We start from the raw sequence: 376,236 nt of genomic DNA, 5'->3' as shown, positions 1-376,236 counted from the left end.
TTTTCCTCTGACGTGACAACCCGATATCCCATGATGCTTCCTTAAATCGCCGCTCCTACATCATGGTCTAAAAAAATTCGACCACAACAGGCTCACTCCTACAATTGGAATGCGTACATCTGTAGGAGTGAGCCTGCTCGCGATGAGGCCGAAGGCCTCGCTTTAGCGCTTAACGGCAGTCGGGCGATGTTGCTCAGCCCGCTTGCTCAGCAACTCAAACACCGCCGGATACGCCGGCCGTTCGATGTACCGCCCGGCCCCACGCTCGGCGCGCAGGTCGCCGTCGGCCCAGACCACTTTGCCCTGGCTGACGGTATGGCTCGGCACGCCGCGCACGGTCTTGCCTTCGAAGATGTTGAAGTCCACCTGCTGATGGTGGGTCTTGGCGGAGATGGTGCGGGTGCCTTGCGGGTCCCACAGCACCAGGTCGGCATCGGCGCCGACGCGGATCGCGCCTTTGCGCGGGTAGAGGTTGAAGATTTTTGCGGTGTGGGTGGAGGTGAGGGCGACGAAGTCCTGCATCGACAAACGTCCGCTGTTGACCCCTTCATCCCACAGCACCGCCATGCGGTCTTCGATGCCGGCGGTGCCGTTGGGGATCTTGCTGAAGTCGTCGCGTCCGGCGGCTTTTTGCTCGGCGCAGAAGCAGCAGTGGTCAGTGGCGGTGGTGTGCAGATTGCCGTTTTGCAGACCGTGCCACAGCGCTTCCTGATGCCCGCGCGGGCGGAACGGCGGGCTCATCACGTAACCGGCGGCGGTCTGCCAGTCCGGGTGCTGGTAGACGCTGTCGTCGAGCAGCAGATGCCCGGCCAGCACCTCGCCGTACACCGGTTGACCCTTGCTGCGGGCGTAGGTGATTTCGTCCAGCGCTTCCTTGGTGGAAACGTGCACCAGATACAACGGCGTGCCGATGGTCTCGGCAATACGGATCGCCCGGCTCGCCGCTTCGCCTTCCACCTGCGATGGCCGCGACAGTGGATGCGCTTCCGGTCCGGTGATGCCCTGGGCCATCAACTTGCGTTGCAGGTGATAGACCAGCTCACCGTTTTCCGCATGCACGGTCGGCACGGCGCCGAGTTCCAGGCAGCGTTCAAAACTTGCCACCAGCGTGTCGTCGGCGGCCATGATCGCATTCTTGTATGCCATGAAATGTTTGAAGCTGTTGATCCCGTGATGGCTGACCAGCTCGGCCATTTCCTCACGCACTTGCTCGCTCCACCAGGTGATCGCGACGTGGAAGCCGTAGTCCGATGCCGACTTCTCGGCCCAGCCGCGCCACTGATGAAACGCTTCCATCAACGACTGCTGCGGATTGGGAATCACGAAGTCGATGATCGACGTGGTGCCGCCGGCCAGACCTGCAGCGGTGCCGCTGTAAAAGTCTTCACTGGCCACGGTGCCCATGAAAGGCAGTTGCATGTGAGTGTGTGGGTCGATGCCGCCGGGCATCAGGTATTGGCCGCTGCCGTCGAGCACTTCGGCGCCGGCGGGAACATCCAGGTTCTGACCAATGGCTTTGATCACGCCGTCGGCGCAATAGACGTCGGCGCGATAACTTTCATCATGGGTAACAACGGTGGCGCCACGGATCAACAGAGACATTCCGAGTTCCTCGCAGGCATGACCGACTTGTGCCGGTTCTAAATGTTTTATTGATGTACAACGCTGATCGGCGTATTCCTGTCAGCGCTGTCAGGAATAGAAGCTAGTCGCAGTTTTGCAATTGATCAAGATTATTTTTTATAAGCTTATGACTGTTTTAACTATATGAAAAATAACGATAAAAAACCTAAATCACCAAAATGGTGAGGCTGTTCACCATTTTGACGCACTTGACAGGATGGAAATATGAGCAAGATTTCCTATGTGAAATCAGCCGCTTGAAGTTGAGCTGCGGCTGATTGTCCGTGATGAAAAAAAGTGCAGTGCACCAGATTGAGTCCTGACAGTTCGAACAACTTGGCAAACGTTTGGCCTGAGCGTGCAGACAAGTTTTCGCGGACTCTTTCGGTTAATAGTTAAAACCGAGCAATATCAGAAAGTTGCAATGTATTTGAACCACCGCCTAGGCGTCAGATGGAGTACCCGGCACGTTTATTGATGCCGCCGCTGACACCATGGCCGGTACACGAAAGTTGTCAGTTCCTCCGGCCATCGTCCGGCTCGCACCCCGTGTGCAGCCGCCTGATGAGCAAAAAAATAATCAGAAGAACAGTGGAGCGGCCATGCAACAGAACAGATCGCAAGTGACCGAGCGCGACGGCTTGTTTGAACTCGAAGCCGGCAGTGACGTCCTCGACAGTCCCCGTTACAACCACGACATGGCACCGACCAAGGTGCGCGAACGAACCTGGAATAAATGGCACATCACCGCGCTGTGGGTCGGCATGTCGGTATGCGTGCCGACTTACACCCTCGGCGGCGTACTTACCGCGTATTTCGGCCTGACCGTCGGCGAAGCGCTGATGGCGATTCTGCTGGCCAACGTCATCGTGCTGATCCCGTTGACCCTCAATGCTTTCCCCGGCACCAAGTACGGCATTCCATTCCCGGTGCTGCTGCGCTCGTCGTTCGGCGTGCTTGGTTCCAACGTGCCGTGCCTTATTCGTGCACTGGTGGCGTGCGGCTGGTTCGGCATTCAGACCATGTTCGGCGGACTGGCGATTCACCTGTTTCTCGGCTCGATCTTCGACGGCTGGAAATCCCTCGGTGGCACGGGCGAGGTGATCGGCTTCATGATCTTCTGGTCGCTGAATCTGTGGGTGGTGATCCGCGGCGCCGAGTCGATCAAGTGGCTTGAAACCCTGTCCGCGCCGTTGCTGGTGGCGGTCGGCATCGGCCTGCTGATGTGGGCGATGCCCAATGTGTCGATGACCGAGCTGCTGGCGATTCCACCGAAACGCCCGGAGGGCGCCAGTGTGGTCAGTTACTTCGCCGCCGGGCTGACGGCGATGGTCGGCTTCTGGGCCACGTTGTCGCTGAACATTCCTGACTTCAGCCGCTACGCCAAGAGCCAGAAGGACCAGATTCTCGGGCAGATTTTCGGTCTGCCGCTGACCATGTTCCTGTTCGCTTCGCTGGGTGTGGTGATGACCGCTGCGTCGGTGAAACTGGTCGGCGTGACGGTGTCCGACCCGGTGAGCCTGATCGGCCATATCCAGAGCCCGCTGTGGGTGGCGGTGGCCATGGCACTGATCATCATCGCCACGCTGTCGACCAATACCGCAGCGAACATTGTCTCGCCGACCAACGACTTCCAGAACATCGCGCCCAAGGTGATCAACCGCACCAAAGCGGTGTTGCTCACTGGTTTCGTCGGGCTGGCGTTAATGGCCCATGAGCTGCTGAAAAAGCTGGGCCTGATCGTTTCCGATGTCAGCCTGGAAACCGTGTATTCCAACTGGCTGCTGGGCTATTCGAGCCTGCTCGGGCCGATCGCCGGGATCATGGTGGTGGACTATTTCCTGATCAAGAAACAGCAGCTGGACCTGGCCGGGCTTTATCGCGACGACGTCTATCCGGCGTGGAACTGGGCCGGGTTCACCGCGTTTGGCGTGCCGGTGGTGCTGACTTTGCTGTCGCTCGGTAGCGATGCGTTCAGCTGGTTTTACAGCTACGGCTGGTTTACCGGTTCGGCGTTGGGTGGGGTGATTTATTACGGGTTGTGTTCGATGCNGACGTCTATCCGGCGTGGAACTGGGCCGGGTTCACCGCGTTTGGCGTGCCGGTGGTGCTGACTTTGCTGTCGCTCGGTAGCGATGCGTTCAGCTGGTTTTACAGCTACGGCTGGTTTACCGGTTCGGCGTTGGGTGGGGTGATTTATTACGGGTTGTGTTCGATGCGAAGCAGCCCCTCTGTTGTGAAATCTTCGGTGTGAGGAATGGCCCCTTCGCGAGCAAGCCCGCTCCCACAGGGTGAACGCATTCCAAATGTGGGAGCGGGCTTGCTCGCGAAGACGGCCTCAAATACACACAAGAACTGCCTGAAGAAACTCATAAAAAAACTGCCTGAGGAGATCAACATGAACGCAGCCGTAGACGTTCTGCAATCCACCCATCAGCACATCAACCGCGACCGCCTCTGGGCCTCGCTCATGGAACTGGCCAAGCTCGGCGCGACGGTCAAGGGCGGGGTCTGTCGTCTGGCCCTGACCGACCTCGACCGTCAGGCCCGTGACCTGTTCGTGCAGTGGTGCAAGGACGCCGGGTGCAGCGTCACGGTGGATGAAGTCGGTAATATCTTCGCCCGTCGCCCGGGGCGCAATCCGAACCTGCCGCCGGTGATGACCGGCAGCCACATCGACACCCAGCCGACCGGCGGCAAGTTCGACGGCTGCTTCGGTGTCCTCGCCGGCGTCGAAGTGCTGCGCACCCTCAATGACCTCGGTGTGGAAACCGAAGCGCCGCTGGAAGTGGTGGTCTGGACCAACGAAGAAGGTTCGCGCTTCGCCCCGTGCATGATGGGTTCCGGAGTGTTCGCGGAAAAATTCACCCTCGAAGAAACCCTGGCCAAGGTCGATGCCGATGGCGTCACCGTCGGCGAAGCCCTGAATGCCATTGGTTACGCCGGATCACGCAAAGTCAGCGGGCATCAAGTCGGCGCCTACTTCGAAGCACATATCGAACAAGGCCCGATCCTCGAAGACGAGCAGAAAACCATCGGCGTGGTGCTCGGCGCCCTCGGGCAGAAGTGGTTCGACCTGAAACTGCGCGGCGTCGAAGCCCACGCCGGGCCAACGCCGATGCACTTGCGCAAGGACGCGCTGGTCGGCGCCTCGGTGATCGTCGGTGCAGTCAACCGCGCCGCCCTCGGCCATCAACCCCACGCCTGCGGCACGGTCGGTTGCCTGCAAGCCTACCCCGGCTCGCGCAACGTCATCCCCGGCGAGGTGCGCATGACCCTCGACTTCCGCCATCTGCAACCGGAGCGGCTGGATTCGATGATCAGCGAGGTGAAACAAGTCATTGAGGCGACCTGCGAAGAACACGGCCTGACCTATGAACTGACCCCGACGGCCGACTTTCCGCCGCTGTACTTCGAGAAGGGTTGCGTCGAAGCCGTGCGCGGTGCGGCGCAAGGCCTGGGCCTGTCACACATGGACATCGTCAGTGGCGCGGGGCATGACGCCATCTTCCTTGCCGAACTCGGTCCGGCCGGGATGATCTTCGTGCCGTGCGAAGGCGGGATCAGCCACAACGAAATCGAGAATGCCGCGCCGGACGATCTGGCGGCCGGGTGTGCGGTGTTGTTGCGGGCGATGCTGGCGGCTTCGGCGATGGTGGCGGAGGGGCAGCGCGCGGCCTGAAAACGCGGCGTGACCTGTGGGAGCAGTTCCCACAGGTTTTTTTAAGTGATCAGCCGGGACGCTCGTTTTTGTTCGCGCCCCCTTGGCGGCGATCACTTCCATTTGGATTGCCGATATCCAGCAACCGTCGTTCTACCAGCACATTCTCCAGCGCCTGACGCTCGACCGGCGCCATTTGGTGTTCGCGCTTTTTCAGTTCCAGCAGAATCGGGCTGGACCAGGTGCGATAAGTCTGTTCGATGTTGCGACGCGACGTCATCAGTCTCTCCTTGATCAAGAGCCCGGTGTAGCTGGCAGGGGCTCAATCCGATGAGGGAGTAACCTTAGTCGACAAACCCCGAATCCGCGAATGCGCCGTTGTTCCCTGTAGGAGTGAGCCTGCTCGCGATAGCGGTGCGTCAGTAGCGCAAATGTCAGCTGACACATCGCTTTCGCGAGCAGGCTCGCTCCCACAGGTTTTCGTATCGCCTGCAAGTCAATCGTCGATATTCATCATCGCCTGCACACCTTCCCACGCTTCGGCGCGCATCCGTTCGATATCCAGCCCCGGAATCACGCCGTTATCGACCACGATCCGGCCGCCCACCAGGCTGTACTTCACCGTGATCGGTTCTCCCGCGACCACCGGTGCAACCGCACTGTCGTGGAAACCGAAGAAGCGTGGGTGATCAAGGCTGTAGATCACCAGATCCGCCGCTTGTCCGATTTCCAGCGTACCGACCGCGGCCAGTCCCAATACCTGCGCACCGCCCGCCGTGCCCCAGTGGATCACGTCTTCGACGGTGGTCGCCGAGGCGCCTTGTGCGGCGCGGTGGATCAGCCATGCGGTGTTGGCTTCGCCGACCATGCTTCCGGATTCGTTGGACGCGACGCCGTCGACGCCGAGGGAGATCGGTACGCCGGCCTCGTACATTTGCGGCACGGGCGCGACGCCGCTGCCCAGGCGCGCGTTGCTTACCGGGCAGTGTGAGATGCCGCTGCCGGTCTGGGCGAGCATGCGGATTTCGCCGGGTTGCAGGTGCACGGCGTGGGCGAACCAGACGTCGGGGCCGAGCCATTCGTGTTCGGCGACGAACTCCACCGGCAGGCAGTTATATTTCTCGCGGCAGAAATTCACGTAGTTCTGCGTTTCCGACAGGTGCGTGTGCAGACGCAAACCGAGGCCGCGCGCGGTGTGCGCCAGTTCGCGCAGCAGGGTCGGCGGCAGCGAAAAGGTTGGCGTGGTGGGTGCGACGACCACCCGGCGCAGGGCGTCCGGGGTGTCCTGGTGATACAGCGATTTCAGCCGTTCGATGTCGCCGACCATTTGTTCGAGGCTTTCCGGTTGCAGCGCGGTTTTCGAGAAGCCCGGGTGGGCGCTGGCGGACTCCAGTGCGCCACCGCGACACAGCACAAAGCGCAGGCCGAACTCATCGGCCAGATCGAACAGCAGATCCCCGGTCTCGGTTGTGCCGTGGGCGTGATAGAGATAGTGATGATCGGCGCAGGTCGTCACCCCGGACAGCAGCAACTCGACCATGCCCAGCCGAGCGGCGATCCGCGCCAGTTGCGGGGTAAAGCGGTTCAACCTTGGGTAGGGCACGCTCGCCAGCCAGCCTTGCAGATCCTGATTCAAACCTTCGGGCACGGCTTTGAGCAGGTTCTGGAACAGGTGATGGTGGGTGTTGATCCAGCCCGGATAGACCACGCAGTTGCGTGCATCGAGCACTCGCTCGCCCGGTTGCGGCTCCAGGTCGGCGGCCATTTCGGCGATGCGGCCGTTGACCACGCGAATGTCCACCGCACCGGCCCGGGCACGCGGGCCGCGCAGGCCGGTCATCACCGCCAGCGGGTTTTTGATCAGGATGTTTTGAAGTCGAGTCATGGGCAGGCTCCAGTCAGAGAATGTGCGAGGCGGATTTGCCGGGTGTGGTTTCTGGCACGCTGACGCCGTTGAGCGCCGCGTTGAGCAGCACCGACACCAGGCAGGCGATGACCACGCTGCTGTGCAGGAACGGCTGTGACCACTCGGGCATTTGTTTGAACAGGGTGGGCGCGAGCACCGGTACCAGCGCGGCGGCGATGGTGAAACCGACGATCAATACGTTGTAGCGATTGCGCTCGTAATCGACCTTGGCCAGGGTCTGAATGCCCGCCGCCGCGACCACGCCGAACATGGCAATGCCGGCACCGCCCAGCGCCGCGGTCGGCATCGACGCGATGATCGCCCCAGCCTTGGGTACCAGCGCAATCGAACACATCAACAGGCCACTGACGGCGACCACCCAACGGCTGCGCACGCCGGTCAGGATCACCAGACCGACGTTTTCCATGAAGGCAATGAACGGAAACGCGGCGAACATCCCGGCGATGGTGCTGGCCAGGCCGTTGGCGCGCAGGCCGTTGATCACCTGCTTGTCTTCCACCGGTTTGTCGACGATGTCGCCGATGGCCACGAACAGCCCCATCGACTCGACCATCTGCACGATCATCACCACCACCATGGTCGCGATGGGGATCAGGCTGAACGTCGGCAGGCCGAAGTAGAACGGGTAGGGCACGGTCAGCCACGGCGCCTCTTCGACGCTGTGGAAATTGCCCATGCCCAGACCGTAAGCCAGACCGGATCCGACCAGCATGCCCACCAGCACCGCCATGTTGCGCAGCAGCGGACTGCCAAAGCGATTGACCAGCAGAATGGTCAGCAGCACCACCACCGCCACCGCGAGAAATGCCGGGGCGCCGAAGTTGCTCGCGTTGCGCCCACCACCGACCCATTCATAGGCGATCGGGAACAGCTGCAAACCGATCACCGTGACGATGCAACCGGTGACTACCGGCGGGAAAAACCGCCGTAATCGGCCCACGAACGGCGCCATCAGCAGGGTGAAAATCCCGGCGCCGATCACCGCGCCGCAGACTCCGGCGAAGCCCACTTCGGGGTTGCTGCCGATGGCGATCACCGGGCCGACGCTGCTGAACGCCACGCCTTGCAGAATCGGCAGACGCACGCCGAATTTCCAGAAACCGACGGTTTGCAAAAGGGTGGCGATGCCGGAGCAGAACAGCGTGGTGCTGATCAGCACCACGGTATCGGCGTGGGACATCTTCAGGGCACTGGCGACGATCAACGGCACGGCGATGGCGCCGATGTACGAGACGGCCATGTGTTGCAGGCCGAGGGTGAGCATCTGTCGCACCGGCAGAACGCGGTCGACGGGGTGCACGGTGGAGGAAGGAGTGGCTGACGACATGGAATCACCTCTGGCTGTTTTTATGCGGTAGAGAGGGGTATTCGTCTGATGCCGCGTAGCGCCAGAACACGGTGTAACCCTGTGGGAGCGGGCTTGCTCGCGAAAGCGTTGTGTCAGTCGACATCACTGTGCAATGACCCACCGCATTCGCGAGCAAGCCCGCTCCCACAGGTTTTTTGTTGTGCAAAAAATCTGGCATCAGTCATTCGTGCTGCGAAGCCGCCATCCACCGGCTCCGATGCCTTGTTCAGCCTGCCAGGCAGGCGGCAAAGCCCTGGTTCAACGCCGCGCGGTCCAGGTCGCGGCCGATGAACACGATCTTGCTCGAACGAGGCTCCGTGCCCCATGCGGTCGAGGCGCGAAACTCCACCAGGCTGTGCACGCCTTGCAGCACGTAGCGCTGGTCTTCGTCGGCCACGGCGAGCACGCCTTTCATGCGATAGAGGTTGTCGGCCTGGGACGAGCGTAGTTCGCTGATCCAGCGGTGGAACGCCATCAGATTGACCGCGCCGTCGACGGCGATGCCCACCGATGACACGCTCGGATCGTGTTCGTGGTCTTCTGATTCATGGTGGTGGTCATGGTCGTGATGCTCAGGTTCCGCGCCGATTTCCATAAGCTTCTGCGTGCACTCGAACGCACCGATGCCGAGGATTTTCGTCAGGTCGATCTGCGCGTGGGTGGAGGTCACCAGATCTGCGGTGGCGTTCAAACCCCGGATCTTGCCGCGCAGAATGTCCACCTCGTCGCTGCTGACCAGATCGACCTTGTTGATGACGATGCGGTCGGCACAGACGATCTGATCCACCGCCTGATTGTCGACGCCATCCAGTTGCAGATCTTCCAGGTGCTGGGCGATGTGCCTGGCGTCGACCATGGTCACAATCGCATCGAGTTCGACTTCCTCGGCAATCGGGTCATTGATGAAAAAGCTCTGCGCCACCGGGTACGGATCGGCCAGCCCGCTGGTCTCGATCAAGATGTGATCGAGGCGCACCGGGCGCGCCACCAGCTCGCGGACGATGCGCACCAGATCCTCACGAACCTCGGCGGTACAGCACACGCAGCCGTTGACCATTTCGTAGATCTCTTCGGTCTCGGAGCTGAGCACCAGATCGCCGTCGATGCCGACCTCGCCGAACTCGTTTTCGATCACGGCAATCTTGCGCCCGTGGCTTTCCTTGAGGATGTAGTTGAGCAGGGTGGTTTTGCCGGCACCGAGGAAGCCGGTGAGGATGGTCACGGGGATTTTGGTGTTGGGGGTTGGGGCGTTGAAAGGGATGTTCATATGCAGCTCCTTGATGGACGCGGATTTGCTCTGGGTGGGAGCGGGCTTGCTCGCGAATGCGGTGGGTCAGCCACCATCATTGTTGAATGACCCACCGCATTCGCGAGCAAGCCCGCTCCCACAGGGTTCTCGGTGTTCTCTCCAGCGGGTGGCAACGCCGGCATCGAGGCCGAACAGGTCGAGCACTCTGCCGAGGCTGTGATCGACCATCTGCGCCAGGCTTTCGGGCCGGGCATAGAACGCCGGCACCGGTGGGGCGATGATCCCGCCCATCTCGGTCACGGCAGTCATGTTGCGCAGGTGGGCGAGAGTCAGCGGGGTTTCGCGGGCCATCAGCACCAGGGTGCGGCGTTCCTTGAGGGTGACGTCGGCGGCGCGGCCGATCAGCCCGGAAGACGTGCCGGTGGCGATCTCCGCCAGGGTGCGCATCGAACACGGCGCGACCACCATGCCCAGGCAGCGAAAGGAACCGCTGGCAATCCCGGCGGCGACGTCATCGGCGCGGTGGTAGTGGCTGGCGAGCGCAGTGACCTCGGCCAGTTTGTAGTCGGTCTCGTGGGCCATGGTCAGCAGTGCGGCGCGGCTGATGATCAGGTGGCTTTCGATCTCCAGTTCGGCGAGCAATTGCAAAAGACGCACGCCGTAGATGAAGCCGGACGCGCCGCTGATGCCGACCACCATCCGCTGACGGTTCACGAGGCCAGGCCTTTGAGCAGTTGCCGCGCACGTTCGAGCACGTCCTGATCGAGCTGCGCCTTGATCCCGTCGAAGCCCGAGCCTCGGGTAGCGTCCAGGCCCATGCGCGAAGTGGTGCCGTTGACCGAGGACGACGGATCCAGCGGGCTGCCGGGCAAGCCATCGATCACGAAAATATCCAGATGCGGCTGGAAATGCGTGGCCAGCGCCCACAACACCTGGCTGTCGTCAGTGATGTCGATATCGCTGTCCACCGCGATCACGTTTTTCAGATACGGATCCCAGCCGAGCAGGGCGAGCATGATCTGCCGCGCCTCGCCGTCGCGGCTCTGATCCAGCGCTACATAGCAATGAAAGTGCGTGCCGGAATTCGGGTAATGCACGGCGGTGACGGCAGGGAAGCGCGCCTTGAGTTTTTCGCTCATTTCCGCTTCGCGCGGTAGCCGCGCCAGTGTCAGGTGTTCGGCGTAGCGGCCGCCCATCACGTCCACCAGCCAGGCGTCCTTGCGCCGCAGCAGGGTGTCGACGCGCAGCACGTTGTTGGTCGAGCGATCCGAGGAGTAACCGCTGAACTCGCCGAACGGGCCTTCCTCGGCGTAGGCCGTCGGATCGATGGCGCCTTCGAGGACGAACTCGGCATAGGCTGGCACGCCGATGCCGTAACGCGGGGTCTTGACCAGCTCCAGCGGCGCGCCGAACAACCCGCCGGCAACGGCGCGCTCATCGGCGCCATACGTCAAACGTGCAGCGGCGGCGAGCATGAACAGCGGATGCGCGCCGACCACCATCGCCACGCGCAATTCTTCGCCGCGCTCACGGGCGGTCTGCAACATCCGCCACAGGTGTCCACGCGAGTGCAGGCTGGTCGCCAGGGACTGGCGGGCGTGGCGCATCGAACGGTGATAGCTCATGTTGGCAATGCCGGTCAGCGGGTCCTCGGCGATGATGATCGCGTTGGTGATGTACGGGCCGCGATCACTGTCGAAATGCTTGAGCATCGGCAGCAGCGCCAGATCCACGGCTTCGCCTTCGAACACTTCATCGAGCACCGGGCCGCTTTCCACGTAGCGCGGGGCGATGGGCTGGTTGGCGCGGCGCTGGAAGGTTTCGTGCAGTTGTGCCGGGGTGACATCGAACAACCGGGCAATGCGGGTGCGGGAGGCGAACAGATTGGTCGCCACCGTTACCTTGAGGCCGCCGACGTTTTCGCAGATCAGTAGCGGATCGCGACCCTGTGCGGCGAGGGCATCGACCAGGGCGGTGATGTCCTGATCGGCAGAAACGGGTTGGGTGATGGTCAGCACATCGTCCGGGTACTCACGGCGATAGGCGTCGATGAACACGTGAAAATCCTGAGAGTCGCCGAGCGTCGAACGGGTCATGGTTTCACCTCGTAAAAAGCAGGCACGCAGGGGTGAGAGCGCGTTCGATCGAGCAGCCGTTGGCCTGCCGGTCGAGGGAACGCCGGGTCATCTTCGTGCCTGTAAAGTCGCTGTGTAACTGTCGTAACACGGCCCCAATGTGGGAGCGGGCTTGCTCGCGAATGCGGTGGATCAGCCACCTTCATTGTTGAATGACGCACCGCTTTCGCGAGCAAGCCCGCTCCCACATGGATTGTGTGTGGCTACAAGTACGTCGTGGTCAGGCGAATATCCGCCTCAACCAGATCCTTCGGCGGTGGCGTCGGCTCGATCCCGCACAACCGGGCGATGTTGTTGCCCAGGTAGTCCTCCAGATGATCCTCATCGATGCCCAAGCCCTGCGGTGCCGGCGAGCACAACACCTCCAGTTCGCGCAGCCACATGCCCGGTTCGTTCGGCGGCGAGTCGGTGCCGAACACGATCTTGTTGCGCGGCAGCTCCTTGGCGAATTCGACGATCCGCGACTGGAAGCACCAACCGGATTCGCAGTACACGTTCGGCGTGTCCATCGCCATCCAGAACGCCTCGAACGAGTAGTTGCCGCCGGTCTGGATGCCGAAGTGGCCGATGATGAAATTGACCATCGGGAACTCGCGGATGATCGGGTAGAACATTGTCGGAATGGTGTACGGGCCGTCGCCGGTATGGATCAGCACCACGATGTTGTACTTGGCGCAGACTTTCATTGCCGGGCGCAACCAGTCCAGCGCCCGGTCCGGGCGATAGCCGTGCATGTTGGCGTGCAGCTTGAGCATCTTGAAGCCGTATTCCTTGATGTGGAATTCCAGCTCCGCCGCACCGTTTTCCGGTCCCCAGCGCGGGTTGAAGTTGAAGTTGCCGATGAAGCGATCCGGGTACTTCACACAGAGTTCGGCGACGTACGACATGTAGTCACGCACGCCCTCGCGGCCACGGCGGTTACCGTCGCGATAACCGGTGTTGCCCGGTGGCGGCTGGATGAAACCCATGTCGATACGGCGCGGTTTGCCGTTGATCATGTACGGGCCGTCCATCAGTTTGAGCATGCGCTCGCCGGTGAACGGTTCGCCGGTGTGGCGCCAGGCTTCGTCGACCAGATTGGTGGGGTGCAGATGGGTGTCGATGATCATCGGTTCAGCTCCTGGCCAGTTGCGTGGTGACGGGGCGCTTGAGTTGCGCCTCTGCTTCGGAAACGGAACGCGGCGGCGGGGTCGGTTCGAGGCCGATCATCCGCGCGGTATTGTTGCCCAGATATTCTTCGAGGGTGTCCTCGTCGAGGTTCAGGCCCTGAGGCGGCTCGTGGCACAGCACTTCGAGCAGGCGCAGCCACATGCCCGGTTCGTTCGGCGGGGTGTCGGTGCCGAACAGGATCTTGTGCGTCGGCAAGACCTTGGCGAACTCGACGATCCGCGATTGCAGGCACCAGCCGGATTCGCAATAGACGTTGGGCAGTTCCATCGCCCATTGCATCGGTTCGAATACGTAGACCCCGCCGGTCTGCACGCCGAAGTGGGCCATGATGAAATTCACGTTGGGGAATTCCTTGATCATCGGCACCCATTCCGAGGGGATGCTGTACGGCCCGTCGCCAGTGTGCAGCTTGACCGGGATGCCCAGTTCGGCGCATTTCTCGAAGCACGGGCGCACCCAGTCCAGTGCACGATCAGGCCGGTAGGCGTGCATATTGGCCTGCATCTGCACCATCTTGAAACCGTGCTCCTTGACGTAGCGCTCGATCGCCTCGACGCCGTTTTCCACACCGCAGCGCGGGTTGTAGACGAAGCAGCCGATGAAACGATCCGGGTAGGTCTGCACCATTTTCAGGGTGTAGGCCATGTAGGCGTCGATGGATTCACGGCCCGAGAGTTCGCCGTCGGTCCAGGTGTAAATGGTGTTGCCCTGCGGCGGCTGGATGAAGGCTTTGTCGATCCGGCGAGGTTTGCCGTTGACCATGTACGGGCCATCCATCATCTCCAGCAAACGCTCGCCGGTGAACGGGTCACCGTCATGCCTCCAGGCGAGGTCCACGAGATCCGTGGGATAGCAGCTGATATCGATGATCATTGAAGTCGATCTCCTGATAGCGGGGAAGGGAGCCTTGCGGCTCTCGGCATCCACGCCCCGGGCTATCGGCCATTTCTATGCGCAGCACTCGCGCATTCCCTCGCCTGTTCACATCCGGCCCGGGTGGGTGGTTGCTGAGGGCGAGTATTGGAAAGGGCGGAGGGGTTCGTACAATATTAATTGGGCGCGGTGGTGATACTTGGGCGATATGGTTTTGGTTTTACATTTGTGGAGACTGTGCCGGCGCTATCGCGAGCAGGCTCACTCCTACAGGGAACGCATTCCAATTGTAGGAGCGAGCCTGCTCGCGAAGGCGTCAGTGTTGCGTACGCAAAGCCAACTGCCGGATCACCTCAACCACCGGCGCCACCCGCTCGGCCTGCCCATGCGGCCAAACCGCATACAGGTTGTAATGCGCAGCAATCTGCGCCTCGTTCAACGCCACCAGCCGCCCATTGCGCAATGCATCGGCGGCGAGCAAACCGCGTACCAGCCCGGCACCAACCCCGGCTTCGGCAGCCGCAATCAGGTTCGCCGCATTATCGAAAATCACCCGCGCCGCTGGCTCTACCGGGGGCATTCCGGCCGCATCCAGCCACGGTATCCACGAGCGCCGCGTATAGCCCAACAGCGGCAATTCAAGAATCTGCGCCGGGCTCAACGGCACCTGCAAACCATAGCGCTCAAGCAGCGCCGGTGAAGCCACCGCCAGCACCCGGTCGCCGCAGATCTGCGTCATCTCGCAGTCATCCCAATCGCCATAGCCGTAACGCAACGCCAGATCGACCCGCTCAAACGTGCTGCGATCACTGCGCGGCATCGACAGCAGCGTCACCTCGTAATCCGGCAGTCCGTCGAGCAACTCCGGCAGGCGCGGATTGAGCCAGCTCTGCGCCAGTTCACTGTCGACGTCCAGGGTCAGGCGCTGCGCCACGCTGCGGTTTTTCACCGAGGACAGGGCCCGGTCGATCTGCGCCAGCCCGTCCGCCAGCACGCTGGCAAACAACTGCCCGGCATCGGTGAGGTTGCTGCCGCCGCCCTCACGTACGAACAACGGCTGACCGATGAAATCTTCCAGTGCGCGAATCTGCTGGCTGATCGCGCTGTGCGTCAGGTCGAGCTTGCGCGCGGCACTGGAGAAACTGCCGCTGCGCGCCGCGTGGATGAACGCGCTCATGGACTGCACCGACGGGTATCGCTTGTACATGTTGTTAGTCCTGCTTACACCGGTTGGCAGAAATCGTCGCTGGCCGCGTGTTGCGTGGGCTTCCAATAATCGGTCACCAGGCCCGCACAAAGACGGGCCGCTCTTTTGGAGCCTGACAATGATCGCATTCACAGTTAACGGCGAACGACGCGAGCTGGATGAGGCGTCCCCCTCCATGCCCTTGTTATGGGTACTGCGTGATCAACTGAAACTCACCGGCACCAAATTCGGCTGCGGCATGGGCCTGTGCGGTGCCTGCACCGTGCATCTGGACGGTGTCGCGGTGCGTTCCTGCCAGTTGCCGCTGGCCGCCGTCGCGGGCCACAGCATCACCACCATCGAAGGTCTGTCGCCGAACGAAAGCCATCCGCTGCAACTGGCCTGGGTCGCCGAAGATGTGCCGCAATGCGGCTACTGTCAATCCGGGCAGATCATGTCCGCCGCCGCGCTGCTCAACACCGGCGCGGCGGTAACCGACGATTCGATCCGCAATGCGATGACCGGCAATATCTGCCGTTGCGGTACTTACGCGCGGATCAACAAAGCGATCAAGCGCGCGGCGAACGCGCCGAAGGAGGCGTGATGAGCCTGCGCGACGACACCTTGCTCGAACCGTCACGCCGGGTCTTTCTCAAGCAAGCGGCGACGGTGGCTTCTGGCCTGGCGATTGCCTTGTATCTGCCCTCCGGCAGCGCCGCCAGCGACCCGAAAGCTCCGGCGCCGGCCACCGAATTCGAGCCCAACGCCTGGGTGCGGATCTTCCCCGACGGCACAGTGAAACTGGTGGTGCACAAACACGATTCTGGCACCGGCACGCAAACCGCACTGGCTGCGTGTGTGGCCGAGGAGCTGGATGTGGACCCGATGACCGTGCAGGTCATCACCCCGGAAGATCCGTTCTTCGAGACCTACATTCACCCGGTCTGGAAAGTCTTCTCCACCGGCGGCAGCACCAGTGTGTCGCTGGAATACGAGCGCTTGCGCATGGCCGGGGCCACGGCGCGGGCGCTGTTGATCACGGCGGCAGCGCAGCAATGGAAAGTCAGCCCCGACAGCTGCAGCACCGAAGAAGGTCGGGTGGTTCATCTGCCCAGCAAACGCAGCCTCGGCTACGGCGAACTGGTCGGGGTGGCGGCGCATTTGCCGGCGCCGGCCAGTGTCACGCTGAAGGATCCGACGCAGTTCAAATACATCGGCAAACTGCGGCACAAGCGCGATGCCACGGCCAAGGTCTGCGGGCGCTTCAAGTACAGCATCGACGTGCAGTTGCCGGGGATGCTGGTGGCAGTGATTCAGCGCGCGCCGGTGGTCGGGGCGAAAGTCGTCAGCGTGAATTCGGCGGCGGCATTACAGGTGCCGGGCGTGCGCCAGGTGCTTGCAATCCCCGGGCGCCCGGACGTGCTCGGCGGCAATCTGGAAGGCGTCGCGGTGTTGGCCGAGACTTTCTGGGCGGCGCAGCAGGGGCGCAAAGTGCTGGAGATCAAATGGAGCGATTCGCCGCTGGCCGGGTTCGACAGCGCGGAACTGGGCATGGCCCAGGCGGCCGCTATTTCCGGCCCGAACAGCCAAACCATCAAAGCCATGACGCATGGCGATGTCGGCGCGCAATGGCCGCACGCGGCGCAACTGATCGAAGCCGATTACCGCATGCCGTACAAGGTGCAGAACCCGCTCGAGCCAATCTGCATCACCGCGCACGTGCAGGACAGGGCGATCACTTATTGGGGCGGCGTGCAGGTGCCGTCTTCGGCGCTGGAAGCGGCGCAAACCGTATGCGGCATCGCCAAGGACAAGGTCACCATCAATGAGCTGGTGTCCGGCGGCAGCTTCGGCGCGCGGGAGGCCAAATACTGGTTGTTCGAGGTGGCGTATCTGGCGCAACACACCGGCGTGCCGGTGAAGTTGCTCAACAGCCGCGAAGACGAGATGCACGCACTGTTCAATCACCCGGCGACGCTGCACCGGGTCAGAGGCGCGCTGGATGCCCAAGGCAAACTCAACGCACTGCAACTGCACGCGGTGTCACCGGCCTCGCCGGAGCAGTGGGAGCCGGGCTATTTCGAACGCCCGGATCACATGGATTACAGCACCACCGAAGCGATCACCGCGTGGGACTTCGCCTACCGTCCGCCGCATCTGGAGCTGAACTGGGTCAAGCACGAAAGCCATGTGCCCAGCGGCTGGTATCGCTCGGTGAGCTTTATTCCCAATGTGTTTGCCGTCGAGAGTTTCATGGACGAACTGGCCCATGCGGCAGGCGCGGATCCGCTGGCGTTCCGTCTGGCCAACATGCAGGAGCGGCCACGGCATGTGGCGGTGCTGAAACAGGCTGCCGAACGCGCCGGATGGGGCCAGCCGTTACCGCCGGGCACTGCGCTGGGGATTGCGACCCATCAGGGTTACAGCAGTTTTATTGCGGTGGTGGCGCGGGTCGCGATGGTCGATGGCAAGCCGAAAGTGGAGAAGCTGACCTGCGTGGTCGATTGCGGTCTGGCGGTTTCGCCCGGCGGGGTCGAGGAGCAGATCTACGGCGGCCTGATGTGGGGCTTGGGCCATGCGTTGTTTGATCGCCTCGACATTCAACAGGGCAGGGTGGTGCAGAGCAATTTCCACGACTACCGCGTGACCCGCATGTCGGACATGCCGGCCACCGATATCGTGGTGCTGGATGGCGAGCCCGGAAAACCCGGTGGCGTTGGTGAGTTGGGCAGTCCGTCGGTGGCACCCGCGATTGCCAACGCCTTGTTTGCGCTGACCGGCGTGCGCCAGCGTTCGACACCGCTGAGTCTGGGGTAAGCCGCCATGGACCTGCGTCTGCTGCGGTACTTCATGGCCCTGGCCGATGAGCTGCATTTCGGCCGGGCCGCCGAGCGCCTGCACATCTGCCAGCCGCCGCTGAGCCAGCAGATTCGCCTGCTGGAGGAGGAGCTGGGCACGCCGTTGTTCGAGCGCAGTCACCACCGGGTCGAACTGACAGCGGCGGGGCAGATGCTCAAGGAGCAGGCGCCGCTGGTGTTCGAACAACTGGAACGGGTGCTGGATCTGACGCGCCAGACCGGGCGCGGGCAGCTTGGCGAGCTGGAAATCGGCATGATCAGCTCGGTGATGGTCGGCGTGCTGCCCAGAGCCCTGCACCTGTTTCGCGAGCGCTATCCGCAGGTGAACTGGCGGCTGCATGAAATGACCCCGGCGGCGCAGGTCAAGGCGTTGAAGGAAAAGCGTATCGACGCCTGCGTGTTCCGCGTGGGTTATGACGATCCGTTGCTGCGCAACGAGTTGTTGATCTACGAGCCGATTCATGTGGTGATGCCGGCTGATCATCCGCTGGCCAGGCGCGAAGTGCTGGCGCCAGCGGATCTGGCGCAGGAGCCGTTTGTCGCGCTGGAACTGAAGCAGTCGCGGTTCGCCAACTTCCTTTATCAGTGCTGCATTCAGGCCGGATTCACCCCGCAGATTCGCCAGCAGGTGATCGAGGTGCAGACCTTGCTCAGTCTGGTGCGCGCCGGTTTCGGGGTGGCGCTGCTGCCTGCTTCTATCGAGCAGTTGGCCCCGGCGGGGTTGGTGTTTCGCAAGCTGACACCGGCGCTGCCGGAGGTGCCGTTGTATGCGACTTACCGGGCGGATGATGCCTCGCCGGTGCTCAAGCTGTTTCTCGATACGTTGCGGGAGTTGGTGGAATCTTCAGATCACCATTGATCCCCTGTAGGAGTGAGCCTGCTCGCGATAGCAGTGTGTCAGTCAGCGTTGATGTGGCTGACAGACCGCTATCGCGAGCAGGCTCACTCCTACAGGGATTTGTGGTGTTGTTGAAGTGTTCGGCACGATCACGAACGCCTGCGGTCGTAATCTTCACACGCGAATTCCCTGTGGAGATCCAATGAGCCAGGAAGTCCTGACCACTGAAACCAACCGTCGCCAGCTGCAGCAGATCATCGCCGGGCTGTCCGACGGGGTGATTCTGCTGGAGCTCGATCAGAGCATCCTCTGGGCCAATGAGGCGGCGCTGGCGATGCACGGTGTCAGCCGGATCGGTGAGCTGGGCACTAATGCCGATGAGTATGCCAAGCGCTTCACTCTGCGGTATCGCAACAATCATCTGTTGCCGCCCGAGAACTATCCGATCAGCCGCGTCGCGCGCTGTGAAGTGTTCAGCGACCTACTGATCGAGATGCATGCCGTGGATGACCCGGAACGGGTCTGGGTGCACAGTGTGCGCAGCATGGTGCTGACCGACCGCGAAGGGCAGCCGGAGTCACTGGTGCTGATCATGAGCGACGTCACCGATTGGGCCAACGCCGAGCAGCGCTTCGAAAAGACCTTCAATGCCAACCCGGCGCCGGCGGTGATCTGCCGCCTCAGCGATTTGCGCTACATCAAGGTCAATCCGGGGTTTCTGGAGATGACCGGTTACACCCGCGAGCAGGTGATCGGCACCTCGGCCTATGAAATCGACATCTTCGAACAGGCCGAAAAAAAGGATCTGGCGATCCAGCGCCTGCGCGATGTGGCGACCATTCCGCAGATGCAGGCTCAACTGCGCCTGCCCGATGGCGGCAGCAAGCAAGTGATCGTCGCCGGGCAGCCTCTAGTGCTCAATGATGAGGATTGCATGCTGTTTTCCTTCGTCGACATGGAGCTGCGCCACAAGGCCGAAGTCGCGCTGCGTCAGAGTGAAGAGCGCTTTGCCAAGGCGTTCCGCCTGACTCCGGTGCCGATTCTGATCTGTACCGCCGACGAACAGCAGGTGATCGATGTCAATCAGGCGTTCCTCGACACCCTGGCGTACGAGAGTGACGACGTCGTCGGCAAAACCGTGACGCAGCTGAATTTCATTGACGACGATGGTGCGCGGACCCGACTGCTGACCGCCTTGGCGAAAAGCGGACGAGTGGATCGGGTCGATGTGCGGGTGCGCAAGAAGGACGCGGATCTGCTGGAGTGCGCGGTGTCTGCCGACACCGTGAATATTCAGGACACGCCGTGCTATCTGCTGGTGCTGATGGACATCACCGAACGCAAGCGCACCGAGCTGGAGCTGGTGGCGGCGATTGAAGAGGTGATGAAAGACGCTTCGTGGTTCAGCCGGACACTGATCGAAAAACTGGCCAATGTGAAGAAGGTCAACTCGCCGCAACTGCCGAGCGTGTCGTTCACTGACCTGACGGCGCGTGAGCGCGACGTGCTGGCGCTGATCTGCGAAGGCCTGGCTGACAAGGAGATTGCCGCACGCCTGAAACTGGCGCCGAACACCGTGCGCAATCATGTGGCGACCGTGTATTCCAAGCTTGATGTACACAGCCGCAGCGAGGCGATTGTCTGGGCGCGGGAACGTGGTCTGTTTTCTGGCGAGCGCGGCGCGAAGGGTCAGCGGTAGGTGCAAATGCACTAGCTGATGCGGTGCAAATGCAGGTTCTGGTGAGATAGGGCAGTTCTTAGTCTGTTGGGGTGCGATACGAGCCTGTTTGGCTTGGGATCGTCTCCCTTCGAAACAGCTAAAGGAACAGGCTCCATGATGAATCTTGCGCAGTTGCGCGCCAGCCTCGAACAGAGTTTTTCGCCATTGGCGTGCGAGTGTTCAGTGGATGGGGATCATTCGCTGACGGTGAAGTTGTATCACCCGGATTCGGGGCAGGTGGATCTGGTGATCAGTGGGTTGAAGCTCAATGCGTTGCGTACGCCTGAGTCGGTGGCGGCGCTGGTGGATGAGTTGCGGTATGAGTTGGAGAGCAATTCTTTGCGGGCTGCTCGGGATCCGGATATGGCCTAGGGTTTTGGTGTTGGTTTGTTTTGGGTGTATATCCGTTGCTGCGGTAACGGCCACTTAGGGTTCCGCCCTGACGGCGGGTCACTTTGGCAAACGCCCCAAAGTAACCAAAGGGCTTTACCCTGACGTTCGGCCCTCGCTTAGGCTCGGGTTCCTTCGCTGCGGGATTCATCCGGGGGCAGCGCCTACGGTTTGCTTCGCTGCACCTCCTCTCGCTGTGTTTGGCTGCGCCAAACGGTCGCTGCGCTCCCCCCCCCGGACAAATCCCTCCACTCAGCCTGCCGACGGGCCCTCAGATCAAAAGCTTTCGGCGAGCTGACACTCGGCCAGTGTAGGAGCTGCCGCAGGCTGCGATCTTTTGATCTGGGGCTTCTGGGAGCCAGCCTGCTGGCGATGGCGGCCTGACAGCCGACCCATTTACAACTGAACACACCCATTCCAACTGTGGGAGCGGGCTTGCTCGCGAAGGCGGCCTGACAGCTGACCCATTTCAGTCAGGAATACTCAACCCCTGTGGGAGCTGGCTTGCCAGCGATGGCGGCCTTCCAGTCAAAAAATTCTTGTTGATGTACCCGTCCCACACAGAGTTACTCCCCGCAAAATCGACAGCCAATTCTCTTATCCCCCTCCATTTCACTGGCGCTTACAGGGTGGTCGGCTATAAAGAATGAGTGGTCAGGTCTTCCGTCATCCGCGATATTCGTGCGCGATTGCGGAAGTGGCTCTTCCATTCATCGCGGGTCGTCCTATGAATAATCCTGGGAAACGCGTGTATCTGCCGTTGTCGCTGGCTTTCTCTGTCGCGCTATTGAGCGGCTGCGCCAGTCCTCCGCCACCGCCTCCTGCTGCACCGCCACCACCGCCGGTGCGTACCTGTCAGACCCTGGAAAACACTCAGGTGTCGGGCGATATGTATGTTGACGAGCAGGTCACCCGGCATATCACTACCACCCGGTGTGTCACGCAGTAGTGCTGTGGGGGTGCTTGCCGGTGCACTTTGTCAGGCCATTACCCAAAGTCACTGTCTTACGGATAACCCCTGTGGGAGCGGGCTTGCTCGCGAATGCGGTGTGTCATTCAAGGCAATGCTGCCTGACACTCCGACTTCGCGAGCAAGCCCGCTCCCACAGGGTTGTCAGAGAGATCAGGACAGGAACCCACCATCCACATTCAGCGAAACCCCGGTGGTGTAGCTCGATGCATCACTTGCCAGATACAGCACCGCCCCGGCCATTTCACTCGGATCGGCCACGCGCTTGAGCGGGATCTGCGTCAGCGCCTGCTTGAGGATCGCGTCATTCTTCACCAAGGCCGAAGCGAATTTGGTGTCGGTCAGGCCCGGCAGCAAGGCGTTGCAGCGGATGCCGAATTGCGCGCATTCCTTGGCGAAGACCTTGGTCATGTTGATCACGGCGGCCTTGGTCACCGAGTAGATGCCCTGGAACACGCCCGGTGAAATCCCGTTGATCGAGGCGACGTTGATGATGCTGCCGCCACCGTTTTCGCGCATCAGCTTGCCGGCTTCCACCGACATGAAGAAGTAGCCACGGATGTTCACGTCGACGGTCTTCTGGAATGCGCCCAGATCGGTGTCCAGCACGTTGCAGAACTGCGGGTTGGTCGCCGCGTTGTTCACCAGAATATCGAGGCGACCGAACTGTTCCTTGATCCCGGCGAAGACCTGGCTGATCTGTTCCATTTCACCAATGTGGCAGGCCACGGCGGTGGCCTTGCCGCCGGCGGCGATGATCGCGTCGGCGACGTGCTGGCAGCCTTCGAGCTTGCGGCTCGAGACGATCACGTGGGCGCCTTGCTGGGCCAGCAGTTTGGCGATGGCTTCACCGATGCCACGGCTGGCGCCGGAGACGAATGCGATTTTGCCGTCGAGGTCGAACAACTGAGTCTTGGACATAAGGGTTCCTTGGTGTGGGCCGTCAGAGGCTCGATTTCGCAATGACCTGCAGGCTCATGTGCTCCAGCAGTTTGTTCATGTGAATGAACTGCGCGAAGCGTTTGTCCTGGGTCTGGCCGTGGTAGAAGCGGTAGTAGATCTGCTGCACGATGCCGGCCAGACGGAACAGGCCGTAGGTGTAGTAGAAGTCGAAATTGTCGATCCGGATGCCCGAGCGTTCGGCGTAGTAATCGACGAATTCGCGTCGAGTCAGCATGCCCGGGGCGTGGCTCGGCTGGCGGCGCATCAGTTGCACCGGTGCCGGATCATCGGCCTGAATCCAGTAGGCGAGGGTGTTGCCCAGATCCATCAGCGGATCGCCGAGGGTGGTCAGTTCCCAGTCGAGCACGCCGATGATCTGCATCGGGTTGTTCGGGTCGAGGATCACGTTGTCGAAGCGATAGTCGTTGTGGACGATGCTCGAGGTCGGATGGTCGGCCGGCATCTTGTCGTTGAGCCAGGCTTTGACTTTCTCCCAGTGCGGCGCATCCGGGGTCAGGGCTTTTTCGTAGCGCTCGCTCCAGCCCTTGATCTGGCGGGCGACGTAGCCTTCCGGCTTGCCCAGATCGCCGAGGCCGCAGGCGTTGTAGTCAACCCGGTGCAGTTCGACGAAACGGTCGATGAAGCTCTTGCACAGCGCTTCGGTTTTCGCTGCATCGAGGCCCAGTTCTGGCGGCAGGTCGGAGCGCAGGATGATGCCCTTGACCCGTTCCATCACATAGAACTCGGCGCCGATCACTGACTCGTCGGTGCAGTGCACGTAGGCTTTCGGGCAGTAGGGGAAACCGTCGCGCAGTTGATTGAGGATGCGGAATTCGCGGCCCATGTCGTGGGCGGATTTGGCCTTGTGGCCGAACGGCGGCCGGCGCAGCACGAACTCCTGCTGCGGGTATTCCAGAAGGTAAGTCAGGTTCGACGCACCGCCGGGGAACTGGCTGATCTGCGGCGTGCCGGTCAGCCCCGGAATGTGCTTCTTCAAGTACGGATCGATCAGGCTGGCATCGAGTTCTTCGCCAGAGCGGATACGGGTGGACTGGTCAGTAAGCGCCATGCTTATCCCTTCTGCTTATTTTGGAGGCCAGACATCATTGGCTAATCTAATGGCGCACTCGGGCGGCCACAAGCGCGCAGCGGTCTTATAGGTTAGCGTGTTGCAGGATAATCAGCGTTTCGAATAGGTACGGCAGCAGGGCGCTGCCGGCTTTTTTCAATGCACGCGCTGGTTGTTGAGCCTTGGAGGCAGGGCGATGGGCGTCAGCACCGGTTGCCCTGAGAAGAACGCCACGAGGTTTTTTCCCACCAGTTCCACCGTGCCTTGGGTGGCCTCGGGTGACAGGCCGGCGACGTGTGGCGTGAGAATCACATTACTCAGGGTTTTCAGCGCATCCGGCACCTGCGGTTCGTGATCGAACACGTCCAGTGCGGCGCCGGCAATCCGCCGTTGCTCAAGGGCGCTGATCAGCTCAGCGGTGGCGATCACACTGGCCCGCGCGATGTTGACGATGAAACCGTTCGGCCCGAGGGCGTCGAGCACCGGGCGAGTCACCAGATGCTGGGTGCCAATCCCGCCCGGCGTGGCGACGATCAGAAAGTCCGAGGCGCGCGCCAGTTCGGTCGGCGTCGAGCAGAACGTATAGGGCACATCACTGCGCAACTGACGGTTGTGATAACTGATCTGCATGTCGAAACCGAGGTGAGCACGCCTGGCAATCGCCATGCCCACCGCGCCCAGGCCGAGAATGCCCAGGCGTTTATTGGCCAGCGACGGGCGCATGATCTTCGGCCATTCACCCCGGCGCACCGCCGCGTCGCAGCGCGGAATGTCGCGCACCAGCGCCAACAGCATCGCCATCGCATGATCAGCCACCGACGAGGCGTTGACCCCGGCACCATTGGTCACGGTGATCCCGCGATCGCTGGCAGCCTGCAGGTCAACGTGTTCATAACCGGCGCCGATCACGGTGATGATTTTCAGCGCCGGCAGGGCGGCGATTTCCTCAGCGGTCAGTCCCAGCGGGCCACGGGTCAGCACCGCGTCGATCCGTGCGCCGTGGCTGGCGATGGCTTGCGCACGTTCGGCAGGGGTTGGTGCGAGGATCAGGTGAAAACCCTGATGCTCGAGAATCGGCAGATAGTCATTGATGGTTTCAACCAGTACCAGAACGGTGGCGGGCATTGCGCGGCTCCTGTGATCTATGACGGTGTGGTCGCGAAAGTCGTGTCAGAGTGCTGATTCCAGAGCGGTTTGGCAATGGTGGCCGCAGCCCCGCTTCAGCCAGTGTAGGAGCTGAAACGGGGAGCGCGCGGGCGCTTCGTCAGAAGCTCACGTCGGCGCTGTTGATCAACCGTGCAAATGCTCCGCCGAGGGTGGCGTTATGGTGCTCGATGATGACGTGGGCGGGTAATGCCGGGGTGTCCATGCAAGTGTGGGCGTCGGCCACCAGCAACGGTTTGAAGCCCTGATCGGCAGCGGCGCGGCAGGTGGCGTCGATGCAGAACTGGGTCTTCATGCCGACCAGGTAAAGGTCGTCGATCTGCGCAGCGTTGAGCTGCTGCGCCAGATTCGTGCCGTGGAATGCGTTGGGTCTGGATTTGTCGAACACATGGTCGGACTTGGCATTCAGATCGAGTTCCGGCAGCAATTGCCAGAAGGGGCTGCCGGCGGCAATCGGCGAACCTGTCGGGCCGGTGTGGCGCACGGCGTAGATCGGCACGTGTTGCTGGCGTGCCTGGCGGATCAACTGCTGGATGTTGGCGAGCACACGTTCGCCGTCGTGGGGTTTTTCCGGGCCATGGAACAGACCGACCTGCATATCGATGATCAACAATGCTGCGGACATGATGTTTCTCCTTGAGGGCTGCAAAAGCCGCACGGACGGGAGAAACAACAAGGCCCCGTCCATTGCTGGCGGGGCCTTGGGTTCACTGCGCTGGATTCATCTCAGGCAGCAACACCACGACCCGCCGGTGGCGGTCGTGGTGGTACGGGTGAGGTACAGCGGGCGAACGTTCATGCCGCCGATCATGCTGGCGGCGGCGAAGGGCTGTCAACTGGCGTATTGAGCGATGCCGTTGCCGAACGACCAATTCTCCTTTTTGACTTCCACCAGATTGATGAACACGTCTTCCATGCGAATGCCCAGTTGGGTGTTCAGGCTGTGCGCGATGGTCTGGTACAGGGCTTTTTTCTGCTCCAGCGTCCGCCCTTCATTGAGGGTGATCTGGATGATCACCAACTGATCGCTGCGCTGGATGCCCAGGTACTGCGGATCGAATATGAAATGTTCGCCGTCGTGCTCGTTGAGAATCTGGAAGTTGTCGTGCTCCGGCACGTTGATGGTGCTGCGCATGGCGGCGTAGATCTGCTCGCCGATGCGTTTGGCGAAGGTGGGGTCAGAGTGTTTTTTGATTTCGACGCGGACGAGGGGCATGGGCAAAGACTCCGTGGGGCAGGGACTCCTCTCACGCTAGAACATGTCGGCCAGATTGAAAGTGTGGGGTGATGAGCTCGCCGCTGTTTTTGTACGAGGCTACCTACGTTTTTCGCGGATTTTGCCTACGAATCTGGCGGATGCGTCTGCTATGCGGCTGCCGATGAACAAGAAATGATGAGGCATACAGTAGCTCGGGCGGTGACTGCCAACAGCCAAGGAAGGCAAATGCTCAAGAACGATCTTGAAAATCTGGAACTCGACAGGCTGGAGAATGAGTCAAGAAAGCTTGTGGCCGAGAGGAAAAAGCTATTGGCGGAGGAAAAAGCTTAAGAGAGAGACAAATTTATATCCGCTCGCAGTTATAGCTGGGGTGGTGACAGCAATCACCGCAGCAGCAGGTGTTTTCTTCAAGTTTTGATTGTTCGTTTCACAACCGTCCGACCCATGATCCAAAGGAAAATCCACATGAGTACCTATGATCGCAAAGCCAGAATGGAACAACTGGAACGTGAGCACGATGAGTGGGAAGAAAGAATGCGCATCAAAAACAAGGGCGATATGTACCCAATCTGGGGAATGCTGGCGTTCGGCCTGTTTTGCATGTCACTCGGATTCATGCTGGCTCGATCAATCTGATCAAGTCTTCCCGCTCGTATTCCATTGAAACTTGCCGGAAAACGACATCTCACGTATCCGGAGCCGACAGCCATTTTCCCGAAAACGACAACCCGCTGATCTGCTCCGTACAACCATTCCTCAGCTAAGTCTTTGCTTCTGCTCATTTATCGCGGAGAATCGCGCCCCTGTTTCGGCCGGAGCATGTCTGTCGGTTTTTTCCGACGCGTCCTGACCGAGTGGCAAGTGACCGGAATGCGGAGATCCGACCGGATGAATGATCAGGCCAATAGCGTCGACGCACGCTATGAAGCGGCAGCACCAGCTGAACTGTCGAGCTGGAATCGCCATGACACCACGTGGATGTTGGGACTGTTCGGGACGGCCATTGGCGCCGGTACCCTGTTTTTGCCGATCAACGCGGGTCTGGGTGGCTTCTGGCCGCTGGTGATCCTCGCGCTGCTGGCCTTCCCGATGACATTCTTCGCTCACCGCGGCCTGACCCGCTTCGTGCTCTCCGGTCGCGAAGGCGCCGACATCACCGAGGTGGTCGAGCAGCATTTCGGCATCAAGGCCGGCGCGCTGATCACCCTGCTGTACTTCTTCGCCATCTTCCCGATCCTGCTGATCTACAGCGTCGGCCTGACCAACACGGTCGCCAGCTTCCTCGAACACCAACTGCACATCACGCCGCCACCGCGCGCGCTGCTGTCGTTCGTGCTGATCCTCGGCCTGCTGGCCGTGGTGCGTTGCGGCGAGCAGGCGATCGTCAAGGCGATGAGCCTGATGGTGTATCCGTTCATCGTCGCGTTGCTGTTCCTCGCGGTGTACCTGATTCCGCACTGGAATGGCGGCATTCTCACCACCGCTTCGCAAGTGCCGGCACCGTCGGCACTGCTGCACACACTGTGGCTGGCGATTCCGGTGATGGTGTTCTCGTTCAACCACTCGCCGATCATCTCGGCCTTCGCGGTGGACCAGAAGCGTCGTTACGGTGCCAATGCGGAGCAGCGCAGCTCGCAGATCCTCTGCCGCGCCCACCTGCTGATGGTGGTGATGGTGCTGTTCTTCGTCTTCAGTTGCGTGCTGACCCTGTCGCCGGAACAACTGGCCGAAGCCAAGGCGCAGAATCTGTCGATCCTGTCGTACCTGGCCAACCACTTCAGCAACCCGGCCATCGCCTTTGCGGCGCCGTTGATTGCCTTTGTGGCGATTTCCAAGTCGTTCCTCGGCCACTACATCGGTGCCAGCGAAGGCCTCAAGGGCCTGATCGTCAAGAGCGGCAAGCGTCCGGGCGCCAAAGCGCTGGATCGCATCGTCGCGGCGTTCATGCTGGTGGTGTGCTGGATCGTTGCAACCCTGAACCCGAGCATTCTCGGGATGATCGAGGCCGTCGGCGGTCCGGTGATTGCGGCGATCCTGTTCCTGATGCCGATGTACGCGATTCGTAAAGTACCGGCGATGGCGCGCTATCGCGGTCAGGCGTCGAACGTATTCGTTACCCTGGTCGGTCTGGTGGCCATTTCGGCGGTGATTTATTCGCTGACGGCGTAAGCCAAAGCGCCAGAAACTCAGCTACAGTGGCCGCTGTGCGTGATACGCACAGCGGCTTTTTTTCGTCTGGAGACAGTGGATTGTCGAGCTCGCCCCAATCAGTAGAGCCACCCAATCGCTGGCAGGACATCCTCGCCGGTCTATCGATTGCCGGCCTGCTATTACCCGAAGCGGTCGCCTATTCGACCATCGCCGCACTGGCGCCCCAGGCCGGGGTGATTGCGCTGTTTGCCGGGTTGCTGTGTTATGGGCTGTTTGGCACCAGCCGTTTTGCCATTGTTTCCGCTACGTCATCCTCGGCAGCGGTGCTGGCGGCGGCCACGGCGACCATGGCCAATGGCGACCCGCAGTTGCGCGCGACGCTGGCGGTCGGGTTGGTGCTGGTCACTGGTGGGCTGTTCTGGCTGGCGGGGATCTTTCGTTTTGGCAGCGTCACTGCGTTTATCGCCAAACCGGTACTGCGCGGCTTCGCTTTCGGCCTCGCGCTGACCATCATCCTCAAGCAGGTCGCCAGCGTGGTCGGCGTGCACCTGACCGATGCCAATCTGGTGCGCTTCGCCCCGCAACTGCTCGAACAACTGCCGCAGTGGAACTGGCCGGCGGCGGCCGTCGCAGCGGTGGCGTTGCTGCTGTTGGGACTGTTCTCGCGCTTTCCACGGGTGCCTGGCGGTTTGCTGGTGGTGGTGATCGGCATTGTGGTCGGGCAATGGCTGAACCTGCCGGCTCATGGCGTGAGCATGATCGGTTTGATCGACCTGAGCCTGGAGGTGCCAAGCCTGCCGGTGCTGCCGTTTGCCGACTGGCTGCGGCTGGGGGAGGTGGGGTTTGCGCTGGTGATGATTCTGTACGCCGAGTCGTACGGCTCGATCAGTTCGTTCGCCCTCAAGCACGGTGATCGTGTGACCTCCAACCGCGATCTGCTGGCGCTCGGCGCAGCGAACTTGTTGTCCGGATTGTTCCATGGCATGCTGGCGGGGGCCGGGTATTCGGCAACGTCGGCGAACGAGGCCGCTGGCGCGACTTCTCGCTGGGCCGGTGGGGTGGCGGCGCTGGTGGTGCTGGTGATCGTGCTGACGGTGCTGCCGTGGATCGCCCTGACACCGGAGCCGATTCTGGCGGCCATCGTGGTTCATGCGCTGGCGCGGGGCTTGAGTCTGCAGCCGCTGGGGCGCTATTTCGTCTGGCGCCGGGATCGGCTGCTGGTGCTGTGCGCGGTGGGGGCGGTGTTGGTGCTGGGCATTCTCGACGGCTTGCTGGTGTCGGTGGCGATCAGCGTGTTGCTGATGCTCAAACAGATGTCGGCGGCGGACATTCAGGTGCTCGGTCGGATCGACGGCGGGCATGATTTTGTCGATCTGCAGCGTCACCCAACGGCGGTGACTGAGTCGGGAGTGCTGATTGTGCGGCCCAGTGAGGCGTTGTTCTTTGCTAACGTCGAGCGAGTTCTTGGTGCAGCTTTGCACTTGATTCGTCATTCGGACGTGGCGCTGCACACGGTGATTCTCAGTCTGGAGGAAACCCCGGATCTGGACGGCACCAGCATTGAGGCGATCCAGGAGTTCTTCCTGCGGGTGCATCAGGAGGGCAAGCGCCTGATTCTGGCGCGACTCAAGCATGAGGCGCTGGCCGTGTTGGAGGCGTTGCCGGAGGTAACGGCCAACGGGGTGATACTCAGCGGGCTGAGCGTCGATGGTGCGGTGCAGCAGGCCAGCAAGCCCGCTCCCACAGGTCCCCAGACATAAAAAAACGCCGCGCATCTCACGATGGGCGGCGTTTTCTATTGCTTTGTAACGTTAGGCTTGAACGACTGGAATCTTGGCGTTCGCAGCAGCTTCACGGAACTCGGCGATCTGGTCGAAGGACAGGTAGCGGTAGACATCGGCCGCCATGCTGTCGATCTTGCCAGCGTATTCCATGTACTCCTCGACGGTCGGCAGGCGACCCAGGATCGAAGCCACGGACGCCAGCTCGGCCGAAGCCAGGTAGACGTTCGCGCCGTCGCCCAGACGGTTCGGGAAGTTACGGGTCGACGTCGAGACCACGGTGCTGTTCGGCTCAACGCGTGCCTGGTTACCCATGCACAGCGAGCAGCCTGGCATTTCCATGCGTGCGCCGGCCTTGCCGTAGATGCCGTAGTAGCCTTCTTCGGTCAGTTGGTGAGCGTCCATCTTGGTCGGCGGCGACAGCCACAGACGGGTAGGCAGCTGACCCTTGACCTGATCCAGCAGTTTACCGGCAGCGCGGAAGTGACCGATGTTGGTCATGCACGAACCGATGAACACTTCGTCGATCTTCTCGCCAGCCACGCTGGACAGCAGACGGGCGTCGTCCGGATCGTTCGGCGCGCACAGTACCGGCTCGTTGATGTCGGCCAGATCGATTTCGATGACTTCGGCGTATTCGGCGTCGGCATCGGCTTCCATCAGCTCAGGGTTGGCGATCCAGGCTTCCATCGCTTGCGCGCGACGTTCCAGGGTACGCGCATCGCCGTAGCCTTCGCCGATCATCCAGCGCAGCAGGGTGATGTTGGACTGCAGGTACTCGGTGATCGACTCTTTCGACAGCTTGATGGTGCAACCGGCAGCCGAACGTTCGGCCGAGGCGTCGGACAGTTCGAACGCCTGTTCCAGGGTCAGACCTTCCAGGCCTTCGATCTCCAGGATGCGGCCGGAGAAGGCGTTTTTCTTGCCTTTCTTCTCGACGGTCAGCAGACCGTTCTGGATGGCGAAGTAAGGAATGGCATGAACCAGGTCACGCAGGGTGATGCCAGGTTTCATTTTGCCTTTGAAGCGCACCAGGATCGATTCCGGCATGTCCAGCGGCATGACGCCGGTGGCAGCGGCGAACGCGACCAGACCGGAACCGGCCGGGAACGAGATGCCCATCGGGAAGCGGGTGTGCGAGTCACCACCGGTACCTACGGTGTCCGGCAGCAGCATGCGGTTCAGCCACGAGTGGATGATGCCATCGCCCGGACGCAGGGAAACGCCGCCGCGGGTCATGATGAAGTCAGGCAGGGTGTGGTGGGTGGTCACGTCGATCGGCTTCGGATACGCCGCGGTGTGGCAGAAGGACTGCATCACCAGGTCAGCGGAGAAGCCCAGGCACGCCAGGTCTTTCAGTTCGTCACGGGTCATCGGACCGGTGGTGTCCTGAGAGCCGACGGTGGTCATTTTCGGTTCGCAGTAGGTGCCAGGACGAACGCCTTTGCCTTCCGCCAGACCGCACGCCTTGCCGACCATTTTCTGCGCCAGGGTGAAGCCCTTGGTGCTTTCAGCCGGTGCTTCAGGCTTCTTGAACAGATCGAATGCCGGCAGACCCAGTTCGGCGCGAGCCTTCTCGGTCAGGCCACGGCCGATGATCAGCGGAATACGACCGCCGGCACGGACTTCGTCCAGCAGCACAGGGGTCTTCATTTCGAAGGTGGTGATGACTTCGTCGGTACCGTGCTTGCAGACTTTGCCAGCGTGCGGGTAAAGGTCGATCACGTCGCCCATGTTCATGTTCGACACGTCGAACTCGATTGGCAGTGCGCCGGCATCTTCCATGGTGTTGTAGAAGATCGGAGCGATTTTGCTGCCGAAGCAGAAACCGCCAGCGCGCTTGTTCGGCACGTAAGGGATGTCGTCGCCGAAGAACCACAGCACCGAGTTGGTCGCCGATTTACGCGAGGAACCGGTACCAACCACGTCACCGACGTAGGCGATCGGGAAGCCTTGACCGCGCATTTCTTCGATCTGCTTCATCGGGCCGGTCTTGCCTTGCTCGTCCGGAACGATGCCGTCACGGGCCATTTTCAACATGGCCAGGGCGTGCAGCGGGATGTCAGGACGCGACCAGGCGTCTGGTGCAGGCGACAGGTCGTCGGTGTTGGTTTCGCCGGTGACCTTGAATACGCGCAGGCTGATCTTGTCGGCCAGGACAGGACGCTTCTTGAACCACTCGCCGTCAGCCCAGGATTGCAGCACGGCCTTGGCGTGAACGTTGCCGTTCTTGGCTTTTTCAGCCACGTCGTGGAAGGCATCGAACATCAGCAGAGTGTGCTTGAGTTCTTCGGCAGCCACTGGCGCCAGCTCGGCGTTGTCCAGCAGTTCAACCAGAGTCACGATGTTGTAGCCGCCCTGCATGGTGCCGAGCAGTTCTACAGCGCGCTTCTTGTCCAGCAGAGGGGAGGTGACTTCGCCTTTGGCCAGGGCCGACAGGAAACCGGCTTTGACGTAAGCGGCTTCGTCCACTCCTGGTGGTACGCGATTGGTGATCAGGTCAACGAGGAAGGCTTCTTCGCCAGCCGGAGGATTCTTCAGCAGCTCGACCAGGCCTGCAGTTTGTTCGGCGTTAAGCGGCTGGGGAACGATACCCAGGGCTGCACGCTCTTCGATATGTTTGCGGTAGGCTTCAAGCACAGTTATTACCCTCATCAGTGGTCCCAAATGGGTGTCCGGGACGCTCATCCCGAAATTGCCGTACTCATGCACCGCACGACGTTGTGGGTCGTTTGGCCAGAATTACCGGCAATTCCTTACAGAAGCTGCTTTCAAAGTTTTACGCCTGCAGAACGGGGAGCTGATGAGGGTTGGCGTTGGGCTTTTCCCCGCTGGAAAAACCCTTCGCCAACACCGCTCTGAAGGAACGACTGTGCTCGTGACGCTTTGAAAACAGCTTCTAACGGACATTGGCGCCTTAAAAGGCTGGCTGATTCTACGGCAAAAAAAATTTAAAGGTAAGTCGCGCTCTATTGGACTTTGGTGGCGTTGTGCGCGGGCGAGGCAAACCGCGAGCCAGCGCTTGCCCCTGACGTTTGAGGGGTGATCAATGCCCGACAAAGGGCTAACATGCCGGCCTGTTCCGCGTTTCAGTGTTTTGCCAATTTATGCCCAATCAGACCATCAAGACCCCCTGCGTCGGCCTCTGCTCCACTGTTTACGGAGATCTGGTGTGCCGTGGCTGCAAGCGTTTCCACCACGAAGTGATCCACTGGAATGGTTACGGCGAGGAGGAAAAGCGTGCGGTGTGGTTGCGTCTGGAGCAATTGCTGTCACAAGTGATGGCGAGCAAGGTCGAGATCTTCGATCCGGCGCGCCTGCGCCAACAGCTGGAGCAGCGCAAGATCCGCTTCGTGCCGCATCAGTCGGAATATTGCTGGGCCTATCAGCTGATTGCACGCGGGGCGCGGGTGATCATTAATCTGGAAGCCTACGGGATGGTGTTGCTGCCGGAGTTCCGCGACTGGAACCTGCCAGAGTTGCGCGATGCCATTGATCGGGAATTCTTCCTGCTGTCGGAAGCGCATTATCAGCGCTACATCGCCCCCGGCTTCCTGAAAGACGCCTTCGGCGCCTGAAGATCAAAAGCTTCGCGAGCAAGCCCGCTCCCACAGGAGATTGCATTCCAAATGTGGGAGCGGGCTTGCTCGCGAAGACTGACTTTCAAACGCCGCAGTCCTTAATGCTTCACCGCCAACTCCACCAGATGATCCTCAACCTCCTGCGGCTTGAGCACCAGCACGTCGCTTTCCAGCGCATCCAGCACCACTTCGGCGGTATTGCCGATCAACGCGCCCGACAACCCGGTGCGCGCCACGGTGCCGATCACGGTCACCGCCGCCTGCAGCTTGTGCGCCATGAACGGAATCAGCACATCCGCCGGGCCTTCCTCGATATGCAGGTGCTCGTCATCCACATCGAACTCGGCCTGAAATGCCTTGCACTGCTCGCGGTACCTCGCTTCGATGGTTTCCTTGAGTTGAAAGGTCGGATCCGCTGCCGAGAGCATGGGTGACGGATGCGCCGTGATCACATGCAGATGCGCCTTGGCGAGGCTGGCAATGTCGTAGCCGTGATCAATGATCGTGGTGTGCAAATGCCGGTGTTCGCCATCGGCATTGCCCACGTCCACGGCCGCAAGAATCACCCGGTCTTTCCAGGAAGTGGATGTTTTTACCAATAGCACCGGGGTCGGGCAGTGGCGCAGCAGTTTCCAGTCCGCCGGCGTCAGCAGAGCCTTTTTCAGCGCACTGTCGGGATAGTGCTGCTTGATCACCAGCCCGCAGCCTTCGGCCTGCTGCACATCGATGATGGTTTCATGCAGGCTCTCGTTCCATGCCTGTTCGGTGGTCGCGCTGTAGCCATCCGCCAGCAGCGCGGCTTTGAGCACGCCGAGCATGCCGGCGTGGTCGTGCTTGCGGTCGCACACCAGCAAGTGGAGATGGGCCTGGGTCACGCCGGCGATCAGCTTGGCGCGCTTGAGCGCCAGGCTTTCCGAATGTTCGGGTTCGATGACCACCAGAATGCTGCGAATGGCTTGCATGAGCGGAGTCTCCAGCAAAGAAAAGGCACGGCGTTGCACAACTATAGTTGCTGCTCATGCGCCTGCGACTTGATACATATCAACGCCTGCGACTGGTGGTCTGCGGGCAGGCCGGTATAATCGGCGGCCTTTGCTCGTACACTTTTTACCGTGAGCCCCATGATCCTTCCCGAAATCCACGAATTCCTTGGCTGCCGCACGCCCGACGCCTGGGTCCAGGCGGCACTGGCCGATCAGGAAACCCTGCTGATCGACCACAAGAACTGCGAGTTCAAGGCCGCCAGTACCGCGTTGAGCCTGATTGCCAAGTACCATTCCCACGTCGACCTGATCAACATGATGTCGCGTCTGGCCCGGGAAGAACTGGTGCACCACGAACAAGTCATGCGCCTCATGAAACGCCGCAAGATCGAGCTGCGCCAGCTGCACGCCGGGCGTTACGCCTCGGGCCTGCGCAAAGTGGTGCGCAGCCATGAGCCGGTGAAACTGGTGGATACCCTGGTGGTCGGCGCATTTATCGAAGCGCGCAGTTGCGAGCGTTTCGAAGCGCTGGTGCCGCATCTGGACGAAGAACTCGGCAAGTTCTATTTCGGCCTGCTGAAAAGCGAGGCGCGGCACTTCCAGGGTTATCTGAAACTGGCTTACCAGTACGGCGACGCGAAGGACATCGCTCAGGTGATCGACAAGGTGCGTGCGGCCGAGCAGGAGCTGATCGAGTCGCCGGATGAAGAATTCCGCTTTCACAGTGGTGTGCCGGCCGCGGCCTGAAACACAAACTGTTAAAAACTCTTAAGAGTATGAAATATCACCGAAAACCGGCCCCTGCGGCCGGTTTTTGCTGCCCGAAACAACGCCTCTCCGACGAATCCCGCCATACTGTCGACCATTTCACACATGGGTTGGCAGACGGTCGTTATGGATAACCTGGGTTTTGGCAAAGTCCTGCTGGTCGAAGACGATGAACGTCTGGCCACGCTGATTGCGCACTTTCTCGAGCAGCATGGCTACGAGGTGCGCGCGGTGCATCGCGGTGATCTGGCAGTGGCCGCGTTTCTCGAATTCCAGCCCAAAGTGGTGGTGCTTGATCTGATGCTGCCGGGGCAGAGCGGGCTGCACGTGTGCCGGGAAATTCGCAGCGTGTCGGACACGCCGATTGTGATCCTCACCGCCAAGGAAGACGACCTCGACCACATTCTCGGCCTGGAATCCGGCGCCGACGATTACGTGATCAAGCCGATCAAGCCGCCGGTATTACTCGCCCGGCTACGCGCCTTGCAGCGTCGGCAGATGCCGGAGGTCGGCGTGGTCAGTGCGCTGGAATTCGGCCGCTTGAGCATCGACCGCAGCTGCCGCGAAGTGCGGCTGGCTGGCGAGATCATCGAAATGACCACCATGGAATTCGAGCTGCTGTGGCTGCTGGCCAGCGCCGCCGGCAAAACCCTGTCCCGCGATGACATTCTCAACCGCATGCGCGGTATCGCCTTCGACGGGCTCAACCGCAGCGTCGACGTGTACATCAGCAAGTTGCGCAACAAACTCAAGGACAACCCACGCGAACCGGTGTGCATCAAGACCGTGTGGGGCAAGGGGTATCTGTTCAATCCGTTCGCGTGGGAGCTGTAGATGCTGCGGTTATTCCTCGGGCTGTTTCTGGTGATGACGGTGGGCCTGGTCCTGGCGTTGCAGACTGTCGAGCGTACGTTCGATGCCTTGCTCGACTATCAGATGCAGGACTACAACCGCGAGGCGGTGCGTGGTCAGGCCTGGACGCTGGGGGAGTTGCTGCGCAACCTCGACGGCCCGGCCCGTGAAAAACAACTGCAGGCCCTGCGCCCGCACTATGGCTTGGGATTGACCTTGGTCGAAGCCGATCAACTGGCGCTCAGCGACGAGGAAAAAGCCGAGCTTGCTCAAGGCTTGCTGGTGATCCGCGACAAATACACCCAATACATTTCAGCCATCGACGGCGGCTCGCAACTGCTCAGCATCCGCTTGCCCGCCGAACCCAGCCTGATGCCGTTCTACATTGCCGGTGCCTATTTGATGATCGCCGTGCTGATCGGCTGCGTGCTGTTTTTCTGGGTGCGTCCGCACTGGCGCGATCTGGAAAAACTCCGTCTGGCCGCCGAGCGCTTTGGCGACAACGACCTGTCGGTGCGCATTCAACTGTCCAAGCGCTCGAACATTCGCGATCTGGCTGAACACTTCAACCTGATGGCGGCGCGCATTGAGAGTTTGATCGCCAATCAGCGTGAGCTGACCAACGCGGTGTCCCACGAACTGCGTACGCCGATTGCGCGATTGTCGTTCGAACTCGACCAGCTCAAGCAACAGCCGGACGCCAGTCAGAACCGCGAACTGATCGCCGACATGTACGCCGACCTCGGCGAGCTGGAAGAAATGGTCTCCGAGCTGCTGACCTACGCCAGCCTCGAACGCGGCGCGACGGTGATCAAGTGCGAAAACATTCAAGCCGCCAACTGGCTCGACAGCGTGGTCGGCAGTGTGGCGCTGGAGGCGGAAGCGGCGGGGGTGCAGTTGCTGATTGGTGATTGCCTGCTCGACACCGTACGCATCGAGCCGCGCTTTATGGCGCGGGCGGTGATCAATCTGCTGCGCAACGCCATTCGTTATGCCGAGCGCCGTGTCGAAGTGACGCTGGTGCGCAGCGGCGATTACTACGAAGTGCGGGTCAACGACGACGGTCCGGGTGTGCCGGTGGAAGGTCGGGAGAAAATCTTCGAGCCGTTCTCGCGGCTGGATGCCAGTCGCGACCGGCGTACCGGCGGTTTCGGCCTGGGTCTGGCGCTGGTGCGGCGGGTGTCGCAGTCCCATGGCGGGCAGGTCGAGGTCGGGGAGTCAGTGTGGGGTGGGGCGTCGTTCCGGATGACCTGGGCGCATCTGGACTGATTTGTGTAGACAGGTTGGGCCCTATCGCGAGCAGGCTCACTCCTGCATTTGGAATGCATTCCCTTGTAGGAGTGAGCCTGCTCGCGATAGAGCCATCAATCACAACACAACCCCCTGCTTATTTGACCAACCCCAACCGCTCATGCCACTGCGCAATCGACTCCTCGGGATACACCGCAAACTGCTTGTCCTTGGGTTTCGCATCCACCTCGACCCAGGACGCCTTCGACCCCAGCATCAAATGTGTGTGCTGCGGCGGCACCGGCAGTGGCGTATCGATGGCCGAGGCGAATGGATGAATCAACTCCGGCCATTCCGGGCTGAACAGCCACAAGCCGCTGCCGCACTGTGAGCAGAAATGCCGCTCGGCGGTGCTGCGATGGGCACGTTTTTCACCTGCTTCCTTCATCTTCGCGTGGTAGATGCTGATGTGCTTGCGCCCCTGAACCTTGAGGCTGGCCGCATCGCCACCGAGGTTGATCGCGTAACCGCCACCGCCTTGAGTCTTGCGGCAGATCGAGCAGTAGCAGCGTTGATAGGGGTAGGGATGGGCGCTGGTCAGGCTGAAAGTGACGGCGCCGCAATGGCAGGAGCCTTCGAGGTGCATGTTGGGCCTCCGGTTGGCTGAAGTGGGTGCGGTTGAGCCTAGAAGATTTGTGGTGATCATGTTGACGCCTTCGCGAGCAAGCCCGCTCCCACAGGGGAACGCATTTCAAAATGTGGGAGCGGGCTTGCTCGCGAAGAACGATAACGCGGTGCCACTGGACGCCTGCTCAAGGCCCGGTCAGCATGTCCCCAAAAAAGGCACCCCAACCCATGCGAAGACTCCCCTCACTGGCGGCCCTGCGAACCTTCGAATGCGCCGCCCGCCACGCGCATTTCGGCCGGGCTGCCGCCGAGTTGTGCGTCACCGACAGCGCGGTCAGCCACCAGATCCGTCAACTCGAAGAGCAGCTCGGCGTCTCGCTGTTCATCCGCGAAGGCCGGCAGATTCGCCCGACCATCGCCGCCGGACGCCTGATGCAGAGCCTGCAACAGGCCTTCGAACTGATCGGCGAGGCCTGTGATGAACTGCGCGATCCTTCCTCGCTGGCGGTGTTGCGCCTGGCGGTCACCGCCGAGCTGGCGCAAAAGTGGCTGATGAACCGCCTCACCGATTTCTACGCGCGCTATCCGCACATCACCCTGCATCTCTACGAACAGCCGATCGACGCCAGCGCGCCGGGCGAAGACATTGACCTGGCGATCACCTACGGCACCGGCCCGGTGGACAGCAGCGCCTACTTCGTACGGCCGTTGCCGGCGCTGCAGTTCTTCCCGGTATGCAGCCCGGGGCTGTTCAATCAGGACACCCTGAAAACCCCGAAAGACCTGGCGCGCCACTGCCTGCTGCACGACGATCAGGACGGCAAGACCTGGACCGCCTGGCTGACCAGTCACGCCGGCGATCTGCGCCCGCAGCGCCAATTGTATTTCGCCCATGCCGGTCTGGCGCTGGAAGCGGCGGCACAGGGGCAGGGTGTGGCAATGGGCGACAACCTTACCGCGCAGGAGGACTTGCTCAGCGGGCGGCTGGTGCGTCCTTTCACGTCGAGCATGACCGCGCTCGGCCAATACGCGTTGGTCTGCGAGCGGCTGCGTCTGGAGCGTCCGGCGGTGGCGCAGATGCTCGAATGGTTCAACGATCAACTGGCCGATTGATGAGTTGAATTCAACTGTTCCGCAATATTCATCGTTGGCGGGCCAGCCGTCCGCGATCGTAGCCTGTGGTCATTCCCAACCCCAAGACGAGGTTTGACCATGGCACGTTTGCTCGACTCCACCCCCAAGCGCGACGGCTTCCGTCTGCCCGGCGAATTCGAAGCCAAGTCCGGCTGCTGGCTCGGCTGGCCGGAGCGCACCGACGTGTGGCGCAACGGCGCGAAACCGGCGCAGAGAGTCTGGGTGCAGATCGTCACCGCCATCTCCCACAGCGAACCGGTCACCGTCTGCGCCTCCGCCGCGCAATTCGCCACCGCCCGCCGGCAGTTGCCGCCGCAAGTGCGTGTGGTCGAGATGACCTGCAACGACACCTGGTTCCGCGACAGCGGCCCGTGCTTCGTGGTCAACGACCAGAGCGGCGAAGTGCGCGGCGTCGACTTCGAATTCAACGCCTACGGCGGCCTCGACGGCGGGCTGTACTACCCGTGGGACAAGGACGACCAGATCGCCAGCAAGATCCTCGAAATCGAACGCTTCGACCGTTACCGCGCACCGCTGATTGCCGAACTTGGCGGCATCCAGAGCGATGGTCAGGGCAGCATCCTCACCACCGAACAGTGCCTGCTCAATCGCAATCGCAACCAGCATCTGGGCAAGGACGAAGTAACCCGGCGCCTGACCGATTACCTCGGTGCCGAACAAGTGATCTGGTTGCCACGTGGCTGCAAGTTCGACGAAACCGATGGCCATGTCGATGACCTCGCGTGCTTCGTGCGCCCCGGCGAAGTGGTGCTGCAATGGACCGACAACCGCGACGACCCACAATGGGAAATCTATCAAGAGGCCTACGACATCCTGCGCAGCACCCGCGACAGCCGTGGTCGCGAGTTGATCGTGCATAAACTGCCGCAACCGGAAGTGCTGGAGTGGACCGCTGAGGAAGCCGAAGGCCTCGATCAGCAGGACAGTACCCACATCCGTCAGGCCGGCACCAGAATCTGTGCGTCGTATATCAACTACTACGCCGGCAACAGATCAATCGTGGTGCCGCTGTTCGGTGATCGCAACGATCAGCTGGCCATGGCGACTCTCGCCGAGCTGTTCCCGCAGCACAAGATCGTCGGCATCGAAAATTCCCGGGAAATCCTCCTCGGTGGCGGCAACGTCGCGTGCATCACCATGCCGCAATACGCCGGCACGTCTAATCGCAAGGGGGTGTGATGATGGGCCTGCACAAACTGACTCAAGCGTTATTGCTGGTGCTTGCACCCCTGTGTGTGCAGGCCGCCGACACCGCCAGACCGGTGGTCAATCTGTACATCTGGGGCGAGTACCTGGCCCCGGATACGCTGAAGAATTTCGAGGCGCAGACCGGCATTCAGGTGGTCGCCGATCACTTCGATTCGCTGGAAACCGTGGAGACCAAACTGCTCACCGGACGCAGCGGGTATGACCTGGTACTGACCGCCGGGCAACACCTGTCGCGAGCCATCGAGAGCGGTGCGATCCAGCCGCTGGACAAGGCTCGGGTGCCGCACTTTGCCGGGCTCGGTGACGAGTTCCGCCAGCACATGGCGGTGTTCGATCCCGGCAACCGTTATGCCGGTATTTATGCCTGGGGCACCACCGGCGTCGGCTATCAGGAGCAAGCGATCAAGCAGCGTTTACCAGAAGCGCCGACCGACAGCTGGGCGATGCTGTTCGACCCGGCGGTGGTCTCGAAATTTGCCGATTGCGGGGTGAGTCTGCTCAACGATCCGAACGAAGTGTTCGCGGCGGTCATGAAGTACCTGGGCCTGGACATCAACCGGCAGAACCTTGATGACTTGAAACTCGCCGAGCAGCAACTGGCGAAGATCCGCCCGTACATTCGCTACTTCGACAACGATCTGAACATTAGCGACCTGGCCAACGGCAACACCTGCGTGGCGATGTCGTGGAATGGCAACGTGGCGATTGCGGCGGGGCAGGCACAAGCGGCGAACAAGCCGTTCCAGCTCAGTTACCGCATCCCCAAAGAAGGCACGTTGATCTGGTTTGACGCCATGGTCATTCCCAAGGATGCGCCGCATCCGCAGGCGGGGCTGGCATTGATGGATTATCTGATGACGCCTGAGGTGATCGCGCCGATCACCGACACCATCCACTACGCCAATGCGATCACGGCGGCGGATGGTCTGGTGGATGCATCGATCCGTAATGATCCGGGGACGTATCCGTCGGAGGCGGTGCGGGCTTCGCTGTACAGCAAGAATGACAATGGCAAGGCGTTCAATCGGGCTTTGATTCGGGCGTTCAGCAAGTTGAAGTCAGGTCTTTGATTTGAGGTTGAGTCGACGGGCGCCTTCGCGAGCAAGCCCGCTCCCACATTTTGAAATGCGTTCCTCTGTGGGAGCGGGCTTGCTCGCGAAGAACGATAACGCGGTCTAGACCTTGGCAACGCGCCACAAATACCACGCCGCCACCGTCCGATACGGACTCCACGCCAGGCCAATCTCGATCATCTGCCTGCGCGTCGGCTGTACTTCCAGCGCCTTCAATCGGCGATAGCCCTCGCGCACGCCAAAATCATCCGCCGGCAGAATATCCATGCGCTCCAGGCTGTAAATCAGCAGCATCTCCACGGTCCAGCGGCCAACCCCGCGCAGGCTGACCAGGCGTTCGATCAGCGCTTCATCGTCCATCGCCAGCGCGGTGCGATAATCCGGCACCACACCGTCCAGCGTTGCCCGGGCGATGCCCTGAATGGTCGCAATCTTGCCCGCCGAAAAACCGCAGCCGCGCAGTTGATCGAAGTCACTCGCGAGAATCTGTTCCGGCCGGGGAAACGTCTGCCCCGGAAACAACGCCACCAGACGCCCGACAATTGCATCCCCAGCCTTGGCGTGCAGTTGCTGATAGGCAATCGCCCGCACCAGCGACTGATACGGATCACGCGTCGGGTGCGGTTGATGCAGGCAGGGGCCGACGGCGGCAACGTGGCGCTGCCAGTCCTCGTCGAGCGCGGCCAGAAATTCGCTGGCCGCCTGATAACGATCCGGCATGCTATTTCAGCAGTCCGTTGACTTCGCCGTAGGTCAGCGCCTTCAGGTCGTGGGTGTCGAGCTTGCCGCTGGCGAGGAAGCTTTTCACCAGCGAGCCCATCGCGCCATAGAGGAATTCGGCGATGCCAGACCCGGCGCTCAAGCGCCGAACGCCCAGGGCTTGCAGCTCTGTCGGCGACGGCAGGCAGGCGAAGCCGAGCACGTTCACCGGCAGTGACGTGCCCTTGCAGATTGCCTCGATTTCATAAGCGGCGGTCACGCCAGCGGCAAACAAGCCATCGGCCCCGGCGGCCTGGTACAACGCTGAACGGTGCAGGGTTTCGGCGACGCGATCCTCGGCCGGTACCAGGCCCTTGAGGTAGACGTCAGTGCGCGCGTTGATGAACAGCTTCACATCACGCTTCTGAGCGATCTGCCGTGCTACTTCGATCTTGCGCGCCAACAGCTCCGGGGCGCCGCTGCCGTCCTCGATATTGATCCCGACCGCACCGGCGGCAAGCACCGCGTCGATCACTTCGGCCACGCGCTCGAGGTCATCGGAATAACCCGCCTCGATGTCCACGCTCAGCGGCACCTGGATCACCCGCGCGATGGATTCCACGGTTGAAATCAGCCGTTCGAGGGGCAGGGTGTTGCCGTCTGGATAGCCATGCGCCCAAGCGACTGCCGCGCTGCTGGTGGCGACCGCTTGCCCGCCCGCATGCTCGACCAGCCGCGCACCGGTGGCGTCGGCGACGTTGGTCAGGATCAGCAGACCTTCCTGGTGTAACTGGTGGAACCGAGTGTCGAGCGCGTTCATCGAAATCCCTTCTTGTGAGTGGAGCGAAGTGTCAGAAAGCCAGAGGTTGCGTGAGCTGCACCGCAGCGTTTTCCAGCCTCAGCAGAAACGCCTTGCGCGGCTGTCCACCACCATAGCCGGTCAGCGAACCGTCCGCACCGATCACCCGATGGCACGGGACCACGATCGACAGCCGATTGTGCCCATTGGCCAAACCTACCGCGCGACTGGCGCCGGGTTTGCCCAGGCGTGAGGCGATGGCGCCGTAGGTGCTGGTCTGGCCATAAGGAATTTGCAGCAGTTGCTCCCAGACTTGCTGGTCGAACGCGCTGCCGGGCAGATGCAGCGGGACGCTGAATGCACTGCGCGTCCCGGCAAAATATTCGTTGAGTTGCTCTTCGATCTGCCGCAAAGGCGCGTTGTGTCCCGGGGCGACCACGTAGCCATGACGGGTTTGCAGCTCTTCGACTTCGCGGGTCAGCGCCGGGCGATCGAGAAACTCCAGCAACACCAGTCCGCGACGTTCGGCCATGGCGATCATCGGCCCCAGCGGCGTGGTCAGGCGGGTGAACAGCAGCGGTTCACTGTTGGCCGCGCGGCCCGGGGTGATGTGGAACGACTTCTGGAATGCATCGCGAAAACCGCTGAGCGATTCGTAGCCGGAGTCGAACGCCGCATGGTCAATCGAGGTGCCTTGTTTGATCCCGCCCAGCGCCATACCGAGCCGGCGCGTGCGCAGCCACGCATGAAAGGTCATGCCGAAATGCTGCTTGAACCAGCGCCGCAGCTTCAGCGGTTCGATGCCTTCGGCCAGCAGTTGCGCATCGCTCCAGCGCATTTCCGGGTCGGCATCGACGGCGGTGAGCAGGCGCTGCACCCAGTCGGGGGCGATGGCTGCGGCGTCCAGCGGCTTGCAGCGCAGGCAGGCGCGATAACCGGCGCTCAAGCACTCATCGGCATGGGCGAAGAATTCGACGTTCTCCGGTTTCGGCTTGCGCGCCGTGCAGCTGGGGCGGCAGAAGATCCCGGTGGTTTTCACGGCCGTGAAGAACACCCCTTCGTAGGCGGTGTCGCGTTCGAGCATGGCGCGAACCATCTCGGCGTGGGGCGGCAGCAGTGCGGTTTGTATGTTCATGGCCTGAGCTTAAATCCAGGATTTCGATGGCTCCACCGAAAAATCGACAGTGTATTTTTTCGATTCTGCACCACAATCAGCGGATCGCCGATTCGCTGGAGCCAACCATGCCACCGTTCATCATTCAACACCTCGATCACATCGTCCTGCGTGTCGCCGATCTGCAACGCAGTATCGATTTCTACCGCCGGGTCTTCGGCGCCGAGGTGGTCAGGCACAACGAACCATTGGGTCTGGTGCACCTGCGCGCCGGCACCTCGATGATCGACCTCGTCGACTTGCAAGGCGAACTTGGCAAAAAGGGTGGCGGGGCGGCCGATACCGAGCGGCGCAACGTCGATCACTTCTGCCTGCGCATCGAGCCGTTCGATGAACCGGCGCTGACCGAGCACTTGCAGGCGCACGGTCTGACTGTGGAAAAAGCCGCCAGACGCTTCGGCGCCGAGGGCTACGGCCTGTCGTTGTATTGCTTCGACCCGGACGGCAATCAGGTTGAGCTCAAAGGCCCGTCCGAGGCTTAAGCGCGTTTCGCCATCAACAACACCGAAGCCGCCGCCGACAACAGCCCTGCGCAGCAACGGTTGAAGATCCGTTTGCCGCGCGGCTCGGCGAACCAGCGGCGCATGTGCAGGCCCATCCACGCGTAGGCGCCGATGGCAATCCATTCCAGCAGCAGAAACAGCGCGCCGAGCACGGCGAATTGAGCCGGCACCGGGCGGCTCGGATCAACGAATTGCGGTAGAAACGCGGTGAACAACAGGATCGCTTTCGGGTTGCCCGCCGCCACCAGAAACTCCTGACGCGCCAGCCGCCAGAACCCCACCGACGCTCCGGCGACCTGCTGCTCGGCCTCAGGGTTGGCGCGCCAGAGTTGCCAGGCCAGGTACAGCAAGTACGCCGCGCCAATGATCTTGATCGCATGGAACAGCCATTCCGAGGTCTGCAGCACCACCGACAACCCCGCGCCGGCGAGTGCGATCATTGCGGCGAACGCGATAATCCGCCCGATGCCGGCGGCGCAGGCCCGACGATAGCCGTAGCGGGTGGCATTGCTCACCGACAGCAGGTTGTTCGGGCCGGGGGCCATGTTCAGGGCGAAACAGGCCGGGAGAAACAGCGAAAGCGTGGCGAGATCCATGGGCTTGGGCTCCGGAAACGATGACGCTTTTTTATCACAGGCAGTGGGCGCGCAGACCCGTACAGTCAAGCGATGCTGTCGCGGTACAGCTTCAGCACCCCCCTTTAAACGATTCGAACTTTTCTGATTCTTCAGAACTCTGAAAGGTCTGAAGGCGATGGTTTCGTCAGAAAAATCTGTGCGCCAAGTCAGAAAAAGGCGTTTGCCGTGTAATATCCGTCCAAAGCTGCAAACACCCTGCCGGCCCCGAAGCGGCCCCACCAAGAGCGATCTACATGCAAGCAAAGGCCCGTGAAGTTTATGTGCCACCGGTGCTGCAAGATCTGCGAGCCGGCACTGCCGAACTGCACATCGCACTGGAAAAACGTCTTCCTTTTTTCTCCGATACCCTCGATTCGAACGCTTTTGTACGGTTGATGCAGGCCTACTACGGCTTTTATCGACCGCTGGAAAGTGCACTGCTCGACAGTGGCGTGATCCCGGTTGATTTCGATCTTGCGCCACGTCTCAAGACGCAGATCCTGCTCAATGATCTGAGGGCTCTCGGCCTGATGCCCGAGACTATCGCCCATCTTCCATTGTGTCAGTCGTTGCCCATGATCGAATCCAGCGCTGCCTGTCTGGGGGTGATGTACGTGCTGGAAGGGGCAACCCTCGGCGGGCAGATCCTGCGTCGCGAAATCGCCTCGCGGTTGAGCCTGAACGCCGACAACGGTGCGGCATTCCTCGACGTTTACGGCGCTGCCACAGGCCGCCGCTGGCGCGATTTCATTGATTACCTGGGCAGTCGATCGCTGGATGCGGGCGAACGTGAAGCCGTGGTTGCGGCAGCCCAAACCACATTCAGCTGTTTCGAGCGCTGGCTCGAAAGCCGGGAGGTACTGGCATGAACCCGCAAGACCAAGAAGCCTTTGAAGAACTGCTGGCCAACTGTGCCGACGAACCGATCCGCTTTCCCGGGGCAATCCAGCCCCACGGCCTGTTGCTGACTCTGAGCGAGCCGGCGCTGGACATCATTCAGATCAGCGCCAACGTCGAGACCCTGCTGGCACGCCCGGCGCAAGAACTGATCGGCCAGCCACTGCACGAATTGCTGGGTGAGACGCACGCGGCGGCCGTGCGCGAGGCGTTGCAACAACCGGTATTTGCCGATGCCGGACCGCTGCACTTTCGCCTCAACGGCACCGCGTTCGAAGGTCTGCTGCACCGTCATCAAGGCGTGTTGATTCTGGAACTGGAAATCCACGTCGAGAACTTCCAGCCGCGCAACGTCGCCGGCAACCAGACCCATCTGGGGCGCATGCTCCAGCGACTGCAAGCGGCCACTTCGCTGCAGGCGCTGTACGACATCAGCGTCAAGGAAATCCAGGCCATGACCGGTTACGACCGGGTGCTGATCTACCGCTTCGAGGAGGAGGGCCACGGTCAGGTGATCGCCGAGGCGTCCGATCCGTCGATGGAAGTGTTCAACGGCCTGTTTTTCCCGGCCTCGGACATCCCCGAGCAGGCGCGCGAGCTGTACCGCACCAACTGGCTGCGGATCATCCCGAATGCCGATTACCAGCCGGTGCCGCTGGTGCCCAAGCTGCGCCCGGACACCCAGACCCCGCTGGATCTGAGTTTCGCCACCCTGCGCAGCGTCTCGCCGATTCATTGCCAGTACATGAAGAACATGGGCGTGCTGTCGTCGATGAGCATCTCGCTGCTCAAGGGCGACAAGCTCTGGGGCCTGATCAGCTGCGGTAACCGCCAGCCGCTGCATGTGCCGCACGAACTGCGCAGCGCCTGCCAGACCATCGGTCAGGTGCTGTCGCTGCAGATCAGCGCGATGGAAGCGCTGGAAATCAGCCGCCAGCGCGAGGAGAAAGTCGAGGCGTTGGCGCTGCTCAATCAAGCGATGATCGACTCGCCGGAAAACGTCTTCGACGGTCTGGCGCAGCAGCCGCAAGTGCTGATGGCGCTGGCCGGGGCCGGGGGCATTGCGATCATCGAAGACAAGCAGTTGCACCGTTATGGCAACTGCCCGGAGCCGGAAGACATTCGTGCCTTGCACAAGTGGTTGCAGGAAACCGGTGAGCCGGTGTTCGCCAGCCATCATCTGGCGAGCGTTTATCCGCCAGCCGCGCAGTTTCAGCAAGTGGCCAGCGGCGTGCTTGCCATGAGCCTGCCCAAGCCGGTGGACAACGGGGTGATGTGGTTCCGACCCGAGGTCAAGGAAAATATCAACTGGAGCGGCGACCCGCGCAAGCCGCTGGATCTGGAAAACTCCGACGCCGGCCTGCGTCTGCGTCCGCGTACTTCGTTCGAAATCTGGAAAGTCGAGATGGCCGGGATCTCCACCAAATGGAGTCATGGCGATCTGTTCGCGGCCAACGATTTGCGCCGTTCGGCACTGGAAAACGACCTCGCCCGTCAGGTGCGCCGTGAGCAGGAGGCGGTGCGCGCCCGTGATGAACTGGTGGCGGTGGTTTCCCACGACTTGCGCAATCCGATGACCGTGATTTCCATGCTCTGCGGCATGATGCAGAAGACCTTCAGTTCCGACGGCCCGCATACCTCGCGGCGCATCTCCATGGCTATCGACACCATGCAGCAGGCGGCCGGGCGGATGAACACGCTACTGGAAGATCTGCTCGACACCTCGAAGATCGACGCCGGGCGCTACACCATCGCCCCGCAGACCCTGGATGTCGGGCAGATGTTCGAGGAGACCCAGTCGCTGCTCGGGCCACTGGCGCTGGACAAGGACATCAGCATCTCCTTCCAGGCCGATCCCGACCTGAAAATCCACGCCGACCCGGAGCGCCTGTTTCAGGTGCTGTCGAACCTGATCGGCAACGCGATCAAGTTCACCCCGCGCAAAGGTTCGGTGGGCGTGTTGGCCAAGTCTGACGGCAAAGAGATCGTGTTTACCGTGCGCGATACCGGCGAAGGCATTCCCAAGGAAAACCTGGCGCGGGTGTTCGACCGTTACTGGACGGTGAAGGAGGGCAACCCGACCGGAACCGGACTGGGCTTGTACATCACGCAGGGGATTGTTGAAGCCCACGGCGGGCGCATCGAGGCCAGCAGTGAGCCGGGTGAGGGCACGGAGTTTCGGTTTACGGTGCCGGCGATGATCGGGAGCGAGTGATAGCCATACGGCAAGACAAGAACAGCCCGGCGGGTGAATGCCGGCCGGGCTGCTGCTACTCCTGATCAGAGATCTGACAGTGGTCCATCGACGCCATGAATTGCGTTGAACGCTTCTTTCGAAACCGGGTTGAAACGGTTGCGTCGTAGCTCGCTGATTGCGAACAAAGCACGGCCTGTGCGGCCATTGCCGTCACCGAACGCATGGAAACCCACAACCGCACCGAGCAGTTGCTTGCCGAAGTGTTCATGAGCGGGGTTCAGTAGTTTCAGGTGATCCTGCATCAACGCAAAGCCACTGATGTCGCTAACATACTTTGCCTGATTCAAGCCCACGCGAATGGTGTCGGCGGTGGCGGGCGCGATACTAAGATGTAACTGTGCAATGACCGCAGGATCGGTCAGCGACTTGTTGCTGGCCGCGTATTCGCGCAGTATCGCCACGATGCTATCGAAGTCGTTACCTTGCGAGTTCGATGCATAAACAATCCATGCACCGGCGCGCTCGGCATTATCGCTGAGGCCTCGAATGTTGTATCGCGATTCTTCCAATACCCCATTGTAGGGGGCTGCGCCCAGGTCCTGTTTCAGCAGATTCTGCTGATAAGTTTTGATGTAGTTGGCTTTGCGCACTTCGACCTCGGTGACCGTTGCCAGCAAGGTTGAATATCCATTGCCTAGCGTACGTGTAGAACTGTAGTCGAACGGATTTTTGGACATGAAGGTTTTTAGCAGCTCTTCCACAGCTGTTTTGCCAATCAGTTTCTCAAGCTCTTGAGTTGATTGCAGTTTACGTGTGGTCTCGAAAATTGAACTCTGGAAAAGGTGATCCAGCTCAAGAGCGCTGACATCCTTGGGAAGCGCAACGGTCTTGTCAGTCAGCCGGGCCAGGATCTGGCTTGTGCTCTCGATGGTGTCATCCTTGAACAACGCTCTGGCATGCGCCACCGTCGGCAACGTCATGCGAATCTCCGCTGCTGCTCCTGTCTTGCTCAGGGCCTTGACCAGGTCGTACGAGCCGCTGCTGGTACTGCTAAGCGCTCGAAGTTGTCCGGCGCCGGCCCGGGTGATGGCATAGCCGAAATGACTGAGTTTCATCACGCCTTTGCCGACCAGTCTGGCACCACCGTAAACCAGCTTCGGAACGCCATCGAGCGGATTGAACACCGACAGCGCAACGCTTGCGCCGACCTTGCTCAGGCTTAACAGTCTTGTACTGCTGCCCAGCGCCTTGCTGAACGGCCCGATGGCTCCGGCAAAGACAAAGAGGATCGCGGTAAGGTCCATGACGCAACTGAATATCGCGCCGCTGCGAAGATCCGGATCACTGGAGGACAGGCCTCTGATGCATTGGCGGAATGGAATGACGATGTCGAGAATGGTTTCGGTGACGTTGTCCCAGTCATCATGTTTCTGCTCCAGCGGGGGCTTGTCGTAACTGGTTGCATAAAACTGGTCGTAATGGGTCGGGGGATTATGTTCGGCAATGATTTCGCCGATCTTGTTGAAGCGTTCCGAGTTGAAACTGTGCAGTGGACTGCGCGTCAAGGGTAGAGCGTCGTCAGGCTCATCGAATTCGGCAAACCGTTCGAGGATGATTCCTGGTCTGTCTCGCGACTCCTCGCCCAAAGGGGGCTCGCCTTCGAAGTAGGCGCTTTTCTCGATTCGCGTGGAAAGATACGTCTGCGATTTGAAGTCGCTGTTGCCATTTGGCCATACGGTAAACCATCCGATTTCATCGAGTGTCTGGCCGCGAATGTAAACTTCAGCCAAGGCCGGATTATTTCGGCAAATGCCTTGCAGGGGGAATATTTCAAAACAGTAAAACTGCAATCCATACTTGCAAAACAGCATATTGCCAAAGCGCGCAGTTTCGCGTGGGTCAAAAGGTACATAGTTGCTGCCTATCTGGATTGGCATAGAAAAATCGCGAACGCTGAATATGGCCACCTTGCCAAATTCAAGTGCCATCCGTTCTTCCACTGGCAGTCGTGAAAGTGCCAGGCGCACTGTGGTATTGATGGCCGCCTGGTATTGCTTGAAGTGTTCCTTTACTTTTGCCTTGTAAATGTCATTGATTGGCTCGAGTGTCAGCAGATCCGGGTGCGCCTTGTAGATACTTGGGCCGGATTGCCTGTCATAGTCCTTTTTGAACAACAGGTTGCGGGTCATATAAACATCAAGTACGGAATGATAGTTGCGTTTGAATCCGTGTTCGACCGGCAACGCTATTTGTGTCGTCGGGTCGCAACCAATGTCGTTCAGCTCGGCTTTCGCCAGCTTGCGCCGGCTGACCGGCGGGGTGGCGATCGTTGTCAGCGCTGCGCTGATCGCTTCGATGTGAGCGTTGTACTGCGTTGCAGCCTGCTTGAATAGCGTCTCGGTTGGCAGGTCATGGGCATTTTCCGGCTCCAGGCCATTGAGCATCGACCAGTCCAGGATGCCTTGCAGGTTCGCCCAGTCATGCAGGGTCTGCTGTTGCGCACTGGTGGGCAAGATTGCACCCAATTCAAGCAGTTTGTCATAAGGCATCTGACTGGACAGGCCAGGCGCGATGCTCTCGGCCAGACGTACCGATTTGCGCAGAATGACCCAGCCTGGTGTGCCTATCTGCAGCGTCGCGGGTGTCCTGACCAGCAACTCCGGCGCAAGTCCGGCGAGGATCAGTTCCAGCGTCATGGGAACTGCATATTCCTTGATGCGTCGGCGTCCGAGTGCCTGTTCCAGTGCCAGATTGACCTCGTGGGAGGTAGCCTGTACGTAACCTGGGTTATAGATATTCTGCTCGATGAAGTTCTGGTTCTTGTCTTCGCGACCCAACGACAAATCGAGCATGACCGCTGCGACCAGCAGGCGACTACGCTGCTCTGTGCTCAGCACAGTCGCATTGACCATGGACGGCTCGTTCAACGCTTCGAAGCAGGACTGGGCGAAGGCTTTCGCTTCTTCGGTCTCGATCAGCAATGCCCAGGCGCGACGCGGGTATTCACGCAGGGCTGTCGGCGTCTCTTTCTTGAGCAGTGCACCCGCCAGATAATTGATCAGCGGTTCCGTGCGCGGCTCGCCCTTGTCCATCAACTTATGGATGACCTGATAGATAGTTGATTGCTGATCCTCATCGATGCACAACTCTGTTGCACCGGTTTCGTTGGATGTCCCCCGATAGTTGCCATGCGTGGGCGCCGGTGGCAACGTCAGTTCCAGCCAGGCGATCAGGTTTTCAAACTGTTCCACGGTCTTGGGCAGGTTCAGTTGCTGGAACTGTAGCCAGTTGAGCAACGGCAGACGGTCGCCTGAAGACACGATGTCACCCGTCATGACTGCACTTCTGGCCAGCAGTTGCAGGTCGGATTTAAACGAATCAATCGCGTTGACCTGCTGGGTGATATCGATGCGCTCGATAAACGTCCCGTCGGTTTTTTCGACTTCATGGACCTGAAAGATTTCGCCCTCTTTATTGACCAGTGTCCAGTTGTCATCATTGATTTTCAACGCGTCGACGATTGCAACGAATTGCGGCTGCCGTACCAGTTGGCGCAGGACGATATGTGCCGAGAAATGCGCTTGGTTGAATTGACTGCCCTCAAGAATCGATATGGACAGTTGCTCACCATCGATCAGGCTGGTTTGGTGATAATAGTTGCGACTGTCCTTGTCTTTCTCCAGCTTTTCGAGTGTTGCTCTCATTGTCTGCGCGATAGCGCGTCGTTCAAGTTGCTCACTTGATAAGGGGGCAGAGGTAAAAAGATTGGTTAAAGTTGTCATTGGATTTCAGTCCATCCATGGTTTATAGGTGGGTCAATAAACGAGAGCGGCGAAAGTCGTTTTCGCAGGACGACTATATCGGCGCAGTCAGGGCTTGTTTTGCAGTATTGGTTTCAATGTATGTTTCATGCCGGTCAATTTGAGGGCAATTTTGTTCAATACAGGAGGCCATGCCTTAGTTAGCCTGAGTCTCTTTCTCCCCACTCTGCAGCAGGTGCGTAATGAGTCTGATTGTGTCGATGGCGGCGTTTGCGCTGGTGGCGTCCATAACCCCGGGGCCGGTGAATATAGTGGCGCTGAGTTCCGGTGCGCAGTTCGGCTTTCGGGCCAGTCAGCGGCACGTGGCAGGAGCGACGCTGGGTTTTGTGCTGTTGCTGGTGCTGATGGGCCTGGGGCTGCATGAGGTCCTGAAACTGTGGCCATTTCTGACCCGGGTGGTGCAATTGGCCGGGGTGGCGTTTCTGTTGTTCATGGCCTGGAAACTGGCTGCCGATGACGGCCAGTTGCATGTCGGCGAGGCGGGGCGGGCGCCGTCGATGTTGTACGGCGCGGTGATGCAATGGCTCAACCCGAAAGCCTGGCTGGCGTGTGTGGCAGGGATGGGCGCGTTTGTCGCCGATGGCGAGGCACGGCTGGTCTGGCAGTTCGCCGCGGTGTATCTGGTGATCTGTTATCTGTCGGTCGGTTGCTGGGTCTATGCCGGGACGTTTCTGCGTGGGTATCTGGGCAATCCGAAGGGGATGCGCCTGTTCAATCGGTTGATGGCCTTGTTGCTGGCGGCGAGCGCGGGTTATCTGCTGTTGCCGTGAGCCCGGCGCCAGGATCAGCCGCGATATTGGCCGGGAGTCGCCGCCAGATGCTGTTTGAATGCGCGCTGAAAATGCGCCTGATCGGCAAAACCTGCTTCCAGCGCGACATCGGCAATCAACTGGCCGCTGCGCAGACGTTCGCGGGCGAACTGGATGCGCTGGTTGACCACAAAGGCATGCGGAGTCATGCCGTAATGCTGCTTGAACGTACGGATCAGATACGACGGTGACAACTGCGCCGCCGTGCAGATGTCCTCCAGGCTGAGCAGGTCGGTGCAGTGTTCGCGAATGAAGTCGGCGGCGCGTTCGAGCTTGAAATTCGGTTCACGCTGCGGTGGTTCAGCCGGGTTCAGGCGTAGTTGCAGATCGCTGAAAAACTCCACCGCTGCGCTGTGTTTGCGCAGTACGTCCTGCTGCTCGTCGACCAGTGTGGCGTAAAGCCCTTGCAGGTCACGAAACAGTCGCGGGTCATCCAGATGAGTAGTGGAAAACCGCCGAAACTCCAGCTCCGCACTGAACCCCAGTTGATGCTGCAAATCCGTCAGCCACGGCGTCTCGACATACAACATCAAGTACGACCACGGCTGATCATCGATCGGATTGCAGGCATGCACGTCGCCCGGATTCATCAGCACCACGGTGCCGGCGGCGACTTCGAACGTCGATTGCTCATGCACATAAATGCTCCGCCCGGCGGTGATCGCGCCAATCGAAAAATGCGCATGGGAATGGCGTGAGTAGCAGACCTCACGGCCATCGGCGATGGCCCGCGCTTCGATGAAGGGCAGGGCATCGTCGCGCCAGAAGCGAGGGGCTTTTTCAGGGTTTTTGGCGGCAGCGTGTTTCATCGTTATGGTTCCCGGCAGGCCAGAACCGGAGTGTATTAGCTCTGGCCGGCAAAGGCCCGCTCCAGTTCGGCGATGTCGAGTTTTTTCATCTTGAACATGGCCTGCATCGCCCGTTGCGACTTGCTGGTGTCGGGGTCCAGCATCATGTGCATGAACGCCACCGGCACGATCTGCCACGACACCCCGAACTTGTCCTTGAGCCAACCGCATTGCTGGGCTTCGACCGGACCACCGGCCGACAGGTTGCCCCAGAAGTGGTCGACTTCTTCCTGATTCTGGCAATTGACCTGAAACGAAATGGCCTCACTGAACTTGAACATCGGCCCGCCGTTGAGGCCGGTGAAGGTCTGGCCGTCGAGTTCGAAACTGACGGTCATCACCGCGCCTTCCGGCTTGCCGTGAAATTCCTGGCCGACCTTGCTGTAGTGGGTCAGGCCGGTGATTTTCGAATGATCGAAGATCGAGCAATAGAACTTCGCGGCGGCTTCGGCCTGATCATCGAACCACAGGCACGGTGTGAGTTTTTGAAAGCGTTGCATGGCAGTCATCCTCGGCAGGTTAGACACGCAGGTTTTACAGCGTAGTCAGTCCTTGGTCGAATGGCGCTGCCGTAGATCGACAAGTGCGTCGCTTGCCGCCAAACCCTATAGGAGTGAGCCTGCTCGCGATGGCGTAGGGTCAGGCAACGCCTATGCAAGCTGCGACGACGCCATCGCGAGCAGGCTCACTCCTACAAGGAACGCCGTTCGGCGATCATCAGCAGTGACTGCGGCACCGGGCTTTGCGGATGCTGCGGCTCCTGCAGGCTGACCAGGTGAAACCCGGCCATGTCCAGCGCGTTGCACCAGCTCGACAGCGTGCGGAAATACCACGGCATCGGCTGCCACTGGCCCTTGAACCCGGCGAAGGACTCTTCACGCCAGCCATCCTGATAATCGCCGGCCGCCACGGCCCACGGATGCAGGGTCTGAATGATCATGGCGCCGCCGGGAACCAGCAACGCCTGCATCGCGGCGAGCAATGGAATGATGTCCTGATGCAGCAGCGAGAAGTTGGCGCAGATCAAATCGTAATCACGGCCAATATCAATTTCGGCGTCGACCAATGCCGCATAACTGGCCACATGTACCTTGGCCGAACCGGCCTCGCGTGCAGCCTCGATCAACGTCGCGTCGCCATCGACGCCCGCCGTATCGATACCGCGATCCGCCAGCGCCCGCAACAACCAGCCTTCGCCGCAACCCAGATCCAGCACGCGTTCGGGTTGACGGCCCATGATCGCCAGCAGGATCGCCTGATCGGTGACTTGCTGGCGGCTTTCGATGGTACCGCTGCGGATCGCGTCGATCCAGGCGTCAGCGTTGGTGTGCCAGCTCTGTAACAAGATGGACTCGGGGGAGGGCATGGGGCTGTCTCCGGCGTAGGCAGAATGTGGGCGTTCGCTTGTACGGCTGCTATGTTCAAAGGCTGAACAGAGTCTGGCAGAGGATAGACACCATGAACTCATTAACTGGCGGTTGCCTGTGCGGCGATGTGCGTTTCGAAGCGTCGGGCCAACCTTACCGCGTCGGGATTTGCCACTGCCTCGACTGCCGCAAACACCACGGGGCGTTGTTCCATGCCTCGGCGATATTTCCCGAGAATGCGGTGACCGTCAGCGGCAAGACTGGCGAGTATCAAGGGCGGGTGTTCTGTCCGCGCTGTGGTTCGCCGGTACTGGCGCGTTCGGGGGATGAAATTGAAGTGAATGTCGGCTCGCTGGACGCGCCGAACCAGTTCAAGCCGACCTATGAACTGTGGACTGTACGGCGCGAGTCATGGTTGCCGGCGCTGCCACTGGCGCACCACTACGAACGTGATCGCGAAGGGACGGGGCGCACCGAGGCGTAGTGAACTTCAGGCCAATCAAGTTCCCTTGTAGGAGTGAGCCTGCTCGCGATAGCGTCGGAACAGATTGAACATTTGTTGCCTGATACATCGCCATCGCGAGCAGGCTCGCTCCTACAGGAGACAGGCGTGAACGCAACTCTCCTCAGCCGCGAATAAATGCCAGCAAATCGGCATTGATCGTCGCCGCCTCAGTCGTCGGCATCCCGTGCGGAAACCCCGGATACGACTTCAGCGTGCCATTTGGCAGCAGTTTCGCCGACAAAGGCCCCGAGTTCGCATACGGTACGATCTGATCGTCCTCGCCATGCATCACCAGCACCGGCACGGTGACTTTCTTCAGGTCTTCAGTGAAATCGGTCTGCGAGAACGCAACGATCCCGTCGTAATGCGCCTTCGCGCCGCCGATCATGCCCTGACGCCACCAGTTGCCGATGATCCCCTCAGACGGCTTGGCCCCGGGGCGGTTATAGCCATAAAACGGCCCGCTGGGGATATCGCGGTAGAACTGCGCACGATTGGCCGTCAGTTGCGCCTGAAAATCGTCGAACACCGATTTCGGCAAACCACCCGGATTGCTTTCGGTCTTGACCATCAACGGTGGCACCGCGCTGATCAACACGCCTTTGGCGACGTTGTCCTGACCATGACGGGCGATGTAGTGGATGACCTCGCCGCCGCCGGTGGAGTGGCCGACATGCACCACGTTCTTCACCCCCAGGTGCTGAACCACCGCCAGCGCATCGTCGGCGTAATGGTCCATGTCGTGGCCGTCCCAGACCTGGCTCGACCTTCCGTGCCCCCGGCGGTCATGGGCGATCACTCGAAAACCCTGGCCCAGGAAGAACAGCATCTGCGCATCCCAGTCATCCGAGCTGAGCGGCCAGCCGTGGTGGAAGTGGATCACCGGGGCGTCCTTCGGGCCCCAGTCCTTGTAGAAAATATCGACGCCGTCTTTGGTGGTGACAAATCCCATGTTCGCGACTCCTGACCAAGGTGATGGGTTACCGCGCTCGTCGCAGACCGGTCGTGACGGTTCGGATAAGCGCCGTTATCAGCCAGAAGATTAAAGTCGACATTTTTGCGATAGGGCATGACCGGTGGTCGCCATGTCTGGCTTCACGCGCAAATTAGGCTTTGCTGAAAGGGATAAGCCGAGGCGCGCACAGGCTTTGCTGGCCGTAGCGACGCCCCTTCAGAACACCGTGAGTCTGAGGAAAATCCCCGATGCTGACCTTGAATATCAATGGCAAGGATCAGGAACTCGATGTGCCGGCCGACATGCCGTTGCTCTGGGTCCTGCGTGACGTGGCGCACCTGACCGGTACCAAATTCGGCTGTGGCATGGCCCAGTGCGGCGCCTGCACTGTACACGTCGATGGCGCGCCGTTGCGTGCCTGTATCACGCCCGCCACCGCCGTGGCCCACGGCCAGAAAATCCTCACCATCGAAGGCCTTTCGACCGATGGCTCGCACCCGGTGCAGCAGGCCTGGGCCGAACTTGATGTGGTGCAGTGCGGCTACTGCCAGTCGGGGCAGATCATGTCGGCCGCCGCGCTGCTGGCGAAAATCCCCAAGCCCACCGACAGCGATATCGATCAGGCGCTCTCCGGGAATATTTGCCGCTGCGGTACCTATCCGCGAATCCGCGCGGCGGTCAAGCGCGCGTCCGAAATCGGCTGAGGCATGTTGGGAGAAGGTTGATGAACAGTCCTGTATCGCGTCGCGGATTTCTCAAGGGCAGTGCCGTGCTGGGGGGCGGTCTGGTGGTGGCGTTTGTCGTGCCCGGTGCCCATCGATTTGCTCTGGCAGCGGAGAATGAAGGCAAGGTCTTCGCGCCGAATGCGTTCTTGCGCATCGCTGCGGACAACAGCGTGACGGTGCTACTGGGGCATTCGGAAATGGGCCAGGGCATCTGGACCGGCCTGACCATGTTGATTGCAGAAGAGCTGGATGCCGACTGGTCGACGATCCGCGTCGAACACTCGCCGGCCTCGGCGGCCAATTACGGCATGCCGGCGTTTGGCGGGATGCAGATTACTGGCGGCTCGACCTCGACCTGGATGGAGTTCGACCGTTACCGGCTGGCCGGGGCCACGGCGCGGCAGATGCTGGTGGAAGCGGCGGCCAAGCGCTTCAACGTCGCTGCGTCGACGATTCGCACCGAGTCCGGCGTAGTGATCGCCGGCGATAAACGCGCGACGTACGGCGAACTGGCGGACGCCGCCGGACAACTGCCAGTGCCGGATCCAAAGTCGATCACCTTCAAGGAGGCCAAGGACTGGAAAGTCATCGGCAAACCGACCAAGCGTCTCGACACCCCAGAGAAAATCACCGGGCGCGCCAAGTTCGGCATGGACGTGCAATTCGAGGGCTTGATGACCGCGATGGTTGCCCGTGCACCGGTGTTCGGCGCCACGGTCAAATCCTTCGAGGGCGCCGAGGCACTGGCGGTGCCCGGTGTGCACAAAGTGGTACAGGTGCCGACCGGTGTGGCGGTGATTGCCGATCATTACTGGGCGGCGAAACTTGGTCGCGATGCGTTGAAGGTCGATTGGGATCTCGGGCCGCACGCTGACCTGAGCAGCCAGGGCCTGCTCGACAGTTTTCGCAAACTGGCAGCGACACCGGGCACTTCCGCCAGTCAGGCCGGGGATCCGCAGGGCAACTTCGACAAGGCGGCGAAGAAAATCGACGTCGAATACAGCGTGCCGTATCTGGCGCATGCACCGATGGAGCCGCTGAACTGTACGGTGAAGATCAGTGCCGAGAAATGCGAGATCTGGACCGGCACGCAATTCCAGACCCTGGACCAGATGGTCGCCGGCAAGATCACCGGACTCAAACCGGAGCAGGTGGAAATTCACACCGAATTTCTTGGCGGCGGATTCGGGCGGCGGGCCAATCCGACCTCGGACTTCGTCGCCGAAGCGGTGCAAGTGGCGAAAGCCGCCGGGCTGCCGGTGAAAACCGTGTGGTCGCGCGAGGATGACATTCGTGGCGGGTATTACCGCTCGATGTTCCTGCATCAGGCACGCATCGGCCTCGATGGGCAGGGCATGCCGCTGAGCTGGCAGCATGTGCTGGTCGGCCAGTCGATCATGGCCGGCACCATGCTCGAACAGACCATGGTCAAGAACGGCATCGACGCGACTTCGGTCGAAGGCGTGGCCGACAGCCCGTATATCAAGGGCCTGGCCCATCAACAGGTCGAGCTGCATTCGCCGCAGACCGGAATCAATGTGCTGTGGCTGCGTTCGGTGGGGCACAGCCACACCGCGTTCGTCATGGAGTCGCTGATCGATGAAATGGCCACGGCGGCGGGCAAGGACCCGGTCGAATATCGACGCACCTTGCTCAAGGACCATGCGCGGCATCTCGGGGTGCTGAATCTGGCGGTGGAGAAGGCCAACTGGACAGCGCCGTTGCCTGACGGGCATGCATTGGGCGTGGCGGTACACGAGTCGTTCGGCAGTTATGTGGCGCAGGTGGCCGAGGTTTCGCAGGATAATCTGGCGATTCGCGTGCACCGCGTGGTGTGTGCGGTGGATTGCGGGATCGCGGTCAACCCGCAGAGCATCGCGGCGCAGATGGAATCGTGCATCACCTTTGGCCTGGGCATGGCGCTGCACAGCAAACTGACGCTCAAGGATGGCGCGGTGGTGCAGTCCAATTATCACGATTACCAGGTGCTGCGGCTCAACGAGATGCCGCTGGTCGAGGTGCATATCGTGCCCAGCAGCGACAAACCCGGCGGCATCGGTGAGGCCGGGGTTCCGCCGACCGCGCCGGCGGTGGCCAATGCCGTGTATGCGCTGACCGGGCAGCGCTTGCGTGAACTGCCGCTGCAACTGTCGGGGGTGTGAGATGAAACGACATCTGCTGTTGGGCACGATGATGTTGCTGGGGCTGGGCGGCTACGCCTCGGACCTGTTCGCCGACGATCAGGAGGCGCTCAAGGCGTTCGGCACGGTGCAGAAGGTGTTCCAGAGCCCGCGCTGCCAGAACTGTCACATCCCCGGCGATTCGCCGCTGCAATTCGATGCCGGCAAACCACACGCGATGAATGTGGTGCGTGGCATGGACGGCAAGGGCGCCGCCGGTTTGCCCTGCGCCACCTGCCACGCCGAGAGCAATCCGCCGGCCAGTTATGGCCCCCACGCGCCACCGGGGGCACCACACTGGAGTCTGCCGCCGGCGGCCCACAAGATGGCCTGGATCGGCCTGCCGCCGGACAAGTTGTGCGCGATGATCAAGGACCGCTCGAGCAACGGCGACCGTGATTTCGCCGCGCTGATCAAACATGTCAGCGACGACAAACTGGTGTTGTGGGGCTGGAACCCCGGAGCAGGGCGCGCACCGGTGCCGGTGCCGCATGACATTTTTGTGGCCCAGTTCAAGCTTTGGGCCGATGCTGGCGGGCCATGTCCGGTGGCGGGCGGTTGAGTGTGTGAGTCGCTGGCGAATCAGGCTACTCTAACGGTCATTGACCCTGATGGAGTGCGTGATGCTGGCCCCGATCAAACCCGCCAATGAAGCCACCCGAATTCAAGCGCTGCACGGCTTGAAGGTTCTTGATTCGGCGCCGGAGGAGCGTTTTGACCGGCTCACGCGGCTGGCCAAACGCCTGTTCAACGTGCCGATTGCGCTGGTGACGCTGGTGGACAAGGATCGGCAATGGTTCAAGTCGTGCGTCGGCCTCGACGTCAACGAAACCCCGCGTGATGTATCGTTCTGTGGGCACGCGATTCTTCAGGACGAATTGCTGCTGGTGCCTGATGCCAAGCAGGACAAGCGCTTTCATGACAATCCGCTGGTCACCGGCGAGCCGAAGATTCGTTTCTACGCGGGCTACCCGCTGACCGTGCCCAACGGCAACAAAATGGGCACGTTGTGCCTGATCGACACCCAGCCGCGCGAACTCGACGACGAGGAGCGTGCCCTGTTGCGCGATCTCGCCGGCATGGCCGAGCAAGAGTTGATGGCGGTGCAGATGGCAAGCATGGACGAGCTGACGCTGCTGTCCAACCGCCGCGGCTTCAAGACCCTGGCCCAGCATGCGCTGGACGCCTGCAAACACCGGGATAAACCGGCGACGCTGCTGTTTTTCGATCTCAATGACTTCAAACAGATCAACGATCGTTACGGCCATGCCGAAGGCGACAGTGCGCTGAAGACCTTTGCCGATGTGCTGCGCATCGCTTTTCGCGAGAGCGACGTGGTCGGGCGCTTGGGCGGTGACGAGTTCGTGGCGCTGCTGACCGGCTCCAGTCACGTCGAAACCACAGCGATCATGGCGCGGCTCAAGGACATCCTCGACGAACGCAATGCGATGTTGCAGCGCGGCTACGACATCCGCTTCAGCGTCGGCCAGATCGAATACGATCCGCAACGGCATGACACGGTGGATCGGCTACTGGCTGATGCCGACCAGGCGATGTATGCGCACAAGCAGGCGTTGAAACGGCGCTGATTCAGGCCTCATCGCTGGCAAGCCAGCTCCCACAGATTTAGCGGCTGCCCACAAAATCCAGATACACCGCAGAACCCTGTGGGAGCGGGCTTGCTCGCGAAAGCGTCCGCTCAGGCGATATCCATGTTGAATGTGCCAGCCTCTTCGTGAGCAAGCCCACTCCCACAGGTTTATCCGCTGCCCACAAAATCCAGATACACCGCAGAACCCTGTGGGAGCGGGCTTGCTCGCGAAAGCGTCCGTCAGGCGATATCCATGTTGGATCTGCCGGTCTTTTCGTGAGCAAGCCCACTCCCACAGGTTTATCCGCTGCCCACAAAGTTCAGGCGCATCGCAGAACCCTGTGGGAGCGGGCTTGCTCGCGAAAGCGTCCGCTCAGGCGATATCCATGTCGAATGTGCCGGCCTCTTCGTGAGCAAGCCCACTCCCACAGGTTTGTCGGCTGCCCACAAAATTCAGGCACATCGTAAAAACAGTGTGGGAGCGGGCTTGCTCGCGAAAACGTCCGCTCAGGCGATATCCATGTTGAATGTGCCGGCCTCTTCGTGAGCAAGCCCACTCCCACAGGTTTATCCGCTGTTCACGAAATTCAGGCTCACTCCTACAGGGGATTTGGGTTGTTGAAGACATTGCAGGCACAAAAAAACCCGCCGATTGGCGGGTTTTTTATTGGCAGACCGAAGATTACTCTTCGATGTTGCCCATGGCGGTGGTGTTGAAGCCGCCGTCCACGTACATGATTTCACCACTGATGCCCGACGCCAGGTCGGAGCACAGGAAGGCGCCGGCGTTGCCGACTTCTTCGATGGTGACGTTGCGGCGCAGTGGGGTTTGCGCTTCGTTGGCGGCCAGCATCTTGCGGAAGTTCTTGATGCCCGAGGCTGCCAGGGTACGGATCGGGCCGGCCGATACGCAGTTGACGCGGGTGCCGTCCGGGCCCAGGGAGCCGGCCAGGTAGCGTACGCCAGCTTCCAGAGAAGCCTTGGCCATGCCCATCACGTTGTAGTTCGGCATGGTGCGCTCGGCGCCCAGGTACGACAGGGTCAGCAGGCTGCCGTTGCGGCCTTTCATCATTTCGCGGCCAGCCTTGGCCAGGGCCACGAAGCTGTAGGCGCTGATGTCGTGAGCGATGCGGAAACCTTCACGGGTGGTGGCTTCGGTGAAGTCGCCGTCCAGTTGGTCGCCCGGGGCGAAGCCGACGGAGTGCACGATGCAGTCCAGGCCGTCCCACTTCTTGCTCAACTCTTCGAAGACCTTGGCGATTTCTTCATCGCTGGCCACGTCGCACGGGAAGCACAGCTCAGGGCTCGAACCCCAGCCTTGAGCGAATTCCTCAACACGACCTTTCAGTTTGTCGTTCTGATAAGTGAAGGCAAGCTCAGCGCCCTCGCGATGCATGGCGGCAGCGATGCCGGATGCGATGGACAGCTTGCTGGCGACACCGACGATCAGTACGCGCTTACCGGCGAGAAAACCCATGTGTTGCTCCTCTTTCAGGTTATTGCGCAGTGGCTGGTGCCAAAAAAGCGGCTTCCAGCAACTGCTGTGTATACGGATGTTTGGGGGCGGCAAAAATATCTTGCGCGTCTCCCTGTTCGACCACTTGGCCATGCTTGACCACCATCAGCTGGTGGCTCAGCGCTTTGACGACAGCCAGGTCATGGCTGATGAACAAATACGTCAGGTTGTACTTGGCTTGCAGTGAACGCAACAGCTCCACCACTTGCCGCTGCACCGTGCGGTCGAGCGCGGAAGTCGGCTCGTCCAGCAGGATCAGCGCCGGTTTCAGCACCAAAGCCCGGGCAATGGCGATACGTTGCCGTTGCCCACCGGAAAATTCGTGAGGGTAGCGGTGCCGGGTTTCCGGATCCAGACCTACCTCCTTCAATGCCGCAATAATCGCCGCTTCCTGCTCGGCGGCGGTGCCCATCTTGTGAATCCGCAGGCCTTCGCCAACGATGTCGCTGACGCACATCCGCGGACTCAGGCTGCCGAACGGATCCTGAAACACCACCTGCATCTCCCGCCGCAACGGGCGAACCTCGTTCTGCGTCAGGCAGTCTAGCTGCTTACCCTCAAAGCGGATCGCGCCTTTGCTGCCGATCAGCCGCAAAATCGCCAGACCCAGCGTGGATTTGCCGGAACCGCTTTCCCCCACGATCCCCAGCGTCTGTCCCTGAGGCAGGCTGAAATTGATGCCGTCCACTGCCTTGACGTAATCCACCGTGCGCTTGAGCAGGCCTTTCTTGATCGGGAACCAGACTTTCAGGTTCTCGACTTCGAGCAGCGGCGCCCCGATTTTATTGCTCGCCGGACCTCCGCTGGGCTCCGCGCCGAGCAATTCCCGAGTGTACGGATGCTGCGGCGAACGGAACAGCTCTGCGCACGATGCCTGTTCGACGATGCAACCGCGCTGCATGACACATACGCGATGCGCAATTCTTCGCACCAGGTTCAAATCGTGACTGATCAGTAGCAGCGACATGCCCAATCGAGCCTGAAGTTCCTTGAGCAAATCGAGGATTTTCAGCTGAACGGTCACGTCCAGTGCGGTGGTCGGCTCGTCGGCGATCAGCAGTTCCGGCTCGTTGGCCAATGCCATGGCGATCATTACCCGCTGGCGCTGGCCGCCGGACAATTCGTGGGGCAGGGCCTTGAGGCGCTTGTGCGGCTCGGGAATGCCGACCATCTCCAGCAGCTCCAAAGTGCGCTTGGTCGCGACTTTGCCGCTCAGACCCTTGTGGATGCCGAGGATCTCGTTGATCTGCTTCTCGATCGAGTGCAGCGGGTTGAGCGAGGTCATCGGCTCCTGAAAGATCATCGCGATGCGGTTGCCGCGGATGTGGCGGATGGTCTTTTCGCTCAGCCCCAGCAGATTCTGCCCGGCATAGTTGATGCTGCCGGCCGGATGGCGGGCCAGCGGGTAGGGCAGCAGGCGCAGGATCGAGTGCGCCGTCACCGATTTGCCCGAGCCGGACTCGCCGACCAGGGCCAGGGTTTCGCCGCGTTTGATGTCGAAGCTCACGCCCTCGACCACCCGGTGCAGCCGCTCGTTGAAGCCGAACTCGACGGCGAGGTCGCGCACTTCGATCAGATTGTCCTGATTCATTTCACTTCCTCGGGTCGAAGGCATCGCGAGCGGACTCGCCGATAAACACCAGCAAACTCAACATCAGCGCGAGCACCGCGAACGCGCTCATGCCCAGCCATGGTGCCTGCAAGTTGGATTTGCCCTGGGCCACCAGTTCACCCAGCGACGGGCTGCCGGCCGGCAAACCGAAGCCGAGGAAATCCAGCGCAGTCAGGGTGCCGATGGCGCCGGTAAGGATGAACGGCATGAAGGTCATGGTCGAGACCATCGCGTTGGGCAGGATGTGGCGGAACATGATCGCACCGTTCTGCATGCCCAGCGCCCGTGCCGCACGCACGTACTCGAGGTTGCGGCCACGCAGGAACTCGGCGCGCACCACGTCGACCAGGCTCATCCACGAGAACAACAGCATGATCCCCAGCAGCCACCAGAAATTCGGCTGGACGAAACTGGCAAGGATGATCAGCAGGTACAGCACCGGCAATCCCGACCAGATCTCCAGAAAGCGTTGCCCGGCCAGATCGACCCAGCCGCCATAGAAACCCTGCAGCGCGCCGGCAATCACGCCGATGATCGAGCTGAGCACAGTCAGGGTCAGCGCGAACAGTACCGAAATGCGGAAGCCGTAGATCACCCGCGCGAGCACATCGCGGCCCTGATCGTCGGTACCCAGCAGGTTGTCCGCCGAGGGCGGGGCCGGGGCCGGGACTTTCAGGTCGTAGTTGATGCTCTGGTAGCTGTAGGGGATCGGCGCCCACAACACCCACGCATCCTTGGCCTTGAGCAGTTCGCGGATGTACGGGCTCTTGTAGTTGGCTTCCAGCGGGAACTCGCCGCCGAAGGTGGTTTCCGGGTAGCGCTTGATCGCCGGGAAGTACCAGTGGTTGTCGTAATGCACCACCAGCGGCTTGTCGTTGGCGATCAGCTCGGCACCGAGGCTCAGCCCGAACAGAATCAGGAACAGCCACAGCGACCACCAGCCACGCTTGTTGGCCTTGAACAGTTCGAACCGGCGGCGGTTGAGAGGGGACAGGTTCATCTCAATGCTCCCGGCTGGCGAAGTCGATGCGCGGATCGACCAGGGTGTAGGTGAGGTCGCCGATCAGTTTCACCACCAGGCCGAGCAGGGTGAAGATGAACAGAGTGCCGAACACCACTGGGTAATCGCGGTTGATCGCCGCTTCGAAACTCATCAGACCCAGACCGTCGAGGGAGAAGATCACCTCCACCAGCAACGAGCCGGTGAAGAAGATGCCGATGAACGCCGACGGGAACCCGGCAATCACCAGCAACATGGCGTTGCGGAACACGTGGCCGTAGAGCACGCGATTGCGCGTCAGGCCCTTGGCCTTGGCGGTAACCACGTACTGCTTGTTGATCTCGTCGAGGAAGCTGTTTTTGGTCAGCAGGGTCATGGTCGCGAAGTTGCCGATCACCAGCGCGGTCACCGGCAGCGCCAGGTGCCAGAAGTAGTCGAGGATCTTGCCGCCCAGGCTCAGTTCATCGAAGTTGTTCGAGGTCAGCCCGCGTAGCGGGAACCAGTCCAGATAACTGCCGCCGGCAAATACCACGATCAGCAGAATCGCAAACAGGAACGCCGGAATCGCATAGCCGATGATGATCGCCGAACTGGTCCACACGTCGAAGTGGCTGCCGTGCCGCGTGGCCTTGGCGATCCCCAGCGGGATCGACACCAGGTACATGATCAGCGTGCTCCACAGCCCGAGCGAGATCGACACCGGCATCTTTTCCTTGATCAGGTCGATGACCTTGGCGTCACGGAAAAAGCTGTCGCCGAAATCCAGCTTCGCGTAGTTCTTGACCATGATCCACAGACGTTCTGGGGCCGACTTGTCGAACCCGTACATGTGCTCGATTTCCTTGATCAGCGCCGGGTCGAGGCCTTGCGCGCCACGATACGCGGAGCCGGCCACCGAGACCTCGGCACCGCCACCGGCGATGCGGCTGGTGGCGCCTTCGAAGCCTTCGAGCTTGGCGATCATCTGCTCCACCGGGCCGCCGGGCGCGGCCTGGATGATCACGAAGTTGATCAGCAGGATGCCGAACAGGGTCGGGATGATCAGCAGCAGTCGCCGAAAGATATACGCCAGCATCTGATTACTCCGTGCCCACAGGGTCGGCTTGCAGTTTGGTTTCGACTTCTATGGCGGGCTTCGCGTCAGGCTTGACCCACCAGGTGTTAATCCCGATGTCGTATTTGGGCGAGACTTTCGGGTGACCGATGTGGTTCCAGTACGCCACGCGCCAGGTCTTGATGTGCCAGTTGGGGACCACGTAGTAACCCCATTGCAGCACCCGATCCAGCGCCCGGGCATGCGCCACCAGACTGCTGCGCGAGTCGGCGTTGATCAGGTTTTCCACCAGTTGATCGACGATCGGATCCTTCAGGCCCATGGTGTTGCGGCTGCTCGGTTTGTCGGCGGCGGCGCTCATCCAGAATTCGCGCTGCTCGTTACCCGGCGAGTTGGATTGCGGGAAGCTGCCGACCATCATGTCGAAGTCCCGCGAGCGCACGCGGTTGATGTATTGCGAAACGTCGACACGGCGGATCACCAGATCGATGCCGAGGTCGGCCAGATTGCGTTTGAACGGCAGCAGCACACGTTCGAATTCGGTCTGCGCCAGAAGGAACTCGATGACCACCGGTTTGCCGTTGGCGTCGACCATTTTGTCGTCGACGATCTTCCAGCCAGCCTCCTGCAGCAATTGATAGGCCTCACGTTGTTGGGCACGGATCATGCCGCTGGCGTCGGTCTTCGGGTTCTCGAAAGCTTCGCTGAACACCTGCGCCGGCAGTTTGCTGCGAAACGGTTCGAGGATCGCCCGTTGTTCGACGTCGGGCAGGCCGGTGGCAGCCATTTCCGAGTTCTCGAAATAGCTGCGGGTGCGGAAGTAGGCACCGTTGAACAGCTGTTTGTTGGTCCACTCGAAATCGAACAGCAGGACGAGCGCCTGACGCACCCGCACATCCTGAAACAGCGGGCGGCGAAGGTTGAAGACGAAGCCCTGCATGCCGGTCGGGTTGCTGTTGGCGATCTGTTCCTTGATCAGCCGGCCTTCGGTCACGGCCGGGATGTTGTAAGCGTTGGCCCAGTTCTTCGCGGTCATTTCCAGCCAGTAATCGAACTGGCCGGCCTTCAGCGCTTCGACGGCGACGGTGTTGTCGCGGTAGTAATCGGTGGTCATTACGTCGAAGTTGTAGAAGCCGCGATTGACCGGCAGATCCTTGCCCCAGTAGTCCTTGACCCGTTCATAGCGCACCGAGCGCCCGGCTTTCACTTCGGCGACCTTGTACGGGCCGCTGCCCAGCGGGATCTCCAGATTGCCCTTGGAAAAATCACGATTGGCCCACCAGTGTTTCGGCAGCACCGGGAGCTGACCGAGGATCAGCGGTAACTCGCGATTGTTGGTGTGCTTGAACTTGAACAGCACCTTGAGCGGGTCTTCGGCGATGGCCTCTTCGACATCGCTGTAGTAGCCGCGAAACAGCGGCGAGCCGTCCTTGGTCAGGGTCTGGAAGCTGAACACCACGTCTTCGGCGCGCACCGGATGGCCATCGTGAAAACGCGCTTCCGGGCGCAGGTAGAAACGTACCCAGCTGTTGTCCGGGGCTTTCTCGATCTTCGCGGCAATCAGGCCGTACTCGGTGAACGGCTCGTCGAGGCTGTGTTTGGTCAGGGTGTCGTAGATCTGCCCGACGTCATCGGCCGGCACGCCTTTGCTGATGAACGGGTTGAGGCTGTCGAAGCCGCCGAATCCGGCCTGGCGGAAGATCCCACCCTTGGGCGCGTCGGGGTTCACGTAATCGAACTGCTTGAAGTCCGCCGGGTATTTCGGCGGCTCGTTGTACAGGGTCACAGCGTGTTGCGGGGCGGCAATCGCCAGCCCGGCGAACAGCAGACCGCTGGCCTGCACGAGCAGGGCGCGGATGGGCGTCATTTATTGTTCTCCGAAGATTTCAGCCACCACGCGCTCAGGCCCAGGGTGTAGGGCGGCGTGGTGACGAAGGCCAACCGGTTGCGGTAGGCCAGTCGGTGATAATTGAGGTACCAGTTGGGAATGCTGTAGTGCTGCCAGAGCAGCACGCGGTCCAGCGCCTTGCCGGCGGCGACCTGTTCGTCGCGGGTTTGCGCGGCGAGCAATTGTTCGAGCAGGTGATCGACCACCGGGTTGGCAATACCGGCGTAATTCTTGCTGCCCTTGACCCCGACCTGACTGGAATGGAAGTACTGCCATTGCTCCAGACCCGGGCTGAGGGTCTGGTTGAGGGTCATCAGGATCATGTCGAAATCGAACTGGTCCAGGCGCTGTTTGTATTGAGCGCGATCCACCGTGCGCAGGCGCGCGTCGATGCCGATGCTGTTGAGGTTCTCGATATAGGGCTGGAGGATCCGCTCAAGGTTCGGATTGACCAGCAACAGTTCGAAGCTCAGCGGCTGCCCTGCGGTGTTTTGCAGGCGCTGGCCGTTGAGCTTCCAGCCGGCCTCGGCGAGCAGCGCCAGGGCCTTGCGCATGGTCTCTCGCGGGATGCCACGGCCATCGGTTTGCGGCAGGGTGAACGGCTCGGTGAACAGCTTGGCCGGAAGTTGCTCCCTGTACGGCTTGAGCATCAGCCATTCATGCCCGACCGGCAGCCCCGTCGCGGAAAACTCGCTGTTAGGGTAGTAGCTGCTGGTGCGCTGGTAGGCATCGCTGAACAGCGCGCGGTTGGTCCATTCGAAGTCGAACATCAGGCCCAGCGCTTCGCGCACCTTGACGTCGCTGAAGGTCGCGCGTCGGGTGTTCATGAACAGGCCCTGGCTCTGCGTCGGGATCTGGTGCGGAATCTGCGCCTTGATCACTTCGCCACGGCGCACCGCCGGAAAGTTGTAGCCGTTGGCCCAGTTCTTCGCCTGATGCTCGATGTAGATGTCGAATTCGCCGGCCTTGAACGCTTCGAAGGCCACGTCGCTGTCGCGGTAGAACTCGACTTCCATGCGATCGAAGTTGTACTTGCCGCGATTGACCGGCAGGTCCTTGCCCCAGTAATCCTTGACCCGCTCGAAAATCAACTGCCGCCCCGGCGTCACTGAGGTGATGCGGTACGGGCCGCTGCCCAGCGGTGGTTCGAAGGTGGTGGCCTTGAAGTCGCGATCCTTCCAGTAATGCTGCGGCAGCACCGGCAACTCGCCGAGGCGCAGGATCAGTAACGGATTGCCCGAGCGTTTCATCACGAAACGAATGCGCTGCGGGTTGAGGATGTCGACCCGCGACACTTCCTGCAGGGCGGTGCGGTACAGCGGGTGGCCGTCCTTTAGCAGTGTTCGGTAGGAGAACGCCACGTCGTAAGCGGTGATCTGGGTGCCGTCGTGAAAGCGTGCTTCCGGGCGCAGATTGAACACCACCCAGCTGCGATCTTCGCTGTACTCCACCGATTGCGCGATCAGGCCATAGCTCGATGCCGGCTCGTCACCGGACGGCGAATACTGGCCGGTGCCGACCATCAGCGGCTCGTTCAGCTCATTGATGCCGTACTGCAGGAAATTCGGTGTGGTGACCGGGCTGGTGCCCTTGAACGTGTATGGGTTGACCGTATCGAAGGTGCCGAACGCCATCACCCGCAACGTACCGCCCTTGGGCGCTTGCGGGTTGACCCAGTCGAAGTGGGTAAATCTGGCCGGGTACTTGAGCGTGCCGAACTGCGCATAACCGTGACTCTCGGTAATCGTCGCGCTTGCGGGTGAGCTCAAGGCCAGGCTGATCAGGAGCAGGAGGAGGGGACGCTTCAAGTCAGATCCGATCCAGGCGGCTTGGGCTTTGTGGGCCGTACAGTAACAGCTTGTCTGGACAGGAAAAAGATGCGGGTTAATGGGGGCTTAATCGCCTTCGATTGCGTTTGCTTTCGGTGGGAGCGGCGGTGCGACGATTCGACTTGCTCGCGAATGCGGTGTATCAGTCACCTTCATATGCGGCTAACAGACCGCATTCGCGAGCAAGCCCGCTCCCACAAAAGCAAAAAAAGCCCCTGAATTTCAGGGGCTCTTCTGTTGTCAGTGCGGCTGATAAACCGTGAGCATCTGCCCGGGCTTGAGGGCCTTGCCGGCACCCGGGTTCCAGCGCTTGAGATGCTGCATCTCGACGTTGAAACGCTTGGCCACCACATACAATGTGTCGCCACGCTTGACCTTGTACTGGGTCTGCTGCTGGCTGTCGGCCTTGCCTTTGGTCTTGCTGTTGGCAGCGATCACCGTGTTGACCCGGCCACCGCTGCGCGCCGGGGTGCGCTTGGTGTTGTCCTGCATCACCAGGGTCTGGCCGACCTTGAGGTTTTTGCCGGTCAGCTTGTTCCAGCGCTGCAGGTCCTTGACTTCGACCTTGTTGGCCTTGGCAATGGAACCGAGATTGTCGCCGCGTTTGACCCGGTAAGCGCGCTTGAGCTTCGCCACTTCAGTCGGGTCGGCACCGTCGAACACCGGCTTCAGCGAACGCGGGCTGATCAGCTCTTCAGGCCGCATGGTCTGCAGGCTGGCGGTCAGCAATTGCGCCTTGGACGTCGGCACCAGCAGATGCTGAGGACCGTCGATGGTGGTGCGCTGCTTGAAAGCCGGGTTGAGCTGGAACAGCTCGTCTTCGTCGATGTTGGCCACCGCTGCGACCTTGGACAGGTCCATGCGCTGGTTGATTTCGACGACCTGGAAATAGGGTTCGTTGGCGATCGGGTTGAGGTTCACCCCGTAGGCTTCCGGGGCCAGCACCACTTGCGACAGGGCCAGCAGCTTCGGCACGTAGGCCTGGGTTTCCGCCGGCAACGACGACAGGTTCCAGTAGTCGGTCGGCAGGCCGAGCTTCTCGTTACGCTCGATGGCACGGCTGACCGTGCCTTCACCGGCGTTATAGGCCGCCAGGGCCAGCAGCCAGTCACCGTTGAACATGTCGTGCAGACGGGTCAGGTAGTCCATCGCGGCGGTGGTCGAGGCGGTGATATCGCGACGGCCATCATAGAAGCGGGTCTGGCGCAGGTTGTAGTAACGACCGGTGGACGGGATGAATTGCCACAGGCCCGATGCGTCGGCCCGGGAATAGGCCATCGGGTTGTAGGCGCTCTCGATCACTGGCAGCAGGGCCAGTTCCAGCGGCATATTGCGCTCTTCGAGGCGTTCGACGATGTAATGAATGTAGAGGCTTCCGCGTTCGCCGGCGTTCTCCAGAAAGGACGGGTTGCTGGCAAACCACAGCCGCTGCTGCTCGATGCGCGGGTTGACGCCCAGGCCGTCCTGCAGCTGGAAACCACCGCGCATGCGCTCCCAGATGTCCTGAGGCACCTGCGGGCTGGGCTTTTCGCTGAGCCAGATCGGTTTCTGCTTGGCTCGCGCAGCAATGTTCGGCGTATGGCTCGCTTCAGGCTGCGGAGCATGGCTGGAACAGCCCGCCAACGTGGCGGACACAGCCACCGCGATGGCTTGCGCCAGGCGGGTCAGCGTGTCTGAATTGACGGACTTACGTATGGATGACGACATTGGCTGGAAGTAAGTTCCGGGCAAAAATGTCGGGCGATTCTAGAAAGCGCACCCCCTGCGGTCAACCATTCAGAATTTTTGTACCAGCTGGTGAGTCACTTAGAACTTATCTTTCCATGCCCGCAGAGCCGCAAAAACCTCACTCGGCGCCCGGTTTTGAGCGCCTGCCCGTTCGTCCACTTTTTGTGTAACTAATGTTTCAGCGGTACGCAAAAACGGATTTGTGAGCTTTTCCAGGGCCAGGGTCGAGGGCAGGGTCATCACGCCTTTTTCCCGTTGTTGGGTGACTTTTTCCAGACGGGCGGCAATGTCCGGGTTGCTCGGTTCGACTGCCGCAGCAAACTTCAGATTGCTCAGGGTGTATTCATGGGTGCAATACACCAGCGTATCCTCGGGCAAGCTGGCGAGGCGGCTGAGCGAGTGGTGCATCTGTTCTGGCGTACCTTCGAACAGACGCCCGCAACCGGCGGCGAACAGGGTGTCGCCGCAAAACAGCAGGCCGTGGTGGTAATAGGCAATGTGGCCGAGGGTGTGACCGGGCACTGCATAGACATCGAAATCCCAGCCGAGCACGCTGACCGTGTCGTTGTCCGTGAGCGCCACGTCGCGCCCCGGGATGTTTTCGCTGGCCGGGCCGTAGACTTTAGCGCCGGTTGCCGTTTTCAGGCGTTCGACGCCGCCGACGTGATCGTGATGGTGATGGGTGATCAGAATGTCGCTCAACACCCAGCCCGGGTGCGCGGCCAGCCAGGCCTGCACCGGCGCGGCATCGCCCGGGTCGACCACGGCGCAACGCTGGGTGCGGTGATCCTGTAACAACCAGATGTAGTTGTCGGTGAACGCGGGCAGGGCACTGATCTGTATCATCGTCGGAATTCGCCAAGCGGAAAACATTGGCGCATCTTAGAGCTTCTAGCGGCGTTGGAGAATGACATGACCGATAAAGCGTTCGCTCAGGCCGATCCCGACTGGCTGGCGTTGATCGGCGCGGCCCGTGAATGGCTGGCCGGCCCGCTCGGGCAATTTCTGCTGGATGAAGAACGGCGCATGCTCGAAGACGAGTTGGGGCGGTTCTTCGGCGGCTATCTGGTGCATTACGGGCCGTCGGCCCAGACTCCGCCGTCGGCGCCGCAGGTGCAGCGCAACGTGCGGCTCGGCGCGCCGTTGCCGGGTGTCGAGATCGTCTGCGAGGAACAGGCCTGGCCGTTGAGCGAGCACGCCGCCGACGTGGTGGTGTTGCAGCACGGTCTGGATTTCTGTCTGTCGCCCCACGGTTTGCTGCGCGAAGCGGCAAGCAGTGTACGCCCCGGCGGGCATCTGCTGATCATCGGCATCAACCCCTGGAGCACCTGGGGTTTGCGCCACGTATTTGCCCACGACGCCTTGCGCCAGGCACGCTGTATCTCGCCATCGCGGGTCGCCGACTGGCTCAATCTGCTGGGCTTTGCGCTGGAGAAACGCCGCTTCGGGTGCTATCGTCCGCCGCTCGCGTCGCCCAAGTGGCAGGCCCGACTGGCCGGCTGGGAACGCAAGGCCGGCGACTGGCAACTGTCGGGCGGTGGCTTCTATTTATTGGTCGCGCGCAAGATCGTGGTCGGCCTGCGTCCGGTGCGTCAGGAACGCCGCGAGCCGATGGGCAAGCTGATTCCGCTGCCGATGGCCAAGGTCAACCGCCGTCGTATCGAACCGTAAACCTTCTTTTTATAGTGGCCGGACTTGTTCCGGCCGCGGCCATCGTCGATCCGCGATTGACGGGGCCAGGCATTTTTCTGGATAGAGTGGCATGAGCGAAAGCGTCGATAGCGTAGAACTGTTCACCGACGGTGCCTGCAAGGGCAACCCCGGCCCGGGCGGCTGGGGCGCCTTGCTGGTGTGCAAGGGCGTCGAAAAGGAACTGTGGGGCGGCGAAGCCAACACCACCAACAACCGCATGGAACTGCTCGGCGCCATCCGTGGCCTCGAAGCCTTGAAGCGGCCGTGCGAAGTGCTGCTGGTGACCGACTCGCAATACGTGATGAAGGGCATCAACGAGTGGATGGCCAACTGGAAAAAACGCGGCTGGAAGACAGCGGCGAAAGAGCCGGTGAAAAACGCTGACCTTTGGAAAGAGCTGGATGAGCAGGTCAATCGCCACAAGGTCACCTGGAAGTGGGTGCGCGGGCACATTGGTCACCACGGTAACGAACGGGCTGACCAGTTGGCCAACCGTGGGGTGGATGAAGTTCGCGGGTACAAGCAGAGCTGATTCCCGCCGTTGCACCGAGTCGTGGCCTTCGCGAGCAAGCCCGCTCCCACCCTGGATTTCCTGTGTCTATCAGGATTGTGCCGACCGCGGATCCAGTGTGGGAGCGGGCTTGCTCGCGAATGGAGCGACTCGGTCTACCTGAAACACCTCTGCCGAGCGTGTTAACATCGCCGCTTTTGCACGATTGACCCCGTTGAGAATTGAACACTGATGGCCACCAGATCCGTTGTACTCGATACCGAAACCACCGGCATGCCGGTGACCGATGGTCACCGGATCATTGAAATCGGCTGTGTCGAACTGATCGGTCGGCGCCTGACGGGCCGGCACTTTCACGTCTACCTGCAACCGGATCGCGAGAGTGACGAAGGCGCGATCGGCGTTCACGGCATCACCAACGAATTCCTCGTCGGCAAACCGCGCTTCGCCGAAGTGGCCGACGAGTTCTTCGAGTTCATCAACGGCGCGCAACTGATCATCCATAACGCGGCGTTCGACGTTGGCTTCATCAACAACGAATTTGCCTTGATGGGTCAGCACGATCGCGCTGACATCACCCAGCATTGCACCATCCTCGACACCCTGATGATGGCTCGGGAACGTCACCCGGGGCAGCGCAACAGCCTCGACGCCTTGTGCAAACGTTATGGCGTCGACAACTCTGGCCGTGAACTGCACGGCGCCTTGCTCGACTCGGAGATTCTCGCCGACGTCTACCTGACCATGACCGGTGGCCAGACCAGCCTGTCGCTGGCCGGCAACGCTTCCGACGGCAATGGCACGGGCGAGGGCGCGGACAACTCCGCCACCGAAATCCGTCGTCTGCCGGCTGATCGCCAGCCTGCGCGGATCATTCGGGCGACGGAAGAGGAACTGGCGGCGCATTTGGCGCGGCTGGAGATCATTGCCAAGTCGGCGGGCGGGCCGGCGTTGTGGACGCAGATTGCCGAGGCTGATGCTCAAGCTTGATCCCCTCTGTGGCGAGGGAGCTTGCTCCCGCTTGGCTGCGAAGCAGTCATAAAACCTGAATGCACTATTGATGCTGAACGAATACTGGGGGCCGCTTCGCGCCCCAGCGGGAGCAAGCTCCCTCGCCACAAAAGCCGAGTCAGGCTGAGTGAAGCCAACTGGCCACCCTCGCCACTTTCGCTGCAACCCTCTACCCTGAGTGCATTGGCAGACTTTGATCCGCCGCCTCGGGACACTGAGCCTCATGTACAAAGATTTGAAGTTTCCGGTGTTGATCGTCCACCGCGACATCAAGGCCGACACGGTCGCCGGTGACCGTATCCGTGGCATCGCCCGGGAGTTGGAGCAGGAAGGTTTCAATATCGTTTCGGCCATCGACTACACCGAAGGGCGGTTGGTGGCCTCCACCCATCATGGTCTGGCGTGCATGCTGATCGCTGCCGAAGACGCCAGCACCAACTCGCATCTGCTGCAGAACATGGCCGAACTGATCGGTCTGGCCCGGGTGCGCGCGCCGGATCTGCCGATCTTCGCGCTGGGCGAACAGGTCACCCTGGAAAACGCCCCGGCTGATGCCATGGCCGAACTCAATCAACTGCGCGGCATTCTCTATCTGTTCGAAGACACCGTGCCGTTTCTGGCCCGGCAAGTGGCGCGGGCGGCGCGCAAATATCTGGATGGTCTGTTGCCGCCGTTCTTCAAGGCACTGGTGCAGCACACTGCCGATTCCAACTATTCCTGGCACACCCCCGGTCATGGCGGTGGCGTGGCCTATCACAAGAGCCCGGTGGGGCAGGCGTTTCATCAGTTCTTTGGCGAAAACACCCTGCGCTCGGACTTGTCGGTATCGGTGCCGGAACTCGGTTCACTGCTCGATCACACTGGGCCGCTGGCCGAAGCCGAAGAGCGCGCCGCGCGCAACTTCGGCGCCGATCACACGTTTTTCGTGATCAATGGCACCTCGACCGCCAACAAGATCGTCTGGCACTCGATGGTCGGTCGGGATGATCTGGTGCTGGTCGATCGCAACTGCCACAAGTCGGTGCTGCACGCGATCATCATGACCGGCGCGATCCCGCTGTACCTGTGCCCGGAGCGCAATGAGCTGGGGATCATCGGCCCGATTCCGCTGAGCGAATTCAGCCGCGAATCGATTCAGGCGAAGATCGACGCCAGCCCGCTGACCAAGGGCCGGGCGCCGAAAGTCAAACTGGCGGTGGTGACCAATTCGACCTACGACGGCCTGTGCTACAACGCCGAGCTGATCAAACAGAGCCTGGGCAATAGCGTTGAAGTGCTGCATTTCGATGAGGCGTGGTACGCCTACGCGGCGTTTCACGAGTTCTTCGCCGGGCGTTATGGCATGGCCACCTCGCGCACCGAGGACAGCCCGCTGGTGTTCACCACTCACTCCACGCACAAGCTGCTCGCCGCGTTCAGCCAGGCCTCGATGATTCATGTGCAGGACGGCGGCGCGCGGCAACTGGACCGTGACCGTTTCAACGAAGCGTTCATGATGCACATCTCGACTTCGCCGCAGTACAGCATCATCGCTTCGCTGGATGTGGCCTCGGCCATGATGGAAGGCCCGGCCGGGCGTTCGCTGTTGCAGGAAACCTTCGATGAGGCGCTGAGTTTTCGCCGGGCGCTGGCCAATCTGCGCCAGCACATTGCGGCGGATGACTGGTGGTTCTCGATCTGGCAGCCGCCCGGCGTCGAAGGCATCGACCGGGTGCAGACTGAAGACTGGCTGCTGCAGCCGGACGCCGACTGGCACGGCTTCGGCGAAGTCAGTGACGACTATGTGCTGCTCGACCCGATCAAAGTGACCCTGGTCATGCCCGGGTTGAATGCCGGTGGCGCGCTGAGCGAGAAGGGCATCCCGGCGGCGGTGGTCAGCAAGTTCCTCTGGGAGCGCGGGCTGGTGGTGGAGAAGACCGGGCTGTATTCGTTCCTGGTGCTGTTCTCGATGGGCATCACCAAAGGCAAGTGGAGCACGCTGCTCACCGAGTTGCTGGAGTTCAAGCGCAGTTACGACGCCAACATCAGTCTCGCGACCTGCCTGCCGTGCGTGGCGCAGCAAGACACCGCGCGCTATCGCGGCATGGGCCTGCGTGACCTGTGCGATCAACTGCACGCCTGTTACCGCAGCAACGCCACCGCCAAACATCTGAAACGCATGTACACGGTGCTGCCGGAAATCGCAATGAAGCCGGCCCATGCCTATGATCATCTGGTGCGCGGCGAAGTCGAGGCGGTGCCGATCGATGAGCTGGAAGGAAGGATCGCGGCGGTGATGCTGGTGCCGTATCCACCGGGAATTCCGTTGATCATGCCGGGGGAGCGCTTTACCGAGGCAACCCGCTCGATCATTGACTACCTGAAGTTTGCCCGCACGTTCGACAGCAGCTTCCCCGGTTTTGTCGCTGATGTGCATGGACTGCAACATGAAGACGAGGGCAATGGACGGCAGTACACCGTCGATTGCGTCAAGGAATGAGGACCTTTCCGAGTATGCAACCGGTCATGAATCCGAAATACCCAGGGCTGTCGGTGCGCGTCGCCGACGATGGTTTCGCGGCGTACATCTGGGGCAGCGACTTCAGTTTCGAGGTCGCCGCGTACGGTGCCGCCGTCATTGGCCAACCGGTCGAGCGCTGGGCGGTGACGCCGATCGTGCCGTACCGCAAGTGCTACGGCATCGACCCTGAAGAGTTCAGCAGCTATCGCGATGCTGCCGACAGCGCGATTTTCATGGCGTATCTCGATGATGAGCCGGTCGGTCATCTGGTGATCAGCACCAACTGGAACGGCTTTGCCCATATCGATGAGCTGGCGGTACACGCACCGGCGCGCCGGCATGGTGTGGCCAAGGCGTTGCTGGATGTCGCGCAGTTCTGGAGTCGCAAGAAAAAACTGCCGGGGATCATGCTCGAAACCCAGAACAACAACCTCGGCGCCTGTCGTTTGTATGAGCGTTGTGGCTACGAGATTGGCGGTATCGACCATCTACGTTATCGCGGGATTGATCCGAACACCGCGGAAATTGCGTTGTTCTGGTATCGACTGTTCGATAACCCGCTGGAACACCCGCTCAGCTCGCCAGCATCGCCTCGGCTTGTTCCGTGACGATCGTCAGCAGCTTCTGAATCGCGGCCGGCATGGCGCTGTGTCGGTAGGTCAGCGCATACAGGCTGATCGGCACCGCCGGTGACAACGGGCAGACATCCAGTCCGCTCGTCCGCGCGCCGAGGGCGGTGAATGGGTCGACGATGGCCAGGCCTTCGCCGGCCTCGACCATGCTGCGCATCATCTGATGAGTTTGCACTCGGGTCTGGATGCTCGGTGCCGGGCGCAGGGCCTGGAGTTTGTTCTCCAGCGCCGGGCTCAACGGGTCGTGGCCTTCGAGGCCGACCATTGCCTGGCCAGCGAGATCCTGCAGGGAAATGTATTTCTGCTTCGGTTGCAGCCAGCCGTGGGGCGCGAGCAGTTGCAGCTTGCCGTGGGCCAATGGCTGGCAGTGGATGTCGGGGTGTTCCGGATCGTGCAGGCTCAGGCCCAGATCGCTTTCGCGCAGCAGCAGGCTGCGGACGATGTCGCAGGTCGGAGAGCTGAGCAAGCGGCAAGGAGCGTCGGGCAAGCGTCGGCGCAGCAGCGCGATACTTTGCGGCAACAGCTGTTGCGCCAGCGGCGGGGTGCCGATGATGCGCAGGGGCGGGGCGAGGTATTGCTTGAGGCTGCTGGCCAAGCGCTGCACCGGCTCCAGCGCCTGATAGACGTGAGCGATTTCCACCTGCAACGCCCGCGCTTCAGGCGTCGATTGCAGCCGGCCGCGTACGCTGGCGAACAGCATGAACCCCAACTCGCTCTCGGCTTCGCGCAAACGCTCTTCGACCTCGGTCACCGGGAGCTGCAGCCATTCGGCGGCGGTGCCCAGGTGACCGGTCTGCAAGAGCGCCTGAATCACTTCGATATGACGTAAACGCATGCGTGAAGTCCATGTTCAGCAGGTGGGGTCAGTGGCTGAATCCTACCCCAAGTCTGCGCATATGACTTCTGCTCATAACGGCCAGTTATGACGCGACGGTTGTCTCAGGCTCACGGGTCAGGGTAATACCTGACTGAACCAGGAGAAACTCGGTGTCACTGACTTTGTTGACGCGATCGCCAATGGCCAGTTTGTAAATCGGCTCCGAGCCAGTGGAACCGTCTGCCGACGGGGTGGATTCCTGGAACTCATGCACGGAATAAACGCGGCCTTCCGCATCTCTTGCATGGAACTGACCGACGAGTACTGCTGCCATCTGCTTAGAACCTCTGGAGATAAAACGCTTGATTTGCGGCTTGGTAGACCGTCATCAAGCCCTGTAAGTTTTCCTACAGGAAAAAAATAATCAGCGCGCAGGAATTTCCCTTGCTCGCTGGTGAAACTGTCATCGAATCATCTATAACTACTGGCTCTTCCCACCGACAGTCGAGAGTCTTCCATGAGCAATGTCTACAACGTCGCTGTAGTCGTCGGCAGCCTGCGCAAAGCATCGATCAACCGCAAAGTCGCGCTGGCGCTGGCCGAACTGGCACCGGCGAACCTCAAACTGAAGATTGTCGAGATTGGCGACCTGCCACTCTATAACGAAGACATCGACGGCGATTCACCGCCGGCAGCCTACAGCACTTTCCGCCAGGAAGTCGGTTCTTCCGACGCGGTGCTGTTCGTCACCCCGGAATATAACCGCTCGGTGCCGGCGCCTTTGAAGAATGCGATTGACGTGGGTTCGCGGCCGTATGGCAAAGCCGTCTGGAGCGGCAAACCGGGTGCGGTGATCAGCGTGTCGCCGGGGGCGATTGGCGGTTTTGGCGCCAACCAGCATTTGCGCCAGTCTTTCGTGTTTCTCGATGTGCCGTGCATGCAGCAGCCGGAAGCGTATCTGGGGGGCGCGGGTTCGGCGTTTGACGAGGCGGGCAAGTTGAGCGAGTCGGTGAAACCGTTCCTGCAGAATTTCATCAATGCGTATGGGAAATTTGTGGAACAACACAAAAAATAATCTGGTCAGAGCTGCGATAAAACAGAGATCCTGTGGGAGCGGGCTTGCTCGCGAAGGCGGTGTGTCAGACACAAAGTTGTCATCTGACACACCGCTTTCGCGAGCAAGCCCGCTCCCACGTTTGGATCTCCACTCATTGAATAATTGAAGGCTGTCGCGAATGCTCGCTGCGTCACTGATCTTCCTGCTGACCATCACCCTTGTCATCTGGCAACCCAAAGGCCTCGGGGTCGGCTGGAGCGCGACGCTCGGCGCCGTGCTGGCACTGATCTTCGGCGTCGTGCACTTGAGCGATATTCCGCTGGTCTGGCAGATCATCTGGAACGCCACCGGCACGTTCGTTGCGCTGATCATCATCAGCCTGTTGCTCGACGAAGCCGGGTTCTTCGCCTGGGCCGCGCTGCACGTGGCGCGCTGGGGGCGGGGCAGTGGGCGCAAGCTGTTTGCCTTCATGGTGCTGCTCGGCGCGCTGGTGTCGGCGTTGTTCGCCAATGACGGCGCGGCGCTGATCCTCACGCCGATCGTGATTTCGATGCTGCTGGCGCTGCGCTTTTCCCCGGCGGCGACCCTGGCGTTCGTCATGGGCGCCGGCTTCATCGCCGACACCGCGAGCCTGCCGCTGGTGGTGTCGAACCTGGTCAACATCGTTTCGGCGGACTTCTTTCACATCGGCTTCAACCGCTATGCGGCGGTGATGGTGCCGGTCAACTTCGTCAGCGTGGCCGCGACGCTAGGCGTGCTGATGTGGTTTTTCCGCCGCGACATCCCCAAGGCCTACGACCCCGAACAGCTCGAACAGCCGCACACGGCGATCCACGACAAAGCCACGTTCTATGCCGGCTGGGTGGTGCTGGTGATCCTGTTGATCGGCTGCTTCTTCCTCGAACAGATGGGCATCCCGATCAGCGCGATCTCGGCGGTCTGCGCGGCGCTGCTGCTGGGGATCGCCGCCCGAGGCCACAAGATTTCCACGCGCAAGGTGCTGAAAGAAGCGCCGTGGCAGATCGTGATTTTCTCGCTGGGCATGTATCTGGTGGTGTATGGCCTGCGCAATGCCGGGCTGACCGGGTATCTCGCTGGCTGGCTGGATGTGTTCGCCGGGTACGGCGTATGGGGTGCGGCGCTGGGCACCGGGGTGCTGACGGCGTTGTTGTCATCGATCATGAACAACTTGCCGACAGTGCTGATCGGCTTGTTGTCGATCGATGCCAGTCAGGCCAGCGGTGTGGTCAAGGAAGCGATGATCTATGCCAACGTGATCGGCAGCGACCTGGGGCCAAAAATCACCCCGATCGGCAGTCTGGCGACGTTGCTCTGGCTGCATGTGCTGGCGCGCAAGAATATCCGGATTGGTTGGGGCTATTACTTCAAGGTCGGGATTGTGCTGACGGTGCCGGTGTTGTTGATTACTTTGGCGGCTTTGGCGCTGCGGTTATCCCTTTAGACCGAGTTGCCCCAATCGCGAGCAGGCTCACTCCTACCTTGGAATGCGTTCCCCTGTAGGAGTGAGCCTGCTCGCGATAGGGCCGGTTAAGGCACTACAACTCTCACACCTGCCCCGGCACATTCGGCCAAAGATCCGCCACCAGAAACAACCGCTCCGCCTCTTCCCATTCGCCCCGCGCATTCTCGGTCAGGCGCACCAGCAGTTGCGCCGGGGCCATCGGTTCCAGGTCGTCCAGCCACATCTGCAGATGTTCAGCGCTCCAGGTCTGATCCGCCGGGTAGTGTGCCGGCGCCAGCCAGGCATGGCGGGGCAGGGGTTGCCAGCGCCCGGCCGGACGTTGAGCGACGAACGCCGGCCAATCCTTCTGATGCAGCCAACTGCCACGCAGGTGCTGCGGATGCGCGCCTTTCGGTGGTTCGGCCTGACCGGGCCACGGGTACAGCAGATAACCGCCCAGCCACAACTGCGCACTGAACACCTCGATATCCAGCTTCGCCAGCACCTCACGGCTTTCCGGGCGCGCCGAGATCGGCAGTTGATGTTCGGCCAGATGCGCCAGTTTGCGGTCCAGTCGATCATGACAACCCGGCCCCAGCCATTGCGCCGGGTCGTGGCCGTCGCCTTCCTGCGGGCCGAGGTAGAGCTTGATCGCCAGTTCCAGGTGATGCACGCCGTCGCGGTCGCGCAGCAGCATGTCCAGTTCACCGAGGGTGTGGCCTTCGCGGCGGATCGGCAGGTTGGCGGCAATCAGCTCGATGCCCGGCGCATGCTCCACGGCAAACTGCCACAACCGTTCGTAATACAGGCCCAGCCGCCGCGTGCGCGCCTGCGACAGCCAGTGCAGCAAGCCATAACTGTCACGGTCGAGTTGCCGCAGCCAGTGCTCCAGACGCTGCGGATCACTGACCCAGTCGCTGCCGGCCAGCGGATGGCGCTGCGGCCACGGCGTCGCGGCCAGCATCGGCGGGGCGAGAATCACCCACGCCAGGTCACGCACTTCCGGATGGCGTAATTGGTGTGGCAACTGGAGCAGGTCGGGAAACAGGATCATCTTGCGAGCATAGCCTGAAACACGCGCGCCCCCTTGAGGCTGAAAGGATTTTGTCTATGGCGGGCTTTCGCCCATAATCGTGTTTTTCGCGTTTTCGATTGTCCGCAGAGGTCCCATGGAGCAATTTCGTAATATCGGCATCATCGGTCGCCTGGGCAGTTCCCAGGTGCTGGATACCGTCCGCCGACTGAAACGCTTTCTGCTCGATCGTCACCTGCACGTGATTCTCGAAGACACCATCGCCGAAGTCCTGCCGGGCCACGGCCTGCAAACCTCGTCGCGCAAGATGCTCGGCGAAGTCTGCGACATGGTCATCGTCGTCGGCGGTGACGGCAGCCTGCTCGGCGCCGCGCGGGCGCTGGCCAAGCACAATATTCCGGTACTCGGGATCAACCGGGGCAGCCTCGGTTTTCTCACCGACATTCGTCCCGATGAGCTGGAAGTCGAAGTGGCCAAGGTGCTCGACGGCCATTATCTGGTGGAAAACCGCTTCCTGCTGCAAGCCGAGGTGCGCCGGCATGCCGAGGCCATCGGCCAGGGCGATGCGCTGAACGATGTGGTGCTGCACCCGGGCAAATCGACGCGGATGATCGAGTTCGAGCTGTACATCGACGGCCAGTTCGTCTGCAGCCAGAAGGCCGACGGCCTGATCGTCGCCACGCCGACCGGTTCCACCGCGTACGCGCTGTCCGCTGGTGGCCCGATCATGCATCCCAAGCTCGATGCCATTGTGATCGTGCCGATGTACCCCCATATGTTGTCGAGCCGGCCAATTGTGGTCGATGGCAACAGTGAGCTGAAAATCGTCGTGTCGAAAAACATGCAGATTTACCCGCAAGTCTCCTGCGACGGGCAGAACCACTTCACCTGCGCGCCGGGCGACACCATCACCGTGAGCAAAAAAGCCCAGAAGCTGCGGCTGATTCACCCGCTCGACCACAACTACTACGAAGTCTGCCGGACCAAGCTCGGCTGGGGCAGCAAGTTGGGTGGTGGAGGCGACTGATGCTCGATCCCGCGCGCAGTTATGACTTGATTGGTGACGTGCACGGATGCGCCCTGACCCTCGAACACTTGCTTGACCGTCTCGGTTATCACAAGCAGGGCGGGGTCTGGCGGCATCCATCGCGCATGGCCGTGTTCGTCGGCGACATCATCGACCGTGGCCCGCGAATCCGCGAGGCATTGCACATCGTCCACGACATGGTCGAGGCCGGGCAGGCGCTGTGCATCATGGGCAATCACGAATTCAACGCACTGGGCTGGAGCACGCCGGCGCTGCCGGGCAGCGGCAAGCAGTTCGTCCGTGAGCACACGCCGCGCCATGCACGCCTGCTGCACGAAACCCTGACCCAGTTCGAAGACCATCCGGGCGATTGGCATGATTTTCTCAACTGGTTCTACGAACTGCCGCTGGTAGTCGATGCCGGGCGTTTCCGTGTGGTGCACGCCTGTTGGGATGCCAGCCTGATCGAACCATTGCGCGGGCTGTTTCCCGATGCGCGCATCGACGAGCATTTTCTCCAGGCCTCGGCCGTGCCCGGCAGTTTTGCCTGCACCGTGTTCGACCGCTTGCTGCGCGGCACCGACATGCGCCTGCCGGATGGCTTGACCATGACCAGCGGCGACGGTCTGGTGCGCTCGTTCTTCCGCACCAAATTCTGGGAAGACGACCCGAAAACCTACGGCGACATCGTCTTCCAGCCGGATGCATTGCCGGAGCCGGTGGCGCAGAAGCCGCTGACCTCCAGCGAAAAAAACAATCTGCTGCGCTACGGCATTGACGAGCCGTTGTTGTTCGTCGGCCACTACTGGCGCAGCGGCAAACCGGCACCGATCCGCCCGAACCTCGCGTGTCTTGATTACAGCGCGGTGCTCTACGGCAAACTGGTGGCCTATCGTCTGGATCAGGAAACACGTCTGGATCCGCATAAATTTGTCTGGGTCGATGTCGAGCGGCCGGAGGTGCTGCAATGAGTGCGGTAGCGGTATTGCGTCTGCCGTTGGCGGTGGACCTGAGCGGTTTCGTCAAGCTGCTGCAACGGATGCAGGTGCCGCATCGGGTCAGCGAAGAGGCGGGCGAGCAGGTGCTGTGGGCACCTTCGGAAATCAGCGAAGACGTACGTTCGCTGTACGAGCGCTTCCCGGCCGGTGACCCCGATCAGCAACTGGACATCCCGCTGGCGCCGACTTTCAAGCGTCCGAGCTTCGCCGAGCAACTCAAACACGCCAAGGCCACCGGGTTGATCCTGCTGCTGAGCCTGCTGGTCGGCGGCCTGACCTATCTGGGTGACAACCTCGACACCATTCGCTGGCTGACCTTCCTCGACTTCCGCGTGGTCGGCGAGTACATACAGTTCACGCCGCTGGCCGACAGTCTGGCGGCGGGGCAGTGGTGGCGCCTGTTCACGCCGATGCTGCTGCACTTCGGCATCCTGCACCTGGCCATGAACGGCATGTGGTACTGGGAGCTGGGGCGGCGCATCGAGTCACGTCAGGGCAGCATCAACCTGCTCGGTCTGACCCTGCTGTTCAGCCTGGTGTCGAACTACGCGCAGTTTGCCTGGAGCGGCCCGAGCCTGTTTGGCGGCCTGTCTGGCGTGCTCTACGGTTTGCTCGGCCATTGCTGGATTTTCCAGTTGCTGGCGCCGAACCCGGCGTATCGCCTGCCGCGAGGCGTGCTGGTGATGATGCTGGTGTGGCTGGTGATTTGCATGTCCGGACTGGTCTCGATGATCGGTTTCGGCCAGATCGCCAACGCCGCGCACGTCAGCGGGTTACTCATCGGATGCTTCACCGGTTTGTTGGGCGGTTTGTATAACCGCCGTAAACTGGCCGCCTGAAATTTTAAGTGAATAAAGAGCACGGAGACCCTGATGTCCTCTTTTAACGACATGATCAAAAACATCACCCCGGACATCTACGAGAGCCTGAAACTGGCCGTGGAAATCGGCAAGTGGTCCGACGGCGGCAAACTCACCGCCGAACAGCGCGAGCTGTCGCTGCAGGCGATGATCGCCTGGGAAATTCAGAACCTGCCTGAAGACCAGCGCACCGGTTACATGGGCCCGCAGGAATGTGCGTCGAAGTCGATCGAAGTACCGAACATCCTGTTCAAGTCGGATGCCATCCATTGATCGAGATTGGCCGCGGTGCAATCAGCAAAATGTCGGCGCGCCTGGACGGGCCGAATGTGCAATACGCGTTTCGTCTGGATGACGTCGAGGTCCCGGTCAACCCCATGATCGGCACCACGGTGCGTCTGGAGTACCTGGGGGCGATTCATTGCACCCATTGCGGGCGCAAGACCAAAACCAGTTTCAGTCAGGGTTACTGCTACCCGTGCATGACCAAACTGGCGCAGTGCGATCTGTGCATCATGAGCCCGGAGCGTTGTCACTTCGAGGCCGGTACCTGCCGGGAGCCGGAGTGGGGTCAGAAGTTCTGCATGACTGATCATGTGGTGTATCTGGCCAACTCGTCGGGGATCAAGGTCGGTATTACTCGCGCCACGCAACTGCCGACCCGTTGGCTGGATCAGGGCGCGAGTCAGGCGCTGCCGATCATGCGCGTATCGACGCGCCAGCAGTCGGGCTTCGTCGAAGACCTGTTCCGCAGCCAGGTGGCCGACAAGACCAACTGGCGCGCCTTGCTCAAGGGCGATGCGGCGGCGGTGGATCTCGCCCAGGTGCGCGACCAGCTGTTTGAAAGCTGCGCCGAGGGTTTGCAGGGCCTGCAACAGCGATTCGGCCTACAAGCAATTCAGACGATTGCCGATGTAGAACCTCTCGAAATCCGCTATCCGGTCGAGCAATACCCGGCCAAAATCGTCAGCTTCAACCTGGACAAGAACCCGATTGCCGAAGGCACGCTGCTGGGGATCAAGGGGCAGTACCTGATTTTTGACACCGGCGTGATCAACATTCGTAAATACACGGCGTATCAGCTCGCCGTGCATCAATAAGGATTCCAGCATGCGCACCGAACAACCGAAGATGATTTACCTGAAGGACTATCAGGCGCCCGAGTACCTGATCGACGAGACGCACCTGACCTTCGAGCTGTTCGAGGACCACAGCCTGGTCCACGCGCAACTGGTGATGCGCCGCAACCCGGAGCGTGGCCCGGGCCTGCCGCCGCTGGTGCTCGACGGCCAGCAGCTGGAACTGCTGTCGGTAACCCTGGCCGACCAGGAACTCAGCGCCAGTGATTACCAGCTGAGCGAAAACACCCTGACCCTGCAGCCGGCCAGCGCCAGCTTCACCGTCGACACCAGCGTCCGGATTCACCCGGAAACCAATACCGCGCTGGAAGGCCTGTACAAGTCCGGCACGATGTTCTGTACCCAGTGCGAGGCCGAAGGCTTCCGCAAGATCACCTATTACCTCGACCGCCCGGACGTGATGAGCAAGTTCACCACCACAGTGGTCGCCGAGCAGCACAGCTATCCGGTGCTGCTGTCCAACGGCAACCCGATTGCCTCCGGCCCGGGCGAAGACGGCCGACACTGGGCGACCTGGGAAGACCCGTTCATGAAGCCGGCGTACCTGTTCGCGCTGGTGGCCGGTGATTTGTGGTGTGTCGAAGACACCTTTACCACCATGACCAACCGTAATGTCGCGCTGCGCATCTACGTCGAGCCGGAAAACATCGACAAGTGCCAGCACGCGATGAACAGCCTGAAGAAGTCGATGCGCTGGGACGAAGAGGTCTACGGTCGCGAGTATGATCTGGACATCTTCATGATCGTCGCCGTCAACGACTTCAATATGGGCGCGATGGAGAACAAGGGCCTCAACATCTTCAACTCCAGCGCCGTGCTGGCCCGCGCCGAAACCGCCACCGACGCCGCGCACCAGCGGGTCGAGGCAATCGTCGCCCACGAATACTTCCACAATTGGTCAGGCAACCGCGTGACCTGCCGCGACTGGTTCCAGCTGTCGCTCAAGGAAGGCTTCACCGTGTTCCGCGACGCCGGTTTCTCCTCGGACATGAACTCGGCCACGGTCAAGCGCATCCAGGACGTGGCGTACCTGCGTACCCACCAGTTCGCCGAAGATGCCGGCCCGATGGCCCACGCGGTGCGCCCGGACAGCTTCATCGAGATTTCCAACTTCTACACCCTGACCGTGTACGAGAAAGGCTCGGAAGTGGTCGGCATGATTCACACCCTGCTGGGCGCCGAAGGCTTCCGCAAGGGCAGTGACCTGTACTTCGAACGCCATGATGGCCAGGCCGTGACCTGCGACGACTTCGTCAAGGCCATGGAAGATGCCAACGGTGTCGACCTGACCCAGTTCAAACGCTGGTACAGCCAGGCCGGGACGCCGCGTCTGGCGGTCAGCGAGTCCTACGACGCCGCGGCGAAAACCTACAGCCTGACCTTCCGCCAGAGCTGCCCGGAAACTCCGGACAAGGTGGAAAAACTGCCGTTCGTGATCCCGGTTGAACTCGGCCTGCTCGACAGCAAAGGCCACGAGATCGCGCTGCGTCTGGCCGGTGAAGCATTGGCGCAAGGCACCACCCGCGTGATCTCGGTGACCGAGGCTGAGCAGACCTTCACCTTCGTCGACATCGCTGAACAGCCGCTGCCGTCGTTGCTGCGTGGTTTCTCGGCACCGGTGAAACTGAGCTTCCCGTACAACCGCGACCAGTTGATGTTCCTGATGCAGCACGACAGCGACGGCTTCAACCGCTGGGATGCCGGTCAGCAGCTGTCGGTGCAGATCCTGCAGGAGCTGATCGCCCAGCAGCAGAAGGGCGAGAGCCTGGTGCTTGATCCGCGTCTGATCTCGGCGCTGAAAACCGTGCTGTCTGACGAGTCGCTGGATCAGGCCATGGTCGCCGAAATGCTTTCGCTGCCGAGCGAAGCGTATCTGACCGAAATCAGCGAAGTGGCGGATGTCGAGGCGATCCACACCGCTCGCGAGTTTGCCCGCAAGCAACTGGCGGACAACCTGTTCGAAGCGCTGTGGCTGCGTTATCAGGCCAACCGCGATTTGTCGAAGCAGACACCGTATGTGGCCGAGGCCGAGCACTTTGCCCGTCGCGCGCTGCAGAACATTGCGCTGTCGTACCTGATGCTCAGCGGCAAGCCCGAAGTGCTGGCCGCTACGCAGGAACAGTTCGAAAACAGCGACAACATGACCGAGCGCCTCACCGCGTTGGCGGTGCTGGTCAACTCGCCGTTCGAAGAACAGAAGGCCAAAGCGCTGGCGACTTTCGCCGAGCATTTCAAGGACAACCCGCTGGTCATGGATCAGTGGTTCAGCGTGCAGGCCGGCAGCACACTGCCGGGCGGTTTGGCGCGGGTCAAGGCCCTGATGCAGCACCCGGCGTTCAACATCAAGAACCCGAACAAGGTGCGTGCGCTGGTCGGTGCGTTTGCCGGGCAGAACCTGATCAACTTCCATGCCGCCGACGGTTCGGGCTACCGCTTCCTTGCGGATCTGGTGATCGAACTGAACGGCTTCAACCCGCAGATTGCTTCGCGGCAACTGGCGCCGCTGACTCGCTGGCGTAAATACGACAGCGCCCGTCAGGCGTTGATGAAGGCGGAGCTGGAGCGGATTCTGGCTTCCGGTCAGCTGTCCAGCGATGTATATGAAGTGGTGAGCAAAAGCCTGGCGTAACGCATAACGAAATGTGGGAGCGGGCTTGCTCGCGAACGCGGTGTGTCAGACACGGAGATGTCGACTGGTATACCGCATTCGCGAGCAAGCCCGCTCCCACAGGTTTTTGCGTTTTCCGTTATTTCAGGTCGAATCGATCCAGCTCCATCACCTTGGCCCACGCCGCCACGAAGTCTTTGACGAACTGTTCCTTCGCGTCAGAACTCGCATACACCTCGGCCAGCGCGCGCAGGATCGCGTTGGAACCAAACACCAGATCAACCCGCGTCGCCGTCCACTTCACGCTACCGGTTTTACGGTCGCGTCCTTCGAACTCGTCCGCCGCTGCCGACGTCGGTTTCCACTCCACACCCATGTCCAGCAGGTTGGTGAAGAAGTCGTTGCTCAGGGTTTCCGTGCGCGAGGTGAACACGCCATGCCGGCTTTGCCCGACGTTGGCCCCCAGCACACGCAGACCACCGACCAGCACAGTCATTTCCGGAGCGGAGAGGGTGAGCAGTTGCGCCTTGTCGATCAGCAGCGCTTCGGCCGACACGGTGTATTTGCCCTTGCTGTAGTTACGGAAACCATCGGCAATCGGTTCGAGGAAACCAAACGACTCGACGTCGGTTTGCTCCTGAGTCGCGTCGGTGCGTCCTGGATTGAACGGCACAGAAACCGAGTGCCCGGCGTTTTTCGCCGCTTGCTCGACCCCGGCGTTACCCGCCAGCACGATTAGATCCGCCAGCGAGACTTTCTTGCCGGATGAGCCGGCGTTGAACTCGTTCTGAATGCCCTCAAGGGTCTTCAGCACCTTGTCCAGTTGCTCCGGCTGGTTGGCCTGCCAGAATTTCTGCGGGGCCAGACGCAGACGTCCGCCGTTGGCGCCCCCCCGTTTGTCCGAACCACGGAATGTCGATGCCGCGGCCCAGGCGGTAGACACCAGTTGCGACACCGACAGGCCGGAAGCCAGCACTTTGCTTTTCAGCGCTGCCGCATCGTTGCTGTCGATCAGTGGGTGAGTGGCATCGGGAATCGGGTCCTGCCACAGCAGTTCTTCGTTCGGCAGTTCCGGGCCGAGGTAGCGCGACAACGGGCCCATGTCTCGGTGGATCAGTTTGTACCAGGCGCGGGCGAAGGCGTCGGCCAATTGATCAGGATTGGCCAGGAAACGACGGGCGATCGGCTCGTAGATCGGGTCGAAACGCAGCGCCAGGTCGGAAGTGAGCATGGTCGGCGAGAGCTTTTTGCTCGGATCGTGCGCATGGGGAACGGTGCCAGCCCCGGCGCCGTTTTTTGGTTTCCACTGATGCGCACCGGCCGGGCTTTTGAACAGTTCCCACTCGAAACCGAACAGGTTTTCCAGGTAATTGTTGCTCCACTGAGTCGGGGTCGTGGTCCAGGTGACTTCGAGGCCACTGGTGATGGTGTCGGCGCCTTTGCCGGTGCCGAATGCGTTGCGCCAGCCGAGGCCCTGTTCTTCCAGGCCGGCCGCTTCCGGCTCAGGTCCGACATTGTCGGCCGGGCCGGCGCCGTGGGTCTTGCCGAAGGCGTGACCGCCAGCGATCAGCGCAACGGTTTCTTCATCGTTCATGGCCATGCGGCCGAAGGTTTCGCGGATATCGCGGCCCGAAGCCACCGGATCCGGGTTGCCCTCGGGGCCTTCCGGGTTCACGTAAATCAGGCCCATCTGCACCGCTGCGAGCGGGTTTTCCAGATTGCGTTCGCCCTGATCGGTACGGCTTTGCTCTTTGCCGTGCAAGTCCGGTTCGGCCACCAGCGTGCCGTCACCGGGCTCCTGCATGGCTGACTTGTCTTTGCCGTAACGGCTGTCGCCGCCGAGCCATTCGCGTTCCGAACCCCAGTAGACGTCTTCGTCCGGTTCCCACACATCGGGACGTCCACCGGAGAAGCCGAAGGTCTTGAAGCCCATCGACTCCAGCGCGACGTTGCCGGTGAGCACAATCAGGTCGGCCCAGGAAATATTGCGGCCGTATTTCTGTTTGATTGGCCACAGCAGGCGCCGCGCTTTGTCGAGGCTGACGTTGTCCGGCCAGCTGTTGAGCGGAGCGAAACGCTGTTGCCCGGAGCCGGCGCCACCACGGCCATCGGCGGTGCGATAGGTGCCGGCGCTGTGCCAGGCCATGCGGATGAACAGCGGGCCGTAGTGGCCGAAGTCGGCTGGCCACCAGTCCTGCGAGTCGGTCATCAGCGCACGCAGGTCTTGTTTCAGGGCCTGGAAGTCCAGGCTCTGGAAGGCTTTGGCGTAGTCGAAGTCCTTGCCCAGCGGATCGGACTTGGGCGAGTGCTGGCTGAGGATCTTCAGGTTCAGTTGATTCGGCCACCAGTCACGGTTCGTCGTACCACCACCGGCGGCGTGGTTGAACGGGCATTTCGATTCGTTTGCCATGTTCGAGTCCTTATCAGGTCTTGTGCGGCCGGCTCGTGCCGGCTTCGGACTAGTAAGGCTAGACCCGACTTGGGCAGTCAGCTAATAGGCCGACTATTGGGGCTTGATAGGCGCAGTCTTTCGAGACCCTGGTAACGCGGGTCTATTCCATAGCTGCCTGATACTTTGCCGAAAACTGGTTTGATAGCGCCGTTAATGATTTTAAATATTGAACTTTTTATTTCGAATTGGGCTAGCGGCCTGTCAGATATGACTGTAGCGCTCGAAGTAATGGCGCATTAGCTTTGTCAGCGGAAGCAACGGTCTCAAGATTTTTGAGAGCCAATCATCACTATAAAACTATTTTGGAATGCATGCAGATGAGCGAATCAATTCATACAAAAGAGCAACTCGAGGCATTGTTAAAGAAGGCCAGTCAAGGTTATGACGGCGTGTTCAATGCATCTGTTGGTGGAAAAATTTCGTGTCGGCGACGGGGGATAATACGACGTTCTATGAAGCAGCGGACGACTTCTTGATTGTTGGATTTGATGACGAAAAACGAGGTCATGTTGCTTTCACCGTTCCAAAGAGCCTGGTTGGGGATGGCCCTCATAAGGTGGAATGGTATAGAGGCCAAATAAGTTGGAGCGCTGATGTCGATGGCGATTTTCAACTTGTTGAATCAGGATGGGCAGAGGTGACATTTTTGAAAAAGGTGTATGCACGAATCGGCGCTGAGGGTGACATCCATTTTCAATTGCCTGATGGACAGGAAATAGTGGGAGACTTTCAAATCAAACGTCGTTAGTAAACGTAAAGGGACGGATCCAGCCAATCCGTCCCTTCCCTGATTTCAACTCGATTGCACAGTCTCATCATCCGGCAACGCATCCAACGGATCTTCCTGCCCCGGCAATTCAGTAATCACACTGAAATCCGTGACCTCGACCGCACCCAATCCATAACCCAGCAAGTGAAACGAAAAGGCCTTGCGCTGTTGCGGGTTGTCGAAGCTGAAATCCATCTGCAGCGGCTGATCGGCCGTGGCGACCATCTCGGTCGGCAGGCCCAGTTGCACGTCCTGTTCGAACTCCTTGGCCTTGAGCTGAATGTACGCCGCCTGCTGCGGGTCCACCGAGCGCACGGTCAGGCGCACACGAGTGTGCGAACCCTTGGGCATTTCCAGGTATTGCGCACCGATCAGGTTATCGGCCCAGTCATCCTTGATCTGCGCCTGTAGCGGGATGACGTTGTTGCTGCCGAACTGGTAACGCTGATTGAGCGGGGTGCGCAGCAGCGACAGGTCCAGCGCCATGGCCCGCGCGGCAATCTGCCGGGCCTGCTGGCTGCTTTCATTGCCCTTGAAGGTGGCCCGCTCGGCAATGAACCCGGCGCTTTCGTAGTAACGGCAGCGGCGCGGCATGTCGCACTCGGAAAAGATCCCCTGGCCATTGTGGTAGCGCAGTTTGCCGTTGGTGTAGGACATGATTTCGCGTCCGCTGTCGTAGTCGCGGAACAGCGAACGGCCGCTCAGCGCCGACGGCACCGGCAGATCGAAATAGTCGAGGATCGATGCGCTCAGATCGACATGACCGTAGACCCCGGCATTCAGTCGCGGCAGTTGCTCGTGTTCCGGTGCCAGAGTCAGGTTGAAACCCCAGGACGACGCCAGACGCACGCCATCAATGCCGTGGGATTCGTCCGAGGTGATCACCACCAGCGTGTCTTTCAGTACGCCCTGGCGTTCGAGACCGCTAAGAAACTGCTCCAGCGCATCATCGAGATAACCGACGGCAGCCTGTTTCGGCGTCTCGTAGCGCGCCAGATAGTCTTCCGGTGCGGAGTAGGGCTGGTGCGTGCCGACGGTCAACAGAGTGAGCATCCACGGTTGCTTCTGCTTCTTCAGTTGGCCGACGTAATCCAGCGCGCCTTCGAAGAACGCCCTGTCATCCTTGCCCCACGGAAACTCCAGATAGTTGGCGTTGCTGAACCATTCCAGACCATGGGTCGCATCGAAACCGATGTGCGGCATGATCTTGTCTTTGGCCATGAAACGCAGACCGGCGCCTTGCAGGTAGTGAGTGCTGAAGCCGTTCTGCCGCAGTTGCGCCGGCAGGCAGGCCTGATTGCGCTCCTGCTGGGTGAGCATTTCCACGCCTTTGGGCGTGCCGTTGTTGAGCTTGTCGTAATCGCCACAGAGCATGGCGTACAGGCCACGAATGGTCTGGTGCGTATGCAGCACGTAATCCGGGGTGTTCATGCCGCGCTCGGCCCAGCGGCTGAGATTGGGCATCAGATCTTCCTGATAGCGGCTGCCGATGGCCTCGCGATTGGCGCGGATGTAAGCGCCGGGAATGCCTTCCAGGGCGATGATCAGCACATTGCGCGCCTGACCCGGTGCGGCCAGCAGCTTGTGGCCATTGAGATCCAGATCGGTCAGCCCGGCCATCTGTGGCGCGGCGGGTTCGACGTCACCGTCCAGCCATTCCTCGGCCTGCAACTGCAGCTCGGCGACTTGCGAGGCGAGCAACTGATGCGGCAGGTTGTACAGGCGCCACGGGTCTTCATCGTTCGGCCACTGGTTTTGCACGCCCCAGTGCGCGGCGAACAGCAGCGCCGGTGCGGCCCACACGGCACGGGGCAGAGCAGCAGCGGGTTGCGCGCGATTGGCGAAACGCGTCAGCAACCAGAGCAGCAGCGCCAGCAACAGGGCCACGCTCAGCGCCGGATGGGCAAAGCCGCCACCGGTGGAGTTCTCCACGAACTGCGGGTCAATCAGGTAATGCAGGTCGGATGGGTTCGGCAACCGGCCGACAGCGCTGACGAGCTCCGCCGTCGCCAGCGCCAGCAATCCCCAGAACAGCAACAACGGCAACGCCAGCCACCACGCACGACGATGCAGCACCAGCACCAGCAAACTGCCAATTGCCAGGTCGGACAAATAGCCCAGCAACGACGACCAGCCCAACGCCGCGCGCAGGCACACCGGTACAATCAGCACCAGCAGAATCAGGGAAAACAGGCGGGCATGCGGCTGCCGCAACCAACGCAATAAAACGCTCACAAACAAAGACCTTCCAGCCATCAAACCGTCATAAAAGTGTGCGCGATGATACCAAGGGTGGGCTGTCTGATCGCCCTTTTAAACTACCGGCTGATCCGCTCTCGCAGGCACGGCGCAGGGCTTGAGGCCTTGACTGGCGTCGGTGTCAGCCCAATGGCGGCTGACGCACAGCGTGTAACCGATGGCAGATTTATTGTTTCAGGCTGTTTAAATCAGCGCGCGACGCCAAACCCGAGCGTGCTATTGATATTCGATAACGGTATTTAATTTCTGTTTTTTATAGCGATAGAGTTCGGCCTTTCAGCCAATCCACCCAGCTGCGAGGTTGTCATGGCCATACCGTTCAAACGTTCTGCGCTGACTCTGTTGGCCGCATCCCTGGCAGGCAGTCTGCTGTTCAGCGCCGGCGTCCAAGCCGAAGGCAAGATCAGCATCGCCCAGCAATTCGGCATCGGTTATCTGATTCTCGATGTGGTCCGTGATCAGCAACTGATCGAAAAACATGGCAAGGCGCAGGGGCTGGAGATCAAGGTCGACTGGAACAGCATCTCCGGCGCCACTGCGATGAACGAAGCGCTGCTGACCGGCGCGCTGGACGTGGTCTCCGCCGGGGTGCCGCCAATGCTCACAGTGTGGGATCGCACGCGCGGCAAACAGAACGTCAAGGCCATAGCCTCGCTTGGTTCGATGCCCAATTACCTGCTGACCAACAACCCGAACATCAAGACCCTGAAGGATTTCAGCGACAAGGATCGCATCGCCGTGCCGGCGGCGGGCGTGGGGTTCCAGTCGCGGACCCTGCAGATCGAAACGGCCAGGGAATTCGGCAATGACCAGTACAAAAAATTTGACGACATCTCGGTCAGCCTGCCGCACCCGGACGCCACGGCGGCGCTGATTGCCGGTGGTTCGGAAATCAACTCGCACTTCTCCAGCCCGCCGTTCCAGTATCAGGCGTTGCAAAACCCCAATGTGCACAAAGTGCTGAGTTCCTACGACGTGCTCGGCGGTCAGGCCACGTTCAACGTGCTCTACACCACGGAAAAATTCCACGACGAAAATCCCAGGACCTACAAGGCGTTCTACGACGCGTTGGCCGAAGCGGAAAAAATCATCAAGGCCGACAAACCCGCCGCCGCCCAGGCGTACATCCGCGTCGAACAGTCGAAGCTGCCGCTGGCGCTGGTCGAGCAGATCGTCACCGATCCGGAAATCGACTTCACAGTGGTGCCGCAGCGCACGTTTATCTATGCCGAGAAATTGCAGGAACTGGGCGTGCTGAAGAACAAGGCCGGCAGCTGGAAGGATTACTTCTTTGAAGAGGCGCATGGCGGCGCTGGGAGCTGATAACGGCTCGCCAAAGAGTTGAAGCCTGTGGTTGTTTCTGGACAGCCTGATGGCCACTCAGTAGCATTCGAGCCCAACGGATTTTCCCTTCGCACGTCGTCCGACGTGGAGTTCTCAAGGAATCGACATGCGCGACACCCCCAATGGCGAACAACGAACGGTCGTGACCTTGGTCAACGGCGAGATTCATCACGAAACCCAGATCAGTTTCAGCTCGGTGTCGGTCGTCAATGGCGAAGTGCGGGTGCATACCGCTGAAGGCAATCAGATAAATGTCCAGGTACCGGGGGCGGACTTCTCATTGCGCTTTGATCTGGATGGAGTGCAGCAGATTCCAGTGGCGCAGCAGGCACCGGTTGAAACGGTGCCCGTCGATGACGGCCTGAAGTTGTTCACCTCGAAATCCGTGCTGATCACGCTTGGGCTGTGGTTCTTCGTCGGTTCGATTTTCGGTTGGCCGGGATTTTTCGTTGCGGCCGGTTATCTCGGTTATCGCTGGAGTCAGGTGTTGAAGCGCAAGCAGCAGTTGGCGGCGGCGCCCGTGGAGAAAACTGCGGCGGCATCGCGCTCGGGGATGTCGAGAGAAAGCGTGCGCAATGCACTGGCCCGCAAGCGCGGCTGACATGCGCGATAAAAAAGGGGCGACCTGATCATCAATCAGGCCGCCCCTTTTTATTACCGCCAAGTCAGATCAATGCATCTTGCTGTGATCGTGGCCTTCCATGTGCGTCAGCGCACGGACTTCGGCTTTGACTTCGACGGTTTCTTTCTCGCCCTTGGCGTTTTCCACGGTCAGGGTCAGCGGTACGCTTTCGCCTTCCTTGAGCTGGCCGGTCAGGCCCATCAGCATCACGTGGTAGCCGTTCGGGTCGAAGGTGACGGCTTTGCCGGCCGGCAGGTCGACCGACTTGACCGGGCCCATGCTCATCACGTCGTTCTTCATCGACATTTCGTGGATCTGCACATCCTTGGCCACTGGCGAGGCCACGCTGAGCAGTTTGCTGTCGCTGTCGGCGGTGACGGTCATGAACGCGCCGCTGGCCGATTGGGTCGGCACGGTCGCACGCACCCAGGCATCATCAACCTTGGTCTGAGCCGAGGCTTGAAACGCCAGGCCCAGCAGGGACAGGGCGAAAACGGCGCGTTTGATGTTGTTCAAAACGGGGTGCATCAGCAGACCTCCATAACGGTGAGCAAATCTTCCGTGCACTCTTGTGCCGAAAGCGATACAGACAAACCCATGCGCAACTGGCCGCGCGAGTCGTAGACGTAACTGGTGGACGTGTGGGAGATGGTGTAGGTGTCGCCGGCCGGCACCTTCTCGAAGAACACGTCGAATTCCTTGGCGGTGGCCTGGGTTTCTTCCAGCGTGCCGTACAGTGCGACGAAGCTCGGGTCGAAGGCTTTGACGTAGGCGTCGAGGATCTGCGGCGTGTCGCGTTCCGGGTCGAGGGTGATGAAGATCACCTGCAGACGGTCGCCGTCCTTGCCCATCAGCTTCTTGATTTGCGCGGCGCGGGCGAGGGTGGTCGGGCACACCGCCGGGCATTGGGTGAAGCCGAAGAAGATCATCGGCATCATCCCGCGAAAGCTCGACAGCGTCATGGTTTCGCCGTCGGTGTTCTTCAGCTTGAAGGTGCGCCCGAGGATCTTGTCACTCAGGTCCTTGCCGTACTTGTACGACAGTTGGCCACGGGTGTCGCAGCCCGCGAGCAGGCCCAGGCCCAGCACGCCCATTCCCGCAAGCACCTTGCGGCGAGTCAACAAAGCCGTCATCTAATACCGCCTTTTGCAGCCCGTCAGTCGGCAGGACTGGCGGGGGGTTAACCGTAAAAGCGGCGCATGATACCAAACTGACGGCAGACGCCGGCCACGGATCGCCGCGCGGCGCAGGATCGGGCGACAAAAGGTGTAAGAAAAAGTGACGACGGACTACTGAACATTCGCCTCATCGGCCCGCCAGCCGCCGCCCAGCGCGGTGTACAGGTTGACCTCGGCAACCAGTTGCGCGAGACGATCAGTGATCAGCCCCTGCTGTGAACTGAACAGCGAGCGCTGTGCATCAAGAAACGTCAGGCTGCTGTCGACACCGTTTTGATAGCGGTGCTGCGCCAGGTTGTAGTAGTCCTGAGTGGCCTGCACCAGATCGCGCTGTGCCTGCAATTGCTGCTGATAAGTGCTGCGCGCTGCCAGGCCGTCGGCAACTTCCTGAAACGCGGTTTGAATCGATTTCTCGTATTCGGCGACCGCGACGTCTTTCTGCAATTTCGAATAATCCAGACTCGCGCGCAGGCTGCCGGCGTTGAAAATCGGCAGGTTGATTTGCGGCTGGAACGTCCACGCCCCGGAGCCGCCGCTGAACAGTCCGGACAGATCGCGGCTGGAAGTGCCGGCGCTGGTGGTCAGGCTGACACTGGGGAAAAACGCCGCGCGCGCTGCACCGATGTTGGCGTTGGCCGCTTTCAGTTTGTACTCGGCCTGGAGAATGTCCGGGCGCCGTTGCAGCAGGTCCGACGGCAACCCGGCCGGCAATTGCTGAACCAGATCGTTGGCCAGTGGTTGCGCCGGCAGTTGCTCGGGGACTGGCGCGCCAACCAGCAGTGTCAGGCTGTTGAGATCCTGCGCCACCTGACGTTTGTATCGCGCCAGATTGGCTCGCGAACTGTCGACGCTGGTTTGCGCCTGCGCCTGTTCCAGCGCCGAAGACTTGCCGGCCTCACGGTTGCGTGTGGTCAGGCGCAGACTTTGCTGATCGGCGGCCAGGGTCTGGCGCGTCAGTTCGAGCAACTCCTGATCGGCGCGCCAGGTCAGGTAGGCATTGGCGACGTTGGCCACCAGACTCAGCTCGGCACTGCGCCGCGCCTGTTCGGTCGCCAGCCAGGTTTGCAGCGCCTGTTCGCTGAGGCTGCGCACCCGGCCGAAAAAATCCAGCTCATAGGCACTGACACCCAGATTCACCGCATAGGTCGAATTGATCATGGCTTTGCTGCGGGTCACGCTGGGCGGCATGCGCTGGCGTGACTCGCTGGCATTGGCCGACACCGCCGGCAGCAAATCGGCGCGCTGGATGCGGTATTGCGCCTGAAACGCCTCGACGTTAAGCGCCGCGACTCGCAGATCGCGATTGTTCACCAGCGCGCTTTCGATCAACTGTTGCAGCGCCGGGTCGTTGAACAGCGTGCGCCAGTCTTCAGTGCGCGCTGCGGCGGGTGTCGGTGCCGGGTAAACCGCGCCTTGCGGGTACTGCGCAGCGCTCGGTGAAGTAGGGCGCTGGTACTCGGGAATCAACGAACAACCGGCCAACAGGACGGCGAGGGACAGCAGGGAAATGCGCAGCATCGAACGCTCTCATGCAGAAAAAACACGTGCCGGGCACTGCGTCCCCACACCATCATCAAACACCGTTGAACCACGACCGCGCGGTTATGCCCCGGCCATCCAGCGCGCCAGACCGTGCCGTCCGCTGACCCCCAGTTTGGCGGTCGCCCGTTTGAGGTAGGTCTCGACCGAACTGCTCTTGACCCGCAGCTTCTCGGCCAGTTGCGGCACGGTACCGCCGGTCAGCAGACCCAGGCAGACTTCCTTTTCCCGCGCCGACAGCACGATGCCACCCAGCGCCAGACGTTCGTCGAACACCTGCTGCAACGGCGCCTGCTCCAGATCGGCCAAGGGCAGGCGCGGCTGTTTGGCGACAATCTGCCGACTGAGCTGCGCGTGCCGTTCAATCAGCGGCAGCAGGGTGTCAGACAGGCTTTTGAGAAACGACAGCTCCGGCAAGGAAAACACTCGTTGCGTATGTGGTCGGTAGAACGAGATGACACAGCGGCGATTAGAGGTGCGGGACACCAGATTGCACTGGTGCACGCTGTGCTGCGGATGTTGCGGCTGGAGCGACGCTTTGAGTTGAATCAGCAGGGAGTCATTCATCTCGATCATCTTCTGCAACAGCGGATGATCGTCCGGGCGCGGCAACGAGTCCGGCGGCGGGAAGGTCTGCGGCAGGCCAGCGCTGCCCAGCGCCTTGATCTCGACCACGCTGGCCTGGCGCTCGTCCAGCGTCCATTCGCTGAGATCGACGCGATTGACCGGCACCAGGGTGTCGACCAACTGGAACAGGTTGCTGGCGAAATGATCGTCGCCGGTGCTGGCAATCAGTTCCCCCAGTTGCCAGTAGAAATGCGGGTTTTCCATGTTGCGAATGCTGCCGGTCAGATTCATATCCTTGTCATCCCTGGTTCCGAGTCATCACCGAGTCGTCCGCTGTTTATGCAAAAGCCGCCCACGCAATCGTCTCTCCTTGAAACTGATCTGGGGCGGGATTTAAGCCTATGGATTTGTCCTACGTCTGTAGGGGAAAACAGGGACACAAAGTGCCATCATTTCTGAAAGTTGGCGCCGGGCTTCTGACGCCATTTGCGATAGGTGTTGCGCATCGCGTGACTGTTTGGTCACGGCAAGACCTTGAAAACCGGGGCAGTTGCGTTTTTTTGAGGTCACAACGCAGGTCGATGGCAGCGCTGGTGTGTGGCATTTTTCCTACAGAATTTTCAGTGTTTCCTCTCCGAACTTTTAGTGGGTTCCCACCCAATCAGGGGCTACAAGCGCTGACAGGCCAGCGCCCGGGGCGGGGTTGTCCGGGTTTTACGTGTCATGTCGGCATCGGGGCCGATGCTTGAATAGGCGCAAAATCACATGAGAAGGATCTTATGCCGCCTATTTCTGCCCCTGCGGTGGCCACGCCGTCCGCATCGCTCCAGACGTATCCGCTGACCGCTGCGCAGCTGGATATCTGGCTGGATCAGCTGAGTCGCGGGGATTCGCCGCTGTACAACATCGGCGGCTACCTGGACCTCAGCGGGCCGCTGGATCCGGCGCGGATGCAGGCTGCGCTGGAAGCACTGGTAGCCCGGCATGACGCGCTGCGCACGATTCTGCTGCCGGGCGCCGGCGCCGATGGCCTGCCTTTGCAGCAGTTCGCCCGGTCAGTAGCGGTGCCGATGCCGATCGACGATGTGTCGGCGCACAGCGACCCGGAATCGGCGGCGCGGGCATTGGTGCAGGCACGCATCGATCAACCCTTCGTGCTGGACGGCGGCTGCCTGTTGCGCTTTCTGTTGATCCGCCTCGATGAGCAGCGACACTGGCTGTCCGTGCAGGCGCATCACTTGATCGTCGATGGCTGGGGCTTCGGCGAAATGTTCAAGTCGCTGGACGAGATCTACAACGCGCTGGCACACGGCCAACCGGCACCGGTCGCGGCGCCGTCGTACATCGACTTCATCGAGGACAATGCGCGCTATCACGCGTCGCCGCGTTATGCGCAGGATCGCGCCTATTGGCTGGACAAGTACCGACAATTGCCCGAGCCGCTGTTGCTGCCACGGCATCAGCAGAGTCTGGCCGGTCAAACTGCGCAGACGCAGGTCTACGCGCAGCCCTTGCCGGCGTTGCTGCACGAGCGCATGCAGCAGGTGGCCCGAGCGTTCGGCGCGTCGGCGTTCCATGTGTTGCTGGCGGCGCTGCATGTCTACTTCAGCCGCACCGCACAACGTGACGAATGGGTGGTTGGATTGCCGATTCTCAACCGCTCCGGCGCGCGCTTCAAATCCACCCTCGGGTTGTTCGCCCAGGTCAGTGCGGTGCGTATGGGCTTCGGTCGCCACTGCACGTTCGCTGAACTGGTGAGTACGATCCGTGAGGAACTGCGCAAGGACTTTCGCCATCAGCGTTTTCCCGTGAGTGAGATGAATCGCGCCCTTGGCCTGCTGCGGGAGGAGCGCTCGCAGCTGTTCGAGGTCACGGTGTCCTACGAGCAGGGCACTCACGATTATCGCTACGGCGAGGCGTCGGGACGGATCATCAAGGCCTCGAACGTCGAAGAGGCCACACCGCTGGCGGTGCACTTGCTGAGCAATCTGGCCAATGACGACGCGCGGCTGTACCTGATCTACAGCGAGGCGTATTTCAACGCCGATGAAGTCAAGGCACTGGCCGAACGCTGGTTGCTGATTCTGGAGCAGGGACTGGAAGCGGTGAATCTGGCGGTGGCGGATTTCGATCTGAGCACGCCGGAAGAAACCGCGCGGCTGCAACAGTGGAATGCCACGCGGGTGGACTACCCGGCGCCGACGACCCTTCAGCAACGTATCGAAGCGCAGGCGACGCTGCGGCCGCAGGCGCTGGCGGCGGTTGATCAGGGGCAAAGCCTGACCTATGCCGAACTCAATCAACGCGCCAACGCGCTGGCTCATCATCTGCTCGATCTCGGGGTGCGCCCGGATGACCGGGTGGCGATCGTTGCCCGGCGCGGGCTCGACACGCTGGTCGGGCTGTTGGCGATCCTCAAGGCTGGCGCCGCTTATGTGCCGCTGGATCCGGCGCATCCGGCCGAGCGCCTGAGCTATCTGCTGGAGGACAGCGCGCCCATCGCGGTGCTGACCCAGCGTGCGCTGCGCGGGCATTTGCCGGCGTTGTCGGTGCCGGTGATCGAGCTGGATCAGCCGAGTTGGTCGGCTGGCCGGGTCGACGCGCCGAAGGTGCCGGGGCTGACCCCGGCCAACCTCGCTTATGTGATTTATACCTCCGGCTCGACCGGCCTGCCCAAGGGGGTGATGGTCGAGCACCGCACCCTGTGCAATCTGGTCGATTGGCACGCTGATGTCTTCGACCTGCATGCCGGCAGCCATACCTCAAGCCTGGCCGGTTTCGGTTTCGATGCGATGGCCTGGGAAGTCTGGCCGGCGCTGTGCGTGGGCGCGACCCTGCACCTGGCGCCGGCCAGTGAAGGTAGCGAAGACATCGATGCGCTGCTCGACTGGTGGCGTGCGCAGCCGTTGGACGTGAGTTTTTTGCCGACGCCGATCGCCGAATACGCGTTCAGCCGCCAGCTCGATCACCCGACGTTGCGCACGCTGCTGATCGGTGGCGACCGCCTGCGCCAGTTCTCGCGTCAGCCATCGTTCGAAGTGATCAACAACTACGGGCCGACCGAAGCCACCGTGGTGGCGACCTCGGGACGCATCGACGCCGGGCAGGCGCTGCACATCGGCAAACCGGTAAGCAACGCCACGGTGTATCTGCTGGATGAACAGCAGCAACCGGTGCCGCTCGGTGTGACGGGCGAGTTGTACGTCGGCGGGGTCGGGGTAGCCCGTGGTTACCTGAACCGCGCAGAGCTGAGCGCCGAGCGTTTCCTGCGCGACCCGTTCAGTGCTGAACCGGGCGCGCGCCTGTACCGCACCGGCGACCTTGCACGCTGGCGCGCCGACGGCAATCTCGAGTACCTGGGGCGCAACGATGATCAGGTGAAAATCCGTGGCATCCGGATCGAGCCGGGGGAGATCGAGAGCGCACTCGCCAGCCATTCGGCGGTGCGCGAAGCGGTGGTGCTGGTGCGCGACGGGCAATTGCTGGCGTGGTTCACCGAGCAGGCGCCGCTAGACATCAATGAGCTGCACGCGCAGCTGAAAACCCGCCTGAGCAACGCCATGCTGCCGAGCGCCTATGTGCGTCTGTCGGCGCTGCCGCTGACCGCCAACGGCAAGGTCGATCGCAAGGCACTGCCGGCGCCCGGGCCGGACGATCTGATCCGCCGCGAATACGAGGCGCCGCAGGGTGAGGTCGAAATCGCCCTGGCGCAGATCTGGGCCGAAGTCCTGCAAGTCGAGCGGGTCGGGCGTCACGATCACTTCTTCGAACTCGGCGGGCATTCGTTGCTGGCGGTGATCTTGATCGAGCGCATGCGTCAGCTCGATCTGAGCAGCGACGTGCGCGTGCTGTTCAGTCAGCCGACCCTGTCGGCGCTGGCGGCTTCGGTCGGCAGCGGTCGGGAGATCGAAGTGCCGGCCAACCGCATCACTGCCGATTGCACCCACATCGCGCCAGAGATGCTGCCGCTGGTGCAACTGCAGCAGAAGGACATCGAGCGGATCGTCGCCACGGTACCGGGCGGCGCGGCCAACGTGCAGGACATCTATCCGCTGGCACCGCTGCAGGAAGGCATTCTCTACCACCACATCACCGCTGAGCAGGGCGATCCGTACCTGCTGCAATCGCAACTGGCGTTCGACAGTCTTGAACGCGTCGAGGCTTTCGCCGCAGCGTTGCGAGAAGTCATGGCGCGGCACGACATTCTGCGCACTTCGGTGCTCTGGGAAGGCCTGAGCACCCCGGTGCAGGTGGTGTGGCGCGAAGCGATTCTGCCGTTGCAGGAGGTCGAACTGAACCCGGCCGACGGCCCGATCATCGAGCAGTTGCACCAGCGCTTCAACGCCCGGCGTTATCGCCTCGACGTCAGTCAGGCGCCGCTGATGCGCCTGGTGTATGCGCGTGATCCGGCGCTGGATCGGGTGGTGGGGATTCTGCTGTTCCATCACCTGGCCATGGATCACATCGCCCTTGAAGTGATGCGCAGCGAAATGCAGGCCAGCCTGTCGGGGCAGGTCGTGGCGCTGGCGCCGCCGGTGCCGTATCGCAATTACGTGGCGCAGACGCGGCTGGGCGTCAGTGAGCAGGAACATGAGGCGTTTTTCCGTGAGCAACTGGCCGACATCGACGAGCCGACCCTGCCGTTCGGCCTGCAGGAAGTGCAGGGCGACGGGCGCGGCATCGACGAAGCGCAGCAGGCGCTGCCGGCTGACGTCTATCAGCGTCTGCGCACCCAGGCACGACAGGCCGGAGTCAGCGTGGCGAGTCTGATTCATCTGGCGTGGGCGCGGGTGCTGGCAGCGACGTCCGGCCAGCAACGTGTGGTGTTCGGCACCGTGCTGATGGGGCGCATGCAGGGGGGCGAGGGTGCTGACCGGGCCTTGGGCGTGTTCATCAACAGCTTGCCGTTGCGCATCGATGTCGATGCCGGAGTGCTGGACGCGGTGCGCGCCACCCATGCGCGGCTGACCGCGCTGCTCGGCCATGAGCACGCGTCGCTGGCACTGGCCCAGCGCTGCAGCGGCGTCGCCTCGCCGTCACCGTTGTTCAGCGCGCTGCTCAACTACCGGCACAGTGACGAATCTGAATTGCTGGAGCCGTCCAGTCAGGCCTGGCAAGGCATCGAAACCCTGGCCAACGAGGAGCGCACCAATTACCCGCTGACCATGAGCGTGGATGATTTTGGCAACGGCTTGCGCCTCACCGGCAGGGCCGTGGCGCAAATTGGCGCGCAACGGATCTGCGGTTATATGCAAGCGGCGTTGAGCGGCCTGGTGCAGGCCTTGGAGCAGACCCCGCAACAGCCGTTGCACCGTTTGCCGATCCTGCAAGCCGAGGAGGTGCAACGCTTGCTGATCACCTTCAACGCCACCGAGGTCGATTGTCCGCTGGACCAGCCGTTGCACAGGTTGTTCGAAGCGCAGGTACAGCGCAAACCGTATGCAATCGCCGCACAGGCCGGCGAGCAAAGCCTGACCTATGAGCAACTCAATGATCGCGCCAATCGCCTGGCCCATCACCTGCGTGAACTCGGCGTGCAACCGGACTCGCGCGTAGCGATCTGCGTCGAGCGTGGGCTGGATCTGGTGGTTGGTCTACTCGGTATTCTCAAGGCAGGCGGGGCCTATGTGCCGCTGGACCCGGACTATCCGCTGGAGCGCCTGAACTACATGCTGCAGGACAGCGCGCCGGTCGCACTGCTGGTGCATGGCGCCACGCGGCAATTGCTGGGTGAACCGGGTGTGCCGTTGATCAATCTGGATCACGGCAACTGGGAGCAGCAGCCGTCAGACAATCTTCAGGTGCCGGGCTTGAGTGCTTCGAACCTCGCTTACATGATCTACACCTCGGGCTCTACCGGTCTGCCAAAAGGCGTGATGATCGAACACCGCAGCGCCTGCAACATGGTGCATTGGGGGGCGCAGCTCAGCCCGCCAACCGAGCACGGCGCGCTGCTGCAAAAAGCGCCGTTCAGCTTCGACAGCTCGGTGTGGGAGATCTTTTGGCCGCTGTGTTCCGGGATGCGTCTGGTACTGGCGCGGCCGGATGGCAACCGCGATTCGGCGTATGTGGTGCAGACCATTCGCGAGCAGCAGGTAACGGTGGTCAAGTTCGTCCCGGCGCTGTTGCAGCAGTTCATCGAACAGGACGGTGTCGAACAGTGCACCAGCCTGACCGATGTGCTCAACGGTGGTGGCGAACTCAGCGCAGCGCTGGCCCGCCAAGTGCGCGATCGCCTGCCGTGGGTGCGGTTGCACAACGTTTACGGCCCGACTGAAACCACGGTGGACAGCACGGGCTGGACGCTGGAACCGCACATGCCAGTGCCGGACAGCGTGGTGCCGATCGGCACAGCCTTGAGCAACACCCGGCTGTACGTGCTCGACGCGTACGGACAACCGGTGCCACAAGGTGTCAGCGGTGAGTTGCACATTGGCGGCGTCGGCGTGGCACGTGGTTATCACGGCTTGCCGGAGATGCAGGCCGAACGCTTCATCGACAGCCCGTTTGTGCCGGGGGATCGCCTGTACCGCACTGGCGATCTGGCGCGCTACAACAATCATGGGGAACTGGAATTCCTCGGCCGCAATGACTTCCAGATCAAGCTGCGGGGCTTGCGTCTGGAACCGGGAGAAATCGAGGCGCGGTTGATCGAGCATCCGGCAATTCGCCAAGCGGTAGTGATGGTCCGCGATGAGCGTCTGGTGGCCTGGTACAGCTTGCGCGCCGGCATCGACGCGCCATCGTTGGAAACCTTGCGCAGCCATGTGCTGGAGCGTTTGCCGGAGTACATGGTGCCGGGCGCGTTTGTGCTGCTCGACGCGTTGCCGCTGACGCCAAACGACAAGATCGACCGCAAAGCCCTGCCGGAACCGGGGGCAGATGCGGTGATCAACCGACCGTACGTGGCGCCACAGGGTGAAGTCGAAACCGCACTGGCGCAGATCTGGGGTGAAGTACTCGGCGTCGAACAGGTCGGTCGTCACGACAACTTCTTCGAACTCGGCGGGCATTCGTTGCTGGCGGTGAGTCTGGTGGCGCGTATGCGTCAGAGCGGTTTGCACACCGACGCCCGGGCACTGTTCAGCCAGCCGACGCTGGCGGCACTGGCGCTCAGCACCACACCCGAGGCGCAGCAAGTGGCCATCCCGCAAACCACCATCCCGAGCCTCACCCGCAAACGCCGGCTCTAGCCCGGAATTGATTGTGTAAACCAAACCCTGTGGGAGCGGGCTTGCTCGCGAATGCGGTGTAACAGTCACCATCAACATCGACTGACCCACCGCATTCGCGAGCAAGCCCGCTCCCACAGGGGGATTGCGGCGGCCGAGCCGGCGGCTTGTCCCCGCTTCCCATGTCAGCCCCGCAAGCCCCGATGTTTTAGTTTTTCCAGGCTGCGCACAGCAGGCACGGACTCGCGGCTGCGCGCTCCTTTTTCTCGTATTTACAGCAGGTTATCCCATGCATTTCAGCGAACTGATGGCTGTTCTTTCCACCCATGCGATCCGCCTTCAACAGGAAGATGAAGACCTGGTCATTCTGGGCAGCGACGACGCGCTGGACGATGCGTTGTGGGACAGCCTCAGCGAACACAAGGCGCAGTTGCTGGAACTGGTCGCGCAAAACGGTGGCGACTGGCTGAGCCCGGCGTTTCGCATCACCCCGGACATGCTGCCGCTGGTGACTCTGGATCAGCCGACCATCGATCGCCTGGTCGCCAAAGTACCCGGCGGCGCCGCCAACCTGCAGGACATTTACCCGCTGGCGCCGCTGCAGGAAGGCATGCTTTATCTGCACCTGTCGGCGCCCGCCGGTGACCCCTACGTGTCGCAAGCGCGATTCGCCTTCGACAGCCGCGAACGTCTGGAGGCTTTCGCCGAGGCGCTGCAATGGATGATCGAACGCCACGACATTCTGCGCACCTCGTTCGTCTGGGAACGCCTGGAGGAACCGCTGCAAGTGGTGCAGCGACACGCTCGTCTGCATTGCGAAGAAATCGCCCTCGACCCGGGTGCGGATGCTCTGACGCAATTGCTGGAGCGCCACGACCCACGGTTCTTCCGCCTCGACATCCAGCAGGCGCCGCTGCTGCGTCTGGTGTACGCCATGGATCCGGCCAACGGGCGCGTGGTCGCGCTGTTGCTGTTCCATCACCTGATCATGGACCACGTCGCCCTCGACGTGGTGCGCCGCGAAACCCGTTCGCACCTGCTCGGCCAGACCGCGCAGGTCGGGCCGCCGGTGCCATACCGCGATCACCTGGCCAAGGCCCGTCTGCGTCTGGACGAACAGACTCACGAGCAGTTTTTCCGCGAGATGCTCGCCGACATCGACGAGCCGACCTTGCCCTGTGGTTTGCAGGATGTGCAGGGCGATGGCCAAGGCATCGAAGAAGCTTTGCTGATGCTCGACACCGATTTCAGCCGGCAACTGCGCGGCCAGTCGCGTCAGCTCGGCGTCAGCGTGGCGAGCCTGATGCACCTGGCGCTGGCGCGGGTGCTCGGCCAACTGTCCGGGCGCACGGCGGTGGTGTTCGGCACCGTGCTGCTGGGGCGGATGGAGGCGGGCGAGGGCGGCGAACAGGCGCTGGGGATGTTCATCAACACCTTGCCGCTGCGGGTGGATGTCGGGCAGGACGGCGTGCGTGCCGGGGTGCTGGCCACCCATCGACGCCTGACCGCGTTGCTCGGCCATGAACAGACCTCGCTGGCCCTGGCCCAGCGTTGCAGCGCGGTGGCGGTGCCAACGCCGTTGTTCAGCGCGATCCTCAACTATCGCCACAGCAGCAGTGAAGAGATCGCCGAGGTCAGCGAACTGGCCCCCGGCGTGCAAGTGCTGGGCGCCCGCGAACGCACCAACTACCCGCTGACAATAAACATCGACGACCTCGGCGAAGACTTGCGCATCACCGCGCTGGCGGATGCGGCGCTGGGTGCCGAACGCATCGCCGCTTACCTGCACACCGCGTTGCACAGCCTGCTGCAGGCCTTGCAATCGACCCCGGATGCGCCGCTGCAACGCCTGAATATCCTGCCGGCCGCCGAACGTGAATATCTGCTGCACGGGATCAACTCGCCGTTGCCGCAGTTCCCGGAAACCCCGCTGATTCACCAGCAGTTCGAAGCCCACGCGGCGGCGCGTCCAGAGGCCACAGCGCTGCTGTTCGAGGAGCAGACGTTGAGCTACGGCGAACTCAATCGCCGCGCCAATCAACTTGCGCATCACCTGCTGGCGCGGGGGATTCGCCCGGATCAGCGCGTGGCGATTTGTGTCGAGCGTGGCCCGCAAATGCTCATCGGCCTGCTCGGTATCCTCAAGGCCGGCGCCGGTTACGTGCCGATCGACCCGGCGTATCCACTGGAGCGCATCGCCTACACCCTGGAGGACAGCGCCCCGGTGGCGGTGCTGACCCAGGCCGATACGCTGGATCGGGTTGGCGCGCTTGGCGTGCCGATCATCGATCTGGACAGCCTGCAGTTGCAGGCTGAACTCAGCAGCAATCCGCAGATTCCCGAGCTGAGCCCGAGTCATCTTGCCTACGTGATCTATACCTCCGGTTCCACCGGGCTGCCCAAAGGCGTGATGGTCGAGCACCGCAACGTGGTGCGGCTGTTTTCCGCGACCCACGACTGGTTCAACTTCAACCCGCAGGATGTGTGGGCGCTGTTCCATTCCTTCGCCTTCGACTTCTCGGTCTGGGAAATCTGGGGTGCGCTGGCGTTCGGCGGACAATTGTTGCTGGTGCCGCAGGCGGTCAGCCGCTCGCCGGACGACTGCTACGCGTTGCTGTGCCGCACTGGCGTCACCGTGCTCAATCAGACCCCGAGCGCCTTCCGTCAACTGATCGCCGCGCAGGGCCGCAGCCCGTTGCAGCACTCGTTGCGCGAAGTGATCTTCGGCGGCGAAGCCCTGGAACCGGGCCTGCTCAAACCGTGGTACGCGCGGGTCGGCAATGCCGGTACGCGGCTGGTGAACATGTACGGCATCACTGAAACCACGGTGCACGTGACCTATCGCCCACTGCAGGCAGCGGACGCGTTACTGGTCGGGCGCAGCCCGATTGGCGTGGGCATTCCCGACCTGCAACTGTACGTGCTCGACGCGCAGCGCGAACCGGTGCCGGTCGGCGTGATCGGCGAGTTGTACGTCGGTGGCGCCGGGGTTGCCCGAGGCTACCTCAATCGTGAAGCGCTGACTGCTGAACGCTTTATCGCCGACCCGTTCAGCGGCCGTGCCGAGGCGCGCCTGTACAAGACCGGCGACCTCGCGCGCTGGTCAGCGGATGGCAGCCTCGAATACCTGGGGCGCAACGACGATCAAGTGAAGATCCGTGGTTTCCGCATCGAACTCGGTGAAATCGAAGCTCGCCTCGCCGCCTGCGCCGGGGTGCGCGAAGCGCTGGTGATCGCTCGCGAAGACAGTCCCGGTGACAAGCGTCTGGTCGCCTACTGGCTGGCCGCCGAAGGCGCTGAGCCGAGCGCCGCGCAATTGCGCGACGCGTTGCTGCAATCGCTGGCCGACTACATGGTGCCGAGCGCGTTTGTGCGCCTCGACGCGTTGCCGCTGACCACCAACGGCAAACTTGATCGCAAAGCCTTGCCACAACCGGACAGCGATGCGTTCGCCCGTCGCGGTTTCGAAGCCCCGCTGGGGCCGGTGGAAACCCTGATCGCCGGTATCTGGCAGAGCCTGCTCGGTGTCGAGCAGGTTGGGCGGCACGACAATTTCTTCGAACTCGGCGGCCATTCGCTGTTGGCGGTGAAACTGATCGAACGCATGCGCCAGCACGACTTGCAGTGCGACGTGCGCGTGCTGTTCGGCCAGCCGAGCGTTGCGGCGCTGGCGGCGACCTTGAGTCACAGTCACGCCCTGCGGGTGCCAGAAAATCTGATTGCCGCCGATTGCACGCGCATCACCCCGGACATGCTGCCGCTGGCCGCGCTGGATCAGGTCGCCATCGACCGCGTTGTAGCCAGCGTGCCTGGCGGCGTCGGCAATGTGCAGGACATTTACGGCCTGGCACCGTTGCAGGCGGGGATTCTCTATCACCATCTGGCGACCAGCGCCGGTGATCCCTACGTATTGCAGGCGCAATTCGCCTTCGCCGGTCTGGCGCAGATCAAGGCCTTCGTCCGTGCGTTGAATGCGGTGATCGAGCGCCACGATATTCTGCGCACCAGCGTGTTCTGGGAAGGGCTTGAAGAGCCGGTGCAAGTGGTCTGGCGCGAGGCGCCGCTGGCGCTGGAACGGGTCGATGCCGACCTGCTTGAGGGCGATGTGCTGGAGCAGATGCAGGCGCGGTTCGATCCACGGCACTACCGCCTCGACCTGCGCCGGGCGCCGCTGATGCGTCTGGCCTACACCGAAGACCGTGAGCAGCAGCGCTGGGTCGGCATCCTGTTGCTGCACCACATCGTGCTCGACCACACCGCACTGGAAGTGTTGCTGGCGGAAATGAACGACAGCCTGTACCCGAGCGGCGCCGAGTTGCCGATGCCGGTGCAGTACCGCAACTACGTGGCGCAGGCGCAACAGCACGCCGATACTCAGGCGCACGAAGCGTTCTTCCGCGACATGCTCGGCGACATCGACGAGCCGACTGTGGCCTTCGGTGTGCACGACGTACATGGCGACGGCAGTAGCATCGTCGACAGCGAGCAGGTGCTGGACGCCGGCGTGGCCGAGCGCCTTCGCGAGCAGGCGCGCCGCCTCGGCATCAGCGCGGCCAGCCTGGTGCACCAGGCCTGGGGCCAGGTGCTGGCGCAGGTTTCGGGGCGTGAAGAGGTGGTGTTCGGCACCGTGCTGCTCGGACGCATGCAGGGTGGCGAGGGCGCCGATCGCGCACTCGGCATGTTCATCAACACCTTGCCGTTGCGGGTCAGTGTTGGCGCTACCTCGGTAGAGCAAGGCGTGCGGGCTACTCATGAGCGATTGGCGCAACTGCTGGCGCATGAGCAGGCCTCGCTGTCGCTGGCCCAGCGTTGCAGCGGTGTTGCCGCATCGCTGCCGCTGTTCAGCAGCTTGCTCAACTATCGCCACAGCGCGGCCGAACCGGCAGGCGTGACTTGGGACGGGATCGAGATTCTCAGCTCGCGCGAGCGCAGCAACTATCCGCTGGTGGTCAGCGTCGACGACCTCGGCACCGGTTTCCGCCTGAGCGTGCAGGCGGTGCCGCAAGTGGATGGCGCGCGGGTCTGCGATTACCTGCAAACCGCGCTGCACAATTTGCTGACGGCGCTGGAGCACACGCCAGCAATGCCGCTGCGGCAGATCTCGGTGCTGTCGCCGAGCGAACGCCGGCGGGTCCTGGTCGGCTTTAACATCACCGGTCGCGACTATCCGCCAGCGCAAACCGTGCAGCGTTTGTTCGAGGCCCAGGCGGCCGCGCATCCGGAGGCCTTGGCGGCGCTGCAAGGTACCTGGCAGTTGAGCTATGGCGAGCTCAATCAGCGGGCCAATCGCCTGGCGCATCACCTGATCGGCCTTGGCGTGCAGCCCGATGACCGGGTTGCCCTGTGTGCCCGGCGCAGCCCGGACATGCTGGTCGCGCTGCTGGCGATCCTCAAGGCCGGCGCCGGTTATGTGCCGGTCGATCCGGCGTATCCGGCGGAACGCATCGCCTATCTGTTGCAGGACTGCGCTCCGGTGGCGGTGGTGGCGCAAGAATCGACTCGCGATCTTCTCGGTGGCGTGCCGGTCATCGATCTGGACCGCGACCTCTGGCAGCACCTGTCGGATGCCAATCCGCAGGTGCCGGCATTAACCCCGAACCATCTGGCTTACGTGATTTACACCTCCGGCTCCACCGGCCAACCGAAAGGGGTGATGGTCGAACATGCCACCCTGGAAAACCTCGTGCACTGGCACGCTGAAGCCTTCGACTTGCAGGCCGGCAGCCAGACCGCGAGCGTCGCCGGCTTCGGTTTCGATGCGATGGCCTGGGAAGTCTGGCCGGCACTGTGTGTTGGCGCGACCTTGCACCTGCCGCCGCAGTCGGTCCGCAATGAACATCTCGACGAGTTGCTCGATTGGTGGTGCGCGCAGCCGTTGCAGGTCAGCTTCTTGCCGACGCCGGTGGCCGAATATGCGTTCAGCCGGCAATTACAGCACCCGACCTTGCGTACGCTGCTGATCGGTGGCGACCGACTGCGTCAGTTCAGTCGTGCGCAAACCTTCGACGTGATCAACAACTATGGCCCGACCGAAGCCACGGTGGTCGCTACCTCGGGGCGGGTCGAACTGGATCAGCCGCTGCATATCGGCCGCCCGATCGCCAACGCCAAAATCTATGTGCTGGACGCCGAGCAGCGCCCGGTGCCGGTGGGGGTGGCGGGCGAGCTGTATGTCGGCGGGGCGGGCGTGGCGCGCGGTTATCTGAATCGCCCCGAGCTGACCGCTGCGCAGTTCCTCTTCGATCCGTTCAGCGATGAGCCGCAGGCGCGCATGTACCGCACCGGCGATCAGGCGCGTTGGCTGGCTGACGGCAATATCGAGTACCTGGGGCGCAACGACGATCAGGTCAAACTGCGTGGCGTGCGAATCGAACTCGGTGAAATCGAAGCCGCGCTCGGCAGCCACGCTGCGCTGCAAGAGGCGGTGGTGCTGGTTCGCGATGGGCGGCTGATTGCGTGGTTCACCGAGCGCACGGCGGTCGATATTCAGCAGTTGCACACGCATTTACAGGCACGCTTGCCGGATGCGCTGCTGCCGGCGGCTTACGTGCGGCTGGACGCATTGCCGTTGACCGCCAACGGCAAGATCGACCGCAAGGCCTTGCCGGAACCGGAGCAGGGCGCGTGGCTCAGCCGCGAATATGAAGCGCCACAGGGTGCGCTGGAAACCGCGCTGGCGCAGATCTGGATCGACGTGCTGAAAGTCGAGCGGGTCGGGCGTCACGACAACTTCTTCGAATTGGGCGGGCATTCGCTGCTGGCGGTGAGCCTGATCGAGCGCATGCGCCAGATCGACCTCGCGGCCGACGTGCGCGTGCTGTTCAATCAGCCGACCCTGGCCGCATTGGCCGCCGCTGTGGGCAGCGGTCGCGAAATCGAGGTGCCGGCCAACCGCATTCCGCCGGGCTGCACGCACATCACTCCGGACATGCTCAGCCTGACTGAACTCGATCAAGCGAGCATCGAGCGCATCGTCGCCACCGTGCCGGGCGGGGCCGCCAACGTGCAGGACATCTATCCGCTGGCACCGTTGCAGGAAGGCATTCTTTACCACCACCTGAGCGCCGAACAGGGCGATCCGTACCTGCTGCAATCGCGGCTGATCTTCGACAGCGTCGAGCGCCTGCGCACCTTCAGCCAAGCCTTGCAGCAGGTCATCGCGCGTCACGACATTCTGCGCACCAGTGTGGTCTGGGAAGGGCTGGCGAGTCCGCAGCAGGTGGTCTGGCGTCAGGCGCCGCTGGTGGTGCAAGCGGTGCCGCTGGATCCGGCGCAGGGCGACATTCTTGACCAGTTGCACGCGCGCTTCGATGCCCGGCACAACCGCCTCGACCTGAGCCAGGCGCCGCTGATGCGCATCGTCTACGCCGAAGACCCGGCGCAGCAACGGGTGGTGGCGATCATCCTGTTCCAGCACTTGATTCTCGACCACACCGCCATGGAGGTGGTGGGCCAGGAAATGCGTGCTTTCATGTTCGATCAGGCCGACAGCCTCGGCACGCCGATGCCGTACCGCAACTACGTGGCGCAGGCGCGTCTGGGTGCCAGCGAGCAGGAACACGAAACGTTCTTCCGCGACATGCTCGGCGATATCGACGAACCGACCCTGCCGTTTGGTCTGCACGACGTGCAAGGCGATGGCGGCGACATCGAGGAGGCGCAGCAAGCCGTGGATGCCGGGTTGACCCTGCGCCTGCGTGAACAGGCGCGGCAGTTGGGTGTCAGCCCGGCGAGCCTGATGCACCTGGCCTGGGCGCAGGTGGTGGGGGTGCTTGCCAACCGCCGCGACGTGGTGTTCGGCACGGTGCTGTTGGGGCGTTTGCAGGGCGGTGAGGGCGCGGATCGCACCCTCGGCGTGTTCATCAACACCTTGCCGCTGCGGGTGGATGTCAGCGAAGGCGTGCGCGCTGCGGTCAAGACCACCCACGCCCGGCTGACCGCGCTGCTGGCCCATGAACATGCGCCATTGGCGCTGGCCCAGCGTTGCAGCGCTGTGTCCGGGGCGCCGCTGTTCAGCGCCTTGCTCAACTACCGGCATACCGCTGCCGAAGCGCAGCCGCGTGACGGTCAGGGTATCTGGGAAGGCGTGCAATTGCTTGGCGGCGAAGAGCGCAGCAACTATCCGCTGACCCTCAGCGTCGACGATCTCGGCGAAGACTTTTCCCTGTCCGTGCTGGCGTTGGCGCAGATCGGCGCGCAACGGATCTGCGGCTACATGCACACCGCGCTGGAGCATCTGGTGCACGCGCTGGAACAGGCGCCGCAACGTCCGCTCAACCGCTTGCCGATTCTTTCGGTCGAGGAATACGAACGCCTGGTGGTCGGTTTCAACCCGACTGCGGCTGCGTATCCGCGCGGTGCAACGATTCAGGCGCTGGTGCAAGTGCAGGCCGAGCAGCAGCCACAGGCACTGGCGGTGGTGCAGGGCACGCAGCAACTGACCTACGCGCAGCTCAATCAGCAGGCCAATCGCCTGGCCCATCACTTGCTCGGCCTCGGCGTGCAACCGGACGACCGGATTGCCGTGTGCCTGCAACGCAGCCCGCAGATGCTGGTGGCGCTGCTGGCGATTCTCAAGGCCGGCGCCGGTTATGTGCCGGTCGATCCGGCGTACCCGGCCGAACGCATTGCCTACCTGTTGCAGGACAGCGATCCGGTGGCGGTGCTGGCGCAGGGCGCGACCCGCGAGTTGCTGGGCCGGGTGCCGGTGATCGATCTGGACAACGCCCTCTGGCAACACCTGCCGGCTACCAATCCGCAACTGCCGACGCTGACCCCGGCGCATCTGGCCTACGTGATCTACACCTCGGGTTCGACCGGTCAGCCGAAAGGCGTGATGGTCGAACACGCGACCCTGGAAAACCTTGTGCACTGGCACTGCGAGGCGTTCGACCTGCGCGCCGGCAGCCACACCGCCAGCGTCGCCGGTTGCGGTTTCGACGCGATGGCCTGGGAGGTCTGGCCGGCGCTGTGTGTCGGCGCGACCCTGCACCTGCCGCCGCCGTCGATCAGCAACGAACACCTCGATGAACTGCTCGACTGGTGGCGCGCGCAGCCGTTGCAAGTGAGCTTCCTGCCGACGCCGATTGCCGAATACGCCTTCAGCCGTGAGTTGGGTCACCCGACCTTGCGCACGCTGTTGATCGGTGGCGACAAGTTGCGCCAGTTCTCGCGTGAGCAGACCTTTGCCGTCATCAACAACTACGGCCCGACCGAAGCCACGGTGGTCGCGACCTCCGGGCAAATCAATGCCGGGCAGTTGCTGCATATTGGCCGGCCGATCAGCAACGCCCGGATCTACCTGCTCGATGAACAGCAGCGTCCGGTGCCGGTTGGCGTGGCGGGTGAGTTGTACATCGGTGGCGCGGGTGTGGCCCGTGGTTATCTGAACCGTCCCGAGCTGACCGCCGAACGCTTCCTCGAAGACCCGTTCAGTGACGAACCGCAGGCGCGCATGTACCGCACTGGCGATCTCGCGCGCTGGCTGGCCGACGGCAATATCGAGTATCTGGGACGTAACGACGATCAGGTCAAACTGCGCGGCGTGCGGGTGGAACTGGGGGAAATCGACGCGGCACTGACCAGCCATCCGGCGGTGCAGGACGCGGTAGTGCTGGTGCGCGAGGCGCGCTTGATCGCCTGGTTCACTGCCCGCGCTGCGGTAGAAATCGAAGAGCTGCGCGAGCATCTGCAAGCACGTTTGCCGCAGGCACTGGTGCCCGCCGCCTACGCGCGCCTGCCGGCGCTGCCGCTGACCGCCAACGGCAAACTCGACCGCAAGGCCTTGCCCGAACCGGATCAGGACGCCTGGCTCAGCCGCGAATACGCAGCCCCGCAAGGGCCGGTGGAAACCGCGCTGGCGCAGGTCTGGGCCGAGGTGCTGCAGGTCGAACAGGTCGGACGTCACGACAACTTCTTTGAACTGGGCGGACATTCGTTGCTGGCGGTGACCCTGATCGAGCGCATGCGTCAGCTCGGCCTGAGCACCGACGTGCGCGTGCTGTTCAGCCAGCCAACCCTCGCCGCGCTGGCGGCCGCCGTCGGCAGCGGTCGCGAAGTCGCGGTGCCGGATAACCTGATTCCACTCGGTTGCACGCATATCACTCCAGACATGCTGACCCTGCTGCAACTGGATCAGGCCAGCATCGAGCGCATCGTCGCCACGGTGCCAGGCGGGGCCGCCAATGTGCAGGACATTTATCCGCTGGCGCCGTTGCAGGAAGGCATTCTTTATCACCACTTGAGCGCCGGGCAGGGTGATCCGTACCTGCTGCAATCGCGCCTGGCATTCGACAGCCTTGAACGCTTGCACGCCTTTGCCGCCGCACTGCGCCAGGTCATGACACGTCACGACATTCTGCGCAGCGGAGTGGTCTGGGAAGGGTTGTCGACGCCGGTGCAAGTGGTCTGGCGTGAAGCCGAGCTGCCGCTGCAGGAGGTTGCATTCGATCCGGCGGGCGGTGATGTTCTGGCGCAGTTATTTGAGCGTTTCGACGCGCGGCATTACCGCATCGACCTCAGTCAGGCGCCGTTGATTCGCCTGGTCTATGCACAAGACCCGGCCAATGATCGAGTGGTCGCCATGCTGCTGTTCCATCACATCGCCATGGATCACACGGCGCTGGAAGTGGTGCAGCAGGAACTGCAGGCGCTGCTCTTCGGTCACGGCGAAGCCCTGATCCCCGCCGTGCCGTATCGCAATTACGTGGCGCAGACCCGGCTGGGCGTCAGCGAGCAGGAGCATGAAGCGTTCTTCCGCACGATGCTCGGCGAGATCGATGAGCCGACGCTGCCGTTCGGTCTGCTGGATGTGCACGGTGACGGCCATGACATCGAAGAAGTCCGTCAGCGCGTGCCCGAAGCCTTGGCGCGGCGCCTGCGCAGCCAGGCGCGGCAGCTGGGCGTGAGCGTCGCGAGCCTGTTCCATCTGGCGTTTGCCCAGGTATTGGCGGCGACTTCCGGACATAAGCGCGTGGTGTTCGGCACCGTGCTGCTGGGGCGGATGCAGGGCGGTACCGGCGCTGATCGCAGTCTGGGAATGTTTATCAACACGCTGCCGCTGCGGGTGGATCTGGGTGATGTTTCGGTGCGTGCCGGGGTGCGCGCCACCCATGCGCAACTGACCGCATTGCTCGGCCATGAACATGCGTCACTGGCATTGGCCCAGCGGTGCAGCGGGGTGGCCGCGCCGTCACCGCTGTTCAGCGCGATGCTCAATTACCGGCACAGCGTCAGCGCAGAACAGTTGCAGGCCAATCGCCTGGCCTGGCAAGGCATCGAAAACCTGTCCAGCGAGGAGCGCACCAACTATCCGCTGAGCTTCAACGTCGATGACCTGGGCCAGGGCTTTGATCTCACGGCCATGACCCCTTCGCAGATTGGCGCGGCGCGGGTGTGTGGCTACATGCAGCAGGCGTTGGCGGGGCTGGTCGAAGCGCTGGAACAGACACCGCAGCAGGCGTTGAATCGCCTGTCGGTGCTGGCGGATGCCGAGCGCCAGCAGTTGCTGTTCGGCCTGAATGCTACGAAGGTCGATTACAACCTTGAGCTGACCATTCACGGCTTGTTCGAAGCGCAAGTGGCGCGCACGCCTTGGGCACCAGCGGTGGCCGCTGATGAACAGCCACTGACTTATGCCGAACTCAACGCCCGGGCCAATCAACTGGCGCGGCACCTACGTGAATTGGGCGTAGGGCCGGACTCACGGGTGGCGATCTGCGTCGAGCGCGGTCTGGACATGGTAGTCGGGCTGCTGGCGATCCTCAAGGCTGGCGGCGGTTTTGTGCCGCTGGATCCGGCGTATCCGCTGGAGCGTCTGGCCTACATGCTGGAGGACAGCGCGCCGTTGGCGGTGTTGGTGCAGGGAACCACGCGCTCGTTGCTCGGTGACGTTGGCGTGCCGGTGATCGACCTGGATCTGCCGCATTGGCAATCGCTGTCGACGGAAAACCTTCCGCTCGCTGAATTGACCCCGCAGCACACCGCCTACGTGATCTACACCTCCGGTTCCACTGGCCAACCGAAAGGCGTGATCAACGAACACAGCGGGGTAGTCAACCGCCTGCTGTGGATGCAGGACGCCTATCAACTGACCTCCAGCGACACGGTATTGCAGAAAACCCCGTTCAGCTTCGACGTGTCGGTCTGGGAGTTCTTCTGGCCGCTGATGACCGGCGCCCGACTGGTCATGGCCCGACCTGAAGGGCACAAGGATCCGGAATATCTCAGCGAAATCATCGAACGCGAACACATCACCACGTTGCACTTTGTCCCGTCGATGCTCGATGTATTTCTCGCTCATGCTGACACCGCACGCTGCAGCAGCCTGCGGCAAGTCATGTGCAGCGGCGAAGCGTTGCCGGGCAGCGTGGTGCGGCGTTTCAAACAGCAACTGCCGGGCAGCCAATTGCACAACCTCTACGGCCCGACCGAGGCCGCGGTGGACGTAACGGCGTGGAACTGCGCCGGGCCGCTGGAAAACACCCCGGACAACACGCCGATCGGCAAACCGATTGCCAACACCCGCATGTACATCCTCGATGCCCAGCAACAACCGGTGCCGCACGGTGTGGTCGGCGAGCTGTACATCGGTGGTGTGCAGGTAGCGCGCGGTTATCTGAACCGTCCGCAGCTGAACGCCGAACGCTTCCTCAACGATCCGTTCCAGTCCAATGGACGCATGTACCGCACCGGCGACATCGCCCGCTATCTGCCGGACGGCAATATCGAATACCTGGGCCGTAACGACGATCAGGTGAAGATTCGTGGCCTGCGCATCGAACTCGGCGAGATTCAGGCGCGTTTGACCCAGATCGACGGCATTCAGGAAGCCGCCGTGCTCGCCCGCGAAGATGCATCCGGCGACAAGCGTCTGGTGGCGTACTACACCGGGGCACGCCTGGAAATCGACGTGCTGCGCAGCCATCTGCTGGAAAACCTGCCGGACTACATGGTGCCCGCGCTGTTCGTGCATCTCGAAGCATTGCCGCTGAGCCCCAACGGCAAACTCGACCGCAAGGCGCTGCCGGCCCCGGATCAGGCCGCATTGCCTGTGCGCGAATACGAAGCCCCGGTGGGCGACGTCGAAATCACCCTCGCACGGCTCTGGGCCGAGTTGCTCAACGTCGAGCGGGTAGGGCGCCACGATCATTTCTTTGAACTGGGTGGTCACTCGCTGCTGGCGGTCAGTCTGATCGGCCGGCTGCGTCAGGAAGGCATGGAAGCCGATGTCAGGTCGCTGTTCGAACATCCGACCCTGGCCGGCTACGCCGCAATTACCGAACGAATGGAGATCGTCCTGTGAACGTGATCGAACTGTTGGCCACATTGAAGGCTAAAGATATCCAGCTGGCGGTCGCGGACGACCAATTGCGGGTCAATGGCAACAAGCAGGCGTTGAACGACCCGGCGTTGCTGGCGCTGTTGCGCGAGCACAAACCGGCGCTGATCGAACTGATCAAGGCCGGGCAGTACTCGGCCAGCAAGCATGGCCAGGTCGAGGTGCCGGCCAACGGGATCGTTGCGGGCACCACGCACATCACCCCGGCAATGCTGACGCTGGTCGAGCTCGATCAAACCACCATCGACCATCTCGTCGCACAAGTCCCCGGCGGCGCAGCCAATGTGCAGGACATCTACCCGCTGGCGCCGTTGCAGGAAGGCATCCTGTATCACCACGTCAGTGGCGGTGACGGCGATCCGTATGTCATGCAATCGCATTTCGCCTTTGCCAGCCGCGAGCGTTTTCAAGCGTTCGCTCAAGCGCTGCAAGCAGTGATCGATCGCCATGACATTCTGCGCACCGCTGTGCATTGGGCAGGGCTGGACGCGCCGGTGCAGGTGGTCTGGCGCCGGGCCGAACTGCCAGTGGAAGAGGTGACGTTGCCTGATGCAAATGGCGACGTGCTGGCGTATCTGCACGAGCGTTTCGACGCCCGGCACTTCCGCCTCGACGTTACCCAGGCGCCGCTGATGCGTCTGGCCCACGCCTGGGATGAAGCCGGGCAACGGGTGATCGCCACGCTGCTGTTCCATCACATGGCCCTCGACCATTCGGCCCTCGACGTGGTGCGCCACGAAATGCGCGCCTGCCTCACCGGGCAGCGTGAACGGCTCGGGCGCCCGGTGCCGTTTCGCAATTACGTGGCGCAGGCGCGTCTGGGCGTCAGCGAGGCCGAGCACGAGGCGTTTTTCCGCGAGATGCTCAGCGACATCGACGAACCGACGCTGCCTTACGGCCTGCAGGACGTGCAGGGTGACGGCAGCGAAATCGTCGAACTCAGCGTGCCGGTCGCGGCGCTGTTGGGCCAGCGTCTGCGGGCGCAGGCGCGAACCCTTGGCGTCAGTGTCGCGAGCCTGTTCCACCTCGGCTGGGCGCAGGTGCTGGCCGCGCTGACCGGCAAGCAGCAGGTGGTGTTCGGCACCGTGCTGATGGGCCGCATGCAAGGCGCCGAAGCGATTGATCGGGCGCTGGGGATTTTCATCAACACCTTGCCGTTGCGGGTGAACATCGACGGGCAGGACGTGCGCGCGGCGGTCAACGCCACCCACGCCCGGTTGACCACGCTGATGCGGCACGAACACGCACCGCTGGCCCTGGCCCAGCGCTGCAGTAATGTGGTGGCGCCGACGCCGCTGTTCAGCACGCTGCTCAATTATCGCCACAGCCACAACGTCGCCACCGCCAGTGCCGAAACCCTCGCGGCGTGGGACGGTATCTCCACGTTGCACTCCGAAGAGCGCAGCAACTATCCGTTGACGATGAGTGTCGATGACCTCGGTGATGCATTCAGCCTGACCCTGCTGGCCAGCACCCAGACCGATCCGCAGCGCATCTGCGACTACCTGCACTGCGCGCTGGAAAACCTCGTGCTCGCGCTGGAGCAGGCGCCGCAGACACCGGTCAATCAACTGCCGATCCTGCCGGCGGCGGAGCTTGCGCAGGTACTGCTCGAGTTCAATGCCACTCAAGTGGATTTCCCGGCTGCACAGACCATCCAGCAACGTTTCGAGGCACAGGTAGCCGAACGGCCGGACGCGCTGGCGGCAGTGTTTGCCGACGCGCAACTGACCTACGCCGAACTCAATCAGCAGGCCAACGCTTTGGCGCATCACCTGATCGGCCTGGGCGTGAAACCGGATGACCGCGTGGCGATCGTCGCCCGCCGTGGGCTGGACACCCTGGTCGGACTGGTGGCGATCCTCAAGGCCGGCGCCGGTTATGTGCCGATTGATCCGGCGCATCCGGCCGAGCGATTGAACTACCTGCTCGACGACAGCGCGCCAGTCGCCGTACTGACCCAAAGTCATCTGCGCGAGCGACTGCCGGCGCTAAACGTGCCGGTGCTCGACCTCGATCACTGCAACTGGCCGCTGACGGTTACGCAAAACCCGCAGGTACCGGGCCTGAGCTCCGCGAACCTGGCCTACGTGATCTACACCTCCGGCTCCACTGGTTTGCCCAAAGGCGTGATGGTCGAGCATCACACCTTGAGCAATCTGGTCGACTGGCACTGCACGGCGTTCGACCTCTGCGCCGGGCGCCACACCTCAAGCCTCGCCGGCTTTGGTTTCGATGCGATGGCCTGGGAGGTCTGGCCGGCGTTGTGTGCGGGCGCGACCCTGCATCTGGCGCCGACTCACGAGGGCGGCGAAGACATCGATGCCTTGCTCGCGTGGTGGTGCGCGCAGCCGCTGGACGTAAGCTTCCTGCCGACCCCGGTGGCCGAATACGCCTTCAGCCAGAACCTCGAACACCCGACCCTGCGCACGCTGCTGATCGGCGGCGACCGCTTGCGGCAGTTCAATCGCAACCAGCATTTCGACGTGATCAACAACTACGGCCCGACCGAGACCACAGTGGTCGCGACCTCAGGGCGGGTAGCAAGCGGCGACGCGCTGCACATCGGTAAACCGCTGAGCAATGCCACGGTTTACCTGCTCGACGAACAGCAGCGCCCGGTGCCGCTTGGCGTGGCGGGCGAGTTGTACGTTGGCGGTGCCGGGGTCGCCCGTGGCTACCTGAATCGCCCGGACATGACTGCCGAACGCTTTCTGCGTGACCCGTTCAGCCCCTTGCCGAATGCGCGGATGTACCGCACCGGCGACCTTGCACGCTGGCGCGAGGACGGCAACATCGAGTACCTCGGGCGCAACGACGATCAGGTGAAAATCCGTGGCGTGCGCATCGAGCTGGGCGAGATCGAAACCTGCCTCAACCAGTTGCCGGGGATTCAGGAAGCGGTGCTGCTGGCCCGCGAAGATCAACCCGGCCAGCCGCGCCTGGTGGCCTACTTCACCGAACAGCCGCAGGTCGAAGCGCTGCCGGTGGGCGAGTTGCGCGCGCAACTGCTCAGCCGGTTGCCGGAGTACATGGTGCCGACCGCGTTCGTCAAACTCGCCGCGCTGCCGCTGACCGCCAACGGCAAAGTCGACCGCAAGGCCTTGCCAGCGCCGGATCTGGCGGCGCTGTTCACTCGCGAGTACGCAGCGCCCGAAGGCGAGGTGGAAAACGCGCTGGCACAGATCTGGGCCGACGTGCTGCAGGTTGAACGGGTCGGGCGTCAGGATCACTTTTTCGAACTCGGCGGGCATTCGTTGCTGGCGATGCGCATGGTCTCGCAAGTGCGCCAGCGCCTAGGTGTCGAGCTGGCGCTGAGCGATCTGTTCGCCAACGCCGAGCTGGCGGCGGTCGCGTCAGTGCTGAGCGAGGCCGGACGCTGTGCGCAACCACAGATCGTGCCGGTCCCGCGTGACGGCGCGTTGCCGCTGTCGTTCGCCCAGCAACGCTTGTGGTTCCTCGCGCAAATGGAAGGCGCTAATACCGCCTACAACATTCCCGTGGCCCTGCGGCTGCGTGGCCGTCTCGACGACGCGGCGCTGCAACGCGCACTGGCGCGGATCGTCGCCCGGCACGAAACCCTGCGCAGTCGCTTTGCGCAATTCAACGACGAAGCGCAAGTGCTGATTGCCCCGGTGGATACCGGTCTGCTGCTGCGGGTCGAGGACCTGCGTCAGCACCCGCAACCCGAGGAAACCCTGCAGGCGCTGATTCAGGGCGAAGCCTCCGGGCCGTTCGACTTGCAGGACGATCCGTTGATTCGCGGGCGACTGGTACGCCTGGCCGACGATCACCATGTGCTGTTGCTGACCCTGCACCACATCATCTCTGACGGCTGGTCGATGGGTGTTTTGACCCGCGAACTGATGGCGCTGTATCAGGCGTTCAGTCATGGCCAGCCGGATCCGCTGCCGCCGCTGGCGCTGCAATACACCGACTACGCGGTGTGGCAACGGCGCTGGCTTAGCGGCGAAGTGCTGCAACGCCAGAGCGAGTACTGGCAACAGACCTTCGCTGGCGCCCCGGCGCTGTTGATGCTGCCGACCGATCGGCCGCGCCCGGCGCAGCAGGACTATGCCGGCAGCAGCGTCGCCGTCGTGCTCGACGAGCGTCTTAGCGCCGGGCTCAAAGCCTTGGGCCAGCGCCACGGCGTGACCCTGTACATGACGCTGATGAGTGCCTGGGCGATGCTGCTCAGCCGCTTGTCCGGGCAGGCTGAAGTGGTGATCGGTTCGCCGGTGGCCAACCGCACCCGCGCCGAAATCGAAGGCCTGATCGGCATGTTCGTCAACACCCTGGCGCTGCGCATCGACACCTCGGGCGAGCTGAGCGTCGAAGCACTGCTGGCGCGGGTCAAGGCGCAAACCCTGCAAGCGCAGGCGCATCAGGATCTGCCGTTCGAGCAAGTGGTGGAAATCACCCGGCCCGTGCGCAGCCTGGCGCACAGCCCGTTGTTCCAGACCTTGCTCAGTTGGGATGGCCTCGAAAGCCCGGCGCTGGCCCTCGGCGAACTGACGCTGGAAGGCGTGGCCGAGCCGAGCCACTTCGCCAAGTTCGACCTGTCGTTGAGCCTCAGTGAGTCCAACGGCATCATTCGCGGATCGCTGGAATACGCCACAGCATTGTTCGACCAGAGCACGGTCGAGCGCTTCGTCGGCTACTTCCAGCGCCTGTTGCAGGCGATGGTCACCAACGATCAGGCAGTGCTGGAACACGCGCCGCTGCTGGCGCAGGAAGAACAGCAGCGCTTGCTGGTTGAGTTCAATGACACGCAGGTCGAGTACAACCTTGAGCAGACCATTCATGGTCTGTTCGAAGCGCAAGTGGTGCGCTCGTCGCAGGCGCCAGCGGTGGTCGCTGACGAACAGCAACTGACATATGCCGAACTCAACGCCCGGGCCAATCAACTGGCACGGCACCTGCGCGAATTGGGCGTAGGGCCGGACTCACGGGTGGCGATCTGCGTCGAGCGCGGCCTGGACATGGTGGTCGGGCTGCTGGCGATCCTCAAGGCCGGCGGCGGTTATGTGCCGCTGGATCCGGCGTATCCGCTGGAGCGTCTGGCTTACATGCTCGAGGACAGCGCCCCGTTGGCTGTGTTGGTGCAGGGAACCACGCGCTCGTTGCTCGGTGACGTTGGCGTGCCGGTGATCGACCTGGATCAGCCGCATTGGCAAGCGCTGCCGACAGACAATCTTGCGATAACCGAACTGGCCCCGCAGCACACCGCTTACGTGATCTACACCTCCGGTTCCACTGGCCAACCGAAAGGCGTGATCAACGAACACAGCGGGGTAGTCAACCGCCTGCTGTGGATGCAGGACGCCTATCAACTCACCGCCAGCGACACGGTGTTGCAGAAGACCCCGTTCAGCTTCGACGTCTCGGTCTGGGAGTTCTTCTGGCCGCTGATGACCGGCGCCCGATTGGTCATGGCTCGGCCCGAGGGACACAAGGATCCGCAGTACCTCAGTGAAGTGATTGAAGGCGAACACATCACCACGCTGCACTTCGTACCGTCGATGCTCGACGTATTCCTCGCCCACGGTGACAGCGCACGTTGCAGCAGCCTGCGGCAAGTCATGTGCAGCGGCGAAGCGTTGCCGGGCAGCGTGGTGCGACGTTTCAAACAGCAACTGCCGGGCAGCGAACTGCACAACCTCTACGGCCCGACCGAGGCCGCGGTGGACGTGACGGCGTGGAACTGCGCCGGGCCGTTGGAAAACACTCCGGACAACACACCGATCGGCAAACCGATCGCCAACACCCGCATGTACATCCTTGATGCCCAGCAACAACCGGTGCCGCACGGTGTGGTCGGCGAGCTGTACATCGGTGGCGTGCAGGTGGCGCGCGGTTATTTGAACCGTCCGCAAATGAACGCCGAACGCTTCCTCACCGATCCGTTCCAGAGTAATGGGCGGATGTACCGCACCGGCGACGTCGCGCGTTATCTACCGGACGGCAACATTGAATACCTCGGCCGTAACGATGATCAGGTGAAGATCCGTGGCCTGCGCATCGAACTCGGTGAAATCCAGGCACGCCTGACCCAGATCGATGGCGTGCAGGAAGCCGCCGTACTGGCCCGCGAAGACGTTCCGGGCGACAAGCGTCTGGTCGCGTACTACACCGGCGCACCGCTGGAAGTCGAAACGCTGCGCAGCCATTTGCTGGAGCACCTGCCGGACTACATGGTGCCTGCAATGTTCGTGCATCTCGATGCATTGCCGCTCAGCCCTAACGGCAAACTTGACCGCAAGGCGCTGCCGGCCCCGGATCTGGCGGCGCAGACCGCCCGTGAATACGAAGCGCCGATCGGCGAAGTGGAAATCGCGCTCGCGCAGCTTTGGGCTGAACTGCTCAAGGTTGATCGGGTAGGGCGCCACGATCATTTCTTCGAACTCGGTGGTCACTCGCTGCTGGCGGTGAATCTGGTGGCGCGGATGCGCCGTGCCGGCCTGAACGCCGACATTCGCGTGCTGTTCAACCAGCCGACCCTCGCCGCGCTGGCCGCTGCCGTGGGCGGTGAACCGGACGCCGAAGTCCCGGCCAACCTCATCCCGGCGGACTGCACGCGCATCACTCCCGAGTTGTTGCCACTGGTGGCGCTCGACCAGCCGAGCATCGACCGCATCGTCGCCAGCATCCCCGGCGGTGTGGCCAACGTGCAGGATATTTATCCGCTGGCGCCGTTGCAGACCGGCATCCTGTTCCACCATTTGTCCGCCGCACAGGGCGATCCGTACGTGTTGCAGGCGCAGTTCGCGTTTGCCGATGAGCAACGCCTTGACGCTTTCACCCATGCCTTGCAGAACGTGATCCAGCGCCACGACATCCTGCGCACTTCGCTGTTCTGGGACGGGCTGCAAGACCCGGTGCAAGTGGTCTGGCGTAAGGCGCCGCTGGCGTGCGAAGCGCTGGAACTGAATGGCGCGGACGGCGATGTACTTGAGCAATTGCGCCGCCGCTTCGACGCCGCGCAGTACCGCATGGCCGTCAATCAGGCGCCGCTGATGCGCGTGGTGCACGCGTGGGACGCCGCCAATCAGCGGGTGGTGGCGTTGTTGCTGTTCCATCACCTGGTGATGGACCACGTGGCGCTGGAGGTGCTGCAACACGAAATGCAGGCGTTCCTCAGCGGCCAGCCGCAACGTCTGGCCGAGCCGGTGCCGTATCGCAATTATGTGGCGCACACCCTGTCCGGCTTGAGTGACCAGCAGCACGAAGATTTCTTCCGCGACATGCTGGGTGACGTCGATGAGCCTACTCTGCCTTACGGGCAAAACCCGGCGCAGGAAGGGGGGGGCGAGCAGGCACGGTTGACCCTCGACGCGACCTTGAGCCGCAAATTGCGCAGTCAGGCGCGGCGTCTGGGTGTCAGCGCGGCGAGCCTGATGCACCTGGCGTGGGCGCAGGTGCTGGGGCAGTTGTCCGGTCGAGATGACGTGGTTTTCGGTACGGTATTGCTCGGTCGCTTGCAGGGCGGCGAGGGCGCCGAACGGGCGCTCGGGGTGTTCATCAACACCTTGCCGCTGCGCGTCGATCTGCGCGCGCACAGCGTCAAGGGTGCGGCACTGGCGACGCATCAACGGTTGAGCCAGTTGCTGCAACACGAACACGCGCAACTGGCGCGCATCCAGCACTGCAGCGCGATGGCTCCGACCACGCCATTGTTCAGCACGTTGTTCAATTATCGCCACGGGGCCACGGCGGGTGGCGGTTCTGCCGAGGCCCAAACGGCTTGGCAAGGCATGCAATTGCTTGAGGCCGAGGAACACAGCAACTATCGCCTGACCCTCAGCGTCGACGATCTTGGCGAAGACTTCAGCCTGACCGCACTGGCCGGTGTCGGTATCGATGCACAGCTCATCTGCAACTATCTGCAATGCGCCTTGCACAGCTTGGCTGATGCGCTGGAACAAGCGCCGCATCAAGGTTTCGAGCGGCTGTCGATCCTGCCGGACGCGGAGCGCGAGCAGTTGTTGCACAGCTTCAACACGACCCGCGCCGATTACCCGCAGGGGTTGACGATTGCCCAGCGTTTCGAGCAGCAAGCGCTTGAGCGACCGCAGGCGCTGGCGGCGGTGTTTGCCGATGCTTCGCTGAGCTATGCCGAGTTGAACCGCCAGGCCAACAGCCTGGCGCATCATCTGCTCGCATCGGGCGTACAGCCTGACGACCGCGTGGCCATCGTCGCCCGACGCGGCCTTGATACGCTGGTCGGGCTGGTGGCGATTCTCAAGGCCGGCGCCGGTTATGTGCCGGTGGATCCGGCCCACCCGGCGGAGCGCCTGAGCTATCTGCTGCAAGACAGTGCGCCCGCCGTGGTGCTGAGCCAAAGCGATCTGCGTGAACGCCTGCCGGCATTGTCGGTGCCGCTGATCGACCTTGATCTGCACCAGTGGCCAAACGAGCCAATCGACAACCCGTCGCTGCCGGCCCTGACCCCGCAGCATCTGGCTTACGTGATCTACACTTCCGGCTCCACCGGTCTGCCGAAAGGCGTGATGGTCGAGCACCAGACGCTGAGCAACCTCGTGGACTGGCACTGCGCGGCCTTTGATCTGCACGCCGGCAGCCATACCTCAAGCCTGGCCGGGTTCGGTTTCGACGCCATGGCCTGGGAAGTCTGGCCGGCGCTTTGCGTGGGTGCGACCGTGCATTTGGCGCCAAACCATGACGGCAACGAAGACATCGACGCGTTGCTCGCCTGGTGGCGGGCGCAGCCGCTGGACGTGAGCTTCCTGCCGACCCCGGTGGCCGAATACGCCTTCAGTCAGGAGCCGGCGCATCCAACCCTGAAAACCCTGTTGATCGGCGGCGATCGACTGCGTCAGTTCAACCGCAACCAGCCGTTCCGGGTCATCAACAACTATGGCCCGACCGAGGCGACGGTGGTCGCCACCTCTGGCCTGATCGAGGCGGGCGACATCTTGCACATCGGTAAACCGGTGAGCAATGCCACGGTGTATCTGCTCGACGCACGGCAACGCCCGGTACCGCTGGGGGTGATCGGCGAGTTGTATGTCGGTGGTGCCGGCGTGGCCCGTGGTTACCTGAACCGTCCGCAGATGACCGCCGAACGCTTTCTGCGCGATCCGTTCAGCAGCGTGCCGAATGCACGTATGTACCGCACCGGTGACCTTGCGCGCTGGCGCGAGGACGGCACGCTCGAGTACCTCGGGCGCAACGACGATCAGGTGAAAATCCGCGGCGTGCGTATCGAGTTGGGCGAGATCGAAACCCGGCTCAATCAGCTCCCCGGCGTCCAGGAGGCGGTATTGCTGGCCCGTGAGGACGAACCCGGTCAGCCACGGTTGGTGGCGTATTACACCGAGCAGGGCGCATCGTTGAGCGTCGCTGATCTGCGCGCGCACCTGCTCACGCAATTGCCTGAGTACATGGTGCCGGCGGCGTTTGTCCGGCTCGACGCGTTACCCCTGACCGCCAATGGCAAGGTTGATCGCAAGGCATTGCCGAAACCTGACCTGACTGCGCTATTCACCCGCGAATACATCGAGCCGCAAGGTGAGCTGGAAACCGCGCTGGCGCAGATCTGGGCCGAGGTGCTGCAGGTCGAACGGGTCGGCCGGCATGATCACTTTTTCGAACTCGGCGGCCACTCGCTGCTGGCCATGCGCATGGTCGCGCAGGTGCGTCAGCAACTGGGACTGGAGCTGGTGCTGGCTGATCTGTTCGCCAACCCTGAACTGGCGGCGGTCGCCAAATGCCTTTGCGTAGCGCAGGTCAGTAGCCAACCGCAGATCGTAGCGGTGCCGCGTGACGGCACGCTGTCCTTCGCCCAGCAACGCCTGTGGTTCCTCGCGCAAATGGACGGCGGCAACTCGGCGTACAACATTCCACTTGGCCTGCGCCTGCGCGGGCGACTCGATGTCGAAGCCTTGCAGCGCGCGCTGACGCAGATCGTTGCGCGACACGAAACCCTGCGCAGCCGTTTTGTCAGCGTCGACGATCAGGCGCTGGTGACGATTGCACCGGTCGATAACGGCCTGCTGTTGCAGGTGGAAGACCTGCGCCAGGATCCACAGGCCGAGGCCACGGTGCAGGCACTGCTCGCGCAGGAAGCCGCGACTGTCTTCGATCTGCAGCACGATCCGCTGATTCGCGGTCGCCTGCTGCGTCTGGCTGACGATCATCATGTGCTGTTGCTGACCGTGCATCACATCGTCGCCGACGGTTGGTCGATGGGCGTGCTGACCCGTGAGCTGATGGCGCTGTACCGAGCCTTCAGTCACGGCCAGCCGGATCCATTGCCGCCGTTGACCCTGCAATACGGCGACTACGCCGTGTGGCAGCGGCGCTGGCTCAGCGGTGAAGTGCTGCAGCGGCAGAGCGATTACTGGCAGCAGACCCTCGACGGCGCGCCGGCCTTACTGACCTTGCCCACCGATCGTCCGCGTCCGGCGCAGCAGGATTTTGCCGGCAGCAGCGTCGAAGTACGCCTGGATGAGCGTCTGAGTGCCGGCCTCAAAGCCCTGAGTCAGCGGCACGGCGTGACCCTGTTCATGACCCTGATGAGTGCCTGGTCGCTGTTGCTGAGTCGTCTGTCCGGGCAGTCCGACGTGGTGATCGGCTCGCCGGTGGCCAACCGCACCCGGGCCGAGATCGAAGGCCTGATCGGCATGTTCGTCAACACCCTGGCCCTGCGCATCGACACCTCGGGCGAGCCGAGCGTGGCCACGCTGTTGGCGCGGGTCAAGGCGCGCACGCTGGAGGCGCAGGCGCATCAGGATCTGCCGTTCGAGCAAGTGGTGGAAATCGCCCGGCCGGCGCGCAGTTTGGCGCACAGCCCGTTGTTCCAGAGCACGCTGAGCTGGGACAGCAACGTAGGGCCGAACCTGGCGCTGGGCGATCTGCGCCTCGAAGGTGTGGCCGCACCGGGCCGGGTGGCCAAGTTCGACCTGACCCTGACCCTGGGTGAGGTCAACGGGGTGATTCGCGGATCGCTGGAATACGCCACGGCGTTGTTCGATCAAGCGACCGTCGAGCGTTATGTCGGCTACTTGCAGCGCCTGCTGGCGGCGATGGTCAACGATGAGCAGACAGTCCTGGAGCGGGTGCAATTGCTCGCCGAGTCTGAGCGTCAGCGCTTGCTCTACGACTTCAACGCCACTGCATGCGATTACCCGCAAACCCTGACCGTGCACGGGATTTTCCAGCAGCAGGCAGCGGCGCATCCCAAGGCGGTGGCGGCGGTGCATGGCGAGCATTCGCTGAGCTACTTTGAACTGAACGCTCAGGCCAACCGTCTGGCGCATCATTTGATCAGCCAGGGCGTGCAGCCGGGCGACCACGTGGCGATCCTGTTGCCGCGTTCGCTGGAACTGCTGGTGGCGCAACTGGCGATTGCCAAGTGCGCGGCGGCCTATGTGCCGCTGGACATCAACGCGCCGAGCGAGCGGCAGGCGTTCATGGTCGAAGACTGTCACGCGGCGGCGTTGCTGACCCTCAGCCGTGAAGTCATCGACTACGCCGCGCCACGCATCGACCTCGACCGCTTGACCCTCAGCGGCCAACCGACGCACAACCCGAACTTGGCGCAGTCCTCGGAGTCGCTGGCGTACATCATGTACACCTCCGGCTCCACCGGCACGCCGAAAGGCGTGATGGTGCCGCACCGCGCTATCGGCCGCCTGGTGCTGAATAACGGTTATGCCGATTTCAACCCGCAGGACCGCGTGGTATTCGCCTCCAACCCAGCGTTCGACGCCAGCACCATGGACATCTGGGGGCCGCTGCTCAACGGCGGGCGTGTGGTGGTGATCGATCACCAGACCTTGCTCGATCCGAGTGCGTTCGGCCATGAATTGAGCGCCTCCGGGGCGACCGTGCTGTTCGTCACCACGGCGCTGTTCAACCAGTATGTGCAGCTGATTCCGCAGGCGCTGAAAGGCTTGCGCATTCTGTTGTGTGGTGGTGAGCGTGGCGATCCGGCGGCGTTCCGTCGACTGCTGGCCGAGGCGCCGGCGCTGCGCATCGTGCATTGCTACGGCCCGACCGAAACCACCACTTACGCCACGACGTTTGAAGTGTATGAAGTGGCGGAAAACGCCGAGAGCGTGCCGATTGGCGCGCCGATCTCCAACACCCAGGTGTATGTGCTCGACGCGCATCAGCAACCGGTGCCGATGGGCGTGACCGGCGAGTTGTACATCGGCGGGCAGGGCGTGGCGCTGGGTTACCTGAACCGCGCCGATCTGACCGCCGAGAAGTTTCTGCGTGATCCGTTCAGCGAGCAGCCGGGCGCGCTGCTGTATCGCACGGGTGACCTCGCGCGCTGGCTGGCACCGGGGCAGCTCGACTGCATCGGACGCAATGACGATCAAGTGAAGATTCGCGGTTTCCGTATCGAACTGGGCGAAATCGAAAACCGCCTGCTCAACTGCCAGGGGATCAAGGAAGCGGTGGTGCTGGCGCGCCGCGATGGTCAGGACATCACGCGTCTGGTGGCGTACTACACCGCCCACGCCGGGCGCCTGGACAGCGCCGATCTACACGCGCAGTTGCTGGCGCGACTGCCGGAATACATGGTGCCGACCGCCTGGGTACAACTGGATGTACTGCCGTTGAACAACAACGGCAAGGTCGACCGCAAGGTTCTGCCGGCGCCGACCCAGGCTGCGCTGCTCAGCCGGGTGTATGTCGCGCCGATCTCGGCGCTGGAGGAACATCTGGCGCGGATCTGGGCCGGTTTGCTGCAGCTCGAACAGGTCGGTCGTCACGACAACTTCTTCGAACTGGGCGGGCACTCGTTGCTGGCGATGCGCATGCTGTCGCAAGTACGCCAGCAGATGGGCGTCGAGCTGACACTCGCCGAGCTGTTCGCCAACCCCGAGCTGGCCGCTGTCGCCGAGGTGCTGAGCCGGGCAGGGCGCAGCACCTTGCCGGAGATTCTGCCGGCGGCGCGTGATCAGCTATTGCCGCTGTCCTTCGCCCAGCAACGTCTGTGGTTCCTGGCGCAGATGGACGGCGGCCACAGCGCCTACAACATCCCGGTCGGTCTGCGCCTGCGCGGTCGGCTGGATGAAGACGCGCTGCAACGGGCACTGGCACGCATCGTCGCGCGTCACGAAACCCTGCGCAGCCGCTTCAGCCAGATCGACGATCAGCCGCAGGTGCTTATTCTGCCGGCCGAGAGCGGTCTGTTGCTGGCGGTAGAAGACCTGCGTCAGCACCCACAGGCTGACAATGCCTTGCGTGGCCTGATCGAGGAACAGGCCTGCGCCTCGTTCAATCTGCAGCACGATGCGCTGCTGCGCGGACGTCTGGTGCGTCTGGCTGATGATCATCATGTGCTGTTGCTGACGTTGCACCACATCATCGCCGATGGCTGGTCGATGGGCGTGCTGACCCGCGAGCTGGCGGCGTTGTATCAGGCCTTCAGCCGTGGCGAGGACGATCCGCTGCCGCCGCTGGCGCTGCAATACACCGACTACGCCGTGTGGCAACGGCGCTGGCTCAGTGGCGAGGTGCTGCAGCGCCAGAGCGATTACTGGCAGCAGACCCTGGCCGGCGCGCCAGCCCTGCTGACCCTGCCCACCGACCGTCCGCGTCCGCCACAGCAGGACTATTCCGGCAGCCGCGTCGACATGCTGCTCGATCAACACTTGAGCGCCGGTTTGAAAGCCTTGTGTCAGCGTCGCGCGGTGACGCCGTACATGGTGATCATAAGCGCCTGGGCGATGTTGCTCAGTCGCTTGTCCGGGCAGAGCGACGTGGTGATCGGCTCGCCGGTGGCCAACCGCACCCGGGCTGAGATCGAAGGCCTGATCGGCATGTTCGTCAACACCCTGGCGCTGCGCATCGACACCTCGGGCGAACCGAGCGGCGAGACGCTGCTGGCGCGGGTCAAGGCGCAAACCCTGAACGCTCAGGCGCATCAGGATCTGCCGTTCGAGCAAGTGGTGGATATCAGCAAGCCTGTCCGCAGTCTGTCGCACAGCGCGTTGTTCCAGACCATGCTCAGTTGGGACAACAACGACGGCCCAAGCCTGACCCTCGGCGACCTGACCCTGGAAGGGGTGGCCGGCGACAGCCACTTTGTGAAATTCGATCTGTCGCTGAGCCTCGGCGATTCCCACGACGGCATTCGCGGTTCGTTGCGCTACGCCACGGTGTTGTTCGATGAGGCGACGGTGCAGCGTTTCGTCGGCTATTTCCAGCTGCTGCTGGCCGCGCTGATCAACGATGACCAGGCCGTGCTGGCGCAAGTGCCGTTGCTGGCACCGCAGGAGGTGCAGCGCTTGCTGGTCGACTTCAATGCCAGCGAGGTCGACTGCCCGCTGGAGCAACCGTTGCACGGCTTGTTCGAAGCACAAGTGCGGCGCAAACCGGACGCTGTCGCGTTGCAATCCGAGCAGGGAAACCTGACCTACCGCGAGCTCAATCAGCGCGCCAACCGCCTCGCGCAGCACTTGCGCGAACTCGGTGTGCAGCCGGATGCGCGGGTGGCGATCTGCGTCGAGCGTGGGCTGGATCTGGTGGTCGGTCTGCTCGGCATTCTCAAGGCCGGTGGGGCCTATGTGCCGCTGGACCCGAGCTACCCGGCGGAGCGCCTGGCGTACATGCTCAAGGACAGCGCGCCGACCGCGGTGCTGGTGCAAACGGCGACTCGCGGGTTGTTCGATGACGCGGCCGCCACGGTGATCGACCTTGACCGCAGTACCTGGCAGCACCTGCCGGACCATGATTTGCAGGTGCCTGGTCTCAGCGCCTCGAACCTCGCTTACATGATCTACACCTCGGGTTCTACCGGTCTGCCGAAAGGCGTGATGATCGAACACCGCAGCGCCTGCAACATGGTGCATTGGGGTTCGCAGATTTCGCCGCCGACCGAACACGGTGCGCTGCTGCAAAAGGCGCCGTTCAGCTTCGACAGCTCGGTGTGGGAGATCTTCTGGCCGCTGTGTTCGGGGATGCGATTGGTATTGGCACGGCCGGACGGCAACCGCGATTCGGCGTATGTGGTGCAGACCATTCGTGAGCAGCAGGTGACGGTGGTCAAGTTCGTTCCGGCGCTGTTGCAGCAGTTCATCGAACAGGACGGTGTCGAGCAGTGCACCAGCCTCACCGATGTGCTCAATGGGGGTGGTGAACTCAGCGCAGCGCTGGCCCGTCAAGTGCGTGATCGGCTGCCGTGGGTGCGTTTGCATAACGTTTACGGCCCGACTGAAACCACGGTGGACAGCACCGGCTGGACGCTGGAGCCGGACATGCCGGTGCCGGACAACGTGGTGCCGATCGGCAAGGCTCTGAGCAACACGCGTTTGTACGTGCTCGATGCGTACGGTCAACCGGTGCCGCAAGGCGTCAGCGGCGAGTTGCACATTGGCGGCGTCGGCGTGGCGCGTGGTTATCACGGACTGCCGGAGATGCAGGCCGAGCGCTTCATCGACAGCCCGTTTGTGCTGGGGGATCGCCTTTACCGCACTGGCGATCTGGCGCGCTACAACAATCATGGGGAACTGGAATTCCTCGGCCGCAATGACTTCCAGATCAAGCTGCGTGGCTTGCGTCTGGAGCCGGGGGAAATCGAGGCGCGGCTGATCGAACATCCGGCGGTTCGCCAAGCGGTGGTGATGGTGCGCGATGAGCGTCTGGTGGCCTGGTACAGCTTGCGCGCCGGCATCGACGCGCCATCGTTGGATACCTTGCGCAGCCATGTGCTGGAGCGTTTGCCGGAGTACATGGTGCCGGGCGCGTTTGTGCTGCTCGACGCTTTGCCACTGACGCCAAACGACAAGATTGATCGCAAAGCCTTGCCGGAACCGGGTGCAGACGCGGTGATCAACCGCCCATACGTGGCGCCACAGGGTGAAGTCGAAACCGCGCTGGCGCAGATCTGGGGCGAGGTGCTTGGCGTCGAACAGGTCGGACGTCACGACAACTTCTTCGAACTCGGCGGGCATTCGTTGCTGGCGGTGAAGCTGGTCAATCTGCTGCAACGGGCCGGGCTGCCACTGTCGCTGGCCGAGCTGTTCCAGCATCCGAGCATTGAGTCTGCCGCCGCGCTGCTCAGTCAGGGCGAGGCGCTCAGTCAGCCTGACGGGCTGGTCGTGGTGCGTGCCGGGGCGCACGGTACGCCGCTGTTCCTGCTGCATGAATTCAGCGGCAGGGACGTGTACTTCCCGACGGTGGCCCAGCACATCGGTGGCGAGTTTCCGATTTACGGCCTGCCTGGCGTGACGCTCGGTCAACCGCAATTGCGCACGCTTGAGTGCATGGCGCAGCGAATGGTCGGGATCATCCGCGCGGTACAGCCTCACGGGCCGTATCGGCTGGCGGGCTGGTCGTTCGGCGGGGTGCTGGCGCATGAGGTCGCGCAGCAATTGCTCGGCCTCGATGAGCCGGTGGAATTCATCGGCATGCTCGACAGCTATGCGCCAAACCCGCTCGCCCAGGACAAGGCAATGTGGAGCGGCGAGGGCCTCGACAAGCGCCAGTTACTTGGCCATTGCCGAGGGCGTTCGCTGATGCTGGGTGCCGAAAGCGAGGCGGCGCTGGCGGCGGTGCAAGTGCTGGAAGCACAAGTCGAACAACTGGATTTCCCCGAGCTGTTCAAGCGCTGTCAGGCGCAGCAGCTGACCGATCCGGAACTGGCCACGGTCAGCGCGGCGGACGCCTGGCATTACTTTGATCGCGAAGCGGCGCATCGTCTGGCGCTGGCGCATTACCGGGTCAGCCCCGCGAGCCAGCCGATCCACTTGTTCCGTGCCCAAGAGTTGATGGACGGCCAGTCATTGCCGAGCCCGACGCGCGGCTGGGAAGAGCGCTTCGACATTGGCTTGCTGCGCTGCATCGACATCCCCGGTGATCACCGGACCATGATGAAGCACCCGCACATCCAAGCGCTTGGCCAGGCCATTACCCAGGCGCTGGAAACCCTGGTGACGCCGGAACCGACGCTGTATCAACCGCTGCTGACGATTCAGACCGGGCAGCCGGGGTATGCGCCGATTTTCTGCGTGCCGGGGGCGGGTGACAGTGTCACCGGGTTCATTCACCTGACCGAGGCGATCGGCCCGGAATGGCCGATCATCGGCCTGCAACCGCGCGGGCTGGACGGCGTCAGTGTGCCGCACAGTGCGGTCGAAGCCGCTGCCGCGTTCTACCTGCAAGCCATCGAGCAGATCCACCCGCAGGGGCCGCTGCACCTGATCGGCCATTCGTTCGGCGGCTGGGTCGCGCATGCCATGGCGGTGCAGTTGCAGGCGGCCGGGCGCGAGGTGGCTTCGCTGACCTTGATCGACAGCGAGGCACCGGGCGGTGACGGCACGGCGGGCAAGCCGTACACGGCCACTGCCGCGCTGCAACGGCTGATTGACACCCTGCAGTTGTCCTGTGGCAAATCGCTGGGCATCGATCCTGCGACCTTCGCCAACGCCGACGACACCACGCAACTGCGTCTGCTGCACGACGGCATGGTGCGCGCCGGGGTGTTGTCGGAGCGCGCGGCGCCGGACGCGATGCATGGCCCGGTACGCACCTTCGCCAGCGCCTTGCGCACGGTCTATCAACCGCGACTGGCCTATACCGGGCCGGTGCGGCTGGTACTGGTCGATGACCCGACGCTGGACGAGTGGGGCAATCAGCGCGAACAGGCGGCGGTGCTTGAAGGCTGGCAGCGGCAGGTCAGCGATCTGGCGGTGTGGTACGGGCCGGGCAACCACTTCACGATTCTCAAGGCGCCCAACGTCTTCAGTTTCGCCGCATGGTGGCATGACGGTCTGGCGCTGGCGGTCGGCGAAGTGCTGTCCTGAGTGTGGTTGTTCTATCAAGACCCGGCCGCTGGCCGGGTTCATCCCTGAACGGACTTGTGGTTATTTATGGAAAAGTCGAAGTTGCGCAAAGTCGGTATGGGGTTGGCATTGGCGGCGGTGGCCGGGTTGGTGCTGTACACGGTGCAGGCACCCGCCGAAGCGCCGAAATACCAGACCGCCCCGGTCGAACGCTCGGATATCGAAAACACCGTGCTCGCCACCGGATTGCTGGAAGGCGTCAAGCAGGTGGACGTCGGTGCCCAGGTGTCGGGGCAGTTGAAGTCGCTCAAGGTCAAGGTGGGCGACAAGGTGAAGAAGGGCCAGTGGCTGGCCGAGATCGATCCGCTGGTGCTGCAGAACACCCTGCGTCAGGCGCAGGTCGATGAGGAAAACCTGCAGGCGCAAAAGCGCGCCACGCAGGCCCAGCTCAAACAGACCAAAGCGATTTACCAGCGCTATCAGAACCTGCAGGAAGACGCGTCGATCTCGCGTCAGGATTTCGAAACCGCGCAATCGGACTACGAGGTGCAGCAGGCCAACCTGCTGTCGCTGGACGCGCAGATCAAAAGTGCGCACATCCAGATCGACACCGCCAAGGTCAACCTCGCGTATACGCGGATCGTCGCGCCGATCGATGGCGACGTGGTCGGCATCGTCACCCAGGAAGGCCAGACCGTGATCGCCAACCAGTTGGCGCCGATCCTGCTGAAACTGGCGGATCTGGACACCATGACCATCAAGGCCCAGGTGTCGGAGGCCGACGTGATTCATATCGCGCCGGGGCAGCAGGTGTATTTCACCATTCTCGGCGAAGACAAACGCTATTACGGCAAGCTGCGCGGCACTGAGCCGGCGCCGCAGAACTTCCTCGAAACGCCGCCGGCCGGCACCCCGAAACAAAACACTGCAGTGTTTTACAACGCGTTGTTCGAGGTGCCCAATCCCGACCATCGCTTGCGCATCTCGATGACCGCGCAGGTGCGTATCGTCCTCGATACCGCGCAATCGGTGCTGACCGTGCCGGTGGCCGCGCTCGGGCCACGCAACGCCGATGGCAGTTTTCCGGTGCGGGTGCTGGACGCCAAGGGCCAGGCGCAGTCGCGCAACGTGCAGACCGGGATCAACAACAACGTCAAAGTGCAGATCAATCAGGGCCTCAGCGAAGGCGAGCGGGTGGTGATCGGTGATCCGCTACCCGCCGTGGCGGGGGCTTGAGCATGACGCAAGCGTTGCTGCAACTGACCGGCATCACCCGCAGTTTTACCGCCGGCGACCGTGAATTTCTCGCACTGAAGAACATCAACCTGACGATCAACGCCGGAGAAATGGTGGCGATCATCGGCGCCTCCGGTTCCGGCAAATCAACCCTGATGAACATCCTCGGCTGCCTCGATTACGCCACCGCCGGCAGCTACAAGATCAACGGCCAAGAGACCCGCGACCTTGACGATCAGGCGCTGGCCGAACTGCGCCGCGATTACTTCGGTTTCATCTTCCAGCGCTATCACTTGCTGCCGCACCTGAGCGCGATGCACAACGTCGAGATGCCAGCGATCTACGCCGGCATCCCCGCGCCGCAACGCCACGCCCGCGCCCGCGAGTTGTTGGCGCGACTGGGTCTCGACGGGCACCTGACCCACCGGCCGAGCCAGCTCTCCGGCGGTCAGCAGCAGCGGGTGAGTATCGCCCGGGCCTTGATGAATGGCGGTGAAGTGATTCTCGCCGACGAACCCACCGGCGCCCTCGACACCGCCAGCGGCAAGGAAGTGATGCGCATCCTGCTGGAGCTGCACGCGGCCGGGCACACGGTGATTCTGGTGACCCACGACCCGAAAGTCGCGGCCAACGCCGAACGCATCATCGAAGTCAGCGACGGTGAAATCCTCAGCGACCGGCGCAACCAGCGCGACACCGGGCAACTGTCGGACGAAGAGGAGGTGCCGCCCAAACCACCGGCGACACGCCGTTTGGTCGCCAGCCTCGGGCTGTTCAAGGAAGCCTTCAACATGGCCTGGGTGGCGCTGATTTCGCACCGCATGCGCACCTTGCTGACCATGCTCGGGATTGTCATCGGCATCACCTCGGTGGTGTCGATTTCGGCGATCGGTGAGGGCGCGAAAAACTACGTGCTCAAGGACATTTCGGCGATCGGCAGCAATACCATCGATATCTATTCCGGCAGCAGTTTCGGCGACAAGCGCGCCGCCTCGATCGAGACACTGGTGCCGGCCGACGTCACCGCGCTGAATCAGCTGTATTACGTCGACAGCGCCACCCCGGTGGTCGGTCGCAGCATGCTTCTGCGTTATCGCAACATCGACCTCGATGCGCAGATCAACGGTGTCAGTGATCAGTATTTCCAGGTTCGCGGAATCAAACTGGAGGCAGGCATCACCTTCAGCGAGAGCGACGCGCGGCGCCAGGCGCAGGTGGTGGTGATCGACTACAACACCCGGCATCGGTTATTCGGCGAGGGCGTCGATCCGCTGGGGCAGGTGATCCTGATCGGCAACCTGCCATGCACGGTGATCGGCGTGGCCGCCGAGAACAAGAACCTGTTTGCCTCGGGCAAAACCCTCAACGTCTGGGTGCCCTACGAAACCGCCGCCGGGCGTATCCTGGGCCAACGTTTTCTCGACAGCATCAGCGTACGGATCAAGGACGGCCAGTCGAGCAAAGTGGTGGAAAATCACGTCACCCAATTGATGCTGCAACGCCACGGCATCAAGGACTTCTACACCAACAACCTCGACAGCGTGATGCAGACCGTGCAGAAAACCAGCCGTTCGCTGGCCTTGCTGCTGTCGCTGATCGCGGTGATTTCGCTGGTGGTCGGCGGCATCGGGGTGATGAACATCATGCTGGTGTCGGTCACCGAGCGTACCCGCGAGATCGGCATTCGCATGGCGGTCGGCGCACGGCAGTCGGACATCCGTCAGCAGTTTCTGGTGGAGGCGGTGATGGTCTGCCTGCTCGGCGGGGCCATCGGCATTTCCCTGTCGTACGCCATCGGCCATCTGTTTTCGCTGTTCATCAAGGAATGGGAGATGGTGTTCTCCATGGCTTCGGTGCTGACGGCGGTGATCTGCTCGACGCTGATCGGCATCGTCTTCGGCTTCGTCCCCGCGCGCAATGCATCGCGCCTGGACCCGATCGAGGCGCTGGCGCGGGACTGATTGCCGGAGCTGATTGGCCGGGCTTGTGCCTGAAGTGCAAAAATCGAAAGGGACGGGTCATGAACCCGTCCCTGTATTTCGTCCTCATTCCAACTGTGGGAGCGAGCCTGCTCGCGAAAGCGGCCTCACAGTCGACCAATCCCTGACTGAATGCACTCAGTCAAATGGTGGGAGCTGGCGTGCCAGCGATGGCGGCCTACAAGCCGACCAACCTCCCAACTGAATGCACGCATTCCAACTGTGGGAGCGAGCCTGCTCGCGAAAGCGGCCTCACAGTCGACCAGTCCCCAACTGAATACACTCGATCAAATGGTGGGAGCTGGCTTGCCAGCGATGGCGGCCTACCAGCCGACCAACCTCCCGCCTGAATGCACGCATTCCAACTGTGGGAGCGAGCCTGCTCGCGAAAGCGGCCTCACAGTCGACCAGTCCCCAACTGAATACACTCGATCAAATGGTGGGAGCTGGCTTGCCAGCGATGGCGGCCTACCAGCCGACCAACCTCCCGCCTGAATGCACGCATTCCAACTGTGGGAGCGAGCCTGCTCGCGAAAGCGGCCTCACAGTCGACCAGTCCCCAACTGAATACACTCGATCAAATGGTGGGAGCCGGCTTGCCAGCGATGACAGCCTACCAGCCGACCAACCTCCCGCCTGAATGTACGCATTCCAACTGTGGGAGCGAGCCTGCTCGCGAAAGCGGCCTCACAGTCGACCAGTCCCCAACTGAATACACTCGATCAAATGGTGGGAGCTGGCTTGCCAGCGATGACGGCCTACAAGCCGACCAACCTCCCAACTGAATGCACGCATTCCAACTGTGGGAGCGGGCTTGCTCGCGAAAGCGGCCTAACAGTCGACCAATCCCCAACTGAATACACTCGGTCAAATTGTGGGAGCTGGCTTGCCAGCGATGGCGGCCTACCAGCCGACCAACCTCCCACCTGAATGCACTCATTCCAACTGTGGGAGCGGGCTCGCTCGCGAACAGGCCAGCACATTCAACATCACAGGTGACTGAACCGACGCTTTCGCGAGCAAGCCCGCTCCCACAGGGGATGGGTGTTTCAGATGAAGACAATTTCGTAGGGCAGGCGCATCCGTTCCAGGATCACCGGCGGCAGCATCGGCGCGATGCCGATCGCCGGTTCGCCCTTGAGCTGGCTGGCATAGGCGTGGGTGGCGTGGCTTTTGCGCGCCACGGTCCAGGTGTCGAGGCGCAGTTTGCGTGCACGATCCCAGGGGATCAGGCTCTGCTCGCGCTCCGGCCAGTGCCAGGCCCAGACCGCCACATCGTGATAGGTGGCTCCGGCTTGCGCCGCCGCGTTGGCACTGGCACGTCCGACCGCTTCGTGGTCGTCGTTGCCGTCGTTGCGCCAGGTGCTGAACACCACGTCGCCGGGGCGCAGATAACGCGAAATGAAACTGCTGATTTCGGTCTCGCGTTCGAGCAGCGCGTTGTCGGTGAACCCGCCGCGCACCCATTTCAGACTGTGCATCGGCAGGCCGAGCCGACGCAGGGCTTCGACGCTCTCTTGCGGACGGAACACGCTCAGGCGTTTTTCCGACCACTGTCGCGAGCCGGGATGGCTGGCGCTGCCATCAGTGATCGACAGCAGTTGCAGCGGATGACCGAGGCTGGAGAGCAATTGCAGGAGCCCGCCACAGGTCACCACTTCATCACCCGGATGCGGGGCGACGACGACGGCGCGAGCACCGGGGGGAACGAGGCTATGGGTGTTGATGACGGGGATGTTGTCCAACTGCGGGGAACTGTTCCAGATCTGTACCGGCGGCGGGTTTTCGTTGAGGAATAACGGTTTCATGGGTGCTACGTCCTTGTCGAGTCAGGCCCTCAATCGAATCTGCACCGTAGAAAGGCAGGTGCGCTCGACCCGTGAAGGCGAATGGATTGCTGTGCGACGCTCCGAACCCTGGATTGCCGCGCAGCAGAGTATTGCTCATGAAAACCGGTTCGTCGCGTCACAGATCAATCTGATCCGCTTTTTTTATGTCTAACTGTACCAATTTTCGCAGGTAGTCCCCGAATCCGCCCCGGGCACGGCTGTCCAGACGGGCGCTGGTATGCACTTGCGGGCGATGGCTCCAGGCGATGTCGGCACCGAGCAATTCCAGTTGCCGCACCAGTTGCACGTCCTCATCGCAGGTCAAGGGGGCGAATCCCCCGGCCCAACGATAAGCATCGGCACTGACCCCAAGATTGGCGCCGTGGATATGGCGATGCCCGTCCCGCGCCTGATAGTGGCTGTGATAGCGGATTTGCGCGCTTTCGTCGAATGTCGGATCCCAATGTTCGACGGTCACCGTGCCGCACACCGCGTCCGCACCCAGCCCCAACTGTGCCACCAGCCAGTCCTCGGCCACACGGCTGTCGGCGTCGGTGCAGGAAATCCAGCGCGCGCCACGCTCCAGCAACACCTGCGCGCCAGCGGCCCGGGCCTGGCCGACGTTGCGGGCGTCGATGTGCAGGCTCAGTACCGGAAAGTTGCTGACGATCTCTGCCGAGCGATCGGTGCAGCTGTCGAGCACCACCAGCACTTCGACCGGCTCGCCGGCCAGCAGCCCGTGTTTACTGGCGCGCACGGCGGCCGTCAGGCACTGTTCCAGCAGGTCTTGCTCGTTATGCGCGGGAATCAGAATGCCGATCATCGCAGGCCCTCCAGTGCGGCCACCGAGCGCGGCTCACGGCTCCAGACTTCAAGGATGAAGTCCGCTTCCTGATGCAGCGCCAGACGCGGTAGCGGAAATTGCTCGTGAATCAGGTCATGTACCTGCCGCGCGTTGAGCGGGCAGCCATCGATGGGCGGGCGCCAGTGGCAGGCCAGCAACTGGCCGTCAGCCGTCAGGGATTCACTGATGCGGCGGATCACTTCTGTCAGATCCTGGGCATCGAGGTAGTAGCCGATTTCGCTAAATACAATCAGGTCGAATTTTTCCTCCGGCCAGTCACCGGGCAGGCGACTTTGGCGCACTTCGGCGTGGTCAAACAGGCTCAATCGGGTACGCGCCAGATTCACCGCGGCACTGGCGGTGTCGCAACACAGCAGGCGGTCGCAGCGCTCGGCGAGCTCGGCGCTGAGTTCGCCATTGGCGCAACCGGGTTCGAAGATCGCCCGATAATGCGCGCGAGGCAGGGCGGCGAGGGTGATCGCGCGTTTGCGCTGTTCGTACCAGCGCTCGCGGAAGGCCCAGGGATCATCGTTAGCGCTGAACAATCCGTCGAAGTAACGATCATCGACACTCATAGGAACACCACTTCGAACGGTTGCAGCAGACGATCCAGCACGTACGGCGCCAATACCGGTTGCAGCCCGGCTTGCGGATCGCCCTCCAACTGACTGGCGAACGCATGCACCGCGTGGCGTTTGCGCGCCACTTGCTCCGGCGACAACAGAATCTTGCGCGCGCGCTGCCACGGCACCGAAGCGTCTTCGGGGGAGGCCCAGTGCCAGGTCCATACCGGCAATTCGTGGCAGGTGGCGCCGACCCGCCTTGCGGCCTCGATACTGGCGCGCCCGGCGGCTTCGTGATCGCAGTGGCCGTCCTCGCACCAGGTGCTGAACACCACGTCGCCGGGGCGCAGGTGGCGTTCGATGAACGCGACCAGAGACGGCTCATCTGCGGCGACCTGGCTATCGCTGAAACCGCCGCGCAGCCATTTCATCCGGTGCAACGGCACGCCGAGGCGGCGCAGGGCTTCGGCCGATTCCTGCGGCCGCACTACGCTCAGCCGTTCTACCGGCCAGCGCTCGGAGCCGGGATGACTGGCGCTGCCATCGGTGACCGAAATCAGTTGCAACTGACGCCCGGCGGCGGCCAGCAACTGCAACATACCGCCGCAGCCGAGCACTTCGTCGTCCGGGTGCGGGGCGACGATCACCGCCCGCGCGCCCGGTGGCACCAGACTGAGGACATCGACGCTGTCCAGTGCCGCCAGGTGCCGCGAATGTTGCCATTGCAGCAGTGAAGTGCCCTGGTGGCCGATGATCGGATCGGGTTTATTGGCGACATTCATAGCGTCCAGGCCTCCTCGGGGTGTTCAGCCAGCGACTGGCCGAGAGCGGCCAGATCACGCTCGGCATGGCTCTGGCGCAGGAACACCGGCAGATCGGCGCTCAACCGGGCGAAGTGCCGGTCCTTGCAGAACGGCCCCGCACCCAGCGCCCGCCCGGTCTCGCGCATCACTTGCTCAGCCGATTGCTCGACCACAGCGCGGGCGCGCCGGGCCAACAGTTCGGCATCGGCTTCGGGATGCGCATCGATGTGCAGCGCACTGAAACGCAGCACATTGGCGGCTGAGTAAAGTGCTGAATCGACCACGCCGAGGTGGGCGAGGGCATGCGGTTCCTCACGTTGCGCGCAGTGTTGACGCAGCGCCTCGGCGATCTGCCGTGCCGCGCCGTACCAGCACGCGGCAATACCGATCCCGCCTTGCCAGAAACCCGGACGATTCAGGTAGTCGCCGGGTTCGCCGATGGCCTGGGCTTCGGCGCCGTCGAACAACACTTCGACGCTGCCGGTGGCTCCCATGCCGACCGCTTGCCAGCCCTGATCGGTGATGGTCACGCCCGGTTGATCAAGTGCCACTGCGACCAGTTGCTGATGGTCTTCGGCGTCCCACGCGGTGAGCAGCGCATGGCTGAGCACCGCCGCCCCCGAGCACCAGGCCTTGCGCCCGTCAAGGCGCACCATGTGCCCGGCCGGGCGCACTTGCACCCGCGCCTGCGGCGGTTCAGCCGCCCACATGCCCCAAGTGCTGCCCGGGGTGGGCGAGCCACCGAGCTGTTCGATGATCGCCAATGCGTCGGTGTGGCCTTCGTAGAGTTTGCACAAGCCCAGATCATGCCCGCCGACTTCCGCCAGACGTTGAAAGCGCTCCAGCGTGCGGCCGCTGCCCGGTAACGGCAACTGATCCAGGCCGGCCTCGACCAGCGCCCGCAGGCAATGGCCGAGTGCGGCGGTGTCGCGATAGTCCGGCGGGCGGCGCGCCAGATAACTGTGCAGGTCCATATCAGTCTTCTTCTTCGCGTTGCAGTTCGAACAGCAGCAGCGAACGCCCGGTGACTGAATACTCATGGCCGAACTCGAAGCGTTCCTGACCGCGAATCGACGGCTGATTGGTGTCGATCATGCAGGTCCAGAAACTGCCTTCCGGCACTTCAGGCAGGCTGAAGTTGACGATGTCGTGGTGGGCGTTGACCACCAGCAGCAACGTCGCATCGGCACCTTTGCGGCGGATCCCGGTTTCCTGCGCGCGACCATCAAGGAGCATGCCCAGGCAACGGTTATTCGCGTCGTGCCAGTGTTCGGTGGTCATCTCGGTGCCGTCCGGCGCCAGCCAGGTGACGTCCTTGACGCCGATGTCCTCGTTGTACTCGCCGACCAGGAAACGCCCGCGACGCAGGATCGGATAAGCCATACGCAACTTGATCAGGCGTTTGACGAATTTGAGCAGCGCCTTGCCGTCCTCGCTCAGGTCCCAGTTGACCCAGCCAATCTCGCTGTCCTGGCAATAGGCGTTGTTGTTGCCGTCCTGCGTGCGGGCGAATTCGTCGCCGGCAACGATCATCGGCGTGCCCTGCGACAGCAGCAGCGTGGCGAAGAAGTTGCGCATCTGCCGATGGCGCAGCGCATTGATCTCGGGATCGTCGGTCGGGCCTTCGACGCCGTGGTTCCACGACAGGTTGTTGTTGCTGCCGTCCTGGTTGTTCTCGTCGTTGGCTTCGTTGTGCTTGTCGTTGTACGACACCAGATCGTTGAGGGTGAAACCGTCATGCGCGGTGATGAAGTTCACCGACGAGTACGGCCGCCGCCCACGCTGGTTGAACATCTCGCCGGACGCGGTCATGCGGCTGGCGAAGTCGGCAACCTGGCCGTCGTCGCCTTTCCAGAACGCGCGCACGGTGTCGCGGAATTTGTCGTTCCACTCGACCCAGCCCGGCGGAAAATTGCCGACCTGATAGCCACCGGGGCCACAGTCCCACGGCTCGGCGATCATTTTCACCTGACGCAGCACCGGGTCCTGACGGCAGGCGACGAGGAAGCTGTGGCGCTCGTCGAAACCGTCGTGATAGCGCCCGAGAATGGTTGCCAGATCGAAGCGGAAACCGTCGACGTGCATCTCGCTGGCCCAATAACGCAGCGAGTCGGTGACCATCTGCAGCACGCACGGGTGACTGAGGTCGAGGGTGTTGCCGGTGCCGGAATCGTTGATGTAATAGCGCTTGTCGTCCGGCATCAGGCGATAGTAGGAGGCGTTATCGATGCCGCGCATCGACAGGGTCGGACCCTGTTCGTTGCCCTCGGCGGTGTGGTTGTAGACCACGTCGAGGATCACTTCCAGATTGGCCTCGTGCAGGTGCGCGACCATCTCCTTGAACTCGGCGATCTTGCCGCTGGCCAGGTAACGCGGGTCCGGGGCGAAGAAGGCGATGCTGTTGTAGCCCCAGTAGTTGGTCATGCCCTTGTGCAGCAAATGCTGGTCGTTGACGAAGGCATGGATCGGCAGCAATTCCACACTCGACACGCCGAGTTTGCGGATGTGTTCGAGCACGTCGTCGACCATCAACCCGGCAAAGGTACCGCGCACGTTCTCCGGCACCGATGGGTGACGCATGCTGATGCCGCGTACGTGGGTTTCATAGATGATGGTTTTGTCCCACGGCACGCTGACGCGGTGGTCATTGCCCCAGGTGTGCGCCGGGTCGATGACCTTGCACTTGGGCACAAACGGCGCGCTGTCGCGTTCATCGAAACTGAGGTCGGCATCGGGGTGGCCGATGGTGTAGCCGAACAGCGCCTCTGACCATTTCAACTCGCCGACCAGTTGTTTGGCGTACGGGTCGATCAGCAGTTTGTTGTGGTTGAAGCGATGGCCGTTTGCCGGGTCATACGGGCCATACACGCGGTAGCCGTAGATCAGCCCCGGATGGGCGTCGGGCAGATATCCGTGATAGATCTCGTCGGTGTACTCCGGCAGTTCGATGCGTTCGAGTTCGACTTCGCCGGCATCGTCGAAAATGCACAGTTCAACCTTGGTGGCGTTGGCGGAAAACAGTGCAAAGTTAACCCCCAGACCATCCCAGGTCGCACCGAGCGGGAAGGGCAGGCCTTCACGGATTCTCGAAGGTTCAGCGTGCGCTGCGGGCTCGGCATTCTTTGGACGGGTCATGATTGCTCCTGCAAATCGGGGAAATTCTCGGCTGATACAAAACCTTGTAGGAGTGAGCCTGCTCGCGATAGCGGTCTGACATTCAATCGCGATTTCGCCTGATACATCGCTATCGCGAGCAGGCTCACTCCTACAGGAAGGTTGTATGTTTCTTGAGGACGAGTGAGTCCTCGGTGGCGAGCGAACCCGCCACACGGTCATTCAGTTCAATAATCCGGGTGTGTCAGTTGGCCGGGGGCTTGCGTGGGGCGCGCGGCTTTTTCTCGGCGGCTTTTTCGCCCGGTGGAATCACTTTGGCGGCGCTGGAAGGCTTGGCTTTGGCGTCCGCAGGCGCCTTGGGCTTGGCCGCCGGGGTCTTGCTTTCGCTGGCTTTGCCGGTCGCAGTCTTGCCGGCAGTTTTGCTGCCCGCAGCCTTTGGCGACTTCTTCGGCGCGAGGGCCTCGGCTTCGGCCAGTTTGCGCGCCATTTCCCAATGACGCGCTTCATGACCTTCAGGTTTGCCCTCCGATTCCCAGATCTGATAGGCAAACTCGCGGATGCGTTTATCGTCGGTACTCATCGCAATGCTCCTGAACTGAACTCGTCGTTACGTAAAGAGTTGGGTAAACAGATTGACCGGGAAATCCCCCAGCGCGGCGCTGACGTTCAGCTCCCTGTTTTTTGTGACTGCGCTGCTGTGAAAAAGTCCCTTCAGGTTTGTGTCAGAGGCGGCGAACGGTAAAACCACCCGTGTATCGCCCCAGCGCAGCGCATCCACCTGTGGCACGGCACTGTTTTCCAGCAACGTCGCGCAGCGGATCGGCACGATCACGATGGCGTAGCGGCCCTCGTGCTCACGGGCGAATGCGAGCACGTTGTGCGCCTGCTCGCCCAGCACCTCCAAGGCCTGATACGTGCCCCGGCGAAACAGCTCGGCGTGTTCGGCGCGCAGGTTCAACACCTCGGCGATCAACGCTTGCTTGATGCGCCCGTCACGCCAGTTCGCCAGCAGCTCCGGGAGCGGCGCGTGTCCGTCCAGAGCTTGCGCGCGCGCGGCGTAATCCACCGTCCGGCGGTTGTCCGGATCGACCAGGCTGAAGTCCCAGAACTCGTTGCCTTGATACAGATCCGGCACCCCCGGCACGGTCATGCGCAGCAAGGTTTGCGCCAGACTGTTAAGGGCGCCGGCTGCCGCGATGCTGTTGACGGTCTTGCTCAGCGCGGCGCGCAGCAGCTCGCCTTCTGCACCGGTGAGCAAGCGTTGGGTGAACGTCTGCGCAGCGTTTTCGTAGGCCTCGTTCGGCGCGCTCCAGCTGCTTTGCAACTTGGCTTCGCGCAGGGCTTTCTGTTGCCACTGCCAGATGCGTTCGGCGTAGTCGCTGAAACCTGCCTGATCGTCATCACGCAGTTGCAGCGGCCAACTGCCGAGCAACGCCTGATAAAGGATCAGTTCATCGCCGGACGACGGCACCTGGTCATCGTCGCGCAACGGCCTGGCGAGGGCGCGCCACAACTCGACCTGTTCGGCGTACCAGTGGCTGCGTTCGCTGAGCACCGCCAGTCGTGCGCGGGTGTCTTCGCCGCGTTTGTGGTCGTGGGTCGCAGTGGCCAGCAAATTGTCGGGAAACGCATCCAGGCGTTGCTGATTGACCGCATGGAAGTCGCTGACCGGCGCGCTGAACTGCTCGGTGTTATAGCCGACGTCATTGCGCGACAGCAGCACCGCCGAGCGATACAACGCGGTGTCTTCCACGGCTTTGGCCGCTGCCGGCGACGTCAGTTGCTGGAAACGCACGCAGGCGTGCTTGAGGATCTTGCGCGAGCGCCCGCGCGGCTTTTGCCGCCAGGGCGTACCACCAAGCCAGGCCGCGACGCATTCGAGCACCGGCCAGTCGCCTTCGCCCAGCGTTTGCCGCGCACCGTCCATGGCTTGCTGGAAGAACTGTTCATCCTGCGCCGCGCGACCCAGCGCATTGATGTAAGTGCGATACACCGGGAAATGCACGATCAGCGCCTGCAACACCCGACGGATCGCGCCGAGGGTCAGGTCACGGGTCATCAGGTCATCGCGGGCCACTTGCAGCAGCGCCTGGGCGACGCTTTCGAAGTCACTGGCCAGCGAGCCGTTGAGGATCTGTTGCCGCGCCAGTTGCGCTTCTTCGATGAACGCCGCCGGACGCTCGGTGCGTCGCTGCCAGAGGTCGCCGAGGACGTGTTCGCCAGCCGGGTCGTGTTGCAGCAACGACAGCTGATTCATGAACTCGTAACCGGTGCTGCCATCCACCGCCCAATCGGTACGCAGGGTTTCGCCGGCACCGAGAATCTTCTCGACATAGATCGGCAAGTGCCGACCCGGCGCAAGCAAGTCGAGGCGCCGCCGCAGCTTGCGGCAATAGCCACGGGGGTCGGCGAGGCCGTCGATGTGGTCGATACGCAAACCGTCGACCAGGCCTTCGCTAATCAGCTGGAAGATCTTGCCGTGGGTCGCTTCGAACACCGCCGGGCGTTCGACACGCAGGCCACCGAGCTCGTTGATGTCGAAAAAGCGCCGCCAGTTGATGTCGTCTGCTGCGGTGCGCCAACTGGCCAGACGGTAGCTTTGGCGTTCGAGCAACTGATGCAGCTTGTCGAAGCCTTCTGCTGTCGTGGAGTCGTAATGCGCGAGACTTTCCTCAATCGCGGCGAGAGTCTGCGGATCGGCTGCCAGCTCTTTCAGTTCAGCCTTGAGCGGCATCGCCAGCGCATGGGCGTCGGTCTGGTAGCTGAGGGTGCTGAAACGATCGGCCAGGGATTTCAGCGCTTCGACCGGTTTGAGCAGTTCGCCGTAGTCATTCGGGCAGATCGGAAAGTGATGCTCGTAATGCTCGACATGGAAGCGACCTTGCTGCGCATCGAAATGCAGTTTCAACGTGCCTTCCTGCAGCGCGACACCGTAGTCGCTGCCGAGAAACGGCAACAGCAACTGGCCTTCCATCAACGGGTCCGGTGAGTGCCACTGGATGTCGAAGAACTCGCCGTACGGGCTCAGGCGGCCCCACTCCAGCAGATCGAGCCACCACGGGTTGTCACCGCCACCGACCGCCATGTGGTTGGAGACGATGTCGAGGATCAGGCCCATGCCGTGTTCGCGCAGGGTGCTGACCAGACGCCGCAGCGCCGGTTCGCCGCCGAGTTCCGGATTGACTTGCGTCGGGTCGACCACGTCGTAGCCGTGCATCGAACCGGCGCGGGCCGCGAGCAGCGGTGAGGCATAAATGTGGCTGATGCCGAGGCGGGCAAAGTACGGCACCAGCGGCACCGCCTGTTCCAGAGTGAAACCCTTGTGAAATTGCAGGCGCAGGGTGGCGCGCAGGGGTTGGATGAGGGTCTGGTTCATTGGTCACGCTCGGCAGCTTGCAGGCGGGCGCAGGCCAGCAGTTCCAGGCGACGCGCGGCATCGGCGCCATCGAGCAAGGCTTCGCTGTTGCCGGGCAGGCGTCGCGACCAGTTCGGATGGCTGTCGATGGTGCCCGGCAGGTTGGCCTGCTCGTCGATGCCCAGCGCATCTTCCAGCGGCAGCAACACCAGCGGTGCACGGGTGTGGCCGAGGAAACGCACGCTGGCATCGACCACTTGATCGGCTTCGTGGGACTCTTCGCGAAAATTTTGCGGGTCCTGACTCAAGGCCCCGCGCAGGCCTTCGCGCTCGCGCTGGCGATGGCGGCGCCATTCGATTTCACCGTTGGCGTCGACAAATTCCAGACGCGCATTCCAGTCGATATCGCGGCCATGCCACCAACCGTTGAGCGTCGGCAGATCGTGGGTGCTGGTGGTCGCCAGCGCGTTGTCCGGCCAGTCGAGGATCGGTTTGAAATACGTGTTGTCCTGTTCGAACAGCAGCACGCGCATGCCAAGAATCGCCCGCGCACTGAGTTTTTCCCGCAGACCGTCGGGCACGGTGCCGAGGTCTTCGCCGAGGACGATCGCCTGATGTCGATGGGACTCAAGGGTCAGCAGGCGCAGCAGATCGTCAAACGGGTAATACAGATAAGCGCCATCGGCCGGCGCCGCGCCGTTGGGGATCACCCACAGGCGTTGCAGGCCCATGACATGGTCGATGCGCAGCCCGCCAGCGTGGGCGAAGTTGGCGCGCAGCATGTCGATGAACGCACGAAAGCCGTTGCGGATCAGGCCTTCGGGGGAAAACGCGGAAATCCCCCAACCCTGACCGGAGCGATTGAGAATGTCTGGCGGCGCACCCACGGTGAGCGAGGCGAGCAGTTCGTCCTGAAAGCTCCAGGCCTGGCTGCCGGCGCCGTCGGCACCGACCGCAAGGTCAGCGATCAGGCCGATGCCCATGCCGGCGCTGCGCGCAGCCGTTTGCGCGCGCTCCAGGCAGCGGTGGATCAACCACTGGCAAAAGGCGAAGTAACTGATGCGTTCGGCGTATTCCTCGGCAAAGGCTTCGAGGGCGGCGCCGCGCGGCTCATGCCAGTGTGCCGGCCATTCGCGCCAGTCGAGGCTTTCGCCACGGGCGGCGCGCATTTCCTGAATGGCTTCGAAACGGCAGTGATTTTCCAGGGCTTCGCCACCGGCATGGCGGAAACTGGCGAAGTCCGGATGCAACGGATGCTCGCCCGCGACGAAACCGTCGTACAAGGCTTGCAGCAATTTCTGTTTGGCGTCGGCGGCCGCGGGCCAGTCGATCAGCTTCAAGTCTTCCAGTTGCCGGAATTGCTCGGCCAGACCGCTGGCGTCGATCGCATCACGCAGGGCGCGTTCGCCAAGGATGGCGCCCGGTGCGGCATACAAGGCGTTGAGAAACAGGCGGCTGGACGGCGAATAGGGGCTGTAGCGTCCGGTGTCGGCGCTGAACATCGCATGCAACGGACTGATTGCCAGCGCATCGGCACCGCGCTCGCCGGCCACCCGCGCCAGTTCTTCCAGCGCCTGTGTGTCGCCAAAGCCGCAGTCGCCGGGGCGGCGCAGACTGTACAACTGCGCGCTCAACCCCCAGACGCGAGGGATCGGGTTGTCTACCGCATCGCCGACGCTGAAGCAGCGCTCGGGGGCCACGGCCAGGGTGAAATATTGGTCGGCGATGTGCACCTGCTGATAACCGACCGGGATCAAACCGGGCAGTTTCGCTTCGGCGTCGAGTTTGAGGTTAAGCCGTGAACCGTCTTCAAGGTGGATTTCGCAAGGCGTTTCAGGCTCGAAATAGCGGGCCAGATCAACGCTGACCCCGACATCTGCGGTCAATAGCGGCGGCAGGTGGCGATCCTGTTGCACCTGTTGCAGTTGCAGCAGGCTGGCGTCGATTTCCTGTGCGGTATTGGCCGGATGACCCAGGCCGGTGAGAACATTGCGCAGCACCGCCGGGGCGACTTTCTGCGGGCGGCCGTTGGCGTCGATCCAGTCGACGGCGAGGCCGGCGCGGCTTGCGAGTATTTCCAGTTGCGCATCGCTCATAGGCGCTCTCCATCCAGAGGTTGCAAGGGGGTTGCGGCCGTGAGGCTGACAAGCGCGCAATACGCGGGCAATACGCCCGGTTCCGACAGGGCAACGGCGGGCGGCTGTTGAAACAGCCACACGGCGTCGGTCTGTGCAGGGTTGACCACTGGCGTATCGCTGAGGTTCAGGTCAATTCGCAGCTCACTGCCATCGCCCAGGCGCCAGCGTGCACTGACCGCACCGAAGCCGAGCATGTGCGCCCCGAGCGCCTGGGTGCCGGACAGATGGGGAATGATGTAGCGGTGGCGCAATTGCAGCAGTTGCCGGTACAGCGCGAGGGTTTTCTGCTGTTTTGCGCTGCCGTTGCCGACCAGGCGAGGCTGCGAGGCGTGGAAGGTCTGCTCGGCATTCGGATCGGGAATTTTTTCGCGTTTGTGCGGATCGGCGAAGGCGCTGAACCCGGCGAATTCATTGCGCCGACCTTCGCGCACCAGATCCGCCAGTTCACCGTGGTGGCTGGTGAAAAACAGGAACGGCTGCTCGGCCGCGTACTCATCGCCCATGAACATCAGCGGAATCATCGGTGACAGCAGCAACAGCACGGTGGCGGCCTGCACCGCGCGTGGATCGGCCAGGTGATGCAGACGTTCGCCGAAGGCGCGGTTGCCGATCTGGTCGTGGTTCTGCAGGAACAGGATGAAAGCGGTGGAGGGCAGGTGTTCGCTGGGCTCGCCGCGCGGTTCGCCGTGGCGGGTGATGTGGCCCTGAAACACGAAGCCCTGGCTTAGGCAGCGCACCAGTTGTTCGGTGGGTTTCAGCGCATAGTCAGCGTAGTAGGCGTCGGTTTCGCCGGTCAGCAGCACGTGCAGGGCGTTGTGGCCGTCGTCGTTCCACTGCGCGTCGTAATCCTCTTCAAGCAAGCTCGACTGGTTGAGCTCGTTTTCGACGGTCAGCCAGACGTGACGGCTCGGATCGATCTGCTGACGAATACGCTGCGCCAGTTCGGGCAGGAAGTCCGGGCTTTCGATGGCGTGCACCGCGTCCAGGCGCAGTCCGTCGAAGCGGTATTCGAGCACCCACATCAGCGCGTTTTCAATGAAGAAGTCCCGCACTTCACGGCGGCGGAAATCGATCGCCGCGCCCCATGGCGTGTGCTTGTCTTCGCGGAAAAAGCCTTTGGCGTAGCGCCCGAGGTAATTGCCGTCGGGGCCGAAGTGGTTGTAGACCACGTCGAGAATCACCGCCAGCCCATGGCCGTGGGCGCTGTCGATCAGGTGTTTGAGTTGTTCCGGAGTGCCATAGGAGGCTTGCGGTGCGAAAGGCAGCACGCCGTCATAACCCCAGTTGCGCGTGCCGGGAAACTGCGCCAGGGGCATCAGTTCGATGGCAGTGATGCCCAGCTCGACCAGACGCGCCAGATGCTGCTCGACTTCGGCAAAGCCGCCGAGCGCGCCGACGTGCAGCTCGTAGATCACCGCTTCGCTCCACGGCCGGCCGTGCCAGGTGGTGTGGCGCCAGTCATAGGCCAGCGGATCGACCACCACACTGTGGCGGTCAAGGTCGCCGTCCTGGGCGCGGGAGGCCGGGTCGGGCACCTCCAGTTCACCATCGATGTTGAAGCGGTAGCGGGTGCCCGCCGGGCACCGGGTCTTGATCACGAACCAGCCATCGGCCTGCGGTAACATCGGCAAGGACTGGCCGTCTTCAAGTTCGACACTGACGTAAAACGCATCCGGTGCCCACAGCGCAAACTGAGTGTGTTCGGCGTCCTGCATGATCGCGCCGTGGGGCCAGTTTTCTTGGGTCCGTAACGGCATGGTGAAAAGCTCCCTGAGTTATTTGTGGCCGGCTTTACCCAGCGCCTTGGCGACCAGTTGTTCGTAGAGTTCGGCGTAGGGTTCGACCGCTTTGCACCAGTTGAACGGCGCGGCCATCGCTCGGCAACGCATGGCATTGAGCAGTTCGGGAAAGGCAAAGACCTTGAATGCGCGGCTCAGCGCTTCGCGGTAGCTCTCGACAGTGGATTCGTCGAAAAGGAAACCGGTAACGCCGTTTTCGATGGTGTCGGCCAGGCCGCCGGTATTGCGTGCCACGGGCAAAGAGCCGAAGCGCTGGGCGTACATCTGGCTCAGGCCGCAAGGTTCATAACGCGACGGCATCAGCAGGAAATCGCTGCCGGCGAACATGCGCCGGGCGTCGGTTTCATTGAAGCCGATGCGTACGCCGATCTGCCCGGGGAAGCGCAGCGCCAGTTCACGCATGGCCTGTTCTTCTTCCGGCTCGCCACGGCCGATGATTGCGATCTGGCCGCCGTTCTGCACGATGTATTCGGAGACGGCTTCAGTCAGGTCCAGACCTTTCTGATACACCAGACGCGAAACCACGGCGAACAGCGGGCCGCTGGAATCGTTCAAGCCAAACAGTTCACGCACGTGGGCGGCGTTCACCGCTTTGCCTTCCCAGTCGCCGATGGCGAACGGCGCGAACAGGTGCGGATCAGTGGCCGCGTCCCAGCTCTCGTCGATGCCGTTGGGGATGCCGCTGAGCAAGCCTTGCTGGGTCTTGGCGGCGAGAAAACCGTCGAGACCGCAGCCGAAATCCGGGGTGGTGATTTCCTGCGCGTAGGTGGCGCTGACGGTGGTGATGTGGCTCGAATAGGCCATGCCGGCCTTGAGGAACGACATCTTGCCGTAGAATTCCATGCCTTCCTGTTGCAGGGCGTGGGTCGGAATACCCAGCTCGGGGCACGAGCCGAGGCTGGTCACGCCTTGGTAGGCGAGGTTGTGAATGGTGAACAGGGTCGGCGTGCGCTGCCCGCGCCAGTGCATATACGCAGGGGCCAGACCGGCGGGCCAGTCGTGGGCGTGCACCAGATCCGGGCACCAGTGAATTTGTGCGAGGTTGGCGGCGATGTCGGCAGCGGCCAGGCCCAGGCGGGCGAAACGAATATGGTTGTCCGGCCAGTCGCGACCGTTGTTGGCTCCGTACGGCGAGCCTTCACGCTCATACAGCTCGGGGCAGATCAGCACGTAGATCACCAGCCCGTCCGGCATGTCCATGCGCCCGATCTTGCACGGAGGCAATGCGGCATGCCCGCCGAGTTCGCCGATGATGTGGATCGGGTTCTCGCTGTGCATCACCTGCGGGTAACCGGGGATCAACACGCGCACATCGTGCAGGTGCGCCATGGCGCGGGGCAGGGCGGCGGAGACGTCCCCCAGACCACCGGTCTTCACCAGATCGGCGATTTCCGAGGTGACGAACAACACTTTCTTCTTGTTGGGATTCTGGCTGGCGACCGGCGTCAGCGTTTTGGTGCCCGGGACGTTGATCGACCGGCTGCCGGGAAGACTCACCGTGCTCGATTCACCAACCGCCTGCTGAGCACGCTCTCCCTGAATATCCAATGCCGCACTGATCATATGAATCTCCCGTGTCGTTGATCTGATTCTTGTATCGAACAAGCTGTGGCCAAATCCTGTGGCCGGGCGCAAACGCGCCACGCATCGGTGAGCAAACGCTACCCAACACGTGCAAGCAGAATGGGTGAAGGGGCCGTTGCAAGGATTGCACCAGTCGCGTTGACCCTGCCTTTCAGATGACCCGCCGCCATCTGCAAAAGTTTCGACAATTTTTCGGGTTTGTGACTGGCCGGTTTTAATCCGCGAAAGTCAGTCTAGGCCAGATCCTAGAGCGGGCGAGAGCAAACGGGTAAATTGTTCGACAATCGGTTTGCAGGCAGCGAAATCCGTGGTGTTCAAGCAGGAACGCACCGACGAAGGGCAGGTTTTTTTGAGGGAGAGGGCTAAAACGGTGACTGGTTGGTCACGATTTTGTGCTAGTGCAAAGGGAGGGCGCACTGTTGTGGTGCGGGCAGTTTGTTGATGTGTTGTCTATTAAGGCCCCTTCGCGAGCAAGCCCGCTCCCACAGTTGATTTGTGTACGACGCATTTCCAATGTGGGAGCGGGCTTGCTCGCGAAGGCGTCAGTCGATTCAGCGCAATCGAAATGTTGCGATCAATTCAACAGGCGCAGCGGGCTCCCGGCGGCCCACCCCTGAATATCCTCGATCATCTGCGCAAAGAACTGCGCATAGTTCTGCCGGCTGACATACCCCACATGTGGCGTGGCCAGCACATTGTCCAATGTGCGAAACGGGTGCAGTTCAGGCAGCGGCTCCTGATCGAACACATCCAGCGCCGCGCCGGCGATCTTCTGTTTCTGCAACGCCTTGATCAGCGCCGCTTCATCGACGATCGGCCCGCGGGCGGTGTTGACCAGCAGCGCGGTGGGTTTCATCCAGTCCAGCGCCTGTGCGTCCACCAGCCCGCGACTGCGTTCGCTGAGTACCAGATGCACCGAAAGCACATCGGCCTGTTCGAACAGTTGCTGCTTGCTGACCCAGGTTACGCCGGCTGCTTCAGCGCGTTCAGCGGTGAGGTTTTCGCTCCAGGCAATCACGCGCATGCCGAACGCCTGACCGAATTGCGCGACCTTCTGGCCGATGCTGCCCAGACCGAGAATGCCCAGGGTCTTGCCGTGCAAATCACCGCCCAGCCCTTGCTGCCAGCCACCGGCGCGCAGGGAGTTGGCTTCGTTCAGCAGATTGCGCGTGGCGGCCATGATCAGCGCCCAGGTCAGTTCCGGCGCCGCGTGTTTGTAGCTGTCGGTGCCGCAGACCTTGATCCCGAGCCCGGCGGCCGCCGGCATGTCCAGCGCCGCGTTACGCATGCCACCGGTGACCAGCAGCTTGAGATTGGGTAGGCGCTGCAGCAGGTCCTGATCGAAACGCGTGCGCTCGCGCATCACGCAGATCACCTGGTACTGGCCCAGACGTGCGGCCAGTGTGGCGTTGTCCGCCGGGTAGTCATGCACAAACGTCACCTCGCCGATGCTGTCGAGCACCGACCAGTCAACCACGTCCCGCGCCACGTCCTGCCAGTCATCGATCACTGCAATCTGCACCGCCATCAGCCTTACCTCATCAACGAACGGGATTGGTGTTGTTCAGCCAGCCGAGCAGGGCCTGGTGAAATTTCGCCGGTTCTTCCATCTGCGGCGCGTGGCCCATGCCAGGGAATTCCACCAGCGTCGACTGTGGAATCAGCTTGGCGACCTGCTTGCCGAGCACCTCATAGTGGCCGATTTTCGCCTTGACCTCGGGTGACGCGAGGTCCTTGCCGATGGCCGTGGTGTCGGACGTGCCGATCAACAGCAGGGTCGGCATCTTCAGGTCCTTGAACTCGTAGTACACCGGTTGGGTGAAGATCATGTCGTAGATCAGTGCCGAGTTCCACGCCACCTGGGTTTTGCCCGGGCCGTTGCTCAGGCCGGCGAGCATGTCGACCCAGCGGTCGAATTCGGGTTTCCAGCGGCCGTCATAATAGGTGTTGCGCTCGTAGTCGCGAATGCCTTGGGCGGTGACTTTGAGTTCGCGTTGATACCACTGATCAACGGTGCGGTAAGGCACGCCGAGGGCTTTCCAGTCTTCCAGGCCGATCGGGTTGACCAGCGCCAGTTGTTCGACCTGATCAGGGAACAGCAGCGCGTAGCGAGTGGCGAGCATGCCGCCGGTGGAATGGCCGAGCAGGGTGGCTTTCTGAATGCCGAGGGCCTTGAGCAGCTGTTGGGTGTTGGTCGCCAGTTGCTGGAAGCTGTACTGGTAGTGATCGGGTTTGCTGGAGGTGCAGAAGCCGATCTGATCCGGCGCGACGACCCGGTAACCGGCCTCGCTCAAGGCCTTGATCGAACTGTCCCAGGTGGCGGCGCAAAAGTTCTTGCCGTGCATCAGCACCACGGTGCGCCCGTTGGCCTTGCCGTGGGCGGCGACGTCCATGTAGCCCATCTGCAGGGATTTACCCTGGGACTGAAAGGCAAAGTGCTTGAGGGTGTAGGGGTATTGGAAACCTTGCAGCTCCGGGCCATAGGTCTGGCCATCGGCGGGTGCAGTTTCAGTGGGCGCTGCAGCGTGGGCGAACAGCGGCAGCGCAGCAGTCAGGACCAGGCCGGGCAGCCAGCGGGATAGCGTGACGGACATAAGGGCAAACTCCATGGAAATCGGCTGATGCTGGAACGCCCGGATTAGGGCGACGTTAACCACAGGCAACGCCATGGCCGGAATGTTCAACCGAGCCAGCCCAGCGTCAGCATCGCCACCACGGTGTAACGCGCAGCTTTGGCCAGCGTGACGATCAGCAGAAAGCGCCCGAGCGGCTCGCGCATGACGCCGGCGATCAGGGTCAGCGGATCACCGATCACCGGCAGCCAACTCAGTAGCAGCGACCAGTGACCATAGCGCTCGTAGTGTTTGCGCGCAGTGGCCATGTGGTTCGGGCTGACGGGAAACCAGCGTCGATCCTGAAAGCGTTCGAGGCCGCGCCCCAGCCACCAGTTGACCAGCGAACCGAGGACATTGCCCAGCGTCGCTACGCCCAGCAGGCCCCAGAGCCAGTAACGGTCGCTGGCAATCAGCCCGACCAGCAGCGCTTCGGATTGCAGCGGCAACAGCGTCGCAGCGCCGAACGCCGCCGCGAACAGCCCGACGTAACCGGCAGCCATCAATGCGCCGGGTAGTCCGCCACCACCACATCCGTGCCGTCCTTTTTCAGGCCGATCACTTGATAGGCATCGCTCATGCCGTCCATTTCCATGCCCGGTGACCCCATGGGCATGCCCGGCGCGGCGATACCCAGCAGATCGTCACGCTTGCTCAGGGCCAGCACTTGTTCCGCCGGCACATGGCCTTCAACGAACTTGCCGTTGATCAGCGCGGTATGGCACGAGCCCAGGCGCGGTGGCACGCCGTGTTGCTGCTTGAAGCTGCTCATGTCGCTTTCGACATGGTCTTCGACTTTGAAGCCGTTGGCTTCGAGGTGGCTGATCCATTTTTTGCAGCAGCCGCAATTGGCGTCGCGATGGACTTCGATCGGGATCAGCTCGGCGGCCTGGGCCAGGGAGGACAGGAGCAGGGCGCTGAGGGCGGCCAGTCGCAGGGAGGTTCGCATGGTGGGCTCTCGACAAGGATGACGGTCAAAAAGGAAAGTATTTTGACCGGATTATCCTGCCGGGCATCAACGGAGTGTTTCAAGTTGATACAAGGCAGGCTGGCAGGATGATCATGGATCAAGCCTGACAGCCTGCTGAGCGAGAGATTACAAATCTGTCAGGCGGAATGGAGATGCGCTCTGTGGCGAGGGAGCTTGCTCCCGCTCGGCTGCGCAGCAGTCGCCAATCGGTTAATTTCGGCTTCCTGTTTATTGCGCTGCCAGAGTTGGGGCCGCTTCGCGACCCAGCGGGAGCAAGCTCCCTCGCCACAATAGACTGGTAGGGGACTCACCGAACCTTGAACCGCCCCATGATCGCGCTCACCCGGTTGTTGGCTTCCAGCAGCTGGCGGGTGTTGAGTTCGCTGGCCTGGCCGCTGTGCACCAGTTCTTCGACCATGTGGCGGATCTGCACCATGCTGCGGTTGATCTCTTCGGTGACCGCACTCTGCTGTTCGGCAGCGGTAGCGATCTGCGTGCTGAGGCTGTTGATGTGGCTGACCGAACCGGCCATTTCATCCAGACCCGAGTTGACCCGCGCCGTGGCGTCAGCGGCGGACTGGCAGCTGGCCTGAGTGTTTTCCATGGCGCTGACCGACGAGCTCACGCCTTGGGTCAGGCGGGTCAACATCTCGTTGATTTCCGAGGTGCTGGCCTGGGTGCGAGCGGCGAGGGCGCGGACTTCGTCGGCGACCACGGCAAAACCGCGACCCTGTTCACCGGCCCGGGCGGCTTCGATGGCGGCGTTGAGCGCCAGCAGGTTGGTCTGCCCGGCGATTGCGCCGATCACCCCGAGAATCTCGGTGATGCGCTGCGCGTCCTGCTGCATGCTCTCGACTTTCTGGGTGGCGCTGGCCACTTCGTCGATCAAGGCCACCACGCTGTTGGTCGCTTCACCGACCACCACCCGTGAGCGATCGGCGTTTTCGTTGGCGCGCTGGGTGAACGCAGCGGTTTCAGCGGCATTCTGCGCGACGCTTTCGGCCGTCGAACTCATTTCGGTGATGGCGGTAACGGTCTGATCGGTTTCCGAAGCATGGCGCAGCAGAATCTGGCTGGTGTTGGCCGATGTACGCTGCAGGTCGTCCAGGCTCGAAGCCATGGCGCCGGTGGCTTGGGTGACTTCACCGATCATGTTCTGCAGGTAGGCAATAAAGGTGTTGACCGAGTGGCCGATGGCGCCCAGTTCGTCTTCGGCACGGATGGTGATGCGCCGGGTCAGGTCGGCATCGCCGCTGGACAGCAAGTCGATGTTGGCCTTCAGCGCTTTCATCCGCGACACCAGTTGGCGGATCGCATACACCTGCAACAACACCAGCAGGATCACCAGCGGAATCTGCAACAGGCTCAGGCTGCTGAGCACGTCGTCACGCTGGGCGGTGAGCATTTTCGTTGGCAGGGCGGTGGCGAGGAACCACGGCGTGCCTTCGATCGGGCGCATGAAGAAGGTGCTGGCTTCGCCGTTGTTGTCGAACTCGACGCGTTGCGCCTGATCGCGGTTCTGCAGGCCGGCCTTGACCTGACTGGCGAAGGTCGAACCGGCGGCCAGTTCGCTGATGTTCTTCAGCACGATCGGGCCGCTGATGCGCGAGCTGTTGTTGATGATCTTGCCGTCGGCCTCGACTATCAGCATTTCGGCGTTGAGGTCTTTTTCCTTGCGCGCCACCAGATCGTTGAAGAAGCCCAGCGTCACGTCGATGGTCGACACGCCCCACGCTGCACCGTTTTTCTGGATCGCCATGGCGCAGTTGGTGCGCGGCTCGGCACTCGCGTCATCTTTATAGGCAGCGGCCCAGGCGCACTGGCCCCGCGGGGTCTGCATGCCGCCCTTGTACCAGCTCTGGTCGTAATAGTTGGGCGCCGCGTCGCTGTTCCAGAAGGTGTTCACCGCCAGTTTGCCCGAGGTATCGCGGTGCCAGAAGGTGCTGAACTTGTTGCGCCCGGCCTCACGCTGACCCGGCAGTGGCCAGATCCCGCCGCCGAAGACTTTCAGTTCGCCGTATTGATCCACCAGGCCCGGCAACACCGTGTCGATGGCCGCGCTGTCGAGCAGCGGAATGGTCTGGGTGATGCTGCGCTGCTGCGCCTGGACTTTGTTCAGTTCGCCCTGAATCTGTTCGGCGACTTCGGCAATCCGGTTGAGCACCACCTGTTCTTCGGTATGCCGCAGCTTGGGCGCGACCAATTGGCTGATACCGACCACGGTCAGCACCGACAGCAGCAGGATGAACAGAACCAGAAATAACGTGTAGCGAGCCTGAATGGTGCGGAGTGCGGGCATGGATACCGGTCCTTGAGCTGCGATTCTTATTGTGGGGTCGAGGGAAAAACGGCGGGGTCACACCAGCGTATCGTCGGCGAACGGGGAAGCTTTAAGTACTTTGGTGCAAGAAAGTGTCGGGCTGACGGAAGGGGCGTGTCGACTCCGATACAAATGGATCGACCCTCTTGTCAGCCAGCGCAAAAAAAAGCTTCGCGAGCAATCGTCAAACTGCCATGAAACCGCGGCACCGTGAGCTTCTGGCAATTTGTATCGAGAATGTACAAAAATTGTAAGCGGCTGCACTAAAAGGGTTGGTGCCACCAGTTCGCCGGTAGATACTTCCCGGCATTCAAGTAGTCCAGCAAGGGCATTTCATGGTTATTTCACAGGGAGTCTTCTCATGACGATCGGCATTGTCGGCGGCTGGGAGAGCAAGGCAGGGGTGCTGGTTCGCAATACAGGCGCGAAGAAGGAGGTCAAGCAAAGCCTCAAGGTGCAGCAGATGCTCGCCAAGGTCGGCACCAATCCGACCGCGCTGAACACTGCCGAAATGGACAAGCAGGGCCTGCGCAAAAATATCAAGGGGTTCGATCCGGCGAACGTCTCGGTCAAGCAACTGAGCAATCTGAGTGTTTTTCTGCGTGAACGCGGGCTGATTTCCGACATCACCTCCTTTACATTGCTCAATGCCGGCGACAAGTTCGACCGTTTCGGCGTGACCAAAGACCCTGATGCAAAATTCAATGCGCTGGAGTATTTCGCCACCCAGCTCGACGCCATTCAGAACAATGGCCTCAATGGCAATGCCTACGGCAAGAACCTGATCCCTGAATACAAAAAGGCGATCTACGTGCTGCAGAACCTGAAAACCTACGGTGAAGGCAACGCGGCGAAACCGGTGGATCAAGGCGTCAAGTCCAAGGCCTGAGCCGGTCACCCACGGCCCACCCATTGATTGGGTGGGCCGTTTTCGTTTTTAGTCCTGATACCTTTCGCCGGCCTGCTGCGCCTGATCCTGCAGATTCTGCATATGTGGACAGTGCAGGCTCAGCGTGGAGGCCTGGTAGCCACGATGAAACAGGGCCAGCCAGCCGTCGCTGTGGTCATCGGGGACAATCCCGGTGAAAGCGAAACCGGCATCGGCCAGTTTGCGCAGCGCGCTGGAAAACCCTTGGGCGAGTCTGAGTCTGATCGAAATCAGCCAGTGCGCCGGCAGTTGTCCCAATTGCTCGAGCAGGTTGTCATCGAGGGCCTTGAGCAGCAGGTCGTAGCGCCCGGATACGTGATCGAAGCGGATCTTCGGGCCTTTCCATGGCACGGTATGGTCGGTGGTACCAAACACCGCCTCCAGACGCGACATCAGCTCGCGGCAATCCTGCGGCCAGGCGAGTGCCGGCAGCGGGCGCCGATAACCGTCGATGCTGCAGTGACCCACAACAATCGTCTCCCGCCCGGTTCCACCGAACGGCGAGGGCGCGTAATCGGGCAACAGACCACAGCTGTGAAACCCCAGGCCGGCGGCCATGCGCTGCGTATACGGGTGATGCGTGACCTGTTTGATCGTCACGCCTCGGCAATCCAGCGCCTGTGCATGAATCAGCAACTGCTGGCCCAACTGGGTGGCGATGTTTTGCCCGCGAGTGTCTGGGTGCACTACGGTCAGTGCCAGCTCCGCCAGTGCGCTTCGGCCAGATTGGCGAAACAACGTGGCGTGCCCGCAGATATGCTCGTTTACCACCGCTACCAGCGAGTGCCAGCGACCGTCACTGTGGTTCTGGCTGATCATCCAGGGCAGATACACGTGGGGTTGAGGATAATGAACGCCGTAGATTTCTTCGAACAGGCGGCTGACTGCCGGCGCATCGGCGACGCGATAGCGGCGGATGATTGTCGTGTCCATCACGCTTGCCCCTGCTGCGGATGGTCGTAAACCCGTCGATCCACGACCCGCTGATGTTTGCCGGAGCGTGGATGACAGGTCAGTTCATCGTTCGCACAGGCGATCACGTTCAGCTCCAGCAATTGATCGGACTGCAGCTTCTCGATCAACGGGTATTGGTCGATCAGCGCACGGTGCAGGGTTGAGCTTGCCTGGCTGATGTCAGCCGTTCGCGTGCAGGGTACCCACTTGAGGCTCAGCAGATCTTTGCTTGCTCGCTGTTCGATGAGCAGTTGCCAGTCATCGCTGGCGGCGATCTTGCGCACCAGCTCGCCGATATCACCGGTATCCAGACTCAACACGCTCACCCGCACGCGCTGGCTGTTCATGCTGCGGCCCATCAGGGCGAACTTGCGCATCGGCGTCCCCGCCGGTTCACGCCAGCAGGCGAGGTCGCCGACCGGATAGCGGATCACCGGCATCAGGCGCCGGGTGAGGTTGGTCAGGACCAGCCTGCCGTTACGGTTGCACTCTTCGATGACGTCACCGCTCACCTCATCGATGATCTCCAGCACGCTATGCCGCTCCAGCATTCGGTGTTCGCCCAGGGCGCAATCGCGGGTGCTGACGCCGATCAGTCCGGCATCGACGCTGGCGTAGCCGATAGAGGCAATGCGTGCGTTCGGGAACACCCGCTGGAGCGTTTGCAGCTGGGCGGCGAACAGGCTTTCGCCGCCGTAGAGCAGGGTTTCGACGCCCTCCAGGATCCGTGACTGGCGCTCAAGCCAGGCGGCGAATTTGAGCATTTGCGCCGGCAGACCGGCCAGCACATTGATCCGGTACGCAACGATCGACTCGGCCAGTACGGCGCTGTCGACGGCCCCGGTGAAGGGAAATTCGCTGACGGGAGTCTGGACATGTGCCAGCGCGTCGTGGAGAAAAATGAAGCTGGCATACAGGTCGCCGACGAAGAACAGATTGGCGACCCGGTCGCCGGGGTTCAGTTGCGCCGTGAGGTGGCTGCCGAAATCGCGCACCAGGGTTTGCCATTCTGCGCGGGTGAACAGCGAGAGTTTTCCTGAGCCGGTGGTGCCCCCGGTCTTGAAGACCATCGCGTCTTCCAGCGGGCCTGACAACACTGGCCATTGATGCGGATGCTGACTGTCACGCCAGTATTGTTCAGGGTCGATCAGGGGCAGTTCAGTCAAAGCGCTGATGGGTGCCGCGACATCTTTGAAGTGTTCGCGGCAATAGGCCGAATGTTGGCGGGTGTAACCGAGCAAATTGTTCAATTCAACGATCGTGTTCATGATTTTTTCTTGTATGAAGTGGCGATGGGCCGCGTGCAGATAGCTGCTGTCAGCGGCGCGTATCAATCAGTAGGGGAGTCTTGCCGCTGTGCCGGTTTCGGGCGAACTGCTCGACGGCACCCTGCTCGACGTCCAGCGTGAGCAAACCGGTCTGCACCAGCGTGATCAGCGTCGAATAATTCTGCAGTCGGCGGTGGGCCTCGGCCGGCTCCAGAGGGCAGTGCAGGCGCATGCGTTCCAGGCCGTCAGGGCCGTGGTCGAGGACCAGTTGAAACGGAACCTGAAGGTGCTGCTCCAGGATCGCCAGCGAAATGAAATCGGTGCCGATGCGCAGCAGGTTGCCGTGGCGTTGCAGCAGTTCGAAGCGCGGCGACGTCAGACCGCAGGCACACGGGCCGGGTAACCAGCGTCCGCTGTCGCCAATGTCATAGCGCTGCACGGACTGACCCTGACGCTCGCGGGAGGTCACCAGCAGACGACCGGATTCGCCGTCACCGACCGGCACGTCATGCTCGAAATCGACAATTTCCAGGTGCTGGATGTCGCTCATCAGGTGGAACACACCATCTGCCGTGGCCCGGCAGGCATGGCCCAGGGGACCGGCATCGACGCTGCCGTAAATCGCCGAGCGGATCAGGCTGACGCCGCAACTTTGCAAGAGCTCGCGGGTTTGCTCACTCAGGTGTTCGCCACCGAGAAAGACCTTGGCGACGCCACCGTAGCGCCGGAGTATTTGTTGTTCGTTGATAAACAACCGGTGCAGGGTGCCGGGCATGCCGATCAGCACGGTGATCCGTTGAGCCTCGATCATCTGCGCGATCTCGTGGTAATCGTCGTCCGCAGGGGCGCCCATCGGCCAGTGTCGGGCCTGCAGTTGTTCCAGCACTTTGGCAAAACTGGAGAAGCCGCCGTACAGTCCGCCGCTGAAAAACAGGTTCATGACCCTGTCCTGCGCCGGGTCCAGTCCGGCTGCGAGCAAACCATCGGCGGCCGCCTGCATCTGGCGCTGGAAGTCGTGGTAACTGAAGCCGGAAAGCACAGGTGCGCCACTGCTGCCGCCGGAGCGAAAGAACAGCTGCGCCGCTGAATCCGGCGGCTGGCGGACGAATTGTCCCTTGTCCATGATCGCCAGTCCGGTCAGTGGTGGTGGGGCAGGCAGCTGATCAAGCGTGGAGTGGCTGGTCAGTATGTTCGCCGGCAGACTGACCGATACGCGTCGACTCAGGCGCTGCAGCGCATAAACACCGTCGTGGGGTTCGCCGTCGTAGCCATCGTGAATAGTCTCGATCGGGGTAATGCGCGTCACACCGGCGGCAATCAGCGTTTGCGCCAGTTCGGCGATCTGCGCCTCGGGACACAGCAAGGCGCAGCTCTGCAGCACGTTGCGCCAGGGCAGCAATGTAGCGCTGAGCCGCTCGCGGGGCAGGGGTTTGAGCAACAGGCTGCGAAACAGCGCAGAAGGTTCGAGCTGGCGATCATGGCTCCAGATCACCCGCCAGCCCGACGCACTCCAGACCCGGCCGGTCTGCCCGGCAAAACTCTGGGCCAGCCGGGCCATCGCCGTGCAGGTGGTGATTTGCGAAGCCTCTTCAAGCGTCGGTGCAAGGGCCGGCCATTGGCCGGCACGGCGCTCGAACGCGGCGGCCAGTTGCTCCCCGATATCGTTCAGTACGCTCGCGTCGTCGCTGTCCACCAGCAACCACTGCGGGCTGGAGCAGGCTTGCTGATCGAGGCGGCAGACTTCATCGACAATCGCATCGAGGACGGCGGGCGATGCGGCGTCCGGGCTCAGGTAGGCGAAGCTGATGCGGTGCCCCCAGTCGATCCAGCGACAGCCTGGCGGGATCTGCTGGCGGATGGCTTGCAGCGCGGTTTCGCCGCCCCACGCCGCGACACCGTTGGCGTGCCTGCACAACTGGTCGATCTGTTCGGTGCGGGTCGGCAGCACCGCCACGTAACCATTGAGTTGTCCGCTTGTATCACATGCAACCAACGCCTGAAGCAGGCGCGCGGTGAAGCCAGCGTCACTGCTGCTGGGGCGCAGCCAGTTGACGTTGCCGCTCAGCAGACTCTCGATCACCGCACAGAACGCCAGCAGCGGCGCATTAGCCGGAGTGATATGCACCACCAGGCCCAGCGGACTCCAGCGCTCGAAGCGTGACTGTCGATAGTCGATACGGCGCAGCGATTCGGGGCGCAAGCCCAGCTCACGATCCAGCTTGGCTTGCAGGGCGGCAGGCTGGCAGAAATCGATCAGTGCTTCGCGCTGACCGGGAGCCAGTGGCAGTTCCGTTTTTTCTTGTTGCAGACGTTCGGCGAAGGCCTTGGCAGTGGCGAGCAGCGTGCTGGTTTGCAGTGGAATCTGCAGCCTTCGTGGCAACTCCCGCTGAAGTTGGTGCAAGGCGCTGTCGAGGCTGCACTCGGTGTGCAACTGACCGTTGATCAAGTACATATCAGTGCCTCCCCAGCAGTTCGGACGCGGCCATGGCACAGCTCCTCGCGGCTGTGGTACCGGCGCGGCCGTGCAACTGGAACCAGTCGCTGGCCAGACCGCAGGCACAACGGGTGCCGGGATGCAGCGTGGCCAGATCGCTCATGACCACGGCATGGGCCGGGCTTGAGGAAATGTAGGGCGAGACCAGACTCAGCAGGCCGCGCTGGCCATAGGGCAAGACCGAAAAATCCACCGGACAGCGTATGTACACTTTCGCGTAGACCGGTACGTGAAAGTGATGGTGGGCGCATTCGACGTAAGGCACCGCGTGTTCGACGGCGCCGTAACCGTCGCGACAGTCTTGGGTAGCGATGCCCAGTTGTTGCTGGATCCGTGCATACAAGGCTTGTCTGGGGACTTCTTCGGCGGCGCGGGTTTTCCAGCCGCCGCCGAAAAATGCCAGCGATCCAGCTGGCAGTTGCAGGTCCGCCACGCCGGTGGCGCGCATGCGTTGCAGGGTTTCCCAGAGAAAGGCGGGAAAGCCGAAGATGCGCACCGGCAGACCTTCTTCGGCAAAGGCCTGCAAGGCGCTGATCACGCCGAACAGATCAAACTGGTGGCCGTTACCATTGCGACGCAGGGCGTAAACCACCCGATTGGCGGGAGCAAAACCGCACAGGAATTGATCGGTGAAGGATGTGCCCAAGGTGTTTTTCTGCTCGGGCTCATAGCCGAGCAACAGGTAGTTGCACGGGGCATGCGGGGTAATCCAGCCATATTGGGCGAAAATCCGTTCGACCATGTACTGCGCGGCGCCGAGGCTGCGCGCGTCGTAGCGCATGCGGCTCTTCTGCCCGCTGGTGCCGGAGGAAGTCAGTTCCAGGGCGTCTTCGCCCGTCGGACTGAGCAGCATCTGTTGCTTGAAGAAACTGGCGAAAATCGGTGGCAATTGCGACCAGTCGTCGAGCTCGTCCAGGTCATCGACAGCGATTGCATGGGCGTTCAACCAGTGGCCATAACCGGGCGTATGGTGAGCGTGAAACCGGGTGATTTCGCTCATGGCCAGATTGAACAGCCCTTTGGGGACGGCCTCCTGGCAATAGGGCTGCGGCAATGCGCAAAGCGCATCGCTGTGGGGGAACAGAGTCATCGAATATCCTTATTGATGTGTGGTGGGCGCGGCGGATGCCGCAGAAGGCGGTAGAGCAGGGGCAGGCACAGCAGGCCGCCGAGGCCGGCGAGCAGGGAAAAGGATTGCAGGTTCGAGCCACCGCCGATGATGGCGATGAGCGAGCCGCCGCTGCCCATCACGGCAATCGACAGCATGCCGATCATGGCCGAGACCAGCCCCTTGCCCGCATCGCTGGAGAACAGCGCGAGGCGGTACAGCGCGGCGTTGCTCATACCAAGCCCCAGTGCATACACGGCCAGTGCGCAAACGGCCAATGGCAGCGCAGCCGAACTCAGGGCAGCAGCGATCAGCCCCAGCAGTCCGAGGCAAAACGGCCACAGGGCCAGACCGATCACCTGGGCGAGCGTGTGCCCGACGAGCAATCGATCGAGTAGTAAATTACCGAGGATCACCGCCGCAAACACCGGGATTTGCCACAGGCCATATTCCAGCGCAGACAGCTCAAGGCGTTGCATGAGCAGCACCGGCGCCAGTCCGATCCAGGCAATCAGCGGCAGGCTCATCAGGCCCAGTGTCAGACTGGCGCCGATGAATCGTCGGTTGCGCAGCAGCGCGAGGTAACCCAGGCCGATCTGCCTGAGCGAAAACGCCACGGGAGCCTGTCGCTGGCCGTCACGGCGCACGACGTCGATCGTTTCCGGCATCCAGGCAAGCAGAGCGAGCCAGACAAACACACTCGTTGCCGCCAGCCCCAGAAACATCTGTCGCCAGCTCAGCCATTCCAGCAGCAGGCTGCCGAGCAAGGGGCCGAGCAGCGGCGACAGTAGCGCCACGTTGCCCAGTAATGCCATGAGGCGCACGGCATCGGCCTCGCAGAACACTTCCTGCAGGGTCGGGTAGCTGACGGCGACCACAAAGCCCAGGCCCATGCCCTGGATCAGGCGCAACGCATTAAAGGCTTCAATGCGCTGCGTTATGACTGCGGCGCTGCACGCCAGGCCGAACAGCGCACAGCCGAGCAACAGCAAGCGACGCCGGCCGTAACGGTCGGAAAGGGGGCCGATCAGCCATTGCAGGCACACGCCACCAATCAGATACAGGTTGAAGGCGTTGGCTACATGCCGGGTATCGGCGTTGAACTCGCCGGTCACCGTCAACATGGCCGGCATGATCATGTCGCTGGCCATATAGGTGAGCAGTTCAAAAGCGGTAATGGCCAGGCAGAATCCGATAATCTGCACGGGCGTCATTACGATCAAGGTTCTCTGCATAAACATCCCTGTTTCAGTAAGCGAGAAAAGTTCGCAGAGACTAGAGGCAGAGTTGTCGCGGCAGCCAATCCTTTGCTGCGACATGAAATTTCAAATACTTACAGCGTATTTACTGACCCCCGCAGGCTGATCGAAAAGGCATTTGCGACGCGCAGGCGCGCCAACAAAAATGCCCGCTGGCGGGCGGGCATGGTTGGCATTGAAAAGGCTGGTGAGGTATCCCGACCGGTATTTCAGGCGCACCGGCGGGCGAACGGTCCTGTTCTATCGATGGTAATAACCGGGGCCTTCCTGATAACGATGGTGGCCATCATGCCAACCGCCGTGGGGGAAAATGATGCAGCCGCTCAAGGTCAGTACGGCAAGGAGTGGAATCAGCCAGGTGATTCGACGGAACATTTCAAAGGTCCTCATGGTTACGCCGGCATGAAGCCAAAACTCTTCATCGGCTGTAACATGAGACCGCGTTCGGCCAGGCCCATCCCCGCAACACGGTATGTGCATGGCATGCAACCGGATACAAACCGGATACATTTGAAAGTTTCAGGAACCCGCAATGACCCAGAAGCAACGTTTGAAATACTCGATCCTGATCGCCCTGTCGGTGCTGGCGATCATGCTCGGCCTGTCCTGGCTGCAAAATGCCGGGATGATCAGTCAGAAGATGTTCCAGTACATCGCCATGGGTGTGGCGGTGGTCGTGGTGGTGATCAACGGGGTGATGCGCCGCAAGGTCAAGCCCTGACGGCGATCGCGGGACGCTTCAATCGTGATTGAGCACGGCAGCAGCCTGTGGATGCAGGCTGTAACTCTTGTCCGGGTTGAAGGTGACCACACCTTCGGCGCATAGACGCTTCAACACTTCCCGCACGCTGAGAAAGGACAACGGAATATCCAGGTCCAGCAGTTGACTGTGCACGCCGCGCACGCCCAGGCGTCGCTCGCTTTGTGCGGCGACCAGCAGGGCGTCGATGACTTTCAGACGAATCAGGCTGGTGCGCAGGCCGAAGCTTTTCAGCAACAGACGAATACGCTCATTGCCCTGACGCTCGGGGCTGGGGGCGAAGCTGCTCGCGCGGGAACTCATGGAAGCTCCTTGTGACGCCTGGCTACCGTCCATTGGTAGTTGCGAGTTGTACATGGGGTTACTCCTTTTCAGAGCCCGATCAGGAAACGTTTTGACTGCTCTCAGTAAACAAGACGTTTCAGCACGACAAATCATGAAAGGAAATATGTAGAAATTTTGTCGGTTATTCGTTGTTTTCCCGTAATCAGTGAATTTCACCTTCCTCAATCGGGCTAAATTTTTTTTCTCGCATTCGTTTCCTGAACAGCCGTCTTGCGCCCAGGCGCATGAATCTATTTCAGAGTGGATCCGGCGCAAGCGCCGATCCTTGTCTTGTCGTTCAGGAGCGAGTGTGATTATTTCCCGACAGTTAACCGGACTGGCCCTCGCCGGTGCGTTTCTCGGACTCAGTCTGTCCGCCCATGCGTTCAGTCCCGCTGCACAAGCCAGTGCCGATATCCGCCGCACCTCCTTTGGTGTGCCGCACATCCGCGCGGAAAATGAACGCGGACTGGGTTTCGGCATTGGTTACGCCTACGCGCAGGACAACCTGTGCCTGCTGGCCAACGAGATCGTCACGGTCAATGGCCAGCGCTCGCGTTATTTCGGGCCGGAGCAGTTCACCGTCGAACAACGCGAGAATCGCGTCAGCGACCTGTTCTTCACCTGGCTCAATACGCCTGCAACGGTAAAGGCGTTCTGGGACGCGCAACCGGCGCAGGTGCACGACCTGGTGGAAGGTTATGCCGCGGGCTATAACCGTTATCTCGCCGAACGCCGCCAGCAGGGTCTCCCGCAACAGTGCCAGGGTGAGTGGGTGCGTGATATCAGCGCCGAAGATCTGGTCAAACTCACTCGGCGCCTGTTGGTCGAGGGCGGTGTAGGGCAGTTCGCCGAAGCCCTGGCTGGCGCGACGCCGCCGCAGGCCACGGCGCAGCTCGGCAGCGATGCCCGGGCCTATCAGTTGGCGGACGCGCGCCTGCAGCGCTTCGCTCTGGATCGCGGCAGCAATGCCGTGGCGGTCGGCAGCGAACGCTCGTTCAACGGACGCGGCATGCTGCTGGCCAACCCGCATTTTCCATGGGTTGGCGGCATGCGCTTTTACCAGATGCACCTGACCATTCCGGGCAAACTCGACGTCATGGGCGCAGCCTTGCCGGGGTTGCCGATGATCAACATCGGTTTCAACCAGCATCTGGCCTGGACCCACACGGTGGATTCATCCAAACATTTCACCCTGTATCGTCTGCAACTCGATCCGAAAGACCCGACCCGCTACCTGCTCGACGGCAAGTCGCTGCCGTTGAACAAGCAGACGGTCACTGTGCAGGTCAAACAGGCGGACGGTCAGGTGGTGCCGGTCTCGCGCGATGTCTACAGCTCGCAGTTCGGCCCGATCGTGCAATGGCCGGGCAAACTCGACTGGGATCATCAGTACGCCTACAGCCTGCGCGACGCCAACCTGGACAATGATCGCGTGCTGACGCAGTGGTACGCGATGAACCAGGCGTCGAGCCTCAAGGCTCTGCAGGATTCGGTGCACAAGCTTCAGGGCATCCCTTGGGTCAACACCCTGGCCGTGGATGACAAGGGGCAGACGCTGTACATGAACCTGTCGGTGGTGCCGAACGTCAGCGCCGACAAACTGGCCAAGTGCAGCGACCCGCGCATCGGCTTGCAGATGATCGTGCTCGACGGTTCCAACAGCGCTTGCGCCTGGGATATCGATCCGCAAGCTGCGCAGAAGGGCATCTATGCCGCCAGCCAGCTGCCGCAACTGTTGCGCAAGGACTTCGTCCAGCATTCCAACGATTCGGCGTGGCTGGCGAACCCGGCACAACCGCTGACCGGGTTCTCGCCGCTGATCAGTCAGGACGGCCAGCCGCTGGGCCTGCGATCAAGATTTGCGCTGGAGCGTCTGAGTGCTCTGGGCAAAAAAGGGCCGCTGGCGGTGAAGGATCTGCAACAGATGGTGATGGACGACAACGTCTATCTGGCGACTCAGGTGCTGCCTGATCTGCTGAAGTTTTGCGCTGCGGATCTGGGCGCGGACGCGGCCGCGTTGAAGCCGGTTTGTGCCAGTCTCAAGGGTTGGGATGGCCGGGCGAATCTGGATTCGGGCATTGGCCTGGTGCATTTCCAGAACATCATGCAGGCGCTGCAAGCGTCGCCGGATGTCTGGCGTGTGCCGTTCGATCCAAAAGACCCGCAACACACGCCACGCGGCTTGGCGATCGAGCAACCGGCCGTGAGCAAGGCACTGCGTGAAGCGCTGCTGGCGTCGGCTGCCACTGCGCAGAAAATGGGTCTCAAGCCTGAAACCCGCTGGGGCGATATTCAGGTGGTGAGCAGCGGCGCTCGACAAACCGCGATTCACGGCGGGCCGGGAACGCTGGGGATCTACAACGCGATCCAGAGCGTGCCGCGTGAAGACGGCAAACTCGAAGTGGTCAGCGGCACCAGCTACCTGCAAGTGGTGACCTTCGACGACAAAGGCCCGCACGCTCAAGGGCTGCTGGCGTTCTCGCTGTCCAGTGACCCCGAGTCGAAATACTCCCGGGATCAGACCGAGGCGTTTTCGAAAAAACAGTGGAGCGTGTTGCCGTTCACTGAGCAGCAGATCGCTGCCGATCCGCAGTATCAGCTGCAAACCGTTCGCGAGGTGGCGGGCAAGACTGCCGGGGTAGCTGCGCAGTAAGTTGTCCTGAACGAAAAAGCCGCTGCTCCTTGACAGGAACAGCGGCTTTTTTATTGCCCTGAGTCAGCCATGGCCGACGGGAACCGATTTCAGGTTTTTGGTGGCTGCCGCGGTATCGAGTTGATCACCGGATCACCCTCGGTATTACGGGTCAGGTAGACCGGCAGCACCTTGGGCAGGGTGTTAACGAGACCGCCGAGTTCTTTGATGTTGTAGACGCCGCCGACGCGGATCGCGCCGGTGTTGGCGTCGGCCAGTTTCAGTGGTTTGCTCAGGTAGCGATTGATCAGCGGCAAGGCTTCGTTGAGTGCCAGGTTGTCGAGCACCAGTTTGCCGCTGCGCCAGGCCAGGGCGTTATCGTTGGCGTAGGTCTGGCTGATCTGCGGCATGTAGTCCCCATGCCGGTACTGCGCCTGCATGGCCGGCCCCAGGCGCAGACCGTCGCCGGGCAGGGCAGCGTTGCTGGTTACCAGCACCGAGCCTTCGATCAGGTTGACCCGTACCTGATCTTCGTAGAGCCAGACATTGAAGCGGGTGCCGGTCACGCGGATCTTGCCTTCGCCGGCCCTGACCACGAACGGGTGGGAGAGGTCATGGCTGACTTCGAAAAACGCTTCACCCTTCTTCAGGGTGACCCGCCGCTCGTCCTTGTAATTACTGAAGGTCAACTCGGAATTGAGGTTGAGCTCTACCTGACTGCCATCCTTCAAGGTGACCTGACGGACATTGTCGGTGGCTGCGAAATGCTGGTAGCTGTCGGGGAGCAAGCCCAGGTTCCAGCCGCTGTAGGCCGCCAGTGGCAAGGCCAGCGCGCAGACGCTCGCGGCAATTGCGTAGCGTCGCCAGGCGGGCACCGTAGCGGTCAGCGGTACATTGAGCGTTGGGGGCAGCGGCGGACGCGGCAGATGTTCGGCAACGTCCCAGATCTCCAGCATCGCTTCGTATTCGAATGCATGCAGCGGATGCGCATCGCGCCATTGCTCGAAAGCCAGACGCTCCTCGGCGGAGCAGTCTACGGCGTGCAGACGCATGCACCAGTGCGCGGCGGCATCGGTGATCGCATCGTATTCGGCTTCCGAGAGGGATTCTTGGGTCATTGACTCGTCCTGATTTGCTGCATTCTAACCTTGCGAGCCGGGTGCCGAGAACATCCGTCATGGCAATTGCCCATCAAAGTGGAACTTATTTTTCCGGCAGACGCCCAAAAACAGGACATCAGAGGAACATCATCCACAAATGGAGTGAAAAAATGATCAAAAAAACCTTAGCCGCTGCAATCGCCACTGCCGCCTTGTTCAGCGCCGGTGCCGCCATGGCTGATCGTCCCGGTGCGGGCTGGGTCACCATTGAAAAGGCTATCGAGATCGTGAAAACCAAGGCCGGTTACGTCGAAGTCTATGAAATCGAGGCCGACAATGACGGCTACTGGAAAGGCGAGGGCCGCAAGGCCGACGGTTCGGTATATGAGTTCCGCATCGATGGCGCCTCGGGCAATGTATTGCGTGACCAGAAAGACTGAGTTCACCCGGCGATAAACCATGCGCAGGCCAACCGCCTGCGCATTTTTTTACCTCAGTTGAGCCCTCCGTGAGGTTGGGTTACCGGATCCAGCTGGCGGCCCATTTCGCAAATCAGAAAGGCGATCGAATCGGCATTGCGCAATATCGTGTCGATGCGTGGATGCGGGTTGGTCGGGCTGAGAAATGCCGTTCGCGCGTCCTCGAGATTCCTCGTCCCCGTGGTCTTGAGAACTTCCCTGCGCACATGTTCCATGCCCTCAAACTCGTCGATATCGAGCCACTCCTGAAGGTTGCCGCTCCAGCGCGAAAACAGCTCTTCACGGCGCGTGGACAGTGACAGTGCTTCGCGCTGAAATCGGGTCTGTACCTGTTTGCGGGCAGCTCCGTAACCGGTCACCGTAGCAATCAAGTCGGCAAACGGGCGCCGCGCTTCCAGGGAGGCGATGTCGACGGTCTTGCTGAACTGATGGGAAAACTCGTGGATCAGCGTCGCTGCCCGTGCATGCCCGTCAACATTGAACGGTTCGGTCAGGCCTGTGTTGTACCAATCCAGCCCTTGATTGAAGAACTTTTCGGTGAAATGGACTTTCTTGAGTAAATCGCCACCCAGTACAAAGGCTATTACACCCGAGCTGCTGTGTCTGTTCGAGCCGACCACAAAGCGACTGGTGTTCAACAGGTCTTCTGTTGGATCGACCAAGGCATCACAGATCGGCACGATGGCCTGCTTCAGCTTGTCGAGAATGTCGGCATCAATCCGTTGCACGTCAAAAAAAGACTTGAGAAAAGTATCGAGGCGGGTGCCCGGCACATAGTTTCTCAGCTGCGCAAGATTGTGCAGGCTGTTGAACGCGTAATGCCGGGCCAGATCAATTGCCTCGATCAACATGCGGGCCTTTTCCGGATGGCGGGCGCGGATTTCTTCCATGCCTTGCGCTTCGATATTCAGCATGTACCGCGCCTGGCGATGGGTGGCGTAATGGTTGAACATCGTCGACATGGCCTTGCCGAAATGCACGGTATGGCGATCCGGGTCCAGCACCAGTTGCCGGGAAGCGGTGTGTTGCAATACCGGGCCTGACTGCTCGGCGCCCTTGATCTGCCAGACGGCTCCCGGCCGCTCCACGGGATAGACTTTGCCGGCGATAGGGGCGTAAGTCGCTTTGGTTGTCAGATCCTGATACGTGCCCTCGGCAGCATCGTGAGTCAGATCCTTCAGGGCGATAGTCGGAGCTTCGAATGTCTGCAGCGAGGTGCGCAGCGGATCGGTCGGCTTTGTCTGCGCAAGGACGGGGGCGCTCAGCGTGGTTGGCTGCGGTGGTTGCGGCGCTGCCACGGCTTGAGATTCCAGACGTGACTCCAGCGCCAGTCGCCCGAGACTGATCATCTGCGCTGCGCCGGCGACAAAGGTTTCCAGCGCACGTTTCCAATGGTGATCCTGCAACGCTTCGGCCGAACCCATGAAGTCCTTGTAGCTTTGCCAGAGAAACTGCACATAGGCGAGTTTACCCGGCAGCAGGCCCCGGATCTGCTGGATGCCGGAACTGAACAGGTGCTTCGCGGCGTCCCGATCCGCCTGCGCCGATGGCAGCGAATGGCTGCTCAGCAAGTGTGGCAACAAGGCCAGATTGTCGTCGAACAACTGCAGCAGCAAGTTGCCGTTGATCGGGGTGGTGGCCAGGGTCATCTCGCTCGTCTGGCCGCTGCTCGCCTTGAACAACGCGCTGAAGATCGAACGCTGACCTTCCGGCAAGCGGCGCAGCAGCAGGTCCTGCAGTGAGCCCGGCGTATTCAGCGCGGCGATCACTGCCGCCTCGTCCTCGAACTCACTGAATGCGTGCTCTCCATGGTAGGGCGCATAAAGCACCTGAGGGCCGGATTTTTCCGCAGGGCCGATCAAGTACAGCCCCAGCGCCTTGATCGCGGATGCCCCGGCGGTCTTGATCAGCGCCAACGGCCGGACAATCGCATCGGCCCCTTGCACGGTCGCACGAGCGACGGCATCGGGCATGTCGAGCACCTGTGTAATCAAGTCGAAGGCTTTTGTCGACAAGCGTTGTTGCAGTTGTAACTGATGGGCATGTTGCAGCAGTTGCCAGGGTAGTTGCTGGATGAAACGCAGCTTGCGTTGTTCGGCGTCGACGTCATTCGCGGACAACACCGTGGTGATCTTATTGGCAAATGTTGTCGCAACGTTCAAGGACAACAGCAGGCTTCTGACCGCTTGCTGGTCGAGTCCCGTCGGCAGCGCCCGGTCGGTGCTCGAGCTGAGGGTGAATGCAGTGTCCTGGGCAATATGCGCATGGTTCAAGGCGAAATCGGTCAGGCTCATTGCAGACCCGATCAGGCTCAGCGCGGGAGTGACGGTGATTTGTTCGGGGTCGAGATCCTGCCTGTGCAAGCGGGTGCTCAGCAGCGTCTTTAGGGTCTGCCGGATGTAATCACGCAAGGTTGGCAGCGCGTGGAGATAATCCTCATCGTCGATGACGCTGTGCCGCCACTGTTCCAGCAGTTCCAGGTGCAACCGCTGATCGTCAAGCCTGGCCATTCCCAGCCAGGCAGGCAGTGAATGCTGCTTGCCGAGTGCCTGCGCCAGAGCGCTGGCGCGTTGCAGATTGGTTTCAACGACTTGCTCACTCAACGTTTTGAGAATCTGGGTTTCGCGCGGCTTTGGCCATTGGCGGTCCCGCACCTGTTCACAGCGCTGGAGGAAGTGTTCGATCGCTGATTCGGTGCGATCCTGCAGGACATTGCCGCTGATCAGCTGTAACCGTCCCAGCGTGTAGTGTTGATGGAACCTCTGGTGCAAGGGTGAAAGGTTTTCCAGCAGCACCAGGCGTTTTTGCGGATCCAGCAGCCGCTGGCTCAAAACCTGTCTGGCATGCTCGATCGAGCGGAAGACTTCCAGGCCCAGAGCCGGGGTCCACAAGATCGCGCGTCCGGAATGCTGCGTATCGAGGCCACCGCGTTCCGTGAGCAGGACGCAGTTGGCCAGCGGCAGCACTTCGCTCTCACCGGCGACCTGTAACGTCAATGACCAGGCATCCGGCCGAATCCCGTTGAGTGCCTTGCGGCGGCTGCGATCCGGGTGATCCGGATTGAACACGGTGTCGACCAGGGTTTGCGCATGACGGCTTAGCGTTCCGTCCAGGACTCTCAACCGTGCTTCGCCATTGATGCCGACAGAGAGGGCGTGCGCCAGCTTCGCTGCGATACCTTGCAGGTAGGTACGCTGCAGCGCTGTGACGGTCAACGGCTGGGCGGCGAAGTCTGCGGCGATGGTTGGCATGATGCTGGCGAACTTGCGCACTTCGGCTGCGGCGGTGTCCGCCAGCACCCTTGAAGGCAATGGGTTGCCGCTGAGCATCGGCCGGGTGCTCCAGCGCCCGCGAGCATCCAGGGTGACAAGGCGCTCGTGGAGCATCGAGCGGATGTCCAGGGCCTTATCGAACAGTGCGCAGATATCCACGACGCCGTCGCTGTGCCGGTACAACTGCAAGGCATAGTCGATGTTCTGTCGTTGCTTGGTGATGATCAATTCGAGCAGTACGCTGAACACGTCTCCGGCGATCGATTTGCCGGAAACCTGCGGCCGGTCGAAACCGAGGAAGCGCTGGCGCTCGTCGAGACTCAGCAGACCATAGAGTTCGTCTTCGTGCCCGGGGCTGGCGAACTTGCCGAGCAGCATGGATTTTAGATCTGCGTAGTCCTTGAGCACCTGCAAGCCGTGCGTCGGGGTATACAGGCAGCTTTCGGAATGGCCGATCATCAGCGCGCCGGCCAGCTCCACGAAGTTTGCCTGGTGCTCCCATAAACGCACGGTTTCCACGGCCGCGCGAGGTGCCAGACTTTCACTGAAACCCAGCGACGTCAGCAGGCTGTCGAATTGGCGCTGATCGATGATGCCCGCCTCGCGTTTGAGCAAAAAGTCCGCCAGCGCCTGCTGTCGAATGATCTGCGCCAATACGTCGCGCCGCGAGGCCCCGTCAGCACTGGGCCCATTCCAGTAGCGCTCCATTTGCTGGTACAGCAACACCAGCAGTTTGCCTGAAGCCGTGGTGATGGCTGTTTCCCAGTGTTGCTGATCACTGGCCAGGAATGTCCGACTCGGGTGCGAAAACTCATGGGTCTGGCCAACCGACCATCCGGTGTGGCGATAGTGCAACAGCAGTGCATCGCCAAGTGACAGCGCTTCAACCCCGCGCCGTGAAGCAAGGTCGGTCGATGCCGGGCCGGTGGCAGTCGTGGTCGCGTACAGGTTCACGCGCGTGCGTGTCTGGTCGACGCCGCGCATCGTCGGCGTCAGAAGTTCGTCGGTAATGGTCTGAAGCAGGCTGTCAAGTTCGGGCAGTTGCATCAATTCATCAAGCATCGCTTGCGTGTTGAGCTGCTGGCAATGCTCGATGACGGCGTGTTGATCCTCGAAGATATCGCCCTCGACAAGCTGGTAGGTCACGCTGATGCCGTGCTGTTCTGCCAGTCGTTTGCGTTGGGAAAGGGCGAGGAACGCCAGCAGCCGGTCATCCTCGCTGGCGCTGTTCAGACGCTGTTCCAGGTGCGCGGTCAGGGCGGTGAGGCTGGCATGTTTTTTCAGCCCGGCGAAAGGTGTGTACAACAGGATCCCGTGATCATCCGGGGTGGCACTGAGTATGAAACTGCCGGCTAGAGGCACCGCTGGCACACCAGCGGTATTGAGCAGGATGCGCTGGGCAAGCATGGGCGGGGTCTGCTGACTGCGCAGTGCGTGGGTCGCCAGTTGCACGTGACTCAGCCATTGGAGGTCAGCGGCGGACAAGTGATGGAGATTGCCGAGTTCGCGCCACGATCCGGGGGAGTTGAGGATGGGCTGGAACAGCAGGGGAGGAATGGGAGCAGGCATCATCGGTCTCGTTCAGGGCACCGTCCGGTGCACCGGTAAATTGAGACACGAGACTAAAGACCGGATCGATAACAGAGGTGGTACATAGTTACCGCACCAGCGGCAGCGCAATGTGCTAGCCGCGACAAGCCGGCACCACAACGGTTGACAGCACCCGTACCGGGCGTGGTTAATCGCTGGGCAAGCTGTTCGTACGCTGTTGTTCCCTCCAATAATTAGTCTGGAGCTTCAGATGTCTGCGCCACACGATTCCGTGTCTTCCCCCGTTGCGTCCACACTCTCGCTCGAAGCGCTGACGCAATTGCTTGAAAAGGTTTTCCTGCGCCACGGTACGTCGGCGTCCGTCGCCCGCACTCTGGCTGCCAACTGCGCCGGTGCCGAACGTGACGGTGCGCACAGTCATGGCGTGTTCCGTATCCCCGGATATGTTTCGACCCTCAATAGCGGTTGGGTCAATGGACAGGCTGTGCCGCAAGTCGAGGACGTAGCCTCGGGTTTCGTGCGAGTCGATGCCGGCAACGGTTTCGCCCAGCCCGCGCTGGCCGCTGCTCGTTCGTTGCTGGTGGAGAAGGCGCGCAACGCCGGGATCGCGGTGTTGGCGATTCGCAATTCCCATCACTTTGCGGCGCTGTGGCCGGACGTCGAGCCGTTTGCCGAAGAAGGGCTGGTGGCGCTCAGCGTGGTCAACAGCATGACCTGCGTGGTGCCGCATGGCGCCGATCGGCCGCTGTTCGGCACCAACCCGATTGCCTTTGCCGCGCCGCGGGCCGGTGGTGCGCCGATTGTTTTTGATCTGGCGACCAGCGCCATCGCTCACGGCGACGTGCAGATCGCGGCGCGCAAGGGCGAACGTCTGCCCGCCGGAATGGGCGTGGATGGTCTTGGGCAGGCGACGCAGGATCCGAAAGCCATTCTTGAGGGCGGCGCACTGTTGCCATTCGGCGGGCATAAAGGTTCGGCATTGTCGATGATGGTCGAGTTGCTGGCGGCGGCGTTGACGGGGGGCAATTTTTCCTTCGAGTTCGACTGGGCGAACCATCCCGGGGCCAAGACCCCGTGGACCGGACAACTGCTGATCGTCATCGACCCAAGCAAATCCGCCGGGCAAAGTTTTGCCGAGCGCAGCGAAGAACTGGTGCGGCAGATGCATGGGGTGGGATTGAAGCGCTTGCCGGGTGATCGTCGGCATTTGCAGCGCGCGCGGTCGCTGGCCGAGGGGATTGTGCTGGAGGAGCAGACGCTGGCGCAGTTGCGCGAATTGGCCGGGGAATAATTGGCATAGAACAAACGTGGCGAGGGAGCTTGCTCCCGCCGGGTCGCGAAGCGGCCCCCCGTTGTCTGCTTGAGAGCAGGGGTACTGCTGCGCAGTCCAGCGGGAGCAAGCTCCCTCGCCACAGGTTTACTGCCTGATCCCACAGAATGGGATCAGGCAAATGTCACTTAACGACGACCGAGCAGCAGGCCCACCACCAGACCGAAACCGGCGGAAATCGCTACGGTCTGCCATGGATGGCCGCCAATGTAGCTCTCGGTGGCCTCGACCGCCGGTTTGGTGCGCTCACGCACGCTCGAAACAGAATCCAGCGCCTGTTGCAGTTTCAGGGCGATTTGTCCGCGCAGGGTCTCGGCTTCTTCGCCCACCAGTGAGGCGCTGCTCTTGAGCAGTTTGTCGGACTCTTCGATCAAAGCCTGAAGTTCGCTGAATGCCTGATCCTTGATTTGGTCTTCGACGGCTTGCACGCGGGATTTGCGGGCCATTGGGTGACTCCTTGCAGATGGATGAACAGTGATCAATGGAGTGTGGCGCTGACTGAAAAGTTGCACTGATTTTAGGTGCGAAAGAAAAACCTGCGCGGGAGATTTCCCTCGAGCGTGTAAGATGTCGCCATTTTACGCAGCAGGTATTTCCCCATGAGTTTCAATCTGGCCGACAAATCCCTCGCCGAGCGCGCAGCGCTGGAAGACGAGAAATCCCGTCTGTTCGAACTCTGGCAGAACAATCTGGGCAAAGCCAAAGGCGAAGCCGCGCGGTTGTTCGGCGAACGCTCCAAGCGCAAGGGCAAATGGGCCGAGTGGGTGCGCGCCGAGCTGGATGGCATGTCCCCGCCGGAGTTCGCCAACATGGTGCGCAGTGAGGTCAATCGACTGATGGCAGCCAACAAGTAACACCCGCCTCAGTCCGCATTGAAACATCCGACAATCGCCTCACGCACCTTGATCACTACCGGATCGATCTGCGTGCTGGTGCGCCAGCCCAGTTCGATCGGGTAGCGCGGCAGCGCCAGCGGGCAGGGCAGCAATATCAGTCCGCTGAGCTCGGCAATGGCCTGAGCGGCATGGCGGGGGATGGTTGCCACCGCGCCGCTGCCCTTGAGCAGATGCGGCAGCGCGGCAAAGTGCGTGGTCGAGGCGCAGACCCGCCGGCTCAGACCCAGCGCCGCCAGCCCCTCATCGGTGATGCCGATAAAACCGCCCGAGGACACCAGAATGTGTTCGCGGGTGACAAACTCCGGCAAATCGATGCGCTGTTGGCCGGGCGCCAGACTGCCCGGATCGACCAGGCACGCATAATCCCCTTCACCCAACACCTGACGACTGAGCAGACGCTCGGCAAATCCACCGGCGGTGATCGCCAGGTCGATGCTGCGCTCCATCAGGGCGCGGGCAACGATCTGGCTGTGGGTCTGGCGGAAGATCAGCCGCAGTTTGGGCGCGCTGCGAGCAATGGCTTCGATCAGCCGCCGGCCGTAGGCAATTTCAAAATCATCCGACAGGCCAACGGTGACTGAACGGCCGTCATAGTGATGGGCCTCGGGGTCGACCATCGCCAGACTCTGCCGGCATTTGTTCAGTGCCTCGCTGACCACCGGTTTCAGTTGATTGGCCTTGAGTGTCGGCGCCAATCCGCGCCCGGTGCGTACGAACAATTGATCGCCATATACCTCACGCAATCGACGCAATGCTGCGCTGACCGCCGATTGCGTCACCCCCAGACGCAGCGCCGCACGGCTGGCGCTGGACTCCTCATGCAAGGCTTCGAAGACTTTCAGCAGGTTGAGGTCGACGGTTGCGATATTCATTTGGTTCATATCATTCAGCAGTGAGTCGGTCTTTATTCATGATCCCGCGCCGCCGCAGAATCGGCAACACTTGAACCCGATGGAGTGACCGCAATGCCCAAATCAATCGTCGCCGCCCTGCAGATCGGCGCCTTGCCCGGTGGCAAGGGTGAAACTCTGGAACAGATCCTGAGCTGGGAGGACGCGATCAGCGAGTCCGGCGCGGCACTGGTGGTGATGCCAGAAGCGTTGCTCGGTGGCTATCCGAAAGGTGAGGGCTTCGGCACGCAGTTGGGCTATCGCTTGCCCGAGGGGCGTGAGGCCTACGCCCGCTACTTCGCCAACGCCATTGACGTGCCGGGGGCAGAAACCGAGGCACTGGCCGGTTTGTCGGCGCGCACCGGGGCCAATCTGGTGATCGGCGTAATCGAGCGTGCCGGCAGCACGTTGTATTGCACGGCGCTGTATTTCGATCCGCAGGCGGGGCTGGTGGCCAAGCATCGCAAACTGATGCCGACCGGCACCGAACGGCTGATCTGGGGCAAGGGTGATGGCTCGACGCTGCCGGTGCTCGACACACAGGTCGGCAAACTTGGCGCGGTGGTGTGCTGGGAAAACATGATGCCGCTGCTGCGCACGGCGATGTACGCCAAAGGCATTGAAGTCTGGTGCGCGCCGACCGTGGACGAGCGCGAGATGTGGCAGGTCAGCATGCGTCACATCGCCCACGAGGGCCGTTGCTTTGTGGTCAGCGCCTGTCAGGTGCAGGCCTCGCCGAACGAGCTGGGCGTGGAAATTGCCAACTGGCCGGCGGATCGGCCGCTGATTGCCGGCGGCAGTGTGATTGTCGGGCCGATGGGCGATGTGTTGGCGGGGCCGTTGCGTGGCGAGGCCGGGTTGCTGACGGCTGAGATCGATACTGATGAGCTGGTGCGGGCGCGGTACGACTATGACGTGGTCGGCCACTATGCGCGGCCGGATGTGTTTGAGCTGAGTGTCGATGAGCGGGCCAAACCCGGCGTACGCTTCACCGCATAACCTCAGGACTGACACATAACCTGTAGGAGTGAGCCTGCTCGCGATGGCGTCTGATCAGCCAACCCCTTTATTGACTGACGTGACGCTATCGCGAGCAGGCTCACTCCTACAGGAGACTTGTGTGTTTAGTGGGTTACCACGTCGCAGCAGTGGCCTTCGGCAAACTCAGCTTGCCGCTGTCGACAAATCGCATGGTGCCGAACACGCCGCCCGCGAGTTTGCCGCGCAGCACGTAGGGCAGGTTGTCGAGGGTTTGTGTCTGGCTCAGGCCGAGGGTCTGGCGCAGTACCGAGAACGCGGAAACGCTGACCGGCACGCTGACCACGGTTTCCGAGAAGCGCGGGATCGAGCCGACCTGATCGCTGACGCCCGAGGCCAGTGGACGGCCATTGACCTCCAGATCCAGGGCGATGCCGTTGTAATCGATGGCAGTCTCATTGGGGTTCTGCACCCGCAACTTGATCGCGAAACGCACTTCCAGATCCTGGCTCGGCAACGGTTCGAGGCCGACCACGTTGATGTTCACCGGATCGCGGTTGGGAAACAGCGCGCAGGCGCTCAGGGACAACAGCAGCAGGGACAGGATGACGGCGTGGACGCGGCGCATAAACAGTCTCTCAACGAAAAAGGGCTGAACCGTTGCCGGCTCAGCCCTTTTTTCATGGCGCAGCGTCAGCGGTTCAACTGTGCGACCGCCGCTGCCGTTGCAGGTTCAGCTTTGGCCGGCAGATCGGGGTTTTCCATGACCTGCAGAATCGACGCTTCCGGATCGAAATCGTCTTCTTCCAGCTCAATGAATTCTTCCGGCAGGAAGATATTCAGCACGATAGCGCACAACGCACCGACGGTGATCGGCGATTCGAAGATGTTACGCAGCGCTTGCGGCAACTCGCGCAGCACTTCCGGCACGGCGGCAATGCCCAGGCCCATGCCCACCGAGATCGCCACGATTAACATGTTGCGCCGATGCAGGCCGGCCTCGGCGAGGATCTTGATCCCGGCCACGGCCACGGTGCCGAACATCACCAGTTCAGCGCCGCCGAGCACCGGTTTAGGCATCAGTTGCAGCACCGCGCCGATCATCGGGAACAGCCCCAGCAGCACCAGCAGGCCGGCGATGAAAAACGCCACGTAGCGGCTGGCCACGCCAGTCAACTGGATCACGCCGTTATTCTGCGCGAACGTGACCATCGGCATGCTGTTGAACACCGCTGCCATCGCCGAGTTGAGGCCATCGGCGAGCAGACCGGATTTGATTCGGCGGATGTACAGCGGACCCTTGACCGGTTGCCGCGAGATCATCGAGTTGGCGGTCAGGTCACCGGCCGCTTCCAGCGGCGAAACCAGGAAGATCACCGCCACCGGCACGAACGCCACCCAGTCGAAATTGAAGCCGTACTTGAACGGCACCGGCACGCTGACCAGCGGCACTTCGGGCATCGAGGCGAAATCCACCGTGCCCATCAGCCAGGCGACCACGTAGCCGAGGGTCAGGCCGATGACGATCGCGCCCAGGCGCAGAAACGGCACGTCGACGCGGTTCAGCACAACGATAGTGCCGATCACCAGCGCGGCCAGAAACACATGGCTGGCGGCGCCCAGATCGGGTGCGCCGAAGCCGCCGGCAATGTCGGTCATCGCCACTTTGATCAGCGACAGGCCCATCAGGGTGATGATGGTGCCGGTGACCACCGGAGTGATCAGCATCCGCAGTTTGCCGATGAACTGGCTCAGCACCACTTCAATGAACGCGGCGAAAAAACACACGCCGAAAATCGTCGAGAGGATTTCATCGGTGCCGCCGCCCCGGGCCTTGACCATGAACCCGGCGCTGAGAATCACGCTGATAAAGGAAAAACTGGTGCCTTGCAGGCACAACAGACCGGAACCGACCGGGCCGAAACGCTTGGCTTGGACGAATGTGCCCAGGCCGGAGACGAACAGCGCCATGCTGATCAGGTACGGAATTTCACTTTGCAGACCGAGGGCGCCGCCCATGATCAGGGTCGGGGTGATGATGCCGACGAAGCTCGCGAGCACGTGTTGCAGCGCGGCGAAGACGGTTGCAGTCAGGTGCGGACGGTCGTTGAGGCCGTAGATCAGATCGTTGTTGCGCGGGACTTTTTCAGAGGCGGTCATGGTGTTTGCGCGCCGCGAGGCGGGGCCGGGTCAGAAAATGGAGGCGCAGGATGCCGGAAGAGGGCGGCGAGGGCAACGAGCAAAAATTGCCTGAAAGGTCAGGTTTTATTGGTGTTGGCGGTAATCCGCGCACCCTGCCACACATTGTTGTGGCGAGGGAGCTTGCTCCCGTTCGGCTGCGTAGCAGTCGTAAAACACTATTGACTGGATAATGCGGAGGGCTGCTTCGCACCCCAGCGGGAGCAAGCTCCCTCGCCACAAAAGCTTAGAAGTCATGTAAACGCGCTGAGCAAATCCTCTTCAAACGCCTTCTGCGCATCCCCCGGCACCTGAGCACGATGCCGGGCCAGATGAAACGCCACTTCGAAACTCAATGCCCCAGGCCGCAGCGCGCGTAGCAAGCCCTCGTCCTCCCAGACCCGCGCGTAGTGATCGGGCAGATAATCGACATGCTTGCCGGAAAGAATGAAGGCGAGGGTGCCTTCGACCTGCTCCGAACGCGCAGAAAAGCGCTTGTCCGGGAACGGCTCGCCCGTGCGCATGAATCGATACGGATGATCCACCCGGTCGCAGGCCTGCAACGCCGCGTCATCCGGCGCATCGACGCTGAACAGCGGATGCCCCTGCGCGCAATACAAATGCTGGGTTTCCCGGAACAGTTCGCGGTAATCGAACGCGCTCTGCACCTGGGAGAAATAACCAATGGCCAAGTCCAGCCGCTGTTGCAGCAGCAGGCGCTCCATCTCGCCGGGCATCGCGCTGATCAACTCGATGCGCACCGACTCATCGCGCTCGCGAAAGCGCCTGATCGCATCCGCCACCCGCAGCAGCACCGACTGATCAACCGCCTCGGACAATCCCAGCCGCACCTCACCGATCAACCGTCCGGCAACGCCGTTGGATTGATGCCGGAACGTCTCGATGGATTGGAACAGGGCGCGAATGGCGATCAGCAGTTGCTCACCCTTGGGCGTGACGTTGAAACCGCCTTTGCCGCGGCTGCACAGGCGATAGCCGAGACGGGTTTCCAGTTTGGCCATTTGCTGGCTGATGCTGGACTGGCTCAGGCCCAGCTCACCTTGCGCCGCGCTGAAGCCGCCACATTCCACGACTCGCACAAACAGGCGCAACAACTGCAAATCGATGTCGTGAAGCTGACCGAGCATTACATTACTCCGGGATAAAGTCAGGTTAACAAACTTGATATTTCTGCAATGTATCCGACGGCGCATCCTGCCACCACTTCCTCCGGTCAGGTGTTCGTCATGGCTCCCGTGTTCAAGCTGTGTTTTCCCGCGCTGTTGTTGTCCGTGGTCATCCAGGCACAGGCCGAGGATAAAACCCTCAATCTCTACAGCTGGGCCGATTACGTGCCGGCGCAGACGCTGCAGCGTTTCGAGCAGGAAACCGGTATTCATGTGCGCTACGACACCTTCGATACTTCCGAGGTGCTGGAAACCAAACTGCTGACCGGTGGCAGCGGTTATGACGTGGTGGTGCCGTCGTCCAGCGTGCTGGCCCGGGGTTTGGCAGCGGGCGCGTTGAAGGAAATCCCGCATCAAGGCCTCAAGGGCTACGCCAACCTTGATCCCGATCTGCTGGAAAAACTCGCCGCCGTCGATCCCGGCAATCGCTACGCCGTGCCTTATACCTGGGGCACACTCGGGTTGGGGCTGAACGTCGAGGCGGTGAAAAAGCGCTTGCCGAACGTGCCGCTGAACAGCCTCGATCTGCTGTTCAAACCCGAGTACGCCAGCAAGCTCAAGGACTGCGGGATTGCCGTGCTCGACTCGCCGCAGGAAGTCATCGGTCTGGCGCTGCATTACCTCGGCAAGGATCCCTACAGCACCGACAAGCATGATCTGGCCGCTGCCGAAGCCTTGTTGCAGAAACTCCAGCCGTCGGTGCTGTATGTCGCCACCGGCCGGCAGATCAACGATCTGGCCAATGGCAGTGTCTGTCTGGCGCTGACCTACAACGGCGACGTGAGCATGGCCGCCGATCAGGCGCATAAGGCCAACAAAGCCTACGAAGTCGCCTACCGGATTCCGCGCCAAGGCACGTTGATCTGGCAGGACAACCTGGCGATTCCCAAGGACGCGCCGAACCCGCAGGCGGCGCGGGCGTTCATCGAATTCATGCTGCGCCCCGAGTCGGTGGCCGAGCTGACCAATACGCTGTTTTTCGCCACCGCCAATCAGGCTGCAACGCCGCTGGTGGATGAGGCGGTGCGCAACGATCCGGACATCTATCCGCCCGCCGAAATGCGCGAACGCCTGTACGCCGACCGCAGCATGAGCCTCAAGGACATGCGTCAGCACACGCGTCTGTGGACCACTTTCCGTAGCCATCAATAACAAAAGGAGCACACCGATGGACGTGCCGATGCTCAATGACCAAGCCATGACCCGCGACAGCCTGTACGGCACGAGTGCCGAAAGCACCTACGCCGGGATCACCAGTTTCATGCGTCGTCGCTACAGCCGTGATTTGCGCGGCGTCGACGTGGCGGTCAGCGGGGTTCCGTTCGACACCGCCACCAGCAACCGCCCGGGCGCACGCTTCGGGCCAAGGGGGATTCGCGCCGCATCCACCGGGATCGCCTGGGAACGGCACTGGCCGTGGGCGTTCGACCCGTTCGATCATCTGGCGGTGATCGACTACGGCGATTGCGACTTCGATTACGGCTCGCCGCACACCATCCCGGAAACCATCGAGGCCCACGCCGAGCGTATTCTTGATGCCGGCAGCGCGATGCTGACGTTTGGCGGCGACCACTTCATCACCTATCCGCTGCTCAAGGCCCATGCGCGCAAACACGGCGCGCTGTCGCTGATTCACTTCGATGCGCACAGCGACACCTGGCCGGACGAGGGCGGCAAGCGCGTCGATCACGGCACCATGTTCTGGCACGCGGCCAGGGAAGGGCTGGTGGATCCGGCGCGTTCGGTGCAGATCGGGTTGCGCACCACCAATGACGACCATCAGGGCTTTGCCGTGCTCGACGCCCGCCAGGTGCATCGGCGTGGCTGCGAGGCGATTGTCGAGGCGATTCGCGCACGGGTCGGCGATCACCCGGTGTACCTGACGTTTGATATCGATTGCCTGGATCCGGCCTTTGCCCCGGGCACCGGCACTCCGGTGTGTGGCGGGCTGAGCACGGCGCAGGCGCTGGAAATCCTCGGCGGTTTGCGCGGGATCAATCTGGTGGGCATGGACGTGGTGGAAGTGGCGCCGGCTTATGACCATGCGGACGTGACGTCACTGGCAGCGGCAACCCTGGCGATGGAAATGCTCTGCCTCTACGCCGCCCGACACAAAGTTGACCTTTAAAACACCGCAAAGCCAATGCGGGAGTGGGCTTGCTCACGAAAGCGGTGTGTCATTCGACGGTGATGTTGGCTGACTTGACGCCTTCGCGAGCAAGCCCGCTCCCACAGGAGGTTGTATTCCAGGCAGTTGCTGCACGCTGTTTTGAGGTCGCGAGATATACAGTCGATCTTTGCCCCCCACAAAACCCATGTGGGAGTGGGCTTGCTCACGAAAGCGGTGTGTCATTCAACGATGCTGCTGGCTGGCCTGACGCCTTCGCGAGCAAGCCCGCTCCCACAGGAGGTTGTATTCCAGGCAGTTGCTGCACGCTGTTTTGAGGTCGCGAGATATACAGTCGATCTTTGCCCCCCACAAAACCCATGTGGGAGTGGGCTTGCTCACGAAAGCGGTGTGTCATTCAACGATGCTGCTGGCTGGCCTGACGCCTTCGCGAGCAAGCCCGCTCCCACAGGAGGTTGTATTCCAGGCAGTTGCTGCACGCTGTTTTGAGGTCGCGAGATATACAGTCGATCTTTGCCCCCCACAAAGCCAATGCGGGAGTGGGCTTGCTCACGAAAGCGGTGTGTCATTCGACGGTGCTGTTGGCTGGCCTGACGCCTTCGCGAGCAAGCCCGCTCCCACAGGAGGTTGTATTCCAGGCAGTTGCTGCACGCTGTTTTGAGGTCGCGAGATATACAGTCGATCTTTGCCCCCCCCACAGAACCCGTTTGGGAGTGGGCTTGCTCACGAAAGCGGTGTGTCATACAACGATGCTGCTGGCTGGCCTGACGCCTTCGCGAGCAAGCCCGCTCCCACAAAAGGGCGCCTGTTTTTCAGGGACATCGTGGCATACTGCCGCGCATGACTTTCGACTCTCCTTTAAGCGCCTGGCAACACGCGATCGAGCACAAGGGTTTCATCCAGGATGAAGCCCAGGAGCATGCGGTCTGGGCCTTGCAAAAATGCCATGAAGCCTTGCACGCCGGTGCCCGTTCGGTCACTGGCGTGTATTTGTGGGGCCCGGTCGGGCGCGGCAAGACCTGGTTGATGGATCAGTTCTATCAGAGCCTGCGGGTGCCGGCGCGACGGCAGCACTTTCATCATTTCATGGGCTGGGTGCACCAGCGCTCGTTCCAGCTCACTGGCATCGCCGATCCGTTGCGGGCGTTGGCCAAAGAGTTGGCGGCGGAAGTACGGGTGTTGTGCTTCGACGAACTGTTCGTCAACGACATCGGCGATGCGATCATTCTCGGGCGGCTGTTTCAGGTGATGTTCGACGAAGGCGTGGTGGTGGTCTGCACCTCCAACCTGCCGCCGGATGAACTGTACGCCGACGGCTTCAACCGTGATCGTTTTGTCCCGGCGATTGCCGCGATCAAGGCGCACATGCAAGTGGTGGCGGTGAACGGTGCCGAGGATCATCGCCTGCATCCGGGCGCGGGTCAGCAGCGCTATTTTGTCGCTGCGCCGGGACAGGGCAGTGCTCTGGAGCAGGTCTTCCAGTCACTCAACGCCGGGCAGCCCGCCAGCGCCGAGCCGGTGCCCGTCGGCCATCGTGTGCTGAACGTGGTGCAAGCCAGTGCGACGGTGCTCTGGTGCCGCTATGCCGATCTCTGCGAGCAACCATTTGCCGCGATGGATTTCATCGCACTGTGCGACAACTATCGGTCTATTCTGTTGAGCGACGTGCCGAACCTCAGCGCGCAGAAACGCGAAGGGCGCATCGCTCGCGGCACCGAGGATGGCTCGGCGCAGGTGGTGGCCGGTGACCGTGAGTTGCCGCAACTGTCGGTGCACGACGACGGCGTGCGTCGCTTCATTGCCTTGGTCGACGAGTGTTACGACCGTAAGGTGCCGCTGTACATTGAGGCCCAGGTACCGATGGAGGCGCTGTACACCGAGGGTTATCTGGAATTCCCGTTCCGGCGCACCCTCAGCCGTTTGCAGGAGATGCAGTTGCAGCGTTTTGCCGAATCCTGAGCGAAGAGGGCGCGAGTATGAGCCAACCGCTGTCGCATCATTTACTGACCATGGCCTACCAGAACGCGTGGGCCAATCATCGCCTCGGCAAAGCCTGGAATCAGCTCGACGCCACTGAGCTGGCGGCGCCGCGAACGAGCTTCTTTCCGAGTATCCGCCTCACCCTCAATCACATCCTGACGTGCGACTGGTTCTACGTCGATGCACTGGAACGCGAGTTGCGTGGTGACGAACCGCATCCTGATTGCTATGTGTTTTTCAACCATGACGAGCCGTTTACCGAGGCCGCAGCGCTGCGTGAAGAGCAGGCGCACGTCGATCGTCGACTGATCGCTTATTGCGAACAACTGCGCGATGCCGATCTGGGGCGGATCGTCACCATCGCCCGGGAAACGCCGCAGCATGACAGTCGCTTGCGTATGCTGTCGCACCTGTTCGAGCACCAGATTCATCATCGTGGGCAGGTGCACGCGATGCTCAGCGCGACCACGGTGAAACCGCCGCAACTGGATGAGTTCTTCTGCGCCGGCGAGAGCGGGTTGCGTGCTCAGGATTTTGCCGAGTTGGGCTGGACCGAAGAGCTGATCTGGGGGCGCTGAAGCCTGGAAATCAAAAGATCCGGTTGTGGCCCGCAACATCCTCGCGGTAAGGTCGAACAGCCTTTCAGGTGCGCACTTTGCACGCCGGGGCCATGATCGGGGATGGAAATGGATTCCGCAGAAATTCTTGTGCTGCAAGCCAGTTACACCAATCCACTGCACGCCGAAGCCATCGGCATCGTGCTCAATCATTACGCAGAAGATCCCATGGGCGGCGGCCATTCGCTTGACCCGGAACTGTTGCGTCGCGTGCCGGAAGAACTTGCGCGCAGGCCTCATGCGTTCAGTGTGCTGGCGTTCGTCGGTGGCGAGCCGGCAGGGCTGGTGAACTGCTTTGAAGGTTTCTCGACGTTTGCCTGCAAGCCGCTGGTCAATGTCCATGACGTGGCGGTCGTGAGCAAATTTCGCGGCCTCGGCTTGAGTCAGAAAATGCTGCGCAAGGTCGAGGAAATCTGCCGTCAGCGCGGTTGCTGCAAGATCACCCTGGAAGTGCTCGAAGGCAACGAGGTGGCACAGAACTCCTACCGCAAATTCGGCTTCGCCCCCGGCATGTTCGACCCGGAACATGGCCGTATGCTGTTCTGGATCAAGGATCTGCAGGCATAAAAAAAGGCGCCCCGGACAGGGCGCCCAACTGTCGTCTCCGAGGCCAGAGCGGAGCCATCGGAGGTCCATCGGTTGCTCGGTGAATCAGTCGCGATAAGACTCGGTGACTTGCGCGGTCTGATCGTTCGGAACCTTCAGTTCCGCTGCTTTGCTATCGGTCGGCTGTTCGCTTGGCGCGTGGTGGACCGGGAAGTTGTCGTAGTAATGCCGCATGCGTTCGGCGCCGCCCTCGGCAAAGGCGCTGGCGGAACCGAGGGCGAGTAGCCCGGCAAGAATGGCGGTGGTGGTTTTCATGGTGCCTCCTACTGAAAAACGTGGGAGCCGTTCGTCCATGAAGCAGATCTCGGGGCACAGTGTCCCGGCGGGGAATTAACTCGGGGTTAACAGCGGTGGCGACGGGATTTGGTGACGCATTGCGCGTCACCTCGAGAGTGGGGCCGCTTCGCGACCCATCGGGGATGAATCCCCTCACTACATGGGCTTGTTTGAGTGCGCCGGTCAGAGCTTCCAGTCCAGGCTCAAGGTCACCGTGCGCGGATCGCCCCAGTACACGCCGTTGTAGAAGCCGACGTTGTCGTAATACTTTTTGTCGAACAGGTTATCGACGTTCAGCGACGCCGACAGATGCCTGTCGAACTCATAGCGCGACATCAGCTTGACCACGGTGTAGGCCTCCTGGTTGATCCGCGCCGGTTCGGTGATGATCCGGCCGTTGGCGCCGCGCCCGACCGGGCGGTTGGCCGCGCCATAGACGTCGCTCTGCCAGTTCACCGCGCCACCCACGGTCAATGCGTGCCAGTTGCCCGGCAGGCGATAGGCCGTGGACAGCCGCAGCATGTTCAGTGGTTGAGCGGTGTTGCTGCGCTGTTTTTCGCCGTCGACGGAGTGGGTGTAGGTGTAGCCGGCGGTCATGTTCCAGCCGCTGAGAATTTCCCCGGACACTTCGGCCTCGAAGCCATTGACCTTGTTACCCTTGCCGCCGGACTTGAAAAACTCCTCGCCGCTCACCGGGTCCGGGGGTACCGAGTTGTCACGCTCGGCGACGTTGTCCTGTTTGCTCCAGAACACTGCCGTCGCCAGGTTCAGGCGTTCGTCGAGCAGGCTGCCTTTGAGCCCGACTTCATAGTTGCTGCCGATCACCGGGTCGAGGTAATTGCGGTTGCTGTCGCGCTTACTCTGCGGTTTGAAAATGTCGGTGTAGCTGGCGTAAACCGTGTACTCCGGCGTCAGGTCGTAAAGCAGGCCGGCGTAGGGCGTCCAGATATCATTCTGGCGTTGATGGGTGGCATCGGTGCTGGTCAGTTTTTGCTGCGCATCATAGTAGTAATCGGTGCTGGATTCGTCCCAACTGCCATAGCGGCTGCCGAGTACTGCATGCAGCTCATCGGTCAGGCTCAGACGTGTCGCGAGATAACCGGCTTTCTGCCGGGTGATGCCTCGCGCGCCCGGCAGGCTGGTAACGGTGTCGGCGAATTTGCCGATGTCACCCATGTACTTCCAGTCGCGGATCTTGCCGTAGTCGGCGGCTTGGGGACTGTTGAAGGAGTAGGGCGAAGTCGAGCGGTTTTCCGCCTCGCCGTAGCCGAACATCATCTCGTGTTCGCGGCCGAACAGCTGGTACGGCCCTGACAGGTTGAAGTCGTACACGCTCATTTTCTGTGTGCCGAGCATGTGCCCCATGTAGGCCGTCATGCCGCTGCGGTCGGTTTCAGGAAAACCGGCGCCGCCGTAATAGACCTTGCCGTCGGTATCACTTTCGCGGTGGGTGTAGGCGGCCTTCAGCTTCCAGCCATTACCCAATTGCTGGTCCAGGGTAACGAACGCGGTCTTGTCCTTCAGCGGCCAGGAACTCCAGGATGTCGCCATGTTGGTCGACCGTCCGAGGCCGGCCTTGCTGCCGTCGGCGTTCCAGTACGGCACGGTGCCCCAGGAGGTGCCCTGAACCTGCTTGTCCTGATAGTCGTAACCGACGGCAAGCACCGTGGAGTCGGTCAGATCAGCTTCGAGAATGCCGTAGCCGACCTCGCGCTGCAGCGCGTATTTGTCGCGGAACGACTGGCTGTCGCGATAGGCCAGCACCGTACGCCCGCGCAGCCGACCATCGAAGGCCAGCGGCCCGCCGACATCGACATAGCTGTAGTAGTTGTCGTAGCTGCCGCCACTGACCCCGGCCAGTGCCTGCCACTGGGCAGTCGGGCGCTTGCGCACCATGTTGATGGTGGCTGAAGGATCACCGGCGCCGGTGGTCAGCCCGGTGGCGCCGCGTACCACTTCGATGCGGTCGTAGATGATGGTGTCCGAGTCCGACTTCATGCGCCCGAAGGTGTTGAGCATCCCATCAATCTGGAAATTGTTGATCGGGTAACCCCGCGCCGAATAGCTGACCCGATCCGAGTCGTTGTGCTGCACGACGATGCCGGTGGTCTGGCGCATGGCTTCGGACAATGTACCGAGCTTGAAATCATCCATTTGCTGGCGCGTGACCACGGACACCGATTGCGGGGTTTCCTTGATCGACAGGTTCAGCCGCGTCGCGGTGCTCATCGCGCCAGTGGTGTAGGACTCGGTGTTTTCGGTATTAACGCCGAGACCTTCAGCGCTGACGCTGGTGGCGTCCAGTTCCAGCGCTTGGGCGGCGGATTGTGGCGCTGCTTCAGGATCGGTTTCAGCCAGCAGATCGGGACTCAACGCCATGCTGAACAAGCCGACAGTCAGGGTCATGGAACGGGTAATGGGCGCGAACATCGCAGCCGACTCCTTGTCTTCGAGGGAAAAAATCCATTGGTTCAAAGACGAGACGCAGCACGACGATTTAGTAACAAACAAGAAATATTATTATTTGGAGATATTTCCCGACTTCGCCGAGACGGGCGAAAAGCTGCTCACGGCGCTTGCCCAATAGACGGCGGCGGGTATGCTGTTGGCCTGCCGAGGAGATAGCAATGGCCTACGATTTTGACCTTTATGTGATTGGTGCCGGTTCCGGCGGTGTACGTGCAGCGCGCTTCGCCGCCGGTTTCGGCGCAAAAGTGGCGGTAGCCGAGAGCCGTTACTTGGGCGGTACCTGCGTCAACGTCGGCTGCGTGCCGAAGAAACTGCTGGTGTACGGCGCGCATTTCGCCGAAGACTTCGAACAGTCGTCCGGTTTCGGCTGGAGTCTGGGTGAAGCAAATTTCGACTGGGCGACCCTGATCGCCAACAAGGACCGCGAGATCAATCGCCTCAACGGCATTTATCGCAACCTGCTGGTCAACAGCGGTGTGACCTTGCACGAAGCTCACGCGAAGATCGTCGGCCCGCACGAGGTCGAGGTCAACGGTGAGCGCTTCACCGCGAAAAACATCCTGATTGCCACGGGTGGCTGGCCGCAGATTCCGGAGATTCCGGGGCACGAACACACGATCAGTTCCAATCAGGCGTTCTTCCTCAAAGAGCTGCCGAAGCGGGTGCTGGTGGTCGGTGGTGGTTACATCGCGGTCGAGTTCGCCGGGATTTTCCATGGCCTCGGCGCGAACACCACGCTGCTGTATCGCGGCGATCTGTTCCTGCGTGGTTTCGATGGCTCGGTGCGCAAGCATCTGCAGGAAGAACTGACCAAGCGCGGCATGGATCTGCAATTCAACGCCGACATCGCGCGCATCGACAAGCAGCCAGACGGCAGCCTGAAGGCGACCCTCAAGGATGGCCGCGTGCTGGAGGCCGATTGCGTGTTCTACGCCACGGGCCGGCGTCCGATGCTGGACAACCTGGGGCTGGAAAACACCGATGTGCAGCTCACCGACAAGGGCTTTATCAAGGTCGACGAGCAATACCAGACCAGCGAGCCGTCGATTCTGGCGCTGGGCGATGTGATCGGGCGGGTGCAATTGACGCCAGTTGCACTGGCCGAAGGCATGGCGGTGGCGCGGCGCTTGTTCAAGCCGGAGCAATATCGTCCGGTGGATTACAAGATGATCCCCACGGCAGTGTTCAGTCTGCCGAACATCGGCACTGTCGGCTTGACCGAAGAAGAGGCGCGGGAAGCGGGTCACGAGGTGGTGATTTACGAGAGCCGCTTCCGCCCGATGAAGCTGACCCTGACCGAATGTCAGGAGAAAACCCTGATGAAACTGGTGGTCGACGGCAAGACCGACAAAGTCCTCGGTTGCCACATGGTCGGCCCGGACGCGGGGGAGATCGTCCAGGGTCTGGCGATTGCGCTGAAGGCTGGCGCGACCAAGCGAGACTTCGACGACACGATCGGGGTGCACCCGACGGCCGCCGAAGAATTCGTCACCATGCGAACGCCGGTCGGCGCTTAAGCGTCCTTGGCTTTGGCTGTGTCTGGCGCTGCCGCAACGGTAGCCGCCAGACGCAAGCTGTCTTCGAGGCTGGCCTGAGTCTTGGTCAGTTCCTTCTCCAGTGACTGATTGAGCTGCCGCTGTTCGTCGGCATCCTGTTTCAGCGTCTGACTTTCCAGCAGGGCCACGCGCAGGCGTTCCTGGAGGAGGGTGCGTTCGTTGTCGACGCGAGTGGCTTGCTCCAGCAACTGATCCTGACGCTGGTTGCTGTGCTTGAGCTGATCCTGCATCAGGCTCAGTTCGCGCTGAGTTCCACGGTTTTCCGTGAGCAGGCGTTCGTTATCGCGATGCAACTGAGTGATCTCGTCCTGACGCACCAGTGCACTTTGTTGCGCCTGGCGCAATTCCATCTGCAACTGCTGCAGCTGTCCTTCGTGACGGGCCTGCTCCTGCTCGCGCTGCTCTTTAGTGGCGTTGCGGTAGTGCTCCAGAGCATCGCGGGCGTGCAGATGTTTCTCTTCCAGCGAGCGGATCTGCTCGTCCTTGTCCTGCAGGCGCAATTCGAAATCAGCCAGCGCCTGATTGAGTCCGGCGTTGCGGGTTTGCTCGGTCTGCAGCATCGAGCGGGTTTCTTTTAGCGCTTCGGATTCCTTGGCCAGCGCCGCGCCTTGAATGTCGTGCTGTTGTTCCAGTTGCTCAAGTGCCTGGCGCACCTGCTTGAGTTCCGCTTCCAGGGTTTCGCGCTGCTCTTCGAACTGCTCGCGCGCTAGTTCGATCGGCTCTTGCGCCTGTTCTTTCAGGCGCTGGGCGAGACGCGAGACCAGTGCGGTCAGTTCGTCATTGATCGGTTCCGCGGACGCTTCGACCGGTTGGCTGCCGTCATCCAGCTCTTTCAGATAGCGATGGATCGTGGTTTTCGAACCGGTGTTGCCCAGTTCGATGCGTACTGCATCGATGCTGGGGTGTTCGCCTCGGGCCAGAATCGCTGAGCGCGCGATCTGCACCACTGCTTTGTTAACGCCACCACGGGCCATTTTAACTCCTACCATTACGTACTGTGGTACATGCCACCAAAGTACGCAGTGTACCACGCTGAAAATAAAGTTAAATGCTTGATTAATCACAGGCGGGATATACTGGTATTACCCAATGTCAGACCCCTGAATCGGTTTTTTCATCCAGCAATCAGTACGCCTGCGAGAACACTGCCCATGAGCGAGATCGATCGCTATCTGCAAGCCGCCACCCGTGACAACACCCGCCGCAGCTATCGTTCTGCGATCGAGCATTTCGAAGTGAGGTGGGGCGGCTTCCTGCCAGCGACCGCCGACAGCGTGGCGCGGTATCTGGTCGAGCATGCCGGGGTGCTGTCGATCAACACACTGAAACTGCGGCTGTCAGCGCTGGCGCAGTGGCACAACAGTCAGGGTTTTGCCGATCCGACCAAGGCGCCGGTGGTGCGCAAAGTGTTCAAAGGCATTCGCGCACTGCATCCGGCGCAGGAAAAACAGGCCGAACCGTTGCAATTGCACGATCTGCAGCAAGTGGTCGACTGGCTGGAGCAGGAAGCCAGTAGCGCCAGGCAGAATCAGGATCGTCCGCAGTTGCTCAAGGCCTATCGCGATCGGGCGCTGATTCTGCTGGGCTTCTGGAGGGGCTTCCGCAGTGACGAGTTGTGCCGTCTGCAGATCGAGCACGTGCAGGCGCACGCCGGCAGCGGCATCACCCTCTACCTGCCGCGCAGCAAGGGCGACCGCGACAACCTCGGGCAGACGTATCAGGCGCCGGCGCTGCTCAAGCTGTGCCCGGTGCAGGCTTATATCGACTGGATCACCGAGGCAGCGCTGGTACGCGGCCCGGTGTTTCGCGGCGTTGACCGCTGGGGGCATCTGAGCGAGGAGGGCTTGCACGCCAACAGCATCATTCCGCTGTTGCGTCAGGCGCTCGAGCGCGCCGGCATCCCGGCCGAGCGTTACACTAGCCATTCCCTGCGCCGCGGCTTTGCCACGTGGGCGCATCAAAGCGGCTGGGATCTGAAATCGCTCATGAGTTACGTCGGCTGGAAGGATATGAAGTCAGCCATGCGCTATGTTGAAGCCAGCCCCTTTCACGGGATGGCCCGGATTACGGATAAATCGGCTTCGTCGTAGATATGGTTTTCTTCTATTAATACAGTCCGCTAATAGCGAAAACAAATCAGCAGCATCAGGTTTGCCAATGAGCCATCCGTCGAGTGAGTGGGTAGGATTCACCCATCGAATTCACAACCCTGACGGAGAGTCATCAATGCCTATCATCAACAGCCAAGTAAAACCGTTCAAAGCTACCGCATTCAAAAACGGCGACTTCGTACAAGTCTCGGACGCTGACCTGAAAGGCAAATGGTCCGTAGTGTTCTTCTACCCAGCCGACTTCACCTTCGTGTGCCCAACCGAGCTGGAAGACCTGGCCGACAACTACGCTGCGTTCCAGAAACTGGGCGTGGAAATCTACAGCGTTTCGACCGACACCCACTTTGCTCACGCTGCCTGGCACAACACCTCGCCAGCCATCGGCAAAATCGAATACACCATGATCGGCGACCCGACCCACGTCATCTCCCGCAACTTCGACGTGCTGATCGAAGAAGCTGGCCTGGCTGACCGTGGCACCTTCGTGATCAACCCTGAAGGCCAGATCAAAATCGTTGAACTGAACGATGGCGGCGTTGGCCGTGACGCTTCCGAGCTGCTGCGCAAGATCAAGGCTGCTCAGTACGTTGCTGCTCACCCAGGCGAAGTTTGCCCAGCCAAATGGAAAGAAGGCGAGGCCACTCTGGCTCCGTCCCTGGACCTGGTCGGCAAGATCTGAGTCTGTGAGACACGCAACACAGGGCGGGATTCCGCACCTACTTCAGTAAGCTGCACCGCCCATTGAAAAAGCCCGGGCGAGATTCGCTCGGGCTTTTTTTCGCCTCGAATAAAGACACAGGAGATCGCCCGTATGTTGGACGCCAATCTTAAAGCCCAGTTGAAATCGTACCTGGAACGGGTTACCCAGCCGATCGAGATCGTTGCTTCCCTCGACGACGGTGCGAAATCCCGGGAAATGCTTGACCTGCTGAAAGACGTTGCCAGTCTTTCGAGCCAAATTACTCTGATCGACAGCGGCACCGATGCCCGCAAGCCGTCGTTCTCGATCAATCGCCCGGGTGCCGACATCAGCCTGCGTTTCGCCGGCATCCCGATGGGCCATGAATTCACCTCGCTGGTGCTGGCCCTGTTGCAAGTCGGCGGCCACCCATCGAAAGCCAGTGCCGAAGTGATCGAACAGATCCGCTCGCTCAAGGGTGAGTTCAGTTTCGAAACCTACTTCTCGCTGTCGTGCCAGAACTGCCCGGACGTGGTCCAGGCGTTGAACCTGATGGCCGTGCTGAACCCGAACATCCGTCACGTCGCCATCGACGGCGCGCTGTTCCAGGACGAAGTCAACGATCGCAAGATCATGGCGGTGCCGAGCATCTACCTCAATGGTGAAAACTTCGGTCAGGGTCGCATGGGCCTGGAAGAAATCCTCGCCAAACTCGATACCGGCGCCATCGAGCGTCAGGCCGAGAAAATCAGCGCCAAACAAGCCTTTGATGTGCTCGTAGTAGGAGGTGGCCCGGCCGGTGCGTCGGCCGCGATCTATGCCGCCCGTAAAGGCATCCGCACCGGTGTTGCGGCTGAGCGCTTCGGCGGTCAGGTGCTCGACACCATGGCCATCGAGAACTTCATTTCCGTGCAGGAAACCGAAGGCCCGAAACTGGCCACGGCGCTGGAAGAACACGTCAAGCAGTACGACGTCGACATCATGAACCTGCAACGCGCCGACAAGCTGATTCCCGGCAAGAACGGCGAGCTGCACGAAGTCCACTTTGCCAGCGGTGCAACCCTGAAAGCCAAGAGCGTGATCCTGGCGACCGGTGCGCGCTGGCGTGAAATGAACGTGCCGGGCGAGCAGGAATACCGTAACAAGGGCGTGGCGTACTGCCCGCACTGCGACGGCCCGCTGTTCAAAGGCAAGCGTGTGGCGGTGATCGGCGGCGGTAACTCCGGCGTCGAAGCTGCCATCGACCTGGCCGGTATCGTTGCTCACGTCACGCTGCTGGAGTTCGACGTGCAACTGCGTGCCGACGCGGTACTGCAACGCAAACTGCACAGCCTGCCGAACGTCACCGTGATCACCAGTGCGCAAACCACTGAAGTCACCGGTAATGGCGAGAAGGTCAACGGCTTGCGTTACAAGGATCGCAATACTGACGAACTGCGCAGCGTCGAGCTGGAAGGGATTTTCGTACAGATCGGTCTGCTGCCGAACACCGACTGGCTCAAAGGCACCATCGAGCTGTCGCCGCGTGGTGAAATCATCGTCGACAACCGTGGCGAGACCTCGATCCCGGGGATCTTCGCAGCCGGCGACGTGACCACTGTGCCGTACAAGCAGATCGTGATTGCGGTGGGCGAGGGTGCCAAGGCTTCCCTCAGCGCGTTCGATCACTTGATCCGTACTTCCGCGCCGGCGTAAAACGGCAGTCGCTGAAACGAAAAAACCCATGAGCGATCATGGGTTTTTTATGCCTGACACAATCCAATTGTAGGAGTGAGCCTGCTCGCGATGGCGGCTGCACATTCAAAACATCATGGCCTGACACACCGCTATCGCGAGCAGGCTCACTCCTACAGGAGAAATTTGCAGTCAGTTACAGCGGCGCAGGCTGAATGATTTCAACCCAGTAGCCATCCGGGTCCTTGATGAACGCCAGGCTTTTCATACGGCCATCAGTCAGGCGCTTCTGGAAATCACAGCCCAGCTCTTCAAAACGTGCGCACGCGGCAACGATGTCTGGCACCGAGATGCAGATGTGGCCGAAACCGCGTGGGTCGGTGTTGCCATTGTGATAGGCGAAGTCGGCGTCGTTTTCGGTGCCGTGGTTGTGGGTCAGTTCCAGAATGCCGGGGATCGCCTTCATCCATTCGGTGCGGGCGGCGGCGTCGGCCGGGATCTGCGCCTTGTCGACCAGCGCGAGGAAGTACAGGCTGAATTCGGCTTCCGGGAAATCACGCTTTTCAACCAGCGAGAAGCCCAATACGCGGGTGTAGAAGTCCAGCGACTTGGTGATGTCCTTCACACGCAGCATGGTGTGGTTGAAGACGAAGTTACGGGTTGCGCTGTCTGGAGTGGCGGTGACGCCGGGGAAAGTGTTCAGTTCGTGCAGGCTCATAGGGCCTCCGTAACAATGGGGCGAGTGAATGGGCGCAATGATACGCATGCGGGGCGGCATCGCCAAACCGAATGCGCGGCTTGCTCTGTGGGCGGCCGGGCCTCAGACTTTGCTGCTCAATCTGCGAGTGCCTCTGGTAATGATCCGACCGTTCAAAGCGCTGTTCGTTTGCCTTTTCTCATCGCTGCTTGCCGTTCCGGCGTTGGCGGATCAGCCCAGTATCACCTGGCCTGCAGGCTGGGAAGTAGAGGCGCTGCCTGATCAAGCCCCTCAGGTTTCGCGCCAGCGCGCGGTGAAAAACGATGCTGACGGCAATCAGGTGATGGTGATGGAGTTGACCATGAGCCAGGTTGAGGCAGGCCATCAGGTCAATGTGCAGGGTGTCCTGCTGGAAATGCGCAAATCTATTCAGAAAGACTTCTTCCAGGGTGGCTATCAAAGCGTTTGCAACAAGATACATCCGGCAAAACTCGCCGCTCTGGATGCACTGGAGACCACCTGCACGATCACCGAAAACGGCCGTCATGTGTTGTCGCAAACATTGGTTGCTGCGGTCGCGACGGATAAGGCTTATGTACTTTCTTACGCGGGTCAGGCTGAGGTTTATAAGGCGAGCGCCGAGGAAATAGTCGCAGTGAGAAACAGCTTGAAACTTTAAGCGTCTGTTTGCACCGCGACGGGTTTAGATACCCGAAGGAATTAAGCACAAAGTTTAGCAGCGGTTACGGCCGCAACATCCTGGCGCAAACTGTTTGGCCTCACGTCTTGTGGGTGTTAAAGCGAATTGATAATTAGCGCGGGGGAAATCGTTGCTTTTGTTAGATATTGTCGAAAAAAAGCCCTGCATAGAGCAGGGCTTGTTTGTTGACGCAAGATTAACCGCGTAACCAGGAATCAACGGTGGCAGCACCGTACTGTTCTTTCCAGGCTTTCAGGCCGCGGTGGTTGCCGCCCTTGGTTTCGATCAGTTCACCGGTGTGCGGGTTCTGATAGACCTTGACCACGCGAGCGCGGCGGGTTTTCGGTGCGGTAGACACTTGCAGGCCGGACTTGGACGGGTTCGGATCGAGGATGGCGATGATGTCTTTCAGGCCTTTGCCGTAGGTTTTCATCAGCCCCTGGAGCTTTTCTTCGAATTCGATTTCTTTCTTGAGCCCGGCATCGTTCTTCAGTGATTCCAACTGCTTGAGCTGTTCCTGAAGGGCCTTTTCAGCTGCACGAAATTCAGCGAGTCTGGACAATATCTTTACTCCAATAGTGTGTTTGGCTGATACCAACCGCAAACAAAGCTATAAGCCAAGAGCCTTGAAGCGACTCGGTGATAATGGCTCACCTGCCAATCTTGCACAGGCTGAAAAAATTGTAGTAGTTAATGCGCCAAGAGTAAATCCTGATCTTGTCGTCATGTAACAACAGTGGTGTTTTGTATCAATTTGGTGCGCCCGGTCGCAGCGCCGGGCTTAATTTATTTTTAGTTAATGGTGACTTAATGCATCGATGAAGTCGGCGCCAGGCATGGGTTTTCCGAACAGATAGCCCTGCAGGAAGTTGACGTGGTGTGCGGTCAGATAGTCAGCCTGAGCCTGAGTTTCTACACCTTCGGCAACAATACCCAAATCGAGCTTGGCCGACAGTTCGATAATCGTGTCCAGAATATGCCGCGACAGCGCATCAATGCCGATCATCGCGACGAAACTCTGGTCGATCTTGAGAAAATCGACATTGAATGTTCGCAGGTAGCCCAGGCTTGAATGGCCGGTACCGAAATCGTCGATGGCGATCATCACCCCCAGCGCGTGCAATTGCTCGAACAATAGGTGCGTGACATCGGTTGGCTCAATCAGCTCGCGCTCGGTCAGCTCCAGCACCAGGTTGATACTGCCGGGGGCAAAAGCAGCGAGAAACCCGCGACAGTCTTCGACCAGTTGCAGATCCTGGCAATGGCTGGCGGTGATGTTGATGCCGATGTGGAACGGTTTGTCGAACTCCGCCGACAACGGGCCGAGCAGGGCGGCTGTCTGCTGCATCAGCGAACGAGTCATGGGCACGATCAGGCCTGAATGTTCGGCAAACGGAATGAACAGATCCGGACGCACCAGACCCTCCTTGGGGTGATTCCAGCGCATCAGCACTTCAGCGCCGGACCACTTCCGGCTGTCGCCATGCACCACCGGCTGGAAGTAGGGAATGAATTCGCCAGCCTCCAGCGCGCGCAGCATCTCATGGCTGGGCGAAGTGGCGCGCCGTTGCAGGACATGGGCGATAGCGCCCGCGATCACCCCAAAAAATATCAGCAGACTGAACAGCGGCGGGTATTCGCCGGCCATGTAGCGCCACGTTTGCCCCTGCGGAAAGCCTGCACTGACACTGAAGGCATAGCGCGAAGACGCGAGCATGCTTTGCGCCACCGGCAACGGCGGCAGGGCGCCTTGATGCACCTTGCCATCGACGGACAGCCAGTTATCGCCGACCTGCAACAACAGCAGCGTCTGCCGGCCGATCAGGCGCAGGATGTTGCTCAGGTGATAACCATCGAGGGTGGTCAGCGCGCCACCGCGACCTTCGCTGAGGCGATACACCAACAGCGCGGTGTTGGGCGTGACGGGGTTGCCATTCATCAACCACAGTTTGCCCTGCGTATAGTCGCCCGGGTTCACGGCCTCCTTGAACTCCCCGAACAGCGAGCTGCAATAGAGGTTGTTGTCCCACACCAGATTGGTCGAGCGCACAAAAGGTCGACGGGTCACCTGCTCACGCAAGGCCAGTTTGACGCTGTCGCAGGGCTGACCGGCCAAGGGCAGCAGTTCGCTGGCGGCCTGGGCGGTGTTGTCGAGCATCAGTTCAAACTGGCGCAACGCCTCCTCGGCGGTATTTTGCGTGCTCTGTTGCAAGGTGCGTTCGGCTTGCAGATACAGAATCCCGCCGCCGAGCAGGACGGGCAAAACACCACAAAGCAGGCTCACAAAAATGCGTACGCTGCGTTTGCGGCGGGGTCTGACGGTCAAGGGCATAGGCGCATCCTGTTGCGATGGATTGGAACTCTCGAATGCTGGCCTGGCAACGGCGCACCGGTGAAAACAGCGGAGTCAGAAGGGATGATAGATGGCCGTTGGCGCTTGTGCTGCTCACGGCTGGTTGATCTGTCTAGCGAGTTCGATAAATGCCCGCGTGGCGGGCGACGCCTGACGCTGATCGAGGACAGCGAGGCCGATCAGACGTTGCACCGCCGGCAACAGCGGTTTCTTCACGTAACGTGGGGCAGGAGCGCCCGGCAACGAGCCTTCGGCGACGACGGTGATTGCATCGCCCCGGCTGACGACGTCCAGCGTACTGAGCAATTGCGAGCAACGATAGCGAATGTTCGGTTGCAGACGCGCGGCGGTGAACAAACGCGAAACCAGTTCCGATGAGCCGGCCTCGGTCAGCACAAATGGATCAGTGCACAGATCCTTGAGGCTCAGTGCGGCCTGTGCGGCCAATGGGTGATTGGACGGCAGCAGGGCAACCATCTGATCTTCGACCAGAGCAAAAGTGTCGAAGCGTTCCTCGGGCAACACTACAAAACCGACATCGATTCGCCGCTCTTCCAGCCACTGCAGCACCTGCCGGTCCGGCCCCTCATCAATGTGCACTTCAATGCCCGGATGCACTTCGCGATAGCGCTGCAGAATCTTCGGCAGCAACTTGATTGATGACGTCGGGCCGAATGAGCCAATACGCAACGTACCGCTTTTCATGCCCCGCGCATCGGCCGCTTCCTGGCGTAACGTGTTGGCCAGACCGAGCATGGCCCGTGCGCGTTGGAGCAGTTGCTCGCCGATATCGGTGAGTTCCACCTGCGACTGCTGCCGCCGCAACAATTCCACGCCCAACTCCTGTTCCAGCGATTTCATCGCGTGGGATATCGCCGACTGCGAAATGCCCAGACGATGGGCGGCGAGGGTAAATCCGCGCAGTTCGGCGACCAGCGAGAAGATCTCCAGTTGCGTGAGGGTCATGAGTTTTTGCTCATTTTACGATGAGAGGGCATGAGGGGAATGATACGCCATCCTTCAACTTCTTTCGTTTGGGGCATCATGCGCAACCTTGAGCAAACCCACCTAACGGCCTCCGACCGGCCGGTATACCTGACGCTGGCAGCGGTAACCATGATTTGGGGCGGGACCTTTGTCGCAGGGCGTTTTCTGACGGGCAGCCTCAGCCCGTTGTTCGCCGCCAGCCTGCGCTTCCTGCTCGCCAGCGTGGCGTTGCTCGGGTTTCTGTGGATAGCGCGTATCCCGTTGGCGCGACCGACACCCGGGCAATGGCTGCAACTGACGTTGCTCGGGTTCTTCGGCATTTTCCTCTACAACCTGTGCTTCTTTTATGGTCTGCGGTACATCAACGCTTCACGGGCTTCGTTGATTGTCGCGTTGAACCCGGCGGTGATCGGTCTGGCCTCGTGGTTGTTGTTCAAAGAGCGCCTGGGTCGGGCGAAAGTCGCCGGTATCGCGATCTGCATCACGGGCGCCGGCCTGGTGATTGTCAGCCGTGACCCGCAATTACTTGCCGTGACACCCGATGCGTGGATCGGTAATCTATTGATTTTTGGCTGCGTGTTGAGCTGGGGTGTTTACTCGCTGTTTTCCCGAGGGCTGAACCAATCCATCGGCCCGCTGCAGACCGTGACCTTTTCCGTGTTGATCGGCAGCGCGATGCTGTGGGCGCTGGCAATGTTGCGTGGCGAGGTCAGCGGAGCAGCCTTGATCAGCCTCGGAACGCCACAATGGCTGAGCCTGATTTACCTCGGCGTGTTCGGCTCGGCGCTGGCTTACATCGGCTACTACGATGGCATCCGCAAAATCGGCGCGACCCGAGCCGGCGTGTTCATTGCCCTGAATCCGCTGACCGCGGTGGTGCTCGGCGCGCTGCTGCTCGGCGAGCAACTGACGTTGAGCATGTGCCTGGGCGGCGGGTTGGTGCTGGTGGGGATTTACCTGTGCAACAAACCCCTTGCACCGATGCGAAAAAGGCGGATTTTATAGAGAGGGCAGACAACCCTATTTACGCTGTGTAGAATCGGGTTACGCATACAATAATAAACGTCTTCTGGCAGCAGAAGCCTCGCCCGCAAGAGCCTTGGGTCGACAATGAAGATATTCGGGTTTCAACTGATCTACGGTGACTTCCTCGCCCGCAGTGTGCGAGGCATCTCCTGCGCACCTCCCGCCGGTCTCAGCATTACTGACAAATAACTCTGGTTAATTGATAAGAATGATGAGGCGTCACCATGGCAGATTTATACGAAAACCCAATGGGCCTGATGGGCTTTGAGTTCATCGAGTTCGCATCGCCGACTCCTGGCACCCTGGAGCCGATCTTCGAGATCATGGGCTTCACCAAAGTCGCGACCCACCGCTCCAAGAACGTGCACCTGTACCGTCAGGGCGCGATCAACCTGATCCTCAACAACGAACCCAATAGCGTCGCTTCGTACTTCGCGGCCGAACACGGCCCGTCGGTGTGCGGCATGGCGTTCCGCGTGAAGGATTCGCAAAAGGCCTACAGCCGCGCACTGGAACTCGGTGCTCAGCCGATCCACATCGAAACCGGCCCGATGGAGCTGAACCTGCCAGCGATAAAGGGCATCGGCGGCGCGCCGCTGTACCTGATCGACCGTTTTGGTGAAGGCAGTTCGATCTATGACATCGACTTCGTGTTCATCGAGGGCGTTGATCGCAACCCGGTCGGTGCCGGTCTGAAAATCATCGACCACCTGACCCACAACGTGTACCGCGGCCGCATGGCCTACTGGGCCAACTTCTACGAGAAGCTGTTCAACTTCCGCGAGATCCGCTATTTCGACATCAAGGGCGAATACACCGGCCTGACCTCGAAAGCGATGACCGCTCCGGACGGCATGATCCGCATCCCGCTGAACGAAGAGTCGTCGAAGGGCGCCGGGCAGATCGAAGAGTTCCTGATGCAGTTCAACGGCGAGGGCATTCAGCACGTGGCGTTCCTCACCGACGACCTGATCAAGACCTGGGATCAGTTGAAGAAGATCGGCATGCGCTTCATGACCGCGCCGCCGGACACCTACTACGAAATGCTCGAAGGCCGTCTGCCGAATCACGGCGAGCCGGTTGACCAACTGCAATCGCGCGGCATCCTGCTCGACGGCTCGTCGAACCCGGACGACAAGCGCCTGCTGCTGCAAATCTTCTCGGAAACCCTGATGGGCCCGGTGTTCTTCGAATTCATCCAGCGTAAAGGCGATGATGGTTTCGGCGAGGGCAACTTCAAGGCCCTGTTCGAATCGATCGAGCGTGATCAGGTGCGTCGTGGTGTGCTCGCAACCGAGTAATCCTCCACCAGAATGAAAAAATCCCGGCTTGCAGTCATGCACAGCCGGGATTTTTTTTGCATCAGCAAAACTGTGGGAGCGGGCTTGCTCGCGAATTCGGTCTTTGGTTCAAGGTCTTTGTTGACTGAACTGACGCTTTCGCGAGCAAGCCCCCTCCCACGGTAGTTTTGTGTTGCTTTTAAGACCTGCGTTGTCGCATCAGGTGTTTGAAGCCTTCGAAGATCAGCACCACAACGGCGAGCCAGATCGGAATGTAGGTCAGCCACTCGCCGGCCTTGATGCTTTCACCGAGCAACAGCGCCACGCCGAGCAGCAACACCGGCTCGACGTAACTGAGCAAACCAAACAGGCTGAACGGCAGCAAGCGGCTGGCAATGATGTACACCACCAGCGCCGAAGCACTGATCAGACCGAGCAGCGGAATCAGCCAGAGCAAGCCCGGATACTGATCGAACACGGCGAAACCTTGCTCACCACCGCGCACGAACCAGTACGCCACCGGCAGCATCAAGGTCATGTCGACCCACAGACCGCCCAGGTTGTCGGTCTTCAGGCGTTTGCGCAGGACGAAATACAGCGGGTAACCGACCACGACCACCAGGGTCGCCCAGGAAAATCCGCCGACCCGATACAGCTCGTTCGCCACGCCGAGAACGGCAAAGAACACTGCGATTTTCTGCAGGTACGACAGGCTGTCGCCGTACACAATGCGCCCGGTCAGTACCATCGCCAGCGGCAACAGGAAATAACCCAGCGACACATCGAGGCTGTAGCCGTTGAGCGGCGCCCACATGAACAGCCACAACTGCACGCCGAGCAAACCTGACGAAACAATCAGACCGCCAATCAGCTTTGGATAGCCCGCCACCTTGCGCAGCAACTCCAGCACCCGCCGCCATTCACCCGACACCAGCATGAACACCGTCATGCACGGCACGGTGAGCAGCATCCGCCAGCCAAAGATTTCCACGCCGCTCAACGGAGTGAGCAGCGAGGTGTAGTAATACATGACGGCAAACAGCACCGAAGCTGAAACCGATAGAGCGATACCTTTAGACAAACTGTCCTCGCGGATGGGTGATCAAACAGGGCGCGCAGGATACGTGGTTTTTGTGCTGAATATTGGCCGAGTGATCAATATTTCCCACATCCTGAAGATAAGCACAAAACCTGTGGGAGCGAGCCTGCTCGCGAAAGCGGTGTGCCAGACAACGCAGATGTTGAATGTGCCGGCCTCTTCGCGAGCAGGCTCGCTCCCACAATGGATTTGTGTTGCCCTCGTAATCTGCTGACGCCGCTGATGCCCGGCTTGTGAGGCTTTCAGGCCTGACGCGGTTTACGGCCTGACACAAAATGGCTCACATCGTTAAACCCCGGCGTCGAAGCATGCCCCGGCGTCACCAGCGAGTCGATAAACGCTTCATCCTCCGCCGTGATCTGCACCGCCTGCGCCTTGGTATAAGCATCCCACTGCTGTTCGGTACGCGGCCCGACAATCGCCGAGGTCACCGCGCTGTTGTTCAGCACCCAGGCAATCGCGAATTCGACAATCCCGACGCCACGGCCCTGGGTGTACTGCTGAATCTGCTGGGCGATGCGCAGCGATTCCACGCGCCATTCGGTTTCCAGAATGCGTTTGTCCTGACGCCCGGCGCGGCTGTTGGCGTCCGGGGTTACGTCGGGTGCGTATTTGCCGCTGAGCACGCCACGGGCCAGCGGGCTGTAAGGCACCACGCCGAGGCCATAGGTTTGCGCGGCGCTGATCTGCTCGGTCTCGGCCTGACGGTTGACGATGTTGTACAGCGGCTGACTGATCACCGGGCGGTCGATACCGAGCTTGTCAGCGATGCGAATCACCTCGGCGATGCGCCAGCCGCGATAGTTCGACAGGCCCCAATAGCGAATCTTGCCCTGGCGAATCAGATCGCCAATCGCCGACACCGTGACTTCCAGAGGGGTGTTGTGGTCTTCGCGGTGCAGGTAATAGATGTCGAGATAGTCGGTGCCGAGGCGCGTCAGGCTTGCCTCCAGACCATTGAAGATGTGCTTGCGGCTCAAGCCGCTGCGGTTTGGCACGCCGTCCGCCGGGCCGAAACCGACCTTGGTTGCCAACACCCATTCGTGCCGATGGCGGGCAATCGCCTCGCCGACGATTTCTTCCGAGCGGCCGTTGGTATAGACGTCGGCAGTGTCGATGAAATTGATGCCCTGATCCCAGGCCTTGTCGATGATGCGCAGCGAATCCTCGGCGCTGGTCTGTTCGCCAAACATCATCGTGCCGAGGGTGAGGGTGGACACCTGCAATCCCGAGTGCCCCAGTGTGCGATAGCTCATGCCGAAATCCTTTTATCGGTGGGAAAACTCCAATCAAATACCAGAAGCTTCCGATGGGGCAAAGTGAATTATCGGCTGAGCGCTGCGCAACGCGTCTGCAAAAACGCCTGCAACACCCGAACGCGTTCGGACACCTGCACCCGATGCGGGCACAGCAGATTGAACGGCACGCTCTCGCCATGCCAGCCATCAAACAGTGTCAACAGGCGTCCGCCGCGTACGTCTTCGGCGACGTCCAGCCACGCCTTGTAGGCAATGCCATGCCCGGCCAGCGCCCAGCGCCGCGCGACTTCGCCGTCGTCGCTGAAATAGTCGCCGCGGACTTCCACTTCCAGCGTCTCGTCCTCGCGACTGAAGCGCCAGGTGTTGTAGGGCCGACCATTGCGCAGGTAGAGCAGGGCGCTGTGTTCGCACAGTTCGCCGGGATGTTGCGGTGTGCCATGGCGGGCGAGATAGTCCGGGCTGGCGCAGGCAACACGGCGATGCGCCGGCAGAATCGGTATCGCCACCAATGTCGAATCGCTGGGCACGCCAAAGCGCAGTGCGACGTCCACGGTTTCGCGGAACAGATCGGCGTGCCGATCGTTGAGCAGCAATTGCAGTTGAATATTCGGGTGTTCACGTTTGAAGTCGTCCAGCCACGGCAACAACACGTTGCGTCCGAAGTCCGAGGGCGCCGCCAGTTGCAGCACACCGCTGAGGCCTTCGCCGTGTTGCTTCAGTGCCTGCTCACCTTCGGCCAGGGCGGACAGGGCAATGCGTACGCTGTCGAGATAACGCCGACCTTCTTCGGTCAGGCGCATGCTGCGGGTAGAGCGCGCGAGCAGGCGGATGCCGAGGCGGGTTTCCAGACGCTTCAGCGCGATGCTTGCGGCGGCCGGCGTCAGTTCCAGCGCGCGGGCAGCGGCGGAGATGCTGCCGGAGTCGGCCACGCGTACGAAGATCTCCAGATCGAGAATCGAGCTCATTGGTAAAAATCCTTTAAAGATCTGTGCGTTTTTGCGGGATTTTTCCGTGATTGGCAAGTCGGGGCGTTGTAATCATTAAGCAAAAAAGATCGCAGCCTGCGGCAGCTCCTACAGGGAAACGCGTATTTCCATGCAGGAGCTGCCGCAGGCTGCGATCTTTTGATCTGGAAGCGTGATTACGCGCGCAGCGTCCGCGTCATGCGCAATGCCAGCAAACTGCCGCCGACAATCACACCCGCCAGCAGATACAACGCCGCATCGGTCGAACCGGTGCTGTCCTTGACCCAACCCACCAGGTACGGGCTGAGGAAACCGGCCATCTGCCCCATCGAGTTGATCAACGCCAGACCACCGGCCGCCGCGCCCGCGCTCAACAGGGCAGTCGGCACTGGCCAGAACATCGGCAGGCCGGTCAGCGCGCCCATGGTTGCAAGGGTCAGGCCGAGGATGGCGATGGCCGGGTTGGCGGCGAAGTTCACGGCGATCAGCAGACCGAGCGCGCCCATCAGCATCGGTACGACCAAGTGCCAACGCCGTTCTTTGCGCAAGTCCGCCGAACGCCCGACCAGCAACATGAAAACCGCCGCCAGCAGATAGGGGATCGCACTCAGCCAGCCGATCACCAGGTTGTCGCTGAAGCCGAGGTTCTTGATGATCGACGGCAGCCAGAAGTTGATCGCGTACACGCCGCTCTGGATGCAGAAGTAGATCAGGCCAAAGGCCCAGATCGCCGGGTTCTTGAACACCGCGAGCAGCGAGTCGGAGGTGGTTTTCGGCTTGTTCGCCAAGTCTTCGGCCTGATCCGCCTCAAGCACCGCGCGCTCGTGCGGGCTCAGCCACTTGGCATTGGCGAAGCTGTCGCTGAGCAGGAAATAGGCGAGGGCGCCGAGAATCACGGTCGGAATACCTTGCAGCAGGAACATCCACTGCCAGCCGGCCAGTCCACCTTGCCCGGCGGCGAAGTGATTGAGAATCCAGCCGGAGAACGGGCTGCCAAGCAGGCCCGAGACCGGAATTGCCGACATGAACAGCGCCATGATCCGTCCACGGCGGAACGTCGGGAACCACTGCGAGAGGTACAGCACCACACCCGGGAAGAACCCGGCTTCGGCCGCACCGGTGAACAGGCGCAGGGTGTAGAACTGGGTCGGGGTGGTGACGAACAACAGGCAGGTCGACAGCGTGCCCCAAGTGATCATCATCAGCGCGATCCAGCGGCGCGGGCCGAATCTGGTCAGCGCCAGGTTGCTCGGCACGCCGCACAGCACGTAGCCGATGAAGAAGATCCCGGCACCGAGGCCGTATACGGTTTCACTGAACTTCAATGCGTCGAGCATCTGCAGTTTGGCGAAGCCAACGTTGACCCGGTCGAGGTAGTTGAACAGGTAGCAGATGAAGATGAAGGGGATCAAACGCAGGGTGATGCGTTTGTAGACGGCGTTTTTACCGTCGTCGATGGTCTGGGTAGCTGCGGCGCTCTGCGACATAGCGGCTCTCTCTTTATTATGATTTTTTGCGATGCACAGGTTAACGTTGATCGCCCCGAGAGTCTCGGCCACCTGTGGCCGGATTGTCTTTGTGCCTGAGCACAGGGTTTGCCGCCAGACCCTGTGCGGGTGAACAACCGTCCGCCGCCGCTGCTTAAGGATTTTGCCGATCATGTTCGAACTCGATCACGACCTCGCTCAGGATATCGTCGACCGGGCCATGGCCATTTTGCCCTACAACGTCAACGTCATGGACAGCCAGGGCCTGATCCTTGGCAGCGGCGAGCCGGAGCGCATCAACACCCGTCACGAAGGTGCGCAACTGGTGCTGGCCAACGGGCGGGTGGTAGAGATCGATGCACAAACCGCCGTGCACTTGAAGGGTGTGCAGCCGGGCATCAACCTGCCGCTGATGCTTGATCAACGCCTGATCGGCGTGCTTGGCATTACCGGCGAACCGGAGCAACTGCGCACCTACGCCGAACTGGTGCGCATGACCGCCGAAATGCTCGTCGGCCAGCGCAACCAGCAGGCCGAGCAGCAATGGCGGCGCCAGCGTTGCGATGACCTGTTGGCGTTGCTGTTGAGCGACGCCGGCGACTCGCCGCGACTGATCGATGAGGCGCAGCAACTGGGGCTCAAGCCGCAGTTGACCCGGGTGCCGTATCTGTTCGAACTGGGTCTGGAGCATGGGCCGGGGCAAACCGTCGAGGCGTTGAGCGCGTGGTTGACCTCGCGCTATCCGGACAGCTGGTGCGTCAGTTCGGCCAACTCGTCGCTGCTGTGGTGCCGACCCGCAAGTCAGACGGTTGAGCATGATCGTTTGCTGGAAAAGCTTGATGGCTTCGGCTGGAACATTCTGCGCATCGCCGTCGGTGGTCAGGCGGATGGGCTGGCCGGCTTGCGCCGCTGTTATCGGCGGGTCGGCGATCTGCTCGCCTATGGCCGGGATGTGCTGCCGAATTCGCGATTGCTGACGCTCAATCGCTATCGCTTGCCGGTGATGCTCTGGCGCCATCGCAACGATGATGCGCTGGATGAGTTGCTCAAACCGTTGCGCAAGGTCATCGCCAAGGACGGCAACGGCCAGTTGCTCGCAACCCTGCGCAGCTGGTGTGAACACGACGGGCAGAGTCAGGCCTGCGCCGATGCGCTGGGCATTCATCGCAACAGCTTGCGTTACCGGATGGAGCGGATTGCTGAGTTGAGCGGGGTAGATCCGCTGAAGCTCGACGGGATGCTGGCGCTATATCTCGGGGTGCAATTGCTGCCGCAGACTGACCCGAGTTGATCGGGTGTTTTCAGAGACGCCATCGCGAGCAGGCTCACTCCTACATTTGAAATGCATTCCCCTGTAGGAGTGAGCCTGCTCGCGATAGGGCCACAACATTCATCCCCAAGGCTTTTGTATAAATGAACAACAATCGCCCACCGCGCTTGTGCAGCGGACCGGCGTCAATGCGCAGGCCGACTGGCAGCATGAGGTGCATTGGAACTGGAGAATTCGCATGAAGATCGTCATCGCCCCCGATTCGTTCAAGGACAGCCTGAGTGCCCAAGGCGTTGCCGAAGCCATTGCGCTGGGGCTGGCGCAGGTCTGGCCGCACGCAACACTGGTCAAATGCCCGATGGCCGACGGCGGCGAGGGCACGGTGGAATCGATTCTTGCCGCTTGCGAGGGCGAACTGCGCCGCACCCGAGTACGCGGGCCGCTGGGTGCGCCGGTCGACGCCGCGTGGGGCTGGTTGCCACACAATCACGCCGCGATCATCGAAATGGCCGAGGCCAGTGGTTTGCAATTGGTGCCTACGGGGCAGCGCGATGCCTGCATCACCAGCACTTTCGGCACCGGCGAACTGATTCGCGCCGCGCTGGATGCCGGCGCGCAACGGGTGATTCTGGCGATTGGCGGCAGCGCCACCAACGACGGCGGCGCCGGCGCGATGCAGGCGCTTGGGGTGAAATTGCTCGATGCGCAGGGTCAGCCATTGGTGCCGGGCGGCTTGGCACTGGCGCAACTGGCGCGACTGGACTTGAGCGAGCTCGATCCGCGTCTGGCCCAAGTGCGCTTCGACATCGCCGCCGACGTCAACAATCCGCTGTGCGGCCCGCACGGTGCCTCGGCGATTTTCGGCCCGCAAAAGGGCGCGTCACCGGCGCAGGTTCAGCAACTGGATCAGGCACTGGGACACTTCGCCGAACTCTGCGCGCAAGCATTGGGCAAGGACGTTCGCGATGAGCCGGGCAGTGGTGCGGCGGGGGGATTGGGTTTTGCGGCCAAGGCGTTTCTCGGTGCGCAATTTCAGGCCGGCGTGGAAGTGGTTGCCGAACTGGTGGGCCTGGCTGAAGCGGTCAACGGCGCCGATCTGGTGATCACGGGAGAAGGGCGGTTCGACGCGCAAACCCTGCGCGGCAAGACACCGTTCGGCGTGGCGCGGATTGCCAAGCAGCACGGCGTGCCGGTGATCGTCATCGCCGGCACCTTGGGTGAGGGTTATCAGGAACTCTACGAGCACGGCATCGACGCCGCATTCGCCGTCACCAGCGGCCCGATGACCCTGGAGCAGGCCTGTGCCGAAGCTCCACGCTTGTTGCGCGAACGCGCGACGGACATCGCCCGCGTCTGGCAGATGGCTAAACTCAATAGCTGATGCCCTGAAGATGTTGTGGCGAGGGAGCTTGCTCCCGCTCGGCTGCGCAGCAGTCGTCAATCCGGCTGATGCGGTGAGACTTATGATACGTGGTGGCAGGATATAGGGCCGCTTCGCAGCCCAGCGGGAGCAAGCTCCCTCGCCACAGAAGTAGGCCAAGCTTCACGGTGTTTCAGTGGTGAAACACCTTGAAGAATATTTTCGCTTTACACCAAATCTTCCTAAAGCCCCGCCGATACAGAGATCAGGCGCACACAGATTCCCTCGAACAGTGACGCCTGACTGGTCCCGCCCCCAAGGTCCAGTGATGACGGCAAGGACGCTCGCAGTTACCTCTATCCGAGAGTCCAACCATGTCCTTGCGTAACCTGAATATCGCGCCCCGTGCCTTCCTCGGTTTTGCCTTTATCGCCTTGCTGGTGATTGTCCTTGGTGTGTTCGCCGTCAACCGCATGTCGACCATCCGCCAGGCTTCCATCGACATGGATACCAACCAACTGCCCAGCGTCACCTACCTTGGCGTGGTCACGGAAAACGTTCTGCGCCTGCGGATTCTGTCGTTCCGGATTCTGGTCAACCGCGACCCGGCAGGTCTGCAAGAAGCGCAAACACGCATCGGCGTGCTGGTGGACAAGGTGCGCAGCGCTCAGGCCAGTTATGCCGCGTTGCCGGCAGAGAGCGAAGAGCGTGCGTTGTATCAGACGTTCGCGACCACGCTCGACAACTACCTGCAAGCGCAAAACCAGATGATGGAGCTGTCGCGTCAGGACAAGGTCGACGAGATGCGCACCTTGATCAACACGCGAATCAAGGACGGCACCGACCAGATGGGCGAGCAACTCAACAAGCTGATCGCGATCAACGCGGCGGGTGCGAAAGTCGCCTCCACCCAGGCCGGTGAGCATTACGACAGCGCCATTACCGGCATCATCGTTGTTGCCGTGGTCGCCGCGCTCGCCACGGTACTGCTGGCCCTGTTGCTGACCCGCAGCATCGTCACCCCATTGAACCGTGCGGTACAGGCTGCGCAAACCATCGCTGGCGGCAACTTGACCCAGTCGATTGAAGTCGACGGCAAAGACGAAGCCACCCAACTGCTGCAAGCCCTGTCCACGATGCAGATCAACCTGCGCAAAACCATCGAACAGATCGCCGGTTCCGCGACTCAGTTGGGCGCGGCTGCCGAAGAGCTGAGCGCGGTCACCGAAGAGGCTTCCCGTGGCCTGCAACAGCAGAACAACGAGATCGAACAAGCCGCCACCGCCGTCAACGAAATGACCGCCGCTGTGGAGGAAGTCGCACGCAACGCGGTATCGACCTCCGAAGCCTCGAACCAGTCGACCCAGGCCGCCCGTGAAGGTCGCGATCAAGTGGTGAAAACCGTCGACGCGATCCAGACCATGACCCATGACGTGCAGAGCACCGCGCAAATGATCGAAGGCCTCGCCGCGCAGGGGCGCGACATCGGCAAGGTGCTGGACGTGATCCGCGCCATCGCCGAACAGACCAACCTGCTGGCCCTCAACGCGGCGATCGAAGCAGCGCGTGCCGGTGAGGCCGGACGCGGATTTGCGGTGGTGGCGGACGAAGTACGCGCCTTGGCCCATCGCACTGCGCAATCGACTCAGGAAATCGAAAAAATGGTCGCTGGCATCCAGAACGGTACCGGCGAAGCGGTGTCGTCGATGCAGCAAAGCAACCAGCGCACCCAGACCACTCTGGAAATGGCCCGCGCTGCCGGCGTGGCGCTGGAGCAAATCACCCAGTCGATCCACCAGATCAACGAGCGCAACCTGGTGATCGCCAGCGCCTCGGAAGAACAGGCGCAGGTCTCGCGTGAGGTCGACCGCAACCTGGTCAATATTCGCGACCTGGCCACCCAATCGGCCGCCGGGGCCAACCAGACCAGCGCCGCGACCCATGAACTGTCGCGTCTGGCGGTGGATTTGAATGCGATGGTGGCGCGCTTTGTGATTTGAGAAATACGCAGTTGCCTGAAGTGGGCCGAACCAGATGAGTGTTCGGCCCACCTCGAAGAGTCAGCGCTTCAAGACAGGTTCACGTTGACTTGCTTAAACGAAGACTGTTGCCCAAGGTTTCCTGCACGATCGCGCAGCCTGTAAAACGCGAACATGGTGCCGGAGCCTATCCCACGGATAATCGCGCCATTCAGTTTGATAACGGTAGGTGAAGTTGCGTCATGCACCGTTTTAATGATGACTGGCTCCGCCGCAAGTGAGCCAAAGTGAAACTCGATGCTGTCGCAGGCTCGCTGCTGCATATAGGTGGCAATGGTTACCAGAACTTCATCATTGTTAGCGTCGAGATACCGCTGTGTGATCCCCTCACTGTCGATTTCTGGTGGAAATTGCGGAGGCTCTCCCGGATTGCCGAAGTTGGGAGCCGTTAGATCGACCGTGATCGGCGTGCTCATTGCCATCGCTGTATTCCCGCCAATATCGACGGTGTATGAAACCTCGTGCTCGCCTTCCTGTGCCAGGTAGGTCTCAGGGATGTGGGCCTCAAATGGGAAAAGCTCCGGGGCGATGGGTGTCGTAAAACGATAGTCCGCCACCGGTTTCTCTTTTAACAACAGCGTCAACAGTACGTGCACTGGCGCTGGTTCAGGAGGTGAACACTGCCAGTCTGGAATTAACACCTTTAGTGGCGATACCAATGCACTCAATGGCAACAGGTTAACCTGACTGCCAGGGAAATTGGGCAGCGCATCGGGGATTTCCGGTGCGTCCAATAAGAGGATTTTTTCATTTAGATTCGTCATCGTTTCAACGCTCCGTCGTTTCGATTAGAGGGGGCCGCAATTGTTTCCTCATGTTGATTAAGCGAGCGTTTGTGAAGTGGGTCTACTGTCAACTCTGACAGGTAGTCAGTCGACCGCTAATCGACCACAGTACGAAGTTCTTCTTTAAATTCATCCAAAGGACAAAGCGGCTGGCGCGGTTTGTGATTTGACCTAGGGTGAAGGCTGGAAACCGCGCAATCAGGAGACGTGCATGCGCTATTCAGCCTTGACCCAACGCATCGCCGGGGAGGGCGCCGCAGCCTGGCAGATTCATGACCGAGCGCTGGAGCTGCGCGCCGAGGGTGTCGATATCCTGCTGCTGAGTGTAGGGGATCCGGATTTCGACACGCCGTTGCCAATCATCCACGGCGCCATCGACAGTCTGCTGGCCGGCGATACGCATTATTCCGAAGTGCGTGGCCGCTTGGCGCTACGCAAATTGATCGCCGCCCGCCACCAGCGGCGCAGCGGTCAGGTGGTGGATGCCGAGCACGTGATCGTGCTGCCCGGCGCGCAATGCGCGGTGTATTCGGTGGCCCAATGTCTGTTGGATCCGGGTGACGAAGTGATCGTCGCCGAGCCGATGTACGTGACCTATGAGGGTGTGTTCGGCGCGTGCGGTGCGACGGTGGTGCCGGTGCCGGTTCGACCGGAAAACGGCTTTCGTGTTGATCCCGCTGATGTCGCTGCGCGGATCACGCCGAAGACCCGCGCGATGTTGCTCAACAGTCCCAACAATCCTTCCGGCGCGAGCCTGTCGCTGCTGATCTGGCAAGAGTTGGCGGCGCTGTGCGTGCGCCACGATTTGTGGCTGATCAGTGATGAGGTCTACAGCGATCTGCTCTACGAGGGCGAACACATCAGCCCGGCGAGCCTCCCGGGCATGGCCGAACGCACGGCAACCATCAACAGCCTGTCGAAATCCCATGCCATGACCGGTTGGCGCATTGGCTGGTCGATCGGGCCGAAGGTGCTGGCCGAGCATCTGGTGAACCTGTCGTTGAGCATGCTTTTCGGCCTGCCGGATTTTGTGCAGAAAGCAGCGGAGGTCGCGTTGGCAAGCGATCTGCCGGAGGTGACGCAGATGCGCGAGGAATATCGGTTGCGCCGCGATCTGGTGTGCGAGCGCTTGCGTGGTTGCCCGGGGTTGCAACCGATTCGCCCGGATGGCGGGATGTTCGTGATGGTCGATGTGCGCCAGACCGGGTTTGGCGCGCAGGCGTTTGCCGAGCGATTGCTGGAAGGTTATGGGGTCTCTGTGCTGGCTGGCGAAGCGTTCGGGCCGAGTGCGGCGGGGCATATTCGTATCGGGTTGGTGCTGGATCGGGTGCAGCTGGCGGATGCCTGTGCGCGGATTGCGTTGTGTGCGGTGCAGCTGTTGCAGGCGCGTAGTGCCTGACAGTGTTGTGTTGCCTGAACTGGCCTCTTCGCGAGCAAGCCCGCTCCCACAGTGGATGGGTGTGTACATAATGTTATCTGTACACACCGAACCCTGTGGGAGCGGGCTTGCTCGCGAATGCAATCCGCCATTCAGCGCATTTTTCAGCCCTGCCAAGCCGCCGGATTCACTAGATTCACCGGCTTCTCCCCAGCCAAAGCCGCCAGCAGATTGTCCACCGCACACCTGGCCATCGCCTCCCGCGTCTCATGCGTCGCCGAACCCATGTGCGGGGTTGCCACCACATTATTCAGTTGCAACAACGGCGAATCATGATTCAGCGGTTCACGCTCGAACACATCCAGCCCCGCTGCGCGAATCCGCTGGTGGCGCAACGCGTCGATCAGCGCCGCTTCATCCACCACTTTGCCGCGCGAGATATTGATGAAGATGCTCTCGGGGCGCATCAGCGCAAACTGCTCGGCGCCGATCAGGCCTTCGGTCTGCGCAGTCAGCGGCAGGGTCAGGCAGATGAAATCGGCCTCTTGCAGCAGCGCTTCCAGGCTGCGGTACTGCGCCGCAAAACGTTCCTCAACCGCCGGTTTGCGCGACTGGCTGTGATAAAGCACCGGCATGCCAAAACCGAAATGCCCGCGCTGCGCCAGCGCTTCGCCGATGCGGCCCATGCCGATGATGCCCAGGGTCTTGCCATGTACATCGGTGCCGAAATGCGCCGGGCCGATGTTGCGATGCCATTGGCCGCTGCGCACCATGTTCGCCAGTTCCACCACGCGCCGGGCCGTGGCGAGGATCAGCGCGAAACCGGTGTCGGCGGTGGTTTCGGTGAGCACGTCCGGGGTGTTGCTAAGGAGGATCTTGCGCCGGGTCAGGTAGTCGATGTCGTAGTTGTCGACACCCACTGAGACACTGGCGATGGCCTCAAGCTGCGGCGCCAGATCGAGCAGCGCGGCGTCGAGTTTCAGGCTGGCGCCGAGCAAACCGTGGGCGCCGGGCAGGGCGTCGCGTAGCTTCATCAGGCCGTCGGCGTCGAGGCTTTCGATCAGCGTTACTTCACACTGTTGCTGCAGACGCGTCATCAGCGCTGGCGACAGTTTCTTGTACAGCACGACTTGCTTTTTCATGGGCAAAAATCTCTTCAGGAATGCGCCGGCACGGGACGCGTGACTACGGCTTTGGCCACGACACGATCACTGGCGCCAGGCTTGAGAAAAATCGTCAGCACCACCGACAGCAGCAACGCGCCGCTCATCAGCAGGTACGAAGCACCGGGAGAACCGGTGGAACTGTTCAGATAGCCGACCAGATACGAGCCGCCGAACGAACCCAGCGCGCCCATGCTGTTGATCAGCGCCATGGCACCGCCGGCGACGTTGGCCGGCAGGATCTCCGGAACGATGGCGAAGAACGGCCCGTAAGGTGCGTACATGCAGGCACCGGCGATCACCAGCAGTGTGTATGACCACCAGAAATGTTCCGCGCCCAAGGCGTAGGAACCGTAGAACGCAATGGAGGCGATCAGCAGTGGCGGCCAGACGAAGCGTTTGCGCTTCTGCAGTTTGTCCGAGCCCCACGACACCGCGAGCATGCCGATCACCGCCGCCAGATACGGCAGCGCCGAAAGCCAGCCGGCCTCGATCATGTCCATTTGCGCGCCCGCCTTGAGGATTGACGGCAACCACAGCACGAAGCCGTAGACGCCGATGCTCCAGCAGAAAAACTGCAGCGCCAGAATGATTACTTTCGGCGAGCGGAAGGCTTCGGCGTAGTTCTTCACCGCTTTGATCCCGACCTGTTCTGCGGCCAGCGCGCTTTCCAGATCGTGCTTTTCCTGCTCGCTCAGCCACTTGGCCTGAGCCGGACGATCATCGGCCAGCTTCCACCAGATAAACGCCCAGAGCACCGCCGGCAGACCTTCGATGATGAACATCCAGCGCCAGCTGAAGTGCTGCACCAGATAGCCCGAAACCACCGACATCCACAGCATCGTTACCGGGTTGCCGAGGATCAGAAAGGTGTTGGCCCGCGAGCGTTCGGCACGGGTAAACCAGTGGCACAGGTAGACCAGCATCGCCGGCATCACCGCGGCTTCGACCACGCCGAGCATGAAGCGGATCACGATCAGCCAGTAGGCGTTGGACACGACGCCAGTCAGGGTGGCGAGGCCGCCCCAGAAAATCAGGCTGAAGAAGATCAGCTTTTTCACGCTGTGCTTTTGCGCGTAGATCGCACCCGGCACCTGGAAGAAAAAGTAGCCGAGGAAGAACAGCGCACCGAGCAATGAAGACAGGCCCGGGGTGATCATCAGGTCGGCGGCCATACCGGACGCGGCGGCGAAGCCGTAGTTGGCGCGATCCAGATACGCCAGGCTGTAGGTGATGAACACGATGGGCATGATGTACCACCAGCGGCGGGCGGCGAGGGTTGCGGTTTTCATGGTGTTGCTCCTGAGCTTGTTGTTTTTGTCGCAGCAGGTTCAATGAATCGGTTGTCTGAGCGGGCCTCATCGCGAGCAGGCTCACTCCTACAAGGGTTATGTGTTTGCCGCTGCAGCTGTGACTGGCGGAGATCCAATGTAGGAGTGAGCCTGCTCGCGATCAGCGGCCTCGAATTCAGCGATAAGCTCGGATCGGGTCGGCAAACCCTCCATGTCCCCGCGACTTTGCACCGCCCGACTGCCAATCCAGTTGGCGCGTTGCACCGCCTCGGCAAAGCTCTGATGTTCCAGCAGGGCACTGATCATGCCGACGGCAAATCCGTCGCCCGCACCCACGGTGTCGACCACGTTGGCCACCGGCACCCCGGCGACAAAACCCTGATCCAGTTGCGTGCGGTAATAAGCACCTTGCGGCCCCAACTTGATCGCCACGGCTTCGGCGCCCTGATCGAGATAAAACGCCGCGATGTCCGCCGGGTCTTCGAAACCGGTCAGCAAGCGACCTTCGCTCAAGCCCGGCAAGACCCAGTGGGCGAGGGCGGCGAGGCGATTTATCTCGCGGATCATCTCTTGCTCGGTGGCCCACAGGCTCGGGCGCAGATTGGGGTCGAACGACACGCTGCGCCCGGCATGACGCATGCGTGTCATCAGCTCGAACGACATTTCCCGGGCGCTCGCTGACAGCGCCGGTGGAATCCCGGTGGCGTGCAGGTGGCGAGCGCTTAGCAGGCTGTCAGTGATCGACAGCGATGACAGATGACTGGCCGCCGAGCCACGGCGGAAATACTCGACCTGCGGGTCGCTGCCGTCGTCGTTACGCGACTTGAACTGGAAACCGGTCGGATGCTGGTGATCGACCGCGACGTGACTGCAATCCAGACCTTCCTTGATCAAGGTCTCGACCACGAAACGTCCGAGGGAATCGGCGCCGACCCGGCTCAGCCACGCCACATTGAAACCCAGCCGCGACAGGCCGATCGCCACATTGCTGTCGGCGCCGGCAATGCGCCGGTGGAAGTGTTGGACTTCGGCCAGATCACCGGTCTGCTCGGCGACCAGCATTGCCATGGTTTCACCGAACGACAGAATATCGAGATCAGACATGGGCAGGCTCCAGGCGCGATTGACCAAGGCGGGCGAGGGCGGCGACGTGTTCCGTGGTCAGCGCCACCAGGTCATCGCCCTGCAACGGGTATTCGGCGGCGCGCATAACGCCTTGGGCCATGTGCCGCAGCAGTTGTTCCCACAAATGCAGGTCGCTGACGGCGGGCGGCACCGCCACCAATTTGCCGTCGGCGCGGCGGGCCACGGCTTTGCAGTGCACGTAGCCGACATGCCGTCCGAGCAGGCGAGCGGCGTTGGCGGCGGACTGGTCTTGCCACTGCCAGTTGCCGATGTCGAAGGTCATCTTGATCGGCAAATCATGCTGCTCCACCGCCGCGAAAAAACGCTGGAACGGCTCGATGCGGCCGCCCTGCAAGGTCTGGTCGTTTTCCACCAGCAACTGCACCGGGCTGTTGCCCAGCAGTTGTTTCAGCACTTGCAGATCACAGTTGTCGGTGAAGTAACCGAGCGAGACTTTCAACCATTTCGAGCCAAACGCTTCTGCATGTTGCAGGGCGTTGATCAGCTCGGGATTGGGCCGCGCCTGACCGGCGAGCCACAGTTCGCTCGGCGACGAATAGATGCTTTGCAGTCCCTGCGCCCGAGTGGCGGCTTGCAGTTGCTCGGGCACTTCGCGAGTCAGCAACTCTTCGCGCCACTCGATGCGATCAGCGCCGGCGGCAGCCAGCACATCGATGAAGAAGTCCTGCCCGCGTTGGCGCACAAGCTCGGCGCCGTAGCTGGACAGACTGATGGAAACGGCAGGTTTATTCATTGTTATCTACCTCTGAAACCGGTTTCATTTTTGTTCAAAAAAATCTGATTGATCTTCGTCGGGCGTTCGGGCGCCATCGCGAGCAGGCTCACTCCTACATTTGGAATGCGCTCCCCCTGTAGGAGTGAGCCTGCTCGCGATGGCGCCATAACAGTCACCGCAAAGATCCTCGGGTAGACCCGCGCTCAACCAGCACCGGCGCAAAATCCACTCTGCGCGCTACCTCGACATCCCCCCGCAAACGCTTGAGCAAACACTCAAACGCCCGCGCGCCAATCTCGGCTGTGGGCTGGGCGAGGGCGGTAATTCCGCTGCCGACCAACGGGTACCAATCCAGATCATCCAGGGCAATCAGCCCGACATCTTCAAATAGCCGACACCCGATTTCGCGCAAGGCCAGGGTGCAGGCCAGCGCCGCCACACCGTTGGCGCAGAACAGTGCTTTAGGCCCAGTCGCCGGTGTGTCCAAAAAGATTTGAAGATGAGTGGCGAGTGCGTCGCTGGTTTCCAACACGGCCCCGGTCAGCCCGGAGCGCTGGGCAATCTGCGTCTGAAAACTGCTGACCCGCTCGATCCGCGAACTGGTGCCGTCATAAGGCTCAGTCACCAGCAACACATCGCGATAGCCGCGCTGTTCCAGGTGCTTCAGCGCCATCTCAACAGCTTGCGGATTGTTCAGCCCGACCATGTCGCTGTCGAGGCCATCGACCTTGCGGTCCACCAGCACCAGGGGCATTTCCCGGTGCAACTCGTGGAGTTCGTCACGGTGATGGCCTAGGGTGTTCACGATCAGCCCCTCGATGTTGTACGAGCGCAACAGCGCCAGATGCTGGCGCTCCTGCTCGTCGTCGCGGTCGGTGTTGCACACCACCAGGCTGTAGCCGTGCGCACGGCAGGCGGTTTCCACCCCGTGCATCACGGCAATCGAATAAGGGTTGCGGATATCGGCCACCAGCATGCCGATCAGGCGCGTGCGCCCGCGTTTCAGACCACGGGCCATCTGGTTCGGGCGATAACCCAGCTCACTGATCGCCTGCTCGATACGCAAGGCGATGGCATCGGAGAGCAGGGCGCGGTCGTCGCCGATGAAGCGCGAGACGCTGGCCTTGGATACGCCGGCGCGTTCGGCAACATCAAGCATGGTCACGCGGCTGCGCTGGGCGGCGGAGAAGTCGTTCACGGTCTGAAACCTATTATTGGATTTATTCGTTTCATGCGCCGCGATGGCGCTGAAACCGGTTTCAGGAAACACCAGAAGCTGACACTCCGTCAAGTGAATGCGCGTGGTACTTCAACTTGGCGCCGACGGGCGGTGCTCAGCGTTATTGAAGTATCTGCGCAATGCTCAGCCAAACAGGCCGGCAGCAATATTGATCGAAAAGCCCAGAATCGCGGTGTTGAACACAAAGCCGATCAATGATTGCGCCAGGACGATCTTGCGAATATCGCGGGTAGCCACGCCGACATCGGCAGTCTGCACCGCCACGCCGATGGTGAAGGAGAAATACAGGAAGTCCCAATAATTGGGCGTGGTCAGACCTTCAGCGAAACGCAGGGCCGGTTCCTTGCCATCCCAAGTGTAAAACAGGCGCGCGTAGTGCACACAGAAGATCACCCCGATCACCAGCCACGAACCTACCACGGTGACGGCGGTGAACGCGTAATGCAGAAGTTTGCGATGGGTATCCAGATCCTTGGTGCCGGCCAGTTCCAGGGTGATGGCGGCCAGGCTGGCCAACGCTGCGATACACACCACGAACAGCACCAGTCCGGCGTTTTCGTCCTCGACGACGGCGATGCGTTTGACGTCCGGTGCCTTGGCTCGGGTGGCGAGCCAGAACATCAGGATCAGGTAAGTCCAGACGCCGGCGTTCCAGCCGATGAGGATTTTGCTGACGACGGAGTCGGCAGGGACCAGCAGGCCGGTGGCAAGGCCGACCAAAGCGGCGGCAGACAGGCGAGGGTGGGTGCGGGCGAGAAAGCGCATGGGGACTCGATGGGCCAGGATGTTTTTACACCTTAGCCCAGCGACGTCTCGGATGACCACTGACTTGACTGTTCGAATGACCTTGTGGGAGCGGGCTTGCTCGCGAAAGCGCTGTGTCAGCTACATGAATACTGACTGACACGACGCCTTCGCGAGCAAGCCCGCTCCCACAGGGCTCAGTGGTGTTTAGTGAGGCGTTGTACGAGCTTCATCACTACCACAAAGAACACCGGCACGAAAATCACCGGATGCACACTGCCCCGACTGCTCGATGACCTTGTGGGAGCGGGCTTGCTCGCGAAGGCGTCGTGTCAGTCAGTATTCATGTAGCTGACACATCGCTTTCGCGAGCAAGCCCGCTCCCACAGGGCTCAGTGGTGTTTAGTGAGGCGTTGTACGAGCTTCATCACTACCACAAAGAACACCGGCACGAAAATCACCGGATGCACACTGCCCCGACTGCTCGATGACCTTGTGGGAGCGGGCTTGCTCGCGAAAGCGGTGTGTCAGCTACATGAATACAGACTGACACGAAGCCTTCGCGAGCAAGCCCGCTCCCACAGGGATCAGTGGTGTTTGCTGAAGCGTTGTACGAGCTTCATTACTACTACAAAGAACAATGGCACGAAGATCACCGCCAGCGTCGCCGTGATCATGCCGCCGATCACTCCGGTGCCGATGGCCTGCTGGCTCGCCGAACTGGCGCCAGTGGCGATGGCCAGCGGCACCACGCCCAGGATGAACGCCAGCGAGGTCATGACGATCGGGCGCAGACGCAGGCGCGCGGCTTGCAACGTCGCGTCGATCAGGTCGTGACCTTCGTCGTACAGGCTCTTGGCGAACTCGATGATCAGGATCGCGTTCTTCGCCGACAGACCAATGATGGTAATCAGCCCGACCTTGAAGAACACATCGTTGGGCATGCCGCGCAAGGTCACCGCCAGTACTGCGCCGAGCACACCCAGCGGCACCACCAGCAGCACCGAAGTCGGAATCGACCAGCTCTCGTACAACGCCGCCAGGCACAGGAACACGATCAGCAACGACAGACCGAGCAGGATCGGCGCTTGGCTGCCGGACAAACGTTCCTGCAACGACAGCCCGGTCCACTCCTGACCCAGACCTTTCGGCCCCTGAGCGACCAAGCGTTCAATCTCCGCCATCGCTTCACCGGTACTGTGCCCCGGCGACGGTTCGCCGGAAATCGCAATCGCCGGGTAGCCGTTATAACGGGTCAGTTGCGCCGGGCCTTGCGTCCACTTGGCCTGAACGAACGCCGACAGCGGCACCATGTGCCCGGCGTTATTGCGCACATGCATTTTCAACAAATCATCAACCTGACTGCGCTGATCGCCTTCGGCCTGGACCACCACCCGCTGCATGCGCCCCTGATTGGGGAAGTCATTGATGTAGGAGGAACCCACGGCGGTAGACAACACGCTGCCGATGTCGGCGAACGACACGCCCAATGCATTGGCCTGTTTGCGGTCCACTTCCAGCTGTACCTGCGGTGCTTCGGCCAGCGCGCTTTCGCGCACGTTCATCAGCACCGGGCTTTTTTCTGCGGCGGCGAGCAATTCGGAGCGCGCCTGCATCAATGTCGCGTGACCGAGACCGCCGCGATCCTGCAGACGGAATTCGAAACCGCTCGACGTGCCGAGGCCGTCAACCGGCGGCGGCAACACAGCGAACGCGATGGCATCCTTGATCTGGCTCAGGGCGATATTGGCGCGATCGGCAATCGACGTAGCCGAATCGTCGCTGCCGCGCTCCGACCAGTCCTTGAGGGTGGTAAACGCCAGCGCCGCATTCTGCCCGCTGCCGGAGAAGCTGAAGCCGAGAATCACCGTGCTGTCGCCAACCCCCGGTTCACTGGCGTTGTGCGCTTCGATCTGCTCGACCACCTGCACCGTACGGTTTTTGCTCGCACCCGGCGGCAACTGAATGTCGGTGATGGTGTAACCCTGATCCTCAACCGGCAGGAACGAGGAGGGCAGGCGCGCAAAGCACAGGCCCATGCCGATCAGCAGCACGCCGTAGATCAGCAGATAACGCCCGCTGCGCCTCAGCGCGTAACCGACCCAGCCTTGATAACGATCGGTCAGTTGCTCGAAGCGGCGGTTGAACCAGCCGAAGAATCCGCTTTTCTCGTGGTGCTCGCCCTTGGCGATCGGCTTGAGCAGCGTGGCGCACAGTGCAGGCGTCAGAGTCAGGGCCAGGAACGCCGAGAACAGGATCGAGGTCGCCATCGACAGCGAGAACTGCCGGTAAATCACCCCCACCGAACCCTGCATGAACGCCATCGGGATGAACACCGCCACCAGCACCAGGGTAATGCCGATGATCGCCCCGGTGATCTGCTTCATCGCCTTGCGCGTCGCCTCTTTCGGCGACAGTCCTTCAGTGGCCATGATGCGCTCGACGTTTTCCACCACGACGATGGCGTCGTCCACCAGGATGCCGATCGCCAGCACCATGCCGAACATGGTCAGCACGTTGATCGAAAAGCCCAGTGCGAGCATGGTGGCGAAGGTGCCCATCAGGGCCACCGGCACCACCAGCGTCGGGATCAGCGTGTAGCGGATGTTCTGCAGGAACAGGAACATCACCGCAAACACCAGCAGCATCGCTTCGCCCAAGGTGTAAACCACTTTGGTGATCGAGACTTTGACGAACGGCGAGGTGTCATACGGAATCTTGTATTCGACGCCGGCCGGGAAGTAGCGCGACAGCTCGTCCATCTTCGCCCGGATCAAAGTGGCGGTCGCCAAGGCATTGGCCCCCGGGGCCAGTTGCACGCCGACGGCGGTGGACGGCTTGCCGTTCAGGCGCGTGCCGAACTGGTATTCCTGACTGCCGACTTCGACCCGTGCCACATCGCCGATGCGCACGGTGGAGCCGTCCGGATTGGCCTTGAGCACGATGTCGGCGAACTCTTCCGGCGTCGACAACTGCCCCTTGACCAGAATGGTCGCGGTGATTTCCTGCGAGGATGGGTTGGGCAAGTCGCCAATACTGCCCGCCGACACCTGGGCGTTTTGCGCGACGATGGCGGCGTTGACATCGGCCGGGGTCAGGTTGAAACCGATCAGCTTCTGCGGATCGATCCAGATCCGCATCGCCCGTTCGGCGCCATACAGCTGCGCCTTGCCGACGCCGTCGATGCGCTTGATTTCGTTCATCACGTTACGCGCCAGATAATCACTGAGCGCTACGTCATCAAGCTTGCCGTCGCTGGAGGTCAGGGTGATCAGCAGCAGGAAGCCGGCGGAGACTTTCTCCACCTGCAGGCCTTGCTGATTGACTGCCTGCGGCAGGCGCGACTCGACCACCTTGAGACGGTTCTGCACATCCACCTGAGCCAGTTCCGGGTTGGTGCCCGGCTGGAAGGTGGCCTTGATCGTAGCGCTGCCGAGGCTGCTCTGCGATTCGAAGTACAGCAGGTGATCGGCGCCGTTGAGTTCTTCTTCGATCAGGCTGACCACGCTTTCATCGACGGTCTGCGCCGAGGCGCCAGGGTACACCGCGTAGATTTCGATCTGTGGCGGCGCGACATCGGGGTACTGCGCCACCGGCAATTGCGGAATGGCCAGCGCACCGGCCAACAGGATGAACAGGGCGACAACCCAGGCGAACACCGGGCGATCGATAAAGAACTGCGGCATATGAAAGCGTCCTGCTTACTGACCAGAGGTCTGGGCAAGTGGAAGAGGGGTGTCGTCGATCTGCACTTTTTCGCCTGGACGGGCGTGTTGCAGGCCTTCGATGACAATGCGGTCGCCGGGCTTGAGGCCGCCGGTGACGATCCAGCGGTCGTTCTGCACCGCGCCCAGTTGCACCGGCTGCTGGGCGACGCGCATCTGCTCGTCGACGGTCAGCACCTGGGCGATACCCGCGCTGTCACGCTGCACCGCACGTTGCGGCACGGTGATGCCGTTCTGTACGGTGGCTTGTTGCAGACGTACACGGATGAAGCTGCCCGGCAGCAGGTCGAGATCGGGATTGGGGAACTCGCTGCGCAGAATGATCTGGCCGGTGCCCGGATCGACGCTGATGTCGCTGAACAGCAATTTGCCCGGCAGCGGATAGAGGCTGCCGTCATCCTGAATCAGGGTGGCCTTGACCTGATCCTGACCGACTGCCTGCAACTGCCCGGAACGGAACGCGCGACGCAGTTCGTTGAGTTCACGGGTCGACTGAGTAAGGTCGGCGTAGATCGGGTTGAGCTGCTGAATCAGCGCCAGCGGCGTGGTTTCGTTCTGCCCGACCAGCGCACCTTCAGTGACCAATGCACGGCCGACCCGCCCGGAAATCGGCGCGGTGACGGTGGCGTAGCCGAGGTTCAGCTTCGCGCGTTCCACTGCAGCTTTATTGGCCGCCACATCGGCGGCGGTTTGCCGGGCATTGGCGCGGGCGTTGTCGTAATCCTGAGCGCTGATGGCCTTGTCGTCGATCAACTGCGCGTAGCGTTGTTCCTGCAGCCTGGCCTGGAAGGCATTGGCCTCGGCCTTGCGCAACGCGGCTTCGGCGCTATCGAGATCAGCCTTGAACGGTGCCGGGTCGATGCGAAACAGCACGTCACCCTTTTTCACGTCGCTGCCTTCACGGAAGGTCCGTTGCAGCACCACGCCGGCCACCCGGGCGCGCACTTCGGCGATGCGTGGCGCGGCGATCCGCCCGCTCAGTTCGCTGCTGATCGACAGGGGGCGGGCCTCGATGGTCTCGATGCGCACGGTGGCTGGCGGCGCTTCTTCTTCGGCCTTCGAGGACGAATCACAGGCGCTCAGCAACAGCGCAGCGGCGATCAGGCCGAGCCCGGCCAGAAGATTTTTTGACATGTACCACCCCCAATATTGAAGCCCGCATCCTAAGGCCAGACGCCGAGGGTAGCGGTGAAGCTTTGTAGGCGCTGTGTGAAATTGTGTAAGGGTTTTACTCAGGGACGGGTGAGGGCGTATATCCTTTACGCCTTGAAATTTATTGCGACAGATAAACCGTCATCGCGAGCAGGCTCACTCCTACATTGGAACTGTGCCAGACACGAACCTTGTAGGAGTGAGCCTGCTCGCGATGAGGCCCAAACAGTCGCCACTGCACTTTCCTGGAACACCCCATGCCCAACATCCTCCTGGTCGAAGACGACACCGCCCTCGCCGAACTGATTTCCAGCTACCTGGAGCGCAACGGTTATTCCGTGAGCGTGATCGGCCGTGGCGACCACGTGCGCGAACGGGCACGGATCAATCCGCCGGACCTGGTGATTCTCGACCTGATGCTGCCGGGTCTCGACGGCCTGCAAGTCTGCCGCCTGCTGCGTGCCGATTCGGCAACCCTGCCGATCCTGATGCTGACCGCCCGCGACGACAGTCACGATCAGGTGCTGGGCCTGGAAATGGGCGCCGACGATTACGTCACCAAACCGTGCGAGCCACGGGTTCTGCTGGCCCGGGTGCGTACGTTGCTGCGGCGCAGCAGCCTTGGTGAGCCGATGACGGTCAATGACCGGATCGTCATGGGCAATCTGTGCATCGACCTGTCCGAGCGCACCGTGACCTGGCGCGAGCAACCGGTGGAACTGTCCAGCGGCGAATACAATTTGCTGGTGGTGCTGGCCCGGCATGCCGGGGAAGTGCTGAGCCGCGATCAAATCCTGCAACGCCTGCGCGGCATCGAGTTCAACGGCACCGACCGTTCGGTAGACGTGGCGATTTCCAAGCTGCGGCGCAAGTTCGACGACCACGCCGGCGAGGCGCGCAAGATCAAGACGGTATGGGGCAAGGGCTACCTGTTCAGCCGCTCCGAGTGGGAATGCTGAGCTGATGTTCAGAATCCTGTTTCGCCTGTATCTGGTGACGATCGTCTCCTACAGCGCGGCGATCTATCTGGTGCCGGATCTGGTGATCATGGCGTTCCGCGAGCGCTTCATCACCTACAACCTCGACTACTCGCGCGGCCTGCAATCGCTGATCACCCGGCAGTTTCACGCGGTGCCGCAGGATCAGTGGCCGGCACTGGCGCAGTCGATGGACAAGGACTTCCAGCCGCTGCACATCGCTCTGGCGCGCATCGACGACGCCGGTTTCACCGCCCCCGAGCAGGCGCGTTTGCGCCGTGGGGAAAACGTGGTGCGCATTGGCGATTGGGGATGGCGCACCTTGGCGGTCACGCCGCTGAACGATGACGTTGCCGTGCAGATGGTAGTGCCGCCGGATCCGCTGGACGTCAATCTGTTGTACTGGAGCATCAACGTGCTGATCGGTGCGAGCATGCTCGCCTGCCTGCTGCTGTGGATTCGCCCGCACTGGCGCGATCTGGAGCGCCTCAAGGGCGCTGCCGAACGCTTCGGCAAGGGCCACCTGAACGAGCGCACGCAAATCCCCGCCAGTTCCAACATCGGCAGCCTGGCCAACGTGTTCGACACCATGGCCGGCGATATCGAAAATCTGCTCAACCAGCAGCGCGACCTGCTGAATGCGGTGTCCCACGAATTGCGCACGCCGCTGACCCGTCTGGACTTCGGTCTGGCCCTGGCGCTGTCCGATGATTTGCCGGCGACCAGTCGCGAGCGCCTGCAAGGGCTGGTTGCGCACATTCGCGAACTGGATGAGTTGGTGCTGGAACTGCTGTCTTACAGCCGCCTGCAGAACCCGGCGCAGTTGCCGGAACAGGTCGAGGTTTCGCTGGATGAGTTCATCGACAGCATTCTGGGCAGTGTCGATGAAGAACTGGACTCGCCGGACATCGTCATCGATGTGCTGCTGCACGGTCAGCTCGAACGTTTCACGCTGGATCCGCGCCTGACCGCCCGAGCGATCCAGAACCTGCTGCGCAATGCCATGCGCTATTGCGAAAAACGCATTCAGATTGGCGTGCAGGTCAGCCCCGATGGTTGCGAGATCTGGGTCGACGACGATGGCATTGGCATTCCGGATGATGAGCGTGAGCGGATTTTCGAACCGTTTTATCGACTTGATCGCAGTCGTGATCGGGCTACCGGCGGCTTTGGTCTGGGCCTGGCCATCAGCCGTCGGGCGCTGGAGGCGCAGGGCGGGACCTTGACGGTTGAAAGTTCGCCGTTGGGTGGGGCGCGGTTCAGGTTGTGGTTGCCTGACATGACTTGACCCGAAACCCGTGGGAGCGGGCTTGCTCGCGAAGGCGGAGTGTCAGTCGACATAAATTAATCTGACACACCGCTTTCGCGAGCAAGCCCGCTCCCACAGGGGGGTTGTGTTGGTCAGATCAGTTGGTTTGACTGAATCAGGCCAACCCCGGCCGTCTGCATCCGCTCCATCGCCGCTGCCAGTGACCCATCCCTGTCAATGGCACGACAGGCATCCAGCACCACGAACGCGTTGAACCCCGCCGCCCGTGCATCCAGCGCAGAAAACATCACGCAGAAATCCAACGCCAGACCGACCATGTACACCGTGTCGATACCGCGCTCCTTCAGATAACCGGCCAGACCGGTGGTGGTGCGCCGGTCCGCTTCGAGAAACGCCGAATAGCTGTCGATGTCCGGATTACAGCCCTTGCGGATGATCAGTTGCGCGTGCGGCAGGTTCAGCTCGGGGTGAAACTCGGCGCCGGCAGTGCCTTGCACACAATGCTCCGGCCAGAGTACCTGCTCGCCGTAGGGCAACTGAATTACCTCGTAAGGCTGGTGTCCGGGGTGGCTTGAGGCAAAGGACGCGTGGCCGCTCGGGTGCCAGTCCTGGGCAATCACCACCTGTTTGAACAGGCCACCGAGGCGATTGATCAGCGGCACGATCTGATCGCCTTCGGGCACGGCCAACTGGCCGCCGGGGATGAAGTCGTTCTGCACGTCAATGACCAGCAGGGCGGTGCGGGGTGAAATCTGCATCGGGGCTTCCTCCTTGGATAATCACCCGCTCAGCATAGTGGAGCGGCACTCACGCGCCCAGCTTGTCGACCAGGTGTTTTGCCAGGTCTTCCAGCGCCGGCGCCGGGTTGTGCCCGATCAACATCCACGCATGCTCACCTTCGGTCCAGTACACCACGTTCATTTCGTGGCGCCGTTCGTGCGCCAAAGGCTGGCTGCCACTGTTGGAGCGAGTCACGCACAAGGCCAGCGGCCCGTGTTTCGCATCGAGATAGGTCAGTTGCGCAATCGGCACACCGTCGTACTCGAGCATTTGTGCACGCTTGAGTTCGGCGCCCGGCAACTTCACCAGTGCCGGCGACAGACTCAGCCCCAAGCGTGCATCTACCGCACGCAGTTGCGATCGCTGGCTGGCTTCGTCACTGGGCAGGTGATCGAGGGTTTGCGGCACATACAGTGCCATGTAGTCGCCCACCAGGGCGCGCCAGTTATGCGTTTGCTGCGTTTGCCAGGCGAGAAACAGGCGATCGGCCAACACGCCGCCCGCCAGCAGACTCGCGGCGGCCGCACCGATGAACCAGCGTCTGCTCAGGCCTGGCTGCTGAGGGGCGGGGATGGCATCGAGGCGCGCCTGCAAACGTTCCAGCGGTGCCTGTTGCGCCAGTTCGTCATAGGCATCCTTGTACGGCAGGCTGCTGCGTTCGAACCATTGCACGCGCAGGCTGAGCAACGGGTCGTCGGCAATCGCGCCGTCGAGTTGGGCGCGATACGCGGGGTCCAGCTCGTCGTCGAGGTAGGCCACCAGTTGTTCGTCGGAGGGCTTGTTCATGGGTGGTCACCTCCGGTGGTTTTCGGCACGGCTTGCAGCGGCGGGTACTCGGCCAGTTTCAGTCGCGCGGTGGCCAGACGGCTCATCACCGTGCCGATCGGCACTTGCAGGATCTCGGCGACTTCGCGGTAGGACAGGCCTTCGACATAAGCCAGATACACGGTTTCGCGCTGGGTTTCCGGCAACGCATCGACCCGGCGAATCACTTGCGCCGCCATCACATGAGTCTGCGCGGCGTATTCGCCATCGAAGGCCAGTTGCGCGTCGGCATCGACCTGACCAGCGCCCTGACGCACCCGGCGGGCGCGCACTTCGTTGAGCCAGATTGAATGCAGGATGCTCAGCAGCCAGCGATCCATGCGCGTGCCGGCCACATATTGGCCGACACGTTCCAGCGCCCGCACACACGTGGCCTGCACCAGATCCTCGGCCACGTGACGATTGCGCGACAGCAGCAGGCCGTAGCGCCACAGCCGCGCCAGATGCTGTCCGAGTTCCGCTCTGAATGCCTGATCGCTGACGATGATGGCGTTCCTTTATCTATATCAGGTTTTCGATGAATCGTTGATGGCTTCAGCCAGGTCCTGGTATTCCTCGCAGGCGGTGCCGCAAATCGATTTGATCTGCTGCAATTGCTCCTGCGCCAGGTCGACGCGGCCTTTGATCACATAGGCTTCGCCGAGGTATTCACGCACTTGCGCGTACTGCGGATCGAGTTTCACCGATTGCAGGTAATAGCCGATGCCTTCATCGGTACGCCCCAGTTTTCGCGTGGCGTAACCGCGATAGTTGAGGGCTTTGGCGGTGTTCGGTTGTTGCAGGGTGTCGAGCAGGGCCAGGGCCTCTTCGTAGCGACCGTCCTTGGCCAATCGGTAGGCATAGTCGGTGCGATCGGCATCCCGTACGGCGCTGCTGGTCTGCAGCACACATTTTTGTGATTTGCTGTCCCAGACCTGGCCTTTGGGGCAGTTGGGCTTCTGCACGGGCGCGCTTTCATCACCGTTGGCAAACGCCATCGATGCGGACAACACGGTGACCAGCAGCAACGGGGCGGCGAACATAACGGAACGGATAGTCATGGGCAAGGCTCCACAGAGGGTTATGTTTCACTTTGAACACCACAGCCCGGCATTTTATTCATTGCTTTGTCAGGCTCTGTTCAAGGTACGCGCAAATCGCGGCGTTATGCTCGGCTACGCCCGCCGTCCATCCAGCGCTTTGCCATGCCCCGGCGCTGACACACGAGGAACTGCCATGAAAGATCAGGTCCATCACTCCGCTGCTGCCGGCTACAAGACTGCCGCTGACACCTACATCAAGGGCCGCCCGGACTACCCGCCGCAGGTCAGTCAGTGGCTGACCCAGACGTTGGGTCTGGACAGTCACAAGACCGTCATCGATCTGGGCGCCGGCACCGGCAAGTTCACCGGACGGCTGGCGGCCACCGACGCGCAGGTGATCGCCGTGGAACCGGTGGCGCAGATGCTGGAAAAACTTTCCGCTGCCTGGCCGCAGGTGTTGGCGGTTAGCGGCACCGCGACCGATCTGCCATTGCCTGACGCGTCGGTGGATGCAGTGGTCTGCGCGCAGGCGTTCCATTGGTTCGCCACCCCGGAAGCCCTGACGGAAATCGCCCGCGTGCTCAAGCCTGGCGGCAAGCTTGGGTTGATCTGGAACCTGCGCGATACGCAAGTCAGCTGGGTGCCGAAACTCGACGCGATCGTGAATGCGCTGGAGGGGGACACGCCGCGTTACTACACCGGCCAATGGCGTCAGGCGTTTCCGCATCCGGCGTTCGGGCCGTTGCAGTTGCAGCAGTTTCATCATGGGCACACCGGCTCGCCCGAGGACGTGATCTTCAATCGGGTGCGCTCCACCAGTTTCATTGCGGCCTTGCCGCAGGCGCAGCGCGACAAGGTTGATGAGCAGATTCGCGCGTTGATTGCCTCGGAGCCGGCGTTGCGTGGGCGGCATGTGCTGACGGTGCCTTATGAGACGGCGGCTTATGTGGCAGTGAAGGTTAGTTAGATCGGCGGTGAGCCTATCGCGGGCAAGCCACGCTCCCACAGGTCTTGGGTGGATCACAACGTCTGTGATCAAACCTGACCCTGTGGGAGCGGGCTTGCTCGCGAAGAGGCCAGCCCTGACACCCCATTTCTCGAAGCAGTCCCGCATTTGGCCGAACCGCCATTGTCATGCCTTGTTATAGTTCGGGCCTCATTTTCTGCCCGGTAAAGGATCACTGCCATGACTCAATACACCGCCTTCAGCGTCGAACTGGCCGACAACATCGCGCATGTGCAGATCAATCGTCCGGAAAAGATCAACTCGATGAATGCTGCGTTCTGGAGCGAGATCGTCGAGATTTTCCAGTGGATCGATGACACCGATGAAGTGCGGGTGGTGGTGCTCAGCGGTAACGGTAAACATTTTTCCTCCGGCATCGACCTGATGATGCTCGCCGGCGTCGCCAACGAACTGGGCAAGGACGTCGGCCGTAACGCACGCCTGCTGCGGCGCAAGATTCTCACCCTGCAAGCCTCGTTCAACGCCGTCGACAACTGTCGCAAACCGGTACTGGCGGCGATTCAGGGCTACTGCCTCGGCGGTGCGATCGACCTGATCGCCGCGTGCGACATGCGCTACGCCGCCGAAGACGCGCAATTCTCGATCAAGGAAATCGATATCGGCATGGCCGCCGATGTTGGCACTTTGCAACGGTTGCCACGGATCATCGGGGACGGCATGCTGCGTGAACTGGCTTACACCGGCCGCACCTTCGGCGCTGAAGAAGCGCGCAGCATCGGCTTGGTCAATCGCGTGTATGGCGACAAAGAGCTGCTGCTCGACGGCGTCATGGACATTGCCCGTGACATCGCCAGCAAATCGCCAATTGCGGTCACCGGCACCAAGGAAATGATCAGCTACATGCGCGATCATCGCATCGACGACGGCCTCGAATACGTTGCCACCTGGAACGCCGCCATGTTGCAATCCACCGACTTGCGCGTGGCCATGGCCGCCCATATGAGTAAACAGAAACCCGAATTTCTGGATTGAGAAACCATGACAGCTCGCTGGACCACTGCAGTACTGGACACCGATCAACCCGGCGGCTGGGCCGTGGCGCGCAGTCCCGAAGGCTTTCTGTTCGATGACAACGGCGCACTGTTCCCGCGGGAATGGCTCAAGCGCCAGGACTTGTCGGTCCTCACTGAACACGGCATCGGCCACCTCGATGGCGAGCCGGTGTATCTGCTGGAGCTGCGCAGTTCCAGCGAGGTGCCGGGCTGCAACTGGAAAGGCCTGCGGGCGTTCATGCTCGATGGCGATCACACGATCTACAAAGTGCTGGGCTATGCCGCGCAGATCGGCACCTGGGCGCGTGAACATCGCTTTTGCGGCAACTGTGGGCAGGCGATGACGCAGGTGCCGCGCGAGCGAGCGATGTATTGCCGGCCGTGCGACTTGCGCAGTTATCCGCGCATTTCGCCGAGCATGATCGTGCTGATCACCCGCGGCGACGAGATCCTGCTGGCGCGCTCACCGCGTTTCGTCACCGGGGTCTACAGCACGCTGGCCGGGTTCGCCGAGCCGGGCGAGTCGGCGGAGGATTGCCTGATTCGCGAAGTACGCGAGGAAGTCAGCATCGAAGTGAAGAACATCCAGTACATGGGCAGCCAGTGCTGGCCGTTCCCGCATTCGATGATGCTCGGTTTCCATGCCGAATATGCCGGGGGCGAGATCATCTGCCAGGAAGACGAGATTGAAGACGCCCAATGGTTCAACGTGCACGATCTGCCGCCGTTGCCGGCGTCAAAATCGATTGCCCGTTATCTGATCGACGTCTACGTGGCCCGCCGCTTAGGCCACGCTGAACCAGTGTTGCCAGGCTAGGCGCACGGTCAAACCCAATACCACGGTGATGAACACCGGACGAATGAACTTGGCGCCGCCGCTGATCGCGGTGCGCGCCCCGAAGAACGCGCCGACCATCACCGACAGGCCCATGCTCAGGCCGATGATCCAGTCCACTTGCCCGGAAAACACGAACACCGACAGCGCCGCGATGTTGCTGACGAAGTTCATGCTGCGCGCCACACCGCTGGCCTTGACCAGGTCGATCGGGTAGAGCAGCAGGCTGCTGACCGTCCAGAACGCACCCGTGCCAGGGCCGGCCACGCCGTCGTAGAAACCGAGGCTGAAGCCTTGGGTCGATTGCCATTTCTTCTTGATCGGCGCGTCGCTGTCCAGCGGCGCTTTGGGCGTGCCGCCGAACAACAGATACAGGCCACAGGCGAAGACGATCACCGGCAGCATCTTGTTCAGCCATTCCGCCGGCAGGTAGTGCGCGACGATGGCACCGGTGAGCGCACCGACCAGGGTGCCGACGATCGCGTGCATCCACTGCCGGGGGTGGAACAGTTTGCGTCGGTAGAAGGTGAAACTGGCGGTGGCCGAGCCGAAAGTCGAACTGAGTTTGTTGGTGCCTAGCACCAGATGCGGTGGCAGGCCGGCAGTGAGCAGCGCCGGGGTGGTCAACAGACCGCCGCCGCCAGCAATGGCGTCGATGAAACCGGCAATGAAAGCGACAAGGGCCAGAACGGCCAGGGTGGTGAGGTCAACGCTGAGTTCGAAAGGCATGGAATCGGCTTATTCGGCAGGGCGCAGAAGGGCTGCGGGGAAGGGCTGACATGTTACTCATTTCCAGGTGTTGCGGCGACCCGTAAAGCTTCATCGCGAGCAGGCTCACTCCTACATTTGAAATGCGTTCCCCCTGTAGGAGTGAGCCTGCTCGCGATGGGGTCAGCCCTTTCAACTCAAAACCCAACTGTTGCCCACCCAACACCTCGACAACAAATCACCCTCCAACAATGCAACTCCATCAGCCTCAAGCCCAATAAAACCGGCCCTCTGGACGCTGGCACGCTTGCTGCTCTGTCCCATTGACCTTCCCAATGTCCCGAGGACACGCCAATGAGCAAGCAAGCCGTGAAATTCGCCTACTGGGTGCCGAACGTCAGTGGTGGCCTGGTGGTCAGCAAGATCGAGCAGCGCACCGACTGGGGCATCGACTACAACCGCAAACTGGCGCAACTCGCCGAAGCGGCGGGGTTCGAGTACGCCCTGACGCAGATCCGCTTTACCGCCGGTTACGGTGCCGAGTTCCAGCATGAGTCGGTGGCGTTCAGTCATGCGCTGCTGGCCGCTACCAGCAAACTCAAGGTGATCGCGGCGATTCTACCGGGGCCTTGGCAACCGGCGCTGGCGGCCAAGCAACTGGCGACCATCGATCAACTCACCAACGGCCGGATTGCGGTGAACATCGTCAGCGGTTGGTTCAAGGGCGAATTCCAGGCCATCGGCGAACATTGGCTGGAACACGACGAGCGCTACCGGCGTTCCGAAGAATTCATCCGCTCGCTGCGCGGGATCTGGAGCCAGGATAACTTCAGCTTTCGCGGCGATTTCTACCGCTTCGACAATTACAGCCTCAAACCGAAACCGCTGGGCCGCCCGGAAATCTTCCAGGGCGGCAGTTCCCGTGCGGCACGAGACATGGCGGCGCGAGTTTCGGACTGGTATTTCACCAACGGCAACAGTGTCGAAGGGATCAAGGCGCAGGTCGATGACATCCGGGCCAAAGCGGCGGCCAACAAGCATTCGGTGAAGATCGGCGTCAACGCCTTTGTCATCGCTCGCGACACTGAAGAAGAAGCGCGCGCGGTACTGGCGCAGATCATCGACCAGGCTGACCCGGAAGCGGTTAACGCCTTTGGTGACGCAGCGAAGCAAGCGGGCAGGGCATCACCGGAGGGTGAGGGCAACTGGGCGAAATCGACGTTCGAGGATCTGGTGCAGTACAACGACGGCTTCAAGACCAACCTGATCGGCACGCCACAGCAGATTGCCGAGCGGATTGTGGCGCTGAAAGCGGTGGGGGTGGATCTGGTGTTGGCGGGGTTTCTGCACTTTCAGGAGGAGGTGGAGTATTTCGGCAAGCGGGTGTTGCCGTTGGTGCGGGAACTGGAGGCTGAAAGGACTGCCGCAGTAGCCTGAACACCACAAAACCAATGTGGGAGCGGGCTTGCTCGCGAAGGCGTCGTGTCAGTCAATATTCATGTAACTGACAAACCGCTTTCGCGAGCAAGCCCGCTCCCACATTTTCGATCTATGTGAACTAGAGACCCAGTTCCGACAGCCCCGGATGATCATCCGGACGCCGCCCCAGCGGCCAATGGAACTTGCGCTCGCTTTCCTTGATCGGCATGTCGTTGATGCAGGCATAGCGCTGGAACATCAGGCCGTGCTCATCGAACTCCCAGTTTTCATTGCCGTAGGAACGAAACCAGTTGCCCGAATCGTCGCGCCATTCATAGGCGTAGCGCACGGCAATCCGCGTGTCCGAATACGCCCAGAGTTCCTTGATCAAACGGTAATCGAGTTCCTTGGCCCATTTGCGGGTCAGGAACGCCTTGGCTTCTTCGCGGTTGTTGGCGAACTCGGCGCGGTTGCGCCATTTTGTGTCGAGGGTGTAGGCCAGCGAAACCTTCTCGGGATCGCGGGAGTTCCAGCCATCTTCGGCCAGACGTACTTTTTCGATAGCCGATTCACGGTTGAACGGCGGTAAAGGCGGACGCACTTGGGCAGCAGTCGACATTTTCAGTCTCCCGATCTAATTAACGATTAAACAACGGTTGAGGCTTATTTAAGGCGTTACAGGTCCAATAACTTACGCGCCATGCATTGCGCATTATCAGCGGCACTGTGATCACCCATCACAAGCGCTACGGTAATGGCGCCGTCAATCAGGATCAGCAATTGTCTGGCCAGACGTTGCGGATCTTCGACGCCATGTTCGGTACACAGCTCGCACAGGTAGTCGAGCAGCTTCTGTTTGTGGTCTTTGGCGACCTGGCGCACCGGGTCTTCGGGATCACCGGTCTCGCCACTGGTATTGATGAAAGCACAGCCACGGAAGCCTTCCGAGGCGAACCAGCTTTTGAGCACGGTAAACAGGTTGAGCAGGCGGTCGGCCGGGGTTTCGGCCTGATCGACAGCACTTCTGTACCAATGCATCCAGCGCACGTCGCGGCGTTGCAGGGCGGCTACGGTCAGCTCCTCCTTGTTGGCGAAGTAGCGGTAGATGCTTTTTCTGGAGACGCCGGCGGTTTTCACCAGAAGATCCATGCCGGTGGCCGCGATGCCACTTTTGTAGATCAACTTTTCGGTGACATCCAGAATGATGTCGCGGGTCGAGGTGTCAGTGATTTCGTTCATGTGGCGAACAGTAGAACGATCGTTCTCCTTGGTCAAGCATTGATTTTCAGATTGCTTTCGCGAGCAGGCTCGCTCCCACATTTGAAATGCGATCCATTGTGGGAGCGAGCCTGCTCGCGAAGGGGGCATTACAGACAGTAACAAGACCCGAACCGGTTGATGGTGTAAGCTCTCGGGTTCTTCGGATTCGACCCATTGCGAGCCCTATGCCGTTGCTTTTCAAACGCTCTTTGCTGCCCAAACTGCGCAGCTTTCCGCTGACTGCCGAGGCCGTGACCATTCTGTCCGGCGCCGCCGAGTTCCGTCGTTGCCTGCTGGAGAAAATCGCTGAGGCGACCCGGCGCATCTACATCGTTGCGCTGTATCTGCAGCACGACGAGGCCGGTCAGGAAATCCTCGATGCCTTGCATGCCGCCAAGCTCAAGCGCCCGGAGCTGGAGATCGTCGTGGTGGTTGACTGGCTGCGCGCCCAGCGCGGGTTGATCGGTGCCGGCAAACAGCCGGGCAACTCGGCGTGGTACCAGGAAATGACCCGCACTCATCAGAGTGAAGTGCCGGTCTACGGCGTGCCGGTGCAGACCCGCGAACTGTTCGGCGTCCTGCATCTGAAAGGCTTTGTGATCGACGATTACGTGGTTTACAGCGGTGCGAGCCTGAACAACGTCTACCTGCACAAGTTCGACAAGTACCGTTTCGACCGCTACCACGTGCTGCACAGCCGCGAACTGGCGGATTCAATGCATCACCTGGTCAAGCACGGCCTGATCGAATCCAAGGCTGTGCATCGCCTCGACCTGCCGAACCTGCCGACTACCCGCAGCTTGCGCAACGACATTGGCGACCTGCGCAGCCGTCTCAAATATGCGGCGTACGACACCAGCGCCGGCAGCACCGCGCATACCGGCCTGTCGGTAAGTCCGCTGCTGGGCGTGGGCAAGAACAACCCGTTGAACCGGGTGATTGTCGAGCTGATCGCCAGTGCGCAACAGCAGCTGACCATCTGCACGCCGTACTTCAACCTGCCGCTGCCGATCATCCGCGAGGTCAACCGTGCGCTGGCCCGTGGGGTGAAGATCGACATCGTGGTCGGCGACAAGACGGCCAACGATTTCTACATTCCGCCGAGCGAGCCGTTCAAGGTGATTGCGGCGCTGCCGTATCTGTACGAAATCAGCCTGCGGCGTTTTGCCAAGCGGCATCAGCGCAACATCGACAGCGGCCAGTTGAACCTGCATCTGTGGCGTGACGGCGACAACAGCTATCACCTCAAGGGCATGTGGGTCGACCAGCGCTATACGCTGCTGACCGGCAACAACCTCAATCCACGGGCGTTCCGCCTCGACCTGGAAAACGCGCTGTTGATCGATGATCCGCAAGGCGAGTGGCTTGAGCCACGGGCGAAGGAGCAGCAAGAGATCTTCCGCAACACCACGCGGATTGCCAGCTTCCAGAACCTGGAAACCTTGCCGGAGTACCCGGCGGGGGTGGCGAAGTTTCTCAAGCGCGTGAGTCGGGTGCGGATCGAGCGGTTGCTCTACCGGATTTTGTAAACTTTCAGATTATTCGGTGCGGTTAAAACCGCTATCGCGAGCAGGCTCACTCCTACAGGGGAATGCATTCCAACTGTAGGAGTGAGCCTGCTCGCGATGGGGCACTTAAGGCCTCTACATCAATCAGTTCAGACCCAGCTTGCCACGCAACGTGGACAGGTCTTCCGCCAAGGTATTGACCGGGCCAACCAGCGCCTTGCGATCGTTGTCCTTCACCTTGTCATAAGTCTCGAAACCACCGTCCTTGGTCTTGTACTTGGCAAGGATCTTGTCCACAGTGGCGAAGTTCTTGTCGACTTTGGCAACAAACGCCTTGTCCTGTTTTTCGATCTGCGGACGGAACAGGTCGACGATTTTCTTCGCGCCGTCGATGTTGCCCTGGAAGTCATACAGGTCAGTGTGACTGTAACGGTCTTCTTCACCGGAGATCTTGGTCGCGGCAACCTCTTCCAGCAGTGCAGCCGCACCACCGACGACTTTCTCCGGCGGGAAGGTCAGGCCAGCGACGCGGGTTTGCAGGTCTTTCACATCGCTGTCGAGCTTGTCCGCCAGAGCGGTCAGGCCTTCAGTGGTTTTCTCCGAGAACAGCGAATATTCAATGCGGTGAAAACCGGTGAAGTCTTCAGCCTTCACGCCTTTTTCGTGGTCGTCGACGCGCGAGTCGATGGACGCATCGAGGTCACTGAACAGCTCGGCAATCGGCTCGATCGACTCGTAGTAGACGCGAGTCGGTGCGTAGAGTTTTTGTGCGGTGGCCAGGTCACCTTTCTTCACCGCATCGGTGAATTGTTTAGTGTGGCTGCCCAGTTCATCCAGTTGCTCGGTGACGTAGATCTTGTAGTCCGACACCGGGCCGACCAGATCCAGTGGCGCCGTCGCGGCGAACGTCGACAGCGGGGTGTTGAGCAAACCGAGGGTCAGCAGTAATGCGAGTGGCGACTTTTTCATGGAGCGGCTCCGAGGTTTTTTATGGTTAGGCAGCTGTTTTGGGTTGGGTGGCGTTGAGCAGCGAGCGACCGATGAAATCCTTGTCGCCGGTGACACCCGGAAGGGTGAAGAAGTAACCGCCGCCGACCGGTTTGAGGTATTCCTCAAGCGGCTCGCCGTTGAGCCGGGTCTGCACGGTGATGAAGCCTTTTTCCAGATCGGCCTGGTAGCAGATGAACAGCAGGCCCATGTCGAGCTGGCCGTTCTTGTTCACGCCGTTGGAGTAGTTGAACGGCCGGCGCAGGATCAGATTGGCCTGGCTCGCGGCGGTGCGCGGGTTGGCCAGGCGGATGTGCGCGTCGAGCTTGGTCAGTTTGCCTTCCGGGTCTTTGCTGTAATCCGGGACTTCGGTTTCATGGTTGGCGCCCATCGGTGCGCCCGTGGTCTTGACCCTGCCGATGATGCTTTCCTGTTCCTGCAACGGCGTACGGTCCCAGCGCTCGACGAAGTTGCGGATGATCCGCACCGCTTGATAGCTGCCGTGGGCCGCCCAGGCCGGCTCATCGCTGCCCGGTTGCACCCAGACAATCTTGTCCATGGCCTTGGCATCGTTGGAATCGGGGTTGGCCGAGCCGTCGCGGAAACCGAGAAAGTTACGCGCCGATTGCGCCGGCACACCCGGTTTCGCCGGAGCTTGCGGCGGCACGCTGCCTTCCTGTTTCCAGCGCACCAGCAGCAGGTCCGGCAGGTTCTTGACGATGTCGCGCAGGGCGTGAATGTTGGTGTCGGCGGTGTTCGAGCAGAATTGCAGGCTCAGATCGCCGTGGCAGCAATCGGCCTCCAGTGCATCGTTGGGGAAGCCGACCATGCGTTGCAGGCGCTTCGGTTTGGCGGCGGCCAGACCGAAGCGCTCGTCGAACAGCGATTCGCCTACCGAGACGGTGATGGTCAGGTTGTCCGGGGTCACCACCGGGCCGAGAATGCCGGAATCCGGCGGCGGCAGTTTCGGGTCGATCTGCGCCACCGGGCCGCCCTTCATCAGGAACGCGATGCGCTCGTTGAGGGTACGGAACAGCCGCTCCAGGTCTTCGCGATCGCTAGCCAGCACGTCGAAGGACACGAACATGCCGGACGCCGGACGCGGGGTGACGATCCCGGTCTGGTGCACGCCGTGGAAATCGTGGCGGTCTTCGGTCTTGTCGCTGCTCGGCGCTTCGGTGACTTGCGCCGGGGCCGCCGCCATGGCCGGGCAGCTCAGGGCCGAACCGGCCAGCGCAACACCGGCGACACCCATACCCATCAACAGGCGGCGACGTTGCAGATCGAGGTTTTGCAATTCTTTCATCGGTATTCGTCTTCTGCTTACAGGCCGGAGAGGCCGAGGGCGGGATCGATGCCATCCAGAGCGTCAGCCAGGGCCTGAGCCTTGTCGGCGATCTGTTTGCGTTGTTCGCCACTGACCATGTCGTAAGTGGCGTAGCCGTCCTTGACCTTGAAGCTGTTCAGTACGCTGTCGAAATCACTCAGCGCCGCGTCGATTTTCGGCAGCAGATCCGGCGCCGACTTGGTCAGCATCGGCCGCAGCAGCTCGACGACTTTGTGCGCGGTTTCCAGGTTGTTGGCGAAGCCGTTGAGGTCGGCGTGGCTGTAGCGTTCCTCTTCACCGCTGGCGGCGCGCACGTCGGCCAGGGTGTTGAGGTTGCGCACCACGATGCTCACCAGTTGCTCCGGTGGCAGCGATTGGGCCAGCAGTTGTTGCTTGAGCGTGGTGACGTCGGCCAGCAGGCGCTCGGCGACCGGGTTCAAGCCGTCGAGGCTGCGTTGCTGGAACAGTGCATATTCGACGCGGTGGAAGCCGACGAAGGCCGGATCCTGTTCGCGTTTTTCGAAGTAATCGGCGCGGGCATTGATGCTGTTGTCCAGTTCGGCCAGCCGTTGCGCGGCAGGCGCCAGACGCTGGTAAGCGGCACGCGCCGGCAGGTACAGCGCTTGTGCCTGGGCCAGGTCGCCGCTGGCAATCGCCTGATTCAGCGCGGTCACGGCTTTGATCAGCGCGCTGCCTTGCGTCGCCAGATACACGCGGAACTCCGACAGCGGCCCAACGAAGGCGACCATCGATGGCTTGGCCTTGGCGGCAGCATCGGAGGCTGCCGTCGGCGTCACGTGCAGTACGCCACGCGGATTGCTCAGCAGACCGCAAGTGATCGCGTAGTCGCCGGGTTGCAGGTTGGCGTTGATCACCTGGCTCAGGCCCGGCGCGATGTTTTCGCGCTCTTCGATCACCAGCACGCCGTCGAGGATTTCCCACTCCACCGCCCGGTCAGAACGGTTGACGATGCGGAAACTGGCGCGGCCGGCGGGAACCGTCAGCTCGTTCGGATCGCAGCTGTGCGCGTTGATGTTGACCACCACTTCATCATGGTTGTGCTGACGCTTGGCCGCGGCCATTTTCGAGGCGTAGTAGAACAGGCCTCCGGCGGCAATCATCACGACCACCGAACCGGCCACCGCCCAGCGCAAGGCGCGGGGAGGCGAGGCCTGAGGAGTATTAGGCTTTGACATGGAGGCCCTTATTGGCTGGAAACGGAAGACGATTTGCCGGCGGCGTCAGCGCTGGAGGCCGGCGCGGCGGGGTAGAAAAACATCACCAGCGCCAGCACCAGATAAATCAGGTACGCACCGAGAGTGCTGACGGTCGGCGCATCCTGATACCCGAACATGCCGGCCAGCACCGAACCCAGCGGGCCGTCCATCGGCAGCGTCGCGCTGAAGTCGAACAGCACGGTTTGCAGGTGATTCCACACGCCGGCTTCATGCAGCGCCTGCACCGAATTGGCGAGGATCCCGGCGGCGACCACCAGAATGAACAACCCGGTCCACTTGAAGAACGCCGACAGGTTCAGGCGCATGCTGCCGCTGTAGATCAGGAAGCCGACGACAATCGCCAGCACCAGGCCGAGCAGGGCACCGATCGGCGCGCCCGGGCCTTCGCTCTGCTGGAACACCGCGAGCAGAAAGAACACGGTTTCCAGGCCTTCGCGAGCCACGGCGAAGAACACCATGGCGATCAGCGCGATTACCTGATGCTTTGACGAAGTCAGAGCGTGATCCAGCGAGGCCTGCAGCGAATGCTTGATCGAACGCGCGACCTTGCGCATCCAGAACACCATCGAGCTGAGAATGCCTACCGCGACCAGACCGACAATGCCTTCAAACAACTCCTGCTGTTTCTGTGGGAATTCGGCGCTGACCAGCTCCAGACCACCGCCGACTAGCAGCGCCAGAGCGGCGGCGAGGAAGACGCCGATCCACACTGCCGGCATCCACTGGCCACGACCGGTCTGTTGCAGGTAGCTGGCGATGATGCCAACGATCAGCGCGGCTTCAATGCCTTCGCGCAGCATGATCAGAAAGGGAACGAGCATTCGGTGTCCACTAAGTCATTCGAAGAAGTTACAAGTTGTAACATAATGACAACCATTCTCACATGACAATGATTGACATAAACCTGAACGCAAGCTGAACAACCTGTTTTTTGCCACGCACAAATCCCTGTGGGAGCGGGCTTGCTCGCGAAGGCGGCGCGTCAGTCGATAAGGATGTTGCTGACACATCGCCTTCGCGAGCAAGCCCGCTCCCACAGGGGATTCGTGCTGAATTCGCATCCTGCGTTAAGATGCCACTCACTCGAAAACAACAAGGTCTGCCTCGCTCCATGTCGGAAAAAGACACCATCGCCGTTCAACTGGTGCGTGAAGCGCTGCAGCAAAGTTGTGCCCCGGGCGTGGCCACGGATGAAGTCTTGAACAAGGTCGGGATTGCTCCGGCGCTGCTGCACAGCGAGCAAGGTCGGGTGCCTGCCTCGCAATACGCCAGACTCTGGCGCTTGCTGGCCCGGCGCGGCGATGACGAGTTCTTCGGCATGGATCCGCGTCGGCTAAAGTCCGGCAGCCTTGAGTTCCTTTGCCGCAGCGCCATGGCGCAACCGACGCTGGCCGCCGGCCTGGGCATGGGCCTGAATTTCCTCTCCTTGATGCTGGAAAAAATGCCCGCGCAATTGGCGCATCAGCAGAGCCTGGCGGAAATCGTCCTGCTCGAAGACGATCCTGAGCCGCGTCGGGCGTTTACCTATTTCACCTACTGGATGATCGTCCACGGCGTGGCCTGTTGGCTGGCGGGGCGGCGGATTCCGATTCTGGCGATCGAATTGCGCTGCGCCGAGCCGGATTTCTGCGACGACTACCGGGTAATGTTCTCGGAAAACCTGCGCTTCGACCGTCCGCGCACGCGGATGATCTTTGCTGCTGACTGCCTCGACCTGCCGATCAAGCGTACGGCCGAAGAACTGAAACGCTTTCTGGCCCATGCGCCGGCGAACATTCTGGTGAAATACCGCGACCCGGAAAGCCTCGCCAGCCGGATCAAACAGGACCTGCGGCAGCTACCCGCCGAACAGTGGCCGGAGACCGAGGCGCTGGCGCAACAACTGTGCATGTCCGCCTCGACCCTGCGCCGACGTTTGTCCGAGGAGGGGCAGACCTATCAGGGGCTCAAGGACAGCGTGCGCAAGGAACTGGCAATCAGTTGGCTGGCGGAGCCGTCGATCAGCTTCGTCGAGATCGCCACGCGGCTGGGGTTTGCCGATGCGAGCTCGTTCTACAAGGCGTTTCGCAAGTGGTCGGGGTCGAACCCTGGGCATTACCGCACCCTGATCCTCAACGAAGCGGTCTGATCCGGATTGTTTGTAGCCTGATCAGGCCTCTTCGGGAGCAAGCCCCCTCCCACATTTGAAATGCATTTTTCCTGTTATTTGCAGCCTGCCTGGATTGCTCAGGTGGACTTCCATTTGAAATGCATTCCTTCTTTGATTGCAGCCTCCCTTGCTTTTGTGGCTGATCCCTCATTGTGAAATGCAATTCCCTGTGGGAGGGGGCTTGCTCCCGAAGGCGTCAGTCCAGCCTGTACATCTCTCGAACCTTGGCCAAACCAATCAGCCAGATTGACAGCTTTGACCATTGCCGCCTCAGCGCCGCAGCGCGACTATCCCTGTGTTGTTTACGGTTCCCAGCCTAATAAAAACACCGAGGGATTCTGGCAATGCGCGATTACCTGTCTGCCACCGAACAGTTCAACTATCAGCACACCGTGGACGCTGCGCTCAGCGGCACGCTGGAGGCGCTCAACGCCTGCGTCGAATGTTGCGACCGCCACGCCTTGCCGGGGCGCATTGCGTTGTTCTGGGAGGGCCGCGACGGCGCGAGTGCCACGTACACCTTCAGCGAGCTGCAAGACCAAGCCGCGCGTTTCGCCAATTTCCTTCTCGAACAAGGCGTGCAGAAGGGCGACAAGGTCGCCGGTCTGCTGCCACGCAACATCGAGTTGCTCATCACCGTGTGCGCCACCTGGCGCATTGGCGCGGTGTATCAGCCGTTGTTCACCGCATTCGGCCCCAAGGCCATCGAACATCGCCTGAACAGTTCCGGCGCCAAAGTGGTGGTCACCGACGCGGTCAACCGGCCGAAACTCGCTGAAGTCAGCGAATGCCCGACCATCGTCACCGTCGGCGGCGCCAAGGGCCAGGGCATCGTCCGTGGCGATTTCAGTTTCTGGGCCGAGCTGCCTAATCATTCCAGCGTCTGCGAACCGGTATTACTGTCGGGCGAAGACCCGTTCCTGCTGATGTTCACCTCGGGCACCACCGGCCCGTCGAAAGCACTGTCGGTGCCGCTCAAGGCCATCGTCGCGTTCCAGAGCTACACCCGCGACGCGGTGGATCTGCGTCCCGAAGATTCGTTCTGGAACGTCGCCGATCCGGGCTGGGCCTACGGCATCTATTTCGGCGTCACCGGCCCTATGTCGATGGGGCACCCGATCACTTTTTACGATGGCCCGTTCACTCTCGAAAGCACCTGCCGGGTGATCAACAAATACGCCATCACCAACCTCACCGGTTCGCCAACCGCGTATCGTCTGTTGATTGCCGGCGGCAACGAGTTCGCCAAATCGATCAAGGGCAAGCTGCGCATCGTCAGCAGCGCCGGCGAGCCGCTCAACCCGGAAGTGATCCGCTGGTTCGCCGACAATCTCGGCGTAGTCATTCACGACCATTACGGCCAGACCGAACTGGGCATGGTCCTGTGCAACCACCACGGTCTGCAGCACCCGATCCACCTCGGCGCCGCCGGTTTCGCCTCGCCGGGCCATCGCATCGTGGTGCTCGACGAGCAGTACAACGAACTCGGCGTCGGCCAGCCGGGCATCCTCGCCATCGACCGCACCCAGTCGCCGATGTGCTGGTTCGGCGGCTACGAGGGCGTGCCGACCAAAGCCTTCGTCGGCGATTACTACCTCAGCGGCGATACCGTGGAGTGGAACCCGGACGGCAGCATCAGCTTCGTCGGCCGTAGTGATGACGTGATCACCACTTCCGGCTACCGCGTCGGCCCATTCGACGTCGAGAGCGCGCTGATCGAGCACCCGGCGGTGGTCGAAGCCGCCGTGGTCGGCAAGCCGGATCCGGAGCGCACCGAACTGGTCAAGGCCTTCGTCGTGCTCAACCCGCAATACCGCGCCGAACCGGCGCTGGCCGAAGAGTTGCGGCAACACGTGCGCAAACGCTTGGCCGCGCATTCGTACCCGCGGGAAATCGAATTTGTCAGCGAATTGCCGAAAACCCCAAGCGGCAAATTGCAGCGCTTTATCTTGCGCAACCAGGAAATCGCCAAGGCTCAAGAGGCCGCGGCGCATAACGTTTCAGCTTGAATCAGGAAGTCAGTCATGCAGATCGAGAACAAGGTTTTTATCGTCACCGGCGGCGCCTCCGGCCTGGGCGCGGCCAGCGCTGAATTGCTGGTCAGTGCCGGCGCCAAAGTTATGCTGGTGGACATGAACGCCGAAGCGGTAGCCGCTCAGGCCCAGCGCCTTGGCGCGCACAGCGTGGTGGCCGACATCAGCAACGAAGCCGCTGCCGAAGCTGCGGTGCAGGCGACGGTGAAAGCCTTTGGCAGCCTCAACGGTCTGGTCAACTGCGCCGGTATCGTCCGTGGCGAAAAGATCCTCGGCAAGAACGGCCCGCATGCGCTGTCGAGTTTTGCCCAGGTGATCAACGTCAACCTGATCGGCAGCTTCAACATGTTGCGTCTGGCCGCGGCGGCCATCGCCGAGAGCGAAGCCAATGCCGATGGCGAGCGCGGGGTAATCATCAACACCGCCTCGGTCGCAGCGTTCGACGGCCAGATCGGCCAGGCCGCGTATTCCGCCTCAAAAGGCGCGATCGCCAGCCTGACCCTGCCAGCCGCCCGTGAACTGGCGCGTTTCGGCATCCGCGTGATGACCATCGCCCCGGGCATTTTCGAAACGCCGATGATGGCCGGCATGACCCCGGAAGTGCGCGAGTCGCTGGCCGCTGGCGTGCCGTTCCCGCCGCGTCTTGGCAAACCTGCCGAGTACGCCGCGCTGGTTAGGCATATCATCGAAAACAGCATGCTCAACGGTGAGGTGATCCGTCTCGACGGCGCCTTGCGCATGGCCGCCAAGTAAGGAGGATTTGTCATGACTATTGCCAACGATCCGATTGTTATCGTCAGCGCTGTCCGCACCCCGATGGGCGGTTTTCAGGGCGAACTGAAAAGCCTCACCGCGCCGCAACTCGGTGCCGCCGCGATCAAGGCGGCGGTTGAACGCGCCGGGGTTGCCAGCGATGCGGTCGATGAAGTGCTTTTCGGTTGCGTATTGCCCGCCGGCCTCGGTCAGGCGCCGGCGCGGCAGGCAGCTTTGGGCGCCGGGCTGGATAAATCGACGCGCTGCACCACCGTCAACAAGATGTGCGGCTCGGGCATGGAAACCACCATTCTCGCCCACGACATGCTGCTGGCTGGCAGCGCCGATGTGGTGATCGCCGGCGGTATGGAAAGCATGTCCAATTCGCCGTACCTGCTCGACCGTGCCCGCGCCGGTTACCGCATGGGCCATGGCCGAGTGCTCGATTCGATGTTCCTCGACGGTCTCGAAGACGCCTACGACAAGGGCCGTCTGATGGGCACCTTCGCCGAAGACTGCGCCGAAACCAACGACTTCAGCCGCGAAGCCCAGGATGCGTTTGCCATCGCTTCGACCACTCGGGCCCAACAGGCGATCAAGGACGGCAGCTTCAAGGCCGAGATCGTGCCGCTGACCGTGACCGTCGGCAAAGAGCAGGTGCTGATCAGCAACGACGAGCAGCCGCCGAAAGCCAAACTGGACAAAGTCGTCTCGCTGAAACCGGCGTTCCGCGAAGGCGGCACGGTGACGGCGGCCAACTCCAGTTCGATCTCCGACGGCGCGGCGGCGCTGGTGCTGATGCGCCAGTCGCAAGCGCAGAAACTCGGGCTTAAACCGCTGGCGGTGATTCATGGTCACGCGGCATTTGCCGACACGCCGGGCCTGTTCCCGGTGGCACCGATTGGCGCGATCAAAAAGCTGGTGAAGAAGACTGGTTGGGCGTTGAACGAGGTCGATCTGTTCGAAATCAACGAAGCGTTCGCCGTGGTGGCGATGGCCGCGATGACCCAGCTGGAAATTCCCCACGACAAGCTCAACGTGCACGGCGGCGCCTGCGCGCTGGGCCATCCGATCGGTGCTTCGGGTGCGCGGATTCTGGTGACCTTGCTCTCGGCCCTGCGCCAGAAAAACCTGAAACGCGGGATCGCGGCGATCTGTATCGGCGGCGGTGAAGCCACCGCGATGGCCGTGGAATGCGTTTATTGATTCACGCAATCCCTTTGTAGGAGTGAGCCTGCTCGCGATGGCGTCGTGTCAGTCAACACTGATTTATATGACCCACCGCTATCGCGAGCAGGCTCACTCCTACAAGGGAAAGCGGGTCGACTTGAATTTAAGGATTCACCATGATTCCCAACGAAGACCAAACCCAGATCCGCGACATGGCCCGGCAGTTCGCCGAGGAACGGCTGAAACCGTTCGCCGCCGAGTGGGATCGCGAGCATCGTTTCCCCAAGGAAGCCATTGGCGAGATGGCCGAACTGGGCTTCTTCGGCATGCTTGTGCCGGAGCAGTGGGGCGGCTGTGACACCGGCTATCTGGCGTACGCCATGGCCCTGGAAGAAATCGCCGCCGGCGACGGCGCCTGCTCGACCATCATGAGCGTGCACAACTCGGTGGGCTGCGTGCCGATCCTCAAGTTCGGCAACGACGACCAGCGCGAACGCTTCCTCAAACCGTTGGCCAGCGGCGCCATGCTCGGCGCCTTCGCCTTGACCGAACCGCAGGCCGGCTCCGACGCCAGCAGCCTGAAAACCCGCGCGCGTCTGGAAGGTGATCACTACGTACTCAACGGCTGCAAACAGTTCATCACTTCCGGGCAGAACGCCGGGATCGTGATCGTGTTTGCGGTGACCGATCCGAGTGCCGGCAAACGCGGAATCACGGCGTTCATCGTGCCCACCGATTCGCCGGGCTACAAAGTCGCGCGGGTCGAAGACAAGCTCGGCCAGCATGCGTCGGACACCTGCCAGATTCTGTTTGAAGACGTCAAAGTGCCGGTCGCCAATCGCTTGGGCGAAGAGGGCGAAGGCTACAAGATCGCCCTGGCCAACCTCGAAGGCGGGCGGGTCGGCATCGCCTCGCAAGCGGTGGGCATGGCCCGCGCTGCGTTCGAAGCGGCCCGCGACTATGCACGTGAGCGCGACACTTTCGGCAAGCCGATCATCGAGCACCAGGCCGTGGCCTTCCGTCTCGCCGATATGGCCACGCAGATCGCCGTCGCCCGGCAGATGGTGCATTACGCCGCGGCCCTGCGCGACAGCGGTCAGCCGGCGCTGGTCGAAGCATCGATGGCCAAACTGTTCGCCTCGGAAATGGCCGAGAAGGTCTGCTCGATGGCGTTGCAGACGCTGGGCGGTTACGGTTATCTCAACGATTTCCCGCTGGAACGCATCTACCGCGACGTGCGCGTCTGCCAGATTTACGAAGGCACCAGCGACATTCAGCGCATGGTTATTTCGCGCAATCTCTGACAAGGAATCTTGCCCATGACTTACGAAACGATTCTGCTGGAAAACCACGGCCGCGTCGGCCTGATCACCCTCAACCGCCCACAGGCGCTGAACGCCTTGAACGCGCAACTGGTCAGCGAAGTGAACCATGCCCTCGATGGTCTGGAAGCGGATGCGAACATCGGTTGCATCGTCATCACCGGTTCGAAGAAAGCCTTCGCCGCCGGCGCCGACATCAAGGAAATGGCCGAACTGACCTATCCGCAGATCTACATGGATGATCTGTTCAGCGACAGCGACCGTGTGGCCAACCGCCGTAAGCCAATCATTGCTGCGGTCAACGGTTTCGCCCTCGGTGGCGGCTGCGAACTGGCGCTGATGTGCGACTTCATCCTGGCCGGTGACAACGCCAAATTCGGTCAGCCGGAAATCAACCTCGGCGTGCTCCCGGGCATGGGCGGCACCCAGCGCCTGACCCGCGCCGTGGGCAAAGCCAAGGCCATGGAAATGTGCCTCAGCGGGCGGATGATCGATGCGGTGGAAGCCGAACGCTGCGGCATCGTTGCGCGGATCGTGCCGAGCGATGAACTGCTCGACGAGGCGCTGAAAGTCGCCGCAGTGATCGCCAGTAAATCGCTACCGATTGCGATGATGATCAAGGAAAGCGTCAACCGCGCCTTTGAGGTCAACCTGACTGAGGGCGTGCGCTTCGAGCGCCGGGTGTTCCATGCGGCGTTTGCCACGCAGGATCAGAAGGAAGGCATGGCGGCGTTTGTGGCCAAGCGGACGCCGGAGTTTCAGGGCAAATAATGCGCTGAGCTGACTGACGCCTTCGCGAGCAAGCCCGCTCCCACATGGGATTTGTGTACGACGCAGATCCCATGTGGGAGCGGGCTTGCTAGCGAAGCTTTTGGCGTTACAACTGGTAGTTCTTCAGCTCCCGCGCAATCACCATCCGCTGAATCTCGCTCGACCCCTCGTAGATCTGGGTAATCCGCGCATCGCGGTAGTACTTCTCGACCGGATAGTCTTCCAGATACCCATACCCGCCATGAATCTGAATCGCCGAGGAACAGACCTTTTCGGCCATTTCCGAGGCGAACAGTTTGGCCTGTGAGGCCTCCGACAGGCACGGTTTGCCCGCCGTGCGCAGGCGCGCCGCGTGCAGGATCATCAAGCGCGCCGCGTTGATTTGCATGTGCATGTCGGCCAGCAGGTTGGCGATGCTCTGGTGTTCGTTGATCGGCTTGCCGAACTGGATGCGATCGCTGGAATACACCAGCGCCGCCTCAAACGCGGCCCGGGCGATGCCCAAGGCTTGCGCAGCAATGCCGATGCGGCCGCCTTCGAGGTTGGACAGCGCAATCGCCAGGCCCTTGCCGCGCTCGCCGAGCAGATTGGCCTCGGGAATGCTGCAGTTGTTCAGGGTCACCGCGCAGGTGTCGGAGGCGCGTATGCCCATCTTGTGTTCAGTGCGATCGACGATGAAACCCGGGGTATCGGTGGGCACCAGGAACGCGGAAATGCCTTTCTTGCCCAGATCCGGATCCGTCACCGCAAACACGATTGCCAGTTTCGCCCGTTTGCCATTGCTGACGAATTGTTTGGCGCCGTTGATCACCCACTGGCCGTCGCGCAGTTCGGCGCGGGTGCGCAGGTTGTGCGCTTCGGAGCCGGCCTGCGGTTCGGTGAGGCAGAAGCAGCCAATCGTCTGGCCACTGGCGAGATCCGCCAGCCAGGTCTTTTTCTGTTCTTCGCTGCCGTAATTCAATACCGGCCCGCAGCCCACCGAGTTGTGGATGCTCATGAACGCGCCGGTCGCGCCATCGCCGGCAGAGATTTCTTCCACCGCCAGCGCATAGGCCACGTAATCGACGTAAGTGCCGCCCCATTCCTCGGGCACCACCATGCCGAGCAGACCGAGTTCGCCCATCTTCGCCACCAGTGCGTCGTCGATCCAGCCGGCCTTTTCCCAGGCTTGCGCATGCGGCGCGATTTCGCCACGGGCGAAGTCCCGGGCCATGTCGCGGATCATCACTTGTTCTTCAGTCAGTTCGAGATCGTGCATGGCTCAGCTCCCGCTCTCAGTAAAACCGTGAAAGAAACTCGCGACATGCCCGGCGTACAGCGCAGCAAGGGTCGGCGGGTTCCAGCGTGGGGTCTTGTCTTTGTCGATCAGCAGGGCGCGCACGCCCTCGATCAGGTCGCCGCGTTCGAACCACTGGCGATCCAGATGCAGTTCGAGAGCGAAGCAGTGTTCCAGGCTCAGGTGCCGGCCGCGACGGAGCATTTCCAGGGTCACGGCCATCGCCAGTGGCGAGCGGGTCTGCAGCAGGTCAGCGGTGGTGGTCGCCCACTCATGGCTGTCGGCGACGGTGACCGCGCGCAGTTGCTCGACAATGCTCGGTACGTCCGGCAGGGCGAAGAAGTGGTCGATGGCCGCGCGCAGTTTCTCCAGCGGCGCATCGGCCAGGGTTTGCACGCCGTTTTTCGCCAGCAGGCCCTGCAGATCCTTGAGCGGCGTGTCGCGCCACTCCAGGTGATCGAGTTGTTCGTCGAGGCTCGACAGTTTGCTGCTGTCGACAAACCAGTCCGCCAGCCCGCAGTACAACGCATCGGCCGCACGAATCTGCACGCCGCTGACGCCCAGATAGATCCCCAGTTCACCGGGAATCCGCGAGAGGAAATAGCTGCCGCCGACATCGGGGAAATAACCGATCGCCACTTCCGGCATCGCCAGCCGGCTCTTTTCGGTGACCACCCGCAGATCCGCGCCTTGCACCAGGCCCATGCCGCCGCCGAGGACAAAACCGTCCATCAAGGCCAGCACCGGTTTGCGGTAATGATGTAGCGTCAGGTCGAGGGCGTATTCCTCGACGAAGAAATCTTCGTGCAGCGTGTCGCCGCTTTTGAAGCTGTCGTACAGCGAACGGATATCGCCACCGGCGCAGAACGCCTTCTCACCGGCACCGCGCAGCACCACGGCGTGCACGCTGGCGTCAGTCGCCCAGGCATCGAGTTGCTGCTGCAACTGACGAACCATGTCGAGGGTGATGGCGTTGAGACCGGCGGGGCGGTTGAGGGTCAGGTGACCGATGTGATTGCGAACCTCGGCCAGCACTTCGTCTGGCGTGGCATCCATGGACGGCGTCCGCGGGGATGAAGCCTGAGCAGTCATCACTAACTCCCTGCTTTTATTGTCTTTATTCGAGAAGCTCGCGCGCGAGCGTTGACGGATCGTAACAGTGCAAATTTGCCGTGTACAACCGGGATATGTGCAGGGGGAGTTTGCGTTTTTGCAGCAGGTTGAGGATTGCCTTTGTGGCGAGGGAGCTTGCTCCCGCCGGGCTGCGAAGCGGCCCGACACGGCGAGTTTACGACTGCTGCGCAGCCGAGCGGGAGCAAGCTCCCTCGCCACAGAGATTCAGGTGCTTAACGGGTGAAAACTTCACCGATGCTGCGGCGTTTGGCGTGCAGCTCGCTGGCGTGGATCAGTTGTTCGAGGTCTTCGGGAGTGACGTCGATAAACGCTTCCATGTCGGCCAATGCCAGTTTCAAGTCCTCGGCGGTAATTGATTGGCTGTCGACGGGAGCCTGCGGCGGCGCTGGCTCGGCCGGGCGTTTCGGATAGCGGATGCGCGTCAGGTTGTTGTAGGCCAGCGCGCTGAGCAGCATGCAGGCGGCGGCGAGCATCACCGGTTCCATGGCTTTCCAGTCCATGGCGATGGTGGCCGGATCGGCCAGCACCAGCGTCAGCGCCAAGGCGCCGGCCGGTGGATGCAGGCAACGCAGCCAACACATCAGGATCAGTGCCATGCCCGCCGCCAGGCAGGCGCTGCCGAGGGTTCGGCCGAGGACGTGGGCCACCAGCAGCGCGACCACGCTGGCGCACAGGTAGCCGCCGATGATCGACCAGGGTTGCGCGAGGGCGCCCGATGAGACGGCAAACAGCAACACCGCTGAAGCGCCCAACGGCCCGATCAGGTGATACGCGACCTCAATGCCGAACACCTGACTGCACGCCCAGACGCTGAACAAGGTGCCCAGCGCCATGCCGATGGCGGCGCGGCTCCATTCGGTGGGGCGGGTGTTGATGGCGGCGGGCAACCAGCGAGCGAGCATGTGAATCGGGTCCTTGCAGTAAATTCGGGGCAAAAAAAAGGACTTGTCCGTTTCGGAAAGTCCTCGAAGCGTTCCAACTATTGGGGGAGGAACGCGCACAGTGTGCCGTGCAAAGTCGATGCTGACAAATTCATATAAATGCTGCTTCAGTGCATTATTTTTGAGTTGTCGCCACGCGGCGTCCACTGACGAAACACAAGTACCCACCCAACGCCGCCAGAGCGCTCAAGGCGTAGAACATGCTCGGCGCCGGCGTGTGCATCAGCAGGAACCCGCACATCACCGGACTTAGCGCACCGCCCAGTGCCGCGAGGTTCTGCGCACCGTAGTAACTGCCGCGCAGCTCTTCGGGCGCGAGGGTGTCGACGAAGAGGAAATCCGCCGGATAGATGATCATCTCGCCGAGGGTGAAGATGAACATCGCCACGCACCAGCCGACCAGACTGTCGGCCAGGCTGAAGCCGATCAGACCGACGATGAACAACGCGGTGCCGCCGGCAATCCAGAACCGCAGGTGCTCACGCTTGAGGAAGCGGCCGATCTGGTATTGCAGCAGGATCACCGTGATCGCGTTGCAGGCGAGCAGGGCGGCCATGGTGTCGAGGGTCTGCTCCTGCGTGTGGGTCACCAGCAGATACTGCGACAGGTACAGGGTGAAGCGCCCGTGAACCAGGGTGCTGAGCAGGCAACCGAGGGTGAACAGGATCATCGTGCGGTCGTTTTTCAGAATGATCAGCGTCTTCAGGAAGCTCTGCGGCTGGCTCGCCTGCGACAGCGGGCTGACCTCGCGAGAGACGCCCAGCAACAGGAAAACGCTGCCAGCGGCAATCAGCCCGGCGACGATAAATGGCGCTGAAGGCTGAACCCCGGCAATCACCACGCCGATCATCGGGCCGACGGCGTAGCCAATATTGGTCAGCGTGTAGTTCAGCGAAAACGCCTTGACCCGCTGGCCGACCGGCAGGTTTTCACTGAGCATCGCTTTGGAACAGATCAGGAACAGCGCCGACGCCGTTTCACTGATGATCAGCACCAGCGTGACCAGGTACAGATTCTGCGCGAAGGTCAGCAGCATCAGGCCGACACCGCTGGAAAGCATGGTCAGGATCAATAGTTGGCGCTTGTCGAGGCGATCGATGATGTAGCCGCCGTACAGCGACAACAGCGTGGCACTGAACACGGCGATGCCCAACAGCAGGCCGACGTCTTGCGGGTTGAGACCCAGTTTGTTGCTGAGGAACAGGGTCAACAGCGGGCTGATCAGGGCACGGCTGATGACGATGCTCAGCGAGGTGATCATCAGTCGGCGGATCAGGCGGGAGTAGGTGGCCACGAAGAGATCAATGTCCTTATTTCAGAATGCGCGGGTGAGCCTTGCCATCCTCACCGGGTCCCGCTCGGCGGTCAACCTGACACACCGCAATTCCTCTCTGTGGGAGCGGGCTTGCTCGCGAAGGGGCCGGCACATTCAGCATATTTATTAGCAGACACACTGCCTTCGCGAGCAAGCCCGCTCCCACAGAGGGGATTTGCAGTGTTCTCAGTCGAGGGGCAGGTGCATTGCGCAGCGTCGCTCGGCGGCAAAGCCATGCTCGATTTCTTTCTGCAGAGCATCGAGCAAATGCGCTTCGTGCTCACCGGGTTCGACTTCCACAAACCCCATCCGCTGATAAAACGGCGCATTCCACGGCACGTCGCGAAACGTGGTCAGGGTCACGGCGTGCATGTGCTGAAGGCGGGCATGTTCAATCGCGGCCAGCACCAGTTGACGGCCCGCGCCCTGGCCCTGAAACGCTTGGCTGACGGACAGTTCTTCAATGTGCAGTTGCTTAGCGATTGCCCGCGCGCGAATGAATCCTGCAAGTCGTGCCGTGGCGCTCTCTGCAATCCAGACGTACGCATTGTCGATGGCTTGGCGGTGTTGCGCGGCGCTGGCCACGTCGGTGTCGGCAAGCCAGGCGAGGGTAGGATCTGTGCGAAACAGCTCGGCGGCCGAGCGTTCGATGGCGGGGAGGGCGGCGGCATCATTCTGCCGCGCCCGGCGTACAACAAAACTCATGGTAAACAGTCCCTGTAGAAGCTGCCGCAGGCTGCGATCTTTTTCCTGAAAGCACAAAAGATCGCAGCCTCAATCAGTTCCTACAAGGGCTTCAGATACAACAGCACGTAATCGTTCTTGTCGAAACGCCCGGTCAGCACCGGTTGCAGGCTGGCCAGCGAGGTGCCTTGCAGCGATTGCAGGTCCTTGCTGTCCATCATCAACCAGGCCGGGGCTTTGAGGGCTTCGAGTTGCTGTACCGTTTCGGTGAACTGCGGTTGCAGATCCTGCTCGACATTGACCATGAACTTGATCGCTTTGGCGTCTTTGCCCATGCCGTGCAGCACCAGCGGGGCCGGGTTCTGCTGCACCTGCGCGAAGGCAGCACGACTGAACGCCTGCGTGTCGTACAGACGTCGCTCCACCGGTTCGAACACCGCGGCATACACCGTCCACAAGGCTAACACCGAGCACAGCGCCAACACTTCGGCCCGCCAGCGCGGGATCATCAGACGCGACAACGCGAGCAATTGCAGAACGCCGAGCACGACCAGCACCAGGGTGATGCCGTCGAGCTGCTCGGGAAAACGGTGCTTGGCAACCAGCAGGGCCACCATCAACAGCCCCGGTGTCACCAGCCAAATGCCTTGAATCACCCCACGCAATACGCGGAACACTCGTCCGTGCAGCACCTGAAACGGGTACGCCGCGATGATCGCCGCCATCGGCAACATCGGCAGCAGGTAACGCGCCTTCTTCGCCTGTGGAATCGACAGACCGACCATGACGATCAGCCCGGCGGCGGCGCAATATTGCACCAGACGCAACGCTGGCCCGCGCTGATGCGGTTTGCTCAGCCAGGTCGCGGCCAACGCCAGAATCGCCAGCGGATACGCCAGTGCGTAATTGCCGAAGGAGCTGGTGAAGTAATACAGCGAACCACTGACGCCCTCACTGCCGTCCATGCGCCCCATGAACTGCATACGAATCACGTCTTGCAGGAAGGCTTCGCCACCGCTGAGTTTCGCCAGCCACAACAGCAGGCTGACACACGCTGCGAGTAACACAGAAGCGATCACGCCGAACACGAAGAGGCGTTTCCACTCACGGTTGAGCAGGTAGTAACTGCAGAGCATGCCGGTCGGTACCACCAGGCCGATAGGCCCGCGAATCCCGAAGCCCAGCAACAACAGGACAAAGATCAGCGGCCAGCGCCGGCGCGAGCCGAAGTGGTCGTGTGCGTAGCCGAGGTAAAACACCGACAGCGCCACGGCGGCGAGCATCAGGTCTTGCGACACCGCGCGCACTTCGGTGACAAAGGTGCTGGTGAGCATCAGCAGCGCAATACTGATCAGCGCCCAGCGCTGCGAATGCACCGCCAGCAAGCGATACATCAACGTCACGATCACACCGCCGGCAATGGCGCTCGGCAGCCATGCCGTCAGGGTGTTGACCGCGCCAAAGGGCAACGACAACAACCAGATGAACAGCGTCGAGAGCGCCGAATAGTCGGCGTACGGTTGGCCGTAGGTGGTCGGAAAAACGGTTGGCCCGTGTCGCAACATTTCCTGGGCAAACAGTACGAACCGTGAATCGAAGCCAATGGGAGCCTGTCCGTAAACCCCGGCGATGAACAACAGCAGCGCCAGCAGCCCTGCGATCAGGGACTGCCGGCGGATGACAGGCGACAACGTGATCAAGCTACGTCCGCAGTGTTAGGCCATTGCTGCAGTGGCATCGGCAGTTTGCGCGAGTCGCCACGGCCGATCGGGAAGTACTTGAAGCCGTTGCGTGCCAGACGCTCGGCGTCGTACAGGTTGCGGCCGTCGAAGATCACCGGGGCTTTCAGGCGTTGCTCGATCAGGTCGAAGTCCGGCGCCTTGAACTGCTGCCATTCGGTGCAGATGATCAGCGCATCGGAACCCGCCAGCACCGATTCCGGGGTGCCCATCAGCATCAGTTTTTCTTCGTTCGGGTACAGATGCTGGGTTTCCTGCATGGCTTCCGGGTCGAACGCGCGCACGCTGGCGCCGGCAGCGAACAGCGAGTCGAGCAGCACGCGGCTCGGTGCGTCGCGCATGTCGTCGGTGTTTGGCTTGAACGCCAGGCCCCACAGGGCAAAGGTCTTGCCGCGCAGGTCACCCTTGTAGAACGCGTTGATACGGTCGAACAGCTTGTGCTTCTGCCGCTCGTTGATCGCCTCGACCGCTTGCAGCAGGTCACTGGAGCAGTGTGCCTGCTCGGCGCTGTGGATCAGCGCGCGCATGTCTTTCGGGAAGCACGAGCCACCATAACCGCAGCCCGGGTAGATGAAGTGGTAACCGATGCGCGTGTCGGCACCGATGCCCTGACGCACCGACTCGATGTCGGCGCCCAGGTGTTCGGCCAGTTCGGCAATCTGGTTGATGAAGCTGATCTTGGTCGCCAGCATGCAGTTGGCGGCGTATTTGGTCAGCTCGGCGCTGCGCAGGTCCATGAACATGATGCGGTCATGGTTGCGGTTGAACGGCGAGTACAGGTCGCGCATCACATCTTGCACTTCGTCACCTTCGCAGCCGATGACGATGCGGTCCGGACGACGGCAGTCGGCCACCGCCGAACCTTCCTTGAGGAATTCCGGGTTGGAGACGATATCGAACTGCAGCTCACGACCGGTCTTGTCCAGCGCGGCCTGAATGTGCGCACGCAGGGTGTCGCCGGTGCCGACCGGTACGGTGGATTTTTCCACCAGGATCAGCGGCTGCTCACGGTGGCGCGCCACGGCGTCACCTACCGACAGCACGTATTTCAAGTCAGCCGAGCCGTCTTCGCTGGACGGTGTACCGACGGCGATGAACGCGACGCGACCGTGCTGTACGGCGAGTTTTTCATCGGAAGTGAAATGCAGGCGGCCGGAGTCCAGGCCTTCGCGCACCAGGCTCGACAGGCCCGGTTCGAAGATGCTGACGTGACCCTGGCGCAGCAGTTCGACTTTCTTCTGATCGATGTCCATGCACACGACGTCGTGACCGACTTCGGCCAACACGGCGGCCTGCACCAGGCCGACATAACCGCTACCAAATACTGTGATTTTCATGGAGCACTCCTGAATTCGGGCGCACGAGACGGACGAGTGTTAATAGTGATGACCCCGAGCATGACCAGTGCCACGCCCAGCGATTTAGTGAAACTGAACGATTCGTTGAACAACGGCAGACTGGCCGCCAGCAGGTACACCAGCGCGTAGCTGATGCTCAATAGTGAATAAGCCCGGCCCAGCGGCAGATCGCGCAAGGCCGCGAGCCAGCAGAGCATCGACAGGGCGTAGGCGAAAATCGCCGCCACCACCACGGCCATTGCCGACAGATCGACACTGCCGGTGCTCAGCGCCGTCAGCCATTGTTCCGGTTGCGGCAGGCGCGTCATGCTCCAGCGCATGCCCAGTTGGGCGCCACTGACCAGCATTACGCTGCCCAGAGCAAAACCGATTCCACGCGCTTGGTTCATGACTGTTGCCCCAGCAAAACCACGCCGCCGATCACCAGCGCCACGCCCAGCCAATGCTGGCGGTCGATGGGCTCGCGAAAGACGAAGCGGGCAATCAGGGTGATCAGCACGAAGTTGAGGCTGAGCATCGGGTAAGCGATGCCCACTTCAAGACGTTGCAGCACCAGCAGCCAGACCAGCAGCCCGCTGCCGAGTGAAAACAGCGCCAGCCACAACCACGGCGAACGCAGTTTGTCGGCCCAGGACGAATCAACGCCGCGCCAGCTCTCCACGGCGAATTTCTGCGCGACTTGCCCCAGGCAGGTCAGCAGACACGCTGTCAGTAACAGCAACCAGCTCATGACGGATCCTTGGGCAGCACCATGATCACCAGATTGCCCGACTCATAACGGGTACCGTCCTTGGGCAGCAGGTCCAGCTCTTCGAGCTCGTCCTGACCCTTGACGCGCATCAGCACGCCGACCGAGCCGCTGCGGCGCGCTTCACGTACCCATTGTTGAACGTTGTCCTTGGTGAGTCGGCGTTCAGCGCCTTCCGGGTAGGACAGACCGTATTTGAGTTCGCCGACCGTGTTGTACAGCGCGACCTCCGGTTGTTTCATGCGCCAGGCCAGCGCTGCCGCCGCGCCCAGATCATTGCTCAGCAGGTGTGTGGCGCCGGACAGTTCGGTGACATGGTGGCGGATGAACTGATCCGGGGTTTTGTTGGCCACCACCGACTTGGGCAACGCCGCCGGCAGGATCCCCGCCAGCAACAGACTGCCCAGCGCCGGCGCCGCCCAGCACTGCAGCGGCAGGAACGCTTGCGCCAGGTTGGCGATGATCCAGCCGATCAGGGCGATGAACACCAGCACCAGGCTGTGCAGTTCGTGGTCGTACACCGGTTTGTTCAATTGCAGGTAAACCAGTGCGATCAGCGTGACCACACCCAGCAGCAGGTTCAGCAGACCGTTGATCCCCAGCGCCCGACCTTGTTCCAGACGCAAGCGATCAGCCAGCGCATTGCCCAGCAGCAGTGCCAACGGCAACAGGCACGGCAGAATGTAGGTCGGCAGCTTGCCGTTGCTCAGGCTGAAAAAGCCCAGCGGCAGCCACAACCACAACAACAGAAAGACCATGTTCGGCTGGGCCCGGGTTTGCCAGGCTTGCTTGAACGCGGTCGGCAACAGGCCAACCCACGGCAGACTGAATGCCACCAGCAGCGGCAGGTAGAACCACCACGGTGCATCGTGCTGCGCATCGTCACCGGCAAAGCGGCGGATGTGTTCGTGCCAGAAGAAGAACCGCCAGTAATCCGGTTCCTGTGCGTGCACCGCCAGCGCCCACGGCAAGCTGACGATGATCGCGATGGCGATCGCCACCGGACCGAACACCAGTAGTTCACGCCAGCGTTTCTGCCAGAGCATCCACGGCAACGCGATCAGTACCGGCAGCAACCAGGCGAGAAAGCCCTTGGTCATGAAGCCCATGCCGCAGGCCAGCCCCAGTAGCGCCCAGGCGCCCAGGCGGTGCCCGGTGCTTTTGCTGTCAAGCGCAAACCACAGCGCCACCAGACTCAGGTTGACCCAAAAGGTGAACTGCGGATCGAGGTTGGCGTACCCGGCCTGACCGGCGACGACGGTGAAACTCATGTAGAGCAGGGCGCAGACGAAGCTCTTGCGCGGATCGTTCCACAACCGGCGCGCGACCAGGTAGGCCAGCAGCACACTCAAAGCCGTGCTGAGGGCCGACGCGAAGCGCACGCCGAACAGGTTCTGCCCGAACAGTTCCTGGCCGATGGCGATCATCCAGTAGCCGGCAATAGGCTTCTCGAAATACCGCAGCCCCATGAAATGCGGCGACACCCAGTTGCCACTGAGCAGCATGTCCTGGCTGATCTGTGCGTAACGGGTTTCGTCGGGGATCCACAGGCCATGGGTGCTCAACGGCAACAGATAGGCCAGCAGACAAAGGCCGACCAACAGCGGCAGTGCCCAGCGTCTGGTCATGCGCCTTGCACTCCCAGCCAGCCTTCACGGCCTTCGAGCACACCGCGTTGCACGCGGCCCACGGGCAGGGTGTTGAAAAACTCGGGCAATAAGTCGCCCAAGGGTTTGAAGTCAATATTGCGCTGGCGTGCATCGGCCAGCAATTGACGAAAGTCCTGAGCCATCAGAATCCCTTCTACTTCGGCATGAATGGTGTAGACGTTGAGTGCTTGCGCCTGGAACCGGTCGAGGATGAAGGCGTTGAAGTCCTTCGCCGCCACGTGCGGGCCGACGACTTCGTCGAAGGTCGGCAGGTCCACCGGAATCTGCGGAGTTCCCAGCGAGCCGTCCGCCAGCAGCGGACGGAACAGGCTCTGCCCGCGGCAATCGCTGTTATAGCGAAAGCCGAAGGCCTGTTTGGCCTCAATCACGCGCTCGTCCGCACGCCAGCCGGCGGCGGCCGAACACTGGATCTTTTCGCCGAGGATGTCGCTCAAGGTGTCGACGCCGCGCCGGATCTGTTCGATCAGTTGCGCGTCGCTCCAGCGCCCGGCGTTGGCCTGCCAGCCATGGTGATCCCAGGCGTGCAGGCCGACTTCGTGACCGGCGTCCCGGGCCTGACGCATCAGGTGCCCGAGATCACGGCCAATCGGTTTGCCGGGCCAGGCAGTGCCGGCCAGCAAAATGTCCCAGCCGTAGAGGCCGGCAGCGTTGGAGCGCAGCATTTTCCAGAGGAACTGCGGGCGGATCAGGCGCCACAGATGCCGACCCATGTTGTCCGGGCCGACACTGAAGAAAAACGTTGCCTTGACCTGCGCCTCGTCGAGCATCTCCAACAGTCGTGGCACACCTTCACGGGTGCCACGGTAGGTGTCGACATCGATACGAAGACCTGCCTGCATTACTTCTTGTCCGCGATTTCGAGCATGGCTTCACGCAGGAAGAAGTCCAGGGTATTGCCGATGGTCTCGCGCATTTCCACGGTCGGCTCCCAGTTCAGCAGGCGCTTGGCGTTGGCGATGCTTGGCTTGCGGTGTTCCACGTCCTGGTAACCGGCACCGTAGAACGCCTTGCTTTCCACGTCGCGGAAACCGGCGAACGGAGGGAAGTTGTGACGCAGCGGGTGCGCTTCGAACTGACGCAGCAGCTCTTCGCCCAACTGACGGATGCTGGCTTCGTTGTCCGGGTTGCCGATGTTGATGATCTGGCCGTTGCAGACATCGTTGTCGTTGTCGATGATCCGCGCCAGGGCTTCAACGCCGTCAGCGATGTCAGTGAAGCAACGCTTCTGCTCGCCACCGTCGAACAGACGGATCGGCGTACCTTCCACCAGGTTGAGGATCAACTGGGTGATCGCACGGGAGCTGCCGATACGGGCCGAATCCAGACGGTCCAGACGCGGGCCCATCCAGTTGAACGGACGGAACAGGGTGAAGTTCAGGCCCTTGGCGCCGTAAGCCCAGATCACGCGGTCCAGCAGTTGTTTGGAGACCGAGTAGATCCAGCGCTGCTTGTTGATCGGGCCAACGATCAGGTTCGAGCTGTCTTCGTCGAAGTTCTTGTCCTGGCACATGCCATAGACTTCCGAAGTCGACGGGAAAATCACGCGCTTGTTGTACTTGACGCAGTAGCGAACCAGTTTCAGGTTTTCTTCGAAGTCCAGCTCGAATACGCGCAGTGGGTTGCGGGTGTATTCGATCGGGGTGGCGATGGCCACCAGCGGCAGGACCACGTCGCACTTCTTGATGTGGTACTCGATCCACTCGGAGTGAATGCTGATGTCGCCTTCGACGAAGTGGAAGTTCGGGTGGCTGCGCAGACGGTCGATGGCGTCGGAGCCGATGTCCAGACCGTAGACTTCGTAGCGGTCGTCACGCAGCAGGCGCTCGGACAGGTGGTTACCGATGAAACCGTTGACGCCCAGGATCAGTACGCGAGTACGACGTGGCGCACGACCGGATTCGGCGCCGCGCAGCAGCGAGCCATCGACCAGACCCAGTTCGTTGGCCAGTTGCGGGCCGCTGAGGTACAGGCCGTTGTCGTTGCGCTGACCGGCGTTGATCACCAGCGAGTCCTGACCGCAGGCAATGCGCAGCGGATCGACGCTGATCACGCGACCTGGCGCCTGGCCTTCGTTGCCCTTGACGACCTCGGCGCTCCAGACAATCAGTTTGTGCTCGCCCACGGCGCAGAACGCGCCCGGGTAAGGACGGGTGACGGCGCGCACCAGATTGAACAGTTCTTCAGCCGGTTTGGCCCAGACCAGTTTGCCGTCCGCCGGGGTGCGGCGACCGAACACGGTGGCTTTCGATTCGTCTTGCGGGGTTTCAGTGATCTGGCCTTGCAGCATGTTCGGCAGGGTGTCGCGCAGCAGGTCGCTGGCGGCAGTGCGCAGTTTGGCGTGCAGGGTCAGGCCGGTGTCGCTGCGCTCGATGGCAACGCGTTGCTGGGCAACGATGGCGCCGGCATCAGCGCGCTTGACCATGCGGTGCAGGGTCACGCCGGTTTCGGTTTCGCCGTTGACCAGCACCCAGTTCGCCGGAGCGCGGCCGCGATAGCGTGGCAGCAGCGAACCGTGCAGGTTGAACGCGCCTTTTTTGGCCAGGGCCAGCAGTGGTTCGCTCAGCAGATTGCGGTAGTAGAAGGAGAAAATGTACTCCGGATCCAGCTTGGCGATGCGCTCGATCCACAGCGGGTGGTTGGCGTCTTCCGGGGCGTGGACCGGGATGCCTTTGTTGGCGCACAGCTGTGCAACCGAGGCATAGAACGCGTTTTCTTTCGGATCATCGGCGTGAGTGAACACTGCTGCAATGTCATAGCCGCTGTTGAGCAGGGCTTCAATGCCGGCGCAGCCAATATCGTGGTAGGCGAAGACAACAGTTTTTGCACTCATGAGAGAACCTGATCGGAAGTGGAAGAAGTAGCGGTAGAAGAAAGACCATCAACGGTGACGGCAGGGGCCGGAGCGGCCGGCTGGCTGCGCAACACCTTTTCGATGAAGAAACGTGGACGGGCGCGCACATCGCTGTACATGCGGCCGAGGTATTCACCCAGCAGCCCCATGCCGATGAACTGACCACCGGTGAACACAAACAGCACGGCGAACAGCACGAACATGCCGTCACCGGCCCAACCGGCACCGAAGGCCAGACGCAAGACAATCAACGCAATCGCGAACAGCACGCCCAAGCCGGCCATGGCGAAGCCGACGATGCTGAGCAAGCGCAGCGGGGTGGTGGTCATGCAGGTGACCAGATCGAACATCAGGTTGATCAGGCGCATCGGGCTGTATTTCGAGTCGCCGTGTTCACGCTCGGCGTGGGCCACGACGATTTCGGTGGTGTGACGGGCGAAGCTGTTGGCCAGGATCGGGATGAACGTGCTGCGTTCGCGGCAGGCGAGCATCGCGTCGATGATGGTGCGGCGGTAGGCGCGCAGCATGCAGCCGTAGTCGCTCATGGCGACGCCGGTGGAGCGTTGCACGGCAAGGTTGATCAGCTTCGACGGATAACGGCGCAGCGCCGAATCCTGACGATTGCCGCGCACGGTGCCGACCACGTCGTAACCTTTTTCGGCCTCGGCCACCAGCCGTGGGATTTCTTCCGGCGGGTTCTGCAGATCGGCGTCGAGGGTGATCACCACGTCGCCCTTGCACTGTTCGAAACCGGCCATGATCGCGGCGTGCTGACCATAGTTGCGGTTGAGGATGACCGCCACGAACGGGCTGTTTTCACGCCCGGCGGCTTCTTCGAGCATGTTCGCCGATTCGTCGCGGCTGCCGTCGTCGACCAGCACGATTTCAAAATCGTGGTGCAACTGGCGGCAGGCCGCCTCGGTACGACGCAGCAGCTCGGGCAGGCTTTCCTGTTCGTTGTAGACCGGAATGACGATCGACACGCTACGGATTGGATAAGGTTTCACAGGCGTTTTTCCATGATTTGAGCGATGGCACCGACCACCCGGTCAAGGTCTTGACCGGTCATGTCGGGGAACAGCGGAATCGAGCACAGCCGCGCCGAGTTCCATTCGGTGTTGGGCAGGTAGAGGTCGGGGTCACGCTGGCGATACCAGGTGTGCAGGTGGGTGGCGATGAAATGGATACCGGTGCCGATGCCCTGATCCTGCAACGCCTTCATGAACGCTTCGCGGTCCATGCCGCAACGCTCGCTGTCGATGCGCAGGATGAACAGGTGCCAGGCGTGTTGCTGGGCATAGGCGGGCAGGGCCAGCGGTTGCACCGGCAGGCCTTCGAATTTTTGCAGGTAGCTGGTGGCCAGCTCGGTGCGGCGAGTGTTGATTTCGTCCAGACGTTGCAACTGCACCAGGGCAATCGCGGCGTTGATGTCGGCCAGGTTGTACTTGAAACCCGGTTCCATCACTTGCGCCTGCGGCTTGCGGCCACCGGTCAGACGGTCATAGGCGTCAACGCCCAGGCCGTGGAATTTGAGCATGCGCACGCGGCTGGCAAGGGCTTCGTCGTCGGTGACGAACATCGCGCCTTCGGCACAGGTCATGTTCTTGATCGCATGGAACGAGAAGATCGCCGTGCCTTGCGAACCGACGTGGCGCCCCTTGTAGCGGGTGCCGGCGGCGTGGGCGGCGTCTTCGATGACCGGGATGCCGTGCTTGTCGGCCAGGGCATACAGCGGATCGAGATCGAATGCAGCGCCGGCGTAGTGCACCGGAATGATTGCTTTGGTTCGCGGAGTGATGGCCGCTTCAATGCGCGCAGCGTCGGTCATCAGCGTGTCGCGGTCGACATCGACAAACACCGGTTTGGCGCCCAGCAGGGAGATCATGTTGGCGGTCGAGACCCAGGTCTGCGACGGGGTGATGACTTCGTCGCCCGGGCCGATGCCCAGGGCCAGCAGCGTGATGTGCATGCCGCCGGTGGCCGAAGACAGGGCCACCGCGTGCTTGCAACCCACATACTGCGCAAACTGCTCTTCGAGTGCCTGGTTTTTCGGCCCCGTGGTGATCCAGCCCGAGCGCAACACCTGCTCGACAGCGGCAATTTCCTCATCGCCAATACTTGGGCGGGAGAAGGGGAGAAACGCCTGACTCATGGGCACCTCATTACAAAAAAAATAAAGGATGGATTCACGCGGTTATTGGATCCAGCCTCAGCGTAGACACAGAAAAGCGCTCCTGCATCAATAACTTGGCAAAAAAAGCATGACGTCGGGGATTGATTGACTTTTCACGATTTGCCCGGCAGGTTGGGGCATAGCCACTACCGAACCTATGGGAATTAAGGTTATGCCGGTTTTTGTGAAAGGAACATGAAAAACCGGTTGGCGAATCGTTTATCTGTCACTTATACAGCCGCTGTTCAGGCTTCTGCCGTCCATCGCAGTTTTTTGTCGGACAGTGCCGCTCAAGTACCTTCTTTACTTCAAGTACATTGCATTTGTTAGTTGTTGTAGTGCTGTACATTTTTTACTCAAGGTTTAACGTTTGATTGATTTAGTTGCTGCAACCCCTGACGCTCCAAAAACCAACCCGATGAGCCTGTACATCGCGCGTTTGGCGCCTTCCAGCCAATTGACCATGCGTTACGTGCTGCAAGATGCGGCCGATCGCCTGGGCTTTGAAGACATGAATGTCGAAGAGATTCCCTGGCATGCCTTGCAACCGGAAGATGTTGTAGCGCTGGTCGCTGCATTACGCGCAGACAACTACGCGCCCAACACTTCTTCGTTGTATGTGAATGCGGTGCGCGGGGTGATGAATGAGGCCTGGCGCATGAGTCTGATCAGCCAGGAACATCTGTTGAAGATGCGTTCGGTCAAGGGCATCGCCGGCACGCGGCTGTCTCAGGGGCGCAATCTCAAGCGCACGCTGATTCACGAATTGATGGAAGTCTGCGCCGCCGACCCACGCCCGCAGGGCCTGCGTGATGCGGCAATCATCGCGTTGCTGTACGGCACCGGCATGCGCAAGTCGGAATCGGTGGACCTGGATCTGAATCAGGTTGATTTCAGCGAGCGCAGCCTGTGCGTCACCGCCAAGGGCAACAAGCAGTTGATCAAGTACGCGCCGGCATGGGCGTTCAGCAAGCTCGACGCGTGGCTCGAACTACGCCGTTCACAGCTCAAGGAAGGCGAGAGCGACGATGCCTTCCTGTTCAACCGCATTCGCCGTGGCAGCCACATCACCCGCGAGCGCATCACCAAACACGCGATCTACTACATCGCCCGTCAGCGTGGCACGCAGGTCGGGGTGAAGATCATGCCCCACGACTTTCGTCGCTCGTTCATCACTCGGGTGATCGAGGAGCACGACCTGTCGATCGCGCAGAAACTGGCGCATCACAGCAACATCCAGACCACCGCCAACTACGATGTGCGCGATGACAACGAGCGGCGGCGGGCGGTGGATCGCTTCGATCTCTGATCAGCTCAGGCCAAACACATGCGCCGCACCGAGTACCGACAGCTGCACCGCGCTGCCGGCGGGCGGCGCGTGCATGCCGGAGCTGCGCACCAGAATCGAACGGGGCGGATCCTGAGTCGCGGATGAGCTCAGTTCAACGGTCAGGGTGCAGGTGTTGCCGGCAAAATCGCGGTCGGTGACCAGCGCAGGGCAGCTTTGACCGTCAGACGCCACCTCGGCGATCTGCAATTGTTCAGGACGCAGCATGATCTGTGCAGCGCCGCTGAAGCCGTTGCTGTTCACTGCCACCGGACCCAGATCGCAATGCGCCCAACCCGCCTCGATTCGCGCGGGCAGGACCACCGCTTCGCCGAGAAAGTGCGCGGTCTGTTCATCCTCCGGATAGCGATAGAGATCCATCGGATGCCCGGACTGCACCAGCCGGCCGCTGCGCATCACCGCCAATTGATCGGCAAACGACAACGCTTCACTCTGGTCGTGGGTCACCAGAATGGTAGTGACGCCGGCGTCTTCGAGCAGGCGTGCGACCATTTTGCGCATGGCTCTGCGCAAACCGGTGTCGAGGGCGGAGAACGGCTCGTCGAGCAGCATCAGCCGTGGTTGCTGCGCCAGAGCGCGGGCCAGCGAGACCCGCTGTTGCTGGCCACCGGACAATTCGTGGGGCCAACGGTTGGCCATGTTGGCGTCGAGGGCGACGCTGTCCATCAACTCAAGGATGCGCTGGGTGCGGGCCGCACCGGTCAGGGCCAGGCCGAAACCGATGTTCGCCGCCACCGTCATGTGCGGGAACAACGCGCCGTCCTGCGGGACGTAGCCGATCTGCCGTTGATAGGCCGGCACTGCGTGGCTGCGGTCGACCAGCGTCTGGCCGTTGAGGGTGAGGCTGCCGCTGTCGGGAAACTCGAAGCCGGCGATCATCCGCAACAGCGTGGTCTTGCCGGAACCGGAGGGGCCGACGATCACCGTGCGGCTGCCGGTCGGCACGTTGAGGCTGACGTCGTCGAGCGCCTTCTGCGCGCCGAAGGTTTTACTGAGGTTGAGCAGTTCGAGAGCGTTCATCGGCCAGCGGTACGCCTGGATTGGTGATAGAGAATGGCCGTCAGCGGCAGTGAAAGCAGGATCATCAAGAACGCGTAGGGCGCGGCGGCGGCGTAATCGATTTCGCTGGTCATCGCCCAGAAACCGGTGGCGAGGGTGCGTGTGCCGTTGGGCGCGAGCAGCAGGGTTGCGGTCAGTTCATTGGTGATTGCCAGGAACACCAGTGCCGCACCTGCCGCCGCGCCGGGGGCCGCCAGGCGTACGGTGATCAGCCACAATGCGCGTATCGGCGAGCGGCCAAGGCTTTGCGCGATGTTTTCCAGCTCGACCGGGGCCTGTGCGAAACCGGCGCGCAGGCTGACCAGCGCCCGGGGCAGGAACATCAGCAGATAGGCCAAGAGCACCGTGATGGTGGTCTGGTAGATCGGCCGGGCGAAATGAATGGTCACGGTGACCAGCGCCAAAGCAACGACAATGCCGGGCAGTGAACTGGTGATGTAATTGCAGCCTTCCAGCAAGCGCTGCAGTTTGCCCGGCGAGCGGATCGACAGCCACGCGATGGGAATCGCCGCGACACTGGTCAGCAATGCGCCGGCCACTCCGTAAGACAAGGTTTGCAGCAGCGCCGGCAGCAACTCGTCACCTTGCCAGACCTGCACACCACCGGCCACCAGCCAGCGGCCCAGCGTGAGCAACGGCACACCGAGGGCCAGCAGGCAGGTCAGGGTTTGCAACAGTAACGCCAGAGTTGTCGCGCCACGCCCCAGTTGCACGCTGCGCTGGTCCCGGGCGCTGCCGGAACCGACTCGCGCATAGCGGGCGTTGCCACGGGCGGCAGATTCGGCGGTGAGCATCGCCAGACAGCACAGCGCCAGAACGCCAGCGAGCATGTTGGCCGCCGGGCCGTTAAACGTCGATTTGAACTGATCGAAGATCGCCGTGGTGAAGGTGTCGAAACGGATCATCGCGTACAAGCCGTACTCGGCCAGCAAATGCAGACCGACCAACAACGCGCCACCGCAGATTGCCAGGCGCAGTTGGGGCAACACCACCCGAAAGAACACCGCCCATGGCTTGAGTCCCAAGGATTGCGCGACGTCTTCAATCGCCGGATCGAGACGACGCAAGGTCGCGGCAATCGGCAAATACAGAAACGGGAAATAGGCGATCACCGACACCAGCACACCGGCCGGCAGACCGTGGATCGACGGAATCAGGCTGACCCACGCATAACTGTGGACGAACGCCGGCACGGCCAGCGGAGCCACCGCCAGCACTGACCACAGGCGTCGGCCGGGCAGGTTGCTGCGTTCGGTCAGCCAGGCCAGGGTGGTTCCGAGCAGGATGCACAGCGGCAGGGTGATCAGCACCAGCAGCACGGTGTTGATCAGCAATTCGCCGACCCGCGGGCGAAAGATCAGGGCTTCGATGGTTGCCCAGCCGGTGTACCACGCCACGCCGATCACGAACGCGATCGGCAGCAGGGACAACAACGACACCAGCACCGCCGAGCTCACCACCCACGAACTGCCACGCCCGGCCAGCGTGCGGGGCGGGTGAATGAGGCTGGCGGCGGCCGTCGCAACGGCCGGTGCAGGCAAGGTTTCGGGCATCACTTAGAGCAATCCGGCCTGGGTCATCAGCTCGACGGCTTTTTTGCTGTCGAGGGTCGACGCATCGACTTTCGGCGCGTCGAGGGTTTTCAGCGGAGTCAGCTTCGGATTGGACGGCGCGTCTTTACCCACGGCGTATTCGAAGGAGGTGCCGGTTTCGAGAACTTCCTGACCTTCCTTGCTGGTGATGTATTTGACGAACTTCTGCGCTTCATCCTGATGCTTGCTCGAGGCCAGCACGCCGGCGCCGGAGGTACTGACGAACGCGCCCGGATCCTGATGTTTGAAGTAGTACAGCTTGGTGTTTTTGCTGTTTTCGCCGGTCTTGGACTGATCAACGAAGCTGTAATAGTGATAGATCACGCCGCTGTCGATCTGTCCGGCGTTCACCGCTTTGAGCACCGCACTGTTGCCGCGATAGATCGTGGCGTTGGTCTTCATGCCCTTGAGCCATTCCAGCGTGGCAGCTTCACCTTTCTGTTGCAGGACGGCGGCGACGATCGCCTGGAAGTCCGCGCCAGCCGGGGAGGCGGCCCAACGGCCTTTCCAGGCCGGGGTGGCGAGGTCGAACAGGGATTTGGGCAAGTCCTTTTCAGTCAGTTTGCTTGGGTTGTAGACGAACACGGTGGAGCGGGCGGCGATGCCGACCCAATTGCCGTGGGCCGGACGGTAGGCGGAATCGACTTGCTCAAGGGTAGCGGGCGCCAGCGGGGCGAACAGTTTGGCGTTGTCCACCAGCACCATCGCCGGCGAGTTTTCGGTGAGGAATACGTCTGCCGGCGAGGCGGCGCCTTCCTGCACGAGCTGGTTGCCCATCTCGGTGTCATCGCCGTTGCGAATGGTCACCGGAATGCCGGTTTCCTCGGTGAAGCCGGCCACCCAGGCCTTGGTCAGCGTTTCATGCTGCGCGTTGTAGACCACCAGACCCACCGAATCGGCGGCAAAAGCCTGTCCGGTGCCGAGCAACGCAGTGGCCAGCAATGCGCGCTTGAAGAAGGATGGAAAGCGTGGATTCATTCGGGCAGCTCCTGTTTTCAGACGTTATGAGCAAACCCTCGCAGGAAACAATGCGAACGATTTGCAAGTGTCGAGTCGCGGCAATGTAGGGTGGCAAATGAGAAAAAAACGTCAAAGAAGCCGTTAATACTTGTCATTGCCATTCAAATTTACCGCGACTCTCTCCTTTTGTCTTAACGTCATTGCTCAGGAGTGGGGAATGTAAGCCACGCTCTGGTCTGCACGCCCGTGGAATACCTGTTCGCCACGGGTCGGGGTGGTGGTGATGACCTGATGATCAGCCTTCAGCGCATCCAGTGGCACGGCGTCACCGGAACGGTATTGCGCCACGAAAATCGTGCGTTGCGGATCCCAGTGTTCCCCGCTGGTCCTTTCCAGCCAGGCGATCAGCGTCGCTGTGTCGCCATTGTGCGGGAAGTCCTCGATCGTTTCCGGCACGTAGTAGAACGGTGCACCACCGGTTTGCAGGTACATCGGTACTTTGTTGTCGACCTCGATCATGACCATGCGCCATTGATTCAATGGTGCCTGCTGACTGGCCTGTTCGCGAACCTGCTCGCCGAAGCGGATGACACCGCCGCCGCTGTTGGTCCATGGGTAAAGCACACCCAGTACCGCAGCGAGCAACACAGTGGTGACAGCGAAGCCGAGCTTCAGCCCACGGCCTTCGCTGTTTCGGGCGGCCATGCGCCGGGTCACCCACCAGGCACCCAGCAATTGCGCGAAGGGCACCAGCGGCAAGACGTAATAGCTGCGGCGACTGCCACTGGCGGTGAAGAACAGCATCAGCAGCGCGAGCCCTTGAATCAGCCAGCGGGTATCCGGTTCGATGTGCTTCCAGTTGCGCGCGGCCACCCACAAGGCGATCAACCAGCACGGTGCCCAGGGCAGGGTGTAAACCGGCAGGTAGATCAAGTAGGTGTAAATCGGCCCGAACTGATCGAACGGCTGGAAAAACCGCACAACGTTTTCACGCAGTACCAGGCCGAGGCCGCTTTGTTCGTAGTTGGGCGCACCGTAGAGGTGGGACAACAGGAACGGCGCCATGTAAAACGCCCCGGCGATCAATAGCGCGCCGAACAGTCGCAGGTTCAGGTGGCGTTTCCAGCGGTGTTCGCTGAGCAGGTGCGGCAGCAGCACCAGCCCCGGCAGGATGAAACCGATCAGGCCTTTGAACAGCGAGGTCAGCGACAGCAAGCCGAAGAACACCACGTAGCGCCAGAAGCGGGTGTCATCCGGGCCGCGCCAGTACCACCAGACGGCCGCCAGCACGCCGCAGACGGTGAGAATGTCGGCGGTGGCGACTCGCGCCCAGAACACGAAATAGAAGGTGGTCGCGAGCATCCAGCCGGCGATCAGCCCGGTGCCTTTGCGAAACAGTTGCTCGCCAAGCAGATACACCAGCCACACGCTGAACCACGCGGAAATCACCGAAGACAGACGCAACGACCAGTGCCCCAGTCCGCCGGTGAACCACGAGGTGGCGGTGATCAGCCAGTACGACAGCAGCGGTTTGTCGTAATAAGGACTGCCTTTGAGATAGGGATCGAAATAGTCGCCGCTTTGCAGCATCTGCAAGGCGATGTTGGCCCAGCGGGTTTCCGGCCCCCACAGCTCGCGACTGCCCAGACCGAGCAATAACAGCAGGGCAGTTGCGGCCAGCAGAAGCAGCAACGCGCCCCGATCTTTTTTGTCTGCGGTCATGGTTTGCTCTGGGCAAAGATAAAGATTTCCAGGTTGCCGCGCCGGAAGTGCTGACCATCGATCGGCAGCAGCTCCAGTTGTTGCTCGTCAGAGGTGCTGTTGACGCGCATCACCACGCCCACCGAGCCTTTTTTGCGCGCCTCGGTCATCCACTCACTTACGCCGTCGAGGCTGACCTTGCGTGAGGCCATGGCCGGGTCATCGAGGCCGTATTTGAGCTCGCCAACGGTGTTGAACAGGTCGACTTGCGGGCGACGCAAACGCCAAGACAGTGCCGACGCAGCGCCCAGGTCGTTACTCAGCAACGAGCTGGTTTCGCTCAGTTCCTGCTGATGTTCGGCAATGAACTGATCCGGCATCTTGCTGTTGACGATGGTCGCCGGCATCGCGGCCGGCAGCAATGCGACGAGCAGGCCGATGCCCAACGCCGGCATTGCCCACAGCGCCAGAGGGCGCAAGGCTTGCAGCGATCCGGCAATCAGCCAGCCGAGCAGCACGATATAGCCCAGCGACAGGCTGAACATTTCGGTGTGTTGGTAAATTTCACGGGTCGCTTGCAGATAAATCAGCGCGATCAGTGCGGCGATGGCCAGCACTACGTTGACCACACCGTTGATGCGCAAGACGCGGCCGTTCTGGCGCTCAAGCCAGCCCATCAGCGTGTAGCCCATCAGCAAGGCCAACGGCAGCAGGCACGGCATGATGTAAGTCGGCAGTTTGCCGCTGCTCGCGCTGAAAAACGCCAGCGGCAGCAGGAACCACAAGGCGAGGAAGGCGATTTTCGGATCGCGCTTTTCCCGCCAGGTACGCAGCAGCGTCGAAGGCAACAGCAGTGCCCACGGCAAGGTGGAGGCAAACAGCAGTGGCAGGTAGAACCACCATGGTCGTGCGTGCTGTGCGTCTTCACCGGCGGCGAAGCGGCGGATGTGTTCGTGCCAGAAGAAGAACCGCCAGAAATCCGGTTCACGGGCATGCACGGCCAGTGCCCATGGCACGCTGACCAGCGCGGCCACCGCTACGGCAACCAGTCCATAACGCACCAGTTCACCGAAGCGCCGTCGCCAGATCATGTAGGGCAGGGCGATCAGCACCGGCAGCATCAGGGCGAGGAAACCTTTGGTCATCAGGCCCATGCCGCAGGCAAATCCCAACAAAGCCCAGCCGCCCAGCCGCGCGCGCGGGGTGTTGCTGTCGATGGCAAACCAGATCGCCCCCAGACTCAGGTTGACCCACAAGGTGAACTGCGGATCGAGGTTGGCATAGCCGGCTTGTCCTGCGATCAGGCCGAAGCTCATATAAAGGAGGGCGCACGCGGCGCTGATTCGCGGGTTGTTCCACAGGCGCCGGGCCAGCAGATAGGCCAGCCACACGCTAACTCCGGAGCTGAGTGCCGAGGCGATGCGCACGCCGAACAGGTTCTCGCCGAAAATGGCCTGACCGATAGCGATCATCCAGTAGCCGGCGATCGGTTTTTCAAAGTAGCGAATGCCCATGAAGTGCGGCGCCACCCAGTTGCCGCTCTGCAGCATTTCCTGGCTGATCTGCCCATAACGGGTTTCATCGGGAATCCACAGACCGTGAGTCATCAGCGGCAGCAGATAAAACACCACGAATGCCAGCACCAGACCGGGTATCGCAAAACGCTCGATCAGGGAGCTCTGGTGGAGGCGCGGCAAATTCAGCGCTGCATGGTGCAGCGGTTTGTTCTCAGACGTCATGACTGGACCTTGGTGCAGTACAAAGTGTGCGTTTCAGTGACGGCCCGGCAATTTCCGTTGCAGGTGCGGCACTGGGTTGAATGAATGCAGAGGCGAGCACGGCCGATGGGCGTGTCCTGCACTCAGAGAACGGGTCTGCTTCCAGCGTTAAGTTCTCCTCGAGAAGACAAGCTTTAAAATTAATTTTTTCCAGTTCGGGAAAGTAAAAAACATTTCTTATTACAAATTTCATACACGCCGATACCCTGTGCCAGAGCATTGGCCGAGCCGTTTGTTCTCGACTAAGTTTGATGATTACTTGGCCAGTCGTTGCCAGCCTTCGGGATTCATGAGGCCAATTACTTCAAGTTTTCCTTGCGCATCTATCCGGGCCAAAACAGTGCTGCCATATTCGGCGGCGACCGCGCGCGGGTAGCCGGTCTGCCGTTCGAAGTCGGCAATGCAGCCGCTGTGGGTTACCAGAATCATGTTCTGTCCCGGGGTCTTGTGCGCCACCAATTCATTGCGCATCGTCGGGCCACAGGTTTCCAGCCATTCCGCCGTCACGGCATCGTGGCCGAGCATGTAATGCGCAGTCTGCAGGGTGCGCGTCAACGGGCTGCTGAACAACTGGGTTTTTTCCAGGCCCAGTTTCGTAAAGCCACGGCCTACCTGGGCTGCAGCAATGCTGCCAGCCTGGGTGATACCGTCTGCCGGCCCCAGACAGGGATTGGTCGAGCGGTCGCAACGTTCGGTATGTCGCACCAGTGCGACGACCTCACCGGCCTGCCAGGCCTTCACCCATTCCAGGGTAGCCGACGCACTCGCATAGCGCAGGTTGGCGGGCGAACGTTGCATCCAGACGAAGCCGCAAATCAGTGTAATCAACAGCAAACCGACAGCAATGATTGCCCAGGTGCGCGGACGAGACAGATCCCATCGCCTGGACGCTGATTGTACGTGTACTAATTCAACCACGACGTTGCCCCTTGTCATTCCCGAGATCCACTCAGTACACGCACAGTGCAACGTAAGCTCCAGGAGGTTAGTTACTTTACGGTGGTCTACTTGAATGGCTGCTGAACACTACGTTCAGAGTCGTGGCGGAGCAGTGAAGAACATGTGAAAAATTTGCGAGGTCCGGCGTGTGTTAACTAAAACGGCTATTTGATAAACAAACTCAAATACCCGTTTTGTTTGTTTTAAACACTTAACAACAACGCCGGGCAAGGCGAAGCTGCGAATATTGGTCAACGTCGTCGCGCCGCCCCTTGCAGCCCTGACATCAGCACTGGAGTCATTGAACCGGATGGACCTCAAGCAAAGCCTCGCCAATCGGATTGTGATTGTGTTCGCCTTGATGAGCGCGGTGGTGGCCGGTGTCTTCGCGTTGGGCATTGTGGCCACGGTGCATGTCGTAGAGCACAAGCTGACCATGACCGCCCTCAGCGGTGGACTGCGCCGGTTGTTGGCGATGGACGACATCAACCAATGGCGTCACGAGCCGGAAAAGAGCGAACTGTTTTTTTTCGAGAACGGTCCAGGCCCAATGGCGCTGACGCCACAACTGGCAGCACTGCCCCAGGGGTTTCAGGAGATCACCTTCAACGGTGACGATTTCTACGCGATGGTCGAGGCAGTCGGCGGCCGCAAATATGTGCTGCTGCGCAATCAGGAAAGCTTCGAACAGCGCGAGCACTTGCTGTTCGTGGTGGTGATTGTCGGGTTCATCCTCAGCGTCATGCTGGCCGTCGCGCTCGGCAGGCTGCTGGCGCGGCAGGTCATGGCGCCGGTGATTCGCCTGGCGGGGCAGGTGCGACATCGTGATCAGTTGATCGCGCTGGCGCCGGCCCTGCATCCGGATTACGCCGATGATGAAGTAGGGGAGTTGGCCCTGTCTTTTGACCAGACACTCGGCCGGTTACGCGAAACCCTGAATCGGGAAAAGCTCTTCACCAGCGACGTCAGCCACGAACTGCGCACACCGTTGATGATTCTGGCCAGCTCCTGCGAGCTGTTGCTGGCCAACCCTTCGCTGGATCCGCGTTCCACTCAGCAGGTCAAACGCATTGCCCGGGCCAGCGCTGAAATGCGCCAACTGGTCGAAACCTTCTTGATGCTGGCGCGCAAGCCGGAAGAGCTTGGCACCGAATCCACTTGCACACTCAAATCGATCGCCGACGCCCAAGTGGAAATCTGGGGGCGACTGATTCGTGAAAAGGGGCTGGAATTCATCTACGAGCCGCAACTGGCGGGCAGCACGTTCTATGACCTGACGTTTCTGCAGTCGGTCATGGGCAATCTGTTGCGCAACGCCTGGCACTACACCGATCAGGGCTTTGTCCGCTTGACCCTGCTCAAGGACAGCTTTGTGGTCGAGGACAGCGGCATCGGTATTCCGGAAGAGAAACGTCATGCGATGTTCCAGCCATTCGTGCGCGGTGACGAACAGCGCGGTGAAGGCCTTGGGCTGGGGTTGTCGCTGGTGCAGCGAATCTGTAGCCATCAGCGCTGGCAGGTTCAGTTGGTGACTCGCGAACCCAACGGCTGCCGTTTCACCGTCACGCTGGTGGCGACTCAGGAGGCCGACGGGCAGACGCGAGAATTACCTGCCGCTTGATTGATCAATGCAGCCAGGCGTTTGACGTTGTTCTGTTGCGCGGCCACCAGGTCGTCGATGCTCGGGCCGGACGGAGTTTGCAAGGTTGAATGGCAGGTCAGCAGAGCATTGTCCGCCGCACCGCTGGGACGCAGGCGCCATTTGACGTCGATCAGTCCGTACTGGCCGGGGATCGAGTCGAAACGCTGCACATCGATGCGCACCGAGACGTTGCCGCGACTGCCGGTATTGCTCAGTTGATCGTTCAAGGCACTGCGCAGCTCATCCGCCAGACTCGCCCCCCACCACTGGGTTTCCAGAATCGCCAGGCCGTTGTTGCCCTGACGGATGACGATTTGCGGGCGGTCGACTTGTGGCGGCACGCTGATCCCCTCGATCGGAATCTGCGCGCCCGAGCGGGACGCCGGCAGTTGCACCGGGGTCAGGGTGTGAAAGTTGATCGGCTCGCTGCGGCAGGCGCCAAGCAGCATGAACGCAGCCAGCACGGTGATCTTCAGCGGTAAAGCCATGGGGGAGCTCCTGTGCTCAATTGCGCGGCGGTCCTTTCAGATCCAGCGGCGCCGCGTTGTCGGGACGACCGCGAATCAGCGATTCCGGATGGCGACCGAGATAATCCGACAGCTCACGCAGCGAACGCGACATGCGCCCGAGTTCGTCGAGGGTCTCGGTGAGTTTCTCGCGCTGTGGCGAATCTTCGGCCAGGGTCGAGCTGGCGGACTGCAAGGTCTTGCTGACGTCGGCCAGGGTGGTCTGCACGCTTGGCAGGGTTTTCGCGTTGAACTGGGTCAGGCCTTTGCGCAGCTCGACGAGGTTGCTGTCGAGGTTGCCGGCAATCCGTTCGACCGGCAGTTTGTTGAGCTTGTCGACCACGGCTTCGAGTTTTTCCTGCAACTGTTCGAGGCTGCCGGGCACGGTTGGCAAGACCACCGGCCGGGCCGTCGCGTCGAACGCGACTTTCTCGGCTTTCGGGAAGAAGTCCAGCGCGATGTACAACTGCCCGGTCAGCAGGTTGCCGCTGCGGGCCTGGGCGCGCAGACCATTGTCGACGAAGGTGCCGAGCAAACGAATGCCGGCGGCTTCGTCGTCGGGGTCATGCTTGAATTCGGTGAGCATTTTCTTGTAGGCCTGACCGAGGCGCTGCGGGTAAATGACGATGCCGACGTTAAGCGGGAAGCTGCGTTTTTTAGCGTCGAAATCGAGATTGATGCCGACCACCCGGCCAATTTCCATGCCGAGAAATTCCACCGGCGCATCGACCTTGAGCCCGCGCAAGGACTGCTCGAAACGCAGCACCATGTATTGCGCCTTGCCGTTGGGCGGGGCGAGGGCGGTCTGCTGATCGGCGAACAGTTCGAAATCCTTGTCGTCGGCGGCGGCAACGTCGTTGGGGCTGTAGTCCGGGGCGCGGAAGGCAATGCCGCCGACCAGCATGGTCGATAGCGATTCGGTTTTCACCGCAAAGCCGTTGGCGCCGACATTGATGTCGATGCCGCTGGCGTTCCAGAACCGGGTGTTTTCGGTGACGAACGCGTCGTTTGGCGAGTGAATGAACACTTCGATGTCCACGCCCTTGCCCTCGGGATTGAGGGTGTAGGTCACGACCTGGCCGACCGGAATCTTGCGGTAGTAAACCGGCGAACCGATGTCCAGCGAACCGAGATCCGGCGCGTGCAGCATGAAGCGCTTGCCCGGTTCGCCGTAGGTGATCGGCGGCGGATTCTCCAGGCCCTTGAAGTGTTTGGCGCGGCTGTCGGACTGGCCGATGTCGGCGCCGATGTAGTCGCCGGAGAGCAGGGTGTCGATGCCCGACACACCACCAGCGCCGATGCGCGGGCGCACGACCCAGAAGTGTGAGTCTTCGCGGGTAAAGGTTTCGGCCTGCTTGGCCAGTTTAATCGTCGCGTCGACGCTCTTCTGATCGCCGCTCAACTCGACGTCAGTCACCTGACCGATCACCACATTGCGGTATTTGACCTCGGTCTTGTTGGCGGTCAGGCCGCTGCCGGTCTTGAAGTTGACGACGATGGTCGGGCCTTCCTGCATCAGGTTGTGCACCACCAGCGAAATACCGACCAACACCGCGACGATCGGCACGATCCACACCAGTGAAATACCGAAGCGACGCGTCTTGATCGGCGCTTGGCCCGGTGCTCGTGGCTCATCGGCGGCTGACGACTTCATCCATGTCCTCCTCGGTTTTGTGGATGCTGAGCGTCAGGAACGCAAAAGCACTTCATCAATATAGAAGTGCTTGGCGATAGAGCAAATAAGCGAGGAGATGGTTACGTGGTGGATGCCTCAGCCGAGGATTTCACGCAGGCGATACCAGAACATGCCCAGTGCCAGCAGCGGCGAACGCAAGGCCGGGCCGCCGGGGAAGGTCATGTGCGGTACCGCGCTGAATACGTCCATGCCCTGACTGTGGCCGGCGTGAATCGCTTCGCCCAGCAGCTTGGCGCACCAGTGCGTGACGTTGAGGCCGTGCCCGGAGTAACCCTGAGCGTAGAACACGTTCGGCTGCTGCTTGAGCCGGCCGACCTGCGGGAAACGGTTGGCGGTGATGCCGATCTTGCCACCCCATTGATAGTCGATGTGCACGTCCGCCAGTTGCGGGAAGACCTTGAGCATCTTCGGGCGCATGTAGGCGGCGATGTCCGCCGGATCGCGCCCGGAATAATGGCAGGCGCCGCCAAATAGCAGGCGTCGATCCGCTGAAAGCCGGTAGTAATCGAGGCCGACTTTCTGGTCGCACAACGCGAGGTTGTGCGGGATCAATTGCGCGGCGCGCGCCTCGGACAGCGGCTCGGTGGCGATGATGTAACTGCCGGCGGGCAGGACCTTGCCGCTGAGTTGCTGTTCGAGTTCATCCAGATGCGCATTGCAACCGAGCACCAGACTGCCGGCGCGGACGCTGCCGCTGGCGCAGCGCACTTCAACGGTTTCGCCATGAATGATCTGCAGTACCGGGCTTTGCTCGAAGATTCGCACACCGAGGGACGCCGCCAGACGCGCTTCGCCTTGCACCAGATCCAGCGGGTGCAGATGGCCGGAGCCCATGTCGATCAGACCACCCGTGTAGATGTCGGCGTTGACCACTTGCCGACGGATCAGCTCCGGGCCGACCAGACGGGTCTGGTGTTGATAACCGAGTTCGTCGAGGCTGACCTGTTCGTCCTTGAACGCTGCGAATTGCGCCGGAGTGTTGGCCAGCTCGCAGAAGCCCCAGCGCAGGTCGCACTCGATGGCGTTCTCGGTGATGCGCTGGCGCACCAGTTCCACCGAATCGATGCCGGCGCGTTGCAGATACCGTACGCCTTCGTTGCCGACGTAACGGGCAAAGCCTTCGACCTCGTGACCGATGCCGCGAATCAACTGACCGCCGTTGCGCCCGCTGGCGCCCCAGCCGATACGCCGGGCTTCGATCAACACCACCGACAGCCCGCGCTGGGCCAGTTCGATGGCAGTGTTGACCCCGGTGAAGCCGCCGCCGATCACGCAGACATCGGCGCTGAGATCACCGTCGAGTGTCGGCCAAGGCGCGCTGGCCCGGGCCGAAGCCGCGTAATAGGAGCGGGCGTGTTCTTTGCTGTACTGATTCATTTGTTCGACTTCACTTTGCTCCAGGACCGGGTCATCAGACGCATGATCGACTGGGGCGGGGTAGAGGAGATGTAGAGCTTTTCCAGCACTGCCTGGGACGGGTAGACCTCGGGATTGTTCACCAGCGCCTGATCCATGTACTGCTTGGCGGCCGGGTTCGGGTTGGCGTAACCGACCGAAGCGCTGACCTTGGCAATCACTTGCGGATCGAGCAGGTAATTGATGAAGGCGTGGGCTTCCTTGGTGTTGCTGGCGTCGGCCGGGATCGCCAGCAGGTCGAACCACAGGTTGGCGCCTTCCTTCGGAATCGCATAAGCGATGTTCACCCCGTTCTTGGCTTCCTTGGCGCGGTTGGCCGCCTGGAACACGTCGCCGGAGTAGCCGAAGGCTACGCAGATGTCGCCATTGGCCAGATCGGAAACGTATTTCGAGGAGTGGAAATAGGTGATGTACGGGCGAATGCTCAGCAGTTTCGCTTCGGCCTTTTTATAGTCTTCCGGGTTCTCGCTGCGTGGGTCCATGCCCATGTAGTTGAGGATCGCCGGGAACACTTCGTCCGCCGAGTCCATCATCGACACGCCACACTGGGTGAGTTTCTTCAGGTTTTCCGGCTCGAACAGCACGGCCCAGGAATCGATGTGATCGATGCCGAGCACAGCCTTGACCTTGTCGACGTTGTAGCCGATGCCGTTGGTGCCCCACAGGTACGGTACCGAGTGCTGGTTGCCCGGGTCGTTCTTTTCGAGCAATTCGAGCAATTTCGGGTCGAGATTTTTCCAGTTCGGTAGCTGCTCGCGATCCAGTTTGAGGAACGCGCCGGCTTTTACCTGACGGGCGAGAAAGTGGTTGGACGGCACCACCACGTCGTAGCCGGTGCGACCGGCGAGGAGTTTGCCTTCCAGGGTCTCGTTGGAGTCGAACACGTCATAGATCACCTTGATCCCGGTCTTGGCCTGGAAGTCGGCGAGGGTGGTTTCACCGATGTAGTCGGTCCAGTTGTAGACGCTGACCTGTGGCTGGGCCAGGGCTGCGGTGCTGCACAGCAGCGCCAGTGCGGCGGGAACCATGGATTTCAATAGACGCATATCGACACCTCTTCGAATTTTTTGGATTTTTCAGGTGGTTCGCTAATTCCTGTGGGAGGGGGCTTGCTCCCGAAGAGGCCGGCACATTCAACATTTTCTGTGACTGACAGACCGCTTTCGGGAGCAAGCCCCCTCCCACAAAAGCCCATCCCATAGAGGTGAAGGGGCTTTGTGGGATGGATCAGACGCTCAGCAGCAGGAACTCGCGCTCCCAGGAGCTGATCACGCGCTTGAAGTTTTCATGCTCGGCGCGTTTGACCGCGACGTAGCCGCGCACGAATTTGTTGCCCAGGTAACGCGCAACGGTGTCGCACTCTTCCATTTGCGTCAGCGCGTCTTCGATGGTGATCGGCAGGCGCAGGTTGCGGCGTTCGTAGGCACGGCCTTCGACGGCGGCACTCGGTTCGATGCCTTCGACCATGCCGATGTAGCCACACAGCAGGCTCGCGGCGATCGCCAGATACGGGTTGGCATCGGCGCCCGGCAGGCGGTTTTCCACGCGCATGGATTCCGGCCCGGAGGTCGGCACACGCAGGCCGACGGTGCGGTTTTCTTCGCCCCACTCGACGTTGACCGGTGCCGAAGTGTCCGGCAGGAAGCGGCGGAACGAGTTCACGTTCGGCGCGAACATCGGCAGCACTTTCGGGATGTACTTCTGCAGGCCGCCGATGTGATGGCGGAACAGCTCGCTCATTGTGCCGTCGGCATTGGCGAAGATCGGCTTGCCGGTGGCGATCTCCACGACGCTCTGGTGCAGGTGCATGGCGCTGCCGGGTTCGTCACCAATCGGCTTGGCCATGAACGTGGCAGTGACGTTGTGCTTGAGCGCCGCTTCGCGCAGGGTGCGTTTGAACACGGTGATCTGGTCGGCCAGATCCAGTGCGTCGCCGTGACGGAAGTTGATTTCCATCTGCGCCGGGCCGTCTTCATGGATCAGCGTGTCCAGATCCAGGCCTTGCAGCTCGCACCAGTCGTAGACGTCTTCGAACAGCGGATCGAATTCGTTGGCGGCATCGATCGAGAACGATTGCCGACCGCTTTCGGCACGGCCCGAACGCCCCAGCGGCGCCTTGAGTGGCAGGTCCGGGTCTTCGCAGCGCTGGGTCAGGTAGAACTCCATTTCCGGCGCCACGATCGGCTTCCAGCCCTTGTCGGTGTACAGCTGCAGGACTTTTTTCAGCACGTTGCGCGGCGACAGTTCGATCGGGTTGCCGAACTTGTCGAAGGTGTCGTGGATGACGATGGCGGTCGGCTCGATCGCCCATGGAATCACATACACGGCGTCGCTCACCGGTTTGCAGACCATGTCGATGTCGGCCGGGTCGAGCAGGTCGTAGTAGATGTCGTCGTCGACAAAATCCCCGGTTACCGTTTGCAGCAGCACACTTTCCGGCAGGCGCATGCCTCGCTCATGCAGGAACTTGTTGGTCGGTGCGATCTTGCCGCGGGCGATGCCGGTCAGGTCGCTGACCACACATTCAACTTCGGTAATCTTGTGATCTTTCAGCCACGTGAACAGCTGATCGAAAGGGGCATTCATAGAGACCTCGTTATTGGTTTTATAGACGCCGGGGAGGGCGGGTTTCATCTTCCGCCCCTTCCCCTGTGGCGCGTTGGCGACTATCTTGGGCGTGCCTTGCCGTTCCATCTATCCACTTTAAGCAGCACCAAAGCGCACCAAAAGAGTGCGCAAGGTCTCCCATGACAACGTGTAATCCGCTACAGGTTCAGGCTTTCAATACCGCTGATATCAGTGAACAGATCCGCGCCACGCCGGGTTGGGTCCAGCATTACCAGCAGATGTCTCCCGGGCATTTCGCCGGGCAGATTCGCTATCTGGACCTGGAGGGTGTGCAGGTCTACGAAGAACAGATGAACACTCGCGTCGAGCAGACGTTCAGCGCGCCATCGGGGGCCTTGGCCTTCTGTTTCGATCGCAGCGACAACACGCTGTATCTGCTCAACGAAGACAGCCGCAACATCTGGATCACCCCGGAGAACTACCAGGAAATCGCCGTGGTGTTCGGCCCGGAATTCGTCCGTCAGCACGGTCTGGATGTGGCGAGACTCGAAGGATTGTTCATGGCGCCGCTTAACTGCGGGCAGAACGCCTTGTTCAGTCGCTGGTTAAGCTCAACTCTCACGAAGTTGTCGCAAGCTGTTGATCCGTTTGATAAAGACTCACTGACTCAGCAGTTACTCGAAGACTGCCTGTTCATCCTCGACAACGCACACACCCGTCTTGATCGCGGCGGATTACAGCGGCGTAGCGAAGAACGGATGATCATGAAGCGAGTAGGGGAGTGGGCGGCAGATTCGCCGGAAGACACCGTCAATCTGCTCGAACTGTCGAAGGTCGCAGGGGTGCCGTTGCGGCAATTACAGCAGGCGTTCAAGGCCTACACCGGGATGACCCCGAGTCACTGGTTGCGCCTGCGCCGGCTGAACAGTGCACACCGCGAATTGCTCAAGCGCCGGCCCACGGAAACCACCGTGGCTGAGGTGGCGATGCGCTGGTCGTTCTGGCATCTGGGGCGGTTTTCCAGCAGTTATCGTGCGCTGTTCAAAGAGCTGCCGAGCGAGACGCTGAAACGCTAGAGATTGCCGTCACGGACAAAAAGATCTTTGTGTCCCAAGCGAAGTTAAATAGAATCAGTCTCATTTGAATCTAACTTCGCGCAGGGTCTCTTGAGATGATTGAAGCCGCCACGCCATCGGAGCAGAGCCTGCACGCGCTGTACCGCGATCACCGAGGCTGGCTGGAAACCTGGCTGCGTCGACGCATGGGCAACGCGTGGGATGCGGCTGATCTGAGCCAGGACACCTTCATGCGCGTGCTGTGCAGCGCGCAACCGATTGCCGACATGCGTGAGCCCCGCGCCTATCTGCTGACCGTGGGCAAACGTCTGCTGAGCAACTTCTACACCCGCCGCAGTCTGGAAAAAGCCTACCTCGAAGCCCTCGCGCAACTGCCGGAGGAGTGCGTGCCATCGCCCGAGCAGCGTTGGCTGCTGCTGGAAACCCTGCAAGCGCTGGATGAGTTGCTTGATGGTTTGCCGCGAGCAGTGCGCCGGGCGTTTTTGTGGAGTCAGCTTGAAGGCCTCGGATACCGCGAAATCGCCGAGCGCCTGCAGGTGTCCGAGCGCACCGTCAAACGTTACATGGCACAGGCCTACGAGCATTGTCTGCTGGTGGATCTTTGATGCGCGTTGCCCCCAGCGATGAAGCCCGCGAAGTCGCCCGCGCCGCCGCGCACTGGCTGGCGTTGATTGAGTCCGGCGAAGCGGGCGCTGACGATCATGCGCAATTGCAGGTCTGGCGCAACAGCGATAGCCGGCATGAACACGCGTGGCAGAAAATCCAGCGCTTGCGCGAACGGTTTTCCGCTCTGCCTTCTGCGCTGGCCATGGCTACGCTGGATCGTCCGGACGCAGCGCGTCGGGCCGTGCTGAAACGCGCGCTTGGTATCGCGGCACTGGTGCCGGCTGCCTGGTTGATCAGTCGGCAACTGCCGCTGGATGTCTGGCGCGCGGATTTGCACACCAGCACGGGTGAACACAAGCGATTGCGGCTCGCGGATGGCAGTTCGTTGCAGCTGAATACCGACAGCGCCGTCAATGTGGATCTTGCTGCCGGTCAGTTGACACTGGTGCGGGGAGAGATGGCCCTTGATGTACCAGGCAACTCAGCGCTGATCATCAATCTGCCGTACGGGCGAATCATCGTCAGTCACAGTGAGATTTGCGTGCGTCTCAATGAGCGTGACTGCAATGTGTCGGTGGTCAGTGGCTCGGTGCAGTTGCAACCGTCAAACGGGCCGGCGCTGATCCTCGATCAGGGCCAGCAGATCAGGCTGCAGGCTTCTGGCGCGGGTGCTGTCCGGGCGTTTGATGTCTCGATGCCGAGCTGGCGCGACGGTGTACTGATGGCGCAGAACCAGCCGCTGGGGGATTTTCTGCGCGAATTGAGCCGTTACCGCCCTGGCGTGCTGCGCTGGGATCCGGAGCTGGAGGCGCTGCGCATCACCGGCAGTTTTCGCCTGGATAACACCGATCAAGTGCTCTCGCTGTTGGCGGCCAGCCTGCCGATCGACGTGCAGAAACGCACGCGCTTTTGGGTCTCTCTCGTTCCGCGAAAATTGTCCCAGTCCAAAAAAACAGTCTGAGACCTGTCCCTTTTTTTCGCCTCGCTGGTCATTCCAGGCAAGTGAACCAAATCGAGAGCTTTTTCCTATGCCTGCAGTATTTCCAGGTCGTTTGCGTCCGTTGTTGCAGTTGAGCCTTTTGTTGAGCCTGAGTGCCAGCCCCCTGTTGATCCCCAGCAGTTGGGCGGAAAGCGCCGACCGCCGCGCTTATCAGGTGCCTGCCGGCAGCCTGGGTGCGGCGCTGACCCGTTTTGCCGGACTGGCCGGAGTCAATCTGTCGGTAGATCCGGCCTTGGTCAGCGGGCGCAACAGCAATGGTCTGTCGGGTGAGTTTGGCGTGGAGGAGGGCTTTACCCGGTTGTTGCTGGGGTCCGGTCTACAGCTGCAACCGGCGGGCGTCCGCGCTTACACAGTCATTCCTGCGCCGGACGGCGGCAGTCTGGAACTGGCACCCACTTCGATTCTTGGATCGACGGGTGGCACGGATACCGAGGTTTTTGCCGGTGGCCAGGTGGCGCGCCGTGGTTCGCAAGGACTGCTGGGTTCCAGGGATTTCATGGAGACCCCGTTCAGCATGACCACCTACACCAGCGAAACGGTGAAAAACCAGCAGGCCCGCACTCTGGGCGATCTGATCGCCAACGATCCTTCGGTGCGTGCGACGAACCCGGCAGGCGGCCGTTATGAGCAATTCACCATCCGCGGTTTCAGCCTGTTCAACAGTGATGTTTCCTACAACGGGCTCTACGGGGTTCTGCCCACTTACACGATTGACATGGAAATGGCCGAGCGCGTCGACATCCTCAAGGGCCCGAGCCAACTGATCAACGGGATTTCGCCGCGGGGCAGTGTAGGAGGGGGGATCAACGTGGTGCCCAAGCGCGCCGGCGATCAGCCGAATACATCGCTGACGGCCAGTTACGCCTCGAACAATCAGCTCGGCGGCGCCGTCGACATCGGCCGTCGCTTTGGTGAGGACAACCAGTTCGGCCTGCGTTTCAACGGCGTCAAACAATCGGGTGACACTGAATGGGATCACCAGAGCGTCGATCGCGACATGGCAGTGCTGGGCCTGGATTTTCGCGGTGAGCGCCTGCGGCTTTCCACCGATATCGGTCACACCGAGCGCGATACCGATGCACCGCAAGAACGTGTGCAGGTCGGTGCAAACGCGAAAGTTCCGGATGCTGATGATGTGCGCGACAACTACGCGCAACCCTGGAGCCAGGCGCGAACCAAAGATACGTTTGGCACGCTCAATGGCGAGTTCGACGTCAGCGATTCGGTCATGTTGTATGGCGGCGTCGGCGCCCGTAACAGTAACCACGATTTCCTTCGGCATGCGGTGTCGGTGACCAACGACGCCGGCGACTTCAGCGTTCAACCGCGGGACTTCACCCGTGACGAAAATGTCCGGACTGCCACGGCGGGTGTGCGCAACTGGTTCCATACCGGTTCAGTCAGCCACGAGGTCAATCTGGCGGCCAGCTACTTCTACATGGATTTCGAAAATGGTGGCGCGCGGTATGCGGCGGGGCGCAGCAATCTGTATGACCCGGTGGAAACCGCAAAGCCGCGCACGCCAACACGCTACGACGCCAAGGTCTACACGGAAAACCGCTTCAGCGGCGTAGCACTGTCCGATACGCTGGGGTTCTTCGATGATCGCCTGCAGCTGACCCTTGGCACCCGTTGGCAGAGGGTTCAAGTCGACGACTGGAGCGATGATGTGAAGGGTGACACAGCCTATGACGAAGAAAAACTCTCGCCATCCGGCGGCATTCTGTTCAAGGCGACGGACAAGCTCTCGCTCTACGCCAACTACATGGAAGGCCTCAGCCAAGGGAAAATTGCGCCATCGACGTCGATCAACGAGGATGAAATCTTCCCGCCTTTTATCAGCCGACAAGTCGAAGTCGGGGCCAAATATGACGCGGGTTCGTATGCGCTTACAGCGTCTGTGTTCAGGATCAAACAGCCTGCTTATGAAACCAACGCCTCGACACGAGTCTTCGGCCCGAACGGCAAACGACAGAACGACGGGGTGGAGTTGAGTGTGTTCGGCGAGCCGTTCAAAGGGTTTCGATTGCTCGGCGGCGTGATGTACATCGACAGCGAACTGACCCAGACCACCAATGGAACCTTTGACGGTAACCGCGCGCCCGCGACACCCAAATACAACGTCAATCTCGGCGCAGAGTGGGATGTACCCAATATGCAGGGGCTGACGCTGACAGGCCGTGGAATCTATTCGAGTTCGCAGTATCTGGATCAGTCCAACCAGAAGGAAATCGACTCATGGGAGCGATTCGACGTGGGGACGCGCTACGCCTTTAAACTGGACGACAAGACCATCACCGTACGCGCCAATGTCGAGAACGTATTGGATAAACGCTATTGGAGTTCGGCGGGCGCATCAGATGACAGCGAACCCGGTTTGACGCTTTCGACGCCGAGGACTTATCTGCTATCAGCAACGGTGGATTTCTGATTTGCTTTGTTAAACAAGTGCGCGCTTAAAAGGAGGGTAAAATCTTCGAAATTCAGTGATCTTCTGTTAACTACACTAAATAGCCGTTTAGTAGAGCTATCGTAAAATACGCCGCCATCCACCGGAGCAGACCATGTCTCAACGCACAGTAAACGCACAGGCCTTGATTCAGGCGCTGGATCTGCAATCTCACGTGGAAGGCGGTTATTTTCGCAGAACCTATCAGGCCGATCATAGAGAGATGCTCGATACCGTCGGTGGCCCACGGTACCTGATGACATCGATTTACTACCTGTTGACCGAGCAATCACCAGTGGGCCAGTTTCATTTCAATCATTCCGACATTGTGCATTTTTTCCATCTGGGCGATCCCATCGAGTACAGCATGATCCATGCTGACGGCTCGCTGGAAACGCTGGTAATGGGCAACGACATTCTGGCGGGACAGCATCTGCAAATGCACGTGCCTGGCGGAATCTGGAAAGCTTCGCGACTGCTCGAGGGAGAACATGGATTTGGATTGATCAGCGAAGCGGTGTCGCCGGGATTTGATTTTGCGGATATGGAGATGGGTGATCGACGCAAACTGATTGCGCAATTTCCACAGCACCGGATGCTGATTGAAAAACTGACGCGGGATGCTGATTGAAGGTCGCCAATTGCAGGCAAGGCTGAGGTTTTGAAAAGAGGACTCAGGGTAAAACTCTGGATTGAAATCTGGCGTGCAACCGGGCTAACCCTGAAATATCTTGTTACGTGTAATGTATATTATGTTAAACCATGTGTCTGGATGGAACTGTTATGAAAGCCCTGCCTGAGCTCACCCCCCCCTAACGAATGCTTTGAACATCGCTGCTACCTAATTGAAGCGCAGCACGTTCCATAAGCGCTAAACGAATGCCTAGAACCTCATACATCAGATCTGACATCGTCCCACGAAGGCTAGCGGACAAATCGGACGCCACTGTTTCAGCCACTTCGTTTTCTAGCTCGTTTTGAAAACGACTGAACACACGACTGAGAGAACCTGCTACGTCGATAAGTACATCATCTGCAGAACCTTCTAACTTCGTCGCTATGCACTCCATACTGCGCCCGCATCGTTCCATCATGATGGTTACAAACTCAAGCTCTTTGGCGTTCATCTCACGCCCTGATTCTGCGCAAGCTGCCGACATAGCTCCGATGGCCTCCAAAGCCTCATCGTAGAGCCTTAAGTCTTCATCGATTATCGGAGAATACGGTACGCTATCTTTCCATTTGTCAGCGAAGGTAGCGTCGGGAAATAACGAAACTATGAAAGTCATGCCCATAGGAGCTAAGCGTCCATTGATTACCGCTCCGTAGCTAACGGTTACTTGAGGCGATAGTGCTGCTGCCACTGCGGAGAAAGACTCCTCCGTGGTTAACCAATCAAAAAGGGTCTCAACCTTCAAGAGAACAGCAAACTCAGCATCTGGCCATTGAGCACCACTGCTTTCAGGCTGACTACGCGAATACACTTCGACGTCCAACCCCTTGTCCGCCATAGCGAGCCGTATCTGTTCTCGGCGAGCGGATGTCAATGAATCAGCCCTTTGGAACGCATCTTCCGCAGCGCGACGTAGAACTGAGTGGCGACGACTCATGGTACGAAAACGGCTTGCAGACTGACCGCGTTGCTCCGGATTTATAGCAGCGTCGGCAAGTACAGCGCGTATCTGCCGAAGCGTATCGGCTATTTGAACCAACATTTCCAGCGGAGGCTCGCTAGTCATGCGCCATAACTCTGGGCGGTGTAATAACTCTGCGTCGCGCACCAGGCTAGCTGTCCGGGCAGCCATAAGGTTCGGTTTTTCCGAAACACCGTCAGTGAGCTCAGTCATCAGCCGCTGCAGACCTGTAACAAAGTCATGAAGTTTGTCACTTTCACTCAAGTTACCTACCGATAGAGGTCCAGTGAGCGATTCATTGATACTCGGAGGTTGAATGAACGTGGTGAGCCAGTCCCGAATCTGTAGAAGCATTTTCCACTTCGCTCCCGGAGTTTCCATCCGACAGTAGAAATCCCCCGCCTCCCTCAGCTTGACTCCAAGCTCATTGACAGCGACGGCTAAGTCCGTTGTTCGCTGGGTTTCGGTCGGCGCAGCAACCAAACGATTGATCGCTCGAATTTCAGCCTGATTCCAGGCAATACGTGCCGGAGCAATCACTGCATGCCGCGGCATACGTTTGGAGTTCTGAGAGTGCTCACCATATCCAACGGGACTGCCGTCGCTGAAAATCGCGTCTGCGATGAGGAGCTCGGCATCAGGTATCACAGCGCTCATGGCCGTGCAAAGGCGTACGACCTCCTCGTTCAGATCTGGCTGAACCTCTGGATGAACGAAACGGACGTACCCAGTCACACTGAGCATGCCGTCGGACTCTCCGATTTCAGGGCGAGTTACCCAAGGCCTCTCATTGTACAAACGACTAATAAGAGCGGTTGTACCCCCGGACATATCGACTACGGTCCGCGCAGCATCTAAATCTACTTCTCTTAGCGTGATGAGAAGAGTTAGAAGATCTTCCAGGGGCGCTTCAGACAAGTCACCACTTGGAAGACACCTGATAGACGGCGGTGATTTGCAACCGGCAATTGGCAACAGCGTAGCCGCGAGCTCAGCTGTCTCACTAACACTTAGTTGGGTCGGCCAAGCGTCTTTTGCCATCTCGATCAATATTTTACGAAGATCGGCGACATCAACTTTCGAGAAGGAGGCGTGCGCTATCTTCGGTTTGGCAAACATCGGTTCATCGCCGAAATCCACACTCGCAAGAGTAAACATAAAAGTGAACCCGCTTAAGCGGTCATCAATATCTGCTGAGCGAGAGATTTTCAGCCATTTTTCTGCAACTCGATCCGCACTTGCGAGACCGAGTCCATGAAGAACAGGGGGCCAGCACTGCCCTTCTTCTGACTTTAGTCGAGCAACGAGACCTCCCAACATCGCTGCTTCCTCTTCAGGCCATTGTCGCAAGACTCTGACGATGAAAGGCGCAAACGTATCGCTCGCAAGGGTCTCAGCAGCCGCTGTAACTGCCCGACTGCGAGCTTCACCAAGAAGATCTCGGATGGCTCCGTCCAGATATGTCGAACGAATCTCGTGCAACCCCGTAAGCGCTCCATCAGGCTTGGCGCGCACCGCATGCTCATCGACCAGACGCTGAAGCAGCTTTGCAAAGCGAGGTTCATCCATTCCAGAAAGCATTCGAAGTCGAACTGGATCTATCGCTGCCCCTTGAGCCGCAGCAAAAGAAATGGTCCTTAGAATCATCAGCTCATCGCCGCGGTCTTCAGCAAGACGACGACGCACCTGCTCACGAATCGTCTCCTCAAGGCGCTCCCCTGCAGTTAGCAGATGGGTGTACTCGAGAAGCAGACCATTACTTAGCTCAAAAGGCTCTTGCCAGTGACTGAACGCTACTGGGCTGGAAGCTTGCAGGGCTTTCCAGATTCCGTATGCCAGGCTCTCATCGAGCTTGGGGCGGATCGTTGGCGTGCGAGCTGCAGATGAGAGAAGAAAGATGTCCTCTTCTCTCACCGTCCCAATCGTAAGCAGACCTGCCTGAGCCTCCACTTCCCGAACGAGCGCGTCCCATCCTGCCGTCTCCTGACGGCCCACATCATCAACGACGAAACCGACGGGGCGCTCAGGGCTCGCTTCGAGTAGTTTCGCGAGCTGAACAAGTTTTGCTACATCGGAAACCTGCAGCTCCCGAATGCGGTACCAACGCACGGCATGACGTGTATGGTGAGCCGACAACCAGGCAAGTGCTGATTTTCCCGCACCAGATGGGCCCGCGACCAATGTAAATCGCTTTGCCTCAAGACCGGTCAAAATGTCCGCCATCAACTCCGGCCGAGCAAACACAAGGCCGGCCCCGACGTGCCCTGGTGCCACGTTGACACCTTGGTAGAAGGCTCCAGCCGGCATAGGTTCGCTGAAATTTGCAATCTCTGCGAGGCCATCTGTCAAAGCAACGTAGCCGATAGGATCAATTATCCCTTGAACTCCATCGATACGCGTCTGCACGTCGCTTCGGTCCAACGTCTCTGGTTTTTCGCTCGATGCTGAGTAGTTGGAGTCAGATGCTTTCCCAGCCTGTTCGCGAAGTTGTTGGAGCACCAGCCGCACACCCGCAGGCGATAGTGATGCACTGGTGAGAGCAGCGCAGCCACGATCTAACGGATTGGGTTCGATCACCAGGTGGGTGCGCGCTAGTAAAGCCTCGACCACACCGTTCTCGGGTTGCCCTAAGGCCTCTGCCAAAAACCTTCCGAATTTCGTCAGATCTTGGTCACTTTCGGCAAGCGTGACTATCCAACCCGTAGGTTGAATACCTTCAAGCGGTCGCTCTAGCACCAGCGCTAATCTCACCCGATTGGATTCAAGCCAATCGTGAGGTAGATCCTTAGCACTCTTGGCGAGATGTTTTGCCGTCTCGGCTTGGGAGAAGACACCCTGAGGATCATGCCTAGCCTTGAGCTGGGCTCTAAATTCAAGTTCAGGTCCGTGCAAGGTAAGGTCGTCGACACCTTCCGGAATGAGCCGCGTCCAAGTGGCTTCGCCACTCCACGCCACTGAGGCGAGCCAAGCGGCTACCGCGTCCTGATATCGGAAACCCCGACCGGCCCGTGCACCTGATCGGGTCGCACTCCAAAGCTCTGGATCAATTAACAATTGCCCTGTTAACCCTGGAAATTCCATTTTTTGGCGTCTCTTTCAATCATGTATCAAATTATTTGCAACAGAGCGCGGACTTAGACGTGCAACATAGCTTTTTCATTGTAGGCCACGAACTGGACTCACAAGCCTAGGAAAACCGGGCACTTGAGGCATGAACTGTAAACGCAACACCCAGCGAAACGACCTACTCTGTTAAATAATGTGTCAGGACAGAACTTCTACCAAAGGTACTTTCAAGCTACCAATCCCCCAATCCCATTTTGAGCCAACTCAATCCCCCGGCTCCGGCAATCGACGCTCGAACCGTCTGTATGGCCCATCCGGAAAGCCTCGCGATGAAAGATACCCAAATCAAAGCATCAGCCAACTACCGCTACGGCGACAAATTCCCCCTTCGATCCTGCTAACGATCTATATCTACGGCTATCGCAACCGCATCAAGGCTGGCGCAGCGAACTTCGCCTACGGCGCATCGAAGGACTCTATATATCTCAGAAACCACCTGCACCGTAGCGTCTTCGATTGTTCCCTCATTACGGCACAGAACCCAACCGTGCTCCTTGACCGCTTGCTCGAACATCTCCGTACATGCCACATGCTCTGCGTACTTCTGAATCACAGTGCCGCCCAATCCTCGCGATCTCGTTGCAGCCCTTGCCCATGAAATGTCCGGGTCGGTGACGACGCCAACATGCAGGTCAGGCACGCGCACATCTCGATCCAGGTTCAACTGGAGAATCTCGGCAAACGGGATAGATCGGCGAAACGCGGCATCTGACGGATACCAGCGATCGATCAGGATGATGCTGTCCAGCGGCTGCTGCGTCAGTACGTGTCGGGAAATCCAGCGCCGACTATCAGCCAGGCGCTGGCACACAGCCCATTCCAGATCCTGAGAAGGATTTCTGGCAAGCGTGTTGATCAGGGCCATGGTTTCACCCCGGAAAGGATCGCTTTTTCTCTCGCAAAGCCGGATGACTTTCTTGTTGCCGGCTCTCAGCACTTTCGTAACGGCCTCCAACAGTGTGGTTTTGCCGGTGCCTTTGGGCCCATCCAGAGAAACAAACAGCGGACGATTCATTGTTCACATAACGATGGATTTATGGAGGTTCACTCTAACCGCATTCCCGGCATTCCACAGTGGCTGAATTGTCATTTCCAATGGCATAGCCCTGCCCTCACCCTACTTCACCGCCCTCCTCAGCTTATTGCTGGAGAAATGACTGGAGACTGTTGTGGCCGTCCACGATCAGTCCTCTAACGAGCGCCTCATAGTGTTCGGCAGTATTGAGATCTTGCAGATCGAAGCTTGCAGACCAGCGGATGAACGTCTTTGACTGCCCAGTCAGCGAGGCTAATTGAACAGTAGCTACATAGTTGTCCAGCGGTAACGGCGCCTCCTCCAAGCGATAAGACAGCGTCGTATTGCGATCATCGACCGACAAAAGACGCTCTCTGACCACAGCACCATCGATCAATATGAGTTTGCGAATACAGCCAACCAATCCATCGGGCTGGTTTCCCTCAATGCTGCTTTCCAAAATGGAGGGATGCCATTTACCAATCTCACCGAACCTCTTCAACACGCTCCAGGCGTGCGCTATGTCGCTGTCCAGGACAGCGGAGAACTCAACCATCGACATCGTGTACACCCTCAAAATCAACTGTTTTCGAACCTGACCTCTGCGCACGTCAGAGGTGGATGAAATCCGGTCCCGGTATGGATCAACAGGACCGGAAGACGCTCAACCTGCGAATTGGTGATAAACCTTGGCAATGACCTTCCAGGCCCCGTCGATTTTGATCAGGGTCAGGTAATCGTTGTAATCAGCGCCGATTGCATCCTGTTCCATATCGACACGAACCACGGCGGTGGTTGGCGTGATCGCCAGTACGTCGAGTCGGGTGATGATGTTCGGGGCATCGCCGTTCTTCTCTACGAAATCAAACAGATTCCTGATCGGGCCGCCCAGCAGTTCACCATTGGTGAATCCGTACATCACAGCGTCTTTATGGAACGCCTGCGCAACGCTCTGTGCACTGCCCACACGCAGCCCTTCAACATACTGATTGGCAATGGCGATGACAGCGTTGTACTCAGCGGTGGGTACTGCCTTGATGTTCTTCGACATGTGTCTCTCCTTCCAGTAAGGGCGAGGCGCGACGCACCTCGCCAATTGCATTCAACGGCTTAGGCGCTTGGGTGGGTGTGGTAGATCTTGCTGACAATCGTCCACTGACCTTCAACCTTCAGCAGGTTGAAGAAGTCGGTGAAACGGAATCCTGAAACATTGTCCGTATCGACCCGGGCACTGGCTGCCGTGCCTACGATGTCGATACGAACGATCGCTGCTTGCGCTTCCGGAGACGGGCGGAACGCGTTATCAATGACGTCGTACAGGTTCTGGATCGCACCGCCGACGAGCTTGCCGTCGTCGACCCCGAACATGGTGGCCTGCTGGTTGAAGGCGGGCTTCATCAAGGCGCTGTCAGCTTTGGCACCACCTTCGTTGTACTGGCTGAGCACGTCGACGATTGCGTTGTATTCCTGAACATAAGTTGAAGTGGACATGAGGTATTCCTGAGTTAGTAAATGGCTGAAGAAAGCAAGGAAGGTTTACGGACGAGGCTCGGTAAACAGTCACCAATCCTGGCGCGTCGGCGAGATGATCAGGTCGTTGACGGTGACGTTTTCCGGTTGGTTGAGCGCGTAAATCACGGCTCCCGCGATGTCGTCGGGGGCGATGGCAATTCGGTTGAGCGCTTGGGCAGCCTTGCGCCCTTCAGGATCACTGACCTTGTCGGCCCAGCCGGTATTGATGACACCCGGGCTGACCGTGTTGACGCGGATGCCGTGCTGCACACCGAGCTCCTTGCGCATGGACTCGGTCATGGCCTGAACGAAAAATTTTGTTGCGCTGTAAACACCCGCCGCCGGTCCGACCTGATGACCGGCAACAGAGTCCATATTGAGAATCTGCCCGGACTTGCGCTCCAGCATGAAAGGCAGCACCGCCGCCGTAGTGTTGAGGTAGCCTTTGATATTCACGTCGATCATCTTTTCCCAGTCCTGTACCGCCAGGTCGACCCAGTTGGAAAAAAGCATCAGCCCGGCGTTGTTCACCAGAATGTCTACGGCGCCGTAGGTATCATGCGCAAATTGCGCGAGCGCTTGGGTCTGATGCGCCTGAGTCACGTCGGTGGTAAAAGCGACCACTTCGTTACCGCCCGCCCGCAACTCGGCGACAAAGCTTTCCAGACCCTGTTCATCCAGTGCAGCGGCCACTACGCGCACGCCTTGGGCGACAAGCGCGCGGGTGGTGGCGGCGCCGATGCCGGAAGACGCGCCGGTAACGATCGCTACTTTGTTATGCAGATAATTCATGCTCATTACCTCTTATCGATAAATGCCGTCGTTCAGGCGTTCGCGGTTGGCCAGTCGATGTAACCCTTGGCACCGCCGCCGTAGTAACTCTCGCGTGGCGCGATGGTGAGCTCGATCCCGCGACGCAAGCGCTCCACGAGGTCGGGGTTGGCAATGAACAAACGACCAAACGCCACCGCATCGATCCGCCCCTGCGCACGACGCTCTAGCGCCATCGGCAGGTCGTAGTTGTTATTGCCAATGAATGGCCCTTCGAACTGCGCACTCAGCGCGTCCAGATCCACGCCTTCCGGGACCGTGCGGGAGGTCGCCGTGGCGCCTTCGACAAAATGCAGATAAGCCAGATTGAATTGATTGAGCTGCTGAATCAGGTAACCGTAAGTCGCCATGACATTGCTGTCGGGAGGTGTATTTCCGGCATCGGGTGTAACTGGCGAGAGGCGAATACCGACCCGATCGCTCCCCCAGATCGAAATCACGGCGGCGGTGACTTCCAGCGTCAGTCGAGCCCGGTTCTCGATGGAGCCGCCATATGGGTCAGTGCGTTGATTGGTGGAATCGCGCAGGAACTGGTCAAGCAGATAGCTGTTGGCGGAATGCACTTCCACACCATCGAAACCAGCTCGCCGGGCATTCTCTGCGGCCAGTTTGTACTGCTCGATGATTCCAGGGATCTCCGAGGTTTCCAGTGCGCGAGGCATCGACACCTCGACAAAGCCTTTCTCGGTGTAGGTGCTGCCTTCGGCCTTGATCGCCGAAGGCGCTACTGGCGCTTCTCCGTTGGGTTGTAGCTCGACACTCGAAAAGCGCCCCACGTGCCACAACTGACTGACGATTTTGCCGCCCGCCGCGTGCACCGCGTCAGTGACTCTTTTCCAGCCAGCTACCTGTGCCTCCGACCAGATACCCGGGGTCATGGCGTAACCCCGCCCCTGGGGAGAAATATTGGTCGCTTCGGCGATGATCAAGCCTGCACTGGCGCGCTGGGCGTAGTAAGTCGCGTGCATTTCATTCGGTACGCCGTCTTCGGCCATTCGGCTGCGTGTCACAGGTGCCATGACAATTCGGTTAGCCAATTGGAGTGCGCCCATTTGCATGGGCGAAAAAAGATCGGTATCAAACGTGTTAGCCTTCATAAAATCCTCGACTGAATAGACCGGTCGTCTAGTGGAAGGTTAAAAAAATACGCCCCTCTGTCAGCAGGCGTTTGCTGGTGATAATGCTGTTTCAAAAGCTGCCATCGTGTTCACGACTGTTACCGGCAGCGTTGCACCTGGTCACACAGGTGGTCGTCTGTATAACCCGTTCGTGAGGGCTCTAGTGCGACTTTCTCCCACTTGCTGATAACCAGCGGCGCAATCGCATTGCCCAGTACATTGAGCGTGGTGGTGCCGCTGTCGATAATCCTGAAAATGCCGGCGATCAATGCCACACCTTCCAACGGAAGACCGGCAGAGGCCAAGGTGGCTGACAAGATCACGATTGCAAACCCAGGCACACCTGCGGCGCCCTTCGAGGTCAGTACCATCGTCACGACCAACAGAATCTGCTGTGACAGAGACAGGTCGATCCCATAGAGTTGCGCCACAAAAATGGTCGCCACACCGAGAAAAATCGATGCGCCATCGAGATTGAACGCATACCCCACCGGCACCACAAAACTGACGATCCGACGCGGTACACCGTAGCTTTCCAGTTTGGTCATCAGTTGCGGCATGACGGCGGCTGAGGCGGCACTGGAAAACGCCAGAATCAACTCATTACGGAAGTAGCGGATCAACTTGAAGATGTTTTCGCCAATCAAATAACAAATGCCACCCAGTACCACCAAAGCGAACACCATCAGCGCCAGATACACCACCCCAATCAACTTGAGCAGCGGCAGCAGCGAGGCAAAACCAAACGTCGCGACGGTCGCGCCGATCATGCCAAACACCCCTATCGGCGCGTAGGCCATCACAATGGAAACCACCTTGAACATCGCATCGGAAAGGCTCTGAACAACCGCAATAAATGGCGCGCTTTTGTCTTTGGGCAAAGCATTCAACGCCAGCCCCAACAGCACAGCGAAGAACAGTACCGACAGCAACTTCGCTTCTGACATTGCCACTATCACGTTGTCTGGAACGATGTTCTGCAAAATCACCAACGCCCCTTTGGACGGCTCAAGCGTGATCGATGCAGCGCCATGCGAAAGGCCTGAAATATCGGTTCCTCGTCCTGGTTCGAAGAGGTTGGCAAAACACAGGCCTATGACGATGGCCAGCGCGGTAATCGCAAAGAAGTAGCCGAGCGACTTCACCCCCATACGGCCGAACGATTTGCTGTCACCGCCGCCCGCGATCCCCAAAATCATGCAACAGAACACGATCGGAACAACCACCATCTTCATCATCTTGATAAAGATGTCACCGAGCGGTTTGAGGATCTCCGTACTCACCCATGTCTGATAGTGCGGATGCGTATTGAAGTACCAACCTGCAAGCACGCCAAGCAATAGCCCGGCAACGATTTGCCACACCAAGGGAATACGTTTCATGTCTAGCCTTCTTGTTGGAATGAAAGGTCTGCGTCTATTCGCAGTTGCTAGAGTCATGAGCTTCCAGCTCACTTGAGATCGAATGGCACAAACGGGTTGTGCCATGCGTGTTCCTATTTAGCGAAGAGCTGGCTCATATCCTTGAACGCCTTGAATTCAAGAGCGTTGCCGCACGGGTCAAAGAGAAACATGGTGGCTTGCTCGCCTACTTGGCCTTTAAACCGAATGTACGGTTCGATCACAAACTCGGTACCAAACGACTTCAGACGTTCGGCCAGCGCTTCCCATTGTTCCCACCCCAAAATGATGCCGAAGTGCGGAACCGGGACATCGTGTCCGTCGACCGGGTTGCTGTGAACGCTCTCTTGTGAGGCTGTTTTCGGATGTTCGTGGATCACCAGTTGGTGACCATAAAAATCGAAATCGACCCATTGCGTGCTGGAGCGCCCTTCTTCAAGACCAAAGACCTCACCGTAGAAGGTGCGCGCCGCAGCCAGGTCATAAACAGGGATCGCGAGGTGAAATGGCGAGAGGCTCATCAGAACTCCAAATATTTTTTGTTGGTTGGCGAACATTTCCACCGTCATCAGCTCTCTGGGTTCAGCCGGTGCCGGGGATGGAAAACATCCTAGGACGGAAAACCAAACATAAAAATCAATATATATTTCTCAGAAACACAATTAATATTTGTGAATGATCAAAGAACTGAAAACACTCATTGCGGTGGCGCGGGAAGGCACATTCGCTGCTGCCGGGAACAAAATCGGCCTGACCCAGGCCGCTGTCAGCGCGCAGATTCAGCGCCTGGAAACCGAACTCGGTTTTGAGATTTTCGACAGGAAAGGACGTTCGGCCCATCTGAACAAAATGGGTCACCAGATACTTCTGCAGGCGCAGGAGTTACTCAGGCTATACGACGATCTGGGTTCCACTGCGCTGGGCCAACCTACCAACATACTCATCAACATCGGTGCGATCGCATCCGTGCAACGTTCCTATTTGCCCGATGCGCTGGCGAAGTTTCACCAGCAGTGTCCGCAATGTCGCACACGTGTCATTCCAGGGCTTTCAATGGAGATGGTGAACCTCGTAGACGCCGGCGAAATCGACATGGCTGTCATCATTCGACCGCCCTTCTCTCTTCAAAGTGACCTGCGCTGGACGACGCTGGCGCGAGAGCCCTACCGACTGATCGTGCCACGCGAGCTGGAGGGAAATGACTGGTCGGAACTGCTGTCCAGCCAGCCATTCATTCGCTATGACCGATCATCTTTCGGCGGCCGGCAGGTTGATCGTTTCCTGCGACAGATGCATTTCACCTTGCAGGAAGTTTGCGAACTGGATGAACTGGAGGCCATCATCAAACTGGTGGAAAAAGGTGTAGGCATAGCGCTGGTGCCACAGACAGAGCCCCATCAGGAATGGCCCGCAGGTGTACGAGCGATCGATTTGGGACAGCACACCTTTCACCGGGATATCGGGCTGGTACATCGATCTCGACAGAGTTTCACCGAGCCTGTGCGAATTTTGGCTCAGCTTATAAGTGATCAGGCAGCTGAATGTCTTTCGCATGAGAAGCGTTAAAGCCCGTCCATTTCACTCTCGTCGCAGAAGAGTATGGGGAGCAATGCCGAAGGTCTTGCGAAAAGCGTGGCTGAAATGAGAGAAGTCCGAGAAGCCGAAATCCAGCGCCGCCTGGGAAATGCTACGGACTTGACCACGCTCGATCGCGTCGCGGCTGGCGAACAACCGTGCCTTCCAGATTTCCGCGACCGGCGATTTCTGATGGCGGGCGAAAGCGCGCGTCACTGTGCGCGTGGAGACATGGTGAGCTTGAGCAATGCGCTCGAGTGAAAGATCCGCCTCGGTCAGATACTGGTGGATGTAATTCATGATCCGGCCATACAGGTCCAGCTCGTCATGCGTCTGCTTCAAATCCTGGAGTTCCAGGCTGACCACCAAGAGGTCGAGCAACGTGCTGGAATAACGACTGGACAGGCCTGGTTTTTGGAAGCCTGAAGCCATGCTTGCGGCCTGGCGCAACATTTCGCGTAACGGAATTACCCCTGGGCGACGATCATCCAGAACCATGGCGGTGCACTCCGCTATGCCGGGCAGCCGCTGGCTGAGCAATTGCCGCGGAATGCGCACAAGGTGGTTATCGGTACCACCGAAGCTGAATCTGAAGGGCTGGGATGCGTCATAAAGGAACAGATCGTCCGCTGCCAGCTTCGTCCGCCGGTCAGCCTGCTCCAGTTCGCCATACCCGCTGCGGGTAAAGCCCAACCATAAATCGTCATTCGGGTCGCTGCGCAGGTGCTGGGCGGTCCGCTCCCAATAATGCAAGGGTGCGGACAACGTGCAGATGTCCAATGCCCCCATGCCATGCACCTCCAGCGCCCCGTCGAAATCGCTCTGCGCCAGCAGTTTGCTGTCTGCGTCCAGGCAATGGTGACACACCACCTCCTTCCAGTAATCGAACCGTTGGGGCGCCGTGACGGCAAGCGTTGAATACTGACATGTCTGGCTCATTGCATGGACCTCGCGGCGGCGGTTCAACAAAAAAGCGTGGTAACGTTTTTTGCGAGCTCAGCAATTATCAGGCCATCTGCTCAGTCTCACGCCCAGCGCTTAGCCGCGCCGCGAGATCGCCCTCCGCACACTTGGCAGACAGTGCCTCCCCAGCACTTCCCCTGCAACTTTCCCGAGCATTTCGTCCCTTGTTTCACAAGCCCCGCACCATCACTGCGCATCGATGAGCTGGCCATTTACGGCTGTCCTTTTTAACCAAACGGTTGTCCATTCGAGCCAAGCACATCCCATCTCCCCTCGATAATTTTCACTCCATGCCGTGTCGCTCCCGACACCAATGACGAGGTGCCTCATGCAACGACGAGAACAGCAGCGACTGTCCGATTCGTCCTGGTTTTTACAGCGCTGGGACATGGCACCCGAAGAGTTCGCCAGTTACCTGGTGCAACTCGGGACCTTGGCGCTGCAACGCCGATGGCGTGGTCCTGATCGCAAAACAACAACATCCACTGGCCTGTAGAACAGCGAACCGTCCGTTTGAGACGGGAATAAAGGAGCCCCCATGGAATCTGCAATCGATAAACATCTGAAATGTCCGCGGACTTTGTCGCGTCGCGTCCACGACGAATACCAGCCACCCTTCCCCATGTTTGTGGGACGGGCTGACGAAAACGTGAAGCAAGTCGTGATGGCTTACCTCGGGGTGCAATTTCGCGAAGAACAACGCGCCGCCGCCCTGCAGGCCATACGCTACATTGACGCCAGCTTCGCCCTCGCCGATGGCCCCGGGCATTACGACCTGACCTACCACCTCGACAATCAGGGGTATGGAAACTTCATCGCCGTGGGCTACTGGCGTGATCCCGTCGCCTATCACCGTTGGCTGCTTTCACCGCCGGTGGCGAATTGGTGGGGCGACGATGCGCGCCTGAGCGAGGGGCTGGGATATTTCCGCGAGGTCATGGCCCCGCGCGCCGAGCAGTTCGAAACACTGTATGCCTTCAAGGACGATTTGCCAGGTGTCGGTGCGGTCATGGACGGCATCAGCGGCGAGATTGAAGAGCACGGCTACTGGGGCTCGGCGCGCGACCGCTTTGCCATCTCCCAGACCGACTGGATGCAGCCGACCAGCGAACTGCAAGTCATTTCAGGCGATCCGGCCAAGGGCGGCAGGGTCGTCGTACGTGGCCACGACAACCTGACGCTGATCCGCTCCGGACAAGACTGGGTCGAAGCCGGCGAGGAAGAACGCGCGCTCTATTTCAACGAGATGCTGCCGCCCCTGCAAGACGGCATGAACTTCCTGCGTGACGAGGGACAGGCGCTGGGCTGCTATAGCAACCGTTTCGTACGCAATATCGACCTCGATGGCAACCTCCTCGACATCGCCTATGACATCGGTCACTGGCGATCGCTCGACAAGCTGGAGCGCTGGGCAGAATCCCACCCCACTCACCTGCGCATTTTCACCACGTTCTTCCGCGTGATCGGCGGTCTTTCGAAGCTGCGGCTGTATCACGAGGTCTCGGTGGCGGATGGTAGCCAGCAACTGTTCGAGTACATCAACTGCCACCCGCAGACCGGGATGATGCGCGACGCACACGTGTCGCCCGCCTGACTCCATCGCTGACTCCACTTTTAGCCCTGCGCGTTGCCTGACTGGCGATAGCGGGGCTCTTTTTGCCCGAAAAAAGGATCTTCGATCATGAAACGGTTCCGCTACCTGGCGCTTGCAGCCCTCCTCCCCAGCCTTTCCTCCCACGCGCTCGAGGTCGATCCTGGCGACTACGAGCCGCTCCCCGTGGGCGCGACCATCGGCGTGGTCTACTACCAGCATGCCAGCACCGACAAAGCCTATTCCAACGGGCACAAGACCAGCTCCGATTTCAACCTGACATCCGACGTCGGCATTTTGCGTCTGCTGCACGTCTACCAGTTGAGCGAGCGGCTGACCATCGAACCGCAATTCCTGTTGCCCTTCGGCCATATCTCGGGCGGTGGAGATGCGTCTGCGCTGGGCGATGCCAGCGGCATCGGCGACCTCATTCTTACTGCGCCACTCAAGTACCGTCTCAACGACGCCAACGACACTCTCGGTGCGACTGCTTACCTGTACGTGCCGACTGGCAACTACGACAAGGACGACGCGCTCAACCTTGGCGAGAACCGTTGGAAATTCGATCTGCAGGCCGCTTACGTCAAGCACTTCACAGAAAAGTGGGCCATCGACCTCGTGGGTGACGCCATCTGGTACGGGGACAACAACGACTACGGCGCCAGCTCAGCCCGTCGCGAGCAGGACGTTTCCTATGGCGCCCAGTTGATGGGGCGCTACATGCCCGACGAGACGACGGCGCTGGCGATCGGCTTCGGCCACAGTTGGGGTGGGGAAAACCAGGTCGATGGTGTCAACCAGGACGACAGGATGGAAACCACCAACGTCCGCGTCACGGCCAGAAAGTTTCTGACCGCCAGGGACCAATTCCAGGTGCAACTTGGACGCGACCTTGCGGTGGAGAACGGCCCCAAAGAGGACTTTCGCATGAACCTGCGCTACGTCAGGGTTTTCTAGCCCCCTCCTCCGCGCAGCCCGTATCCAGCGTGCCAACCGGCTCATGAGATACCCCTGATCTTAAACGGAGTAACCCGACAATGACCGACCAGCAACCCACCGCAGAACAACAACCTTCCCTCTACACCCGTCTTGGCGGCTATGACGCGATTTATCAGTTCGCAGGCGCCGTGTTGAGAAAAACCATGGGCCATCCCGCCATCGGCCACATCTGGGCCCATATGTCGGAATCGACGTTCCAGAAGGAACACATCAATTTTGTCGACTTCCTTTCCGAGCACTGGGGTGGCAGCGCCAAATACAGGGGCAGAGACATGGTCACCGCGCATCGCGGGATGGGGCTGACCGAGGTGCACTGGCAAGCAGTGCTCGATTGTCTGGAGGCCTGCTACGACGACTACGGCCTGGCCCCGGACCTGCGCAAGGAGGTCAATGACTTCCTCATCAAGTTCAAACCGGCGGTGATCGGCAGCCCCTCCTATCGGGATGTGGTACTCGCGCACCCGGAAATGGACCCGGCCAAAGGCATGAAAAGCGTCGGGGTTGTCTGGCCGAAACCCGGGAAGTCGTCCCGAAAACCGACCACGGCCGAATCCGAAGACTGACACGCTCGGCAAAAACCGGCGCCGCCGCAATACGGCGTCCCGCTCAACCAAGTGAATGTCCTTCTCAACCAAGCGCCGCTCAATGTGCGCAGATAGCTTGATACCGCCCGGTCGCGACATCGCCAATCGTGCGCACCGTAACCGGGCTTCTCCGAGACGACGTTTGAACAGACATTGCCAACCCAGCAGGTTGGCACAGGACACAGGACACCCCATGGCCATCATCCGCCCGACGCTCGAACAAGTGCAGGATCTCGCCAGCCGCCTGCACATACAGTTGACTCCCGAGCAAGCCAGCGAATACCTGGCGCTCATGCAATCCAGTTTTGATGCCTACGATCTCGTCGATGAGTTGCCAGACTTCATCCCCCCGGTGTGCTACGAGCGCAGTGCCGGCTACCGCCCTTCAAGTACGGACAATCCGCTGAACGCCTGGTACTACAGAACCGAGGTGATGGGCGCGAGTTCGGGCAAGCTTGCCGGCAAAACGGTTGCGCTCAAGGACAATATCTCTCTGGCCGGTGTCCCGATGATGAACGGTGCCTCGCCACTGGAAGGATTCGTACCGTCATTTGATGCCACTGTGGTGACGCGTCTGCTCGACGCTGGCGCCACTATCCTCGGCAAAGCCACTTGTGAACATTACTGCCTCTCCGGTGGTAGCCATACCTCAGACCCAGCCCCTGTGCACAATCCTTATCGCCGTGGATTCACCACCGGCGGCTCGTCTTCCGGCAGCGCAGCGCTGGTGGCGTCGGGTGAAGTCGACCTGGCTGTCGGTGGCGACCAGGGCGGCTCCATCCGCATTCCGGCAGCCTGGTGCGGCATTTATGGAATGAAGCCCACCTTCGGTCTGGTGCCCTATACCGGCGTCATGGCGATCGAGGCAACTTTCGACCATGTCGGCCCGATGACGAGCAACGTCCGCGATAACGCGCTGATGCTTGAAGTGATGGCTGGAGCGGACGGACTCGACCCGCGCCAGAGCGCGCCCGAGGTCGATGCCTATAGCGATTATCTGGAACGAGGCGTGACCGGGCTGCGGATCGGAATTCTGCAGGAAGGTTTCCAACTCGCTAACCAGGATCCGCGTATCGCAGAAAAGGTGCGCAGTGCTATCGCCCGGCTTGAGGCGTTGGGTGCGCGGGTCGAGGAGGTGTCAGTTCCCGAACACAACCTTGCGGGGGCATTGTGGAGCCCTATCGGCTGTGAAGGCCTGACCATGCAAATGATGCACGGCAACGGCGCGGGTTTTAACTGGAAGGGGCTTTACGACGTGGGCCTGCTGGACAAACAGGCCGGTTGGCGCGATCAGGCCGACGCACTGTCGCCATCACTCAAGCTGTGCATGTTCGTGGGTCAGTTCGGTCTGGAGCGCTACCACGGTCGCTACTACGCCAAGGCCCAGAACATTGCACGCTTTGCCCGGGCCGCCTATGACCGGGCGCTGAATACCTATGACCTGCTCGTCATGCCGACCGTGCCGATCACCGCCCAGCCACTCCCTGAACCGGGCTCTTCCATCACCGAAACCGTCACGCGTGCGTTGGAGATGCTGGGCAATACGGCCGCTCAGGACATTACCGGGCACCCCGCCATGTCGATCCCTTGCGGCCTGGTGGACGGACTGCCCGTGGGGCTGATGCTTGTCGGAAAACATTATGCCGAAGGCACCCTGTATCAAGCGGCAGCGGCATTCGAGGCCTCTGTCGATTGGCGGACGCTGTAAATCGGCGCATCGCGCTGAACGTGAGTAGCAAATTCAGAGGGATCAAAACATGAGCCATACGCACGAACATCATCACGATCACGATCACACCGAGCCCCCCGAAGCCATCGCCCTGCGCGTCAAGGCGCTCGAATCCCTGTTGATCGAAAAGGGTCTGGTCGACCCGACCGCCATGGATGCGCTGGTGGACACTTACCAGCACAAGGTCGGCCCGCGCAACGGCGCTCAGGTGGTCGCCAAGGCCTGGTTCGATCCCGATTACAAAAAACGGCTGCTGGAAGATGCCACCGCGGCGATTGCCGAACTGGGTTTTTCCGGCGTGCAGGGCGAAGACATGGTGGTGGTGGAGAACACCGCGACCGTGCACAACGTGACGGTCTGCACGCTGTGCTCCTGTTACCCCTGGCCAACCCTGGGTCTGCCCCCCGCCTGGTACAAATCCGCGCCCTATCGCTCACGGATAGTCATCGATCCACGCGGCGTACTGGCCGAATTCGGTTTGCTTGTTCCCGATGACAAGGAAGTGCGGGTCTGGGACAGCAGTGCCGAGTTGCGCTACCTGGTACTGCCGGAACGTCCGGCGGGCACAGACGGCTGGAGCGAGGAACGCCTGGTCGAGCTGGTGACGCGTGATGCCATGATCGGTACCGGCCTGGCCAAGACACCGGGCGACGCAGCCTGACCCCGTGAAGGAGAAAACCATGAACGGTGTACACGACTTAGGCGGTATGCACGGGTTCGGCCCGGTGCTCACCAAAGACAATGAACCGGTGTTCCATCACGACTGGGAACGCAGGATCTTTCCGCTGTTTGCCTCGCTCTTCGTCGGCGGCTACTTCAATGTCGACGAATTCCGCCATTGCATCGAACGCATGCAACCGGCGGAATACTTGCAGTCGAGTTACTACGAACACTGGCTGCACGCCTTCGAGACCCTGCTGCTGGAAAAAAGCGTGATCAGCGCTGGCGAACTGCAGGGCACGGTCAAACCGACCTCGCCGACGCAGCCGCCAACGGTGCTCACACCAGACATCGTCGAGGCGGTGACTCTTGGCGGCGCTTCATCCAGGGCGAAGGAGCCGGTCGCCGGCCGTTTCCGGGTCGGTGACCGAGTGCGGACGAAAAATTTCAATCCAACCACCCACACCCGACTGCCACGCTACGCGCGCGGCAAGGTCGGGACCATTGAGATTGCGCACGGTGCGTTTGCCACCCCGGACACGATGGCCCACGGTCTGGGCGAACAACCGCAACAGGTCTATGCCGTGCGCTTCAGTGCAACAGAACTGTGGGGCGTGGCGCGACCGGACAGTGTCTGCATTGATCTGTGGGACAACTATCTGGAGGCCGTATGAACGCCAGCAAGCTTCACATCCCGCCCATCGCTGGTCTGTCCCTTGACGATGAAGACCCGGTGTTCGACAAACCCTGGCAGGCCCAGGCTTTTTCCCTGCTGCTACACCTGCACCAAACCGGTCTATTTCCCTGGAAGGACTGGGTGCAGACATTCAGCGACGAGATCAAGGCAAGCCCGGCGCAACCCGGAGAAAGCATCAACGACGCTTACTACCGGCAGTGGATTGCGGCCATGGAAAGGATGGTCACCGCACTCGGTTTGACCGCTTCCGAAGACATCACCCGGCGCACCGAGGAATGGCAGCAAGCCTACGTGAACACGCCCCATGGACAACCGGTCACGCTGCTCAATGCGAGTTGCCCGCCGCCCCATGGACACGAGCACGAACACCTGCCACGGCGCGAGCCGATTGCGATCAGCCGAGCCGCAAACTGAGACCGCAGTCATCCGTTTTTTTACTGTCGAGGTCGCGAAGCGGCCAAGGAGCAATCGTCATGCATATCGAACCTGATCTGGTGGAAGCCGGAAAACTCTGGCTGAGCTATGTCACTGCCGCAGGTGTCGGCGCCTACACCGTCAAACTCGCTGCGCAAGCCATCGGTGAGCGTGGGGTCTTTTCGCTGCTGGCTCGGACTGTCACTGCCACGGCCCTGGTCTTCAGCTTCTTCGAGCTGCTGCCGCACTATCCGGTCGGTGTTTCCGAGGTGCATCTCATCCTGGGGTCAACGCTGTTTCTGCTGCTTGGCGCTGCACCTGCTGCGGCGGGTCTCGCCCTGGGACTGCTGATTCAGGGCCTGTTCTTCGCGCCATTCGACCTGCCGCAATATGGCATGAACGTCACCACGCTACTGGTGCCGCTGTGCGCAGTCGCTGCCCTGGCCAAACGCATCATTGCGCCCGACACACCGTATGTGGAACTGAGCTACAGACAAGCGCTGGGGCTGTCGACCGCCTTTCAGGCAGGCATTGTCGCCTGGGTGGCGTTCTGGGCTTTCTACGGAAAAGGCTTCACAGCCGAAAACGCCCTGTCGATTCTGTTCTTTGGCAGTGCCTACATGACCGTGATCACCCTCGAACCGCTGCTGGACCTGGCCGTACTGGCCGCGGCCAAGGCCAGCCATCGTCTGCGGGGTAGTTCGCTGCTCGAACGCCGTCTGTACCAGGCCGCCTGAGTCGACGCACTCCAGTCCGCATCAGCCTGCCCCGAGCATTCGAAGAGCGTAATGCTCGGGGTATCAACCGCAGGAACCGCCCCGCGACTGCCGTAGCAGCCGCGAACGCTGAAGATGGTTTCCTATGGCTTACTGATCTTGAACCAGATGGAGTACATCGCCGGCAGGAACACCAGCGTCACGATGGTTCCGACGAACGTGCCGCCGATCAGTGTGTAAGCCAGCGTGCCCCAGAAGACCGAGTGCGTCAGTGGAATGAACGCGAGGATGGCCGCCAGCGCAGTCAGCAGTACCGGGCGAGCACGCTGTACCGTGGCTTCGATCACGGCGTGAAACGGATCAAGCCCGTCTTGCGCGTTGTGATGGATTTGTCCAATCAGGATCAGCGTATTACGCATCAGAATCCCCGACAGGGCGATCAACCCGACCAAGGCGTTGATACCGAACGGCTGCTGGAAGAGCAGCAGTGTCGGCACCACACCCATCAGCCCGAGTGGCGAGGTGAGGAACACCATGATCATTGCCGGTACCGAACGCACCTGCACAATGATGATCAGCAGCGTGACGGCGATCATGATCGGCAGCAGTGGCAAGATCGCTTGGCCGGCCTTGCCCGACTCCTCGATCGCCCCCGATTGCTCGATACGATAGCCCTCCGGCAGCGTGTCGATGACCGGCTGCAGCGCCTTCGTGATCACGCTTGAAACGTCCGGAGGCTGCAAGCCTTCGGCAATGTCGCCGCGCACAGTAATGGTCGGCGTGCGATCACGACGCCGAAGGACGGGATCCTCCATGCGCACATCCACTGTCCCCACTTGCGACAGCGGAATCCGCTGGCCCGCCGTGCCTACCAGCGTAAAGCCTTGAATTTTTGCAGGGTCGAGCCGGATGTCCCCCGCCGCTCGCCCGATCACTTGTACCGAACGGATGTCCTCACGAACGGCCGTGATCGGTACCCCGGCAAGCAGAAACTGCAACTGCTGCGCGACCGCACTGGAGGTCAGCCCCACCGCCTGCAAGCGGTCCTGATCCAGGGTGAAATGCAGCGCGGGTGTCAGCGGCCCCCAGTCAGTATTGACGGTTCGCATCAAGGGGCTCGCCTGCATCACGGTCTGCACCTGAGCGGCAATCTCACGCAATCTAGAGGGATCAGGCCCCATCACCCGGTAAGCGACAGGAAACGGTGAATACGGACCAAACACCAACTGCGTCACCCTGACCCGCGCTTCTGGAGCCAGCCCTTCGGCGACGGCCTCGCGCAGACGGAGCTTGAGGACTTCCCGTGCCTCCTGACTCTGCGTCAACACCACAATCTTCGCAAAAGACGGATCAGGCAGTTCCGGCGCCATTGCCAGGTAGAAACGCGGCGCACCTTGTCCGATATAGGCCGTGACGATTTTTGCTTCATTCTGCTTTTGCAGCCAGGCTTCGACTTTGGCGGTGGTGATACTCGTCTGCTCGATGGCGGTTCCATAGGGCATCTGCACTTCGATCAACACTTCGGGGCGATCCGAGGTGGGGAAGAACTGCTTCTTGACCAAGCTCATGCCGACAACGGCAAGGACAAACGTCGCGATAACGGTACCGGCGACCAGCCATTTGCGGGCAATGACGCGCGTCAAGATCCGGCGGAAGCGGTTGTAGTTGGGCGTGTTGTAAATGGCCGCGTGACCACCTTCGACCTGTTTGATGTCCGGCAACAGCTTCACGCCCAGATAGGGGGTAAAGGCCACCGCAACCACCCATGAGGCAATCAGGGCAATGCCTACGATCCAGAACATGTTGCTGGTGTACTCGCCAGCGGTCGATTGCGCGAAGCCGTTAGGCAGAAAGCCGATAGCGGTCACCAGCGTGCCGGAAAGCATCGGTGCGGCAGTGTGACTCCAGGCATACGCGGACGCTTTGATGCGGTCGTAGCCCTCCTCCATTTTCACCACCATCATCTCGATCGCAATGATGGCGTCGTCCACCAGCAGTCCAAGCGCCAGGATCAGCGACCCCAAGGTGATCCGGTCAAAGTTCTTGCCCGTTGCCGCCATCACCACAAACACCACGGCGAGCGTCAGTGGCACCGCTGCGGCCACAACAATACCGACGTGCCAGCCCATGCTGAGAAAACACACCAGCATCACCACCAGCAAGGCGACGAAGAACTTGATCATGAACTCGTCGACGGCTGAACTGATATTCACCGACTGATCGGTGACCTTGCTGAGTGTCATGCCCAGTGGCATGCCTTCGTTGATCCGGGTGGTCTCCACGTCCAGTGCCTTGCCCAGGTCCAGGCCGTTCCAGCCCTCGCGCATCACCACACCCAATAACAGCGCTTCCTCACCATTGTTACGCAAAAGGAAGGTGGCCGGATCTTCGTAACCCCGCTCGACCGTCGCAACGTCCGAGAGCTTCAAGGTACGTCCCTGAATCGCCAGCGGTGTGTCACGAATCTTCTGCAACTTGTCGAAGGCGCCGTCGAGACGCAGGAAGACTTCTGGCCCCTTGGTTTCAATCGAGCCGGCCGGCGTCAGTACGTTCTGATTGTTCAGCGCGGCAAAAATATCCTGCGGGGTCACCCCCAGTGTGGCTAGCCGCTCATGGGAGAAAGAGACAAAGATGCGCTCGCTCTGCTCACCAATGATGTTGACCTTTTTCACGCCTGGCACATGCAACAGGCGCTGGCGCAGCGATTCGGCATCACGTACCAGCAGGCGCTGCGGCTCGCCTTTGGCTTTCAAGGCAAACAACGCAAAGGTCACATCTGCAAACTCATCGTTGACCATCGGGCCAATCACGCCGGCCGGTAGCTTGATCGACTCATCGTCGAGTTTTTTGCGCGCCTGGTAGAACTCCTCCTGCACTTGGGAGGGCGGTGTACGATCAAGCAGTGTCACCACGGTGAAGGCCAGACCTGGACGAGTGTAGGTTTCCGTGCGGTCGTACCATTTCAACTCTTGCAGGCGTTTTTCCAGCGGCTCGGCGACCTGGTCCTGCATCTCCTGCGCGGTTGCGCCCGGCCACGCCGTGATGACCGTCAGCTGCTTGACCGTAAACGGCGGGTCTTCCGCGCGACCGAGCTGGAAAAACGCGAGGATCCCGGCAACACCGATCAGGAAGATCAGGAACACCGTGATCGAACGCTCGCGAACGGCAAGCGCCGAAAGATTGAAGCGCCCCTGGCTCATGGACGGCTCCCGGCAACCTGGACGTCAGCCTGTTGAGCCAGTCTCACCTCCTCCCCCTCGCGCAGAAGATGTGCGCCTAAAGCGACAACTTGCTCACCGACCTTGAGTTCACCGTCGACACGCGCAATGTCATCGCTCACGCCCAATATCTGCACAGGCCGCCACTTCACCTTGGTCGGGTTGCCAGCAATCACCCAGAGGCCGGGGCCTTTGCCTGGGTCATAAACCGCCGCCAGCGGCACTTGCAACACCTGTGCATTTGCGCGGCTGCCAGCGATCTGCAGCGTAACGGTCGAACCCAACGGCGCATTGGCCAGCGCGCCCTCCAGCACATACCGCGCCTCAAAGGTGCGCGTCATGCGATCGGCCGAATCAGACAGCAGCCGCAGTCTGGCTGTCACGGCACCCGAGGTGTTGCCATAAAGTGTGGCCTGCGCGGTCGAGCCTGCCGCCGGACGTAGCGTCTCGGGCAGGTGCACGATGGCTTCGCGCTGCCCTGCCCGCGCCAGTCGAACCACGGCTTGCCCGGGGCTCACCACTTGTCCTGGCTCGGCCAGCGTCTCCACCACCACGCCATCGGAATCAGCAAGCAACAGCGCATAACCGGACGCATTGCGAGCGACATCAGCCTGCGCTTGCGCCGCGCTCAACTGAGCTTTGGCGGTATCTGCGGCGGCTTTGATCTGATCGTAGGCCGAGGCCGAGATGGCGCCGGCGGCGACCAGGTCGCGATACCGGGCCTCGTCATCCGCCGTCTGTATGGCTCGCGCCCGGGCGGCCATGACCGACTCTTGCTGCGCCCGCGCCTGCAGCCCGAGATCAATCGGGTCGAGACGCATCAGTGGCTGACCTCGTTTGACCGTCTGGCCTGTGTCAACCAGGCGCTCGAGTATTTTGCCCGAGACCCGAAAACCAAGGTCAGCCTCGACGCGGGCGATCACGACCCCCGTGAAAGCACGTGAAGCCTCGGACGCCGCCGAAACCGCAGCGGACCTCACCAACGGGGCATGCGTACGGGGATCGTCAACGACGGATGAGTCGCCACACCCCGTCAGGACGAGCGGCAACAGACAAACGGCAATCGGTACAGCTAGAGGCCGGCGCATAGGTTCCGTTACTCAAGAATAGGACATGGTCGGCATTTTCAGCACGGTGACCATTAATGTCAATGGTCACTCATTTTAAGTTGATGTCGCACATAGACAAGATATCGTTGACCTTAAAGCCGTGACCGTAATTTAATGTGGTCACTTATCATCTTCGTCGCAGGTACCTCAATGCCTCCTGTTCGCCCTATTACGCTTTTGATGGCCGCCAGTTTGATGGCAGGCTGCGCGGTCGGTCCCGACTATCAACGGCCTGCCCTCGCGCTTCCCGATCGTTACCTGAGTCAGCCAGCAGCCGAACAGACGCCGGCAACGGCGCCGGCCCGGCTGGTCAACTGGTGGGAGAGTTTTAACGATCCCGTGTTGACCGGTTTCGTCACCCAGGCGCTGGAACAGAACCTCGATCTGGCACAAGCAGCGGCGCGGGTCACACAGGCACGGGCAGGATTGGGGGCCGCCAATGCCGCTCTGTTGCCCTCGGGGAGCATTGATGGCCAGGCCGCACGCGCCTATCAATCCGTCGAGACGCCGCTCGGCCAGGTGTTGAACTCAACGCCTGGCTATGATCGCTACGGAAGTTCATACGAGCTCAACCTCAATGCCGGCTGGGAGATTGATGTCTTTGGCGGGTTGAGACGCGAGCGCGAAGCCGCACTCGCCGAATACCAGGCCTCTGAGGCGGGCGCGACCGCCACACGCCTGGCCATTGCAGCGCAGATGGCCGATATCTACATCACCCTCCGTGGGTTGCAGGCGCGACTGGAGATTGCCAACCGTCAAGTCGAAACCCAGCAGGGACTGCTGGAGAAAGTCCGCCTGCTCTACGGCAAGGGCCTCGCTGCCCGCTATCAGGTTCAACAGACTGAGGGCGCGCTGGCGCAAGTCCAGGCGAGCGTGCCAGTGCTGCAGACCGGCCTGGATGCTGCCATGAATGCGCTGGACGTGATGCTCGGCACCCCGCCGGGGACTCACCGCACGCAACTGGCCGGTACGGCGAGCATTCCTGTTGTGCCGCCGATAAACGCCTCGGGAACGCCGGCCGATCTGCTGCGCCGCCGGCCGGATCTGATCGTCGCCGAGCGCCGCCTGGCAGCCTCCAATGCACGCATCGGCGTGGCGATTGCCGAGTATTACCCGAAACTTTCGCTCAGCGCATTGCTCGGTAGCGCCACGGCTGTTTCCGGCGGCAATCTGTTCACCGGTGGCGCCAGTCAGTCGGCGGCGGTCCTTGGGTTGCGCTGGAGACTTTTTGACGTAGGCCGGATAAACGCGCAGATCGATCAGGCCAAAGGACAGGAAGCCGAAGCGCTGGCCGCTTATCGTCAGTCGGTGTTACGCGCCACTGAGGATGTCGAGAATGCCTTCTCCGCCCTGGTGAACCGCAACCTTCAGGCCACCACGCTCGCGGGAGGCGAGGCTTCTCTGACCCAGGCTCGCCAAGCGTCTTTTATTGCCTATGGAAAAGGCACCGCGAGCCTGATTGATGTGCTCCACGCCGACGAAACGTTGCTCCAGGCTTCAGATGCCCGTGCGCAAGCGCGGACAGAATCGGCGCGGGCTGCGGTCGCGGCATTCAAAGCGCTCGGCGGCGGCTGGCAAGTTCCTGAAACCCTGCCTGTTGCGTCGCGATGAAGTTCGCCAGCTTTGCAAAGAATTTGGCTCGACAGTACGCAGCAAAAGGTCGATCGCGGTTTTGACGTGGGCCACGCCACGGCGTTTTCATCAGAACCTGATGGCCAAAGTCATGGGGGTTTGACCTACAAAAAAGGGCCAACCTCTCTGCGAGAATCGGCCCGATCAACATGCTCTTGCGCGTGTGGGGTCGGGAGGCAGCACGCACTCCCGGCCCCACATTGTGAGTACCGTCCTCAGCTAAAAACGGTAGCTGACAGACGTACCGAGCCCGCTCGCACTGTTCTTGTACCTGGCGCTGTAGGCACCTCTGGATGGCGAGCTGTCGTTGACCTTCACGCTCTCCTCCCAGAGATAGGAGTAAGCGAAGTCGATGGTGACATTTTCCACCGGCGTCCAGCCCGCACCGAAGCTGATAACCTTTCGATCGCCCGTAGGAATACGGGGGCCGCGATTGGTATTGTTGGCGGGTGATTGATCTACCGAAAACCCGCTACGCAACACCCACTGGCTATTCAATTGATAAGCGGCACCGATGGCGTGTGCCCACGTGTCATGCCAGTTCTGCTCTTCGCTGATCGTCCCCAATTGACCGCTCAGCAACGGCGGCAGGCCGCTGTTTTCGATCGTCAGCTCCTTGAAGCGACTCCAGCGCGTCCAGGTGCTACCGACATAGAGCGTCCAGTCGTTATTGAATTGATGCGTGGCCGAAAAATCCACCGACTCCGGCGTATCCACATCCAGCGATGCGTCATAACTGCGGCCGCTTACGCCCAGCACGCTGAAGATGCCATCGGTGACCTTGGTTTTCGCATCCAGGTGGTAACTGACTTTGGAGTGATAAGTCAGCCCCAGGCGGGTCTGATCTGTCGCCTGCACCAGCACACCTGCGTTGAAGCCCAGCGCGGTGTCATCACCCGTGCTTTTGAGCTTGCCGTCATTGCGCCCCGGGGTTAATGGATTGGGCACCATGCCCGATATCTCTCCACCGATACGGTTGATAGTCGGACCGAAACCGATCGAGACTTTTTCGTTAAAGGCGTAACTGATGGTCGGCTGGAAAGTCAGCGTGGTGACTTCGCTCTTGTTGGCGTAATAGCGTCCGGCAAACCCACTGCCGTAGTCGGTGATCAACCCGAAAGGTATATAAAACCCGACGCCGAATGCCCAGTGCTCATCGATGGGTTTGACGTAATAGCCCATCGGTACGGTGGTCGTGGGCACCATGTCGCCGTCTTCCTTGCCAGCGAACGTACTGCGAGTCCGGCTGATATCGGACTTGGCGAACAATGTCGCCGCCCCCACGCTGACCTGCTCTTGTTTAAGTCGCGCCATGCCCGCCGGGTTGCCGTAGATCGTACTGGCGTCTTCGGCCGATGAAGATCGCCCGGCAAACCCGGACCCCATCCCGCTGATGCTTTGTTCGTTGAGTGCAAAGCCACCGGCCAGCACATTGGAAGACGCAAGCACGACGGCCAGGCCCACGGGGCTCTTGAGCATTGTTTTTTTCATTATCGGGACTCTATGGAGATCACTGGAATAGAACATCGAACTACAGCGAAGCCATATTATCCATGTGACCAATTCAGTCAATGGTCACGAAGGGCGAAATGTTGCGCCCCCCCGGCACTCATTGGCCGGGAACGGAAAACGTCATGAGGGGGATGTGGTTTTGACTCGAATCGACTGACAGATTTGACCAGCGACAGTCAGGGCATGAGGCTGCGCAGGATGAGGTTGGAGGTCAGCGTGGGCGCTTGCTCGATGAAATCCAGATTGTGCTGCAACAGCAAGGGGTTGACGAAAGGTCGCAGCGCCAGATCGATCGCCTCGACAGTCTCGTCCAGTGGAGTCTTGCGCTCGAACTCCCCCGCTTCTCGTCCTTGCCGCACGATGTCGACAATAAAGTCTTTGATCTGTGCTTCATACACCTGGGCACTGTGCCAACGCTCCGAAGCGGAAAACGCCGCGATGTCGTAAAGCTTGCGGTCGTTGAAGAACAGGTTCACACCCGTGGCAATGACGGTTTTTACCAATCTGCGCAAACGCTCGGTCGCCGAAAGAGATTCTTCGTTAACGGCCTGTTCGACGGCTGCAACGATTTGCCCCAGACAACTGGCGCAAATGGCTTCGCCAATCGCCTGTTTCGAGTCAAAAAATTTATAGATGTACGCCTTGGAAAAACCGATGGCCTTGGCCAGGTCGGAAACCGTGGTTTTCGCGTAGCCATACTGGCTGAAGTGTTCATTGGCCGCGGCGACAATCTGGTCACGAATGTCGTGCTCGGCCGGGCCACGAGTGTTTGGCGAGGAGGCAGATATTGATAGCTGATTCATGACAGCAGCTTACTCATCCTATGGCGGGCTGACAACTTGTGACCACACAGGAATAAGGTCACAAGTCTGGCGATTTCAGATGAGGCCAGCCGTTACATCTGCTTGCCGTTACGCGCAGTGATCGCCACGGTAGTCGGCGAATCAGCCAGGGGAACAAAGCGTCGGGTTGAACCATCCAGCGCATCGATGCACCCCGCCTCGATGTCGTAGACCCATCCGTGCAGATTCATGCGCCCTTGCTCGAGCGCGAGGGCCACGGAGGGATGCGTGCGCAGGTTCGCCAATTGCGCGATCACATTTTCCCGGACCAGACCATCGAGCTTCGCGCGCGGTGTGTCGAATTCATGCGCCGCGTTGATCGCTTTCGCAGCGTCCGCGTGACGCAGCCAATTGGCGACCGCAGGAAGATGATCCAGACAGGTGCAGCGCGATATCGCGCCCATCGCTCCGCAGTCCGAGTGCCCGCAGATCACGATGTCCTGTACGCCGAGCACGGCGACAGCATATTCGACGGTAGCCGACACGCCACCGGGTTCGGGACCATACGACGGCACAATGTTGCCGGCGTTGCGGATCACGAATAGTTCACCGGGTTCGCGCTGTGTAAGAAGCTCAGGCACTACACGACTGTCCGAGCAAGTAACGAATAACGCCTTCGGATTTTGTGAGGTCGCAAGTTGCTTGAACAGCTCGACACGTTGCGGATATACCTCACGCTGAAAGCGCAGAAAGCCGTCGATAATGTCACGCATGAAGTTCTCCAAATCCTGATGCCGGATGCTTGCAAAAGTACTCGATATAAAAGGTCGTGGGTGTTTTCAGCGCTGCAACAGCCGCTTCGTCATCACCATCGACGTCTGCAGCGACTGCCCCGTGCGCTGCAGTTTGTTCAACAAACTGGCACCCAACCAGAGTTGGTACAGGGTTTCTGCCAGTTGCCGAGGGTCAGTCTGCGGCAAACTTTTATCCAACTGCCCTTCTTCCAGGCACGTCGTGATGCGCGCAACGATGCGCTCGGCGCCGTCGCGCAAGGTCAGGCGCATCGACTCGGACAGGTCGGCGACTTCCGCGCTCAACTTCACCACCAGGCATTCATCACCATGGCCTTCCAGGGTGCAGCGGTTCTGCCAGCCCTGCCAGTAATCCATCAGCCGCTCATAGGCACTGAGCCCAGGCAGAGTCAGGCGTCGCTCCATATCTGCCAGGTAGCCGACAAAGTAATCCTCCAGCAGTGCCTGGCCGTAGAGTTCCTTGGATTTGAAGTAGTGATAGAACGAGCCCTTGGGCACACCGGCGGTCTGCAGGATCTCGCTCAGGCCAACGCTGGTGAAGCCCTTTTCGGCCATCATGCGGTGGCCAGTGTCGAGCAGGTGTTGGCGGGTATCGTCGTAGGTCGGTTTCATGGGGCGCAAAATACCAAACATTAGACCAGTCGTATATTTCTGATGAGCAGGAGTTTGCCACAGTGATGGCGCGGAAACACGGGCGTAAAAATTTACTAGACGACCGGTCTATTATGAATCTATTCTGTGCCTGTCACTCCTTCCGAGGTGTCGCAGACGAACCCGTCGAGGACACCAGACCAATACAGGGCGCTCTATGAAAATCTTGATGGTTCTGACTTCCCACGATCAGCTTGGCAACACCGGCAAGAAAACCGGCTTCTGGCTCGAAGAATTCGCGGCCCCCTACTACGCCTTCAAGGATGCCGGCGCGCAGATCACTCTGGTATCGCCGGCCGGCGCCCAGCCACCGCTCGATCCGAAAAGCGATGAGCCCGATGCGCAAACCGCTGAAACCGATCGCTTCCGCAAGGACCCTGCTGCTCAGCAGGCGCTGGCCAATACCGGGCGCCTGGCGGATGTCAGCGCCGAGGATTTCGATGCCGTGTTTTATCCCGGTGGCCATGGCCCACTGTGGGATCTGGCCGAAGACAAACACTCGATTGCGCTGATCGAAGCGTTCGACCGCAGCAACAAACCTCACGGTTTCGTCTGCCATGCGCCGGGCGTTCTGCGTCACGTGGTGGCTGCAGATGGCAAACCGTTGATTCAAGGCCGGGACGTCACCGGTTTCACCAACGCTGAAGAAGCCGCTGTAGGCCTGACCGATGTCGTGCCGTTCTTGATCGAAGACGAATTCCAGCGTCTCGGCGGTCGCTACTCCAAGGTCGCTGACTGGCAGGTTCACGTGGTGACCGATGGCCAACTGGTGACGGGTCAAAACCCGGCCAGCTCGGCAGCCGTCGCCGAAAAACTGCTGAAGCTGTTGGCCTGAGCCATCCACCGCTCCAGACACCGTGCGCATCCCGCACGGTGTTTTTTTACCGCATTGCTAGTCGACTGGTCTAATAAGGCCAAAACAGGAATCACATGAAAAACAGCCCTTACTTCACCCCCGTCAAACTGGGCCTGCACACCCTGAAGAACCGCATCGTCCTGCCGCCCCTCACCCGCCAGCGCAGCACACAACCGGGCAATGTCGCCAACGCATTGATGGCCGAGTATTACCAGCAACGCGCCGGCGCCGGTCTGCTGGTTACCGAAGGCACGCAGATCGAGCCTCGCGGTCAGGGCTACGCCTGGACTCCCGGCATTCACACCCCTGAGCAAATTGCCGGATGGCGCACAGTCACCGAAGCGGTGCATGCAAAGGGCGGCGTGATATTCGCCCAACTCTGGCACGTCGGACGTGTGTCCCACACCGCGCTGCAACCCGATGGGGCGGCCCCGGTTTCAGCGTCCGCCATCGCCACCGAGCGAGTCAGCGTGTTCATCGAAACTGCGCCGGGCACCGGCGAACTGGTTACGCCATCCGCGCCGCGAGCACTGAGCACCGATGAAGTCCAGGAACTGGTTCAGCTCTATATACAGGCGGCGCGCAATGCGATGGACGCCGGCTTCGACGGGATCGAACTGCACTGCGCCAATGGCTATCTGGTGAACCAGTTCATTTCTGCCCACAGCAATGTGCGCACCGATCAATACGGTGGCTCGCTGCACAATCGCCTGCGCTTTCTGCGCGAAGTGGTGTCGGGTGTCGCCGAGTGCATCGGTAAAGAGAAAGTCGGTGTGCGTTTCGCGCCGCTGTTCACCACCACCGATGAAGCGCGCACCTATCTGGGCATGGTCGAAGAGGATCCGCACACCACTTACATCGAAGCGATCAAAGTGCTTGAGGATGTGGGCATCGCCTACCTGTCCATCGCCGAAGCGGACTGGGACGACGCGCCCGCGATGCCGCAAACCTTCCGCCGTGCAGTGCGCGATACCTTTAGTGGCGCGATCATCTACGCCGGGCGTTACAACGCTGAATCCGGTGCGCAATTGCTTGAATCGGGACTGGCGGATCTGGTGGCTTTCGGCCGTCCGTTCATGGCTAACCCGGACCTGCCGGCGCGCATCGCCAATGACTGGCCGCTCAATCCACTGAATCCCGCGACGGTCTACGGCGGCAATGCCGAAGGCTATGTGGATTACCCGACCTACAGCGAATAACTCCGCGAATTCGCACAGCGCTCCCACTCACCGGGAGCGCTTCCTCCTCTCCCCCGCTACACCCGCAACCTCGCGCGCTGCGCTGCGAGGTTTTCGCATCTGCACAAAAAAGATTGCCGATTGATTGTCAGGTTTATTTTTTCAGCCTATCTTGAATAAAACCTATACAAAGCACTTCTTTACGTACAACTCTTCCGCTACGGATTGGCCCCCACGCACAGCACTGCCGCGAGCACCCTGAATGAACCCACTACTAGCCAGCCATTACCGCGAAATCCTCGTCGGCGTCGGTGAGAATCCCGAGCGCGAAGGTCTGCTCGACACACCCCAACGTGCGGCCAAAGCGATGCAGTATCTGTGCAACGGCTACTCGATGAGCCTGGAAGACGTCACCAACGGTGCCCTGTTCGAATCGCAAAGCGATGAGATGGTCATCGTCAGTGACATCGAGCTCTATTCCTTGTGTGAGCACCATATGCTGCCTTTCATCGGTAAGGCACACGTGGCGTACATCCCCACCGGCAGGGTGCTGGGACTGTCGAAAGTAGCGCGCGTGGTGGACATGTTCGCCCGCCGTCTGCAGATCCAGGAAAACCTCACCCGGCAAATCGCCGAGGCGATTCAGCAGATCACCGATGCCGCCGGCGTGGCCGTGGTCATTGAAGCCAGGCACATGTGCATGATGATGCGCGGCGTCGAAAAGCAGAATTCGATCATGACCTCTTCGGTGATGCTCGGTGCCTTTCGCGACAGCTCCACGACGCGTCAGGAGTTTCTGCAATTGATCGGGCGGCGAAGTTGACTTCCGACCTTCGACAGGCGCGATAAACCTGTACACGATAAATCCACTGTACAAGCACGATATTCCCAACTTCACCCCCATACCTGTGCACTCAGGGAGAACGGCAATGGCCCGACTTGTGCTCTTACTGGCTCTGGCACTCGGCGTTGCAAGCTGCGGCAGCGTGGATGTCAGCCACTATGCCGATCAGCAACCGGCGCTGAATCTGCAACGCTTTTTCAGCAAACCCGTGAAAGCCTGGGGGATGTTTCAGAAGCGCTCCGGGGAAGTGGTCAAGCGCTTTGAGGTCAACATCGTCAGCCAACGTGAAGGCGACAACCTGATTCTCGATGAGCGCTTCCTGTACAGCGACGGCACGCGCCAACGCCGCGTCTGGACCCTGACGCCCGAGGGCCAGGGGCGCTGGAGCGGGCGTGCGGGTGATGTGGTGGGCGTCGCCAAAGGTCAGGTCGCCGGTAATGCGCTGCACTGGCGTTATCGCCTGAATCTGCCAGTTGATGGCTCGACCTATGAAATGAGCATGGACGACTGGATGTACCAGATGGACGAGGACACGCTGATCAACCGCACCAGCATGTCCAAGCTCGGGGTTGAAGTCGGCCAGGTGACCTTGTTCTTCCGTCGCCAGAGCGCGGGAGAAAATCAATGAACAGTGCTGAATTGATAGGCAAGGAGTGAAGCATGAATCTGCAAACCCTGACCGAACGTGCGGCCAACAGCGAGATACGTGAGCTGGAGCTGCTCTCGCTCGAAGGTGGTTTTTATCTGGCCCGCATCCGTCTGGATCACGGCCAGTTCACTTTGCTCGACGATGCAGCCAAACCGATGCATCTGCGCTCGATCACCCATCTGCGTGACCTGCTGCAGACTGTGCCGGCGTTCCCCTGCGTGCTGGTGCAGCAATGCGTGCACGACGAAATGTGCGGGCGTGATAGCGGGCCCGTCGAAGAGCTGCGGATTCCGTTTTCGTTGGCCACATCGCTATGAAACGGATGCTGTGAATGAACCAGAACCGTCGGTTGTGCCTGGTGCTGGGCGATCAGTTGTCCTTCGATCTGGCTTCATTGCAGACGCTCGATAGCGAGCGCGACACTGTGCTGCTGGTCGAGGTCATGGAAGAAGCCAGCCATGTGCCGCACCACCCGCAAAAGATTGCCCTGATCTTCAGTGCCATGCGCCATTTCGCCCAGGCCCTGCGAGACCAGGGCGTTCGTGTCGAATACGTGACCCTGGATGATCCGCACAATAGCGGCTCGGTGCCGGGGGAATTACGCCGCTGGCAACAGCGGTTGCAGGTCGAAGAAGTGCACGTCACCGAATGCGGGGACTGGCGCCTGGAGCAATCGATCAGGGACTGTGGCCTGCCCATCCATTGGCACGCCGATACGCGTTTTCTGTGCAGTCGCGCCGAGTTCGCCGCCTGGGCCGCCGGCAAAAAGCAGTTGCGCATGGAGTTCTTCTATCGCGAGATGCGCCGCAAGAGTCGCTTGCTGCTCAATGGCGACGGCACGCCGGTGGGCGGCGCGTGGAATTTCGATGCGGAGAATCGCAAGGCCCTGCCCAAAGGCGTGAAAGCCCCCTACCCGATCCGCTTCAGCAACGACGTCATCACTGGCGAAGTGCTCGCGCTGGTGAAGGCGCGCTTCAGTCAGCATTACGGTGCACTCGACGACTTCAACTACCCGGTCACCCACGCCGACGCGCAGGCGCTGTGGGAGTATTTTCTGGATTCTGGCCTGGCAGGATTCGGCGACTATCAGGACGCCATGGCCAGTGACGAACCGTTCCTGTTTCATGCGCGCATCAGTGCCGCGCTCAATATCGGCCTGCTGGATTTGCGGCAGTTGTGCAGTGACGTCGAGTCCGCCTATTGGGCCGGCAGGATTGCCCTGAATGCCGCTGAAGGCTTCATTCGGCAACTGATCGGCTGGCGGGAATATGTGCGCGGCGTGTACTGGCTGAAAATGCCGGACTACGCACTCGGTAATGCATTCGGCAACAACCGCCCGCTGCCTGAGTTCTACTGGACCGGCGCTACGCAGATGAACTGCATGCGCCAGGCCATCGGCCAGAGTCTGCAGCACGCCTACGCGCACCACATTCAGCGGCTGATGGTCACCGGCAATTTTGCCCTGCTCGCCGGGATCGCGCCGAGTCAGATCTGTGAGTGGTATCTGGCGATCTATATGGACGCTTTCGACTGGGTCGAGCTGCCGAACACGCTGGGCATGGTCATGCATGCCGATGGCGGTTACCTCGGTTCCAAACCCTATTGCGCCAGTGGCCAATACATCAATCGCATGTCCGACTACTGCCGAAGCTGCGCCTACAAGGTCAGCGAAAGTACCGCGGACAATGCCTGCCCGTTCAATGCGTTGTACTGGCATTTTCTGATGCGCCACGGTGAACAACTGCGCGGCAATCAACGCATGGCGATGATGTACAAGAACCTCGACCGCATGCCGCCAGCCAGACAGGAGGCGCTGTGGCAACGCGGGCAGAACCTGTTGGCGCGCCTGGATAACGGCGAATCGATCTGAAATGAGCGCTCGCTTGCGCGGATGGTGAAACTTAAGCACAGCGCGCCCGGTCAACGGATGATCGGCGCTCAAGTCCCCTGCGAGCGCGACGTTCACTGCTCGCGTTGTGCCTACGCGCTCTATGAAGCCAGCCCCTGAACATTCAATAAAGCAGGTCACATGGATACCCTTGAACACCTTAGTCGCGAAGCGCTTGAGTCAGAGGTAAGGCGATTGCGCGCGGCGCTTCAGAGCACCCTGGTCGACACGCAGGACGTTGACCTCGATCGCGACATGGCGGCGCAACTGCAAGCCAGTCGGGATGCGCTCGCCCGCAGCGAGGCACGCTTCATCACCATTCTGGAAACCATCGAGTCGGCGTTCGCCATCGTCAAGGTCAAATTCGACGCCGAGGATAAACCCGTCGATTACTACTTCGTCGAAGCCAACCCGGCGTTCGAACACCAGTGCGGGGTCAACCTGCGCGGCAAATGGGTGACCGAGTTCGCGCCGAATCTGGAAAGCTTCTGGTTCGAAACCTACGGCCATGTGGCCAAAACCGGAGAGCCGGCGAACTTCGAAAATTACGCCAACACCTTCGAACGCTGGTTCGACGTGCGCGCGGTGCGTGTCGGCGATCCGGCCGACCGGCAGATCGCGATCCTGTTCAACGACGTCACCCAGCGGCGCGACGCCGAGGAGCGTTTGCGTGCCAGTGAAGCGCTGGCGCGGGAGAACGTCGAGCGTGTGCAACTGGCGCTCGCCGCCGGTGCGATCATCGGCACCTGGCACTGGGACCTGCTCACCGACCGTTTTGCCGTGGACGAAGCGTTCGCCCGGGTGTTTGACCTCGACCCGGCGCTGGGCCGCGAAGGGCTGAGCCTCGAACAAGTCATGGTGACCGTGCATCCCGAAGACCAGGATGGACTGACCACCGCGATCAACGAAGCCATCGGCCGTGGTGGCGCCTACTCCCACCAGTACCGTGTGCGCCGCACAGACGGCAAATATCAGTGGATCGAAGCCAACGGCCGTGTTGAGTGTGCCGATGATGGAACGCCGCTGCGCTTTCCCGGCGTGCTGATCGATGTCGAGGAACGGCGCAATGTCGAAGCGGAGCGCGACCGCGCCATCGCCGCGTTGCGCGCGCTCAACGATACGCTGGAGCAGCGCGTGTCATCGCGCACTTCAGAGCTGATGCAAGCCGAAGAGAAACTGCGTCAGTCGCAGAAAATGGAAGCCGTCGGCCAACTGACCGGGGGCCTGGCGCATGACTTCAACAATTTGCTGGCCGGCATTTCCGGCGCGCTGGAGTTGATGGGCGCACGCATCAGCCAGGGCCGGCTGAATGAGGTCGACAAGTACATGGTGACCGCCCAGGGCGCGGTGAAGCGAGCCGCCGCCCTGACCCACCGTCTGCTGGCGTTTTCCAGACGCCAGACCCTCGATCCGCGGCCGACCGATGTCAACACGCTGATGACCGGGATGACCGAGCTGATCCAGCGTACGGTCGGCCCCAGCATCGTTCTGGAAACCCGCGCCGCGCCGGGGCTCTGGCCAACGCTGGTGGATGCGAGCCAATTGGAGAATGCCCTGCTCAACCTGTGCATCAACGCGCGCGATGCGATGCCGGACGGCGGGCGCATCACCATCGAAACGGCCAACCGCACGCTGGACTGCGAGACCGCGCGCACTCTGGACATGCCCGAGGGCGAATACCTGTGCCTGTGCGTGACCGATACCGGCACCGGCATGACCGCCGATGTCATCGCCAAGGCCTTCGACCCGTTCTTCACCACCAAACCGCTGGGCCAGGGCACCGGGTTGGGGCTGTCGATGATCTACGGTTTCGCCAAGCAGTCCGGCGGCCAGGTGCGCGTGCATTCGCAGGTCGGCCAGGGCACCGAGATGTGCATTTATCTGCCGCGCTACCATGGCGAGCCTGTGCCGAATCAGGATCACAAGGACAACACGCCGGCAGCCTTGCCCAAGTCTGGCGAGACAATTCTGGTGGTGGACGACGAGCCTACGGTGCGTGCGCTGCTGACTGACGTGCTCGGCGATCTCGGCTACACCTTGATAGAGGCCGCTGACAGTGTGGTCGGGCTGAAGATGTTGCGCTCGGACATACACATCGACTTGCTGATCACCGACGTCGGCTTGCCGGGTGGCATGAACGGTCGGCAACTGGCCGATGCCGGCCGGGAAATCCGCCAGAATCTGAAGACCCTGTTCATTACCGGGTACGCAGAAAACGCGGTGATTGGTGCCGGTCAATTGGGCCCGGACATGCAGGTGCTGACCAAGCCGTTTGCCGTCGACACGCTGGTGGCGCGGGTCAGCGACCTGATGGCGATGAAATCCGAATGAGCGACCGTTGCGGCGCTGAAATCCCAGAGAGAGTGGCTGCGGCCAAGGAGTGATAAATGGTGACGTTTCTGATTTTTCTGATCGCGTGCGGCGCTGCGGCGACTACCGGGGTGATTTTCAAGCCCGGGCCATGGTACGAAGGGCTCAATAAACCCGGATTTACTCCACCCAATTGGGCGTTTCCGGTGGCCTGGACAATAATCTATCTGTTGCTGGCCTGGGCCGGTTATCGCTTGAGCCTGATTCCTGGCAGTCAGACGGTACTGGCGCTGTGGGCGGCGCAGATTGCCTTGAACACGTTGTGGACGCCGGTGTTCTTCGGCGCGCATCAGGTGGCCGCCGCCATGGTGATTCTGCTGCTGTTGTGGCTGGTGGTCGCGGTGATGGTGTTTATGGCATTGCGCCTGGATTTGATCACCGGGTTGATCCTGTTTCCTTATCTGGCCTGGTTGTGTGTGGCGGCGGCGTTGAATTTCTCGATTCTGCGCAATAACCGCGGTTGATGACGGCAGCTGTCATAACTCGCATTTTTTCTGACAAAAAGGCTCTTTTTCAGGCATTCAAAATATCTTTCCAGACCCTTGAAAGCGCAGGTCCCCGCTCAGGACGGGGATTTCGCAATGAACAACAGTTCATTACTGAATTAGTGATTTAACTAGGTAGTTACCTATCTATATAATGCACGCCTCATTTCAACGGGACATTCAACGTGAAGCAGAGTCAACGCCTCTCGGGCATATCAAAATTCATTCTGGTCGGGCTGGGGGTGATCATCGCCCTGCTCGGCCTGGCACTTGCGGCTGGCGGAGTGAAGCTGGTCAGCCTGGGAGGGTCGTGGTACTTCCTCGTGGGCGGTCTGGTGATGGCCGTTTCCGGTCTGCTGATCGCTCGCTTCAAGACGGCCGGCGCCTGGCTGTTTGCAGCGTTTCTGGTCGGGACAGCGATCTGGGCGGTGAGCGATGCCGGGCTGGTGTTCTGGCCGGTGTTCTCGCGTCTGTTCATGTTCAGCGCCGTGGGTCTGGCGGTGACGCTGGTCTATCCGCTGCTCAAGCGTGCCAACGGTGGTGTTCCAGGTCGCGGTGCATACGGCCTCGCGGCAGTGTTGGCAATCGCCCTGGCGGTGGCTGCCGGCAACATGTTCGTTGCGCACCCGACCGTCGCGGCAACCGGCACTGGCCCGGGCCTGACCCCGGTTGAGCCAGACAAGGCGCAAAAAGACTGGGCGCACTACGGCAATACCGAAGGCGGCAGCCGCTTTGCTGCGCTGGACCAGATCAACCGCAACAACGTCGACAAGCTCAAAGTAGCGTGGACCTACCACACCGGTGACGTCGCCGAGAGCGATGGCAACGGTGCCGAAGACCAGCTCACTCCGCTGCAGATCGGCAACAAAGTGTTCATCTGCACCCCGCACAACAACCTGATCGCGCTGGATGCCGACACCGGCAAAGAGCTGTGGAAGAACGCGATCAACGCCAAATCCAAAGTCTGGCAGCGTTGCCGTGGCATGGCTTATTTCGATGCGACCAAGAGCATCGCTCAGCCAAGCAATTCGAGCATCATCGAAGCCAAGCCTGCGCCGGCCGCCAACTGCCAGCGCCGTCTGCTGACCAACACCATCGACGCCCGCCTGATCGCGGTCGATGCCGATACCGGCGAGTTCTGCCAGGGTTTCGGCAACAACGGTCAGGTTGACCTGAAGGCCGGTCTCGGTGACGTGCCGGACAGCTACTACCAGCTCTCCTCCGCTCCGCTGATGGCCGGCACCACTGTGGTGGTCGGTGGTCGTGTAGCCGACAACGTACAGACCGACATGCCGGGCGGCGTGATCCGTGGTTTCGACGTGATCACCGGCGCCATGCGCTGGGCCTTCGACCCGGGCAACCCGCAGGACAAAAAGGCCCCGGCCGACGGCAGCACGTACGTGCGCAGCACGCCGAACAGCTGGGCGCCGATGTCCTACGATCCGGCGACCAACACCGTGTTCCTGCCGATGGGCAGCTCGTCCACCGACATCTATGGTGTCGAGCGCAGCAAACTCGATCACACCTACGGCGCCTCAATCCTCGCGCTGGACGCCACCACCGGTGATGAACGTTGGGTTTTCCAGACCGTGCACAACGATCTGTGGGACTTCGACCTGCCGATGCAGCCGAGCCTGATCGACTTCACCAAGGACGGCAAAAGCGTTCCGGCGCTGGTCATCGGCACCAAGGCCGGACAGATCTACGTGCTCGATCGTGCCACCGGCAAACCGTTGACCGAGGTTAAAGAAGTCCCGGTCAAAGCCGCGAACATCCCGAACGAACCGTACTCGCCAACCCAGCCGAAATCGGTGGGCATGCCACAGATCGGTGCCCAGCATCTGACTGAGTCGGACATGTGGGGCGCCACCCCGTACGACCAGTTGCTGTGCCGGATCGATTTCAAATCGATGCGTTACGACGGCCTGTACACCGCGCCGGGTACCGATAAATCGCTGAGCTTCCCGGGTTCGCTGGGCGGCATGAACTGGGGCAGCATCTCCACTGACCCGGTGCACGGCTTCATCTTCGTCAACGACATGCGCCTGGGTCTGTGGATTCAGATGATCCCGTCGCAGAACAAGGCGCAGGCCTCGTCCGGTGGTGAAGCGCTGAACACCGGCATGGGCGCGGTACCGCTCAAAGGCACGCCGTATGCGGTGAACAAAAACCGCTTCCTGTCGGTGGCCGGCATTCCGTGCCAGGCACCGCCGTTCGGCACCCTGACCGCGATCGACATGAAGACCCAGAAAGTCGCCTGGCAGGTTCCGGTCGGTACCGTTGAAGATACAGGTCCGCTGGGCATCCGCATGCACCTGCCGATCAAGATCGGTCTGCCGACCCTGGGCGGCACCCTGTCGACCCAAGGTGGCCTGATCTTCATCGCTGGTACTCAGGACTTCTACCTGCGCGCCTTCAACAGCGGCAACGGCGAGGAAATCTGGAAAGCGCGTCTGCCGGTCGGCAGCCAGGGCGGCCCGATGACCTACGTTTCGCCGAAGACCGGCAAGCAGTTCATCGTCATCACCGCCGGTGGTGCGCGTCAGTCGACCGATCGCGGCGACTACGTGATGGCTTACGCCTTGCCGTAATCCGCAGCGCCCGTGCTGAACACGGGCGCTTTCTTTTTGCGCGCGGCACCTGAGGGTGCCGCGCCGCTTTCCGATATCGCTACAGCTTTGAGCAGGAAGATCTCCATGTTTGGTTTTACTCGTAACGGCTGGGTCAACGGCGTGCTGTTGGGCCTGACCTGCGCCACCCTGCCCGCCTTCGCCGATACCGATTCAAACCTGTTGACCCGCAACACCCTGACCGGTGACTGGGGTGGCCTGCGCCACCAGATGGACCAGGACGGGATCAAGTTCACCGGCGATTACACCGGCGAAATGGCTTACAACGCCGACGGCGGCCTGCACCGCTCCGGTCGTTATTCGCAGAACATCAAGCTCGGCGCGCAGTTCGACCTGAGCAAGTTGTATGGCGTGGAGAACGCCGGCAAGGTTCAGCTGACCATCAACGACCGCCGCGGCAATAGCGCGTCCGAAGATCTGGTTGGCAACCGTCTGCCGATCCAGGAAAACTACGGCGGCCTCTACACCCGCCTGACCGAACTGAGCTATGAGCGCAGTCTGTTCACCCCGGCGCTCAACGTGAAGCTGGGTTACATGGCCATGGGCAACGACCTCGGCGGCCTCGACAGCGGCATTCTGTGCAACTTCATGAACGCCGGTTTCTGCGGCCATCCGCTGAACATGTCCGGCGGCAGCGGCTGGACCAACTACCCGAACGCACACCTGGGCGTGCGGGTGAAATACGACTTGTCGCCGTCCTGGCAACTGCGCGTGGCCGCGTTCAACGTCGATCCGGAAAGCAACGGCAACTCCAGCCGCGCCTGGCATCTGGGCCCGAAACACACCACCGGCACCGTGGTGCCGATCGAACTGGTGTACAAGCACGCGGGCCAATTGCCTGGCGAATACAAGCTCGGTTACTACTACGACAGCTCCGACGTGAAACGCATCGGCAGCGACAAGGAAGTCTCCGGCCGTGGCGGTCACTACCTGCTGATCGATCAGGCCGTATGGAGTTCGCCAACGTCCGAGGGCCGCAGCCTGCATGCGTTCGGCCAATACTCGGCAGCCAGCGAAGCGGCTTCGCCGTTCAGCAAGTGGTACGGCACCGGTCTGGTGCTGTACAAACCGTTCGAAGGTCGCCCACGCGACACCGTCGCCCTGGGCTACGGCCGCGCCGTGCCTAACCCGCGCAGCCGCGACTTGCAACAGGACGCTGCCATGGCCAACGGCACGCAGTTCCCGAACCTGGACAGTGGCGAGCAGTTGATCGAACTCGGCTACGGCTATCAGGCCACGCCGTGGCTGACACTGCGTCCGAACCTGCAATACATCATCGAGCCGGGGGCGTTTTCCGGGCAGGACATCGACAATGCATTGGTGTTTGGCTTGCAGGTGAAAGCCTCGCTCTGACTTCTGACAGAACTGCAGGCAATAAAAAACCCGGCGTAATGACCGGGCTTTTTATTGCCTGAAAATTGTCGTAACCAAGAAGCTCACTCGACACCGAACCTTTACCCCCGAACCAGCGTCGGAGCTAGGGCGTTAACGCTTACCGCTCGCCACGAGGTTTCCGTTTGAAAGCAGCCATCGTCAAAAAATACCGTTTGATCATCAAGACCATGGGCTACGTGGGCTGGTCGCTGTTCTGGCTCTTGCTCTGGGACATCGCCGTCACCGTCGATTTCATGTTGTTCCTCAACGCCAAGATCAACTTGCCGCTGATGCCGCTGACGCTGCTCGGTTCAGCGCTGGTGGTGCTGATCAGTTTCCGCAACAGCAGCGCCTACAACCGTTGGTGGGAGGCGCGCACGCTGTGGGGCATGATGATCAACAGCTCGCGCAGCTTCGCCCGGCAGGTGCTGACGCTGCTGGATGATCCCGACAACGAAGTGAACCCGGTGAAGGCGACGCTGTTGCGCCGCCATGTGGCGTACGTCAATTGCCTCGCGGCGCATCTGCAGGGTCAGCCTTGCCCGGAGGAAGTCCGCGCGTTCATCCCGGCGGATGAGTTCGCCCGCAGCGGCACCACCAACAACTTTGCCAACGACATCCTCACCGGTTCCGCGGCGTTGCTGGCCAGGGAATACAAGGCCGGGCGCCTGGACAGCATTCGGCTGGCACGGCTGGAATCGACGATGGTCGATCTGTCCAACAGCCAGGGCGGGATGGAACGGATCGCCAATACTCCGCTGCCCTACCCCTACGTGTATTTCCCGCGCCTGTTTATCTCGCTGTTCTGCCTGATTGTGCCGGTGGGGCTGGTGGAATCGCTGGGTTGGTTCACCCCGCTGGCCTCGACGGTGGTGGGCTTCATGCTGCTGGCCATCGAACGCATCGGTACTGACCTGCAAAGCCCGTTTCGCCATAGCGAGCACCAAATCCAGATGGAAGCCCTGTGCGAAACCATCGAGAAAAACCTGCAGTCGATGCAGCGTGATTCACTGGGGGATGTGCACAGGGTTGAAGAAACGGCTTGAGGAGCGATCTGAGGGACGCCAGGGCGTAATGCCCTGGCGAGTCGCAGGTATTACTTCTTCTTTTTCGCCGGCTTGTCAGCCTTCTTAGCATCCTTGGCCTTTTCCGGCTTGCTGTCGGCTTTTTTCGCAGACTTTTTCGGTTCGGCGTCTTTCTTCTTGTCTTTCTTGTCGGAGGACTTGGAAAGCGCCGAAGCTGCCGCTGATTTCTTTTCCGGCGAAGACTTTTTGACTTTCAAGTCCTTGCTGGCTTTCGAAGCATCGTCTTTTTTGCTCTTCTTCTCGTCTTTAGCCACGTTGACCACCTCTCGGAATGTGCCGGTATTGGCACCGGGCCTGTGCGAATGAACACAAGCTGATCGTTAGGCGTGGGCGTTCGGGCGGGGTTCAGATTATTTAGAGTTGGAGAGCGTTTAACCAAGAGGCCAGCAATTTTTGAAGTGGATTTCAATCAGGCCGGCAAATAGCCCATGGAGGCGCAGGGGTAAACTTTGACTCGATCCACTGTTTGAAAGCTATTACCACAGCGCTGGGAAACTTGGCTGACGGCCTGACCAGGTAAACCCCACCAGCGGTGTCGAGTTGCCAGTCCGGAAGAACGTGAAGCAATTTTCCTGCAGCAATGTCATGGCGCATCAGCCATTCGCCTGCGCCGAGTATCCCTGAATCAGCGCAAGCGGCGGCAAGTAACGATTCGCTGTCGTTGGCCGTGAGGTTTCCTTTTGGCGCGACTGTTTGCAACTCGCTGCCGCGAAAAAGCCTCCATTGCGGAAAAGACGCAAGGCCACTAAAGCGAAGGCAATTGTGCTTGATCAGGTCGTGTGGATGGTCGGGCATGCCATGCTTTTCTATGTAAGCGGGCGAAGCGCCGAGGATCCGGCGGTGGTCACTTAACCGTTTGGCGATCAGTCGGTTGTCTTCCAGTTCTCCGATTCGGATCGCAGCGTCGAATCCTTCGTCGATGATGTCCACCAGGCGTTCGCTATAGTCTGCGAGGATCGAAACGTGCGGATGTTCCTTGAGAAACTCCGGCAACATCGGACCAAGCCAGCGCCGTCCCATGGCTGCCGGCAGTGCAAGCCGCAACGTTCCTCGAACTTCGCTGGCACCTTGCGTCGCCTGCTGTTGCGCTTCATTCATCAGGTTGATGGCCGAGCGCAGATGCTGCTCAAGCTTGGCACCTACTGGCGTAATTCGAACCTGACGGGTTGAACGCTCGACGAGACGCACACCGAGGCGCTTTTCCATGGCGGCCAGTCGTTTCGATACGACGGTTGGGTGTCGCTGCAGGAGCCGACCTGCAGCGACAAACGAGCCTTGGGAGGCAACGGCCAGAAACGCAGCGATTTCGTCACTGTGCTGACTATTCAGAACATCAAGATTCATGGTTTTAGAATGATCGCCCCCGATGACTGCCCCGACTCCAATGCCGTATGCGCCTGCGATGCATCTTTCAGAGCGTAGCTGGCCCAAATCCTGGGCTTGATAATACCTGCGCCTATGGCGGCCAGCACATCCTGCGCCCGTTCCTGGTACTCACAGGCACTGGCGGTGTGTGCTGCCAGTGAAGGACGTGTGAGGAACAGCGAGCCTTTAGCATTGAGCGTCGACAGTTCTACAGCCGAGGGCGCACCTGACGAGGCCCCGAACGAAACCATCAGCCCGCGTGGCCGGAGACTATCCAAAGACGCCTGGAAAGACGCACGGCCAATAGGGTCGTAGACCACGTCAACCTTTCTGCCCTGGGTAAGACGGCTGACCTCAGACGCCAGGTTGTCGGCATTGAATACCAACACCTCATCACAACCGGATCTCAGCGCTTTTTCGACGCTGGCCAGTTTTGAAACCACACCAATCACTGTCGCCCCCAAGTGCTTGGCCCATGGCACCATGATTTCCCCCAATCCTCCAGCCACGCCATAGATGAGAACTGTGGTGCCCTGTGCCACTGGATAGGTGGTTTTTAACAGGTACTGCGCAGTGATGCCTTTGAACATGACAGCTGCGGCATCATCGAACGACAAGGCGTCGGGTATCTTCACCAGTCGCTCGGCTGGATAAAGTCGGGCCGAAGCATATGAGCCAATGGGCCCAGTAGCATAAGCGACCCTATCACCAACGTGCACATTGCTGACGCCCTCACCCACGGTGACGACTCGCCCGGCCCCCTCCAATCCGAGTCCGGATGGCAGCGCAACAGGCACCGCACCCTTGCGTTGAGTCACATCGAGGAAGTTGACCCCGATGGCGTCCTGTTCAATCCAGACCTCACCTGGCCCGGGCAATTGTTCGCTCAACGTTTCCAGACTCAACACATCAGGCGCGCCGAACTGATTAAAGCGGATAGCGGATACCATGGTCGTTTCCTCTAAGGTCAGAAGTCTTCCAAACAGATGCCGCTAGTGTGAGAACTGACTTGCCGACGAACAAGACGGGCTGACTGCACGACATTAATGCATGATTTGCAGCAATAACATCATGGAATGGAGCGCTGCATCAGTTGCGGCGCTGTAAATTCCAACGGTTCAAAACTGTCAATAGCACAGTTGTGCGACTGTTCCGCAGATAGCGCAGTGATAGGCTTTTCTGGCGTGACATCACGCGAATGCCCGATCTGTTCAGAAGGCAGGTCGGGGCCAATGTTTAAGCCCGCTGTCAGCTAACTGAAAGGATTCGAACATGAAAAAGTCCATGACTACTCTGCCCATCGCCGCGACACTCGCTCTCGCCGCAACGGTCACAAACGCAGCCGTGCATCCAACGACCATCAGTGCTCCACAGACGGTCAAGCAGGCGACCGCCTCGATTGACACGCCTTTCTCAACACAACAGAAAGCTGGAGAAATCCAGACGGCCAGCCTGGCCAGAAGCTGCTCTGATGAGCGCTATTCCTGGTGGGAATTCAGTGGCTGGGAAATAATCGCCTGCCTCGGAAGCGGTCAGTGGTAATTATTCAAACGAGTCTGGTGCGTGACTTATGTGCTGAGCACGCACCAGCGCCTGTTGTAGCCAAGCGACAGTCCTTACTCTCGGCGATTGAGCCAATGCCGCAACCGCGACTCCGCCCTGCCCCACAAACCCTCTGCTCTGATGCCCCCGCATGCACGCCCCGGCTTGGGGTAATCCTCAAAACATAAAGGTAGGTATGACCGGAATGAACGACAGCCGGAAATTCCAGCGGCTGCTGATCAGGTCATCCGGATGAATCGCCGAGTACTGAATTTCCCCGGAGATCCTCACCGGCAACTTGCCGAAATTGAAAATTCGCCCAGCGCCGATCCCGATGGGAAACGTGACTTTGTTGCCGCCCTCGGCCTTCCAGTTGACCGTGACGTTGGGGGTCATGCCGATGCGCCACTGTTCCGGCCCTGGAATCGCCCGCTGAATGAAATACTGCACATTGGTCAGGCTGACATCCTTGCGCTTGCTATCACCGCCAACCGACCACCAGTGCTGCGGGAACACGCCAAGGGTCCAGTCCGGGCCGAGGTACGCGGCGACGAACGCCGGGCCCAGCGAGTATTTGCCCGTACCGAGCACGTCTTCTTCAGCAGTCGGAAACATCGCGGTCGGGCCGAACCCCCAGACCATCTTGCCACCCCCGTCAAAGCGGATCGGCTCCTTGGGCGAAAACACACCGACGTAGGCCAGGTCGCCGAAACCGCTGGTACGGTCGAACGGATCCTGCACGACCGAGGTGAAGTCACCGCGATCGTGCAGAATCTCGTTGGGGCCCATGCCTATCAGGTTACCGGCCCTGCGGTTGACCGGAGCGCTGACGTAGCTGATCGGCAGGCGGTTGATCAGGTTCCAGTCTTCGCCAAGAGAGATCGGAAAAGTCGGCATGAAACTGTATTTGCCGAGCATCCGTGTGCCGTTGCTGTGCGGACCTTTGAGCGCGGTGTAATCGTACTGGTTGAACAGCAGAACAAGGTTGCCCACCGGGTTGTCCATCAGTCTGGATATCTGTTCGGTGGACGGTTCGCAGCCGGCCTTGACCACTTCTTTCAGGTCAATGTCGAAGTCCTGTTGTAGCTGGTGGCATTTTTCCGGATCGACCTTGGCCCCTGCAACTGACGGGGAACCCAGTTTCGGCAGAGGGCTGGCGGCACAGGCCAAGCCACTGAGCACCGCCCCGCAGAGTGTCAGACTTGATCGAATCCTTATCGATGGCATCGATTTGCCCTCCATTTCACCAGGCGTACTGAAGGCGCAGGGTCCAATTGTTCACGTCTGGGGAGCTTCTATTGTTTGATCAGATCACTTGGCTTCCAGCTCTGATCAAAGAACGCCTGCTTCGGCCCATACAACCGCACGATCACCAGGAAGCCTTTCTCCGGTACGGTCTTGATCCAGTTCTTGCCCTCGCCCGGCGATGTCGGCCCGAAGTAGATGTCGGTGGAGCCGTCGCTGTTCTGCGCCGGTTTATCCATTTGATTGAGGGACGGGAACGGCTGGCCGTTGTCCAGGCCCGATGCCGTGAGGTTGTCGTAGGCGGTGACCGACCAGAACAACGCCGCCGGGACATTGGCCGGGAGGTTGAGCTTGTAGGTCTGGGCGCCGTCGAGGAACTTGCCCTCAGCGTCTCGGGTGGTGGCGGGATACTTGGCACCGGCGCCGACCATGTTCATGACCATGCCCGGGCTGTCGGAATAGGCCGAGGTGAAGAACGCCACGCGCTGCTCAAGATTGGTGAAGCTGCCGCTGGACTGAAACTCGGTGTTCTCCCCGGCGAAGGTGTTCACGTACTGGCGATCCTTGTAGTACAGACCACCCGGCTCTTTGTACAGCAAGTGGCTGGTCACCACCTTGCTCATCTTGAACGCGGTGCGCGCGGCGTCATCCAGCAGTTTGCGCCGCTCGGCATCCGGGGCAAAGGGCTTGCCCTTCTCGATGCCCAAGATGTGCAGGAAGCCGCGCATGTCCATGTCCGCCGGATCGACGGCTTCGGCGTCGATGAAACGCGAGAGCATGTCGAAGTAACGACCGTCCTCGGGGAACAGCATGTTGATCGGGGCACCGGTGGCGTCGGGGAATTGCATCGGCAGGGCCGAATCCTTCTTGCCCAGCGGATAGATCTTCGTGCGCTCGACTTCGGCTACCGGCACGCTGAGGTCTTTCGGGTCCTTGAAAAAGGTCCGCCAGAACAGGAACACGTTGTTGGTGCGCGAGCGATAGACGAATCCCTCGGTCGGCTCCGGCCCTTTGTAATCAGGCGGGAGCAGCACATAGGTGCCGCCCTTGCCCTTGTCGGGACCCGCCAGGCCAACGTCACCGCGCCAGGTTCTGCCGTCGATGGTCGGCCCGACAATCGGGCGCTGGAAGAAGTCATCGAACATGCCCTGCACGCCGGGCGGTGCTTCGACCACCAGCGGGCCGTACTTCGCCAGATCCAGATAGCTCATGGCGTAGACCAGGTCGGAGTTTGGCGTGGTCACCAGTGTCTTGGCGTTGATGCGCTTTTTCCAGGTCGGCAGGATGTTGTAGCCCGCGCCGAACTGCTTCTCCGACGCTTCCTTCATCGACCAGATATTGATCGCCGGCAGAGCCCACAGATACGACTGCACGGCGCGCTGGAACACCAGCTCATCGATCAGGCTGCGTGCCGTCGCTTCCGTCGGGAAGCCCTTTTCAAAAGGCTGATTGGCCAGTTCTTCATAGCGCGTCGCGGCATCGGCCACGCCGCTTAGAGAGAGACTTACGGCCAGGGCCGTCAATGAGGTGCGCAAACGGTTCATGGGCTGTCCTTATGAACGCAGTTGGGAATTTGGTTCAGTTGACCTTGACCACCGCCGGTGGCGTCCACTGGCCATTCATCGCGGCCGCTTCCGGCCAGTAGGCGCGAACATAGAGCGAGAAGTCCGCGCCCTTCGGCGCCGGGAGCCAGTTGCTTTCCTTGTTCGCCCCTGGTGAGTCACTCTGCACGTAGAGCGTCAGCGAGCCATCGGCGTTGGTCTTGAGCGACTTGTTCTTGGTGCCGAGGGAATAACGCCCCAACGAGTTTTCGGCGAAGAAATGCTGCTGGTTGTACAGCGTCAGCGACCAGAAACCCTTGACCGGCGGCAGCGCGCCTTTGGGGAAGGTCACGCTGTAGCGCTGCGCGCCGTTGAGTCGGGTGCCCGACTCGTCGAGATCCTGGTAGAAGTACTTGGTCTCGATCTGTTTGTTGACGAAGATGTTCGACCGGGCAACTGCCGTACGCAGGAAGTAGTCAGTGCCGAACGCTGCGCCGTTGTCGATGGTGCTCCAGTGATTGGGCAGTTGCTTCCCGTAGTTGCGGAACTGCAACAACGGCTTGACCACGTCTGCATCAGACTTTTGCGCCTCGTCGATCATGGCTTTTTTCAGCTCGGGATCGCGCTGGGCGATTTGTGCCAGCACCGCCAATTGCGCATAGCGCGCCTCTTCTCCCGGCAGCGGTTTGGCGTCCTTGAGAATCGCCGGCAGCTCATCGAAGAACTTTTCCGGGAGCACCCAACGCGTTTCCTCGTCACCCGAGGCCTCGGCGGGGAATTTCGGCGACTGGCTCCAGTCACGCTGCTTGAGTTTGCCGTCGTATTTGGACAGCGGGTACATGTCGATGCCCGACAGATAGTGCTGAATAGCCTTGCGATCTTCGGCCGTATCGTCCTGGAAGACCCGCGGAATCACGAAACCGGTGTTGGTCTTTGCACGAAACACCTGGGCGATGCCCTCAGGCACCTTGCCGTTCCAGTCCGGCCCCACCAACAGATAGAAGCCCGGTTTGGTGGCGTACATCTTTCCTAGCTCGGCGAAGCTGTCGGAGCGCAGGTCCACCACCTGATAAACCCAAAACCGGTCGCCAAAGTCCGGGACCTGCAAAACCACCGGTTCGATATCCAGCGCAATGCTGCCCGCACCGTAGACCACATCCTGGTTCGGACAAGCCACCAGGCGTTCCCCCGGTGAAATGTAGTCGGTGAGCATCGACAGATGGTTGATCGGCGCCACGGGCACGATGCCCCCCATCAAGCCGGCCTGCGGCAGATCCTTGAATTTCAGGCGACGGTTGTAAATATTGGCCATCGGCCAACCCCAGAAATACGCCTCCTGCGCCATCATCCGTACGTAGGTTTCGGTCACCTTCACATCGGCTTCGGGGCCGGATATTTGTACTACTGGCGAGGTCTGTGCCTGCACGGCAACCGCGCCGAGCAATACCGCGGTAGCGAACAGACCGCTGGCGAATAAAGGTGTTTTATTCATACGGAAGGCATCCTTGCTTGGGACGGTTTCTCGGTGAATCAATCTTCCAGCGACAGATTGAACATTAGAAAAACCTAGCAGAGGAAATGAGATCGGCCAGAAAAGGTATGAAAAATTAAGATCCTATTTCCATTTCTGATAACTGCTCCTCAGCTCTTGGCCGACATTCCAGGCTGAGGGCAAGAACTCTGATAAGGATCGCGACGGAAGAAAGGCATCACAGTGCTCGTGCAGCTGTAATGGCCCAGAGCAAGCGTTTTTTGACCAGCGCTGGAGGACGCATGATTTGATTCGATCAATAGAGATGAAGTGTGTTGCCCCCTTATCCAAGGGGCAACGTACAAGCGTTGGTGAGTATTTTAAGCCACCATCTCGCTTCTTTACCCGAGTACGCTGGCAAACGCCTGGGGCGTCGGGCTCTCTTCCCATTGTGCAACGCCTTGCGGCAGAACCAGCCAGGGTTGCTTGCGTCGCGTCCAGATATGCGCCACCGGCGTGAAGCGCTCCGTACCTTCCAACACGCCGGCCCGCACCACACGCATGCCGGGCGCGGCGGTTGTCTCGTTGAACAGGCGGGTATGGCACTCGCCGCAGACATGTTGCGTGGAGGTCTGCCCTTGGTATTCGCGTACAAAGGTCGCCGTTTCGCCCTTCACCTGCACTGCCGAAGCCGCGCATAGCATGTGCAGGCCGAATGCGCTGCCGCTCCAACGCTGGCAGTTCAGACAATGACAGGCATACAGCGGTGGCAGTTGCTGCGCCTCGATTTCGATGCTGACCTGTCCACATAGACACTGACCGGTGAATCTCATGCGTTGACTCCTTACAATGACGCCCGGATAAGTTCGGCGCGCATGATCCCTTTTCACACGTCCGAGCAGAAGAGCAAAAAAGGAGCAGCTGTTGGTCAAGAATGTATGAGCGGTCTTGAATGGGAGAGCCAGCAGGTGTTCCTTGCGGTGCTGCGTTCCGGCAGCCTGAGCGGTGCTTCGAAGTTGTTGGGGATTGCGCAGGCCACCGCACGCCGACGCCTTGATCATCTTGAGCAGACACTCGGCTTGAGCCTGTTCACCCGCACGCCCTCAGGCCTGACGCCTACGAGTGGGGCGCAGCGCCTCATCGATCATGTCGAGGCCATGGACCTCGCCGCGCAAGCCTTCAACCGGGCGGCCAGCGCTGAAACGTCGGTGGACCACGGCACGGTGCGGCTGACCTGTGGCGAGTTGCTGGGAGTGGAGGTATTGCCCGCTTTACTGCGGAACTTCCATTACGACCATCCTGGACTGAAGCTCGAACTGAGCATCGGCGACGCACTGGAAGACATCGCCAGGCTGCAATCGGATATAGCCGTACGCCTGATGCGTCCGATGGAGGCCGATATCGCGGTGCGGCGGGTCGGCAGCTTGCGGATCGGCGTCCATGCCAGTGCCGAGTGCCTGGAGCGTTATGGTGACCCCGGCAGCCTGACGTCGCTGCGCCAGCGGCCGCTGATCGGGCCAGACCGTCGCTCAGCTGACTTGCGTCGCTTGGTCGACGCCGGGCTGTGTGAAGCCGATCAGCATTTCGCGATTGCCACGGATCACCACCTTGCGCAACTGGCTGCATTGAAAGCGGGATTGGGCTTCGGTCTTTGCCCGATACCTATCGCCAGAAGTCATGGGCTGATTCACGTATTGCCAGACAGCTTCGGCTTCGAGGTCGAAGTGTGGATCGCGATGCACAGTGACTTGCGCAAAATCAAACGGATCGCCAAGGCGTTCGAAGTGGTGGGTGAGGAACTGCATCATTATCTGCGCTCGAACGCCCACTGAGGGAAGTGATCCATGCCAGCACCAGTCCCTGCCCGCCCTACCGGGATAATCGCGATTTATTGGTCTCGCTCTGAATCAACCGGCGCGAACGCTTTGGCAGCGGCCACGGTATCCAGGGATTCGCGCAGCAGCTGAATCTTGCCGTCTTTGGCCACCAGGCGGCCGGCGTACATTTGCCGGTAGATGCGCCCAGTGGCAGGCACCAAGGCCTCTACGCTGTATTCGGCAAACGCCTGGTCGGGTGTGTCGATCAGAAAATGAACGTTGCGAAATTTGAAGTCCGGCACTTTACCGAGCAATGAGCCGATGAAACTCTCAATGGCGGCGGGGCCTTGCACACGGTGGGGAATGCCCAGCGACTCCAGGTAGGGCAACTCCAGCACGCCATCCTCCGCGAAAAGTGCTGCCGCCAGGTGCGGCGTCTGGATGGCATCCAGGTAGTTTTGAAGTAATTCCACGGCATTTTTCATGACGACTTTCTCCGAAACGCATAAGGGATAGGCACGCTGCAGGTGCTGACCTGATCACGTTAGGAGATCCCTTTGATTTCAAAAATAGACGTTAATGAAAATCATCGTTTCATAATTGAAAGCCAACGTCTCATGACGGCCATCGCCATTCAGGCTGGCTTAGATGCTCGGCAAAGAAGTCCGACAGCGCTTTGATTTTTACCGGCCGGGTACGTGCCGAGGGGGTGACGAAATACAAACCGCCACGGGCCATGCTCCATTCCGGTAGCACCACGACCAAGCGTCCGTCTTTCAAGTATTCACTGGCGATAAATTCCGGCAGTTCGGCGATAGCCAAGCCCTCAAGCAACACCGGCAATAGCGCGTCCGAGTTGGTCACTCTTAACGGGCCGCTGGGCACCACGTCTTCTTCGCTGCCGTCTTTATGGGTGAACCGCCACACTTGGCTGCGGGCCCGGTAGGCATAACTCAGGCACGTGCGGGACGCGAGTTCGCGGGGGTGGCCAGGATGGCCATAAGCGTCCAGATAAGCCGGCGAGGCGACCAGGTATTGAGTGACGGCACACAGGCGCCGTGCAACCAGCGAGGAATCCGGTAATACGGCGATGCGTAACGCCGCATCAAAGCCCTCGGCGATCAGGTCAACCGAGGCATCCGAAAGGTGCAGGTCAATCGACAGCTCGGGATACTGGCGGATCAACTGCGGCATCAGCGGTGCCACCCAACGCAGTCCAAACGACATCGGGATCGCCAGACGAACCTGGCCGCGGGGCTGAACCGATAAATCCTGAGCCTCGCTTTCCACCTCTTCAGCCTGCCGATAAATCTCACCCGCCTTGGCCGCCATGCTCGCGCCGAACTCGGTGAGTGCCAGTTGCCGTGAGGTGCGGTTGAACAAGCGCCCGCCCAGACGCTCCTCCAACCGTGCGACCGCTCGCGATACCGTCGGCACCGACACGCTCATGACCCGTGCCGCGCCGGCGAACGAGCCCTCTTCGGCTACCTTGGCAAACATCGCCAACCCTTCAAAATCCGGAAGTCTGCTCATTTCATTTCTGCAACGATAGGTTTCAGACAATTCTATTTTGAAAGTTTTTTCCCGTCGATAAGCTTCTCCCACACCGCAACTCACTCAATCGAAATACGGGAGAAACACCATGACTGACAAACTCGAAGGCAAAATTGCATTGGTTACCGGCGGCACCTCAGGCATCGGTCTGGCCACTGCCAAACGCTTCGCTCAGGAAGGCGCTCACGTCTATATCACGGGCCGTCGTCAAGCCGAACTGGACGCTGCTGTCGCCGCGGTTGGCAACGCCACCGGCGTTCAGGTGGATTCCGCCAACCTTGATCAGTTGGACGCGTTGTATCGCCAGATTGGCGCAACCCACGGCCGAATCGATGTGCTGTTCGCCAATGCGGGTGGCGGATCGATGCTGCCACTGGGTGACATCACTGAACAGCAGTACGACGACACCTTCAATCGCAACGTAAAAGGCGTGCTGTTCACTGTGCAAAAGGCACTGCCACTGCTGGCCCAAAAAGCCTCGGTGATTCTCACCGGCTCTACGGCGGGCAGCTCGGGCACCGCCGCATTCAGTGTTTACGCCGCGTCCAAAGCCGCCGTGCGTTCATTTGCCCGCAACTGGATTCTGGACTTGAAAGACCGCCAGGTGCGCATCAACACCATCAGCCCCGGCGCCACCCGCACGCCTGGCCTGGTTGAATTGGCCGGCCCCGATGCCGCTCAGCAGCAGGGCTTGCTCGACTATATGGCCTCGCTGATCCCCATGGGGCGTGTCGGTGAAGCTGACGAAATTGCCAGCGCCGCGTTGTTCCTGGCCTCCGATGACGCCAGTTTCGTTAACGGTATCGAGCTGTTTGTTGACGGTGGCCAGGCGCAAATCTGAGCAGCCAGCGGGCGATTGTCGCGGTCGCCCGCCACCCCACGCCTGAGTGTGTGCATTACCAACCCGGACGGCGTTCGCTGGTGCTATTGTCAGGCGCAGATTGAGCGGGTGTCACTGCCGCACAATCTTTTTACAGGGTTCTGCCAACGGCTAGCTCGTAGCAGGAAAGGAAATGCCGCCACTGCGACTCATCCCAGAAAGAATGCCGTCTGAGTTGAGGAATGTCGTGACGCGCCGCGCCCATTGCCGTAGCACGACCGCGAGATTTCTCCAGGTCAAGCAGCGCCAGTTCGAAATCGAAGTCTGTGTCGGTAATCGATGCCTTGATAAAGATGTGTTTGGAACGCATGCAACCGTGCTGCCATTTGCCCGAATGCATCCGCGCCAGCATTTGCGCCAAACGTTCAAGAAGTCGCAGATGTTGCTCTGTGGTCAACAGGCTTGCAGCGCCCTGGCTATACCAGGTATCCAGATCGATGAAGCCGCCCAGGTCTTTGGTAACCAAGACACCCTGCCATATGCCGTCGACTTTTCTCGCGCCATAAAATACCGGTCTTGGCGCATTCACGCCCAGTTGTTCGAGTCTTGAAAGGGCAACGCCTTCACGCAGTGCGGTGGGTCGGCCAGTGGGGTAACGGAGACTGCGGAATAAATGGCCGGTCTGACGCTTTACGAAAAACGTCTTGTCACCTTGAACAACCAGCTGGACACCGCTGGTGCCGCTGCGGCGCACATTCGGCGGTTCCACCCACGACCCGGAAGTACCCCACCAGAAATCAAATTCATCGCCTGCCCTGCCCATTGTGCGCTCCATTTATTGTAGAAATCGTTTCGTGCGACGTTTGCATGAGGGTCGCAACAGCAGCTCAGTCTGTTGGTGGACGTTAATAGTTCCCTCGGTTTTCGAGGATTTTAGGGCCAGCTTGGGGCTTTTACGCAACCACGTGACGAAAATTGGCTATTGAGGGGTGTTTATCCCTTCAGGTGTGTCCTTTTCGCCGATAGCCGACGACATCAAACACAGATGCCAACCGCGTCGCGAGGGTCCGCCCGACTGTTTTTTCGATTAACTTGAAAGCCGTTAAATTGACCCAGGTCATGATTCAATTCGATTGAGGGAAATAACGAACAACCTTCTTGATCGGCGTTTTCTTTGTGCTAAAAGTATTGCCGCCAGTGGCTCCTTACAGGGATGAGTAAGGGTTTGCTCATCCGCAGCCATTGCCCACGGATGCATACTTTCAACAAGGAAGTCATATGAAAATAGTTGGGCTGTCCGGGATTCTCCCGTCACGCATTATCAGCAATCAAGACGTTATAAACCTGGTCGAGGAACACTCTAAAGATACCTTCCAGGAAGACTTGCCTAAAACCTTGAAGACCATCAGCAAGTTGCTTGAAAAAAGCGGCAGCGGCACGCGTCACTGGCTAGGCGCCAACGAAACGCCGATGCAACTGATGGAGACAGCATTCAACTCCGCGCTCGCCCAGGCCAATATCGACAAGGCCGATCTGGATCTGTTGATCTACCCGAACGTCACCCGCGGCTTCATCGAACCCGCCAACAGTACGTTCATCGCCAAAGCGCTGGGCCTGAGTTGCAGAAACTTCGATGTGGTCGACGCCTGCAACGGTTGGGTGACAGCCATGGATGTCATCAACAGTAAGATGCAGGCCGGCGAGATTCGCTACGCGGCGATCGTCAATATGGAATTTGGCATGTCTGCTGGCGGGCCGGTGATGCCGAAGAACTTCTCCTTACAGTCGTCAGCGGAACTGGCATACAAGTTTCCGAGTTTTACCATTGGCGAAGCCGTCACGGTCACCATCCTCAGTCATGAGGCCCCCGGCAACTTCAAGTTCTCGTACATCAACCGGCCGGACTTGAGTGACTTGTCGACCATTTCCCTGCCGGACTGGAAACTGTTCTGCAATGAGGAGGATATTCCTCGTATTTCACCGACCGGCGGGCAATATCAATTCAACTCCTACGCGGCAGCCTTGCATGAAGATGGCCGCAATGAAGCGATCAAAGTCTTCAATCTGCAAAACATCTCTGCAGCAGATGTTCATAAAGTGTTTATTCATACCGGTTCGCCAAAGATGTGGGAGCACATTGGGCAACTGATCGGTATTGATCACAAGTTGCACCATGTCGGGCATAAAACCGGCAACATCATTACCGCGTCCATCCCCTACGGGATCTTCGATGCGATGAGTCGGGGCGAAGCCGAGAACGGCCAGTTTTGCATGGGCTGGGCAGGCAGTGGCGGGATGGTCTTCTCTGCGTTGTCATTTACTCTGTAAGGCCTGAAGCAACTTGCCGTCGTGAGGCGGCAAGTTGTTCGACCCTGTTGACGACAGGAACCTGACCCAGTCATTTCAACGTGTCATGGCTGATCAACGTCTTCGGCTCCAAATACGCGCTCATCCCCCACCTGCCCATTTCGCGCCCAAGGCCTGAATGCTTGAATCCACCGAAGGGGGCACGCGGTTCGTGGGTCAGGGTGTTGATGAGCACGCGTCCCGCATCGATCTGACGGGCTACGTTCATACAACGTTCAGCGCTTTTTCCCAGTACCAGGGCGCTCAGCCCATAGTCCGTATCGTTGGCAATGCTGATCGCATCGGCATCATCCTCGTAGGGGATGATCGTCAACACCGGCCCGAAGATTTCCTCACGTGCAATGCGCATCCGGTTGTTGGCATCAGTGAAGATCGTGGGCTTCACAAACCAACCGGCATGCAAGCCTTCCGGGCGACCTTCGCCACCCGCCAGCAACCTTGCGCCTTCTTCCTGGCCGATACGGATGTAGCGCTGCACCCGTTCCCATTGTTTCTGGCTCACCATCGGACCGATATCGGTGTCGGTGTTACGCGGATCGTCCGATCGGATCTGTGAGACGCCCTCCTTCGCAATCCGCTCGAATTCTGCCAGCCGGCCGCGCGGCACGAGAATGCGAGTGCCCGCGATGCACGCCTGACCGCTGTTGAGAAATCCAGCTTGCAGCACCATCGGCATGACCGCCTGCAGATCAGCATCATCAAGCACCACGGTGGGCGACTTGCCGCCGAGTTCCAGCGTCACACGCTTCATGGTGTCGGCACCGGTTCTGACGAGATGCTTACCGACAGCGGACGATCCCGTAAACGAGATTTTGGCAACGTCGGGATGACCGGCGATCGCCTCGCCAACCACATCCCCCCGTCCGTTGACGACATTGAATACACCCGGTGGCAACCCCGCTTCGTGCAACGCACTGACCACGACCTGCGTCTGCAACGCGCTCATCTCGCTAGGCTTGATGACGGCGGTGCAGCCTGTCGCCAGCGCGGTGGCCAGCTTGTTGCAGATGAAGCCCGCATTGCTGTTCCATGGCGTGATCAGACCGGTCACACCCACGGGCGTCAGGATGACCCTGGCCGTGCCGACCTGTACCTCGAAATCGAACGCCTCCAGAGCATCGATTGCCTGCGAAATCACGTCGGCCGGATAAGTCGCCATCCAGCGCCCGCGAGCTACAGGTGCACCGTACTCCGTGAGGATGGCTTCCAACAGCTCTTCCTCCTTTGCCGCCACCGCCCGGTGCATGCGGTGCAGTGCCGCAATGCGCTCCTCCCGGCTTGTACGGGCCCACGCCGGGAATGCAGCCTTGGCGGCTGCGATCGCACGCTGTGCGTCCAGCGCATCGCCCAACCGAACCTGACCGATGACTTGCTCGGTGCTCGGGTTATGAAGGTCGAACCATTCCTGACCGTGTGGAAGAACGAACTCGCCGTTGATATAGATATGTTCAATGCGTTGCATGGCGACTCCTCGCTCAAAACGACTCGTCTGAATCGAGCCTCTGTGATGAAGTCTAAGAAGGGTTCATTATTCCGATAAGCCATCCTTTGGCTGATGAAGCATCCTTATATTCAGGACGATCCATGCACAGAGCAGGAATGACCGAGCTGGAAGTGGTACTGGCCGTGGCGCGGCGCAGCAGTTTTCGCGGCGCCGCACAGGAGCTGGGCATGTCCACAACTGCTGTGAGCAGCGCGGTGGCCGGTCTGGAAGCACGCCTGAAAGTGCGCCTGTTCAATCGCTCCACGCGCAGCGTTGCTCTCACCGACATTGGGCAACGCTATGTGGCACGCATCGCACCTGCGTTGGCACAGATCAAAAGTGCCGGCGAAGAAGCCAGCGTCGGCCCCGATGAGCCGAGCGGCACATTGCGCATCAATGCACCCCATGGCGCGGCCTACCTGCTGCTGGATCCGCTATTGAAGCAGTACGCTCAGCGCTATCCCGACGTACGTATCGACATCGTCAGCGAATCAAGCATGGTCGACATCATCGCCGGTGGCTTCGACGCCGGGATCCGCCTGGCGGAGTCCGTGCCGCAAGACATGATTGCCGTGGCACTGTCAGGTGACATTCGGATGCTTGTGGTCGCAACGCCCGAGTACTTCGAACGCCACGGCGTGCCCGAACATCCGCGAGATCTGCTCACCCACCGAAGCATCGGCATGCGCATGGCCCATGGTGGCCTCTACCAGTGGGAATTGGAGCGCGATGGCCAAAAGCTGCAGATGGATCTGCCGGTGAGCTTCGCCTCCAACGAAATGCTGGCAATCAAACAGGCCGTTTTGTCAGGCCTTGGCATTGGTTTCATTTCCGAGTGGTTCATTCAGGAAGAGCTGGCGAGCGGCGCCCTGCTGCCGGTGTTGATGCCGTGGTGCCCGTCATTTGGCGGACTGAGGCTCTATTACTCGGGCCATCGCTTCGTGCCCGCGCGGTTGCGCGCATTGATCGAACTGGCGCATGAGTTGCGGCCTACTGTGATTTGATCCTGTTTTGCCCACTAAGCCGGGCCATTTGCCGGAACACTCTGACGAACATAATAATTGTCGAATTCACTGCTTTCCGTGAATTGGAAGCCATGGCGGGTATAAAAGCGATTCGAAGCACTTTCTTTGAGAGCGCCAACTTTAACAGGAAGCGCAGCCGCATCCGCCTCTTTGAAAATCTGAGTGAGAACAGCAGCCCCTACACCTGATCCTTGCGCGCTCGGTCTCACATACAAGTGGTCGAGCAAGAGTTCATTGTGGTGATGCTTGACCACTACAAAACCAACCCTCTCTCCAGATACCTCGATATAGCGTGTGTTGCGAGCGTCAAAACCGCCAAGAAACCGCTCACGCGCACGCACCGGATCAAATCGCCCGACACGCTCCAGACTTTCGCGCATGGCCTCAATTCGAATGGCTACAAGATTTTCCAGGTCGCTTGGTTGAGCCGGAACCAAAATGACTGGGAAATTTTGATTGGGTGCGACGGGCATAGGTTGTGCTCTATTTACCATCCTGGAAGGCCAGTATAGAGAGCCTGACTTGTGGGACCCAGTTTGGCTTCACCGTCGAATTCAGGCCCCCATCTCAAAAACGAACATGACTTGGTCAATCTGGATTTTGATTGCCAGAGCCTTGCGTGACCGACGGGTCTCCAATACGACCTCGTGGTATTCACATGTCGATATCAGACACGATCATGGCGCAATCAGGCTATTGAATCGGCAGCAAGGCCGGCTAAGGTGCCGTGTCTTCCTATCAAAACAACTCCACTCAAATCATGGGGTTGATAAGAACTGCGGCGGTTGGACGGGCTTCTCTCGGGAGTTCAGCAGGCAACGATGGTGACCGATCGTATGCCCGTTCAATTGCTTAAATGTCGATCAGCAGAGAATAAAAATACCGATGATCAGCCCGAACTCCATGGATTCGAGTAGCCAATTGGCGCAGGGCTTCAAGCCTCGTCACGTCACAATGCTGTCCATCGCCGGGATTATCGGCGCCGGTTTGTTCGTCGGTTCAGGACACGCGATTGCCGCAGCAGGGCCGGCGGTGCTGCTCGCCTATCTGTTTTCAGGTTTGCTCGTCGTGCTGGTCATGCGCATGCTCGGCGAGATGGCGGTGGCCAATCCGGACACCGGTTCGTTCTCCACCTACGCCGACCAGGCCATCGGCCGCTGGGCCGGTTTTACCATCGGTTGGCTGTACTGGTGGTTCTGGGTGTTGGTGATTCCCATCGAAGCACTGGCGGCCGGGCATGTGCTGCACCAATGGTTTCCGCAGGTCGATGCCTGGCTGTTCGCATTGGGATCGATCATCGCGCTGGTGGTGACCAACCTGTTCAGCGTATCCAAGTATGGTGAGTTCGAATTCTGGTTCGCCATGGCCAAGGTCGTGGCGATCATCGGCTTCATCGGGGTCGGTTTTGCCGTGTTGATGGGCTGGGTGCCCGACCGCGAAGTCAGCGGCTTGAGCGGCCTGATGGCCGAGCACGGCGGATTTGCGCCCAACGGCTTGTCGGCGGTGGTCGGCGCTTTCATCACGATCATGTTCAGCTTCATCGGCACTGAAGCGGTGACCATTGCCGCCGCCGAATCGAATAACCCGGCGCAGAACATCGCCAAGGCCACCCGCTCGGTGATCTGGCGCATCGGCGTGTTCTACCTGCTGTCGATCTTCGTGGTCATCTCCGTGGTGCCCTGGAATGATCCGTTGCTGGCGTCGGTGGGCTCGTATCAGCGCGCCCTGGAAATCATGAACATTCCAAATGCCAAGTTCATGGTCGACGTTGTCGTGCTGATCGCCGTGGCCAGTTGCATGAATTCCTCGATCTACATTGCCTCGCGCATGCTGTACTCGCTGGGTCGTCGCGGCGATGCACCGAAAGCGCTGAAGGCGACTTCCGCTGCCGGTGTGCCACGCGCCGCCGTGATCGCCAGCACCGTGCTGGGTGCGTCGATCACCGTGTGGAGCTACTTCATGCCCGCCGGGCTGTTCGAGTTCCTGCTGGCCAGTTCCGGGGCGATTGCCCTTCTGGTGTACCTCGCCATTGCGGTGTCGCAGCTGCGCATGCGGCGGATATTGCAACAGCGCAAGGTCGAGCTGACCTTCCGCATGTGGCTGTTTCCATGGCTGACGTGGCTGGTGATCGGCTTCATCTGCGCGGCGCTGGCGGTCATGATGATCACCCCGCAGCACCGCACCGAAGTCACCACCACCATTGGCCTGGCGCTGGCAATCTCCTTTATCGGCCTGATGACGTCGCGTCACCCTGCCTCGGCGGCACGCGCAACGTCGGTGGGCTAGGCGTTCACGCCGAAGCCGATATTCCCTTGGCGAAGACCAAGGGAATGACCGACGCCTGCATCTCAGACCGATTCCTGTGAGGACACGATGTCATCGACCCCCTCCGTGGCCGACGGTACGACCCAATCCGTCGGGTTTCTGCTGTTGGATAAATTCACCCTCATGTCGCTGGCATCCGCCGTCGAACCACTGCGCATGGCCAATCAATTGTCGGGGCGAACGCTGTATCGCTGGCATACCTTCAGCGCCAATGGTGCGGCTGTTTGGGCCAGCGACGGGGTCCCGATCACGCCGGATGGCTCGTGGAGCAACCCCGGCGTGGCGGACACGGTGATTGTTTGCGGCGGGGTCGGCATCCAGAGCGTGATCACCCGCGAGCACACATCCTGGTTGCAAGCCCTGGCCCGGCAATCCAGACGCTTGGGCGGTGTGTGCACCGGTAGCTGGGCACTCGCCAAAGCCGGATTGCTTGATGGCTATGAGTGCAGCGTGCATTGGGAATTTCTGGCGGCCATGCAGGAAGCTTTTCCACGCGTCAACGTCAGCACCAGCCTCTTCACCCTTGACCGCAACCGCTTTACCAGTTCCGGAGGAACAGCGCCGCTGGACATGATGCTGCACCTGATCGCCCGTGATCATGGTCGTGAGTTATCAGCCGCCATCTCGGAGATGTTTGTATACGAGCGCATCCGCAACGAGCAGGACCATCAACGCGTACCGCTCAAGCATGTGGTCGGTACGCATCAGCCCAAGCTGCAAGAAGTCGTTGCGTTGATGGAGGCCAATCTTGAGGAACCGATCGAGCTGGACAACCTCGCCGAATACGTCGATCTGTCACGCCGACAGCTGGAGCGGTTGTTTCAGAAATACCTGCAATGCACGCCGTCACGCTACTACTTGAGGTTGCGGCTGATTCGCGCGCGACAACTGCTCAAGCAAACCTCCCTGTCAATCGTGGAACTGGCGTATGTCTGCGGATTTGCCTCCACACCGCATTTCTCAAAATGCTATCGCGAGCACTTTGGGGTGCCGCCGAGCGACGAGCGCTCTGGTTCTGCAATGAGTCGTAAACGGATAACGCAGCCGTCATCGATCAACATACTGACAACGCTTGATCAGGCGAGAAACGAATCGACGTTTGCCAGCGTTCGAATGATGGCGAGTACCGATCTGGCTTGAATGAACCGAGGCAAATCGGCCGGGAACACACAAGATGCCCCGGCCATGTGCCCTGCCCGTTTACGCCTGATCCAAAGCCTCCACCACGCCTTTGTCTTCACCCAGAAACCCGCCACTCTGATGCGCCCACAGCCGCGCATACACGCCGTTCTTCTCCAGCAATTCAGAATGGGTGCCCTGCTCGATGATGCGTCCGTCATCCATGACAATCAGCCGGTCCATCGCCGCAATCGTCGACAGTCGATGCGCGATCGCGATCACGGTCTTGCCCTGCATCATGTCATCGAGGCTTTCCTGAATCGCCACTTCGACTTCCGAGTCCAGCGCACTGGTGGCCTCGTCGAGCAGCAGGATCGGCGCGTTCTTCAGCATCACTCGGGCGATCGCCACCCGTTGCCGCTGGCCGCCGGACAGCTTGATCCCGCGTTCACCTACCAGAGTGTCGTAGCCGGTATGGCCCTGACGGTCGCTGAGTTGGCTGATGAACTCGTCAGCCTGCGCATTGGCAGCGGCGCGGCGGATCTGTGCGTCGGTGGCATCGGGCCGGCCGTAGGCGATGTTGTCGCGAATCGAACGGTGCAGCAGCGAAGTGTCCTGGGTGACCATACCAATCGCGCTGCGCAGGCTGTCCTGAGTCACGTGCGCAATGTTCTGGCCATCGATACGAATCTCGCCGCTGTCGACATCATAGAAACGCAGCAGCAAGTTGATCAGCGTCGATTTGCCGGCACCGGAGCGCCCTACCAGACCGATTTTTTCACCGGGACGAATGCTCAGGCTCAGGCCATCGAGCACCTGACGCTCGCCACCGTAGTTGAACTTGACCTTGTCGAACGTCACCGCGCCGCCAGAGGTCACCAGCACGCCGGCATCTGGCGCGTCCTGAACCTTGGTACCTTGGGTCAACGTCGCCATGCCGTCCTGGACGGTGCCGATGCTTTCGAACAGCGAGGTCATTTGCCACATGATCCAGTTCGACATGCCATTGATCCGCAACGCCATGGCGGTAATCGCCGCCACCGCACCGGCGCCAACGTCGCCCTGGTGCCACAGCCACAGGGCGTAGCCGCCGGCGGACATGATCAATGCCACCACCAAGGCCTGATTGACGATCTCGAACAGGCTGACCAGACGCATCTGGCGAAAGCCAGTCTGCTTGAAATCTTCCATCGCCGCCCGCGCAAAATGTGCTTCGCGGTTGGAGTGGGAGAACAACTTCACCGTGGTGATGTTGGTGTACGCGTCGGCGATACGCCCGGTCATCATCGACCGCGCGTTGGCCTGTTCCTGGCCGACCTTGCCCAGGCGCGGCACGAAGTACCACATGGCCAGACCGAACAGCACGACCCAGGCGAGGAACGGCAGCATCAGCTTCAGCGCAAAGCCGCCGGCCAGGGCAATGATCGCGATGAAGTACACGCCAATCCCCGGCAGGATCTCGATCATGGTGAACAGCACGTCACGCACGGCGAGTGCCGTCTGCATCACCTTGGTCGTGACTCGGCCGGAGAACTCGTCGGAGAAAAACGAAAGGCTCTGCCGCAGCATCAACCGGTGGAAATCCCAGCGCAGGCGCAGCGGCAGGTTAATCGCCAGAATCTGGTGCTGGACCATGGTGCGCAACGCCACCAGCCCGACACTGAGCACCATGACAATGCCCATACCCCACAACACGCGGCTCTCCTGCACCGCCGCTTCACCGCCGGCCTGCCACGTCGAGAGCAGATCGACGACCTGGCCGAGGAAGGAAAACAGCCACGCTTCATAGATCGACACAGCAGCGCTGAGCAACGCCAATGCCAGAATGTAGCCGCGAGCGCCGCGAGTGCAGGCCCAGAGAAATTTAGCCAGACCGTTGGGCGGCGGTGGCACCTCGTCAGGCGGGAAAGGGTCGAGTCTTCGTTCAAACACACGAAGCATGATGTTCTCCTGAACTTTCAAGTCAGGGAGATTCTGCCACCGATTGGATCCCGGGAGGTCTTTGTAAAAAAGTGTGTGCTCCCCACCTGACGAGTGCCTGCCGTCTCTACCAGACTGCGATATGCGAATCCGCCCGCGGCTCAGTCCCGCCACACAGTACGCCCGTCACTGGATCACGCAGAATAATCTGCCCTCGTCCGTAATCCGTCAGGTCACTGGCGATCTGCACCTGATGCCCGCGACGCGCCAACGCATTGGCCAGATCCCTTGAAGCGCCCTGCTCGATGCCAACCTTCATGCCACCCAGCCACTGCCAGCGCGGCGCGTCCAGTGCCGACTGCGGGTTCAAGCCGAAGTCCACCAGGTTCATCACCATCTGCACATGACCCTGCGGCTGCATGTAGCCGCCCATCACACCGAACGGGCCCAACGCCTGACCGTCCTTGGTGAGGAAGCCGGGAATGATCGTGTGAAAGGTCTTTTTGCCCGGCGCCAACGCGTTGGCATGCTCGGGATCCAGGCTGAATTCCTGCCCACGGTTCTGCAGGGCGATGCCGCTGTCCGGCAGCACCACGCCTGAGCCGAAACCGTGATAATTACTCTGGATGAACGACACCATATTGCCCTGCCCGTCCGCCGTGGCCAGGTACACCGTGCCGCTGGCGTGAGGATCACCCGGCTTCGGCGGCTGCGCCTGTTCGCCGATCTGAGCGCGGCGGCGGGCGCTGTATTCGTCGCTCAACAGATCGGCCACGGCCACGCGCATGTGCAGCGGATCGGTGATGTAGTGCAGGCCATCGCTGTAGGCCAGTTTCATCGCCTCCAGTTGCCGGTGCCAGGTCTGCTGGCTGTCACGGTGATCGAAGTCGAAGCCTTCAAGAATCTTCAGCGCCATCAACGCGACCAGCCCCTGCCCGCTCGGCGGGATTTCCCAGACATCCACGCCACGGTAATTGACGTGAATCGGTTCCACCCATTGCGCGCGGTAATGCTCCAGATCCGTGGCGCGCAGATAGCCGCCCGTTGCCCGCGAATGCGCATCCAGGCGTTGCGCCAGTGCGCCGCGATACAAACTCTCGCAACGAGTGCTGGCCAACTCCTCAAGGGTTCGCGCCTGCGCCGGGTTCCGGAACAGGTCCCCGGCCTGGGGCGCGCGACCGTCAATCAGGAACGTATCGAACCAGGCCTGCAGCACCTCATCACGATGCGGGCCGAACTCATCCAGCGCGATCTGCCATTGATGGGCAACCACCGGCGACAGCGGAAAACCGTCTCTGGCCAGACTGATCGCCGGTTGCAGCAAATCGGCGAACGGCAACACGCCAAAGCGTTGCGACAGCTCGGCCCAGGCCGATGGGCAACCGGGCACCGTCACTGGCGTCCAGCCATATAGCGGCATCTGTTCATGGCCGGTCGCCTTGACCGCTTCGATACTTAGCGACGCCGGGGCATGGCCGTTGGCATTGAGGCCATGCAGCTGATCCTTGAACCAGACCAGCGCAAACGCATCACCGCCCAGGCCGCAGCCAGTAGGCTCGACCACGGTCAGTGTCGCCGCCGTGGCAATCGCGGCGTCGACCGCATTGCCGCCCTTTTGCAGCATCTCGATACCGGCCTGCGCGGCCAAAGGCTGAGACGCTGCGACCATGCCACGACGGGCGAACACGCTTTGGCGTTGCGATGGATAGGGATATTCGTGAGCAGAGAATTTCAACATGGCAAAGGCTCTTCAAATCAGCAATTCATTGGCCGGACTTGATCCGGTTCCCTTCACGGGTGATCAGGCGCTGGATGTTTTCCGACGGTCTTCTCGAAGATCTGCAACGTGTCGGGGCTGCGGCGCCGCGGACAAGCTCGATAAACGCATCGTCAATATCCTTGTGAAATTCACAGCACGCGGCTGAGAAAGGCCTGGGTACGGGGATGGGTGGGCCGGCTGAAAATCTGTTCCGGCGGGCCTTGTTCGATCAGTTCGCCCTGATCGAGCACCACCACCCGATCGGCCACCTCGCGGGCAAAGCCCATTTCATGGGTGACCACGACCATGGTCATGCCCTCCTCGGCCAGCTCCTTCATGACCTGCAGAACCTCGCCGACAGTTTCCGGGTCGAGGGCGCTGGTGGGTTCGTCGAACAGCATCGCCTGCGGTTTCATCGCCAGTGCGCGGGCGATCGCCACCCGTTGCTGCTGACCACCGGAGAGCATTGAGGGGTAATGCCCGGCCTTGTCTGCGAGCCCGACTCGTTTGAGCAACGCGTGCGCCTGCTCCAGCGCAGCCTGGCGCGGCACGCCCAGTACCTGAATCGGTGCTTCGATGATGTTTTCCAGCGCGGTCATGTGCGGGAACAGGTTGAAGCGCTGAAACACCATGCCGATGTCGCGGCGTTGGCGAGCGATGTTGCGTTCCGAGTCGCGCACCAGACTGCCGTCCGCCCGGGTGCGATAACCCATGGGCCGGCCCTTGACCCGGATCTCTCCGCCCTGAATGTCTTCGAGCAGATTGATGCAGCGGATAAACGTGGTTTTGCCCGAACCCGAGGCGCCGATCAGCACCACCACTTCACCGCGTCGCACTTGCAGCGAGATGCCCTTGAGAATCTGCAGATCACCGAAGGCCTTGTGAATGTTCAGCGCCTCGATGATCAGCTCGTCACTTTGCTGCGCCATGATCAACGTCCCCTCAGCAGTTTCAAAGTGCTGCGACCGAACATCCGGCTGGAGGCCGGCGGTGGCGCAGAAGGTCGGTCGGACTGGCCGAAACGGTTCTCCAGCCAGCGCTGAAAGAAGCCCCACAGCGTGGTGAGCAACAGGAAATAAATCGCCACCACCAGGTACAACTCGAACACCCGAAAAGTCGCCGAGGTGACCATCTGCGTGCTGAGCAACAACTCCTGCACGCCGATCACGCTGACCAGCGTGGTGTTTTTCAGCATCACGTTGAACTCGTTGCCCAGCGGCGGCACGATCACCCGGAACGCTTGCGGCAGCACGATGCGACGCATCAGTTTGGCAAAGGTCATGCCCAGCGAGCGTCCGGCCTCGTACTGGCCCTTGTCCACGGCGCCGATTCCGGCACGGATGATCTCGGCCATGTACGCGCCTTCGTTGAGGCCCAGAGCAATGATCGCCGCCTGAATGTTGCCGGGGATCACCAGCCCGAACAGCTCAATGTCTTCGAAGCGAAAAATCCCGCCCGCCGCCAGCGCGGTGTAGAGGAAAACGATCTGCACCAGCAACGGTGTGCCGCGCATCAGCCACACATAAAAACGCACCGGCAGATGCAGCAGAGGGTTCTTCGACAAGCGCAACAATGCGGCGGCCAGCCCCAGCACACAGCCCAGCAACATCGCCAGCACACTGATCAGGCACGTCAGCCACAGCCCGGTGAGGTATACGCCGCTTGGCTGCAACAGGTACTGCCAGTACACATCCCAATTGAAGTTCATCAACGCTTACCTCAATCGAGTGTGTCGCTGGAGACGTGCCACTTGTTCAAGAGCTGGTTGTAGCTGCCATCGCTGCGCATGTCGGTGATGATCTGCTGCACGGCGGCGCTCAGTTGTGGATCGTCCTTGCGAATGCCCAGCCCGGTCAGGATCCGGCTGAAGGCTGGCACGCCTTCCTCGAACAGATCCGGCGCCATCGCCGCGTAATAACCGGCGGTTTCCACCGTGGTGCCGTAAGCGTCGACCTGATTGATGCGCAGGGCCTGGAAGGCATCGGTATCGGTGTTGTAGACCACCAGTTTCATCGGCGGCTTGCCGGCCTTGCTCAGGCTTTCATTCTCGGTGTCGAGCAGGGTCTTGATGGTCGAACCGTTGAGCACCGCGATCTTGTGCCCGCTGAGATCCGCAAGGGTTTTCAGCGCCTTCGGATTGCCCTTGGGCACCACCACCGCCTGGCTGGAATACATGTAGTTGACGATGTCGATCACCTCACGGCGCTCGGGCTTGTCGAACAACTGGTCGACGATCATGTCGCACTGTCTGGCGAGCAAGGCCGGGAGCAATCCGGAGAATGGAATCACCCGCCAATCGACCTTCTTGTCGCCCAGACGCTTGGCGATTTCCAGGCCCAGATCGACGGTCAGCCCTTTGGGCTTTTGCGCTTCATCAAAAGACACCAGCGGCGGTGAATCCATGCCCGAGCAATAGGTGAGTTTGTCGACCTTGACCAGACGCTCTGGCACCGTGGGTGCGGCAAGCGCCCACTGAGTACAGAGCCCGAGGGATATTGCAGCCAGTAACAGGCGAGACGTATGCATGACCAGACACTCCAGTTCGGTTAGTAACGGGGCAGTACTCAAAGTCAAAACATCGGCGGACTCGTGTTCCGCTCTGTGGTTATTTTTCCGATTGCAAAAATTTGATCAGTTCGGGGACGGTGCCTTCGATGTGCTCGCGCACCACGGCTTCGGCCTTGCTGGCGTCGCCGGCGCGAATCGCATCGAGGATCATCTGGTGTTCCTGGCGCGCACTCAGGGGCTTTTCGATGTGCTGCAGCCACAGGCGCATGGGGGCTTCGATCAGCGAATAGAGGGCGCCGATCTGCTTGAGCAGCCGTGGGCGATCGCTGAGGCTGCACAGGTATTCATGGAACTTGCGATGGCGGCTGACCCATGCCGCACTCTCCTCGCGGTAGTCGTCCATTTCATCGAGCAGCCGCTCCAGCGCGGTCAACTGACGCTCGCTGATCTTGGGCACAGCGATGCGAATCGCCAGCCCTTCCAGGGCGCTGCGCATCTCGAACACCTCATGCATTTGCTCGACATCCAGACCGCTGACCACCGCGCCGCGGTTAGGCCGCAGCGTCACCAGGCCCTGCGCATCGAGGCGGCGAAAAGCTTCGCGCACCGGCATGCGGCTCATGCCGATTTCACTGGCGATGTCCTCGGCGATCAACCGGTCGCCCTTGCGATAACGACCACCGCAAATGCCTTCCAACAGAAAGTTGTAGGCCTCTTCCTCGGCGGTCATCGGTTGACGCTGATCGTAGGCGGGAGCGAATTGCATGGCAGCACCTTTTGTCTTTTTGTATCCAATTATCCACGGATACAAAAAAAAGCACGATGCATGCCAGATTTCACATGTGCAGCCCAAGCTTTTGATTTACATGATTTAAGCGGCAAAACGGCGATAAGACCCTGCCGTGCAAGACTCGAGCGGTGCTACCCGATCGCCCATGGCGAGCACCGCAAAGGTGCAGATTGGTAGCTGAGTAACACTCAACTGAATGGCAGCGCCGCTCCAGGAGCGACGCTTTTTTGTGGGCTGAAGGACAACTTCCTTTGCGGGCCTGCCTATAGAAATAGGCAATCCTCCCAGACAAACCGGCATACCCCTGCCACGCCGCGCTGCCTACCATGTCGTTTCACCTATCCGTCGGAGATTGCCATGCACAGCAGCAAAACCTTATTCATCACCGGTGTCAGCAGCGGCTTTGGCAGCGCGCTCGCGCAAGAAGCGATCAACGCCGGTCACCGGGTGATCGGTACCGTGCGCAACAAGGCCGATCTGAAGTCGTTCGAGGCCTTGTCAGCGGATCGGGCACACGGAGTGTTGCTCGACGTCACCGATTTCGAACGCATCGACGAGGTGATCGCCGACGTCGAAGCCACACTGGGTCCGGTCGATGTGCTGGTGAACAACGCCGGTTACGGACATGAGGGCATTTTCGAGGAGTCACCGCTGGCGGAGATGCGGCGTCAGTTCGACGTCAATGTGTTCGGCGCGGCGGCGATGATCAAGGCGTTCGTGCCGTACTTCCGGCAGCGGCGCGCCGGGCACATTCTGAACATCACCTCGATGGGCGGCACCATCACCATGCCCGGCATTGCCTATTACTGCTCGAGCAAGTTTGCCCTCGAAGGGCTCTCCGATACGCTGAGCAAGGAATTACAGCCGTTCAACATTTTTGTCACGGCGGTGGCACCTGGCTCGTTTCGTACCGATTGGGCCGGGCGTTCGATGCAGCGCACGGCGCGCAGCATTGCCGACTATGACGCCAGCTTCGACCCCGTGCGCAAGGCCCGCGAAGAGAAAAGCGGCAAGCAGTTGGGCGATCCGCGCAAGGCTGCGCAGGCCATGCTGCAACTGATCGCCAGCCCCGCGCCGCCCGCGCACTTGCTATTGGGCAGCGATGCGCTGAATCTGGTGCGCGATAAACTGCAACGCAGCCTCAGCGACATCGAGCAATGGGAAACCCTGACCCGCTCCACCGATGGCTGAGTACCCGGCGAGGACAAAAATGCCCATGAGTCCATCCGATCCGTACACCGCACGCATGGTGCAGTTGCTTGAACAGCTCGCGCCGCTGGAGGGCTACAACCTCAGTGCGCTGGAGGACGTGCGTTTTCTGCGCTCGAATCGGCCGCTGAGCAACACCCCGGTGCTGTATGAGCCGGGCATCGTGATTCTCTGTCAGGGGCGCAAGCGCGGCTTTCTGGGCGATGACGTCTACGTCTATGACGCACAGCATTATCTGGTGGTGTCGGTGCCGGTGCCGTTCACCATGGAAACCGAGGCCAGTGCGGCTGAGCCGATGCTGGCGGTGTATATGCGCCTCGACCTGCAGTTGGCCAGCGAATTGATGCTGCAGGTCGACGAGGTGTTCGGCCCCAGCGACGCTTTGCCAAAGGGCATGTACGCCTCGCCGATGGATGATCCATTGCGCGCCTCGACCCTGCGTTTTCTCGAAGCGATGAGCGATCCGGGCGATGCGCAGATCCTCGGGCCGGCGCTGGTCCGGGAGATCTACTACCGGATTCTGACCGGTGCCCAGGGCGGTTCGATGCGTGCGGCGCTCCAGCAGCAAGGGCATTTCGGCAAGGTCAGCCGGGCGATCCGGCGGATTCACAGCAGCTATGAACAGCGTCTGGACGTCGAGTCCCTCGCCGAGGAAGCCGGGATGAGCGTTCCGAGCTTCCATGTGCATTTTCGCAACGTCACCGACTCATCGCCGATGCAATACCTCAAAGCCACGCGCCTGCATCAGGCGCGTTTGCTGATGCTGCGTGGCGCCATGCCGGCCGCGACGGCGGCGTTCAACGTCGGTTATGAAAGCGCCTCGCAGTTCAGCCGCGAGTTCAAGCGTTTCTTCGGGCGCACGCCGCTGGCTGAGGTCGCGTGGATGAAAGCCACGTATGCCCTGCCCCAGTCCGCCACGCCCTCCCCGTATGTTTCTTCGCACTAAGCACTGATCGTTCCCGGCCATCGCATGCCCGCCGCAGTCTCAAGGCAAAATCCCCGCGCATTCACTACGCTTGAGAAATCCGCCTCGGTGCAAGCCCGGCAAACACATTGAACATTGCACGCGGGCCGCTGTTCCAGATGATTCAGACAGAGAATCAAGGACGAACATATGGATGTCTTCGCTCCCGCTGCGCCTGTTCCGCCTCAACAAAGCGCAATCACCCGCCGCCTGGCGTTTGCGGTCGGTACGCTGTTTATCGTCGGGGTGATTGCCGCTATCGGCACCCTGCTCGGCATTGCCGCTCGCCTGGATCGCGAGGATGTCGAGCAAAACCGTTTCTACACGGCCCGCGCCCTGGAAAACCGCATCAGCACCTCAAAGAGCTACATCACCAGTTACGCTGACTGGACCACCGCCTATGAGCACCTGCACACCCAAGTCGATACCGACTGGGCGTACACCCAACAGAACATTGGAAAGACGCTGTTCACCACTGACGGTTATGACGGGGTGTTTGTGCTGGATCGGCAGCGCACCAAATACGCCGTGGTGCAGGGGCAGCAGGAAGACGCGGACATCGCGCACTGGCTCGCGGTGCCTGCCGCGTCGTTGATTGAGCAGGTGCAAAACCAGTCCGAGTTGACCGTGCCTGTCAGCACTTACTCGCTGTTCGACGGCTGGCCGGCGCTGGTCACGGCGGCGGCCATTCTGCCCAACGATGAGCGTCCGGTGGGCGACCCGCAACAGACGTCGGTGCTGGTATTCGTCGACAAGCTGACACCGGCCAAACTGCAAGCGCTTGGCGTGGCCTATGGCCTGAACAACTTGACGCTGATGCCGGATGAACAGCTCAGCGGGGAGCAACCACACGTGCCGCTGGACAGTACCGGTTTCAGCTTGACGGCAGATCTGAAGCGCCCCGGGCAGCAATTGTTGTGGTCATTGCTGCCAACGCTTGGCGGCGTGCTGACCGTGCTGATGCTGTTGACCGCCTATTTCCTGCGTCACGCCGTGCGATCGTCGACCTACGTCGATCAGAGTTTCAGCACGTTGAAGAGCTCGAATCAGGCGCTGGAGGCGGCCAACCATGCACTGGAAGCCAGCGAAGAACGCTTTCGCGCCGTGGCCGAAGCCGCATCGGACTGGATCTGGGAAGTCGACAATCAACTGCGCCTGACCTATCTCTCGGCGCGCTTCAGCGAGGTGACCGGTTACCCGCAAACCGAGTGGCTGGGCCAAGGCATCGGGCAACTGGTGTCCTGCGATACCACGCCGCTGGAGCTGTGGCTGAAAAAACTCACCGAAGACAGCAATGCCAGCGACCTGCGCTGCACCTATCGCGATCACGCCGGGCAGCAACGCCACTGTCGGCTATCAGCGCGGCCGATCATCGAGAAACAAAGCGTGGTCGGCTATCGCGGCACCGCCAGTGACATCACCGACGAAGTCGCTGCCCATGCGCAGATCCAGCACCTGTCCATGCACGATGCCCTCACCGGCCTGCCCAATCGCAACCAGTTGTCGCGTTATCTGGATGACGCGCTGCTGCTCAAGGAGCATGCCCCGCCACTGTCGCTACTGGTGATCGATCTGGACAACTTCAAGCCGATCAACGATTCCCTCGGCCATCCGGCCGGTGATGCGGTGCTGCAGGAAGTCGCCAGTCGCCTGCGCGAATGCACCCGTGAGCACGACATCGTCGCGCGCCTGGGCGGTGACGAATTCGTTGTGGTGCTCAATGGCATGGACACTCGGCAAGAGGTCGACCGATTTTGTACCCGGCTGGTCGAGAGCCTGCATCAGCCGATGGTCTTCGAACATCACCCGCTACACGTCGGCGCCAGCATCGGCATCGCCCTGAGCCGCCGTCAGGGCTTCGTACCCAGCGAGTTGATCCGTTGCGCCGACATCGCGCTGTATCAGGCCAAGTCCGAGGGCAAGAACACCTGGTGCTATTTCGAAGCGCACATGAACGACCAGATCCAGACCCGCCGGCAAATGGAAAGCGATTTGCGTGGCGCATTGAAGAACGACGAGTTCATCCTGCATTACCAGCCGCGCTACACCGTCGACGGCAAGCACATCGTTTCGGTCGAAGCGCTGGTACGCTGGCAACACCCAACCAAGGGCCTGCTGGGGCCGGACGTGTTCATCGGCCTGGCGGAACAGACCGACCTGATCGTCGCGCTGGGGCGCTGGGTATTGCGTGAAGCCTGTGAAACCGCACTGAGCTGGCCGTCAGACATTCTGCTCTCGGTCAATCTGTCGCCGGCGCAGTTTGCCCTCAGCGATGTCGTCGAAGACGTGCGCGAAGCGCTGATCCAGACCCGTTTCCCGGCCAGTCGCCTGGAACTGGAAATCACCGAAAACGTGATGCTCGTCGACACCGACGGCGCGCTGGCCACGATGAATGCGCTGAAGCAACTCGGCGTGCGCCTGAACATGGATGACTTCGGCACCGGCTACTCGTCCCTCGGCTACCTGCGCGCCTACCCGTTTGACGGGATCAAGATCGACAAGCGCTTCATCGCCTCGATCAGCAACGGCGCCAACGATCGCGCCGTGGTTCAGGCGATCATCGGCCTGGGCAAAGCCATGGGCCTGACCGTCACCGCCGAAGGCGTGGAAACCGAGGAGCAACTGGAGATTCTCGGCAAGGATCAATGCAACGAGGTACAGGGTTATTTCATGAGTCGACCGATCGACAAGAGCGCGTTTGCGCAGTTGTTGAAAAGCGCCAGGGCTGAACCGGCCGAGCATCCGTCGCCGAAGAAAGGGCGCGTCATTTAGCCGGCCTTGTATCACTGCCATTCAATCATTGAAATGCACAAAGCCCGTTTCGACACGCGTTGTTAATACGTTTTCCTGTTGACTTCAATTGGTTTTGTTCAGGGTGTGTTTAGGGCCGTCATGCTTGAATATTCCTCACCGCGGATCAGGCTCAACGTCAATCTCGCGCTACACACAAGTTCAATGCAGGCATCACCGGACTGTCAGGACTGCGGTCAAAAGAACGACGTCACCAAAGGGTTAACGATGGATCGATATGAGGCCCCGCTTGTTGTAGGGCGCACTTCGCGGGCTGGAATGTTGACGGGGTTGATTACGAGAAATCCATGCCTGAGCATTTTTTTCATGACACTGGCCGTGTTCATGGCATTGCAGTACAAACCCGCTGTCCTCAACTACACAACACGTTTTGTCGACTTTGCCGAGTACATGTTGCTGCACGGCATCACACTGTTCCCGATTGCCGACGACCTCAAGCCTTATCCCGACTACACGGTCCTTAATACCTTGTTGGTCTATCTGGTTTCCCTGCCATTCGGCCGGATTTCCATTCTTTCCATGGGTATTCCGTCCTGCGTGGCCGCGTCGCTGATGCTGGTATTCATTTATCGGCTGGGCGCGCTGCACAGCAAAAAATGGGGCGCGTATGGCGTTCTTTTCAGCCTGCTCACCTGGGCTTTTCTTGACGGCGTCAACTCGCTGGCACTGGATGTCTATCCGGCGTTGATAACGGTGATGTGCTTCTACTTTGCCTATGCGGCCGATATAAAAAAGGACCCGCGTCGCCTTGCATTGCTGTACCTCGGGTTGGCACTGGGTTTCGCCTTTCGGGGGCCTATTGGCTTGATCGGGCCGGCGAGTGTCATTGGCGCTTATTACTTGCTGAGCCGGCAGTGGCGCATGTTGCTGCTGTTTTCATTGCTCTCGGGCGTAATTCTGACTGTTGGTGTTGCGCTGCTGGCATGGGCCGCCTACTTGCAAGGGGGGCAAGCGTTCCTTGAGGAAGTGCTGAACATGCAGGGCATCGGACGCTTCGGTTCCGACCACGCGCCACGCTATTACTTCTACTTCTCCGCAGGCTTGTTGACCTACGGCATCACGGTGTTTTACGCCATTAATGTAATTCTCAAGAAGTACAAACTGTTCTTCCGCTCGACCCGCGATAAAGACATCGACCTGCTGCTGTATCTGACCGGGTGGCTGTTGGTGCTGCTGGTGCTGTTCACTGTTCCCAGCTCGAAGAAAGCGCGCTACATCCTGGCAATCACCCCGGCCATTTCGCTGCTGGCCGCCTACCTTTTCGTCAGCAAGGAAGCCGCCTTGATCCGCGCCAAAGACGGCCTGCTGAACTTCTGCCTGAAGTTGCCCATGCTGGGGGTGGTGATGCTGGTGGCGATGCTGGTCTACAACAACTTCGCCGATGTTCCGTTACAGCCCAACTACCTGGGCGTAGCCTTGGGATTGTCTGCGCTGCTGAGCTTCTACCATGGCAAACACCAGTACTTCGCCGAGCATCCCTATCGGGAGTTCATGACGCTGTCGATTGGCGTAGCGGCATTTCTGATACTGGATATGTTTTTCTTCAACCCGATCACCTACCACCTGGAACTCATGATCGAACCCACGCCGAAGTTTTTGCCGTATTGGTTTTGGTGAAGCTTCTTCCTGATTCATGAGTAAGCGACACGACTGTCCAGCATCCACATGTTGGTATCTGACAGGGTCATGACGCATTCAGGGTACTGAATCGGCGGCAGGGCCTGCACAAAAGCAGTCGTTTGCAGCAGGAAAAAAATAAAGGTGGCGCCCGCTTTCGCGAGCGACACCTTCATCCACTGCCCGCTAATCAAGCCTGCTTGTTCGCCTCTTCCAGCGCTTTTTCAGCGTTGAACCCGTCGAAGTTCTCGAATACGCCCAGAAAGCCCGGCACGGTCACTTCCCGCGCCCAGTCGCGCTGTAGTTCGCAGTACATTTGCACCCGACTGATGAGCTTCGCGCCCGCCTGTTCCATTCTGCGCAACGCCGCCTCGTGCGCGGCGAGCGATGTGCCGCCGACCGCATCGACAGGCACATAAACGTCATAACCTTCCTGGATCGCGTCGAGCACCGGGAATGTCAGGCACGCTTCGGTCCAGAGTGCAGTCATGATCAGCTTCTTGCGCCCGAGCGCCTTGACTGCCTGCTTGAATTGCGTGTCCTCCCAACTGTTTATCGATGTGCGGTCATAGGTCGGCAGATGGCCGAGCACCTTTTGCAGCTCCTGAATCGGCGGCTTGTTGCGGCCGGTCGCGACATTGACTGTCGAGTGGATGATCGGAAGGTTGTAGTTGACCGCCGCCTTCGCGACGCTGGTTATGTTGAAGACGAGTTCATCACGCGGCATCGAGCGGATCGAAGAAACCTGAACAGGTTGATAATCGATGATGATCAACGCCGAGTTTTCCGGGGTCAGTAGCTGATCGGTATGGGGGTTGCGGAGAGTCTCGCTTGCCATTGGTAAATCCTTTTCATGGGTGACGCACGTTTGTGAATCAGGCCGGAGCCTGTGCGGGTGATGGGTTCCGAGACACGTGCGAATGACGCCATGCCCGGAAAATCCATTGTGCTGTTCCCATGTTTGACGCAGTAGTAGCATTGCGCGACGTGCTGTGTCGCGAAAAGAGGAACGCAAGCGTGGATATCGAAGAACTGCAGACCTTCGTGGAAGTGGCTGATGCCGGGGGCATTTCGCAGGCAGCCCTGCGGCTTGGCGTGTCGAAATCGATCGTCAGCCGCCGCCTGGCTCGGCTTGAAACCGAATTGGGTGTGCAACTGCTGGCACGCTCCACGCGCGGGGCGGCGCTTACCGAGGCCGGTGCGACGTTCCGGGACTACGCCGCCAGGGTTTGCACCGAGATCGACATCGCCAAGGAAACGATCCTGCCCGCCGGCGCCCTCCGCGGCCGCTTGCGCGTGGCCGTGCCGCTGTCGTTCGGCCAGAGTCACTTCGCCCCGATGCTGGCGGAAATGGCGCGTCGGCATCCGCAGCTGCACATCCAGACCTGTTACAGCGATCGCTTCGTTGACCTCATTGCCGAGGGGTACGATTGCGCCATCCGGGTTGGCTATATGCAGGACTCCAATCTGATCGCCAGACGGATTGGCCCGGTCTACGGCAAGCTCGTCGCGAGCCCCGCCTACATCAACGCGCACGGCGCGCCCGAGACTCCGGATGAACTGCTTGCCCATCAGGCGCTCATGCAGGGCACCGAAGCCTGGCAATTCATGGATGGCGACAACGTCATCACGGTTCGTCCGCAAGGCCGCTTCAAGGCCGACAACGGCATCGCCCTGGTCGCCGCCGCGACCGCAGGCCTGGGTGTCGCCTACCTGCCCGACTGCCTCACCCATGAACACGTGGCATCCGGCGCACTGGTGCCGATCATGACAAACCATCCTCCCCCTCCGGCCGGTGCCTACATCATCCGCCCGCCGGGTCCGCACCCTGCACGCAAAATTCGTGTGCTCACTGAACTGCTGATCGAGTTCTTCGGCGAAACGCCACACCTGGCGGTGCAGCCGCTGTCACATCAGGATGATGCGCTGGTGTGAGGTTGGGCTAAACGAAAGAGACAGACATTCATCTTTATCCGCCGTTCGCGTCGGGCAGCGTCCGGTCAACGCGACTCGATAATTCCCAACCGAGCGTGCATCATCGCCACGATCCCGTCGTGGTATCGAAGCCATCAGTGCAGAACCTGCCCGTCCGCAAAACGAGCCATTTGAAACGGAAGTCATCTCATGTTCGAACGTAACAAACTGTTCCGGAGTTAATGGTCACCAACCTGGATAGCAGCCTGGCATTCTGGGTTTTCGTCTGGGGTTCAAAGTCGCCTATCAACGCCCGGAAGATGGATTTGCATATCTTGATTTGAATGGTGCTCAAGTAATGCTTGAGCAGATTGATTCCGACGCGGGTCAATGGCTCACTGCGCCGTTGGCCAAGCCGTTTGGAAGAGGCATCAACTTACAGATTGACGTTGAGGCTGTCGCACCCATCATCCAGAAACTTGATGAGTCTGGATGTCCACTCTATCGAGAATGCAAAGACACTTGGTATCGGGCTGACAATGTAGAAATAGGCCAGCGTGAATTCATCGTCCAGGATCCCGACGGTTATCTCGTAAGGTTGGTAGAGCGGTTGGGGGAGAAACCGGCTTGCCCGTTCTGATACCGAGCCAAGCCGTCCGTCAGCTTCGGGCCGGTGCAGCCCTTCACGACAGGCAGCAATCGGCCAGAAGCGGGCATCGGCAAGCGACCGCTGTTGCCTAATAGCGGCCGTTGTGGAATGGCAGGAAACGACCGATAAATGTCTTCATATGCAACTTTCGCCCGACAGCGGCTCGATTGTAAGAATATGGCGGAGAGCTGCAAAACCGCCTACGCTTATAGAATGATTCCTCGAACACCTTGTCCATCTGGTGGTATAGAGCCGAGAGATCTGACTTCCTTTGACCGTCCACTTAACACCCACCCGGACCAACCCGCGCCTATCGCCAGCAACTGGCCCCTGAATCCGGTTCACACGACCAGCAGTACGGCGCAACGGGTAAAAGCCAGACCCAGTCCCCCACCTGTCGTTCAAAAGCGACCGATGCCGCAGCACCTCTGGAAACGGGGGCGCTGTTCACGTTCTGCCATGAGGTCAATCCGTATGTATCGGCCGAGCACGATTCCTTACCAGCAGCATCTAGGGTTTAGCCGAACCTTCACTCAGGGGCATTTGAGCCTTGGATTATTCTTTCCCATGGAGGCGTTCGACGGGGACACTCCGAGCATGCTCAACCAGGTCACACTGGCTAAACAAGCCGAGGCGCTGGGCTTCTGCGCGCTCTGGTTTCGCGACGTGCCGCTTCGCGACCCTGGCTTCGGCGATGTCGGCCAAGTCTTCGACCCCTGGGTGTACCTGGGCTATATGGCTGCCCATACCTCGGAGATTGCGCTTGGCACCGCTTCCATTGCCATCCCTTTGCACCATCCCCTGCACACGGCCAAGGCGTCAGCCAGCGTCGATCAGTTGAGCACAGGTCGCTTGATTCTGGGGGTGGCTTCGGGAGATCGGCCGGTGGAGTTTTCGGCTTTTGGTGTCGATCCCGAAAGGCGTGGAGAAATCTTTCGAGAACACTACGAAGTGATTCGGCAAGCCCACAGCACCAGCTTTGAGCCCATCCACTGGAGCACTGGCGAAATGCACGGCGCAGACCTTATTCCGAAACCCACCACCCAATTCATTCCAATGCTCGTGACCGGCAA

At 60.8% G+C, this 376,236-nt stretch carries 289 protein-coding genes and 4 pseudogenes (1 of these 293 cut by a window edge); 127 read left to right on the top strand and 166 right to left on the bottom strand.

Going from position 1 to position 376,236, the window contains the following annotated elements; all coding sequences use genetic code 11:
* Positions 1–162: 162 nt before the first annotated feature.
* Positions 163–1,602, bottom strand: coding sequence for a dihydropyrimidinase (gene hydA, locus VLA07_RS18235; RefSeq protein ID WP_333990202.1), 1,440 nt, complete (start codon positions 1,600–1,602; stop codon positions 163–165).
* 623 nt (positions 1,603–2,225) lie between these two features.
* Between hydA and VLA07_RS18230 the strand changes: the two genes are divergently transcribed.
* Both VLA07_RS18230 and VLA07_RS18225 read left to right on the top strand, forming a co-directional pair.
* The gene (locus VLA07_RS18230; RefSeq protein ID WP_333990201.1) at positions 2,226–3,737 is read left to right on the top strand and encodes an NCS1 family nucleobase:cation symporter-1; all 1,512 of its coding nucleotides are present in this window, start codon (positions 2,226–2,228) and stop codon (positions 3,735–3,737) included.
* A gap of 284 nt (positions 3,738–4,021) precedes the next feature.
* The gene (locus VLA07_RS18225) at positions 4,022–5,305 is read left to right on the top strand and encodes a Zn-dependent hydrolase (RefSeq protein ID WP_333990200.1); all 1,284 of its coding nucleotides are present in this window, start codon (positions 4,022–4,024) and stop codon (positions 5,303–5,305) included.
* A 49-nt stretch (positions 5,306–5,354) separates the two neighbouring features.
* Here the strand turns inward: VLA07_RS18225 and VLA07_RS18220 are convergent, their stop codons facing one another.
* From VLA07_RS18220 to VLA07_RS18175, 9 genes are all read right to left on the bottom strand, one after another.
* Positions 5,355–5,564: a hypothetical protein gene (locus VLA07_RS18220; protein ID WP_027613195.1), complete on the bottom strand. Its 210-nt coding sequence runs from the start codon at positions 5,562–5,564 to the stop codon at positions 5,355–5,357.
* A 216-nt stretch (positions 5,565–5,780) separates the two neighbouring features.
* Positions 5,781–7,169 (bottom strand): amidohydrolase family protein, encoded by a 1,389-nt coding sequence (locus VLA07_RS18215; RefSeq protein WP_333990199.1) that lies wholly within the window; start codon positions 7,167–7,169, stop codon positions 5,781–5,783.
* A 13-nt stretch (positions 7,170–7,182) separates the two neighbouring features.
* Entirely contained in the window at positions 7,183–8,538 is a 1,356-nt protein-coding gene (locus VLA07_RS18210; protein ID WP_333990196.1) for a nucleobase:cation symporter-2 family protein, read from the bottom strand.
* A gap of 247 nt (positions 8,539–8,785) precedes the next feature.
* The gene (locus VLA07_RS18200; protein ID WP_333990195.1) at positions 8,786–9,826 is read right to left on the bottom strand and encodes a CobW family GTP-binding protein; all 1,041 of its coding nucleotides are present in this window, start codon (positions 9,824–9,826) and stop codon (positions 8,786–8,788) included.
* A gap of 66 nt (positions 9,827–9,892) precedes the next feature.
* Positions 9,893–10,507: a UbiX family flavin prenyltransferase gene (locus tag VLA07_RS18195; RefSeq protein ID WP_333990231.1), complete on the bottom strand. Its 615-nt coding sequence runs from the start codon at positions 10,505–10,507 to the stop codon at positions 9,893–9,895.
* Positions 10,508–10,518: 11 nt separating this feature from the next.
* Positions 10,519–11,904 carry a UbiD family decarboxylase gene (locus VLA07_RS18190; RefSeq protein ID WP_333990193.1) on the bottom strand — a complete coding sequence of 462 codons (1,386 nt, stop codon included), beginning with the start codon at positions 11,902–11,904 and terminating at the stop codon, positions 10,519–10,521.
* Positions 11,905–12,146: 242 nt separating this feature from the next.
* Positions 12,147–13,052: an amidohydrolase family protein gene (locus VLA07_RS18185; RefSeq protein ID WP_003224037.1), complete on the bottom strand. Its 906-nt coding sequence runs from the start codon at positions 13,050–13,052 to the stop codon at positions 12,147–12,149.
* Positions 13,053–13,056: 4 nt separating this feature from the next.
* Positions 13,057–13,986: an amidohydrolase family protein gene (locus tag VLA07_RS18180; RefSeq protein ID WP_007965237.1), complete on the bottom strand. Its 930-nt coding sequence runs from the start codon at positions 13,984–13,986 to the stop codon at positions 13,057–13,059.
* 316 nt (positions 13,987–14,302) lie between these two features.
* Positions 14,303–15,193, bottom strand: coding sequence for a LysR substrate-binding domain-containing protein (locus VLA07_RS18175; protein WP_333990186.1), 891 nt, complete (start codon positions 15,191–15,193; stop codon positions 14,303–14,305).
* Between the two features lie 118 nt (positions 15,194–15,311).
* On the opposite strand from VLA07_RS18175, the gene VLA07_RS18170 reads away from it, so the two are divergent.
* From VLA07_RS18170 to VLA07_RS18150, 5 genes are all read left to right on the top strand, one after another.
* Positions 15,312–15,776 (top strand): (2Fe-2S)-binding protein, encoded by a 465-nt coding sequence (locus VLA07_RS18170; RefSeq protein ID WP_027613188.1) that lies wholly within the window; start codon positions 15,312–15,314, stop codon positions 15,774–15,776.
* A complete protein-coding gene (locus tag VLA07_RS18165; protein ID WP_333990184.1) occupies positions 15,776–17,989 on the top strand; it encodes a xanthine dehydrogenase family protein molybdopterin-binding subunit in 2,214 nt (737 codons plus the stop codon). Before VLA07_RS18170 ends, VLA07_RS18165 begins: the two co-directional genes overlap by 1 nt.
* 6 nt (positions 17,990–17,995) lie before the next feature.
* Positions 17,996–18,889 carry a LysR substrate-binding domain-containing protein gene (locus VLA07_RS18160; RefSeq protein ID WP_333990183.1) on the top strand — a complete coding sequence of 298 codons (894 nt, stop codon included), beginning with the start codon at positions 17,996–17,998 and terminating at the stop codon, positions 18,887–18,889.
* 181 nt (positions 18,890–19,070) lie between these two features.
* Positions 19,071–20,567: a helix-turn-helix transcriptional regulator gene (locus tag VLA07_RS18155; RefSeq protein WP_333990181.1), complete on the top strand. Its 1,497-nt coding sequence runs from the start codon at positions 19,071–19,073 to the stop codon at positions 20,565–20,567.
* 135 nt (positions 20,568–20,702) lie between these two features.
* Positions 20,703–20,960, top strand: a complete 258-nt coding sequence (locus VLA07_RS18150) for a DUF1652 domain-containing protein (RefSeq protein ID WP_096795930.1) — start codon at positions 20,703–20,705, stop codon at positions 20,958–20,960.
* A gap of 1,141 nt (positions 20,961–22,101) precedes the next feature.
* Here the strand turns inward: VLA07_RS18150 and VLA07_RS18145 are convergent.
* The 5 genes from VLA07_RS18145 to VLA07_RS18125 form a co-directional block, all read right to left on the bottom strand.
* Positions 22,102–22,869 carry an SDR family oxidoreductase gene (locus VLA07_RS18145; RefSeq protein ID WP_007965755.1) on the bottom strand — a complete coding sequence of 256 codons (768 nt, stop codon included), beginning with the start codon at positions 22,867–22,869 and terminating at the stop codon, positions 22,102–22,104.
* Positions 22,870–22,891: 22 nt separating this feature from the next.
* The gene (locus VLA07_RS18140; protein ID WP_258674866.1) at positions 22,892–23,959 is read right to left on the bottom strand and encodes a phosphotransferase family protein; all 1,068 of its coding nucleotides are present in this window, start codon (positions 23,957–23,959) and stop codon (positions 22,892–22,894) included.
* Positions 23,960–24,115: 156 nt separating this feature from the next.
* Positions 24,116–25,084: a 2-hydroxyacid dehydrogenase gene (locus tag VLA07_RS18135; RefSeq protein WP_139055953.1), complete on the bottom strand. Its 969-nt coding sequence runs from the start codon at positions 25,082–25,084 to the stop codon at positions 24,116–24,118.
* A 139-nt stretch (positions 25,085–25,223) separates the two neighbouring features.
* The gene (locus tag VLA07_RS18130; RefSeq protein ID WP_333990173.1) at positions 25,224–25,748 is read right to left on the bottom strand and encodes a cysteine hydrolase family protein; all 525 of its coding nucleotides are present in this window, start codon (positions 25,746–25,748) and stop codon (positions 25,224–25,226) included.
* A 207-nt stretch (positions 25,749–25,955) separates the two neighbouring features.
* Positions 25,956–26,339 (bottom strand): tautomerase family protein, encoded by a 384-nt coding sequence (locus VLA07_RS18125; RefSeq protein WP_330207210.1) that lies wholly within the window; start codon positions 26,337–26,339, stop codon positions 25,956–25,958.
* A gap of 468 nt (positions 26,340–26,807) precedes the next feature.
* On the opposite strand from VLA07_RS18125, the gene VLA07_RS18115 reads away from it, so the two are divergent.
* The 3 genes from VLA07_RS18115 to VLA07_RS18105 all read left to right on the top strand — a co-directional run bounded on the left by VLA07_RS18115 (position 26,808) and on the right by VLA07_RS18105 (position 30,253).
* Positions 26,808–26,978 (top strand): hypothetical protein, encoded by a 171-nt coding sequence (locus VLA07_RS18115; RefSeq protein ID WP_007965765.1) that lies wholly within the window; start codon positions 26,808–26,810, stop codon positions 26,976–26,978.
* 252 nt (positions 26,979–27,230) lie between these two features.
* Positions 27,231–28,511 (top strand): HAAAP family serine/threonine permease, encoded by a 1,281-nt coding sequence (locus VLA07_RS18110; protein ID WP_027613177.1) that lies wholly within the window; start codon positions 27,231–27,233, stop codon positions 28,509–28,511.
* An 80-nt stretch (positions 28,512–28,591) separates the two neighbouring features.
* The gene (locus VLA07_RS18105; RefSeq protein WP_333990169.1) at positions 28,592–30,253 is read left to right on the top strand and encodes a SulP family inorganic anion transporter; all 1,662 of its coding nucleotides are present in this window, start codon (positions 28,592–28,594) and stop codon (positions 30,251–30,253) included.
* A 51-nt stretch (positions 30,254–30,304) separates the two neighbouring features.
* On the opposite strand, the gene acnB is transcribed toward VLA07_RS18105, so the two are convergent.
* Complete coding sequence (acnB, locus tag VLA07_RS18100) at positions 30,305–32,914, bottom strand: bifunctional aconitate hydratase 2/2-methylisocitrate dehydratase (RefSeq protein ID WP_027613175.1); 2,610 nt, start codon at positions 32,912–32,914, stop codon at positions 30,305–30,307.
* Positions 32,915–33,381: 467 nt separating this feature from the next.
* Between acnB and VLA07_RS18095 the strand changes: the two genes are divergently transcribed.
* Entirely contained in the window at positions 33,382–33,852 is a 471-nt protein-coding gene (locus tag VLA07_RS18095) for a DUF1289 domain-containing protein (protein WP_007965774.1), read from the top strand.
* Positions 33,853–33,953: 101 nt separating this feature from the next.
* Here the strand turns inward: VLA07_RS18095 and VLA07_RS18090 are convergent, their stop codons facing one another.
* Complete coding sequence (locus VLA07_RS18090) at positions 33,954–34,817, bottom strand: universal stress protein (protein WP_333990165.1); 864 nt, start codon at positions 34,815–34,817, stop codon at positions 33,954–33,956.
* A gap of 159 nt (positions 34,818–34,976) precedes the next feature.
* On the opposite strand from VLA07_RS18090, the gene VLA07_RS18085 reads away from it, so the two are divergent.
* From VLA07_RS18085 to VLA07_RS18075, 3 genes are all read left to right on the top strand, one after another.
* Positions 34,977–35,585 (top strand): tRNA-(ms[2]io[6]A)-hydroxylase, encoded by a 609-nt coding sequence (locus VLA07_RS18085; RefSeq protein ID WP_027613173.1) that lies wholly within the window; start codon positions 34,977–34,979, stop codon positions 35,583–35,585.
* A 147-nt stretch (positions 35,586–35,732) separates the two neighbouring features.
* Positions 35,733–36,440, top strand: a complete 708-nt coding sequence (locus VLA07_RS18080; RefSeq protein ID WP_333990162.1) for a response regulator — start codon at positions 35,733–35,735, stop codon at positions 36,438–36,440.
* Complete coding sequence (locus tag VLA07_RS18075; RefSeq protein ID WP_333990160.1) at positions 36,441–37,727, top strand: ATP-binding protein; 1,287 nt, start codon at positions 36,441–36,443, stop codon at positions 37,725–37,727. It abuts the gene before it with no gap.
* Positions 37,728–37,845: 118 nt separating this feature from the next.
* Here the strand turns inward: VLA07_RS18075 and VLA07_RS18070 are convergent, their stop codons facing one another.
* A complete protein-coding gene (locus VLA07_RS18070; RefSeq protein WP_333990159.1) occupies positions 37,846–38,334 on the bottom strand; it encodes a GFA family protein in 489 nt (162 codons plus the stop codon).
* A 209-nt stretch (positions 38,335–38,543) separates the two neighbouring features.
* Between VLA07_RS18070 and VLA07_RS18065 the strand changes: the two genes are divergently transcribed.
* The 3 genes from VLA07_RS18065 (at position 38,544) to VLA07_RS18055 (ending at position 41,749) form a co-directional block, all read left to right on the top strand.
* Positions 38,544–39,428 (top strand): LysR substrate-binding domain-containing protein, encoded by an 885-nt coding sequence (locus VLA07_RS18065; protein ID WP_333990156.1) that lies wholly within the window; start codon positions 38,544–38,546, stop codon positions 39,426–39,428.
* A gap of 99 nt (positions 39,429–39,527) precedes the next feature.
* Complete coding sequence (aguA, locus tag VLA07_RS18060; protein WP_333990154.1) at positions 39,528–40,649, top strand: agmatine deiminase; 1,122 nt, start codon at positions 39,528–39,530, stop codon at positions 40,647–40,649.
* 2 nt (positions 40,650–40,651) lie between these two features.
* Positions 40,652–41,749 (top strand): extracellular solute-binding protein, encoded by a 1,098-nt coding sequence (locus tag VLA07_RS18055; RefSeq protein WP_333990228.1) that lies wholly within the window; start codon positions 40,652–40,654, stop codon positions 41,747–41,749.
* Positions 41,750–41,854: 105 nt separating this feature from the next.
* Here the strand turns inward: VLA07_RS18055 and VLA07_RS18050 are convergent, their stop codons facing one another.
* Genes VLA07_RS18050 through VLA07_RS18040 form a run of 3 tightly spaced genes read right to left on the bottom strand, consistent with a single transcriptional unit; the run spans position 41,855 to position 44,385 of the window.
* A complete protein-coding gene (locus tag VLA07_RS18050) occupies positions 41,855–42,472 on the bottom strand; it encodes a DNA-3-methyladenine glycosylase family protein (protein ID WP_333990153.1) in 618 nt (205 codons plus the stop codon).
* A 1-nt stretch (position 42,473) separates the two neighbouring features.
* Complete coding sequence (locus VLA07_RS18045) at positions 42,474–43,271, bottom strand: isocitrate lyase/PEP mutase family protein (RefSeq protein WP_333990150.1); 798 nt, start codon at positions 43,269–43,271, stop codon at positions 42,474–42,476.
* Positions 43,272–43,302: 31 nt separating this feature from the next.
* Positions 43,303–44,385 (bottom strand): bifunctional transcriptional activator/DNA repair enzyme AdaA, encoded by a 1,083-nt coding sequence (locus VLA07_RS18040; protein WP_333990148.1) that lies wholly within the window; start codon positions 44,383–44,385, stop codon positions 43,303–43,305.
* Between the two features lie 107 nt (positions 44,386–44,492).
* On the opposite strand from VLA07_RS18040, the gene VLA07_RS18035 reads away from it, so the two are divergent.
* Positions 44,493–44,906 carry a VOC family protein gene (locus VLA07_RS18035; RefSeq protein WP_333990145.1) on the top strand — a complete coding sequence of 138 codons (414 nt, stop codon included), beginning with the start codon at positions 44,493–44,495 and terminating at the stop codon, positions 44,904–44,906.
* Here VLA07_RS18035 and VLA07_RS18030 read toward each other — a convergent pair.
* Complete coding sequence (locus tag VLA07_RS18030; protein WP_333990142.1) at positions 44,903–45,523, bottom strand: LysE family translocator; 621 nt, start codon at positions 45,521–45,523, stop codon at positions 44,903–44,905. The two genes, VLA07_RS18035 and VLA07_RS18030, sit on opposite strands and share 4 nt — an antisense overlap.
* 275 nt (positions 45,524–45,798) lie before the next feature.
* Between VLA07_RS18030 and VLA07_RS18025 the strand changes: the two genes are divergently transcribed.
* Positions 45,799–46,413: a biliverdin-producing heme oxygenase gene (locus tag VLA07_RS18025; protein ID WP_333990140.1), complete on the top strand. Its 615-nt coding sequence runs from the start codon at positions 45,799–45,801 to the stop codon at positions 46,411–46,413.
* The gene (locus VLA07_RS18020; protein WP_333990137.1) at positions 46,410–48,656 is read left to right on the top strand and encodes an ATP-binding protein; all 2,247 of its coding nucleotides are present in this window, start codon (positions 46,410–46,412) and stop codon (positions 48,654–48,656) included. The genes VLA07_RS18025 and VLA07_RS18020 overlap by 4 nt, the downstream gene beginning before the upstream one ends.
* Before the next feature lie 65 nt (positions 48,657–48,721).
* On the opposite strand, the gene VLA07_RS18015 is transcribed toward VLA07_RS18020, so the two are convergent.
* Complete coding sequence (locus tag VLA07_RS18015) at positions 48,722–52,420, bottom strand: hypothetical protein (RefSeq protein WP_333990135.1); 3,699 nt, start codon at positions 52,418–52,420, stop codon at positions 48,722–48,724.
* Between the two features lie 221 nt (positions 52,421–52,641).
* Here VLA07_RS18015 and VLA07_RS18010 point away from each other — a divergent pair, with 221 nt between their 5' ends.
* Positions 52,642–53,229, top strand: a complete 588-nt coding sequence (locus VLA07_RS18010) for a LysE family translocator (RefSeq protein ID WP_330207223.1) — start codon at positions 52,642–52,644, stop codon at positions 53,227–53,229.
* 14 nt (positions 53,230–53,243) lie between these two features.
* Here VLA07_RS18010 and VLA07_RS18005 read toward each other — a convergent pair whose 3' ends face one another.
* From VLA07_RS18005 to VLA07_RS17995, 3 genes are all read right to left on the bottom strand, one after another.
* On the bottom strand, positions 53,244–54,077 hold the full coding sequence (locus VLA07_RS18005; RefSeq protein WP_330207224.1) for an AraC family transcriptional regulator: 834 nt from the start codon (positions 54,075–54,077) through the stop codon (positions 53,244–53,246).
* 35 nt (positions 54,078–54,112) lie between these two features.
* A complete protein-coding gene (locus VLA07_RS18000; RefSeq protein WP_096795948.1) occupies positions 54,113–54,616 on the bottom strand; it encodes a VOC family protein in 504 nt (167 codons plus the stop codon).
* A gap of 191 nt (positions 54,617–54,807) precedes the next feature.
* Positions 54,808–55,482, bottom strand: a complete 675-nt coding sequence (locus tag VLA07_RS17995) for a class I SAM-dependent methyltransferase (RefSeq protein ID WP_247268513.1) — start codon at positions 55,480–55,482, stop codon at positions 54,808–54,810.
* A gap of 92 nt (positions 55,483–55,574) precedes the next feature.
* Here VLA07_RS17995 and VLA07_RS17990 point away from each other — a divergent pair, with 92 nt between their 5' ends.
* Entirely contained in the window at positions 55,575–55,967 is a 393-nt protein-coding gene (locus tag VLA07_RS17990; protein ID WP_333990130.1) for a GFA family protein, read from the top strand.
* Between the two features lie 142 nt (positions 55,968–56,109).
* Here VLA07_RS17990 and VLA07_RS17985 read toward each other — a convergent pair whose 3' ends face one another.
* On the bottom strand, positions 56,110–56,940 hold the full coding sequence (locus VLA07_RS17985) for an alpha/beta fold hydrolase (RefSeq protein ID WP_333990127.1): 831 nt from the start codon (positions 56,938–56,940) through the stop codon (positions 56,110–56,112).
* 251 nt (positions 56,941–57,191) lie between these two features.
* Between VLA07_RS17985 and VLA07_RS17980 the strand changes: the two genes are divergently transcribed.
* The 4 genes from VLA07_RS17980 (at position 57,192) to VLA07_RS17965 (ending at position 61,437) form a co-directional block, all read left to right on the top strand.
* Positions 57,192–57,647, top strand: a complete 456-nt coding sequence (locus tag VLA07_RS17980) for a (2Fe-2S)-binding protein (RefSeq protein ID WP_003224136.1) — start codon at positions 57,192–57,194, stop codon at positions 57,645–57,647.
* Positions 57,648–57,667: 20 nt separating this feature from the next.
* Entirely contained in the window at positions 57,668–59,830 is a 2,163-nt protein-coding gene (locus VLA07_RS17975; protein ID WP_225138659.1) for a xanthine dehydrogenase family protein molybdopterin-binding subunit, read from the top strand.
* Between the two features lies 1 nt (position 59,831).
* Entirely contained in the window at positions 59,832–60,410 is a 579-nt protein-coding gene (locus VLA07_RS17970; RefSeq protein WP_330207227.1) for a hypothetical protein, read from the top strand.
* Positions 60,411–60,471: 61 nt separating this feature from the next.
* Positions 60,472–61,437 carry a sensor domain-containing diguanylate cyclase gene (locus VLA07_RS17965; protein ID WP_333990121.1) on the top strand — a complete coding sequence of 322 codons (966 nt, stop codon included), beginning with the start codon at positions 60,472–60,474 and terminating at the stop codon, positions 61,435–61,437.
* Between the two features lie 684 nt (positions 61,438–62,121).
* Here VLA07_RS17965 and fabI read toward each other — a convergent pair.
* The 8 genes from fabI to gloB form a co-directional block, all read right to left on the bottom strand.
* Positions 62,122–62,916 carry an enoyl-ACP reductase FabI gene (fabI, locus tag VLA07_RS17960; RefSeq protein WP_003202751.1) on the bottom strand — a complete coding sequence of 265 codons (795 nt, stop codon included), beginning with the start codon at positions 62,914–62,916 and terminating at the stop codon, positions 62,122–62,124.
* Between the two features lie 19 nt (positions 62,917–62,935).
* Complete coding sequence (locus tag VLA07_RS17955) at positions 62,936–64,546, bottom strand: ABC transporter ATP-binding protein (protein ID WP_027613150.1); 1,611 nt, start codon at positions 64,544–64,546, stop codon at positions 62,936–62,938.
* Position 64,547: 1 nt separating this feature from the next.
* Positions 64,548–65,567, bottom strand: coding sequence for an ABC transporter permease (locus VLA07_RS17950; RefSeq protein WP_007965317.1), 1,020 nt, complete (start codon positions 65,565–65,567; stop codon positions 64,548–64,550).
* Position 65,568: 1 nt separating this feature from the next.
* A complete protein-coding gene (locus tag VLA07_RS17945; RefSeq protein ID WP_003224148.1) occupies positions 65,569–66,642 on the bottom strand; it encodes a microcin C ABC transporter permease YejB in 1,074 nt (357 codons plus the stop codon).
* 4 nt (positions 66,643–66,646) lie between these two features.
* A complete protein-coding gene (locus tag VLA07_RS17940; RefSeq protein ID WP_333990096.1) occupies positions 66,647–68,488 on the bottom strand; it encodes an extracellular solute-binding protein in 1,842 nt (613 codons plus the stop codon).
* Positions 68,485–70,317: an extracellular solute-binding protein gene (locus tag VLA07_RS17935; RefSeq protein ID WP_333990095.1), complete on the bottom strand. Its 1,833-nt coding sequence runs from the start codon at positions 70,315–70,317 to the stop codon at positions 68,485–68,487. Before VLA07_RS17935 ends, VLA07_RS17940 begins: the two co-directional genes overlap by 4 nt.
* Positions 70,318–70,578: 261 nt before the next feature.
* Complete coding sequence (locus VLA07_RS17930) at positions 70,579–72,045, bottom strand: LysM peptidoglycan-binding domain-containing protein (RefSeq protein ID WP_247268505.1); 1,467 nt, start codon at positions 72,043–72,045, stop codon at positions 70,579–70,581.
* A 99-nt stretch (positions 72,046–72,144) separates the two neighbouring features.
* Positions 72,145–72,912 carry a hydroxyacylglutathione hydrolase gene (gene gloB, locus VLA07_RS17925; RefSeq protein ID WP_247268504.1) on the bottom strand — a complete coding sequence of 256 codons (768 nt, stop codon included), beginning with the start codon at positions 72,910–72,912 and terminating at the stop codon, positions 72,145–72,147.
* 66 nt (positions 72,913–72,978) lie between these two features.
* Here gloB and VLA07_RS17920 point away from each other — a divergent pair, with 66 nt between their 5' ends.
* The 5 genes from VLA07_RS17920 (at position 72,979) to VLA07_RS17900 (ending at position 78,388) form a co-directional block, all read left to right on the top strand.
* Positions 72,979–73,737: a methyltransferase domain-containing protein gene (locus VLA07_RS17920; protein WP_003224159.1), complete on the top strand. Its 759-nt coding sequence runs from the start codon at positions 72,979–72,981 to the stop codon at positions 73,735–73,737.
* A gap of 91 nt (positions 73,738–73,828) precedes the next feature.
* A complete protein-coding gene (gene rnhA, locus VLA07_RS17915) occupies positions 73,829–74,290 on the top strand; it encodes a ribonuclease HI (RefSeq protein ID WP_003224162.1) in 462 nt (153 codons plus the stop codon).
* A 210-nt stretch (positions 74,291–74,500) separates the two neighbouring features.
* Positions 74,501–75,259, top strand: a complete 759-nt coding sequence (gene dnaQ / locus VLA07_RS17910) for a DNA polymerase III subunit epsilon (RefSeq protein ID WP_247268503.1) — start codon at positions 74,501–74,503, stop codon at positions 75,257–75,259.
* Positions 75,260–75,503: 244 nt separating this feature from the next.
* On the top strand, positions 75,504–77,759 hold the full coding sequence (locus VLA07_RS17905) for an Orn/Lys/Arg decarboxylase N-terminal domain-containing protein (protein WP_103369375.1): 2,256 nt from the start codon (positions 75,504–75,506) through the stop codon (positions 77,757–77,759).
* A gap of 14 nt (positions 77,760–77,773) precedes the next feature.
* Positions 77,774–78,388 carry a GNAT family N-acetyltransferase gene (locus tag VLA07_RS17900; protein WP_096795963.1) on the top strand — a complete coding sequence of 205 codons (615 nt, stop codon included), beginning with the start codon at positions 77,774–77,776 and terminating at the stop codon, positions 78,386–78,388.
* On the opposite strand, the gene VLA07_RS17895 is transcribed toward VLA07_RS17900, so the two are convergent.
* Together VLA07_RS17895 and VLA07_RS17890 are read right to left on the bottom strand one after the other, a co-directional pair.
* On the bottom strand, positions 78,354–79,247 hold the full coding sequence (locus VLA07_RS17895) for a LysR substrate-binding domain-containing protein (protein ID WP_333990084.1): 894 nt from the start codon (positions 79,245–79,247) through the stop codon (positions 78,354–78,356). The genes VLA07_RS17900 and VLA07_RS17895 overlap by 35 nt on opposite strands.
* An 85-nt stretch (positions 79,248–79,332) precedes the next feature.
* Positions 79,333–79,563 carry a hypothetical protein gene (locus VLA07_RS17890; protein WP_007965845.1) on the bottom strand — a complete coding sequence of 77 codons (231 nt, stop codon included), beginning with the start codon at positions 79,561–79,563 and terminating at the stop codon, positions 79,333–79,335.
* Positions 79,564–79,746: 183 nt separating this feature from the next.
* Between VLA07_RS17890 and VLA07_RS17885 the strand changes: the two genes are divergently transcribed.
* Together VLA07_RS17885 and VLA07_RS17880 are read left to right on the top strand one after the other, a co-directional pair.
* Positions 79,747–80,304, top strand: coding sequence for an NADPH-dependent FMN reductase (locus tag VLA07_RS17885; RefSeq protein WP_027613142.1), 558 nt, complete (start codon positions 79,747–79,749; stop codon positions 80,302–80,304).
* Positions 80,305–80,464: 160 nt separating this feature from the next.
* The gene (locus VLA07_RS17880) at positions 80,465–81,748 is read left to right on the top strand and encodes an arsenic transporter (protein WP_166497910.1); all 1,284 of its coding nucleotides are present in this window, start codon (positions 80,465–80,467) and stop codon (positions 81,746–81,748) included.
* Positions 81,749–81,851: 103 nt separating this feature from the next.
* On the opposite strand, the gene VLA07_RS17875 is transcribed toward VLA07_RS17880, so the two are convergent.
* Positions 81,852–82,802 (bottom strand): DUF1853 family protein, encoded by a 951-nt coding sequence (locus VLA07_RS17875; protein ID WP_333990076.1) that lies wholly within the window; start codon positions 82,800–82,802, stop codon positions 81,852–81,854.
* A 115-nt stretch (positions 82,803–82,917) separates the two neighbouring features.
* Here VLA07_RS17875 and VLA07_RS17870 point away from each other — a divergent pair, with 115 nt between their 5' ends.
* The 6 genes from VLA07_RS17870 to pepN are packed head-to-tail and all read left to right on the top strand — an operon-like array spanning position 82,918 to position 89,434.
* Positions 82,918–83,808, top strand: a complete 891-nt coding sequence (locus tag VLA07_RS17870; RefSeq protein ID WP_003224174.1) for an NAD(+) kinase — start codon at positions 82,918–82,920, stop codon at positions 83,806–83,808.
* Positions 83,805–84,779, top strand: coding sequence for a metallophosphoesterase (locus VLA07_RS17865; protein WP_372241222.1), 975 nt, complete (start codon positions 83,805–83,807; stop codon positions 84,777–84,779). Before VLA07_RS17870 ends, VLA07_RS17865 begins: the two co-directional genes overlap by 4 nt.
* The gene (locus VLA07_RS17860) at positions 84,776–85,645 is read left to right on the top strand and encodes a rhomboid family intramembrane serine protease (RefSeq protein WP_027613138.1); all 870 of its coding nucleotides are present in this window, start codon (positions 84,776–84,778) and stop codon (positions 85,643–85,645) included. Before VLA07_RS17865 ends, VLA07_RS17860 begins: the two co-directional genes overlap by 4 nt.
* A 33-nt stretch (positions 85,646–85,678) precedes the next feature.
* On the top strand, positions 85,679–85,939 hold the full coding sequence (locus VLA07_RS17855; protein WP_003224178.1) for a YeaC family protein: 261 nt from the start codon (positions 85,679–85,681) through the stop codon (positions 85,937–85,939).
* Positions 85,936–86,766, top strand: a complete 831-nt coding sequence (locus tag VLA07_RS17850) for a DUF2797 domain-containing protein (RefSeq protein WP_027613137.1) — start codon at positions 85,936–85,938, stop codon at positions 86,764–86,766. Before VLA07_RS17855 ends, VLA07_RS17850 begins: the two co-directional genes overlap by 4 nt.
* Before the next feature lie 10 nt (positions 86,767–86,776).
* Complete coding sequence (gene pepN, locus VLA07_RS17845) at positions 86,777–89,434, top strand: aminopeptidase N (protein ID WP_333990050.1); 2,658 nt, start codon at positions 86,777–86,779, stop codon at positions 89,432–89,434.
* 118 nt (positions 89,435–89,552) lie between these two features.
* Here the strand turns inward: pepN and katG are convergent, their stop codons facing one another.
* A complete protein-coding gene (gene katG / locus VLA07_RS17840; protein ID WP_247268498.1) occupies positions 89,553–91,823 on the bottom strand; it encodes a catalase/peroxidase HPI in 2,271 nt (756 codons plus the stop codon).
* Between the two features lie 463 nt (positions 91,824–92,286).
* Here katG and VLA07_RS17835 point away from each other — a divergent pair, with 463 nt between their 5' ends.
* Positions 92,287–92,613, top strand: a complete 327-nt coding sequence (locus tag VLA07_RS17835; protein ID WP_333990047.1) for a hypothetical protein — start codon at positions 92,287–92,289, stop codon at positions 92,611–92,613.
* 45 nt (positions 92,614–92,658) lie between these two features.
* On the opposite strand, the gene VLA07_RS17830 is transcribed toward VLA07_RS17835, so the two are convergent.
* Positions 92,659–94,890, bottom strand: coding sequence for an LTA synthase family protein (locus VLA07_RS17830; protein ID WP_333990046.1), 2,232 nt, complete (start codon positions 94,888–94,890; stop codon positions 92,659–92,661).
* Between the two features lie 309 nt (positions 94,891–95,199).
* Between VLA07_RS17830 and VLA07_RS17825 the strand changes: the two genes are divergently transcribed.
* Positions 95,200–96,216, top strand: a complete 1,017-nt coding sequence (locus VLA07_RS17825; protein WP_333990045.1) for an ABC transporter substrate-binding protein — start codon at positions 95,200–95,202, stop codon at positions 96,214–96,216.
* 127 nt (positions 96,217–96,343) lie between these two features.
* A complete protein-coding gene (locus tag VLA07_RS17820) occupies positions 96,344–96,838 on the top strand; it encodes a hypothetical protein (protein ID WP_333990043.1) in 495 nt (164 codons plus the stop codon).
* 69 nt (positions 96,839–96,907) lie between these two features.
* Here the strand turns inward: VLA07_RS17820 and VLA07_RS17815 are convergent, their stop codons facing one another.
* From VLA07_RS17815 to VLA07_RS17800, 4 genes are all read right to left on the bottom strand, one after another.
* Positions 96,908–97,387, bottom strand: coding sequence for a copper chaperone PCu(A)C (locus VLA07_RS17815; RefSeq protein ID WP_027613130.1), 480 nt, complete (start codon positions 97,385–97,387; stop codon positions 96,908–96,910).
* A complete protein-coding gene (locus VLA07_RS17810) occupies positions 97,387–97,992 on the bottom strand; it encodes an SCO family protein (protein WP_047599796.1) in 606 nt (201 codons plus the stop codon). Before VLA07_RS17810 ends, VLA07_RS17815 begins: the two co-directional genes overlap by 1 nt.
* Positions 97,993–98,148: 156 nt before the next feature.
* Positions 98,149–99,555 (bottom strand): efflux transporter outer membrane subunit, encoded by a 1,407-nt coding sequence (locus tag VLA07_RS17805; protein WP_333990040.1) that lies wholly within the window; start codon positions 99,553–99,555, stop codon positions 98,149–98,151.
* An 84-nt stretch (positions 99,556–99,639) separates the two neighbouring features.
* Positions 99,640–100,434: a helix-turn-helix transcriptional regulator gene (locus VLA07_RS17800; protein ID WP_097087896.1), complete on the bottom strand. Its 795-nt coding sequence runs from the start codon at positions 100,432–100,434 to the stop codon at positions 99,640–99,642.
* Between the two features lie 488 nt (positions 100,435–100,922).
* Between VLA07_RS17800 and VLA07_RS27260 the strand changes: the two are divergent.
* The 6 genes and pseudogenes from VLA07_RS27260 to VLA07_RS17775 form a co-directional block, all read left to right on the top strand.
* A pseudogene (locus tag VLA07_RS27260) lies at positions 100,923–102,245 on the top strand (condensation domain-containing protein); the annotation flags it as partial.
* Between the two features lie 90 nt (positions 102,246–102,335).
* Positions 102,336–107,336: pseudogene (locus VLA07_RS17795) on the top strand (amino acid adenylation domain-containing protein); the annotation flags it as partial.
* A 268-nt stretch (positions 107,337–107,604) separates the two neighbouring features.
* Positions 107,605–120,618 (top strand): amino acid adenylation domain-containing protein, encoded by a 13,014-nt coding sequence (locus tag VLA07_RS17790; protein ID WP_333990035.1) that lies wholly within the window; start codon positions 107,605–107,607, stop codon positions 120,616–120,618.
* Entirely contained in the window at positions 120,615–138,437 is a 17,823-nt protein-coding gene (locus VLA07_RS17785) for a non-ribosomal peptide synthase/polyketide synthase (protein ID WP_333990033.1), read from the top strand. The genes VLA07_RS17790 and VLA07_RS17785 overlap by 4 nt, the downstream gene beginning before the upstream one ends.
* A gap of 66 nt (positions 138,438–138,503) precedes the next feature.
* The gene (gene macA, locus VLA07_RS17780) at positions 138,504–139,652 is read left to right on the top strand and encodes a macrolide transporter subunit MacA (protein WP_096797354.1); all 1,149 of its coding nucleotides are present in this window, start codon (positions 138,504–138,506) and stop codon (positions 139,650–139,652) included.
* A 2-nt stretch (positions 139,653–139,654) separates the two neighbouring features.
* Entirely contained in the window at positions 139,655–141,613 is a 1,959-nt protein-coding gene (locus VLA07_RS17775; RefSeq protein WP_333990030.1) for a MacB family efflux pump subunit, read from the top strand.
* Positions 141,614–142,680: 1,067 nt separating this feature from the next.
* Here VLA07_RS17775 and VLA07_RS17770 read toward each other — a convergent pair.
* From VLA07_RS17770 to VLA07_RS17695, 16 genes are all read right to left on the bottom strand, one after another.
* A complete protein-coding gene (locus VLA07_RS17770; RefSeq protein ID WP_027612047.1) occupies positions 142,681–143,439 on the bottom strand; it encodes a PIG-L deacetylase family protein in 759 nt (252 codons plus the stop codon).
* Between the two features lie 157 nt (positions 143,440–143,596).
* Entirely contained in the window at positions 143,597–144,283 is a 687-nt protein-coding gene (locus VLA07_RS17765; protein WP_333990029.1) for a glycosyltransferase, read from the bottom strand.
* Positions 144,280–144,879: an SAM-dependent methyltransferase gene (locus VLA07_RS17760; RefSeq protein WP_333990027.1), complete on the bottom strand. Its 600-nt coding sequence runs from the start codon at positions 144,877–144,879 to the stop codon at positions 144,280–144,282. Before VLA07_RS17760 ends, VLA07_RS17765 begins: the two co-directional genes overlap by 4 nt.
* Positions 144,876–145,649 carry a PIG-L deacetylase family protein gene (locus VLA07_RS17755; RefSeq protein ID WP_247268489.1) on the bottom strand — a complete coding sequence of 258 codons (774 nt, stop codon included), beginning with the start codon at positions 145,647–145,649 and terminating at the stop codon, positions 144,876–144,878. Before VLA07_RS17755 ends, VLA07_RS17760 begins: the two co-directional genes overlap by 4 nt.
* The gene (locus VLA07_RS17750) at positions 145,646–146,644 is read right to left on the bottom strand and encodes an acyl-CoA dehydrogenase family protein (protein WP_333990023.1); all 999 of its coding nucleotides are present in this window, start codon (positions 146,642–146,644) and stop codon (positions 145,646–145,648) included. Before VLA07_RS17750 ends, VLA07_RS17755 begins: the two co-directional genes overlap by 4 nt.
* A gap of 1 nt (position 146,645) precedes the next feature.
* Positions 146,646–148,805 carry a glycogen debranching protein GlgX gene (gene glgX / locus VLA07_RS17745; protein WP_333990021.1) on the bottom strand — a complete coding sequence of 720 codons (2,160 nt, stop codon included), beginning with the start codon at positions 148,803–148,805 and terminating at the stop codon, positions 146,646–146,648.
* A 223-nt stretch (positions 148,806–149,028) separates the two neighbouring features.
* Positions 149,029–149,364 carry a DUF2934 domain-containing protein gene (locus VLA07_RS17740; protein WP_027612042.1) on the bottom strand — a complete coding sequence of 112 codons (336 nt, stop codon included), beginning with the start codon at positions 149,362–149,364 and terminating at the stop codon, positions 149,029–149,031.
* 27 nt (positions 149,365–149,391) lie between these two features.
* Positions 149,392–152,160 carry a malto-oligosyltrehalose synthase gene (locus VLA07_RS17735; RefSeq protein WP_333990019.1) on the bottom strand — a complete coding sequence of 923 codons (2,769 nt, stop codon included), beginning with the start codon at positions 152,158–152,160 and terminating at the stop codon, positions 149,392–149,394.
* A complete protein-coding gene (gene malQ, locus VLA07_RS17730; protein ID WP_333990017.1) occupies positions 152,157–154,235 on the bottom strand; it encodes a 4-alpha-glucanotransferase in 2,079 nt (692 codons plus the stop codon). The genes VLA07_RS17735 and malQ overlap by 4 nt, the downstream gene beginning before the upstream one ends.
* The gene (gene treZ, locus VLA07_RS17725) at positions 154,232–156,034 is read right to left on the bottom strand and encodes a malto-oligosyltrehalose trehalohydrolase (protein ID WP_333990016.1); all 1,803 of its coding nucleotides are present in this window, start codon (positions 156,032–156,034) and stop codon (positions 154,232–154,234) included. Before treZ ends, malQ begins: the two co-directional genes overlap by 4 nt.
* 18 nt (positions 156,035–156,052) lie before the next feature.
* On the bottom strand, positions 156,053–157,639 hold the full coding sequence (glgA, locus tag VLA07_RS17720) for a glycogen synthase GlgA (RefSeq protein WP_103369530.1): 1,587 nt from the start codon (positions 157,637–157,639) through the stop codon (positions 156,053–156,055).
* 595 nt (positions 157,640–158,234) lie between these two features.
* Positions 158,235–159,188 (bottom strand): D-2-hydroxyacid dehydrogenase family protein, encoded by a 954-nt coding sequence (locus VLA07_RS17715; RefSeq protein ID WP_333990012.1) that lies wholly within the window; start codon positions 159,186–159,188, stop codon positions 158,235–158,237.
* 13 nt (positions 159,189–159,201) lie between these two features.
* Positions 159,202–160,254 carry an alpha/beta fold hydrolase gene (locus VLA07_RS17710; RefSeq protein ID WP_134786295.1) on the bottom strand — a complete coding sequence of 351 codons (1,053 nt, stop codon included), beginning with the start codon at positions 160,252–160,254 and terminating at the stop codon, positions 159,202–159,204.
* Positions 160,255–160,340: 86 nt separating this feature from the next.
* Positions 160,341–160,775 (bottom strand): YqaA family protein, encoded by a 435-nt coding sequence (locus tag VLA07_RS17705; protein WP_330207251.1) that lies wholly within the window; start codon positions 160,773–160,775, stop codon positions 160,341–160,343.
* Positions 160,775–161,221, bottom strand: a complete 447-nt coding sequence (locus VLA07_RS17700) for a DUF411 domain-containing protein (RefSeq protein WP_103369533.1) — start codon at positions 161,219–161,221, stop codon at positions 160,775–160,777. The genes VLA07_RS17705 and VLA07_RS17700 overlap by 1 nt, the downstream gene beginning before the upstream one ends.
* 328 nt (positions 161,222–161,549) lie before the next feature.
* Positions 161,550–163,541: a methyl-accepting chemotaxis protein gene (locus VLA07_RS17695; protein ID WP_333990010.1), complete on the bottom strand. Its 1,992-nt coding sequence runs from the start codon at positions 163,539–163,541 to the stop codon at positions 161,550–161,552.
* Positions 163,542–163,923: 382 nt separating this feature from the next.
* Between VLA07_RS17695 and VLA07_RS17690 the strand changes: the two genes are divergently transcribed.
* Entirely contained in the window at positions 163,924–164,451 is a 528-nt protein-coding gene (locus VLA07_RS17690; protein ID WP_027612032.1) for a hypothetical protein, read from the top strand.
* Positions 164,452–164,499: 48 nt separating this feature from the next.
* Here the strand turns inward: VLA07_RS17690 and VLA07_RS17685 are convergent, their stop codons facing one another.
* The 6 genes from VLA07_RS17685 to VLA07_RS17660 form a co-directional block, all read right to left on the bottom strand.
* Entirely contained in the window at positions 164,500–165,423 is a 924-nt protein-coding gene (locus tag VLA07_RS17685) for a GNAT family N-acetyltransferase (RefSeq protein WP_096797496.1), read from the bottom strand.
* Positions 165,423–166,712 carry a phenylacetate--CoA ligase family protein gene (locus VLA07_RS17680; RefSeq protein ID WP_333990007.1) on the bottom strand — a complete coding sequence of 430 codons (1,290 nt, stop codon included), beginning with the start codon at positions 166,710–166,712 and terminating at the stop codon, positions 165,423–165,425. The genes VLA07_RS17685 and VLA07_RS17680 overlap by 1 nt, the downstream gene beginning before the upstream one ends.
* 49 nt (positions 166,713–166,761) lie before the next feature.
* Positions 166,762–169,164 (bottom strand): aldehyde dehydrogenase family protein, encoded by a 2,403-nt coding sequence (locus VLA07_RS17675; RefSeq protein WP_333990005.1) that lies wholly within the window; start codon positions 169,162–169,164, stop codon positions 166,762–166,764.
* 1 nt (position 169,165) lies between these two features.
* Complete coding sequence (locus tag VLA07_RS17670; RefSeq protein ID WP_333990002.1) at positions 169,166–170,296, bottom strand: LuxE/PaaK family acyltransferase; 1,131 nt, start codon at positions 170,294–170,296, stop codon at positions 169,166–169,168.
* Positions 170,293–171,549 (bottom strand): MFS transporter, encoded by a 1,257-nt coding sequence (locus VLA07_RS17665; RefSeq protein WP_333990226.1) that lies wholly within the window; start codon positions 171,547–171,549, stop codon positions 170,293–170,295. The genes VLA07_RS17670 and VLA07_RS17665 overlap by 4 nt, the downstream gene beginning before the upstream one ends.
* 264 nt (positions 171,550–171,813) lie before the next feature.
* Positions 171,814–171,948 (bottom strand): hypothetical protein, encoded by a 135-nt coding sequence (locus tag VLA07_RS17660; RefSeq protein ID WP_256214187.1) that lies wholly within the window; start codon positions 171,946–171,948, stop codon positions 171,814–171,816.
* 157 nt (positions 171,949–172,105) lie between these two features.
* Here VLA07_RS17660 and VLA07_RS17655 point away from each other — a divergent pair, with 157 nt between their 5' ends.
* Positions 172,106–172,294: a hypothetical protein gene (locus VLA07_RS17655; RefSeq protein ID WP_007961862.1), complete on the top strand. Its 189-nt coding sequence runs from the start codon at positions 172,106–172,108 to the stop codon at positions 172,292–172,294.
* 18 nt (positions 172,295–172,312) lie between these two features.
* On the opposite strand, the gene VLA07_RS17650 is transcribed toward VLA07_RS17655, so the two are convergent.
* Positions 172,313–172,690 (bottom strand): fe2+ zn2+ uptake regulation protein, encoded by a 378-nt coding sequence (locus tag VLA07_RS17650; RefSeq protein WP_333989999.1) that lies wholly within the window; start codon positions 172,688–172,690, stop codon positions 172,313–172,315.
* Positions 172,691–172,967: 277 nt separating this feature from the next.
* Between VLA07_RS17650 and pvdQ the strand changes: the two genes are divergently transcribed.
* Positions 172,968–175,313, top strand: a complete 2,346-nt coding sequence (gene pvdQ / locus VLA07_RS17645; RefSeq protein ID WP_333989998.1) for a bifunctional acylase PvdQ — start codon at positions 172,968–172,970, stop codon at positions 175,311–175,313.
* 89 nt (positions 175,314–175,402) lie between these two features.
* Here pvdQ and VLA07_RS17640 read toward each other — a convergent pair whose 3' ends face one another.
* Positions 175,403–176,410, bottom strand: coding sequence for a FecR family protein (locus VLA07_RS17640; RefSeq protein ID WP_333989996.1), 1,008 nt, complete (start codon positions 176,408–176,410; stop codon positions 175,403–175,405).
* Between the two features lie 152 nt (positions 176,411–176,562).
* Between VLA07_RS17640 and VLA07_RS17635 the strand changes: the two genes are divergently transcribed.
* A complete protein-coding gene (locus tag VLA07_RS17635; protein WP_007961867.1) occupies positions 176,563–176,832 on the top strand; it encodes a PepSY domain-containing protein in 270 nt (89 codons plus the stop codon).
* 53 nt (positions 176,833–176,885) lie between these two features.
* Here the strand turns inward: VLA07_RS17635 and VLA07_RS17630 are convergent, their stop codons facing one another.
* Positions 176,886–181,712, bottom strand: coding sequence for a hypothetical protein (locus tag VLA07_RS17630; RefSeq protein ID WP_442969551.1), 4,827 nt, complete (start codon positions 181,710–181,712; stop codon positions 176,886–176,888).
* 232 nt (positions 181,713–181,944) lie between these two features.
* Here VLA07_RS17630 and VLA07_RS17625 point away from each other — a divergent pair, with 232 nt between their 5' ends.
* Positions 181,945–182,985, top strand: coding sequence for an Ldh family oxidoreductase (locus VLA07_RS17625; protein WP_027612022.1), 1,041 nt, complete (start codon positions 181,945–181,947; stop codon positions 182,983–182,985).
* A gap of 167 nt (positions 182,986–183,152) precedes the next feature.
* Here the strand turns inward: VLA07_RS17625 and VLA07_RS17620 are convergent, their stop codons facing one another.
* On the bottom strand, positions 183,153–183,470 hold the full coding sequence (locus VLA07_RS17620) for a DUF883 family protein (protein WP_007961870.1): 318 nt from the start codon (positions 183,468–183,470) through the stop codon (positions 183,153–183,155).
* A 153-nt stretch (positions 183,471–183,623) separates the two neighbouring features.
* Between VLA07_RS17620 and VLA07_RS17615 the strand changes: the two genes are divergently transcribed.
* Positions 183,624–183,878, top strand: a complete 255-nt coding sequence (locus VLA07_RS17615) for a hypothetical protein (protein ID WP_003224595.1) — start codon at positions 183,624–183,626, stop codon at positions 183,876–183,878.
* 8 nt (positions 183,879–183,886) lie between these two features.
* Here VLA07_RS17615 and VLA07_RS17610 read toward each other — a convergent pair whose 3' ends face one another.
* Entirely contained in the window at positions 183,887–184,801 is a 915-nt protein-coding gene (locus VLA07_RS17610) for a LysR family transcriptional regulator (protein WP_333989981.1), read from the bottom strand.
* An 84-nt stretch (positions 184,802–184,885) separates the two neighbouring features.
* Between VLA07_RS17610 and VLA07_RS17605 the strand changes: the two genes are divergently transcribed.
* A complete protein-coding gene (locus VLA07_RS17605; RefSeq protein ID WP_097089638.1) occupies positions 184,886–185,809 on the top strand; it encodes a carbon-nitrogen hydrolase family protein in 924 nt (307 codons plus the stop codon).
* 133 nt (positions 185,810–185,942) lie between these two features.
* On the opposite strand, the gene VLA07_RS17600 is transcribed toward VLA07_RS17605, so the two are convergent.
* The 3 genes from VLA07_RS17600 to VLA07_RS17590 form a co-directional block, all read right to left on the bottom strand.
* Complete coding sequence (locus tag VLA07_RS17600) at positions 185,943–186,416, bottom strand: LEA type 2 family protein (RefSeq protein ID WP_007966053.1); 474 nt, start codon at positions 186,414–186,416, stop codon at positions 185,943–185,945.
* 65 nt (positions 186,417–186,481) lie between these two features.
* Positions 186,482–187,948, bottom strand: a complete 1,467-nt coding sequence (locus tag VLA07_RS17595) for a nucleobase:cation symporter-2 family protein (protein ID WP_027612018.1) — start codon at positions 187,946–187,948, stop codon at positions 186,482–186,484.
* 272 nt (positions 187,949–188,220) lie between these two features.
* Entirely contained in the window at positions 188,221–189,114 is an 894-nt protein-coding gene (locus VLA07_RS17590) for a LysR family transcriptional regulator (protein WP_333989977.1), read from the bottom strand.
* 99 nt (positions 189,115–189,213) lie between these two features.
* On the opposite strand from VLA07_RS17590, the gene VLA07_RS17585 reads away from it, so the two are divergent.
* From VLA07_RS17585 to VLA07_RS17565, 5 genes are all read left to right on the top strand, one after another.
* Positions 189,214–190,305, top strand: a complete 1,092-nt coding sequence (locus VLA07_RS17585) for a polyamine ABC transporter substrate-binding protein (RefSeq protein ID WP_333989974.1) — start codon at positions 189,214–189,216, stop codon at positions 190,303–190,305.
* A gap of 16 nt (positions 190,306–190,321) precedes the next feature.
* Complete coding sequence (gene speB, locus VLA07_RS17580; protein ID WP_333989972.1) at positions 190,322–191,281, top strand: agmatinase; 960 nt, start codon at positions 190,322–190,324, stop codon at positions 191,279–191,281.
* An 840-nt stretch (positions 191,282–192,121) separates the two neighbouring features.
* Positions 192,122–193,240, top strand: coding sequence for a cell division protein ZapE (gene zapE / locus VLA07_RS17575; RefSeq protein WP_333989970.1), 1,119 nt, complete (start codon positions 192,122–192,124; stop codon positions 193,238–193,240).
* Between the two features lie 17 nt (positions 193,241–193,257).
* Positions 193,258–193,839 carry a DinB family protein gene (locus tag VLA07_RS17570; RefSeq protein WP_098963951.1) on the top strand — a complete coding sequence of 194 codons (582 nt, stop codon included), beginning with the start codon at positions 193,258–193,260 and terminating at the stop codon, positions 193,837–193,839.
* Positions 193,840–193,947: 108 nt separating this feature from the next.
* Complete coding sequence (locus VLA07_RS17565) at positions 193,948–194,445, top strand: GNAT family N-acetyltransferase (RefSeq protein WP_098968408.1); 498 nt, start codon at positions 193,948–193,950, stop codon at positions 194,443–194,445.
* A gap of 84 nt (positions 194,446–194,529) precedes the next feature.
* Here VLA07_RS17565 and VLA07_RS17560 read toward each other — a convergent pair whose 3' ends face one another.
* Together VLA07_RS17560 and VLA07_RS17555 are read right to left on the bottom strand one after the other, a co-directional pair.
* Positions 194,530–194,739, bottom strand: a complete 210-nt coding sequence (locus VLA07_RS17560; RefSeq protein WP_097089648.1) for a hypothetical protein — start codon at positions 194,737–194,739, stop codon at positions 194,530–194,532.
* A 204-nt stretch (positions 194,740–194,943) separates the two neighbouring features.
* Entirely contained in the window at positions 194,944–197,190 is a 2,247-nt protein-coding gene (locus VLA07_RS17555) for a TonB-dependent siderophore receptor (RefSeq protein ID WP_333989966.1), read from the bottom strand.
* On the opposite strand from VLA07_RS17555, the gene VLA07_RS17550 reads away from it, so the two are divergent.
* Both VLA07_RS17550 and gorA read left to right on the top strand, forming a co-directional pair.
* Positions 197,177–197,347 (top strand): GPO family capsid scaffolding protein, encoded by a 171-nt coding sequence (locus VLA07_RS17550; protein ID WP_143503118.1) that lies wholly within the window; start codon positions 197,177–197,179, stop codon positions 197,345–197,347. The two genes, VLA07_RS17555 and VLA07_RS17550, sit on opposite strands and share 14 nt — an antisense overlap.
* A 40-nt stretch (positions 197,348–197,387) precedes the next feature.
* Positions 197,388–198,746 carry a glutathione-disulfide reductase gene (gene gorA, locus VLA07_RS17545; protein WP_333989963.1) on the top strand — a complete coding sequence of 453 codons (1,359 nt, stop codon included), beginning with the start codon at positions 197,388–197,390 and terminating at the stop codon, positions 198,744–198,746.
* Here the strand turns inward: gorA and VLA07_RS17540 are convergent.
* Complete coding sequence (locus VLA07_RS17540) at positions 198,743–199,759, bottom strand: DNA-binding protein (RefSeq protein ID WP_027612008.1); 1,017 nt, start codon at positions 199,757–199,759, stop codon at positions 198,743–198,745. The genes gorA and VLA07_RS17540 overlap by 4 nt on opposite strands.
* 177 nt (positions 199,760–199,936) lie before the next feature.
* Here VLA07_RS17540 and VLA07_RS17535 point away from each other — a divergent pair, with 177 nt between their 5' ends.
* From VLA07_RS17535 to ahpF, 3 genes are all read left to right on the top strand, one after another.
* Entirely contained in the window at positions 199,937–200,875 is a 939-nt protein-coding gene (locus tag VLA07_RS17535) for a site-specific integrase (RefSeq protein ID WP_333989960.1), read from the top strand.
* A gap of 136 nt (positions 200,876–201,011) precedes the next feature.
* Positions 201,012–201,575, top strand: coding sequence for an alkyl hydroperoxide reductase subunit C (gene ahpC / locus VLA07_RS17530; RefSeq protein ID WP_003224621.1), 564 nt, complete (start codon positions 201,012–201,014; stop codon positions 201,573–201,575).
* A gap of 132 nt (positions 201,576–201,707) precedes the next feature.
* The gene (gene ahpF / locus VLA07_RS17525) at positions 201,708–203,270 is read left to right on the top strand and encodes an alkyl hydroperoxide reductase subunit F (RefSeq protein WP_027612006.1); all 1,563 of its coding nucleotides are present in this window, start codon (positions 201,708–201,710) and stop codon (positions 203,268–203,270) included.
* A 175-nt stretch (positions 203,271–203,445) separates the two neighbouring features.
* On the opposite strand, the gene gloA is transcribed toward ahpF, so the two are convergent.
* Positions 203,446–203,967, bottom strand: a complete 522-nt coding sequence (gene gloA, locus VLA07_RS17520) for a lactoylglutathione lyase (RefSeq protein WP_247267639.1) — start codon at positions 203,965–203,967, stop codon at positions 203,446–203,448.
* 139 nt (positions 203,968–204,106) lie between these two features.
* Between gloA and VLA07_RS17515 the strand changes: the two genes are divergently transcribed.
* On the top strand, positions 204,107–204,625 hold the full coding sequence (locus VLA07_RS17515; protein ID WP_027612004.1) for a DUF4946 domain-containing protein: 519 nt from the start codon (positions 204,107–204,109) through the stop codon (positions 204,623–204,625).
* A 217-nt stretch (positions 204,626–204,842) separates the two neighbouring features.
* Here the strand turns inward: VLA07_RS17515 and VLA07_RS17510 are convergent, their stop codons facing one another.
* From VLA07_RS17510 to VLA07_RS17500, 3 genes are all read right to left on the bottom strand, one after another.
* Positions 204,843–205,208 carry a histone-like nucleoid-structuring protein, MvaT/MvaU family gene (locus tag VLA07_RS17510; RefSeq protein ID WP_333989952.1) on the bottom strand — a complete coding sequence of 122 codons (366 nt, stop codon included), beginning with the start codon at positions 205,206–205,208 and terminating at the stop codon, positions 204,843–204,845.
* Between the two features lie 234 nt (positions 205,209–205,442).
* On the bottom strand, positions 205,443–206,978 hold the full coding sequence (locus tag VLA07_RS17505; RefSeq protein WP_027612003.1) for an EAL domain-containing protein: 1,536 nt from the start codon (positions 206,976–206,978) through the stop codon (positions 205,443–205,445).
* A gap of 114 nt (positions 206,979–207,092) precedes the next feature.
* Complete coding sequence (locus tag VLA07_RS17500) at positions 207,093–207,965, bottom strand: LysR family transcriptional regulator (RefSeq protein WP_333989950.1); 873 nt, start codon at positions 207,963–207,965, stop codon at positions 207,093–207,095.
* A gap of 78 nt (positions 207,966–208,043) precedes the next feature.
* On the opposite strand from VLA07_RS17500, the gene VLA07_RS17495 reads away from it, so the two are divergent.
* Positions 208,044–208,991: a DMT family transporter gene (locus tag VLA07_RS17495; RefSeq protein WP_333989948.1), complete on the top strand. Its 948-nt coding sequence runs from the start codon at positions 208,044–208,046 to the stop codon at positions 208,989–208,991.
* Positions 208,992–209,236: 245 nt separating this feature from the next.
* Entirely contained in the window at positions 209,237–210,313 is a 1,077-nt protein-coding gene (hppD, locus tag VLA07_RS17490; protein ID WP_115989844.1) for a 4-hydroxyphenylpyruvate dioxygenase, read from the top strand.
* Positions 210,314–210,491: 178 nt separating this feature from the next.
* Here the strand turns inward: hppD and rarD are convergent, their stop codons facing one another.
* The 4 genes from rarD to VLA07_RS17470 all read right to left on the bottom strand — a co-directional run bounded on the left by rarD (position 210,492) and on the right by VLA07_RS17470 (position 215,102).
* Positions 210,492–211,373, bottom strand: a complete 882-nt coding sequence (gene rarD, locus VLA07_RS17485; protein ID WP_027611999.1) for an EamA family transporter RarD — start codon at positions 211,371–211,373, stop codon at positions 210,492–210,494.
* Positions 211,374–211,633: 260 nt separating this feature from the next.
* Positions 211,634–212,647 carry an aldo/keto reductase gene (locus tag VLA07_RS17480; protein ID WP_096797424.1) on the bottom strand — a complete coding sequence of 338 codons (1,014 nt, stop codon included), beginning with the start codon at positions 212,645–212,647 and terminating at the stop codon, positions 211,634–211,636.
* Positions 212,648–212,715: 68 nt separating this feature from the next.
* Positions 212,716–213,615, bottom strand: a complete 900-nt coding sequence (locus VLA07_RS17475; RefSeq protein WP_333989944.1) for a LysR family transcriptional regulator — start codon at positions 213,613–213,615, stop codon at positions 212,716–212,718.
* Between the two features lie 176 nt (positions 213,616–213,791).
* A complete protein-coding gene (locus VLA07_RS17470; RefSeq protein WP_103368989.1) occupies positions 213,792–215,102 on the bottom strand; it encodes an MFS transporter in 1,311 nt (436 codons plus the stop codon).
* Positions 215,103–215,274: 172 nt separating this feature from the next.
* On the opposite strand from VLA07_RS17470, the gene VLA07_RS17465 reads away from it, so the two are divergent.
* The 3 genes from VLA07_RS17465 (at position 215,275) to VLA07_RS17455 (ending at position 219,732) form a co-directional block, all read left to right on the top strand.
* On the top strand, positions 215,275–216,393 hold the full coding sequence (locus tag VLA07_RS17465; protein WP_333989939.1) for a sugar diacid recognition domain-containing protein: 1,119 nt from the start codon (positions 215,275–215,277) through the stop codon (positions 216,391–216,393).
* A gap of 217 nt (positions 216,394–216,610) precedes the next feature.
* Positions 216,611–217,753 carry a glycerate kinase gene (locus tag VLA07_RS17460; RefSeq protein ID WP_333989937.1) on the top strand — a complete coding sequence of 381 codons (1,143 nt, stop codon included), beginning with the start codon at positions 216,611–216,613 and terminating at the stop codon, positions 217,751–217,753.
* 353 nt (positions 217,754–218,106) lie between these two features.
* Entirely contained in the window at positions 218,107–219,732 is a 1,626-nt protein-coding gene (locus tag VLA07_RS17455; RefSeq protein WP_096797428.1) for a methyl-accepting chemotaxis protein, read from the top strand.
* A gap of 68 nt (positions 219,733–219,800) precedes the next feature.
* On the opposite strand, the gene VLA07_RS17450 is transcribed toward VLA07_RS17455, so the two are convergent.
* Positions 219,801–220,535: a hypothetical protein gene (locus tag VLA07_RS17450; RefSeq protein ID WP_333989933.1), complete on the bottom strand. Its 735-nt coding sequence runs from the start codon at positions 220,533–220,535 to the stop codon at positions 219,801–219,803.
* Positions 220,536–220,767: 232 nt separating this feature from the next.
* Between VLA07_RS17450 and VLA07_RS17445 the strand changes: the two genes are divergently transcribed.
* Positions 220,768–221,955, top strand: coding sequence for a pyridoxal phosphate-dependent aminotransferase (locus VLA07_RS17445; protein ID WP_027611991.1), 1,188 nt, complete (start codon positions 220,768–220,770; stop codon positions 221,953–221,955).
* Between the two features lie 143 nt (positions 221,956–222,098).
* Here the strand turns inward: VLA07_RS17445 and VLA07_RS17440 are convergent, their stop codons facing one another.
* The 8 genes and pseudogenes from VLA07_RS17440 to VLA07_RS17405 all read right to left on the bottom strand — a co-directional run bounded on the left by VLA07_RS17440 (position 222,099) and on the right by VLA07_RS17405 (position 233,093).
* Positions 222,099–223,076 carry a 2-hydroxyacid dehydrogenase gene (locus VLA07_RS17440; protein ID WP_333989931.1) on the bottom strand — a complete coding sequence of 326 codons (978 nt, stop codon included), beginning with the start codon at positions 223,074–223,076 and terminating at the stop codon, positions 222,099–222,101.
* A 21-nt stretch (positions 223,077–223,097) separates the two neighbouring features.
* Positions 223,098–224,389, bottom strand: a pseudogene (locus tag VLA07_RS17435) (MFS transporter); the annotation flags it as partial.
* A gap of 96 nt (positions 224,390–224,485) precedes the next feature.
* On the bottom strand, positions 224,486–225,493 hold the full coding sequence (locus VLA07_RS17430; RefSeq protein ID WP_333989928.1) for a sugar kinase: 1,008 nt from the start codon (positions 225,491–225,493) through the stop codon (positions 224,486–224,488).
* Positions 225,486–226,268, bottom strand: coding sequence for a sugar phosphate isomerase/epimerase family protein (locus tag VLA07_RS17425; protein WP_097089680.1), 783 nt, complete (start codon positions 226,266–226,268; stop codon positions 225,486–225,488). The genes VLA07_RS17430 and VLA07_RS17425 overlap by 8 nt, the downstream gene beginning before the upstream one ends.
* A gap of 154 nt (positions 226,269–226,422) precedes the next feature.
* Positions 226,423–227,448 (bottom strand): LacI family DNA-binding transcriptional regulator, encoded by a 1,026-nt coding sequence (locus VLA07_RS17420; protein WP_333989925.1) that lies wholly within the window; start codon positions 227,446–227,448, stop codon positions 226,423–226,425.
* 165 nt (positions 227,449–227,613) lie between these two features.
* Positions 227,614–228,255 carry a DUF1345 domain-containing protein gene (locus VLA07_RS17415; protein WP_330207279.1) on the bottom strand — a complete coding sequence of 214 codons (642 nt, stop codon included), beginning with the start codon at positions 228,253–228,255 and terminating at the stop codon, positions 227,614–227,616.
* A 566-nt stretch (positions 228,256–228,821) separates the two neighbouring features.
* Positions 228,822–231,920: an efflux RND transporter permease subunit gene (locus VLA07_RS17410; protein ID WP_333989924.1), complete on the bottom strand. Its 3,099-nt coding sequence runs from the start codon at positions 231,918–231,920 to the stop codon at positions 228,822–228,824.
* A 15-nt stretch (positions 231,921–231,935) separates the two neighbouring features.
* The gene (locus VLA07_RS17405) at positions 231,936–233,093 is read right to left on the bottom strand and encodes an efflux RND transporter periplasmic adaptor subunit (protein ID WP_096797435.1); all 1,158 of its coding nucleotides are present in this window, start codon (positions 233,091–233,093) and stop codon (positions 231,936–231,938) included.
* Between the two features lie 275 nt (positions 233,094–233,368).
* Here VLA07_RS17405 and VLA07_RS17400 point away from each other — a divergent pair, with 275 nt between their 5' ends.
* Both VLA07_RS17400 and VLA07_RS17395 read left to right on the top strand, forming a co-directional pair.
* Positions 233,369–234,070, top strand: coding sequence for a response regulator transcription factor (locus VLA07_RS17400; protein WP_003224662.1), 702 nt, complete (start codon positions 233,369–233,371; stop codon positions 234,068–234,070).
* Positions 234,071–234,074: 4 nt separating this feature from the next.
* Positions 234,075–235,376, top strand: coding sequence for an ATP-binding protein (locus VLA07_RS17395; protein WP_333989916.1), 1,302 nt, complete (start codon positions 234,075–234,077; stop codon positions 235,374–235,376).
* A 113-nt stretch (positions 235,377–235,489) separates the two neighbouring features.
* Here the strand turns inward: VLA07_RS17395 and pncA are convergent, their stop codons facing one another.
* The 4 genes from pncA to VLA07_RS17375 form a co-directional block, all read right to left on the bottom strand.
* On the bottom strand, positions 235,490–236,116 hold the full coding sequence (pncA, locus tag VLA07_RS17390) for a bifunctional nicotinamidase/pyrazinamidase (protein WP_098963969.1): 627 nt from the start codon (positions 236,114–236,116) through the stop codon (positions 235,490–235,492).
* A gap of 49 nt (positions 236,117–236,165) precedes the next feature.
* Positions 236,166–236,924, bottom strand: coding sequence for an anti-sigma factor family protein (locus tag VLA07_RS17385; RefSeq protein ID WP_333989912.1), 759 nt, complete (start codon positions 236,922–236,924; stop codon positions 236,166–236,168).
* Entirely contained in the window at positions 236,921–237,406 is a 486-nt protein-coding gene (locus tag VLA07_RS17380; protein WP_221303486.1) for an RNA polymerase sigma factor, read from the bottom strand. Before VLA07_RS17380 ends, VLA07_RS17385 begins: the two co-directional genes overlap by 4 nt.
* 63 nt (positions 237,407–237,469) lie before the next feature.
* Positions 237,470–238,003, bottom strand: a complete 534-nt coding sequence (locus VLA07_RS17375) for a tetratricopeptide repeat protein (RefSeq protein ID WP_027611978.1) — start codon at positions 238,001–238,003, stop codon at positions 237,470–237,472.
* Between the two features lie 175 nt (positions 238,004–238,178).
* On the opposite strand from VLA07_RS17375, the gene VLA07_RS17370 reads away from it, so the two are divergent.
* The 3 genes from VLA07_RS17370 (at position 238,179) to nudC (ending at position 240,821) form a co-directional block, all read left to right on the top strand.
* Positions 238,179–238,952 carry a class I SAM-dependent methyltransferase gene (locus VLA07_RS17370; protein ID WP_330207284.1) on the top strand — a complete coding sequence of 258 codons (774 nt, stop codon included), beginning with the start codon at positions 238,179–238,181 and terminating at the stop codon, positions 238,950–238,952.
* 219 nt (positions 238,953–239,171) lie between these two features.
* On the top strand, positions 239,172–239,984 hold the full coding sequence (locus tag VLA07_RS17365; protein WP_096796076.1) for a crotonase/enoyl-CoA hydratase family protein: 813 nt from the start codon (positions 239,172–239,174) through the stop codon (positions 239,982–239,984).
* A gap of 6 nt (positions 239,985–239,990) precedes the next feature.
* Positions 239,991–240,821: an NAD(+) diphosphatase gene (gene nudC / locus VLA07_RS17360; RefSeq protein WP_330207286.1), complete on the top strand. Its 831-nt coding sequence runs from the start codon at positions 239,991–239,993 to the stop codon at positions 240,819–240,821.
* Here the strand turns inward: nudC and VLA07_RS17355 are convergent.
* Positions 240,789–241,568, bottom strand: coding sequence for a TSUP family transporter (locus tag VLA07_RS17355; RefSeq protein ID WP_027611974.1), 780 nt, complete (start codon positions 241,566–241,568; stop codon positions 240,789–240,791). The two genes, nudC and VLA07_RS17355, sit on opposite strands and share 33 nt — an antisense overlap.
* A 333-nt stretch (positions 241,569–241,901) precedes the next feature.
* Between VLA07_RS17355 and sfnG the strand changes: the two genes are divergently transcribed.
* Positions 241,902–242,984 carry a dimethylsulfone monooxygenase SfnG gene (sfnG, locus tag VLA07_RS17350; RefSeq protein ID WP_247267620.1) on the top strand — a complete coding sequence of 361 codons (1,083 nt, stop codon included), beginning with the start codon at positions 241,902–241,904 and terminating at the stop codon, positions 242,982–242,984.
* Between the two features lie 121 nt (positions 242,985–243,105).
* On the opposite strand, the gene VLA07_RS17345 is transcribed toward sfnG, so the two are convergent.
* The gene (locus tag VLA07_RS17345; RefSeq protein ID WP_115989829.1) at positions 243,106–243,585 is read right to left on the bottom strand and encodes a nuclear transport factor 2 family protein; all 480 of its coding nucleotides are present in this window, start codon (positions 243,583–243,585) and stop codon (positions 243,106–243,108) included.
* 56 nt (positions 243,586–243,641) lie between these two features.
* Complete coding sequence (locus VLA07_RS17340; protein ID WP_096796073.1) at positions 243,642–244,205, bottom strand: TetR/AcrR family transcriptional regulator; 564 nt, start codon at positions 244,203–244,205, stop codon at positions 243,642–243,644.
* 206 nt (positions 244,206–244,411) lie between these two features.
* On the opposite strand from VLA07_RS17340, the gene pssA reads away from it, so the two are divergent.
* A complete protein-coding gene (gene pssA / locus VLA07_RS17335) occupies positions 244,412–245,755 on the top strand; it encodes a CDP-diacylglycerol--serine O-phosphatidyltransferase (RefSeq protein ID WP_135295766.1) in 1,344 nt (447 codons plus the stop codon).
* 123 nt (positions 245,756–245,878) lie between these two features.
* Here pssA and efeO (VLA07_RS17330) read toward each other — a convergent pair whose 3' ends face one another.
* The 4 genes from efeO (VLA07_RS17330) to efeU are packed head-to-tail and all read right to left on the bottom strand — an operon-like array spanning position 245,879 to position 250,107.
* Positions 245,879–246,703 carry an iron uptake system protein EfeO gene (gene efeO / locus VLA07_RS17330; RefSeq protein ID WP_333989901.1) on the bottom strand — a complete coding sequence of 275 codons (825 nt, stop codon included), beginning with the start codon at positions 246,701–246,703 and terminating at the stop codon, positions 245,879–245,881.
* Between the two features lie 25 nt (positions 246,704–246,728).
* A complete protein-coding gene (gene efeB, locus VLA07_RS17325) occupies positions 246,729–248,027 on the bottom strand; it encodes an iron uptake transporter deferrochelatase/peroxidase subunit (protein ID WP_097089703.1) in 1,299 nt (432 codons plus the stop codon).
* 17 nt (positions 248,028–248,044) lie between these two features.
* Positions 248,045–249,244, bottom strand: coding sequence for an iron uptake system protein EfeO (gene efeO / locus VLA07_RS17320; protein WP_333989899.1), 1,200 nt, complete (start codon positions 249,242–249,244; stop codon positions 248,045–248,047).
* An 8-nt stretch (positions 249,245–249,252) separates the two neighbouring features.
* A complete protein-coding gene (gene efeU / locus VLA07_RS17315; protein ID WP_027611967.1) occupies positions 249,253–250,107 on the bottom strand; it encodes an iron uptake transporter permease EfeU in 855 nt (284 codons plus the stop codon).
* Between the two features lie 290 nt (positions 250,108–250,397).
* Between efeU and VLA07_RS17310 the strand changes: the two genes are divergently transcribed.
* From VLA07_RS17310 to VLA07_RS17285, 6 genes are all read left to right on the top strand, one after another.
* Positions 250,398–251,414: an AraC family transcriptional regulator gene (locus VLA07_RS17310; RefSeq protein ID WP_333989896.1), complete on the top strand. Its 1,017-nt coding sequence runs from the start codon at positions 250,398–250,400 to the stop codon at positions 251,412–251,414.
* Positions 251,415–251,779: 365 nt separating this feature from the next.
* Positions 251,780–253,444 (top strand): AMP-binding protein, encoded by a 1,665-nt coding sequence (locus tag VLA07_RS17305; protein ID WP_247267615.1) that lies wholly within the window; start codon positions 251,780–251,782, stop codon positions 253,442–253,444.
* Between the two features lie 15 nt (positions 253,445–253,459).
* A complete protein-coding gene (locus VLA07_RS17300) occupies positions 253,460–254,221 on the top strand; it encodes an SDR family NAD(P)-dependent oxidoreductase (RefSeq protein WP_139054020.1) in 762 nt (253 codons plus the stop codon).
* Positions 254,222–254,233: 12 nt separating this feature from the next.
* Positions 254,234–255,427, top strand: coding sequence for an acetyl-CoA C-acyltransferase (locus tag VLA07_RS17295; RefSeq protein ID WP_333989893.1), 1,194 nt, complete (start codon positions 254,234–254,236; stop codon positions 255,425–255,427).
* A gap of 140 nt (positions 255,428–255,567) precedes the next feature.
* Entirely contained in the window at positions 255,568–256,695 is a 1,128-nt protein-coding gene (locus VLA07_RS17290) for an acyl-CoA dehydrogenase (RefSeq protein ID WP_027611962.1), read from the top strand.
* 15 nt (positions 256,696–256,710) lie between these two features.
* Entirely contained in the window at positions 256,711–257,484 is a 774-nt protein-coding gene (locus tag VLA07_RS17285) for an enoyl-CoA hydratase (RefSeq protein ID WP_098963986.1), read from the top strand.
* A 106-nt stretch (positions 257,485–257,590) separates the two neighbouring features.
* On the opposite strand, the gene VLA07_RS17280 is transcribed toward VLA07_RS17285, so the two are convergent.
* From VLA07_RS17280 to arnB, 14 genes are all read right to left on the bottom strand, one after another.
* Positions 257,591–258,742 (bottom strand): acyl-CoA dehydrogenase family protein, encoded by a 1,152-nt coding sequence (locus VLA07_RS17280; RefSeq protein ID WP_333989889.1) that lies wholly within the window; start codon positions 258,740–258,742, stop codon positions 257,591–257,593.
* 3 nt (positions 258,743–258,745) lie between these two features.
* On the bottom strand, positions 258,746–259,852 hold the full coding sequence (locus VLA07_RS17275) for an enoyl-CoA hydratase/isomerase family protein (RefSeq protein ID WP_333989887.1): 1,107 nt from the start codon (positions 259,850–259,852) through the stop codon (positions 258,746–258,748).
* Positions 259,853–260,106: 254 nt separating this feature from the next.
* Positions 260,107–260,796, bottom strand: a complete 690-nt coding sequence (locus tag VLA07_RS17270; RefSeq protein ID WP_150370541.1) for an HPP family protein — start codon at positions 260,794–260,796, stop codon at positions 260,107–260,109.
* A gap of 154 nt (positions 260,797–260,950) precedes the next feature.
* The gene (locus VLA07_RS17265; protein ID WP_333989884.1) at positions 260,951–262,129 is read right to left on the bottom strand and encodes an MFS transporter; all 1,179 of its coding nucleotides are present in this window, start codon (positions 262,127–262,129) and stop codon (positions 260,951–260,953) included.
* Positions 262,130–262,336: 207 nt separating this feature from the next.
* Positions 262,337–262,855: a GNAT family N-acetyltransferase gene (locus tag VLA07_RS17260; protein ID WP_333989882.1), complete on the bottom strand. Its 519-nt coding sequence runs from the start codon at positions 262,853–262,855 to the stop codon at positions 262,337–262,339.
* 80 nt (positions 262,856–262,935) lie between these two features.
* A complete protein-coding gene (locus VLA07_RS17255; protein ID WP_333989879.1) occupies positions 262,936–264,534 on the bottom strand; it encodes an ArnT family glycosyltransferase in 1,599 nt (532 codons plus the stop codon).
* Complete coding sequence (locus VLA07_RS17250; RefSeq protein WP_333989877.1) at positions 264,531–265,910, bottom strand: UDP-glucose dehydrogenase family protein; 1,380 nt, start codon at positions 265,908–265,910, stop codon at positions 264,531–264,533. Before VLA07_RS17250 ends, VLA07_RS17255 begins: the two co-directional genes overlap by 4 nt.
* Positions 265,907–266,320 carry a 4-amino-4-deoxy-L-arabinose-phosphoundecaprenol flippase subunit ArnF gene (gene arnF / locus VLA07_RS17245; protein ID WP_103367180.1) on the bottom strand — a complete coding sequence of 138 codons (414 nt, stop codon included), beginning with the start codon at positions 266,318–266,320 and terminating at the stop codon, positions 265,907–265,909. The genes VLA07_RS17250 and arnF overlap by 4 nt, the downstream gene beginning before the upstream one ends.
* Positions 266,317–266,661, bottom strand: coding sequence for a 4-amino-4-deoxy-L-arabinose-phosphoundecaprenol flippase subunit ArnE (arnE, locus tag VLA07_RS17240; protein ID WP_097089729.1), 345 nt, complete (start codon positions 266,659–266,661; stop codon positions 266,317–266,319). Before arnE ends, arnF begins: the two co-directional genes overlap by 4 nt.
* A complete protein-coding gene (gene arnT / locus VLA07_RS17235) occupies positions 266,658–268,307 on the bottom strand; it encodes a lipid IV(A) 4-amino-4-deoxy-L-arabinosyltransferase (protein WP_183785028.1) in 1,650 nt (549 codons plus the stop codon). Before arnT (VLA07_RS17235) ends, arnE begins: the two co-directional genes overlap by 4 nt.
* The gene (gene arnD / locus VLA07_RS17230; RefSeq protein WP_333989872.1) at positions 268,304–269,188 is read right to left on the bottom strand and encodes a 4-deoxy-4-formamido-L-arabinose-phosphoundecaprenol deformylase; all 885 of its coding nucleotides are present in this window, start codon (positions 269,186–269,188) and stop codon (positions 268,304–268,306) included. Before arnD ends, arnT (VLA07_RS17235) begins: the two co-directional genes overlap by 4 nt.
* Complete coding sequence (gene arnA / locus VLA07_RS17225) at positions 269,188–271,179, bottom strand: bifunctional UDP-4-amino-4-deoxy-L-arabinose formyltransferase/UDP-glucuronic acid oxidase ArnA (protein ID WP_333989871.1); 1,992 nt, start codon at positions 271,177–271,179, stop codon at positions 269,188–269,190. The genes arnD and arnA overlap by 1 nt, the downstream gene beginning before the upstream one ends.
* Positions 271,176–272,207: an undecaprenyl-phosphate 4-deoxy-4-formamido-L-arabinose transferase gene (arnC, locus tag VLA07_RS17220; protein WP_123586304.1), complete on the bottom strand. Its 1,032-nt coding sequence runs from the start codon at positions 272,205–272,207 to the stop codon at positions 271,176–271,178. Before arnC ends, arnA begins: the two co-directional genes overlap by 4 nt.
* Positions 272,204–273,352 carry a UDP-4-amino-4-deoxy-L-arabinose aminotransferase gene (gene arnB / locus VLA07_RS17215; protein WP_330207912.1) on the bottom strand — a complete coding sequence of 383 codons (1,149 nt, stop codon included), beginning with the start codon at positions 273,350–273,352 and terminating at the stop codon, positions 272,204–272,206. Before arnB ends, arnC begins: the two co-directional genes overlap by 4 nt.
* Positions 273,353–273,791: 439 nt before the next feature.
* Between arnB and VLA07_RS17210 the strand changes: the two genes are divergently transcribed.
* Positions 273,792–274,682, top strand: a complete 891-nt coding sequence (locus VLA07_RS17210; RefSeq protein WP_333990221.1) for a site-specific integrase — start codon at positions 273,792–273,794, stop codon at positions 274,680–274,682.
* Here the strand turns inward: VLA07_RS17210 and VLA07_RS17205 are convergent, their stop codons facing one another.
* The 6 genes from VLA07_RS17205 to VLA07_RS17180 form a co-directional block, all read right to left on the bottom strand.
* Positions 274,683–275,741: an ABC transporter ATP-binding protein gene (locus tag VLA07_RS17205; protein WP_333989868.1), complete on the bottom strand. Its 1,059-nt coding sequence runs from the start codon at positions 275,739–275,741 to the stop codon at positions 274,683–274,685.
* Positions 275,738–277,333 (bottom strand): ABC transporter permease, encoded by a 1,596-nt coding sequence (locus VLA07_RS17200; RefSeq protein ID WP_097089857.1) that lies wholly within the window; start codon positions 277,331–277,333, stop codon positions 275,738–275,740. The genes VLA07_RS17205 and VLA07_RS17200 overlap by 4 nt, the downstream gene beginning before the upstream one ends.
* Before the next feature lie 3 nt (positions 277,334–277,336).
* Positions 277,337–278,350, bottom strand: a complete 1,014-nt coding sequence (locus VLA07_RS17195; RefSeq protein WP_333989865.1) for an iron ABC transporter substrate-binding protein — start codon at positions 278,348–278,350, stop codon at positions 277,337–277,339.
* A 186-nt stretch (positions 278,351–278,536) separates the two neighbouring features.
* Positions 278,537–280,054, bottom strand: a complete 1,518-nt coding sequence (locus tag VLA07_RS17190; protein ID WP_333989863.1) for an ArnT family glycosyltransferase — start codon at positions 280,052–280,054, stop codon at positions 278,537–278,539.
* Positions 280,051–281,772, bottom strand: coding sequence for a lipid IV(A) 4-amino-4-deoxy-L-arabinosyltransferase (gene arnT, locus VLA07_RS17185; RefSeq protein WP_333989861.1), 1,722 nt, complete (start codon positions 281,770–281,772; stop codon positions 280,051–280,053). Before arnT (VLA07_RS17185) ends, VLA07_RS17190 begins: the two co-directional genes overlap by 4 nt.
* Positions 281,773–282,066: 294 nt before the next feature.
* A complete protein-coding gene (locus VLA07_RS17180; protein WP_333989859.1) occupies positions 282,067–282,609 on the bottom strand; it encodes a histidine phosphatase family protein in 543 nt (180 codons plus the stop codon).
* A 451-nt stretch (positions 282,610–283,060) separates the two neighbouring features.
* Between VLA07_RS17180 and VLA07_RS17175 the strand changes: the two genes are divergently transcribed.
* Positions 283,061–284,371 (top strand): sensor histidine kinase, encoded by a 1,311-nt coding sequence (locus VLA07_RS17175; RefSeq protein WP_333989856.1) that lies wholly within the window; start codon positions 283,061–283,063, stop codon positions 284,369–284,371.
* Here VLA07_RS17175 and VLA07_RS17170 read toward each other — a convergent pair.
* The 5 genes from VLA07_RS17170 to VLA07_RS17150 all read right to left on the bottom strand — a co-directional run bounded on the left by VLA07_RS17170 (position 284,329) and on the right by VLA07_RS17150 (position 290,596).
* Complete coding sequence (locus VLA07_RS17170; protein ID WP_285374146.1) at positions 284,329–284,880, bottom strand: PqiC family protein; 552 nt, start codon at positions 284,878–284,880, stop codon at positions 284,329–284,331. The two genes, VLA07_RS17175 and VLA07_RS17170, sit on opposite strands and share 43 nt — an antisense overlap.
* 16 nt (positions 284,881–284,896) lie before the next feature.
* Positions 284,897–286,552 (bottom strand): PqiB family protein, encoded by a 1,656-nt coding sequence (locus VLA07_RS17165; protein WP_103367168.1) that lies wholly within the window; start codon positions 286,550–286,552, stop codon positions 284,897–284,899.
* Positions 286,553–286,669: 117 nt separating this feature from the next.
* Positions 286,670–287,971 carry an NAD(P)/FAD-dependent oxidoreductase gene (locus VLA07_RS17160; RefSeq protein ID WP_333989852.1) on the bottom strand — a complete coding sequence of 434 codons (1,302 nt, stop codon included), beginning with the start codon at positions 287,969–287,971 and terminating at the stop codon, positions 286,670–286,672.
* Positions 287,968–289,056, bottom strand: coding sequence for a polyamine ABC transporter substrate-binding protein (locus tag VLA07_RS17155; RefSeq protein ID WP_333989850.1), 1,089 nt, complete (start codon positions 289,054–289,056; stop codon positions 287,968–287,970). The genes VLA07_RS17160 and VLA07_RS17155 overlap by 4 nt, the downstream gene beginning before the upstream one ends.
* Before the next feature lie 181 nt (positions 289,057–289,237).
* Positions 289,238–290,596, bottom strand: a complete 1,359-nt coding sequence (locus VLA07_RS17150; RefSeq protein WP_027611935.1) for a glutamine synthetase family protein — start codon at positions 290,594–290,596, stop codon at positions 289,238–289,240.
* Between the two features lie 161 nt (positions 290,597–290,757).
* Between VLA07_RS17150 and VLA07_RS17145 the strand changes: the two genes are divergently transcribed.
* From VLA07_RS17145 to VLA07_RS17125, 5 genes are all read left to right on the top strand, one after another.
* The gene (locus tag VLA07_RS17145) at positions 290,758–291,654 is read left to right on the top strand and encodes a helix-turn-helix domain-containing protein (protein ID WP_333989848.1); all 897 of its coding nucleotides are present in this window, start codon (positions 290,758–290,760) and stop codon (positions 291,652–291,654) included.
* 95 nt (positions 291,655–291,749) lie between these two features.
* Positions 291,750–292,259 carry a sigma-70 family RNA polymerase sigma factor gene (locus VLA07_RS17140; RefSeq protein ID WP_247841794.1) on the top strand — a complete coding sequence of 170 codons (510 nt, stop codon included), beginning with the start codon at positions 291,750–291,752 and terminating at the stop codon, positions 292,257–292,259.
* The gene (locus VLA07_RS17135) at positions 292,259–293,221 is read left to right on the top strand and encodes a FecR domain-containing protein (protein ID WP_333989846.1); all 963 of its coding nucleotides are present in this window, start codon (positions 292,259–292,261) and stop codon (positions 293,219–293,221) included. Before VLA07_RS17140 ends, VLA07_RS17135 begins: the two co-directional genes overlap by 1 nt.
* 67 nt (positions 293,222–293,288) lie before the next feature.
* Positions 293,289–295,691, top strand: coding sequence for a TonB-dependent receptor (locus VLA07_RS17130; protein ID WP_333989844.1), 2,403 nt, complete (start codon positions 293,289–293,291; stop codon positions 295,689–295,691).
* 133 nt (positions 295,692–295,824) lie between these two features.
* Entirely contained in the window at positions 295,825–296,340 is a 516-nt protein-coding gene (locus VLA07_RS17125) for a cupin domain-containing protein (RefSeq protein ID WP_027611930.1), read from the top strand.
* Positions 296,341–296,521: 181 nt separating this feature from the next.
* Here VLA07_RS17125 and VLA07_RS17120 read toward each other — a convergent pair whose 3' ends face one another.
* From VLA07_RS17120 to VLA07_RS17080, 9 genes are all read right to left on the bottom strand, one after another.
* Entirely contained in the window at positions 296,522–300,424 is a 3,903-nt protein-coding gene (locus VLA07_RS17120; protein WP_333989842.1) for a hypothetical protein, read from the bottom strand.
* 382 nt (positions 300,425–300,806) lie between these two features.
* Positions 300,807–301,484 carry a dTMP kinase gene (locus tag VLA07_RS17115; protein ID WP_333989840.1) on the bottom strand — a complete coding sequence of 226 codons (678 nt, stop codon included), beginning with the start codon at positions 301,482–301,484 and terminating at the stop codon, positions 300,807–300,809.
* A gap of 124 nt (positions 301,485–301,608) precedes the next feature.
* Positions 301,609–302,046, bottom strand: a complete 438-nt coding sequence (locus tag VLA07_RS17110) for an SRPBCC family protein (RefSeq protein WP_333989838.1) — start codon at positions 302,044–302,046, stop codon at positions 301,609–301,611.
* 102 nt (positions 302,047–302,148) lie between these two features.
* Positions 302,149–302,535, bottom strand: coding sequence for a nuclear transport factor 2 family protein (locus VLA07_RS17105; RefSeq protein ID WP_247267505.1), 387 nt, complete (start codon positions 302,533–302,535; stop codon positions 302,149–302,151).
* Positions 302,536–302,594: 59 nt separating this feature from the next.
* The gene (locus VLA07_RS17100; protein ID WP_103367113.1) at positions 302,595–302,975 is read right to left on the bottom strand and encodes a nuclear transport factor 2 family protein; all 381 of its coding nucleotides are present in this window, start codon (positions 302,973–302,975) and stop codon (positions 302,595–302,597) included.
* A gap of 69 nt (positions 302,976–303,044) precedes the next feature.
* Complete coding sequence (locus VLA07_RS17095; RefSeq protein ID WP_115990573.1) at positions 303,045–303,788, bottom strand: SDR family oxidoreductase; 744 nt, start codon at positions 303,786–303,788, stop codon at positions 303,045–303,047.
* Between the two features lie 32 nt (positions 303,789–303,820).
* Complete coding sequence (locus tag VLA07_RS17090) at positions 303,821–304,924, bottom strand: alkene reductase (RefSeq protein WP_247267502.1); 1,104 nt, start codon at positions 304,922–304,924, stop codon at positions 303,821–303,823.
* 119 nt (positions 304,925–305,043) lie between these two features.
* Positions 305,044–306,327 (bottom strand): cation:dicarboxylate symporter family transporter, encoded by a 1,284-nt coding sequence (locus VLA07_RS17085; protein WP_333989833.1) that lies wholly within the window; start codon positions 306,325–306,327, stop codon positions 305,044–305,046.
* Positions 306,328–306,440: 113 nt separating this feature from the next.
* Positions 306,441–306,866 carry a VOC family protein gene (locus tag VLA07_RS17080; RefSeq protein ID WP_039762906.1) on the bottom strand — a complete coding sequence of 142 codons (426 nt, stop codon included), beginning with the start codon at positions 306,864–306,866 and terminating at the stop codon, positions 306,441–306,443.
* A gap of 154 nt (positions 306,867–307,020) precedes the next feature.
* On the opposite strand from VLA07_RS17080, the gene VLA07_RS17075 reads away from it, so the two are divergent.
* Positions 307,021–307,911, top strand: coding sequence for a LysR substrate-binding domain-containing protein (locus tag VLA07_RS17075; protein WP_333989831.1), 891 nt, complete (start codon positions 307,021–307,023; stop codon positions 307,909–307,911).
* Positions 307,912–307,923: 12 nt separating this feature from the next.
* Here the strand turns inward: VLA07_RS17075 and VLA07_RS17070 are convergent, their stop codons facing one another.
* Entirely contained in the window at positions 307,924–308,859 is a 936-nt protein-coding gene (locus tag VLA07_RS17070) for a helix-turn-helix domain-containing protein (RefSeq protein WP_027611804.1), read from the bottom strand.
* Between the two features lie 562 nt (positions 308,860–309,421).
* On the opposite strand from VLA07_RS17070, the gene oxdA reads away from it, so the two are divergent.
* The 8 genes from oxdA to VLA07_RS17030 all read left to right on the top strand — a co-directional run bounded on the left by oxdA (position 309,422) and on the right by VLA07_RS17030 (position 316,294).
* Positions 309,422–310,477 carry an aliphatic aldoxime dehydratase gene (gene oxdA, locus VLA07_RS17065; RefSeq protein ID WP_097089776.1) on the top strand — a complete coding sequence of 352 codons (1,056 nt, stop codon included), beginning with the start codon at positions 309,422–309,424 and terminating at the stop codon, positions 310,475–310,477.
* Between the two features lie 87 nt (positions 310,478–310,564).
* A complete protein-coding gene (locus VLA07_RS17060) occupies positions 310,565–311,431 on the top strand; it encodes a transporter (protein WP_330205942.1) in 867 nt (288 codons plus the stop codon).
* A gap of 80 nt (positions 311,432–311,511) precedes the next feature.
* Positions 311,512–312,036, top strand: coding sequence for a group I truncated hemoglobin (locus VLA07_RS17055; RefSeq protein WP_097089780.1), 525 nt, complete (start codon positions 311,512–311,514; stop codon positions 312,034–312,036).
* A gap of 214 nt (positions 312,037–312,250) precedes the next feature.
* Positions 312,251–313,765 (top strand): amidase, encoded by a 1,515-nt coding sequence (locus tag VLA07_RS17050; protein ID WP_333989826.1) that lies wholly within the window; start codon positions 312,251–312,253, stop codon positions 313,763–313,765.
* A 49-nt stretch (positions 313,766–313,814) separates the two neighbouring features.
* Positions 313,815–314,447, top strand: a complete 633-nt coding sequence (nthA, locus tag VLA07_RS17045; protein ID WP_333989824.1) for a nitrile hydratase subunit alpha — start codon at positions 313,815–313,817, stop codon at positions 314,445–314,447.
* Positions 314,448–314,466: 19 nt separating this feature from the next.
* On the top strand, positions 314,467–315,120 hold the full coding sequence (nthB, locus tag VLA07_RS17040) for a nitrile hydratase subunit beta (RefSeq protein WP_333989822.1): 654 nt from the start codon (positions 314,467–314,469) through the stop codon (positions 315,118–315,120).
* On the top strand, positions 315,117–315,557 hold the full coding sequence (locus VLA07_RS17035) for a nitrile hydratase accessory protein (protein WP_330205947.1): 441 nt from the start codon (positions 315,117–315,119) through the stop codon (positions 315,555–315,557). Before nthB ends, VLA07_RS17035 begins: the two co-directional genes overlap by 4 nt.
* 59 nt (positions 315,558–315,616) lie before the next feature.
* Positions 315,617–316,294 (top strand): energy-coupling factor ABC transporter permease, encoded by a 678-nt coding sequence (locus tag VLA07_RS17030; protein WP_333989819.1) that lies wholly within the window; start codon positions 315,617–315,619, stop codon positions 316,292–316,294.
* Positions 316,295–316,416: 122 nt separating this feature from the next.
* Here VLA07_RS17030 and VLA07_RS17025 read toward each other — a convergent pair whose 3' ends face one another.
* Positions 316,417–319,473, bottom strand: a complete 3,057-nt coding sequence (locus tag VLA07_RS17025; protein WP_333989817.1) for an efflux RND transporter permease subunit — start codon at positions 319,471–319,473, stop codon at positions 316,417–316,419.
* Positions 319,470–320,579 carry an efflux RND transporter periplasmic adaptor subunit gene (locus VLA07_RS17020; RefSeq protein ID WP_333989815.1) on the bottom strand — a complete coding sequence of 370 codons (1,110 nt, stop codon included), beginning with the start codon at positions 320,577–320,579 and terminating at the stop codon, positions 319,470–319,472. The genes VLA07_RS17025 and VLA07_RS17020 overlap by 4 nt, the downstream gene beginning before the upstream one ends.
* A 171-nt stretch (positions 320,580–320,750) precedes the next feature.
* On the opposite strand from VLA07_RS17020, the gene VLA07_RS17015 reads away from it, so the two are divergent.
* Positions 320,751–322,211: an efflux transporter outer membrane subunit gene (locus VLA07_RS17015; RefSeq protein ID WP_333990214.1), complete on the top strand. Its 1,461-nt coding sequence runs from the start codon at positions 320,751–320,753 to the stop codon at positions 322,209–322,211.
* Positions 322,212–322,451: 240 nt separating this feature from the next.
* Here VLA07_RS17015 and VLA07_RS17010 read toward each other — a convergent pair whose 3' ends face one another.
* The 4 genes from VLA07_RS17010 to VLA07_RS16995 all read right to left on the bottom strand — a co-directional run bounded on the left by VLA07_RS17010 (position 322,452) and on the right by VLA07_RS16995 (position 325,950).
* Positions 322,452–323,723 (bottom strand): OmpP1/FadL family transporter, encoded by a 1,272-nt coding sequence (locus VLA07_RS17010; RefSeq protein ID WP_333989813.1) that lies wholly within the window; start codon positions 323,721–323,723, stop codon positions 322,452–322,454.
* Positions 323,724–323,920: 197 nt separating this feature from the next.
* Positions 323,921–324,547: a TetR/AcrR family transcriptional regulator gene (locus VLA07_RS17005; protein WP_027611792.1), complete on the bottom strand. Its 627-nt coding sequence runs from the start codon at positions 324,545–324,547 to the stop codon at positions 323,921–323,923.
* A gap of 92 nt (positions 324,548–324,639) precedes the next feature.
* A complete protein-coding gene (locus VLA07_RS17000; protein ID WP_027611791.1) occupies positions 324,640–325,299 on the bottom strand; it encodes a carbonic anhydrase in 660 nt (219 codons plus the stop codon).
* Positions 325,300–325,365: 66 nt separating this feature from the next.
* Positions 325,366–325,950 (bottom strand): TetR/AcrR family transcriptional regulator, encoded by a 585-nt coding sequence (locus tag VLA07_RS16995; RefSeq protein ID WP_333989809.1) that lies wholly within the window; start codon positions 325,948–325,950, stop codon positions 325,366–325,368.
* Positions 325,951–326,146: 196 nt separating this feature from the next.
* On the opposite strand from VLA07_RS16995, the gene VLA07_RS16990 reads away from it, so the two are divergent.
* From VLA07_RS16990 to VLA07_RS16940, 11 genes are all read left to right on the top strand, one after another.
* Entirely contained in the window at positions 326,147–326,824 is a 678-nt protein-coding gene (locus tag VLA07_RS16990; protein ID WP_333989808.1) for a type 1 glutamine amidotransferase domain-containing protein, read from the top strand.
* A 95-nt stretch (positions 326,825–326,919) separates the two neighbouring features.
* Positions 326,920–328,044, top strand: a complete 1,125-nt coding sequence (locus tag VLA07_RS16985) for an alkene reductase (RefSeq protein WP_333989806.1) — start codon at positions 326,920–326,922, stop codon at positions 328,042–328,044.
* Positions 328,045–328,285: 241 nt separating this feature from the next.
* Complete coding sequence (gene folE, locus VLA07_RS16980) at positions 328,286–328,846, top strand: GTP cyclohydrolase I FolE (RefSeq protein ID WP_097089804.1); 561 nt, start codon at positions 328,286–328,288, stop codon at positions 328,844–328,846.
* 106 nt (positions 328,847–328,952) lie between these two features.
* Positions 328,953–329,495: a DUF3833 domain-containing protein gene (locus VLA07_RS16975; RefSeq protein ID WP_333989804.1), complete on the top strand. Its 543-nt coding sequence runs from the start codon at positions 328,953–328,955 to the stop codon at positions 329,493–329,495.
* Positions 329,496–329,527: 32 nt separating this feature from the next.
* Complete coding sequence (locus VLA07_RS16970) at positions 329,528–329,833, top strand: DUF6482 family protein (RefSeq protein WP_027611785.1); 306 nt, start codon at positions 329,528–329,530, stop codon at positions 329,831–329,833.
* 14 nt (positions 329,834–329,847) lie between these two features.
* Positions 329,848–331,386, top strand: a complete 1,539-nt coding sequence (locus VLA07_RS16965; RefSeq protein ID WP_333989801.1) for a cryptochrome/photolyase family protein — start codon at positions 329,848–329,850, stop codon at positions 331,384–331,386.
* Between the two features lie 159 nt (positions 331,387–331,545).
* Positions 331,546–333,735, top strand: a complete 2,190-nt coding sequence (locus tag VLA07_RS16960; RefSeq protein WP_027611783.1) for a PAS domain-containing hybrid sensor histidine kinase/response regulator — start codon at positions 331,546–331,548, stop codon at positions 333,733–333,735.
* A gap of 59 nt (positions 333,736–333,794) precedes the next feature.
* Positions 333,795–334,238: a tryptophan-rich sensory protein TspO gene (gene tspO / locus VLA07_RS16955; protein ID WP_027611782.1), complete on the top strand. Its 444-nt coding sequence runs from the start codon at positions 333,795–333,797 to the stop codon at positions 334,236–334,238.
* A gap of 206 nt (positions 334,239–334,444) precedes the next feature.
* Positions 334,445–336,850, top strand: a complete 2,406-nt coding sequence (locus VLA07_RS16950; protein WP_333989800.1) for a glucose/quinate/shikimate family membrane-bound PQQ-dependent dehydrogenase — start codon at positions 334,445–334,447, stop codon at positions 336,848–336,850.
* A 105-nt stretch (positions 336,851–336,955) separates the two neighbouring features.
* Positions 336,956–338,242 (top strand): carbohydrate porin, encoded by a 1,287-nt coding sequence (locus tag VLA07_RS16945; protein WP_333989798.1) that lies wholly within the window; start codon positions 336,956–336,958, stop codon positions 338,240–338,242.
* A gap of 164 nt (positions 338,243–338,406) precedes the next feature.
* On the top strand, positions 338,407–339,309 hold the full coding sequence (locus VLA07_RS16940; RefSeq protein ID WP_135295812.1) for a bestrophin family protein: 903 nt from the start codon (positions 338,407–338,409) through the stop codon (positions 339,307–339,309).
* 50 nt (positions 339,310–339,359) lie between these two features.
* On the opposite strand, the gene VLA07_RS16935 is transcribed toward VLA07_RS16940, so the two are convergent.
* The 3 genes from VLA07_RS16935 to VLA07_RS16925 all read right to left on the bottom strand — a co-directional run bounded on the left by VLA07_RS16935 (position 339,360) and on the right by VLA07_RS16925 (position 341,663).
* Positions 339,360–339,602: a hypothetical protein gene (locus VLA07_RS16935; protein WP_442969550.1), complete on the bottom strand. Its 243-nt coding sequence runs from the start codon at positions 339,600–339,602 to the stop codon at positions 339,360–339,362.
* Positions 339,603–339,753: 151 nt separating this feature from the next.
* Positions 339,754–340,692, bottom strand: coding sequence for a LysR family transcriptional regulator (locus tag VLA07_RS16930; RefSeq protein WP_027611778.1), 939 nt, complete (start codon positions 340,690–340,692; stop codon positions 339,754–339,756).
* Positions 340,689–341,663 carry a quinone oxidoreductase family protein gene (locus VLA07_RS16925; RefSeq protein WP_027611777.1) on the bottom strand — a complete coding sequence of 325 codons (975 nt, stop codon included), beginning with the start codon at positions 341,661–341,663 and terminating at the stop codon, positions 340,689–340,691. Before VLA07_RS16925 ends, VLA07_RS16930 begins: the two co-directional genes overlap by 4 nt.
* Positions 341,664–341,985: 322 nt before the next feature.
* On the opposite strand from VLA07_RS16925, the gene VLA07_RS16920 reads away from it, so the two are divergent.
* A complete protein-coding gene (locus tag VLA07_RS16920; RefSeq protein ID WP_333989793.1) occupies positions 341,986–342,255 on the top strand; it encodes a hypothetical protein in 270 nt (89 codons plus the stop codon).
* Between the two features lie 177 nt (positions 342,256–342,432).
* Here VLA07_RS16920 and VLA07_RS16915 read toward each other — a convergent pair whose 3' ends face one another.
* From VLA07_RS16915 to VLA07_RS16900, 4 genes are all read right to left on the bottom strand, one after another.
* Positions 342,433–343,482 carry a hypothetical protein gene (locus VLA07_RS16915; protein ID WP_333989791.1) on the bottom strand — a complete coding sequence of 350 codons (1,050 nt, stop codon included), beginning with the start codon at positions 343,480–343,482 and terminating at the stop codon, positions 342,433–342,435.
* A gap of 68 nt (positions 343,483–343,550) precedes the next feature.
* Positions 343,551–345,044, bottom strand: a complete 1,494-nt coding sequence (locus tag VLA07_RS16910) for a DUF1254 domain-containing protein (RefSeq protein WP_333989790.1) — start codon at positions 345,042–345,044, stop codon at positions 343,551–343,553.
* Between the two features lie 34 nt (positions 345,045–345,078).
* Positions 345,079–346,533: a DUF1254 domain-containing protein gene (locus VLA07_RS16905; protein WP_333989788.1), complete on the bottom strand. Its 1,455-nt coding sequence runs from the start codon at positions 346,531–346,533 to the stop codon at positions 345,079–345,081.
* A 380-nt stretch (positions 346,534–346,913) separates the two neighbouring features.
* Positions 346,914–347,345 (bottom strand): GFA family protein, encoded by a 432-nt coding sequence (locus tag VLA07_RS16900; protein WP_333989786.1) that lies wholly within the window; start codon positions 347,343–347,345, stop codon positions 346,914–346,916.
* Between the two features lie 42 nt (positions 347,346–347,387).
* Here VLA07_RS16900 and VLA07_RS16895 point away from each other — a divergent pair, with 42 nt between their 5' ends.
* Positions 347,388–348,344: a LysR family transcriptional regulator gene (locus VLA07_RS16895; protein ID WP_247267482.1), complete on the top strand. Its 957-nt coding sequence runs from the start codon at positions 347,388–347,390 to the stop codon at positions 348,342–348,344.
* A 56-nt stretch (positions 348,345–348,400) separates the two neighbouring features.
* On the opposite strand, the gene VLA07_RS16890 is transcribed toward VLA07_RS16895, so the two are convergent.
* Both VLA07_RS16890 and VLA07_RS16885 read right to left on the bottom strand, forming a co-directional pair.
* Positions 348,401–348,814 carry a nuclear transport factor 2 family protein gene (locus tag VLA07_RS16890; protein WP_333989784.1) on the bottom strand — a complete coding sequence of 138 codons (414 nt, stop codon included), beginning with the start codon at positions 348,812–348,814 and terminating at the stop codon, positions 348,401–348,403.
* A 130-nt stretch (positions 348,815–348,944) separates the two neighbouring features.
* Positions 348,945–349,862: a LysR family transcriptional regulator gene (locus VLA07_RS16885; protein ID WP_333989783.1), complete on the bottom strand. Its 918-nt coding sequence runs from the start codon at positions 349,860–349,862 to the stop codon at positions 348,945–348,947.
* Positions 349,863–349,971: 109 nt separating this feature from the next.
* On the opposite strand from VLA07_RS16885, the gene VLA07_RS16880 reads away from it, so the two are divergent.
* Positions 349,972–350,724 (top strand): SDR family NAD(P)-dependent oxidoreductase, encoded by a 753-nt coding sequence (locus tag VLA07_RS16880; protein ID WP_285374195.1) that lies wholly within the window; start codon positions 349,972–349,974, stop codon positions 350,722–350,724.
* 130 nt (positions 350,725–350,854) lie between these two features.
* On the opposite strand, the gene VLA07_RS16875 is transcribed toward VLA07_RS16880, so the two are convergent.
* Entirely contained in the window at positions 350,855–351,526 is a 672-nt protein-coding gene (locus VLA07_RS16875) for a lipopolysaccharide kinase InaA family protein (RefSeq protein ID WP_333989780.1), read from the bottom strand.
* A 455-nt stretch (positions 351,527–351,981) separates the two neighbouring features.
* Between VLA07_RS16875 and VLA07_RS16870 the strand changes: the two genes are divergently transcribed.
* Complete coding sequence (locus tag VLA07_RS16870) at positions 351,982–353,031, top strand: 3-oxoacyl-[acyl-carrier-protein] synthase III C-terminal domain-containing protein (RefSeq protein WP_333989778.1); 1,050 nt, start codon at positions 351,982–351,984, stop codon at positions 353,029–353,031.
* Positions 353,032–353,101: 70 nt separating this feature from the next.
* Here the strand turns inward: VLA07_RS16870 and VLA07_RS16865 are convergent, their stop codons facing one another.
* On the bottom strand, positions 353,102–354,532 hold the full coding sequence (locus tag VLA07_RS16865) for an aldehyde dehydrogenase family protein (RefSeq protein ID WP_333989777.1): 1,431 nt from the start codon (positions 354,530–354,532) through the stop codon (positions 353,102–353,104).
* A gap of 122 nt (positions 354,533–354,654) precedes the next feature.
* On the opposite strand from VLA07_RS16865, the gene VLA07_RS16860 reads away from it, so the two are divergent.
* A complete protein-coding gene (locus tag VLA07_RS16860; RefSeq protein ID WP_333989775.1) occupies positions 354,655–355,557 on the top strand; it encodes a LysR family transcriptional regulator in 903 nt (300 codons plus the stop codon).
* A gap of 14 nt (positions 355,558–355,571) precedes the next feature.
* Here VLA07_RS16860 and VLA07_RS16855 read toward each other — a convergent pair whose 3' ends face one another.
* Positions 355,572–356,051, bottom strand: a complete 480-nt coding sequence (locus tag VLA07_RS16855) for a GNAT family N-acetyltransferase (protein WP_333989773.1) — start codon at positions 356,049–356,051, stop codon at positions 355,572–355,574.
* Positions 356,052–356,463: 412 nt separating this feature from the next.
* Between VLA07_RS16855 and gabP the strand changes: the two genes are divergently transcribed.
* Both gabP and VLA07_RS16845 read left to right on the top strand, forming a co-directional pair.
* Positions 356,464–357,864 (top strand): GABA permease, encoded by a 1,401-nt coding sequence (gabP, locus tag VLA07_RS16850; protein ID WP_183779773.1) that lies wholly within the window; start codon positions 356,464–356,466, stop codon positions 357,862–357,864.
* A gap of 87 nt (positions 357,865–357,951) precedes the next feature.
* Positions 357,952–359,043: a GlxA family transcriptional regulator gene (locus VLA07_RS16845; RefSeq protein WP_333989770.1), complete on the top strand. Its 1,092-nt coding sequence runs from the start codon at positions 357,952–357,954 to the stop codon at positions 359,041–359,043.
* A gap of 60 nt (positions 359,044–359,103) precedes the next feature.
* Here VLA07_RS16845 and VLA07_RS16840 read toward each other — a convergent pair whose 3' ends face one another.
* From VLA07_RS16840 to VLA07_RS16815, 6 genes are all read right to left on the bottom strand, one after another.
* On the bottom strand, positions 359,104–360,963 hold the full coding sequence (locus tag VLA07_RS16840; protein ID WP_115989767.1) for an ABC transporter ATP-binding protein: 1,860 nt from the start codon (positions 360,961–360,963) through the stop codon (positions 359,104–359,106).
* A 106-nt stretch (positions 360,964–361,069) separates the two neighbouring features.
* Positions 361,070–362,680, bottom strand: a complete 1,611-nt coding sequence (locus VLA07_RS16835; protein ID WP_333989768.1) for a gamma-glutamyltransferase family protein — start codon at positions 362,678–362,680, stop codon at positions 361,070–361,072.
* A gap of 170 nt (positions 362,681–362,850) precedes the next feature.
* Positions 362,851–363,630, bottom strand: a complete 780-nt coding sequence (locus VLA07_RS16830; RefSeq protein ID WP_333989766.1) for an amino acid ABC transporter ATP-binding protein — start codon at positions 363,628–363,630, stop codon at positions 362,851–362,853.
* 2 nt (positions 363,631–363,632) lie between these two features.
* On the bottom strand, positions 363,633–364,409 hold the full coding sequence (locus VLA07_RS16825; protein WP_333989765.1) for an amino acid ABC transporter permease: 777 nt from the start codon (positions 364,407–364,409) through the stop codon (positions 363,633–363,635).
* Positions 364,410–364,420: 11 nt separating this feature from the next.
* Positions 364,421–365,227, bottom strand: a complete 807-nt coding sequence (locus VLA07_RS16820; RefSeq protein WP_333989763.1) for an ABC transporter substrate-binding protein — start codon at positions 365,225–365,227, stop codon at positions 364,421–364,423.
* A 79-nt stretch (positions 365,228–365,306) separates the two neighbouring features.
* Positions 365,307–365,975, bottom strand: coding sequence for a GntR family transcriptional regulator (locus VLA07_RS16815; protein WP_007967111.1), 669 nt, complete (start codon positions 365,973–365,975; stop codon positions 365,307–365,309).
* 381 nt (positions 365,976–366,356) lie between these two features.
* On the opposite strand from VLA07_RS16815, the gene VLA07_RS16810 reads away from it, so the two are divergent.
* From VLA07_RS16810 to VLA07_RS16795, 4 genes are all read left to right on the top strand, one after another.
* Positions 366,357–367,190 (top strand): oxidoreductase, encoded by an 834-nt coding sequence (locus VLA07_RS16810; protein WP_333989760.1) that lies wholly within the window; start codon positions 366,357–366,359, stop codon positions 367,188–367,190.
* Positions 367,191–367,215: 25 nt separating this feature from the next.
* The gene (locus VLA07_RS16805) at positions 367,216–368,154 is read left to right on the top strand and encodes an AraC family transcriptional regulator (RefSeq protein ID WP_333989758.1); all 939 of its coding nucleotides are present in this window, start codon (positions 367,216–367,218) and stop codon (positions 368,152–368,154) included.
* A 168-nt stretch (positions 368,155–368,322) separates the two neighbouring features.
* A complete protein-coding gene (locus VLA07_RS16800; protein WP_333989756.1) occupies positions 368,323–370,944 on the top strand; it encodes a bifunctional diguanylate cyclase/phosphodiesterase in 2,622 nt (873 codons plus the stop codon).
* Between the two features lie 345 nt (positions 370,945–371,289).
* Entirely contained in the window at positions 371,290–372,600 is a 1,311-nt protein-coding gene (locus tag VLA07_RS16795; protein ID WP_333990211.1) for an ArnT family glycosyltransferase, read from the top strand.
* 14 nt (positions 372,601–372,614) lie between these two features.
* Here the strand turns inward: VLA07_RS16795 and VLA07_RS16790 are convergent, their stop codons facing one another.
* A complete protein-coding gene (locus VLA07_RS16790; protein WP_247267466.1) occupies positions 372,615–372,776 on the bottom strand; it encodes a hypothetical protein in 162 nt (53 codons plus the stop codon).
* Positions 372,777–372,790: 14 nt separating this feature from the next.
* Complete coding sequence (locus VLA07_RS16785; protein ID WP_247267465.1) at positions 372,791–373,438, bottom strand: hydrolase; 648 nt, start codon at positions 373,436–373,438, stop codon at positions 372,791–372,793.
* A gap of 179 nt (positions 373,439–373,617) precedes the next feature.
* Between VLA07_RS16785 and VLA07_RS16780 the strand changes: the two genes are divergently transcribed.
* The 3 genes and pseudogenes from VLA07_RS16780 to VLA07_RS16770 form a co-directional block, all read left to right on the top strand.
* Positions 373,618–374,535 carry a LysR family transcriptional regulator gene (locus VLA07_RS16780; RefSeq protein ID WP_330205975.1) on the top strand — a complete coding sequence of 306 codons (918 nt, stop codon included), beginning with the start codon at positions 373,618–373,620 and terminating at the stop codon, positions 374,533–374,535.
* A gap of 189 nt (positions 374,536–374,724) precedes the next feature.
* A pseudogene (locus VLA07_RS16775) lies at positions 374,725–375,154 on the top strand (bleomycin resistance protein).
* Positions 375,155–375,637: 483 nt separating this feature from the next.
* Positions 375,638–376,236, top strand: partial view of an LLM class oxidoreductase gene (locus tag VLA07_RS16770; protein WP_330205976.1) — the 5' portion only. 385 nt of this gene lie beyond the right edge of the window; only the first 599 of its 984 coding nucleotides appear in the window; its start codon is at positions 375,638–375,640; its stop codon lies off the right edge, out of view.

Origin of the sequence: Pseudomonas sp. S3(2024) (assembly GCF_036861315.1) — a bacterium.
GTDB lineage: Bacteria > Pseudomonadota > Gammaproteobacteria > Pseudomonadales > Pseudomonadaceae > Aquipseudomonas > Aquipseudomonas putida_A.
The sequence above is the reverse complement of the archived record's forward strand: the minus strand, read 5'-3'. Positions and strand labels throughout refer to the sequence as shown.

Coding starts and splice junctions, on each gene's coding strand:
- hydA (WP_333990202.1), bottom strand. CDS start 1,602: ATGTCTCTGTTGATCCGTGGCGCCACCGTTGTTACCCATGATGAAAGT.
- VLA07_RS18225 (WP_333990200.1), top strand. CDS start 4,022: ATGAACGCAGCCGTAGACGTTCTGCAATCCACCCATCAGCACATCAAC.
- VLA07_RS18220 (WP_027613195.1), bottom strand. CDS start 5,564: ATGACGTCGCGTCGCAACATCGAACAGACTTATCGCACCTGGTCCAGC.
- VLA07_RS18215 (WP_333990199.1), bottom strand. CDS start 7,169: ATGACTCGACTTCAAAACATCCTGATCAAAAACCCGCTGGCGGTGATG.
- VLA07_RS18210 (WP_333990196.1), bottom strand. CDS start 8,538: ATGTCGTCAGCCACTCCTTCCTCCACCGTGCACCCCGTCGACCGCGTT.
- VLA07_RS18200 (WP_333990195.1), bottom strand. CDS start 9,826: ATGAACATCCCTTTCAACGCCCCAACCCCCAACACCAAAATCCCCGTG.
- VLA07_RS18195 (WP_333990231.1), bottom strand. CDS start 10,507: ATGGTGGTCGGCATCAGCGGCGCGTCCGGCTTCATCTACGGCGTGCGT.
- VLA07_RS18190 (WP_333990193.1), bottom strand. CDS start 11,904: ATGACCCGTTCGACGCTCGGCGACTCTCAGGATTTTCACGTGTTCATC.
- VLA07_RS18185 (WP_003224037.1), bottom strand. CDS start 13,052: ATGATCATCGACACCCATCTGCACCCCACCAATCTGGTCGACGAAGCC.
- VLA07_RS18180 (WP_007965237.1), bottom strand. CDS start 13,986: ATGATCATCGATATCAGCTGCTATCCCACGGATCTCGTGGACCTCGCC.
- VLA07_RS18175 (WP_333990186.1), bottom strand. CDS start 15,193: ATGTACAAGCGATACCCGTCGGTGCAGTCCATGAGCGCGTTCATCCAC.
- VLA07_RS18170 (WP_027613188.1), top strand. CDS start 15,312: ATGATCGCATTCACAGTTAACGGCGAACGACGCGAGCTGGATGAGGCG.
- VLA07_RS18165 (WP_333990184.1), top strand. CDS start 15,776: ATGAGCCTGCGCGACGACACCTTGCTCGAACCGTCACGCCGGGTCTTT.
- VLA07_RS18160 (WP_333990183.1), top strand. CDS start 17,996: ATGGACCTGCGTCTGCTGCGGTACTTCATGGCCCTGGCCGATGAGCTG.
- VLA07_RS18155 (WP_333990181.1), top strand. CDS start 19,071: ATGAGCCAGGAAGTCCTGACCACTGAAACCAACCGTCGCCAGCTGCAG.
- VLA07_RS18150 (WP_096795930.1), top strand. CDS start 20,703: ATGATGAATCTTGCGCAGTTGCGCGCCAGCCTCGAACAGAGTTTTTCG.
- VLA07_RS18145 (WP_007965755.1), bottom strand. CDS start 22,869: ATGTCCAAGACTCAGTTGTTCGACCTCGACGGCAAAATCGCATTCGTC.
- VLA07_RS18140 (WP_258674866.1), bottom strand. CDS start 23,959: ATGGCGCTTACTGACCAGTCCACCCGTATCCGCTCTGGCGAAGAACTC.
- VLA07_RS18135 (WP_139055953.1), bottom strand. CDS start 25,084: ATGCCCGCCACCGTTCTGGTACTGGTTGAAACCATCAATGACTATCTG.
- VLA07_RS18130 (WP_333990173.1), bottom strand. CDS start 25,748: ATGTCCGCAGCATTGTTGATCATCGATATGCAGGTCGGTCTGTTCCAT.
- VLA07_RS18125 (WP_330207210.1), bottom strand. CDS start 26,339: ATGCCCCTCGTCCGCGTCGAAATCAAAAAACACTCTGACCCCACCTTC.
- VLA07_RS18115 (WP_007965765.1), top strand. CDS start 26,808: ATGAGTACCTATGATCGCAAAGCCAGAATGGAACAACTGGAACGTGAG.
- VLA07_RS18110 (WP_027613177.1), top strand. CDS start 27,231: ATGAATGATCAGGCCAATAGCGTCGACGCACGCTATGAAGCGGCAGCA.
- VLA07_RS18095 (WP_007965774.1), top strand. CDS start 33,382: ATGCCCAATCAGACCATCAAGACCCCCTGCGTCGGCCTCTGCTCCACT.
- VLA07_RS18090 (WP_333990165.1), bottom strand. CDS start 34,817: ATGCAAGCCATTCGCAGCATTCTGGTGGTCATCGAACCCGAACATTCG.
- VLA07_RS18085 (WP_027613173.1), top strand. CDS start 34,977: ATGATCCTTCCCGAAATCCACGAATTCCTTGGCTGCCGCACGCCCGAC.
- VLA07_RS18080 (WP_333990162.1), top strand. CDS start 35,733: ATGGATAACCTGGGTTTTGGCAAAGTCCTGCTGGTCGAAGACGATGAA.
- VLA07_RS18075 (WP_333990160.1), top strand. CDS start 36,441: ATGCTGCGGTTATTCCTCGGGCTGTTTCTGGTGATGACGGTGGGCCTG.
- VLA07_RS18070 (WP_333990159.1), bottom strand. CDS start 38,334: ATGCACCTCGAAGGCTCCTGCCATTGCGGCGCCGTCACTTTCAGCCTG.
- VLA07_RS18065 (WP_333990156.1), top strand. CDS start 38,544: ATGCGAAGACTCCCCTCACTGGCGGCCCTGCGAACCTTCGAATGCGCC.
- aguA (WP_333990154.1), top strand. CDS start 39,528: ATGGCACGTTTGCTCGACTCCACCCCCAAGCGCGACGGCTTCCGTCTG.
- VLA07_RS18055 (WP_333990228.1), top strand. CDS start 40,652: ATGGGCCTGCACAAACTGACTCAAGCGTTATTGCTGGTGCTTGCACCC.
- VLA07_RS18050 (WP_333990153.1), bottom strand. CDS start 42,472: ATGCCGGATCGTTATCAGGCGGCCAGCGAATTTCTGGCCGCGCTCGAC.
- VLA07_RS18045 (WP_333990150.1), bottom strand. CDS start 43,271: ATGAACGCGCTCGACACTCGGTTCCACCAGTTACACCAGGAAGGTCTG.
- VLA07_RS18040 (WP_333990148.1), bottom strand. CDS start 44,385: ATGAACATACAAACCGCACTGCTGCCGCCCCACGCCGAGATGGTTCGC.
- VLA07_RS18035 (WP_333990145.1), top strand. CDS start 44,493: ATGCCACCGTTCATCATTCAACACCTCGATCACATCGTCCTGCGTGTC.
- VLA07_RS18030 (WP_333990142.1), bottom strand. CDS start 45,523: ATGGATCTCGCCACGCTTTCGCTGTTTCTCCCGGCCTGTTTCGCCCTG.
- VLA07_RS18025 (WP_333990140.1), top strand. CDS start 45,799: ATGCAAGCAAAGGCCCGTGAAGTTTATGTGCCACCGGTGCTGCAAGAT.
- VLA07_RS18020 (WP_333990137.1), top strand. CDS start 46,410: ATGAACCCGCAAGACCAAGAAGCCTTTGAAGAACTGCTGGCCAACTGT.
- VLA07_RS18015 (WP_333990135.1), bottom strand. CDS start 52,420: ATGACAACTTTAACCAATCTTTTTACCTCTGCCCCCTTATCAAGTGAG.
- VLA07_RS18010 (WP_330207223.1), top strand. CDS start 52,642: ATGAGTCTGATTGTGTCGATGGCGGCGTTTGCGCTGGTGGCGTCCATA.
- VLA07_RS18005 (WP_330207224.1), bottom strand. CDS start 54,077: ATGAAACACGCTGCCGCCAAAAACCCTGAAAAAGCCCCTCGCTTCTGG.
- VLA07_RS18000 (WP_096795948.1), bottom strand. CDS start 54,616: ATGCAACGCTTTCAAAAACTCACACCGTGCCTGTGGTTCGATGATCAG.
- VLA07_RS17995 (WP_247268513.1), bottom strand. CDS start 55,482: ATGCCCTCCCCCGAGTCCATCTTGTTACAGAGCTGGCACACCAACGCT.
- VLA07_RS17990 (WP_333990130.1), top strand. CDS start 55,575: ATGAACTCATTAACTGGCGGTTGCCTGTGCGGCGATGTGCGTTTCGAA.
- VLA07_RS17985 (WP_333990127.1), bottom strand. CDS start 56,940: ATGGGATTTGTCACCACCAAAGACGGCGTCGATATTTTCTACAAGGAC.
- VLA07_RS17980 (WP_003224136.1), top strand. CDS start 57,192: ATGCTGACCTTGAATATCAATGGCAAGGATCAGGAACTCGATGTGCCG.
- VLA07_RS17975 (WP_225138659.1), top strand. CDS start 57,668: ATGAACAGTCCTGTATCGCGTCGCGGATTTCTCAAGGGCAGTGCCGTG.
- VLA07_RS17970 (WP_330207227.1), top strand. CDS start 59,832: ATGAAACGACATCTGCTGTTGGGCACGATGATGTTGCTGGGGCTGGGC.
- VLA07_RS17965 (WP_333990121.1), top strand. CDS start 60,472: ATGCTGGCCCCGATCAAACCCGCCAATGAAGCCACCCGAATTCAAGCG.
- fabI (WP_003202751.1), bottom strand. CDS start 62,916: ATGGGTTTTCTCGCCGGTAAGCGCGTACTGATCGTCGGTGTCGCCAGC.
- VLA07_RS17955 (WP_027613150.1), bottom strand. CDS start 64,546: ATGAATCAGGACAATCTGATCGAAGTGCGCGACCTCGCCGTCGAGTTC.
- VLA07_RS17950 (WP_007965317.1), bottom strand. CDS start 65,567: ATGAACCTGTCCCCTCTCAACCGCCGCCGGTTCGAACTGTTCAAGGCC.
- VLA07_RS17945 (WP_003224148.1), bottom strand. CDS start 66,642: ATGCTGGCGTATATCTTTCGGCGACTGCTGCTGATCATCCCGACCCTG.
- VLA07_RS17940 (WP_333990096.1), bottom strand. CDS start 68,488: ATGACGCCCATCCGCGCCCTGCTCGTGCAGGCCAGCGGTCTGCTGTTC.
- VLA07_RS17930 (WP_247268505.1), bottom strand. CDS start 72,045: ATGTCGTCATCCATACGTAAGTCCGTCAATTCAGACACGCTGACCCGC.
- gloB (WP_247268504.1), bottom strand. CDS start 72,912: ATGATACAGATCAGTGCCCTGCCCGCGTTCACCGACAACTACATCTGG.
- VLA07_RS17920 (WP_003224159.1), top strand. CDS start 72,979: ATGACCGATAAAGCGTTCGCTCAGGCCGATCCCGACTGGCTGGCGTTG.
- rnhA (WP_003224162.1), top strand. CDS start 73,829: ATGAGCGAAAGCGTCGATAGCGTAGAACTGTTCACCGACGGTGCCTGC.
- dnaQ (WP_247268503.1), top strand. CDS start 74,501: ATGGCCACCAGATCCGTTGTACTCGATACCGAAACCACCGGCATGCCG.
- VLA07_RS17905 (WP_103369375.1), top strand. CDS start 75,504: ATGTACAAAGATTTGAAGTTTCCGGTGTTGATCGTCCACCGCGACATC.
- VLA07_RS17900 (WP_096795963.1), top strand. CDS start 77,774: ATGCAACCGGTCATGAATCCGAAATACCCAGGGCTGTCGGTGCGCGTC.
- VLA07_RS17895 (WP_333990084.1), bottom strand. CDS start 79,247: ATGCGTTTACGTCATATCGAAGTGATTCAGGCGCTCTTGCAGACCGGT.
- VLA07_RS17890 (WP_007965845.1), bottom strand. CDS start 79,563: ATGGCAGCAGTACTCGTCGGTCAGTTCCATGCAAGAGATGCGGAAGGC.
- VLA07_RS17885 (WP_027613142.1), top strand. CDS start 79,747: ATGAGCAATGTCTACAACGTCGCTGTAGTCGTCGGCAGCCTGCGCAAA.
- VLA07_RS17880 (WP_166497910.1), top strand. CDS start 80,465: ATGCTCGCTGCGTCACTGATCTTCCTGCTGACCATCACCCTTGTCATC.
- VLA07_RS17875 (WP_333990076.1), bottom strand. CDS start 82,802: ATGATCCTGTTTCCCGACCTGCTCCAGTTGCCACACCAATTACGCCAT.
- VLA07_RS17870 (WP_003224174.1), top strand. CDS start 82,918: ATGGAGCAATTTCGTAATATCGGCATCATCGGTCGCCTGGGCAGTTCC.
- VLA07_RS17860 (WP_027613138.1), top strand. CDS start 84,776: ATGAGTGCGGTAGCGGTATTGCGTCTGCCGTTGGCGGTGGACCTGAGC.
- VLA07_RS17855 (WP_003224178.1), top strand. CDS start 85,679: ATGTCCTCTTTTAACGACATGATCAAAAACATCACCCCGGACATCTAC.
- pepN (WP_333990050.1), top strand. CDS start 86,777: ATGCGCACCGAACAACCGAAGATGATTTACCTGAAGGACTATCAGGCG.
- katG (WP_247268498.1), bottom strand. CDS start 91,823: ATGGCAAACGAATCGAAATGCCCGTTCAACCACGCCGCCGGTGGTGGT.
- VLA07_RS17830 (WP_333990046.1), bottom strand. CDS start 94,890: ATGGCTGGAAGGTCTTTGTTTGTGAGCGTTTTATTGCGTTGGTTGCGG.
- VLA07_RS17825 (WP_333990045.1), top strand. CDS start 95,200: ATGGCCATACCGTTCAAACGTTCTGCGCTGACTCTGTTGGCCGCATCC.
- VLA07_RS17820 (WP_333990043.1), top strand. CDS start 96,344: ATGCGCGACACCCCCAATGGCGAACAACGAACGGTCGTGACCTTGGTC.
- VLA07_RS17815 (WP_027613130.1), bottom strand. CDS start 97,387: ATGCACCCCGTTTTGAACAACATCAAACGCGCCGTTTTCGCCCTGTCC.
- VLA07_RS17810 (WP_047599796.1), bottom strand. CDS start 97,992: ATGACGGCTTTGTTGACTCGCCGCAAGGTGCTTGCGGGAATGGGCGTG.
- VLA07_RS17805 (WP_333990040.1), bottom strand. CDS start 99,555: ATGCTGCGCATTTCCCTGCTGTCCCTCGCCGTCCTGTTGGCCGGTTGT.
- VLA07_RS17800 (WP_097087896.1), bottom strand. CDS start 100,434: ATGAATCTGACCGGCAGCATTCGCAACATGGAAAACCCGCATTTCTAC.
- VLA07_RS17790 (WP_333990035.1), top strand. CDS start 107,605: ATGCATTTCAGCGAACTGATGGCTGTTCTTTCCACCCATGCGATCCGC.
- macA (WP_096797354.1), top strand. CDS start 138,504: ATGGAAAAGTCGAAGTTGCGCAAAGTCGGTATGGGGTTGGCATTGGCG.
- VLA07_RS17775 (WP_333990030.1), top strand. CDS start 139,655: ATGACGCAAGCGTTGCTGCAACTGACCGGCATCACCCGCAGTTTTACC.
- VLA07_RS17770 (WP_027612047.1), bottom strand. CDS start 143,439: ATGAAACCGTTATTCCTCAACGAAAACCCGCCGCCGGTACAGATCTGG.
- VLA07_RS17765 (WP_333990029.1), bottom strand. CDS start 144,283: ATGATCGGCATTCTGATTCCCGCGCATAACGAGCAAGACCTGCTGGAA.
- VLA07_RS17760 (WP_333990027.1), bottom strand. CDS start 144,879: ATGAGTGTCGATGATCGTTACTTCGACGGATTGTTCAGCGCTAACGAT.
- VLA07_RS17755 (WP_247268489.1), bottom strand. CDS start 145,649: ATGAATGTCGCCAATAAACCCGATCCGATCATCGGCCACCAGGGCACT.
- VLA07_RS17750 (WP_333990023.1), bottom strand. CDS start 146,644: ATGGACCTGCACAGTTATCTGGCGCGCCGCCCGCCGGACTATCGCGAC.
- glgX (WP_333990021.1), bottom strand. CDS start 148,805: ATGACCCGTCCAAAGAATGCCGAGCCCGCAGCGCACGCTGAACCTTCG.
- VLA07_RS17740 (WP_027612042.1), bottom strand. CDS start 149,364: ATGAGTACCGACGATAAACGCATCCGCGAGTTTGCCTATCAGATCTGG.
- VLA07_RS17735 (WP_333990019.1), bottom strand. CDS start 152,160: ATGAACCAGACCCTCATCCAACCCCTGCGCGCCACCCTGCGCCTGCAA.
- malQ (WP_333990017.1), bottom strand. CDS start 154,235: ATGAGCGATGCGCAACTGGAAATACTCGCAAGCCGCGCCGGCCTCGCC.
- treZ (WP_333990016.1), bottom strand. CDS start 156,034: ATGCCGTTACGGACCCAAGAAAACTGGCCCCACGGCGCGATCATGCAG.
- glgA (WP_103369530.1), bottom strand. CDS start 157,639: ATGATCAGTGCGGCATTGGATATTCAGGGAGAGCGTGCTCAGCAGGCG.
- VLA07_RS17715 (WP_333990012.1), bottom strand. CDS start 159,188: ATGGCGGTGCAGATTGCAGTGATCGATGACTGGCAGGACGTGGCGCGG.
- VLA07_RS17710 (WP_134786295.1), bottom strand. CDS start 160,254: ATGTCCGTCACGCTATCCCGCTGGCTGCCCGGCCTGGTCCTGACTGCT.
- VLA07_RS17705 (WP_330207251.1), bottom strand. CDS start 160,775: ATGGCTGCCGGTTACGTCGGGCTGTTCGCGGCGGCGTTCGGCGCTGCG.
- VLA07_RS17700 (WP_103369533.1), bottom strand. CDS start 161,221: ATGCGAACCTCCCTGCGACTGGCCGCCCTCAGCGCCCTGCTCCTGTCC.
- VLA07_RS17695 (WP_333990010.1), bottom strand. CDS start 163,541: ATGCCCGCACTCCGCACCATTCAGGCTCGCTACACGTTATTTCTGGTT.
- VLA07_RS17690 (WP_027612032.1), top strand. CDS start 163,924: ATGACGATCGGCATTGTCGGCGGCTGGGAGAGCAAGGCAGGGGTGCTG.
- VLA07_RS17685 (WP_096797496.1), bottom strand. CDS start 165,423: ATGGACACGACAATCATCCGCCGCTATCGCGTCGCCGATGCGCCGGCA.
- VLA07_RS17680 (WP_333990007.1), bottom strand. CDS start 166,712: ATGAACACGATCGTTGAATTGAACAATTTGCTCGGTTACACCCGCCAA.
- VLA07_RS17675 (WP_333990005.1), bottom strand. CDS start 169,164: ATGTACTTGATCAACGGTCAGTTGCACACCGAGTGCAGCCTCGACAGC.
- VLA07_RS17670 (WP_333990002.1), bottom strand. CDS start 170,296: ATGACTCTGTTCCCCCACAGCGATGCGCTTTGCGCATTGCCGCAGCCC.
- VLA07_RS17665 (WP_333990226.1), bottom strand. CDS start 171,549: ATGCAGAGAACCTTGATCGTAATGACGCCCGTGCAGATTATCGGATTC.
- VLA07_RS17660 (WP_256214187.1), bottom strand. CDS start 171,948: ATGTTCCGTCGAATCACCTGGCTGATTCCACTCCTTGCCGTACTGACC.
- VLA07_RS17655 (WP_007961862.1), top strand. CDS start 172,106: ATGACCCAGAAGCAACGTTTGAAATACTCGATCCTGATCGCCCTGTCG.
- VLA07_RS17650 (WP_333989999.1), bottom strand. CDS start 172,690: ATGTACAACTCGCAACTACCAATGGACGGTAGCCAGGCGTCACAAGGA.
- VLA07_RS17640 (WP_333989996.1), bottom strand. CDS start 176,410: ATGACCCAAGAATCCCTCTCGGAAGCCGAATACGATGCGATCACCGAT.
- VLA07_RS17635 (WP_007961867.1), top strand. CDS start 176,563: ATGATCAAAAAAACCTTAGCCGCTGCAATCGCCACTGCCGCCTTGTTC.
- VLA07_RS17630 (WP_442969551.1), bottom strand. CDS start 181,712: ATGCCTGCTCCCATTCCTCCCCTGCTGTTCCAGCCCATCCTCAACTCC.
- VLA07_RS17625 (WP_027612022.1), top strand. CDS start 181,945: ATGTCTGCGCCACACGATTCCGTGTCTTCCCCCGTTGCGTCCACACTC.
- VLA07_RS17620 (WP_007961870.1), bottom strand. CDS start 183,470: ATGGCCCGCAAATCCCGCGTGCAAGCCGTCGAAGACCAAATCAAGGAT.
- VLA07_RS17615 (WP_003224595.1), top strand. CDS start 183,624: ATGAGTTTCAATCTGGCCGACAAATCCCTCGCCGAGCGCGCAGCGCTG.
- VLA07_RS17610 (WP_333989981.1), bottom strand. CDS start 184,801: ATGAACCAAATGAATATCGCAACCGTCGACCTCAACCTGCTGAAAGTC.
- VLA07_RS17605 (WP_097089638.1), top strand. CDS start 184,886: ATGCCCAAATCAATCGTCGCCGCCCTGCAGATCGGCGCCTTGCCCGGT.
- VLA07_RS17600 (WP_007966053.1), bottom strand. CDS start 186,416: ATGCGCCGCGTCCACGCCGTCATCCTGTCCCTGCTGCTGTTGTCCCTG.
- VLA07_RS17595 (WP_027612018.1), bottom strand. CDS start 187,948: ATGACCGCCTCTGAAAAAGTCCCGCGCAACAACGATCTGATCTACGGC.
- VLA07_RS17590 (WP_333989977.1), bottom strand. CDS start 189,114: ATGCTCGGTCAGCTTCACGACATCGATTTGCAGTTGTTGCGCCTGTTT.
- VLA07_RS17585 (WP_333989974.1), top strand. CDS start 189,214: ATGGCTCCCGTGTTCAAGCTGTGTTTTCCCGCGCTGTTGTTGTCCGTG.
- speB (WP_333989972.1), top strand. CDS start 190,322: ATGGACGTGCCGATGCTCAATGACCAAGCCATGACCCGCGACAGCCTG.
- zapE (WP_333989970.1), top strand. CDS start 192,122: ATGACTTTCGACTCTCCTTTAAGCGCCTGGCAACACGCGATCGAGCAC.
- VLA07_RS17570 (WP_098963951.1), top strand. CDS start 193,258: ATGAGCCAACCGCTGTCGCATCATTTACTGACCATGGCCTACCAGAAC.
- VLA07_RS17565 (WP_098968408.1), top strand. CDS start 193,948: ATGGATTCCGCAGAAATTCTTGTGCTGCAAGCCAGTTACACCAATCCA.
- VLA07_RS17560 (WP_097089648.1), bottom strand. CDS start 194,739: ATGAAAACCACCACCGCCATTCTTGCCGGGCTACTCGCCCTCGGTTCC.
- VLA07_RS17550 (WP_143503118.1), top strand. CDS start 197,177: ATGGGCGCGAACATCGCAGCCGACTCCTTGTCTTCGAGGGAAAAAATC.
- VLA07_RS17555 (WP_333989966.1), bottom strand. CDS start 197,190: ATGTTCGCGCCCATTACCCGTTCCATGACCCTGACTGTCGGCTTGTTC.
- gorA (WP_333989963.1), top strand. CDS start 197,388: ATGGCCTACGATTTTGACCTTTATGTGATTGGTGCCGGTTCCGGCGGT.
- VLA07_RS17540 (WP_027612008.1), bottom strand. CDS start 199,759: ATGGCCCGTGGTGGCGTTAACAAAGCAGTGGTGCAGATCGCGCGCTCA.
- VLA07_RS17535 (WP_333989960.1), top strand. CDS start 199,937: ATGAGCGAGATCGATCGCTATCTGCAAGCCGCCACCCGTGACAACACC.
- ahpC (WP_003224621.1), top strand. CDS start 201,012: ATGCCTATCATCAACAGCCAAGTAAAACCGTTCAAAGCTACCGCATTC.
- ahpF (WP_027612006.1), top strand. CDS start 201,708: ATGTTGGACGCCAATCTTAAAGCCCAGTTGAAATCGTACCTGGAACGG.
- gloA (WP_247267639.1), bottom strand. CDS start 203,967: ATGAGCCTGCACGAACTGAACACTTTCCCCGGCGTCACCGCCACTCCA.
- VLA07_RS17515 (WP_027612004.1), top strand. CDS start 204,107: ATGATCCGACCGTTCAAAGCGCTGTTCGTTTGCCTTTTCTCATCGCTG.
- VLA07_RS17505 (WP_027612003.1), bottom strand. CDS start 206,978: ATGCCCTTGACCGTCAGACCCCGCCGCAAACGCAGCGTACGCATTTTT.
- VLA07_RS17500 (WP_333989950.1), bottom strand. CDS start 207,965: ATGACCCTCACGCAACTGGAGATCTTCTCGCTGGTCGCCGAACTGCGC.
- VLA07_RS17495 (WP_333989948.1), top strand. CDS start 208,044: ATGCGCAACCTTGAGCAAACCCACCTAACGGCCTCCGACCGGCCGGTA.
- hppD (WP_115989844.1), top strand. CDS start 209,237: ATGGCAGATTTATACGAAAACCCAATGGGCCTGATGGGCTTTGAGTTC.
- VLA07_RS17480 (WP_096797424.1), bottom strand. CDS start 212,647: ATGAGCTATCGCACACTGGGGCACTCGGGATTGCAGGTGTCCACCCTC.
- VLA07_RS17475 (WP_333989944.1), bottom strand. CDS start 213,615: ATGAGCTCGATTCTCGATCTGGAGATCTTCGTACGCGTGGCCGACTCC.
- VLA07_RS17470 (WP_103368989.1), bottom strand. CDS start 215,102: ATGTCGCAGAGCGCCGCAGCTACCCAGACCATCGACGACGGTAAAAAC.
- VLA07_RS17465 (WP_333989939.1), top strand. CDS start 215,275: ATGTTCGAACTCGATCACGACCTCGCTCAGGATATCGTCGACCGGGCC.
- VLA07_RS17460 (WP_333989937.1), top strand. CDS start 216,611: ATGAAGATCGTCATCGCCCCCGATTCGTTCAAGGACAGCCTGAGTGCC.
- VLA07_RS17455 (WP_096797428.1), top strand. CDS start 218,107: ATGTCCTTGCGTAACCTGAATATCGCGCCCCGTGCCTTCCTCGGTTTT.
- VLA07_RS17450 (WP_333989933.1), bottom strand. CDS start 220,535: ATGACGAATCTAAATGAAAAAATCCTCTTATTGGACGCACCGGAAATC.
- VLA07_RS17445 (WP_027611991.1), top strand. CDS start 220,768: ATGCGCTATTCAGCCTTGACCCAACGCATCGCCGGGGAGGGCGCCGCA.
- VLA07_RS17440 (WP_333989931.1), bottom strand. CDS start 223,076: ATGAAAAAGCAAGTCGTGCTGTACAAGAAACTGTCGCCAGCGCTGATG.
- VLA07_RS17430 (WP_333989928.1), bottom strand. CDS start 225,493: ATGTCTGATCTCGATATTCTGTCGTTCGGTGAAACCATGGCAATGCTG.
- VLA07_RS17425 (WP_097089680.1), bottom strand. CDS start 226,268: ATGAATAAACCTGCCGTTTCCATCAGTCTGTCCAGCTACGGCGCCGAG.
- VLA07_RS17415 (WP_330207279.1), bottom strand. CDS start 228,255: ATGCGCTTTCTCGCCCGCACCCACCCTCGCCTGTCTGCCGCCGCTTTG.
- VLA07_RS17410 (WP_333989924.1), bottom strand. CDS start 231,920: ATGCCGCAGTTCTTTATCGATCGCCCGGTGTTCGCCTGGGTTGTCGCC.
- VLA07_RS17405 (WP_096797435.1), bottom strand. CDS start 233,093: ATGTCAAAAAATCTTCTGGCCGGGCTCGGCCTGATCGCCGCTGCGCTG.
- VLA07_RS17400 (WP_003224662.1), top strand. CDS start 233,369: ATGCCCAACATCCTCCTGGTCGAAGACGACACCGCCCTCGCCGAACTG.
- VLA07_RS17395 (WP_333989916.1), top strand. CDS start 234,075: ATGTTCAGAATCCTGTTTCGCCTGTATCTGGTGACGATCGTCTCCTAC.
- pncA (WP_098963969.1), bottom strand. CDS start 236,116: ATGCAGATTTCACCCCGCACCGCCCTGCTGGTCATTGACGTGCAGAAC.
- VLA07_RS17385 (WP_333989912.1), bottom strand. CDS start 236,924: ATGAACAAGCCCTCCGACGAACAACTGGTGGCCTACCTCGACGACGAG.
- VLA07_RS17375 (WP_027611978.1), bottom strand. CDS start 238,003: ATGACTATCCGTTCCGTTATGTTCGCCGCCCCGTTGCTGCTGGTCACC.
- VLA07_RS17370 (WP_330207284.1), top strand. CDS start 238,179: ATGAAAGATCAGGTCCATCACTCCGCTGCTGCCGGCTACAAGACTGCC.
- VLA07_RS17365 (WP_096796076.1), top strand. CDS start 239,172: ATGACTCAATACACCGCCTTCAGCGTCGAACTGGCCGACAACATCGCG.
- nudC (WP_330207286.1), top strand. CDS start 239,991: ATGACAGCTCGCTGGACCACTGCAGTACTGGACACCGATCAACCCGGC.
- VLA07_RS17355 (WP_027611974.1), bottom strand. CDS start 241,568: ATGCCTTTCGAACTCAGCGTTGACCTCACCACCCTGGCCGTTCTGGCC.
- sfnG (WP_247267620.1), top strand. CDS start 241,902: ATGAGCAAGCAAGCCGTGAAATTCGCCTACTGGGTGCCGAACGTCAGT.
- VLA07_RS17345 (WP_115989829.1), bottom strand. CDS start 243,585: ATGTCGACTGCTGCCCAAGTGCGTCCGCCTTTACCGCCGTTCAACCGT.
- VLA07_RS17340 (WP_096796073.1), bottom strand. CDS start 244,205: ATGAACGAAATCACTGACACCTCGACCCGCGACATCATTCTGGATGTC.
- pssA (WP_135295766.1), top strand. CDS start 244,412: ATGCCGTTGCTTTTCAAACGCTCTTTGCTGCCCAAACTGCGCAGCTTT.
- efeO (WP_333989901.1), bottom strand. CDS start 246,703: ATGAAAAAGTCGCCACTCGCATTACTGCTGACCCTCGGTTTGCTCAAC.
- efeB (WP_097089703.1), bottom strand. CDS start 248,027: ATGAAAGAATTGCAAAACCTCGATCTGCAACGTCGCCGCCTGTTGATG.
- efeO (WP_333989899.1), bottom strand. CDS start 249,244: ATGTCAAAGCCTAATACTCCTCAGGCCTCGCCTCCCCGCGCCTTGCGC.
- efeU (WP_027611967.1), bottom strand. CDS start 250,107: ATGCTCGTTCCCTTTCTGATCATGCTGCGCGAAGGCATTGAAGCCGCG.
- VLA07_RS17310 (WP_333989896.1), top strand. CDS start 250,398: ATGTCGGAAAAAGACACCATCGCCGTTCAACTGGTGCGTGAAGCGCTG.
- VLA07_RS17305 (WP_247267615.1), top strand. CDS start 251,780: ATGCGCGATTACCTGTCTGCCACCGAACAGTTCAACTATCAGCACACC.
- VLA07_RS17300 (WP_139054020.1), top strand. CDS start 253,460: ATGCAGATCGAGAACAAGGTTTTTATCGTCACCGGCGGCGCCTCCGGC.
- VLA07_RS17295 (WP_333989893.1), top strand. CDS start 254,234: ATGACTATTGCCAACGATCCGATTGTTATCGTCAGCGCTGTCCGCACC.
- VLA07_RS17290 (WP_027611962.1), top strand. CDS start 255,568: ATGATTCCCAACGAAGACCAAACCCAGATCCGCGACATGGCCCGGCAG.
- VLA07_RS17285 (WP_098963986.1), top strand. CDS start 256,711: ATGACTTACGAAACGATTCTGCTGGAAAACCACGGCCGCGTCGGCCTG.
- VLA07_RS17280 (WP_333989889.1), bottom strand. CDS start 258,742: ATGCACGATCTCGAACTGACTGAAGAACAAGTGATGATCCGCGACATG.
- VLA07_RS17275 (WP_333989887.1), bottom strand. CDS start 259,852: ATGACTGCTCAGGCTTCATCCCCGCGGACGCCGTCCATGGATGCCACG.
- VLA07_RS17270 (WP_150370541.1), bottom strand. CDS start 260,796: ATGCTCGCTCGCTGGTTGCCCGCCGCCATCAACACCCGCCCCACCGAA.
- VLA07_RS17260 (WP_333989882.1), bottom strand. CDS start 262,855: ATGAGTTTTGTTGTACGCCGGGCGCGGCAGAATGATGCCGCCGCCCTC.
- VLA07_RS17250 (WP_333989877.1), bottom strand. CDS start 265,910: ATGAAAATCACAGTATTTGGTAGCGGTTATGTCGGCCTGGTGCAGGCC.
- arnF (WP_103367180.1), bottom strand. CDS start 266,320: ATGAACCAAGCGCGTGGAATCGGTTTTGCTCTGGGCAGCGTAATGCTG.
- arnE (WP_097089729.1), bottom strand. CDS start 266,661: ATGAGCTGGTTGCTGTTACTGACAGCGTGTCTGCTGACCTGCCTGGGG.
- arnT (WP_183785028.1), bottom strand. CDS start 268,307: ATGACCAGACGCTGGGCACTGCCGCTGTTGGTCGGCCTTTGTCTGCTG.
- arnD (WP_333989872.1), bottom strand. CDS start 269,188: ATGCAGGCAGGTCTTCGTATCGATGTCGACACCTACCGTGGCACCCGT.
- arnA (WP_333989871.1), bottom strand. CDS start 271,179: ATGAGTGCAAAAACTGTTGTCTTCGCCTACCACGATATTGGCTGCGCC.
- arnB (WP_330207912.1), bottom strand. CDS start 273,352: ATGAGTCAGGCGTTTCTCCCCTTCTCCCGCCCAAGTATTGGCGATGAG.
- VLA07_RS17210 (WP_333990221.1), top strand. CDS start 273,792: ATGAGCCTGTACATCGCGCGTTTGGCGCCTTCCAGCCAATTGACCATG.
- VLA07_RS17205 (WP_333989868.1), bottom strand. CDS start 275,741: ATGAACGCTCTCGAACTGCTCAACCTCAGTAAAACCTTCGGCGCGCAG.
- VLA07_RS17200 (WP_097089857.1), bottom strand. CDS start 277,333: ATGCCCGAAACCTTGCCTGCACCGGCCGTTGCGACGGCCGCCGCCAGC.
- VLA07_RS17195 (WP_333989865.1), bottom strand. CDS start 278,350: ATGAATCCACGCTTTCCATCCTTCTTCAAGCGCGCATTGCTGGCCACT.
- VLA07_RS17190 (WP_333989863.1), bottom strand. CDS start 280,054: ATGACCGCAGACAAAAAAGATCGGGGCGCGTTGCTGCTTCTGCTGGCC.
- arnT (WP_333989861.1), bottom strand. CDS start 281,772: ATGACGTCTGAGAACAAACCGCTGCACCATGCAGCGCTGAATTTGCCG.
- VLA07_RS17180 (WP_333989859.1), bottom strand. CDS start 282,609: ATGCAACGTTCGCCCGCCAACCTGCGCTATGCGAGTGCGTCGGCTACC.
- VLA07_RS17175 (WP_333989856.1), top strand. CDS start 283,061: ATGGACCTCAAGCAAAGCCTCGCCAATCGGATTGTGATTGTGTTCGCC.
- VLA07_RS17170 (WP_285374146.1), bottom strand. CDS start 284,880: ATGGCTTTACCGCTGAAGATCACCGTGCTGGCTGCGTTCATGCTGCTT.
- VLA07_RS17165 (WP_103367168.1), bottom strand. CDS start 286,552: ATGAAGTCGTCAGCCGCCGATGAGCCACGAGCACCGGGCCAAGCGCCG.
- VLA07_RS17160 (WP_333989852.1), bottom strand. CDS start 287,971: ATGAATCAGTACAGCAAAGAACACGCCCGCTCCTATTACGCGGCTTCG.
- VLA07_RS17155 (WP_333989850.1), bottom strand. CDS start 289,056: ATGCGTCTATTGAAATCCATGGTTCCCGCCGCACTGGCGCTGCTGTGC.
- VLA07_RS17150 (WP_027611935.1), bottom strand. CDS start 290,596: ATGAATGCCCCTTTCGATCAGCTGTTCACGTGGCTGAAAGATCACAAG.
- VLA07_RS17145 (WP_333989848.1), top strand. CDS start 290,758: ATGACAACGTGTAATCCGCTACAGGTTCAGGCTTTCAATACCGCTGAT.
- VLA07_RS17140 (WP_247841794.1), top strand. CDS start 291,750: ATGATTGAAGCCGCCACGCCATCGGAGCAGAGCCTGCACGCGCTGTAC.
- VLA07_RS17135 (WP_333989846.1), top strand. CDS start 292,259: ATGCGCGTTGCCCCCAGCGATGAAGCCCGCGAAGTCGCCCGCGCCGCC.
- VLA07_RS17130 (WP_333989844.1), top strand. CDS start 293,289: ATGCCTGCAGTATTTCCAGGTCGTTTGCGTCCGTTGTTGCAGTTGAGC.
- VLA07_RS17125 (WP_027611930.1), top strand. CDS start 295,825: ATGTCTCAACGCACAGTAAACGCACAGGCCTTGATTCAGGCGCTGGAT.
- VLA07_RS17120 (WP_333989842.1), bottom strand. CDS start 300,424: ATGGAATTTCCAGGGTTAACAGGGCAATTGTTAATTGATCCAGAGCTT.
- VLA07_RS17115 (WP_333989840.1), bottom strand. CDS start 301,484: ATGAATCGTCCGCTGTTTGTTTCTCTGGATGGGCCCAAAGGCACCGGC.
- VLA07_RS17110 (WP_333989838.1), bottom strand. CDS start 302,046: ATGTCGATGGTTGAGTTCTCCGCTGTCCTGGACAGCGACATAGCGCAC.
- VLA07_RS17105 (WP_247267505.1), bottom strand. CDS start 302,535: ATGTCGAAGAACATCAAGGCAGTACCCACCGCTGAGTACAACGCTGTC.
- VLA07_RS17100 (WP_103367113.1), bottom strand. CDS start 302,975: ATGTCCACTTCAACTTATGTTCAGGAATACAACGCAATCGTCGACGTG.
- VLA07_RS17095 (WP_115990573.1), bottom strand. CDS start 303,788: ATGAATTATCTGCATAACAAAGTAGCGATCGTTACCGGCGCGTCTTCC.
- VLA07_RS17090 (WP_247267502.1), bottom strand. CDS start 304,924: ATGAAGGCTAACACGTTTGATACCGATCTTTTTTCGCCCATGCAAATG.
- VLA07_RS17085 (WP_333989833.1), bottom strand. CDS start 306,327: ATGAAACGTATTCCCTTGGTGTGGCAAATCGTTGCCGGGCTATTGCTT.
- VLA07_RS17080 (WP_039762906.1), bottom strand. CDS start 306,866: ATGAGCCTCTCGCCATTTCACCTCGCGATCCCTGTTTATGACCTGGCT.
- VLA07_RS17075 (WP_333989831.1), top strand. CDS start 307,021: ATGATCAAAGAACTGAAAACACTCATTGCGGTGGCGCGGGAAGGCACA.
- VLA07_RS17070 (WP_027611804.1), bottom strand. CDS start 308,859: ATGAGCCAGACATGTCAGTATTCAACGCTTGCCGTCACGGCGCCCCAA.
- oxdA (WP_097089776.1), top strand. CDS start 309,422: ATGGAATCTGCAATCGATAAACATCTGAAATGTCCGCGGACTTTGTCG.
- VLA07_RS17060 (WP_330205942.1), top strand. CDS start 310,565: ATGAAACGGTTCCGCTACCTGGCGCTTGCAGCCCTCCTCCCCAGCCTT.
- VLA07_RS17055 (WP_097089780.1), top strand. CDS start 311,512: ATGACCGACCAGCAACCCACCGCAGAACAACAACCTTCCCTCTACACC.
- VLA07_RS17050 (WP_333989826.1), top strand. CDS start 312,251: ATGGCCATCATCCGCCCGACGCTCGAACAAGTGCAGGATCTCGCCAGC.
- nthA (WP_333989824.1), top strand. CDS start 313,815: ATGAGCCATACGCACGAACATCATCACGATCACGATCACACCGAGCCC.
- nthB (WP_333989822.1), top strand. CDS start 314,467: ATGAACGGTGTACACGACTTAGGCGGTATGCACGGGTTCGGCCCGGTG.
- VLA07_RS17035 (WP_330205947.1), top strand. CDS start 315,117: ATGAACGCCAGCAAGCTTCACATCCCGCCCATCGCTGGTCTGTCCCTT.
- VLA07_RS17030 (WP_333989819.1), top strand. CDS start 315,617: ATGCATATCGAACCTGATCTGGTGGAAGCCGGAAAACTCTGGCTGAGC.
- VLA07_RS17025 (WP_333989817.1), bottom strand. CDS start 319,473: ATGAGCCAGGGGCGCTTCAATCTTTCGGCGCTTGCCGTTCGCGAGCGT.
- VLA07_RS17020 (WP_333989815.1), bottom strand. CDS start 320,579: ATGCGCCGGCCTCTAGCTGTACCGATTGCCGTTTGTCTGTTGCCGCTC.
- VLA07_RS17015 (WP_333990214.1), top strand. CDS start 320,751: ATGCCTCCTGTTCGCCCTATTACGCTTTTGATGGCCGCCAGTTTGATG.
- VLA07_RS17010 (WP_333989813.1), bottom strand. CDS start 323,723: ATGAAAAAAACAATGCTCAAGAGCCCCGTGGGCCTGGCCGTCGTGCTT.
- VLA07_RS17005 (WP_027611792.1), bottom strand. CDS start 324,547: ATGAATCAGCTATCAATATCTGCCTCCTCGCCAAACACTCGTGGCCCG.
- VLA07_RS17000 (WP_027611791.1), bottom strand. CDS start 325,299: ATGCGTGACATTATCGACGGCTTTCTGCGCTTTCAGCGTGAGGTATAT.
- VLA07_RS16995 (WP_333989809.1), bottom strand. CDS start 325,950: ATGAAACCGACCTACGACGATACCCGCCAACACCTGCTCGACACTGGC.
- VLA07_RS16990 (WP_333989808.1), top strand. CDS start 326,147: ATGAAAATCTTGATGGTTCTGACTTCCCACGATCAGCTTGGCAACACC.
- VLA07_RS16985 (WP_333989806.1), top strand. CDS start 326,920: ATGAAAAACAGCCCTTACTTCACCCCCGTCAAACTGGGCCTGCACACC.
- folE (WP_097089804.1), top strand. CDS start 328,286: ATGAACCCACTACTAGCCAGCCATTACCGCGAAATCCTCGTCGGCGTC.
- VLA07_RS16975 (WP_333989804.1), top strand. CDS start 328,953: ATGGCCCGACTTGTGCTCTTACTGGCTCTGGCACTCGGCGTTGCAAGC.
- VLA07_RS16970 (WP_027611785.1), top strand. CDS start 329,528: ATGAATCTGCAAACCCTGACCGAACGTGCGGCCAACAGCGAGATACGT.
- VLA07_RS16965 (WP_333989801.1), top strand. CDS start 329,848: ATGAACCAGAACCGTCGGTTGTGCCTGGTGCTGGGCGATCAGTTGTCC.
- VLA07_RS16960 (WP_027611783.1), top strand. CDS start 331,546: ATGGATACCCTTGAACACCTTAGTCGCGAAGCGCTTGAGTCAGAGGTA.
- VLA07_RS16945 (WP_333989798.1), top strand. CDS start 336,956: ATGTTTGGTTTTACTCGTAACGGCTGGGTCAACGGCGTGCTGTTGGGC.
- VLA07_RS16930 (WP_027611778.1), bottom strand. CDS start 340,692: ATGAATCTTGATGTTCTGAATAGTCAGCACAGTGACGAAATCGCTGCG.
- VLA07_RS16925 (WP_027611777.1), bottom strand. CDS start 341,663: ATGGTATCCGCTATCCGCTTTAATCAGTTCGGCGCGCCTGATGTGTTG.
- VLA07_RS16920 (WP_333989793.1), top strand. CDS start 341,986: ATGAAAAAGTCCATGACTACTCTGCCCATCGCCGCGACACTCGCTCTC.
- VLA07_RS16915 (WP_333989791.1), bottom strand. CDS start 343,482: ATGCCATCGATAAGGATTCGATCAAGTCTGACACTCTGCGGGGCGGTG.
- VLA07_RS16910 (WP_333989790.1), bottom strand. CDS start 345,044: ATGAACCGTTTGCGCACCTCATTGACGGCCCTGGCCGTAAGTCTCTCT.
- VLA07_RS16905 (WP_333989788.1), bottom strand. CDS start 346,533: ATGAATAAAACACCTTTATTCGCCAGCGGTCTGTTCGCTACCGCGGTA.
- VLA07_RS16900 (WP_333989786.1), bottom strand. CDS start 347,345: ATGAGATTCACCGGTCAGTGTCTATGTGGACAGGTCAGCATCGAAATC.
- VLA07_RS16895 (WP_247267482.1), top strand. CDS start 347,388: ATGATCCCTTTTCACACGTCCGAGCAGAAGAGCAAAAAAGGAGCAGCT.
- VLA07_RS16890 (WP_333989784.1), bottom strand. CDS start 348,814: ATGAAAAATGCCGTGGAATTACTTCAAAACTACCTGGATGCCATCCAG.
- VLA07_RS16885 (WP_333989783.1), bottom strand. CDS start 349,862: ATGAGCAGACTTCCGGATTTTGAAGGGTTGGCGATGTTTGCCAAGGTA.
- VLA07_RS16880 (WP_285374195.1), top strand. CDS start 349,972: ATGACTGACAAACTCGAAGGCAAAATTGCATTGGTTACCGGCGGCACC.
- VLA07_RS16875 (WP_333989780.1), bottom strand. CDS start 351,526: ATGGGCAGGGCAGGCGATGAATTTGATTTCTGGTGGGGTACTTCCGGG.
- VLA07_RS16870 (WP_333989778.1), top strand. CDS start 351,982: ATGAAAATAGTTGGGCTGTCCGGGATTCTCCCGTCACGCATTATCAGC.
- VLA07_RS16865 (WP_333989777.1), bottom strand. CDS start 354,532: ATGCAACGCATTGAACATATCTATATCAACGGCGAGTTCGTTCTTCCA.
- VLA07_RS16860 (WP_333989775.1), top strand. CDS start 354,655: ATGCACAGAGCAGGAATGACCGAGCTGGAAGTGGTACTGGCCGTGGCG.
- VLA07_RS16855 (WP_333989773.1), bottom strand. CDS start 356,051: ATGCCCGTCGCACCCAATCAAAATTTCCCAGTCATTTTGGTTCCGGCT.
- gabP (WP_183779773.1), top strand. CDS start 356,464: ATGATCAGCCCGAACTCCATGGATTCGAGTAGCCAATTGGCGCAGGGC.
- VLA07_RS16845 (WP_333989770.1), top strand. CDS start 357,952: ATGTCATCGACCCCCTCCGTGGCCGACGGTACGACCCAATCCGTCGGG.
- VLA07_RS16840 (WP_115989767.1), bottom strand. CDS start 360,963: ATGCTTCGTGTGTTTGAACGAAGACTCGACCCTTTCCCGCCTGACGAG.
- VLA07_RS16835 (WP_333989768.1), bottom strand. CDS start 362,680: ATGTTGAAATTCTCTGCTCACGAATATCCCTATCCATCGCAACGCCAA.
- VLA07_RS16830 (WP_333989766.1), bottom strand. CDS start 363,630: ATGGCGCAGCAAAGTGACGAGCTGATCATCGAGGCGCTGAACATTCAC.
- VLA07_RS16825 (WP_333989765.1), bottom strand. CDS start 364,409: ATGAACTTCAATTGGGATGTGTACTGGCAGTACCTGTTGCAGCCAAGC.
- VLA07_RS16820 (WP_333989763.1), bottom strand. CDS start 365,227: ATGCATACGTCTCGCCTGTTACTGGCTGCAATATCCCTCGGGCTCTGT.
- VLA07_RS16815 (WP_007967111.1), bottom strand. CDS start 365,975: ATGCAATTCGCTCCCGCCTACGATCAGCGTCAACCGATGACCGCCGAG.
- VLA07_RS16810 (WP_333989760.1), top strand. CDS start 366,357: ATGCACAGCAGCAAAACCTTATTCATCACCGGTGTCAGCAGCGGCTTT.
- VLA07_RS16805 (WP_333989758.1), top strand. CDS start 367,216: ATGAGTCCATCCGATCCGTACACCGCACGCATGGTGCAGTTGCTTGAA.
- VLA07_RS16800 (WP_333989756.1), top strand. CDS start 368,323: ATGGATGTCTTCGCTCCCGCTGCGCCTGTTCCGCCTCAACAAAGCGCA.
- VLA07_RS16795 (WP_333990211.1), top strand. CDS start 371,290: ATGACACTGGCCGTGTTCATGGCATTGCAGTACAAACCCGCTGTCCTC.
- VLA07_RS16790 (WP_247267466.1), bottom strand. CDS start 372,776: ATGAAGGTGTCGCTCGCGAAAGCGGGCGCCACCTTTATTTTTTTCCTG.
- VLA07_RS16785 (WP_247267465.1), bottom strand. CDS start 373,438: ATGGCAAGCGAGACTCTCCGCAACCCCCATACCGATCAGCTACTGACC.